Below are 459,436 nucleotides of genomic sequence, written 5' to 3' on the forward strand. Positions count from 1 at the left end.
CGCACGGCCATGTCGAGCCCGATCTGGGCGCCCGCGCTGTTGCCGAACACGTAGGCCGGGCCCCCGCCCACCTCAGCGACCAGCCGGGCGGCGTCGTCGCTGTGCACCTCCACCCGCTGGTCCTCGGGTTCACCGTCCAGCGTGCTGCGTGAATTCCCGCGGGGGTCGTAGGCCACGGTCGTGTAGCGGTCGGCCAGGTGCTCGGCCAGGGCGGTGTAGACGCCCGCGTCCTGCGGGCCGCCGGGGATCATCAGCAGCACGGGGCCCGAACCGCGGACCTCGTAGTGGATGCTGGCGCCCGGCACCTTCAGCGTGTGCGCTCCCGGTGAGCGGTGCGAGTGGTGCGACATGTCTGCGTCTCCCTGCCCTTTCCGTGCCCGGCGGTCAGCTGTCGCTGAGCACCATGCGGTTGCCCTCGCTGTCGCGGAACTCGGCGGCCGTGACCCCCGGCTGCCACATCGCCTCCCCCGGTTCGGTGACGATCTCCACGCCCCGGGCGCGCAGGGCCTCGACCGTGCCCTCGACGTCCTCCGTCACCAGGACCATGACCGGCTCGGCTGACGGGTTCTCGTCCGCGCGGCGCTGGAAGTGCAGGCGGGTCCGCGATCCGGGGAAACCGAGTTCGATCCACCGCCACCCGTCGTCGGACATGGGCGCGTCGGTCTCCACGGTGCAGCCGAGGCGGTCGGTGTAGAAGGCCTTGGCCCGCTCCTGGTCGAAGACGGGGAGTTCGGCGAACTTGACGTACATGTGGTTTTTCCGTTCCCTCTGACACGCTACCGCGTTCGGTCCGCCTTCAAACTGGACCGTCCAGTACCGCGTGCGATGTGAAACTAGACCGTACAGTACCCATAGGACAAAAGGGTCGAAACGAAACCTGGAACGACGAAGACGAGGTGTTGAACAGCGTGAACCCGCCAGCGGAGGAGGAGTTGAGCCGCTCGGCCCGCAAGCGCCGGGCCATCCTGGGCGCCGCGGAGGAGGTCTTCCTCCGGGGTGGTTACCTCGGGACCAACATGGACGAGATCGCCGCGCTGTCGGGGGTGTCGAAGCAGACGGTCTACAAGCACTTCGGCAGCAAGGAGGGGCTGTTCGTCGAGATCGTCACCAGCATGACCTCGGGCGCGGGGGACGTCGTGCGCGACGAGACGCCCGAGCCCGACCGGGTCGAGGACGTGGAGGCCTACCTGCGGGACTATGCCTGCCGCCAGCTTGCCGTGGTGCTCACGCCACGGCTGATGCGGTTGAGGCGGATGGTGATCGGTGAGGTCGCGCGGTTCCCGGAGCTGGCGCGGGTGCTGTACGAGTGCGGGCCGCAGCGGGCGATCGAGGGGCTCGCGGAGAGCTTCGCCCGGCTGGGGGAGAGGGGGCTGTTGGCGGTGGAGGAGCCGTCGCGGGCGGCGTCCCACTTCAACTGGCTGGTGATGTCGGAGCCGGTGAACCGGGCGATGCTGTTGGGGGACGAGGCCATTCCGACGGAGGCGGAACTGTGCCAGCATGCGGAGGAGGGTGTGCGGGTGTTCCTCGCGGCGTACGGGGTTGATGGTCGTTAGGGGAGTTGTGGGTCTTCTGGGATCTGTGTCTTCGGTGTCTGTTTTTCGAGAAGTTGGAGAAACAGGCGCTTGCCGCTGGTAAGTTCGCAGGTCGTTGACTGTGCTCCCCGCGCACGCGGGGATGGTCCCTGGTGGCCGAGATCAGCCGCCTGTACGCGCGCGTGCTCCCCGCGCACGCGGGGATGGTCCCGCCACCCGCATGGACGTCGCCGCCGCCCGACAGTGCTCCCCGCGCACGCGGGGATGGTCCCCGGCCGACCCCCTCCTCGACCGGTCGACCGTGGTGCTCCCCGCGCACGCGGGGATGGTCCCACGAACAGGCGGTCGCGGTCGGTGGCGTGGCCGTGCTCCCCGCGCACGCGGGGATGGTCCCGCGTCCCGCAAGTCGGTGAAGTTGTCCATCAGGTGCTCCCCGCGCACGCGGGGATGGTCCCCGACCAGGCCCAGCTCGCGGGAGAGCCCCGCTGTGCTCCCCGCGCACGCGGGGATGGTCCCCGCAGGCGTGGTCGACCCCGAACCGCCCAGCAGGTGCTCCCCGCGCACGCGGGGATGGTCCCCGTCAGGTCATCGACATCGTTCCCGACCTCGAGTGCTCCCCGCGCACGCGGGGATGGTCCCCCGGCCGCGCGCAACGCCATGATCGTGGGCCCGTGCTCCCCGCGCACGCGGGGATGGTTCTGGGGCGCAAGCTTTTATCGTGCGCTACCAGGAAGGCAAAGAACCACGCCAACCACGTCAGGTCGGCGTCTGTTCAGGGCATGGTGGAGAACATGAACGCTGACACCGGCCATACGTACGGACTGTCTGTGACCGAGGCTCGCGATCACTTCTCCGAACGCGTCAACCGCGCCGTCTACGGCGGCGAGGTCACCTTCGTTACTCGCGGACGTCGTCACCAGCGGGCTGCCGCGATCGTTCCGGCCGACATGGTCGATCACTACGAGGAGCTGTTGGACGAGCGTGACGCCCGTATCGCCGCCGAGCGCTTGGCCGACATCGAAGCGGGACGATCGACGGTCGTTCCCTTCGATGAAGCGATGCGCCAGCTCGGGCTGACCGAAGACGAGCTGGGCCGGTGAACGAGCCCTACGCTGTTTCCTTTGCTGACCCAGCGCTTAAGCAGCTCGGCAAGCTCGACGAACCGACCCGACTTCGAATCGCGTGCAAGGTCCGATAACTGGCAGTGGCCCCGCACCCGGCCAGGGATAATCCGCTCAAGAGAGAAACTGGTTCCTGGCGCATCCGGGTAGGCGACTACCGGATCGTGTACACGATTCACGACGGTCGGTTGGTGGTCCTTGTGCTGAGTGTTGCTCACCGCCGTGAGGCCTACCGGGACCTGTGACGTCTCTCCCCGTGCACGCGGGGATGGTCGCAGTGCACCCCGCCTTATGGGAGCGAAGCCCTCTCAGCCGCACCGCGGTTCGCCTTCTCCAGGGCCGCGTCGATCAGTACCTCGGCAGCCTCGCGCGCCCGGTCGGCCGCCTCCGCCTGGCCGGTGATCGCTGCGGTGGTCTGCGCGCCCTCCGCCAGCAGAGCGAGCTGCGCGGCCAGGGAGGAGTCCACGCCGATCCGTTCCACCATTTCGCCCAGGTAGCGCTGGAAGGACAGCTTGTGCTCGCGGGCGATATCGGCGACGTCGGAGTTGACCGCCCCCAGTTCGGCGAAGGCGTTGATGAACCCGCACCCCCGGAAGTCCTCCTCGCAGAACCAGTCGGACAGGAACGCGTAGACCGCCAGCAGCTTCTCCCGGGGTGTTCCGGCCGCGTTCACGTGCTCGTCCAACCCCTCGGCCCATATGCGCCTGCGCCTGCGCAGTACCGCCATGACGATGTCGTCCTTGGAGGGGAAGAGCTGGTAGAGGCGGCGCAGCGAGACCCCGGCGGCGTCCCGCAGCTGGTCCATGCCCACGGACGAGAAGCCCCGCGTGTAGTAGAGCCGGTCGGCCGCCGCGACGATCTGCTGTCGGTACTCCTCGTTGTCCATGCCGCCAGTGTACTTGCGCCGAGAACGATCGTTCTCTAAGGTGTGGAGCAAGTGAGAACGATAGTTCTCGCGCACGGCTTCGGGTGAGAACGGTCGTTCTCATCGAAGGAGGGAGTTCACCATGGGCCGCATCACCGTCGGAACCGAGAACAGCACCCCGATCGAACTGCACTACGAGGACCAGGGCAGTGGCCAGCCCGTCGTCCTCATCCACGGCTACCCGCTCGACGGCCACTCCTGGGAGAAGCAGACCGCCGCCCTGCTGGACGCCGGTTACCGGGTCATCACCTACGACCGCAGGGGTTTCGGCCAGTCCTCCCAGCCCTCCACCGGCTACGACTACGACACCTTCGCCGCCGACCTCAACACGGTCCTGGAGACCCTCGACCTCACCGACGTCGTCCTGGTCGGCTTCTCCATGGGCACCGGCGAGGTCGGTCGCTACCTGGGCACCTACGGCTCCGCCCGCGTCGCCAAGGCCGCCTTCCTCGCTTCCCTGGAGCCGTTCCTGCTCCAGACCGAGGACAACCCCGGCGGGGCGGCGCCCCGAGAGTTCTTCGAGGGCGTCGTCGCGGCGGTCAAGGCGGACCGGTACGCCTACTTCACCGAGTTCTACGAGAACTTCTACAACTTGGACGAGAACCTGGGCACCCGCATCAGCGAGGAGGCCGTCCGCAACAGCTGGAACGTCGCGGCGGGCTCGGGCGCGGTCGCCTCGGCGGCGGCCCCGTTGACCTGGTTCACCGACTTCCGCGCGGACATCCCCAAGATCGACGTCCCCGCGCTGATCCTGCACGGCACCGCGGACAACATCCTGCCGATCGACGCCACCGGCCGCGCGTTCTCGGCGCTGCTGCCCTCGGCGGACTACGTCGAGATCGAGGGTGCGCCGCACGGCCTGCTGTGGACCCACGCGGAGGAGGTCACCGAGGCCCTGCTGGCCTTCCTGGCCAAGTAGGTCTGGCGGCTGGCGGGGGCATGCCGTGCCCCACGACGAGCAGTGCTCAGATCCTGTGGATCGTACTCGGGAGCACGTACCTTCCCGAGGGGGTCGATCGATAGGTCACCTCGTCGAAAGCTCCGAGAAGCTCTCGGTGTGAGCAGCCTCGGCCGTTCCGTGGAAGCCGGGAGGTTCTTCAGACACTCGTGCGCCGTATGTGCAGGTGACCTTCGCGGGGGAAGGAGGGCGGTGCCGCGGGCAGGATGGCGTCGAAGTGGTAGCGGCTCTTCCGAGCGACCCGGCACGATGCCAGATTGTCCACCTGGTGCAGGAGTTCGAGACGCTCCAGCCCGTCGGCGCCGAAGGTGTCGAAGGCCCAGCTGGTGAGTGCCTCCAGAGCACGGGAGGCCACTCCCCGCCCGCGAGCGTGCGCCGCGGTCCAGTAGCCCACTTCGGCCGCAGGTTTGCCGGGGGCGACTTCCTTGAGGACCACATTGCCCGCCAACCGTTCGTGAGCCGAACCTGGTCGTACCTCAAGGACGGCGAAGCCGAAGCGGTTCCCAGCTGCCCAGCCCCGCTGCTGGGCCCGCACCCAGCGTGCCCCGTCGGCATCGTTGTCCACGACGGAGTTCACCCACTGGCGCAGCGCGGGATCTCGGCTCGCCTCGACCAACGCGGCAACGTCCCCCATGCGCCAGGGACGAAGAACGAGGGCGGGAGAGACCGGCGACGCGGCTACCTGGAGTTCGATCGGGGCACCCATCAACCGATCATATGGGGCGGCGTTTTCGCCCGATGCCGACCACGTCCGCCCCGTCATTGCTGTGCCCGGACGCGCAGAGCTTGGATGGACCAGTTGAACACCGGAGCCGGACTCTCCGGGGCAGGCCAGCCGTCGACTACTGCGAGTAGCTGAAGGTGGTGCTCTCAGCGGAGGTCGTTCACGCTCTCCAACCGAGCCGCCAGTCCGCGGCGAAGCTCCACGTCTTCCCAATTCCTCCCTCACGATCTCGGGGGCGCGTCAACCGGGGCGCTCCCGAGGCCGTTATCTGTGTCAGGACCGATAAACCGCGTTATGTTGCTGTGGGGCGAGGCTGCTGTGGGATGTCGAAGTGACACAGTTCGCCTCAGGGAACGTGGCTTGTAGGGTTTTAAGGGTTTTTGCGTCCTATGGGATGTTGGTGGCTAGTGTCTGTTTTTCAAGAAGTTAGGAATTCGACTGCTTGCCGCTGGTAAGTTCGCAGGTCGTTGACTGTGCTCCCCGCGCACGCGGGGATGGTCCCAGATAGGCGAGGAGTGCCGTTACCTGGTTGGAGTGCTCCCCGCGCACGCGGGGATGGTCCCCACTCCGCGTATCCGCTGTCTTGCCGCAGACTGTGCTCCCCGCGCACGCGGGGATGGTCCCGTCGGCGGCATGTGGACGTCCGGCTCGCGGCTGTGCTCCCCGCGCACGCGGGGATGGTCCCGACCTGACCAAGGACGGCGCGAACATGGTCAAGTGCTCCCCGCACACGCGGGGATGGTCCGTCAGGGGACTTTCGAGTGAAGTGGCTTACCGGGTGCTCCCCGCGCACGCGGGGATGGTCCCGGCGTCCTGTACCTGGGCGCCGAGTGGGCCGTGTGCTCCCCGCGCACGCGGGGATGGTCCCGACTGCAACCCCAACCACGTGGCCCAGCACGAGTGCTCCCCGCGTACCCGGGGATGGTCCCAGGCGCACGTCTCGCTCGGCGTCGGCGTGGGAGTGCTCCCCGCGTACGCGGGGATGGAGCTATCCGGCGCTCCTCGGCTTCACCGAGTCGAGAAGGGCGAACTCGGCCCAGGTCACCGTTCCCAGACCCGCGCAGAAGGGGAAGTCCAGCACGGGGCGAGAACCCCAGGCCACCGCCAGGTTCTCGACCAGCAGCAGACCTCGGCCACGCTCGGCTGCCTGCCATTCTTCGGCTGTGCGCTGGCGGGGAATGAGGGGTTCGGTGTCCTTGGCTCCGTCGTCGATGACCGACAGGCGCAGCACGGTTCCGCTCTCTGGCGTGGTGTGAACGGCCAGCGTCCGGATGACCCGGCCCTCGGCCTCACCGGAACGCGAGTGCTCGACGGCGTTCGCGAACATCTCGCTCGCGCACAGAACCACTGCCTCGACCAGGTCGTCACCGCTTTCGGCGAGCCGGAGGAGGTCGGCGCGCAGGTCCGAGCGCACGTGGCTGGCGGTGGCCAGGGTTCCGGGGTACAGGCGCGGCTCCCAGCGACGTTCCGGGTCGGCGGTGATGGGCGAGGTCTGCGGCACAATGACCATGCCGGTATCTCCTTTTTCTTGTGGTTTTCGAGTGCTGGTCATGCCCTGGAGGCGCGCTAACGCCTGCCAGGGCTTCAACGTGTCCGGCCGGGGACACATGGGGAACGAACCTTCCGGTCAGGTCCTGGCCACGGCGGTGGTTCCGTGGCTGTTGCCGACCCCTTCAACGCCGCCCACGGTGAGGGCACGACGCCGGGACTTCTCGGGAAAGCGTTCGACCGCCTGGTCCAGCAGCCGCAGCGAGTCAGCTGGCGACAGCGCCACGCCCTGGAGGGTGGCGAACAGGTCGGTGTAGCCCTTGATGTGGGTGGCGTCGGTGACCAGGTGGCCCGGTCCGCGCGGGTGCGGGGTGTAGGCCAGGCAGTGCCTCGGGGAGAAGGCCAGCGTCCAGAACGCTCCGCGCAGGCCGGGATGGGGTGCGGTGTCCTCCGGAACGACGTGCACGGTGATGCTGTCACTGCCGGCCAGGTCGCGCAGGCGGGACAACTGGGCGCGCATGACGTTGGGAGGGGCGACGGGCCGGGTGAGGGCGCCTTCGTCGACGATCAGGCAGTGGTACGGCGGTCCGGATGCCGTGCTGTAGAGCTTGCAGATCGCGGGACGGTCCCTGATGAGGGAGGCAGCTTCCATGGGGCGCTCGGCCCGGTTCAGCGCGCGGGCGTAGTCCTCGGTCAGGAAGCTGTCGGGCAGGACGAGGGGCGCGTACGCCCGGACCTGGAACGCCTGGGGGAGAAGGTCGGCCACCGTGGCACCGGCCCGGAGGCCGGTGGTGATGAACGTCTGTGCCCAGGCGTCCCACAACACGCCTTCCGCTTCCAGCGCGCTGTCGAGGTGGCGGGCGTCGTTGCGCTGAGGCTCGCTGGTGCCGGACTCGATGCCGCTGACCCGGCTGGGGGAGAGGAATGCGTCCTGGGCCAGCTCCTCGACCGACAGGCCCAGGCGTTCCCGGGCAGCCCGGACCCGCTCCCCGAACCGTTCCCATCCCGGGGCGAGTTCTCCTTCACTAGCTGCTTGCTCGGTCCTTTTGGCTGCCATGGCACTCCTTCTGGGTGCGGGTTGACCAACCCTCCGTGACCGTCTTCGGGCATAGCGGTGCCACTGCGTCCACAAGGAGAGTTGAACAAAGCTTGCATACTTGCTTACAAGGATTAGAGCGCAACACGGCGTTGAGCGCAAGCATCTTGTATACAAACATGCTTGCCGATAGTGTGTGGGGCATGAGTGACGAGACCACGGACGCCCGACCGTTGCAGGTCCGCATCGCGGATGATCTGCGCAACCAGATCCGACGAGGTGACCTGGACCCGGGCGACAAACTCCCTACGCTCCACACGATTGCCGCTGAGTACGGGGTGAGCATGATGGTGGCCCGTCGCTCTATCGATCTCTTGAGGCAGGAGGGGATCGTGACCAGCAAGAAGGGCAGTGGCACCTACGTGAGGGAGCAGAAGCAGGTGCGCCGATACGGAATCCAGCGTTACAGCAAGTCGGTCTGGGCTGGCGCCAAGCCCCAACCCCTACTGAGCGCGGAGGGGGCCGAACAGGGCAAGGTGGTGGATCAGGAGGCGCAGACCAGCCAGGTGCCCGCGCCGGCGTTCGTTGCCGAGCGCTTGCCGGACGTCAATGTGGGAGATCTGGTCTACGTGCGCAAGCGTGTCACCAGGCTCGACGGAACCATCAATCAGTCCGCCGACAGCTACTTCAGCCTTGGTACTGGCGAGCGCTCTCCTGCTTTGGTGGCAGGAGAAGGAGCGGGAGGGCACATCGCGCGTATCAACGCGGTCAGCCCTGTGCGCGAGGTTCAGGAAGAGATCAGCACCCGCATGCCCACCGGGCCGGAAGCGGGAAGACTCCAGATCCCGCCGGGCACGCCGATTTTCGAGGTTATCCGCACCTATCACACGGAGAGCGGCCCTTTGGATGTTGCCCAGTTCCTCATCCGGGGTGACATGGCGGTGTTCGACTACAAGTTCGCGGTGCCGGACTAAGGTCATCAACGGCCCGACGTCTTTGAGGCGTCGGGCCGTTGGCTGTTTGCGAGTTATTGTTTCCCGCGCACGCGGGGGCGGTCCCGGCGACGCCCCTGATGCCGAGTCGCTGACATAGAAGTTCAGGCGACCTCGATCGAGATGTACCAGTCTCAGCTCATCCCTAGCCTGGCGCAGACGGAGACCTGCGCTCGTGCGGTCATCGAGGCGACCATGCGTCCTGACAGCGACCTCGACAGGGGGTCAGGTCCGTTCACCCGTCAGGAAGTGCTGACGAAGGCCGCCTCTCCCGATGTGTGGATAATCGTTGCGGAATCACCGCCAGCACAAGGAGTAGAGGTATGCAGCCAGAAGACTCCGCCTCCGGTGAGGACGTCGTTTTTCGCAAGTCGAGCTATTCGCAGAGTGAGGCCGCGTGCGTAGAGGTGGCTGATCTGAGGGGCGCGACAGCCGTCAGGGACACCCAGCATCGTGAGCTTGCTTTCTTTGTTTTTCCTGGTGGAGAGTGGCAAGCCTTCCTGGGAAGCGTCGAGGTGAGCAGACAGTGACGTCCAACTTGACGAGGGGAGTCCTGTGGGACGCATGGGTCTTATGTCGGTATTTCAAGAAGTTGGAAAAACGACTGCTTGTCGCTGGTAAGTTCCCAGGTCACTGACTGTGCTCCCCGCGCACGCGGGGATGGTCCCACTCGGATCATCCATTCGGGCCCGTCGATCACCGTGCTCCCCGCGCACGCGGGGATGGTCCCGTCGGCCACTCCCTGGACGGGTGGATCCGCATGTGCTCCCCGCGCACGCGGGGATGGTCCCGTCGGCCACTCCCTGGACGGGTGGATCCGCATGTGCTCCCCGCGCACGCGGGGATGGTCCCGTCCGCTCCTGGTCCGAGTACTCCCCCGACGGGTGCTCCCCGCGCACGCGGGGATGGTCCCCCGGACAGCGGCGTGTCCGGGTTGTCCGGGGTGTGCTCCCCGCGCACGCGGGGATGGTCCCTGCGGCCGTCGGCGTCCTGCTGATCCTGGTCGGTGCTCCCCGCGCACGCGGGGATGGTCCCCCGCGCCGCCACGTCGCCCGCCAGGTGGCGGCGGTGCTCCCCGCGCACGCGGGGATGGTCCCAGGGCCACCTCGATGTCGAGACCGAGCTTCTCGTGCTCCCCGCGCACGCGGGGATGGTCCCTGGTTCGAGATCCACCGCGAACACTGGGATGCGTGCTCCCCGCGCACGCGGGGATGGTCCCTGGTACACGCTGCGCAAACAGATCCTCGAACGCGACGAACGTGCTCCCCGCGCACGCGGGGATGGTCCCGACCAGGGTCGGCCGGTACTCGGCGAGGAGGAGTGCTCCCCGCGCACGCGGGGATGGTCCCCACCAAGGGCGCGAGGCACTAGGTGGTCGGCGGTGCTCCCCGCGCACGCGGGGATGGTCCCACCGCCTACGAGGTCAGCCGCTGAGAGTCCGCGTGCTCCCCGCGCACGCGGGGATGGTCCCAAGCCCGAGCTGGTGGAGCGGTTGCGCGCGGCGTGCTCCCCGCGCACGCGGGGATGGTCCCACCGCGGTATGCCTGTGGCCGCGCCCGTCGGAGTGCTCCCCGCGCACGCGGGGATACGCCTGGCACACAGGCCACTCGGTTTACACGGACGCGTAAACCTCCTTGGCCAGATGAGGCCAGGGCGAATTTCGGCGTTTGGCTGCGGGGGGCATCCGCACACCTGTTCAATGTCGGCCATGAAGCACGAAGGGCGCCCTCAGCCCTGGAAAGACCGCCTCTCCGAGGCCGCCCGCGCCGTGTGGGCCAAGCACGACTTCGACTCCAACGGCTGGCTGCCCCTCTACCGCCACATGGCCGACAGCGCCGCCGTCGCCACCCGGCTCTGGGACGAGTGGCTCCCCGCGCAGGTCCGCGACCACATCAGCCGCATACTCCCCGACGGCGACCACGACGCCCGCGTCCTCGCCGTCTGGCTCGCCGCCACCCACGACATCGGCAAGGCCACCCCCGCCTTCGCCTGCCAGGTCGAAGACCTCGCGGCCGACATGCGCGCGCACGGCCTCGACATGCCCCTCCAGAAGCAGATGGCCGACCGACACCTCGCCCCCCACGGCCTGGCCGGACAGCTCCTCCTCCGCGACTGGCTCGTCGAGCACCACGGCTGGACGGAACGCGCCACCCACCAGCTCACCGTCGTCGCCGGAGGCCACCACGGCGTCCCGCCCACCGTCAACGCCATCACCGAACTGGACCGCCACCCCGGACTCCTGCGCACCCCCGGCCACGAGCAGGCCTGGACGGACGTCCAGCACGAACTCCTCGACACCGCCGCCCGCAACACCGGAGCGGCCGAACGCCTCTCCGCCTGGAAGTCCCTCAAACTCCCGCAGACCGCGCAGGTCCTGCTCACCGCCCTGGTCATCACCGCCGACTGGATCGCCAGCAACCCCGAACTCTTCCCCCTCTTCCCGGGAGCCGGAGAACGCGGCAGCGACCCCGAACGCACCGAGGCGGCCTGGCGCCTCCTCGACCTGCCCCGGCAGTGGGAACCCAAGGAGCCCCAGGGCACGGCGGCCGAGATCTTCGAGGCCCGCTTCGACCTCCCACCGGGAGCCGTCCTGCGCCCCGTCCAGGAGCAGGCCGTCGAGGCCGCCCGGGCGATGTCGGGCCCCGGCCTCGTGGTCATGGAGGCCCCGATGGGCGAGGGCAAGACCGAGGCAGCCCTGGCCGCCGCCGAGATCCTGGGTGCCCGCACCGGCGCGGGCGGCTGCTTCGTCGCCCTGCCCACCATGGCCACCAGCAACGCCATGTTCCAGCGCTACCTGCACTGGCTCGAACGCCTCCCCGGGATGCCCGAGCAGGCCGTGTCGGTCTTCCTCGCCCACTCCAAGGCCCACCTCAACCGGGACTTCACCGAACTCATGGGCGGCGGCCGCCACCTGGCCACGGACACCGACCGCGACGGCCGCGACGGCCCAGACGGCCGCGGCGCCGATCCCGCCAAGGGCAACAGCCCGGCGGAACTGGTCGCCCACCGCTGGCTCCGGGGCCGCAAGAAGGGCATGCTCTCCTCCTTCGCCGTCGGCACGGTCGACCAGCTCCTCTTCACCGGCCTCAAGAGCAAGCACCTGGCCCTGCGCCACCTCGCCCTGGCGGGCAAGGCCGTCGTCATCGACGAGGCCCACGCCTACGACACCTACATGAACGTCTACCTCGACCGCGCCCTGGCCTGGCTCGGCGAGTACGGCGTCCCGGTCGTCATCCTCTCCGCGACCCTGCCCGCCCACCGCAGGCGCGAGCTGGTCGACGCCTACACCGGCGTGTCCAAGCCGTCGGGCGGTGCCGCTGCGGAGGCCGCTGCGGCGGTGGAGAGCGCACGCGAGTACCCGCTGATCACCACCGCCGAACGCGGATCGGCACCGCGCATCCACACGCCCGCCGCCTCCGGCCGGTCCACCGACGTCGCCCTCCAACCGCTGGACGACGACCTCGAAGTCCTCGCCGACCGCCTCGACGCCGAACTGGCCGAGGGCGGCTGCGCCCTGGTCGTGCGCAACACCGTCGCCCGCGTCCACGAGACCGCCTCGCACCTGCGCGACCGCTTCGGCTCCGACACCATCACCGTCGCGCACTCGCGCTTCCTCGACCTGGACCGGGCCGACCGGGACGCCCAGCTCCTCCAGGCGTACGGGCCGCCCGCCAAGGTCACCGAACTCGGCGGCGAGCGCCCCACCCGCCATATCGTGGTCGCCAGCCAGGTCGTGGAACAGTCCCTGGACGTGGACTTCGACCTGCTGGTCACCGACCTCGCCCCGGTCGACCTCGTCCTCCAGCGCATGGGCCGCCTGCACCGACACCCGCGCGGCGAGGGCCAGAGCCAGCGCCCGCCCCGGCTACGGGCGGCCCGCTGCCTGGTCACCGGCGTGGACTGGGCACAGACCCCGCCCCAGCCCGTACGGGGCTCGCGCACGGTCTACGGCGCCTACCCCCTGCTCCGCTCCCTGACGGTGCTGCGCTCCCGGCTGGAGGCCGGTCCCAGCCCCGACGAGGTCGGCCCCGGCCCCGACGAGGCCGGTGGCGCCGCCAACACGGTCGCCCTTCCCGACGACATCAGCCCCCTGGTCCAGGACGCCTACGGCAACGCCGAGAAGGCACCGCCGACCTGGGACGAACGCCTCACCGAGGCCAGGGAGGCACACGAGCGCGAGCACGCCCGCAAGGGCGAGAAGGCCCAGACCTTCCTGCTCAGACCCGCGGGCCGCGACGGCAGGGCCATCGTCGGCTGGGTCGACGCCGGGGTCGGCGAGGCCGACGAGACCCGGCCCGGAAAGGCCCAGGTCCGCGACACCGGGGAGAGCCTGGAGGTCCTGGTCGCCCGCAGGTGCGCCGACGGAACGGTCACCACCGTTCCCTGGCTGTCCGAGGAGCGCGGCGGCCTGCCCCTGCCCACCCACGACGCGCCCCCGCCCCGCTCCGCCCGTGCCCTGGCCGCCTCCGGACTGCGCCTGCCCTACCAGCTGACCGCCTCCGGAGCCGTCATGGACCAGGCCATCAGAGAACTGGAGTCACAGATCGTCATGGCCTGGCAGACCAAGGACGCCCACTGGATCGCTGGGGAACTCATCCTGTTCCTGGACGAGGACAACCGCGCCGAACTCGCCGGACACACGCTCCACTACACCGAATCCGACGGCCTGGAGGTCCACCGTGCCGACTGACGCCACCACGTCACCGCCACCGCTTCGGCCCGCTTCCTTCGACCTGACCTCGCGCCCCTGGATCCCGGTCCAGCGCCTGGACGGGGAGGAGGTCGAACTCTCCCTGACCGGAGTCTTCGAGCAGGCGCCGGACATCCGCCGCCTGGTCGGCGACGTGCCCACCCAGGACTTCGCCCTCCTGCGCCTACTCCTGGCGGTCCTGCACGACGCGATCGACGGCCCGCGCGAGATCGAGGACTGGGAGGAGCTGTGGCGGGGCGGGATCCCGGCCGACCGGGTCCGCGACTACCTGCGCGAGCACCGGGAGCGCTTCGACCTGCTGCACCCCGAAACACCGTTCTTCCAGGTCGCGGACCTGCGCACCGGCAAGGGGGAGTACTCCTCACCCGACCCGATCGTGGCGGACGTGCCCAACAACGCGCGCTTCTTCACCATGCGCGCGCACGGTGCCGAGCGCCTCGCCTTCGCCGAGGCCGCCCGCTGGCTGCTGCACGCCCACGCCTACGACACCTCGGGCATCAAGTCGGGCGCCGTCGGGGACCCCCGCCTCAAGGGCGGCAAGGTCTACCCGCAGGGCGTGGGCTGGTCCGGGAACCTGGGCGGGGTGTACGTGGAGGGCGACGACCTCCAGCGGACGCTGCTGCTCAACCTGATCGCCTTCGACACCGACGGTCTGCGCGCCGACTCCGACCGGGACGCCCCGGCCTGGCGCCGGGCACAGGTCACCGCCCAGCCCCTGAAGGGCGCGGAGGCCGAGACCCGCCCCCACGGGCTGCGCGACCTCTACACCTGGCAGAGCCGCCGGGTCCGGTTGCACCACGACGGTGAGGGCGTCCACGGGGTCCTGCTCGCCTACGGGGACCCGCTCACCCCGCGCAACAAACACGACCGCGAGCCGATGACCGCGTGGCGGCGCAGCCCCGCGCAGGAGAAGAAGCTGCGCGAGACCACCGTCTACCTGCCGCGCGACCACGACCCCGCCCGCGCGGCCTGGCGCGGGCTCGGAGCACTGGTCACCGGCAGGGTCCGAGGGGCCGAGCAGCGCCAGGAGGCCGCGAAGGTGGTGCGTCCGCGCGTTCTGGACTGGATCTCCCTCCTCACCTTCGAGGGGATCCTTCCCAAGGACTTCCTGGTCCGCGCGCGCCTGGTCGGTGCCGTCTACGGCACCCAGCAGTCCGTCGTCGACGAGCTCGTGGACGACGCCGTGGCCATGCCCGTCGTCCTGTTCCACGACCGCGACAGCGCCCTCACCCAGACCGCGATCGACGCGGTCAACGACGCGGAGGAGGCCGTCATGGTCCTCGGCGACCTGGCCACCGCCCTCGCCGACGCGGCGGGCGCCGACGGCGAGGGGCCGAGGGCCACCGCACGCGACCGCGGGTTCGCGGAGCTGGACGAGCCCTTCCGCAAGTGGCTGCGCGGCCTCGACACCACCGAACCCCCTCTGGAACAGCGCCGTGAGTGGCAGGTGGAGGCACACCGGATCGTGTCCCGGCTCGGTGACGAACTCATGGACACGGCCGGGGAGGCCGCCTGGACGGGCCGGGTCGTGGCCACCAAGAAGGGGTCGGTCTGGCTCACCGCCTCCCGGGCCGACCTGCGCTTCCGCTCCGCCCTGCGCAGGGCGCTCCCGCTGACCAACACCGACCACTCCCCGCAGGAGGAGCAGTGACCACCACGAGCACCGCCGGGTTCGTGCCCGAACTCAGGGACGTCGGGAAGCTGGTCGACGAACGCGTCCGCCAGCTCCAGGGCGGCTACCTCAAGGACCTCCCCGAAGCCGTCGCCACCCTGGCCAAGCTGCGCCGGGGCGCGGGCAAGCCCGTCGAGGCCGTGCCGGAGCTGGTGGGGCTGACCCTGGACCACCGCTTCTACGAGCGCTTCTCCGTCTCCGACCCCCGCACCGAGGACGCCGAGGCCGCCGCCCATGAGGCGCTGACCCTCTACGCCCTGCACCAGCAGTCCAAACGCGAGAAGGGCATGCACCGGCGCGGACGCGACCTCGGCGGGGCCGTCCGCCGACTCATGCCGCCCGGGGACATCGACGAGCCGCTGCGCAGGAGGTTCGTGCAGGCGGGAAGCGCCGCCCACCACACCACCCGCCTCGACCGGCTCCGGGGGATCGTCCAGCTCCTGCGCGCCGAGGACATCCCGCTCGACTACGGCCTCCTGGCCGACCAGCTCCACGACGCCCGCACCCGGCCCGGGGCCGAACGCGTGCGCCGGGCCTGGGGGCGCGGCTTCCAGGCCCACCGGCCCCAGGACGCCACCGGGACGGACGGCGCCGCCGACGTCGGTTCGGACGGCTCGCAGACCGAAACCGGCACCGAGGACTGACCGCGCCGCACCATCGCGTCGCCGCGTCGCCGTCTTCGAGGCTCCTTCCCGGCACCTCCCACCCGTAGTTTCTCCGCCTCCCGACCCGCCCGTCCCCGTGCCTGTCATGGACGGGGCACCGATCCAGACGAGGAACACCATGAGCCGCACCATCCTCGACGTGCACGTGTTGCAGACCGTGCCGCCCAGCAACATCAACCGCGACGACACCGGCGCCCCCAAGACGGCCGTCTACGGCGGCGTCCGCCGCTCCCGGGTCTCCAGCCAGGCCTGGAAGCGCGCCACCCGCCTGGCCTTCGACGCCCTGCTCGACCCGCAGGAGCTGGGCACCCGTACCAAGCGCGTCGCCGAGCTGGTCGCCTACCGCATCCGTGAGATCGACCCCTCGATCGAGGAGGCCGAGGCGCTGGCCCTGGCCGCCGAGACCGTCCAGGTCGCCACCGGCTCCAAGATCGAGGTGCCCAAGCGCAAGGCCGACGCCGCCAAGAAGAACGGCACCAGGGAACCCGCCCCCGAGTCCGCCTACCTGATGTTCCTCAGCGCCCGCCAGCGTGACGGGCTCGCCGAACTCGCGGTGGAGGGCCGCGAGGACATCAAGGCCTTCCTCAAGGAGAAGGACAACAAGGCCCGCGCCAAGGCGGTGGCCGACACCCGCCACTCGGTGGACATCGCCCTGTTCGGCCGCATGGTCGCCGACGGAGCCGACGTCAACGTGGACGCCGCCGCCCAGGTCGCGCACGCCCTCAGCGTGCACGCCGTGGAGAACGAGTCCGACTACTACACGGCCGTGGACGACCGGAACCCCGAGGAGGAGACCGGCGCGGGCATGATCGGCACCGTCGAGTTCAACTCCGCCACCCTGTACCGCTACGCCGCCGTGGACGTGGACCTGCTCCGCAGGAACCTGGGGGAGGGGCTGCGCGAGGACGAGCCGGTCACCGAACCGCTGCGCCGCGCCGTGGAGGCGTTCGTGCGCGGGTTCGTGGAGTCGATGCCCACCGGCAAGGTCAACACCTTCGGCAACCACACCCTGCCCGACGCGGTCGTGGTGAAGCTGCGCGGCGCGCGCCCGATCAGCTTCGTGGGGGCCTTCGAGGAGCCGGTGGAGGCGGGCACGGGGCACGTCGCCCAGGCCAGCGCGCGCCTGGCCGAGTACGTGCCGCAGGTGGAGCGGGCGTTCGGCGCGGCCGACGACGTCGACACCTGGGTGGTGAGGGTGGGGGAGCGCACCGCCAAGCTCTCCGGCCTGGGCGAGGAGGTCACCCTCCCCGAACTGGTCGAGCGGGTCGGCGCGGCCGTCGCCCAGCGCCAGGCGCCGCGGGCATGAGTGCGGTGAGCGTTCTGCCCCTGGTGCTGGCGGGCCACCTCCAGGCCTGGGGCTCCGCCTCCCGGTTCGCCCGCCGGGGCACGGAGAACGCCCCCACCAAGAGCGGCGTGCTCGGGCTGCTGGCCGCCGCCCTCGGCCGGGAGCGCACCGCCGACCTGTCCGACCTGGCCGCGCTGCGCTTCGGCGTGCGGGTGGACCAGCCCGGAATCCGCGTGCGCGACTACCAGACCGCCAAACACCTGGACACGGACACCTCCATGCCGGTGTCGGAGCGCTTCTACCTGTCCGACGCCGTGTTCGTCGCGGCGGTGGAGGGCGAACGGGACATGATCGCCGAGCTGTACCGGGCGGTCCGCGAACCCGTCTACCTGCCCTACCTCGGCAGGCGCTCGTGCCCGCCCTCCCGCCCGCTCGACCTGGGCGAGCCCCAGGAGGGGCGCGTCGAGGACGTCCTGGCGGGGCGGCCCTGGCAGGCCGCCGACTGGTACCAGCGGCGCACCGGGCGCCGCCAGGGCGCGGTGATCGCGCTGACCACGCTGGTGGACGCGGAGCCCGGCGACGGCCGGGCGGACTCGCTGCGCGACCTGCCGCTGAGCTTCGATCCGGCGCACCGGCGCTACGCCCTGCGCGCGGTGCGCTCCGGTTCGGTGGACGTGCCGAACCCGTTCGCCCGGCACCGGCCGGTTCCCGACCACGATCCCATGGCCGCCCTGGGAGGAAACTGATGTACCTCACCCGATTCCGGTTCAACACCCACCGCCCCGGAGCGAGGAAGCTGCTGTCCTCGCCGCAGGCCCTGCACGCGGCCGTGATGGGCTCCTACGCGAACCTGCTGCCCAGCGATACCGGCGGCCCACGGGTGCTGTGGCGGGTGGACCGCAACGCCCGCGCGGAGGTGTTCCTGTACGTGGTGGGCCCGGACCGGCCCGACCTGACCCACGTGGTGGAACAGGCCGGGTGGCCGACCGACCCCGCGAACACGTGGCAGACGCACGAGTACACGGGGTTCCTGAAGAGGCTGGAGGCCGGGCAGACGTGGGCGTTCCGGCTCACCGCGAACCCCGTGCACAGCATCCGCCGAAAAGACGGCGAGCCCACCAAGCCCACCGCGCACGTCACCCCGCGCCACCAGGCGGGGTGGCTGCTCCAGCGCCAGGAGCGGTGCGGCTTCGAGGTCGTGCGCAAGCCCGTCGAACAGCAGCTCATCCCGGGCGAGGACGAGCACGAGCTGGTCGTGCACGACCGCGACGCGCGCGGCTTCGACAAGGCGGACCCGCGCCCGGACCGGCGGGGCAAGCGGATGCGGGTGCCCGTGGTCACTGCGACCTTCGACGGCAGGCTGACCGTCACCGACCCCGACGCGCTGCGCCGCACGTTGTGCGCCGGACTCGGCCGGGCCAAGGCCTACGGCTGCGGGCTGATGACCCTGGCACCGGTGGGGTGAGGGATGAAGACCGTGGGGAAGCGCAGGACCTCTGGCCCGCGCGAGCTGACCAGGGTGGGCGACCGGTTGTCGTTCCTGTACCTGGAGCGGTGCGTCGTGCACCGCGACTCCAACGCCATCACCGCCGAGGACGGGGACGGGACGCGCTACCTGCCGTCCGCGACCATCGGCACGCTGCTGCTGGGGCCGGGGACGAACGTGACCCACTCGGCGATGAGCCTGCTCGGTGAGTGCGGGGCGACGGTGGTGTGGGTGGGGGAGCACGGGGTGCGCTACTACGCGGCCGGGCGTGCGCTCACCCGTTCCTCCCGGCTGGTGGAGGCGCAGGCGACGGCGTGGGCGAACCGGCGGAGCAGGCTCGACGTGGCGCGGGCGATGTACCGGATGCGGTTCCCGGACCTGGACGTGGAGGCGCTGAGCCGCCAGGCGCTGCTGGGCAAGGAGGGCGACCGGGTCAAGGCGTGCTACCGGGAGCAGGCGGCGCGGACCGGTGTGACCTGGCGCGGTCGGCGGTACGTGCCGGGGGACCACGACGTCTCGGATCCGCCGAACAAGGCGATCACCGCGGCGGCGCAGTGCTTCTACGGGGTCGCGCACGCGGTGACGGCCGCGCTCGGGTGCAGCCCCGGGCTGGGGTTCGTGCACTCGGGGCACGAGCGCGGGTTCGTGATGGACGTGGCCGATCTGTACAAGGTGGAGATCGGGATTCCGGTGGCCTTCGACGCCGCGGCGCAGGGTGAGGAGGACGTGGACGGTGTGACGCGCAGGCTGCTGCGGGACCGGATCAACGAGGAGGGGCTGCTGGAGAGGTGCGTGCGCGATATCAAGGAGCTGCTGCTCGGCGGCGGGGCGGACGGGTCTGGCGGGGCCGAGGGCGAAGGCACGAACGACGACGTGGCGGACACGGTCGGGCTGGTGGGCGACCGGGGTGAGCTGCTGGAGTCGGGCTACAGCTACGCCGACGAGGTGGTCTGGTGACGGTTGTCGTGCTCACGAACTGTCCGGCCGGGCTGCGCGGTTTCCTGCCCCGGTGGCTCATGGAGATCTCGGCGGGGGTGTTCATCGGCAACCCGTCGCGCCGGATCCGGGAGGCGCTGTGGGCGGAGGTGAAGGAGTACGCGGGGAACGGGAGGGCGTTGCTGGCGTACAGCGACGACTCCGAGCAGGGGTTCACCTTCCAAACCTTCGAGCACCACTGGGAGCCGGTGGACCACGAAGGGCTGACCCTGATGCACCGTCCGAAGAAGGCGGTGGAGGAGAACAGGAGGCCGCCGAAGAGCGGGTGGAGCAAGGCGTCGAAGAGGCGGCGCTTTGGTGGGAGGTGAGTTCTTTGGGGGTTTTGGGGTCGGTGGGGTGTGTGTCCGTCTCTGAAGAAGTTGGAAAAACGGCTGCTTGCCACTGGTAAGTTCGCAGGTCGTTGACTGTGCTCCCCGCGCACGCGGGGATGGTCCCGCGGAGAACGTCACCGGCAGCGGTCTGACCTGGTGCTCCCCGCGCACGCGGGGATGGTCCCGACGATACGAGGCAGGTCACCCATCGGTGGGCGTGCTCCCCGCGCACGCGGGGATGGTCCCCTCCCTGGTCGATGCCGAGCGCGTTCGCGCGGGTGCTCCCCGCGCACGCGGGGATGGTCCCGAAGCCCCCGGTGGTGGGTTACCTCTGTCGAGGTGCTCCCCGCGCACGCGGGGATGGTCCGGGGTCTCCCACAGCGGCCACACCATCGCCGTGGTGCTCCCCGCGCACGCGGGGATGGTCCCGCACCCAGGAAGACCCGGTGACCCAGAACAGCGTGCTCCCCGCGCACGCGGGGATGGTCCCGCTCAGCGCGGCGAAGAGCGCGTCAACGAGGTGTGCTCCCCGCGCACGCGGGGATGGTCCCCCCCTCTCGGGCCTGGCCGTAGTCAGAGATCGTGCTCCCCGCGCACGCGGGGATGGTCCCCACCGCCAGGAGCACGTCGCCGTCGAGGAGGAGTGCTCCCCGCGCACGCGGGGATGGTCCCGCGCCTCGTGTGAGGAGTGCGGCGCGGAGATGGTGCTCCCCGCGCACGCGGGGATGGTCCCAGCGCGTCCGCCGGGTCCGCCCTCGATTTGGGGTGCTCCCCGCGCACGCGGGGATGGTCCCGTCGACATCCTGGAGACCAAGCGCGTCGACTGGTGCTCCCCGCGCACGCGGGGATGGTCCCCGGCCACCACGGTGGAGGGTGAAGCTGTTCCCGTGCTCCCCGCGCACGCGGGGATGGTCCCATGGCCGGGCACTGGCCCAATGCGCTCACCGGGTGCTCCCCGCGCACGCGGGGATGGTCCCGGAGAGCACGCATGAGCAGCATCACGGACCTGGTGCTCCCCGCCCGCGCGGGGATGGTCCCACGTTCGTGCTCGCCGTCGCGGTGGCGTTGCGGTGCTCCCCGCGCACGCGGGGATGGTCCCAGCGGGGCCAGCGCTTCAGCGGGGCCGACGTGGTGCTCCCCGCCCGCGCGGGGATGGCCCCGGGAACGATACGGCGGGGTCGCCCGGCACCTGGTGCTCCCTGCGCACGTGGGAATGGTCCCTTCGGAATCTAATATTTGGAAGTGGAACTCAGGTGCTCCCCGCGCACGCGGGGATGGTCCCGCCACCGCGCGGAGGCCGCAGCATGATCGACAGGGCTCCCCGCGCACGTGGGGATGGTCCAAGACCAGACGGGGAGAAAACGTCATGAGCGCGATGCCCACGGAACCTGGAAGCGGCCCCGGAGTCGGTCACGACCTCAGCGGATACGTGCTCGTTCCTGCAAGATGGGTCGAACACTACGAACGACTTCTCGAAGAGCACGAGGACGCCGAGGCCGCCCAGATCTTGGCAGACGTCAGAGCAGGTCGGGAACAGGTCTTCACTCATGACGAGGTGTGGGGAAACGACGATTGAGCCGCAGGTACGAGCTTCAGTACACCCACACGGCACGCAAGGGCATCAAGAACCTCGATGGCTCTGTCCGTAAACGGGTTCGTCAGGCGATTGAGGCACTCGTAGACGATCCTCGACCGAGTGGATGCGTTCAGATCAAGGGCAACCCCGGGATGTGGCGTATCCGTGTCGGTGATTACCGCATTCGCTACGGGGTCGATGATGGTGTCCTTGTCGTCCTGGTACTCAAGGTCGCTCCCCGGGGCGGGTTTTACGACGACCTGTAGCTTGCGTTAGCGACGTGGAGGGGTGCTCCCCGCGCACGCGGGGATGGTCCCCGAGCCGAAACCGATAGTCTTCTGATTCGAATGTGCTCCCCGCGCACGCGGGGATGGTCCGGGGTGACCCCCAGGCCCACCACAGGCAGCGTCAGGCGCTCTCCTCGCTCAGGGTGCCGCCGAAGCTCCTGCGCCGTTCCGCGTAGGTGTTGACGGCGCGCACCAGGTGGGGTCGGTCGAAGTCGGGCCAGAGGGCGTCCTCGAAGACGAGTTCGGCGTAGGCGGTGTGCCAGGGCAGGAAGTTGCTGGTGCGCTGCTCGCCAGCGGTTCTGATCAGGAGGTCCACGTCGGGCAGGGTGGGATCGTAGAGGTACCCGGCGAGGTCGGACTCCGTCATGCGCGTCGGGTCCAGCCGCCCCGAGAGTGCCTCGGCCGCCGCGTGTTTGACCGCGTCCACCATCTCCTGGCGGCCTCCGTAGTCCAGGCAGAACGTGAACGTCACCCCGCTGTTGTCCGACGTCAGCTCCTCGGCCCACTCCAGCCGTTCGCGGAGCGCCGCCTCGACCCTGGTGCGGCGGCCGTACCAGCGCATCCGGACGCCCCGGGCGTGCAGGCGCCCGGTGATCCCCGTGACGCGCCGGGCGAACACCTTGAACAAGGAGGACACCTCTTCGGGAGAGCGCGACCAGTTCTCGGTGGAGAAGGCGAAGGTGGTCACGTACCTGATGCCCAGGTCCCCGGCGGCGTCCACCAGGCGGTACATCGCCTCCTCCCCGGCCATGTGCCCTTCCACCGCGGCCAGTCCGAGCGCCCCGGCCCACCGCCGGTTACCGTCCATGATCACGGCCACGTGCTCGGGGACCGAGGTGGGAGGGCCCCCGGGCTCGGCAGGCGGGGCGGGCGACTGCCGTTGCCGCGTCCCGGAGGCGACCGGCAGGACCTCGACGGGTGTCCCCCGGGTTTGTGACAACCGGGCGGGAACGGCTGTTCGCGGTGGAGCGTCCGACCGGACCGCCGGGAGGTACTCGCACTCGTCCAGGCCCGTTCGCAGCCCGGCCAGCATGGAGGCGAGGAAGGGGCGGCTGGAAGGGTGCGCGGCATCGACCACCTCCTGCCCCCGCTCCAGAAGGCCGCGCGCCCGTCGCACCTGCAGGGCGATCAGTTCCCGACATGCGTCCGTGCCGAGCGCGCCGATCAGGCCATTCGCGTCCAGGCCGAACCGCTCCAGGTCCTGGCGGGGCAGGTAGCAGCGGCCCTGTTCGAGGTCCTCGGGCAGATCGTTGAGGATGTCGATGTACTGGAAGACCTCGCCCAGCAGCGACATGAGTTCCGGGGTGTCCTCCCGGACCGGTTCCAACACGGTGCCGAACAGCTCCGCGACGGTGCCGCTCATACCGCGCAGGTAGCGGCGCAGGTCGGCGAAGTCGGGAAAGTCGGGCGGTCGGCGGCTGTCCTGTTCGAGTGTGGTGAGGAGCTCCTCCAGCACCGGCACGGGCATGTCCCACGCCCGCACCGTGTGGACCACGGCGCGCTGGACCGGCGGCAGGCGAACGGGTGCGCCGGGTCCGTCGGCCAGCGCGGCCAGGATCTCGGCGCGGAACCGGGCCAGGGCCGGCCCGCGCTCGGAGACCTCCCCTTCGTCGGCCAGCCGATCAGCCCATATCCCGAAGGCGGCCAGTGCGTGCGCGTAGGGGCGCTTGTGGGCGGGCAGCAGATCGACGACCCGGGGAGAGACGTAGTCCGCACCCGTGTGGATCCTGCGGCAGACCTCGAAGGCGCGCGCCAGGCCGGTGTCGGCGCCCCGCTCCGCGATCAGCGAAGGACCCGTCCTCGTGTACCCGCTCATCGCCGTTCCTCCTCGGCGGCCCAGGGAGGGCGCCCTCGCTTCCGCGAACCGTTTGCAGCGAGGGGATCCGCCTGAGCCCGCACTCCGACGAACACCAAGGGGATTTGAATGATCACGACGAGTAGCATAGTGGTTTTCGTGGCGACGAGGGCCTGCTCGCCTCGATCACCGACGCCACCGGCGTGGTGCGGAAGGCCGCCCGCGACGGCGACCAGGTCTTCGTTCTGACGGTGCCCGGCGGCACCGGGGAGGGAACGCGACCTCCTGCGACCACGGTGAGCCCGGCGGCAGGCGGGAAAGGGTGCTCTCCGCGTGCGGGGACGGCCCACCATCCGATGGGCCACTCTGCCTGGTGGCCGCCTGGTTCCGCCCGGGGCCAAGGGAAAAGCCCCCGCGCGACGAGGTGTCGCGCGGGGGCTCCCGCGTCTCGCCGGACCGTCGTGGATCCCCCGAACCGCCGGTCCGGCGCGGGCCGTGCGCGCTCACCCCCGAGAGCCGCAGGCCCGACACCCGCGCCGCGTCACCCGGGCCGTACGGCCGTGGAGGCCGTCCCCGTGGCCCGCGGAGCGCGCAGGTGCACACCCACCTGTCTACCCGTCCGACGGCGGGTAAACATCGTCCATCCCGGCCTCGGCAGGGAGCTCGGTATGGCCAGACCTCCTCAGGTGGGGACGGCGCCGCTGAGGAACACCGCGTCGTCTCCTCCGGGTTCGACCGCGACTCGACGCACGCGGGCCAGTGCTCCGAGTACGCCCGCGAACGGATCGGCGTCATCCTGGAACGCGCGACCGAGCGCGGCGAGCCGGTCCCCGACGCCGAAGCGGTGGTCGACCACGTGGTCGCGCCCATGATGTACCGGATTCTGGTGCTCCCCGCGCACGCGGGGATGGTCCCGCCGCCGGGCCTCCTCGAAGGGGGCGCTGGTCGTGCTCCCCGCGCACGCGGGGATGGGCCCTGGGAACACGGCTGACGCCTTCCCCAAGCCTCAGGGGCAGGACTCGTCATCCACGGACGCGCTTCCGGCTGCGGCGTCGTAGCACTGGCTGACCGGCGGTATCCCGGAGACACCCGGCACGAAATCGGGGTCTCCGAAGGTGAGCGGGCCCCGCTCGGGAGCACCCGGGAAGGTGAGGACGATCCTGTCGCCGACCGAGGCCGGTCCGGGGACTTCCTCCGGCTCGATCGGGCCCTCAGGAGTGGGGACCGTGAACAGCTCAGACACGGAGACGCCGTGGTCCTCGACCAGGTTTCCGACGAGCACGGTGAAACGCACCCCCTCGGGGACCTCCTCCACGGAGCTCACGGAGAGATGGAAGAGCGTCTCGTACGAGTCAGGGGTGGCCTGGAAGGTCGGCATGCCGTTCGGCGAGGTGATCACCTCCGCCAGCCATTCGGCGTTGGTGCCGAAGGGCGTCGGCTCCGGCATCACCCATTCCGTGTCGAGTCCCTCCGTGCCTTCCTCTCCCGAACCCCTTTCCTCCTGCGGCCCTCCCGCCCCTGAACCCTCTTCCGCGCCCTCCACGCCTGTACTCTCCCCGGTTCCCCCGGTCTCACCACCGTCTGGCGAGAGCGTTCGGGCCGCCAGGAACCCACCGCCCACCGCGCCCAGCAGCAGGACGGCGGCGCCAGTCACCACCAGGGCCTTGGGCACCCGGCGAGGCGGAGCGGGCGGCCGCACGGCACGCACACCCCGCCACTCCCGGTCCAGGAGGGCCCCCACCGCGTTCGACAGCCCTGACCCGTTCAGCGGAACGTCCTGCTCCTGCCGCCCCGGCCGTGGCCCCTGTCCCCGGCCCAGAGCGACCAAGGCGTGGGCGGCTTGGGCCGCCGTGGGGCGCTGGCACGGGTCAGGATCCAACGCGGCGGTCACCAGTGGCAGCAGCGGGCCGGGCACTCCGGCCAGGTCCGGCGACTGGTCGAGCACCCGGGAGGGGAGAGAGTCCGTGGAACCCGAACCGAAGGGCGCGCGGCCGGTGGCGGCGTAGGCCACCAGAGCGCCCCAGGCGAACATGTCGGCGGGCGGCGCGGCCGACGCCCCGCGCAGTACCTCCGGGGCGATCCATCCGGGGGTGCCCACCAGGCCGCCGGTGCGGGTCAGCGCGGTTTCGTCGAGGGCGCGGGCGATACCGAAGTCCAGCATCTTGGGGCCCTCGGGGGCGAGCATGACGTTGCCGGGTTTGAGGTCGCGGTGCACGATCCCGGCCGTGTGCACGGCGTTCAGGGCCTCGGCGACCCCGGCGGCCAGCCCGAGGAGAAGGTCGGGCGGGAGTGGTCCGTGCTGTCTGACGTGCGCGGACAACGACAACCCGGGCACGAGCTCGGTGACCAGCCACGGCCCGTGCTCGTCCTGGCCGGAGCCCAGGAACTCCGGAACCGATCGGCTGCGGACCCGGCTGAGGAGGCGGATCTCGCGGGTGAACCGGGCATGGAAGTCCGGATCCTCGGTGAGTTCCTCCCGGATGACCTTGACCGCCGCGTAGCCGCTTCGCGCGCGTCCGCCGGGGCGCAGCCCCGCGTACACGGTGCCCATGCCGCCGGTGCCGACCCTGCCGACGATGCGGAACCCGCCCAGGGTCTCGGGGTCGTCCGGACGCAGCGGAGTGAACCCGGGATGCGTTCCCGGCCTCGGCCCGGGGCGGGAGTCCGGTCCCGAACCCGGTCCCGTTCCCGGCTCCGTTCCCGGTACCCGTCCTGTTTCCGGGTGCGGGCCCGAACCCGGCGCCGGACCCGGGCCTGCGGGTCTGTCGTCGCGTGGGTGTGATCCGCCGGGTCCGGGTCCGTGGCCGCGGTGCTCACTCACTCGGGCGCTCCTCCGGGCAGGGCACGAACTCCTCGTCGGTCATGTCGACCGGCGGGTACGGGTGCCAGTTCATGTAACACGCGTAGGCGCCGCGCACGGTGTCCTCGTTCCCGCCGAGCGCCGTGGGGGCGGGCAGGTAGGCGAGCAGCCCGCTCTCGGGCGCCTCCGGGAAACGCACTTCGAACTCCGCGCCGGGAGTCTCCCGGCTGACGGTGGCCAGCACCTCGTCGGGAACCGCGACGTGGGCGGGCCGCCCGTCGGCGGTGGGGTCCCTGGGGAGCGGATCCAGCCCCTCGCCGACCTCAAGGAGGGTGATGTCGCCCGATCGCAGCGTGAACTCACCGTTGTCCGCCACGTACTCGACCTCGCCGAACACCATGATCCCGGTCTGGGCGGCGGTGTCGGAGTAGACGGTCTCCACCCGGACGGTCGCCACCGCGTACTCGGCGCGTTCGACACCTTCGGGCAGAGCAGGGTCGGCCCCGTCGAACCCGGGGGTGATCCCGAGCCCTCCGGAGTCGTCCGCGTGCACGGTGAACAGCCCGTTCCCGGAGATCTCCACCGCGATCTCGCCGCCGGCGCCAGCGTTCGAGACCTCACCCGAACCCTCTCCGGGGCCGCCCCCGTTCTCGCCGCTCCCGCCGCCGGACCCTTCCGTTCCCCCGGCGACATCGGTTCCGTCAGCACCCGAGCCGGTGCCGCCCGGGCCGAACCGGACGCCCAGGAACCAGCCGCCTCCGGTCACCAGCAGCACGGCGGCGGCCGCCGCCGCGACCAGCGTCCAGCGGCGCTTCCCCCGCTCCCGCGCGGCCGACCGGTCCGAGGGCTGACCGGTTTCCGGAGGCGGGGCGAGGGAGCGGCGCGGGGCGGTCATGGTGGGCGGCGGCGGTGCCTCCCAGCCGTCCCGGAGCACCCGGGTGACCAGGGCGGTCGCCTCTTGCGCCGGACTCGTGCCGCCGATGCCCGTGAGCTGCGCCCCGAGTAGCTCGGACAGCGCCTGGTCCACGGTCGGCCGCCGTGCGGGGTCGCCCCCGGTGGCGGCGGTGACCAGCGGCAACAGGTCATCGGGGACCCCGGCCAGGTCCGGTTGGCCCTCCAGTACCCGCACCGCCACGGTCTCGGCGGAACCGGTCCCGAACGGGTTTCTCCCGGTGGCGGCGAAGGCGACCAGGGCGCCCCAGGCGAACACGTCGGCCGACGGGCTCGGCTGGCCACCGCGCAGCAGCTCCGGGGCCACCCAGCCGGGGGTGCCGAACAGCCCTCCGGTGCGGGTGATGGCGGTCTCCGCGAGGGCGCGGGCGATGCCGAAGTCGAGGACCTTGGGGCCGTCCGCCGCGAGTACCACGTTGCCGGGCTTGAGGTCGCGGTGCACGATCCCGGCCGTGTGGATCGCCCGCAGCGCCTCGCTCACCCCGGTGGCGAAGGCCCGCAGACTGGTGTCGGTCAGCGGGCCGTGTTCGCGCACGTGCTGGCGCAGGGTGGGCCCGGCGACGTACTCGGTGGCCAACCAGGGTTGGGCGGCGTCGGTGTCGCTGTCCAGGAAACGCGGCACGCAGGGGCTGGACACGCGCCGGACGAGGTCGGCCTCGCGGCGGAACCGGGCACGGAAGTCGGGGTCGGCGGCGAGGTCACCGTGGACGAGCTTGATCGCCACCAGGCCGCCGGAGGCGCCCCGACCGGCGTAGACGGTGCCCATACCGCCCGCGCCGAGGCGGCCCACGGTCCGGTATCCGCCGACGGAACCGGGGTCGCGGGGCCGTAGGGGTGGGAAGGTCTGGGCGGACCGGGAGGGGCGGGAGGGCGGTTCAGGAGAGGTCATGTGCGTTCCGAGTGGCGCAGGGGGATTCAGGATCGCAGGTGGGGGACACATGCGGTCGGTTCTGACCATAACCGGTCACGTCGACGGCGGGCCGGGCCGCCTCACCGATCGCCAGCGGCGCCCTCGGCCTGGGAGCCGGGCCGGACGCACAGCACCCCTGAAGGCATGGGCGCTCCTCGGGGTGCTGTGCGTGTGCGGCTGTCGCGGGAACGGCCCGGAGGGTCAGCGCTGTGTGCCGCCGGATGCGCCACCGCCGGGCGGGGCCACATGGAGCCCTGCGGCGTCTCCGTGGGGGGGCCTGTTCGGGGTTCCCGCGGAGGTTCGGGCCGAGCTCCAGGCTAGGAGATCGGACCCGGCTGCGGGCCGGGGCCGGCGGGCTGCGGAGCGCCGAAGGTCTGCATCCGCTCCCGGACCAGCCGGGTGCGGTGCGAGGCGCGCCGGACTCCGGTGACGATGAGGACGACCACCCCGGCGATGAAGCTCAACGGGCCGAGGACGACCAGGAACAGGGCACCGGTAACGAGCTTGGCCTCGGAGGACGCGGTCTGTTCGAGCGTGCCGATCCCGTAGGTGCCCGAGTGGATGTCGTCGCAGCGAAGGACGTACTCACCGGGTTCGGGTGTGGACAGCTCGGCGGTGAGCCGCCAGCTGTCGTAGGCCGTGCCGCTGTAGGAGTGCGGCGCCGTGTCCAGGTTGTCGTTTCCGGACCCGGGGCCCGAGGGTGTGTCGAGTTCGCAGGCGAAACGGTTGGCGTCGCCCTCGACGTACAGCCCCCAGTGGCCCTCCTGCCCCTCCTCGACCTGGAAGGCGGCGCTGCTGCCGCCCTCGAACTCGGCGATGAACTCGGGCTCCGCGGTCGCGGAGAGGAGAAGACCGAGGAAGACGAGGAAGGAGGTCATCGCGCCGATCGGGATGGTGAGCCCGCCGATCCAGTACCAGCGTGCACGGGGGCGCAGTTCCTTCCCGTCGATGACGGGCACGGGCGGGAGCGGAGCCTGCGGGTACTGGAACTGGGCCTGAGGATACGGAGCCTGCGGGTACGGGCCCGGGGGGTACACGGGGGCCTGTGCGTCGGAGGCCTGGGGGTGTGGATACGGGGCGCCGGGGACGGGCTGAGGAGCCTGGTTCGCCTGCGCGGGGGGTTCGTTCCGGGTGGGCTCGTGTGGCGGGGGAGAGGGAAGTGGCATGGCTGACATTTTGTCAGTCGTGCGTAGCTGCCGGTGACGGGATTCCAGCTCCAGCGCTGGGACGTTCAGGCGGGTCCTGGATTGGTGGAGGTGTTCCTGACCCACACCAGAATCCGACCACGAACCCAGTGATCAACCCTCACTGGGTTGCCGCCTTGCCAGCGGTGGATGGGGGGTTCAAGTCCCCTCGCTGACTCTCGTATGGTCTGACCTGGGTGAACCCGTGAAGCACGGGCAGCCGCACGCGGCTGGAGAGCTTGACGAGGTATCGCCTGTGGCTGCCGGACGCATCCGCCGAGGCCCGCGCAACCTGGCCGCAGGATCCCTGAGAACCCACGTCGGCTCCCTCGTGCTCCACCTGTCCTCTGAGGGAAAGAGCGACACCACTGTCACGGTGTACGCCGACGCTGACGAGAGCGCTGAGATGTTGCGTTTTGAGCCCGTGCGCGACGGGGGAGCTCGCGGGGCGGGCCTACCTCCGATCCTGGTCGGTACGGCTTCGCGCGGGCAGCGGCATGACGATCAGGTCATGGAGTGCTGCGCCTGAGGACGGGCGTGGGGGTGCTGACAGTGATGGCTGGTGCTGCTGTCAGCGCTTCCGGCAGCCCTCTTTGGAGCTCTTGAGGAGTGAGATGTCAGTGCGGAGCCCGTGTGTTCGTTGTGTGAGGATGGACTTGGACTGAGCAGGAGCCGAGTGGTCGGCGCGCCTCCAACGTAGATTGCGGCGAGATAACGGGCTGCGTTTTCGCAGGTCGTTAAGCGTGAGCCCCGCGCACGCGGGGATGGACCGTCGAACACCCCCGGCTGGGGCGGTTGGTAGGAGTGAGCCCCGCGCACGCGGGGATGGACCGCCGCTACCACCAGCAACAACACAACGAAGGAAGTGAGCCCCGCGTACGCGGGGATGGACCGCCGTTCGAGCACGCTGCCGGACACCAGGAGCAGTGAGCCCCGCGCACGCGGGGATGGACCGGGGGCCGTTGATGTCCAGCGGGGTCGGCTGGAGTGAGCCCCGCGCACGCGGGGATGGACCGCAGCAGGCCCCCGAACGGGAGCACCGGCCCTCGTGAGCCCCGCGCACGCGGGGATGGACCGGCCGCGACCGCAGCCCCCGCCTCCGACCAGGCGTGAGCCCCGCGCACGCGGGGATGGACCGCGTGTGGAGACCGCGATCGTCATCGGCGTCAAGTGAGCCCCGCGCACGCGGGGATGGACCGTCCGACCCGTGCGAGTCCAAGATCCACGTCTCGTGAGCCCCGCGCACGCGGGGATGGACCGGCCGTCGAACAACTCTTCTCCCTGAGCGGGAGGTGAGCCCCGCGCACGCGGGGATGGACCGGCGGGGCGGGCGGCCCCGTGCAGGCCCTCCTGGTGAGCCCCGCGCACGCGGGGATGGACCGCGCCCTCCGATCGCGTTGGGCTTGACTCCGTCGTGAGCCCCGCGCACGCGGGGATGGACCGATCTCCCGGGCCTCGGTCCTCGCGCCCCGGATGTGAGCCCCGCGCACGCGGGGATGGACCGGAGACTGGCCCGCCAAAAATCACGCTGAGTGAGTGAGCCCCGCGCACGCGGGGATGGACCGTGCCACGGCCGGTCACCGGGCACCTGCCAACGGTGAGCCCCGCGCACGCGGGGATGGACCGAACGACAACACCGAGACCCCGCAGCAGCCCCAGTGAGCCCCGCGCACGCGGGGATGGACCGTGCGCCGCGACAAACCCCGCCAGATCGTCGACGTGAGCCCCGCGCACGCGGGGATGGACCGTCGAACTTCGCCGGGTCCACAACGAAGTGGTGGTGAGCCCCGCGCACGCGGGGATGAACCGATCGACCCCATCTACGCCGACCTCCGCGCTGGGTGAGCCCCGCGCACGCGGAGGTGCATTGTTTCGAGAACGGCCATGTAGCTACGCGGCGCCAGCCACGGGCGAGAACAGGGTGCCCTTGTCAGCGCATCGCCCATTCGCCGCTCTCGGAAATTCGGTCATGGTTAGGCCAAGGCGGACGCTGACAGCACCTGCCGCTCCCGCTGATAGCACTCTCGCCAACGCTGTCATCCCTGGCTGGAGCCTGTTTCCGGTGCTGTCAGCGGATAGCCGCTGAGAAGAGTCCGCCCGCCCCACCCCCGCATCCGCGCGCCTCGTGTCAGCTCCCCGCCAGCACCCCGCCCGCATTCCGCTCGCCGACCGTGAGCCCTCCGTGCGCCCGCCGTCAGCCGGGCTCCCTTTCGTGGACCGCGTCATCACCGACACGGCCCGCGAAGGGAACAGATCCATGACGACCGAACCGCTCAACCGCGCCGAGAGGGAGTTCCAGCTCCTCGACCTCGATGTCTCCGACCTCGCGGCGCAGCTCGTTCCCGCCGCCGACACCCCTCCCACCACCCTGGTCGAGCTGCGCGCCGCGCTCCTGGACCGCACCACCGACCACCGCTCGCGCGACGACGTCTGGCGGAGCCTGGTCGTGCGCGCCCGGAACCGCGAGGAGTGGATGGTCGCTGCGATCGGCTTCGCCATGCCCGCGCTGCGCACCTGCGCCCGCAGCCTGTGCCGGGGCCTGGACCCGCGCACCGTCGAGGAGGTGGAGGAGGAGCTCCTCGCGGGCTTCGTCCACGCCGTCCGGGAGGCCGACACCGCCTGGCACCGCCTGCACTGGGCGCTGCGCTGCCGCGCCCAGCGTGCGGGCCTTCGGGCCCGGACCGCCGCGCTGCGTCAGCCGCTCCTCATGGCCGAACCGCCCGTCACCGCCATCGTCCCTACGGGAACGCCGGACACGGTCCTCTGCCGGGCCGCCCGCCACGACGTGATCACCCCGGACGAGGCCGAGATCATCGGCCGCACCCGCCTGGAGGGCGTCTCCCTGGCCACGGTCGCCCGGGAGCGGGGCGTGCCGTACTGGCGCCTGGCCAAGCGCCGGGCCCGCGCCGAGGAGCGCCTGGCCGAGGCGATCCGCGCCCGCCAGCTCACCGACCGGGATGACCTGCTGCTCGTGGCCTGAGCCGCGGCCTGACCCGTGGCCCGACTCGTGATCCTGGCCCGTCGTGGTCTGAGCGTTGCGGCGGCTCCGCCCGCGTCACGGGCGGGCCGCCACGCGTCCCATCGACTCGTTTCCTCCCCCGCGCACGCGCCGCGGGGGAGCGGTCTCGGAAGGTGCGGGATGAGCATGTCGTGGTGTGTTCTGGCCGGGGCGGGACCGCTCCTGCTGTCCGCCTCGCCGACGGAACTGGTCCTGCCCGGGCTGCACGCCGCCCAGGGCGAGGACCCCTACCTGTACGCGGTGCACGCGGTGGAGGTGGTCAGGAGGATCACCCGGCTGGTGCAGCTGCTCGCCGTCTCCCTGGCCACGCTCTTCATCGCGGTCTCCGGGGTGCGCTGGATGGTGGCGGGCGGCGAGCCCGGGGAGATCGACAAGGCCAAGCGCGGCATCTACGGCGCCTGCATCGGCTACCTCGTCGCCCTGGTGGGCGAGGTGCTGCTGCTGGCCCTGGACTACGTCGTGAAGTACGAGCAGGACATCTGATGCCCCCGGCCGAACCGGAGGAGGGCGGGCAGGACCCCGCCGAGGTCTTCGACTGCGGGGTCCTGGAGGTCTCCTGCCACATCACCTCGTGGTTCCACGGCCTGGTCTCGGAGGTGGTCAACCCGCTCTTCGGGTGGATGGCGGCCAAGGCGTTCCACACCCCCGAACCCACGCCCGGGGTGACCGGTGTGTGGGAGGGCGTGTCGGCGGCGGTCAACACGGTCTACGCGCTGCTGATCCTGGCGGCCGGGCTGGTCATCATGGCCCACCACAGCCTCCAGGCCCAATACGGGGCGCGGGAGGTCCTGCCCCGCCTGGTGGTGGGGTTCGTCGCCTCGAACCTGTCGCTGGTCGTGGTGCGGCTGATGTCGGACTGGTCGACGGAGCTCGCCTGGGCCTTCGCCGCCGACGGGGTCAGCGCGGAGAGGGCGGCGCGGGCACTGACCGAGCGGGTGGGGCCCTTCCTGCTGGAGGCGACGGCGTTCGTCGTGCTGCTCCTGCTGGTGCTTGTGGTGCTGCTGGTGGTGTGGTCCCTGGTCGAGATCGTCCGGATCGTCATCGTGATCCTGCTGACGGTGGGCGCGCCGCTGATGCTGATGTTCCACGCGCTGCCGCAGACCAACCGGATCGCCGAACTGTGGTGGCGGGCGATGACGGCCGTGTGCGTGATCCCGATCGCCCAGGCGCTGGCCTTCGTGGCGCTGATGCGGGTGTTCTTCGAGGGGGACACCCAGGTGCTGTTCGGGGCCGCGCAGATCCTGAGCGGGGACGCCAACCTCTTCGACCTGTTCCTGCTCCTGGTCCTGGTCTACGTCCAGATCCGCATCCCGTTCTGGACCTACAAGGCCGTGCTGTCGGGGCACCGGGGCAGGTCGCCGGTGGTGTCCGCGGTCAAGTCCCTGACCTGGGCGGCCGTGCTCACCACCGCGGCGTTCGCGACCGGTGGTACCGCGGCGGCGGGCACGGCGGCGACCGGGGCGGTGCGGGGGCGCCTGGGTTCGCTGCTGCGGACGGCCCACAACGCCGGGAACGTCCGCCGGGTCGGGGCCGTCCACCAGTCCGCCGCGATGCCGCGCCGCGTGCGGAACTGGAGGTTCGGCACCCCGAACGCCTCGACGCCGCCCACCCGGCACGGCCCCGCCGTCTCGCCGTCCGCGCCTTCGGGCGCGGGGGAGCAGGGCGGCCTGGTACGCACACCGCCCGCAGGGCCCGGGCCCCGGACCTCGGGGCCGCGACCGCCGATCCACCGCCCGGACGGAAGGCCAGCGCTGCGAACGGGAGCGAAGGCGCCGTGGACCGAGGGGGCCGACCAGGGCCGGTCGCGGAACCGCACGCCACCACGGACCGGACCGCTCGGCCCGAACCCACCGCACCATCCGCGCCGCGCACCCGCGCCCGGTCCCGGGACGAACCCGCCGTGGACCGACCACACCCGTCCCGTCGGCCGAACCCCGCCGCGGACCGCGCCGCACGCGGACACACCGCGCCACCACCCGCGTCCGGCACCGCCCCGGGCAGGCGGCAGCGCCCCGTACGAGCGCGCACGCGCACGTCCCGAACCACGGAGCTGGCCGCCGCGCGGCCGCGGAGCCGGAGCCCACCGCGGCGGGCCGCGCTGGCGATGGCGCTGGAACCCGTGGCGCACCTGACCACCACAGCAGAAGGGGAAACCGACCGTGGACCACGAGGACTCCGTCTGGCACGCCCGCATCCCGGCCGACATCGACCGGCCCGAACCCGTTCTGTGGAACCTCACCGCCCGCCAACTGCTCCTGCTCACGCCCGCCGCGCTCACCACCTGGGCGCTGTTCTCACCGCTGGCGGGTTCCCTGCCGCTGTGGGCCTCGGTCGCCGTCAGCGCGGCGGTGCTCGCCCTGTCCTGGGTGCTCGCGCTCGGCCGACGCGACGGGATCGGCCTGGACCGCCTCGCCGCGCTGTCCGTGCTCTGGCTGCTGCACGCCAAGCACCGCGCGCCCGCGACGCCGCGGGTCCGCCTGCCCCGGTGGGCGCCCAGGACCGCCCGGGGACCGCGCCTGGCACCGCTGAACCTGCCCGCCGCGGCGGTGCACGACGACGGCGCCGTCGACCTGGGACAGAGGTGCGCGGTGGTCCTGACCTGCTCCACTGTGCCCTTCCACCTGGCCTCCGGACAGGAGCAGGACCAGATCCTGGCCGACTTCGCCGCCTTCCTGGACTCCCTGACCGAGCCCGCCCAGTTCGTCGTCCAGCGCCGCCGGACGGACCTGGACGCGCACATACGCGGCACCCGCGACCGGGCCCGCTCGCTCCCGCATCCCAGGCTCAGGCGCGCGGCCCTGGCGCACGGGGCCTTCCTCGACGACCTCCAGCGCCGCCACCAGCTCGTCCACCACCGGGTGTTGCTGGTCCTGACCGCCGACGGCCCCGCCCTTGAGGCGGGAGAGGCACTGCTGTGGCGGGCGGAGGACGCCGTGTCCCAGCTCGCCGCCCTCGGTGTGCGCGCCCGCCTGTGCGACGGCGCCGCCGCCGAGCGCGTGCTGCGTGCCTCCCTGAACCCGGACTCGGGAACCCGTTCGCTGACCACCACGCAGGAGGAGCGATGACCGCGCACGGCCGACGGACCCCGGGCGGACCCGCCGTCCGCCTGTACCCGCGCCGCCTGGACCTGGACGGGCGCCTGGCCCAGACCATGATCGTCACCGGGTACCCGCACGACGTCCACGCCGGATGGGCCGACCCGCTGCTCACCTACCCCGGGCACGTCGACATCGCCGTCCACGTCGTCCCGGTCCCCGGACAGGTCGCCGCACACCGCCTGCGCCGACGCCGGGCCCGCCTGGAGTCGGCCTGGCGGACCGACGCCTCCCGTGGCGGCCTGGAGGACCCCCAGCGCGCGGCCGCGGCGCAGGACGCCGCCCTGTTGGCCGAACGCGTGGCCGGTGGGGAGGCCCGGCTGTTCCGGCTCGCGGTGTACCTGACGGTGCACGCCGCCACCCCGGAGGAGCTGGACGCCGAGGTGGGCCGCCTGTCCGCGCTGGCCGGTTCGATCCTGGTCGACCTGGCCCCGGCCACCTACCGGCCCCTGGCCGGGTGGATCGCCACCCTGCCGCTGGGCACCGACCCGGTGGGCGCGGCGCGGACCATGGACACCGACGCCGTCGCCGCGCTCATGCCGCTCTCCTCGCCCGACCTGGCCGCTGATCTGGGGGAGACCGCGGTCGTCTACGGGGAGAACGTCCACTCCGGCGGGCTGGTCGCCTGGGACCGGTTCAACGGCGACCTGGACAACGGCAACGCGGTCATCCTGGCCCGCAGCGGCAGCGGCAAGTCCTACCTGGCCAAGCTCGAACTCCTGCGCGCCCTGTACGCGGGGGTGCGGGCCAGCGTCATCGACCCCACCGACGAGTACGCCGCCATGGCCGACGCGGTGGGCGGCCAGCATGTGCGGCTGGGGCGGCCGGACGGGCGCCTCAACCCCTTCGACCTACCCGGAACCGGGGAACAGGCCTTCACCACCAGGGTCCTGTTCCTGCACACCCTGGTCTCGGTCATGGTCGGAGCCCTGGACGCGGCCGAGAGCGCCGCCCTGGACCGGGCAGTGCTGGCCACCTACGCCGAGCGCGGCATCACGCGCGACCCCGCCACCTGGAACCGCACGCCGCCGATCCTGGCCGACCTCGTCACCGTCCTGCGCGGCACCGGAGACGGGACCGACCACGGGAACGACCGCGCCCGGACCGCGCACCTGCTGGCCGACAAGCTGGCGCCCTTCACCGACGGCTCCCACCGGGGGCTGTTCGACGGCCCCAGCACCGCCGCGCTCACCGGCCACCTCACGGTCGTCTCGCTGCGCCACCTGCCCGACGAACTGCGCACCACCGGCCTCCTGCTGGTCCTGGACGCCCTGTGGTCCCAGGTCCCAGATCCGTGACAGCGCCCACCGCAGACCGAGGCTGATCACCATCGACGAGGGCTGGTCGCTGCTGCGCGACCCCGTCGGCGCCAGGTACCTGTTCAACCTCGCCAAGAACGCCCGCCGCCACTGGGCCGGGCTCACCCTCGTCACCCAGGACGTGGCCGACCTGCTCGCCACCGACCTCGGACGCGCGGTGGCCGCCAACGCCGCCACCCAGATCCTGCTCCACCAGGCCCCGCAGAACCTCGACGCCGTGTGCGAGTCCTTCCACCTCTCGCACGGCGAACGGCAGATCGTCGCCACCGCCGAACGCGGCAGCGCGCTGCTCACCTCCGGGCACCACCGGGCGGTGTTCCGCGCCCTGGCCTCACCCGAGGAACACCGGCTGATCACCACCGACCCCGCCGAACTCGCCCGCATGGAGAGGGAGGGCCGCGGATGATCACCGTCGACCCCGCGTTCTTGGCCGCCGCCGCAGCGGCGGCCGCGTCCGCCCTGTGCGCGTGGACGGCCTGGGTGCTGGCCTGGCGTCTGGCCCGCACCGCTTATCTATCGCGCGGCGCGAAGGTCCTGGAGGTGCACGCGCCGCCCGAGGCCACCGTCGACCACGCCCGCGCGTTCTGGTCCCACACCCTGGGCCTGCTGCGCCCGCGCTGGACCCACCGGCTCCTGCCGCCGCATCTGGCCTGGGAGTACGTCGCCTCCGCGGCGGGGGTGCGCGTCCAGCTCTGGATTCCGGGCACCGTCAACGCCCGCGCGCTGGAGCGGGCCGTGGCCGCCGCCTGGCCCGGTGCCACCACCAGCCTGCGGCCCGCCACCGCCTCCGTTCCGCGCGGCGAACACGTCTTCGGCCACTGGATCGCCATGGCGCGCGGCGATCACTACCCGCTGCGCGCCAAGTTCGCCGACGACCCGTTGCGCGGCCTCTTCGGGGAGCTCGCCGACCTCGCGCCCGGCCAGCACGCGGTCCTGCGGGTGTGCGCCCGCCCCGCCACCGCCACCAGGGCCGCCCGCGCCCGCTCCGCCGCCGCCCGCCTACGCGGCCCGCACACCTCGCCCCTGGCCGGGGCGGCCGTGCGCGCACCCGCCTACCCGGGAGTCACCGACGACGTCCGCGCCATCCTCAACAAGTCCGCCGCGCCCCGCCTGGCCTGCCAGATCAGCTGCCTGGCCACCACCGAGCACGCCGGAGAGCAGGCCCGCGGACGCCTGCGCGCCCGCACCCGCGCCATCGCCGCGACCCTGGCGGCCTACACCTCCGGACTCAACGCGCTCAGCCGCAGGTGGATGCCCTTCCCCGACCTGTGGACGGGCCGCCGCCACCTCGCCCGCGGCTACCTGCTCACCACCGACGAACTCGCCGCCATCGCCCACCTGCCCACCGACGCCGCCGTCCCCGGACTCACCCGCGCCAGCGCCCGCCGCGTCGCGCCCGGCCCCGACCTGCCCCGCGCGGGCCGCGTCCGCGTTCTGGGCGAGGCCGACGCCGGACCGCGCCGACCCGTCGCCCACGGGATCGAGGAGGCCCGCCAGCACACCCACGTCATGGGCAAGACCGGATCGGGAAAGTCCACCCTGCTCGCTCGCATGATCTGCCAGGACGCCGAGGCAGGACGCAGCGCCCTGGTCATCGAACCACGCGGCGACCTGGTCCTGGACGTCCTGGACCGCCTGCCCAAGCGCGCCGTCGGGCGCACGGTCGTGTTCGACCCGGCCGACCCCGCGCCGCCGCCCCGGCTCAACATCCTCCAGCTCGGCACCCCCGAGCACGCCGCCGACACCGTCACCGGCATCTTCCACCGGGTCTACGCCGACTCCTGGGGCCCGCGCACCGAGGACATCCTGCGCGCCAGCACGCTCACCCTCGCCCGCGCCCAGGACCCCGGCCTGACCCTCGGACACATCCCGCGCCTGCTGGGCGACGATTCCTGGCGCGCCCGGCTGCTGCTCTCCGCCAGGGCCACGGGAGCGCTCGGCGACTTCTGGCGCTGGTACGAACGCCAGAGCCCGCAGATGCGCGCCGCCGCCACCGACCCGGTCCTGAACAAGCTGCGCACGATCCTGCTGCGCCCCTGGGCCGCCGCCGTCCTGGCCTCGGGCGCCTCCACCCTGGACCTGCCCGCTCTGCTCGACCACGGCGGTCTGGTCCTCATGCGTCTGCCCAAGGGCCGCCTGGGCGAGGACACCGCCTCCCTCGTCGGCACCATCGTCCTGGCCGCCGCCTGGAATGCCGTCACCGCCCGCGCCGACGTCCCCGAGCACAGGCGCCCGGACACCACCGTCTACCTGGACGAGGCCGCGAACTTCCTGCGCCTGCCGGGCTCGCTGGCCGACATGCTCGCCGAGGCCCGCGGTTACCGCGCCGGGCTGGTCATCGCCCACCAGGAACTGGGACAGCTGCCCGCCCAGACCCGCGCCGCCGTGGCGGCGAACTGCCGCACGAAGGTGTTCTTCAACGCCGCCCCGGACGACGCCGCCAAGCTCGAACGCCACACGCTCCCGCACCTGAACGCCTACGACCTGTCCCACCTGGGCCCCTACCAGGCCGCGGTGCGCACCCTCCATGGCGCCGCCGAACTGCCCGCCGCCACCATGCGCACGCTGGCGCTGCCCGACCCGGTCCGGGGCCGCGCCCGCCAGGTCCGCCGGGCCGCCCGCCGCTTCAGCCCCACTCCGACCCGCACCAAGGGGACCGATCCGCGACAGCGAGGGGAAACACGCTGATGGGCACCACCGACCTGACCGACCGCGACGTCCACATCCTCCAGGCCCTGCACGCCCACCGCGTCCTGACCACCCCGCACGTCGGCGCGCTGTTCTTCCGCGGCACCAGCCCCCGCGCCGTGCAGCGCCGCCTGCTCAAGCTGGCCGCGGACGGGTTCACCGACCGCTTCCTGCCGCCGCACACCCACGCCCGCGCCCCCTACCACTGGACCCTCGGCAGGGAGGGCGCCCGCGTGCTCGCCGACCGCTGGAACACCACCGTGGACGGCATCGGCTACCGGCCCGAGACCCACCGCAACCTCATGCTCTCCCGCCAGCTCGGCCACGTGACCGGCCTCGCCCAGACCTACGTGTGCTTCGCGGCCGGCGCGCGCCTCACCCAGGGGGCGACCCTCCAGCGCTGGTGGTCCGAGGCCAGGTGCCGCGAGACCTGGGGACACCACGTGCGCCCCGACGGCTACCTGCGCTGGCACCAGGACGGCACCACCCTGGACGCCTTCGTGGAGTTCGACACCGGCAGCGAACCGCTCCTCCGCGTCGCGGCGAAGATCAGCCGCTACCGCGACCTGGCCGAGGAGACCGGCCTGCGCTCCCCGGTCCTGTTCGTGGCCACCTCCTCCGGGCGCCTCACCTCGCTGTGTCGCGTCCTCGGCGCGGGCGGGGAGGAAGCGCCGGTCCACGTCACCACCCTGGAACAGCTCGACCGCTTCGGCCCCACCCGCCCCGTCTGGCGCCGAGCGGGCGACGCGACCTGCGCGGTCCGACCGCTCGTCGCACTCGCCTGAACCGGTGGCGATGACGCGATGCTCAAAGCGGCTCTCGGAGCGGCCGTCGGCCTGCTCCTGCTGGTACCCCTGATCGGGGCCGTGGCCATCGGCGGAGAAGAACGCGAGCGTGAGGCCGACTCCCGGACGCTCCGGGTGCCGGGGGTCTCCGCCGTCCTCCTGGACGCCTACCGCAGGGCCGCCGAGCGCCTCGCCCACCTCCACCCGGGCTGCACGGGCATGAGCTGGCCGATCCTGGCGGGGATCGGCCACGAGGAGTCCCACCACGCGGCCGGGCACGACATCGCCGAGAACGGCGACACCGACCCGCCCGTCATCGGCCCCCGCCTGGACGGAACCGGGGCGGGCGACAACTGGACCCCGCACCCCGACACCGACGGCGGCCGATGGGACGGCGACAGCGAGTTCGACGCGGCCGTCGGTGTCACCCAGCTCCTGCCCTCCTGGTGGGCGGAGTTCGGTGTCGACGGCAACGGCGACGGGCGGGCGGACCCGCACAACGTCTACGACGCCGCCCTGGCCACCGCCGTGGAGCTGTGCACCAGTCATGCCCAGGACACGGTCGACTTCACCGACCCGGAGCAGCTCCGCGCGGCGCTGTTCCGCTACAACGCCTGGGACGACTACGTCGAGAGCGTTCTGGAGCACATCGCCGAGTACGAGGAGATCGCCGCGGCTGCTGCCGCCTCCGACAGCGGGCACACGGTTCCGGGGGAGGGGAGCGAGCGGGGGAGGGCGGCCGCGGAGTGGGCGCTCGGGCAGGTCGGCAAGCCGTATGTGTGGGGAGGTGTGGGGCCCGACGGCTTCGACTGCTCGGGGCTGACCATGATGGCCTGGAGAGCCGCGGGGGTGTCGATCCCGCGGGTGACCACCGACCAGGTCAACATCGGTACCCGGGTTCCGCTGGACGCTCTCGCGCCGGGGGACCTGCTCTTCTACGACACCGGGAGCGGGCCCGCGCCCTCGCACGTGACCATGTACGTCGGCGACGGCCAGATGGTCAACGCTCCTCGTACTGGCACGACCATCCGTGTGGAACCGGTGGACGGGCCGTACTACTCGGTTCGCTTCATGTCCGCCGTTCGTCCCGGCTAAGCCTTTGAACGGGCGAAACGCTGACTCATCCCAACGCGCATGCTCGGGCACATCAGAGTAGAGCGTCATCGTGCAACGGATTAGAAGTCCGGTTCCCGGGTGCCGTCACGTGTCACTTCGTGCCGTTGCGTCCCGCACCATCCGAATCCGGATGCTGTCCTGTGCCACATGGTGACGTGTGGTGTCGCCCCGGTCCAAAACCGCGGAGCACCAACCGAGCACAAACAGCCGGTTGGCGGCATCCGATGGCATCTCGCGAGGTTCTCGCCGCATGGTTGTTGAGTTGCGCCTGCGACGGGGTAACGTGCGGTTCCCGCCCCCTGAGGTATCGCTTCCGTGATTCCTACCGTTTCAGGAGGGCGGATGCGTCTGCAAGTGCTCACGAGCAGTGGCACATCGACAAGGGAGTCGCGCGGTTCGCCGGCCCCCTCTACACCGACATGTCATGGACATCGTTGCGTCTGCCGACTGATTGATCTGCCCACCGACTGCGGATTCCTTGCTATGACCAGTGGACACAGGTCAGATCTAGGCAACATGTTCATGATGATCGAGGCAATAAGTTTCAGATGTTATAAATTTTCTGGTATTTATCCAGGATGGAAAGTGCTTGGCCCTCCATGCGAAACTTAGCTCGAGACATGGTTATTCTGTTGATTTCTTCTGGCGAGTATCCGAGCCAGCGCATTGCGTTTAGGGATATGCTGATGATATCCACTAGCTCGCGCGCCATGGCTTCGCGATCGTCGTTCTTGAGGTGGTTCTCGATCTCGTCAAATTGAATATCGGTTGCCCGGCGGAAGTGTGATAGGGGTTTGCTTTTTATTTCCTCGTCTGCTTCGTTCCAGGCATTCCAGATATTTTGGAACGGGCCAAGTTCATCATTCATTGTCTCAGGTCTCGGATCTTGTGGATAGTTATCGTGTGTTGTCTGGGGCCTGTGCAGTGATTTCCGGGATGGGCCACTCTGTAGCTCCGGGCTGTTCGTTCGTGTACACGCCTAGTGCGATGAAGGCAACCCCAGCTGCTGCGAATGCGATGCGTCGTCCTGTCGACAGGCTCGGAAGCTCAGAGTCCTTGAGCTTGATGCCCCCTCTGAGCAGGCTGAAGATGATGCAGATCGCGCCGATCACCTGAAGCGTCATGGCAGGTCTGGTCCTTCCAGCTCGCACAGAAGCCCGTGGCCTCTACGTTCATGTGTAGATAATTACACACTCCACTACTGAAGTCTAGTCTCTTGGAGATGCAATGCTCCGCAGCTCGTCTAGCTTGTGAAGGATGATGCGGTGGCGCCCTGTTGTGATAAGTCCTTGCTCTCGAAGTTTGCGCAGCTCCATGGCTACGGCATCCCTCGACGCCCCGATCCTTCCGGCGAGATCTTGCTGGGACAGCGCCACCTTGATTGTCATGCCTGCTTCATCCTGCTCGCCTACCTCCGTTGCGAGCTCCAAGAGCAAGGTGGCCAATCTGCTCCTGACATCGAGCCGAGCTGAGAGCGCCCATTTGTCCGATTCCCGACGCCGGCGAACGACGGCCCGGTACATCTCTGGCCAGAGACCCTCCGTGTTGACAAAATGCAGAAGGTCGTCGGCCCCTACGTCGAGTCCGGTGACCTCGCTGATCGTAGTTACGGTTGCGGATCTGGGCTCGCCCATTAGAACGCCTTCATCTCCCATGATCTCATCTGGGCCGCGTACGGCGAGGATGACCTGGGATCCGTCGCTAGCCGTGTGGGTCACCTTGACATGGCCCCTCTGAATAAGGAGGACGGAATGTGATGGCTGTCCTGCTCGGAATATTGTTTCTTGAGACGGGAATTGAACTGGTGTCCCCAGACTTTCTAGTGCCGCGCGTTGCTCGCTGCTCAGGACATCTCTGAGACCGTGTGGTGTGTTTGGATCCATGTTCATGAGTGTAATGCTACACATGAGTATGTAGCGGATTCGTACACCCGAGTTCGACGAGTGCGTCCGATTGATCTGGAAGGCAGCTCGGTAGGGCATGCGCGGAGGACTGAGCCTCACCAGAGCCTACGGAGGTTGGGTCCGTAGCGTTAGGTGTCAGGTTCGCTTCCCGGTCCTCGTCTTTCTGAGTCTTGTAGCTGGGGTGAGACCGGGCGTGGAGATGGTGGTGATGTCCGGGTCTGCTTCGGTGTTCAAGTGGTTCGGATGCCGGGTGAGCGGTACCTCGAAGCGGGGCAGGGGCGGATGTCTGCGGTTACGGTCGCGTAGGCATGGGAGCTGGTGCCCTCGATGGGATCGATCGGGGACTGCTACGACAACGCGGTCATCGAGTCGTTCTGGTCGCGCATGCAGGTCGAACTGTTGGATCGACGCAGGTGGCGGACCCGGCTGGAGTTGGCCAACGCGATCTTCGAGTACCTGGAGACCTTTCACAACCGGCAGCGCCGACACTCAGCGATCGGCTGGCTGACACCCATAGAGTTCGAGAACAAGAAACCGAGCACCGTGGCCTGAGAATCCAGAAACACGGCTCCACCAAACTCAGGACATGCCAGAGCCTCCATCACACCTGGCACGAAACAAAGGGCTGGGGGAGGGCACGTAGGGGGGGCGATCTTGGCCCAGACGTCGGCCTGCTCGAACCAGTCCAACCGGGCACCGCGCAGGAAGGCGCTACCCAGGAGGAGGGCGAGTTCACGGCGGCCGATTTCCGTGCCGGGCGTCGCGCTGCGGCGCCCTAGGTAGGCGAGGATGTGGCGACTGTCCTCGCAGAACACGGCGTGGGCCAACGCCATCCTCGACGCTCCGCCGAAAACCCCGGTCTCGGGCTCACAGACACCGTGCACCCACCGGGCCACGGCTCCCTCGCGATGGAGGCGCTGTAGTTCGGTGTCCAGAAACTGCCGGGCCGGGTCGGCCTCCGGTGTAGCGCAGCCGCCAGTGGGGCCTCTTACGGACGAACCACCACGCCGGGACGAGTCCCTCCTCGCGCGCTCCTTCGAACGCCGGGCGGGCGTGCGCGGCACGTAGAGCCGTTCGCACGGCTAACTCGCCTTTGCCTCGGACGAGTGGAACGCCTTCGTCAGCACCCTTCACCTGACCAGCGAGTGAACGCCTACGAGATGGTCTCGCCGTTCTCCAGGTAGACCGTTGTGCCCTCCTGGCGTGCGCGTGCGCCATGGGCGATCCTGCGCGCGAGCCGGGGGATCGTTGTCGCCTCGATCGTGGCCACGTCGTGGAACTCGTATCCGATCAACTCGGTTGGATCGAGGGTGATCTGGTCCAGCCACCCCTGGCCCAGTACTCCCCCGTCGAAGACGAACAGTTGCTTGTCTCCCTCGGAGGGGTTGGGCGCCCAATCCACGACCAGGAGGCGCCCGATGGGTGGAGCGATCCCCAGTTCCTCCTTCACCTCGCGCACTGCGGCCTGGGTCGGTGTCTCCCCGTGCTCGATGTAGCCGCCGGGGATGTCCAGGTAGTCCTTGTAGGAGGGAACCACCATCATCACCTGACCGAGGTGGTTGAAGAACAGGGCACCTGCGGCGACCCGGGGGCGGGAGAAGGATTCTGTGGGATCAGAGGCCATGTCCTGACACTAACGGCCTTCGCGTCAGAACATCCCCATCCGGTGCGCCAGATCTGCCAGCCTCCGATCCCGCCTCCCTGCCTTGGTCCGCATCATGCGCCCCATGATCTGATGACTCATCACGTGCCGGTGGACATGAGAGGCTGCCAACCTCTCCGCCTCCAGCATGCGCTCAACGGCTGACGGGATCTCGTTGACGTTCGCGAACGCTCCGGCCACGTCGAAGAGGTGACGTACCCGCCTCTCCCGTGGCAGGGCCGCGGTATCGACACCAACTCCCAGTTCGAGGACAGCACGCGGATCTCCGAGGCTGGCGGCAACGGTCACTCTGTGCAGGACCACGTTGGTCGGCCCGAACGCTGTCCACAGATGGTTGGCGTCTCGCCCGAGCCGGGAAGCGACGCGTTCGGCTTCCTTTAGGTACTCCATCGCGCTGGCACGATCCCCGTTGCGCGCCGCGGCCACGGCTCCCGGCAACAACAGGGTGCCGTAGACGGACAACAACCGCGCGTTGGTGGGACGACTGCCCTGCTCCCGCCGCAGATACGCAGCGGCTTCCCCTGTCAGCGCGACAGCCGTCTCATGTTGCCCGCGTGAGTGGAGGGAATGCACCCCCGAACGCATCAGGGAACCCTGCAGGGTCAGATCGCCGTAGTCGAAGGCCGCCTTCATCCCTCGCTCCGTCGCGATCCAAGCCAGATCTGATTCTCCGACCTTGGTGAGGATCATCGCGCACGCCTGACAAGCCAGGGCGAGCAGAGCTCCGGCCCGCCGCCTCTGCTCACCCTCGTAGACACGCACCGCGGTCTGCGCCCGAGCGAGGAGGTCGGGGAGCCCGCGAAACACCCGGCTGTAGTCGGATGCCTGGTAGGCGCCCATGACCGTTTCCGCCTCGTCTCGAAGAAAGCGCAGGTCCGGTTGCTCACCGTTGTTGTCGGCGAACGGGAAAACCGGGCTGATCTGTCGGTAGTCCATCAAGACTGACCGGATCTGTGCGACATGCACGTCCGTTTCCTCATGGTGCCCATGGTGCGCGTGGTCTCCGATCAGAGCGATGACGGGAACGCCGAGGGCCTCGGCCAGTGAGCTGATCACCGAGAGTCGATCCAAGGGCGCCCGGTCGTTCTCGACCTTGCCCAGCCAGTCGGCCGTTCTCCCGACCAAACCAGCCAGCACCTCTTGAGAAAGGCCGCGTCGGAGCCGGTGCCAGGCGACCCGCTGGCCTGGGCTGAGCTGAGGGGAACTCGGCGGCATCAGAGCCCTTTCCAAACACCCCGGAATTTCTTTCCGGGTCACGCGGAGAATGTGGCCTTAACTTCCTAACACCCCGCCTGGACGCAGGGAAGGCCCGGCTATCCCTCTCATCTGACATTCCCTCGAAGCTCGTTAACGGGCCTGACCAAAGAGGAAACAGTCAATGCGCATAAACTGCCACGAAGCCCTCACTCTCAGCACGGACTCCGGGTTCAACGTGGTCGAACGCAAGGGCATCGGTCACCCCGACTCGCTCGCCGACCTCATCGCGGAGGAGTTCTCCCGCCGCTACTCACTCCACGGACTCGACCGCTTCGGAGCGGTCCCGAACCACTGGGTGGACAAGGTCGCCCTGGTCGGCGCCGAGGCTGAGGTCGTCTTCGGCCGCTACACGGTTCACAAGCCCATCAGCGCGTACCTGTTCGGCAAGGTGACGCGCTCGGTGGGCGACCGGTCCATCCCGATCGAAGGACTATTCCGGGCGGCGGTCGAGGACGTCCTGGCCGAGGCGACCGGTAGTAAGGACATCGTCCGTTCCGTGCGCAGCTTCGTGGAGAACACCGCGGGTATCGGAGCGGACCACCCCGCCTCGTTCTACCGTCCCTCCGCTGGCGAGGAGTGCCGTGTACCGGGTGGCGGCGCGCTGGCCAACGACACGGCCTTCTGTAGCGCCTACGCTCCTGCCGATCCCTTGGACGTCCTGGCGATCGACGTGGAGAACCACGTCAACGGTTCCTCCTTCAAGGACGGGCTCAACGGCCTCGGTTCCGACGTCAAGGTCATGCTGGTCCGATCGGAGAGCGTGTTGGAGGCGACGGTCTGCCTTCCGGTGCACCCCGAGGCGGTCAGCTCACACCGTCACTACAAGGCCCTGGTATCCGAGGCGTACGACCGCCTCGCCGCCTTCGTCAACGAGCACCCGATCGTCCGGCGGAAACCGTGGTTGACCCGGTTGAGCGTCAACACCAAGGACCACGGCCGTAACGCCTACCTGGCACCCTTCGGGACCTCTTTGGGCAAGGGCGACTGCGGGCTCGTCGGCCGGGGCAACAAGGCCAACGGCGTCATCTCTGCCAGCGGCGGCGCGGGGGTGGAGGCCCTGGCCGGGAAGAACCCCGTGCACCACACCGGCAAGCTGTACACGCTCGCCGCCGCGCGCCTGGCTGACCGCATCCACGCCAAGTTCGGTGTGCCCAACGAGATCGTGCTCGTCTCGCGCAACGGCGATCGCTTGGAGGACCCGTCGTTCGTGGGCGTTCGACTGGCACGGCGCGGCAGCCGACTCGACCGCGATGCCGTGGAGGAGTTGACCGCCGCGACGCTGGCCGAGCTTCCGCTGCTCTCCGAGCGCCTGCTCGCGCTGCCCCCGATCGACCGCTTCCGCGACCCGTCGCTGGTCCTGGAGGTGTGAGCCGATGACGGACATCGACCTGGCCGGACGCAGCGTTGTCCTGGTCACCCTGGACTCGTGCCGCTACGACGTCGCGGCGAGCGCGCGCACCCCGAACCTGGCGAAACTCGGTCCGCTGCTGAAGGCCGAGAGCCCGGGAACCTACACGCTCCCCGCCCATGCCGCGTTGTTCAACGGCTTCCTGCCCCGACCGGTCTCAGGGCCCCTCACACTCGGCGGAAACAGCGTGGACGCAATCTGGCGTTCGGCTGCTGCACGACCTTCGAAGCGCCACGCCGCCGCCCCCTTCGACGGCCCCACCTTGATGGCGCACTACAACAGGAAGGGCTACCGGGTGGTGGGCGCGGGCGGTGTGACCTTCTTCGACGCCTCGGATCCGGCCAACGGTCTACCGAGGTTGTTCCCGGAGTTTCACTACTTCGGCCGACCTTCCCGCGTCCCGGCCACACCAGAAGCTCGTGTCGCCGATCGCGGCGAAGACCTCCCGTTGGCCCACACCCGGATGCTCGCGGATCTGTGTCTGGAGGCCGAACGGTTCTTCCTGTTCGTCAACTGCTCCAGCACGCATATCCCTTACACGACCCCGTTCAGCCCTCTCACCGAGCGGAACAAGGAACTCCTCCAACGCCTCTACCAACTGCACGACTCCCAGCAGAACGCCTCCGACGATGACCTGCTGACCGCTGAAGACGTCGAAGTGCTCCTGGGTATGCAGAGGCGCGCCCTGGAATGGGCCGATACCCGTTTGGGCGACCTGTTCTCACGGCTGGAGGCACGGTGCCCCTTGGCGGTGGTCTGCGCCGACCACGGCGAGGAGTTCGGAGAAGGCGGCAGGTTCGGCCATGCACACTCGCATCCGACGGTCGCCACGGTGCCCCTGTGGTGCGGCGTGTCGGGCGGGGGATGAGCCATGGCCAGCCTCCAACCCTGGTTCATGCACCCCGCGCTCATCACGGCTTCCTCCGAGGGAGTCCGGACACGGCTGGGCATCTCCCCCAACCACGCGTCCTTTCGCGTCGGTGTCCTGCGCACTCACCTGCTCACCGCGCTTCTGGCTCACAGCGCCGCGCAACGTCTCGGTGTCAGCGCGCACGTGTCCGTTCGGTGGGATGACAGCGACAGCCTGCGCAGCCGTGACGAACACCGGCCCCGGTTGTTCCGAGAGCTCACGCGGGTGGCTCAGATACCGGTCAAGGACGAGGCCTTCCGTCAGAGCCGACGAGGCGACCGGTACCGGCAGGCCCTACGGCGGCTGGACGCCCGAGGACTTCTGGTGATGAGGCGAGGGCTCGTTTGCCTTGATGTGGCCGCCATGGACCGGCTCATAGCCGCACAGGGCACCTGTTCCAAAGCTCTGACCGCCTCCGTGGCGGTGAACGCCACCACAGCCCTCACTCCGGCGCAGGCGACGGTTCCGCTCATGCGCGGTGACGGGCGGGCCCTGTGGCATCTGGCCACGGTCGTGGATGACATCGAACAGCGCACGACCCTGATCGTCCGGGGCACCGACAAACGCGACGCCACACCCGTCCAGGTCCGCCTGTACTGGGCCCTGAACGAGGGAAGGCGCCCTCCGGCGCACCTGTTCCTGCCCAAACTGCTGGAGCCGGGGTCTGTAGTACCTCGTATCTCAGACCTGCTCGAACAGGGCGTCAGGCCCTCGACGCTGCGGTGCTTCCTCGCTGAGCCGTACCTGAGCCAACTGCAACCAGCTGCTCTGCCGGTCAGCTTCTCCGACCTGGTGGACCAGGTCCGTACGGTTCTTCCTCGGCACGGGGACAGCCTTCTGGACGAACGACGTCTACGGTCTCTGGACCGGAAGGTGTCCGTCACCCTCGCTCCAGAGGTGGCCAAACAGGAACTGGGTGACCGCTGTCCGGGGGCGCCCCCGCGCGTCACCACATGGATTAGCCGGTGTTACCCGCGTCCGCTATCTCAACAGGCCCGGCTGTGCCGGGCACTCACCGACATCGAGATCAACCATGAACCACCTCCCGACCAAGCGGAGGAGGCGTGGTGGTGGCTGGACTCCTGGTTACGCGACATGGCCAAGGGCCCGCCCCCGTATCCGGTGCGCTGGGTGCTCACCGGACAGCGGGACGGGCCCCGGGCGTCAAAACTGCTGGAGGTCTTCCCTCCACATCTGGTGCCCCTGCGGCTGGCCTCGGCCTGTCAGGCGTTGAGCCGTTCCAGCGCCGCACGCAGGCGCTCCAGCGTGCGCTCGCGACCCAGCAGTTCCAGCGACTCGAACAGCGGGAGTCCGACCGTGCGGCCGGTGACCGCGACCCGCACCGGGGCCTGAGCCTTGCCGAGCTTGAGCCCTTGGGCGGCCCCGGCCTGCTCAAGGGCTCCCTTCAAGGACTCGGCGTCCCAGGTCAAGGACTCGTCGGAGAAGGCGGCGATCGAGGCGGTGAGCATCTCCGCGCCGATCCCGGGCTTCATGGCCTTGGCCCAACTCTTGTCATCGAAGACAGGCATGTCCAGGAACAGGAAGTCCACGTTCGGCACGATCTCGCTGAGCACCGCCACCCGGCTCTGCGCCAACGGGGCGATCGTGGCGAAGACACCCGGGTCGAAGTCCTCACGCCGCCACGGCACGTCCTCACCCTCCAGGTAGGGGGCGCAGCGCTTGACGAACTCGTCCACCTCCAGGGCGCGGATGTAGTCGCCGTTGAAGGCGCGCAGCTTCTTCTCGTCGAAGAAGGCGGGTGAGGAGTTCACATCCGTCAGCGCGAAGAGCGGGATCATCTCCTCGATGGGCATGATCTCGCGGTCATCCCCCGGAGCCCACCCCAGCAGCATCAGGTAGTTGACCATGGCCTCGGGAAGGAAGCCCTCAGCCTGGTAGGACTCCATGGCGACCTTGTCGCGGCGCTTGGACAGCTTCTGGCGCTTCTCGTTCACCAGCACCGGGGCGTGCGCCCACACCGGCGGCGTGTGCCCGAGCGCCTCCCACAGCAACTGCTGCTTGGGAGTGTTGGACAGGTGCTCCTCGCCCCGGATGACGTGGGTGATGCCCATCTCGACGTCATCGACCACGTTGGCCAGCACGAACAGGGCGGTGCCGTCGGCGCGGGCGATGACGAAGTCCTCCAGGGCCTCGTGCGGGAACTCCACCCGCCCCCGGATCTGGTCCTCCACAACCGTGGGCCCACCCTCGGGAATCCGGAAGCGCAGCGCTCGGCCCGGCCCGGCCTCCAGACCGCGGTTCCGGCAGAACCCGTCATAGCCCAGATTGGGGTTGTCGCGCCGGGCTTGGACCTGTTCGCGGGTGCAGTCGCAGTAGTAGGCCAGCCCTTCCTTGCGCAGGCGCTGGGCGGCCTCGGTGTGCTGGTCGGCGGCCTCGGTCTGGGAGTAGGGGCCCTCGTACTGGGTGGCGTCCACGCCCAGCCAGGCCATCGCGGCCAGGATGCCCTCGGTCCACTCGGGGCGGGAGCGGGCAGCGTCGGTGTCCTCGATCCGCAGCACCATGGTGCCGCCGGATTGTCGTGCGACCACCCAGTTCAGCAGCAGGGACCGGGCGTTGCCCACGTGGAACATACCGGTCGGGGAGGGAGCGAACCTGGTGCGAATCGAGGTGTCAGTCACGGCCCAGAGCCTAGCGTGAAGCCTTGGCGCCACAGGGCTGAAGCACGTATTCGCCCCGTTGGCCAAGGCAGGGTTCTCTACGCGGAGACGAGGGCGCCGCGTGGGTGCTCGCCCCTCAGTTCGCCGACCAGGGCGCCCGCGTGGAAGGCGTCCCATTCGGCCTTGGTGTAGGTCAGGGTGGGGGAGTTGGGGATGGCGGTGTCGGTGAGGGTGAAGCCGCAGTCGGGGAGGAACGCGGCGCGCAGGCGTCTGAAGGTGCTTCCGCCTGTCGCGACCTGGTCGAGGAAGTACTCCCAGTCGGCGTGGGGGCGGTGAGCGTGGGTCCGGCGGGGTTCTTGGTGTCACCGACCTCGATCACACCGTCTCGCGGCGAGCGAACCTGGACACAAGTCGCCCCCATGCTGCTGTAGCTCGACTTCGTCCATCTCATGGGCTGCTCCCTTGCGCCTTCTCGGGTGCCTCGGTGGTTCCGAGGCACCCGAGACAGCTATGAACTAAGCGCCTTGAGGGTGTTGAGGAGCCCGAACCACTCGGGTGTGGTGAAGGCGAGGTGGCCGAGCTCGCGGTTCTGGGTGTCGCGCACAGCTGTTGCACCGGGAAGGTCCGCGACCTCGACGCACTGGGGGCCGTCAGGGTTGCTGTGGCTGGACTTGCGCCACCGTGCGGTGTTCATGTCCATGCGGGGCCTCGTCTCCGGTTCGCGCTTCATGCGCTCAAGTGTTCCAGAAGGGCGGTGGAGTCCGGAACGGAGAGCGCGCTGCCCTGGGTACGGCTGAACACCAGCCTATGGCGGTTGATCTCGGTCTCGGATTCCAGGTAGAAACCGTCACCGCGTGATTCGAGGAAGACCACGCTGTCCGCGTTGTTGCCATCGCTGAAGCTCAGGATGGTGAAGGGAAGGCCGCCCGCGGCATGTGCCCCGGATGAGAAAGGGAGCACCTGGATCTCCACGTTGGGGCGCTGGCCGACGTCCAGCAGGTGGCGGGTCTGTTCACGCATCACCTCGGGCCCGCCGATCTGACGCCGCAGGGCCGCTTCGTCGATGACGACGAAGATCAATGGAGGCTCCTGACGTTCCAGGATGTTGCGCTGTCGTTCGAGCCTGCTCTTCAGCCTCTGCTCGGCCTGGTCACTGGTGTTTCCGACGGCGGAGGCCAACAGGGCGGAGATGTAGGCGGGGGTCTGTAGTAGGCCGGGCACCAGGCCGATGTTGAACTCCTGGATCATCGTGGCCTCTGCTTCCAGACCGACGAAGGCACCGGGGAGGACGTCCTCGTACTGGAGCCACCAGGGTTTGTGGGTGCGCGAATCCCGTGCGATCTGGATGAGCTCCTCCGCGACATCGCTCGGCGCCCTGTAGAGCTGGCACAACGCCATGATGTCTCCCGCCTTCAGGCGCTGGAAGCTGCCAGCTTCCAGACGTTGGATCTTGGCGCGGCTCCAGCCCAGGTTCTTCCAGACCTCGTCCTGTGTCAGCTTCGCCGCGTTGCGCAGGCGTCGGAGTTGGATGGCCAGGTAACGCCGTCGGACAGGCATGCCGGTTGCCACGGGTTTCTCCTCTGCTGTGACTGCTGACACCTGGCTGACAGTCTTCCAGGTCTGAAGTGAACTATTGCGACTTTGATGCAGATAGTAGACGCTGCCCTTGCCAAGTGAGGCGGCCTCATTTAGCTTGTGTTGCATTGAGCCTACACATCGCTGGATGGCGGCGTAGGAGCCTCCACCCATGGGGCCGCCGCGTGCTCTCGCCAGCGTCTCTCTTTGCTCATCCCATGCACTTCTGACGCTTGGAGGAAGCACGATGGATAGTTTTGGCGTACCGCGGCCGAGGCAGGCGGTGGAGGGAGAATCGGGCGGGGGTGGGTTGCCGCGTCGAGGGAGGGGCGGCACCGGGGTGCGCACGGCGTTCTTCGGGGCGGAGGTGAACCAGGCGCCGCAGATCCGTAGTTGGTGTCAGCGAGGCGTCCGGGTGCAGGCGCACCTGGCCTTCCCCTTGGTGTTGGTGGTCAGTGAGTTGGTCACCAACGCCTGGCTGCACACCGCCTCCGGCGCTCCTGGCGGCCGGGTGAAGGTACAGATGCAGCACTTGTCCGGCCGACTCGTCCGTATCGCGATCACCGATGACGGACCACGCCCGGGGCAGACCGTCTGCCTTCCGCGCCTGTCACCGGAGGTCGACGCTCTGGCGGCGTGCGGACGGGGTCTTCGCCTCGTCGACCGTCTGTCCGTGGAGTGGGGCTGGAACGGCGAGTTCGGTATGCCCCTGACGGTGTGGGCGCACATCGACCCCTACGCGCCCGTCCCTGACTCCGACAACGCCGTCGCGGCCTGAGTAGCCCGGAATGGCGTGGGACCGAAGCCAGGACGCCGCCCAGTACGAGGCCGCCCGCCTGCTGGAACAACTCCACGAACGCTGGTGGGTGCTGTGGGGACCGGCTTCGCGCCGCTTCTTCGCCTTCCGCCTCGGCCCGCATCGTGTTCCGCCGCTGAGCGCGGCCACACCGCAGCGGCTGGACGCGGCCATCCGCGCCACCGAGCGTGAACTTCGATCCCTTCGACCGTGAGCGGGAAGCGCAGCCCCACCCGGGGCCAATGACACCCGCGCACACAACAGAAAACAAGGTGCCCCGACCGGTGCTCCAACACCGGACCGGGGCGCGATCAACCACCTGAGTGAGCAGGAGGAAGACCGTGGAACACCCTATCGGCAGGCACCGCAGGCCTCGCCAGAGTCTGGCCGGGCGTGTGTGGTCGCTGACCGCCGCCGTGCTGGCCATCGCCTTGGCCTACGTGTTCGTCCCCCAACACCACCGACGCCCCGGGCCGGAGCGGACCGCGATCACGCCGTCACCCCGCCGCCGAGAACTGCCGCCCGCGCTCGTACCCGCTGAGCGACGCCCTGTCCAGGAGCTGACGGGCCTCCCCGGTGACCAGGAGCGGAGCATGAGGACGGCTCCGACCTTCCCGCATGGGCAGAGCGAACGCCACACACAGGCACCCCGCCCTCGTTCCGGAAACGAGGCTGCTCCCTCCACGCTCGATTCCGCTGGCACGCTGGTCCGCCCCTACATGCCGCCGCTGCCACGGGTCCCGGTCGGTGACCTGCTGGCCGAACCCGTGAAGGAGCAGGCCCACGACTTCGCGGACCTGGCCGCCGTCATCCGCGTCTACCTCGACAGGGTCGGGTGAGCGCCATGACGATGACGCTCACTTCTGTCCCGGCTCCGGAACCGGTGCTGTCCCCGCCCCGGCGGGCGGCGACCTGGTGGGAACACCGCGCCTACCCCTCGGACCTGGCCCAGGCCCGTCAGGTACGCGCCGACCTGCGCGCCGATCTGGCGGGGTTCGATCCCGACCTGGTGGACGCCGTGCTGTTGTGCGCGGCTGAGTTGGCTGCCAACGCCGTCAAATACGCCCAGGGCCGTGAGTTCCTGCGGGCCCTCGCCCTCCTGGACGAACGCACGCTGTGGCTGGCCGTGGTGGACGAAGGAGGCGGCACCGGCCTTCCCCGCATCCCGCACGACCGGTCGGACGACGAGTGGTCGTTGGCCGAGGGGCAGCGCGGCCTGATGCTTGTCGACTTCCTCGCCCAGGCATGGGGCCACTACTCGGCGGGCCCAGGCAGCACGCGCCTGGGCCTCGGCGTCTGGGCGACCTTCTCGGTGCTACCCAACGAACGCCCCTTCGGGCTTCCGAGGTTCGTCATGAACAGCTGACCAGGCTCGGATCCTGGATCGCCGTGGGCGGCGCCCGTCACGGGAGCCGCCCACCGTCGTGCGTGAAAGCCGTTTTGCTGGTGATGACGACTGTAAGAAGAGTGTTTCCGCAGGTAGGAGGGTTGGACATCGGGGAGGCGTGAGCTTACCGACAGTTTTTCTCCGAAGGGTCGTCCGAAACCACTTGTGCGCAGGCCAGACGAGGGGCTACCTTCATCTCTGTCACGGAGAGTGACAAGAAAATCACTCCAGGGAGCCCTCTGTGGTGCGTGGATTCCTGCTGTCCCTGTCAGGTGCGTTGCTCCTGACGGGGTGTACCGCTCAAGCGGACGAGGCAGTCGAACCAGTCGTTCAATCCTCAGCCATTCCGTCTGAAACGGAAGTTCCGGAGAAGACGCCGGAAGAAGAGGCCGTCGACACCTACCTGCGGTTCTGGGACGCGATCGTTCTCGCCTCCGCGGAAATGGACCCGGACCATCCGGACCTGGAGAAGTACGCCGTCGACCAGGCGCTCGAACTGGCACAGCGAGGTGTTCAGGGGGTCGCTGACGCTGGTGAAGGCATGGAAGGCGAGCCGGTTCCGGCTCCTGAAGTGGTCTCCGCGGAGCCTGACAGTGAACCGAGGTCGATCGTGATCAGGGACTGCCAGGGAGCCGGTGACTGGAAGGTCGTCGGGGAACCCGAACCGAGATTTGACGACGTGCGTGTGGACGCGAGGGTGAACCGGGACGTCTTCGCCTGGCGGGTCGTCGAGATGCAGCTGTGGGGGGATGATTCGTGCTGATCGCGAAGTCCGCTTTCGGCGTCATCGCTCTCAGCATGGCAGCCATGTCTCCAACGGTTCTGTCGCAGGGCGATCCGGATTTCCGGGGCACTGCGATCTGCGGAGAGGGTGGTTGTTCCGCCTTCGCCGAATCCGGTCAGCACAGCGGCGGTTCGTCGGGCGGAGCGCCTCGACCCGACGACGGGGGAACAGTCACGCTCTCCGCCGAGGACCCGTGCGTGGAGATGGACCAGGAAGAACCGGGCTGGACCTGCGTCGCCTCGACCAGGTCCGGCCCGGGCGGAGGGGAAACCGTCAGCCCACGCGAGGCCGCCGAGCAGGCACGGGCCTCCATGAGCCTGCCCTCGCCGGCCCTGGCCTCCTCGCCCGCCGAGGATTCGGTCGTTCACTTCCCGGTATGGCTGTGGGTGGACGGCGCCGACTGGGAACCGGTCAGCGCGACCGCCTCCGTCTCCGCGGGCTCGGTCACCGTGACCGCCGTGCCGCAGCAGCTCCGCTGGGACATGGGCGACGGAACGGTGCTCTACTGCGACGGACCAGGGACCGTGTTCGACCCCGCGCGCCACGACGCCCGGACGCCCTCGCCCGACTGCGGCCACGCCTACACCCGCACGTCCCGCAACCAGCCCGACAGCCGCTTTCCGGTGACCGCCACGGTGTCCTGGACGGTGGAGTGGACCACGAGTACTGGCGGCGGAGGCACCCTCGACCCGTTGACGACCAGCGCCTCCGACAGCGTCCGCGTGCGCGAGGTCCACGCGCTGGTCACCGACGGCTGAACACCAGGGACCTCGATGCACCAGGGACGGGAGCACAGGGCGTGACGACGTTGACCAAACCCCACTCAGGCGACCGGAAGACCGGGAAATCCCGGCTGTCCGCCGTCCGCCGCCGCAACTGGAAACGGCCCTTCGCCGGGATCGCCGCCATGGTCCTGGGCGGCGTCGTCGCCGCCTGGGCCGCCACCCGCGAAGAGGAGCCCGCGACGGTCCTGGTCGCCGTCAACGACGTGGAGGCCGGTGACGGCCTCGACATCGCCGACCTGCGGGTCGTGTCCGCGCTCGGAGTGGAGGAGTTGGACCTGGTCACGGTTCCCGAGGCGCTGCGCGGCCGGGCGGCGGCACCGATTCCGGCCGGAACCGTGCTCACCGGCCCGATGATCGCCGACACCTCCTCCTGGCCCGCGCCGGGACAGGCGGTGGTCGCGGTGGAGACCACGCCGGGGATGCTCCCGGAGTCCGCGGGCAAGGGCGCGCTGCTTCTGGTGGTCGCCGAGGAGGGCGATACCTTCCCCGCCCGCCTGCACTCGCTGGGGGACGAGGAAGCGCCCGCGGACGCGCGGGTCGTGGAGCTGCTGGTGGTGGACGAGGACGCGGCCGGGGTGGCCCGGGCCGTGGACGAGCCGGGCACGCGCCTGGTGCTCATGGCCGAGCCGTAGGACGACAGAGCAAGGACGCAAGGGGGAGAGCATGATCATCGCGGTGTGTTCGTTCTCGGGAGCTCCGGGGGTCACGACCCTGGCGACCGCCTTGGCGGCGGTGTGGCCCACGGGCCCGCTCACCGTTCCGGTACTGGTGGAGGCCGACGCCAGCGGCGGCGACCTGGCCGTGTGGCACCGGCTCGTCGGCCGCCCCGGGCTGGTCTCGCTCGCGGCGTCGGTCCGGACCGCCTCCGACCCGAACCCGGATGGGGAGCAGGGGGCGCGGCGCGCCCTGTTGGCGCACGCCGCCGAACTCCCCGGAGGGCTGCGGGCCCTGGCCGCGCCGACCACGGCGCACGAGGCCTCCGCCGTGGTGACCGCGCTCGCCCACCGCGCCCGAATCCTGCGGGGCGGGCTGACCGTCCTGGATCTGGGCCGGGTGGCCCCGGGCAGCGCCGGCGCGCACCTGCTCACCCTGTCCGACGCCGTGGTGCTGACCGTCGCGGGAGACGACGCCGCGCAGATCCACCGCGTCTCGCGCTGCCGCGACGTCCTGGAGTCCCTGGCCGGCAAGGGCGCCGCGGTCGGCTTGGCGGTGCACGGCTCCCGCTTCTCCACCGGCGAGATCACCGCCCAGACCGGCTGCCGGGTGTGGGCCCAACTGCCGCACGACCCGACCGGCGCGGCGTTCCTGCGTGGAGAGGACTCCCGCCCGCGGGGTCTGCGCGAACGCGTGGCCGCCTGGTCGCACACCCGCCACAACCCCGACGGCGTCGAGTGGATGCCGCTGCTGGCCGCCGCCCGCGGCTTGGCCGAACAGGTCGACGACGTGGTGGACGCCGCCGCGACCCTGCGCCGCTTCGAGGAGGCGTTCGCCGCGTGAGCGCCTCCGACACCTCCCGCGTGGCCACCCCGAGCGGCCACCGCGTCGCACCGCACCTGGCCGAGACCGCCGCCCGGCTGGCCGACCGCGTCACCGACACCCTGGTCCGCCAGGAAGCCGACGCCCCGGCGCGCGACGGCCACCGCACCCGGCGCGAACGCGCGGACGCGATGCTCGCGGCCCTGCTGGAGGAGTACGCCTGCCGCGCCCTCACCGGAGCCGCCCGCGCCCTGACCGGCCCCGAGGAGGAGTGGGTCCGCGCCCACGCCCTGGCCCAGGTCTGCGGGCTCGGCCCCCTCGAACTCCTGCTCGGCGAACCCGGCGTGCGCGACATCCACATCAACGGCACCCGTGTCTGGGTCGACCTCGGCGACGGCCGCCGCGAGGAACGCGCGCCCATCACCTCCACCGACGAGGAACTCGTCGCCCTCGTCCGGCGCCTGGCGGGACAGGCCCCCGGCGGAGAACGGCGCTTCGACGCCTCCGCGCCCTTGCTGAGCATGGAACTCACCGGCGGCGCACGCCTGTCCGCCGTCATGGGCGTCTCCCGGCGCCCGGCCGTCACCATCCGCCGCCACCCCGAACGCGAACTCACCCTGTCCGACCTCACCGCCTCGGGCATGCTCACCCGCCCCGTGCGCTCCCTGCTCACCGCGGCCGTGCGCGCCCGGCTCAACCTCGTCATCGGCGGGGCCACCGGTTCGGGCAAGACCACGCTGCTGCGCGCCCTGGCCCGCCACATCCCGCACGCCGAACGCGTCATCACCGTCGAGGACGCCTTCGAGCTCAGGCTGGACGCCGACGAGGACCTCAACTGCCTCGCCCTCCAGGGCAGGCCGCCCAACACCGAGGGCGCCGGGGAGATCACCCTGGCCGACCTGGTCCGCCACGCGCTGCGCATGTCCCCGGACCGGGTCATCGTCGGCGAGACCCGCGGACAGGAGACCGTCGCCCTCCTGCATGCCATGACCATGGGCACCGACGGTTCGATGGCCACCGTGCACGCCTCCTCCTCGGCGCAGATCCTCACCAAGCTCGCCACCTACGCCAACCAGGCCAGCGAACGCCTGACCCTGGAGGAGAGCGGCGTCCTCATCTCCTCCGCCGTCCACCTGGCCGTGCACATCGACACCGACGAGCACGGCGGCGGACGCGTCAGCAGCATCCGCGAGATCGTCGGCGTCGACGGGCCCCGGGTGGTCACCAACGAGGTCTACGCCCGCGAACACGGCGGGTTCACCACCCCGCTGAGCCCGCAGTACACCCGCAAGCTCGTCCGCGTCGGCTTCGACCCGGCCAGCATGTTCGAGGACGCGCGGTGACCACCGTCCTGGCCGCAAGCCTGGGCGGCGCCGCGGTCGGCCTGGGCCTGGTGCTGCTCTGGCCCGCGCTCACCGCCGTCCCCGGGCTTCTGCGCTCGCGGGTCAGCGTGCGCCGCGACACCGTGCGCCGCGACACCGTCCTCAGGGCGGTCGCCGCCGTCGGCGCGGGCATGCTCGCCTGGGGCGTCACCGGCTGGCCCGTCGCCGCCGCCCTGACCGTTGCTGCCGCCTGGTGGCTGCCCGCCGTCCTGGGACCCGACCGGGCCACCGCCGCCGAGATCGCCCGCATCGAGGCCGTCGCGGGCTGGACCGAACAGCTGCGCGACCTCATCACCGCCTCCTCCGGGCTCCGCCAGGCCATCTGGACCTCCTGTGCCATCGCATCCGAGGCCGTGCGCGGCGACGTGCAGGGCCTGGCCGCGGACCTGACCGCGGGTAACGACCTGGAGGACGCCCTCACCGCCTTCGCGCACCGCGTCGACAACGAGACCGCGGACCTGGTGGCCGCCGCGCTGTCCATGGCCGCCCACCGGCATGCTGCCGACCTGGGCACCCTCCTGGGCAGCCTGGCCGAGGCAGCGCGCGACCGCGCGTCCATGCTCGTGCGCACCTCCACCTCCCGGGCACGCACCCGCACCTCCGTCCGCATCATCACCGCCGCCTCCCTCGCCATGGTCATCGGCATGGCCGCCCTCAACGCCCCCTACTTCGCCCCGCTCGGCTCGACCACCGGCCAACTCGTGCTCGCACTGGTCGGAACCGTGTGGGCGGCAGCGCTGTGGTGGCTGACCCGCCTGTCCGCCCCGCCGCGCACCGAACGCGTGCTGTCGGCCCACGAACAGGAGGAACGCGTATGAGCGTGTTCGCGGCGGCCCTGGGCGGGGCCGCGGTGGGAGCCGGACTGTGGTGGACGGCGCGGGTGCTGAGCCGCCCCGACCTGGCCGACCTCCTCCCGCCACCGGACCTGGAACAGGAAGGGGTTCAAAGGCGGGAAGGGGAACGCGCATGGGGGTGGGCGGGGCAGAGGAAGGGAACAGGGGCCACCGGGGTCGTGGGCGCCGCCGCGAACGTGGCGCGGGCCGGAGGGGGAGTGCTGGCCCGGTTCGGCTGGCCCGGACCCCGAACCAGGCGTGACCTGGCCGTGTGCGGCATCGACACCGACCGCCACCGCGCCGGGATGACCGTGTCCGCGTTCGCCGGAGCCACCCTGTTCCTGTCCCTGCTGGCCACCGCCGTGCCGCCCGCGTCACCGATGCCGCTCACCGCCGCACTGGGACTCGGAGCTTCCTGCCTCGTGCTGTGCCTGGTCGCGCCCGCGCTCGTGCTCCGCCGCAGGGCGGCCCGGAGCCGTGCTCGGCTGGGCGCGGTCACCTCGGTCATCGCCGACCTCGTCGGAGTCGCCCTGGCCGGGGGATCGGGGGTCACCGGAGCGCTCACCGCCGCCACCCGGCGCGGGAACGGACCGGCCTTCGACCTGATCCGGCGCTGCCTGCACGAGGCCAACCTGCGCACCCGCCCGCCCTGGGACGCCCTGTCCGACCTCGCCGAACGGACCGGCGTACGCGAACTGGACGAACTCGCCTCCTCCATCCGCATCGCCGGAACCGACGGCGCCCGGGTGCGTGCCTCGGTCCGCGCCAAGGCCGCCGCCCTGCGCACCCACCGCCTCGCCGCCCTGGAAGCGCAGGCCCACGAGGCCACCGAGCGGATGGCTCTGCCGGTCATGCTGCTGGTGCTCGGCTTCCTGCTGCTCATGGGCTACCCCGCCGTCACGCACGTGACCAGTGGGTTCTGACCAAAGACCCGACATCCAAGATGTGCCAGCCGTCCGCTGTCAGCGGGCGCCAGTCACCAGCCACCGACCGTCGGTCACTCACCACCGACCACCACCGGCTCACAGGCACCGGCCACCGAGAAAAGGGGCAACCACATGCGCCAGGCCCTGCGCCGCGCCCTCACCGCACTCGTCCTCGGCATGCGCTGTCACGGCACCGCCGCGGATCGGGGATCGACCACCACCGAGTACGTGCTCATGCTCGTCGTGGCCATCGGTATCGCCACGGCGGTCGGCGGCATCCTCACCCCGAGGATCATCGAGAGCGCCCAGTCCGTCGACCTGGGCGTCACACCGTGAGGAGCGGGCCGAGGCGGGACGGCAAGGACAGCAGGGACAGTCGGGAAGACCGGGATCTCCGGGAACGCAGGAGCGCCCGGGACAGCCGGGACGACAGAGGCGGCGCGGACACCCTGTTCGTCATCCCGCTGATGTTCCTGATGCTGCTGGGCATCCTGCAGTACGGGCTCTGGGCGCACGCCCACCACCGGGCCCAGGCCGTGGCCACCGAGGCACTCGCGACAGCACGGGCCTTCGGCAGCAGCGCCGGAGAGGGGCGAGCGCGAGGGCAGGCCCTGGCCGAGGGCCTGGGCGGCACCGTCCTGCGGGACGTCCGCGTTCGGGTGGAGCGGGGCGACGCCACCACCCGCACCAGGGTCGACGGCACCGCGATCAGCCTGGTCCCCGGATGGAACCCGCCCGTCAGCACGACCCTGTCCGGACCCACGGAGCACGTCGACGGAGCGGCCCGGTGACAGCGCCTCGTGAGCGGGTCCGGGACCGGAACCCGAGGCGGGAGCAGAACCGGCCCCGGGACCCGGGGCGGGAGCAGGACCGGGAGTGGAGCCTGAAACGGAAACGGGACCGGGAACAGGCCCGGGAACGGGGCCTGAAGCGGGACCGGGACCGGGGGAGTGCATCAGTCGAACTGGTCCTCATCGTCCCCGTCGTACTGACCTTTCTCCTTCTGCTCGCCCTGACCGGCCGCAACTACACAGCGGCGCTGGCAGCCGACGCCCTCGCCCACGCCGCCGCGCGCTCCGCCTCCCTGCACACCGACCGAAACGAGGCCCGAAACGCCGCTGAGCAGGCCGTCGCCGAGAGCGTGGGCGGCTGGGGGCGCGCCTGCCAGGAACCCGCCGTGCGGTTGCGGCCGACCACCGAAGGGAACCTGCGCGCGATGCGGGCCGAGGTCGTCTGCACCGTGCACCGCGACGACCTGCGCGTGCTGGAGGTCAGCGAGCGGCGCACCGTCACCGGGTCGGCCGTCTCCGTCCTGGACATCCACCGAGAGCAGGAGCCCTGATGGGTGGAGGCAGTCCGAGCGTGTTCGTCGTCGCCATCGCCGCGTCCCTCCTGGCCTGCCTCGGCCTGGTCCATGACGGCGCCCAGATGCTCCGCGTCAAGACCTGGACCACCACCCTCGCCCACGAGGCCGCCCGGGCCGGTGCCCAGCACCTGGACGCTGACCTGCTGCGCACCGGCACCCTCGCCCTCGACCGGAACGAGGCGCGCAGCGCGGCCAGGGACCACGCCCGGCTCGCGGGTTCGGGTGCGAACGCACAGACGGGCACGAACACGGCCGCGGACGTGGTCGTCAGCGCTGACGAGGTCACGGTCGCCGTCACGACCACCTACCGCCCGGCCGTGCTCGCGGTGCTCGGAGAGGTCGAGATCGCCTCCCGCGCCACCGCGACCGCGCACACCCCGACCCCGTGAGACGCCGAGGGACAACGCTGGAAGAGGGGACGACATGCACCACCCGGTTCGCAAGGTTCTGGCCTGCGCGATCACACTTGCCCTGCTGATCGCACCGCCCGTTCTGATCCAGCGGTGGCAGTGGCCCGCGGAGCTGGACGGGATGTCCTGGGACCACCTGTGGCTGACGCTGATCAGCGCGACGCCGCCCACCGTGGTCCTCCAGGCACTGACACTCGTGCTGCTCTGGGCGCTGTGGGGCGCCTTCACCGGGCTGGTGGTCCTGGACGCGGCGGCTCTCCTGCGCGGGCAGATGCCCAGGATCGGACTGTTGCGCCTGGCGGTGACCGGCGTCGCGGGAACCTCCGTGGCCGTGTCCGCGCCAGCCGTCGCCTCGGTGGCACCGGCTGACACTGAGCTGACAACGGGCGCACAGGACGCCCGCGGCCAGGAGCCGGCACACGTGTTGGAGCGCATCCGGATGCTGACGGGCTTCGGGACCGACTCCGCCGAGCTCACGCCCACCATGGCGGAGGAGCTGCTGCCCACCGTCGAACTTCTCCAGCTTTTCGGAGACCCGGGGGAGGCGGTCACCGTCACCGGGCACACCGACACGAACGGCCCCGACGAGTACAACCGCGCGCTGTCCGAACGCCGGGCCGAGTCCGTCGCCGCCTTCCTGACCGAACAGCTGGGGGAGGGGTGGACCATCACGACCGAAGGCGCGGGTTCCGAGCAGCCGCGCAACCACCCCGATCTGGGGCAGGCCGCTGACCGGCGCGCGGAGATCGCGTACACGCTGACCACACAGCCCCGTGCGGCTGCTGACAGCTCCGCGGAGCAGAGCGAACGAGAGCCGAGTCCGCCCCCGGAACAGGAACAGGAGAGGGGCCGCGAGAACAAGGTTCGCGAGAGCAGGGGCTCCGAGAGCGAAGCGGTGAACGACCTGGCTGACAGTGCGCCCACGTCCGGTGAAGGGGAGGACGAAGGGTTCTCCGGTACGAGCATGCTCGTCGGAGCCGCTGCGGGTGCGCTCGCCGGAGCGGTCGGTGGACGGCTCACCGCACCTCGTCGCGGTGGGGTTCGTCGGGGCGCGGTTGGTCCGCTGGCGGGTGGGGAGTCGGCTGTATCCGAGCCCGAGGAGGTTTCCGGCGTCGAGGTTCTCCGGAGCGCCGGAACGGAACTGGTCTCGGCAGGGGGATATCTGAGGGTCGCCGACGACCTGGCTGTCAGCGCACGCGACGGGCTCAGCGTGACCGGAACCCATGGAGTGGGAGTGTGCGCCTCCGTCATCGGCCGTGCATTGGCGGACGAGCACACCACGGTCATCACCACCCAGGACGTTCTGGCGCGGGCAGGCGCGCCGGAAAGAGTGGACGTTCCCGGCCTGGTCGTGTGCCCCGACACAGCGTCGGCGATCACCGAGACCGAGCTGGCCTACATCAGCGCCGTGCGCCTGGAGGACGAGGAGGAAGCCGCTGACGCTCCCTCATGGACGCTGCTCGTGGTGGAGTCCCCCGGGGAAGGACGAGCCAGCGACCGGCTGGACATGGTGACCAGGGGATCGACCGACAGCGGCACCGTTGTCCTAGTCCTTGGGGAGGGGTGGTCCTCGCCCACGGTCCGCTGCGACGCCTTCGACAGGGTGGAGGTCACCGACGCGGATGGGGCCGTGACCACCGTGTACGACGGCCTTCGCCTGTTGCACATGGACGCGGCTGCTTTCTCGGTGTGTCTCGACACCGACGACGAGAAGCTGTCGGTAGCTGAGGAGCCTAAGGAAGCTGAGGAGGACGCTTCCTGCTCCCCGGTCGTGGAGGGACCCGAGCTTTCTGAGGAGGGGCGAGGGTTGGCGGAGCCGCGGCTGCGGCTGTGCCTGTTCGGACCTCAACCCAGGATCGTGCTGGACGATGCCGATGTCGGGGCACGCATGCGTGGTTCCGCACGCCGTATGCTCGCCCTCCTGGCGCTCCACCCGGACGGGATGGGTACCGAGGCGCTCACCGACGCGCTGTTCCCTGACTCGACCGAGAGCAAGGCCCGGGCTCTGCGCAACACCGCTTCCAGCGACGCGCGCCGCGTGGTCCGCGAGGCGTTGGGGGACGGTGAGGCCGAGATCCTGGAGGTCACCTCGGGCCGGTACCGGATCCGTCGCGAAGCCGTTGATGTGGACGTGTGGTGCTTCGACGCCGCGCTCAGGGCCGCGAGCGCGACCCGGGACGCGGACCAGCGTCTGGCGCACCTGCGGATCGCGGCGGCGGAGTACACGCACGAGCTGCTGTCCGAGTTGGAGCTGCCGTGGATCGAGGAGAAGCGCCAGGCCTACCGTCGAGCCGCTGCCGACTGCTTCGTCAGCCTCGCCAAGGCCAGTGAGGGGCCGGAGCAGGCGCTGGTCTGGTTGGAGCGGGCGAGGGAGTCCGACGACCTGAACGAGGCCGTCTACCAGGAGATCATGCGGACCCAGTCGGCCTTGGGGCGGTTGGACGCGGTTGAGCGTGCCTACCAGGAGCTCAGCGAGCGGCTCAAGGCCATGCGCGCTCGTCCCAGCGCTGCCACGAGCAGGCTCTTCCAGGAGCTACTCGGCCGCTGAAGTTTCCTTGCTGAAGGGGCTGACCGAACTGGGAGCCGGCTGTGTGAGTATGGGCGTGAGACGGGCGTCGGAGAGGCCTTGGGCAAGCTCTTCGCATAGATTGCGAGGAGATAACGGCCTGTGTTTCCGCAGTTCGTTAAGCGTGAGCCCCGCGCACGCGGGGATGGACCGGCCGAACCGGACATTTAGCATGACATCCCCGGTGAGCCCCGCGCACGCGGGGATGGACCGCGGTGCACCATGATCACGACGTCCGAGGACTGGTGAGTCCCGCGCACGCGGGGATGGACCCTGGATCAGCGCTGGACACGCTCCCAGGGACCGTGAGCCCCGCGCACGCGGGGATGGACCGGACACACCATGCCTCGCCGCCGACCCATCGTCGTGAGCCCCGCGCACGCGGGGATGGACCGCGGTCGTTGGGGATGGTCTTCGGGTCGCCGGGGTGAGCCCCGAGCGCGCGGGGATGGACCGGAGCTGGTCCTGATCCAGTCCGGGCGCGAGGAGTGAGCCCCGCGCACGCGGAGGTGAACCTTGCGGCGACCGAGTACCGTCCCCGGTGATCGCAGAGCTTTGTGCAGGTGGTTTAGGGCAAGCGCGCGGAAGCGACCGAGACCTTCCGGTCGGTCAGCCCTGGGCGGTTCACCCGTTGGTCCGTGCCGTCCGGGTTTCCCGAGGCCCTGTGTTTCAACGAACCAGACGGACTGGGTGCCGCGTTTGCCGCACTGCACGGTGTTGAGCTGCGCGGAGCGGCCTGACGAACACTTGTCCTCGCTCGATTTGTCTTGACACATTCCGCCCTGACAAGGATGTGTTCGAAATCCTGCAGGCAGGACGTCTGTCAACGTCGACTGTTCGATGAGCCGCTCTCCTCGCCGCCTTGTGCTGGGAGCTGTGGAGACTTCGGGCGTCCGCGACACGAGTTCGCTGAGACATGGTCGTGAACCCGTCCTGGCCTGGGCCTTGTAGCGTATCCGTCAGGGTTGAACCCGTGATTCCCACATCGGAAAGCGGTCCGGACAGCACTTCGGAAGGCGCCTGGCCGGTGCTGAGCGATGGAAGGTTTGTCCACTCCTTTAGTGGATGTGCCTGACGGCGCTCCACGGACAACCGAAATGCCTATCTTCCCTGTTCGTCGCCACATTTGGATCATCGGCGGACTAAACATGCCTTGAGTGGCCGTATATGGACAAAGTGGTCCTAAGTTTCCCTTGTGCTACTGAAGGAGCATTTCGTGAACTCACGTGCCACCTGTTGTGTCGTGCGTCACTCCGGTTGTTGTTTCCCTGGGGCTGCTAACTTCCCGTTCGGTCCCAGGACAACCACCACCCGTGCCCCCATGACACGGAACCCCCCTCGGTGATCCCCCAACCTGGGTTAGAGAGCTCTGCCATGCCCCGCCATGCGCGAGTACTCGGCGCTGCCCTCACGGCGTCGTTGCTCCTCATGCCTGCTCTGTCCACCCCCGCCTACGCGGAGGAGGAGCCCGACCCCGGCCCCTCCGCCTCGACCGCCGACCTGACCACCGACCGGGAAGCCCTGGTCCTGGCGCAGGAGACCGGCGAACCCGTCGAGATCACCGCCGCCACCACCGAGACCACCCGGCACCTGGCCAATCCCGACGGCAGCTTCACCATGGAGCAGAGCGCCTTCCCGGTGCGGGTGCGGGCCCAGGACGGTTGGACCCCCGTGGACACCGACCTGGCCGTGGACTCCGACGGCCGTCTCCGCCCCAAGGCGGTCAGCGCCGACATCGCCTTCTCCGGCGGCGGTGACCAGGCCCTGGCCAGCATCGGGATCGGCTCGAACTCCGTCGACCTGGGCTGGCACGAGGACCTGCCCGCCCCCACCGTCGACGGTCCCCAGGCCACCTACGCCGACGTCCTACCGGACGTGGACCTGGTGCTGACCGCGGGTGTGGACGGGTTCGGGCAGGTGCTGGTGGTACACACCCCCGAGGCGGCCCAGCACGAGGACCTCGCCGAGCTGGAGATGGCACTGGCCACCACCGGTGTGACCATGCGCCTGGCCGAGAACGGCACCCTGGAAGCCATCGGCGACCTGGGACAGGAGAGCGTCTTCACCGCGGTCGCTCCGGCGATGTGGGACTCCGCGGGCGCGCAGGAGACCGGTGAGGACCCCACACTGATGGCCCCCATGGGAGCGCGCACCGAACTCCTGGGCGTGGACCTGACCACCGACAGCATCCGCCTGGTTCCCGACGCCGCCATGCTCGTCGACGAGGGAACCGAGTACCCGGTCTACATCGACCCCTCGCTCGCGGTGAGCCGGGTGGGGCGCGCCTACGTCGACGCCAACTACCCGAGCCAGTCGTACTGGAACTACTCCACCTCCCACGACCCGGGCGTGGGCTACGAACCGAGCGACGGCAGCACCAAGCGCGCGTTCTGGCGCTTCAACGTCGACTCGCGCACCCGCAACGCCGACATCACCCGGGTCACGTTCCGCCCCAGGGTCACCCACGCCTACGGGTGCACCAACGCGCAGATCCAGTTGTGGCGCACCGACGCCATCTCCTCCTCCACCACCTGGAACAGGCAGAACACCTCGGCCTTCTGGAACACCAGGCTCGACACCCGCACTATCAACGCCGGCCGCTCCAACTGCCCCGGGGGTACCTCCCCGACGGTGGAGTTCGACGCCACCGACGGGTACGTGTACAGCCGCGACGCGGGCCACGCCACCACCACCCTGGGCCTGCGCGGCAACGAGAGCAAGTCCTCCAGCAACTGGGACTGGCGCCGCTTCGACGCCAATCCGACCCTGCAGGTGGACTACAACAACCCGCCCGAGATCCCCACCAAGGTCTCGGACTCCCACGGCGGCAGCTGCGCCACCGACCCGGACAACCCGCGCCTGATCAACGAGACCCGGCCCACCTTCACCGCTTACGTGCGCGACCGTGACTCCACCTCGGCCAACCGCCAGAAGGTCAAGACCCGCTTCGCCTGGTGGGTGGACGGCACGCGAACAGGGGAGGTGGACACCTCCTCCACCAACGTGGCCGTGTGGTCCTCGGGCTCCTACCAGTCGGTGCGCTCCGGCGCACTACCCGAGGACGTGCTCATCGGCTACCGGGCCAACGCCCACGACGGAACCTCCTGGTCCGGCTGGACCGGCTACTGCTACCTGATGGTCAGCACCGCACGCCCCGACCAGGGCCCCGCGGTCACCTCCACCGACTACCCGGCCGGGGACGAGTTCCACGGTTCCCCCGGCCTGCCCGGGCAGTTCACCCTCTCCAACAACGGCGTCGAGAACGCCGAGAGCTACTTCTACGCCCTCAACGACGACTCCTGCGTCACCGAGGCCAAACCCGAGCAACCGGGCGGCGAGGTGACGGTGACCCTCACCCCGCGCCTGGAGGGCCCCAACTGGGTCTACGCGCGCACGGTGGACGCCTTCGGCAACTCCTCCGACTGCGTGCTGGCCTACTCCTTCCTCGTCGCCGCTCCCAGCGACCCGGTCGCCCACTACACCTTCGACGAAGGACAGGGAAACCGGGCCGCCGACACGACCAACCCCGACCAGGGCGCCACTCTCTCCGGCGGGGTGGACTGGGTCCGCGGACGCGTCGGCTCGGTGGACAACCCCGACACCAACCCCACGCCCCGCCTGGAGGGCACCGCCGTCCACACCAGCGGATACACCGACGGAGACCCCGGCCCCTACGACGAGATCACCGCCGACGCCTCCGCAGTGGACACCTCCGGCACCTTCTCGGTCTCGGCGTGGGTCAAGCTCGACCGCGCCTACGCCCACCACACCGCCGTCGCCCAGGAGGGCGAGCAGCAGAGCGCCTTCCACCTGGGCTACCAGGGCAACACCGGCCAGTGGGTGTTCAAGATGTCGTCCGAGGACGAGTACTGGGACGGCTCCCGGAACTGGGACATGGTCACTTCCTCCGACTCCGCCGAGATCGGGGTGTGGACCCACCTGCTCGGTACCCACGACGAGCAGACCGGTGAGATGACCCTGTACGTCGACGGTGTGAAGCAGGGCACGGACACGCTCGTCGGCGGGTGGAACGCCGCCGGGCCGCTGACCATGGGACGCGCCCTCTTCCAGGGTGTCGGCAACTACTACTGGCCCGGCGCGATCGACGACGTGAGGGTCTGGGACCGGCTGGTGCTGAACGAGACGGTCTCCGACACCGAGACCTCCTCCGAGACATGGCGCCTGGCCAACCAACCGGTCGCTGCCCAGGGCCGGTGGATGCTCGACGAGTACGAGGGCACCGCGGTGGCCGACTCCACCGACCATGGACTCGACGCCGTCCTCAACGCCGACCCAGCCACAGCGTGGAACCTGGCGGAGAACTCCTTCACCGCATCACCGGGAGTACGGCTCAACGGCGTCGACGAGTACGCCGAAGCACCCGGACCGGTGTTGCGCACCGACCGGAGCCTCAGCGTCTCGGCATGGGTGCGGCTGGACGAGACCGGTGCGGCGGTCAACACCTCCGCGGTGAGCCAGGCAGGTGAGTTCCAGAGCGGATTCCACCTCGGTTACCAGGGCTCGAACAGCTCCTGGGTGTTCAAGATGGCTCCCCACGACGACGAACCCACCTCAGGCTCGACCGGATGGACCTACGCCTACTCCACCACCGCCGCCCGGCTGGGGGAGTGGACCCACCTGGCCGGTGTCCACGACCACACCACCGGTGAACTGGTGCTCTACGTCAACGGTTTCGAGGAGTCCCGCGTGGCGGTCGACCACGCCTGGCACGCCGACGGCCCCTTCCGGATCGGTAGCGCCCAACACAGCGGTTCGAACACCTACCACTGGACCGGCGATATCGACGACGTCCACACCTACCAGGGCGTACTCGACCAACGCGGTATCCACCACGTCCGGGACGGCGTCTTCCCCAGCGCTTGAGGCCGGTCCCTTAGCCACACCTCCCGCTCTCCACCCCCACACCCCGTGATCGTCCCCCGCTCACCCGAGCGGGGGACAGGAGGACTGCTGTGACCCCGCGCAGTGACACCCCCACCCGTCCCGGCCCGATCCGCCGCGGCATCACCTACTCGGTCGGCCTCGTCCTCGTGGCCGGCCTGCTCAACGCCCTTCCCGCATCCGCCACGGCCTACAATCCGCGCCCGGAGGTGGAGGACCTGCCCTCCGTCGAGGGGCAGGACCTGGTTGCGGAACCCCTCGCTGGAAGCGACGCCGTCGCCGAGGCCGCTGTGACCGCGCCTCAGGAGGTCGACTGGCCCGAGGCCTCGGCCGCCGATGTGGATCTGGGCGGGGAACAGGCGCGGACGTTCGGAGCACAGGAGCAGTCTCCGGTCACGGTCACGGCCGTGGCGGAGGAGGACCTCGCCGACTGGGAGGTTCCCGGACACTGGCAGGAGTGGGCACCGCGGGTTCCCGAGGACGACGCGTCAGAGGAGGAGCCCCCCGCACCGGAGGAGACGCCTTCGGCGCAGGAAACGCCGAGCGAGGAACCCCCGGCACGGGAACCCGATCCGGACACCGCTGGGGAAGCCGAGGAAGAGGCGCCGGAAACCGCTCAACCCTCCCCGGACAGCAGCCCGTCCCCCGAACGCAACGAAACGCGCCGAGAGCCCGTCGTCTCCGACGAGCCCGAGGTGGACGCCTTCTCCGCCCCCGAACCCGTCGAGTCGGTCCAGGTGGAGGTCCTGGACCAGGCTGACACCGAAGCGGCCGGTGTGCACGGCCTGCTCGTCAACATCACCCGCACCGACGACTCGCCCACTCTCGCGCCGGTCCGGCTGGAGGTGGACTACTCCGAGTTCGCCGCGGCGTTCGGCGGCGACTACGCCTCCCGACTGCACGTCGTCGAGCTCGACCCCTGCGTCCTGGACGACTCCTGCTCCGCGGAGGACACGGTCTCCTTCGACGCGCCCCAGCTCCTCGACAACAGCGTGTCGGACCAGAGCCTGTCCGCCGTCGTGGGGGCGGCGCCCGCCCAGGGATCGCTGTTCGCGGTCACCGCCGCACCTTCGGGCGGCAACGGCGACTACCGGGCCACGAAGCTCTCGCCCTCCGCCACATGGAACGTCAACACCCAGGCGGGCGACTTCTCCTGGTCCTACGACCTGTCCGTCCCGCCCGCGCCCAGCGCGCTGGTCCCCGCCATGGGGCTGAGCTACTCCTCCGGCGGGGTGGACGGGCGCGTGGCCACCTCCAACAACCAGACCTCCTGGATCGGCGACGGGTTCGCCTACGCCCCGGGATCGATCGAGCGCCGCTATGCCGCCTGCGCCGACTCCGGGCACAAGACCGGTGACCTGTGCTGGAACACCGACAACGTCACCCTGTCCATGAGCGGGCACTCCGGTGCGCTCATCAAGCACTCCGATGGCACCTACCGGCTCTCCAACGACGACGGGACCAAGGTCGAAAGGCTCACCGGCGCCACCAACGGGGCGCACGAGGGCGAGTACTGGAAGGTCACCACCCCCGACGGCACCCAGTACTTCTTCGGCCGCAACCGCCTGCCCGGCTGGTCCAGCGGCGACCCCGAGACCGACTCCGCGCAGACCATGCCCGTCTACGCGGCCGAGTCCGGACAGCCCTGCTACGACTCCACCTTCGCCGAATCCTGGTGCCAGCAGGCCTACAAGTGGAACCTCGACTACGTCGTGGACGTGCACGGCAACGTCATGACGTTCTACTACGACGCCGAGACCAACCACTACGGCCGCAACCTCACCAACACCGCCACCCCCTACGTACGCGCGGCCAACATCGAGCGCATCGAGTACGGGCTGCGCAGCGACGACGTGTACGCCACCGCCCCGGCGCGCGTGGCCTTCTCCACCTCCGAACGCTGCCTGGTCACCGACTCCTTCGACTGCGCCGCCGACGAGCGCACCGCCGACAACGCCGAGCACTGGCCCGACGTCCCCCTGGACCAGGACTGCAAGTCCGGCTCCTCCTGCGCGGGCAAGCACTCACCCACCTTCTGGTCCACCAGGAAACTCGACGCCGTCACCACCCAGATCCACAACGGCGACGAGTACACCAAGGTCGACTCCTGGACCCTGGAGCACTCCTTCCCCGAGGCGGGCGACGGCACCGGCCCGACCCTGTGGCTGGACTCCATCGAGCACACCGGCCACGTGGGCGGTACCGAGACCCTGCCCAAGGTCACCTTCGGCGGCACCCAGATGCCCAACCGGGTGGACTCACCCACCGACGACATCGCGCCGATGCTGCGCTGGCGCATCACCGAGATCCGCACCGAGACCGGCGGACAGCTCGACATCAACTACTCCGCACCCGAGTGCGAACACGGACAGACTCCCCAACCGCACAGCAACACCAAGCGCTGCTATCCGGTCAAGTGGACCCCCGAAGGCGGTGTGGAGATCACCGACTGGTTCCACAAGTACGTCGTCACCGAGGTCAACGAGGTTGACGATGTCACCGACCAACCCACACTGACCACCAGCTACGACTACGTGGGAACCCCGGCCTGGCGCTACACCGAGGCCGACGGCATGGTCAAGGACAAGTACCGCACCTGGGCGGACTGGCGCGGCTACGACCGGGTCATCGTGCGCACCGGCCACGCCACCGAGGAACGGACCGAGACCGAGTACCTGTACTTCCAGGGCATGGACGGCGACAAACAGCCGAGCGGCACCAGGGACGTCTCCGTCACCGACTCACACGGCGTCGAGCACACCGACCACAAGGAACTCAACGGCACCCTCCTGGAGACCATCGTCCGCGACGGCGAGGGCGGCCAGGAGATCTCCCGGGAGATCACCACCCCCTGGCTGCGCGAGACCGCCGAGGTCACCCACGACTGGGGCAGCCAGACCGCGCACATGATCCGCACCGAACGGGTGGACAGCTTCGCCCGCCTGGCCGACGGCACCTGGCGCCACGCGCGGGTGGACCACACCCTCAACGACGACGGCGTCATCACCCGCACACGCGACCACGGTGACGTGGATATCGCTGGTGACGAGACATGCGTCCACACCACTTACGTCAGCAACACCGACGCCTGGATCCTCAACCTCGTCTCACGCACCGAAAAGCTGGACGTGGACTGCGGCCAGACCCCGCAGCGCCCCGCGGACGTCGTCACCGACGAACTCGTCCTCTACGACGGCGGAGGCCACGGTGACGCACCGACCCGCGGCCTGCCCACCCGCACGGAGAAGCTCGACTCCTACTCCGGCGGCCAACCCGACTACCAGATGGTCCAGGAAGCCGAGTTCGACTCCTTCGGCAACACCGTCTCCGAGACCAACGCCAACGGCGGGGTGACCACCACCGACTACACCCAGACCGCCGTGGGGCTACCGGAGTCGGTCACCGAGACCAACCCGGTGGGGCACACCACCACCACGGTCGTGGACCCGGCGCGCGGGATGCCCGTGGCCGAGACCGACGCCAACGGCCGCACCATGCACCTGGCCTACGACCCACTCGGCCGCCTCACGAGTGTGTGGCTGCCCGACCGCGACCCCGACGCCGACATCCCCACCGCGAAGTTCGAGTACCACATCCGCCAGGACGAGCCCACCTCCGTCGTCACGCACACCCTGCGCACCTCGACCGAGTACACCACCGGCTACGAGATCTTCGACGCCTTCCTGCGCCTGCGCCAGACCCAGACCCCGAGCCCGGACAAGGACGGGGGCCGCCTGATCACCGACACCTTCCACGACACCCGCGGCCAGGTGGTCAAGGAACGCGAGGCCTACTACAACCTCGAGGAGCCCAGCGACACCCTGTTCGTCGTCGCCGACGACGGCGACATCCCCCGCCAGACCGAAACCCTCCACGACGGAGCCGGACGCGTCACCGACATCCTGCACGTGGGCTTCGGTGAGGAGCGCTGGCGCACCAGCACCGAACACCACGCCGACCGCACTCTGGTCACACCGCCCGACGGAGGCGTGGCCACCACCTCCATCACCGACGCCCAGGGGCGTCTGACCGAGGTACGCACCCACCACAGCCCCACCCCCGAGGGCGACTACGACGCCATCGCCTACACCTACGCCAAGAACGACGAACTGGCCACGGTCACCGACCCCGAGGGCAACACCTGGACCTACACCTACGATCTGCGCGGTCGCCTGGTCCAGACCGAGGACCCCATCGCGGGCACCACCACGATGACCTACAACCAACTCGACCAGCTGGTGACCACCACCGACGCCCGCGGCCAGACACTCGCCCACTCCTACGACGCCATCGGCCGCCAAATCGGCCTGCACGACGACGCACCGGACGGGCCACTGCGGGCGAAGTGGGTCTACGACACCCTGGCCGAGGGACACCTGACCTCCTCCACGCGGTACGTGGACGGCAGCGCCTACACCTCCCGGGTGGTGAACTACGACCAGTTCTACCGCCCCCTGTCCACCGAGGTCCTCGTCCCCTCCAGCGAACCGGGGCTCGCGGGACGGTACCGGTTCACCACCGCCTACAACCCCGACGGCACCGTGCAGTCCCAGACCCTGCCAGCCGCCGGAGGACTGGGCCTGGAGTCGGTCACCCACTCCTACAACGACCTCGGCATGCCCACCCACATGTCCGGGTTCACCGACTACGTCGCCGCGACCGTCTACAGCAACACCGGTGAGCTGCGCCAGCGCACCATGGACATCGGTACCTCCGATACCCACGCCACCTATCTGACCCGCAAGGTCGACCAGGCGACCGGTCGTATGTCGGAGACCACGCTGGTTCCCGAGCTCGGCGTCACCGGCTCTCTGGTGCACCAGTACTACACCTACGACGACGCGGGCAACGTCCTCAACCTGCGCGACGAGCCCACAGCCGAGCACCTGCAAGCGGATGTGCAGTGCTTCACCTACGACCACATGCGCCGCATGACCGACGTGTGGACCCCCGACGCCACCGGCGAGCAGGCATGTGCGGCCGAACCCTCGGCCGACGCCCTGGGCGGAGCAGCGCCTTACTGGCACGCCTACACCTACGACACCCTGGGGAACCGCGCCACCGAGGTCCAGCACGGTCCTGCCGGTGACATCACCCGCACCTACACCCACGGCGACGCGACCGGCCTGCGCCCCCAGGCCCTGACCCAGGTCGAGCAGACCGGCCCGGGCGGCGACCGGCTGGAGGAGTACGCCTACGACGAGGCCGGGAACATGACCGGCCGCACCACCGCCTCCCGAGACCAGGACCTGGAGTGGGACGCCGAGGGCAACCTGGCCCGCGTCACCGAGGAGGACGGCTCCCACACCTCCTACGTCTACGACGCCGACGGCCAGCGCCTGATCCGCCACGCCCCGGACGCCTCCACCCTCTACCTGCCGGGGATGGAACTGCGCCTGGACCGGCAGAGCCTGCTCAAGGAGGCCACCCGCTTCTACTCCTTCGCGGGCGAGACCGTCGCGGTGCGCAACAACGACGGCACCCTGTCGTGGATCCACTCCGACCACCACGGCACCGGACAGGTCGCGATCAACGCCCGCACCGGCGAGTCAACCCACCGGCACACGACGGTGTTCGGCACCGACCGCGGCAGCGTGGGCGCATGGCCCTCCGACCGCGGGTTCGTGGACGGCACGATCGACGCCTCCACCGGCCTGACCCAGTTGGGGGCACGCGCCTACGACTCGGGTCTGGGGCGGTTCGTCTCGGTGGACCCGCTGATGGACGTGACCGACCACCAGCAGATGCACGGCTACACCTACGCCAACAACAACCCGGTGACCTTCACCGACCCCGACGGGCTGATGCTGAATTGCATCGACTCCTGCGGTCCTGGTGGCTACCTGGTGGTCAGCAAACCCGGCGGCGGCACTCGTCTGTACGACTACGACCGTAAGCGGTACATCAACAAGAAGTCTGGCGGCGGGGTCACCTACACGTCAGGCAGGACCTGGAACCCGCAGGGCAAGTCCAACTCTCGTGGTGGTTCCGGTGGTGGAACGACCTACCAGGGTCAGCAGGGGCCGTCGCAGGCCTATCTGGACGCCCAGCGGGAGAAGGAGGAAGCCAAGCAGAAGCTGATCGCCGCGGCGGCGGGACTGGCGAAGCTGGTCGCGGACGAGTTGGGGATCACCGCTGGCCTGGAGTGCTTCACCACGGGCGATCTGGGGGCGTGCGGCGAGACGGCGCTGAACATCGCCACGATGTTCGTGGGTGGCCTGGCAGGCAAAATCGCCATCAAGTACGGGCTGAGATGGGGCAAGGCCGCGGAGTTGGGGCGCAGGATAGCCGAGCTTGGCGGTGAACTGATCGACGGGGTCAACGGCCTGATCAGGGCCAACCGTAAGGTCGACAGCCTTTCCTGCCCTATCGGTAACAGTTTCTTGCCCGGCACACGGGTGGTGATGGCCGACGGGACGACCAAACCGATTGAGGAGGTCGATGTCGGTGAGAAGGTGCTGGCCACCGATCCGGAGACCGGTGAGCGGACCGCGCGGACGGTGCTGGCCACGATCATCGGGTCGGGCAGCAAGCACCTGGTGGAGATCACGGTGGATCCGACCACCGAGCGCGAGGCAGCCGGTGAGGGCACCGGTGCCGAAGATGAGGGTAATCAGGTCGAGCAGTCGGGTATCCCCGGGCCGGTAACGGCGGGGGACGTGGTCATCGCGACCGACGAGCACCCGTTCTGGGTGCCCGGCCTGGAGCAGTGGGTGGACGCGGTCGACCTGGCTCCGGGGATGTGGTTGCAGACCTCTTCGGGCACCTGGGTGCAGGTCTCCTCGGTCCAGGCCTGGACGCAGGCCGCGACGGTCCATAACCTGACCGTCCAGGGCGTCCACACGTTCCACGTTGCTGCCGGGGACCTGGACGTCCTCAACCACAACTGCAATGGTGATGCATATATCACCCCAGAAAGGTCTGCTCACATTGAAGGGGCGCACGGGCCTGGTGCTCGCGACAGGGATTCGCATGCAGGTGAGTTCAGCGAAGATTTTTTGTGGGACGGCGAGGATTTTGCGATGGATTCTCGACTTGTGAATGGAGCAAACGGGACACCTGAGCTTCCGAACCCAAATGGTCGCGGGCATATGCATAGAGTGTATTACAATGAGCCAAGCCCTGTAGGTTGGGACGGGACGACTGAAACCAACATGGTCCAAATTGTTGTGAACCCTGGTGAGGGGATTGTGACTGCGACGCCAAAGAAGCCTTGGTGAGATAAAGGAACTTTTCAATCTTCTGGGTATTGGTTTCGCAACGCGCACTCGGTGGCCAGATGCGGCTGTGTAGGCTCCGGTCACGTGTCGTACATCGCTGCGAGGTGGTGAGAGCCTCCCGTAGTGCCGTATCAATGCCCTCCGTTGGGGCATGGGAAGGGTTGCCGAGTTCGGTGAGCTATCGGATTGTATTGACAGTTCAGAAAAATATATCTGTGTCCGAATTCTGGAAAAAATGAGAGTATCTTTTACTGAAGTAGGATGGCGCGGCGCCAGTGGCCTTCGTACGCAAGCGTACGGCGTAGCTCCCAATGGCGAAATCGTCCGCTTGCTGGTTGGCGGTGGTGCATACTTTATCTACTTCATGGGAGAACTTATAAGGCTTGAAGGAAATCTTGGCGACATTAATTTCATTTCTCGTTCCCAGAATAAGTTCTTTTTGTTAAGAGGCGGTTCTGTGTCCACCTCGGGAGGAGAAGTTGCCCCGGTCCTCATTGTTGATGATTCGGGGTGTGTGGATAGTCAGATAAAAATAAGTGGCCCGTGTTCAAAAATTCTTGTTGACTCGCTTTCGAGGGTCTGGGCTGGGTATGCCGATGGTGGGTCTTTGCCAATTCCAGAGAAGGGAAGTTTTTTATCTGAATCTGAATTTGCAAGCGGTGGGTATGATTTTCCGGGAGTTGTTTGCTGGAACGAGTCCGGGGCGGTGTCCTGGAGGATGAAGGATAGCGATGTCTATTCTGACAGGTTTCTCCATTGCCACGTTATTAGTATCTGCGAAGGTCGGGTTATTGCTGTGATTGATCAGGGAAACTCGCTAGTTTCGATTGATGAAAATGGTGGAATGCATATCATTGAGACTCCAGTTCTCGCCCCGCTGGGCGTTGCAGTAAAGGAAGGGAATATTGCATTCCTCGGTAAATATGAATTGTCCGAAACGAGGGGCTATCGGGATCGCGAGGTTTTCATTTATGAAATTAATGGAGGTTCTGTTGACTTCAAGGAAATTCGATCCCTGGATGCGTATGGATTCGATATTTCTGGGACCCCGAAGGATGTCATTTCTTTTGAAAGTAAAATTTTTATGAATTTTGGCGACAAGGATAATTTGTATGTAATGCGCCTTGATTAGAAGCTGGAATGCTGGGTGAAGTTGGAACGAGGAACCCCAATAAGCTCCGGTGGTGTCATGCCGTCGTAGCAACACCACAGGTCACAGAGGTTGCTCATGCCAGAACGACGGATGCTCACCATCGCTGAACGCGAGGAGACCACGCTCACCCACGCGCGGGGAAGGTGTACCCGCTATCGCCCGCCTGATCGGCCGGGACCAATCAGTCATCACTGAGGTTGAATTTGCGGGGTTACGGTTCCAGGGACAGTCCGGTTCCGGCCAAACACCCCTGGAGCAGCCCGGGCCGGTACTGCATGGGTCTGAGCCGGGCACGGATCAGGGCAGCGAGCTGGTCGACGCCGCCGGGGACCAGGTTGGACGGGCCACTGCGCATCGCCGACTACACCCCCTCGACCGGGTTCAGATCGGGAGCGTAACCGGGCAGCTGTTCCACGCTCAGCCAGTGTTTCGTGCCGGATGTGATGGAGGCTCTGGTGTGTCCTGCGTTTTTCGGAGTCGGATTTCTGGATCCTGGGACCACGTGACCCTTGAAGGAGGGCATCGTGGGACGTCGTGGATACCCGGCCGAGTTCCGCCGCAAGGTCTTGGACCTGGTCGAAGCGGGGCGCAGCGTCGCGGATGTGGCGCGCGACCTGGACATCAGTACCGAGACGATCTACGCCTGGCGGCGCCAGGACCGTATCGACCGAGGTCTGGCCCCGGGCCTGACCAGCACCGAGAAGACCGAACTGGCCGTAGCCAACAAGCGCATCGCCGAGTTGGAGGCCGAACTGGCCGTCCACCGCCGGGCCAGCGAGCTGTTGGGGAAGGTGGTGCCCCCAAAAGACGGTTCGAGGCGATCGCGGTGATGGCCGCTGAGGGCCATACGGTCCAGGTCGCCGTCCGGGTGTTGGGGGTCTCGGAGCCGGGGTTCTACGCCTGGCGCGACCGCGGCCCTTCGGCCCGCTCCATCCGGCATGTGCTGCTCACCGACACCATTCGCCAGATCCATGCCGGGTCCAACGGCGTCTACGGGGTGCGGCGGGTGCACGCCGAACTGACCCTCGGATGTGGGATGCGTCTATGGCACGCCGTGGCGATGCTGATGTCTCGGGTCGGCCTCAAAGGAGTCGCGGGCCGTTCCAAGTGGCGGCGTGCGCGTCCGGACCTGGTTTCGGCCGACCTGGTGGACCGCCAGTTCACCCGCCAGGACCTGGACCAACTCTGGGTCACCGACATCACCGAGCATCCCACCCGGGAGGGCAAGGTCTACTGCGCGGTCGTGCTGGACGTGTGCTCGCGGCGTGTGGTCGGGTGGGCGATCGATTCCTCGCCTACGGCGGCGTTGACCACGAACGCGCTGGGGATGGCCATCGACAGCCGCGAACCACGCCCGGGGACGGTGATCCACTCCGATCACGGCGTGCAGTTCGGGTCGTGGGCCTTCACGCGTCGGGCCAAGGAGTCCGGGCTGGTGCCCTCGATGGGATCGATCGGGGACTGCTACGACCATACCGTCATCGAGTCGTTCTGGTCGCGGATGCAGGTCGAGCTGCTGGATCGGCGCAGGTGGAGGACCCGTGTGGAGTTGGCCAACGCGATCTTCGAGTACCTGGAGATCTTCCACAACCGGCAACGGCGGCATTCGGCGATCGGCTGGCTGACACCCGTAGAGTTCGAGAAGAGACGACCGAGCACCGTGGCCTGAGAATCCGAAAACACGGTTCCACCGAAGCCGGTACATGCCATCGATGTCGGCGAGGAGGTGCTGGCCACCGATCCGGAGCCTGGTGAGCGGACCGCGCGGAGGGCGCTGGCCACGATCATCGGGTCGGGCAGCAAGCACCTGGTGGAGATCACGGTGGACCCGGCCACCGAGCGCGAGGCGGTCGGTGAGGGCACCGGTTCCGAGACTGAAGGCGAGCAGGCCGAGCAGTCGGGTGTTCCTGGTCCGGTAACGGCGGGGGATGCGGTCATCGCGACCGACGGGCACCCGTTCTGGGTGCCCGACCTGGGGCAGTGGGTCGACGCGGTCGACCTGGCTCCGGGGATGTGGTTGCAAACCTCGGCGGGCACGTGGGTGCAGGTCTCCGCGGTTCAGGCCTGGACGCAGGCCGCGACGGTCCATAACCTGACCGTCCAGGGCGTCCACACATTCCACGTCACTGCTGGGGTCTTGGATGTCCTCAACCACAACTGCAACACCACCGTGGGTCGATGGATGTCGGAAGGCGAGTATCAAGCGATGAGCGATACGGGAAAGGTGCAAGCAGGAAGTGGTCGCACTTCAACGTACGTAGCGCATTCTGATAACTCTGATGCTTATCGGAAGCAGGCTGCGCCAGGGTCGATCTATGCGGAGTTCGATGTTCCGTGTTCCTGCCTGAAGCCTGCTGGTGAACCTGGGTGGGCTCAGATACCCGGACCACAGCATCCGATTTACGCGAAACTCAATGCCAAGCGTGGCCTTCCGCCGCTGGAAATGCCTTCATCTGAGAACCTTAGGATTGCAGGAAGAAAGTGAGTGAAGTCCTGCCTGGCCTGCTCAGGGAAATGATTCATGAGTCGGGCTCTCGACTCAGGGGGGCAGGGTTTGCGCTTGAGGTGTTCGATTCCGCAGAGCATACGGAGAAGAAGTCCTTTGGGATCTATGTAGAGAAAGGGGGGAGGGGATTTTTTCTTACAGTCTGGAATTCAGGTGAGGTTCAGATGTCGACTATCAACTATGAGATCGATCCTTTTCCCCATGAGAAGTACTTGTTCGACGTGCATGCCGACCAGTTGGGGGCAGAGTTCAAAAAGCTAGTTGATTGGGTCTCTGGGAGCTGTAGCCAAAGCTGAATCAGTTTGGTCTCGATCACAGACGGTCATGTGGTGTCATGCGCGAAGCCCCGCCGGTATCGGCGGGGCTTCTGCGTGGTTGTGACGGCAGTAGTTGACGGCAACGTCAGCGGACGCGGGCTGTGCAGGGTGTTTCGGGCCGGGTGTGATGGAGACTGGTGTGTGCCGGGATCGCCTCCCGTCACTCAAGAGGGTCGGGTTCCGCATCGGGTCGGGCAGCAAGCACCTGGTGGAGATCACGGTTGACCCAATTACCGAACACGAAGCAGTCGACGAGGGCACCGGTTCTGAAGTTGAAGAAGAGCGGGCGGAACAGGTAGGGATTCCCGGTCCGGTCACTGCCGGAGACATGGTCATCGCGACTGACGAGCACCCGTTCTGGGTGCCCGGCCTGGAGCAGTGGGTTGACGCGATCGACCTGGCTCCGGGGATGTGGTTGCAGACCTTCTCGGGCACCTGGGTCCAGGTTTCCGCAGTCCAGACCTGGATGCAGGCCGCGACGGTCCATAACCTGACTGTCCAGGGCGTCCACACGTTCCACGTGACCGCCGGGTCTCTGGACATCCTGAACCATAACATAAACAGCCCGAGCTGCAGTATTAACGGGCAGACGGTCTATGATATTCCCAGTGGATCTGCAGGAGGAGCTGGTGCAGGTAAGAAGATCCCACCTTCCATGTTGAGGGATTGCAATATCGGTGTTAATGCTGATGCGAACAAGCCGACTCCCTTGTGCTCCTGCTGTCGGGCGAATGATGCGGAGGCTGTGGATCACGTTCATCCAAGGATCAACAAGGGAGATTTGACTGATGCGAACACCACGCCAGCATGTGCCCATTGTAATAGTTCTAAACGTAATCATGGGGCTCCGTTGAACCCCCCTTCAAGTTTCACTGGGAGCTGGCCTCCGGCCTGGTGGCCTCCGCATATCAAGAGATGAATATTTAGGAGAGATGTGGAAAAATATGAGGCGCCACTTGTTCATGTAAGGCCGGGATTCCCTTTGGAGAACGAGAAAACTATTCTCGTGGATCTGGGTCGGTTTGGTCTTCCTGGTCAGGTGGAAGAAGTTTGGTGTGAAGATATCGGTGATGGCTCGGCTAGGGTGGCCTCTATTCCCTTTGGCATCAACGGAGTAGCTCTCTTCGATGTTCTCTCTTTGGAGTCTTCGGTTGACGGTCATGCGGCTCCTGTGGGTGGACGTTCAGGGAGGGGGGTGATGCGCATTCTCATCGATCCTTCCATGGAAAAAGGGATCGCTGATTCAATTGCCGAGAAAATCAGCAATTCATTGATAGGTGAGTCTCTTGCTCATGAGTGGAATGGGGATAGATTCGTTGCTGTCGATATTCCTTCTGTCTCCTTGTCTCAAAATATCCTGAAGATGGTCGATTCTACTGGCGGCGTTTATTGGGAGTGGGGGGCTGAGTGTGGAATTTAGTAGCGTTTCGAATGCCACGGGCTGGGAGTGTGAAAGATCGAGAGGATCGGTGTCCTGCGCTGTCGCGGCGGGGTACGGGAACTGCTACTTCCCGCTGGAGCTGGAGCTGGAGCACGTTCCGGGAGGGAGGCGCCGGGTGCGTCGGGGTGGTTCCGCCTCCCGGAAAGCCGCCTGTGAAGGACTGCGCTTAGGACCATGCCCTCATCCTCGTCGGTCAGCGATGCGGCATAGGACGAGACGACTCGGGACAGTCGTTCCTGGGGCGTGCGCGCCGGCCCAGGCTCAGCCGCATCTCCTCCCTCTCCAAAAGGGCCGTGGACAGGTACAGGGTCGACCGCTCCCCGAACGGGCCCTATAGCCCCAGGTGGCGGATGAGGTTGTCGCTCCAGGTAGCGGTGTGGCGGATGCAGGAGTCGATGGCGGTGGAACGCTCGGCCCAGCGGCTTCGGCAGGCGATCCAGCCGTGGGGCACGCGGGCGGCGGCGGTAACCGGGCCGACGTGCAGGGAGTGCGCGGTGCCCCCGTCCAGATCAACGGCCTCGGCGAGGGTTTTGACGATGAGGTTGATCCCAGCCCCGGACATGCGCTCACTGTCGAGCCTGGCTGCGGTGGGGTGCCAGCGAGGTGGCCGTGGCGGTCCACCGAGCGCAGCAGTGGCCTGGTGGTGACGCCGTTCTCTGCCCCGGTTTGGAGGTTGAGCCTGTTCGTCAGGGTGTTCGTTTAAGCGTGCGAACAGGGTGGATGGTGCTGACAGGACAGGTCAGAGTGGGTTCAGGGTGTTCGTTCTGACGCCCCGACTTATAGCGTCTTGCTGCTCATTCACCGGGGTGGGGGAGGGCTGGGGGCGAGAGGTTCTCACCGCTCGGGTGTCCAACCCGGTGGGTGGGGGTGGCTTCTTTGGAGGGTGAAGGGGACTTCATCCGAGGAAGGGGCGTACCCATGTGGGCGTGGGACGAGGACAACGGCTGGTGCCGGGGCGGGGAGCGCTGGTGCTCGACGAAGACGGACAAGGGCCAGGGCCGGTGCCGTCGGGCGAAGGAGCCCGTGGTGCCGGTGGCGGGCCAGCGGGAGCGTCAGGCGCTGTTGGCCGACCTGCGGGCGATGGTGGCCTACCTGGAAATCCATCCGCAGCTGCCGGTGGGGGAGATGACCCGGGTGGAGATCACCTACTTCCCCGAGGGGTGCGACGGCCACCAGCAGGACCAGGTCGTGCGCCTGGCCGAGGCGCTCGGGACGCGGCCGCGGTGGGAGGGGGAGCACTTCTCGTGCGGCAAGTGGTTCGGGCGGGCCGGATACCGCGTGGTGTCCATCCCCGAACGCGCGATGCAAGGTGGGCTGGCCGAGGTGGTCCCGTTGGGAGGTTCCAGGCAGGGCATGAGCTGGCCCGGTCTCAGGTCGGCCCTGGCGCGTTCCGGGGTCGTTCGTCGTGTCTGGGGAATTATCCACGGGATGCGTGGAACTGGTGGCGGAGTCGTACGCCGAGGCAGTACGACGGTTCACCACCAACCACCTGCTGACCGCCATCCGACCCCCTCCGGACTCCGCACGCGCGGAGGCGAAGCCGACCGGCCGGTGTCACGGGGTACTGGACATGACGCGTTCGAGCTGGGCGGGTGGTGGTTCTTCCGCAGTGCGTAGGTGACCGCGGGCGTCCGGGCCGGAAGCGAAGGGGTCGTTCGTTGTGTCCGGGGAATCGTCCACAGGATGTGTGGAACTGGTGGCGGAGTCGTACACCGACGCCGTGCCGGTTCCCCGCTCCTCGACGGAAGAGAAGGCCGAACGGTCGAGTGAGGCCATGGAGAGAGCCGGGACAAGAGGCCCCCGTCCTGGACGGGCGTGTGGGGTGCTGTCAGTGGTGGCCCAGTACGTTGACCACCCGGCCGTTGGGGTCGCGGACGAAGAACCGTCGCACGCCCCACTCCTCGTCCTGTAGAGGGTGGACGATCTCCGCGCTGCTGTCCCGCACGGCCGAGTAGGCCGCGTCCACGTCGTCCACCTCGACACTCATGTCGGGGACGACCGGGCCGGTCTTGTCATCGGTCACGAAGCTGACCTGCGCGGCCGGAGCGGAAGGGGAGGCGAGGGTCATGATCCAACCGTGGTTCATGACCTCCTCGAAGCCCAGCAGGCCGTAGAACTCCCGGCTCTCCCGCACGGCCTCCGACCGGATGTTGGGCACCACGCGGCGAACGGCCATCGACGACTCCAGGTGGGAACGAACCTGCCTTCGGAACGCTCCCACAGGTACTACGGCGCAACCACCTCCGCAAGCGCTTTTCCGCGACGGCCGGGGCGGGGGCGTTCGTCCCCCTCCGGACTCCGCGCATGCGGAGGCGAAGCCGACCGGCCGGTGTCACGGGGTGGTGGTTCTTCCGCGGTGAGCACGGTCCGCCCCTCGTCCCCGCGCGGACCGAACAGCCGCCGCAACAGGGTGCTCTTCCCGGCCCCGGCGACCCCGAGGACCGTGTCGATGCGGTGCCCGCCCCCGATGGGGCGCATGACGGCCGCGAGCTGCGCGCGGGAGGGCTGGAAGTCCTTGACCTTCTGCCGCGCCTTCAAGGCGCGGGCGGCCTCGGCCCGGCCAGCTCCGGAAAGCGGGACGGAGCCGAAGACCGTGCAGGTCCCGGGCGCGGTCCTGGAGCACGTTGCAGCCGAGTGGGACTCGCTGGTCGCGCGGGTCACGGGCGCCGCCAAGTCGACCGTGTCGCGCATCACATCCACCGCATGTCACGGACGGGCGGGCAGCTTCCATCTGGTGGTCGTCGGCAGCAAGTGGAGGAAGGCGAAACGATGAGCGCACGATACGAGGCAGGCATGGCGGCCGCACACCGTGTCCTGATCCTGGGGGCGGGTTACGCGGGCATGTCCGCGGCGATTCAGCTCGCGGCCCGGTTCAAGCGGCACGAGGACGTGCAGGTGACCCTGGTGAACGCACAGGAGCGGTTCACCGAGCGGCTGCGGCTGCACATGACGGCGACCGGGCAGCAGCTCGCCGAGCTGAGCATCCCGGAGCTGCTGGAGGGGACGGGTGCGCGGTTCGTGCGCGGCTGGGTGACGGCGGTGAACACGGACACGAGGAGCGTGCGGATCGACGACGACCGCGTCCTGCACTACGACACGCTCGTGTACGGGTTGGGCGGCGTGGCCGACACGACGGCGGTGCCGGGTGTCGAGGAGCACGCGTACACCCTGAACAGCGCGCAGGACGCCGAGGCGCTGGCCGACCGGCTGGTGCGGCTCGGCAGCGGCACGGTGGTGGTCGCCGGCAGCGGGCTCACCGGGGTCGAGTCGGCCGCGGAGATCGCCGAGCAGCACCCGGAGCTGAACGTCGTGCTGCTGGGCCGACGCGAACCCGGTGCGGCCATGAACCCCAAGGCCAAGGCGTATCTGCGCTCCGCGCTTCAGCGCCTGGGCGTCCGGGTGCGCAGCGGGGTCGATGTGGCGAAGGTGCTGCCCGGTGCGGTCGAGCTGGCGGGCGGGGAGAGCATCGCCGCCGATGCGGTCTTGTGGACGAGCGGTACGCGGGTGTCGCCGCTGGCGGCCTCCGCCGGGCTGACCGTCGACGAGCACGACCGCATCGTCACTGACGCCGCGCTGCGGTCGGTGTCGCATCCGGAGGTGTACGCCACCGGCGACGCGGCCGCGATCCTCCAGGGCTACGGCGTGATGCACGGCACCTGCCAGGGCGGCATGCCGACCGGTGTCCACGCCGCGGTGTCGATCGTCCGCACGCTGGAGGGCAAGCAGCCCAAGCCGTTCCGCTTCGGCTACTACCACACGCCGGTGAGCCTGGGCCGGCGCGACGCGGTCGTGCAGTTCACCCGCCCCGACGACAGCCCTCGACGGGTGTGTCTGACCGGCCGCACGGCGGTCCGCTATAAGGAGATGGTGACTGCTTCGCCCTGGCCCACGTGGGGCCGTATGAAGAAGATGCCCGCCTCGGGCGCGTTCTGGCCCCGCGGCGGCCGTTTCACCCGGATCCGGGAGGCGCGGTGACCCACCCGTCCCCGGACCTCGACCAGCAGGTGTTCCACCGGCATCGCAACCTGCTGTTCTCGGTGGCCTACCGCGTCCTCGGCACCGCGGCCGATGCCGAGGACGCGGTCCAGGACACCTGGATCAAATGGACGGCCGCCGACCGCTCGCAGGTGGCCGACCCCAAGGCGTACCTGACGCGAATCGTGTCGAATCTGGCGCTGGAACAGCTGCGCTCCACGCGGCGCAAGCGTGAGACCTATGTGGGACCGTGGCTTCCGGAGCCCATCCTCACCAGCGGGGACGCCGCCGAGGCCGTCACGGACGCCGAGTCGGTGTCGATGGCGATGCTGGTGGTGCTGGAGACGCTGAGCCCGCTCGAGCGCGCGGTGTTCGTGTTGAAGGAGGTCTTCGGCTTCAGCCATGCCGAGATCGCGGAGGCGGTGGAGCGGTCCGAAGCCGCGGTGCGGCAGGCCGCGCACCGCGCCCGTGAGCACGTGCGGGCCCGTCGGCCGCGCTTCACCGCGGACCGTTCAAGGCGGCGCGAGGTCACCGAGCGGTTCTTCGCCGCCGCGACCGGCGGTGACATCAGCGCCCTGATGGAGTTGCTGTCCCCGGACGTCACCCTGTGGACCGACGGTGGCGGCAAGGTCCGCCAGGCCATGCGTCCGGTCGTGGGCGCGTCCACGGTGGCCTCCTGGTTCGCGGCTATCGGCACCGTCGCCTACCAGGGCGTCGAGCCTGCCGACATGAGGGCCGAACTCGTCGAGGTCAACGGCGGGCCGGGCGTGGTGTTCAGCGGCTCGGGCCGCGTGGTCGCCACGGTCACCTTCGATTTCGACGCCGACGGCCGCATCACCGCCATCCACAACGTGGCCAATCCGGACAAGCTCCAGGCCGTCGCCGACGGCGTCACTCACGATGTCGGGACGCGGTGAACCCTGTTCGGGGCGGGGCTTGAGGGACGAGGGCTCCGCCCCTGGTCACGGACTGGAGGGCCGACGTCGTGCGGTAGGCCGGATCGCATGAGAGGCGAGGTTCTCCCACGCGATGCGACCGGTCGGGGTGGATCACTCGTCGGTGGGCGGGTGGGTGACGGCCGCGTCCACGTCGGCTGTAGAGGGCAGGGAGTGGCGACGGGTGGTGTCGATGCGCCGGTGTCCCACGCCAGCGCTCTTCGAAGCCCGTGAGGTATGCGGTATCCACGGCGCTTGCCGCGCGTTGGTCGTGTGAGGACGGACTTCCGGCGGCCCGGAGGCGAGCCCCGACGCCGGTTCGCCGATCCGGGGTTTTCCGTCACCTTGTCCTCACGATCCGTGTTACTGGTCTTGACAGGTCTAGACCACCCTTGCTTTGGTGACGGCACCCCCAGCGGCGCGCGGTCGGACGTCGCGCCGCACCCTAGGAGCGTGAACACGTGATCCGTCGTCTCCTGAGCAAGCTGGCCGCGCTCGGCGCGCTCGCGGCTGTGCTCGTCGTCCTCCCCGTGACCGTCGCGCAGGCCGCAGCCACCTGCGCGCCGGCCTGGAACTCCTCCGCCGTCTACACCGGCGGCGGGCAGGTCTCCTACGACGGCCGCAACTACACCGCCAGGTGGTGGACGCAGAACGAGCGTCCCGGCACCTCCGAGGTCTGGACCGACCAGGGCCCCTGCGGCACCGACGGCGGCGGCGAGGAGCCCGGCCCCAGCGGGTTCGTCGTCACCGAGGCCCAGTTCAACCAGATGTTCCCGAACCGGAACCCCTTCTACACCTACAGCGGCCTCACCGCCGCCCTCAGCTCCTACCCGGCCTTCGCCAACACCGGAAGCACCGAGGTGAGGAAGCGCGAGGCGGCCGCCTTCCTGGCCAACGTCAGCCACGAGACCGGCGGGCTGGTGCACATCAGGGAGACCAACGAGGCCAACTACCCGCACTACTGCGACTGGAACCAGCCCTTCGGCTGCCCCGCCGGTCAGGCCGCCTACTACGGGCGAGGCCCGATTCAGCTCAGCTGGAACTACAACTACAAGGCCGCTGGCGACGCCCTCGGCATCGACCTGCTGAACAACCCCTACCTGGTCGAGCAGAACGCCTCGGTCGCCTGGCGGACCGGCCTCTGGTACTGGAACACCCAGAGCGGACCCGGCACGATCACGCCCCACAACGCCATCGTCAACGGCCACGGCTTCGGTGAGACGATCCGTGCGATCAACGGCTCGATCGAGTGCAACGGGGGCAACCCGGCGCAGGTCCAGAGCCGCATCAACAAGTTCACGCAGTTCACCCAGATCCTCGGCACCACCACAGGGTCGAACCTGAGCTGCTGATCCCCGGACGCCGCCGAGCGCCCGTGGGACGCATCCGGGAGGGGGCGCGCCCGGCCACCGCGGCCGGGAGCGCCTCCGCCCGGTGCTCGAAGAGCGCGGGGCTCACGTACCGCGATTCCTGACGCGGCGGCCTCTTCCGTCCCACTCGAATCGTGACCGGGCCTGCCCGGCGGGCCACGCGCACACTAGGCTCCAGCGATGGACCGAGTCACCGATGTACCCCACACCCCCGCCCCGGCCGCGGATCCGGCCCGGACGAACGACTACGACGGCTTCGCCGAGGCCTACGCGGCCGACAACGAGAACAACATCCAGAACGCCTACTACGAACGGCCCGCGATGCTGGCCCTGGCCGGGGACGTGACCGGCCGCCGCATCCTGGACGCGGGCTGCGGCGCGGGCCCCCTGTCCGCCGCCCTGCGCGACCGCGGCGCCGATGTCACCGGTGTCGACGCCAGCGCCGGAATGCTGGCGCTGGCCAGGCGAAGGCTCGGGGACGACGCGGACCTGCGCGTGGCCGACCTGAGCGATCCCCTCCCGTTCGAGGACGGCGCGTTCGACGATGTGGTCGCGTCGCTGGTGCTGCACTACCTGGAGGACTGGGGCCCGACGCTGGCCGAGTTCCGGCGCGTGCTCAGACCCGGCGGTCGGCTGATCGCGTCGGTGCAGCACCCGTTCACGGACTACGCGATCCAGGACCCCCGGCCCGACTACTTCGCGACCACCAGCTACACCAGCGAGTTCACGTTCGGCGGGCGGACCGTTCCGCTGAGGTTCTGGCGCAGGCCGCTGCACGCGATGACCGACGCCTTCACCGCCGCCGGGTTCCGCCTGTGCGCCATCAGTGAGCCGAAGCCCGATCCGGCCGCCCGGGAGCTGTTCCCCGACGAGTTCCACGCCCTGTCGACCAGGATCGGCTTCCTCTTCTTCGTCCTGGAGGCGCCGCCGTCGCCCGCCGGTGCGTGACGGCCGCCATCACCGCGCGGCCCCGGCGCGGGTCAGCCCGCGCGCAGCGCCTCGATGACCGGGCGTTCGACCGGCGTGGGCCGCTCCGCGTCCAGGTCGAGTTCCCCCACGGGCAGCAGCGGCGGCTGGGCCATGAAGCGCGGTGAGGCGCCCCGGTGCGGCTGGGCGGCGTGCACGAGGAACGGATGGCACAGGAAGACGTCCCCGGCCGCGCCCGTGGCCAGTGCCTCGGGGCGGCCCTCGCTGGCCGGGACGGCGGCGCCGCACAGGTCCATGAACTCGCGGCCCCCGTCACCGGCGTCGGCCAGCAGCGGCGGCACGTCGCGGTGCGAGCCCACCCGGATGCGGGTGGGGGCGTCGTCGGGGCCGACGTCGGAGAACAGGAAGAGCATCAGCAGGGCCCGCCCGCGCGAGCGGAGGTTGACGCGGGCCTCCCCCCGGGCACCGGCGAACGAGGCGTCGAGGTGCCACCCGGCGTCGCCGGGGTCCTCGTCGCTCGGGAAGCGCACGGGGAAGGTGCCGAGCCCTCCCAAGCGCTGCCAGCGGCCCTCGCCCACCAACCGGTCGAACGCCTCGTGCAGCGCGGGGGCGGTGGCGGCCTCCCGGAACGGCGGGTCGTGGTAGCCGCCGAGGCGGACGACCGGCCGGGTCCAGGTGGCGGGGTCGTCGGGCTCGCAGCCGAGGTCGGCCCACAGCCGCTCCCGGCCCCGGTCGGCGAGTTCGCGCGGAAACGCCCCGCGCAGGGCGACGAACCCGTCCTCGACGAAGGCCCTGATGTCGTGATCGGTCAGCATGAACCGGTTCCCCTCTCGTTCACCGGCCACGTTAGGGAGCACTCCGGGGGAGCGACCCGACAGTTGCGGTTCGTCTTCGGTCGGGAACGCCGGACCACGGCCGCTCGCGACGCACGGAGTCCGTCCTTCCCCTCGGCCGACCTGCCTGCCGTTCGGGGTGGCGGCGGCCCCGTGGCATGCGCGGGGAACGGGTGCGGCGACCTCCTCGCGCCGTAGCCCGCTGGTCCTGCGGTACTGCCCGCGCGGCGGGCCGACCTCCTCCGGTCGCAGGGTCTGGCGCCGGTCGCGCAGGACCTCCGCCAGCCCGGTGCGCTCTGTCACGACGGTCCTCTCCTCGGGTGCCGCCTGGTTCGCAGGGCCTGTCCACCGCCCCGGACGGCGGCAGCCACGGTCCGCCGTTCCCCCGTGCGCGGCGCAGAGGCGGTCCGGCGAGCCTGTGATCGGCAGGTCCTGGATAGGTCCGCGCCGTCCGCCCAGGATCGGTACCAGGGCCCGAGCGGGACCCGGGAAGGCGAGCGGACGCGTGCTCGCCCACCGCCCCGACGTGCCCTCGCCCACCGCCCCGGAGCGGTCGCGGGCGAACGCCACCGGCGCCTTCGCCGGTGGCGCGGCCGTCCGCTCCGGGAGCACCCGCACCGGGACCACCCGCGCGGACCGGGGCCGCCGGACCGACCCGGCGACGGGGACCCGGCGGCGAACCCCCAGCAACGACACGAGGGAGAACGACCATGCCACGTCGAACCATCGACATCACCGTGCCCGACCTGACCGGCAAGCGCGCCGTCGTCACCGGCGCCAGCGACGGGATGGGCCTGGCCATGGCCAGGCGGCTGGCCGCCGCGGGTGCCGAGGTGATCATGCCCGTCCGCAACACGCGCAAGGGCGAGGACGCGATCGCCGGGATCCGGCGGACGGTGCCCCGCGCGGACGTCTCGCTGCGCAGCCTCGACCTGTCCTCCCTCGCCTCGGTCGCCGCCCTCGGCGACGCCCTGCGCGGGGAGGGCCTGCCGATCCACATCCTCATCAACAACGCGGGCGTGATGAGGCCTCCGAACCAGCAGACCACCACCGACGGTCACGAGCTCCAGTTCGGCACCAACCACCTCGGCCACTTCGCCCTGGTGGGCCACATACTCCCGCTGCTGCGCGCCGGCCGGGCACGGGTGACCTCGCAGATCAGCGTCTCCGCGCGCCGCGGCTCCATCAACTGGGAGGACCTGAACTGGGAGCGTTCCTACGACGGCATGCGCGCCTACAGCCAATCCAAGATCGCGTTCGGGCTGTTCGGCCTCGAACTGGACCGCCGCAGCACGGCGCACGGGTGGGGCATCACCAGCAATCTCTCCCACCCCGGGGTGGCCCCGACCAGCCTCCTGGCCGCCCGCCCCGAGATCGGCCGCGGTGAGGACACCCCCCACATCCGCCGGATCCGGGCCCTGTCGGCCCGCGGAATCCTGCTGGGCACCCTTGAGACGTCGAAGCTGCCCGCGCTCATGGCCGCGACCGATCCGGCCGCCAAGCCGGGCGCGCTCTACAGCCCCAGCGGCCTCGGGAGGCTGGGCGGCCCGCCGTCCGAGCAGCGGCTGTACCCGCCGCTGCGCAGCGCGCGGGAGGCCGCGCGCGTCTGGCAGGTCTCCGAGGAACTGACCAGGGTCTCCTTCCCCGCCGCCGTCTGACCGCCCTGTCCGACCGCCGTCTGACCGCCGCCCGCACGACCTCCCCACGACCCACGGAGACCGCATGAGTACAGTCGCCCCCCGCACGCCCAGACCCAGGAGCCCCTGGTGGGTGCTCGTCGGCAGCGGCACCGCCAACGCCGTCGGCCCCCAGATGTACCTGGCCACCATCGGCCTGTTCGTACTGCCGATCGTCGAGGACACCGGCTTCAGCCGCACGACCGTCACCGGGGCCTTCTCGGTCGCGGCGGTCGGGATGGCGATCGGTCTGGTCGTCGTCGCCCAGCTCGTGGACCGCTTCGCCGCGCGGTACATCCTCGTGCCGGGGTTCGTGCTGTTCGCGGCCTCCATGGCGCTGATCGGTCTGGTGCCGCCGGTCGAGTGGGTCTACCTCGTCCCGTGCTTCTTCGTGGGCTTCTTCGGGGCCGGGACGGCCGTGCCCGCCACCAGGGCGGTGGTGAGCTGGTTCGACAACAACCGCGCCCTCGCCGTCGGAGTGGTGACGGGCATCATCGGGCTGGGCTCGGCCCTGGCCCCGCTGCTGGCCGGAGCGCTCATCGAAGGCGTCGGATGGCGGACGGCCTACGGCCTCATGGCGCTGATCTCGGTCCTGGTGTCGGTCACGATGGTCACCCTGTTCGTGCGCGCCCGTGCCGAACGGCACGTGCGCGGACGGCTCGTCCAGGAGGCCCGAGTGGAGGGCCGTGAGGTCAGCCTCGAACTCCCCGGCCTGACGGTCGGCGAGGCGGTCCGCACCCGGCAGTTCTGGGGCATCGCGCTCGGACTGGGCCTGGTCGGGGTCGTCGTCTACGGCCTCCAGGTCCACCTCGTGCCGATGATGACCGACCGGGGGCTGAGCGCCGACCAGGCCGCCACCCTGCTGGTCGTCTTCGGCCTCGCCTCGCTGGTGGGCCGGGTGGCCGGCGGCCTCATCCTCGACCGCGTGCACGCGGGCGTCATCGGTCCGATCGTGATGATCGCCCCCATCATCGGCATGTTCTTCCTGGAGCCGCCGTTCGGTGTCGCGGTCGTCGCGGTCGCCTTCATCGGCGTCGCCTTCGGCATCGAGGGCGACCTGCTCGCCCTGCTCATCACCCGCTACCTGGGCACGCGCTACTTCGGCCGCATCCTGGGCCTGGTCCAGGCCGCGTTCCTCCTGGGCAGCGCGCTGGGGCCGTTGCTCCTCGGGCTGGGGTACGACCTGCTGGGCTCCTACGACCCCGTCATCCCCGTCCTGATGGGTGTCCTCGTCGTCGGCGCGGTCCTCATCGCGACCCTGGGCCGCTACGTCTACCCGGCCGTCAACGGCTTCGACCGCCTCGCCGCCCGCGACGAACTCGCCGCCGCCGAGGTGCTGAGCGACATCGCCGGGAGCGGCGACGCCCACGGCTCCCCGGACAGGCCGCGGGCCGAGGCACACGGCTGAGCGGCACGAGAGCGGTACACCACCGGGCAGTCGCGGGCCCGGGGACCACGGACCCGTTCCATCCGCCCGGGCCAGAACCCGTGGGCGCACCCCCTGGCCCGGACGGACGGCCAACACCCGACCGCCAACACCAGACCGCCAAGGAGAGACCTTGACCGCCAAGGAGAGCCCATGACCGAGCAGAGCCCGTGGCCGACGCGGAGGGCGGGGCGGTCGACCGTCCTGGCCCAGTTCGGCCACACCCGAGCCGACCTGACGCAGTGGGCGCTGACCACCGGCGACGTGCTCGCCGACGCGGTCGTCGCCGAGATGCACCAGATGGGGATGCGACAGGCCAGGCCCGTGGTGAACAAGGGCATCCGGGAGGGACTGGCCTCGCTCACCGACCCGCCTCCGGCGCTGGAGGCGCTGCTGCGGCAGACCGAGAGCGTGCCCGACTACGTGGACGACTCCCTGCTCGACCAGGGCTCCATGCCGTTCTACACCTCGCCGCCGCCGGTGCACATCATCGCGCTCAACGCGGGCTCCCTGATCCGGGTCTACGAGTCACCGTCGATCTCCAAGGTGCTGACGACGACGGGTCGGCTGGTCGAATCCGCGCAGCGGCGCATCCAGGAGACCGGGGCGTGGCTCACCCAGGTCATGCTGCCCGGCGGCCTCCGCGTCGGGCAGCCGGGCTACGTGGCGACCCTGGAGGTGCGGATGCTGCACGCGCACATGCGAAGGCTCGCGCTGGACCGCGGCTACGACAGCTCGGCGGACGGCTGCCCGATCAACCAGGTCGACCTGGGGCGGACCTGGATGGACTTCACCCTGACCGCCTACACGGCCGAGGGGCTCCTGGGGTTCGGGCTGAGCAGCCGCGAGCAGGCCGAGCTGTACCGCTACTGGTGGTACGTCGCCCACCTGCTGGGGATCGACGCGCGCCTGGTCGAGGGGATCACGGGCAACGGGGCCGCCGCACGCCTGGACGCCGTGTTCCAGACCGTGACCGGACCTGCCACGGAGGAATCGGCCGTGCTGGCGGACGCGACGCTGGCCTCGGCGACCTCCGCGCTGCACGCGATGCTCAAGGTCCCCGGCGAGCTGGCCCGACCGGCGCTGAACGCGATCGCCCGGCGGATCCACGGCGACGGCGTGTGCCAGGACCTGCGGATCCCTCCGGCCCCTATCGCCGACGCGTGGCTGGGCCCGGTGCTGTCCGGGCTCGCGCTGGCGCGCGAACGCCGCCGTCAGGACCCGAGGCGGTGGCAGGCCGCGATCGACCAGAACCTGGCGGCCGCCCGCGATCTGGTGGCCCGGCCCGGCCAGCCGACCGCCTACCAGCGCGGCGCCACCGGCTCCGAGGACTGAGGGAGCGGCCGCGAACACGGGCGTGGCGGGTTGGAGGCTTTCCAGCGGAGCAAGGGGCTGGTGCTCGGCACCGCTACCGTTGGCTGCGGCGGATACCGCTGACGGAAGTGGTGCGGACGGGTGGCCGCTGCTGGGAGACGATCGAGAGGGCGCACTTCTCGGCCGGTATTCTGCGTCCATGGTGTTTGCAGGGCAGGGTGCTTCGTCCGCTTTGTCTGTTTCTCAAGGAGTTGGAAAAACGGCTGCTTGCCGCTGGTAAGTTCGCAGGTCGTTGACTGGTGCTCCCCGCGCACGCGGGGATGGTCCCAGGGCCATCCGCATGTCGGACTTGTCAGCCTTGTGCTCCCCGCGCACGTGGGGATGGTCCCCCGGTGGTGGGGAGGGCGTTCGGCGACGGGCCGTGCTCCCCGCGCACGCGGGGATGGTCCCAGCGTGTCCGCCCACTCCGACACCACCGTGCCGTGCTCCCCGCGCACGCGGGGATGGTTCCGACGCTTCAACCCGGACCCAGGACCTGTTGGGGTGCTCCCCGCGCACGCACCGACATACCACGGACTACTGCTGGCGGGGGTTCTGGTCCCAGGGGCCACTCTGTGGTGGCTGCTGCTCGTAAGACTGCTGCGGGTACTGCTGCTGCGGGTATTGCTGGGGTGGGTAGTAGCCCTGGTTCATCTGGTGGTGCGGATGGTGGGTGTACTGCTGGGCGGGCCCCTGACCGGCGGCCTGGGCGTGGAACGCGAAGAACCACCGGGATACGGGCCGGTGCAGCAGGACCACTCCGGCGATGGCCAGGGGGAACAGGAACAGCGCCCAGATGACGCTGTTTCCGCCGAGCAGCAGCATCGACTGCATCACGATCTGGATGATGAGGACGACCTTGGCCATGGTCCGGGCCCAGGAACGGCCGCGGGTGACGGGGTACGCTGCCACCGCCATGAGCACGCCGATGACGGTGTGGGGCAGAGAGGCGCCGAAGGCGTATCCGGGCTCGACGCCGAACATGGGTGCGGTGGTCATGTTGAGGACGAGCACGGCCAACGAGATGGCGGCGGAGGTCCAGAGCACCGCGGCCAGGCCACGCACCGGCCCAGGGAGGGGAACCCGCTCCGGGTGGGTGGTCGGGCCGTGCTGTGGGGGCTGGGGTTGCATGGGGGCCTTTGCTGTCGGGGGAGTGTCGGGCCGGAGAACGGCAGGGCAGGGGTCCGCCACGGTCGGCTCGTGCCGTGCACCGTATGGCGGGTCTCCACGGTGGCAGAGCCGTCGAAGTGGAATCAGAACGTAGTTTAGTGTCCGTTCCGATACGCCTCGTGGCGGTTCTCCTGGCCACATGTGGCCGTGTGAGCCTTCGCCGCGCCCTGGGCGGCCCCGCCCGGAGTCCGGGGCCCGAACGGGGCGCGGACACCGGGGCGGGCCGCTACCCGGCCCGAAGTCCGCGGACACGGCACGTCCCGAAGGCACCGACCACGGCGGTGCCGGGCCCCGGCGGTCCGGCGGGCGCGAGCCCGCCACCGGCCCCCGGACCGACCCGGGTGTCACCGCGTGCGGAGGGTCACCTCGCAGCCGCCGCCGGAGGGGACGGAGGCGTGTCCAGATCCGCTTCCTCCCCCTGGTCCGGACCGAGACCGGGCTCGGCGGCCCCGGGGCCGGGGGCAGGACCCGGAGCGCCGGAACGGTAGCGGTCGTCCTCGCGGAGCCAGCGCACCAGGGAGGCGGCGACCAGGCTCAGGATGAAGATCAGCGGGAAGGCGGTCACGACCGACAGGGTCTGCAACGCGTCGGTGCCTCCGGCCGACATCACCGAGACCGACACCGCAGCCAGGACGACGGCCCAGAGCACGCGGTTGGACCTTGAGGGCTCGACCTCGTTGGGCAGGTCACGGGAGGTGGCCGCGCCCATGATGTAGGACGCGGAGTCCAGCGTCGTGGCCAGGAAGACCAGCAACAGCAGCAGGAACAGCGGGGTGATGATCCAGCTGAGCGGGAACGCCTCCAGCGTGGCGAAGATGGCCGACACCGCGCCCTCGGACTCCAGGGTGTCGACGATGGGCGCCTGCCCGCTCAACTCGAAGGCCATGCTGGAGTTGCCGAGCAGCGCGAACGAGAGCCAGCAGCCCAGGCTGCCGAAGCCGCACATGCCCACGATGATCTGCCGGACGGTGCGCCCCTTGGAGATCTTGGCGCAGAACATGCCGACGAACGGCCCGTAGGAGATCCACCAGCCCCAGTAGAAGACCGTCCAGACCTCCTCGAAGCCCGACCCGCCGACCGGGTCGGTGTAGGTGCTCATCCGGACGATGTTCTGGGCGAGCATGCCCACGCTGTTGGTGAAGGTGTCGATGACGAAGACCGCCGGGCCCAGCACCAGGACCAGGACGCCCAGGGCGGCGGCCAGGTAGAGGTTGAGGTTGGCCAGGCGCTTGAGTCCGCGGTGCAGGCCCAGGGCGACACTGCCCCCGAACAGCACGGTCCACAGGCCGATCACGACGGTGTTGAGGGTGGCGCCCGGCTCGAAGCCCAGCATGCGGGAGAAGCCCTCGGCGACGGTGGGCACGGCCAGGGCCAGCGAGGTCCCCGCCGCCCCGATCATCCCGAGGATGAAGAAGACGTCGATCAGGCGCCCCGGCCAGCGGTCGACGCGGTCGCCGAGCACTCCGCGGCAGGCCTCGCTCAGGCGCAGGCGGCGGATCCTGCGCACGTGGTAGGCGTAGGCCAGGGCCAGGGTCGGGACGCAGAAGACCGCCCAGGCGGTGGGGCCCCAGTGGAAGAGGGGGTAGGTGGCCGACCACTCGGCGGCCTCGGCGCTGTGCGGTTCGAGTTGGAACGGGGGATCCACGTGGTAGTGCGCCCACTCGATGATCCCCCAGTACATGAGGCCGCCGCCGATCGCGGCGGTGAAGATCATCGCGAGCCAGGTGGGGGTGGAGAACTCGGGGCGGTCGTCGGGGCCGCCCATCCTGATGCGGCCGTACCTGCTGAAGAGCAGCCAGACGAGCAGCACCGCGAGTGCGGCGACGAACCACATGTACACCCAGCCCAGGTCGGACTGGAGCCAGGACAGGACCTGGCCGAGCAGGCGTTCACCCGTCCGCGGCGCGACCACGAACGGTGCGCTGAAGCCGATCACCATGATCAGCGCGGGCCAGAAGACTGTTTTGTCGATGTTCCAGCGGATAGCTCGGGTCACCTCCGGGGTCGAGGGCGTGGACTATCCAGTTACTACTGTGTTGCGCTTGACTAATCAACCAGTCAGAATCGCTCCACCACTGTTCGACGCCCACTGCCGTGCGCTGCCGTTATGGCGAAAAGCGTTTAACAGCAAGGGTTTCTTGGGTAGTGAAGCGTCCGGAACGATGCCTCTGTAACGAAGTGACAACCACGGCCGCGTTGCGAAAATCGCCATGGTGCTGTTACGTTCCCACCGTGAGCGACAACGTGGCCGACGACGTGCGCGGCAGGGCCCGCGAGGCGATCCGCCGATCCGGCCTCTCCCAGCGCCAGTTCGCGACCAGACTCGGCATCGACCCCAGCAAACTCTCCAAGTCCCTGACCGGCACCCGGCGCTTCACCGCCCTGGAACTGGCCGGTATCGCCGACGAGACCGGGGTGACGGTCAACTGGCTGCTCAACGGCAAGGACGACGCGGAGACGGTCTCGGCGGTACCGCGCGACTCGTCGGCGGTACGGCCGACCTCCGCGAGCCTGGCGGACCACCCCGCGGCCGCCCGGGAGCACAGCCGCAGGCTCCAGATCATCGAGGCCGCGTGGACCCTCATCGCCGAACGCGGCTTCCACTCGGTCCGCGTCGCCCAGGTCGCCCAGGCCTGCGGGACGTCCAGCGCCACCGTCCACTACTACTTCCCGACCCTCAACGACCTCCTGGTGGAGGCGCTGCGCCACTCGGTCAAGCAGGCCTTCGACCGCCAGGTCGCGGGGCTGCACACCATCGAGGACCCCTACGAACGCCTCCTGCGGCTCATCGAACTCCAGCTCCCCGACTCCGAGCGCCTGCGGCTGGAGTGGTCGATCTGGCTCCAGGTGTGGACGGCCGCGGCGCTGGACCCCCAGATGCGCGGACTGCACACCGACTCCTACCTGCGCTGGCACGAGACCATCGCCCGCACCCTGCGGGAGGGCCGGGAGAGCGGGGTCTTCGCCGACTTCGACGTCGAGGAGATGACCAGACGCCTCACCGCCCTCATCGACGGTATGGGCATCCAGGTCATGACCGGGATGCCCGGACGGTCGGTCGCCCACATGCGTGACACCCTGCGCTCGGTCATCGACAGCGACGTCCTGGGCCGTCGCAGGGCCCCGGGGGACAGCGATGCCCCCGGCGACAGCGGTATCCCAGGCGACAGCGACCCCCCGGGGGACAGCGATATCCCAGGCGGCAGCGACCTCCCGGGCCGCAGCGACGCCCCGGGGGACTGAGCCAGCCCGCATTCGACCCGGCCCCCTTCGGAGCCCCCACCTCGGTTCCGCGCGCCCGAAAACGCCCCCTCCGGCCCCCGAGGGCCGCCCGTTCACAGAACCCGCAACCCCGCACACGCACGGAGACGGAGCACCGCCTTGAGCGACACCATGAACCCCAAACCCATCCTGACCTGCGCCCTCACCGGCGCCGGGGACACCGTCGGCCGCAGCGAGCACGTGCCGGTGACGCCCGAGCAGATCGCCGCCGCCGCGGTCGAGGCCGCCGAAGCCGGCGCCAGCGTGGTGCACATCCACGTCCGCGACCCCGAGACGGGCGCCCCCTCCCGCGACAACGCCCTCTACCGGGAGGTCGTCGACCGCATCCGCCAGACCGGCGTGGACATCGTCATCAACCTCACGGCGGGCATGGGCGGCGACCTGGTCATCGGCCAGGAGGACCCGCTCGAGTTCGAGGAGGGCACCGACCTCGTCAACGGCCTGGACCGCCTGCCGCACGTGGAGGAACTGCTGCCCGACATCTGCACACTGGACTGCGGCAGCCTGAACTTCGGCGACGGGAGCCAGGTGTACATCTCCACCCCGGACATGCTGCGCGCGGGTGCCAAGCGCATCCAGGAACTCGGGGTCCGCCCGGAGCTGGAGATCTTCGACACCGGCCAGCTGTGGTTCGCCAAGACCATGCACGCCGAGGGCCTCATCGACGACCCGTCGCTGTTCCAGCTGTGCACCGGCATCCCCTACGGGGCGCCGTCGGACCCGGGCGTCCTCCAGTCGATGGTGAACCTGCTCCCCGAGGGCGCGCAGTGGGCGAGCTTCTCCATCGGCCGCAAGCAGATGCCGTGGGTGGCGCAGTCGGTGCTGCTCGGCGGGCACGCCCGGGTGGGGCTGGAGGACAACCTCTACCTCAGCCGCGGGGTGAAGGCCACCAACGGCCAGCTCACCGAGAAGGCCGTCAACATCATCGAGCAGCTCGGCGCCCGGGTGGCCACACCGGACGAGGCCCGCGCCATGCTCGGGCTCCGACGCGCCGCCTGACCGCCGCCCCGCACGAACCGCCGACCACACGAGGAGCACGATGACGGAGAACGCGAGAACCACCCCCGAGGCCGTGCGCACGGTCGCCTGCGTCGGAGCGGGTGTCATCGGGGGCGGCTGGGTGGCCCACTTCCTGGGCCGCGGCTACCGGGTGGTCGCCTGGGACCCCGCCCCGGACGCCGAGAGCAAGTTGCGCGGGCTGGTCTCCTCGGCCTGGCCCGCCCTGGAGGAACTGGGCCTGGCCGAGGGCGCCTCCACGGCGAACCTGCGGGTCGTGGACACACTGGCCGAGGCCGTGGCCGACGCGGACTTCGTCCAGGAGAGCGCTCCGGAGCGCCTGGACCTGAAGATCGACCTGCTGGCCGAGATCGACGCCGCCACCCCCGAGGGCGTGGTCATCGCCTCGTCCACCTCCGGCTACAGCATGAGTGAGATGCAGGTGGGGGCCCGCACGCCGGGGCGGCTCGTCGTCGGGCACCCGTTCAACCCGCCCTACCTGGTGCCCCTGGTCGAGGTGGTCGGCGGCGAGCGCAGCGAGCGGTGGGCCGTCGACTGGGCCTCGGACTTCTACCGCGCCGCGGGCAAGTCGGTGATCACCATGGAGCGGGAGCTGCCGGGGTTCATCGGCAACCGGATCCAGGAGGCCGCCTGGCGCGAGGCCCTGCACATGGTCGCCGAGGGGGAGGCCACCGTCGAGCAGATCGACCTGGCGATGACCAGCGGCCCCGGGCTGCGCTGGGCCTTCTTCGGCCCCTGCCTGACCTTCCACCTGGCCGGGGGAGAGGGCGGCATGGCGCACATGCTCGACCACTTCGGCCCGTCCCTGAAGTCCCCGTGGACCCGCCTGGAGGCGCCCGAACTCACCGCCGAACTGCGCGACCGCATGGTCGCGGGCACGGACGAGGTCGTGGCCGGGCGCTCCACCGCCGAGCTGATCGCCCAGCGCGACCGCCGCCTGATCGCGGTGGCCCGCGCGCTGGAGGAGGTCGAACGCGCCGAGGCCGCCGAGGCCGCCGGGCGTGCGGGGGGAGACGCGTGAACGCGACGCTCACCCAGCGGCTGCGGCCGGAGTGGATCGACTACAACGGTCACCTCAGCGAGGCCTACTACGTGCTGCTCTTCGGGTTCGCGACGGACGCGCTGATGGACCGGGTCGGTCTGGACGCCGCCTACCGCGAGCGGTCCGGCTGCTCGCTGTACACGGTGGAGGCGCACGTGCGGTACCTGCGCGAGGTCGCCGCGGACGACGAGGTCGAGGTCCGCACCCGGGTGGTCGGCCCGGGCCCGGACCGACCCGGCGTCAAGAAGGCGCGGATCTGCCACGAGATGCGGGTCGGCGAGGTCCTGGTGGCGACCGAGGAGCTGATGGCGCTCCACGTCGACCAGGCGCTGGGTCGGGCGGTCCCCTTCCCCGAGGAGGCCGCCGCGCGCCTTGCGGCCCTCGCCGAGCCCGCACCCGACTACGCGGGCCGCGCCGTCGGGGGGTAGTCCGCGGGCGCCCCCGACGAGGCCGGGCGGATGCGGCGCCGGGGCCACGGAGTCCCGCGGAGCCTCCGCAGCCGGTCCGCGGGCGTCCAGGCCGGGGCCGTGCCGTGCCCTGCGCCCGGGAGGACGTCGCGCGCTGCGGTCCAGTCGACTCCCGGGACGGCGGGGACAGGCTCGGCGGTGCCCACGCGCGAGCACCCGGTCGTCGTGGGCGGCCGGGTGCTCCGCTGGCGGTCTCCCCGTCCCGCTGGCGCTTCGGGATCAGCCCACGAGCATGCGGGGGACGAGGTAGACGAGCTCGAAGGCCTCGTAGGCCGCGCCGACGACGAACAGCGCCAGCGCGGGCAGGCCCAACCAGCCGGCCTGCCGGAGTCCGTGGAGGTAGCCGCGGCGGCGGTCGGGGGCGCCGACCGCCGCGGGGCACAGCCAGGACCTCCCGATGAGGTAGGCGCCGAGCATGAGCAGGGCGTAGGCCTGGAACTCGATGACGAGCGCCAGAGAGTGCGGGATCATCAGCGTGGCCGTGGCCTCGTCGACGGGGGCCAGGATCACGCCGGTCTCGTACGCCTTGTGGGCGAAGAGGGGGATCCCGGCGAAGGGCACGACCATCGAGGGCAGCATGATCCTCAGCAGGGCGACGGTCAGCACGTTGACCCCGAAAATGGTCAGGCCGAACAGCCAGGGGTTCGCGAACAGCTCACCCACCAGGTCGGCCGTCCCGTCCTCCTGCTGGGAGCCGACCTGGGCGGCGTTCAGTTCGGGGAAGGCCAGGGCCGCCCCCACGCCGACGAGGAACACGCCGTAGGCGATCGCGTTCATCACGAGGTAGGCGCCGAGGTTCGCGCGGATGATCCGGAAGGGCTTGCGAAGGCTTCGCACGTGTCTGGCTCCGTGTTCGATGGGGCTGGTTCGATGGGGTTCGGGGAGCCGCCGGGGCTCCCGGTGCTCGGTACCGGGCGAACGCGCGCCCGCGGCGCCGGCGTTCAGTTGCTGCCGTCCAGCAGCGCGTTCCAGCGCAGCCGGGTCGCCCGCTCCACGCTGGAGGTCGAGGCGCACAGCCCGAGCGCGACGTTGAGCCACAGCGGCAGGTCGACGGGCGAGGTGAAGGTGCCGAAGCGCTCGGCCACCGGCGGTACCTGCGAGACCGCTTCGACGATCTGCGGGACGACGAGAAGGATCGGCACGACCAGCAGGACCAGCGACACCGTCCTGACCAGGCGGCCCAACACCGGGTGCTCGCGGTCCAGGCGGGCGCGGCGGCCCTCCGCCGAGCGTTCGTCCGGAACGAGCTGGCGCTCGTCGCCCCCGGCGGCCACGTAGTGGCAGCGTTTGAGCCCGAAGGCCGTCGACTCCACCTCGATCACCCCTCCCGGCACCGGGAAGACCGCCGGGAGCGTGGACTCCAGGTGGTGCCTGCCGTCCAGGTAGAGGTGGGCCCTGCCCTTGCCGTCCTCGGTCATGACCCGCTGCCAGTAGGGCACGTCGACGGAGTAGACCGCGCGGTGCCCGTCGCCGTCGGTCAGAGGCAGGTGGAACAGTGCGCGGGAGAGCGGCTGCCACCAGCGGAAGCTTTTGAGCGGACGGCCGTTTCCGTCCTTGATCCGCTTGGCCGCCTCGCGCCGTCCGCGTTCCTTGATCACTTCGGGCTCCCTGTCCGCTCGTGAGTACCGATGGCCGACCCGGCGCGGTATCGCGACCGCCGCACACCCGTCGCCGCTGGGGGCGTACCTGGCGTGCTCGGTAGCGGACCGGTCACGATCGGCGCTCGTCCCTATTTCAGAGGCTGCCCTCGGGGCAGGGTCAAGCCGGGGAGCCGTCCGGTTTCGGGGACGGCGTACGGACGGTGGCCGAACGAGGGAACGAGTGAACGCCGCTTGACCCTGCCCCCGGGGCAGGGTGTGGACTGTGTGTCCGTGCGGGGCGCGGCGCCGCCCGCGGTCGCGGCGGAGGAGGAGGCATCGCGTGGCCTGGAGCACTCAGCAGCTCGCCGAGCTCGCCAACACGACGGTCAAGGCCGTCCGGTACTACCACGAGGTCGGCCTGCTGGACGTGCCGGAGCGGGCGGCGAACGGATACAAGCAGTACCAGGTCCCGCACCTGGTCCGTCTGCTCCAGATCAAGCGGTTGAGCGATCTGGGCGTCCCGCTGTCGGAGGTGGCGTCGATGGGGCGGGCGGACGAGGACCCGGACGAGGCGATCCGCGTGCTGGACAAGGAGCTGGAGGCGACGGTCGAGCGGCTCAACCGCGTGCGGGCGGAGCTGGCCGTCATCCTGCGCCACCGCGCACCGGCCTACGTTCCCCCCGCGTTCGCGCCGGTCTCCCACGAGCTCTCCGACCGGCAGCGGTCGTTGCTGATGGTCTACTCGACCGTTCTCAGCGAGAGGTCCGTGGAGGAGTTCCGCGCGCTGATCAGCGATCCCGACGAGACGGACGAGGAGTTCGAGGCCCTACCCGAGGACGCGGACGGGGCCGTGATCGACCGCCTCGCCGCGCGCATGCTGCCGGTCGTGCGCAGGCGGCGCGAGGAGAACCCGTGGTCGGCCGACCCCGCCGGCGACGCGCCGGGCGGTGCGGAGCGCGCCGAACGCACGATGGCCGAGGCCATGGCGCAGCTGTACAACCCCGCGCAGCTGCGGGTGCTCAAGCGTCTGAGCGCCCTCATTCGGGACGAGGTTCCGGACGGGGGCGGCGACGCGCCCTGACACGGGGCCGAGGGGCTCCGGAGCCGCAGGGGTCAGCGCTCGTGCCCGTGCCCCTGGCGGGTCCGGGCCTGAGCGGACCCGTTCGCGGCGGGACGCCGCACCCTCACCAGCTGCGCGAGCAGGGCCAGCACGGGCAGTTCCACCAGCGGTCCCACGACCAGCGCCACCGCGATCAGGGGCCGGTCGGGGAAGGCCGCGACCGCGACGGCCAGCGCGATGGGCGAGTTGCGGGCCGTGGTGGTCATGACCAGGGTGACCCCCTGGTCCGCCGGAAGGCGCAGCATCCGGGACAGGCCGGTGGCGACCAGCGGCAGTGCCACGAAGAAGACCGCCAACGGCGGCAGCAGGGCGAGCAGGTCGGCGCCGTGCTCCAGGACGGTGCGGGCCTGCCAGGCGAACATCGCCAGCACGGCCGCGTACAGCAGCGGCAGGACCAGGCGCGAGGCCGGTCCGGTGACGTACTGCTCACGCCAGGCGGCTCCCCCGAACCGGCGCGAGGCCCACCGCAGCACCGTGGCCAGGGCCAGCGGGACGACGAGGACGAGCAGCACCGACTCGGCCAGGGTCGCGGCGTCGACCATCGCGGCCCGGCCGCCCAGCAGCAGCACGTACACCGGCAGCAGCACGAGCTGGAGGACGAGGTTGACCGGCAGCAGGGCGGCGGCGATGCCGGTGTGCCCGCGCGCCACGGCGGTGAAGACCAGGTACCAGTCCGTGCACGGGGTCACCAGCAGCAACAGCAGACCGATGCGCAGGTCCGGTTCGCCCCCGAGCAGCCCCGCTCCCAGGGCCCAGGCCAGGAGCGGGGTGAACACGAAGTTGAGCGCCAGGCTGACGGCGACCAGGGTCCTGGCGCGCCTGACCTCGCCCACGTGGGCGGCGTCCATCTGCACGAACACGGCGGTGAGCATCGCCAGCAGGGCGGGCAGCACCACGTGCCCGGCCGCGGGACCGACGGGCAGCAGCAGGCCGGTCCCGAGGCCGATCAGGGCGGCCAGGGCCACGAACAGGCTCTGGAGGCGTTCGGCCAGCGACATCGGTTCAGTGCTCCTCGGCGGTTTCGAAGACCCGTGTCAACACCATGTGCCCACGGTAGGCCTTCGAGACGGCTCCGAGGCCGGGTCCGGTACGCGTACGCCCGGCACCTCGGGGAGGAGCCCTGAATCCGACGGTGGGCGTCAGGCCTCGTCGAGGTCGACGGTGGGCAGGGGCTTGACCGCCGGGCCGTTGAGCACGCTGCCGTCGGTGTCGTACCGGGATCCGTGGCAGGGGCAGTCCCAGCTGGTCTCCGCCGCGTTCCAGGCCAGGCGGCAGCCCAGGTGGGTGCAGTTCAGGCTGACGGCGTGGAGCCCGCCCCGCTCGTCGCGGTACGCGCCGACGGAGTCGCCGTCGACCTCGATGACGCCGCCCTGTCCCCGGTCCAGGTGGCGGGCGTGGTGGGGATACAGGCGGCCCAGGTGTCCGCCGACCATGTCCGCGCCGACCTTGAGGTTGTCCTTGATCAGCCGTCCCACGGCCTTGGCGTCACCGACGCGGGTCGCGTCGAACATCGCCTGCCAGGGGTTGTCGCGGCCCTGGAGGATGTCGTTCAGGATGACGGCTGCGGCGGTGCCGTTGCTCAGGCCCCACTTGTTGAACCCCGTCGCCACCAGGATCCGGTCGTTCATCGACGAACGGCCGATGTAGGGCACCTGGTCGGCCGTGGTGTAGTCTTGGCCCGACCAGCGGTACTCCACCGCGTCCACGTCGAAGGTGGACCTGGTCCACTGTTCCAGGTCGTCCCACAACGCCTGGGTGTCCTGCCCGGTGCCGGTCTCGTGACCGCCGCCCACCACGATCAGTCCATTGGGGCCGCGGTCCAGCCACGGCCGCGTGGACCTGCTGGGCGAGTCGATGGAGATCGCCATCTCCTGCGGTGCCGGTCCGTGGAGCCGGGCCGCCAGCCCGAAGGACCGGAAGGGGCGCGTCCTGGCGAAGTACCCCCCGATCATGTTGATCGGCAATAGCGTCGCCACCACCACGGAGCCCGCGCGGACCGTCGCGTCGTCGGTGCGCACCCGCACGGTGCCGTCCCGCTCCTCATCCACCTCCAGCACGCGGGTGTGCTCGAACACCTGCCCTCCGGCCGCCGACAGGGCCTCGGCCAGCCCGGCGACGTAGCGGCCCGAGTGGAAGTGCAGCTGGTGGTCGAACCGTACCGCCGCCTCGATCCCGAAGGGCAGGTCGGTCGTCTCCACCAGCGACGCGGGAAGGCGCAGGCGCTGGGCCGCGGCCGCCTCCTCCTCCAGGGTCCGGCGCTGCTTGGGTTCGCGGGTGTAGGCCACGGCGGGCGCGCGGGTGAGGTCGCAGTCGATGCCGTACTCACCGGCGAGTTCGGCGACCAGTTCCACCCCGGCCTGGTTGGCGTCGGCGTACACGCGGGCCAGGTCCTGGCCGTACCGGTCGACCAACCCGGCGTAGACCAGCCCGTGCTGGGAGGTGACCTTGCCGGTGGTGTGCCCCGTCGTGCCCTGGCCCAGGCGCCCCGCCTCCAGAACCGCGACGCTGCCCGCACCGGCCCGCCGCGCCAGCAGCGCGGTGGTCAGCCCGACGATGCCGCCTCCCACCACCGCGACGTCGACTTCCACGTCCTGGTTCAGACGGGGAAACTCCGATCGGTTCTCCACGACCGTCCACACGCTCCTGTGCTGCATCCTCTGCCCCTCCCGGTCAGGTCCAGACGCCGTCGGCCCCCGTGCGACGGACAGCGCCTACACCAGCTACCCAGCGTTCCCGGTCGCTACCGCCGGAGTCCCGGGTCGGGGCATGGCCTGATGCGACTTCCAGCGCCGGGGGAGGGGTGGTTCGGCTTTGGTGGTTCCCGAGGTGGAGGGGAATGGTGGTCTGTATGTTTGGTTCTCTGGAGCGACAGCGTTTTGGTGGTTGGTGAGTTTTTTTGGTTCCTTTGGGGCCTGTGGTGCGTGTGTCTGTTTCTGAAGAAGTTGGAAAAACGGCTGCTTGCCGTTGGTAAGTTCGCAGGTCGTTGACTGTGCTCCCCGCGCACGCGGGGATGGTCCCGCGTTGCCATTGCGCTCCGAATAAGCGCGGGTGTGCTCCCCGCGCACGCGGGGATGGTCCCCGCGACCCGAGGGCGAGCAGGGCCAGCAGGCCGTGCTCCCCGCGCACGCGGGGATGGTCCCTCGGCCGAGGCCGGATGGAAGCACCCGGTGTTGTGCTCCCCGCGCACGCGGGGATGGTCCCGGCGTGCTCCGGCGACTGGGACTGTGGCTTAAGTGCTCCCCGCGCACGCGGGGATGGTCCCACGGCGAACCCGCCGCACCCTGGCGCCTGGCCGTGCTCCCCGCGCACGCGGGGATGGTCCCACGTCGCCTTGGCGGATGTCCTCCACGCGGCGGTGCTCCCCGCGCACGCGGGGATGGTCCCTCGGTGCCCTTGGCCTCGCGGGCAAGGACACCGTGCTCCCCGCGCACGCGGGGATGGTCCCAAGGGCGTCGTGATCAGCGCCAACGTCATCGAGTGCTCCCCGCGCACGCGGGGATGGTCCCGGCATGACCGGGCACGTCACCATCGAGGGCGGGTGCTCCCCGCGCACGCGGGGATGGTCCCGGAACACCTGGACAAGCTCTCAGACCTGCGGGGTGCTCCCCGCGCACGCGGGGATGGTCCCTCGGGGCCGGGTGAGCTGCCGGTGGTGGTGCTGTGCTCCCCGCGCACGCGGGGATGGTCCCCACGCGGTGCGCCAGGCCGGGGAGGGCGTGGTGTGCTCCCCGCGCACGCGGGGATGGTCCCTCCCACATGTCGTGCATCGTCGAACTCTCCTTGTGCTCCCCGCGCACGCGGGGATGGTCCCGCGCGATGCAGCGCGGCGAGCGCGCCATGGAGGTGCTCCCCGCGCACGCGGGGATGGTCCTGGTGTGACGAATGTCAGGAAAACCGCCCCAGAGTGCTCCCCGCGCACGCGGGGATGGTCCCGATCCCACCCGCGTCGAGGGCCGCCACGCCGCGTGCTCCCCGCGCATGCGGGGATGGCATTCGTCGTCTCCGGAAAACCGCTCGACGGCTTCGCGGCGTCCTGACACAGTGGCGCACCATGACGGGTTCCGAATTTGTGACCGCCGCGGACGTGCGGCTCATGCAGGGGCTGGCGCAGCGCGTCACCGCGATCCGCCCGGACCTGGTGAACAGCGACGCGTCGTTCGGCGAGCTGGCCTGGAACTGGGGCCGGGGGCACGCCAGCGACGGCGCGACCTGGCCGCGTCGGCTGTGGTTCTCCGGCGGGGAACTGGTCGCGTGGGGCTGGGTCCGCCTTCCGCGCCGGGTGAGGCTGAGCGACGGTTCGGTCAGGGACGCCACCGGCGCCTACCTGATGCACCAGGTCCACCCCGACCACGCCGGACTGGTCGACGAGGTGATCGCCTGGTACGACGCCACGGCGGCGGGCCTCGAACGCACGGTGCTGCCCAGCGCCGCCGACGGGTTCGCCCTGGAGCGGTGGGCCGCGCGCGGCTACGGGACCGACCCCGACTCGCTCGGCGACGACGGGACCTGGACCCAGCTCAACGAGCGCGACCTGACCGACGTGGAACAGCCGGTGCTGCCGACCGGATTCCGGTTCCGCACCGCCGACGAGGCCGGACCGGAGGCCGCGGTCCGGGCCCACCTGGACGCCTGGGCCCCCTCGGCGTACACGGCCGAGGCCTACCAGGGCGTCCGGCGCACGGCGGGGTACCGCGGCGACCTGCACGTCCTGGTGGAGGCTCCGGACGGGACGATGGCCTCCTCGACCATCATGTGGCTCGACGAGGCCAACGGGACCGTCGAGTTCGAGCCGGTCGGTACGCACCCGGACTACCGGCGTCTGGGGCTGGGCAGGGCGATGCTCCTGCACGGGATGCGCCTGGCGGGGGAGGCCGGGGCCACGCACGCGACGGTCGCCTGCCTGGGCGCGCCGGGACACCCCGAGGCGCGCGGGCTGTACTACGGCGTCGGGTTCCGGATGCTCGTGCGGGACGCGCCGCTCGTCAAGACGGCGACCGCGGAGTGAGATTCGTGTGACTCCTGATGCGTGAGGTGCGCGTGTGGTCTCCGGTGACCTCGGGTAGGGGCGGGCCAGTCACCCGACAGGGAGGAGAACCGGACATGAGCGTTCCAGAGGAGTCCAGGCCCAAGACCACGGACACCGACCAGGTCGTCGACGCCGACCACGGCGACGACGCCCGCGAGCCGGACACCCGAGGAGAACTGGAGGCCGAGCTCCAGGACAGGATGGAGGAGCAGGACCTCAGCCGCGAGGACTTCGGCTCGGAGTGAACCGGCCACGGTCCCGGAGCCGCACCGGCCGACGGCGGCTCCGGGACCGGCCTGTCCGCGCGGCAGACGGATAGGCTCCCCGTATGGGCGACCCCTCCGCGCACGCCGCTCCCGACCCCCGGGACCCCCTCACCCGTCTCCGCCTCCGCGCCAACCGGAGCGAACGCGGCAGGAAGGTCTTCTTCGGTCTCTACCAGGGCCTCTCCTTCGGCTGCGCCATGGGCTTCGCCCGTTTCCTGCTGAGCGGGTCCGACCCGTGGACCTCGCTGTTGCACGGCGTCATCGCCGGAGTGGTCTTCAGTTCGTTCATGGCCCTGTTCGCCACTCCGCCGCGTCCGCGGGTGTCCCGCGACCCGGCGGCGCAGGCCGCCATCGCCCCCGAGACACTGCGCGCCGCCACGGACCGGCTGATCCTCGGCCGACCCGGCACCGACCCCGAAGCCAACCGTGTGGCCGCCCTCCAGGCCGAACAGGTGCTCAACGCCCCCTCCGTGAGGATCCCGGTGGCGGTGGCGGCCCTCGTCGCGGCCGTCTGCTCCCTGGGTGCACTCGCACTGCCCTCCGATGAGGCGATGGACTTTCCGCGCGCCCTGCTGGGGGCGGTCGCCCTCGCCTGTGTCCTGACGCCGTGCTTCCTGCTCCCGGTGCGGCTCCTCCACCGGCGGCGCAGCAGGGAGTTCCTGGCACTCCACACCCCGTCCGACCGCGACCGCTCCGACTCCGGCCGCGACTGAATCGGGGCCCCGTCCGGGACCGCGCGTCGGCCCCGCCCCACCCCGCCCACAGGCGGATACGCTGTCCCGGTCCGCGCGAGGCGCGCGCGGACCCGCGAACAGCGAAAGCGAGACGATGAGCCCTTCGATCGCCACCAACACCCGTGTCGACCTCGACGGCCTGCTGGAGTTCGTGCGCCCCCGCCACCACGCGCTCCTCATCACCCGCCGCGCGGACGGCGAGCCCCAGGCCTCCCCGGTGACCTGCGGCGTCGACACCCGGGGTCGGATCGTGGTCTCCACCTACCCCGAGCGCGCCAAGACCCGCAACGCCCGGCGCGACCCCCGGGTCAGCGTCGTGGTCCTGTCCGACGACTTCGACGGCGCCTGGGTCCAGGTCGACGGTGAGGCCGAGATCATCGACGGGGAGGACGCGGTCGAGCCCCTGGTCGAGTACTTCCGCGTGATCTCCGGCGAGCACCCCGACTGGGACGAGTACCGCGAGGCCATGCGCCGCCAGGGCAAGTCCCTCGTCCGCGTCACCCCGAAGCGGTGGGGCCCGGTCGCCACCGGCGGCTTCCCCGCCGACCGGGTCTGAGCCCGGCCGCCGGTCGCGGCCTCAGCCCGGGGCGGGCCGGGTCCGAAGCCACACGCCCGGCCGCCGCGGCGCGCGGGTCACCGCCCCGCCGGCGGCGGTCGCCAGTCGTCGTCCGGAGGCGCGGCCCCCCGGTCGGGCGGGTCCCCGCCCTCGGGCGGCGGCTTCCAGTCCTCACCGGATGAGGCCCCCGCGGTCCCCTCGCCGGGCCGGGCGGTCCCGAGCCCCGGCATGCTGCCCCTGTCCCAGCCGGTCGGGTACCGCCTGCCGTCGGGCCGCTCCTTCCAGTAGTCCGGCGAGCGCACGGCCTCCTGCTTGCGGATCGTGTCCCGGCGGATGATCCACAGCACGAGGAAGATCACCCCGATCGGGATGACGAGGGCCATCAGGATCCCGAACAGCGCGCCGGGTGTCGCCCACTCCATCGCCTTCCTCCTCCAGGTGGGGGCGCGGCCCTCACAGGGCCGCGAGAAGCTCACGGCACGCGCACTCGCAGCGGCGGCACGCCTCGGCGCACACCCAGCAGTGCTCGTGCCGGGCGGCGTGGCGGTCGCACTCCTCGCCGCACAGGCGGCAGGCCTCCGCGCACGCCTTGACCAGTGTCCGGACGAGGGTGTCGTCCTCCCCGGTCCGACGCGAGAGCACCCGCTGGGTGGACTCGCACACGTCGGCGCAGTCCAGGTCCAGGCGCACGCACGCGACCAGTTCGGCCACCGCCCGTTCGCCCAGGCAGGAGTCCGCGCACAGCACGCACGCCTGCGCGCACGCGCCGCAGGCCTCGATGCAGGCCCGCACCCTCTCCTCGATCCCGTCGCCCCGGCGGTCGGAGCGGGTGTCCAGCATCTGTTCGACGACGCTCATGACTCCTCCTCGAACGTTTCCGGTCCGGACCCGGGGCGGGTCCGGACCGGGGCCTTCACAGCGTGAACCGCAGCGCGAAGTGGTTCAGCGAGGCGGGGAGCCCCGAGGCGGGCAGCGGCCCGCCCGCGTCCACGCGCTTCAGGTCCCGGCCCCGGAGCAGGGCGCGCAGGAACAGCGACACCGTCAGCGGAACCAGGTCGCGCGCCGCGCACCCGGCGGGGCCGTAGCTGAAGGGCACGATCCCCGGCTCCGCCTCGGCGCGCCCGTCGAGCCAGACCTGCGGCTCGAACGCGTCCGCGTACGGAAGCCGGGAGGAGTCCCGGTGGAAGTAGGAGCTCGCGATGAGGAAGGCCGTTCCCGCCTCGAACACCTCCTCCCGCCAGGCCGTCTCCCGCGTGCTCTCCCGGATCACCATGAGCGTGGTCGGCCACAGCCGCACCGACTCGCGCACCGTCGCCCGCAGCAGCGGCAGGTCGAGCCCCTCGCGGCCGTCCGCCTCCTCGCGGGCCTCGTGGGCGCCGGGGCTGAGCGAGGTCAGCAGCGCCAGGGAGCGGAACGCGGCGACGGCGGCCGCGTCGAACGCGAACAGCCAGTGCGCCACCTGGTCCTCCGGGTGTACGTCCGTTCCCCGGCCCTGCCCGCCGCGACCGCTCCCGCCGGAGGCCGTCGCGCCACGATCCCTCCCGCTTCCGCCGCCACCGCTGCGGGGGCATCCGGCGGGCGACTCCGCGGCGGCCGCTCCCGCGACCAGGCGGGCGGCGAGGCTGCCCGGTTCGGCGCGTTCGATGTTGGCGCGCACCCGGCTAAGGAACTCCTCCCTCGCCGCGTGGTCCGCCGGGGCCGCGTAGGCCCAGTTCGCGCGCGAGCGCAGGGCGTGCAGGAGTTCGGTCGTGCGGCGGTCCTCCGCGGCGAACGAGCCGAAGACCACGCGCCGGGCCATGGCGTGGAAGGAGTCGGCGAACCTGCGCCAGTCCAGGACCTCCCCGCCGCGCAGGGCCAGCCTGAGCGCCAGCGCCTCGTCGTCCGCCTGCCCGGCGACGACGTCCCCGTCGGGGTGGATCGTCTGGCCCGGCACCAGGGCGGCGACGTTGGCCGCGCGGCGCCCTGGCCGCGCGTCGTGGTCGGAGATCAGCGCCCCGTGGGGCTGGAAGTGGGAGAGCGCGCCGCGTTTCTCCATGCCGCCGGGGGAGAAGGGTTCGGGCGTCTCCCGCAGGAGCCGGCCCACGTCCTCCGGGGACAGGACCAGGGCGAGCCGCCGCCCCGCCAGGCGCAGCGGCAGCGGGTCGTCGCCGTGGCGCTCGCGCAGGCCGCGCAGGAGGGAGACCGCCTTGCGGTCGGCGTCCAGACCGGCGACCAGGCTCGTCATCAGCGGGCGGCGCACGATCACGCCCTTCGCCAGGTTGGGCAGCAGAACCGAGGACAGCACGCGCGCCGCCTCCGCGGCGGTGGGGCGGCGCGCCCCCCGCCGGAGTTCCGTCTCCGGCCGGGAGCCCGCCTCCTGTTGCGGATGCGCTCCCTGTCGCCGGTGTGCCTCCTGGTGTTCTGTGGGCATCGAGACCGTCCCCCTCGATCGGTTCGCTCCGGTGGATCGCTGTTGTCGGCCCTGGGTCCTTACGGTGCCGGTCCTGGCTCCGCGCCTGTCCCCGCGGCTCTCATGGCTCCCGCGGAACCCACGGCCCTCATGGGTGCCGTTGAGCTGGTTCCCGTGTTCCCAGGCCGGGTGAGGTGCGGGCCTGCCGGACCCGGTTTTCTCCGCCTTGGCCGTTCACGTGCCGGTTCCAGGCTTCTACTCCGTTCCCTGCCCCGGTCCGGGCGTGTCCGAACAGGGACGCATGGGACTTCTGTGACTTGCGGGGTCACCACCGTGCGCCGCCCGGCTTTCGCGCACCCGGTCTTCGCACACCCGACCGCTTCGGATCCGGGGCCCCGCGGACGCCCGCCGGGGGTTTCGTGTCCTCCCGGCCCGGCGGGCCGGGGCCCGCGAGGCGTCCGAGCCCTGCGAACCCGTGGTCCGGCGCCCCGCCTCCACGGGACCGGAGCGTCCCCGCGCACACGGGGGCGCCCCGGTCCGGTGAGGACCGGGGCGCCCGCCGTTCCCCGACCGCGCACGGCCGCGGGTCACCGGCCGCGGATCACAGGTGGTCGCGGGGCAGCGTCTCGGTCCACTGCCGGGAGAAGACCCGCTCGTCGTTCTCGAAGGCGTCCAGGGTCGCGTACACCCGGAACTCGGTCTCGGTGCACTCCAGCGACGTGTGGGTCTCGGTCCGGGTCCGCCACCCGTCCCGCGCGAAGCGCATCGTCCACGTCGACTCACCGCGCGCGGACGTGAAGTCGCCCGCCACGGACTCGTAGTACTCGTAGGCGCGCCGACCGACGTCCAGGTCGATGTCGTCGAAGTGCAGGATGCCGCCGTCCTTGACGATCTCCAGGGCCGACCGGGTGTCCACCAGGTCCCTGTAGACGGTCCAGCTGTGCTCCGGCTTCTCCCGGCGCGTGGTGGAGATCTCCGGCGCCGCCTCCGGCTCCCCGAAGGGCTGCGGGTGCGGCTCGTCCGCCTCGGAGTGAGGACGCACCGGCAGCAGCAGCCTGCTGTTCTCCGGGTGCACGGTCAACAGGGCGGGCTTGGGCGGCGGCCAGGCCAGCGGCCAGTAGGAGGTGGACAGCGACAGCCGGATGCGGTGCCCCACCGGGAACGCCTGCGCGACACCGTTCATGGTGACCTTCACCCGGTAGATCTCACCGGGTTCGAGCTTCTCGGGGTGCTCGTGGCCGTCGCGGTGGGTGAGGTTGAGCAGCCCGTAGGTCACCCGCGTGGCGCTGCCGTCCGGCGCGACGTCCACCAGCCGGGCGGCGACCATGGCCACCGGTTCGGTGACGGACACGTCCAGCTCCACCTCGGCGGCGCCCAGGATCTCCACGTCCTCCGACAGCACGTCGCTGTCGAAGACCAGGGAACCGCCGTCCTCCTCGCGCTGGTCGTAGGGCAGGTCCGGCGGGGCGTTGTAGGAGGCCCACTTGCCCGCGAACTGGCCCACGGTCAGCGGCGACCGCACGGTCAGCGACTCCGAGTGCACCTCCTCACCGGGGCGGCCGATCCGGTACCTGGCCAGCGGGTAGCCGCGGTACTCCACGCTCGGCGAGGGCCACTCGTCCTCGCGCACCCACCGGCCGGGGCGCTCGGTGTAGGCGGTGGAGGGGAGCACGCTGTCCTGCATCCACGCCCACAGGGACGGGCCCTCGTCGACACCGTTCTCCCTGCCCTTGAGCCAGCGGTCCAGCCAGCGCACGACCTCCTGGAGGTAGCCGATCGCCGGGCCGGGGCTGCCCATGTGCGGGTAGCGGTGCGACCACGGGCCGATCAACCCCCGGCTGGGCACCTCCAGGTTCTCCAGCAGCCGGAAGACGGCGTTGGAGTAGCCGTCCGCCCACCCGCTGGAGGCCAGCACCGGGCAGCGCACCTTCGAGTAGTCCTCGCTCACCGACGCGTGCCGCCAGTAGTCGTCGCGCCGCTGGTGGCGCAGCCACTCCAGGACCCACGGTTCGGTGGCCTCCAGCCGCTCGTGCCACATCCGCCGCCAGTCGTCGCCGACGGTCACCGGGTCCGGCGGGCAGGTGCCCGCGGAGAACATCGTCCCCGCCTCGGCGAGGTTGTCCGACAGCAGACAGCCGCCCATGTAGTGGAAGTCGTCGCCGTACCGGTCGTCGGTGAAGGAGCTGATGACGATCGCGCCCAGGCTCGGGGGCTGGCGGGCCGCCACCTGGAGCGCGGCGAACCCTCCCCAGGACAGCCCCATCATGCTGGTCTTGCCGTTGCACCAGGGCTGCTCGGCCAGCCAGGCCAGCACCTCCTCGGCGTCCAGCTGCTCGCGCTCCAGGTACTCGTCGGTGAGCACGCCCTCGGAGTCACCGGTGCCCCGCATGTCCACGCGGACGCAGGCGTATCCGTGCCCGGCGATGTAGGGGTGGTGCATGGAGTCGCGCACCGACGTCAGGTCGCGTCTGCGGTAGGGGAGGTACTCCAGGACCGCGGGGACGGGGGACACGTCGGAGGAGGTCGCCCGCCACACCCTGGCGGCCAGGTGCACACCGTCCGACATCGGTATCCACAGGTGCTCGTCCTCCTGGACGGCGTTGGGCAGGTTGTTGACCACGTGCATGGACCGGGGCCCCTCCTAGTGTTCGGCCAGCTTGTCCTTCGTTCCGTGCTCGTCCTCGAACTCGAAGACGAGCTCGTCGACGCAGCGCTCGTACTTGGCGCGCATCTCGGTCTCGTCCTCGGCGCCGATGGTGATCTTGGCGAGCTCGTAGCTGTAGCTGTCCTGGGCGGTCATGTCCGAGAGCCGCTGCCCCTGCTGGGGCACGATCTCGATCGTCACGCCGGGCAGGGACTCCTCCAGCGCGGACACCTCCTCGGGGGTGGGCACGCGGGCGGCGACGCCGTCCTCGAAGCGGCGGTGGTACCACTCCGCTGCCACCCGGTACTCGCCCCGGGCGTCCTCGTCCAGGGCGGGGTCCTGTCCGAAGCCCAACCGCAGCATGCGCTCGTGGTTGGCGACCCCGTCCACCAGTTCGAAGAGCTCGGCGTGGGACTGGGAGTGGCGGGTGTTCACCTCCAGCAGGCCCAGCTTCTCCTCCACGGGGTCGTAGAAGAACTCGACGCTGAACGTGGAGTTGTCCATCCCCACACGCTCGATGACCTTGGTGGCGACCTCCGCCATCCACCGGGTCACGTTCTCGGGCAGGCCGGAGGGGTACTGGTGGCGCAGGAACACCGAGCTGCCCGGGTAGTCGACCGAGTCCAGGGCGCCGTAGACCACGACCTCGCCCTTGTACACGTAGCCCTCGACGGCCGCCTGCACGCCCTGCATCGCGGCCTCGGCGAGGGCCGTGCGCCCGCCCACGGAGGAGACCTCGGGGGGCAGGTCCACCATCTCCAGGATCTGCTCGAAGGGGCGGCCGATGCGGTCGACACCGTCGCGGAGCAGGGACACCGCCTGCTGGAAGGCCTCGTCGTCGCCGACCTTGTAGGCCAGCTCGGAGGAGGCCGACTTCACCGGCTTGAGCCACATGGGGTAGGACGGGCTCTCGGGGGGCGCCGGGTTCTCCTCGGACAGCTCGACCAGGCCGAAGGCCGGGTACTCGTCGATGACCTTCTGCTGCTCCAGTCTGCTCCAGTACTTGTGCTCGCACTTGACGAAGGACTCAAGGGAGGACGAGGGGAGGCCGCGGCGGGAGCAGAGGATGGGCACGAACAGGGTCACCGGGAAGTCCCAGTAGCCCACGATCGCGTCGACGCTCCCGTCGAAGTCGTCCAGGATCCTCTCCGCCTTGGCCAGGAGTTCCTGGATGTCGATCTCGCCGACCTGGAGCTCTTCCAGGTTCAGCAGCTGGTGGAACTCGCAGTGCTGACCTGTGGGGGTCCTGCGCAGGATCTCCAGGTTGCGCTCGTCCAGGCCGACCACGAACACGTTCTTCACGGCTACCTGCACCGCCTTCCTCTTCTTCTGGGGCTCCTCGGAGCGGGGATGCATACGCATGCGCCTAACCCGTGCCGGGTGCTCCAAACGCGGGCGTGTCGCGCCTCACGCCGCGGAAGCGCTGGTCGTCGCGCCGCGAGGGCGCGCGGCGCGCACGCGTGGGCCCCGCCGGGGACGGTCGCGGGTCCACGGCGGGGCCGGTGGGGTGGCAGAGGACGTTGGTGCGGAAGGGGTCAGCGGGGCGGCAGGGACATCAGCGCGCGGACCGGCGCTCCGGGGTCCTCCCGCCAGCGCGCGGGGGCGTACCCCCGCGCGCCCTCGTGGAGTGCGAGGTCCCGATCCACCCGCTCAGCGCGCGCGGGGGGCGTACCGGTCGATCTCGGCCAGCTCCTCGGCGTCGAACTCCAGGTTGGCCACCGCCGCCACGTTGTCCTCCAGCTGGGCGACGCTGCTCGCGCCGATCACCGCCGAGGTCACCCGCCCGCCGCGCAGCACCCAGGCCAGCGCCATCTGCGCCAGCGACTGCCCGCGCCGCCGGGCGATCCCATCGAGCCCGCGCACCCGCTCCAGCACCTCCTCGGTGATGCCCTCGGCGTTCAGGAACGGGCTGCTCCCGGCCGCCCGCGAACCCTCCGGCACACCGTGGAGGTAGCGGTCGGTCAGCAGCCCCTGCGCCAGCGGGGAGTAGGCGATGGAGCCCGCGCCGACCTCGTCGAGCACGTCGAGCAGCCCGTCCTCCACCCACCGGTTGAACATCGAGTAGGAGGGCTGGTGGATGAGCATCGGCGTGCCCAGGTCGCGCAGGATCGCCGCGGCCTCGCGCGTCTGCTCGGGGGAGTAGTTGGACACGCCCGCGTACAGGGCCTTGCCCTGGCGCACGGCCGTGTCCAGCGCGCCCATGGACTCCTCCAGCGGGGTGTCGGGGTCGGGCCGGTGGTGGTAGAACACGTCCACGTACTCCAGGCCCATGCGCTCCAGGCTCTGGTCCAGGCTGGACAGCAGGTACTTGCGAGAGCCCCACTCGCCGTAGGGGCCGGGCCACATCAGGTACCCGGCCTTGGTCGAGACCACGATCTCGTCGCGGTGGCGGCGCAGGTCCCGGGCCATGACCCGCCCGAAGTTCTCCTCCGCGGAGCCGGGCGGGGGACCGTAGTTGTTGGCCAGGTCGAAGTGGGTCACGCCCAGGTCGAACGCGCGCAGCAGGACGGCGCTCTGGTCCTCGATACCGCGCTCGTGGCCGAAGTTGTGCCACAGCCCCAGGGACAGGGCGGGCAACCGCAGGCCGCTGCGGCCGCACCGCCGGTAGGGCATCGTCTCGTACCGCTCGGGGGCGGGGACGTAGGTCATGGCATCTCTCCCTCGTGTGGCTGTGCACCGGAGCCGTCGCGCGCGGGCGGGCCGACCGGCGTGCGGAGAGTACAGCGCGCGGGGGAGGCGCACCAACAGCGCCCCCGCGTCGGCGGTTCGGGACATCCGGAACCGTGCTGGCCACGGCCGCCCCCGTCGCTCCCGCACGCGTGCGAAGGAGACGGTCGTCCCCGCCCTCCCGCACGCGAAGGAGGCCCGCCTCCGCCGGCCCCGAGCCCTTCCCCGCCACCGCCCGACCGTGGCCACCTGCGGTTTCACGCGGGGGCTCACGGGTAGCCCGTACGCCTGTCACCCCGGTTCCGTACAGACAGAAGAGGGAGTGAACGTCGATGCACCACGAGACCCAGCCCCCGATCGAGGGCTACGAGGGCCTTCCGCTGGGGACGCTCCAGCACCGTGTCCGCTCGCTCGACACCGACCAGATGCGCCAGCTCATCCGCTACGAGTCCGACCACGCCAACCGGATCAACGTCCTGGAGATCCTGGAGCACCGCCTGACGGAGCTGGAACAGGGCGCCGAACCCTCCGGGGGCTCGCAGGACTTCCAGCCCGAGCGCCCGGGTCCGCCCACCGGCGGCTCACCGGTGAGCGAGGACACCGCGGCTCCCGCGTTCAGCCCGCCGCCGCAGGGCGTCCCCAACCAGCCCGCCAAGCCCAAGGGCGACTACCAGCCCGGCGGCCAGTGAGGCGGTCCCCGGCCCCGCCGGGCCACGGGACGCGGGGCACCGCTCCCGTGGCCCCGGCGGTGGCCGCGGTCCCCGCCGCCGCTGACGGGAACCCGGCCCGGGGACGCGGACCGGAGCGCGGCCACCGGCCGTTTTCGCTCCGCCGCCTCGGGTAGCCGTACACCCACATCCCCCTGGAACGCTCTTCTCCGACGCACAGGGAGTGACATGGCGCTGGCATCCACCGCGGGCCCGGCCCGCGGCCACGGCGGACGGGGCGGCCGGTGATCCGCGGCAGGGCGCCCCTGGTCCTGGCCGGTGCGGGCTGGGCGGCGTCCCGACTCCGGGACAGGCGTGACCGGTGGGACGCACCCGAACCGCGGCGGCGCCGCCGACGCGGTGGGACGGTCCCCTGGATGGTGGCCGGTGCGGCCCTGGGCCTGGGAGCCGCGGCGCTGGCCGGTCCGCGGCGGCCCGCCCTGCTCGACGGCAGGGTCGCGCTCATCACCGGCGGCTCCCGCGGGCTCGGACTCCAGCTGGCCCGCGAGTTCGGCCAGCGCGGCGCGTCCGTCGTGATCTGCGCCCGCGACCAGGACGAACTCGACCGTGCGGTGGCCGACCTGGAGCAGCGGGGCGTGCGGGCGCGCGGCGTCCGGTGCGACGTCCGCGACCCCGAGTGCGCCGAGGAGCTGGTCGAGGAGGCCACCGCGGCCTTCGGCCACTTGGACTTCGTCGTCAACAACGCGGGCATCATCCAGGTGGGGCCGCAGGAGACGCTCTCGGAGAGCCACTTCCGCGACGCCATGGAGACCATGTTCTGGGCGCCGCTGCGCATCTCCCGGGCCGCCATCGGCCCGCTGGAGCGCACCCGCGGCTCCCTGGTCACCATCACCTCCATCGGCGGCCACCTGAGCGTGCCGCACCTGCTGCCCTACTCCTGCGCCAAGTTCGCCGAGGTCGGCCTCTCCGAGGGGCTGGGGGCCGAGGTCGCGCGCCGGGGCGTGCGCACCACCACGGTGGTCCCGGGGCTGATGCGCACCGGCTCCCACAAGGCCGCCGTCTTCTCCGGAGACCCCGAACACGAGTACACCTGGTTCTCCCTGGGCGCCGGGCTGCCCCTGGTCTCGGTGAGCGGGGAGCGCGCGGCGCGCCGGATCGTGGAGGCGGCCGCGCGGGGGCGCAGCTATCTGGTGCTCACGCCACTGGCCCGGGCGGCCATCGTCGCGCGGGGGCTGTGCCCCTCCTTCGTCCAGGGCGCCATGCGCCTCATGGACCGGGCGCTGCCGGACCCGGGCGGGTCCGTGGAGCGCAGGCCCGGACGCGAGGCGGACGGCACCGTGGTCAACCGGGTGCTGAAGCTGCCGACGGCGCTCAACGAGCGCGCGAGCAGGCGCCTCAACCAGAGGGACGACGAGGGCGGCGGCGCCTCCGGGGACCGGGGGCCGGACGCCGACGGACCGGAAGGGTCCGGGCCGGGACCGGGCGGACCCGGCCGCTGACCGGAGGCCGCCGCGGCCAACGGCGACCGGCGACCGCGAATCGGGAGAGCACGACGTGACGCGTTTCGGATACTTTCTCGCCAGCGAGGAGCACGGGCCCCGGGAACTGGTCCGCCAGGCGCGGGCCGCCGAGGAGGCCGGGTTCGACTCCCTGTGGATCTCCGACCACTACCACCCCTGGCTGGACGCGCAGGGGCAGAGCCCCTTCGTGTGGTCGGTCATTGGAGCCATCGGGCAGGTGACGTCCCTGCCGGTCACCACGGCGGTGACCTGCCCGACCACGCGTGTGCACCCGGCGGTGGTCGCGCAGGCCGCGGCGACCGCCGCCGCGATGGTCCGGGGCGGGTTCACCCTGGGCGTGGGCACCGGCGAGGCGCTCAACGAGCACATCCTCGGCCAGCCCTGGCCGCCCGCGGCCCGGCGCCTGGAGATGCTGGAGGAGGCCATGGAGGTGATGCGCAAGCTGTGGACCGGCAAGCTCGTCACCCACCGGGGCCGCCACTACGAGGTGGACACCGCGCGCCTGTACACGCTGCCGGAGGAGCCGCCGAGGATCTACATGTCGGCGTTCGGCCCCAAGGCCACGGGCCTGGCGGCCAGGGAGGCCGACGGCCTGATCCAGGTGGCGCCCAGCGACGAGACGGTCGAGAACTTCCGCGCCTGGGGCGGCGACGGCAAACCCGTCCAGGGCGGGCTCAAGGTCTGCTGGGCGCCGAGCGAGGCCGAGGCCCGGCGGGTGGCGCACGAGCGCTGGCCCAACGAGGCCCTGGCGGGTGAGGCGCCCCAGCTGCTGCCGCTGCCGCGCCACTTCGAACAGCTCACCCAGGGGCTGGTCACGGAGGACATGGTGGCGGAGGAGATCGCCTGCGGACCCGACCCGGAGGTGCACGTGGCGGCGATCCGCCCGTACCTGGAGGCCGGTGTGGACGAGGTCTACGTCTGCCAGGTGGGCGAGGACCAGGACGGCTTCTTCGCGTTCTACGCGGAGGAGGTTCTGCCCCGGCTGCGGGCCGGGGCCTGACGAGCGGTGCGGCGAGCGGGCTCTGCTGCCCGCGGGCCGCGCCCGTGAGGAGGACAGATGCACACCCGTACCCGTGACGGCACCCTGCGCCAACCGGATCCGATGCCTCCGGACCCGTTCCCTCCGACCCCGATGCCGCCTCCCTCCCCGCCCGAGCCCGTGCCCGAGCCGGAACCGCCCGGCCCGGGACCGCTCCCCGAACCGCCGGGACCGGAGCCCCAGCCCGAACCCGCCTGAGACACCCGCCGGACCTTCGCGCGGGTGGGACCGTGGGGCGCGCACCGATGGTGACCCGCGCGCCCCACGGGTCCGCCGTGCGCGGGGAGGCGGTGTCCGGCCCGCGTGTCGCCGGGCGGTGCCGCTGAACGGGGGGAGCGCCGACCGCACGCCCGGCGCGGGCGTGCACGAAGGCGTGCGTCGCTCCACCCGCTCCACCAGCGGGTTCCTCCCCGGCGCGCACGCGTGCACCGAGACCGTCGGGGTCTGTGCGCGGTGCGGGGTGCCGGGTTTCCGGCGTGTACGCGGACTAGCGGAGAGGGCGCGAGATGCCCGGTGCGGGCGTGCACGAAAGTGAATCCGTTGCGTCAGGGGGATTGTCCCGCGCGTGACGATCGGCCTAGGTTGCACAGGAAAGACTCCTTCCGGTTCGGACCGCCCGCCCGGGCGGCACCGGGCCGCCACCTGCTGGAGGAACCACAGTGGCGCAACCCCCCGCCCCCGCCCGACGGCGTCCCGCCCCCGTTCGCACCGCCCTCGCGAGCGCGCTCCTGCTCGCTCCCCTCGCGCTCGTCGCCGCGCAGGGCCCGGCCGCGGCCGCCCCCGCCCCCGCCTCCGCGGTGGCCGAGGCACCGGCCCGGGCCGCCGCCAGCCCCGTCGAGACCCACGGCCGGCTGCGGGTCTGCGGCCTCAAGCTCTGCGACGAGAACGGCGAGACCGTCCAGCTCACCGGGATGAGCTCCCACGGCCTCCAGTGGTACGGCGACTGCCTCACCGACGGCTCCCTGGACGCGCTCGCCCACGACTGGAACGCCGACGTCATGCGCGTGTCCATGTACATCCAGGAGGGCGGCTACGAGACCGACCCGCGCGGCTTCACCGACCGGGTCCACGAGCTGATCGAGGAGGGCACCGCGCGCGGCATGTACGTCATCGTCGACTGGCACATGCTCACGCCCGGCGATCCGAACCACAACACGGACATGGCGCGCACCTTCTTCTCCGAGATCGCCTCCGTCCACGCCGACAAGGACAACGTCCTGTACGAGATCGCCAACGAGCCCCACGGGGTCTCCTGGGACGCGGTCCGCGGCTACGCGGAGGAGATCATCCCGGTCGTGCGCGCAGGGGACCCCGAGGCCGTCGTGCTCGTCGGCACCCGCGGCTGGTCCTCCCTCGGCCTGTCCGAGGGCTCCGACCACACCGAGATCACCGCCGACCCGGTGGACGCCGACAACATCATGTACGTCTTCCACTTCTACGCCGCCACGCACGGCGACTTCCACCGGGAGGGCCTGCGGGCCGCGGCGCGGGACCTGCCGCTGTTCGTCACCGAGTTCGGCACCCAGGAGGCCACCGGCGACGGACCCAACGACTTCGCCTCGGCCCAGGCCTACCTCGACCTCCTGGCCGAGGAGCAGATCAGCTGGGTGAACTGGAACTTCTCCGACGACTTCCGCTCCGGCGCGGTGTTCGAGACGGGCACCTGCGCCGCCGACGGGCCCTGGACCGGAACCGAGTCGCTCAAGCCCGCGGGGGAGTGGATCCGCGACCGCATCCGCGAGAGCGGGGTCGCCCCGACCGACCCCACCGACCCCACCGACCCGGACGCGTGCGAGACCCCGGCCTGGTCCTCGGGACAGGTGTACACCGGCGGCGACCAGGTCAGCCACGGCGGACGCCTGTACCGGGCCCAGTGGTGGACGCGGGGGGAGGAGCCCGGGACCACGGGTGAGTGGGGCGTCTGGAGGGACCTCGGCGCCTGCTGACCGGCCCGGGGCCGGCGGTCGGGCCCGAGCCCTGGAGCGGATGCCCTCCCGGCCCGGCCCGTCCACGGAGGACACGGGGGCCGCCCGCGCTCGGCGCGGGCGGCCCCCGCCGTTCCTGGACGAAGCCCCCACCGGAGCCCGGTCGCGGGCGGGCCCGCTCCCCGGGGTCGCCGTCCGGCTTCGCGGAGCCCGCTCCGCCCCGCCCCGCCGGGCGCGGCGGTCCCGTCCCTCAGTACGACTGCACCGTGGAGATGCGCAGCTCACCCTGCTCGTCCACGTCCACCAGGACGTGGTCGCCCGCCACGAGCTGCTGGTCCAGCACCATGCGCGAGAGCCTGTTGCCGACGTTGCGCTGGATGGTGCGCGCCAGCGGCCGGGCGCCGTAGGCGGGCTGGTAGCCGCGCTCGGACAGCCACCCCACCGCCTCGTCGGTGAACCTCACGGTGATGTCCTGCGCCTTGAGCCGCTCCTCGGTGCGCTCCAGCAGCAGCCGGGTGATCCGGCCCAGCTGCTCCTCGCCGAGCTGCTTGAAGACGATGACCTCGTCGATGCGGTTGATGAACTCGGGGCGGAACTCCTCGCGCAGCCGCCGCATCACCCGCTGCTCGGTGTCGGGGTCCATCTGGCCGTCGGCGGTGAAGCCCATCGGCGCGCCGCCGGTGATCGCCTCCGACCCCAGGTTGCTGGTCATGATGACCACCGTGTTGCGAAAGTCCACGGTCCGCCCCTGCCCGTCGGTCAGGCGGCCGTCGTCCAGCAGCTGGAGCAGCAGGTTGAACACGTCCGGGTGGGCCTTCTCCACCTCGTCCAGCAGCAGCACCGAGTACGGGTGGCGGCGCACCGCCTCGGTGAGCTGGCCCGCCTCCTCGTAGCCCACGAACCCCGGGGGCGCCCCGGTCAGGCGGCTGGCGGTGTGCCGTTCCTGGAACTCGCTCATGTCGATGCGGACCATGGAGTCCTCGGACCCGAACAGGGCCTCGGCCAGCGCCCGCGCCAGCTCCGTCTTGCCCACGCCGGTCGGGCCCAGGAACAGGAAGCTGCCCACCGGCCGGTCGGGGTCGCCCAGACCGGCCCGCGAGCGGCGGATCGCCTCCGAGACGGCCGTGACCGCCTCGTCCTGGCCGATCACCCGCTCGTGCAGCACCTCCTCCAGGTTGACCAGCCGGTCCCGCTCCTCCTGGGTCAGCTGGGAGACGGGGATGCCGGTGCTGCGGGAGACCACCTCGGCGATGTCGGCGCTGGTCACCTCGGGGACCGACGAACCGGTTCCGCGCGCCTGGTGGATCGAGCTCCTGGCGGCGGCGATCTCGTCGCGCAGCGCCGAGGCGCGCTCGTAGTCCTCCTGCTGGACCGCCTTCTCCTTCGCCTCCTCCAGGCCCTTGAGCCTGCCCTCCAGCTCGCGCAGCCCCGAGCTGGAGGACTTCAGGCGCAGGCGCACCCGCGCGCCCGCCTGGTCGATGAGGTCGATGGCCTTGTCGGGGAGGAAGCGGTCGGTGACGTAGCGGTCCGACAGCTCGGCCGCAGCCACCAGGCTCTCGTCGGCGAACCGCACCTGGTGGTGGGCCTCGTAGCGGTCGCGCAGCCCGCGCAGGATCTCGACGGTGTCCTCCACCGACGGCTCGGGCACCTGGATCGGCTGGAAGCGGCGCTCCAGGGCGGCGTCCTTCTCGATGTTCTTGCGGTACTCGTCCACGGTGGTCGCGCCGATGATGTGCAGCTCGCCGCGGGCCAGCGCGGGCTTGAGCATGTTCCCGGCGTTCATGGACCCCTCGGCGGCACCCGCGCCGACGATGGTGTGGATCTCGTCGATGAAGACGAGCAGCTGGTCGGACTGGGCGCGGATCTCGTCCACGATGGCGTTCAGGCGCTCCTCGAAGTCGCCCCGGTAGCGCGTGCCCGCCACCACCCCGGCCAGGTCGAGCTGGACCAGGCGGCGTCCGAGCAGGGTCTCGGGGACGTCCTCGTCGAAGATGCGCTGGGCGAGGCCCTCCACGATCGCGGTCTTGCCCACGCCCGGGTCGCCGATGAGCACCGGGTTGTTCTTACGCCGCCGGGCGAGCACCTCGATGCACTGCTCGACCTCGTCGTCGCGGCCGACCACCGGGTCCAGGCGGCCCTCGCGGGCCAGCCCGGTCATGTCGGTGCCGTACTCGTCCAGGGTCGGGGTGGCGGAGGGCTCGCCCTCGCCCCGGTCGGCGGCGGGCGGAGTCCCGGCGGCCTTCTGGAGCGACTGCGGAGTGACCCCCGAGGCGCGCAGGAGCTGGCCGACGGCGCTGTCGGTGTTGACCGCGAGCGCGAAGAGCAGGTGCTCGGGGGTGATGCTGGAACTGCCCGTGGCGCGGGCGATCTGGAGGGCGTCGAGGAGGGCGCGCTTGGCGACGGGGGTGAGCCGGGCGGACCCGCGCACCGACCTCGGGGCCTGCGCCACCGCCTGGTCGATCACGTCGATGACCGGCTGGGCGTCGGAGCCGCTGCTCTGCACCATCTCCCGCGTGGGCGGGTAGCGCAGCAGGGACCACAGCAGGTGGACCGCGTCGACGTCGGCGCTGCCGGCCTCCAGGGCGCGGCGCACCGCGGCGTCGGCCACCTGCTGGGCCTCGGGGCTCATCAGCTTGGACAGGTCCACGCGGCGGACCGGCCCCCGTGCCCCCAGGAAGCGCGCCAGGAACTCGTCGAAGGAACCCGGGTCGCTGCCGCGGTCGTCGGGAAGGTCGTGTGTCATGTCGTCTTCGTCCCCCGTGCGTGCGGTAGTGGCTTGATCACTCTAAGTGAGTGTCCGGAGTTTGTTCGGTAGCGGCCGTCGGCGTGGGGACCGAACGCGCGTGGGGGCGGCCGGTCCGTCCTCCCGCCGCGCCGGACGTCCCCGCCGAGGGCCGTGCCGGGCCGGGTCGTCCTCCGCCCCGGCCCGCTACCCGACCCGTCGCGGGGATAACACCCGGCGCCCCCGGTGCCCCCGCACCGCCGTGTCCACAGGGGTTGCGGTGTGCCCCGCGACACCCGAAAAATAATTAATTACTATTTATTCTTGACGTTACCTGAGTCACTCTGGCATGCTCTCCACCAGTTGAGGAAGGCGTCCGCGCAGGTGAGCGCGTACGCCCTACGCCAAGGAGGACCCCATGGGCAGACGACCGCCGCGCCCCCCGGGCCGAGCGCTCGCCGCTCTCACCGCCGCCCTGTGCGTGCTGCTGCTCGCCGGATGCGGCGCCAGGCTCGGCGAGGACGGCCGCATCGGCGTCGTCTACATGGACGCGCAGGGCTTCTACGCGGGAGTCCGCGAGGGCATGCAGAACTACGCCGACGACTCCGGACGCGAGCTCCAGCTCCTGGAGCTCAACGCCCGCGGCGACGCCTCGGAGGAGAGCACCTTCGTGGACGTCGTCTCCTCGGCCGACGTCGACGCCCTCGTGCTCTCCCCCGTCTCGGCCACCGCCTCGGTGCCCGCCGTGCGCCTGGCGCACGAGAGCGGGATCCCGGTGATCTGCTACAACACCTGCATCGAGGACGAGGCCGCCAAGGAGTACGTGACCTCCTACATCCTGGGCGACCCCCACGAGTTCGGGCGCCTGCTGGGCGAGGCCGCCGCGGACCACTTCGAGGACGAGGGAGTGGAGGACCCCCAGATCGGCGTCCTCAACTGCGAGTTCGTCGAGGTCTGCGTGCAGCGCCGCGAGGGCTTCGAGGAGGCGCTCTTCGCCCGCCTGCCCGACGCCCGGATCGTCGCCAACCAGGAGGGCGCCACCATCGACGAGGCCGTCAACGTGGGCGAGCGCCTGCTCACCGCCCACCCCGACCTCGACGCCTTCTACGGGGAGGCGGGCGGCGCCACCATGGGCGCGGTCCGCGCCGTCACCAACCGCGGCCTGGCCGGGGAGGTCGTGGTCTTCGGCAGCGACATGTCCACGGACGCGGCCCGCGCGCTGTCCGACCACCGCATCCTCAAGGCCAACGTCGACATCTCCGGGATCGCGGTCGGACTGCTGGCCGGGGAGACGGTCGAGCGCATCATCGCGGGCGAGGCCCCCGAGGAGTTCGTCACCGAGGCGCCCATCGACCTCTACACCACGCCCGAGGACGGCGAGGAGTGGCTGGAGGAGCACCCGGACGGCGTCCCCTAACCCGGCCTCCGAAGCACGTCCTCCCCCTTCGTCCCACCTGTGGAGCACCCATGAGCGACACCTCCGCCGCGCCCCCGGCCGCCACCGACGTCGTGGCCCGCGTCCGCGGCGCGACCAAGAGCTACCCCGGCGTCCGGGCGCTGGACCGCGCCGACTTCGAGATCCGCGCCGGAGAGGTCCGCGCGCTGCTCGGACGCAACGGCGCCGGGAAGTCCACCCTGATCCGCCTGCTGTCCGGCGTGGAGACGCCCGACGAGGGCGAGATCGAGATCGGCGGCCAGCCGCTCGGCCAGGGCGGCATCCGCCGGGCGGCCCAGCTCGGCGTGGGCACCGTCTACCAGGAGCTCAGCCTGGTCCCGGAGCTGTCGGCGGCCGAGAACCTCTACCTCGGCACGTGGCCCAAGGCCGCCGGGCGCATCGACTACGGCCGCATCAGGACCGGGGCCGAGGAGGTCTTCGCCGAACTCGGCGTCGACATCGCCCCCGACACCCGGGTCGGCGAACTGCCCCTGGCCCAGCAGCAGCTCGTGGAGATCGCGCGGGCCTTCCGCGCCCGGCCGCGCCTGCTCATCCTCGACGAGCCCACCAGCGCGCTCGCCGCCGGTGAGGCCGAGACCGTCCTCAAGGCCGTCGAGCGCGTCGCCTCCCGCGGCGTCGGCGTCATCTACGTCAGCCACCGCCTGGACGAGATCCGCCGGGTCGCCGACACGGTCACCGTCATGCGCGACGGCGCCGTCGTGGAGACCACGCCGGTCCGCGGCGCCACCACCCGGCACATCGTCTCCCTCATGCTCGGAGGCGAGACCAAGGAGGAGGACAGGCCGGTGCGCCGAGCCGCCGCCTCCGCGACACCGCTCCTGTCGGTCCGCGACCTGGCGGTACCGCCCAAGGTCGACGGCGTCTCCTTCGACCTGCACCCCGGCGAGGTCCTGGGCCTGGGCGGCCTCATGGGCTCGGGGCGGACCGAGATCCTGCGCGCGCTGGCGGGCTTCACCCCCTCCCGGGGGACCGTGGAGGTGGACGGCTCGCCGGTGGCCCGCCCCACCCCCCGCGCGATGAAGCGCCTGGGCGTGGGCATCACCCCCGAGGACCGCAAGGGAGAGGGCGTCGTCCCCCTCCTGGGCGTCTCCGAGAACATGGTCATGACCTGGTTCGGCGGCGCCTCCAAGGCGGGGACCGTGCTCCCCTCCCGCGTCTCGGGGATCGGCCGGGGCCTCATCGACCGGCTCTCGATCAAGGCCGCCGCGACCGACACCCCCATCGTCAACCTCAGCGGCGGCAACCAGCAGAAGGCCGTCATCGGCCGCTGGCTGCACGCCGGGAGCCGCATCCTGCTGCTGGACGAGCCCACCCGGGGCGTGGACGTCGAGGCCAAGGCCCAGATCTACGCCATCGTGCGCGAGCTGGCCGAGCAGGGGGCCGCGGTCCTCTTCGTCTCCAGCGAACTGGAGGAACTCCCGCTCGTGTGCGACCGCGTGCTCGCCCTGCGCGGAGGACGGCTGCAAGGCGAGTTCACCGGCGACGACATCACCCTGGACAACATCATGGCCGCCGCGATGGCGGCGTGAACGGCGAGGTAGAGCAATGACCACCACCACCAAGGTCACCGGCGAGGCGGTCTCCGCCCGCGGCGACCTCATCGGCCGCTACGGCCACCGCCTCAACGAGATCGGCCTCCTGGCCGCCATCCTGATCCTCTACGTCGTCCTCGGGCTCTCCGCCTCCGGGTTCCTGAGCCTGGACAACCAGCTCGGCCTGCTGCGCAACGCCGCCACGATCGGCATCGCGGCCTGGGGCGTCACCCTGGTGATCATCGCCGGGGAGATCGACATCAGCATCGGCCCGGCCGTCGCCTTCGCCTCGGTCATCGTGGCCAAGGGCGCCACCGAGTGGAACCTGGGCGTGATCGGCGCCATCATGCTCACCCTGGCCATGGGCGTGCTGTGGGGCGCCCTCGCCGGGTGGCTCCGGGCCCGGTTCAACGTGCCCTCCTTCATCACCACGCTGGGGCTGTGGAGCGTCCTGGGCGGTATGGCGCTGTACATGACCGACGCGCTCCCCGTGCCGCTGCCCGAGAGCGGCCTGCTCGACGTGCTCGGCGGCGCCGTCCTGGGCATCCCGACCGCCGCGCTGGTCATGCTCGTGCTCTTCGCGGTCTTCGCCTACGTCGCCAAGTACACCGCCTACGGCCGCTCCGTCTACGCCACCGGCGGCAACGCCGCCGCCGCGCAGCTGGCCGGGCTCAACGTGGCCCGGGTGCGCGTCCTGCTGTTCGCCACCACCGGCCTGCTCTCGGCCATCACCGGCGTGCTGCTCGCCGCCCGCCTGGGCTCGGGCAACGGCGGCGCCGCCGCGGGGCTGGAGTTCGACGTGATCGCCGCCGTGGTCATCGGCGGTACCGCCCTGGCCGGTGGACGTGGCTCGCTCGGCGGTACCTTCCTCGGGGTCGTCTTCATCACGGTCATCGCCAACGGCCTGGTGCTGCTCGGCGTCAACTCCTTCTTCCAGGACGTGGTGCGCGGCCTCATCATCGTGGGCGCCGTCCTGATCAACGTCGTCATCAGCAGGCGCAGCGCGGCCAACCGCCTCGCCTAGCCGCTCCGAACGGGGGAAACACAGTCATGAACACCACGGCCGCCGCCACCGCGCTCCCCGAGACCATGCGCGGGGTGCGCCTGCCCGGGGACTCGACCGCGGTCCTGGACACCCTGCCCGTGCCCGAGCCGGGCCCCGGACAGGTGCTGATCCGGGTCGGAGCATCGGGCATCTGCGGCAGCGACATCGGCTTCATCTACCACGAGCACAAGACGCACCGGGGCGTCGAGGGCCCCGCCTACCAGGGCGTCGTCGCGGGCCACGAGCCCTCGGGCACGGTCGTGCAGGCCGGGCCGGGGTGCCGCAGGTTCGGCCCCGGCGACCGGGTCATCGTCTACCACATCGCCGGGTGCGGGCTGTGCGACAACTGCCGCCGCGGCTTCATGATCAGCTGCACCGACCCCTCCCGGGCGGCCTACGGCTGGCAGCGCGACGGGGGCCACGCCGAGTACCTGCTGGCGGAGGAGTCCACCTGCGTCCCCCTGCCCGACGAGCTGTCCTTCGTGGACGGCGCGCTCATCGCCTGCGGGTTCGGCACCGCCTACGAGGGGCTGCGGCGCATCGGGGTCAACGGCGACGGCGACCTGCTCGTCGTGGGCCTGGGCCCGGTGGGGCTGGCGGCCGGGATGATCGGCCGGGGCATGGGCGCGGCCCGCGTGATCGGGGTGGAGCCCGACCAGCGCCGCCGCGAGTGGGCCGCCGACCTGGACGTCTTCGACGCCCTGGCCTCGCCCGAGGAGGCGGCCGAGGAGATCGCCCGCGTCACCTCCGGCCGGGGCGCGGCCACGGCCATCGACTGCTCCGGGTCGCGCCCGGGCCGCTCCCTGGCCCTGGAGAACGCCGCCGAGTGGGGCCGCGTCTCCCTGGTCGGCGAGGGCGGCACCTTGGAGACCGAGGTGTCGGACACCCTCCTGCACAAGCAGCTCACCCTGTACGCCTCCTGGGTGACCTCGCTGCCCGCCATGGCGGAGCTGTCGGTGAACCTGGTCCGCTGGGGCCTGTCCCCGGAGCGGGTGGTCTCCGACCGCTTCGACCTCGCCGACGCCGACGCCGCCTACCGCCTGGCCGCGGGCGAGAGCCGGGGCAAGGTGTGCCTGGTCAACGGAGCCGAGCGGTGAGCCGCCCCGTCGAGGTGCGGCGCGACGCCTCCGGAGCGCACGAACTCGTGGTCCTGGACAACGGCGTGCTGCGGCTGACCGCCGCCCCCGCGCTGGGCGGGCGGCTCCTGTCGGTGCGCCACCGGGGCCGCGAGCACCTGTACCGCAACCCCCGCCTGCTGGGCGAGGACCTCCAGCCGGCGGAGGGCGTGGTGCTCGGGCCGGTGGACGGGCCCATGAGCGCCTGGAACAACGTCGGCGGCGACAAGACCTGGCCCGCGCCCCAGGGGTGGGACGGCCCCGACGAGTGGGCGGGGCCGCCCGACTCCGTCCTGGACTCGGGCCCCTACACCGCCGAGACCGCCACCGCCCCCGACGGCTCCGCCGTGCTCACCCTCACCAGCGGGGACGACCCCCGCTCGGGGCTGCGGCTCGTCCGCCGCCTGACCCTGGCGCCCGACAGCGCCGCCTACCGGCTCGACCTGGAGGCGGTCAACGTCTCCGGCACCGCGCGCCGGTGGGCGCTGTGGAACGTCACCCAGCTCGACGGCGGCCCCGGCGGCCCCGGCGGGCCCGGCGTGCGTAAGGAGCAGGGCGGACGGGACGGCGCACGCGGGGTCTACGTGGGCGTGAGCGGCCCCGGCCCGCACACCGTGCCGCTCGTCGCGGGCAACGGCCGCCCCCGGGTGGTGGAGCACACGCCCTCCGTGGTGCGTGTCCCCCTCCAGGACGTGGTCGGCAAGGTCGGCTTCCCCACGGCCTCCGGATGGCTGGCCGACGTGGGTGCCCAGGGCACCCTCACCCAGCGCTTCTCCGTACGGGAGGGGGCCGAGTACCCGGACGGCGGCTCCAGGGCCGAGGTGTGGCTCGAATGCCCCGTGGACCGGCCCCTGGAGCACCTGGGCGGGCTGTGCCCGGTGGACCGCGTCACCGAGGTCGAGGCGCTGGGACCGCTCACCGAGCTCGCACCGGGGCGGTCCACGGCCCTCAGCGTCGAGTTCGGCTTCGGCACGGGCACGGGGCCGGTGGCCGAGGTGACCCCCGACGGCTTCTGGAGCGAGGAGCCCCGCTGGGGCGCCCGCGAGCCGGGAGGGCGGCGCCTGAGCGGGGTCTTCACGTCCTCGCGCGCGGGCGCGCTGGTCCACCGGGCGTCCGGCCGCACGGTCGCGCACACCCGGCCCGGCGAGCCGGCGCGCTTCGACGCCCCGGTCCCCGAACCCGACACCGACACCGCGCCCGCCGTCGTGTTCGCGCCCGACCGGGCCTGAGCACCGCGGCGCCGCAGAGCAACGACCGCTCCCGGCCCGGCCGGGGACGCAGCAGAGGACGGAACGACATGACACACACCAGGCACCGCGGAGTCACCGCCGTGGTCACCGGCGCGGCCCGCGGCATCGGTGAGGCCACCGCCCGCCGCCTGGCCGCCGAGGGCGCCTCGGTGGTGCTGACCGACCTGTCCCCGAGCCTGGAGGAGGCCGCCGAACGCATCCGCGCCGAGGGCGGACGCGCCCTGGCGGTGCGGGCCGACGTGAGCGACGAGGCCTCCTGGGACGGGGTCGTGGCGGCGGCCCGGGACGCCTTCGGTCCGGTGGGCGTCCTGGTCTCCAACGCCTACACCTTCGAGCAGGCGCCCGCCCACGAGACCACGCTCGTGTCCTGGGAGCGCCAGCTCGCCGTCAACCTCACGGGCGCGTTCCTGGGGGTGCGCGCCTGCCTGGACGACCTCTCCGCCAGCGGCGGCAGCGTCGTCATCACCTCCTCGGTCCACGCCTGGTTCGGACTCCCCGGCCGTCCGGCCTACGCCACCACCAAGGGCGGGCTCACCGCCCTGACCCGCCAGCTCGCCGTCGAGTACGGGCCGCGGGTGCGCGTCAACTGCGTGCTGCCCGGCCCCATCCTCACCGCCGCCTGGGAGGGCGTGGGCGAGGAGGACCGCCGCGACAGCGTCGCGCAGACCGCCGCGGGCCGCTTCGGCGACCCCGACGAGGTGGCCTCCGTCATCTCCTTCCTCGCCTCCGCGGAGGCCTCCTACGTCACCGGGACGAGCCTGCCGGTCGACGGAGGGTGGAGTATCTACAAGGCGTCGTCGTGACGGGACGCCCGGAACGGAGGAAGTGATGGCGGCCTACTCGGGGCGCGGTGTGCACGGCCAGACGGTGCGGTTGCTGGGGGAGCGCGTGCTCTCCGGACGGATCGGCGAGGGGGAGACGATCGACCTGGCCGCGCTCAGCGGCGAGCTCGACCTGAGCCTGACCGCGATCCGCGAGGCGATCAAGGTCCTGGCGGCCAAGGGCCTGGTCGGCTCCCGGCAGAAGAAGGGGACGTTCGTGCGCCCCCGCGGCGACTGGAACCTGCTCGACCCGGACGTGGTCCGGTGGCGGATCGCCGCGGGAGCGGGGGACGTCTTCTTCGGCGAGCTGGCCGAACTGCGCGACGCCCTCGAACCCGCCGCGGCGCGCCTGGCCGCGCTGCGCCGCACCGACGCCGACGTCGCCGAACTGCGCGCGGCGCTCACCGACATCGCCGACACCGGCCGCGGCCCGGCGGAGGAGGCCGCGCGGGCCGACCTGCGCTGGCACCGCGCGCTGCTGGCGGCCACGCACAACGAGCTGTTCACCCGCACCGACGTCTTCTTCGCCGCGGGGCTCTCCGAACGCGACCGCCTGGTCCACGGCGGCGCCCACGACGACCCGGTGCCCACCCACGGCGCGGTCACCGAGGCCGTCGCCGCGGGCGACCCGCGCGCCGCCGAGTCCGCCATGCGCTCCCTGCTGGAGCAGGCCAGGGAAGACCTCCTCCGCGTCACCGAGGACGACGCGGCCGTAGACGATCTGGAGAGATCTCAGTGAGAATCACCCGTATCGAGACCTTCCTGGTCCCGCCCCGGTGGCTGATGTGCCGGGTGGAGACCGACGACGGCGTCGTGGGCTGGGGCGAGCCCGTGGTGGAGGGGCGCGCGGAGACCGTGCGCGCCGCGGTCGAGGAGCTGTCCGAACTCCTCCTGGGCCAGGACCCCGCGCCCATCGAGTACCACTGGCAGCGCCTCACCAAGGCCGCGTTCTACCGGGGCGGGCCCGTCCTGTCCAGCGCCGTCGCCGGGCTCGACCAGGCGCTGTGGGACATCGCGGGCAAGCGCCTGGGCGTCCCCGTCCACCGGCTCCTCGGCGGCCCCGTCCGCGACCGGGTGCGCGTGTACGGCTGGGTCGGCGGCGACGACCCGGCCGAGCTGGCGGAGGCGGTCGCGGCCCGCGTGGAGTCCGGGCTCACCGCCGTGAAGATGAACGCGTCCGGGGTGATGGGGCGCTCGGCCACCGTGCGCGAGATCGACGGCGTCGTGGAGCGCCTGGCCGGGGTGCGCGACGTGCTCGGCCCGGACCGGGACGTGGCGGTGGACTTCCACGGCCGCTTCAACGCGGCCACCGCCCGCCGGGTCCTGCCCCTGCTGGAGCCCCTGCGCCCCATGTTCGTGGAGGAGCCGGTCCTGCCCGAGTACGGGCACCTGCTCGGCGACGTCGTGCGGTCCAGCCCGGTGCCCATCGCCACCGGCGAGCGCCTGTTCGGCCGGACCGAGTTCCTGCCCGCGCTCCAGGCGGGGGTCGCGGTCGTCCAGCCCGACCTCTCCCACGCGGGCGGGGTCTCCGAGGTGCGCCGGATCGCCTCCCTGGCCGAGACCTACGACGCCCTGCTGGCCCCGCACTGCCCGCTCGGCCCCGTGGCCCTGGCCGCGAGCCTGCAGGTCGCCTTCGCCACGCCCAACTTCCTCATCCAGGAACAGAGCATGGGCATCCACTACAACCGCGACGCCGAACTGCTCGACTACGTCCTGGACACCGAGTTCTTCGCCTTCCCCGACGGGCACATCCACCGCTCCGAGGCCCCGGGGCTGGGCGTGAGCGTGGACGAGGACGCCGTGCGCGCGGCGGACCGGATCGGCCACCGCTGGAGGCCGCCGGTGTGGAGCCACCAGGACGGGTCCTTCGCGGAGTGGTGAGGAAGAGGGGAGTGACGCGCATGCTGTGCGAACCGTGGAGCACCGACCGCTTCGAACTGGGGGAGGGGCTGCGCCGGCACGGCCGGGACCTGCTCATGGTGGACATCCTCACCGGCCGCCTCCTGAGGCTCGACCCCCGCACGCCGGGACCGGCCGAGGTGGTCGCCGCCCTGGACGTCCCCCTGGGCGCGGTCGCCCCCGTCCGGGGTGAACCGGGGAGGTTCGTCGCGGCGGCGGGCACGGGCGTGGCGCTGCTGGCCGGGGGCGGAGCGCCGGAGTGGCTGGCCAGGCCCGAGGACGGCGCGGCCACGCCGATGCGGATGAACGACGGCTGCTGCGACCCGGACGGGAGGTTCTGGGCCGGGTCGATGGCCTACGACGGCACCCCCGGGGCCGGTTCGCTCTACCGCGCCGACCCCGACGGCCGGGTCACCCGGGTCCTGGAGGGCTACACCGTCCCCAACGGCCCCGCCTTCACCGCCGACGGCGCCCGCATGTACCTCGCCGACAGCGCCGAGGGCCGCATCGACGCCTACGAGATCTCCCCCGACGGCATCCCCGGGGAGCGGACCGTCTTCGCCCGGGTCGGGGACGGCAGCCCCGACGGGATGCAGGTCGACGCCGAGGGGCACCTGTGGGTCGCGGTCTGGGGCGCGGGGAGGGTGCACCGCTACGACCCCGACGGAACCCTGGAGCGCGTGGTGGACCTGCCCGCCGCCCAGCCCACCAGCGTGTGCGTCGTCGACGCCCCCGACCCCCGGCTGTTCGTCACCTCGGCCTCGACCGGCCTCGACCGCCCCGGGCCCGGCGACGGCGCCCTCTTCTCGGTTCCCGTGGACGTGTCCGCCCCCGCGGCCCAGCCCTTCGGAGGAAACCCGTGACGCCCCAGGTCACCTGTGTCGGCGAGACCATGCTGCTGCTCACCGCGGCCGAACCGGTCCCCCTGGACGGCGCCCCGCTCCTGTCCATGGGCACCGCGGGCGCGGAGTCCAACGTCGCGTGCGCCCTGGCCGCCCTCGGGCACCGGGCCGCCTGGCTCAGCGGAGTGGGGGACGACCCCTTCGGGCGGGTGGTCACCCGGAGCCTGCGTGAACGCGGCGTGGACGTGTCCGGCGTGCGGACCGACCCCGACCGGCCCACCGGCCTGCTGGTCAAGGACCCCTCGCCCTCGGGCAGCGCGGTCCACTACTACCGCGCGGGGTCGGCCGCCTCGGCCCTGGGCCCCGAACTGGCCGAGCACCCCCTCGTCCGGACGGCGGGGGCGGTGCACCTGTCGGGCGTCACCCCGGCGCTCTCGCCCGGCTGCGACGCCCTGGCCGAGCGCCTGCTGGCCGACCCCGCCCTGACGGTGAGCTTCGACGTCAACCACCGGCCCCGCCTGTGGAGGGAGGGGCAGGCGGCCCCCCGCCTGCTGGAGCTGGCCCGGCTCGCCGACGTCGTCCTCGTCGGCAGGGACGAGGCCGAGGAGCTGTGGGGCACCCCCACCGCCCGCGACGTCCGCGCGCTCCTGCCCGGCGTGGACCGCCTCGTGGTCAAGGACGCCGAGCACGGCGCCACCGAGTTCCACGGCGAGGACGAGGAGTACGTGCCCGCTCCGGAGGTGGAGGTGGTCGATCCGGTGGGAGCCGGGGACGCCTTCGCCGCCGGGTACCTGGCGGGAGGGCTGCGCGGCCTCGACGCGCGGGGCCGCCTGCGCCTGGGGCACCTGTGCGCCGGGCGCGTCCTGCGCGTGGTGGGCGACCTGGCCGACCCGCCCCCGGCGGGGCTAGTGGACGAACTGCTCGCGGTCCCCGACGACCGGTGGACCGACCAGGCTTCGGCGGCCGTGGCCGCGGTGAGAGGAGAAGGACATGAGTGACCAGGGACTGGACGGACTGTTCGGGGGGCACCGCGTACTGGCGATCCTGCGGGGCATGCCCGTGGACACCACGGTCGAACTGGCCGAGCGCGCGTGGGACCTGGGCGTCACCGCGGTCGAGGTGCCCGCCCGCGACGCCCTGGGACTGGAGGCGCTGCGCGCGACCGTCAGGGCCGGGGCCGAACGCGGCCACCCCGTGGGCGCGGGCACGGTGATCACCCCCGAGCAGGTGCGCGACGTGGCCGGCGCCGGTGCCGCCTTCACCGTCGCGCCGGGCTTCGACCCGGAGGTCATGGCCGCCTCGGAGGCGGCGGGGATGCCCCACCTGCCCGGTGTGGCCACCCCCAGCGACATCCAGGGCGTGCTCAGGGCGGGCGGCCGCTGGGTGAAGGCCTTCCCCGCCACGTCGCTCGGCACGGCCTGGTTCCGCGCCGTGCGCGGGCCCTTCCCCGAGCTGCGGATCGTGGCCACCGGCGGCATGGACGCCCGCAACGCGCGCGAGTACCTCGACGCGGGGGCGCGGATGGTGGCGGTCGGCTCGGCCCTGGCCGACCCCGAGCAGATCCCCCTGCTGGCCGAACTCGTCTGAACGCGCCCGGCGCCCCGGGGCCCAGGGAGGCCTGGGACCGGGGCGCCTCCGGGGCCCGGGAAACCCTGGGCCTTTAGGACCTCTGGGGACTCCGGGGCCCCGGGCGTACGGCCCTCGGCACCCGCGCAGGGACCCCGGGGCCCGGGCGCCCAGCCCCCGGGGCTCACGCGGGGCCTCCGCGGCCCGGGGAGTCTGAAACCCCGGCCCGGCGCCCGGGGCTTGCGCAGCCCGGGGCCTCAGGCGTCCTCGGGCGGCTCCGGGTCGCTGGCCCTGGTCAACAGGGCCGCCGACTCCTCGTCCAACCGCAGGTGGTTGGCGGGCAGGAGGTCGGCCAGCTGGCCGGTGTCGCGGGCGCTGGCCAGCACCGACGCCACGGACGGCCGGTCCGCCAGCCACGCCAGCGCCACGGCCGCCTGGGAGGCCCCGTACCGCTCGGCGACCGTGTCCAGGGCCTCCAGCACCCGCCGACCGCGCGGTTCGTCCAGGTAGGCGCGGGCCTTCCCGGCGCGCGGGCTGTCCACGTCGCCCGAACCCGGCCGGTACTTGCCGGTGAGGAAGCCGCGGGCCAGGCCGAAGTAGGGCAGCAGCGCCAGACCGCGTTCGCGCGCCAGCGGCACCAGGTCGGCCTCGATCCCGCGTTCCACCAGGTTGTACAGGGGCTGCACGCACACCGGGGCGTGCAGCCCCCGCTCCTCGCACACCTCCAGCCACGCCCGGATGCGGCCGGGCTTGTGGTTGGACAGCCCCACGTGGCGCACCACGCCCTCGTCCACCAGCTCGGAGAAGGCCTCGGCGCTCTCGGCCAGCGGGGTCTCGGCGTCGTCGAAGTGCGCGTAGTACAGGTCGATGGTCTCCACGCCCAGCCGTTCGAGCGAGGCCTTCGCGGCGGCCTTGACGTTGGACGCGGACAGGCCGCGAAAGTCGGGGTGCTCGCTGACCTTCGTGGCGATCACCATGTCGGCGGGGCGTCCGCGCGAGGCGAGCCAGCGGCCGATGACCGTCTCGGACTCGCCGCCCCGGTGGCCCCCGACCCACGCGGAGTAGGAGTCGGCGGTGTCGAGGAAGTTCCCGCCCGCCGCGGTGTAGGCGTCCAGGATCTGGAAGGAGGCGTGCTCGTCCGCGGTCCAGCCGAAGACGTTCCCGCCCAGGCACAGGGGGGACACGCGCAGGGATGACCCTCCCAGTTGGCGAAGCCGTACGTGGTTCATGTTCGCCCCGCTTTCGTCGAATGGTGGATGCGCCGACAGGCTAGGCCAGCACGTGCCGGGAAACCGGTGTTTCCTCCCTTCTCGGGGTGTCACACCGGGCGGCCGTGGCCGGAAGCGGTCACCTTCCGGCCACGCGGCCGGGTCGTCCGCGGGCCGCTGGGTAGGCTTCCCGTGCCCCAGCAGCGACGCGGCCGTGAGGTGACCCTTGAGCGACGACAGGCGTGACGACGAACGGTCCGCGGGCACCCGCAGCACCGCGGGGGGCGTCTCCGGCCACGGGGCGCTGCTCCAGGGCAGGGACTTCTCGTTCACCGTCCTCCAGGGCGGGGCCCGGGAAGGGAGCGGGGCCGAAACCCCGCCGCGCTACGCGGTGCCCGCCCCGCCGCTGTTCGTCAACCGCGTCCGCCAGCTGGCCCGGGCCCGCGCCTTCATCGCCGACGGCGGCGCCCATGCCCGGGTGCTGGTCGTCCAGGCGTCGCACCGGGGCGGCGGGGCCAGCGCGTTCGGGCTCAAGACCCTGCACGACTCCTACGCCGAGGACCCCCACCGCTTTCCCGGCGGCTACTTCTTCGCCGACGTCGAGCGCGACGGGGTCATGGAGTCCGTCAGCGAGATCCTGCGCCGGGCCGAGGTCCCCGAGGAGGACATCCCGGCCGCCCAGGACCGGCGGCGCCAGCGGCTGCGCGGCGAGTTCGACCGGCGCGGCGCGGTCGCCGTCATGGTCGACGGCCCCGTTTCGGTGAACGAGGTCCTGCCCTTCGTCGCCACCAGCCCGGGGAGCCTGACCCTGGTCGCCACCGCGCACGACCTCGACCTCGGCGAAGCCCTGCCCCACGTCCACGACGAACTGGTCGAACTCGACGCGCTGGACGAGGAGCACTCCGCCGAGCTGCTGTGCGCCAAGGCGCGCCTGGCCCCCGGCCGCGAGGACGAGCGGGCGGCGGTGGCCGCGCTGGTCCGGCTCGCCGGAGGACGCCCCGAACTGCTGCTGCGCTACGGGCGCAGGCTCTCCCGGGCCCTCCGCCGGATGGGCGTACCGGAGGCGCTGGAGGCCGTGTACCGGGAGGCGGTCGGGGAGGCGGGCCCCTCCGGGATCCCGCCCGGTGGGAGGAGCGCCCACGAAGGGCCGTCCACCGGCGCGACCCCCGGCAGGGGGCCGCAGACCGTCCCCGGTCGGGGGCCGTGCGGCCCCGGGGAGGAGCGTGACCGGCCCCGGCCGGTCGGCCGGGAGTACGCGCGGGAGTACGCGTCCCCTCCCGGGCGGCGGTCCGACGAGAGGACCGCTGACCCGAGGCCCCCCGGTGATGGAACCTCCGGTGGCACAACCTCCGACCGGGGGCCCTCGGCTGAGGTGCCTCCCGGGGCTCTGGCCGTCGCGCTGGCCTGCCACCCCGACACCGACTTCGGGGAGGCGCTGGCCCTGCGGCTGGCCCGCCTCGGACCTCCGGCGGAGTGGGGGCGGGGGTCCGAGGCGGCGGGCGGGAGTGGCGCCGACGCCGACGCGGTGCGGGAGGCGCTGGCCGCACTGGTCGAGGAGGAGGTTCTGACCGTGTCCGGGGAGGGCTCCGGGCGCCGCCACCGGTTCCTGTCCGCGCGCGCCCGGCAGACCTGCGCCGCGCGGGCGCTCGACCGGGACCGGATCCTCCGGGAGGTGCTCACCCACTACTTCGAGCGGGCCGCGGCGGCCCACAGGCTGCTGCTGCCCGGCCGCTGGCTCCAGGCCGACCTCGACGGCCGCTCGGCCTTCCCGGCGGGCGCCGCCACCGCGTACGCCTTCGCTGACCGGGAGGCCGCCCGCGCCTTCCTGGACACCGACCGCGCTGCCCTGCGCGCCACCGTCATCGAGGCGGCCGTGCGCGGCGAGTACGAGCGCGCCGCCGAACTGTGCGAGCACCTGTGGGCCCTGTGGTTCACCTCCGGCCGCTTCGCCGACGTGGTCGACACCCACACCGAACTCCTCAACCAGACCCTGGGCACCCACCGCCTGTCCCCGGCCCGGCTCTCGCGGCTGTGTGTGCAGCGCTCCATCGCCTACCGGCGCGACGACAGCCTCGCGCGGGCCCGCGAGGACGCCGAACGGGCCCTGGACCTGGCCCGCGCCGTCGCGCCGCCGCAGCCGCTGGTGCTGCTCACCGCGCTGGAGGCGGTCGGCGACGCCGCGCTGCGCGGCGGCGGGACCGAGGAGGCGGCCGACCGCTTCTCGGAGGCGCTGGAGGTCGCCGGGGTCGCGGGCGACCCGCGCGCGGTCCGCAACGCGCTGCGCAAGCTCGGCGGGGTGCGGCTGGAACAGGGCAGGGACGCGGAGGCCGAGGAGCTGCTGGTCCGGGCGCTGGACCTGGCCGCCGGGGACCCGGCGGACGACCTCCAGAACCGGGCGCGGCTCGGCGCGACCCTGGGCGACCTGCTGCTGCGGCGCGGCCGCCGGGACGAGGCCCTCGACCGGTGGGCGCGGGCCGCCGAACTGCACGGTCGCCTCGGTGACCACCGCAGGGTCGGCGACATGCACCTCAGGCGGGCCGAGGCCCTGGAACCGGTGGACGCCTCCGCCGCGCACGCCGCGCTGGAGGAGGCCCTGGCCGGGTACGAGGCGGCCGAGGACCGGCGGCAGGCCCAGCGGGTGCGCGCCCGCCTGGAGGCGGGGCAGGGGAGGTGAGGGCCGTCCCGAACCGGGCACCGCAGCCGGTGTGCCTCAGGGGGACTCCCGCGCCACCTGGACCCGGACGGCGCGGTCGCCCACCAGCACGGTGAACACGAGGCCTTCGGCGGGACCGGTCCCGGCGGCCCGGACACGGGGGTCGCGCCGCAGCCGCCAGAACGCCGAGGCGAACACCGCCGGGTCCAGGTCCCGGGCCTCCTCCTCGGGGGAGAGCCCTGCCGGGCCACGGCGGCACCGGCGGCGGGGCACCGGTGGGGAACCCCCGTGCGTCACACCGTCAACGGTTCCGGTCAGTGCGCCGGAGCGACGGCGGCGGGCCCGCGCCTACCGCGGCCCGCTCCCGCCGCCCCGGGGTTCGCCGTCCGCTCCTGTTGCCCGTCGCCCGTTCGCCGGGCCGATGCGCGCGACCCCGGCGATCCCCCTCCGGAAGCGGACGCGGCGCCTAGAGGCCGTGGGCGGAGCGGCGCGCCTCGGCGTAGCGCTCGCGCACGTGCGGCGCGTCCACGGGCTCGGCGGTGGCCTCCGGCTCGCCCGGGTCCCAGGTCGGCGCCTCGGCGGTCCCCGCCAGCGTCCAGGCCGCCTGCCGGGCGGCGCCCACGGCCACGTACTCGGCGGGCCTCGGCACGACCACCCGCGCGCCCAGGACGGTCGGCGCGACCGCGCGCACGGCGGCCGACCGGGCCGCCCCGCCCACGAGCAGCACCCGGCTGACCGGGATCCCGGTGTCGGTCATCGCGGACAGCCCGTCGGCCAGCCCGCACAGCATGCCCTCCACCGCGGCGCGGGCGATGTTCTCCGGGCGCATGTTGGACCGGCGCAGCCCGTGCAGCGACCCCGCGGCGTCGGGCAGTACCGGCGTGCGCTCGCCGTCCAGGTAGGGCAGCAGCACGACGCCCTCGGCGCCCGGCCCGGCGGCCAGCGCCAGCTCGTCCAGGCCCGCCAGGTCCACGCCCAGCATCGCGGCGGTGGCGCCGAGCACCCGGGCCGCGTTGAGGGTGCACACCAGCGGCAGGTACCGGCCCGTCGCGTCGGCGTACCCGCAGATGATGCCGCCGGGGTCCTGCGTGGGGCCCTCGCTCACGGCGAACACGGTGCCGCTGGTGCCCAGGGAGACCACCGCGTCCCCCGGACGCAGTCCCAGGCCCAGGGCGCTGCCCATGTTGTCCCCGGTACCCGGGGCCACCAGCGCGCCCGAGGGCGTGCGCCCCACGGCCTCGGCCGGTTCGGCCACGCGCGGCACCCGGATCTCGCGTCCGAAGGCCCGCGCCAGCAGGTCGGGGCGGTAGGCGTTGTCGGTCGCCGACCAGTAACCGGTGCCGGAGGCGTCGCCGCGGTCCGTGGTGGGCTCCGACCCGGCTCCGGTCAGCCGCCAGGTGAGCCAGTCGTGGGGGAGCATCACCGCGGTCGTGCGGTCGGCGTGCTCCGGCTCGTGCCGGGCCAGCCAGCGCAGCTTGCTCACGGTCAGGCTGGCGTTGGGCACGTTGTCCACGGCCTTGGCCCACTCGGCGGGGCCGCCCAGCTCCTCGATCAGGTCCAGGGCCGTCCCCGCCGAACGGGTGTCGTTCCACAGCAGCGCCGGGCGGACCACCGCGCCGACCTCGTCCACGGCGACCATGCCGTGCTGCTGTCCGGCGACGGAGACGGCGGCCACGTCGTCGAGCAGGCCGGAGGAGGCCTGTTCCAGGGCCGACCACCAGGCGTCGGGGTGGACCTCGGTCCCGTCGGGATGCGGGGCGCGGGCCTCGCGCACCACCGCGCCGCTGTCGGCGTCGCAGACCACGACCTTGCAGGACTGGGTCGAGCTGTCGATTCCGGCGACCAGGGGCATGGTTCTCGCTCCGTGAGGGCAGGGTGGGGTGGCAACCCCCACAACCTAGAGGATGGGGGCGGGTGCTGGAAAGCGTTGTCACTGTCCGTTGTCCCGTTGTGACCGTTTTCCGTCTCGGTGCTCCACGGCACGCGGCCCTTAGGCGACTAAACCGATAGGGAATGTGGTTAACTGCGGTCATGGCAGTCAGCGCACCACCACCGCACCCGCGGGCGGCCGTCTTCGACGAGCGGTGTCAGCGGCCCGTGTGACCGACGAGGACCGCTCACGACCTTCCGAAGGACCACGCCATGACCGACACCGCAGCAGCGCCCGCCGCGGCGCCCACCCCGCTCACCCTGGACCGCCTGTCCGAGCTGACCGCCGAGGTCGCCCGGGAGGTCCGCGAGGGGCTCCACGAGGTCCGCTTCGACGCACGGAACCGCTGGTCGGTCCGGCTGCGCGCCGACGACCACACCGACGTCTGGCTGATCTCCTGGACCCCCGACCAGTCCACCCGCCTGCACGACCACGCCGGTTCGCTCGGCGCGCTCACGGTCGTCGCCGGGGACCTGGTCGAGCGGTACTGGGACGCCGGGCTGCGCGAGCGCGCCCTGCCCGACGGCGGGGGAGGCCGCTTCCCGCTCGGCCACGTGCACGACGTCGTCAACGCCTCCGACTCGCCCGCCGTGAGCGTGCACGCCTACTCGCCGCCGCTGACCGCCATGCACTACTACGAGGTCGGCGGCGACGGGGCGCTGCGCCGCACCCGGAGCGTCCTGACCACCGACCCCGAACCGGACGCCCCCGTCCTGGAGGACGTGCCCGCCAGGGAGGGCCGCCGGTGAGCGCCGTCGAACGGCTCCTGGAGAGCGGCCGCGCCCGCCAGGGAGGGCCGCCGGTGAGCGCCGTCGAACGGCTCCTGGAGAGCGGCCGCGCCCGCCTGGACCGGCTCTCGCCCGCCGAGGCGCTGGCGGCCCAGCGGGCGGGCGCCCTGCTGGTCGACACCCGCCCCGCCGTCAACCGCGAGACCGAGGGGGAGATCCCCGGCGCGCTGGTGATCGACCGCAACGTGCTGGAGTGGCGGCTCGACCCCACCAGCCCGGACCGGATCCCCGAGGCCGACTCCGCCGACCGGCTCGTCGTGCTGTTCTGCAACGAGGGCTACGCCTCCAGCCTGGCCGCCGTCCAGCTCCAGGAGCTGGGCCTGACCCGGGCCACCGACATGGTCGGCGGCTACCGCTCCTGGCGGGCCCGGGGGCTGCCCGTCACCGGGCCCGCGCTCGGCGGCTGACACCCCGGACCCCTCCGCGCGGCCCCGCTCCCGGGGCCGCGCCCGGGCGTCTCAGGCCCCGGCGGAGGACACCGGTGCCAAAGGCCCCTCGTAGACGTAGCCGACCCTGCGCACGGTGGTGATGAGGCCCCCGGCGGGGCCGAGCTTGCGGCGCAGCCGGTGGACGTGTACGTCGATCGTGCGCGAGCTCCGTCCCTTCCGCGCGCCCCACACCCGCTCCAACAGCTCCTCGCGGGGGACGGCGCGTCCGGGTGAGGCGGTCAGGCAGTCCAGCAGCTCGTACTCCTGGTAGGTCAGCTCGACCTCCCGGCCGCCGGACCAGACCCGGCGGGCGCCGCGGTCCACGAGCAGCCCGGCGCGAACACGGGGCGGCGGCCGGTCGGGTGTGCGCGGCTCGTCCACGACGACGCCGTAGACCAGCATGTACCTGTCGCCGCCGGGCAGCGGCAGCACGCCGAGGAGCGAGTGCTCGGAGCCGGGTCCACCGGCCGGGGGCGGCGGGTTCCGGGGCGGTGCGGGGGCGGGTGGTGCGCCGAGAGGGCTGTGTGCGCTGGGCATGCTCCCCATGATGCGCGCACGACCCTATAATTTCTACCTGTTTAGTAGGTAATCTGATCCGTGTGGCCGATACCACGTGCCTGGAGCCCCAGAAGTGATAATTCCTACCAATTCGGTGGATTAAGCTCTGATCAGCTCCTCGGTACCCCACAGGGTCCGCGGAGCCGCACCCTCGCCGGCACCCGTACCGGCCGCCGCGGGGCCCGCCCCCGCGATCCTCCATCCACGATCACGAAGGAGCGCACCATGCGCACGACTCCAGCCGTACTCGGAGCAGCCGCCCTCACCCTGGCGCTCGCCGCCTGCGGCGCGCCCAGCGAGCAGGCCGCCGGGTCCGGCGGCGAGGGGGACGTGCTGCGGGTGGGCGTCAGCCCGGTGCCGCACGGCGACATCCTCGCCTTCATCGAGGAGAACCTCGCCGAGGAGGCCGGGCTGAACCTGGAGATCGAGGAGATCTCCGACTACAACGTCCCCAACACCGCCCTGGTCGAGGGAGAGCTGGACGCCAACTACTTCCAGCACCGCGCCTTCCTCAACGAGTGGACGGCCAACGGGCCCGACGCCGAGCTCACCTACCTGACCGACGTCCACATCGAGCGGCTCGGCCTGTACTCCGAGAGCGTCGAGAGCATCGACGACCTGCCCGACGGCGCCGAGATCGCGGTCCCCAACGACCCGGCCAACCTCGCCCGCGCCCTGGGCATCCTGGAGGCCGAGGGCCTGGTGACCGTCGACCCCGAGGCCGGGGAGTCCGCCACCGAGAAGGACATCGTCGACAACCCGCGCGACATCACGGTGACCCCGCTGGAGGCCGCGCAGCTGCCCCGCTCGATCTCCGACGTGGACGCCGCGGTGGTCAACGGCAACTACGCCATCGAGACCGACCTGCCCGAGCAGTCCAACGTCCTGGCCTGGGAGCCCGAGGGCGACGACTACGTCGAGTCCTACGCCAACGGCCTGGTGACCCTGGCCGAGAACGCCGAGGACGAGCGCGTCCAGCTGCTCGCGGAGCTGCTGCACGACGAGCGGGTCCTGGAGTTCATCCAGGAGTCCTGGCAGGGCGTGGTCCTGGCCGTGGACGCCGAGGGCGACATCGTCGAGACCGCTGCCGACGCCGACGCCAACGCCGACGCCGACGAGAGCCCCGAGGCCAGCGCCGACGACGCCACCGAGAGCCCCGAGGCCGACCAGGAGTAGCCGGGGGTCCACAGGTACGGGTCGGCGCCCGACAGGGGACCGCCGCCCGCACAACCCCGTCCGTTCGCGAGGGCGGTGGAGCGATCTGCTCCACCGCCCTCCGCCGTGTCCGGGGGCCGGGTGGGCCGCGCGGCGGGAACGAGCCCGGAGTCCTCCTGGCGCGCGACGCGCCCGTCAGGCGGAGCCCGCACCCGGACGCGCCCGCACCGCGGACCGGATCAGCGTTCCCGCGTGCCGGACTCCGAGGGCTCCGTGCGCTCCCGCACCGGGTTCCACCCGTCGTCCCCGGCCAGGTAGGCCTCGGCGGTGTGCCGGGCGGCCTCGGCCGGGTCCATCTGTGGTCGGTCCGCGGTGACCAGCGCGCCGGGACCGGAGTTGCGGTACTCCAGCATCCGGAACCGCCGCCAGTCGTGGCCGGAGGCCATCGCGACCCAGCCCTCCCCGCGGAAGTGGCGGTCCATCCAGGAGTCGCGCACCAGCACCCGCGGCTCGGCGTCCGGGTGCGAGCTGGGCACCCACGGGCGGCCCAGGTAGACGGTCCCGGCGGGGGCGTCACCGGTGAAGCGGCCTCGGGTGATCAGGAAGCCGAACTCGCGGCCGGGCCGGGTGCTCGGCGCGGTCACGTAGCCGTTGTCGGTGCCGCTGCCCCGGTCCAGGGAGTGGAACGCGCACCCGTCGAACACGGCCGTGGCCCGGCCGAAGACGAAGTCCACGTCGCCCTCCACGTAGCAGCCGCGGTAGTACTGCCGCGCGGGGGTGTCCGCGTCCGGAGAGTCCGCGTACAGCGTGTCCTGGTGGCCCAGGAAGCGCACGTTGTCGAAGACCAGCCGGTCCCCGGTGGCGCGCAGCGCGACCGCCTGGGTCCCGGTGACGCCGGGGTGCTCCTCGCGCAGCCAGGAGTTCGCGAAGGTCAGGTCGCGGGCGTGCGTGCCGTCCCCGCAGATGAGGACGCTGGCGCTGCCGGCCGTGCCGTGGACGCCCCCGCCGGGCCCGGGGGTGCCCGCCGCACGGTCGTAGGTGAGGACCACGTCTCGGGGGTCGCCGGTCGCGCCGAGCAGGGTGATCCCGGGTTTGTCCGCGGGAACCACCACCGGCTCGCGGTAGACGCCCGCCCCGACGCGGATGGTGACGCGTTCGGCGCCGCCCGCGGGCACGGCGTCGACCGCGGCCTGGACCCCGGTGTGGTCGCCGGAACCGTCGGCGGCCACGGTGATCACCCGGCCCTCCGCTCCGGGGGTGGACCGGGCGCCCGCGCCCGGGGGCGCTGCGCCGGGGGCGGCGGGGGAGCTGCGGCGGACCATGGGCAGGGCCCCTCTCCTGGGGTGAGCGCTTTCGCCAAGGACGGTGCCGGTACTGCAACCGATTGCAGAACTGTCCCCGACGCGGCCGCGCCCCGTCAACCCCCGAGCGCGTCGAGGGGCCCGGCGCGACCGCCGGGCCCCTCGTCACGTGCGTTCGGGTCTAGGTGCGCACCAGCGGGGTGTCCACCAGGTGCTCGGCCACGAACCAGGCCTGGAGCTCGTTGGTGCGGATCACGTCCGACACCAGCAGGTCGTTGGTGCCGTCGTCCCCCAGCTCCTGCGTGCGCGCGGCGGCGTCGTGGCAGTCCTCCAGGATGGTCTCGTGCGCCTCCAGCAGGCGGGAGAGCATCGCGGGCACCTCCTCGGCGCCGTCGGGCGGGCGCGGGATGCTGGTGATCTCCGCGACGTGCCGGGGGTCGCCGACCGCCACCCCGCCGAGGGTCTGCACGCGCTCGGCCAGGTCGTCGATCAGCGAGGTCTGCTCGCCGGCGTGCTTGTCCATCAGCAGGTGCAGCTGGTAGAAGGTGTGCCCGCGCATGAGCCAGTGGTGCTTCTTGTACAGGTCGTGCAGGATGCGCGTGTCGCACAGCACCTGGTTCAGCCGCTGGCACGAGTACATCCGGGTGTCGTAGGACAGCCCGACCGGGAACTGGCGGACCGTCCCGAACTCCTGGATCTCCTCGCCGCTCTGGTGCAGCCACGGCTGGCTGCTCCTGGGCTTGGGCGCTCCGGTCTTGCGCTCTGCGGTCGTCACTCTGGTCCCCCTCCAGTCGGTGTGACTCGTGTCGCGGGGAGCGCGCACGGTGGCCGCGCTCCGCCTGCCAGTCTCGGCTACCCACCGCTTCCGGGGGTCTAACCCCGCGCCAACCGAGGGTAAGTTTCGTGTGCTTTCGCTGGTCGGAGCGGTTCCTCGGGCCCGGGCCCGCGCGCGCCGGGCCGCGGCGCACCGGGACCGTCGCAGGCGGGCGCTAGTGTCCTGCCGGAGCATCCCCGTGAGAGAGGAGTCCCATGAGCTGGGACGTACTGCTGACGTCGGCGCCCGCGGACGCGGAGTCCGTCGACGACCTCCCCGAGGACCTCGGGGCCGAGTCCATCGCTCCGCTGCCGCGGCTCCTGGCGACGCTGCGCGAGGCCTTCCCCGAGGCGGACCTGTCCGATCCGGCCTGGGGCCACCTCCGGGACGAGGAGCAGGGGTGGAGCATGGAGCTCAACATCGGCACGGAGGATCCGGTGAGGACCGTGATGCTCCACGTCCGCGGGGGTGACGCCGTGCCCTCCATCCTCCGTATGGCCCGGGTGCTCGGCTGCCGCGCCCTCGACTGCTCCAGCGGCGACTTCCTGAGCCAGGAGGGCGGCGACGGATGGGAGTCCTTCCGGGAGTACCGCGACCAGGTACTCCAGGCGGCACCGGAGCGGACCGGTCCGTCCGCGGAGTCCTGAACCCGTCCCCGGCCCGTACGCACGAGCGGGTCGGGGCCTGTCCGCGCCGGAACAACCGGTCAGGGCGCGATCGCGCAGGCGGTCTCCAGCACGAACCGCTGCCAGGGCCGGTGCGGGTCGTGCCCGGTCAGCTCCCGCACCCGGCGCAGCCGGTAGCGCAGCGTCTGGGCGTGCACGTGCAGCGCCCGCGCGGCCGTGGTCGCCGCGCCCTCGCGCAGGTAGGCCCGCAACGTCTCCAGCAGGTGGGCGTTGCCCTCGGCCAGCAGCGGCCCCAGCACGGCGCGGCGGACCGCGGCCGGGGTGACCGGGCCGCCGTTGAGCAGCGCCAGCACGCACGCGTCGGAGGTCCCGAGCAGCCCCCGGGAGTCGAAGGCGTGCGCGGGCGCGGTCTCCAGGGCGCCGTCGGCCAGCCGGTAGGCGGCCGACATGTCCGTCAGCGCGCGCGGCTCCAGCACGCACCCGCGCCAGGGGCGTGCGCCGAGCACGGCGGCCACCCGGTCGGCGTCGTCGGGGCGGACCAGCAGCACCACCCGTCCCGAGCGCGTGGTCACCAGCGGGTCGGCGCCCGCCGGTTCCACCAGGCCCAGCAGCTCCATCCCGGCGGCGAGCGCGGCCGACCGCGGAGCCCCGTCGCCGGGACCGCCGTCGGCCTCGGCCACCACCAGCACCGCCGGATCGGGCGGGGCGATGCCCAGGGTCCGCGCCCGGTCGCGGATGGCCCCGCGCGAGGCCTGCCGTCCGATCAGCAGGTCGTCCAGGAAGGCCCGGCGGGCCCGCTCCAGGTCCGCGTCCAGGCGGCGCGCGGCCTCGGCGTGGCCCGCGGACAGGCTCTCGGAGATCTGGTCGATCGAGGTCAGCCACAGTTCGCCCAGGGCGAACACGTCGGCGGCGTCGAGCCGGTCGGAAGCGAGTTCGGCGACCAGGCGCACGGCCGCCGCCGAGCCCACCCGGTGCGCGCGCACCACCGCGCCGATCGAACGCCCGTCGGCCGCCCGGGACCGGCCGATGCCGCGCAGCCGCTCCACGTCCTCCGGCGGCAGCCGCGTCGCCCCGGCCGCCCACAGCTCCAGCGAGCGGCCCATCAGCCACCCGGTGATCGCCCGGACCTCGGTGAGCTGGGACCCGTGCAGCGCGCGGTAGGCCGGGACCTCGGCGTGCACCTCGGCGACGATGCGCTCGACCAGCCCGGCCCGCTCCCGCGCCAGCTCGGCGCCGACCCGGGCACGCTGTTCGTGTCCCATCGCCCCACCTCCAGAACGGCGAGGGAAGCCTATCGGCACCCCCTCGGGCGCAGAGGGGGAGGAGCGTGCGGGCAGGACCGACCCCACACCGGGGTAAGGGGGAGAGAAGAGAGAACACGGTGACCCGGGGGAGTGCCGCCGGGGCGGAGGACGCGACCGGGGGAACCTCGCGCCGCTCCCGCCGGCGGCTCCCTCCGCCCGCGCGGAGACCCCGGTGTCCGGGATGTCCCCACACGTCGGCTGTCACCGGGCGTGAACGGTAAAAAGCCCGCACAGCTACGGCGCATCTGGGACCGCGACCCGCCCGGACGTGGCAGTATGCGACTGCGGTAGGGGGAAGACCGCATGTTGGAAGAGCAAGGCAGACCGTTCGGCGCCGACGGGGGATGAGACAGATGCAGCAGACGACCGTTCCAGAACTCACTCTGGGTAATGGCCTGCGCATTCCGCAGCTGGGCTTCGGCGTGTGGCAGGTGTCCCAGGAGGAGGTCGTGGCGGCCGTCTCCACCGCGTTGGAGGCGGGCTACCGCAGCATCGACACCGCGGCCGCCTACGGCAACGAGGAGGGGGTGGGCGAGGCGCTGCGCCGCTCGGGCCTGGATCGCGGCGAGCTGTTCGTGACGACCAAGCTGGCCAATCCCGACCAGGGCTACGACGCCACCCTGCGCGCCTTCGAGGCCAGCCTGGGGCGCCTGAACCTGGACACCGTCGACCTGTACCTCGTGCACTGGCCCATGCCCCGCCGGAACCTGTACGTGCCGACCTGGAAGGCGCTGGAGCGCCTCTACGCCGAGGGCCGCGTCCGCGCCATCGGCGTGTCCAACTTCCAGCGCCCGCACCTGGAGCGGGTCATGGAGGAGGGCGGCATCACGCCCATGGTCAACCAGATCGAGCTGCACCCGCTGCTCACCCAGGCGGACATGCGCTCCTTCGACGCCAAGCACGGCATCGTCACCGAGGCGTGGAGCCCCCTGGGACAGGGCAAGCTGCTCGGCCACCCGACCGTCGTCGAGGTCGCCGAGGCGCACGGGCGCACGCCCGCGCAGGTGCTGCTGCGCTGGCACATCCAGCTCGGCAACGTGGTGATCCCCAAGTCGGTGACCCCCGAGCGCATCCGCTCCAACTTCCAGGTCTTCGACTTCGAGCTCTCCCGCGCGGAGATGGACCGCATCAGCGGGCTCAACACCGACAGCAGGTTCGGCCCCGACCCCGACGACTTCGACGGCGCCTGAACCTCCCCGCCGCCCGTCGGGGCCCTGGAGAGGCCTCCTAGTCGCGCAGCTCCCGGTGCTTGCGGGCCCCGGCCAGGACGGCCTCGGTGCCGTTGCGGCGCATGCGGCCGACGTAGACGGCGCCGCCGACGAAGATGGCGGCGAAGACCCCCAGCACGGCGACGAGGGCGAGGGCGGACAGCAGCACAGTGATCGACATGCGCTCATCGTAGCCCCACGTGCGGCGGGTCCCCAAAGGGCCCGTCCGTGACGGGCGGCGGGCGCGACACGGGCAGGAGGGGCCGCCGATGGGCCGGACACCGCACGAGATCGTCAACCCGCTCACCCTCGCCGAGCCGACGGGCTCCTCCCACGCGCTCGTGGTCAGCCCCGGCCGGGTGGTCCACGTCGGGGGGCAGCGCGCGCACCGCCCCGACGGCAGGATCGTCGGGGAGGGCCTGGCGGAGCAGTTCGACCGCGCGCTCGCCAACGCGGTCGAGGCGCTGCGCGCGGCGGGAGCCGAGCCCGCCCACGTGGTGGACATGCGCGTCTTCACCACGTCCATGGCGGCCTACCGGGCCCACGGCCAGAGCGTCGGCGCGGTCTACCGGCGCCACATGGGCCGCTTCCACCCGCCGACGACGGTCCTGGGGGTGGTGGACCTCCTGGACCCCGACGCCGTGGTGGAGGTGGCGTGCACGGCCGTGGTCCCCGACGCGGCCGAGAGCGGACCCCTGCGCGCGGAACAGGTGTGGAGACCGGTCGAGGAGGCCGGACGGCCCGAGGTCACCGTCTCCTCGGACGGGGTCGGTCCGCTTCCGGCCCGGGAGCGTCCGTAGCCTCCCCGGTTCCGCGTTCCGGCGCCCGGGCGGGGACAGCGGCAGCGGCCTCCGCCCGCCGCTGCGGTGCCCGGCCAGGGGCGTCGGCGGCCGTCGCGTCCGTCCGGGCGGCGCGGCTCACAGTTCCCCCGGTGCTCACCAGCACCACGGCCACCGCGCACACCGCCATCCCCGCCAGGGCGACCGGCCCCACCGGGTCGCCGAACATCAGCCACGACCACACCAGCGTGGTGGGCGGGGTCAGGTACAGCAGGGCCGACACCCGGGCCACGCCCGAGCGGGCCAGGACGGCCCAGTACAGGCCGTAGCCGCCCAGGGTGGACAGCACCACCACCCACACCACCGCCGCCCAGAACCCGGGGTCGGCGGGCGGCGCCAGCGTTCCGGTGGCCGCGGCCAGCCCCGTGAACAGCACCGCGCTCACCGCGCACTGCACCGCCAGGGCCTGCACCACCGAGCCCCCGGGCCGCGCACGGCGCTCCAGCAGGGTCGCGGCCACCAGGGACAGCATCGCCCCGAACGGCAGCAGGTAGCCCCACCACGGCGCCGCGCCCGGCCGGAACAGGTCCGCGCCCACCACCAGGCCGACCCCGCCCAGCCCCAGCGCGAGGCCCGCCAGCTGGCGCGGCCGCACCCGCTCGCCCAGCAGCGGGACGGCCAGGGCGGTCGCCACCAGGGGCTGGAGGGCGGCCACCAGCGCACTCGTCCCGGCGGCCACACCCGCCTGCGCGGCGGCGAACACCCCGTACAGGTACCCGGACTGGGCCAGCAGGCCCAGCACGGCGTGCGCCGCCAGGTCCCGCCGGGACATCCGCGGACCCCGCCACAGCCACCACCCCGCCAGCAGTGCGGCCACGACCAGGAAACGCCAGGCCAGCAGCGTGGTCGCGGGCGCGTACCGGGTGCCCAGATCCGCTCCGACGAAGCCGGAGCTCCACATCACCACCAGTCCGGCGGCGAGCAGGAGGGGCGGTACGGAGCGGCGGGGACGTGTCTCGGTGTGTTCCATGCGGGCAGGTAAACACACCGGTCGGTATACTCACAATGTAGTCCGAACGAGGCGTCCCCGACGGCGGGGCGCGAGGGAGGGAGTGGACACCGTGCCCGGTACCGCGACGACACCGCTGACCCCGGCCGCGCGCCGCGTCCTGGACGTGGCGACCGAGCTGTTCTACACCCGCGGGATCAACACCGTGGGCATGGAGCTGGTCGCCGAGCGGGCGGGGGTCACCAAGAAGACCATCTACGACCGCTTCGGCTCCAAGCAGCAGCTCGTCGTCCACTACCTGCGCGCCCGCGACGCCCGCTGGCGCGCGTACCTGGACGGCTACCTGGAGCGGGCCCGGACCCCGAGGGAGCTGGTGGCCGCCACCTTCGACGCCCTGGACGACTGGATGGGCGAGGAGAACCCGCGCGGCTGCGCCATGGTCAACGCCTACGCCGAGCTCTCCGACCCCGAGCACCCCGGCCGGGCCGTCGCCGAGGAGCAGAAGCGGTGGCTGCGCGGCCTCTACACCGGCCTCGCCGAGCGGTCGGGCGCCGGGGACCCCGGGGCGCTCGGCGACGCGCTGGCCATGTTGCACGAGGGCGCCGTGGTGGCCCGCAACGTCACCGGGGTCATCGACGCCGCGCGCACCGCCCGCGCCGCGGCGGACGCCCTGATGACCGTGCACGGCGCGGACTGAGGGCGTCGGGGAACCCGTTCACGGACCGGCGGGAAGGCCGCCGGTGTGACGGCCGGGGCTCAGGTGTAGCCGAGCCGGGACAGCTCCGTGCCCGCCACCTGACGCACGTCGCCGTACTGGTCGCGGGTCAGGCGCTCGCGCCACGACCCCACGCCCCAGGACTCGGCGGTCAGCAGCTCCGAGGCCGACACCCGCGCCCCGGTGAACTCCCGCAGCCGCTCGGCCGCCTCCACCTCGCCGCCGTGCACGTCCTCGTAGCGCAGGGTCATCAGCTGCTCGGCGCCGATGGAGCGGCGCAGCAGGGCCGACATGCGGATCGCCCCGCGCCAGCGCATCGCGCACTTGGCGGCGGTGGAGCCCGCCGTGAACGCGGACAGGTCCGACTCCTCCTCCAGGCCGAAGAAGTGGTTGGGGAACTCGTGGTCGAGCTTCATGAAGCTCGGTTTGAGCCAGGCCAGCGAGCGCTCGTCCTCCATCATGTCCGCGATGACGTCGCGGCCGTCCCGGATGACCTGGACGAACAGGGCGTCGGGGAAGGCCGCGTGCAGGGCGGTGGCGCAGAACAGCAGGTCGGGGCTGGCGTCGCCGTAGCGGCGCACCTCCCCGCTGTGCTCGCACGGCTCGGCGGCGGCGTTGGCGGGTACGCGCGCCCACGGCCCCGGACAGCGCGGGCAGGTCAGGGGCGTGAGCTGCCAGGCCTCGGCGTAGGCCTCGCGCAGCAGGCTCGCCGTTCCGGCGACCTTCTCCAGCGCGAGGGAGGGGCGTCTGGCCACGGCGTAGACGGCGTTGAGCACGCCCGACGAGCCCGCGCCCAGGTACAGGCCGGGCACGCGCGACAGGGCACGGGCGACCTCGGCGACTCCCGAGTGGGGAGCGCCCAGGACGAACACCGGGCGCTCGACCTTGGTCCCGTTGACCACGAGGATGTAGGACGGCTGCTTCATGACGGTGTCGATTTTCGCACCCTTTGCCCACCTCGTGTGCATCGGCAGGGGATGTGGCCTCCGTGCCCTTCCTGTGCCCCCGAGGTTACGCCCCGGGCCGGACCCGCGCCGCGCACCGCCCCGGGCCGCGGCGGTGCGCCGGAGCCTCGCGGGGCGCGCCGTGCGCGGCGGCGGGCGCGGTGGGGCGAACGGTGCCCCGTCCGCGTAAGAATGGGGGGTATGGCCTCGACGACCACCGAATCAGCGCCCTTCTCCGACCCGGCGGAGTTCGAACGGGCCGCCGAACTCCTGGAGTCCGCCGAACGCGTCACGGTCCTCACCGGGGCGGGCGTGTCCACCGACTCCGGCATCCCCGACTTCCGCGGACCGCACGGGGTGTGGACCACCGACCCGGACGCGCAGGCCTTCTCCGACATCGACATCTACATGGGCGACGCGGACGTGCGCCGCCGGGTGTGGGCCCAGCGCCGCACCCACCCGGTGTGGCGGGCCAGCCCCAACGCCGCACACCGCGCCCTGGCCGACCTGGAGGCCACCGGACGGCTCCGGGCCCTGATCACCCAGAACATCGACGGCCTGCACCAGCGGGGCGGGACGTCCGAGGACGCGGTCATCGAGGTGCACGGCACCATGCTGCGGGTGGTGTGCATGGCGTGCGGCCTGCGCACGCCGAGCGAGACGGTGCTGGCGCGCCTGGACGAGGAGTCCGACCCCCGCTGCCCGGAGTGCGGCGGCATCCAGAAGTCCGACACCATCTCCTTCGGGCAGCGGCTCGACGCGGACGTCGTGGACGCGGCCAGCCGGGCGGCCCGCGAGTGCGACGTGTTCCTGGCCGTGGGCACGTCGCTGACGGTCCACCCGGTGGCGGGGCTGTGCGACGTGGCCATGATGGCGCGGGCCAGCCTGGTGGTCGTCAACGCCGAACCCACGCCCTACGACGACTTCGCCGGCGCCGTGGTCCGCGACCCCATCGGCACGGCGCTCCCCGCCCTGGTGGAACGGGTGCGCGCGGCCGGGTAGGGACGCGGTGAGGGCCGCTTCGGCCGCGCCGGGTTCCGGCGGACCTTCGGGCGGAGCACCGGCGCGGTCGCCGGGGCGGCGCGCTCAGCCGCCGCTGGTGTACTGGCCCGTCGGGGAAGGTGTGCGGCGGAACTCGGGGACGGTGTCGGCGGCCTGCGTCCGGGGTTCGGGGTGGGCGTTCCCCCGCGCCAGGTCCCGGACGCGCGCGAGGACCTCCCGGTCGGCGAAGCCCTCCAAGCTGCGAAGCGTCGGTGCGATCACCGGAAGGCTGAGGTGGGGTCCGGCCACCACCTCGGTCACCCCGGCGAGGTAGTACCGCACCAGGCTCCGCAGGTTCTCGGCGAGCACATCCCCGGGTGCGGACATACCGAGGTCTTCCGCGGCCTGCCTGAGCACCAGGTGTTCCAGACGCCCCAGGGTTCGGCTGGGGACGAGCAACCGCTTGTAGGCCTCCAGCCGCTCCCCGGGGTTCTCGGTGGCGGGGAGCAGACGCAGCCGCAGTACCTCGTGCAGCTCGAACCAGGTCGTTTCCGTCTGCGTCCCGGACTCCGTGTCCGCGTCCAGCGCGGTCGTGGTCTGCGAGTACCAGGTCGCCAGGTCATCCGAGACGTGACGCAGGTAGGGCAGCAGCCCGAGCAGGAAGCGCGCGGACGTGCCGTTGACCCGCATCGCCGTCGATCGCAGCAGGCGGGACGTGGTCGTGTTGTGCGGCACGGTGATCTCGTAGGGATCGAGCACGGACGGACGGGCGTCCGTGTTCATGCGCAGCTCGAAGCCCATGCTCTCCCCGACGTTGACCGGTGAGGAGTCGTCCAGGTCCACGACGGTGACGCCCCCGTCCGGTTCCCACCCGTCCAGGTGGCGCACGCGCAGGGACGCCACGATGCTGAACCACTCCGTTCCCGGCAGGGTCCGCCACAGCGCGGCCGTGTGCTGCCAGTCCTGGAGGGTGTTGGGGGAGTCGGGGAACAGCTCGCGGATGTCGACAGGGGCCTCGCGCACAAGGCACAGCAGGATCATGAGGTTGCTGGTGTAGTTGGCCTCGCGGCGGGTCAGCGGCAGCCGCGTGGGCTCGTAGGCGGTGTAGGAGCGGTTGGAGGCGGGGAAGGGCGCCTCCTGGAACAGCTCCACGAGCAGCCGCGCGTAGTCCTCGCGGGCCTCGGGCTCCTCGGCGAACCGGCGCTCCAGGAGTTCGGCGAGGAAGTCCACGACCTTCTCCCGGCCCGCGTAGCTGGCGAAGGAGGACAGGGCGTACAGCTCGCCGTCGTCGGGGCGGGTGCTGCGGCCCCGGCGCCGTGGGGAACGCGCGCGTGAGGCGTCCAGCTCGTCCAGGGCGACGACCACCGCCCTGGCCACCAGGTACTCGCCGAAGGTGGCGTGCAGGAACTCGAACACGCTCGCGCTGCCCTCGCCGCGCCTGGCCCGGGACTCGTGGACGAAGAAGAACCTGCCCAGCACCTGGTGGGCGGGGTCGATCTGTCCGTGCAGGTCGGCGTCGGCCGCGCGCACCGCCGCGTCGGGCATGAGGACCGCGAGGTCGCGGTCCAGCTCGTCGGCGCTCACACTCTGCTTGCGCCGGGTGAACATCGCCAGCGCGGCGATCTCCAGACGGCGCAGCTCCTCCTCGACCGCTTCGTCGAAGTTGTTCCTGCCGAGGCCTGAGTGGTGCTTGTCCACCTCGCGCCTGGCGAACATCGTCAGCAGCCGTTCGTACAGCTCCCCGTGGGACAGGGCGTGCGAGGCGCGCCGCAGACCGTTGTCCCCGGCGTCGTAGATGAGCAGCATGAGCAGCAGCAGGGGCTGCTCGGCCAGTTCCCGGTAGGGCAGGAGGGAGTCGGCGGTCAGCGGGTCCAGGCCCCGGGAGGCCAGGACCCGCGCGTTCGCCCCGTTCCACACCCGGACCATCTGTGCGATCTGGGCCTCGGTGAAGGGTTCCAGCCGGACCACGGTGGTGCCCGCCGGGAAGCGCGTCCGGTCCGCCACGACCGTGCGGCTGGTGACGATGACCGCCACGGGCTGCCCCAGGGCCTCCTGCTTGTGCTGGAACTCCTCCACCCGCTCCAGGTAGTCGGAGCGGTCCACACCGGTCGCCTGGAGGAGTTCGTCGAAGCCGTCCAGGATGACGACGGGCAGCGCGCCGTCCGCCGACTCGGCGAGTTCGCGCCAGGACACGCGGGTGTGGAGCGTCTCGGCGAGTCCTTCCTCGATCTGCGCGTGGATGGGCGCGTTCGGCTGGACCGAGCGCAGCTCCACCCGGATCGGGAGGAAGTCGGCGGCGGGCAGGTGGGCCGCGAGCATCTCGGTGAACTTGGACTTGCCCGCGCCCGGGTGGCCCAGGACGACAGTGGGGGTCTCGACGGAGCTCGAATGCACCAGGTGCAGGGCGAAGAAGCGCCGGAGGTCGTCCACGAGCACGGCCTCCTGCCACGCCTGTTCCGTGGAGGGGGAGCCCTGGGCGTCGGCCCTCAGCACACGGCCGCACGGGGGGACGTAGGCGTCCTCCAGGGCGGGCAGGACCAGCCCCGAGGAGGCTTCTTCCGAGCGCAGCACGGGCTGGCGCAGCACCGCCCGGTAGGAGGCGGCGAGTTCCCGCCTGCGCTGGTCCACCGGTCGGCCGGAGCCCGCCAGCTCCAGCAGTTCGCTCAGCTCCCCGAACCCCTGGGCGAGGACCTGGCGGGTGCGGTCGTGCTCGTAGAGGTGCACCCACATGCCGAACTCGGGGACCTCGGCGGCGAGCTGGCGGAGGTACTCGGTGAGCCGCCGGGCGGCGTCCTCGGGGACCTCGTCGGTCAGCCGTGCCATGAGGGGGTGGTCGTGGTCCACACCGTGTTCGACAGCCTCGGGATGGCGCACCAGGATGTCGCTGAAGCTGCCCGTGAGGAGGTGGAAGACCTGCCAGATCTCGTAGGGGCCCGCGTTCTCGGTGTGCACGTCGGCGGGGGCGGGGAGCTCCCCCAGGTCCTGGAGCGCCGAGTCGAAGTGCGTGAACGGTTCGGCCTCGGAGAGCTTGAGCGCGTCCAGGGAGAAGGGCGCCTCGGCCCTGTCGAGGCACTCCTCCACCGCCTCGAAGAACGAGATGAGGACCAGGACCTTGTGGGCCGCCTCGATCTTCTCCGTCCGCGACGTGCGGCTCTCACCGCTGAGCTTGCCCCGGATCCCCTCGATGGCCTGGCGGCCCTTGCTCACCAGGAACCCGCGCAGGCCGAAGAGGTCGGGCACCCCCACCAGCCCCAGCCCGCCGTCCGTGAGCCTCTCGGCGAGGTTCATCACCTCCGAGTCGTTGTGGCCGAGGATCTTGAGCGCGTCCGCGTAGGTGAGCCGCTTCGCCATCGGGGGTGCCTCTTCCGGCTTCGAGGGAGGGTGGGGGAACACGGTCGGACCCGGCACCGGGGGTGGTGCCGAGTCCGCAGGCCAGCATGGGTTTCGGGGGTCGGGGAGAAGTGAGCGTGCTCCCGTGGTGGGATCCGCTAGGGCAGCTCCCAGTTCACCAGGTCGGAGTTCTGTTCCTTGAGCATCTCGTTGGCGCGGCTGAACGGCTTCGAGCCGAAGAACCCGTTCCGTGCCGACAGCGGGCTCGGGTGCGCGGACTCCACGCACGGCACGCCCGGCATCAGCGGGCGCAGGTTGCGGGCGTCGCGCCCCCACAGGATCGCCACCAGCGGCTTGTCGCGCTCGGCGAGCGCCCGGATGGCCTGCTCGGTGACGGCCTCCCAGCCCTTGCCCCGGTGCGAACCGGCCTTGCCCGGCTCCACCGACAGCACCCTGTTGAGCAGCAGCACGCCCTGCCGGGTCCACGGGGTCAGGTCGCCGTTGGAGGGCATGGGCACGCCCAGGTCGTCGACCATCTCCTTGTAGATGTTGCGCAGGCTCGCGGGCAGGCGCACGTCCGGGGCGACCGAGAAGCTCAGACCCACCGCGTTGCCCGGGGTCGGGTAGGGGTCCTGGCCCACGATGAGCACGCGCACGTCCTCGAAGGGCTGCTTGAAGGCGCGCAGGACGTTCTCACCGGCGGGGAGGTAGGTGCGGCCCTCCGCGACCTCCTGGCGCAGGAAGTCGCCCATCGCGGCGATCTGCGGCGCGACCGGCTCCAGGGCCTCGGCCCAACCGCTGTCCATGATTTCTTTCAGGTCCTTCGGCATGGCCAGAACACTAGCGGCAGCGAGCGACATCCACGTCCGCTTCGGGCCTGCCCCCTTCCCGGGAGCGCGCTTCCTCACCCGAGGACGCGGAGCCGCGAGCCCGTCTCGTCCACGTACTCGTGCACGGAGCGTTCGGGGACCCGGTAGGAGCGGCCCACCCGGATCGCCGGGAGGACTCCGGAATGGACCATGCGGTACACCGTCATCTTCGACACGCGCATGATCGAGGCGACCTCCGCGACGGTCAGGAAGCGCACCTCCTCATGATGTGCCTTCGGTCCGCGCCGAAGAGACGGGGCGGGCACCCGGTCATCGAGCCCCAGGATCTGGGCGGCGAACGCGTTCACCCACGCTCGTGTGTCCGGGTCCGTCGCTCCGGACTCCCGCAGAACCTCCAGGAGGGCCGTGGTGTCCAGAGGGCGCCCCAGAGTGAGGACCTCCACCCCGACCGGCCGACCGTCAGCGGAGTAGTCCACGACGAACGGACCGTGATCGAGGGTTCTCTCCACGCGAGCGTCGGTGAGAGTCAGATAACCCGCGTCCGCTTCCTGGTCGATCGTCACTCTCCGAGGCGCTGCCATGGGAATCACGATACTTCCACCACCGTTTTGATCACAGGGTCTGGCGTTCCCCAGGTTGTGTCCTTCACCGCCACGTAGATCTTCCTGCCGTCACCGGTGTGCCCGTACAGCTTGTAGGAGTTGTTCTCGGCGTCGCGTTCCTCCGCCAAGGGGCGTTGCAGAACGGCCAGGACGTCTTCTTCGGCGATGCGCCTTTGCCGCATCCTCTCGAGAAGATGAGTGGTCATACGCGGAGGCATCTACTCCGTCGCCTTCAACACGACGTGGACCGCCCGCACGGCCCGGACTCCGCCGGCACGCGCCCTCACGGTCCATTCACCGGTCTCGTCGATCACCACGTGAAGAGGGCTGGCCCAGACACCCGCATGGCTGGAAGGGGGTGTGTCGGCCTTTCCGCTCATGGCCAGTGCGACCTCCCCGGAGGGGCGAACGACCTCCAGGAGTACCTGCTGGAGCCGTTCTGCTCCGCTGGTCTCCAAGAGTGCGAGGGCCACACCGAGTTCCACTTCGCAGGGCACTTGGTCCACAGCCAGCACACGCAGCGCTGGATCACGTATCGAAAGGACGTCTCCGTCCACTCCGATCTCCCGCCCGAGAAGGAAGACGTAGTCGGGCGGGGCGTTGGTCTGTCCCATGGGGCCTGAGACCAGGCCGAGGTGAGGGGACGGCGCAGAAGAACGGCACAATCGCACCGGAGTCTCGGAGCGTTGCGCACCGGAATCATGGCCGTCTCCCCGCACCCGCCTTCCGGATGGGTTCTGCCACTGGCGCACGTGGGCGTGAATGTGTTCGGTGACCGGGCTTCGCGCCCGGCGCGGACGGATGTCGTGGACGAGCGACGTACTGCGGGCGGCGCCACCGACAGCGAGGACCATGGACCGGCGGCGGGGCCGTCCGGCGCGCGGGCCTCACGCGTCGGGGACGAGCACGACCTTCCCGACGACCGTGCGGGACTCGGCGAGGGCCAGCGCGCGGGAGGCCTCCGAGAGCGGGACGCGGGCGGCCACCTGCGGTGCCAGGACCCCGTCGGCGAGCAGCCGCAGCACCTCGGTCAGGTCCTCGCGCAGCCGGGCGCGGAAGGCGTCGGCGCGGCGGCCGCGTCCGGCCCAGAAGTTGTAGAAGTGGGCGCTCCGGCCGTTGGGCAGGGCGTCCCACACCAGGAGTCGGCCGAAGAGCGCGAGCACGGGTAGCCGGGAACCGCCCTCGACGTCCTTCGTCGACGCCGTGCCGTAGGAGACGAGTGTGCCGCCGCGCCGCAGCAGGCGCCACGAGCGGACCAGACCGCTGCCGCCGACGTGGTCGAACACCGCGTCCACGCCCTCGGGCGCCAGGTCGCGGATCCTGTCGTACACGTGCGGGTCCCGGTAGTCGACGGGGGTCGCGCCGAGCGCGCGCACGGCCTCGTGGTGGCGCGGCGCGGCCGTGCCGATCACGGTGATCCCGGCGTGCAGGGCGAGCTGGACCAGGACCGTGCCCACGCCGCCGTTGGCGCCCAGCACGACGACGGTGCCGCCCCGTCGCACGCGGGCCGTGCGGTGCAGCATCTGCCAGGCGGTGATGCCGTTGACGAGCAGCGTCTCGACCCGCGCCGGGTCCGCCCCCTCCGGCACCGCCACGAGGTCGCGTGCGTCCAGGAGCAGGTGGCTGGCCCAGGCGCCGGTCTTGGTGACGGCGGCGAAGCGGCGCCCGACGAGGGAGGCGTCCACGCCCGGACCGGCGGCCTCGACGGTGCCGACGACGTCGTAGCCCGGCACGAACGGGAACGGGGGCTGGTCGAAGTACTTGCCCAGGCGCATCTGCTGCTCGGCGAACGAGACCCCGGTCGCCTCCATGCGCAGCAGGACGTGTCCGGCTCCGGGAGCGGGCAGCTCCCGGAGCCGGACCTGGAGGCCGGAGGGTTCGACCCGGCGGGGAAGCAGGACCTGGGTGGCGGTGGTGGTGGCGTTCATGGGGACTCCTGTCGGAACCGTCTTGCTAACGCTCGTAAACTTACAGGCGTAAACTCAAGGATGCAAGACGGACCACATCGACTTCCAGCCGTAAGGTGACACCATGAAGGACACGAAGGAAGCCTCCGCGCCGCGCACCCGTAACCGCCGGGGCCAGGGCGGCCGCCTGCGCGAGGAGATCGTCGACGCCGCGGTGGAGATGCTCGACGAGACGGGGGACGAGCGCGCCATCACCCTGCGGTCCCTCGCGCGCCGCGTCGGGATCGCGGCGCCGTCGATCTACCCGCACTTCGCGGACCAGCCCGCCATCATGCTGGCCGTGGTCCGCCGGGCCTTCGACGAGCTGGAGGAGGCGCTGAACGCGGCGGTGGCGCGGGCGGGCGGCGACCCCCGCGCACGCCTGTACGCCGCGTGCCACGCCTACCTCGGCTTCGCCCGCTCACGCCCCGAGCGGTACCGCACCATGTTCGGCGGCCTGTGGATGCCCACGCTCGGGGACTCGTCGGTGACCGAGCGGGACCTCGTCAGCCTCGGGGACGCGAGCCTGCGCGTGCTCGGCGAGGCGCTCGCCGCCTGCGTCGAGGCCGGGATCTCCACCAGCACCGACCCCGAGGCCGACGCGGTCGGGCTGTGGCTGGGCCTGCACGGGCTCGCCCACCAGCGCGCCGTGACCCGGGTGTTCCCCGGCCCGGAGGACATCGGCGAGCGGATGATCCCGGCGCTGGCCCGCCTCCGCCGGGACTGAGCCCCCGCGCCGCTTCGGAGCCCGGACCCCGCGGCGCCGCCCACACCTGCGGTGCGCCCTACGGCCGCCCCGCACGGCGGCGTCGGGCGGCCACGGCCGTGTCCCGGACACGGCGACGCCCCCGCGCTCCGGTCCCGGGGACCCGGGGCCGGTGGGCGCGGGGGCGCGCGTCCGCTCTGGTGCGCGCTCGCTCCGGTGGGGGCGGAGAGCGGGCGGGGGAGGTGGCCGGGGGAGACGGATCGGTGCGGGGGCGGCTGGACGGGGGCGGCCGGGCGGCGCGGTCTACTCCGCGCGCCATCCCCCCTGGCGGGTGGACAGGTTGAGCGCGGTGGTCACCAGCGGCACGTGGCTGAACGCCTGGGGGAAGTTGCCGACCTGGCGGTTCTCGCGCGGGTCCCACTCCTCGGCCAGCAGGCCCACGTCGTTGCGCAGGGACAGCAGCCGCTCGAACAGCTCGCGGGCCTCGTCCTGGCGGCCGATCGACAGCAGCGCGTTGGCCATCCAGAAGCTGCACGCCAGGAACGCGCCCTCGTTGCCGGGCAGCTGGTCGGCGGAGTCGTCCAGGTCGGTGCGGTAGCGCAGCACGAACCCGTCCACCATCAGGTCCTTGCGCACCGCCTCGATGGTGCCGACCACGCGCGGGTCGTCGTAGGGCAGGAAGCCCACCTCGGGGATCAGCAGCAGCGCCGCGTCCAGCTCCTTGCTGCCGTAGTACTGGGTGAACGTGTTGCGCTGGGGGTCGTAGCCGTACTCGCACACCTCGGCGTGGATGGTGTCGCGCAGGGCCTTCCAGCGTTCGATGGGCCCCTCCTTGCCGAACTCCTCGATGCTGCGCACCGCGCGGTCGGCCGCCACCCAGGCCATCACCTTGGAGTGCACGAAGTGCTGGCGGGGCCCCCGCACCTCCCACAGGCCCTCGTCCGGCTCGTCCCAGCACCACTCCAGGTAGTTGACCAGCGAGCGCTGGAGGCCCCACAGGTAGTCGCCGCCGCGGATGTTGTGGCGGCGGGCCAGGTGCAGCACGTCCATGACCTCGCCGTAGACGTCGAGCTGGTACTGGCCCACGGCGGCGTTGCCGATCCGGACCGGGCGGGAGGCCTCGTAGCCCGGCAGCCACTCGGCCTCCCACTCGGTGAGTCTGCGCTCGCCCCGGATGCCGTACATGATCTGCATGAGCTGGGGTTCGCCCGCGATCGCCCGCACCAGCCACTCGCGCCAGGCCAGCGCCTCGTCCTTGTAGCCGGAGCGGATCATCGCCTCCAGCGTGATGGTGGCGTCGCGCAGCCAGCAGTAGCGGTAGTCCCAGTTGCGCACCCCGCCGATCTCCTCGGGCAGGGAGGTGGTGGGGGCGGCGACGATCCCGCCGGTGGGGCGGTAGGTCAGGGCCTTGAGCACGATGAGGGAGCGGATCACCGCCTCGCGGTAGGGGCCCTCGTAGGTGCACTGGTTGACCCACTTCTCCCAGAAGCGCTCGGTGCGCGAGAGCGCCTTCTCCGCGTCCAGGTGGTCGGACTCCTCCACCTGGGAGGGGTGCCAGGTCATCACGAAGGGCACCCGCTGGCCCGCGGTGACGGTGAAGGTGGCGTCGTGGGTGAAGTTGTGGCCCTGGAGGGAGATGGGGGTGCTGAGCCAGATGGCGTCGGGCCCGGCGATGGCCACCAGTTCGGTCCCGGTCCGGTGCACCCACGGCACGACGTGGCCGTAGTCGAAGCGGATGCGCATGGTCGTCTCCATGCGCACGGAGCCGCTCAGCCCCTCGACGATGCGCACGATGTGCGGGGCGCCGCCGCGCGGCGGCATGAAGTCGATGACCCGGACCGACCCGGAGGGGGTGTCCCACTCCGACTCCAGGATGAGCGTGTCGCCCCGGTAGCGGCGGCGGGTGGCGCGGGCCTCGCCCTCGGCGGGGCGCAGGGTCCAGCAGCCGTTCTGCTCGTCGCCCAGCAGCGCGGCGAAACAGGCCGAGGAGTCGAAGTCGGGAAGGCACGCCCAGTCGATGGACCCGTCGCGCCCGACCAGCGCGGCGGTCTGCATGTCGCCGATCATTGCGTAGTCTTCGATCCAGCCGGGCACGCGGCTCACCCCCATCACGTCGTCATGGTCTCTGCGGTCGGCGCCTCGTGGGGTGCGCGGTGCCCTGCGACGGCCGCCCGCGCGCGCACCCGTGTGCGCGTCCCGCCGGGGTCCCGCCTCCTGCCCGCCATGGGGGGCGGCACCGCCGCCAGGCGCCGTTCGGGCCACGTTCCGCCTCCGCACCAGCCGCCGCTCGCCTTCCACCCGGTAGTGTGCCCAGGTGGAGGCAGCCGAAAAGGCCGGTGCCCAGGAACCGTCCCGAACACGGTCCTTTCCGTTCACCGCGGTCCCCATCTTCCCCCCTCCTCCGGAGGGGCGCCACCCGCAGTTGCACGTGCACCGGCAGGTGCAGCGAAGTATGTGGCGGAATGGGGGAGTTTGTTGGACCAGAAGTTATGACGCGGTGATCAAGATCCGGTGACGGGAAGGCCAAGGCCCGCCGGAATGGGCGTACTCGGCGCGTCCGCAACCCCGCCGGGCCGCCGGAGCCGAGCACCCGCGGCGGGCACGGGGCGCCCCGTGCGCCGGAACGGTCCGTCGCGGCCGTGGGCGCGCGGCGGTACCGCGCGGTACCGCCGCCCCTCCGCACGGGTTCGTTCCGGGACGGCTCACTCCGGGTGCACGGGCCCCGGCGCACTCCCGCGCTCGGTTCCCCGGGACCGGCGGGGACCGGACCGCCCGGCGGCCGGATCGGGCACGCGCATCAGGGGCAGGAAGACCTGGGCCAGCGGCCCGATCGCCGCCGCGAACACCAGCGTGCCCACCCCCACGGTTCCGCCCAGGAGGAAGCCGGTGACCACGACGGTCACCTCGATCACGGTCCTGGCCAGGCGCACCGACCACCCCCGGGCCGCCAGACCGGTCATCAGCCCGTCCCGGGGGCCCGGCCCCAGCTGGGCGCCGATGTAGCAGCCGGTCGCGACCGCGCACACCACCACCCCGAGCCCCAGAAGCAGCACCCGCACCACCAGCGAATCCGTCTCGGGCAGCAGCCACAGGAACAGGTCCACCGTCATGCCCACGACGACCACGTTGCTCAGCGTGCCCAGACCCGGCTTCTGGCGCAGCGGAATCCACAGCAGCATCAGCATCGCGCCCACCAGCACGCTCCACGTGCCGATGGACAGCCCCGTCTGGCGGGACAACCCCTGGTGCAGCACGTCCCAGGGCATCGCGCCCAGCTCCGCGTGCACCAGCAGCGCGCCGCTCAGCCCGTAGAGGACCAGGCCCGCGTACAGCTGCGCCAGGCGGCGCAGCCGGGGCCGGGGCAGGGCGGGGGCGACCAGCACCCGGCCCAGCAGAGCGGCGGCCGCGTCACGGGCGGGGCGGGGCTGTGCGGTCACGGAAACACCTGTCTTTCCTGGGATCATCGGATGAGAACCCGCGCGGGAACACGGGCACGCGGTTCCGGCGGGGCGCGGCCGGTGGCGGCGGTCCGGGGCGCGCGCGGCGACCGGCCGGGCCGTTCGCCGTCCCCGTTGGCTCCCCCGCCGGGCCCGGGTCCAGTAAGGGGGCCACCTGGGTATCGTGGCGGATGTGGCGCCTGGAATGAAGAGCCAATCCAGGTAACTGGCCCTTTCAACGCGGCGGCAGGGGACGGCATGGCGAGACAGGGCGCTCACCGCGCGGCGGAGCGTTCCGGGGGCGGCACCCGGCGGATCAACGGGCGTCTGCTGGCGCGCCTCATCGGCGAGGCGCCCGTGGAGCGCCCCTTCTACCTGGCCATCGCCCGCGCCGTCAGCGGACTGGTCCTGGACGGCCGCGTGCCCACCAACACCCGCCTCCCGGCCGAACGCGACCTCGCCGCCGCCCTCGGGGTCAGCCGCAACACCGTCACCGCCGCCTACGCCTGGCTGCGCGACAACCGCTTCCTGGAGAGCAGGCAGGGCGCGGGCAGCTGGACCGTCCTGCCCGACTCCGCGACCAGCGAGCCCTCGCCCTTCGTCCCCACCGCCGAGCACATCGACCTGGGGGTGGCCGCGCCCCCGGCGGTGGAGGGGCTGCGCGCCGCCGCGTTCCGGGCCGCCGAACAGCTCGCCGCGCACGTGGGAGGGCTCGGCTACTACCCCTACGGACTGCCCGAGCTGCGGCACGCCATCGCCCGGCGCTACGTCGAGCGCGGGCTGCCCACCACCCCGGAGCAGATCTTCGTCACCAACGGCGCCCAGCAGGGCGTCGCGCTGGCCGTGGACATGCTCGTGCAGTCCGGCGACGAGGTCCTGGTGGAGTCGCCCACCTACCCGCACGCGCTGGACGCCATCCGGCGGGCCGGGGCGCGGGTGCGCACGGTCGGGGTGACCCCGCAGGGCTGGGACATGGAGTACCTCGTCGACGCGTTCCGCCAGTGGAAACCCGGCCTGGCCTACCTGATCCCCGACTTCCACAACCCCACCGGCGCCCTGATGGACGACGAGGAGCGCCGGGTCCTGGTGCGCGAGGCGCGCCGGGCGGGGACCCACCTGGTCGTCGACGAGACGGTCGCGGAACTGGCCATCGACTCCGGCGACCTGCCCGCGCCGGTGGCCGCCCACGACACCGACGGCCGGGTGCTGACGGTGGGGTCGGTGGCCAAACTGCTGTGGGGCGGCCTGCGGGTGGGATGGGTGCGCACCACACCGCCGATGGTGGCCCGGCTCATGGCCACCCGTCAGCGCTTCGACCTGGCCGGGGCGGTGCTGGACCAGCTCACCGCCACCCACCTGCTCTCCGACGTGCTGCGCATCCGGGCCGAGCGCAGCCGCCAGCTGCGCCGCAACCGCGACGCGCTGCTGCACGCGCTGCGCGAGCGCCTCCCCGACTGGCGGCCCAGCGTGCCCGGGGGCGGGCTGGTGCTGTGGGCGACCCTGCCCCACCCCGTGGCCAGCGCCCTGGCCACGGCCGCGATCCGGCACGGGGTGCACCCGGCCGCCGGGCCGGTGTTCGGCGCCGACGGAACCCTGGAGCGCTACCTGCGCCTGGCCTACACCCAGCCGCCGGACGTGCTCGTGGACGCCGTGGAGCGCCTGGCCGCCGCCTACACCGAGACCCTGGTCCACCCGGCGCAGCCCCGGGGACAGCTGTACGTGTGAGGGCACGCCGAAGGGAGGGGAAGGCACGAGGTCCCCTTGCCAACAGCTCACCACGCCCGGCCGCCCCGGCACCACCCCGGATCCGCGCCTGTGGACACGTCGGTGCCGGGCCGGCGGCCGCTTCGGCACGCCCCTCAGGCGCCGCCCGCGGGCACGGCGAAGCGCTGGGCGAAGCGGACCACCTCGCCCAGCACCTCGTCGCGGTTGGTCTCGTTGAACACCTCGTGCCGGGCGCCGGGGAAGACCCGCGCGGTGAAGTCCTCGCCCATGATCGCCATCACGCCCACCCGCGTGCCCTCCAGCGGTACCAGCCGGTCGTCGGAGCCGTGCACCCACAGCAGCGGCAGCGGTCCCACGCTCCCGGCGGCCAGACCCCGCTCGATCTCGGTGAGCATGGCGTTCACCGTGGCGCGTTTGAAGGGTCCGTGCCAGACCAGCTCGTCGGCCACGTACGCCTCGCCCACGGCCGGGTCCCGCGAGAGCGTGGACGGGTCGATGGGGGTGTCGGGGATCTCCTCGGCGGCGGCGAGCCGCTCCAGGGCCTCCCACCGGCCCAGCACCGGCCCGGACAGCACCAGCGCGCTCAGCCGCTCGGGGTGGGTCTGGGCGTAGCGGGAGGCGATGAGCCCGCCCATGGAGTGGCCGATGAGCACGAGCGGCAGCGTCCGGTAGGCGGTGCGCGCCTGGGTGACCAGCCGGTGCACGTCCTCGACCACGCCCGCGTAGTCGTCGATCAGCACCCGCTCACCGGAGGAGCCCCCGTGCCCGCGGTGGTCGGCGCCGTAGACCACCGCGCCCGCTCTGACCAGGTCCTCGGCCACCGCGTGGTATCTGCCCAGGTGTTCGCCGTAGCCGTGCACCAGCACCGCGAGCCAGGTCGGCTCGCCCTCGGTCGGGGCCCACGCCCGCGCCGCCAGCTTCCCAGAACCGTCCGGTCCGCCCGCCAGGGCCCACTCGCGTGTGGTGATCACCGTGTCCCGCCTCCTCGCCCGAGCCTTCGTCTGCGACGATCGAAGCCGTGTACGACCGTCGGATGGTCACCCTACGGCGCGGCGGGGCCGGTGTGCGGCAGGGTGGGGCGGGACCGCGCGGCCCGTGGCTTCAGGGGGTGTGGGATCACCCGATACGCCGACCGGTGTCTCGTGTTGGCCCACGAAAAACGGCATATGGCACGATCAGGACTGCCCGCCGCTTAAAGGGATCTTCTACGCTTATCTATGGGTACCCCTCGGACCGGGTACACCTCCGTACACGGACCGCCCGACAACCCGGACTGGAGAGGGTGACGCCCGTGCTGGCCGACTCCTACGGACGAGTGGCGACCGACCTGCGGGTCTCGCTCACCGATCGCTGCAACCTCAGGTGCACCTACTGCATGCCACCGGAGGGGTTGGAGTGGTTGCCCAAGCCGGAACTGCTCACCGACGACGAACTCCTGCGCCTCATCCGCATCGGTGTCACCCGCCTCGGCATCACCGAGGTGCGCTTCACCGGCGGAGAACCCCTGCTCCGCCGAGGCCTGCCCGGCCTCGTCGCGGGGACCACCGCGCTGGAGCCCCGACCCCACACCGCCCTGACCACCAACGGCATCGGGCTGGCCCGCATGGCCCCCGCCCTCGCCGAGGCCGGGCTCGACCGCGTCAACGTCTCCCTCGACACCCTGCGCCCCGACGTGTTCGAGACCCTCGCCCGCCGCCGCAGGCTCAACGACGTCCTCGACGGCCTGGCGAGCGCCGCCCGGGCCGGGCTCACCCCCGTCAAGGTCAACGCGGTGCTCATGCGCGGAGTCAACGACGACGACGCCCCCGACCTGCTGCGCTTTTGCATCGAGCACGGCTACGAGCTGCGGTTCATCGAGCAGATGCCGCTGGACGCCCAGCACGGCTGGCGGCGCGACACCATGATCACCGCCGAGGAGATCCTCGCCACCCTCGAAACCGAGTTCACGCTCGACGCGGCCGACGCCGACACGCGCGGCAGCGCCCCCGCCGAACTCTTCCACGTGCGCGGAGCCCGCTTCCCCAACGGGGAACAGGCCACCGTCGGCGTCATCGGATCGGTCACCCGGCCCTTCTGCGGCGCCTGCGACCGCGTCCGCCTCACCGCCGACGGACAGGTGCGCAACTGCCTGTTCGCCCGCGAGGAGTCCGACCTGCGCTCCCTGCTGCGGGGCGGCGCCACCGACGAGGAGATCGCCCGGAGCTGGACCGCCGCGGTGTCCGCCAAGCTGCCCGGACACGGCATCAACGACCCCAGCTTCCTCCAGCCGTCCCGGCCGATGTCGGCCATCGGCGGCTGAACCCCGCCCGCGGCACGCCACCGGTGCGCCCGGACCCCGCGCCCGCCCCGCCCCAAAACCCGTTGCCTCCTCCGGTCGGCTCTGGCTTGATGTCCCAGGGGCGCGACCGCGTACGCGCCCCGTACGAACGACCGCACAGGCCGTGCCGGGAAGGGGAGGTGGCCTGAACATGCCCTACACCGAGGTTTCCGGGGAACGCGTTCCCATCCGCATGTGGGCCGCGCCCGACGAGGTCGAGGCCGCGGCCATGGAGCAGCTGCGCAACGTCACCCGCGTGCCGTGGGTGCACGGACTGGCCGTCATGCCCGACGTGCACTACGGCAAGGGCGCCACCGTCGGATCGGTCATCGCCATGCGCGACGCGGTCAGCCCCGCCGCCGTCGGCGTGGACATCGGCTGCGGCATGACCGCCGTGCGCACCGACCTGACCGCCGAGCGCCTGCCCGACGACCTCCGGCGGCTGCGCTCCGCCCTGGAGGCCGTGATCCCGGTCGGCTACCACGCCCACGACGAACCGGTCGACCCCGCCGCCGTCCCCGCCCTGCGCGAGGCCGACTGGTCCGGCTTCTGGGCGGGGTTCGACGCCCTGGCCGACGCCGTGCACCCCCGCCGCGAGCGCGCCCTGCGCCAGATGGGCACCCTCGGCGGCGGCAACCACTTCCTGGAGGTGTGCCTGGACGACGGCGGCGCCGTGTGGCTGGTGCTGCACTCCGGGTCGCGCAACATCGGCAAGGAGCTGGCCTCCCACCACATCGAGCGCGCCCAGACGCTGCCGCACAACCAGGACCTGCCCGACCGCGACCTGGCGGTGTTCGTCACCGGCACGCCCGAGATGGACGCCTACCGCCGGGACCTGTTCTGGGCCCAGGAGTACGCGCGGCGCAACCGCGACGTCATGATGGGCCTGGCCTGCCGCACCCTGGCCGAGCAGGTCCCGGGCACCCGCTTCGAGCAGTGGATCTCCTGCCATCACAACTACGTGGCCGAGGAGACCTACGACGGGGTGGACGTGCTCGTCACCCGCAAGGGAGCCATCCGCGCCGGTAAGGGCGACCTCGGGATCATCCCGGGATCCATGGCGACGGGCACCTATATCGTGCGCGGACTGGGCAACCCGGCCTCGTTCAACTCCGCCTCGCACGGGGCGGGGCGGCGGATGAGCCGGAACAAGGCCCGTAGGACCTTCACCGAGGCCGACCTGGCCGAGCAGACCAGGGGAGTGGAGTGCCGCAAGGACCGGGGCGTCGTGGACGAGATCCCCGCCGCCTACAAGGACCTGGAGTCGGTGATCGAGGCCCAGACCGACCTGGTCGAGGTGGTCGCCCACCTGCGCCAGGTGGTGTGCGTCAAGGGCTGAGGCGGTGCGCGGGCCCGGCCTTCGGGGCGTCCGCCTCCGGAGCGCTCCGTCCGCACGGACGGCGCCCCGGGAGCGGCGTACCCTTCCCTGCATGGGACACCGACACCCGAGCAAACTCAAGAACTCCGAGGTGAGCCACGCCCGCGCCCGCTGGCTGCTGAGGGCGGAACTGGACGGCTGCGACGAGTGCCGCCGGGAGGGGGACCGCGAGGCCCTGGCCGACCTGGCCACCGGCGGCGTGTTCGACTCGCTCCTCACCGGGTTCGTGCTGTCCCGCACCCAGCACTGGTACTCCCCGAGCAGGCCGGTCACGTACCCGGCCACGGTGTACCGCATCGCCCCCGTCGAGGAGCGCGACTTCTGGCGCCAGCCCACCCAGCACTGCATGCGGGTGTGCACGGTGCGGGGCTCGGAGGGCGCCAGCGTGGACACCGTGCCCGCGCTCAAGGAGCTGCGGCTGATGTCGATGGACCACCGCCGGACCGTCCTGGACGACGTGATGGACGGGCTCGCCGAGACGGAGGGGTGAGCGCGCCGCCGACGCCGTGGGCCATGCTGGGAGCATGAACGAGACCTTGGACGCCGTCGTCCTCGCCGGGGGCGCGGCCCGCCGCATGGGCGGCGCCGACAAGCCCGGGCTGTCCGTGGCCGGACGCACCCTGCTGGAACGGGTCACCGACGCCGTCCGCGCCCACAACGCCGTCCGCGCCCACAACGCCGGGACGCGGGACGGGGGACGGGTGATCGTGGTCGGTCCGCCCCGCGAGAGCCCGCGCGCGCTCTACGTCCGCGAGGACCCGCCCGGCTCCGGCCCCGTGCCCGCGCTGCGCGCCGGACTGCCGCACGTGCGCACCCCCCGGTTCGCGCTGCTGGCCGCCGACCTGCCCCACCTGGAGCCCGGTCACCTGGCCGCCCTGCTCGCCGCCGCCGACCAGGACGCCGACGGCGCGGGCGCGGTGTTCGCGGACTCGGCCGGACGCGAGCAGTGGCTCACCGGCGTATGGCGCACCGGGGCCGTGCGCGCCGCCCTCGCCGACTACCGGGGGCGCTCCCTGTACGGGCTGCTCGGCCCCCTCGCCCCCCGCGCGGTGGCCCTGGCCGACGACCTGGCCGTGGCCGACTGCGACACCCCCGACGACCTCGACCGCGCCCGCCGGATCCTGGAGCCGCCGACCGGCTGAGCGCCGCCCCGGCTACTCCACCCGCTATCCCGCCGGTCCCAGCGGCACCCGTGACATCCGCGGCCTGCTCAGGTACGCCCCCGCGCAGGTCCTGCCGGTCCTGCGGGCCGTGCCCCTGCCCGTGCGCACCGCCCACCTGGACCGGACCGCCCGGCGCGGGGACGGCCGCGGGGCGCTGCTCCCGCTGCCCTACCTCGACCTGCTTCCCCGAGACCGCGCGGGGGCCCGAGGCCCGCCGCGGAGTCCCACGCCGACCCCGGCGCCCGGAGTGCGCGATGACGGTTCCCGCCGGCCGATCAGCCCTCGAACTCGTCCATGGGGACGGTCTCGCGCAGGAACCCCCGCATGTCCAGGAAGGAGGACAGGTACTCGCGGTGCTCGTCGCAGGCCGTCCACACCTTGCGCCGGTCGGGGGTGTGCAGCTTGGGGTTGTTCCACACCAGCGCCCACGTCGCCTCGGCGCGGCACCCGCGCCGCGAGCACTGCGCCTGCGCCGGTTTACCCAATGCTGACCCCCAAGCCGGGAAACTGCCTCCATGGTCAAGCCACGGGCACGTTCGGGTCTTCGCCTCCGGCCGCCCGCGCGGGCGGCCCGGGGCCGGACACAAGGCGACGCCGGGTGGTTACGGGGGCAAACCACCCGGCGTCGCAGGCGGTGCTCCAACGGGGGCTCGGAACACCGCTCCCGCGCTCCGACGGGGGACCGAAGCGCTAGGACCCAATGTACACCGATGCCCCCCGGTGTACGTCAAGAGTCAGTTACGACGTTGTCTCGGGAGAGTCCCGCCAATACAGGGTCTCAAGTCCCATATCGTCAACTACCTGGCATTTCGCTCATATCACCTGATATGCGGGATGCGAACGCGGGTCAAGCCAGCCCCAACAGCGTTCCCCGGGAGTCCCCGCCAAGGGCAAAGCGCCCGGCCCCGCCGCGTCGGCGCGAGGCGGGTGCGCCGGGAGGGCTCCGTGTGGTCCCGGGGGATTAGGGGGAGGCAGGAAGCGGGGGGTCGCGCTCCGCGCGGCCGAGAACCGACCACGCAGGGGGTCCCACATGTCCCACAACACCTACCGCGTCACGGAGATCGTCGGAACCTCGCCGCAGGGGATCGACCAGGCCATCCGCAACGGCATCGACCGCGCCTCGGCCACGCTGCGCGGCCTCGACTGGTTCGAGGTCACCGAGATACGCGGCCACATCGAGGAGGGCGACGTCGCCCACTTCCAGGTCGGCCTCAAGGTGGGCTTCCGCCTGGAGGAATGAGGACGGGCGGCCGCGGTCACGGCCCGTGTCCGCCGTGACCGCGGTTGTCTCACCCGCCCTCGGGGGCCTCCTGCCCGCGCTGCACGTCCACGTGCACGTGGTCCAGGTGGCGCAGGATCTCGTTGTCGGGGTCGGCCTCGTAGTCGCGCCACCCCAGCGACGGGAAGCTCGTGCTCCAGATCCGGTCGTCGAAGATGATCACGTCGATCTCGTAGTCCGGGGCGTGCGCGATCAGCCAGTGCGCCATCACCCAGCCCGCGCGGCGGTTGTCCTCGTTGACCGGCCGGTAGAAGACGTCGATCGCGCGGCCGTCGTAGTGCGCCGAGTCGTCGCCGTGGCCGGTGTCGAAGCCGCCCGGCTCGTAGCCGCCCAGGCTCAGGCCGGAGAAGTGCGCCTCCATGCCCTCCAGCAGGTGCTGGGCGCGCGGCTTCAGGCCCGAGGGCTCCAGCCCCTCCTGCACCTCCAGGTCCGGGTTCTTGGTGGAACGGCAGGTCAGCGAGGGTCCGGCGTCCTCCTCCGGGCCCTCCTCCAGCAGCGTCAACACCGTCTCGGGGACATCGCTGGTGTCGGGCGCCCCGATCGGGGCGCTGTCGCCCTGCGCGGCGACGGCGGCCGCGGTGGTCGCCCGCCGGGCCTGGTCCCGGTCCAGGCGGACGTGCACCTCGCCCGTCCACACCGAGCACTCCGGCCCCCAGGGCGTCGAGGCGGGGAACAGGTCGGTGTTGCGCGCCACCCAGCGCGCGCTCACGACGGCGACGACGGCCAGCACCAACAGAACGGCCACGGCCATGAGCGCGCCGGTCCACCGGCGCTCGGGCCGCGAGCTGCTGTGTGTCATGCCCCGCTCCTCCGTGTTCGTGCCGGGCGGTGCCCTCACCGCCGGCGCGTTTTCAGAGAGACAACTCCCGGGAGGACCCCCGGGTTTCCGGCGCCGCGGACATTTTTCCCCCGTCGGGGCGGCTCTACCGTCCCCGGAGGCCGTCGTCGCTGGTCACCGGATCGACCACAGGACGAACAGCCCGCCCAGGACCAGGGTCAGCGCCCAGATCCGGTCCATGGTCACACCGCGCCAGCGCAGCGCGTGCACCCCCAGGAAGTCGTGCGCGAGCAGCGCCGCGACCCCCGCCGCGCCCAGCATCGCCAGCGTGTGCACGCCGGTCGCGGCCAGGCCGACCAGGGTCGCGTCCCAGAGGCTCCAGGCCCCCTCGGCCACCGCCCCGCCCGCAGCCTCCGCGCCAGCGCTTCCGGTCGCCTCCGCCACCGGGCCCTCTCCTCCGCCGTCTCCGGCCACCCGAGCCGGGTCCCGCGCCGTGTCCTCCGCCGCCGCGGCCCCCTCCGCCGGGGCGCCGTGCCCGCCGTGTCCACCGGAGTGCGTGTGCGCGAGCCGACCCGCCAGCACCGGCATCAGCATCAGCCCGGCGCCGTGCGCCGAGGACATCAGGAACGACCACGCCGACAGCTGCCACAGCGGCAGCCGCACCTCGCGCCAGTGGAAGTGCCGACGCGACAGCAGCATCACCAGCCCCACCAGAACGATCAGTGTGCCGCCCGCCACCGGAAAGAGCACCGACGCGGTGACCGAGCCGGTGGCGGTGATGGCCACGGCCGCCACCGCCACGCTCGCGGCGTGCCCGGCGGCGATGGCGGGCAGCGACCGCAGCACCTCCGCGCGACCGCCCTCCTGGAGGCCGCGGCTCACGGCCAGCAGCCAGCCCATGCCCGGGTGCAGGCCGTGGAAAGCGCCCAACGCGACGAGGGTCCAGATCTGCGCGGGGGTCACCGCGTCAGGGTCACACGGCGGTGAGCGGCCCGCAACGGTCCGCGTTCCTCTGACCGACACCGGCCACGCGGGGTTGCGCGCGGCCCCCTCGGGGGAGCGGGGGCCGCGCACCGGGTTCAGCGCCCGGTCAGGGGCACAGGGCCTCCAGGTTGCTGGGCTCCTCGCCCACCTGGCGGCCCGGCTCGGCGGGCTCCTCCTCGTCGAGGCCCGTGTACTGCTGCCACTCGGTCAGCCCGCCGTCCTCCGTGGGCCCGGCCGACTCGGAGGGTTCGGCGGACTCCTCCTCGGAGGGGGCGCCGGAGGGCCCGGCGGCCACGTCGTCGCCCTCGGGCCCGCCACCGGTGACGGCCTCGGCGACCAGTGCCTTGACCTGCTCCCAGTCGGGGTTGGCCGTGTTGACCTGGGGCGGCGACAGCTGGAACGTGCTCATGCTCCCGATGTCGGTGACCCTGTCGGCGAGTTCGACGAACGCGGGCACCTTGGCCTGGGGGATGTCCGTGCTCAGGGTGCGCTCGGTGGCGCCCGCCAGCCTGCGGTAGCTCGTCAGGACGGTCATCGGGTCGACCTGCTCGGCCACGTACTTGATCAGGCAGCCCTGGCGGCCCATCCGGCCGTAGTCGTCGCTGTTGGTCCGCGAGCGGCCGTACCAGAGCGCGTCGTGGCCGTCGAGGCGGCGCAGGCCCGGCTCCAGCACCCCGCCGTGCACGCCGTAGGGGATCGGCTCCTCGATGAGCACCTCCACGCCGCCGATCGCGTCGATCAGGTCGCGGAAGCCCATCATGTCGACCATCGCGTAGTAGCCGATCTCCAGGTCGAGGTTGTACCCGATGACCTTCTTGAGGGTGTCGGCGGAGGGGTTGGCCGCGTCCGGGTTGAGCGCCAGCTCCTCGGGCTCCTCGGCCACCGTCTGGTACACGTCGTTGAGCAGCAGGTCGAAGCCGTAGGGCTCGGGGTAGCGCTCGGCCAGGGCGCTGTCCTCGGGGAAGTGCACGTTCTCCAGGTTGCGCGGCAGCCCCACCAGCACGGTGTCGCCGGTCGCGGTGTCCATGCTGGCCACCATCATGCTGTCGGTGCGCACTCCGTAGCGGTTGTCCGCCGAGTCCGCGCCGATCAGCAGCACGTTGACCCGCTCCTGGCCGTTCCAGGGGTCGGCCTCGTCGTGCGGGGGCAGGAGGGGGTCCTCCTCGGCGTGGAAGACGCTGTTCAGCGTCTGGTAGGCCGTGTAGCCGCCGTGCAGCGCCAGCGCCGAGGGCGCCGCGACGGTCAGGCACAGCAGCAGCACCACGGCCGCGCCGAGCACCCGCGAGTTCCGGGGCGCCCCGGCGGGCCGGATGATCACCCACGAGTGCACGATGACCGTCAGCCACAGCACCGCCACGACGAACACCACACCCATGGCTCCCAGCAGCCACCGGTCCTGGAGCGCCATGGTGGCCAGCCGCGCCATGGTGTTCGCCTCGTCGGCGCCCAGCCGCCACGCCCACACGACCAGCCCCAGGATCCCGGCCAGGTAGACCCCCAGGATCACCGCGCCCGCGACCCTGCGGCGCATCCGCAGGTGGGCCAGCCCGGGAAGGGGAACCGACGCCGCGGTCCACAGCAGCGCCCGGCCCGTACCCGGGCGCGCGGGCGCCTCGTCCCGCTGATCGTCCTCCGCTGTCACCGGTGGTTCCTCTCCAGCCGCGGGGCGGACCGCCCCGTTGTCTTCGCCGTTCCCGCAGCGGTCGCCGTGCGGTGCCACGCCGCGGGCACGGACTCGTGTCCGAAACCTTTGTTATGTACACGCCGGAGAAGGGTCGTCCGATTCCCCTGCGGGCCTACCCGTGCTTTTCGGACGTACCGTGCGGGCCGTCCTCCTCCGGGCGTGGAGAGCCCGCGGGGTGCGTGTGCGGGCCCGACAGTTCTCAGTGTGGCGCTTTGCGCGGGTTTGTGTGCACCGCTACTCAGTCATGAGGGATGTTCTATACAAGTCTGTTATGTGTCTCGCACGCGGCGGATGGGGCGTTGGCCGACCCCTCCGGCGCCGCCAAAGGGGGAGATCAACCGATTTCTTTGCCGATCAGTAGTGCGCGCTCGCCGCAGCTGCGATGATCTGGCCGCAGGAGGGGGCGTCGTCCGGGGGAAGGGCGGCGTCATGGGAACGAAAGGCAAGCCATCGTGCTCGATGCGGTTGACACCGCGCTCATGCGCGCGCTGCAAGGGGACGGCCGAGCGACGTTCCAGGCACTGGCCGACGGGGTCGGCCTGTCGAGGACCGCGGTGCGCGCCAGAGTGCGCCAGCTCGTGCAGTCCGGGGCGATCAGGATCGTCGGGGTGCTGCACGCCGGGGTCGTGGGAATGGAGGTCCTCAGTCACGTGTCGTTCCGCGTCAGCGGCCCCGTGGGGCCGATGCTGGACGCGCTGGGGGAGAGGGAGGCGGTGACCTTCGCCGCGCACGCGGCCGGGCGGTTCCCGGCCGTGGCGCAGGTGCGGGTCGCCGACGACGCCGCCCTGACCAAGGAGCTCTCGGAGCTGCGCGCGCTGCCGGGGGTGGACGGCGCGGAGGTCTTCCGCGCCAACTCGGTGTTCAAGGACGCCCACAGCAGCGTGCGGGAGCTGCGCGACATCGAACTGGACGCCCTGGACTGGCGCCTGGTGCGGCAGCTGCTCAGGGACGGCAGGTCCTCCTACGCGGACCTCGCCCGCCAGGTGGGGCTGTCGCAGGCCGCGGCCCGCTCGCGGGTGGTGCGGCTGCTCGACTCGGGTGTGGTGCACGTGACCGCGCTGGTGGAGCCCACGGCGGTGGGGGCCAACGAGCGGCTGGGCTTCGGCCTGCGCTGCCGGGGCGACGCCGAACTGCTGGGGGCCGCGCTGGCGAACATGCCGAGGATCTCCTTCCTGGCCAGCGGTTTCGGGCGCTACGACGTCATCGGCACCCTCACTGCGCCCGACCGCTGCCAGCTGGTGGAGGCCCTGGAGGGGGTGCGCGCCACCCCGGGGGTCGGCTATGTGGAGTCCTGGGACCACCTGTCGGTGCGCAAGGAGCGCAAGGGGGGCGACCGTCCCCTGGAGTGGGTCGCGCCCTAGGGGCCGACGATCCGCGGCGCGACGGACGGAGAGGGGCGCGCCGCGGGCCGGTGACCCCGGCGGCGGGCACGCTGGGTAGGCGCGGGCGGCCCCTTCCGTCCGTATCTGTAACCAGCGGTAGCATTTTTACGTGTTTCCGGCGCGCATGGCTTGCGTCACGCTTAAGTTACCGGTGAGTATGGGAAGGGGTCGGTCCGTACCGGCCGCACCGGGCGCGGGTGTAGTGGGAGGCTGACGTGGCACTGGCGGAAACGTTGACGGCTGTGGGCACGGTGGCGCTCGCGCGGTGCGGCGGCCGACCGTTCGGGACGCACCTGTTCTCCGTCTGGCCGGGGGCCGCCTTCGCGGCGACCGCCTTCCCGGTCCGCTGCACCCCGGGGGACAACCTCGCCATCCACGTCGCGGTGGCCCAGGCCCCGCCCGGCTCCGCCCTCGTGGTGGACGTCGCGGGGGAGGCCGAGTACGGCTACGTGGACGAGATCCTGGCCGTGGCCGCCAGCACCCGCGGGGTCGCGGGCATCGTCCTGGACGGCTGCGTCCGCGACATCGCGGCCATCGCCCGGTGCGCGCTGCCGGTCTTCGGGGCCGGGGTCGCGGTCCGCGAGGCCGCGCACGAGGCGGGCGGCTCGGTGGGCCGCCAGATCAGCATGACGCCGGGCGGCCCCGCGCCCCTGCCGGTGCGCCGGGGCGACTGGATCGTCGCCGACGACGACGGCGTGGTGTGCCTGCCCCGGGGGCAGGTCGGCTCCATCATCGCCGCGACCGTGGACAGCGTCTCGCGCGAACGCGAGATCATCGACGCCGTCTACGCGGGGGAGAGCACCCTGGACCTGCTCGGACTGGACCCCTCGCGGGTCGCGGGCTGGGAGGACCGCTCCGAGCAGCGCTCGCGGCGCCCTGGGCGCCCGCGGGCCCTGGGCGCCCTGCGCGACACCGCCGCGCGCGGCGCCGAGGGGCACCCTGCGGCCCGTTCGCGGCTCTCGCCGCGTTCCGCCGTGGGCGACCCCCGGGAGTGAGCCGCGAGACCCCTCAGCGGCGGCCGGGGGCCGGGCCGGGAGGCGTTCCCCGGTCCCGGGGCGCCACGGCCGCGCGGCGCGCCCGCCGGGGCCGCACGGGCCCCGCGCGGCGGACGGAGCCCGGTGCGGGCGCACCGGCCCGGAAGCGCGTGGGAACGCTCCCAGGCCTTGGGGGCGCCGCCCGGTCGGACAGGGTCCGACGCGGGCCGCTCAGTCCTCGGTGAACGAGAGCAGCTCGTCGATGTAGCAGGTGGCCTCCCGCGCGGCTCCGGCCGCGTCGGCGTCGCGGATCGCCTCGGTCAGCTTGGAGTGGTCCACGCCGTCGGTGGCCGAGGAGGGCCGGTCGGTCGCCTCGGCGCCCTGCTCGTAGGCCGTGTGCGCGATGCTCGCGTACACCACCTGCGCGATGTCGTCGTACAGGTCGATGAGCAGCGTGTTGTGGGTGGCGTTGACCACCGCGCGGTGGAACGTGAAGTCCGCCTCCACGAACGCGCCCATGTCGCGCTCGCGCCAGGCGGACTCCCGCAGGGCCATGGCGCGGTCGATGTCGGCCATGTCCTCGTCGCTGTGGCGCAGCGCGGCCAGCCGGGCCGCCTCCACCTCCAGCGCGCGGCGCACCTCCAGGTTCTCCCGCAGGCGGGAGCGCTCCAGACGGCGCCGCAGGGCGCCGCCGAGTTCGCTGGAGGCCCGCACGAAGGTGCCCGCCCCCTGGCGGATCTCCAGCAGCCCGGCGTGGGCCAGGGCGCGCACCGCCTCGCGGACGGTGTTGCGGCCCACCTCCAGCTGGTCGGAGAGCTCCGACTCGGTGGGGATGCGGTCGCCCACACCCCACTCGCCCGAGTCGATCTGTGCTCGTAACTGACTGATGACCTGGTCGACGAGACCGGTCCGGCGTGTCGAGGCGAGGGGCACGCGTATACCTCCTAGGGGCGGGTCGCCGGATGACTGGGCCAGCGCACAGGTACGGAACGGTTAAGGCCGGAGCTTAGACCAGTTGCGGTCGGGAATTGGCTTTGAACGGTAATGCGTTATCCTCATGAAGTACATCGGGTCATCCTATGAATTTCTGCGAGTCGCCTCCATGAGCGCCGGACCAGCCCCCCGCACCCCCGTGACGAGCGGCCCCGCCGCAGGCCGGACCGCCCCGAGCCGTCCCCCGCGCGCGGCACTGCTGCTGCTCGCCGCCGGGATCGCCCTGGCGGCCCTGAACCTGCGCACCGCCATCACCAGCGTCGGCCCCGTGCTCGACGAGGTCACCGCCGGGCTGGGCATGACCGCCGTCGGCGCGGGGATCCTCACCACCCTGCCCGTGCTGTGCTTCGCGCTCTTCGGCGGCCTGACCCCCGTCCTGGGCCGTCGCCTGGGCGAGCACCACCTGCTGGTCTACGCGCTCATCGCCCTCACCGTCGGCCTCGCCGCCCGGGCCGCGGCCCCCGAGCCGTGGATGTTCCTGGCCCTGAGCGTGGTGGCCCTGTCCGGCGGCGCGGTCGGCAACGTCATCCTGCCCGCCCTGGTCAAGGAGCACTTCCCCGACCGCGTGGGCCTCATGACCACCGTGTACACCACCGGCCTGGCGCTGGGCACCACCATCGCCGCCGCGGCCACCGTGCCCCTGGAACAGTCCACCGGCGAGTGGCGCGCGGCCCTGGGCGCCTACGCCCTCTTCGGCGTCGCGGCCGCCGTCCCCTGGCTGCTGGTGCTGCGCCACGAGCCCGCGCGCGGCGACGCCTCCCAGGCCCTGGGCTTCGGCCAGGTGCTGCGCACCGGCCTGGGCTGGCAGTCCGTCCTCTACTTCGGCACCCAGTCCTCGGTCGCCTACATCATGTTCGGCTGGTACGCGCAGATGCTGCGCGACCAGGGCATGGACGCCCAGACCGCGGGCCTGGCGCTGTCCTACCTCACCGTCCTGGGCATCCCCATGTCCCTGGTGCTGCCCACGCTGCTGACCCGCACCAGCGACCAGCGCCCCTTCGTGGTGGTCTTCTCCGCCGCCTACCTCGCGGGCCTGGTCGGGCTGTGGTTCGCCCCGCTGTCGGGGGTGTGGGCCTGGACCACGCTCGTGGGGATCGGCATGGGCAGCTTCGTCTTCGCCCTGACCGCCTTCGCGCTGCGCACCCGCACCGGGGCGGGGACGGCGGCGCTCTCGGCCGTCAGCCAGAGCCTGGGCTACCTCATGGGCGGGGCGGGGCCCTTCCTGTTCGGGCTCCTGCGCGAGGTCAGCGGCGGCTGGCACGCGCCCCTGCTCCTGCTGGCGGTGCTGGTCGCGGTCAACCTGGCCATGGGCCTGTTCCTGGGCCGTCCCCGCTACCTGGAGGACGCCATCGCCGCCCGCGGTCTCACGAGGGCAGCCAGTCCAGACGGCCGATGAGGTAGACCGAGCCGACGAAGGCCACGACGTCGATGACCGTGTGCGCCACCACCAGGGGCATCACACGCCCGTAGCGCAGGTAGAACCAGCCGAAGACCAGCCCCATCACCAGGTTGCCGAAGAACATCCCGACGCCCTGGTAGAGGTGGTAGAAGGAGCGCAGCACCGAGCTGGCCAGCACCGCCTTCCACGGCGTCCACCCCAGCTGCCCCAGCCGGTGCAGCAGGTAGCCGACCACGATCACCTCCTCCAGGATCCCGTTCTTGGCCGCCTGGAGCACCAGGACGGGCACGTCCCACCAGTTCCCGGCCAGGGTGCTGGGCCTGATCGTGACCGTCAGCCCCAGCTGCCAGGAGACCACGTACAGCACGAGGCCGCTCAGGCCGATCAGCGCGGCCAGCAGGGCGCCGGTGCCCAGGTCGAAGCCGGGACGGCGCACGTCGAAGCCGATCGTGGCCGAGGAGTCGCCCGAGCGGCGCAGGAGGTAGGCCACCAGCAGCACCGGGACCAGGGCGTTGGCCAGCGCGAACAGCTGCCACGACAGGTCCAGCCAGGGGCGCTCCTGGTCCGCTCGGGGGCGCACCAGGCTGGCGGTCTGCTCGGCCAGGGACTGGGGCTCGGTGAGCACGCCGAGGAAGGAGATGGTCGCCGAGACCGCCGCGGCGCCCAGGGACAGGGCGAGCACGCACAGGATCTCCCAGCGCAGCAGGCCGCGCTCGACGGGGGCGGAGGGGGCGGGCGGCGCCCCCGCGGGCAGCCCGGCACCCGGGGTGTGGGTCTTGTCGGTCACGCGTTGCAATGTACGCGCTGTCCGCGGGGGCCGGTGGCCTGGGGGAGCGGGGCGGGCCGAGGACGCGCCGGGGCGCGGTCAGGAGGCCCGCCCCGGCGCGTGCGGCCGTTCCGCGGGGGCGGTCAGCCGTTGTCGTTGTTCTCCATGTCGCCCTCGCCGCCGTTGTCCTCGTTCCCGCCGTCGTCGTCCTCTCCGCCGTCCCGGTTGTTCTCCTGGCCGCCGTCGTCCTCGTCGCCCTGGTCGTCGCCCGGGGTGTCCACGGTCGGGGCGTCGGCCCCCTCGGGGTCCTCGCAGGCCGCGACGCCGAACACGGCCACGGCGGCGATCGCCGAGCCCGCCAGCGCCCGGCGCAGGGCGGTCAGGGTCCGGCTGCTGATGTCCTCGAAGCTCATCGCTGACTCCCTCGGGTCGCGGCTCGTGCCGGGGGTCCGCCCGGGCCGGGGCGGCGGGCGCGAGCCGGGTGTTATCCGTCCGTGACCCACACTAGGGCGTGTTCCGTGTCCGTGGCCAGGAAAGCGCGGAGAGTGACGGGCCGCGATGCGGCGGGGTCACGCCGTCCGGCGAACGGGGGGAGGGGCGCGAACGCGCGGGGGAGAGGGGGTTCCGTCCGGCTCCGGGCGCGGACCCCGACCGAGGGGCCCGAACGCGTGGAGGAGGGGGAGACCGGCCCTCGCCGCCGCCCGGACGTGCTCGGGCGGCGGCGCGGGTCAGCGGGGCGCGGGCTCAGTCGTCGCCGTCGCCGTCGTCATCGTTGTCGCCGTCATCGTTGTCGCCGCCGTCGTCCCCGTCATCACCGCCGTCGTCTCCGTCGTCGCCCTGTTCGACGTCCACGGTGGGCATGAGGTCGTCGCAGGCCGCGGTGCCCAGGACCACGACGGTGGCCAGGGCGCCCACGGCGAGCACCCGGCGCAGTGCGGCCAGGGCGGTGAGGAGCGGTTCGAACATCTTCAAGCCAGACCTCCGGATCTGCGGGCGGGCCGCGGGGGCGCGGCCCCGTGCAGCGGCCAGCCTAGGACCCGGCCGCGCGGGCGGCCGGGGCGCCCCCGTCCCGGCGGGGGCCGGACCCGCGCCCGGGGGAGACCGGCAGCGGGCACGGCGGACGCCGCGCACGGGACGAGCCGCCGGCCATGCGCGTATGACACGGAGTGCGCATGGCCGACGGCTAGGGGGCGGAGGCCGCCCGCCCCGCCCCAGCCACGAAAGCGGGGAGGGACGGCCTCCTGGGAACGAAGACCAGTGTCAGTGAGCCGCTGAGAACTGGTCTTCCTCGGTGGAGCCGGTGAGAGCCGTGGTGCTGGCCTCGGGGGAGATGGTCGTGCTGATGGAGTCGAAGTAGCCGGTGCCGACCTCGCGCTGGTGGCGGGTGGCGGTGTAGCCCTGCGACTCGGCCGCGAACTCGGCCTCCTGGAGCTCGACGTACGAGGTCATCCCGTTCTGGGCGTAGCCCTTGGCCAGGTTGAACATCGAGTAGTTGAGCGAGTGGAAGCCCGCCAGGGTGATGAACTGGAACTTGTAGCCCATGTGGCCCAGCTCGCGCTGGAACTTGGCGATGGTCGCGTCGTCCAGGTGGCGCTTCCAGTTGAAGGACGGCGAGCAGTTGTAGGCCAGCATCTGGTCCGGGTACTCGGCCTTGATCCGCTCGGCGAAGTCGCGGGCCACCTCCAGGTCGGGGGTGGCGGTCTCCATCCACAGCAGGTCCGAGTGCGGGGCGTAGGCCAGGCCGCGCGCCACGCAGGCCTCGACGCCGTTGCGGAAGCGGTAGAAGCCCTCGGCGGTGCGCTCGCCCGTGATGAAGGGCTGGTCGCGCTCGTCGACGTCGCTGGTGATCAGGGTCGCGGCCTGGGCGTCGGTCCGCGCGATGACCAGGGACGGGACACCGGCGACGTCCGCGGCCAGGCGGGCGGCGTTGAGAGTCTTGACGTGCTGCCCGGTGGGGATGAGGACCTTGCCGCCCAGGTGGCCGCACTTCTTCTCGGAGGCCAGCTGGTCCTCCCAGTGCACGCCCGCCGCGCCGGAGGCGATCATGCCCCGCATCAGCTCGTAGGCGTTGAGGACGCCGCCGAACCCGGCCTCGGCGTCGGCCACGATCGGGGCGAGCCACTCGGGCGCGCTGTCGTCGCCCTCGGCCCAGGTGATCTGGTCGGCGCGCATCAGCGCGTTGTTGATGCGGCGGACCACGGCCGGGACCGAGTTGGCCGGGTACAGGCTCTGGTCGGGGTAGGTGTTGCCCGAGAGGTTGGCGTCGGCCGCGACCTGCCAGCCGGAGAGGTAGATGGCCTTCAGTCCGGCGCGGACCTGCTGGACCGCCTGGTTGCCGGTGAGGGCGCCGAGGGTGTTGACGTAGTCCTCGGTGTGGAGCAGGTCCCACAGGCGCTCCGCGCCGCGGCGGGCCAGGGTGTGCTCCTCGGTGACCGAACCGCGGAGCTTGACCACGTCGTCGGCGGAGTAGGTGCGCTCGATACCGGCCCACCGGGGGTTGGTCTCCCAGTCGCGCTGGAGTGCGGCGCTGGCTTCCTGTCGTCGAGCGCTGGTGCCCATGTTCGATCCCGCCTTACGTGTAGTCCCCAAGTGTTCACACCGGTCGAGAAGGCCGGGTCAGAGCCAGGGGGTGAGCCCTGAGCGGTAAGTTCCCCGCCGGTAACTAGATTCTTGGGCAACTTCCGAGGCTTTTCCATTGGAAATCTTGCGAAGATCGACGTTTCTTTCCGTACTATGAAGCCATGGCGTACTTTGGTGCTGAAGAAATACCGTCTTTGACAGGTGACCTGGATCTCGTCACCTTTGGTCAGCGGCTCCGCCACCTACGGCGTGCACGCGGCCTCACCCTCTCCGACCTGGGCGAACGCGTCGGCCGGGCCCCCTCCCAGCTCTCCCTGCTGGAGAACGGCAAGCGCGAGCCCAAGCTCTCCCTCCTCACCTCCCTGGCCTCGGCGCTGGGCGTCTCGGTGGAGGAGCTGCTGTCCAAGCAGCCCCCGAGCCGCCGCGCGCAACTGGAGATCGCGGTCGAGGAGGCCCAGCGCGACACGCTCTACCAGGACCTGAACCTGCCGCACCTGAGGATCGGCAAGCGGGTCCCCAACGACGTGCTCGAACACATCGTGGGCCTGTACGGGGAGCTCCGGCGGCGCAGCGCCAAGCCGACGGCCACCCCCGAGGAGGCCCGCCGGGCCAACGCCGACCTGCGCCGCCAGATGCGCGAGCGCGGCAACTACTTCGAGCACATCGAGAAGGCGGCGGCCCAGACCCTCGACGCCGTCAACTACACCGCGGGGGCCCTGTCACAGGGGCAGATCCTCGCCATCGCCACCCACCACGGGTTCTCCCTCAAGTACGTGCAGGACCTGCCCCGCTCGGTGCGCTCCCTCACCGACCACGTCAACCGGCGCATCTACCTCAAGCGCGAGACCACGCTGGGCATGCACAGCCCGCGCACGATCCTGCTCCAGACCCTGGGCCACGTCGTGCTGGGCCACGGCAGGCCGCGCGACTTCGGCGACTTCCTGCGCCAGCGGGTGGAGGCCAACTACTTCGCCGCCGCGGTCCTCATCCCCGAGTCCACCGCGGTGCGCTACCTGCAGGAGGCCAAGCAGGCCCGCGACCTGTCGGTGGAGGACCTGCGCGACGTGTACTCGGTCTCCTACGAGATGGCCGCGCACCGGTTCACCAACCTGGCCCACCGCCACCTGGACCTGGTCTGCCACTTCATCCGCAACGACGAGACCGGCATCATCTACAAGGCCTACGAGAACGACGGCCTCGTCTTCCCCACCGACGACACCGGGGCCATCGAGGGCCAGCGCATGTGCCGCCAGTGGTCGGGGCGCCAGGTCTTCGCCTCGCCGGACCGCTACTCGATCTACTACCAGTACACGGACAAGCCCAACGGCACCCACTGGTGCGTGGCGCACGTGGACCCCAGCCGCGAGCGCAACTTCGCCATCACCCTGGGCGTGCCCTACAAGGAGTCGCGCTGGTTCCGCGGGCGCGAGACCACCAACCGCACCAAGTCCAACTGCCCCAACGGCGAGTGCTGCGTGCACCCGCCCGCGGACCTGGCCGCGCGCTGGGAGGGCAACGTGTGGCCGTCGGCCCGCGCGCACTCCCACGTGCTCTCGGCGCTGCCCTCGGGGACCTTCCCGGGCGTGGACGAGCACGACGTCTACACCTTCCTGGAGAAGCACAGCGTCGACTGAGCGACGGGCCCGGCGGGGGACGCGGGAAAGGGGGGTCGGCGCGCGCCGACCCCCCTTTCCGCACGGGCACGGCGTTGTGGCAGGCGAAGCCAACTGTTACCGTTGGTAACACATACCGACCCCTCCCTCCCCCGGAGGGCCCCGACAAAGGATGTGAGCGCATGAGTGAGGCCGCCGCGCCCGGCTTCAGCCTGGAACTGAGCGAGGACGTCCGCGAGGTCCGGGACTGGACCCACGGGTTCGCCGCCGACGTCATCCGCCCCGCCGCCGCCGAGTGGGACGAACGGGAGGAGACCCCCTGGCCGATCATCCAGGAGGCCGCCAAGATCGGCCTGTACTCCCTCGACTTCTTCGCCAACCAGTGGCTGGAGCCCAGCGGCGTCGGCATCCCCGTGGCCTTCGAGGAGCTGTACTGGGGAGACCCGGGCATCGCCCTGGCCATCACCGGCACCGGCCTGGCCGCGGTGTCCGTCGCCGCCAACGGCACCCAGGAGCAGCTCTTCGAGTGGACGCCGCAGATGTTCGGCACCCCCGACGACATCCGGCTCGCCGCGTTCTGCTCCTCCGAGCCCGACGCGGGCAGCGACGTCTCGGCCATCCGGACCCGCGCCGTCTACGACCAGGCCAAGGACGAGTGGGTGCTCAACGGCACCAAGACCTGGGCGACCAACGGCGGTATCGCCGACATCCACGTCGTGGTCGCCTCGGTGGAGCCCGGGCTCGGCTCGCGCGGGCAGGCCACGTTCATCGTGCCGCCCAACACGCCCGGGCTCAGCCAGGGGCAGAAGTTCGCCAAGCACGGCATCCGCGCCTCGCACACCGCCGAGGTGGTCCTGGACGACGTGCGCGTGCCCGGCTCGTGCCTGCTGGGCGGCAAGGACAAGCTCGACGAGCGCCTGGCCCGCGCCCGCGAGGGCAGGGGGTCCAAGGGCCAGGCCGCCATGAAGACCTTCGAGGCCTCCCGCCCGACGGTCGGCGCGATGGCGGTGGGCTGCGCCCGCGCCGCCTACGAGTACGCCCGCGACTACTCCACCCAGCGCGAGCAGTTCGGCCGCCCGATCGGCGAGAACCAGGGCGTGGCCTTCACCCTGGCCGAGATGGCCACCCGCATCGACGCGGCCCGCCTGCTGGTGTGGCGCGCGGCGTGGATGGCGCGCAACGACAAGGACTTCGACAGCGCACAGGGCTCGATGAGCAAGCTCTACGCCAGCGAGACCGCCACGTTCGTCACCCAGAACGCGGTGCGCATCCTCGGCGGCAACGGGTACACGAGGGAGTACCCCGTCGAGCGCTGGCACCGCGACGCCACCATCTTCACCATCTTCGAAGGGGCCAGCGAGATCCAGAAGCTCATCATCGGCCGCGCCGTCACGGGCCTGCCGGTGCGCTGACCTCCCCCGGGGAGCGCCCTCCGGGGACGGCCCGGCGCGCCTACCGGGGCCGACCGGGAGGGGCGCCGGGGACGGAACGGGCCGCCCTGGCCGGTCCGGACATCCGACCTCTAACCTGGCTCGCATGAACGCCACCGCGGGCAACGGCGCCCCCACCCTCACCATCCCCACCGGATACAACGGCCCCGACGGTTCGGGCAACGGCGGCTACACCGCCGGACTGCTCGCCGCGCGGCTCACCTCCGTCGGCGGACCGGCCGTGCGGGTCACCCTGCGCACCCCGCCGCCCCTGGGCCGCCCGCTGAGGGTGGAGAGCGGCCCCGAGGGCGCCCTGCACCTGACCGACCCCGGCGCCGGGGAGGACGCCCGCCTGGTGGCCGAGGCGGTGACCGCCGACCTCCCCCGCGCCTCCGCCGTCCCCGGCGGCCCCGTCACCGTGCCCGAGGCCCGCCAGGCCGAGGAGCGCTACGCGGGCCTGACCGACCATCCCTTCCCCCGCTGCTACAGCTGCGGCCCCGAACGCGCCGAGGGCGAGGGCCTGCGGCTGTTCGCCGGTTCCGTGCGCCCGGGCACCGGCCCCGACGGGGTCGGCAACACCGTCGCCTGCGCCTGGACCCCGCACCCGTCCCTGGACGAGGGCTCCGGCGCGGTCGGCCCCGCCCAGGTGTGGGCCGCACTGGACTGCCCCGGCGGCTGGTCCAGCGCCATCTCCGGCCGCCCCGCCCTCCTGGGCCGCATCACCGTCCGCGTGGACGAGCTGCCCAGGATCGGTGAGGCCCACGTGGTGATGGGGTACCTGGAGGCGGTCGACGGCCGCAAGATCACCACCGCCAGCGCCCTCCACGACGGCACGGGCCGCCTCCTGGCCCTGGCGAGGGCCACCTGGATCGCGCTCCGGGCCTGATCCGGGGCTCCGTGAGCCGCTACGGTGAACCCTTGTGGCACTCGAACGCGCGCGGCCGACCGCGCTGACCGACAGCAGTGACGCCTCCGGCGCGCCCGCGCCGGGGGCCTCGGCCCCGCGCGGAGGGCGGGGCGCGCGCGGACGCGACCCCGAGCGGCGCCGCGCCATCCTGGACGCGGCCGACCGGGTGATCCAGCGCGACGGCCCGGACGCGTCGATGGTGGTCATCGCGGCCGAGGCCGGGATCAGCAAACCGATCCTGTACCGGCACTTCGGTGACAAGGGCGGCCTGTACCGGGCGCTCGCCCGGCGCCACGTGGACCCGCTCATCGAGCGCATCCGCGAGGAGCTGCACCAGCACACCGAGTTGGAGGTCCGGGCCCGCGCCACGGTCGGCGCCTACCTGTCGATGATCTCCCAGAACCTCAACCTCTACCGGTTCCTGATGGACCGGGCCACCTCCGAGGACTCCCGGACCCGCGGCGACCTGGGCATGATGGTCCGCCGCCTGGGCGAGGAGCTCGCCGACCAGCTCGTCGCCGAACGGCGCGTCGGCGACCGCCCGCGCTCCCAGGTCGTCGCGCACGCCGTCGTGGGCATGGTGCAGGCGGCGGGGGAGTGGTGGCTGGAGCACCCCGAGGTCGGTGAGGAGGAGATCATCGACGACCTCACCGCCGCGGTGGTCGGCGCCATCCGCGCCAGCGAGACCTAGACGGCTTTTTCGTTCCCTCCCTTGACCTGGAGTGCGCTCCAGGTCCCATGCTTTCTGTTCATGAGGGACTACTACACGCCGGGCCAGGTCGCGCAGCGCTTCGACCTGACCCTGGACACCCTGCGCTACTACGAGAAGGCGGGACTGCTCCGCCGGGTCGAGCGCTCTCCCAGCGGGCACCGCCGCTACCGGGCCGACGACGTCGAGCTGCTCGACATGATCCGGTGCCTGCGCGAGACCGACATGCCCATCGTCCGGCTGCGCGAGTTCGCCGAGCTCATCCGCGAGGGCGAGCACACCGTTCCCGACCGCCTGGACCTGCTTCAAGGCCATCAGGAGCGGCTGGACGAGCGCATGGAGGAGATGCGCCGGTGCCAGACGGTGATCCAGCACAAGATCGACTACTACCGCGGTCTGCTCGCCGCCCGGGCCCCCGAACCCCTCAAGGAGACCTCCTGATGCGCTACACCACCATCGGCGACCGCCGCGTCAGCGCCCTGTGCCTGGGCGCGATGAAGTTCGGCAGCGAGACCGACGACGCCACCTCCGCCGCGCTGCTCGACCGCTTCGTGGCGGCCGGGGGCACCTTCGTGGACACCGCCGACTGCTACCAGTACTGGGTGGAGGGCTTCGAGGGGCACGAGAGCGAGACCTTCCTGGGCCGCTGGCGGCGCGAGCGCGGCGTCACCGACGAGGTGGTCGTCGCCACCAAGCTCGGCGCGCAGCCCACCGTGCCCGGCACCGGCGCGGAGACCAAGGAGGGACTGTCGGCGCGGGCCGTGGCGACGGCCGCCGAGCGCAGCCGCGAGCGCCTGGGCATGGACCGCCTGGACGTGCTCTACGCCCACAACGAGGACCCCGAAACCCCGCTCCCGGAGACCCTGGAGGCCTTCGCCGCCCTGGTCGGCGAGGGGGCCGTCTCCCATCTGGGACTGAGCAACCACCGCACCTGGAAGCTGGAGAGGGCCCGCGCCGTCACCGAGGCCCGGGGTTGGCCGCGCCCCCGCGTGCTCCAGTACCGGTACAGCTACCTCCAGCCCCGCCTCGACCTGCCGCTGCGGTCCGCGGGCCACATGCACGCCACGCCCGAACTCCTGGACTTCGTCCGCGCCGAGGCCGCCGAGGGCCGCGAGTACACGCTGGTCGCCTACACCTCCCTGCTGTGGGGCGCCTACACCCGCCCGGAGAAGGCCGCCGAGCTGGACCGGGCCTACGACCACCCGGGGACCCCCGCCCGCCTGGCCGTCCTGGACGAGGTCGCCCGCGAGACCGGCGCCACCCGCAACCAGGTCGTGCTCGCCTGGCTCATGGGCGGTGACCCGAAGGTGGTGCCGCTGGTGGGGGTGAGCTCCCTGGAACAGCTGGACGAGGCGATCGAGGCCACCGACCTGGTGCTCAGCGACGAGCAGTGGAGGCGCATGGCCGAGGCGGGGTAGCCGGTGGCCGTCGGAGAGGGCCGGGCCGCCGCCGCGCCGCGGCGTTGTCCACAGGGTGAGGACTCGACCTGGCGGGAGAGAGGGCGGCCGGTCACACTGGAATCGGGGGCACACGCGGCGCCCGCAGGCGAGGCGTAGCGCCCCCGGATCAAGGTTGGGCCGTCTCCACCGGGCGGCGCCAGCCACTCCCTCACCCTGTGGACGACCCGGCCCCGCCTGCGGCCCGCCGTCTGTCGCCTGCCTCCTGCCTCCTGCCCGGGAGGACGGGCATGGCCGGGGCCGGTCACCAGTCCCGGACAAACCACGTGTAACACCTCATAAGTATTCATGCGCGGTTTTCACCATCCTTTGACCGGATACCTTCCCTAGTGGCGGCGGAGCGGCCGCGCCGCCTCGGTCCGCGAACCCGTGGGAGGGGCGACTTGCCCGACAGCACGTACCACCAGATCCACTTCGCCTGGGCCGAACCCACCCTCCTCGGCCGGTTCGGACCCGGACCGGCCGCCTCCTCCCTCCCCGAGGCCGAGCAGCCCGTCCTGCGCTCCTGGCGCGACCGCCTCGTCCCCGCGCTCACCGCCGACTACCGCTCCGCGCTGCCCGAGACCGACCCGGGGGAGTACCCCGAGACCCTCTGGGCGCGCGCCTACCCCGACGGGCAGGCCGCGCTGGTCTACCGCTGGCCCGGCGACGTCCGGTCCGCGCACGCCTGGGCGATCGTGGGGCCCGCGCACGGCCTGACCCTGCCGCGGCTGCTCTCCCTGCACGAGAACCCCCACACCCGCCCGGCCCCGCGCCGCCCGCCGGAGCCGGGCTGGGCGACCATGGACACCCTGCCCACACCCGAGCCCTGGGAGCGCACCGCCGCACCCGGGGCCGTGCGCACCCGGGACCGGCGCGCCGCCGAGACCACCGTCGGGGACGAACCCCTCCTGGTGGGCGCGGTGGCCGCCGCCCTGTACCGGCCCGACGCACCGATCCACATCGTCCTGGCTCCCGAACGGGCCGACCTGTGGCAGGCGGTGCAGCTGCGCTTCCTGTGGGGCATGCACCGGATACTGCACGACGTGCTCACCCCGCCCCGCGCCATCCCCGCGGCCGGGTGGAGCTGGTCGTTCTCCACCTACGACCCGGTGCTGGGCACCCCGGACGGCCAGCACCTGGCCTTCGGCCCGCCGGTCGCCGACGCGCCCGGGCCCTTCCTGCGTCCCCCGGACCCCGACTACCGCGCGGTCGCCGAGGGGCTCGTCTCCGTCCTGCGGGAGGAGGGCGGCGACGCGCTCGCCCGCCACCTGGCCGAACGCGGCGTCGCCGAGGCCCCGACCTTCGCCGACCGGCGCGCGCTGCTGCGCGACTGGCTCGACCCGCGGCCCCGGCGGTTCGACGACGTCCCCGTCCCCGAACGGCTGCCGGACGGGGAGGCCGTGTACGGCGGGGCGCCCCTGCCCGACCTGCCCGAGGCCGAGGCCCCGGGGGAGGAGGAGACCGGTCCGTGGCCGCTCCCCGTATCCCCTGTCCCGGTGGGCCGCCCTGACCTGGAGGCGGACGCGGTCCCGGGTGTACCCGGCGGTCAGCGCTCCCTGAAGGGGATCACCGAGGAGGGCGTGGAGCCCTCGGCCGCCGGGGCGGGCACCGGACGGCGCGGTGACGACCGCGCGGACCCCGCCGCGCACGGGGCCGAGGGAACGCGCGGAGGCGACGAGGCACACCGGGAGCGCGGGACGCATGAGGGCGGTGAGGCGCACAGGGACAAGGAGGTCCACGGACAGAGCGAGAAGCGCGGGGACGGTGAGGCGGCCGGGGACAACGAGGCGCTCTGGCCCGAACCCGCGTCCGAACGCCCGCCCGAGGAACCGGGGGCCGACGGCACCGGTGACGCCCCGCCGCGCCCGCACCCGCGCATCGCACCCGCCCGGGGGCAGGCGTCCGCGGCCCCGGAGGGCGCCTTCGCGCGGTCCGGCGTCTTCGGGGCGCCCGAACCCCACCGCAGGCCGCGTCTGGTCCCGGACACCGGCGGTGAACCGGCCTCCGACCGGGCCTTCGAGCCCCGTGAGCCCGCCTCCGGGGCCGAGGCGGCGGAGCGGAGCGGGTTGCGGTCCGTCGGCGCGCCGGTGCCGGACGGACCGGAGGCGCAGCCTGCCCGGGAGGGCGGACCGCGGACCCTCCGGAGCGGCCGGGAGACCCTCCGGTTCCTCGGCCGGGGCAGACGCGCCGTTGCGGAACCGGACGAGCCCGGCGTCCAGGGTGGAACGCCAGGGGACGAGGCCGCGCCCGCCCACGGAGCGCCGGAAGGCGGGGCCGGATCCGCGCCCGGATCCCCGAGCGGGACGCCGGGAGGCCACGCCGCGCGCGCGTCCGAGTTCGCGGGCGCGACACCGCGCGACGGGGACGCGGAGGAGTCCGCGGTCCAGGGCCGAACACCAGGGGACGAGGCCGCGACGGCACCCCTGTTCGCGGACGGAGCGCCCTCGGACGCGTCCGGACCCCGGACCGGAGCCCCGGGCGAGGAGACCACGGACCCCGACCCGGCCCCGGCCCAGGACACCTTCGGAACGGGCGGGACGGTAAGCCTGGCCCGCGAGTCCGCACCGCCCCCCGAAGCCCTCCACCAGCCCCCCGCCCCCGCGGACGAGTGGACCATCGCCGCCTCCCCCAGAACGCGGGGGCCGTCGCCGGGCCGCGGGACCGCGAACCCCGACCCGGCCCCGGGGCCCGGCCTCACGGACGGCCCCGAGGACCGCGCCCCCGCCGACGCGCCGCCCCTGCCCGTGGTCCCCGACCAGGAGACCGACTCCCCGCAGCCGGCGCCGCTGGACTACGCGGCCGAGACCGAACCCGACCTGGAACACTTCCCCGACGACGAGGTCCCCGAGGACAACTGGCCCACCCAGTACGCCGACCTCCCCCTGGCCCGGCTGGAGCGCTGGCACTCCCGGCGCGGCCCCGAGGGCGCCCGCATCGACATCGTCGACGCCCGCGCCGCCGTCCGGGCCGAACGCGCCGAACTCCAGCGCGTCCGCGAGGAGCGCGATCACTACCACGCGGAGGTCCAGGACCTGCGCCGCGAGGTCGCCCGCCTGGACCGGCCCTGGCTGGACCGGGCGGACGAGGAGGAGGACGTCCCCGAGGCGCCCCGCCCCCGCCGCTGGCCCTCCCGCGCCCTGGTCCTGATCCTCCTGGCGGCCTTCCTGGCCACCGGCCTGGAGGCGGGCGCCCGGTTCGGCCTGGGCACCGCGGACCTGTTCGGGCTGCTGGGCGCCGCGATCACCGGCGCCGCCTGGTGGTCCCTCTGACCGGCGAAACCGGAACCCGGCCCACCGGCCGGGCCCCCGCCTGCCCGCCACCGTGCGCGGGTCCGTCGTGGTGTACCCGCCACCACGCGCGATTCCGTTCCGGCGTACCCGCCGCCGGGCGCGGGCCGCCCGGCCTCACCCCCGGGCGGCCCCGGCCAGGCGTCCCAGCACCCGGGGCAGATCCCCGGTGTGGGCCACCGCCAGCCGCCGCGTGGCCCGGGTGACCGCCACGTACAGGTCGTTGCCGCCGCGCGGCTGCGCCAGCACCGCCCCCGGTTCCACGACCACCACCGCGTCGAACTCCAGCCCCTTGGACTCGGTCGCGGTCAGCACCACCACCGCCTCCTCCAGGGGATCGCGCACCCGCCCCGGGGCCGCCGCCCCCGGCCGCGCGGCCCCCGGCAGCGCCGCCGCCACCGCGTCCGCGTGCCGGTCCGCGGTGACCACCGCGACCCGGCCCTCACCGATCGCGGCCGCCTCCTCGGCCACCAGCGCGGGCAGCTCCGCCAGCGACGCCAGCCGCACCGCGCGCGGCGGGTCGCCCTCCTCGCGCACCGACTCCGGCACCTCCTCGCCCGGAGCGGCCACCCGCAGCACGTCGGCGGCCACCGCCATGATCGGCTCCGGCGTCCGGTAGTTCACCCGCAGCCGCTCCACGTGCACCTTGCCGGGCGCGTAGGGTTCCAGGGCCTCCAGCCACGAACGCGTCCCCGCCGCGCTGCCGGTCTGCGCCACGTCCCCCACCACGGTAAGCGACCGGGTCGGCACGCGCCGCATCACCGTGCGCCAGGCCATCGGCGACAGCTCCTGGGCCTCGTCCACGATCACGTGTCCGTACGTCCACTCCCGGTCCGCGCCCGCCCGGTCCGCGGTGGTGCGCGCGGCCCCGGCGTCCCGGTGGCGCGCCGCCAGCGCCGCCGCGTCCATCATCCTGTCCTCGAACAGGCCGGTGAACTCCAGCACCCCCTGCGCGTAACGCTCCTCCTCGGCCCGCTCGGCGTCCTCGCGGCGCTCCAGCGCCCGCGCGGCGCCCTCGCCCTCCCCGAGCAGTTCCGCGGCCTCGTCCAGCAGCGGCACGTCCTCCACGGTCCACGGCTCCCCGGCGGAGCGCGCCAGGAGCGCGCACGCGTCCCCGCCGAACCCGGCCCGCGCGCCCACCCGCTCCAGCGCGGCCGGGTCGGCGAACAGCTCCCGCAGCAGCCGCTGCGGGGTCAGGTGCGGCCACAGGGCCTCCAGCGCCTCCCGCACCGGGTCCTCCGACCACAGCCGTGCGCCCGCGAACTCCAGGTCCTCCTCGTCCGCGGGCCGCCCGAGCAGGCGCGACTCGGCCCGGGCCAGCTCCGTGAGCAGGGACCTGACCACGTACTTGCGCGCGGTGTTGTGCGGCAGGCGCAGCCCCCGCGCGGTCCGCAGCACCCGCTCGCACAGCGCCCCCGGCACGGTGAGCGCGCCCGCGTCGGTCTCCACGACCAGGTCCGCGCCGCCGAACGCCTCCAGCGGCGTGCGCTGGCGGTCGGCCACGGCCGCGTGCACCAGGTCGGCCATGGCCAGGCAGCCCTTCACCGCCGCGGCGGCGTGTGCGTCGCGGCGGGAGGCCGCCACCCCCGGGAACAGCTCCCCGACCGTGCGCATCACCGCGTCGGTCTCCCCCAGGGAGGGCAGCACGTCGCCCACGTAGCGCAGGAACGCCGGGTTGGGCCCCACCACCAGCACCCCGCGCCGCTCCAGCACGGCGCGGTGGGTGTAGAGCAGGTAGGCGGCGCGGTGCAGCGCCGCCACGGTCTTGCCGGTGCCGGGCCCGCCCTGGACCACCAGCACCCCGGCCAGCCGGGCGCGGATGACGCGGTCCTGCTCGGCCTGGATGGTGGCCACGATGTCGCCCATCCGCCCGGTCCGGCCCCGGCGCAGCGACGCCAGGAGCGCGGCCTCCCCGACCAGCTGGCGGCGGTCGGCGTCGGTCAGCCCGTCGGGGTCGAACACCTCGTCGTCGAGCCCGAGCACCCTGCGGCGGCGCACCCGCAGGTGGCGGCGGCGGGTGACCCCGTGCGGGTCCCCGGGGGTGGCGGCGTAGAAGGGGCGTGCGGCCGGCGCCCGCCAGTCCACCAGGATGGTCTCGTAGTCGGCGTCGCGCAGCCCGATCCGGCCCACGTACCGGGTCTCGGGTCCGTCGCCCCCGGAGGAGAGGTCGACGCGGCCGAAGCACAGGCCCTCCTCGACCGCCCCCAGCTGGGCGCGGCGGCGCGCCTGCTCGTAGGAGCGGGTCTCACGCTCCACGAGGGCCGCGTACCCCCCGCGTTCCTGGAGGTGGGCGGAGGCGAGCTGTTCGGAGGTGTGGGCGCGCAGGGCGTCCAGGCGCTCGTACATCGCGCTGATCCTGGCCTGTTCCACGGTCAGGGCCGACGAGGCGCCCTCGTCGGCGCCGATTTGACAGAACTCCATCGGCTTGCTATGCTCCGTATGTTGGGACTTTTGTGAGTGATATACAAAAGCGACAGCGGGTTACGCACCCTAGCACAGCGCCGCGCGTCCGCGCGAGAGCGCTTGCGCGCTCTCCCCTCGACACGTCGCCGCACGCCCCCGCTCCGTACCCCGGGCGAGTTTCCCGCACGCCGCGGCCGGAAAACCTCCGCGTCGGTCTCCCCAGCGCACACCGCACCCGCTACACTCGTGCCCATGCGACAGACGAACACCCAGGCTCAGTGGTGGCGCCGCCCCTAGGCGGTGCTCCGAGTTCGCATACCCATGCAGCGACCGCCCCGGACCGGCGGTCGTTTCGTGTTCCACGGCCCCGGACGGTGCGGCCCATCCGACCGCGCAGCCAAAAGGACCGGCCGTGAACCCCAGCGACGCACAGACCAGCACGTACCTCACCGAGGGCGGCGTCACCGTCCACCGCAGCGCCACCCCCTGCGATCCCGAGATCCTCACCGAGCTCGTCCGCTCGGTCGAACTGCGCCGCGGCGGAGTGCTCTCCTCCGGCATGGAGTACCCGGGCCGGTACGACCGCTGGCACCTGGGCTACGTCGACCCGTGCCTGGAGATCACCACGCGCGGGCGCCGCGTCACCGCCACCGCCCTCAACGCCCGAGGCCGCGTCCTGCTGCCCGTCCTGGCCGTGGCCCTGTACTCCGTCGGCCTCCCCGACCCCGACAGCACCCTGGCCGACCTCCAACACGGCAGTGTCGCCGTCACCGTCCCCGAACCCGACCCGGGGGAGTTCTTCAGCGAGGAGGAGCGCAGCCGCCGCCCCAGCGTCTTCACCGCGCTGCGCGCCGTCATGGCCGCCCTGCGCAGCCCCGAGGACGCCAACCTGGGCCTGTACGGAGCCTTCGGCTACGACCTGGCCTTCCAGTTCGAGCCCATCGAGCAGCACATCGACCGCGACCCGGCTGACCGCGACCTGGTCCTGCACCTGCCCGACGCCGTCATCGTCCGCGACCGCAAGCGCGAGACCTGCGTGCGCTACACCTACGACTTCACCGTCCCCGCCGACGGCGACCGCGCCGAGGCCACCACGCGGGGCCTGCCGCGCGAGACCGGGCCCACCCCGCCCGTGGTCGCCGCCGAGGTGCCCGAGGGCCCCGAACCCGGCTCCTACGCCCGCGTCGTGGCCGAGGCCAAGGAGAAGTTCCGGCGCGGCGACCTGTTCGAGGTCGTCCCGGGGCACCGCACCTACGCCCGCTGCTCCTCGCCCGCCCGCTTCTACGAGCTGCTGCGCGAGCGCAACCCCGCCCCCTACGAGTTCTTCTTCAACCTCGGCGAGGGCGAGTACCTGGTCGGCGCCTCACCGGAGATGTTCGTCCGCGTCACCGGCGAGCCCGGCACCGGACAGCGCGTGGAGACCTGCCCCATCTCGGGCACCATCCGCCGCGGCGAGGACGCCCTGGGCGACGCCGAGAACATCCAGGAACTCCTCTCCTCGGTCAAGGAGAAGTCCGAGCTCACCATGTGCACGGACGTGGACCGCAACGACAAGTCGCGCGTGTGCGAGCCGGGCAGCGTCCGCGTGATCGGCCGCCGCCAGATCGAGATGTACTCGCGCCTGATCCACACCGTCGACCACATCGAGGGCACCCTGCGCCGCGACTTCGACGCCCTGGACGCCTTCCTCACCCACATGTGGGCGGTCACCGTCACCGGCGCGCCCAAGACCTGGGCGATGCGGTTCATCGAGCAGCACGAGACCAGCCCCCGGCGCTGGTACGGCGGCGCCGTCGGCGTGCTCAACTTCGACGGCTCCATGAACACCGGCCTGACCCTGCGCACCGCGCACATCCGCGACGGCGTGGCCGCCGTGCGCGCGGGCGCCACCCTGCTCTACGACTCCGACCCCGAGGCCGAGGAGCGCGAGACCTTCCTCAAGGCGCGCGCCCTGCTGGAGACCCTCGCCCTGGGCGAGCGGGAGGACTCCCCGGCGCAGGAGGAAGGCGGGACCGGGGCCGGGTCCGCCGAACTCCCGGGGGAGGGCATGCGGGTGCTCCTGGTCGACCACGAGGACTCCTTCGTCAACACCCTCGCCGACTACGTGCGCCGTCACGGGGCCGAGGTGACCACGGTCCGCTACGGGTTCGACCACTCCCTGCTCGACCGGCTCGCCCCCGACCTGGTCGTGCTCTCGCCCGGCCCCGGTCTGCCCGAGGACTTCGGGATGTCGGCCCTGCTGGACGCGCTCGCCGCCCGCAGCCTGCCGGTGTTCGGGGTGTGCCTGGGACTCCAGGGGATGGTGGAGCACGCCGGGGGAGAACTGCGCACCCTGGACGAGCCGGTGCACGGCAAGCCCGGCCGCGTGCGGGTCCACGGCGGGCGGCTCCTCACCGGCCTGGGGGAGGCGGACGCCTTCCCGGCCGCCCGCTACCACTCCACCTACACCCTCCCCGAGCTGGTCAAGCACTTCGAGGTCACCGCCGTACTGGAGGGCGGGGCGGGCGAGGAACCCGTCGTCATGGCCGTGGAGGACCCCGCCGCGCGGTGGTACGCGGTCCAGTTCCACCCCGAGTCGATCCTCACCGCGACGGTCGGCGAGGGCATCGTGGCGCGGGCCCTGCGCCTGGCCCGCGCCTGAGGCCCGAGGCGGCGCCCCGGGGGAGTGTCCCCGGGGCCGCGGACCCCCGCGCGCAGGGCGTGCGCGGAGGGTCACGCGGGCGTTTCCAGGAGTGCGGCGATATCCGGTGCGAGGGCGCTCACCTGCACCAAGACGCCTTTCCCAAATCACATCCAACCGAAAAGTTTGATCAACCCGTTACGGGACAGTGGTTGTGTATGGGTATTCTACTGACAATCCTCGGAATCATTCTCATCGTCGCCGGTGTTCTCGGGGTGCTGCGCGGGCAGCTCCTGTGGGGCATCATCGCCATCGTCGTCGGGCTCTTCGTGGCCCCCGGCTACTTCTACGGCTTCTAGCGAGTTGCCCCTCCTCTCCACGACAGGACCGCACGACCAGGAAGCACGCACAGCACCGATCGCGGGCCGGGTGCCTGACCGGGAGAACCCGGCGGGCACCCGGCCCGCGCCCTGCCCCCGGCCGACCCCCGCCGACCCCGTGTACCCTCGGGGAGGGCTGGTCAGCCCCCGCCCCCGTCACGCCCTCCGCACCCCGCGCCGCCTGTCGGCCGCGGTGCTCAGGCGTGCGCACGGGGAGCCGGGAACACGAACGGGAGGCATGCTGTGAAGAGGGTCGAGCCGCAGGTCCGTCTGGTGGCGCGTCCGCAGGTGGACTACGACGCCGTCGCCGACTACCTCAAGGAGGTCGGCGGGGAGGCGTGGCTGGAGCGGTTCGACCGCGGTGAGCTCGACGCCCACCTCAACGACCCCCAGAACCTCGCCGAGTTCGCCGGGCGGCTGTGCTACCGCTCCTGGGAGCCGGGTCTGAACCCCAACGTGACCCGGGTGCGCACCGACCAGGACGCCTACCTCGGCAACATCCTGGCCAGCATGCACGGCTCCGTCCTGGAGCACATCAGCTTCAGCTTCGTCCTGCACAACGTCTCGCGGGTGCTCACCCACGAGCTGATCCGGCACCGTCCGGGCGTGGCCGTCTCCCAGGAGTCCCTGCGCTTCGTGCGCCTGTCCGACCTGCCGTTCTGGTTCCCCGACTGGGCCGAGGACGACCCCGAGCTGATGGAGCGCGCCACCGCGATGCTCCGCCAGATGGAGGAGTTCCAGCTCTGGATGGCCGACCACTTCGGTCTGGACGACGAGGGCGTCAAGTTCGCGGAGAAGAAGCACAAGACCTCCTTCATGCGCCGCTTCGCGCCCGAGGGCGTGGCCACCGGCCTGGTGTGGACCGCCAACGTGCGCACCCTGCGCCACACCCTGGAGGCGCGCACCGCCCCCGGCGCTGAGGAGGAGATCCGCCTGCTGTTCGACCTCATCGGTCGGACCCTCCAGGAGGAGGCCCCGGCGCTCTTCGGCGACTACGAGGTCCAGGACGGCGCCTGGGTGCCCAGGTACCGCAAGGTCTGAGCGCCACCGGACACGGCGGCCCGCCCCTCGGGGCGGGCTTTTTTGTGCGCGCAGGAAACCGGGACTTCCTCCCTCCCGGCGGGTGCGCGGCCCGCCGCGCCCGGTGCGGGGCGGGGGAGCGTCCGGGCCGCCGGCTCTGCGCGCGAGTCGCCGTCACAGGAGACTCCCCAGGCCCTTGCGCCCTCTACACGCCCCGGAAAACCCGCCCGTTTCGGGCCCCGTCCTCACGGAGAGCGCGCCTTTCCGGCGATAACGCCACCTAAGGTGCGGGCGGCGTATACCTTAACGAATGCATGGAAAGCATTCTTTTCTGTATTTTTCTTTCCCCGGTGCTTTCCCTCCGATTCGACTCTGGGTAGCGGCTGCCCGAAATCCTCTGCTGAGTCACACCGGCTTTGGTCTTTGTGGTGCCGAAGGGACAGGATGTCCGGGTCGGCTTCGCCGTATCGGTGATATGTGCGGGCCGATCCTTCGGAAAAGGTGCGGAACGAAAATGGAGGCAATCGGAATGAGGGCTCTCGTGTCCGCCGCGGCGGCACTCGCGTTCGCGGTGGGCGGATCCGTGGCGGGCGCCGCTCCGGCCCACGCCGCGACCGGTGAGGTCGTGGTCTTCACGACCGAGTTCGAGGAGCTGCGCCGCTACCCCGAACCCCCGTCGGGCACCTGCCAGCGGCTCCCCGAGACCGCGCACGTGCTGGTCAACCTCACCGACGCGGACGTGCGCATGCACGCCGGCACGACCTGCTTCGGGCCGTCGGTCCTGGTCTCGCCGAACCACGGCTGGCACGCTCCGCCCAGCGGGCTGTTCAGCTTCTCGGTGGCCTGACACCGACCCGTCCCGCGGCCTCCGCCCGGCGGTCGCGGGACCGGTCGGCGCTCTGGCGGCGGTGCGCCCGCAGGGGAGAAAACACCACGAAAATACGCATTTCCTTCTTGCTCTACGGGTGGAAACATGTCCGTTTCCGAGTTTTCGGACCCAGGAGCCCGTTCTCCGTTTTGACGCTTTCGGCGCGATGTCCGAGTGTGGTGGGGGAAGCGTGTGGCCGCTGTGTTCCGGGATCGGGCAGCGCACCGCCGTGAAAGCAGAAGGGAAAGGTGCCCGTACGTTATGCTGCACACCCTCATCGTCGGTCTGGGCAGATCGGGAGAAGGGCTGCACCTGCCGTCGCTGGCCAAGGCGCGGGCACAGGCCCCCGCCCTGTTCGCCGCGGGGCCGGTGGTGGGCTTCGACCCGTTCCGGGGCCCCGTCGAGGGGGTCCTCACCGCCGACTCCCTGGAGGAGGCGGCCCGCTGCGCGCCGCCCTCGCGCACCGTGGCCCACCTGTGCACGCCGCCGCACCTGCGCTCCGGTCCGCTGGAGCACCTGGCCCGCCTCGGCTACCGCATGGTCGTCGTGGAGAAGCCGCTGGCCCTGGACCTGGTGGACCTGGCCGCCGTCGCCCGGCTGCGGCGGCGCTGGGGCCTGGACCTGACCGTCACCACCCAGTGGCTGGACAGCGCGCTCACGCGGCGGCTGCGCGCCGCGGTGCGGGGCCGCGTCTTCGGCGACCTGCGCGCCGTCACGGTCGTGCAGAACAAGCCCCGCTTCACCCGCACCGCGCAGGCACCGGGCCACCCCACCGCCTTCGACGTGGAGGTCCCGCACGCGCTGGCCGTGGTGATCAGCCTGGCCGGGGGAGCGGACGTCACCGCGGCCTCCCTGGAGGACATGGTCACCGAGCAGTCCCGGCTGCCCGGGCTGGGCCGCGCCCGCCTCGACCTGGCGCACCACGGCGGGGTGCGCAGCCGGATCGACTCGGACCTGACCTCCCCCGTCCGCGAACGCCGCATCACGCTGGAGTTCGACCGCGCCGTGCTCACCGGCCACTACCCGTGCAGCTCGGCCGACCACACCGCCCAGCTGTCGGTGGACGCCACCGGGCACCGGGCCTCCCACTCGGCCTTCGCCGACGACGCCCTCCCCGCCTTCCTCCGCGCCGCCTACGCCCGCTACTCCCGCTCCTTCCGCGGCCCCGGCACGCTCCCGGTCCAGGTCGAGGCGGTCCGGCTGCTCACCGAGGCCAAGGGGCTGTGCGCGGCCCACGGCCGCAGGCGGGAGGTGGGCAGTGCCGTCGGCGCCTGAACACACCGCTCCGCCGCTCGCCGGGATCGGCGACGAGGCGGCGCCCGACCTCGACGGACAGCTCGCCGCCCTCGCCGAACTCGGCTGGAACCGCCTGGAACTGCGCACCGTGGACGGGACCGCGCTGGCCGCCCTGGACGAGCGGGCCTTCGCCCGCGCCGCCGGACGGATCCGCGAGGCCGGGGCCGACGTGGTCGCCGTCGCCTCCCGCATCGCCGACTGGTCCAGGCCCGCCACCGGGGACTTCGCCCCCGACCTGGCCGAACTGGACGTCCTGGCCCGGCGCTGCGCGGTGCTGGGCACCCGGCTGGTCCGGGTCATGTCCTACCCCCGCGACGGGCTCCCCGAGGCCGAGTGGGGGCGGCGCGTCCTCGCCCGCCTGCGCGAACTGGCCCGCCGCGCCGAGGACGCGGGCCTGGTGCTCGTGCACGAGAACTGCGCGGGCTGGGCCGGGGACCGCGCCGACCGCGCCCTGGAACTGCTGGCCGAGGTGGACAGCCCGGCCCTGCGGCTGCTGTTCGACACCGGCAACGGCGTCGCCCACGGCTACCGCGCCCCGGAGATGCTGCGCGACCTCCTCGACCACGTGGCGCACGTGCACGTCAAGGACGCCGTCACCGCTCCCGACGGCGGGGTCGACTACGTCCCGCCCGGCCGGGGGGAGGCCGGAACCGCCGAGTGCCTGCGGCTGCTGGCCGCGCACGGCTACGCCGGAACGCTGTCCATCGAGCCCCACCTGCACCTGCGCCCGCACCTGCGGGTCTCGGGCGCCGACCCCGGCCGCGGCGACCGGCCCGCCTTCGTCGCCTACGGGCGCGCCCTGGAGGACCTCGTGGCCCGCACCTGGCACACCGGGGGCGGCCCCGCCGCAGACGCGGACCACCGCGCCGGGGACGACCCCCGCCGTGGCGGTGACGCGGACCGCCGCGGCGCGACCGGGGCCGCCCGTACCGCCGACGGCCTCCGCCGCACCGAGGGGGCCCGGTGACCGCCGCGCTCACCCCCGCCGACCACGACCTGCTGCTGCGGCTGCTCGAACTGCCCACCGCGGGCCCGCTGGAGACCGGCCCCGACGGGCCCCCGCCGCTCCTGCGCGAGGCCCAGCTCCTCTACGCCCGCGCCGCCGCCGGAGCCGGGTTCGACGTCGTGCACCACGCCCCGGCCCAGCCCTCCGACATGGACCGACCGGACGTCCCGGCCCCGGTCCGCGAGGCCCTGGACCGCCCCGGCTTCCTCGACTGCCAGCCCAGCCTCGTGCTGCGGCTGGGCCCCGACCTGCCCGCCGAGCGCACCGTGATGTTCAACGTGCACCTGGACACGGTCGCCGGGCGGCAGCCGGTCGGCTTCGACGGCGAACGCTTCCACGGGCGCGGCGCCATCGACGCCAAGGGCCCGGCGGTGGCGCTGCTGGCCGGGGCGCGCGCCGCCCGCGAGCGCGACCCGGCCATCGGCCGCGACGTCGCGGTGCTCGTCCAGGCCGTGGCGGGGGAGGAGGGCGGCGCCATGGGCACCCTCGGCACCCGGCCGCTGGTCGAACGCGGCCACACCGGCCGCCTCAACATCTTCTGCGAACCCACCCGGATGCGGTTCCTGACGCGCAGCACCGCGGCGATGACCGCCCGGATCTCGGTCCGCGGGGACGACGCGATCGACGACCGCCCGCACACCGGGCACAACGCCTCCGTCCTGCTGGGCCACCTGGCCCGGCACCTGGGCCGCGCCCTGGACGCGCACGCCCGCTCCGGCGCGGTGTGCCTGGCCGGACTGCACACCGGCACCCTGCACAACAGGGTCTACGGCAGCGGGTCGCTGCTGCTCAACCTCGCCTACGGCGACGCCGCCGCCGGGCGCGCCCTGGAACGCGCCCTGACCGACGCGCTCGACGCGGGACTGGACGCCTTCACCAAGGAGTTCGCCGACACCGCGCTGTTCGCCCGCACCGCCGCCGACGCCCGCGCCCTCACCCGCCTGGAGTGGACCAAACGCGGCCTGCCCGCGCTGGACGACCGCGACCCCTGGGGGCCCGCCCTGCTGCGCCGCGCCGGAATCGCCCCGTGGCCCGCGGACGAGCCGGCCTTCACCTGCGACGCGATCTGGATGTCCGGGGTCGCCGGAGCCCGCACCGCCGTGCTGGGCCCGGGCGACCTGGCCGCCAACAACGCGCACGCCGACGGCGAGTTCGCGCGCGCCGACGAACTCGACGGGTTCGCCGACGCGGTGGCCCGCGTCCTGGCCGCCTTCGCCGACCAGACCCCGCGTCGGGCCCCGGAGCCCGACGCCCCGCACGAGACCCGAGAGCCCCACACCACCGACGAGGAAGGCGACGAGGACATGCGCGCACACCACACCCCCGCCCGGGAGGCCCGGTGACCACCGCGGCCCCCACCCAGGCCCCACCGGAACGCGAGGCCGTGCGGGTACGCCACGACGACCTGGTCGCGTTCGCCGCCGGGGTGTTCGCCGACCGCGGCCTGCCCCCTGACCGGGCGGCCGAGGCGGCGCGCGCGCTGTGCCACGGCGACCTCGCCGGGCCGCGCTCGCACGGCCTGGCCAACCTGACCCGCCTCTACCTGCCGCTCCTCGACGAGGGCAGGGCCGACCCCGCCGCCGAGCCGCGCGTCCTCGCCGACCTCGGCGCCGCCGTGCTCTGGGACTCCCGGCGGGCCCTGGGCCTGTGGGCGGCGAGCGAGGCCATGGACCTGGCCGCCGAGCGCGCCGCGCGGCACGGCATCGGGCTGGTGTCCGTGCGCGGCGCCACCCACCTGGGCTGCGCCGGGTACCACGCGCTGCGCGCGGCCGAACGCGGCATGGTGGGCCTGGTGGCCAGCAACTGCGGACGCCAGCGCATCGCCCGCCCGCCCGGCGGAGCGGTCGCGATGCTGGGCACCAACCCGCTCAGCGTCGCCGCACCGGCCGGGGAGCACCCCCCGTTCCTGCTCGACATGAGCACCACGGCCGCGCCCACCGGCCGGATACGCCAGGCCGCCCGCGAGGGCCTCACCCTGCCCGAGGGCCTGCTGTGCGACGACACCGGCGCGCCCGTCACCGACCCCGCCGCCTTCGACGCCGGGCGCGCGCACCTGATGTGGCTGGGCGGCGACGCGGGACGCTACAAGGGCTTCGGCCTCGGACTCATGGTCGAGGTGCTCTCCGCACTGGTCCCGGGGGCCGGGAGGGGCCCCCACCCCGACGCCCTGGACGGGGACGGCGGCCCGAGCGGACGCGACGACGACATCGGCTTCTTCGTGGCCGCGATGGCGCCCGACGCCCTGCGGCAGGGCGCCGCCGACGACGCGCGGGAGCTGTTCGGCGCGCTGCTGGCCTGTCCGCCCACCGACCCGGAGGCGCCGGTGCGCTATCCGGGCTGGCACGAGTACCACCGGGCGCGGGAACTGCGCCTGGCGGGCGTGCCGCTGGAGGCGGAGCTGTACGCCGAGCTGGCGGAGCTGGCCCACCGGACCGGCCTGCCCTTCGAGGCGATGCGGGAGGAGACGCGATGAGCGCCCCGCTGCGCACCGGGCTGGTCGGCCTCGGGGTGATCTCCCGCTTCTACCTGGAGGCCCTGCGCACCGCGCCCGGCCTGGACCTGGTGGCGGTGTGCGACCGCGACCCCGGCGTGCTCGCCGCCCACCCGGTCGGGGCGCGGGGCTACACCGACCACGTCCGGATGCTCGACGAGACCGGACTGGACGCGCTGGTGGTCACCGCGCCCAACGACGCCCACGCCCCCGTCTGCGCCGACGCGCTGCGGCGCGGGGTGGCCGTGTGCGTGGAGAAGCCGCTCGCGCTGGACACCGTCCAGGGGGAGGCGCTGGCCGGGCTCGCCCGCGACCGGGCCACGGTGCTGTTCACCGCCTTCCACCGCCGGTACAACTCCGCGCTCGCGCGGCTGCGCCGGGACCTGGCCGGACGGCGGGTGGAGGAGCTGACCGTGCGCTACCTGGAGCGGATCGAGGAGCACGCCGGTACCGACACCTGGTACCTGGACCCGGCCCGCTGCGGCGGCGGGTGCGTGGCCGACAACGGACCCAACGCCTTCGACCTGGTGGAGTGGCTGCTCGGCCCGGCCGAGGCCGAGTCGGCGCACGTCACGCGCGACGCCTCGGGCACCGACCGCCGGGCCGAGGTCGTGCTGCGCGCCGCGGGGGCGCGTGCACGCGTCCTGCTCGACTGGTCCCACCCCGGCGAACGCAAGGACGTGGAGGCGCGCACCGCCGACGGGGCGGTGCTCACGGCGGACATGCTGGAGGGCCATCCGGGGTTCAAGGACTCCCTGTGGCACGAGTACGTGGGCGTGCTCGCCGAGTTCGAGCGGCGGGTGCGCGGCGGCGTGGTCGAGGACCCGGGCGGGCCGTCCGCGCTGCGGCTGGTCGGGGACGCCTACCGCCTGGCGCGGGCCGCGGAGCCGACGAAGGAGGAAGCGCGATGAACCCCCGTGAGGACGGCCCCAAACGGGACGTCACCGCGACCCTGGTCAAGGTCCTGGTGCACCGCAGGAGCGAGCGGGGCATGCGGCTCGAACCCCACGCCAGCCGGTGCGTGCGCGCGGGGGAGGTGCACGAGCTGGTCGCCACCGACCACACCGAGACCGCCGCGGGGGCCCGCATCGACCGCGTGGGCTTCCTCGGGTTCGCCGAGATCACCGGCGCCGGGGTGGTGGACCGGGGAGACGAGGTGTGGATCGGCCCGCGCCGGGTGGGGACGGTGCTCGGCTTCGACGCCTGCCACATGCCCAACCACTACAACGTGCTCATCCACGCCGACCCGCTGCCGACCGGGCGTGACCTGGGGCTGGCCTCGGGTGAGGGTCTGGTGTTCCGCCAGGGGGCGCCGGTCGGCGACGGCCCGGCCGCCGAAACGGTTTCCGAAGAATCTGGCATTTGCTGAAAATGTCCGATATAAAAAATCAATTGCATCCATGGATTCTTCTGAACCCCTTTTGTGGGACACGCTCACAGGCTAATGTTCTGGGTGTGGGGAGGGTCCGGTCGGGCTCGGCCGGAGGGTCCTTTCCTGTGCTCGGAGAGAGCATCGTACGTCTGTTTTTCCATGGGAATCGAGAGGGAAAATAAATGACGACCGCAACCAAGGCCAACAGCCGCCTCGAAGAGCGCTTCCGCCTCTGGGACGCCAACGGCAACGGGGCCGTCGAGCGCTCGGACTTCGAGTCCGAGGCGAACGACATCGTCTCGCGCCTTGGGGCCGAGGGCACCGCCCAGGGCAACGAGCTCAAGAGCGCCTACCTGGCCATGTTCGACCACCTGGCCTCCGCCGCCGGCACCCAGAGCATGAGCCAGGAGCAGTTCATGCAGGCCGCCGAGCAGGAGATCATCAGCAAGGGCGACGCCGGCTTCGCCTCGGTCGTCCAGCCGACCATCCAGGCCATCGTCAACGTGCTCGACGTCGACGGTGACGGCGAGATCAGCCCGACCGAGATGCAGAAGTGGTTCGCCGCCATCGGGCTCCAGGGCGCCGACGCCGACCGGGCCTTCGCCGACCTCGACGCCGACGGCAGCGGCAAGCTGTCCACCTCCGAGCTGGTCGACGCGGTCCGCGACTACCACCTCGGCCGCAACGACATCCCCCTCCTCGGGAGCTGAACCCCCTCGTCCCGGCCGCGGCCGACCGCCGCGGCCGGGACCACCCCCCGCTTTCCCCCTCCGTGGTGTGAGAACGCGGGAAAGCGAAGCTCCCCGGCCCTCCCGTTTCGTCTCCCCCCTGGGGTGCGGGAAGGCCGGTATTCGGTGTGGAAAGCGGCCGGAGTCCTTTTTTCGGGTGCCCTTTTCGAATACAGGTATGACGTCGTTCTTCTGTTGTTCCACGGAGAAGTGAGGGAAAGCCCGTGACGACCGCCACCAAGACCATCAGCCGCCTTGAGGAGCGTTTCCGGCTCTGGGACGCCAACGGCAACGGGGTGATCGAGCGCTCGGACCTCGCGGCCGAGGCCGACGGCATCATCTCGCGGCTCGGCGCCGAGGGCGCCCCCCAGGGCGACGCGCTCAAGGCCGCCTACCTGGCCATGTTCGACCGCCTGGCCCGGAGCGCGGGCACCGACCGGATGAGCCGCGACCAGTTCGTCGAGGTCGCCACACGGGACATGATCAGCGGCGAGGACGGCTTCGCCGAGGTCGCCCGGCCCACGCTCCAGGCCACCATGGACGTGCTCGACACCGACGGTGACGGCGAGATCAGCCGGAGCGAGATGCGCAGGTGGCTCGACGCCGTCGGCGTCAGCGCGCAGGACTCCGACCGGGTCTTCGACGACCTCGACGCCGACGGCAGCGGCACGCTCTCCGCCTCCGAGGTGGTCGACGCGGTCCGCGACTACCACCTCGGCCGCAACGACATCCCCCTCCTCGGCGGCTGAACCCCCTCGTCCCGGCCGCGGCCGACCGCCGCGACCGGTGACAGCCCCCGCCCGCAGCGTAGAAACGTGGAGAAGTGAAGAGAACGCTCGCACCCCCCGAGGCGGCGCCCCCCGGCAGAACACGCCTCCCCGTCCCCTTCTTCGACCAGTCCCGGAGCTTCGCGGAACTGTGGCCGCACATCCGTGACAACTGCCTCCGGGTCATGGACCGGGGCAAGTTCTCGCACGGGGCCATGGTCGCCGAGTTCGAGGACGCCCTGGCCCGCTGGACCGGCGCCCGGCACGTGGTCGGCGTCAACTCCGGAACCGACGCCCTCGTCATCCTGCTGCGCGCCGCGGGGCTGCGCCCCGGCGACGAGGTGATCGTCCCCGCCTACTCCTTCGTCGCCACCGCCAGCTCCGTCGTCCTCGCCGGAGGAGTACCGGTCTTCGCCGACATCGAGGAGCACGGGTACGGCATCGACCCGGCCTCGGTGGACGCGGTGGCCACCTCCCGCACCCGGATGGTCATGCCGGTCCACCTGTTCGACCGCCTGGCCGACATGGACGGCGTGCGCGAGGTCGCCCGGCGCCGCGGCCTGACCGTGCTGGAGGACAGCGCCGAGGCCATCGGCATGCGGCTGCGCGGCGTGCACGCCGGGCTGCTCGGCACCGGCGGCGTGCTGTCCTTCTTCCCCTCCAAGACCCTCGGCGCCATCGGCGACGCGGGCGCGCTGCTCACCGACGACGACGCCGTCGCCGAGACCGCGCGGGCGCTGCGCCACCACGGCCGCTCCGGGCGCACCCTGGACGACTTCCCCGGCATCGCCAACCCGACGGTCGTCGCGGGCTGCAACAGCAAGATGGACGACATCCAGGCCGCCGTGCTGCTGGCCAAGCTCTCCCGCCTCGACGCCGACATCGCCCGCCGGGCCGAGCTGTCCGCGCGCTACGACGCCCGCCTGCGCGACCTGCCCGGGATACGCGCCGTGCCCGGCGCCGTTCCGCCCCACCCCGGCGGCGACCGGGTCGTCTACGTCCACCTCGTCGAGGCCGACGACCGCGACACCCTGGTCGCCCACCTGGCCGAGGCCGGGATCGGCACCGAGACCTACTACCCGATCCCCCTGCACCTGCAGCCCTGCTTCACCCGCCTGGGGCACGCGCCCGGCGACTTCCCGCGCGCCGAGGCGGCCTGCGAGGGGGCGGTGGCCCTGCCGCTCTACCCCGACCTGACCGACGCCCAGGCGGACCGGGTCTGCGAGGAGATCGAGGACTTCTGCGTTCGGAGGCACGGATGACCACGGCGACCGGGCACCGCATCCCCTTCTTCGCCCCCGACCTGTTCGACGCCGACCGCGACGCCCTGCTGGAGGCCGTCCACGCGACCGGCACCGGCGGCGCGCAGAAGTTCATCCTCGGCGAGCGCACCGCCCGCCTCGAACGCCAGCTGCGCGACCGCCTCGCCGCCGCCGACGTCGTCGCCTGCTCCAGCGGCACCTCCGCGCTCACCCTGGTCCTGGCCGCCATGGAGATCGGCCCCGGAGACGAGGTGGTGGTGCCGGCCTTCGGCTGCGCGCCGCTGGCCAGCACCGTCGTCGAACGCGGCGCGCGCCCGGTCTTCGCCGACATCGACCCGGTCTCCCTGACCCTGGACCCGGACGCCGCCGAGACCGCCCTCACCGCGCGCACCCGCGCGCTCATGCCCGCGCACGTGTTCTCGATGATGGCCGCCATGCCCCGGTTCCGGGACCTGGCCGACCAGTACGGGCTGCGCCTGGTCGAGGACTCCGCGCTGGCCCAGGGCGGAACCCTCGGCGGCCGCCCCGCCGGGCTGTGGGGCGACGCCGGGGTCTACTCCTTCGTCCAGGTCAAGACCTTCGGCATGCCCGGCGAGGGCGGCGTGGTGGTCACCGCGGACGCCGAACTCGCCGTGCGCGTGCGGATGCTGCGCAACCACGGCCAGGACGGCACGCACCGCTTCCTGCACCACCGGATCGGCCTCAACAGCCGCTTCGACGAGGTGATGGCCGAGTTCCAGCTGCACCGGCTGGGTGGGCTGGAGGACCGGCTCGCCCGCCGGGCCGAGATCTCCACCTACTACTCCACCCGGTTCGCGCGACTGGCCGGAGCCGGGATCACGGCGCCGCCCACGGGCGGCGACGGGCGCTGCCACTACGTCTACACGCTCCTGGCCGAGCAGCGCGACGACCTGCGCGTCCACCTGTCCGCGCACGGGATCGACACCCACGTGTACTACCCGCGCGCCCTGCCCGCCCAACCCGCGTTCGCCCCGTACGCCCGGGCCGGGGCCCGCTGGCCCAACGCGGAGTCGGCGGCCCGGCGCAACATCTCCCTGCCGCTGTACCCGCACCTGGACGACGCCCAGGTGGAGCACATCGCCGACACCGTGTGCGCGTTCGCCGACCGTTCCGGGAGAACCAGATGACCGACCACACCGCCGCGCCCCCCGTCCCACCGGCGCCCGCGGCCGCGCCGCCCCGGGGCACCCCGGCCGCCTACGCGCGGCTGGCCAAGCTCGACATCTACGACTACTACATCGGCCTGCCCCTGGTACTGGCCATGCTCGCGCCCGCGCTGCGCTGGGAGCCGGGCACGCTGGGGCTGCTCCTGCTCATCCTGCTCGCCGAGGTGGCCGTGGTGGCCGCCATGGTCGCCTTCGACGACGTCACCGGCTACCGCGACGGCAGCGACGCGGCCAACTACGGCTCGGACGCGGCCCGCCGCCGACTGGCCCGCAAACCCCTCGTCGCCGGGACGCTCACCGAACCGCAGGCCCTGCGCTTCGCCTGGGCGGCGACCGCGGCGAGCGCCCTGCTCTGGGGCCTGGTCGTCCTGGTCGCCCCGCACCGGCCCGCCTGGGCGGTGGCCCTGGCCGCCCTGTGCGTGGTCGCCTCGGTCCAGTACTCCTGGGGCCTCAAGATCAGCTACCGGGGCTTCCAGGAGATCTTCCTCATCGGCCTGGGCGTGGGCTGGGTCCTGGTGCCCTACGGGCTGCTCACCGGGGAGCTGAACGGCTTCGTCGTGGTGCAGGCCCTGCTGTTCGGCTTCGGCCCGATGCTCTTCGGCCTGTACTCCAACACCAACGACGCCGCGGGCGACCGCGCCGCCGGGCGGATCACCGTGGCCGCTCTGGTGCCCAGGCGCCTCAACACCGCCTTCATCATCGCGGCGACCGCGGCCGAGAGCCTGCTCATCAGCGGCTCCACCCTGGCCGGGATCTCCCCGTGGTGGTTCCCGCTCGTCCTGGCCCCGGTCTTCCTGATGCGGGTGGCCCAGCTGTTCATCGGCTTCGTCCGGGGCGACATCCTGCGCGCCCGCCGCCTGGCCATCCACACCCACCGGGTCACCGTGGTCCTGCTCATCGGCGCCCACCTGCTGGTCCCCGTGCTCCTGGGAGGCGCCGTATGAGCGAAGGGCTCGACGTCGCCGTGGTCGGAGCGGGCCCCGCCGGACTGGCCACCGCGCACGCGCTGGCCCGCGCGGGCCGCTCGGTCCGCGTCCTGGAGGCCGACGAGGCCGTGGGCGGACGCATGCGCACCCTGCGCGAGCACGGCTGCCTCATCGACACCGGCGCGGAGATGCTGCCCCCGGCCAAGGCCTACCCGGCCACCTGGCGGCTGATCCGCGAGGTCGGCCTGGCCGCCGACCGCGGCGCGGTGCCCCGCGTCCGCGGCGCCCTGGCGTCCTGGCGCGAGGGCCGGGCCCGACCGCACGTGGGCCGCCCCCTGGGCCTGCTCACCGGCGCCGGGCTGTCCCCCCGCGCGCGGGCCGACCTGCTGCGCCTCCAGATCCGGCTGGCCCGCCTCGACCTGGACCCCGAACACCCCGAACGCTCCCCGCTGGGCGCGCGCACCCTCGCCGAACTGCTCCGCCCCTACCATCCGGAGCTGCGCTACCGGCTGCTCGGCGCCCTTGCCGCCGGGTTCTTCGGCTGGGACCCCGAGCACACGGCCGCCGCCCCCTTCGCCGCGCACCTGGTCTCCGCGGGCAGCAGCGCCCGCTGGCGCACCTACCGCGACGGCATGGACACCCTCGCACGGGTCCTGGCCGACCGGCTCGACGTGGTCACCGGCCACCCCGTGACCGGTGTGTCCGCGGGCCCCGACGGGGTCAGGCTGGAGTCCCCGGCGGGCGCGGTCACCGCCCGCGCGGCCGTGCTGGCGGTGCCCGCCCCGGTCGCGGCCGGGATCCATCCCGGCGCGTCCGGCGTCGAGCGCGCCTACCTGGAGGCCTGCGAGTACGCGCCCATGCTCCGCGTCTCCCTGGTCCTGGACCGCTCGATGGAACCGGCCGGGGCGCGCGGCGGCTTCGCCACCCTGGTGCCCGCCCTGGAGGACCCGCTGCTCAACGTGGTCACCGCCGACCACAACAAGCACCCGGGCCGGGTGCCGCCCGGGCGGGGCCTGGTCTCCCTGGTCGCCTCCCCGAGCGGCGCCGCCGAACTCCTCGACGCCTCCGACGCGGTGGTGGCGGAGCGGCTCACCGCCCGCGCCGAACTCCTGCTGCCCGGCCTGTCGCGGCATGTCGAGGCCGTCCGCGTGCACCGCTTCCGCCACGGCCTGCCCGCCGCGGGGCCGCGCGCCCTGCGCGAGCGCTCCGCCTTCGCCGTCCGCCCGCCCGCGGCCGTGGACTACGCCGGGGACTGGATCTCGCTGCGCCCGTGCAGCGAGGGAGCGGTCTCCTCCGCGGCCACGGCCGCCGCGCGGGTCCTGGCCTTCCTCGCCTCGACGGCCCCGACCCCCGTTCCCACCCCCAGTGAGGACCGACGACGATGACGCTGTTCACCAAGCCCCTGCACCTGGGCACCCTCTTCGACGACCTGGCCGCGCGCGGCTCCACGACCGCCGTGCACCTGAGCAGGCCGCTGGACATCGCCCCCGGCCTGGGCACCGAGCTGGACGTGCCCCGGGTGGCCGGACTGGTGCGCGAGGCGGCCGGGTGGCTCGCCGCGGCCGGTGTGCGGCCCGGCGACCGCGTCGCGATCGCCAAGCGCAACCACTGGGACTACGTACTGCTCAACTGCGCCGCCGCCCGGCTGGGCGCGGTGCCCGCCTCGCTGTCGGCGCACCTGGAACCGGACGCGCTGGAGGTCCTGCTCAAGCGGCTGGACCCGGCGCTGCTGGTCACCGACGCCGCCCTGCTCGCGGCGTCCCGGGAGGCGGGGGCCGACCCCGCCGTGCACGCGGCCCGCACCCTGGTCGTCGACGGCCCGGCGGGGGGCACGGGTCCGGGCGGGAACGGAATCCCGGTCGGGGACGGGGTCCCCGTCGGGGGAGGGGGCCCGGCCGGGAGCGTCCTGCACCTGGACGACGTGCGCGGCACCGACGCCCCGCCGCCGCGCAGGCCGCACCTGGACGCGCCCCTGGCGATCATGCACACCTCCGGTACCACGGGCGTGCCCAAGCTGGTCCCGCACTCCACCCGCACGATCATGCGCCGCCTGGCCGGGTTCGAGGCGCACCGCTGGCCCGTGCTGAGCAGCCGCCGCGACGACACGGTGACCGGCGCGTACTCCTTCGCGCACGGGCGCGCGCTCGCCTGGACCGCCAGCGTGCTGTGGCTGTCCCCGGCCGCGCTGTCCGTCGTCACCGGCGCCTCCTGGGCCGAGGCAGGGCCGCTGCTGGAGCGGCACCGGCCCACCACCCTGGAGGCCGCGCCCGCGGTCTTCGCGCGCTGGCAGAGGCAGGCGGAGCGGCAGGACGCCCCGTTCGACCGGGTGCGTCTCTACGTCAGCACCTTCGACGCCGTGCACCCGCCGACCGTGCGCGCCTTCCTGGGCGCCACCGGCCACCGGCGCCCGGTGTGGATGCAGGGCTGGGGCCAGAGCGAGACCGGGCCGCTGACCTTCCGGTTCCTCACCCGGCGGGCACTGGCCGCGGCGAACGAGCGCCATCCGACCACCCGCCACCTGGGCCGCCCCATTCCCACCCGCACCAAGCTGCGCACGGTCGATCCGCGCACCATGCGCCCCGTCCCGGCCGGTACGCCAGGTCTGGTCTTCTGCCGCACCGAGGCCCTGTGCTTGGGCTACGTCGGCGAGGAGGGCCGGTGGCGGTCCAAGCTGGTGGGCGCGTGGTGGAACACCGGCGACATCGGCGTCCTCAGCCGCACCGGCGCGCTGCGGTTGGTGGACCGCGAGGTGGACGCCCTGCGCGAGGGCGGCTGCCTGGAGGTGGAGGACGTCGTGGACGACCGCCTGCCCGAGGTGCTGGAGTGCGTCGTCCTGAGCGTTCCGGACGGGCCCCCGGTGCCGGTGGTGGCCACCGAGAGCGGGGGGCTGGACACCGTGGCCTGGCGCGGCGCCGTCGCCGACCTGCCCGAACTCGCCGACCCGGTGGTGCTGACCTGGGACGAGCTGCCGCGCACCGGCACCGGTAAGGTCCGCCGCTCCGTGCTGCGCGACCAGCTGGGCCTGCGCCCCGACACCTGCGGAACGGGGAAGTGGACGTGACCGCCGCACCGGTGGGCGCGGCCGTGCTCCCGCTGGCCGGGGCCGCCGCGCGGGCGGTGGGCGACTCGGTCGCGCTGCGGATCGCTGCGGCGCGCCTGGAGGCGCTCGGCTGCGCGGTCTCCCGGGTCGAGGGGCCCCTGCCCCCGCAGGCACCGGCCGGGTGGATCGGCCTGGTGGCCGTCCCCGGCGGGTGGGGTCCGGGCGGGAGCGGTTCGGGCGCGGGCCTGCACGGGGACGGCTCCGCTGGAGAGGGAACCCGGGCGCTGCCGGTACCGGTCGGCTGCGCCATCGGCTGGTCCGGACCGGTCGCGGCGCCCCTGGCGGGGGAGCGCGACGTCCAGGCCGCCTGCGGGTTGGCGCACCTGCACGGCCGGGCCCGCGGGGCGCCCCGGTTCCTGGGCGTGGACTACGCGTCGGTGTGCGCGGGGGTGCTGGCCGCGCAGGCGGTGGCGGCCTGCGCGCTGGCCCTGGCGCGCGGCGGTCCGGCGCTGTCGGCGTCGGTCTCCGCGGCCCAGGCCGCCCTGCTCGCGGCGGGGCCCTACGTCGCCGCGGCCACCGCCCCGGGCCAGAGAGCTTCGGCGGGCCCGTCCCTTTGCAGCGCGACAGGAGTGACGCCCGGTGCCGGAGTGGCGGCGACCGGTGGGGCGGGAGCGTCGCCCGGTGCCGGAGCGCCGTTGACCGGTGAGGCCGACACCGGTCGGAACGCTTCCGGGGCCGACACCGGCTCGTCCGCGCCCGGCGCGGACACCGGTGACGGTCGTGGTGCGTCTGTGTCTGGTGGGACATGGGCGATGCCCGGTGCCGGAACCGCCCCGCCGTTCCGCTCCGCCGACGGAGCGCGCTTCGAGATCGAGACCCTGGACGCCGAGGTCTGGCTGCGGTTCTGGACCGGCCTGGGCGCCGCCCCGTCCGCGATCGCCGCCGGGTGGCCGCCCTTCCAGCGGCGCTTCGCCACCGCGGTGTGCCCGCTGCCGCCCGAACTCCCCGCCGCGATCGCGGCCGTGGACCTCGCCCGGGTCCGCTCGGCCGCCCGCGACACGGGCATGAGCCTGGCCCTCCTCCGCGACGCCCGGGAGGCCGAGGAGCCCGACCCGGCCTCGGAGTGGCGGCTGCGCGTGCGGGACACCACCGGTGCCCCGGCCGCCCCGCTGGCACCGCTCGGCCCCGACGCCGCCGCGCCCCTGGCCGGGCTGCGGGTGGTGGAGGCCACCAACCGCGTGCAGGGCCCGCTCGCCGGGCTGCTGCTCGCCATGCTCGGCGCCGAGGTCGTGCGGATCGAGCCACCGGGCGGCGACCCCATGCGCGGGGTGGCGCCGATGGCGGGCGACCGCTCCGCCCGGTTCCTGGCCCTGAACCGGGACAAGGGCGCGGTCGAGGCCGACCTCAAGACCGAAGCCGGGTGCCGGGCCGCCCGCGGCCTGGCCGCCACGGCCGACGTCCTGCTCTACAACTGGCCGCCCGGCCGCGCCGAGGGGTTCGGCCTGGGCCCCGACGACCTCGCCGCCCTCGCCCCCGGCCTGGTCCACGTGCACGCCGACGGGTGGGGCGGCCGGGCCCCCGAACCCGGCGCGCTGGCCACCGACTACCTGGTCCAGGCGCACGGCGGGGTGGCCGACCTCCTGGCCGGACCCGGGCGGGAGCCCGCGCCGTCCCTGCTCACCCTCACCGACGTGCTCGGCGGAATCCTCGCCGCCGAGGGGGCGGTGGCCGCGCTGCTGCTGCGCGCCCGCACCGGCACCGGGGTCCGCGCCCGGACGGCCCTGTCGGACGCGGCCCGGCTGCTGCGCCGCGCCGGACGCGGCACCGCGACCGAAGAGGGGGAGCGGAGCGGCCCCGTTTCCGGGGAACGGAGTGCCCCCGCCCCCGTGGAGGACCTGGCGGCGATGGCCGCCGCACCGGCGTTCGCGGCGGCCTTCGACACGGTCGGCGGCGCGTCCTGCGTCCGGGCCCCGTGGCGTTTCGCACCCGCAGCCGACGCCCCGAGCGCCGAGACGCGGCCGCGTGGCGCTGCCGCACGCCGGGGCGCGCCCGTCCGGAACGATCCCGCTCCCCGCGTCACCGCCGGCGCCCTCAGCGGAATCAGCGGTGGCACCAGTAGCGGGATCACCGGCCAAGAGGTCCCACACGCCACACCGTCAACGTCTCCGGGCGGCGCCGTGGCCACTCACACGCCTGCGGAGAACCGATGACCTGGACCTCGTCCCACGGCCTGGAACTGCGCGACCTGGTCCCGGCCGCCCTGCGCGCGCGGTGGACCGCGCGCGGCTGGTGCCCGGGCCGGGACCTGTACTCCCTCTTCCACGAGCACGCGCTCGCCCACCCCGGACGCGACGCCGTCATCGACGACCGCGGCATGCTCGACTACGCCGGGCTGGACGCCGCCGTGCGCCGCGCTGCCGCCGCGCTGGCCGCCGGGGGGACGGGGGAGCGCGACGTCGTCGGCGTCCTGCTGCCCAACGGGCGCGAGGCCGTCGTGGCAGAACTCGCCGTCGCCGCCGTGGGCGCGGTCGCGCTGCCCGTCCCCGACGGCCGCTCCCCGGCCGACGTGCGCAGTCTGCTGGCCCGCTCCCGGGCCGCGGACATCGTCACCACCCCGGAGCGGGCCGAACGGATCCGCCGCGCGGACCCGCCGCCGACCCTGCGCCGGGTGTGGACGTTCGGCCCGGCCCGCCCCGGGACGCGCAGCCTGGACCGGACCGACGCCGGGACGGCCCGGGACTGGCGTCCCGCCCGGCCCGACCCCGAGTCCCCGGCCCGCGTCCTGGTCTCCTCCGGCTCGGAGGGCGAACCCGGCATGGTCGCCTACAGCCACAACGCCATGGCGGGCGGCCGGGCCAACTACGTGGCGGCGCTGCACAGCGGCCCCGGCCCCATGCGCAACCTGGTCCTGGTGTCGCTGGCCTCCTCCTTCGGCTCCTGCGGGGTGCCGGTGACCCTGGCCGGGCTCGGCGCGACCCTGGTGGTCCTGCCCCGCTTCGACCCGGCCGCCGCGCTGCGCGCGATCGAGCGGCACCGCCCCACCCACCTGATCGGCGTGCCCACCATGCTGCGGCGGATCGCCGCGCTGCCCGAGCGGGCCGACACCTCGTCCCTGCGCGCGGTGGTGGCCAGCGGCGCCCCGCTGCACCGGGAGGTCCGCGACGCCTGCGCCGCCCGCTTCGGGAGACCCGTGATCAACGTCTACGGTTCCACCGACGGGGTCAACTGCCACACCGCCCGCCGCCCCGAGGCGTGGGAGCCGGGCCTGGCCGGGCATCCCGCCCCCGACGTGGCCGAGGTGAGCATCCGCGACCCGCGGGGACGCCCGGTTCCGCGGGGGGAGACCGGCGAGATCTGGGCCCTGGGCCCGATGACGCCGCTGTGCCACGTCGCCGCGCCCCGGTTGGACGCCGAGCGGCGTGCCCCGGGCGGGTGGGTGCGCACCGGCGACCTGGGCCGCCTGGACCCCGACGGCGCGCTGCGGGTGGTGGACCGCCTGCGCCGGACGGTGATCCGGGGCGGTGTCAACATCTTCCCGGCCGAGGTGGAGCGCGAACTCGGCGCCCACCCCGCCCTCGCCGAGGCCCACTGCGTCCCCGTCCCCGATCCCGACCTGGGCGAGCGCATGTGCGCCTGCGTGTCACCCGCCGAGGGGGCCGCCGCGCCCTCCCCGAGCGAGCTCATCGCCTTCCTGCGCGACGAACGCGGCCTGGACGTCCGCGCGCTGCCCGAACACGTGGTCGTGCTGCCCGAACTGCCGCTCGGCCCGACCGGGAAGGTGTGCACGGCCACCCTCACCCGCGTCGCCGCCGAGACCGTCGGCGCGCACCGCCCGCTGATCCGGGCCGCGGCGGGCGGCGGTCCGGTCCCGTCGGACCCCGGAGCCCGACCGGCCGGACCGTCCCGCCCGGCCCCGATGGCCCAACCGCCCCCGACACCCCGACCGATCCCACCGACGCCGAAGGAGACACCGGTGACCGACGCCGCCGAGGACCAGAGCTACGTCTTCGACAACCACAGCGAGCACGCCTTCGACCAGCACCGCTTCCTGGCCGCCGCCTACGACCCCATGACCACCGAACGCCTGGAGCAGACCGGTGTCGGGCCGGGGTGGCACTGCCTGGAGGTGGGCGCCGGGGGCGGCAGCGTCGCGCTCTGGCTGGCCGACCGGGTCGCCCCGGGCGGGAGCGTGCTGGCCACCGACATCAAGCCCGAGCGCATCCCCGCCGCCGAGGGCCTGGAGGTCGTCCGCCACGACGTGGTCCGCGACCCGCTGCCCGAGGCCGCCTTCGACCTCATCCACTCCCGGCTGGTGCTGCTGCACATCCCGGAGCGCATCGCGGTCCTGGGCCGCCTGGTGCGCGCGCTCAAGCCCGGCGGCGTACTCCAGCTCGACGAGTTCGACATCACCTACGGTCCGGCGCTGCTCATGCCCGACGCCGAGTCCCAGAAGCTCTACGAGGAGTTCCAGGAGGCCAAGACCAGGCTGATGATCCGCGCCGGAGCCGATCCGGCCTGGGGGCGCAACGCCGCCGAGGCGATGCGCGGCGCGGGCCTGGTGGACATCGACCCCCAGCCCCGGCTGGAACTGTGGAACGCCGACTCCCCCGGCGTGCACCTGATCGCGCACCACACCCGCCACCTGCGCGACGCCTTCGTGGACGAGGGGATGACCGACGAGCGGCTCGCCGAGGTGCGGGCGCTCCTGGCGGACCCGTCCTTCCGGGCCAGTTCCTGCGCGATCTACTCGGTCCAGGGCCGCCGTCCCCTCTGAGGCCCACTGGTCGGCCGGTCACGACCGGGACGAGCCGTCGCGCCCGGTGCCCGGTCCGCGCTCCCAGCAAGACCGGGACCGGGACCGGGATCGGGGCCGGAGGCGGGCCCCCGACGGGCCTCCGCCACCGGCGCGCCTCAAGCGTCGGAGGCCGGGCACGGTGGGGCCCCGCGCGGGGCACCCCCGGTCTGTCGGCGGTGTCGGCTAGGTTGCCCGCGTACACACGGCAGTGTTCGAGGAGGGCGACCATGGCACCGAGATCACCGCGCACCGACCGGGGGAGCAGGACCGTCCGCGCCTCCGCGGCGGCGGTCTACGCGGCGATGACCGAACCGGACGCCCTCGCGGCCTGGCTGCCGCCGGAGGGCATGACCGGCCGGATCGACCGCTTCGAGCCGTGGCCCGGGGGCGGGTACCGCATGGTGCTGACCTACCTCGATCCGCAGGAGGGGCGGGGCAAGACCTCGGAGACGGAGGACGTCACCGAGGTCGCCTTCGCCGAGCTGGTGCCCGGGGAGCGGATCGTGCAGCGGATCGACTTCGAGTCCCCGGACCCCGACTTCGCCGGGACGATGACGATGACCTGGACCCTCACCGCGGGCCCGGAGGGCACCCTGGTCACCGTCGAGGCCGCCGACGTCCCCCGGGGCATCGACCACGCCGTCCACGAGGAGGCCCTGGCCTCGTCCCTGGCCAACCTCGCGGCCCACGTGGAGCGCTGACCCGGCGGCCCGGTCCCGGACGGAAGTCCTCCGCCCGGGACCTGGCCGCCCTGCCAGGAGACGATGGCGCCGGATTCCCCAGATGCCGCGGAACCCGGCGCCGAAGGTGGTCAGCCCTGTCTTTGGCGGTGGAGTTCGACGGCGGCGAGAACGACCTCGGGGGAGATGCGGACCGCGGTTTCCCCGGGGAGGGGGTTCTCCACCTTCGCCCAGTCCTCCGGTGCCAGAGCGGGGCCCTGGACGACGAACTCTCCGGTGTCGCTGAGGTAGACCGAGGGGCAGCCCTTGCCTCCGGACGCGGGGTTCTTGGCGAGCAGTTCCAGTTCCATGGATCTCCGTTCAGGCTTTGCGAGGGGCCTTCAAGGGACGCCGAAACTAGCACGCAGGCCTTGCGCCACAGGGGTTCTGGCCGTTTCCGGTCCGTGCGGTCCCAGCCCCTTCTGTGTGCCTGCTCCACTTTCTTCCCTGGGGCCTCGTCCGACACGAGCGCGTACAGCTCTGCGGGGTTCATGGTTGTTCTCCGCTCCTTCGCAGCGGTGTGGCGGGCGGGGCGCCGCGACCGGCCACCGGTCGCGGCGCCCCTGAGGATCAGGGGTTCGGGCGGAACTCACGGAAGGGTGAGGGGACCAGTGCTGCCGTGACGGCGGCGACCGAGCGGATCAGCTCCTCGGGGATCGGCGCAGAGCAGTCGCATGCGGCCGGTGCGCGCGGCCCAGCACTGGCGGGTGCGCCGACCGCACCAGACCGCCCAGCCGTGGTGGCGCAGCGCCGCGAGCCTGCTTTCAGCTCCCGGGTTCCGGGGTGCGCCCGGGAGCTGGGGGGTTGAACCGCGTCCGGGTTCCGGGCGGGCGACGGAGCTGGGCCACCTGTCCTTCCCGTCCGCCGAGTGGCATCCCCTCGTCTCCTCGCTGAAGGCAGCAGGCGTCACCTTCTAACGCCTCCGCCCCTACTGAATCCCCGCAACATCCAGCCCCGGAAGCACCACTGCTCCCGGGGCTTCGTGATGCACGGCTTCTCCCAGACCTCGTTTCAGCACAGGTCTCCTGGTGCGCGCAGAGGACCGCGCAGGTTCTCCGCCCTCCGCCCTCCGGAACCCGGTCCCTTCCCGACCGTAGTCGCACGGCTACCGTAAAAACGTTTTTCGTGTTAGCTTCCGGTGCAATGGGAGCGCTCCCCACCCCCCACTCCTTCCGGACACCGCCGTCCGGAGTTCGCACAGAGGAGCAGCAGTGCCCATCAACCCCCCGCTTCCCCCCGGCGCGCCCCGGAGCGCGCCGCCCTCATCCCCGACCTCCCGCAGAACCCCCTCCCGAGGCCCCCTCGCGCGCCTGCGGCGGTTCCTGTACTCCGCCCTGGCCGTCGTGCTCTGCACGAGCGGCCTCTCCGCCGCCGCCGTCACCCCCGCCCAGGCTGCCGACATCGACACCGGCGCCTACTACGTCCTGCGCAACCAGCACAGCGGCCTGGTCGCCGACGTCGAGAGCGCCGGAACCCAGGACGGCGCCCGGATCGTCCAGTGGGAACGCACCGACCGCCCCTGGCAGCAGTTCCGCTTCGTCTCCTCCGGCGACGGCTACTACCGCCTGGTCAACCGCAACAGCGGCAAGGCGATCGACGTCTGGGAGCACTCCACCGCCAACGGCGCCGAGATCCGCCAGTTCACCGACCTCGGCAACGCCAACCAGCAGTGGCGCCCCGTGGACACCGGCGGCGGCGTCCAGCTGATCAACCGCCTCAGCGGCAAGGCACTCGAAGTCTGGGAGTGGAGCACCACCCCGGGCGACCGCCTGTCGCAGTACGACTCCCTCGGCGGCGCCAACCAGGTCTGGGACCTGGTCCGCGTGGGCGACACCGGCGGTGGGGGAGACGGCGACTGCGGCAGCGGTTCCCACCACGCCGAGGCGGTGCAGAACGGCTCCACCTGGACCGCCCGCAACGGCGGCAGCACCGTCTACACCGGCGGCGACATGCTCGCCGCCATGCGCGCTGCCGTCGGCAGCCTCGACTCCGGCCGCACCTCACAGCAGAGCGTGGTGGTGCGCGGATCCGGTTCCATGCCGGGCAACACCTCGCTCGACCTGCCCAGCCACACCTCGCTGGAGGTCTGCGGCACGATCAACGTCACCGGATCGGCGACCGGCGACAACGCCGCCGTGCGCGTCAGGCACGCCGAGAACGTCTCCGTGCCGCACCTCACGGTCACCGGATCCCCGTACTTCGGCGTCTACGTCCGCACCTCCCAGAACGTGCACTTCGGCCAGATCGACCTGCGCCTGTCCGGCGGGCTGGGCATGCGCATCGACAGCCGTGACAACGACGCGGTCCGCGAGGCCCGCGACATTCGCATCGACGACGTGTACGTGTCCGGTGCCGGCAACCACGGCGTGGAGACCTACGGCGTGGACGGGCTGACCATCGGCACCGTCACGGCGCGCGACACCGCCTACTCGGGTCTGCTGCTCAACGACACCGTCAACGCCACGGTGGGCCTGGTCGACGCCGAGGGGGCCGGAACCGGAACCGGCTACGCGGCCTTCCGCATGGCCAACCGCAACGGGCGCGTCGGCAGTTCCTACCCCACCAACATCCGGGTCGGGGAGGTCCGCGCCCGCGGCGGCGGCCGGGGAATCTTCTGCGTCTCCGAGAGCGGCGGCGCGGTCATCGACCGCGTGGACATCGCCCAGACCGGCAACAACGCGGTACTGGTCGAGAACTGCCACAACGTCACCATCTCCGGGGGCACGATCGCGGGCCCGGGCAGCGTCCGGATCGCGGCCCGCTCGGAGTTCGCCAACACCTCGAACATCACGTTCCAGAACCTGACACTGGCCAACACCTCGCTCGTGGAGAACCCGTGCTCGGTCAACCTGACCGTCCGCAACGTCACCTTCCAGAACAGCAGCGACCAGACCTGCTGACCGCGGTCTGAGCCGCTGACCACGGCCTGACCACGCGTGACGCCGGGGCCCGACCCCCTGGGGCCCCGGCGTCGCCCACCCCCGGAGCGGTCCGACCCGTCCGGCACTCAGCCGCGCGCGGCGGCCAGGCGCTCCACCAGCCAGGCGGGGATGTGCTCCCGCGAACGCGGGTAGTACGCCTGGTCCAGGGCGTAGTCGAAGTCCAGCGGGGCCATGTCGAAGGCGGGCTCGGAGTCGTGGTCGGCCTCCACCCGGCTTCGGTCCCGGCCCACGGTGTACCGGAGGCCGAACCAGGCGCCCCGGTCCGGTCGGTACATGCCCGCCCGCAGGTTCCGCACCAGGTCGGGGAGCCGGTAGTGCCCGCGCCCCTCGCGCACGGTCCCGTCCTCCAGGACCACCCTCACCCGCAGCCGTTCGTAGCCCACCAGGAACCGGGCGTCCAGCACGGCCTCCCGCCAGCCCTCCGGCCGCGGCAGGAACCCCGCGATCCTCCCGAGCAGCTCACGCTGCCCCTCCTCGTCCAGGACGGCGACCGGGCGGCTCGGCCGTTCGGACGGCGCCGGGGCGGGCGGACGCACGAGGGCCTCGTCCTCCAGCAGCTCCGCCCACGCGGGCCGCCACTCCGGCGCCCGCAGGGCGCCCTCCCCGTTCAGCCGGTACGCCGTCTCCGGAAGGTAGCCGACGAGGGTTCCGTGGGCCTCCCGCGGCCAGCGGTCGTAGCGGCGCCGGGCGTCGTACCCCTCCTCCGACACGGCCAGCCGCAGGTACAGCCACCGGCCGCGCCCCTGGACGTCCTCGGCCGCGCGCAGGGCGTCGAGGCGGTCCATCAGGTCCGTGTCGTAGTCCTTGAACTCCTCGCCGGACGCGTCGAGGATCCTCCGCTCCCCCGCGAAGGTGTACTCCACGACGGCCTCGCCGCCCTCGGCCAGGCCCAGCGCGCGCACCCGTTCCAGGACACGCGAAAGCTCGCCGGTCCCGGGGACCGGGGGCCGGACCCGTTCCGGCTCCCGGCGGAGCGCGTCCCACAGCAGCAGCGACCGCGTCCTCTCACTGATGACCGGGCGCGCGGGGCGTTCGGGTCTGGCCCCGCCGAGGGGGAGGAAGGGGCGGTGCCCGGCTCCGGAAGCAGCGCCTCCCCGTGCTCGTCCTCGGGAGCGAACCCCTCGAAGAGCAGCCCGACGACCGCGTCCACGGCCGCCTCCACCGACGCGTACCGGTCCAGGCGCAGCCCGTCGCCCTCCCAGTCGTCGGGGTAGGGGCCGCGCGCCTACGCCCGCCCGTCCCACCAGTAGGCGAACCCGACGTTCGTGCGCGCCTCGTGGGCCGCGATCCACTCCCAGGGCAGCCAGTCGGGCGCCTCCGCGAACAGGTCGACGGGGCGCTTGCCGTCGTTCGTGCTGTCGCTGGTGTCGCGGTCGTAGCCGACGATCAGGGCCCGGCCGTCACCGCCGCACCAGACCAGGTACCAGTCGCTGCCGCCGCCGTCGTGGTAGCGCAGCACCCCGTCCTCCAGGGAGAGGATCCCGAGGTCGTCCTCCATCCCCGCCAACAGCGCGGCCAGCGCCCCGGCGCGGGCCCACAGCACCTCTGGGCGGGGCAGGTCCTCGGGTCGTCCGGGGCTGTGACTCATGGAGCGGCCTCTCCTGTCGGGGACCCTGGTGCCGGGGGTGGGGTTCCCGTTCGAGCGGACGCTCCCGACAGATCCTCCTCCCGGGCCGCGGAACGCGGCGGCCGGTCCGCCGGTACGGCGTCTCCGCCCACGAACTCCCACCAGGACGAGGGGTCGGCCCGGCGGGGCACCCGACGGCTGCGCTCCGCTCGAAGCGGTGGCCCGCCCTTCCCGCGACTCCCGGCATCGGGGCCGTCCGCTGACGGCGCCCGGCCCCTGGGTCCGGCATCGCCCGCCCCGGAGGGGCCCGGCCCCGCCCGTACCCGCCGTGCGCGGTCCCGGGCCACCGGCTCAGACGCAGACCGACTCCAGCGAGCCTGCCAGGGCGGCCGAGGCCAACCGGTCGAGTCCGCGCGCGGCCGCGGTCGCCTCCGTGCTCCGCGCCAGCCGCGCCGCGCAGCCGGGGGCGGTGCGCTCCTCCTCGGCGGCGGCCAGCGCCTCCACCAGCGCGGGGGTGATCCGGTCCAGTTCGGCGCGCACCCCGGCCAGGTCCGGCGCGTGCTCGGGCCGCCGGTCGGCCTGCGCGTACCACTGGGCGTGCAGGCCGCGCTGGACCACCTTGTTGGCCTCCACCTGGTCGCGCGTGACCGCCACGGCGGACGCCGGGTCCGTGCCGAGTCCGGTCGCCCGCCGCTCGGCGGCGGCCAGGACCCGCGCCTCGCGCTCGGGGGCCTCGACGGGGTCGCCGGTGTGCCACTTGGCCGCGGCCACCAGCGGAGCGGTGTCGAGCCGGTCGGCGGACAGGAGCACGACCGCCTCCAGGCCGTCCGGCGGGGCGGACGCGGCGGCGGTGGGGGAGGCCAGGAGCAGGACCGCGACGGCGGCGGCGAGGGTGGCTGCGGTGCGCATGGGCGAGGACCTCGGGGCGACGGCGGGAACGGCGGGACCCCCGTATCCTAGCCCTGTGTGTCCAAGCGTGTGCGAAGGGTGGCGTAGTGGTGCGCGTTCCCTTTCCCGACGCGCTGCGGCCGTTTATCCTTCGGGCAGCGGTAACCGCCGCGATCACGGGCCGCGGCGGCCCCCGCGTCGCCGGACCGCCGTCGCCGCCGTGATTCCTGGAACCCCGGCGACCTCCGACCCCCCATGAGCGCCCAACCCCGGCGAACGCCCGACCTCCGCGACCGTCGCCCCCGTGACCGCCCGCCGCCCGGCGGACCGACCTGAGGACCGAACCCGTGCAGATCCTCGAACCCGTCACCCCCGACACCGTCCTCCAGCGCTTCCGCGCCACCCACCCGTTGGAGGACGAGGTCTCCCGTGCCACCAACACGTACGCCGAGAGCGCGCTGACCCTGGCCACCCGCCAGCTCGGCGGGACGTGGCACCGGGTCGCCCTGGACCGCGAGGACGTCCTGTCCGTGCTCCTGCCCTGGCACACGGGCGAGTACGGGGAGCGCGAACTCGTCCCCCCGGCCGGGGCTACCGTCGCCGAGACCCTGAGCACGCTCACCGACTGGCGCCGGGAGTACCCCGCCAGCAACCCGGTGTGCTGGGGCAAGCTGGACTGGCACACCGGCGCGGCCCGCGCGCCGCTGTTCCTGAGTTCGCGCGCCCTCGACCACCCCTTCTACGAGCGGTTCGAACGCACGGACGCGGTGACCCACCTGGACGGCCTGCACCGCATGCTCGCCTGGGCGCTGGCGGACCGGCTCCCCTCGCGGCCCCTCCTGGAGGCCTACCTGGCCGGTCCCCTGCCCGACCTCCGCGACCCGGACGCCCCCTCCGCGTCCCGCCCCTCCGCGACGGCCCCAGCCGAGGCCACCGCCGACACCAAGGACGCTTGACCCCGAGGGGCCGAACCCCCCGACTCCGTCAACGCGCGGCCGCCCGGGGCAAAGGGAGCGCCAACACTCGCCCCGGACTCGTTAGCGGCTTGGGTGAGCCGTTAGTCCGCGCTGCTCACGGCGGGTAGGGGGTGGGCGGACAGCGTTGGGGCACCCGCCCCTCGACCACGCGAACCACTAGGGGGACATCGTGGCACGCGATCGCACACCCGCAGACCTGATCGGGCACCACGTCCTCGATCGGGAGGGCCACAACGTCGGCAAGATCAACCAGGTCTACCTCGACGACAACACCGACCAGCCGAGCTGGGTGTCCGTGCACACCGGCCTGTTCGGCAGGCACGAGACCCTCGTCCCGCTCCAGGGCTCCCAGCCCGTGGAGGAGGACATCCGGGTCCCCTACGACAAGTCCGTCGTCAAGGACGCCCCGCACGTCGACGCCGACCGGCACATCTCTCCCGAGGAGGAGCAGACGGTCCGCCAGTACTACGCGCAGCACGGCGGCCCCCCTATGCGGGGTGAGGAGACCGCGATGGGCCGCGGCCCCGGGCCGCAGACCACCGGCCGGGAGGACGTGGCCGGGGGCGCCGCCGGAGGAGCGGCGGGGGGCATGGCCGGTGACGCCGGCATGCGCGACCGCGACCCGGCGATGGCGGACGAGCGCGACGACATCTCGATGACGCGTTCGGAGGAGCGCGTGGACATCGGCGTGGAGCGGCGTGAGGCCGGGCACGCCCGCATGCACAAGTACGTCGAGACCGAGCAGTTCGACGAGACGGTCCCGCTGCACCACGACGAGCTCCAGGTCGAGCGCCGCCCGGTGGACGACCCCTCCGCGGTGCGCGAGCCCCGGGAGATGGGCGAGGACGAGCAGACCTTCACGCTCTACGAGGAGCGCCCGGTCGTCTCCAAGGAGCAGGTCCCCGTCGAGGAGGTCCACGTCCGCAAGCGCGACGTGACCCGCGACGAGCACGTCCAGGGCCAGCGCCGCCGCGAGCGGGTCGAGCTGGAGGACGACGAGGGGGAGCCGCCCGCCAACGCCTGACCCGGCCGCACGGCCGGGCCCGGCCAGGGCCGGAGTCGTCCCCGGACACACGGTCCGGGGACGACGCGTGCGCACCGCTGTCGCGCGCCCACACGGAGGGGGAGGTACATGACTGAGCCGGGGGACGTCAGCGAGGAGACCATCGGGGACGGGGGCGAGGAGAGGGAACGGGACACGGCGTCCCCGCCGCGCGGGCGCGAGGCCGGACCCGGGCGCGGGCACACCATCGTGGTGGGCGCGGGCGTCGCCGGGCTGGCCGCCGCCGACCGGCTCGCCGAGGAGGGTGAGCGCGTCACCGTCGTGGAGGCCCGCGACCGCCTGGGCGGTCGCGTCCACTCCCTGCGCGAGTGGGACGGCACGTCGGCCACCCTGGACGTGGGCGCCTCCTGGATACGCGGCGAGGAGAACAACCCCTTCGCGCGCCTGGTCCGCGAGATCGGCGTCCGCACGACCGTGTTCAACCGCTCCACCGAGACCGCCTACGACCCCAAGGGCCGCAGGCTGCTCTTCGACCGCCACCGCCGCAACATGGAGGACGTCAACCTCCTGCACGAGCACATGTACTGGGACAACGTCGGGGCCACGCCGCAGGAGTCGATGGAGGAGGGCATCAAGCAGGCCCTCTACGACGCCAACCTGGTGCGGGGCAGGGCCCGCGACGCCAACGAGATCGTGCACCGCCTCGTGGAGGGCGACCACGGCGCCGACGCCGACGAGGTCGCCTTCACCGCGGTGGCGGCCCTGCACGAGTTCAGCGGTGACGACGTGGTCTTCCCGGACGGCATGGCCCAGGTCACCGACTACCTGGCCCGGGGGCTGGACGTGCGCCTGGAGCACGTGGTGCGGTCGGTCTTCCACGACGGGGACGGCGCGGGCGTCCGTGTGGACGCGCCCGGCGGGGAGGAGACCCTGACCGCCGACCGGGTCCTGGTGACGCTGCCCCTGGGCGTGCTCAAGGCCGGAGGGGTCGACTTCGACCCGGCGCTGCCCGAGGACAAGGCCGGAGCCGTCCGGCGCCTGGGCAGCGGCCGCCTGGAGAAGCTGTTCCTGCGCTTCGAGGAGGTCTTCTGGGGCGACGCCGAGGTCCTGGTGCACCTGGGGACCGAGGAGGGGACGTGGTTCCACTGGTACGCGGGACAGCGGGTCATGGGGGCGCCGATCCTGGTCTGCCGCAACGGCGGCAACGCGGCCCGGTTCCTGGAGGAGAAGGACGAGGCCGACGTGGTCGGGCACGCGCTGGACTCGCTGCGCGGCCTGTTCCGCAAGGTGCCCGAACCCGTCGGCCACCACCTCACCCACTGGATGGACGACCCGTTCGCCCGGGGCAGCTTCTCCTTCACCGCAGTGGGATCGGGGGACGAGGACAGGGCGGCGCTGGGTGAGCCGGTCGGCGAGCGGCTGTTCTTCGGGGGAGAGGCGACCGAGACCGAGCACACGGCCACCGTGCACGGTGCCCTGCTCTCGGGCCGCAGGGAGGCCGAGCGCATCCTGGAGCTGTGAGCCCGCCACGGCGCTTCCGCGTGCGGACCGGGGGCCTGAGCAGAGTCGGCGGTGTCCGGGGCGGCCGGGCGCCCGGAGCCGCGGCCTCCCGCCGGAGCCCCGCGTGCTCCGCGCCGCCGCGGAAGCCGGGGCCGGAGCCCCGCGCGCCTGGCCGCCGCGGAGGCGCCGGTCAGAGCCCCGGGCGGCTCTCCACGGCCCGGATCCCCGCGCGGCAGGCGCGTTCCACCTCGCGGTGGTTGCGCAGCCGCTCCAGCAGGCGGAAGGGCCGCGGGTCCGCTTCGGGGCCGCCGTCGGAGCCGATGACTTCCAGGACCTGCCCTGTCAGCGTTCCGGTGCGCGTCCAGCGCTCCCAGCGCTCGAAGTCGGGGCTGGCCTGGTGCCCCATCACCAGGGCCCGGTCGCCCCGGCCGGACAGGTCGCCGCCGTCGCGCGACCACAGTTCCACGCTCCGCCCCGGACCGGCCGACCAGTCCCGTGCGGTGACCACGTCCACGCGCACGTCCGCGCCGGGCCCCGCGCCCATGCCGGCGTCAGCGCCCGTGTCCGCGCGCGGTCCGCCATCCGTGGCGGGCGCACCCGAGTCCGCTCCGCTGCGCGTGCCCGAGCCGGTGTCCGCGTCGAGGTTCGTCCCCGCGCCCGCGCCCCGCCCGCGCACCAGCAGGGCGTCCTGAGCGCGATCACGCCTGCGCACCGCCTCCACCCGATCGGTCCCGACCAGGGTCACCAGGGCGCGCGCCATCCACCACCAGTTCTCCTTGCGTGCCATCAGGCTCCCCGCGCGCAACCGGGTCGGCGGGTGCTTGGCCGCCTCCTGCTCCACCAGGTCGCGGCCGAACAGGCGGCCCTGCGGGTCCAGCCGCACCTCCACCGGACCCACCCCCACCAGGCCGGTGTCCGTCCCCGGTGCGGGCCCGGTCAGGCTGAACGCGGCGCGCGCGCCGAGCGAGTCCACCAGGTCCAGGTGGGCCATCGGAAGGGCCGCGCACGGAGTCCCCCCGTCCGAAAGCGGCACCACCGGGACGCTCATCGGCAGTCCCAGCGGAGTCACCCAGGAGAGCTCACCGACGGCCGAACGCCGCCAGACCGTGGCGAAATCTTCCACATACTTCCTTTTCTGTGATGTGTGACTCATGTTAATTTCTCGGGACTGTACCCGAACCTCCTGGATAGAGCACCCGCAGGCCCCGCCCGCCCGGTCCGCACACCGGAAAGAAGGAACTCCCCGATGCCCGCTGTAGCAGTACTGCTCGGCACCCTGGCGATCTTCGCGCTGGCGTACCGTTTCTACTCGGCCTACCTGGCCAAACGGGTCTACGCCCTCGACCCCTCCTTCACCACGCCCGCGCACACGCTCCAGGACGGTGTGGACTACGTCCCCACCAACAAGCACATCGTCCTCGCGCACCACTTCATCTCCGTGGCGGGCGCCGCGCCCATCGTCGGCCCGGCGATCGGTGTGTTCTGGGGCTGGGGACCCGCCCTGCTCTGGGTCATCCTGGGCACCATCTTCGGGTCGGGCGCCCACGACTTCGGTTCGATCGTGGTCTCGCTGCGCAGCAAGGGCCGCAGCATCGGCACCCTGGCGGGCGACGTCATCGGTTCCCGGGCGCGCATCCTGTTCCTGCTGATCATCTTCTTCCTGGTGACCCTGGTGAACGCGGTGTTCGCCATCGTCATCGCCGGGCTGTTCGTGAGCACGCCCGAGGCGGTGCTGCCCACCCTGGTCACCATCCCGCTGGCCATCGCCGTGGGCCAGGTGGTCTACCGCCGACGCACCGCCGCGCTGCTCCCCTCGATCATCGCGCTGCTCCTGGTCTACGCCTGCATCCCGCTGGGGCAGATCCTGCCGATCAGCCTCGCGCCGGTCGCCGAGGCCACGGGGATCGCGGAGAACCTGCTGTGGATCGTGATCGTGTTCGCCTACGCGTTCGTGGCCTCCCGCCTGCCGGTGTGGCTGCTGCTCCAGCCGCGCGACTACATCAACCAGCAGCAGATGGTCGTGGCGCTGCTGGTCATCATGGGCGGTGTGATCGTGGGCATGGACACGATCGCGGCACCGCTCTTCCGCGACACCCCGGCCGGCTCCCCGCCCATCTTCCCGCTGCTGTTCATCACCATCGCCTGCGGCGCGGTCTCGGGCTTCCACAGCCTGGTCGCCTCCGGGACCACCTCCAAGCAGATCGACAAGGAGACCGACGCGCGCTACGTCGGCTACCTCAGCTCCCTGGGCGAGGGCACGCTGGCGCTGTGCTCGATCCTGGCCTGCACCGCGGGCGTCATGGTCTACTCCGCCAACAGCGGCGCCGAGTGGGGCACCCTCTACGTCGACTGGGAGGCCGCCTCCGCCGATCCGCAGGGCATGTTCGTCCAGGGCGTGGCGGGCTTCGCCTCCAACATCGGCGTCCCCGAGGCCACCGCCCTGGTCTTCGGCGCCCTGGTGATCGTCAGCTTCGCCGTGACCACCCTGGACACCGCGGTCCGGCTCAAGCGCTACATCATCCAGGAGATCGCCACGATCGCCGCCGAGCGCTTCTCCACCGGCACCGCGCCGCACCGGGCGATGTCCTTCCTGGCCCGCAACATCACCGTCGCCACGCTCATCGCGGTGCTCATCCCCCTCGCCCTGACCCTGGTCCCGGGCGACTTCGCCGTGGGCACCCTGTGGCTGCTGTTCGGCACCACCAACCAGCTCACCGCGGGCCTGGCCCTGTCGGTCATCGCCGTGTGGGTCACCAAGCGCCACCGCAACCCGGTCATGATCCTCATCCCGCTGGTGTTCCTGGTCGTCATGACCGTCTGGGCGCTGGTCATCCAGCTCCGCGACTTCGCGGTCTCGGGCGACGCGATGCAGACCTTCCTGCTCGCGCCGCTGGACGGCGTCATCCTGCTGCTGGCCCTGTGGATGATGGCCGAGGCCGCCATCGCCTTGAACAAGGCGCGCAAGAGCCCGCCGGTCGCCGATGCCGCGACCGAGGAGACCACCGCCGGGAGGGACGAGGGTGAGGGCAGGTAACCGCCGCGCCCGGGGCGGCACCCCGTGAGCGCACCGGGCGCCGGCGCCGGGCCCCCGCCGGGGGCCTGGCGCCGCGCCGTCGCCGCCTGGCGCCGCTTCGAGGACTTCCACCAGCAGGTCTTCGAGGCGCGCTGGGGGCACGCGCGCCGACGTGAGGCCCGAACCCAGCAGGACACCCTGCGGGCCCTGCTCATGCTGGAGAGCCTGGGAGTGGACAACCCCGTCGCCTACGAGACCCTCGACCTCATCCCGTACATGGTCGCCGACCTGCACGAGTGGCACCAGAGGATGGGCCGCAGGGACTTCGGAGCCCCCGGAGGCTGCTGTTGACCGAGTCCGCGACCGGCCCCGCCGCGCCGATCACCTTCGTCGGCGGCAAGGGCGGGGTCGGCAAGACCACCCTGGCCGCCGCGCACGCGCTGGCCCTGGCCGACGCCGGGCAGCGGGTGCTGGTGGTCTCCACCGACCCCGCCCACTCGCTCGGCGACGCCCTGGAGGCACCGCTCGGGGACGAGCCCGTCCCGGTCGCCCCCGGCCTGTGGGCCGCCGAGCCCGATGCCGACGCCGCCGTGCGCCGCCGGATCGCCCAGGTGCTCCGGGACGCCGAGCGGGCCGTTCCGCCCGAGGTGATGCCCGCCGTGCGCCGCCACCTGGAGCAGGCCGGGGCCAGTCCCGGCATGGCCGAGTCCGCCCTGGCCGACCTGCTCGTGGACCGCATGGAGGAGGTAGGGCGGCGCTGGGACGCCCTGGTCGTGGACAGCGCCCCCACCGGGCACCTGCTGCGCCTGCTCAACCTGCCGACGCTCCTGACCCCCTGGGTGGTGGGCCTGACCCGCCAGCGCGAGCGGGCCCGCCGCGCCGAGGCCTTCGCCGACGTCGTCGGCGGCTCGCACGAGGAGGCCGACCCCCTCACCGAGCGCCTGCACGCGCGCCGCCACCGCCTGGAGCGCGCCGCCGGACGCCTGCGCCAGGACGCCCGGGTGCGCCTGGTGACCCTGCCCCGCCGCATGGTGCTGGCCGAGACCGCCCGCGCCGTCGAACAGCTCACCGCGGCCGGGTTCCGGCTCGCCCCCGTGGTCGTCAACCAGATCCCGCGCGGGGACGCCGCGGGACCCGACACCGCCGAGGCCCTGGCCGCCACTCGCGAGCGCTTCGCCCTCCTGGGAACGGTGGAGGTCCCGCTCCAGGACGCCGAGCCCACCGGTCCCGAACGCCTGCGCCGCCTGGCCGCCCTGCTCGCCGCCCGCTGAGGGGGAGCCCGCGGCCGGGGAGAGGCGGCCGGTTCCGCTCCGGCCGGGAACCCCGCCGGGGCGCCCCGCGTTGGACGGTGGTGAGAGGCCGCGGCCGGGAAGGCCGCGGAGCGTACACGGTACGATCGGGGTGCGGCCGTCCTCCGACCAGGGCGGGTGGACCCACGATGGCGGGAAACGACCCTCCCGCCCGTTATCGTTGGCGCCATGGGGCGATCCGCGCAAGAAGGCAGACACACGGCGGGGGGCGATGTGGTCAGCCCGGCGGTCAGTGACCGCGTCTGGACGGTTCCCAACCTACTGAGCATGCTCCGGCTGTTGGGCGTGCCCCTGTTCCTGTGGCTCGTGCTGGTGCCCCAGGCCGACTGGTGGGCCCTGCTCGTGCTGGCCCTGGCGGGCCTGAGCGACTGGCTCGACGGCAAGATCGCCCGCGCCTGGAACCAGACCTCGCGCCTGGGGACCGTGCTCGACCCCCTCGCGGACCGGCTCTACATCTTCGCCGCCCTGCTCGGCCTGGTCATCCGCGGCATCGTGCCCTGGTGGCTCATGGGCATCCTCGTGCTGCGCGACGTGCTCATCCTGGGCGCCCTGCCGCTCCTGCGCCACTTCGGCTACGGGCCCCTGCCGGTCAACTTCGCGGGCAAGGCCGCCACGCTGTGCCTGCTGTACTCGTTCCCGCTGCTGTTCCTCGCTGGTTACGCCACGATCGCCGCGGATGTGGCGAGAATTATAGGTTGGGCCTTCGCACTCTGGGGAACTGCTCTGTACTGGTGGGCCGGACTGCTCTACGCCGTACAGGGACTGCGCCTGATGGCCCAGACCCGCCGCGACGAAAGCGCTGATCGCACCGGCGGCCCCAGGGCCGTCGGCGACAGCGACCCCGTACGCGGTCACGCCCAGGACCGACCCGGTCCAGCCGCACCGGCGACCGCTGACGGCGGCCCCGGCGCGGCCGCCGAGGGCGCGGACCGACCGATCCGCCCGGACCAGGGACGGACCGGCCCCTGATCCGCACGCGGACCGGCTCACCACGAGTCCTGTCGGATCGAGAGGGAGTGTCGTCTCCGCATGAGAACATGTCCCGCCGCCCGCAACGGCGTGCGCTCCGAACACCATCCCCCCGCGGCGCGCACCGGCGGCCCAGCGGTACGGAGGTACCGGCGATGAGCCAGGCCGCAGACACCACCCCGGAGGCCACCGCGCCTCCGATGAAGGCCGTCGTGATGGCGGGCGGCGAGGGAACCCGCCTGCGCCCCATGACGGCCAACCAGCCCAAACCGCTGCTGCCGGTGGTCAACAAACCCATCATGGAGCACGTGCTGCGCCTGCTGCGCAAGCACGGCTTCACCGAGACCGTGGTCACCGTGCAGTTCCTGGCCACCCTCATCCGCAACTACTTCGGCGACGGCGAGGAGCTGGGCATGAAGCTCAGCTACGTCGCCGAGGAGGTGCCGCTCGGCACGGCGGGCAGCGTCAAGAACGCCGAGGAGCACCTGCGCGGCGAGCCCTTCATCGTCATCTCCGGCGACGCCCTGACCGACATCGACCTGACCGACATGGTCCGCTTCCACCGCGAGAGCGGCGCCAAGGTCACGATCGGCCTCAAGCGGGTGGAGAACCCGCTGGAGTTCGGCATCATCATCGTCGACGAGCAGGGGCGCGTCCAGCGCTTCCTGGAGAAGCCCACCTGGGGCCAGGTCTTCTCCGACACCGTCAACACCGGCATCTACATCATGGAGCCGGAGGTCCTCGAACGCGTCGCCGAGGGCGAGGTCGTCGACTGGTCCGGTGACGTCTTCCCCCAGCTGCTGGAGGAGGGCGAGCCCCTCTACGGCTACATCGCCGACGGCTACTGGGAGGACGTGGGCACCCACGAGAGCTACCTCAGCGCCCAGGCCGACGTGCTCTCGGGCAAGGTGGACGTGGACATCGACGGCTTCGAGGTCTCCCCGGGGGTGTGGGTCGGCGAGGGCGCCGAGGTCCACCCCGAGGCCGTCCTCAAGGGCCCGCTCTACATCGGCGACTACGCCAAGGTCGAGGCGGGCGCCGAGCTGCGCGAGTTCACCGTGGTCGGCAGCAACACCGTCGTGCGCTCGGAGGCCTTCGCCCACCGCACGGTCCTGCACGACAACGTGTTCATCGGCCGCGGCGCCAACCTGCGCGGCGCCGTCATCGGCAAGAACACCGACGTCATGGCGGCCGCCCGGATCGAGGAGGGCGCGGTCGTGGGCGAGGACTGCGTCGTCGAGTCCGAGGCCTACCTGCACAACGACGTCAAGGTCTACCCGTTCAAGACCATCGAGGCCGGTGCGGTGGTCAGCACCAACGTCATCTGGGAGTCGCGCGGGCAGCGCTCGCTGTTCGGCCCCCGGGGCGTGTCCGGCCTGATCAACGTCGAGATCACCCCGGAACTGGCGGTGCGCCTGGCCAACGCCTACGCCACCACCCTGAAGAAGGGCGCGATCGTCACCACCTCGCGTGACGTCTCGCGCGCCGCCCGCACGCTCAAGCGCGCGATCATCAGCGCGCTCACCGCGGCCGCCATCGAGGTGCGCGACCTGGAGGTGGTGCCGCTGCCCGTGGCCCGCTTCCACACCTCCCAGAGCGGCGTCAGCGGCGGCATCACGGTGCGCACCACCCCGGGGGACCCCGAGTCGGTCGACATCCTGTTCCTGGACGGCGACGGCGCCGACCTGTCGCCCGGCGCCCAGCGCAAGCTCGACCGGGTCTTCTCCCGCGCCGAGTACCGCCGGGCCTTCCCCGGCGAGATCGGCGAGCTGACCTTCCCGTCGCGCAACGTGGAGAGCTACTCCCACGAGCTGCTGCGCAAGGTGGACACCTCCGGCGTCGCCGAGGCCGAGCTCAAGGTCGTGGTGGACTGCGCCGGGGGCAGCGGCTCGCTCATCCTGCCCTCCCTGCTGGGCCGGATCGGCGTGGACGTGCTCACCGTCAACAACCGGCTGGACGAGTCCTCGCCCACCGACACCGTCGCCAAGCAGAACCGCGACCTGGGGCGGCTGGGCGAGCTGGTCTCGGGTTCGGGAGCCGACTTCGGCGTGCGCTTCGACCCCGTGGCCGAACGGCTGTCCATCGTGGACGAGAACGGCGCCCTGGTGCACAGCGACCGGGCCCTGCTGGTCGTCCTGGAGCTGGTCTGCGCCGAGTACGGGACCGGGACGGTGGTCCTGCCCGTCACCACCACCCGCGTCGCCGAGACCGTGGCCGCCTCGCACGGGGTCAAGGTCCACTGGACGGCCACGGCCACCGACGAGCTGACCAAGGCGGTCCAGGCCCAGGACGACGTCATCTTCGCGGGCGACGGCCGCGGTGGGTTCATCGTGCCGCGGTTCAGCCCCACCACCGACGCCATCGCCGCCTTCGTGCGGCTGCTGGCGCTGGTGGCCAGGACCCGCCGCTCGCTGAGCCAGATCGACCGCACGATCCCCCAGGCGCACCTGCTGCGCCGTTCGGTGCCCACCCCGTGGGCGGTCAAGGGGAGCGTGATGCGCGCCGTCGTGGAGGCGGCTGGCGGCCGCGAACTCGACACCACCGACGGCGTCCGGGTGATCGAGCCGGACGGGAGCTGGGCCCTGGTCCTCCCCGACACCGCGGAGGCCGTCACCCATCTTTGGGCCGAAGGTCCCAACTCCGACACCGCGCACCGTCTGCTGGACGAGTGGGCGGCCGTCGTGGAACGGGCCGAGGGCTGAGGCGGGCCGCGCGGGCGCGGACGGGTCGTCCGTCCGCGCCCGCGCGGCGCGTACCCGCGTCGTCGCGCCCCGTACGCGGGCGCGGTCCCTACCGTGCGTGACCCCGCGGGTTAAAATGGGCATACAGGCAGGTCGTGGCGGTCCGGTGAAGCCGGTGCGAATCCAGGGGGATCCGTGGAGAACCAAACCCGCCGACACGGCATCAGCACCAGGACAGGCGTGTTGCCCCGATCCGGCCCGCCGCCGTCGCCGGACACCCTCCGCGACGGCGGGCACACCGCTCGGCGATCCGTTCCCGACGGGTCGTCCACAGTGGGCGGGGGAGGAGCAAAACCCTTCCTGGACAGGGATATGGTTTAAAGTCGAGTGTTCCCCGAAGCGCCGCGTCGCCTATCGGACCGGGTATCCCGGCAACGGCGGACACCCTCGCCGGTGGTGACAAGGAGTGCGACACGGGGGATGAGACCTAGCGACCGACCGCGTGAGGCGCACCGCTGCCGCGACAGCGGGCCGTCTCACCGCGTACCGGACGGCGTGCGGGCCGCGTGCCCGCCCGGCGCCCGGTACGTGCCACCGATCAGCCCAATCAAGCACCGCCCCGTGCGGTAGGAGGCCGAGCCGACCTATGTCGAGCGTTTACTGCACGCAGTGCGGTCACGCCGTTGCGGATGATGCCCGTTTCTGCTCCCACTGCGGAACTCCGATCCGCAGAGCCGAACAGCAGGGCCCCCGACCCGGCACTGGCAGGGACTCCGGCGGAGACGTCACGTCCACCATCTCCCTCTCGGGCATACAGGCCCTGGAAGAGGAGGAGTCCGGCGAGGAGCTGGGCGGCGACGACCCCGCCAACCCCGACGCTCTGCCGCCGGGCACGGCTCTGCTGGTGGTCAGGCGCGGCCCCAACGCCGGGAGCCGTTTCCTGCTGGACAGTGACGTGACCACCGCCGGCCGCCACCCCAACAGCGACATCTTCCTGGACGACGTCACCGTCTCCCGGCGCCACGTGGAGTTCTTCCGCCGCGGCGACGGGTTCGGAGTCCGCGACGTGGGCAGCCTCAACGGCACCTACGTCAACCGCGAGCCGGTCGACGAGGCCCAGCTCGGCGGAGGCGACGAGATCCAGATCGGCAAGTTCCGGATGGTCCTGCTGACCAAACCGCGCCGCTGACCGGCGCGGGGACGACCGCGGGAGCGGCGGGTGGGCCGATGAGGTTTGCGGCCCCCCGCCGCCGGAGAACTTTGTAACGAAGGGTGCCGATTTCGCCCTCGGGTCCTGATCCACAGCGGGAGCAGGGACGAGCGCCCATCCGGCATCACGACTCGTGGGACGGAGACGCTGTGAAGCACATGGAGGTCGTCGGCGTCCGTGTTGAGATGCCCTCGAACCAGCCGATTGTCCTGCTCAAGGAATCCGAAGGCGACCGCTACCTGCCTATCTGGATCGGCGGCGTGGAGGCCACCGCGATCGCGCTGGCCCAACAGGGCGTCGCACCGGCCAGACCGCTCACCCACGACCTGTTCCGGGACGTCCTCGACGCCCTGGACACCGGGCTCAAGACGGTGAACATCACCGGCCTCAGCGACGGCATCTTCTACGCCCAGCTGGTCTTCAGCAACGGCGTGGAGGTGAGCGCGCGCCCCTCCGACTCGATCGCCCTGGCGTTACGGACGGGCACGCCCATCTACGCGCACGAGGACGTGATCGACGAGGCCGGGATGCCCATCCCGGACGAGCAGGAGGACCAGGTCGAGGCGTTCCGGGAGTTCCTGGACAACATCTCGCCCGAGGACTTCGGCAGGCGCACGGAGTAGTCCGGTGACGCACGTGCACTCCCCCGGGGCCCGCGCCCAGGCGCGGGTCCCGTGCCGCCGCGGTGGCGCGCGCCGGGGAGGACACGCCCCGACCTGCGGCTTCGCCCGCGGAGCCGGTGATAGATTGGGTAACGGAAGTGGTCGTAATGATCAGGGCCGAAACCCCCGGGTGCGCGTCGGGCGCCCATGGGGAGGCCCCGGCACACCGGCGCCGCGCGCACTTGGCGACGCGCCGCGCGGTGTCGTTGACGCTGCCGGTCGGCCGTCCTACCTTCAGTGCAGTGGAACCCACGGCGCACCCGTTCCCTGAGTGGACATCCCCTGTCGAGACCGCCGTGGGACGAGAAGCCGGAGGTCGGCGTGGCGGTAGCGAGCGGCAAGCGGGATCCCCATGACAGGCGGTCCGCGCTGCGGCTAGCGGGGCAGCAGGGCCTACTGTGCGAAGAAGACTTGGTGGCGCTGCCTATGGACGTCGGGTATCGGGGCCCCGCGGCGTGTACGGCCGCCGGGATCAGCTACCGCCAGCTCGACTACTGGGCCAGGACCGGCCTGGTGGAGCCGAGCGTGCTCACCGGAGCCCACAACGCCCCCCTGTACAGCCTCCCCGACATCCTGTTGCTCAAGGTCGCCAAACGGCTCCTGGACACCGGGATATCCCTCCAGCAGATCCGCACCGCGGTCGACCACCTGCGCGGCCGCCCCGCCCCCGACCTGGCCCGCATCACCCTCATGAGCGACGGCGTCAGCGTCTACGAGTGCACCTCCCCGGAGGAGGTCGTGGACCTCATGCAGCGCGGGCAGGGCATGTTCGGCCTGGCGCTGGGCAACGTCTGGCGCGAGGTGGAGGAGGCCCTGGGCGTGGTGCCCGCGGAGGAGAGGGCCGACCTGCCCGCCGCCGCGCCCCAGCCCGTGGACGAGCTGGCCAGGCGCCGCCGGGAGCGCCGCACCGGCTGAGGACGGCGGGCCCCCGAGACCGGCCCGCGCGGCCCCGGTGCCTCCGCCGTCGCCTCTCGCCTCGGCGGACGGTTTCGCGGGCGAGCACCAGCTGATGGAGTCCGAGGTCCTGCGGCCCCGGCCCGGTCTTCGCGGGGGAGGCGCGGCCGCCCGGCCCCGAGCGGTTCCCCCGCTGCCCCGACGACGCGCAGCGCCTTGACGTGATCCGACAGGCCTCGTCCGCGGCCCCGAGGCAGCCGTGTGCCGACAGGGGCCGCGGGCGCTTCGGAACCGCGGCTACTTGGACGAACCTCCAGGCTCTGGATGTGATGTGGGCGAAACGCCTGCCCGGAAGAGCTGCCCGGGGCGGCGATCGAGTACGGTCGTAGTCACAACAGGGATGAAAACCGACATTCACCCTGCTTGTACACACGTACAGATCGTCAGCTGGCTGTCGACACCGCGCGAGAGAGACCCCGCAACGGGGCGCCGACGGGGCAATACTCCCCAGTAACCTCTCAGGCACCATGGACCGCGTGGAGGAGGCCGCTCTGAAGCCTGGGCGCCGTCGTGCCCGGTGACAGAGGGGGAGACCGTGAGGAACACCGCCGACCCGACTCGGCCCTGTCACCAGGAGGTCTCCGTGCCAGACCAGCCCGTGCACACCCCCGGCGCGCCCGCCCGGGTGTTCGCCGACCGCCACATCGGCCCCACGCCCGCCGAGGTCCAGGAGATGCTCAAGGCGGTCGGCTACGGCTCCACCGCCGAACTCATGGCCGACGCCGTGCCCGAGTCCATCCTCACCGGCCCCGGGAGCAGCGCGCCGCTGGACCTGCCCCCGGCGCTGAGCGAGGCCGAGGCCCTGGCCGAGCTGCGCGACCTGGCCTCCCGCAACCAGGTGCGCACCTCGCTGATCGGCCAGGGCTACTACGGCACCCTCACCCCGCCGGTCATCCTGCGCAACATCATGGAGAACCCCGCCTGGTACACGGCCTACACGCCCTACCAGCCCGAGATCTCCCAGGGCCGCCTGGAGGCCCTGCTCAACTTCCAGACCATGGTCTCGGACCTGACCGGCCTGCCCGTCTCGGGCTCCTCCCTGCTCGACGAGGCCACCGCCGCCGCCGAGGCCATGACCCTGGCCCGCCGCGCCTCCAAGAGCAAGGCCGACGTCTTCGTCGTCGACGCCGACGTCTTCCCCCAGACCCTGCACGTGCTGCGCACCCGCGCCGAACCCCTCGGCATCGAGGTCGTGGTCGCCGACCTGTCCCAGGGCCTCCCCGAGGGCGACGCCTTCGGCGTCCTGGTGCAGTACCCGGCCTCCAGCGGCGCCGTGCGCGACCCGGGCCGGGTCATCGCCCAGGCCCACGAACGCGGCGCCCTCGCGGTGGTGGCCGCCGACATCCTGGCCCTGACGCTGCTGCGCAGCCCCGGCGACCTGGGCGCCGACATCGCCGTCGGCTCCACCCAGCGCTTCGGCGTCCCGCTCGGCTTCGGCGGCCCGCACGCCGGTTACATGTCCGTGGGCGAGAAGCTGCGCCGCCAGCTGCCCGGCCGCCTGGTCGGCGTCTCGGTGGACAACGCGGGCAAGCCCGCCTACCGGCTGGCGCTCCAGACCCGCGAGCAGCACATCCGCCGCGAGAAGGCCACCAGCAACATCTGCACCGCGCAGGTCCTGCTCGCCGTCATGGCCGGGATGTACGCCGTCTACCACGGCCCCGACGGCCTGCGAGCGATCGCCCGCCAGGTGCACACCCGCACCGCCGCCCTGGCCGACGCCCTCGCCGAGCGCGGCTTCGAGGTCCTGCACGAGGCCTACTTCGACACCCTGCGCGTGCGCGTGCCCAGCGCCGCCCGGGTCGTGGAGTCCGCCCTGGAGGCCGGGTACAACCTGCTGGCCGCGGACGAGTACACGGTCGGCGTGAGCGTGGACGAGACCACCACCGAGGCCGACCTGGAGAGGGTCCTGGCCGCCTTCGGCGAGGCCGAGCGCGGTTCCTCGCGCGTGCGCCTGAGCGTGGACGAGGACGCCGACCGCCTGCCCGCCGAGCTGGCCCGCCAGGTGGACTACCTCACCCACCCCGTGTTCGGCACCCACCGCAGCGAGACCTCGCTGCTGCGCTACATGCGCCGCCTCTCCGACCGCGACCTGGCCCTGGACCGCACGATGATCCCGCTGGGCTCGTGCACCATGAAGCTCAACGCCACGGCGGAGATGGAGCCCGTCACCTGGCCCGAGTTCGCCGGACTGCACCCGCTGGCGCCGCTGGACCAGGCCGCCGGGAGCGTGACCCTGATCCGCCAGCTGGAGGCCTGGCTGGCCGAGGTCACCGGCTACGACGCGGTGTCCCTCCAGCCCAACGCCGGGTCCCAGGGCGAGTTCGCCGGGCTGCTGGCCATCCGCGGCTACCACCGCTCGCGCGGCGAGGCCCACCGCGACGTGTGCCTGATCCCCAGCTCCGCGCACGGCACCAACGCCGCCAGCGCCGTGATGGCCGGTATGCGCGTGGCCGTGGTGGCCTGCGACGACAACGGCAACGTCGACCTGGAGGACCTGCGCGCCAAGACCGGCAAGCACGCCGACGACCTGGCCGCCATCATGATCACCTACCCGTCCACGCACGGCGTGTACGAGGACACCGTCACCGAGGTGTGCCGCCTGGTCCACGAGGCGGGCGGCCAGGTGTACGTGGACGGCGCCAACCTCAACGCGCTGCTGGGCTGGGCCAAGCCGGGCGAGTTCGGGGCCGACGTCAGCCACCTCAACCTGCACAAGACCTTCTGCATCCCGCACGGCGGCGGCGGTCCGGGCGTGGGCCCGGTCGCGGTCCGCTCGCACCTGGCCGGTTTCCTGCCCAACCACCCGGGCCAGCCCGAGGCGGGCCCGCACACGGGGGTCGGCCCGGTCTCGGCGGCCCCGTTCGGCTCGGCGGGCATCCTGCCCATCTCCTGGGCCTACGTGCGCATGATGGGCGAGGAGGGGCTGCGCTCGGCCACCGAGGTCGCGGTGCTGTCGGCGAACTACCTGGCCAAGCGGCTGGAGCCCTACTTCCCGGTGCTCTACACCGGTGCGGGCGGCCTGGTGGCGCACGAGTGCGTCCTGGACATCCGCCCGCTCCAGAAGGCCAGCGGCATCAGCAACGAGGACCTCGCCAAGCGGCTCATGGACTACGGCTTCCACGCGCCGACGATGTCGTTCCCGGTCAACGGCACCCTGATGGTGGAGCCGACCGAGAGCGAGAACCTCGCCGAGCTGGACCGCTTCGTGGAGGCGATGGTCGCGATCCGCGGCGAGATCGACAAGGTGGCCTCGGGGGAGTGGGACGCGCAGGACAACCCGCTGCGCAACGCCCCGCACACCGCTGAGGCGGTGACCGCCGACGAGTGGCCGCACGGCTACACGCGCGCCGAGGCGGCCTACCCGCTGGCGTCGCTGCGCACGGACAAGTACTGGCCGCCGGTCGGCCGGATCGACCAGGCCTACGGTGACCGCAACCTGGTCTGCTCCTGCCCGCCGCCGGAGGCCTTCGAGCTGTAGGGCGGCCCGGGCCGAGGGAAGGGGCGCCGGTCCTCGGACCGGCGCCCCTCCTTGTTGCCCCTTGAGAGATCTACGTCGTAAAAGTCCGTTGTGTTCTCCACTCCATCAGGGGAGGGGCGAAGAGCGGGCCGTGCCCACGGGTCGCGGCGCGGGCCCCCGGTCCCCGGCCGCCGCAGGCGTTAGAGTTGCCGCGACACGGATCGCGTTCCCACCACGCGGACCGCCACCCCGCCACCCCCATGGAAAGCGGAGACATGACCACGACGTCCGGACCTTCCGCGCGCTCTGGCCCCGCCGACCCGCCCCCGGCCACCGATCCCCGGGACACGGACGAGGCGCAGGCGCCGACCGGGCAGGGCGCCGCCGAACTGTGCGACCAGGCCCAAGACCTCGCCGGGAGCGGCCACCTCAAACGCGCGGCCAAGCTCTACCAGCAGGCGGTGGCCGCCAACCCCCACCCGCGGGTGCAGGCCCGCGCCCTGCTCGGCCTGGCCGTGGTCGAGGACCAGCGGGGAGACCTGGCCGCCGCCCGTGAGGCCGCCCGCCGCGCCCTGGCCACCGGCGACCCGCGCTACGCCCCGCGCGCCGCCTACCACCTGGCGCTCTCCCTCGAACAGGACGGCGACCACGCCGAGGCCGACCGCGTCTGGCGCCGCCTGCTCGACCTGGGCGGGGCCGACTACACGGCCGTGGCGCACTACGGGCTGGCCCGCTCCGCCGAGGGTCGCGGCGACACCGGCGGGGCCGAGGAGCACTGGGAGGCGGCGCTGGCCCTGCCGTCCGATCCCGGTTCGCTCGGCCGCCTGCACGCGGCCACCGTCGTGGACGCCTCCCGCGACCTGGCCGAACGCCTGTTGGGGCGAGGGCTGCCGGGCGCCGCCGCGGCCGCGGTCGAACGCGGCCTGTCGGTCGCGGACGATCCCGGTCTGCGCCTGCTGCGCGCCGCCGCCCACCTGGAGCACGCCATCGCCGACGTCGGCGCCATCGTGGACCCGGACGCGCCCGCCGAGGACGCTGAGGAGCCGGGGGCCGCGCCGGGCACCTTCGCCGCCGCCGTGGAGCTCCTGGCGGGTCTGCTGGCCCTGCGCGGGGACCCCGGCACGGCCGAGCGGGTCTGGCGGCTGGGTCTGGGGGACCGGGACCCGGACACCGCGGGGGAGGTGCGCCGACGGCTGCGCAGGGGCTTCGCCGCGCCCGAGGAGGACGGGGTCGGGGAGGCGTGGTGGGACCCCTACCTGGAGGAGGCCGCGGCGACCGCGAGCGCGCCCGCGCTGGCGGGGGAGCTGTTCGCCGTGGTCACCCAGATGCACGCGCTGCTGGCGCTGCCGGTGGCCGAGGGGGAGGCGCGCCCGGCTGCGCTGCGGGCCGCGATGGAGCAGGCGCTGCGCACGCCGAGCGGACTGGTGTGGGGGCCCGGCGTGCACGCCGACTTCCGGCGTCGGCTGAGCGAGGCGATGGGCGGCCAGGACGTGCTGCCGGAGGGGTGGCCCGACGCGGTCCGGGAGTGAGGCCGGGGACGGGCCCCGGCGCTCGTGCGGTCGCCGGGGGCCGTCGGGGGCACGTCACCGCCCGGGGGTGCTTGCCGGGCGGGGTACGTCGGCCTCGCGGCCGCGGTGTGCGGGTGTGGCCGGGCGTCAGGCGGCGACGCGGGGCCGGTGCGGGGCGACGACCGCCCCGTCGGGAAGCAGCTCACCGGTGTCGTCGAAGAGGACGACACCGTTGCAGAGCAGGCTCCAGCCCTGCTCGGGGTGGCTGGAGACGACCCGGGCCGCCTCGCGGTCGGTGTCCTCGAAGGACGGGCAGGCAGGTTCGTGGCTGCACATGGGACAGGCCTTTCGGTCCAGAGGTGCTCGTCGTTGAGCTGACGCCAAGAGTAGTGGTTCACATCACATGCTTGTCGCGGTTTAACACGCATGTGTTCGCCCCGCCGCTGTCGTCCGCTCTCGGTGAGTGAGACACCCCCAGGTCAGCAATAGTTCTGCCCTGTCCTGCTCCGGACACGGGGAGCTCAGTACCCGCCGCGTGTCCGGCGCGCCGCCGGGCGGCTGCGCATCCCCGCACCGGCCAGTCCGCCGTGCTGGAAGGCCCTGACCAGCTCGCCGCCGAGGTTGACCCCCGCGCCCAGCGCCAGGCCGACCGTGACCGCCTCCGCGAGGCTGAGCAGCCCGGTGGAGGGGTCGCCCTGCGTGATCTCGATCAGGCCCCGGTACAGGATGCTGCCGGGCAGCAGCGGGGCGATCGACGGGACCAGGTAGGGCAGCACCGGTCTGCGCGTGCGCCGCGCCAGCCAGTGGCCCACCACGCCCACCGCGACCGCGCCCGCGACCGTGCCCACCACCGCGGGCACGTGCAGCAGGTCGCGCATGCCCGCGTAGATCACCCAGATCATCACGCCGAGCACGCCGATCATCGGCAGCATCCGGGGCGGTACGGCGAGCGAGATCGCGAAGGCCACCGCGATCCCCGCCGCGCCGATCAGCACGGGGATCTCCATCGAGGTGCCCGCGGAGGGGAGGTCCTCCAGGTTGATGTTCACGCCCAGGCGCTGGGCGGTGTAGGCGACCGCGCCCACGCCGGACACGATCGCGCCCAGGATGAAGAAGGTCTCCAGCAGGCGCGCCGCCGCCGACACGTAGGTGCCGCTGATGCCGTCCTGGAGGCTGGAGACCAGCGGGCGTCCGGGCAGCAGGGCCATGATGTTGCCGGTGATGATCGCCCCGGCCTGGAGGCCGAGGTCCAGTGTGGTGCTGGCCCACAGCAGCGCCACGCCGATCGTGGCGGCCACCACCGCGGCGCCCGCCATCTGGTAGAACTCCGCGACGCCCCGCTTGGCCAGGAACACCGACGTGCGGTCGCCCATGACGGTGGCCAGGAAGGCCGCGGTCGCCACGATCAGGCCGCCGCCCACCATGAGGCTCGCGCTGGAGGCGATGAGGCCGAACCCGACCGCGATGAGCCAGTTGGGGTAGGGCATGCGGGCGCGCCTGATCTGGGTCAGGCGGGCGGCGGCGTCCTCCAGCTCCAGCAGGCCGAGCGCGCACTGCTGCACCAGGGTGTGCAGTTCGTTGACCCGGAAGTAGTCCAGGGTGCGGCGGCGCACCACCCGTTCGCCGGTGATCGGGGGGTGTTCGCCCCCGGGGTGGGTGGACAGGGTGATGGTGGTGAAGGTGACCGAGACCTCCGATCGGGGCAGGTCGAAGGCGACCGAGAGGCTGAGCATCGCCTCGCTGACGGCCTCCGTGCCCTCTCCGCTGGCGAGCATCAGCTCGCCCACCCGCAGCACCAGGTCGATGGCGCGGGCGTCGGGGAGGTTGACGTCCTCGGTCTCGTCGAAGCCGTCCGGGGTCAGCTCCCGCTCGTGCGCCTCCCGCCAGTCCCGCATCCTGCTGAGCAGGCGGTCCTCGCTCGGGGGCACGGGCCGCTCCCGCTTGCTTGGCATTCCTGTCTCCGTCTCCTCCCCGCCTGTACCCGTGGTGACCGGCGTGCTGTGGACAACCCATGAGGGGACGCGGTCCCGGAGGGTGGGGTTCGCCCGGAACGGGGCTCGTGGCCGGTGAGTTCGATCACCGGATCATCCTGTCAAGGCCGGGGGCCCGTCCACAGCGACGCGCCGGGGTCTCCGGCGCCGCGCCCGGGGCCCGTGTTCGGGGGGCCTCGGGCCGGTCCGGAGCCTTTGCGGGGCGGGGGTTCGCGCGCCGGGGCCGTGTGTCCGCGCGGATCGGTGAACCTGGTGGCCCGGTGCGTGTGTCGCGGGCGGGGTCCGCAGGACCTGGTGGCCAGGTCCTCCCGGGACGCGGGTCGCGGGTGTCAGCCGGAGTCGGGTCCGGAGCCGTCGTCGCGCTCACCGGGGCGGACCAGTCCGTGCTCGTAGGCGTAGACGACCGCCTGGACCCGGTCGCGCAGTTCCAGCTTGGTGAGGATGTTGCCGACGTGGGACTTGACGGTGGTCTCGCCCAGGACCAGGTGGGCGGCGATCTCGGCGTTGGACCACCCGCGCGCGAGCAGGCGCAGGACCTCGTGCTCGCGGGCGGTCAGGGTGTCCTCGGCGGCTTCGGTGCCGGGGGAGGCGGAGGGCAGGAGCGGGGCGAAGCGGTCGAGCAGGCGGTTGAGCACCGCGGGGGAGACGGCCGCCGCCCCGTCCGCGACCACCTCCACGGCCGAGACGAGTTCGGCGGGCGGCGCGTCCTTGAGCAGGAACCCCGAGGCGCCCGCGCGCAGCACCTCGACGGCGTACTCGTCCAGGTCGAAGGTGGTCAGCGCCAGGACCCGTACCCGGTGGCCCAGGGGCCGCGCCCACGACACGATCTGCCGGGTGGCCTCGACCCCGTCCATGCCGGGCATGCGCACGTCCATGAGGACGACGTCGGGCAGCAGGCCGCGGGTCGCCCGGACCGCCTCGCGGCCGTCGGAGGCCTCGCCCACGACGGACAGGTGCGGGGCGGACTCCAGGATCATGCGGAAGCCGGCGCGGACGAGGGGCTGGTCGTCGACCAGCAGTACTGAGACGGGCACAGGGGGAATTGTGCCGCATCCCGGGCGGTGCGCGGGTCCGAGCCCGGGGTCACCCGCGTCAGCGGACCGTCGGAGCGGGCAGGGGCGGCGGGGTGCCGCCGAACTCCGGGCACAGCGCCTGGTGCTCGCACCAGCCGCAGAGCTTGCTCCTGCGGGGCTCCCACACCCCGGCGCGTCCGGCCGCCTCGATTCGCGCCCAGATGCCGGCGATCTCGGACTCCGCGGCCCGGAGTTCGTCCTCGGTGGGGTCGTACCAGCGCACCGCGCCGTCGCCGCCCAGGTAGACGAGTTGGAGGCGGGTGGGGACGACGCCGAGGTCGCGCCAGATCATGACCGCGTAGAAGAAGATCTGGAAGCGGGCCTTGTCCTCGAACCGGGGCGCGGGGGACTTGCCGGTCTTGTAGTCCACGATGCGGATCTGGCCGGAGGGGGTGGCGTCGATGCGGTCCACGTAGCCGCGCAGCCGCAGGCCGGTGGGCAGGGACACCTCCAGGCGCATCTCGCGGTCGCGGGGCTCCAAGGCGGTGGGGTTCTCCAGGTCGAAGTAGCGGCGGACCAGGTCGCGGGCGGACTCCAGCCAGGTGTCGCGCTCGGCGTCGTCGGCGAACAGCTCGTCCAGCTCGGGCTTGTTCTCGCGCAGGTTCTTCCACTGGGGCTCGACGAGGCCGACGGCGTTGCGCGGGTTGCGCGACTCGGCGGGCAGCTCGTACAGGCGCTCCAGGCAGGCGTGGACGAGGGTGCCGCGCAGGGCCGCCGCGCTGGGCGCCTCGGGGAGGCGGTCGATGGTGCGGAAGCGGAACAGCAGCGGGCACTGGAGGAAGTCGGAGGCCCGGGAGGGGGAGAGGGCGGACGGGAGGAGCGCGGTGGTCATGGATCGAGCCTATGAGAAGGTCGCGACAGGCCGGGAGGGGAGAGGGCGGCCTGGGGACGAGCGGCCCGTGGGGGACGGGTGCGGGCGGCGGTCCCGAATCCGGGCAGCACGGTGCGGACCGGCCCCGTGGGCCCCCTGTATCCAGGAGACACCGGCGGCCCGGCGTAGCGCCACGGCCGGACCGGGCCTGTGGACAACCGGGCGGGCAGTGCGGCGCGGAGCCGGGTCGTGGGCGCCGCGGGGTCGGGGCGGGCGGGCCGTAGGCTGGGGGTGTGACGACCGGTAGTGACCCATCCGCGCCCAGACCCCGCGAGCGTTCCGCCAGACCGGGGTTACTGATCGGCCGCCCCTTCGGCATCCCGGTGTACGTGACCTCCTCGTGGCTGATCGTCGCGGCGCTGATCACCCTGGTCTACGGCGGCGTCGTCCAGGGCCGCCTGGCGCTGGGGCCGGCCGCCTACCTGCTGGCCTTCGTGTTCGCCGTGCTGCTCTACGCCTCGGTGCTGGTGCACGAGCTGGCGCACGCGGTGGTCGCGCGCATGTACGGCCTGCCGGTCCGGCGCATCGTGCTGTACGTGCTGGGCGGGGTCTCCGAGATCGAGCGCGAGGCGCCCACGCCGGGGCGTGAGTTCTGGATCGCGTTCGCCGGTCCGCTGTTCTCCCTGCTGCTGGCGGCGGGCGGGTTCGGTCTGTACCTGTTCACCGAGCCGCGCACCGTGGTGGGCGAGCTGCTGTTCCAGTTGTGGATCGCCAACCTGCTGGTGGGCGCGTTCAACCTGTTGCCGGGGCTTCCGCTGGACGGCGGGCGGCTGCTGCGCGCCGGGGTGTGGAAGGTGACGGGCAGGCCCTTCGCGGGGAGTGTGGCCGCGGCCTGGGGCGGTCGGGTGCTGGCGCTGCTGGTGGTGGCGCTGCCGTTCCTGATCACGTGGTGGGCGGGCGGACGGCTCAGCCCGTGGAGCGTGGTGTGGGGCTTCGTCCTGGGCGGTTTCATGTGGATGGGCGCTTCCGACGCGTTGCGCTCCGCCCGGGTGCGGGAGCGCATTCCGCGCCTGCGGGCCCGGGACCTGGCCCGGGCCTCGGTGACGGTGCCGGCCGACACGCCGCTGGCCGAGGCCGAGCGCCGGGCCCGGGAGGCGGAGGCGGTGGAGGTCGTGGTGACCGACGCCCAGGGCGCCCCCACGGCGGTGGTGCACCCGGCGGCGGCCGGGGCGATCGAGCCGCAGCGCCGGGCGTGGGTGCCGGTGTCGAGCGTGTCCCGTGCGGTGACCGAGCATTCTCTGGTGCCGGTGGGTCTGGAGGGTGAGGAGTTGCTGCGGGAGCTGACGGGTCATCCGCTGCCGGAGTACGTGGTGGTGGACGAGTCCGGTGGGGTGCGCGGGGTGCTCAGGGCCGCGGACGTCAACGCGGTGGTCTCGGGCGGGCGCTGAACCGGCCGGGGCCGAACGGTGTCGGTGGGAGCGCCTTCCCCTTCGAGGCGGGGGCGCGCGGCGCGGGTGGCGGACGCTGGGCCGTGGGCGGGTGCCGGTCTTCTCCTTCGCGGCGCGGCTGGGACTCGCGCGGCGCGGTTGGCCGCTGCCGAACCGGGGTCAGCGGCGGGCGCCCTCGGGCCACAGCACCGAGACCGGACGAAAGAGCGAGCGCGCGTAGGCCACCACGTCGGCGGTGCCGCCGGGGCCGCGCGCGGGCCGGCCGTCCCAGACGGCCACGAGCTGGTCGCAGCGCCGCACGAGCAGCCTTCCGGCCTCCAGGTGCGCCTGGGGCGTGGACTCGGTGTGGGGCAGGGTGTGCACGAGGACGGCCTGTCGCAGGAGGCGGTCGTAGACGGGGCGGTGCTCCTCGGGCAGCGCCTGGCGGTAGCCGGAGGCGGGGATGACCGCCTCCAGCGGGGCTCCGGCGGCCACGACGGCCTCGGCGAAGGCGGCGTCGGCACCGTCGGCCAGGCGGGACAGGCCCACCATCTCGCAGCCGTAGGGCTCCAGGTGGGCGGTGAGCAGCGCGGTGACGGTGCGTCGCACGCCGGGGGCCAGGTCGCGGTGACCGGTGACTCCGATGTGGATCACGGGACCTCCCTGATGATCGCTTCGCGGCTTTCCTACCCCTGGGCGGCGGCGCCCCTCACCAGGGACAGGAGCCGGTCGTCCAGGGAGGCCGCGCAGCGCGCCCGGGTTCCCGAGTAGCGTCGGCGAAAGGCCCGGACCCGGCCGATGATCCGCTCGGACTCGTAGCGCACGCCCGTGTTCAGCGCCTCGTGGACCAGGTGGAAGGCCTCGTCCACGTCCCCCGCGTCGGCGTGCGCCGAGGCCAGTTCCACCTGGAGGACCGCGGACTGCTTGGGGTTGCCCCCCTCGGGTGCGAACGCCTCGGCGAAGGCCCGCCGGGCGTCGTGCGGCTGGCGCAGCCGCACGCCCACCCGGGCGCGGTAACCGGCGACCTTGGTCTCGTCGAAGGCGAACACCCACGGCCAGGGCGGGTCGGTGTTGGCGGAGCGGGCCACCTCCCGCTCCGCCCGGCCCAGGGCGCGCGCGGCCGCCGCGCCGTCCCCGTTCCCGGCGTGCGCGAGCGCCCCCACGCAGGCCAGCCAGGCGCGCGCGGTGGGGTGGGCGGCGGGGCCCAGGACGTGTTCGGCCTCCTGGACCAGTCCCAGGCCCAGGTGGTGGTCCTCGGCGGTGTCGGTCTCGAAGGCCGCCAGGGAGCCCAGCATGTACACGTCGAGCAGGCGCATGTCCGCCTGGCGCGCGCGCGTCACGGCGGTGCGGTAGTGCGCCCTGGCCGATCCCATGTCCCCCCGGTCCGCGTGCAGCCAGGCGGCGAAGCCGGAGGCCTCGCTGGCCGCGGCGCTCAACTCGCCGTGGAAGGGCGTCCCGTGCGCTTGCCCACGCATGTGCTCGGCCAGATGCACGTGCGCCACAGCGCTGGGCAGCAGGTGGCGGGAGGGGGAGGTGGCGTCCATGCGGCGCTGGCCCCCGGTGATGGCGCGCAGCGAGGGCGCGGTGGCCTCGTTGACGGTGTCGGGACACGGGTCCGACGCCACCGGGGCCGGAGCCGCACCGGTGGCGACGGTGGCGGCGGTGAGCAGGGCTCCCGCGGCCACCGCGCGTCCGAAGTCGCGGCGCCTCGTGGTGTCCACCCCCTTCTCTGCGGGACGGGCCTGGGGCGCGGTGCCGCCGAAACGCAGCATGTGCAGCGGGATGCCCAGGCGTCGGGCGAGGTCGTGTACCTGGCTGATGGTCAGCGACTGCTGGCCGTTGACCACGCGCGAGACCCAGCTCTGGGAGTAGTCGATCGCGCGGGCGAGGTCACCCTGGGACCAGCCGTGCGCCGCGCGCACGCCCTCGATGACCGTCGCCATGTCACAGGTGGCCAGGGCACCCGCCATGCGGGGGCGTGTCCACAGGTCCGGTGGAAGAACGCCGTCTGGTTGGGACATGAGCTTAGGTTAGGGACTCCGGGCGCCGCTGGTGGCTATGTGTAAGAAAGAAGTACGTATGCGTGATCCGCATAGGACCGGCGGTTTTCCCTCCGGATACGGCAGAGTGCAAGGGTCGTTGGTCCCAGAAGGCGTCTGGGAAGGGGAGGGGAGTCCCGTTGACCGTTGAGACCCCGCCGGCGGGGAGTCCGAGTCCGAAGTGTGACCCGGGTACGGCCGGGCCGGTGGACCGCGTGGAGCTGACGGACCTCGCCCTGCGCGGGCTGGCCGCCGAGCTGCGCTCACGCGGGGTGGAGGCCCGTGAGGACGGGTTGTGCGGGGCGGTGGACGCCGGTCCCAGCGCCCGGCCCCACCGCGCCCTGCTGCGGCCCCACCGCGGGGACCTGTGGTGGTGGATGCGCTGGCCGCTCCAGGACGGACTGCCCACGGCGTTGGCGGGCGTGCCCATCTCACCGGTCGCGCACACCTCAGCCGCCGCGCGGCGGATCGTGGTCGCCCTGTCCCTGTCCGTCGGCGAGGGCTGAGCGGGCGCGGTCCGCCGCGCGGAACGCCCCCGGAGTGATCCCGTAGGAGCGGCCGAACCACCGCCTCAGGTGGCTCTGGTCGGTGAACCCCGACCGCGCGGAGGCCTCCGACAGCGGCACCCCAGCCGCGCACCGGCGTCCACGCCCCCGGCGCCGGGGGCGCCGTGGCCGTGTACGGGCCCAGGGGGGACGTGGACAAGGTGGTCAGGGGGCTGCGCCCGCACCCCTAGGGCCGGTGGCCCGGGCAGCCTCAGCCGGTCTCGGACTCGGCGGCGGCCAGGGCGGCGCCGACGATCCCGGCCGTGTTGAGCAGCGAGGCGGCCACGACGGGCGTGCGGATGTCCAGCAGCGGCAGGAACTTGTCCGCCTTGCGGCTGACCCCGCCGCCGACCACGATCAGGTCCGGCCACAGCAGGTCCTCCACGACCCGGTAGTAGCGCTGCAGCCGCTCGGTCGCCCACTCGCGGTAGGACAGCTCCTCGCGTTCCTTGGCGCCCGAGGAGGCCCGCGTCTCGGCGTCGTGGCCGTCGATCTCCAGGTGTCCGAACTCGGTGTTGGGCACCAGGCGCCCGTCCACCACCAGGGCGGTGCCGATCCCCGTGCCCAGGGTGGTCATCAGCACCACCCCCGGCACGTCCTTGGCCGCGCCGTAGCGGGTCTCGGCCACGGCGGCGGCGTCGGCGTCGTTGAGCACGCGCACCGGGCGGCCGGTGGCCTCGGCGAACAGCGACCGCGCGTCGGTGTCGATCCAGCTCTTGTCCAGGTTGGCCGCGGTGCGCACCACGCCCCCCTGCACCACGCCCGGGAAGGTCACTCCCAGGGGCATTCCCGCCGCCTCGGGGAAGTGCTCGGCGATCCCGTGCACGATCTCGGCCACCGCCTCGGGGTCGGAGCGGTCGGGGGTGAGGACCTTCATCCGCTCCTTGAGGAACTCGCCGGTGGTCAGGTCGACCGGCGCGCCCTTGATCCCGCTGCCGCCGATGTCGATTCCCAGCCCCGTGGTCAGCTGTGACATGGGTTGTCTTCTCCCGTGGTCCTCGTGTGGTGGTCGGGCGCGGTCAGGGGCCCGTCAGGCTGAATACTGCCCTGGGAGCGGGGATTTCGCACGCGAGGGCGCCCCGGGCCCGTTCGCCGCGGTACCGGGGGGCCGATACCCTGGGCGATCGCCCTGCCAACCAATAGCGACGTGGGAAGACGAGAGCGACGTTGACCGGTATCCATGGCCGCCGCGGCCCCTTCACCGACGGCGACACCGTGCAGTTGACCGACCCCAAGGGTCGCATGCACACCATCACCCTGCGAGAGGGCGCCGCCTTCCACTCCCACAAGGGCAAGGTCGACCACGACGACCTCATCGGACAGCCCGAGGGCAGTGTGGTGCGCTCCAACACCGGCACGGCCTACGTGGCGCTGCGCCCCCTGCTGATCGACTACACCCTGTCGATGAAGCGGGGCGCGACCATCGTCTACCCCAAGGACGCCGCCCAGGTGCTCGTGGAGGCCGACATCTTCCCCGGCGCGCGCGTGGTGGAGGCCGGGGCGGGCTCGGGGGCCATGTCCAACTGGCTGCTGCGCGCGGTCGGTGAGAGCGGCATGGTGCACTCCTACGAGCGCCGCGCCGACTTCGCCGAGATCGCCCGCAAGAACGTGGAGAGGTTCCACGGCGGTCCGCACCCGGCCTGGAAGCTCACCGTCGGCGATCTGGTGGAGGAGCTGGACGAGACCGACGTCGACCGCGTCTTCCTGGACATGCTCGCGCCCTGGGAGTGCCTGGACGCGGTCGCCGACGCCCTCATCCCGGGCGGGCTGGTGTGCTGCTACGTCGCCACCACCACCCAGCTCTCGCGCGTGGTGGAGCAGCTGCGCGAGGACCCGCGCTTCTACGAGCCGCGCTCGTGGGAGACCATGCTGCGCACCTGGCACGTGGAGGGTCTGGCGGTGCGCCCCGACCACCGCATGATCGGGCACACCGGCTTCCTGGTGGTCGCGCGCCGCCTGGCCGACGGGGCCGAGGCCCCCGAGCGCCGCCGCCGTCCGGCCAAGGGCGCCTACGGCAAGGACTTCACCGCCGCGCGCGAGCAGGACCGGCGCGCGGACGGAGCGGGGGAGGCGGCCCCGGCCGAGGAGGTCCGGGCGCTGGCCACCGACACGGCGGTCCCCGAGGCGCCCCGGGGCGTCGAGGAGTCCGGCGGGGCGGCCGACGCCTCCGGCCCGCAGGCCCCGGGGGACACCGTCGACCCTCGGGCCCCGGAGGGCGGCGCCCGCGGCTGAATTCCCGGCTCCTCACCCGAGCCCACCGGCTGAGCCCGCCCGCGCAGGCCGCACGCCGCTCCTCAGCGTGCGTCCTCGGCGCGGTCCCCACGGGGACCCGCCCGGGCGGGCTCCGGCGTGTGCGGGCGGGTCCGCTGACATGCGCGGGGAGGGATCGCCCGGAAGGGGCGGACTCCTTGCCCGTGGCCGGACCCAGAGGTTACGTTCTCATTACGTCGGGTCATCCGGTAGCACTCTGACCTGTGATGACGCAAGACCTGGAAATGAGGCCTACGACACTCTGCGGCCTTGGGAGGTTAGGAATAGGGCGAGGGTAGGTAGGCTCCGATGTAGTTCCTCATAGGGAGGTGGCGGACGTGGCTGAGCGCGACGACGAGCGTCAGAGCGACCGGGACCGTGAAGTCGAAGAACTCACGGCCCAGGTCTCCTACATGGAAAAGGAACTCAGCGTTGTTCGGCGCAAGCTCGCCGATTCGCCCCGGCATGTACGCCTGCTGGAGGAGCGGCTGAGGGAGGCACAGGCCAACCTCGCCGCCGCCAACGGCCAGAACGAACGGCTCGTCTCCACTTTGAAGGAGGCGCGCGAGCAGATCGTGGCGCTCAAGGAGGAGGTCGACCGGCTGGCCCAGCCGCCGTCGGGCTTCGGCGTCTACCTCGGTTCGCGCGAGGACGAGACCGTCGAGATCTTCACCAACGGCCGCAAGATGCGGGTCAACGTCAGTCCCTCCGTGGACCTGGACAACCTGCGCCCCGGCCAGGAGGTCATGCTCAACGAGGCCTTCAACGTCGTCGAGGTGGAGTCCTTCGAGACCGTCGGCGAGGTCGTCATGCTCAAGGAGATCCTTGAGGACGGCGAGCGCGCCCTGGTGATCTCCCACCACGACGAGGAGCGGATCGTCCGCCTGGCCGAGCCGCTGCGCGACGAGGCGATCCGCCCCGGCGACTCGCTGCTGCTGGAGCCGCGCTCGGGCTACGTCTACGAGCGCATCCCCAAGTCCGAGGTCGAGGAGCTCATCCTCGAAGAGGTCCCCGACATCGCCTACACCGACATCGGCGGCCTCTCCGGGCAGATCGAGATGATCCGCGACGCGGTCGAGCTGCCCTACCTGTACAAGGAGCTCTTCTACGAGCACAAGCTGCGCCCGCCCAAGGGCGTGCTGCTCTACGGCCCTCCCGGGTGCGGCAAGACGCTCATCGCCAAGGCGGTCGCCAACTCGCTGGCCAAGCAGGTCGCCGAGCGCACCGGCCGCGACGTCGGCAAGAGCTTCTTCCTCAACATCAAGGGCCCCGAGCTGCTCAACAAGTACGTGGGCGAGACCGAGCGGCACATCCGCCTGGTCTTCCAGCGCGCACGGGAGAAGGCCTCCGAGGGCACTCCGGTCATCGTCTTCTTCGACGAGATGGACTCGATCTTCCGCACCCGCGGCTCGGGCGTGTCCTCCGACGTGGAGAATACGATCGTGCCCCAGCTCCTGAGCGAGATCGACGGTGTGGAGGGCCTGGAGAACGTCATCGTCATCGGCGCCTCCAACCGCGAGGACATGATCGACCCGGCGATCCTGCGGCCCGGCCGCCTGGACGTCAAGATCAAGATCGAGCGGCCCGACGCCGAGGCGGCCCGCGACATCTTCGGCAAGTACATCACCACGGACCTGCCGCTGCACGACGAGGACCTCGTCGAGCACGGCGGTTCGGCCAGGGCCACGGTGGACGCCATGATCCAGCGGGTCGTGGAGCGCATGTACACCGAGGGCGAGGAGAACCGCTTCCTGGAGGTCACCTACGCCAACGGTGACAAGGAGGTCCTGTACTTCAAGGACTTCAACTCCGGCGCGATGATCGAGAACATCGTCTCCCGGGCCAAGAAGATGGCCATCAAGGACTTCATCGACCAGCAGTCCAAGGGCATCCGGGTCTCGCACCTGATGCAGGCCTGCGTCGACGAGTTCAGCGAGAACGAGGACCTGCCCAACACCACCAACCCCGATGACTGGGCGCGCATCTCCGGCAAGAAGGGCGAGCGCATCGTCTACATCCGGACCCTGGTCACGGGCAAGAAGGGCGCGGACTCCGGTCGGAGCATCGACACGGTGCCCAACACCGGCCAGTACCTGTAGAAACGCACTCTGAGAGCGCCTTGAGGGGCCGACCGGAACTTCCGGTCGGCCCCTTCTCGTGCCGCTTGTTTCCGGTCTCCGTGTTAGCAGGGTGTTGACACTTTTCCGGAGGCGGAGCGGGCCGAGGAGTGGCCTTGCCGGCGCCCGTTCGCATCCGGCTGACAGCCGAGGGCGGTCCCTGGGCGGGGTTGTGAGAGGCTCTGGTGCCACGGCCCGAACGGGTGCCGTGCCAGAGCACTACAGCATCGGAGACGACAGCAGTTATGGAAAGCTACGGGGTTCAACTCGGCCTCGTCCTTGTCCTCGTTCTCGTCAACGCCCTGTTCGCGGGGAGCGAGATCGCCCTGATCACCCTCCGGGAAGGGCAGATCAAACAGTTGGCGGCACGGGGTCCCGGCGGCCGGGCGGTGGCTCGCCTGGCACGGGATCCCAACCGTTTCCTGGCCACCATCCAGATCGGCATCACCCTCGCCGGCTTCCTGGCCTCGGCCACCGCGGCCGTGTCCCTGGCACAGCCCCTCATCGAGCCCCTGGGCTTCCTGGGTTCGGCCGCCAGCCCGGTGGCGATCGTCCTGGTCACCGTGCTCCTGTCCTTCGTCACGCTGGTCTTCGGAGAGCTGGCGCCCAAGCGCATCGCCATGCAGCGGGCCGAGACGTGGGCGGTGCTGGTCTCCCGTCCCTTGGACCTGCTCGCCATGCTCTCCCGCCCCGTGGTGTGGCTGTTGAGCGTCTCCACCAACCTCGTGGTGCGCCTGACGGGCGGTGACCCCTCCGCGGCCAGGGAGGAGGTCAGCGAGGAGGAGCTGCGCGACATGCTCGCCACCCAGCGGGGCATGACCCGGGAGCAGCGCACGATCATCTCCGGAGCCTTCGAGATCGACGACCGGCGCCTGCGCCAGGTCGTCGTTCCCCGTGGTGAGGTGTTCACCATCCCCGCCCGCACGCCCGCGGCCCAGGCGGCGCAGATGCTCGCCGAACACGGGCACTCCCGGGCGCCGGTGGTGAGCGACGACGACCTGGACGACGTGCTCGGTGTCGTGCACTGGTCCGACCTGGTGCGCGGTGGGGCCGACGCCGGAGAACTGGCCCGCGAACCGCTGCTCCTGCCCGATTCCCTGGTGGTGTCGTTGGCACTGCGCCGCATGATCGCCGAACACCAGCAGTTGGGCGTGGTCATCAACGAGGTCGGCGGTGTCGACGGCATCGTGAGCCTGGAGGACCTGCTGGAGGAGATCGTCGGGGAGATCTACGACGAGACCGATTCCGACATTCGCACCGTGACCCGCAACGCCGACGGGTCCTTCACCCTGCCCGGGACCTATCCCGTGCACGACCTGCCCGACATCGACATCCACCTGGACGACCTGCCCGAAGGGGACTACGTCACCGTCGCCGGCCTGGTCATCGCGGTGCTGGGCCACATCCCCCAGGAGCCGGGGGAAGAGGTGGCACTGGACTCCTGGAAGGCCAGGATCGACCAGGCCAACGGGCGCACCGTCACCCAGGTGACCATGTTCCCCGCGGCGTGACACCACGCGGCCCCCTCCGGGGCGGGCGGGCCCTGGGGCCCATCCGCTTCCGGAGGGCGCCACGTGGCCCGCCCCGTGCCGGACGGGGCCGCGTCACCCGCCCCCGGCCGCCTGGGCCTCCCGCAGGCTCGCGTAGAGGGGTACGGCCTTTCCCAACCCCACCAGGTCGAAGACACGGCGCACACTCCGGTGGGGCACGACCACGCTCATCGTCGAACCGCTCGCGGAGGCGCAGCGCAGCGCCCGCGCCAGTGCGCTGAGACCGGAGGAGTCGCAGAAGGTGGTCGAGGACATGTCCACGATCACGTGCCCGGGCTCGCACGTCACGGCTCTTTCCAGAGCCCGGGCGAGATGGTCGCGCACGCTCAGGTCGATCTCGCGCGGAGTGGTCAGCACGCGCACGGGCTGGGACACGATGGTGACGGTCATGAGTGGCTTTCCCCGGGTGTGTTCGCGGCTGGGGGAGGAAGGGCCCTGCCGCGCGGGCGAACAGGTGCGGGCACGAGAGCCTCCACCCTGTCGTGCCCTGCTACCCGTTCCCAGAGGAAGAAAACCCGTGGCCGCCCCCCTTTCACGCGGCCGGGCCCGTTCGTTTTTCCCGGGGAGAGGACGGACCCGGGTGAAGCGCCACTCTCTTCCTCATGGGAGCGAAAGGGACTGGGAGCGGCATTCGCGGGTGCAACACCCGTTTGATGGCTGCCTGGTGCAAATGTGACATGGACTGTCGTGATCGGCGCGGTGGAGCGATGACGGAAGCCGTGTTCCATGCGTAACCACTGAGTCCCGTGGGGCTGATGTTATTAATAGGATCGCGCTGGACGGCAGGAGTCGTTGTTCAGCTTCGGGGCAGGCGGTATTCGTCGCTTGTTGGAGTTGGTTGTGTAAAGGAGCAGCCTGGTCGGGAAGTGCGCAGTCCCGGTGCGTTTGGAGTACTCGGCGTGGCGCAATTCACGTAAGACCACGGGGCTGGCCCCGGCAGCCTCCACCGGATAACGGGGAACTCCTGTGAACTGCACTGATCACAACGAACACGCGGGGATACCGGTGGCGCGCTCACTCGCCCAGAGAAACGTGATGCGCGACAAGGGCCCTTGGGCCTTGATCCCGTCTTCCGGGGCTGATGTGATCGCATCACCCTAGTGAATGGATCCCCCGTGTTCAGATACTCCCGTTTCCTTTCCGTCCTCGTCGTTTCCTCACTGGCTCTTCCCCTGTTGCATTCTCCAGCGCTGGCCGAACCATCGGTGATAGGCGTGCAGGAACTCGATATCTCGGAGGCCGAGAACTCCTTGACTTTCTCGTGGGCGCCGGTGGCGGGCGCGGCGGAGTACGTCGCTTTCGAGGAGATCCCCAAGCCCGAGCAGAACAGGGATCCGCTGGCTCCCCTCTACAGGGGGGAGAGTCCTGGTTTCGTCTACGACGGCCTCGGCCCCCGAGAGGTGTCCCGGATCAGGATCCTCGCCATCGACGAGAGTGAGCGGGTTCTCGCCCGAACCCTGGTCAGGACCAGTACCGGCGGGGCCGCCGAATCGGCGCAGGAGCTCAGCTGGATCGCGAGCGCGGAGGGTCTGGAAGTCTTTCTCGGGAGCCGGGGCGACGGGGTTCCGCTGCTCGAACACCCGGAGAACAGAACGTTCGGTGCGCAGAACCTGGAGGAGTCGTTCGTCGACCCCGACTTCGCCGGTGAGCCCGAGACCTACCGACTGGTGTCCGAGGAGCGGGCCGAACCGGTTCCGCTGCGGGACCCGGACTCGCCCCTGCCCGAGAAGTTGGCACGGAACCATGTGGTGGAGGTGCCCGGTTTCCTGCCCCCCGAAAGCGGCGACCTGGCCGGAGAGGTTGATTCCCTCCAAGAAGTACTGATCATGCGAACGATGTCGCGTCAGTTCGAGTGGGAATCTTTCATCGAGGACGACTACGTCCCCGCGCCACCCTTCTGTGGCACAACGCAGGAGGAATCCGGTGACCTGTACTTCGGAGGGGACGGCCGGGATTTCTCCAGATGGACAAACGGAAGCACGAACCGCTTCCGGATGTCGGTCAGGGCGGATTTCAGTCTGCCGAACTTCGCTGGGAGCCCTCCTGAGTTCCTCGGCTGGGAAGACCCGAGCGCGCTTCCCGTCCTGAGCATGGGAGAATCCTCCCTCTATGTTCAGCGGGAGGACGGTTCGATGGAAGAACTGGATGCTGAGACCGCGCCTCTGGACGAGCTGGGTGTCAGTTCGGTTTTCATCAACAGGACCACGGCTGAATTTTCCATGTCGGCTGCCGCCTCGAATCCACTGTGTGAGATCTTCGGAAGGGAGGCCCCGTCTGTCGACATCGCGCTGTACGTCATTCTTCACGCTGACGGGTCGTACAGTTACGTAGGGGCCAGGGACGCCGCCCCCAGCCACAGTGCTATAATTGCGACGCACACGATCCAAGAGTTTCCTCCCCCTTCCTTCGGGCAGTTCCTGAACAGCATGCGGTACCCCCACATCACGTGCGTACACAAGCACTCCAGCTGGGGATTGGGCTATTTGGCGCTTCCGCCGATTCCGATGAACTTCACCGACGGCAACCACAGCGACCCGTCCGCCAGCGGGGATTGTTCGACGGTGAACCCCTAAATTCTGCGAGGCGTGCATGACCGCCACTGAGAAGATGTTCAGACTAGCTGCCGGTGGCGGTCTGCACGCCTGCCTTCTGCTCAACCTTCCATTCGGCGCCAACCCCGGCGCTCCTCCGGCGGAATTTTTCTCCGATCACCTCATCGCTTACGTTGTTCTCGTTTCCCTGTCCACGGCCGTCGGAGTTCTCGCCTCCTTCCTGTCGGGGAGAGGGGAACACCCGGATGCCGGGGCCGGTCTGCGTGCCCCCATCTTTGCTTCTGCTTCCTGCGTGGCGCTCGTCTACGCAGCTCTGCCGATATCCCTGTTCTTCAGCTGGGGGGTGACGTCGGGAAACGTCATCCTCTCTCTCGCCGCCTTCGCCGTCGGATTCATTCTGCACTACTCTTTCCTGAGGATCGCTTTCATAAAGGCCTTCGGGAAGGTTTTCGCCTCTTTCTCCCTCGTGCTTCCGGTGCTCTTCATCGCTCTCTATTCCATGGTGTAGACGGGCGTCGCGGGGAGCTCCCGGAACCCGTCGCCGGCGGCGGCTGGCACGGGTGGCCGCGCGCCCTTCCGGTCCGGACGAACGCCTGCGGCCCCGCGCGTCGGCGCGCTCACACACCCGGGGCGCCGTCGCCCGGCTCCGGAGCCGGGCCACAGCGCCCCCGGCAGCGGGCGGTCCCGTGCGCCGAAGCGGTGCCCGCGTCAGCCGGGAGGAGACCTCCGTATGCCGTGACCTGCGAGGAAACGGCACGCCGCGGTACCGCGCAACGCCCCGGAACACGGCACTTGGGCCACAATTGGCGCGGAAGCGTTCAAGACCACGCCTCGGTGGATAACCTCTCACCATGAGTGTGCGGCGGATTATGGGTATCGAGACCGAGTACGGGATCTCCGTACCAGGCAACCCCGGGGCCAACGCGATGGTCACCTCCACCCAGGTGGTCAACGCCTATCTGGCCGCCTCGGCGGCCCGGGCGCGGCGTGCCCGCTGGGACTTCGAGGAGGAGAACCCGCTGCGCGACGCGCGCGGCTTCGACCTGGCACGTGAGGTCGCCGATCCCACGCAGCTCACCGACGAGGACCTGGGCCTGGCCAACGTCATCCTCACCAACGGCGCCCGCCTGTACGTGGACCACGCCCACCCCGAGTACTCGGCGCCCGAGGTCACCAACCCGCGCGACGCGGTGCTGTGGGACAAGGCGGGGGAGCGGGTGATGGCCGACGCCGCCGCGCGGGCGGGCGCCACCCCGGGCATCGAGCCGATCCAGCTGTACAAGAACAACACCGACAACAAGGGCGCCTCCTACGGCTGCCACGAGAACTACCTGATGCACCGGTCGACGCCGTTCGGCGACATCGTCCGGCACCTGATCCCGTTCTTCGTCTCCCGCCAGGTGGTGTGCGGGGCGGGCAAGGTCGGCATCGGCTCCGACGGGCAGGGCAGCGGCTTCCAGATCTCCCAGCGCGCCGACTTCTTCGAGGTCGAGGTGGGGTTGGAGACCACCCTCAAGCGCCCCATCATCAACACCAGGGACGAACCGCACGCCGACCCCGACCAGTACCGGCGGCTGCACGTCATCATCGGCGACGCCAACATGAGCGAGATCTCCACCTACCTCAAGCTGGGGACGACGGCGCTGGTGCTGTCGATGATCGAGGACGGGTTCCTGAGCGCGGACCTGTCCCTGGAGACCCCGGTGGCCGACCTGCGGGAGGTCTCGCACGACCCCGGCCTCACCCACCGGGTGCGGCTGCGCGACGGGCGGCGGATGACCGCGCTGGAACTCCAGTGCGAGTACCTGGACCAGGCCCGCAAGTACGTGGAGGACCGCTTCGGCACCGACGTGGACCCCGACACCGCCGACGTCCTGGACCGCTGGGAGTCGGTGCTCAACCGGCTGGGAGCCGACCCGATGAGCCTGGCCGACGAGCTGGACTGGGTGGCCAAGCTCAAGGTGCTGGAGGGCTACCGCTCCCGTGACTCCCTGGAGTGGTCGCACCCGCGCCTGCAACTGGTGGACCTGCAGTACTCCGACGTGCGGGCGGACAAGGGCATCTACAACCGGCTGGTGGCGCGCGGGCGGATGAAGCGCCTGCTGGAGGAGGCCCAGGTGGACCGGGCGGTCACCGAGCCGCCGGAGGACACCCGTGCCTACTTCCGCGGGCGCTGCCTGGCCAAGTACGCCGACGAGGTGGCCGCCGCCTCCTGGGACTCGGTGATCTTCGACCTGCCGGGCTACGACTCGCTCCAGCGGGTGCCGACCCTGGAGCCGCGCCGGGGCACCAAGGAACACGTGGGGAAGCTGCTGGACGCCTCCCCGACCGCGGCCGACCTGGTGGCGGTGCTCACCGGAGGCCGCTGACCGGCGGGCGTCCGCCGCCCCGGGGGACACGGACGCCCGCCCGCCGCCCGTGTCCGGGCCGTCGCCGGGGCGCCTCAGGTGTGCCAGGTGCCGTCGTGGCAGCGGACGGGCTCCAGGCTCAGGGCGGTCCACAGCTCCAGGCGGGTGCGGGGCTCGTCCAGGCGGCGGCCCATGACCCGCTCGGCGGCGCGCAGCCGCGAGCGCAGGGTGTTGCGGTGCACGCCCAGGTCCCGGGCGGTCGCCTCCACCTGGGCGCTGTTGTCCAGGTAGTGGCGCAGGGTGTGCGCCAGTTCCGTGCCGTTGCGGACGTCGTGGGCGCGCAGCCTGCCCAGGACCGCCTGGTCGAAGGCGCGCGCCCCCTCGGCCGGGACCGCCGAGCGCAGCAGCGCCCAGGCGTCGGTCTCGTCCACGTGCCGGTACCCCTCCGTCGCGGCCTGGCGCGCCCGGTCCACGGCCGAGGACAGGTCGTCGGGCCCCCGGGCGGTGCAGGCCCCGGCCGCGACCGGGCCGCCGCCCGGGGCGGACAGCGCCTCGAACAGGCGCCTGCCCAGGCGGGGTGCGCTCCCGCTGTCGGGCAGGACGGCCACCAGCACGTCCTCCAGGGCGCACAGGCCGCCGTTGCGCGCGGCACCGGTGTCGCCGAGCACGTCGGTCAGCGCGTCCACCGCGTGGTCCAGCAGCCGGTCGGGCGAGGGGTCCCGCAGGCACACCACCTCCCAGGGCGGGGCGGGCAGGGGCAGGGGCGCCCGGGGCCGCCCCGTCACCGCGGCGAGCAGGACCGGGGCGCGTTCGCGGTACAGCGTCCGCCGGGCGTCGCGCGAGTGCAGCAGGTCCACCGCCAGCAGTGAGGCCGCGTGGTTGGCCAGCATGCGCACGTGCGGCGTCACCGGGGACGGGCAGCGCAGCGCCAGCCAGCCCAGGGTCCGGCCGGTGGGCCCCAGCGTCTGGAGGAGGACGCTCGCCTCCCCGTCGGCCAGCACCGTCATCCCGCGCGGGCGCCCCGCCAGGGCCGATCGCACCAGCGCGTGCCAGGGGGGTTCGGTGTCGGGCACGGCCGCGCTCGTCATCCCGTTGCGGTCCAGCAGCAGCGACGCCCCCGAGGTGGCCGAGGACAGCTCGCCCATCACCCCGGCCGGACCCGAGCGCAGCGACGCGCGCGCCATCGCGTCCTGCGCGGTGAGCACCCGGTGCTGTTCGCGCGTGCGCTCCGCCGCGTAGTGGTCGGCCACCGCCTCCACCACCGCGACGAAGGGGGTCTCGCCCTCCACACGCAGGATCGGCAGGCCCAGGGCGTCGCCCTCCTCCAGAACCTCGGGCGGAACCTCGCTCCGCCACACGTCCACGGCCAACCCCAGACCGGCGCACCCGGCCCCGTGCAGTCGGCGCACGTAGGCGCGGCGCGCCCGCTCGTCGGCGCCCAGCCCCAGCCCGACCGTGAGCACCAGCTCCCCGCCGCGCAGCCAGCGCACCGGGTCGTGCAGCTCGATCACGTGCGCCCAGCGGATCGCCCTGTCCAGGCCGGAGCGGCCCGCCGCCGCCCGCACCTCCAGGTCCGGGTCGGCCGTGATGTCGCGGACCGTGATCGCCAACGTCCCCACCTCCTGCCTCGCGGGTTGTGCACTGTGCACATGTGTAACAGCTGGCACGGTGCACACCGTCCCGGCGCGGATGGCCGGGGAGTGTCTACGGTCACAACAACACCCGAACCATCGGTCGTGACCCGCGGTGGCGCCCGTCCGCGACGTGTCGGCGGTGCCGCGCCGGTCCGCGGCGCCCGCCGACCGGCCGACCCGGCGCGGGGCCGCACCGAACGCGCAACGGAGTACACATGTCAGAGCGGACCGCCCCCACGTCCTCGCACCCCGCGCGTGCGGCCGTGGCGGCCTTCGTCGGCACCACCATCGAGTGGTTCGACTTCTACGTCTACGCCACGGCCGCCAGCCTGGTGTTCGGCACCCTGTTCTTCCCGCCCGGCACCGACCCGGTGATCGGCCTGATGGCCTCCTTCGCCACCTTCTCGGTGGGCTTCTTCGCCCGACCGCTGGGCGGCCTGGTCTTCGGCCACTTCGGCGACCGCCTGGGCCGCAAGTCCGCGCTGGTCATCACCCTGCTGATGATGGGCACGGCCACGTTCTGCGTGGGCCTGCTGCCCACCTACGAGCAGGCGGGGTTCATCGCCCCGGCGCTGCTGGTCCTGCTGCGCTTCGTCCAGGGCATCGCCGTGGGCGGGGAGTGGGGCGGCGCCGTCCTGATGGCGGTCGAGCACGCCCCCGAGAACCGCAAGACCTTCTACGGCTCCTTCGCCCAGCTCGGCAACCCGGCCGGTGCGCTGCTGGCCACGGGCTCGTTCGGGCTCATCGCCGCCTGGGACGCCGACCTGCTCCACACCTGGGGCTGGCGCCTGCCCTTCCTCGCCTCGGTCCTGCTGGTCCTGGTGGGCCTGTTCATCCGCCTGAAGGTGGAGGAGTCGCCGGTCTTCGAGGCCATGCGCGAGGACACCGACCAGCCGCGGGAGCTGCCGCTGCGCGAGGCCGTGCGCGGCTCCTGGCGCCCGCTGCTGCTGGGCATCGGCATCCTGCCGGTGGCCGTCGGCGGCTACTACGTCGTCACCACCTTCCTCCAGGCCTACGGCGTCACCGAGGTCGGTATCAGCGAGCAGGTCATCCTCAGCGGCCTGAGCCTGGCCGCGTTCGTCGAACTCGTCGCGACCCTGGGCGTGTCCTGGCTGGGCGACCGCTTCGGCACCGTCCGCGTCGTCACCATCGGACTGGTCGGCGTCATCGTGCTGGCGCTTCCCCAGTTCCTGGTGCTGGAGACCGGCAGCACCGTGCTGATCTTCGTGGTGCTGTGCGTGATGCGCCTGGCCATGGCCGCGGTCTACGGGCCCATCGCCCGCGTGCTCGCCCAGATGTTCCCGCCGCGCACCCGCTACACCAGCATCTCCATCGCCTACCAGGTCGCGGGGGCGATCTTCGGCGGCCTGTCGCCGATCGTGTGCACCGCCCTGCTCGCCGCCACCGGCAGCATCCTGCCGGTGGCCGGCCTGCTCATGGTCATGGCCGTGGTGAGCATCCTGTGCCTGGCCAGGGCGCCGCGCCACCGCGACAGCGACCTCGCCGCCGCCTGAGGCCCCCGCTTCGTGCCCGCAGGGGGCCGGGGGACGCGACCTCACGCCCCTGTGACCTCGGGCCCCGCGGCCCGCACCGCCGGGCCCGCGAGCGGCGGCCCGACCGCCGCGCGTCCCCCCGCACCGCCGCCGGGCCGACCGGCCCGGCGCCAGCCCACCGAGGAGGAATCCCACCCGTGTCCGGTCTGCTCATCCACAACGCCAACGTCCTGACCATGGACGACGCCAACCCCCGGGCCCGCGCCGTGGCCGTGCGCGAGGGCCGGGTCCGCCTGGCCGGGGACACCGAGGCCGCCCGCGCCGCCGCGGGCCCGGGCGCGGTGGAGGTGGACGCGGGCGGACGGACCGTCCTGCCCGGGTTCATCGACCCGCACAACCACCTGCTCTCCACCGCCGAGTCGCTGGCCGCCGTCGACGCCGGGTACCCCCGGGTGGGCAGCGCCGCCGACCTGGTCGCCGTCATCGGGGCCGAGGCCGAGCGCACCCCGCCCGGCCAGTGGATCCGCGCCTTCCAAATGGACGACGCCAAGTTCCCGGGAGGGCGGCCCACCCGCCGCGACCTGGACGGGGCCACCGGGGAGCACCCGGTCATCGTCTACCACGTCTCGGGCCACCAGGCCGTGGTCAACTCCGCCGCTCTGGCCTGGAGCGGTATCGGCGAGGACGTCCCCGACCCGGCGGGCGGCTCCTTCGTGCGCGACGAGGGCGGGCGCCTGACGGGCATGGTCCTGGACTCGGCCATGGAGCTGCTGCTGCCCCTGGCCGTGGACATCGGCTGCCACGGGCCCAACTTCCACACCGACCTGCCCGCCGAACAGCTCCTGGGCTGGTTGGCCGCCGCGGCCGACCCCTACCTGTCGGCCGGGGTCACCACCGTGTGCGACCCGCAGGTCTCGGCACGCGAGCTGCGCGTGTACCGGGCCGCCCGCGCGGCCGGGACCCTGCCGCTGCGCACGTTCGGCATGCCGCTGTCCCACCAGCTGGACGCGCTCACCTCCGCCGGGCTGGCCAGCCCCTTCGGCGACGACTGGCTGCGGCTGACCGGCATGAAGTTCTACTCCGACGGCACCCTGCTGGGCGGCACCGCCAAGTTCAGCGTCCCCTACGGCGAGCACGGCGAGTTCGCGGGCAGCCTCTACCACCACCCCGACCAGCTCGTGGACCTGGTCACGCGGGCCGCCGCGGAGGGCTGGCAGGTCGCCGTCCACACCCAGGGCGACGCGGCCATGGACCACACCCTGGCCGCCATCGCCTCGGCCGCGCGGGTGTCGGGGCCCGACCCGCGTCCGCGCGTGGAGCACTGCGGCTACCCCACCCCGGAGCAGGCCAAGCGCTTCACCGACTACGGCGTCATCCCCGTCAACCAGCCCAACTTCCTGTACGACAGCGGGGGCGACTTCCTGCGCCGCCTGGGGGAGCGGGCCCACCGGCTCCAGCCCATGCGCGAGGAACTGGACCTGGGGCTGCGCCCGGTGCTCTCCAGCGACTCCTTCGTCTCCAGCCTGCGTCCGATGGACACCGTGGCCAACGCGGTGTGCCGCACCACCCGCGAGGGCCGGGAGATCGGCGTCGAGCAGGCCGTCACCCTGCACGAGGCCCTGCGCGCCCACACCCTGGACGCCGCGCACGCGCTCGGCGTGGAGGACCGCCTGGGCGCGCTGCGCGCCGGGCACCTGGCCGACCTGGTGGTGCTGGACCGCGACGTGGAGTCCCTGCCCGCCGAGCGGCTGCGCGAGGTCGACGCGTGGATGACGGTGCTCGACGGCCGCGTCGTCCACCGCGCCCCCTGAGGCCCGGCCTGGGCCGTGTCCGGTCGCGCCTCCCCGGCTCGCGCCCGCCGTCCGCGCGAGCCCCAGGTTTCCGGCCGCCCGGGGCCGCCGCACATGGGCGTCCCCCGCCCGCGCCTGCGCGCGGACGGGGGACGTGTCGGAGAAGGGGTCAGCTGGTGCGGATCCTGACGCCCCAGGAGTTGATCATCGGCGTGACCTCCTGGTAGTAGGTCGTGCCGCCGACGGAGCAGTTGCCGGAGCCGCCGGAGGTGACGCCCTGGGCCTGCGAGCCGGAGATGAACGAGCCGCCGGAGTCACCGGGCTCGGCGCACACGTTGGTGCGGGTGAGCGAGTAGACGGTGCCCTGCGGGTAGCGCACGGTCTGGTTGCGGGCCTGGATGGTGCCGCAGTGCCAGCCGGTGGTGGAGCCGGAGCGGCACACGGCCGAGCCGGCCGGGGCCTGGCTGGTGCCGGTCACCGACTGGTAGCCGCCGGAGTTGTAGCGCGAGACCAGGTTGGTCAGGGTGAAGTTGGAGGTGCCGCGGACGAAGGCGGCGTCGTTGCCGGGGAAGACCGAGTTCTGGAAGGTGCCGGTGCCGTTGCCGATGGTCACGCCGGTGCCGACCGTGCCGCAGTGGCCGGCGGTGACGAAACCGGGCTGACCGGAGCTGTTGGTCGCCGCGAAGCCGACGGAGCAGCGGCCGCCCATGTAGTAGGCCAGGCCGCCGATGATGTCGGCGTAGACCTGCGGGGCCTCCTCGGCCTCCTCCACCCGGACCGAGGAGGAGTCCACACCGGCGTCGGCGAGCAGGGCGGCGACGTCGGCGTCGGAGCCCTCCAGCACCTCGACCACGACGGTGTCGCTCTCCACGTCCGGGTACCAGCCGAGGACGCTCTCGGGAACCTCGGCGCCGTTGAGGTCCTCCACGACCTCGGTCAGGCCCTCGGTGCCGTGGGAGACCACGGTGGCCTGGGCGCCGGTGGCCTCCACGGCCTCGACGGCGGAGGCGTCGGTGACCAGCACGGTGAGTTCGAGGGTCTCGGTGTCGAACAGGGAGCCGCCGTAGGCCTGGCCCGCGGCCTCGGTGGCCTCGGCGTCGGTCTCGATGGCGGCTTCCTGCGCCGAGAGCAGCTCCTCGGCCTCGGCCGAGGTGAGGTCGAGGTCGCGCTTGAGCGCCTCCGTCATGCTGGCGGCGCTGTCGTCGGCGACGGGGGTCTGGGGGACGGGGGCCGGCGCCGCGAGGGCTCCGGGGGCCATGGCCAGTGCCATGCCGAAGGCCAGGGCTCCTGTGCCCACGGCGGAGATGATGCTGGAGGGTCTCATGGGGGTCCCTACTCTCCAAGGGGGATAGACGGGGGATTCGGGGCTCCGCGTTCCTGTAGGAGCGAAAAGCCCCTTTCGGGGGTCGAAGTTGATCCGATTCCCGAAATTCACCGAGACGTCCGGTAAACGATCACCAACATAAGTGCACACTTTGACGCTGCAAAGACCCGTGGGGTGTGTATTCATTCAGAAGGACGAGGGATTGTCCGATGACCCTTCGTTTCGCGATGGCTACGCGTAGTCGCTCTGCGTGCGACCTTGCGATCCTCGCGTTCGTCCGGTGACGGAGTGGAGTGGGGCGGCCGTGTCAAGGAGTGCTCCGTGGCCGGATGCGGACGCCGGTACCGGGTGCCATCCGTAACACCACGGCTACAGGGGTGTAACTCCAAAGGTCAGGGGCGGCCGTCGGAGGCCTTCCGGGCAGGTGCGGCCCCGGGGGAGGGCGGACGCGCCCGTGGCCGGACCCGGACACGCGAGGGGCTTGCGGGACGCCTGAGGCTCCCGTGTGTGCTCCCGGAGCGGCGTCCGCGCCGCGCCGCTTCGACGGCGTGGGGGTCCTCGCGCGTGCTCCCGGAGAAGAGCGGGCCCGCGCTCGTGCGGCACGGCCCAAGGGCTCGCGCGAATCCGGGAAAGGGCGGTCGTGGACGCGCGCGCACGAATACGAGGCGTGCCCACGCGAAGCTCCCGAGAGAAGCGCCCCCACGAGAAAGGGCGCCCCCGCCCACTGCCGTGGACGGGGGCGCCGTGGGCGCTACCGGAGCGCTAGCCGGTCACCAGGGACAGCCCCCAGCTGCTGAGCAGGGGGGTGACCTCCTGGTAGTAGGTCGTGCCGCCGGAGGTGCAGTTGCCCGAGCCGCCGGAGGTGACGCCCTGGGCCTGCGAGCCGGAGATGAACGAGCCGCCGGAGTCACCGGGCTCCGCGCACACGTCCGTCCGGGTCAGGTCCTGGACCGTGCCCTGCGGGTAGCTCACCGTCTGGCCGCGGGCCTCGATGGTCCCGCAGTGCCAGCCGGTGGTGGAGCCGGAGCGGCACACCGCCGAGCCGGCCGGGGCCTGGCTGGAACCCGACACGGCCTGAGGGCTGCCGGAGTCGTACCGGCTGACCAGGTTGGTCACGTTCCAGTTGGAGGTGGCCGCGACGAAGGCGCCGTCGCTGCCCGGGAAGACGGACTCCTGGAAGGTTCCGGAGCCGCTGCCGTCGGAGCTCTCGGCGCCGGTGCCGACGGTGCCGCAGTGGCCCGCCGTCACGAATCCGCCCGCGCCGGAGCCGTCGGTCACGGCGAACCCGACCGAGCAGCGTCCGCCGCCCATGTAGTACGCCTCGCCGCCGACGATGTCGGCGTACAGGCGCGGCGTCTCATCGGTCTCCTCCACCTGGACGGCGGAGGGGTCCACGCCCGCGGCCTCGATGAGGCCGTCGGCGCTGGCTCCCTCGACGACCTGGACCACGACGGTGTCGTTCTCCATGTCCGGGTACCAGCCGACGACCCCTTCCCGGCCGCCGGTCTCGTCGAGCGCCTCGACGACCTCGGTCAGGCCCTCGGTGCCGTGGGAGACCACGGTGGCCTGGGCGCCGGTGGCCTCCACGGCCTCGACGGCGGAGGCGTCGGTGACCAGCACGGTGAGTTCGAGGGTCTCGGTGTCGAACAGGGAGCCGCCGTAGGCCTGGCCCGCGGCCTCGGTGGCCTCGGCGTCGGTCTCGATGGCGGCTTCCTGCGCCGAGAGCAGCTCCTCGGCCCCGAGCGGGGTGAGGCCGAGGTCTCTCTGCAGCGCTTCCATCATCGTCTGGGCCTCGCTCGCTGGCTCGGCCGGTACGGTCGCCGCACTGGCGCCCGGCGTCACGGAGAACGCCAGACCGAACGCGAGTGCGCCGGTGCCGATAGCGGAGATAGCGGGGGAGGGTCGCATAGATCCCTACTCTCCTTGGGGAACTGACGGGGGTTCGGGGCCCGACGCCCGCCGGCGAGGACGTCGGACTCCGGTGGGGCCGTGCAGGGGGCCCGGCCCCACGATGTGCCTACCGAGGACCATGTCGCCAAGACACTCGGTAAGCGAATCCACACCATAAGTGCGCAACCTGGATAGCGGAAGGGTGGATGCGAGGGTCTGTCTTTCTAGGGATGATTGGGTCATCGGATGATCGAATGAAATGCACTATGTGACGCATGGTGATGGTGTGTCTGACCTTGTAGTTTTCTGTCGCATCGCTTCCGCAACACGGAAAAGCGGTGTTGGCAAGGGGTGTTTCGTGGCCGGATGCGGCCATCGGAACCGGGTGCCATTCGTGACCGCGCGGACACGTAGGAGTAACCCCGAAGGTCAGGGCGGTGACCCGCGGGTAACTCCCGTGCGCGGAGCGAACAGCCGCACCTGTGGCGGCCCGTCCCGGACGGCGCGGCGCGGGAACTCAGGGGACGGGCGGAGGGACGGGAGCGGGTCCTTCCGCGCCCTCCGCGCGGCCCCAACCGCTCCGCTCCGGGCCGGAGGGGGCGCGGGCCCGGGGCCCGCCGCTCCCGCGCGGCGTCGGCCGTGACACGCCCGGGACGCGGCGCACACGCGTACGAGCACGTGCGCGCGCACATGGGACGATCCGAGGTAACTAGCGAGTATCGGGCCCCGGGAAGGGGGTTGAGGCGCCCGGTGTTGGGCCAAGATAAGGGCAAGAGCCCCGAACGGGGAGCCCGAACGGGAGGTAACAGGCTATGGCGACGAAGGACACGGGCGGCCAGAAGCACGCCTCGCGCCGCGACGAGGAGGTCGAGGAGACCGAGGCCTCGGCGGACGTTCAGGAGCGCAAGGACCAACTGGACGAGGACGTCGACGACATCCTCGACGAGATCGACGACGTGCTGGAGAGCAACGCCGAGGACTTCGTCCGACAGTTCGTGCAGAAGGGCGGCCAGTAGCCGCTCCGCGGCGGTTCGCTGACAGCGCACTCCAGCGCCGCCAGCCCCGCCGCGCACAGGACTAGGGTCAGTTCCAACGGTCGGCGCACAGCCACCGCAGACAACAAGGACAAGAGGCGCCCCACCCGCCCCCATGACGGGGTGGGGCGCGCGTGGAGGGAGTCGCGTGTTCGAAGGGTTCGAGGGCGGACGGTTGCCCGCCGCTTTCATGAGTGCGGGAACCTCGTCCTTCACCGAGTTTCTCAGTTCGGTCCGCCCCGAGATGCTGCCCGGACACAAGCTGCCCCCGGGCGGCGGGACCGAGCACCTCACCCCCGACGCCACGACCATCGTCGCACTGACCTTCCCCGGCGGCGTGCTCCTGGCGGGCGACCGCAGGGCCACGCAGGGCAACATCATCGCCAACCGCGACATGGAGAAGGTCTTCCGCACCGACGAGTACTCCGCCGTGGCCATCGCGGGTTCGGCCGGGTTCGGCATCGAGCTGGCCCGCCTCTACCAGGTCGAGCTGGAGCACTACGAGAAGATGGAGGGCCGCTCGCTCTCCCTCGAAGGCAAGGCCAACAAGCTCGCGCAGATGGTGCGCGGCAACCTCGGCCTGGCCATGCAGGGCTTCGTCGTCGTCCCGCTGCTGGTCGGCTACGACGAGAACACCGGCCAGGGCCGCGTGTTCAGCTACGACGCCACCGGCGGCCGCTACGAGGAGCAGCGCTACCACTCCATCGGCTCCGGATCGGTCTTCGCCAGGGGCGCGATCAAGAAGCTCTACCGCGAGGACCTCGACCAGACCGGCGCCGCCAAGGTCGCCCTGGAGGCCCTCTACGACGCCGCCGACGACGACTCCGCCACCGGCGGCCCCGACCTGCACCGCAAGATCTTCCCCCTCGTCGACGTCGTCACCGAGGACGGCCACCGCCGCCTGCCCGCCGAGGACGTGGCCCGCCTGGCGACCGAGGTGGTCCAGGGGCGCGCGGCCGACCCCGACGGTCCCACGGCCACGCTGGGCTGAACCGGCCCCGTCCCACACCAGACATCTCCCGACTAGGTAAGGAAACGATCCGCGGTGTCGATGCCGTTCTACGTCGCCCCCGAACAGCAGATGAAGGACAAGGCGGACTACGCGCGCAAGGGCATCGCGCGCGGCCGCAGCGCCGTCGTCCTGCAGTACGAGGGCGGGATCCTCCTGGTGGCGGACAACATGTCCCGCACCCTGCACAAGATCAGCGAGCTCTACGACCGGATCGGCTTCGCCGCCGTCGGCCGCTACCCCGAGTTCGAGAACCTGCGCCTGATGGGCGTGCGCTTCGCCGACGTGCGCGGGTACCAGTACGACCGCCGCGACGTCAGCGGGCGCCAGCTCGCCAACATCTACGCCCAGACCCTGGGCACCGTGTTCAGCGAGAGCCTCAAGCCCTGGGAGGTGGAGATCGTCGTCGCCGAGGTCGGCGACACCGCCGCCGACGACGAGATCTACCGCATCACCTTCGACGGCTCCATCGTGGACGAACAGGGCTTCGTGGCCGTGGGAGGCTCCTCCGAGCACGTGTCCGGCGTGCTCAAGGACCGCTTCGCCGCCGACGCCCCCCTCAGCGCCGCCCTCAACGCGGCCACCCACGCCCTGGCCAGGGAGAACGGCGAGGAGCGCGAACTGGAGGCCACCAACCTGGAGGTCGCGGTCCTGGAGCGGTCCAGGGAGCACCGCAAGTTCCGCCGCATCCACGGCCAGCGCCTGACCGACCTCATCGCGGAGGGCAGGGCGGCCGGAGGCGGCACCGCAAGCACCGGAACCACCGGAAGCACCACCACGGGCGGGACCGACGAGTGACCTGGAAACGATGATTCACGGTGCGGCGCTCCCGAGGCGCCGCACCGGCCGGGCGGGTGTGGACGGCGCGGCCCCGTCGTCCACACCCCGGTGACGGGAAGTTGGTGAGGCCGCGTGGAACGACGGATCTTCGGGCTGGAGAACGAGTACGGGGTCACGTGCACCTTCCGTGGACAGCGCCGCCTGTCCCCGGACGAGGTCGCCCGCTACCTCTTCCGCAGGGTGGTCTCCTGGGGGCGCAGCAGCAACGTGTTCCTGCGCAACGGCGCCCGCCTGTACCTGGACGTGGGCAGCCACCCCGAGTACGCCACCCCCGAGTGCGACAGTCTCGTGGACCTGGTGGCCCACGACAAGGCCGGTGAGCGCATCCTGGAGGGGCTGCAGGTCGACGCCGAGCAGCGCCTGCACGAGGAGGGCATCGCCGGGGACATCTACCTGTTCAAGAACAACACCGACTCGGCGGGCAACTCCTACGGCTGCCACGAGAACTACCTCGTGGGACGGCACGGCGAGTTCGGACGCCTGGCCGACGTGCTCATCCCCTTCCTGGTCACCCGCCAGATCATCTGCGGCGCCGGGAAGGTGCTCCAGACCCCCCGCGGCGCCCTGTTCTGCGTCAGCCAGCGCGCCGAGCACATCTGGGAGGGCGTCTCCTCGGCCACCACCCGCTCGCGCCCCATCATCAACACCCGCGACGAGCCGCACGCGGACGCCGAGCGCTTCCGGCGCCTGCACGTCATCGTCGGCGACTCCAACATGAGCGAGACCACCACCCTGCTCAAGCTGGGCTCCACCGACCTGGTGCTGCGCATGATCGAGGCCGGTGTGGTCATGCGCGACTACACGCTGGAGAACCCGATCCGGGCCATCCGCGAGGTCAGCCACGACATGACCGGCCGCCGCAAGGTGCGCCTGGCCAACGGGCGCGAGGCCAGCGCGCTGGAGATCCAGCGCGAGTACCTGGACAAGGTGCAGAGCTACGTCGACCGGCACGGCACCGACGCCACCGGCAAGCGCGTCCTGGAGCTGTGGCAGCGCACCCTGGAGGCGGTCGAGACCCAGAACCTGGAGAGCGTCTCCCGCGAGATCGACTGGGTGGCCAAGTACCTGCTGCTGGAGCGCTACCGCGACAAGCACGACCTGTCCCTGTCCTCGCCGCGGGTGGCCCAGCTCGACCTGACCTACCACGACATCCACCGCGACCGCGGGCTGTTCTACCTGCTCCAGGGCCGCGGCCAGATGGAACGGGTGGTCGGCGACCTCAAGATCTTCGAGGCCAAGTCGGTGCCGCCGCAGACCACGCGGGCCCGGCTGCGCGGCGAGTTCATCCGGCGCGCCCAGGAGCAGCGCCGCGACTTCACGGTGGACTGGGTGCACCTCAAGCTCAACGACCAGGCCCAGCGCACGGTGCTGTGCAAGGACCCCTTCAAGTCGGTGGACGAGCGGGTGGAGAAGCTCATCGCCGGTATGTAGGACTTCCGGTCCCCTGCTCCCGGAGCCCCGTCCGGCGGTCGAAGGCCGTCCGTGTCGGGGCTCCGGCGTTCGTGGTGTTCCAGGGGATGGTTACGGCCCTTCTTTTCGGTAGTGTGACTCTGTCCCAAGCCGGAAATCAGAGGTTGTGACCCATGCACCGACGTGCTGCCGCCCTCGCGGTGCCGCTGACCGCGATCGCCCTGGCGGTCTCAAGCTGCGGAAACATCCCCGAAGAGTGGCGTACTCCCGCCTTCATGCGTATGGGGGAGGACCAGCTCGACCCGCGGCTTCCCGAAGTCACCGGCGAGGTCGGTGAGGAACCGGAGGTCGCCTTCCCCGACGAGGAGCCCCCGACCGAGCAGCTCTCGGGCGTCGTCGACGAGGGCCCGGGCGAGAACGAGCTGGTGCGCGCCGACGACCTCCTGATCGCCAACGTCGTCCAGTTCCAGTGGACCGGCCCCGGCGAGGGCGCTCCCGTCGAGGGGCAGTCCAGCTACGAGACCGGCGCCCCGGACCTGATCCGCATGGAGCAGATGCCCGCGGAGATCAGCGACGTGCTGGTCAGCCAGCCGGTCGGCAGCCGGGCCGTGTACGTCTTCCCGCCCCTGACCGAGCAGGAGCGCCAGCAGGCCGAGATGTCGGGGCAGCCCGTCCAGGAGGGCGCGAGCGTCCTGGTCATCGACCTGATGGACCGCTTCAACAAGGGTTCGGTCGTGGGGGGCGAGCAGGTCGCCGACGGCGGCGACGGCCTGCCCACGGTGACCCAGGAGGGCCACAGCGAGCCCACCATCGAGGTCCCCGACACCGATCCCCCCGAGAACCTGGAGGTCGTCCCGCTCATCGAGGGCGACGGCGCCGAGGTCGAGGAGGGCCAGCAGGTCATCGTCCAGTACAGCGGTGTGCGCTGGGAGGCCGACGACAACGGCGAGCACCCGGTGTTCGACTCCACCTGGAGCCGCGGCGGCGACCCCTTCGACACCACGATCGGCGCGGGCGCGGTCATCGAGGGCTGGGACGAGGGCATCGTCGGCCAGCCGGTCGGCAGCCGCCTGATGCTGGTCGTGCCCGGCGACATGGCCTACGGCGAGACCGAGGAGGAGTCCGGGGGAGCCCCCGCCGGGACGCTGGTCTTCGTCATCGACGTCCTGGGCGCCTACGACAACCCGCCGCCCCCCGAGCCCGCCGAGGGCGAGGGCGCCGGCGGCGAGGAGGCCGCACCGGAGGAGTCCCCCGCGCCCGAGGAGGGCGGGGAGTAGCCCTCCCGGCGCGGTCCCGTGCACGCCCGGGGCCGGGGAGCGGTCCCCGGCGCAGCCGGGCGCGTACACCCGGACGGCCGGCACCGGACGCCCCCGCGGGGAGGGAACCCGCGGGGGCGTCCGCGTGTCCGGCCCGGCCCCACCCGGGCGGACACGCCCAGGTACCGCGTTCCACTGCCCTTCCCCGACCGGTGCGTAGAGTCGAATCCATCGGTGGACGGGCGAGGGGGAAGCTCATGTCAGACCGTCGGCGCTACTGCTACGCCTCCGGGCTGGGCCTCGGTGTTCCGGCGCTGGAGGAGCTGTGCGCCCGAGGCTTCCCGCCCGGTCTGGTGGTGTCCCACCCCGCCGAGTTGGCCCACTGCTCCGGTTACCACGACTACGGGGCCCTCGCCGGCCGGCTCGGTCTGCCGCACCTGCGCGCCGCCCTCGACTCGGACGAGGTGCGCGAGGCGCTCACCGCCCACGGCATCGACCTGATGGTCGTCGCGGGCTGGTCGGGATCCGTCCCGCAGGAGGTCCTGTCCTCCCTGCCGTTGGGCGGGGTCGGAGTGCACCCGGCGCCGCTGCCCGTCGGCCGGGGCCGGGCGCCCATCCCGTGGACGATCCTGCGCGACATGCGCTCCAGCGCGGTGACCCTCTTCCACATCGAAGGGGAGGAGCACAGCGGCGACATCGTCGACCAGGCCTGGTTCGACGTGGCCCCGGACGCCACCGCCGCCGGTCTGTACGAACGCGTGGGACTCCTCCAGGCGGAACTGCTCGTGCGCCACGTGGAGGGCCTGCTGGAGGGCACCGCGCCCCGGCGGCCGCAGAGCGGCCACGCGTCGGTGTGGCCGCGCCGACGCCCCAGCGACGGCCACCTCGACCTCACCGCCTCCGGAAGCGACGTGGACCGGATGGTGCGCGCGCTAGCCGAACCCTACCCGGGGGCGTTCGCGATGTTCGGCAGCGCCCGGATCACCCTGTGCTCGGGACGCCTGGTGGGCGGGGTCGCCGGCGGGGCGCCCGGGCAGGTGGTCGCGACCGGCCGGGGGCGGGAGTGGGGGATCACCTGCGGGGACGGGGCCGTGTTCGTGCCCGAGGTGCTGCGGGTGGACGAGGGGGTGCGCGCCCGGCCGACCTCGTTGGCGATGTTCCGGCCCGGGACCTTCTTCGAGGCCCCCTCCCAGCACATGCTGGAGGGCACCCGGCGGGCGCCCCTGCCCGGACAGGCGCCGAGCGGACCGAACAGGGTCGTGCCCGCGGCCCGGACCGCGCCGGAGACACGGGCCGCGGAGCCCGGGGGCCCGGGGGAGGGGAACGCGCGGTCGCGGGCTTCGGCCACGGAGGAGGGGAATTCCGGGGCGGACGTGTCGGGGGCACCGGACGCGTCGGGGACTTCGGGTGCGTCGGGTGCGGCCGGGGTGGCCGGGGCGGAGGTTTCGGAGGCCCGGGAACCGGAGCAGCGGGTCTTTGAGGGGCGCGGCCCGGAGGCGCAGACGCCGCAGGCACGGGTTCCCGACACGCGGGGGCCGGAGCCCCAGGCCCCGGAGGCGCAGGCGGGGGACGGGACGGACCTCGCGCCCGGGATCATGGCGGGCGACCCCGGCCCGGCCGACCAGCGCTGAGGAGCGGGGAGGCCGGGAACCCGCGGTTCTGGGCGGAGTGCGCGCCGGAACCCGTAACCCAGGGCGGGAGGCGCTGAGCCTGGAACCCGTGGTGTGAGGCGGGGCGCGTCGGGACCCGGCGCCTGAGGTGGGAGACGCGAAAACCGGAGTCCGGGACGGAAGGCGTGAAGCCCGGAGCCTGCGGCTCGGGGCGGGAGGCGCAGAGGCCGGGGGTGCGGAACCCGGCGCTTTGGAGGGGCGCGGCGAGGGCCCGGAGCCCGGCGCTTCGGGCCGGACCGGGCCGGATCTGCCGAAGGCCGGGCAGCACGAGGCGGGCGGGGCGCGGGCGCCCCCTTCAACCAGGGTAGAAGCCCGGCCCCAGCTCGGACCAGACCGCTCCGGAGCCTGTGGACAACCCGCCCGCGCCTACAGCAGCGCGGCCGCGTGGCGGCCCGCCGCCGCGGCGCTCAGGAAGGCCGCGCGGTCCTCCTCCAGGCCCCGGCCCATCGTCGACACCTTCACCGGAAGCGTCCGCACCGCCTCCTCCAGTCCGTCCACACCCACCTCCACCAGGGTGTGCCGCTCGCCCAGAACCCCGGCCTGGACGCGCACGCGCTCGCCGAACACCCCCGGAAGCAGCGGCACCACCACCTCCGCCCGCGCCAGCGCCACCCGCCCGTAGGCGGTCAGGCTGTGGTGCGACACCCCCCGGTGCCGCTCGCGAGCGTCGGCCTCGCTCACCCGCAGCGACGCCACCGGACGCCCGCCCAGCACCGCCGCCGCGTTCACCGCCTCACCACACGAGACTCCCGAGAACCCCCACGGCGTCCCGGTGCCCAGGTTGCCCGGCCCTTGGCACACCACCGCCACGTCCGCGCCCAGCACGTGCCGGGCCGCCAACAGCCCCGAGTGCACGGTCACCGCCTCCAGGTCGCCGCCGAAGGACTGCCCCGTGGTCACGCACCCCGCCAGCAGCCCCTCCTCGCGCAGCGCGCCCACCAGCCGTGAGAACGCCGCGGGCAGCGCGCCCCCGTCCAGCATCACGTGGACGATCCGCGCCCCCGGCCGGTGCGCGCGCACCCCCGCCACCACGGCGGGCAGCGCCGAGTGCAGGTCGGCCACCACCACCGGCATGCCGTCCACTCCCTCGGCCGAGCGCAGCACCTCGTGGTGGGGCGAGCCCTGCTCGTCGGCGCCCAGCACGGTGGCCTGCAACGGCGTGTAACGGGCCTTGACCAGGTGGCCGGGCCCGCGGGGATCGGGGGGCAGCCGGTCGGGCACGGCCACCACCAGTGCGTACCCGCCCGTCCCCAGCCCCAGGTCCAGTGCACCGGTGTTGAGCAGCACGGTGTCGCCCGCCTCGGGCGCGCCCACCAGGTCGGTGTAGGCCAGCGCGCGGCACGTCACCTCCCCGCCTGCTCCCGCGGCCTCGCGGCCTCTGCGGCCCTCTTCGGCCACGGGCTCCAGCGCCACCGCGCACAGCACGACCCCCGGCCAGGAGGGGAGGATCTGACGGACTTCACCACGGCGCCACCGGATCATGCAAGGCACGGTACCGTCGTTGCTGAACCGGTGCCCGGGCGACGCGCCAGCGTCAGCCGCCGCCGGTCCATCCACCACGGGCGAGAAGGGTGCGGACGATGTCGCGCAGGAAGACGGAACGACAGCTGAACCTGGTCATCTGTCTGTTGTCCACGCGCCGCCACCTGACCGCTCAGGAGATCAGGAAGACGGTGCACGGCTACGCCGAGGCCGAGACCGAGTCCGCCTTCAAGCGCATGTTCGAGCGCGACAAGCGCGAACTGCGCGACAGCGGCATCCCCATCCAGGTGGGCACCGGCGACGCCATCAGCGGCGAGGAGGGCTACCGCATCTCCCGCTCCGACTACGAGCTGCCCGAGATCGAACTCCTGCCCGACGAGGCCCTTGTCCTGGGCCTGGCCGCCCGCGCCTGGCGGCACGCCTCCCTCGGCGAGGCCGCCGCCAACGCCCTGTTCAAGCTGCGCTCCGCCGGGGTCCCCGTCGACAGCGAGGCGGCCCCCGGACTCACGCCCGCCATGCGCACCGACGAGCCCTCCTTCGGCCCCGTCTGGCAGGCCGTGCGCGACCGGCGCCCCGTCTCCTTCGCCTACCGCAAGCCCGGCCAGACCGAGGCCGAGACCCGCGAGATCGAACCCTGGGGCATCGTCAACCTGCGCGGACACTGGTACGTGGTCGGCCACGACCGCCTGCGCGACGCCCGCCGCGTCTTCCGCCTGGGCCGCATCCGCGGCGAGGTGACCATCCTGCGCGGCGGCCCCGACGTCGTCGTCCCCGAGGGCGTGGACCTGCGCTCGGTGGTCGCGGGCCACAGCGCCGAGTCCGAGCGCACCGCCGTCCTGCGGGTGCGCACCGACTCCGCGCACGCCCTGCGCCGCAGCGCCCTGCGCGTGGTCCCCGGCGAGCGCGACAGCTCCGGCGTCGGCTGGGACACGCTCACCCTGCCCTACACCGACACCCCCGACCTGGTGCGGCGCGTGGCCTACTTCGGCTCCAACGCGGTCGTCGTCGAACCCGTGGGCGCCCGCGAGGCCATGGCCGCGCACCTGACGGCCACCGCCGAGACCGCCCCCGCCGCCGAGGCCGGGGACGGTCCCGGCGCGGTGGAGGAGACCGAGGCCCCCGCCCGCGGTCCCCGCTCCGCCGACCAGCTGCGCCGCCTGCTGATGCTCGTCCCCTACGCCCTGGGCCGCGACGTGCGCGTGCCCGAGGTGGCCCGCCACTTCGGGCTCAGTGAGAAGCAGGTGGTCGCCGACCTCAGCCTGCTGTGGATGTGCGGCCTGCCCGGCTACACCCCCGGCGACCTCATCGACGTCGACCTCGACGCGGCCAGGGAGACCGGCGAGATCATCATCGCCAACGCCGACACCCTCGCCCAGCCGCTGCGCCTGACCGCCGACGAGGCGGCCAGCCTGGTCGTGGGCCTGTCCCTGCTGGAGGCGCTGCCCGAGACCGAGGGCCTGGAGACCGGCGCCCTCAAGCGGGTGGGCGAGAAGCTGCGCGCCGCCGCGGGGGCCGCCGTGGGCTCGCTGGCCGACTCGGTCCAGGTGCGCGTGGAGGGCGACGCGCAGGTCGCCCAGACCCAGCGCCGCTGCGCCGACGCGCTGGAGGCGGGCCAGCGCCTGCACCTGCGCTACCTGTCGGGCTACCTGGACCAGGTCACCGAACGCGACGTGGACCCCATGGGGCTGGTGGTCCAGGACGGCTACCCCTTCCTGGAGGGCTACTGCCACCTGCGCCGGGACGTGCGCCTGTTCCGCCTGGACCGGGTCCTGGAACTGACGGTGCTGCCCTTCGCCGCCGAGGTGCCCGAGGGGGTGGGCCGCCGCGACCTGTCCGGGGGCGTCCTCCAGCGCTCGGAGCGCGACGCCCTGGTCGTCCTGGACCTGGAGCCCGCGGCCCGCTGGGTGACCGAGGACTACGTGTGCGAGTCGGTGACCGAACTGCCCGGGGGAGGGGTCCGTGCCACCCTGCGCACCCCCGCCCCGGCCTGGGTGGTGCGGCTGGCGCTGCGTCTGGGGCGGCAGGGGCGCGTGGTGTCTCCTGTGGCGCTCGCAGAGGAGGCCCGGGCCGAGGCCCGCCGTGCGCTGGAGCACTACCGGACGCCCCAAACCTCCGTGAAATTGGTCGAGACCACTTCGTCGCCCGAGTGAGGCCCAGACGTTCACCCAGGGTCAAGGGACAGGTCGGTCCGGAAAGGATAAGGTTGCAGCGTGATCGTCCTCGCTGTCCTGATCGGTGTGGTTGCGGCCGGACTCGTCGCCATCGGTGCCCTGGTGCTGCGCGCACGCCGCGCGGCGGGGGTGCTGTCCCTGGCGGTGGCACGGGCGTCGGACGAGTACCGGACGAGCAGCGCTGACCTGCGTGAGCGCGTCGGCCGCGGCGTCGCGGGGCCGTGATGGCCCCGCGTCCGAATGCGCGTACCATCGAAGGCGCTTGGTCGCGCCCCACAGAGAGGTAGAACCATGGGACCGTTCAACGGACCTACCATCGCCATCCTCATCGTCCTGGCGATCCTGCTCTTCGGAGCCAAGAAGCTCCCGGACCTGGCCCGCTCCCTGGGGCGCAGCGCGCGCATCCTCAAGGCCGAGAGCAAGGGCCTGGTCGACGACGACAACAACGAGTCCGAGGACAACGCGGACACCCGCGCCCAGACCCACCAGCAGCAGGCCCCTCAGCAGAACGCGCCGGGCCAGCCCCAGCAGGGCTACCAGCAGCCGCAGCAGCCCCAGCAGCAGGGCTACCCGCAGCTGCCCCCCGGCCAGCGCATCGTCGACGAGTCCGGTGAGACCACGCACCGCACCTACGGCAACTAGCCTCCCGGAGGCCGTGGAGCGACGCGCGCGCGGGCTCCGCCCCGCCCCGGAGTCCAGGGCCCCGACGCCGAGCGGCACGGGGCCGGAGCAGACGACGAGAGAGTGACCGCACGATGAGGGCACGAAGCCGGGCCACCAACCCCGAGGCCCGGATGCCGCTCATGGACCACCTGCGCGAGCTGCGCAACCGCCTGGTGAAGGCGATGATCGCCCTCGCCCTGGGCGCGGTGGTCGGCGTCCTGACCGACGACTGGGTGTGGGACTTCCTGGTGGAGCCCTACTGCTCCCTGCCGGTGTCCCAGGTGAACGGTCCCGACGACTGCTCGCTCATCGTCACCGGGCCCTTCGACGCCTTCTTCGTCTCGATGAAGATCTGGCTCTTCGTCGGCGCCCTCGTCTCCGCGCCGTTCTGGCTGTACCAGCTGTGGGCCTTCGTCGCCCCGGCCCTGCACGGGCGCGAGAAGCGCTACGCCTACATCTTCGCGCCCCTGGCCGCGGTCCTGTTCGCGGTGGGCGCGACCCTGGCGTACTTCATCACCTCGTACGCGCTGACGATGCTCTTCGGGTTCCTGCCCGAGGACGCCGACCCCTTCCTCACCATCAGTGAGTACCTCAACTACATGCTCATCATGATGGGCATGTTCGGCCTGGGCTTCGTGCTGCCGCTGCTGGTGGCGCTGCTCAACATCATCGGGATCCTGCCGCACGCGGCCATCGCCAAGTGGCGCCGCGTCATCATCTTCGCGGTGTTCGTGATCGCGGCCGTCATCACCCCGGCCGAGCCGATCTCCATGCTCGCCCTGGCCGTTCCGCTCATCGTCCTCTTCGAGGTGGCCGAGCTGTTCGCCTTCCTCAACGACCGGCGCAGGAAGCGCGACGACCCCTACGCCGACCTGGACGACGACCAGATCTCCGAGCTCGACGAGACGCCCTCCGAGCTGGACGAGACCCCCTCGCCGCTGGACGGCCCCGACGTGGGCGAGGAGAGCGGAAGGCGCTCCTGATCCCCTCCGGCACGCGCTAGGGTCGGGCGGTGGGACAGGCCGCGGCGCTGTCCCGTCGGCCCGGGCACCCCGGCCGACGCCGGTTGCTGGGAAGAGGAAGTGCGATGAGCGAGCGGACCGAGACCGAGCGGCAGCTCCCGCCCGAGGCCATGGGCAACGAGAAGTGGCACGACACCACCGACGCGGTCTGGATGCGGTCCTCCCTGTCCAAGGAGGAGTCCGAGGCCGTGGTCGAGGTCGCCACCTTCGACGACGGCTTCCGCGCGGTGCGCGACGGCAAGTCCCCCGAGAAGGGCACCCTGTTCTTCACCCCCGCCGAGTGGGAGGCCTTCGTCCTGGGCGCCCGTGACGGCGAGTTCGACATCCCCGAGGAGTACCTCACCGAGGAGGAGCGCCGCATCCAGCGCGGCGAGGTCGACACCGAGGTGGCCTGGGTCCCCTCGCCGCTGAACACGCCCAAGGCGATGGAGGAGTACCACCGCCGCCAGCGCGAGGAGGCCGAGCAGGGCGACGCGGGGGCCTCCGAGTAGGACCGGCCAGCCAGCGCGCCGGGCTCCGCCAGCACGGCGGCGCCCGGCGCGCGCGGAACGGGGCGGGCGCCTGGCCTGAGCGGGACCCGGAGCCGGGGCCGGGCCCGGAGCGGTTCCCCGCCCGGCGGCCTGCGCCCCGGAGGTTCGCCCCTCCTCCGGTTCCTCTCCGGCTGCTACTCCTCCTCTTCCGCCTCCTCGGGCTCCTCCCCGCCCTCGAACGCGTCGCCGATCTCGTCCACGACCTCGGCCGCGACGTAGCCCGCCGCGAGGCCGCCCGCGACACCGAGCGCGACCCCGCCGACGGCGCCGAGCACGCCGCCGCCCTCCTGCTCCCCGTACTCCCCCTCGTGCCCGGAGAACCCGCGGCGCCGGTACAGCGCCTGCCCGATCCACTCGTCCACCGCCCGCGTCCAGTCGGTGTGGTCGGCGTCGGAGTGTTCGGCCCGGAACCAGCTGGGGGCGCCGCCCTCCGCGAACCCCTCGGCGTGGCGGTCGAAGGCGAAGCCCACCGCGACGCCCGCCGGGTCGGCGGCGAAGAGGACCTCCACCTCACCCGCCTCGTGCGCGTGGTGCTCGGCGGGGTGGAACACCAGGGTCTGGAGGAACGCGGCCTCCTCGTGGGGGCCGAGCGGCGGCCCGCCCTCCACCCGAACCCCGGCGAACACGGCCCCCAGCCGCAGCATCGCCTCCAGCACGCGCTCCTGGACCGGCAGCGGGTGGACGTGGACGCGGTCGAGGTCGCCCTTGTCTGCGTCCCCGTCGACGATCACCTCGGTGCGCAGCCCCGCCAGGACGCCGGGCAGCGGCGAGCCCCCGGCCTCGGTGAGGGGTGCCTGCCACGGAACCGGATGGCTGAAGGGGATCGACAGGTGCTCCCCGGCGTCCAGGCTCACGCCCGCCGCCACGGGGACGCGGGTCCACTCCGCGCCGCCGGTGGCCTCCCCCTCCTCGTCCTCGGTCCGGGCGACCAGCACGAGGACGATCTCGGCGATGTCGGTGCGGCTTCCGCCGCCCGTGAGCTCGACACTGCCCTCCAACAGGTCCCCGGGGCGGGTGTGGGGGTGCGGCAGGACGGTGTCGACGGTGGGTCCGTCGTCACCGAAGACGGCGAGCAGGCGTTTGAAGACCATGGTTTCCTTCCGGGAGGCGTCGTGTGCGCCGCGGCGCGCGGATGGCCGGTGCGCTGGTGTCGCCCGCCCAACGCGGACGCGGTGCGCGCCGGTTCCGCGTCGGGCGGGACCGGATTCCGGGGGAGGGCTTTGGGGGCGTCCGCAAACGCGCCCGTGCACAGTGTGGCCGGGAGTGTGCGAACGGTGCCCGGTAACGGCTCTGGTGGAACGGGTGGGCCCCGCAGGTCCACGGTGGGTCGCACCGTGGCCGGGCTGTGGCAGGCCCGTGGCGGGGCTGAGCGGCTGTGGCCCGGTGGATGTCGTTTGGGGCGGGCCGCAACACGGCTGCCCCGCCGCAGTGCCGCCTCGCTGCCGTATCCCTTGGCCGGAAGCGGCCAGGGGGTGCGCGGGTGCCGACGGAGGCGCTGACGACGGTGCCGCTCCTTCTCCTTCTCCTTCCCCGTCTTCCTTGGCTGTGCTGGAGCGATCGCGGGAATGAGACAGGCGGTCAACGCTTGCTGTGCGCGCGTGGTTGGCCGTTCCTGCGGTGGCACCAGCTGCCGCGAAGTGGCCTGGGAGGGCGACCAACGGTCGGGGTTCGGGGGCGGCTGGGCTCTGCTGCGTTGGCACCAAAGGCGGCGGGTGTCCGGGGGCTCCGCTCAACGCTCCACCTGCTGGTGGTGGCGGGAGGTGGCGTCACCAGCTGCCGCGAAGTGGCGTGGGAGGGCGACCAACGGTCGGGGTTCGGGGGCGGCTGGGCTCTGCTGCGGTGGCACCAAAGGCAGCGGGACTGTCGGGCTCCGGGCAGCGGTCCGGGCCCCTGGGGCGGGGGTGGGCGACGGTGGCAGCGACGACGGTGGGCGCGGGGCCCGGGCCGCCTGCTGGGTGCGGGCATGCCGGGGTTCGGCGCGGCCCGGGGGTCATGTGCGCGGTGGTGGATCCGGGTCCCTGCCGGGCGGGTGGTCCCGGTCCCGTCCTGGGTGGTGGTGTGTGCGGAGTTCGCGTTGGTACTTGGCCCGGTTGTGCGGCCCGCACAACGGTTGCAGATTGGCCACCACCGTGCGCCCGCCCCGGGAGAAGGAGGTGACGTGGTCGGCTTGGCAGAGGGCGACCGGTACTTCGCATCCGCCCGGGTGGGCGCAGGTGCTGTGCCCGTGGAACGCAGCGGTGCGCTGGCGGGCTGAGGCCAGGCGGCGGCTGTGGCCCACGTCCAGGACCTGTCCGGTGGGCGGTGCGGTGAGCATCCGCACCACCTCGGAATCCCCAGCAAGTTCGTGGACCAGCCCGACCGGAATCACCCGACCGTGCTCGTCCAACGCCGGAACCTCCTGACCTTCGGCGTCCAGGTAGGTCTGCACAGGCACCACGATGCGGATCTGCGCCAACGGGGCCGGAGTGTTGGTACATCCAGTGTGGGTGGTGGCAAAACGCAGCGCCGCGATGAGCGCGTCATGCTCACGCTGGGACCGAGACCGGGTGTCACCCTCCCCGGGCGGGGTGGTGAAGGTGTCGATGGCCGCGCGCACGATCAACGCATCCCCGCTGCCTCCCCAGGCCTGCAACTGGTAGCTGCCCTGGAACGTGTCATGGAGCGTTAGTCCACGGGCGGCGTGAGCAGCCTCGTGGTCACGGTCCAGGCGGTGCGGATCCAAACGGTAAGCGACCTGGCGGGCCACCGACTGGAGCTGGTTGACCGACAACGCGGGCCGCTCCGTCTTCGCCGCCACCAGCGCCGCTTCGAACCCCTGCCGGTACTCCACCTGATCGGGAAAATGCTGCTCATCGCGGGTCTGGACGGCCTTGTCAGTGGCCTTGGCGATCGCCACCGCCTCACCCAAGGCCAAAGCGCCCTCCTCCACCGCTTCCACCGTGGCAGGCAGAGTCTCCTCGTGCACGTGTTGGGCCAGACGGGCCAAATCCTTGGCCTGAGCGGTAGGGATCTTGCACCGATGGGTGATCCACTTGTCCAGCGTGGAATAGCCGCTGTAGCGGGCTACCTCGCCGCGTGCGTACAGGCGCGCCATCCGCGCGAGCGCCTGGTAGCGGAGCAGGTCCAGCTGCGCCCACAGCGCCGCGACCTCCTCAGCCGCACTCTCGTCCGCCCCGGGCGGCACCTCGGCGTTCAACGCCTGGTGGATGATCTCGCGCGCACCGGCCAGCGCGGCCACGGCCGGGGAACATTCCCCGGGGGCCGCCTTGGGCGCTGCGATCATCATCTCCATACTTCTTATTATAGGCCAGCACCCGCCCTTTCTCCACTATTCACAACCCCGAATTCGACGCCTTTCTTTCCGGGGGCAGCTCTTGATTGAATGGCCACAATTAAGGTGGACTCAAAAGGTGTCCGAAAACGAGCGTCCAGAACGGGAACTCGCCGTTGGTGTCACCGCCAGCCGCCCCAACCCCAGGGGCCGGGGTCGGTGCCCGAGGCTGGAGGGTCCGCTTGCCGTTGGTGCCGACGTCGCAGAGCCCGACCACCCCTACACCCCCGGGCGTTGGTCGCCCTCCGGTGGTCGCTCCCGCCTTTGGTGCGGCTGTTCGTCGGCCACCTGCACCCCCCACCCAGCACCAGCCGCTTGCCGAAGACCATTCCACTTCGCGGCAGCTGGCGCGCTTTCGTTGCCGCCAGCAACCCCCGATAGGAATGGCGTAGGGGAGAGACCTGTGGGCGGCCCCTCCCTGCCCCTCAATTATTTATCCTTATTAATCTGCGGGGCGTAGGTCGTTGGGCGCGGGCCCTGGCCCTGGCCCTGGCCCTGGCTCTGGCCCTGCTCCTGGCCCTGGCCCTCGCCCGCTGCGGCGCGGGCGTCGACGCCGAACCGCTCGTCAGGCTGGGGGAGCTGACCGTGGACCTGTCGGCCAGGACCGTGACCCGCGAGAGCGGCTCGGGGATGGAGGGCGTGCGGCTGACCCCCGCCGAGTGACGCTTCCTGGAGATCCTCATACGCCGCGCCGGGAAGCTCGTCACGCGCCAGGGCCTGCTGGCGGACGTGTGGGGGTCCGAGCACGTCACCGACACCGGTTACCTGCGCCTGTACGTCTCCCAGCTGCGCAAGAAGCTCGAACCCGACCCCAGGGCGCCGCGGTTCCTCATCACCGAGCCCGGCACGGGGTACCGTTTCCAGCCCCCCGGATGACCAGCGCCGCACGCGTGGTTCATCGTTGGGTTGAGCGGCCGTGGACCCGGGGGACCGGGTGCCCGAGCCGAGGAGGCCGTGCCACGGGGCACGCCGCGGAAGAAGGAAGTGAGAACGATGGGTTTCGGGGCACGTGAGATCCTGATCCTCCTGGTCATCGCGCTGCTGCTGTTCGGAGCCAAGAAGCTCCCGGACCTGGCGCGCTCCCTGGGCCGCAGCGCCCGCATCCTCAAGGCCGAGACCAAGGGCATGCACGACGACGCCGACGGCGCGCGGCCCGCCGAGCCGGAGCGGGCCGCCGCGCAGCCCCAGCCCCAGCAGCCGACCGCGCAGCCGGCGCTGGAGGGCAGGATCATGACCGCCGAGGAGTACGGCACCGCGCGGCCCCGCACCGCCGGGAACTGAGGCCGCCTCGCGGGCCCGGGGACGGGCCCTTCCTTGGGGAGGTGCGCGGGTGCGCGATCCGGCACGACCGAAATCCGGGGCCTTTGGCGGGAGCGGCGGGGCGCCGCACGGGGTCCTCAGAAACCTGGTGGCCGACTGGTGCGGCGGCGGGACCGGTGTGGGTAGTGTGACCGAACGGGCACCCCGGCCGGGCCCGCGGTCCGGGCCGGGAAGCCCGCAGCCACACCGCCGCGCGCCGTTCCCGCCCCCGTGGCCGACGGGAGACGAGCGCACCGGGCACGGCGCGCTCCGGCGCACCCCGCGCCCCCGTTCCCGCTAGGACTCCCATGCCCCCACACATCGCCCTCCTGGTCAACCCCAACTCCGGGCGGCGCCGCGCGGCCGTCGTCGCGGTACGCCTCAAGGAGGCGCTGCGCGAGGCGGGAGCCAGAGTGCACGTCTACACCGGCCGCTCGGCCGCCGACAGCCGCCGCATGGCCCGCCTGGCCGCCTCCGACCGGCCCGACGCGCTCGTGGCCGTGGGCGGGGACGGGCTCGTCCACCAGGCCCTTCAAGCGGTGGTGGGCACCGGGGTCCCCCTGGCCGTGGTCCCCACCGGGACCGGCAACGACATCGCCCGGGCCTTCGGCCGCCCGAGAGGGTCGGCCAGGGACGTGGCCGAGGCGGTCCTGCGGGGGCGCACCCGCCCCGCCGACGCCGTGCGCCTGACCCTGGCCGACGGTACGCAGCGCTACTACCTCAGCGTCCTGGCCTGCGGCTTCGACGCCCGGGTCAACGAGCGCGTCAACGGGTTCCGCCACCGGATCGGCCGCGCGGGGTACGTGGCCGGGATCCTGGCCGAGCTGCGCTCCTTCCACCCCATCGACTACGACATCGAGGTGGACGGGCGCCGCATCGCCGAACCCGGGATGCTCGTCGCGGTCGGCAACACCAGCGCCTACGGCGGCGGCATGCGGGTGTGCCCCGACGCCGTCCCCGACGACGGCCTCCTCGACGTGGTCTTCGTCCGCCGGGCCCCGATCGGCCGCTTCCTGAGCGTGTTCCCCCGCGTCTTCAACGGCAGCCACACCGGCCTCGACGAGGTGGTGGTCGAACGCGGGCGCACCGTCACCGTCCGCGGCGCGGCGGGCGTCGCCTACGCCGACGGTGAACGCGTCGGCGAACCGCCCCTGGTCTGCGAGGTGGCCCCCAAAGCGGTCGAGATGTTGGAGCTGACCTCATAGGCTGGAGGCCATATGAGTAGTCACGCTGAGCGGTACGCCGCCTTCCGTCGGCGCCAGGGGTCCTCCAGCGCCGCCATCGAGGCCTTCCAGGGCCTCTACGGGTTCGAGTTCGACCCCTTCCAGATCCGGGCCTGCAAGGCGCTGGAGAACGGCCACGGGGTGCTGGTGGCCGCGCCGACCGGCTCCGGCAAGACCGTGGTCGGCGAGTTCGCCGTACACCTGGCCCTGGGCGAGGGCACCAAGTGCTTCTACACCACGCCCATCAAGGCGCTGTCCAACCAGAAGTACAACGACCTCGTCAAGCGCTACGGCGCCGACCAGGTCGGCCTGCTGACCGGTGACAACAGCGTCAACGGCGAGGCGCCCGTGGTGGTCATGACCACCGAGGTGCTGCGCAACATGCTCTACGAGGGCTCGGCCACCCTCGGCGGACTGGCCTACGTGGTGATGGACGAGGTGCACTACCTCGCCGACCGCTTCCGCGGCGCGGTCTGGGAGGAGGTGATCATCCACCTGCCCGAGTCGGTGCGCATGGTCGCCCTCTCGGCCACCGTCAGCAACGCCGAGGAGTTCGGCGAGTGGCTCCAGCAGGTGCGCGGCGACACCACCGTCATCGTGGACGAGAAGCGGCCCGTGCCGCTGTGGCAGCACGTGATGGTCGGCAACCGCGTCCACGACCTGTTCGTGGACATGGAGGAGGACGCCGGCCCCGGGTCCGAGGAGGGGGAGGAGCGGGAGGGCTCCACCGGTCGCGCCAAGAAGCGCAGGCGCGAGCGCCGCCGCCAGGGCTGGCAGCCCCGCGAGATCGAGGTCGGCGGGCAGAAGCTGCGGATCAACCCCCGGCTGACCCGGTTCGCCGAGGAGGACTCGCGCGTCACCCAGCTCGCCAACCGGCGCCGCCACCCGCAGTCGCGGGCCCGCGGCAACGTGCGGCCGCGCTCGCGGTTCGCGCCGCCCTCGCGGCCCACCATCATCGAGGAGCTGGACGACGACGGCCTGCTGCCCGCGATCACCTTCATCTTCAGCCGGGCGGGGTGCGACGACGCCGTCCGCCAGTGCCTGGCGGCCGGGCTGGTGCTCACCACCTCGGAGGAGGCCGACGAGATCCGCGAGTACGCCGAGACGCGGTGCGCCGACATCCCGCCCGCCGACCTGGCCGTGCTCGGCTTCGAGCAGTGGCTGCGCGCCCTGGAGGCGGGCATCTCCTCCCACCACGCCGGGATGCTGCCCACCTTCAAGGAGATCGTCGAGCACCTGTTCTCGCGCGGCCTCATCCGCGCGGTGTTCGCCACCGAGACCCTGGCCCTGGGCATCAACATGCCCGCGCGCACGGTGGTCATCGAAAAGCTCGACAAGTGGAACGGCGAGACCCACGCCCAGCTCACCCCCGGCGAGTACACGCAGCTCACCGGACGCGCCGGGCGGCGCGGCATCGACGTGGAGGGCCACGCGGTGGTCGTGTGGCAGGCCGGGACCGACCCCGAGTCGGTGGCCAGCCTCGCGGGCACCCGCACCTACCCCCTCAACTCCAGCTTCCAGCCCTCCTACAACATGGCGGTGAACCTGGTCGGCCAGGTCGGCCGCCAGCGCAGCCGCAACATGCTGGAGGCGTCCTTCGCCCAGTTCCAGGCCGACCGCGCCGTCGTGGGCCTGGTCAAACAGCTGCGCAAGAGCGAGGAGGCCCTGGAGGGCTACGCCCAGGCGGCCGAGTGCCACCTGGGTGACTTCATGGAGTACGCCGCGCTGCGCCGAGCCCTGAGCGACCGCGAGTCCATGCTCTCCAAGAACCGTTCGGCCCGGCGCCGCGACGAGGCCCTGGAGAGCCTGGAGAAGCTGCGCACCGGCGACATCATCCGCATCCCCTCGGGCCGCTACTCCGGACACGCGGTCGTGCTGGACCCGGGGCTGCGCCACGACCTGCCCGCGCCCCTGGTGCTCACCGTGGACAAGCAGGTCAAGCGGGTCAACGCCAGCGACTTCACCGTTCCGGTGCACCCCTCCGGGCGCATCCGCGTGCCCAAGTCGTTCTCGGCCAAGTCGCCGCGCTCGCGCCAGGACCTGGCCTCCACGCTGCGCAACAAGCTCAAGGAGCGCGGCACCGACCCGGTCTACGAGCGGGGCTCGCGTGACGCGGGGGAGGACTCCGAGGTGCTGCGCCTGCGCGGGGAGATGCGCCAGCACCCCTGCCACGGGTGCGCCGACCGCGAGGACCACGCCCGCTGGGCTGAGCGCTACTTCCGCCTGCGCCGGGAGACCGACGGCCTGCGCCGCCGGGTGGAGGGGCGCTCGCACGTCATCTCCCGCACCTTCGACCGCGTGTGCGGGGTGCTGGACGACCTGGGGTACCTGGAGGACGACAGCGTCTCCGACGACGGGTCGCGGCTGGCCAAGGTCTACTCCGAACTGGACCTGCTCGTGGCCGAGTGCCTGCGCCGCGGCCTGTGGAAGGGGCTGACCCCGGTCGAGCTGGCCGCCTGCGCCGCCTCGCTGGTCTACGAGGCGCGCCGGGGCGACGACGCCTACCCGCGCCTGCCCGGCGGGCGGGTGGACGAGACGCTCGCGGAGATGGTGCGCCTGTGGGGTGAGCTGTCCGAGGTCGAGTCCCGGCACCGGGTGTCGTTCCTGCGCCAGCCCGACCTGGGCTTCGTGTGGACGGCGCACCGGTGGGCGGGCGGCGACCGGCTGGACGCCATCCTGCGCCAGGCCGACATGCCCGCCGGTGACTTCGTGCGCACCGCCAAGATGCTGGTGGACATGCTCGGCCAGATCGCCGGGGCCAGCGGCGACGCCGAGGTGCGCACCACCGCGCGCAAGGCCGGTGACCTGGTGCGGCGCGGGGTGGTGGCCTACTCCTCGTTCACCTGACCCACCGGCCGCAACCGTCGCCGGTGCGACGCGGGGGTTCCGGCCCGCGGCGGCCTCGTCCCTGGCGGCGCGGCGGGCCGTCGGCGGTGTTTCCGGGAGCGGGGTCGCCCCGGCGGACCCGTCCGGTCGCCGCGCCGGGCACGTGCGGGTCCGCGCCTCCCGGACCGGAGCACGGGCCCGGGAGGGCCGTCAACGCGGGTCCGGCGGGGGGATCTCCCCGGACCCGCGCACGACGAGCGCGGTGGGCACCCGCTCCTCGCGGGGCGGGCCGTCGTCGCCCGCGATGCGTGCGAAGAGCCGCCGCACCGCCAGGGCGCCGATGCCCATCACGTCCTGGGCGATCACGGTCACCCGGGGCGTGAGCAGGTCGGCCATGGGGAAGTCGTCGAAGCCCACCACCGCGACGCGCTCGTGCAGGCCGCGTTCCTGGAGGGCCTGGATGGCGCCGATGGTCACCAGGTTCTGGGCGGTGAACAGGGCCGTGGGCGGGTGCGCGGAGTCCAGCAGCGCACCGGCCGCCCGCGCCGCCGAGGCGGAGCCGCCCAGGCCGCACACCACGCGCCCGGGGCGCTCGGGCAGGCCCCGCTCGGCCAGGGCGGTCCGGTAGCCGGCCAGGCGCTCGCCCGCCGTGCTGATCCCGTGCTCGTGGCCCAGGAAGGCGATCTCTGTGTGCCCGTGGTCGGCCAGGTGCAGCACCGCCTCGCGGGCCCCCTCGGCGTTGGCGGCCATGACCGCGTCGGCGTCCAGGCCGCGCGGCGGGCGGTCGGCGAACACCACCGGGGTGCCGGTGCGGATCTCGCGGTGCAGGTAGGCGTGGTCGGGCGCGGCCGGGACCAGCAGGATGCCGTCCACCCGGTGCAGGGTGGCCGCCCGCACCAGCTCCAGTTCGCGCCGGGGGTCCTCGTCCAGGCTCCCGGACAGGACCAGGGTGCCGTGCTCGCGGGCCACGTTCTCCACCGCCCGGTTCAGCGTGGCGGAGAAGGGGTTGGCCACGTTCTCCAGCAGCAGGGCGATCTGGCGGGTGGCGCCGTCGGTGCGGCGCAGGCTGGAGGCGGCCAGGTTCGGCCGGAAGTCCAGCTGCGCGACGGCCCGCATGACGCGGTCGCGCAGTTCCTCGGAGACGGTGGAGACGTCGTTGACCACGCGCGAGACCGTCTTGACGCTCACCCCGGACAGGGCCGCGACGTCGCGCATGGTGGCCCGGCGCACCGGGTCCGCCGTGGGCCGACCGCCGTTGTGGTCCACCGCTACCAACCCCCTCGTCCCGACACCGTCCGCGGCGTTCCCGGCGCGGGGGCGGGGCGCCGCGCGCGGCAAACGCCCGGGGGCTCAGGGAGGTCCGGGCACGCGCGGTCCCATTGTGCCCCAGCGACCCCGGCCGGTGAGCGGGAACGCCGCAGACGCCTTCCCCCACTGGAGGGGGATCGGGGGCGCGCGGACCGAGGAAGGCGCCCGGGTGGCGCACGCCACACGCGGAACACCCCGGTCGCGGGCGGTGTTGGACGCGATGGCGGACCCCGGTGGCCGGAGCGGCACCCGGAGGGGGTCATCATGGAGAGACACGGGACCCCTGGGCCTGTAGTTCGCAAGACACCTGAAACGAGGCTTGAGCAGTGCTGCGCACCCTCATCAACGGCAAGATCCACCGCGCCACGGTCACGCAGGCCGACCTGCACTACGTCGGGTCGGTCACGATCGACGCCGACCTGATGGACGCCGCCGATATCGTCGACGGCGAGCAGGTCCACATCGTCGACATCGACAACGGCGCCCGGCTGGTCACCTACGCGATCACCGGCGAACGCGGTACCGGCGTCATCGGCATCAACGGCGCCGCCGCCCGGCTGGTCAGCCCGGGCGACCTGGTCATCATCATCTCCTACGCCCAGCTCACCGAGGCCGAGCGGGCCGAGCACGTCCAGCACATCGTGCACGTGGACCGCGACAACAGGATCATCTCCCTGGGCGAGGACCCGGCCGAGCCGGTGCCGGGCAGCGCGCTGGTCTCCGGGCGCTGACCCGGGCCGCTGAATCCGGTTCTCCCCGACCCGGAGCGCCGGACCCGGCCCCGCCCGCCGGACTCCCCACGGTGGCCGCGCCGACGCCCCCCGCGTCGGCGCGGCCACCGTCGCCGTACGGGGGCGGTGCCCGCGCAGGCCGGACGCTTCCCCGGGGCGGGCGTGCGGCGCCCGCCCGGCTCCCGGATCCGCTTTCGTGCGGCCGAAACCTCCGAAGCGGGAGACCGAATCCCGTGTTCGGCAAGGGTCGCAGGTCACTGGTGCCGTGGCCGGTTCCGGCCTGATCACCCTTGCCCGTGCCGGGTATGTCCTCCATCGGCATGGACAGGACTGGGGAGCAGGAACAGCGCCGGATCGCCGAACACATCGAGTGGCAGAAGCAGGGTGCGTGGGTGGTCCTGTGGGGTCCCTACACCCGCTGTTTCTGGGCGTTCGCGTGCTGGCCGGTGATCCCCGCGGGCGGCGTCGTCATCAGCGCTCGCGACCCGCACACCCTGTACTCGGAGATGCGCTACGTCGAGCGCGAGCACGACTACCTGCGGTGGCGCTACGGGCGTCACTGAGCGGCGCCCGTCAGGGGCGTTATTTACGACATGGCGGACATAACACGCTTCTGACTAGGATTCCTCCGTTGGTAGGACCGAACAGAGGACGCACGCGTGTCGACACCCACCGCTCAGCCAGGGGACGCCCTCACCGAGCCCGAACGGGCCCGGCTCCAGCGGCGCACCGTCCTGGTCCTCATGCTCGCCCAGGTGGTCGGGGGCGTGGGCATGGGCGCGATGATCGCGGTGGGCGCGCTCATCGCCCTCGAACTCACCGGCTCCGACACCTGGTCCGGCATGGCCACCACCATGATCACCCTGGGCGCCGCCGTGTTCGCCCTGCCCCTGGCCTCGCTGGCCGCCCGGCGCGGCCGCCGACCCGGCCTCGCGCTGGGCTGGACGCTCGGCGCGCTCGGCGGCACCGTCGTCATCGCCGCCACGGTACTGGAGGCGTTCGCGCTCTTCCTCGTTGGCATGGTCCTGGTCGGCGCCGGGACCGCCACCAACCTCCAGGCGCGCCACGCCGCCGCCGACCTGGCCTCCGAGCGCAGCCGCGGCCGGGACCTGTCGATCGTGGTCTGGGCGACCACCGTCGGTTCGGTGGCGGGCCCCAACCTCACCGGCCCCGGTGCGCGCGTGGCCGACCTGTTCGGCCTGCCCGCCCTGCTGGGCCCGGTGCTGTTCACCACCACCGGGTTCGTCCTGGGCGGACTGCTGATCTTCGCCCTGCTGCGCCCGGACCCGCTGCGCGCGGCCACCGCGGACCGCCCCTCCGGCGGCGCGGCCCCCTCCGGAGCCCGGCTGTCCGTGGCCGGGGCGCTGCGGGTGGTCGCGGCCAGCCCGGGGGCGCTGCTCGCGGTGGTCGGCATCGTGGCCAGCCACACGGTGATGGTCGCGGTCATGACCATGACACCCGTGCACATGTCCCACCACGGCGCGGCGCTGACCGTGATCGGCCTGACCATCTCCCTGCACATCGCCGGCATGTACGCCCTGTCGCCGGTGGTGGGGTGGCTCACCGACCGGTTCGGACGGGTGCCCGTGCTGCTGGCCGGTCAGGGGATCCTGGTCGCCGCCGCGGTGGTGGCGGGCACGGCCGGGCACGACGAGGCCAGGGTGACGGTCGGGCTGGTGCTGCTGGGGCTGGGGTGGTCGTTCGGGCTGGTGTCCGGGACGGCGCTGCTGGCGGAGTCCCTGGCGGCGGACGTGCGCCCCCGCGTGCAGGGCGTGAGCGACCTGGTGATGAACCTGGGCGGCGCGGCGGCGGGGGCCCTGTCGGGTGTGGTACTGGCCCAGGCGGGCTTCGGCGGCCTCAACCTGTTCGCGGCCGTGTTCACCGTGCCGGTGTTCGTGCTCGCCGTACGCGCCCGGCTGGCCCGGGCGGACCGGCCGGAGCGGGCCGGGGAAGCGCGCTGACCGCTGGTCGGCCTGTCGCCGCCGAGCGCGGTGACCGGACTCCGCGGCCCCTGTCGTGCGCCCTTTGCCCGGGCCTTACCGAAAACGCCCCGTGACCTCCACACACGGGCCCGCCCCCGCGGTTACCGTGCAGGCGTGAGGCGCCCGACGGCGGTGGGCCGGCGGGCGGACCGCGCTGACATGAGGGGTGTTCTCAGTGTCCGATCGGGAGTCCGAGGGTGTGCCGCCGGAGCAGTCGGGACAGCGCCCGGACCCGGTGAACCACCGTCCGCCGGAGGAGTGGCGTCCCGGCGACGCCGGTGACCCGATCGAGGGCGGGCCGCAGCCGCCGGGGGAGCCGCCGCACCGCTTCCCCCACCGGGAGACGCCGCCCGGGGAGGGCCAGCCCGCGAGAAGCGGAGAAGGCGGGTCCCCGCGCGGCCCCCAGGACGCGCAGCCTCCTGCCGGAGCCGACGGAGGTCCCCGGGACCCGCTCGCGCCGCACGGAGAGGGTCGGCCCCCGCGCGGCCGCCACGAGAGCCCTCCCTCCACGGGGGCCCACGCCTACGGGGAACCCCCGGCCGGGCGCGCCCCCGCAGACGTCCCCCCGGGCGGGCACCCGACGGGCGCGCCGCCCGAACCGGTGACCGGCGAGCTCTCCGAGGGACCCAACGGTCCCGGCCAGGCCGGATACGAACACGCGGGCTACGCCCCCGGATACGGGGAGTCGGACGGGCCCGCGCCCGGCGCGGGCGGCCAGCCCCCCGGCGGGCCTCCGGGCGGCTTCAGCTCCGGCCAGGGGCCGGGCTACGCCGCGGCGGGCGGCTACCCCTCGGGCCAGGGGCCGGGGTACGCGCCGGGACAGACCGGTGGTTACGGGCAGGCCTACGGTTACGGGCCGGAGCCCGGCGCGGGCCAGGGGTACCCGCCCCAGGGCGGCTACGGGCCCCCGGAGACCAGCCCCACCCCGTGGGGAAAGATCCTCGGCATCGGCTGCGGCGTCCTGCTGCTGCTGATGTTCGTCATCGCCGGGTGCACGACCGTCGTCCTGTTCGCGGCGGCCCACAGGCAGACCCCGGCGCAGGAGACCGAGCCCCGGCAGGAGGGCGGCGAGGCGGCCGGGCCCCGGGTCGAGCTCACCGCCTCACCCGCCGACTTCGACCCCGGACCGCTCTACACCGAGGGCGACTACACCAGCGTGGACGTGTCGGTCACGAACACCGGCCAGGAGGACATCGAGGTCAATCCGCTCTACTTCCGGGTCGTGGACGCCCGGGGCGGCCAGCACAGCACATCCGAGGCCGTCGGCATGGACGCCGACGAGATCGGTGCGCGCACGCTCGCCCCCGGGCAGAGCGTCTCGGGGGTCATCACGGTGGAGGGCGACGTGGACCCCGAGACGGTGGTCTTCTCCCCGTTCTTCGGCGAACCGGTGGAGGTGCCGGTCAGCTGACCGGCTGCGCCGCACGAAGGCGCGGAGGAGGGCTCAGGGGGCCAGCGCCGGGTCGCGCAGCCACTCCGACAGGTCCTGCTGGCGCTCGCCGTCGCACTTGAGCGGGCACGTGGTGCAGTACCCGTGCTCCGGGTCGCCCTTGTAGTCGAAGCAGCAGGTGCCCCGCACCGCCCAGGTCCCACGGGGGTGGTCGGGGGCGAACGGGAACAGGCGCGGACGCCTGCGGGTCACCGCGCCCGCCGCGACCACCGCGTCGCCCAGGCGGGTGGCCAGCTCCCAGGCCTGTTCGGGGTCGCGGCCCAGGTAGCGGGCCGGGTTGAGCATGTAGAAGTGCAGGGTGTCGAGCACCCAGCCCCACAGCGTGCGCTTGCCCGAGCGCGTGTGCCCGTGCAGGGCGTCGATGATCGGCTCGAACGTGGCGAACAGGGCCTCGGCGGCCATCCGCAGCTGGGCGTCCTCGTCCTCGGCGACCACGGTGTCGGGGTGGCCGACGGCGGGGTCGTCCGGCAGGACCGCCGTCCGCGTGCCGACCGAGGCGGGCGTGCCGAAGCGCGCCAGCCCGGAGTCCCAGGGCAGGTAGAGGGTGTCCGGGCTCAGCAGCGGGGCGCGCCCGGTCAGGTACAGCGAGGCCGAGACCAGGAAGATGGGCTCGCGCAGGGTCACCCGCAGGAAGTTCGTGGCGGCGGGGAGGCGGTGGCCGGGGCCGTGCTCGCTGCGGAGGCGGTCGTACAGGACCGGCAGCCAGCCGTCCTCGGCCATGGCGCCCGCCTGGTGCCAGCGTACGCGGCCGCGGGGAACGGCGGAGAGCTCCTCGAAGGAGAGCAGGTCGGGCAGGGGCGCGAACTTCAGCGGCGCGCAGGCGTCGCGGAACGCGTCGAGCGGGTCTGGTGTCACCGCTGAACCTGCCCTTCGTCGCACGATGTCGTCATGTCCGGGGGTCGTGTGAGTGCAGTGACCTTCGGTGGATGAGTACATCTGCGCCTCTTAAGTGAGGCTACCCTAACGAACGTGTGTGCCGCAATGATCATCGGATTATCCCCTAACCGAAACGCGGGCAGAAGATGCAGGTCCGGACGGTTTTCTCCGGATGCGGGCCGGGGGTGGCGTAGGTCACCGACGCCGTTTCCGCTGGGTCTGTGGTGTGACGTGGGTGTCTGAAGGGGCGGCAGAGACAGACTCACGCGTCCCTCCAACCCCACGCGGGGACCGCGGGGACGGTGCCGAACGCGGCCGCCCGGGACCGAGCACACCGCCCGGGCGCGGCCGAACCGGGCACGGGCCCGGACCGGTCGCGGATCTGGGTCGGTCGTACACGCCGCGGGCCCGGGGAGGGGCCGGGGTCCCGCCGGAGGCGCCGACCGAGGCGGGCACACGGAAGGAGCCCTTCCCGCGGTCGGAGCGTGGGAAGGGCCCCTGTGGAGGGTGCGGACCATGGGGCGCGGACGCCGCCCGCGCGGGCGGCGGTACTGGAGCCACCACTCCACCGGCAGCGGCGGCACGATCCAGGACAGGAAGGCGTTGGCCGGAGCGCCCGGGCCGTCGGGCCGGGGCCGTCGCGGCCGGACCAGGACGTTCGGGTCAGCGGCTGAGCCGCCGGAAGCGGCGCACGGCCAGGGGGGTGACCAGGAGCATGACGGCCACCGGCAGGGCCACGGCCACGAGCAGCGCGTTCTCCGCGGGCCAGGCGTCCGAGGGCAGGGAGGGGTTGCCGAACAGGTCGCGGGTGGCGGTGACCACCGCCGACAGCGGGTTCCACTCGGCGACCGGGGCCAGCCAGGAGGGCATGGCCTCGGACGGGACGAAGCTCGTCGAGAGCATGCTGAGCGGGAACGTCAGCGGGTAGACGACCATGCTCACGGAGTCGGCCGTGGGCAGCACCAGACCCAGCAGCACCCCGAGCCACACCAGGGCCAGCCGGAAGAGCAGCAGCACGCCGACGGCGGCCAGGGCTCCGGAGACCCCCTCCTCGGCACGCCAGCCCATCGCGAACCCGACCAGGAGCAGCAGGGCCACCTCCAGGCAGGCGCGCGCCATGTCCGCCAGGGCGCGGGCGCCGAGCAGGGCCGCGGGGGACATGGGCATGGACCGGAAGCGGCTCATCACGTCGCGGGCGGTGTCGCGGGCGATCCCGGAGGCGGTGCCGCCGATGCCGTAGAGCATGACCATCGCCAGCATCGCCGGGACCAGGAACTCACGGTAGTTCTCCGTGCCCGGGGGCGCCATCACGTCGCCGAACACGTAGCCGAACAGGAGCACCACCACCACCGGCATGGTGATCGCGATGGCCGGTTCGAAGGGGTCGCGGACCATGTGCCGGAAGTTGCGGCGGGTCAGCACCAGGGTGTCGGCGCCCGCCTTGCGCAGGCGCTGGGCACGGGTGAGCCGGCGGGGCGGCAGGCTCCCGCGGGTCAGCGGGCGCGGAGCGGCCGAGGGAGCGCTGGCGGCGGTCATCGGGACACCTCCTCGGGGGCGCGGTGGGCGCCTTCGTCGCCGGTGGTGGCCGTTCCGGTCAGGCCGAGGAAGACCTCGTCCAGGCTCGGGCGGCGGACGCCGACGTCCTCCACCCGCAGGCCGGAGCCGTCCAGGGCGCGCACGGCCCGGGTCAGCGCCTCCATGCGGTCCTCGGCCGGAACGCTGACGCGCTGCTCGTCGCGGTGCACGCTGGCCCGGGCGGACACGGCCGCGCCCAGGAGCCGCGCGGCGGCGTCCAGGTCGGCGGGGTCGCGCACCACCACGTCCAGGCGGTCGCCGCCCACCTGCGACTTGAGGGAGTCGGGGGTGCCCTCGGCGATGACGCGGCCGTGGTCGATGACGGCGACGGCGTCGGCGAGCTGGTCGGCCTCCTCCAGGTACTGGGTGGTGAGCAGCACGGTCGTTCCGGAGGCGGTCAGGGCGCGCACCGACTCCCAGACCTGGAGGCGGCTGCGGGGGTCCAGCCCGGTGGTGGGCTCGTCCAGGAACAGGACGCTGGGCTCCTGGATGAGGCTGACGGCCAGGTCCAGGCGGCGGCGCATCCCGCCGGAGTAGCCGTCGGCGCGGCGGTCGGCGGCCCCGACGAGGTCGAAGCGCTCCAGCAGGGCACGGGCGCGCTCGCCGGCGCTCCGGGGGGTGAGGCCGTACAGGCGGCCGAACATGAGGAGGTTCTCGCGCCCGGTGAGGAGTTCGTCGACCGAGGCGTACTGACCGGTCAGGCCGATCTCGGCGCGAACGCGGTCGGCCTGGGTGAGCACGTCGTACCCGGCGACGCGGGCGTACCCGGAGTCGGGGCGCAGCAGGGTGGTCAGGACGCGCACGGCGGTGGTCTTACCGGCGCCGTTGGGGCCGAGCAGGCCGAAGACGGTTCCGGCCCGGACCGTCAGGTCGAGGCCATCCAGGGCGCGGGTGGCGCCGTAGCTCTTATGCAACCCCTCGGCGCTGATGGCCGGGGTCGTGTGGGACATGACAGTGTGCTCCATAAACTGTTTGTGTCGTACATGTATTAGTGTAAGCAATACACAGATCTAGGATGGTGTCAACGACGCAGTCGACGACGGGTGGGGTATGACGGCCGAGCAGCGGGGGACGAACCGGATGGAGCGGGAGGTCGAGCTCCTGTGGGGGCTGCGCCAGCCCGAACCGCGGAGGGGGCCCAAGCCCAGGCTCAGCCGGGAGTCGGTGGTCGCGGCGGCGGTCGCCCTCGCCGACGCCGAGGGCCTGGAGGCCGTGTCCATGCAGCGGGTGGCCAAGGAGCTGGGCTACACCACGATGTCGCTGTACCGGTACGTGGACAGCAAGGAGGACATGCTCGTCCTCATGAGCGACGCGGCCATGGACGGCGATCCGCCCCCGCCGTACGAGGACGGGGACTGGCGGAGCGGCGTGGAGGAGTGGGTCCGCAGGTTGATCGCGATGTACCGCCGCCACCCGTGGGCGGTCTACCTCTCCCTGAACGGGCCGCCCAGCGGACCCAACGGGTTGCGCTGGATGGAGTCGGGGCTGCGCGAGATCTCCCGGTCGGGCCTGGACCTCGGCTGGTCGCTCCAGATGCTGACGATGCTGTCCGCCGTCCTGCGCGAGACGATCCGCATCGAGCTGGACATCAGCCGCGCGGCCCGGGCGGCGGGCGGCACGATGGCCGACACCGGGCGCGACTACAGCAGGGGGCTGCGCCGGGTCGTCACCGCGGAGGGGTTCCCCACCATCGACCGGCTGCTCCGGGCGGGGGTCCTGGAGGAGCCCCCGGACGCCCCGCGGGAGGACGCGGGCGGGCCCGCCGAGGACCTGGACTTCTCCATCCGCCGGATCCTGGACGGCATCGAGGTGTACGTGGAGCGCCATCGCGCGCGGGGGAAGCCGGAAGGCCCCGCGGGCGCGGGGAAATGAGCGTCGGCGTCCACCCCGTCCCGGCTGTCCCGAACCGAACCGCCCCGGGAGTCGAAGGGCCCCGGGCACGGGGGAGCGGCGGCCCAGGCCGCCGGGGCGAGGGGGCGGCGAACGCGCGCGGGTGCTAGCTTCCTGTGCCGTGACGGAACACCAGGAACAGACCAGGGCGGGCTACGACGGGGTCGTGGAGCTGTACGCGTCGATGTTCGCCGACCGGCTGGAGACGCAGCCGTTCTCGCGCAACATGATCGGCACCTTCGCCGAGCTGGTGCGCGCGACGGGGAACCCGCGGGCGGCCGACGTCGGCTGCGGGCCCGGGCACCTGACGGCCATGCTGTGCGACCTGGGGCTGGACGCCCGCGGGTTCGACCTCTCCCCGGGCATGGTCGAGCACGCCCGGCGGGCCCGTCCGGCGCTGCGGTTCGACGAGGCGCGGATGGAGGCCCTGCCGGTCGGGGACGGTGCGCTCGGCGGCGTGCTGGCCCACTACTCGATGATCCACACCCCGCCCGGGGAGCTGCCCGCGCTGCTCGCCGAGCAGGTGCGCGTCCTGGCGCCGGGGGGCCTGCTCCTGGCCTCGTTCTTCGCGACCGACGGACCGGAGCCGGTCCGCTTCGACCACAGGGTGGCGCCCGCCTACAGCTGGCCGGTGGACCGGTTCGTCGAGCTGCTGACCGGGGCCGGGCTGGTGGTGTTCGCCCGGCTGCTCCACGACCCGGCCTCCGAGCGGGGCTTCCTGGACGCCCACGTGCTGGCGCGCCTCCCCTGAGCGGTGCCCCGGCCGCTGGGGGCGGACGGGTGCGGACCGCCCTTGGCGGAGGCCGCCCGGGGCGCCGGGCTCCGGCCGGCCGGGAGCGGGCAGCGCTGGATCCACCGCCGTCGGCGAACGCGGTGCGGGACGCGGGCAGCGCGAAGCGGGCGGGGTGGGGACCCCCCTACTACCACGGTAGGCGCGCGCGGGCCGGACCCGCCAGGCCCTTCGCGCGCCTGTGGACGGCTACCGCACCACCACCAGGTGGTGCCGCGACAGCGCGGACACGACCTCCGCCGTCCGCTCGACCTCCGCGCCCGCGCGCTCGGCCAGTTCGGCCACGGTCAGCTCCCGGTGCTCGGCGAGCGCCTCCAGGACCGGTCCGACCACGGCCGGGAACCGGTACCGGCGCCCGCCCACCGTCACGGACACCCTCTCGCCGTCGTGCGACAGCGGCGGCGGCAGGATCGGCACGAACTCCACCCGCGCGTGCGCGGGCGGTGCACCCTCCTCCACCGGCCACGGCAGCGAGAACGAGGTCCGGCGCGGGAAGCGCGCGTCCCGCTCGGCCAGGAAGCCGTCCAGGTCCAGCTCCTCGGCCAGCTCCGCCATCCGGGCCACCAGCGCGCCCTGGTGCTTGCGCCGCACGTCCGGGTCGGCGAAGCGCGGCAGGTCCCTGCGGAACACCTCCTCCTCGAACAGCCGCCGCACCAGCGCGTCCGCCCACTCCACCCCGGTCGCCCGGGTGAAGCCGAAGGTCAGGTGCATGCTCACCCCGCCGGTCCCGGTCACCGTGTGCCACCAGCCGCGCGGCACGTGGATGACCTGGCCCGGCCGCAGCACGCCCTCCCACACCAGGTGCAGCTCGCCGTCGGCGTCGCGCGGCGGAGTGTGGGCGTGGTCCACGTCGTTCTTCATCGGGTACGGGCGCGACCCCGGGCCGTGCACCTGCCAGTGCTTGGTCCCCTCCACCTGGACGATCACCGTGTCGTGGTCGTCCCAGTGGGTGTCGAAGCCGCGCGAGCCGCCCCAGATCAGGTACAGGTTGGCCTGCGCCCGCTCGCGCACCAGCCGCATGAGGTCGTCGGCCGCCGCGCCCACCGGCGGGTGCATCCGGTCCACGCTGTCCAGGACCAGGCTCGCCCCCTCCCGCAGCTCCCGGTACAGCGCCTCGGGCCGCACCACCCGCCGCGCGCTCCGCGAGGAGGTCGCCGCCTCGGTGTAGCGGTCGGCCGGGACCGGGGACCCGTCCCGGTGCAGGCGCAGTCTGGGCGGCTCGGGGGAGCACGTGGCCAGCAGGTCGTTGAGGTCGTCGAAGGTCAGCAGCGAACGCACCGCGTCCGCGCCCAGGTCGGCGAAGACGAACTCCTCGGACAGGCGCTCGGTGAGGGCCTCCCTTCCCACGACGTCGCTCAGGGTCCGGGTGAACAGGTGGCCGGGATCGGTCATGAGGGGCGTCCTCTCCGTGCACGGGGGCTGGGCCCCGCCCGACCCGGGGGGACCGGGCCGGGCGGGACGCGATCAGATGAAGTCGGAACTGGAGTCGGTGCCGTCGCTGTCGCCACCCGCAGTGATGTCGCGGGAGGTCACCTCGGCCAGGTCCTCGGTCTCGACCTCGATCGGGTCCATACGCACCACACCTCGCTTTCTGTGTGCCGTTTCTCTTGCCAGGGCCGCCTTCCGCGCTCAGCGCGGCGACAGCCCCGTCCGGTGGGCCGCGAACGCGTGCGCGTCGGCGGCCAGTCCCACCGCCCGGCTGACCGCGCGCGGGCCGTGGCCCACGTCGCGCTCGTACCGGAGCAGGACGGGCGGGCGCCCCTCCTCCCGCGCGGCCGCCGCCAGCAGCGCCGCGCACATCTTGCGCGGGTGGGCGGCGTCGGTGCGGGTGTCACCGTGGAATCCGGTGAGCAGGACGCTGGGGAAGCGCCGTCCCGGTCCGTCCCCGGCGCCCTCCAGCGCCCGGTGGTAGGGGGAGTAGGACATCAGGGCGGCGAAGTCGTCGGGGTCGGCGGCGGTGCCGAACTCGCGGGTCCACATCCGGCCCAGGCCCATCCGCTCGAACCGGGCCATGTCCGCCAGCGGCGCGGAGGCGATCACCGCCCCGCACAGGTCCGGGCGCGCGGTCGCGGCGGCCAGGACGAGCAGCCCGCCCGCCGAGCCGCCCGACAGGCACAGCTGTTCGCGGGTGCACATCCCCGACCCGACCAGGGCCGCCGCCGCGGCCACCAGGTCCTCCACGGCACGCGGTTTGTCGCGGCCCGAACCGGCCAGGTGCCAGTCGCGGCCCGCGTCCCCGCCGCCGCGCACGTGGGCGACGGCGTACCGGCCGCCCGAGAGCAGCCAGGCCAGCACGGTCGCGCTGAACCCGAACTGGCGCGGGCGCCCGAAGCCGCCGTAGGCGTGCAGGAGGGTCGGCTCGGGGATCAGCCCCGTGCCGGGCGCGGTGTGGTCGCGGCCCGCGGCGGTGAACACGGTCACCGGGACCCGCGTGCCGTCCGCGGAGCGGCACCAGACCACCGAGCGCTCCACGGCAGGGGAGGGCGGGGCCTCGGCGGCGCCGGGTGGCCAGGGGCGCGGGGTCCGCTCCCCGGGTGCCAGGCACAGGACCCGCTGCTGGGTGGCCACGTCCGCGTACGCCAGGTACACCGACCCGTCGGGCGCCGCCTCCGGGGTGGAGACCATCCCCTCCCCGGGCAGGTCCACCGTGTACAGGAGTCCGCCGGTGCGGGTGTCGTGGACGGCCGCGGAGCTGATCCCCAGGCGGGTGCGCGCGACGAACAGGGCGGTGCCGCCCCCGGGCCCGGCGGGGCAGGGCGCGAAGGCGTCCAGGGTCGCCCCGTCCTCCTCGGGCACCACCTCGCGCCAGTGCCCCACCCCCGGCTCCTCGGGGGAGACCGCGCAGATCCGCCGCCAGGGCGCGCCCAGGGTGGTGCGCAGGTACAGGAGGCCGTCCGGGCCCAGCCGGGCCTCGGTCTCGGCCTCCTCGCCCACCTGGACGGGCCGCAGCGGGGGCCGCTCGGGGAGGTCGGCCTGGCCGGTCGGGCCATCCGGGTCGGCGGGGCCGGCCGGAGCAGCGGGGCCGGCCAGGTCGGCCAGCCACAGGTCGGTGCGGTGCCCGGTGCCGTGGCTCTCGGACACCAGCAGCCACCGGTTCCCCAGGACGCGCACCCCGGGCACGGTTCCGGGCGCCGTGCAGGCGTGGACCAGCGTCTCGGTGCCGTCGAGCACCCGGCGCAGCCACACGCCGCGCACGCCCCTGGCGCCGTCGCGGCGCACGTAGTAGAAGGCGGGGACGCCCCGGGGCGCCCAGGCCACGTGGGAGTAGCGCACCCCGGGCACGGCGGGGCCCACCGGCTCCCCGCTGCCCGCGTCGATCACGCGCAGGGCGCCGCGCTCCACGCCCCCCGACGAGGTCTGCACGGCGACCATCCCCCCGTCGGGGGAGGGTTCCCAGGCGTCCAGGGTGGTGTGTCCGGCGGGGTCCTCGGCCACGGGGTCGTAGACGGTGCGCGGCGGGCCGTCCCCGCTCAGGACCACGAGGCGGGGGTGCTCGCCTCCGGCCGGGCGCACGGTGGCGAACACCGCGCCGGGCCGGTGCACCGGCGGGCTCCACAGGTCGGTGTCCACCAGGGAGCGGATGAGCCCGGCCAGGCGGTCGCGCAGGGGCCAGGTGAGCGCCTCGGCCGCGTACTCGCGGCCCCGCTCCTCCAGCCAGCGCAGTGTCCGGGGGGAGTCGGCGGACTCCAGCCACCGGTAGGGGTCGGGCACGGGTCGGCCGTGCAGGACGTCGACGGCGGGCTCGGGCGCGGACTCGGTGACGAGAGCGGCTCCGGGGGCTCGGTTGGACACCACACAATCGTTGGGGTGCGCTCATCCGGGGGTCAAGAAACAGATGCCTTGCCCGAAGGTGCGCGAGTGTGTCCTCCGAGCAAGGTTTGCCCAGGTGCGGACTGGATACGGTCCGCGTCCCTGCCGGGCCTGTCTCCGCGGGTGCGCGACGGTGGTCGATACCGCCTGCCCCACCTGCCCTGCCCGCCTCACCTGCCCCGCGGGTCGCCCGGGTGCGTCCCACCGCGCCCCCGGGGGCCCGCGCACGGGTGCGCCCCGCCGGGCCCCTCCCGGAGGAGGGGGAGAGGGCCCGGCGGGGCGCTGGGGGGAGGTGCTCAGACGTTGTCGGGGTGGCCGATGGCCAGGCCGCTCTGCGGGTCGAAGAAGTGCAGCTGGCTCACGTCCACCGACAGGCTGACCGGCTGGCCCGGGCGCACGCTGCTGCGGGGGCTGACCCGGGCGGTGAACAGCGAGGTGTTGCCGCCCAGCGGCAGGCCGTCGCCCTCGCCCTCCTCGCCCGCGGCGTCCTTGGCCAGGGCGGCGGCGTCCTCGTGGCGCACCGGCGGGGCGTCCACGGTGAAGATCACGTTGATCTCCGTGCCCAGCTCCTCGGTCACGCTCGCCTTGACCTGGATCTGGGGGTCGCCGTTGCCGTCCAGGCCGGCGTCGTTGAAGTCCGAGGGGCGGATGCCCAGGATGAGGCTGCGGCCCAGGTAGTCGCGCAGGCCCTGGCGCGCCTCCAGGACGCTCGCCGGGACCGGCAGCTTGTGCTCGGCGAAGGTGAGCACCGCGCCGTCGCCCTCGGCGACCAGCTCGGCGTCGACGAAGTTCATCGCGGGGGAGCCGATGAACCCGGCCACGAACAGGTTGACGGGGGCGTCGAACAGGCGCTTGGGGGTGTCCACCTGCTGGAGGCGCCCGTCGCGCATCACCGCGACCCGGTCGCCCAGGGTCATGGCCTCGATCTGGTCGTGGGTGACGTAGATGGTGGTGACGCCCAGGCGCTCGTGGAGCTGGTTGAGGGAGGCGCGCATCTGCACGCGCAGCTTGGCGTCCAGGTTGGACAGCGGCTCGTCCATGAGGAACGCGCGGGGCTCGCGCACGATCGCGCGGCCCATGGCCACACGCTGGCGCTGACCGCCGGAGAGGGCGCCCGGCTTGCGCTTGAGGTAGGTCTCCAGGCCCAGCATCTCGGCCGCCTCCTTGACGCGGCGCGCGATCTCGGGCTTGGCCACCTTGCGCAGCTTGAGGCCGAAGGCCAGGTTCTGCTCGACGGTCATGTGGGGGTAGAGCGCGTAGTTCTGGAAGACCATCGCGATGTCGCGGTCCTTGGGCGGGCGGTCGTTGACGATCTCGTCGCCGATGACCAGCGTGCCGCCCGTGATCTCCTCCAGGCCCGCGATCATGCGCAGCGCGGTGGACTTGCCGCAGCCGGAGGGGCCGACGAGCACCATGAACTCGCCGTCCTCGATCTTCAGGTTCAGGTTGTCGACGGCCTTGACGTCGCCGCCGTAGATCTTGTCAACGCCATCGAGGACGATCTCCGCCATGGTTGTCAGCTCCCGGGCCGGGGTCGAGATGTGGGGTGACGCGGATCATCGGGGTGTCCGCGCCGCTGACCTGGAACTTTCGCAATTGATCGAACCAGGCCGTTGTGTTGATCACATCAGACATGATTCTGATCGAAAAGTCCATACTTGAGTCGATGTCGATCCGATTGCGGTCAGACACAAACCCCGTCCGCCCAGCTGGCGTGGCGGCCCCAGGTGCGTTAGCCTGTCCGACGGTTCCTTCCTTTCTCCCCTCCACGCCCTCGGGGCGGCGGCCACGACACGGCAGCCGGGTTGAGGCATCGGGTCGGGGAGTCTGGGTAACCTAACGACCAGTCCAGCACTGGACGGACCGGTTGTGCGGCCCCCACTCGTCCGATCGGACGCTGCATCACGCGCCAGGTGCAGCTGGGATCGGGTGAGGGGTGGAGTACCGCGACCGGGCGGGGGGTTGGACCCGGAAAAGGCCCGAACATCCAGTAGACAACGGTCTTCCGAGCTCGCCGCCGACGGGACGGAGCCGGTCCGAAGGGTGGCTCGGGCCTTTTCCGCGTCCCCCCATATGCTGACCGCGAGCACCTCTCACCAGCAAGCGGAAAGCGAGCACCCCACGTGGTTGCCGAGCACACCGAGCAGGGCAGCGCCCACGGCTCCGACAGACCCTCGCCGGAACCGGTGGGGCGGGAGCGGACGGCGAACCCGGCACGCTCCTTCGCCTCCGCCTTCGCGCCGGGGCACCGCTGGGGACGCCACGACCTGCTGTGGCGGGTGCTCGCCGCCGTCGGGTCCGGTCTGGCCCAGCTCCTCGCGCTGCCGCCCTACGGCCTGTGGTGGCTGGGCCCGCTCAGCGCCGCGCTGCTCGCCCTCGCCGTCGCGGGGGCCCGTACGCGCCGCGCGGCCTGGCTCGGCGCCCTGTCCGGGGCCACGCTCATGGTGCCGCTGGTGCACTGGCAGGACATCTTCGGCGTCGACGTGTGGCTGCTCATCGCCGGAGCCGAGACCGTCTACTTCCTCCCCATGGCGATGGGCCTGGCGTTGGCCATGCGCCTGCCCGGCTGGCCGCTGTGGACCGCGGCCCTGTGGGTGGCCCAGGAGGCCGTGCGCGCCCGCTGGCCGCTGGGCGGCTTCCCCTGGGGCAAGCTCGCCTTCGCCCAGCCCGACACGCCCTTCGTCGGCTACGCCGCCCTCGGCTCCTCCGCCCTGGTGACCTTCGCGGTCGCCCTCACCGGCGGCCTGCTGCTGTGGAGCGCGCTGCGCCTGGCGGGCGCCCGCCGGACCGGACACGGTGATCAGGACGACCGAAACGATCGCAACGCCGCGCACGAGGCGGGCACGGGCCGGGGAGGCCGCCCCGTCCGCACGGGCGGCCCGCTGCGGACCGGCTGGGTCCCGGCCGTCCTCGGACTGGCCGCCGGAGCGGCCGTCGTCGCCGGCGGCGCCCTGGCCCCCGCGATCGGCCGCCCCGACGTCTCGCACACCGTCACCGTCGGCATGGTCCAGGGCAACGTCCCCAACGTCGGACAGATGTCCGTCGCGGGCGAGCGCATGCAGGTCCTCAACAACCACGCCGACGGGGTCCACGAACTCGCCGACGCCGTCCGCGCGGGGGAGCACCCCCAGCCGGACATGGTGCTGCTGCCGGAGAACGCCAGCGACATCGACCCCTTCCGCGACCCCCGGGCGCGCGAGACCATCGACGCCGCCGCGGCCGACGCGGGCGTCCCCCTGCTGTGGGGCATGAGCCGCTTCAACGACGACGGCACCCGCTACGTCAGCAGCGTGGTCTGGGACCCCTGGAGCGGGCCGGGCGAGATCTACGACAAGCGCTACCTCGTCCCGTTCGGCGAGTACGTCCCCTTCCGCGACTTCTTCACGCGGTTCGTGGCCCGCCTCCAGCAGGTCAGCTCCGACGCCGTCCCCGGCAGCGAGCCCGGCGCCCTGGACGTGGGCGGCACCACCCTGGCCGTGGGCATCTGCTTCGACGTGGCCTTCGACCTGCCGGTGCGCGAGTCCGTCGCCGCGGGCGGGCAGGTCATCGTGATCCCCACCAACAACGCCAACTACAACTTCACCGGCCAGACCAACCAGCAGCTGGCCATCACCCAGCTGCGCGCCGTCGAGCACGGCCGCCCGGCGGTGGTCGTCTCCACCAGCGGCGTCAGCGCCGTAGTCAACCCCGACGGGAGCCTGGCCTACAGCTCGCCCGAGGCGGTGCCCGACATCCACGTGGCGGAGCTGGAGGCGATGGAGGGCACCACTATCGCCACCCGCCTCGGCGCGGTGCCTGAGGCGCTCCTGAGCGCCCTGGGGCTGGGAGCGGTGGTCGTGGCGGTGGTCCTGGGCCGCCGTCGCCGCGCCTGAGGGGGACACGCCCGCGCCGCGCCCGGCGGCAGGGGGCGACGGAAGGGCCCTGCGCGGGCGCGTGCGCGCGCCGAGGCGGCGCGCCCGGGGGTGTGCGCGCGGACGCCCGGCCGGGAAGCACGTGTCCGGGGGAACCCTGGCGCCCGCGCGTGCGTTCTCTCCTGTAGGGGAGCTCCCGCCGACGACCCGGAGGATGGTTACGCATGCCGCTGCTGACAGTGCTGGCGCTGATGGCGCTGCCCTTCCTGGAAGTGTGGCTGATGATCGCCGTCGGCGGCTGGATCGGCGTCCCGTGGACGCTGGCCGCGCTGGTCTCGCTGATGGTCCTGGGCGTGGCCGTGCTGCGCCGGGCCGGGACCAGGGCCTTCCGGGACGCGGACCAGGCCATGCGCTCGGGCGAGCAGCCGCGCGGGGGCCTGCTCGACCCGCTCATGCTCATGGCGGGCGGCATCCTGCTCGTGATCCCCGGGTTCATCACCGCCGTGCTCGGCCTGCTGATGGTCCTGCCCTTCACCCGGCCCGTCCTGCGCTGGGCCTTCGCCTCGTGGGCGCGGCGCCGCGTGCGCGGGATGCAGGAGCGGATGAACGAGGAGTTCGTCGTCCGCGGGTCCACCGCCCCCGGCCCGGGGGCGGGTCCGGCCGCGGGGCCGTTCGGTCCCGGCCAGAACCCGTTCGGCCCCCGCACCGACGGGGACGCCGCCCCGCAGAACCGCGGCCGGGTCATCCAGGGGCGGTTCGAGCCCAGCGACGACGACAGGGACTGACGGCGCTCACCGCGCTGACGTCCTCACGGCGTTGACCGCGCTCACCACGCCGAGCGCGCTGACGGCGCTTCCGGCGCCCACCGCGCGCACCGCGCTGACGTCCTCACCACGCCGACGGCGTCGACCGCACCGCTCACACCGGCTGCGGGGCGACACCGGCGGCGGGCCCGGGTCTGGCGTCAGCCGCGCCCGTGGAAGCGAGCCTGGAGCGACCGCACCCGCGTGACCAGGGAGTCCACCGGCCCCTCCACCGCGATCGCGGGCACGATCTCGCCGATGGGCAGCGCCCGCACCGGCGCCGGGGGCACACCCCACTCCTCCAGCCACGAGACGAGCTGCGCCGTGGAGGTCACGTACACGATCCGGCCCAGCCCCGCCCAGCCGTGGGCGGCCGAGCACATGGGGCAGTGCTCCCCGGAGGTGTAGACGGTCGCCGCCGCCCGTTCGCCGGGGCTCATGCGGGTGGTCGACCACCGGGCGATGGCGAACTCCGGATGCTGGGTCGGATCGCCGCCGGCGACGCGGTTGCGGTCCTCGAAGAGCACCGTCCCGTCCGGGGAGGCCAGCACCGAGCCGAAGGGCTCGTCACCCGCCTCCAGGGACTCCTCGGCCAGATCGACCGCGCGCCGCAGGTGGCGCATGTCGGTTTCGCTCAGCATGTCCTGCCTCTCTCCCTCTCACCCTCACCAGGTCCCGCCGTGGTCCCCGCGCGGCCGGACGCCGTGCGACCGCGCCAGCCGAGACCAACGGGCCTCGCGGGGTTGTGCTTCCGGGACCGGGCCTGCCGGGACCGTGCTTCCCAGGATGGGGCCTGCCCCGGCCGCGCCCCGCGACCGGGTCCCGGAGCGAAGGCCGGTGCCGCCCGGCCCTGCGCACGCGCTCTCACCGGGGCGGGGGCCGGGTGCCCGCCCCGGCCCTCCGCCTCCCGGTGAACCGCTGTCACACCGGCTCCGGGGTGCGCTCCTCGGCCTCGCGCTCGTCCTCCCCCTCCGCCGCACGCGCTTCGGAGCGGGCCGTCATCCGGTCGTCCACCACCCGGATCACCGTGATCACCACGATCGCCACACCCGCCACGGCCAGACCGGTCAGCACCTTGGTCGGGTCGCTCACGTCCAGGTCGAAGAACCACTGCCCCAGCGGTGTCACCATCGCCAGCGTCAACAGGCCCACCATGGAGCCCACCATCAGCACCTTCCACCACACGTACGGCTTGGCCACCAGCAGCAGCACCCACAGCGTCGTCGCGCACAGCGTGATGACCACCGCCGTCCGGTCGGCCGGGTCGGGCACCGTCCGGCCGCCCAGCACCAGCAGGTAGGTCGTCACCGCGGCGAAGCCCGCCACCATGCCCGAGGGGATCGCCAGCCGCAGCGTCCGCATCACGAACCCCGGGCGGGCGATGTCGGTGTTGGGCGCCAGCGCCAGGAAGAACGACGGGATACCGAACGTCACCGCGTTGATGAGCGTCGCGTGGCGCGGGAAGAAGGGGTAGGCCACCGCCAGCAGGCCCACGATGATCGCCAGCGTCATCGTGTACACGGTCTTGGTCAGGAACAGGTTGGCCACCCGCTCGATGTTGCCGATGACCCGGCGGCCCTCGGCCACCACGCGCGGCAGCACCGCGAACCGGTTGTCCAGCAGCACCAGCTGGGCCACCGACCGCGACGCCGGGCTCCCCGAGCCCATCGCCACGCCGATGTCGGCCTCCTTCAGCGCCAGCACGTCGTTGACGCCGTCACCGGTCATCGCCACCGTGTGCCCGCGGTCGCGCAGGCCCCTGACCATGTCGCGCTTGCGCTCGGGCGTCACCCGGCCGAAGGCCGAGCGCCGCTCCACCTCGCGGGCCAGCTCGTCGCCGTCCTCCGACAGCGCCCGCGCGTCCACCGGCTGGTCCGCGCCCGGCAGCCCCAGCTCACGGCCCACCGCGCCCACCGACGCCGCGTGGTCGCCCGAGACGATCTTGACGTCCACGCCCTGGTCCTCGAAGTAGTCCAGGGTCGGGCCGGCGTCCTCGCGCAGCCTCTGGTCCAGCACCACCAGGGCCACCGGCAGCACGGTCCCGGGGGCCTCGTCGGAGTCCACCCGCGCCGACGCGCGGGCCAGCAGCAGCACCCGGTGGCCCTGCGCGCCCAGCCGGGCCGCCTCGGCCGCCGCCGGGTCCTGCGGGGAGGCCAGCACGTCGGCCGCGCCCAGCACCCAGTGCTCCTCGCCGCCGGAGGTCAGGAAGCTGGCCCCGCTCCACTTGCGGGCGGACGAGAACGGCGCCAGCGCCGTGACCGTCCAGTCGGGAGCCGTCTGGCCCGCGGCCTCGCACCCGCGCGCGATCGCCGCCATGCTCGCGTTGTGGTCGGGGTCGCTGGCCGCCAGCGCCGCCAGCACGAGCGAGGGGGAGTCCTCCCCGCCGTGCCCGCCCAGGTCGCGGATCCCGGCCAACTTCATGCCCGCCTCGGTCAGCGTGCCCGTCTTGTCGGTGCACACCACGTCCACGCGGGCCAGGCCCTCGATCGCGGGCAGCTCCTGCACCAGGCACTTGTGCCTCCCCAGCCGGATCACCCCGACCGCGAACGCGATGCTGGTGAGCAGGACCAGGCCCTCGGGGATCATCGACACCAGGGCCGCGACCATGCTGCGCAGGGCGTCCGCCAGCGGGCCGGAGATCTGGCCGCCCGACGTCGACTCCTCCAGGCCCACGTGCCCGCCCAGGACCAGCTGGCTGTAGATCAGCAGGGCGCCGATCGGGAACAGCGCGTAGGTGATCCAGGTCAGGATGCGGTTGATGCCCGACCGCAGCTCCGAGTGCACCAGCGAGAAGCGGCTCGCCTCCTCGGCCAGCCGCGCCGCGTAGGCGTGCCGTCCCACCTTGGTGGCCCGGAACCGACCGGTGCCCGCCACCACGAAGCTGCCCGACATCACCGTGTCCCCGGGCCGCTTGACCACCGGGTCGGCCTCGCCGGTCAGCAGCGACTCGTCGACCTCCAGCCCCCCGGCCCAGGTGACGGTGCCGTCGACCACGATCTGGTCGCCCACGCCCACTTCCAGGACCTCGTCCAGGACGATCTCCTGCGTGGCCACGTGCACGGTGGCGCCGTCGCGCACCACCCGGGGCCGGGCGGCGTTGACGATGGCGAGCTTGTCCAGGGTGCGCTTGGCCCGCAGCTCCTGGACGATGCCGATCAGCGTGTTGAAGAGGATGACCATCGCGAACAGCCCGTCCTGCACCGGGCCGATCACGGCGATGATCGAGAACAGCACCGCGACCATGGCGTTGATCCGGGTGAACACGTTGCCGCGGATGATCTGGCCGACCGTGCGGCTCGCGCGCACCGGCACGTCGTTGGTCCGCCCCGCCGAGACCCGCTCTGCGACCTGCTGGCTGCTCAGCCCCGTCTCGGGCGGAGGGCCCGCCGGGCCCCTGGGGCCCGCGGGGACGGGCTCGGCGGAGGCCCCGGCGGGGGCTCCGGCCGTCTCGGGGGCGCCGCCGCCCGCCTGTGGTCCGGGGACGGCGGAAGCCGCGTCCCGCGGCCTGTCCGCGGTGCTGTCCGCACCGCCGTCGGTCCGGTCGGATTGCTCGGGCACGCACTACTCCTGTGTGGTCCGGGAGACGAGACGGGCGGGAGGCGCCTTGGACGCGGCATCCGCCCCGCACACGCGAAGGGGGAGGGAGACTACAGACTAGAAGACTCCCGGACCGGGAAGCAGGCACACCGTCCCCCGGGCCCGGGGTGGTGTCCGCACCACCCCGGGCCCGCGCGGAGTACTGCCGGGGGCACCCTCCGGGTACGGTTGCGTCTACCTCCTGTCCACATCCCCGTTCCGCCCGCACCACACCGGGGACCCACAGCAAAGGTCACAAGGTCGTCATGTGCACTGTCATCGTCGGCTTCGACCCCGGCGCGGACACGCCGCTGGTCATCGCCGCGCTCAGGGACGAGATGTCCTCCCGGCCCTGGGACGGGCCCGCCCGGCACTGGCCCGACCGGCCCGACCTCGTCGGCGGCCGGGACCGCCTCGCGGGCGGCACCTGGCTGGCCGTGGACCCCACGGGCCCGCGCACGGCGGCCCTGCTCAACGGCTGGCCCTGGGACGGGCGCATGCCCTGGGAGGGCACCTACCCGGCCAGCCGGGGCGAACTGCCGCTGCGCGCCCTCGCGCAGGCGGGCAGGAACCCGGGCCGCGACCCGCTGCACGGCGACGACCCCACCCTCTACGCGCCCTTCCACCTGCTGGACGCCGACGCCCGCCGGGCCGGGCTGCACAGCTGGGACGGCCGGTGCCTGGACACCCGTCCGCTGCCGGTCGGCGTGAGCATGGTGGTCAACACCGGACTGAACCCGGACGATCCGCGCGCCGCCCGCCACACGCCCGAGTTCGCGCGCACCCGGCCCGACCCGGCCGACCTGTCCCGCGCGAAGGGGGTGGAGGAGATCTGGGGGGAGTGGCCGCGCCTGGTCAACGAGGCCGCCAACTCCGCGCCCCGCTCGGCGGGCCCCGACGAGGCCGGAGACCCGACGGGCCTGGTCGCCCGCGCCGACCTCGGCGGGGGCAGGACGTGGGAGACCGGGTCGGTGACCCTGCTGGCCATGGACCGCGAGACCGTGCGCTACGCCTTCACCGACGCCCCGGCCGATCCCGGGGCGTGGCGGATGGTCGACACCTCGGCCCCCCGGTTCTGAGACACGGGGGACCGAAGGCGCCGCCGACCGCCCGAGGAGTGGCGGGCGGCGGGGCGCCGCCCGCCGGAGGGGGTCGGCGGGCGGCACGGGGGAGGGATCAGCCGTTCAGGCTCCAGCGCTGGACGGCACTGCCGTCGCAGTCGGCGATCACCATCCGGGTGCCGTCGCTCTGCGTCCGGCCCTGGGGTTGCAGGCAGCGGCCCGACTGCGGGTTGCGCAGGGCCTGCGTCCCGCTGTCGTGAGTCCACCGCTGCGCGCCGGTCCCGTTGCAGGTCCACAGCTGTACGGGGGTGCCCGCGGCGGTGGCGCCGCCCGCCACGTCCAGGCACTTGTTGAACGCCCGGAACGTGCCGTCGGAGCCCTCGGTCCACTGCTGGGCCTGGTTGCCGTTGCAGTGCGCCAGCTGGATCGGGGTGCCGTCGCCCGTCTGGGCCCCGGCCACGTCGAGGCAGATGCCGTTGGAGGCGGTGATCGTCCCGGTGCCGCCGCCGGGGCCGCCGCCGTCGGAGTAGATCCGGACGTAGTCCACGAGCATCTGCTGGGGGAACTGGGTGGTGCCGTCGGGGTAGCCGGGCCAGTTACCGCCCACGGCGATGTTGAGGATCATGAAGAAGGGCTGGTCGTAGACCCAGGGGTTTCCGCGCGTGTCGGCCGGGGTGTAGGTCTGGTAGGCGTTGCCGTCCACGGACCAGGTGATGGAGCCGGGGCTCCAGTCGACGGCGAAGGTGTGGAAGTCGTCGGCGAAGGACCAGCCCTGCGGGTGCATGTAGGAGCCGGTCAGGGGGTTGCCCCCGGAGTAGCCGGGCCCGTGGAGGGTGCCGTGGACCAGGTGGGGTTCGCGGCCGATGTTCTCCATGATGTCGATCTCGCCGGAGTCGGGCCAGGGGGTGTCGGGGAAGTCGGCGCCGAGCATCCAGAAGGCGGGCCAGATGCCTTGTCCGCGGGGGATCTTGATGCGGGCCTCGATGCGGCCGTAAGCGTGTTCGACCTTGTTCTGGGTGGTCATGCGGGCGGAGGTGTAGCCGCCGTTGGCCTCCCTGCGTGCGGTGATGACGAGGTTGCCGTTGCCGTCGAGGGCGGAGTTGGCGCGGCTGTCGGTGTAGTTCTGGAGTTCGTTGTTGCCCCAGCCGTGGGCGCCGGTCTCGTGGTTCCAGTTGGCGGGGTTGGGGGCGCTTCCTGCGGCGCCGTTGAACTCGTCGGACCACACCAGGGCCGCCGCCTGGGCGGCTTCGGCGGACGCCGGGGCCGCCGTGTCCTCGGGGACGGGGGCGGCCGAGGCGGCCCCGACCGGGATCACGAGCGCGGCTGCGGTGAGGAAGGACAGGGCCGCGGAGGCGAGGGACCTGCGGGGCCGGTGCGCGATGCGCATGGGCTACTCCGGGGGGAAGCCCCGCCGCGGCGGGGCGGTGACGGGCGGAGTCGGTCCGGCGTACGGCGGGCGTGCGCGGGACCAGGTGGGCGACTACTCGCAGTCGCCGTGTTACGCAACGAATCTAATCGGTAAGTTACTGTACGTTTAGTTTTCCTTCGGCACAAGGGGTGTGCCCGGGGCAGGAGCGTCGGGACCACGGACATGCGTGGCGCGAACCGCTCGGTCGGGCGTGGAGCCGCCCGCGCTCGGGCGGGCGGCGGCTGGGGGAGGCCGGTCGGCGGGGGTGGCCGGACAGGCGCGGTCGGACGTGGTCGGACGTGGTCGGCCCCTGGTTTCGAAGACGGACATGGGTGGCTTTGATGTGCCAACTCTGTGCATTCCGGACGGAACAAGGGGTAGGGGACAGGAACACCGTGGGCGCTCCCTCCCCGACTCCCCGTTGACCTGGGGTGGAGCGAAAGGATTCCGAAACCGCGCTGGAGGCGGACTACGGGACCGTGTTCACGGTGAACCCGGGGCGCGGAGGCAGCGTCACACCGTGACCCGGGCTACTCCATGACCGCCGACCCACCCCCGAAGGACCATCCATGAGCGCTATGCCCGTCCGTGACCAGGCCGCCCCCTCCCGCCACGCCCTGAGCCCGCGCGGGGGGCGCCGCGACGTGTCCCGCGCCCGGTGGCGGCTCCGGGCGGCCCACGCCGACATAGTCGAGTTCGGCCCCGCCGGGGACCCCGAGCTGGCGCGCGCGGCCGAGGAGCTGGACCTGCTCGAACTCGCGGACGCGGCCCGGCCCTAACCCCGCGCGGTCGGCCGGGACCGGCCCCGTCCGCTCCGGCCCCACCTGCTCCGGTCCGGCCCGCCTCGGCCCTGACCAGGGCGGGCGTGCGTCACCGGTGCGCATAACCACCGTCACACCTCCGGGTCGCGACGGCGTGTCAACCCCGAGAGTGACCACGGCGTCTCAGAGAGAGACGGCGTGTGCCGTCAGGCTCGCGTGAGGGCACGCGTTCACGGCAGGGGGCACGATGGAGGGCCGTAACGGCAACCTGGTGGAGAGCGGAGCGTACTGGCTCCTCTACGTCGTCTCGGTCAGCGGCGCTCTGCTGCACTGGCGTCTGGGCAACGAGGGGATGGCCGCTCTGTGCGCCGCCGTGGCGGTGTTCGGCGCCCTGCTCATCAGCAGGAGGCACCACAACCTCGCCGCGTGAGCCCCGGACCCAGGCCGTGCGCACCCTCCGCCGCCCGGGTGGCGCCCGGCTCGTTCCCGCCCCTTGCGGCGCGGTCATCGCGCGCGGTTCCCGCCCTCCCGCGCGCGTCCGGCCGTAGTGCGGCTCGCGGCCATCGGCTTCGACACCGCCTCCACCCTCCCGCGCGTCCGGTCGTAGTACGGGGGACCACCGCCCACACGGCACGAGGGACCACGCCCGCCGGTTCGGTGACCCCCCGTGTCCCGTCGCCGGTCAGCTGTCTCGCCCCCGCCTGCGCGGCAGGGGTGGGACGTATCCCGCGCGGGTCTCGATCACCTGGGCCACCAGGAGGTCGAGCCTGTCCCGCTGGACGTACTTCCAGGCCCCGTGCTGACCCTGCCATCCCCAGGTCCAGCCGTCCTTGAGCCCGATGGAGACGTTGCCCAGGTAGGCGGGGCCGATGAGGGCGCGGTCGACGTCCGCGCCCCGCGTCCAGGGGAAGCGCCTCCATTCCAGGGTGAAGGCGAGTCCCCGCCGGGAGAGGAAGGCGTCGCGGGCCTCGGTGAAGGGGGCCCGCCGTGTGTTCGCGTCCGTTCGACGCTGCTCGACACCGTTCATGCCTCCAGCGTCCGACCGAAACCCCGTGTTCCACAGAAAGTGCTTTGTATCCTCCTCGGGGCTGGTTGTGAGTGGGACAACTTGCATAGCTTATGGGACATGGTGGATCACAGTTTCGGGTCATACCTCTCGGGCGAACGCAAACGCGCAGGTTATACGCTGCGCAAGCTCGCGACTCACGCGAGGGTTTCTTCGTCAACCCTTTCTCGCTGGGAAAATGACCATTATGTCCCAGCACGTGATGACGTTGCGAAGCTCGACAAGGCGCTGGAGATGCGCGGCGCGCTGCTCCGCAAGTGGGAGGGTTTCACCGCTCCGTCCGCGTTGCTCCCGTGGATGCAGGACGCGGGCATGCTCGAAGAAGCCGCCTCCTTGATCGAGTACGTCTCTCCCGTGCTGGTTCCCGGGTTGCTGCAATCACCCGGATACGCGGAGATCGTCTTCCGCGAGGGCCAACCGTTGTCGTCCGCGACGGATATCCGACGGTTGGTCGCGTTGCGGTGTTCTCGTCACGAACTGCTTCGAGTGCGCAACGATCCTGAAGTGGCGGCTGTGTTTCCTGTGTCCGCGCTGGAATGCGTTACGGACGCGGTCCGTACCGAACAGGCACAACACCTGCTGTCCCTGAGCGACGGGGGCCGGGTGTCCGTCCACTTGGTGCCCGAGGGTTCGGCGTTGATCGGGATCACCTCCCCCATGCTCATGGTGCGCCTCGGAGGGGGTGGAAAGGCCGCGAGCGCGGACCATCTGACCGGTAATGTCGTCTACGGCGAAACTGACGACTTCGAGCGGCTGTCGGAACTGGTCAAACGCGCGTTCGCGTTGGCGCTCCCCGCCCAGCAGTCGCGAAAGGTACTGGAGGAACTACTTTGAGTGACTGGCGCAAGTCCAGCTACAGCAACACGGGTGGTCAGTGTGTCGAGGTTCGGGAGACCCCCCAGGGCGTGGACGTTCGCGACACCGTCAACCGTGCAGCCGGGCACCTGGCGTTCCCCGCGTCGGAGTGGGCCGCCCTGCTGCGCGCCGAGACGCGCTAGAACCCGCACCGGGCGAAGGCTCTGACCTGGCCCGGGACCAGCGCGGAACCCCCAACCCGACGACGGGCGGGGGTTCCGTCCCCGTCCCGGCTTATTCCCACCTCTTCTGGGGCGATCATCACGCGCGGTGCCCACCCTCCCGCGCACGCCTCCCGCCCACCCGTCCGGATAGGCTGCGCGGTATGCGTTCATGGTCTGCGCCTGACATCGTCCCCCTGCCGGGTACCGGCGGTCCCCTTCGTGTCCACGACACCGCCACCGGCCGGATAAGGACGACGACGCCGGGCCCCCGGGCCGGGATGTACGCCTGCGGCATCACCCCCTACGACGCCGCCCACCTGGGCCACGCCTTCACCTACCTCACCTTCGACCTGGTCAACCGGGTCTGGCGCGACGCGGGCCACGACGTCAACTACGTGCAGAACACCACCGACATCGACGACCCGCTGCTGGAGCGCGCGGAGGCCACCGGCGTCGACTGGCGCGACCTCGCCCACCGCGAGATCGACGTCTTCCGCGAGGACATGGCCGCCCTGCGGATCATCCCCCCGACCTCCTACGTCGGCGTGGTGGAGTCCGTGGACCTCATCAGCGACCTCGCCGCCCGCATCCGCGACACCGGCGCCGCCTACGAGCTGGACGGGGACCTGTACTTCTCCGTCGCCGAGGCGCCCGAGTTCGGCGAGATCAGCAACCTCGACCGCGGACAGATGCTGGAGCTGTTCGGCGAACGGGGCGGCGACCCCCAGCGCACCGGCAAGAAGGACCCGCTCGACTGGCTGCTCTGGCGCGCCGAGCGCCCCGGCGAGCCCGCCTGGGACAGCCCCCTGGGCCGCGGGCGCCCCGGCTGGCACATCGAGTGCAGCGCCATCGCCCTGGACCGGCTCGGCCCGGCCTTCGACCTCAACGGCGGCGGCAGCGACCTGATCTTCCCCCACCACGAGATGGGCGCGGCCGAGACCCGATGTGCCACGGGCGGTCCCAACGCCCACAACCACCTGCACGTGGGCATGGTCGGCCTCGACGGCGAGAAGATGTCCAAGTCCCTGGGCAACCTGGTCTTCGTCTCCAAGCTGCGCCAGCAGGGCGTGGACCCGGCCGTCATCCGCCTGGCCATGCTCGCCCACCACTACCGCGCCCCGTGGGAGTGGACCGACGCCGAACTCCCCGCCGCCACCGCCCGCGCCGAGCGCTGGCGCTCCGCCCTGGCCCTGGGCGCGGCGCCCGACGCCGCCCCGGTGCTCGCCGCCGTGCGCGCGGCCCTGACCGAGGACCTGGACTCCCCGGCGGCCCTGGCCGCGGTGGACGCCTGGGCCGACACCGCCCTCACCGAGGGCGGCGCCGACACCGGCGCGCCCGCCCTGGTGCGCGCGACCGTGGACACCCTGCTGGGCGTGCGCCTGTAACCACGGGCCGCCCGGCGCCGCCGGATGCGACCGGCGGCACCGAAGGCCTTCGGTGCCGCCGGTCCGCCGCCCTAGGGAGCGGAGAGTTCGGAGCGGCGCTCATCGGCGGCCCCTGCGGGGGACAACCGGACGACCGGGATGTCGTTCCCGAGGTCCGCGCCCCTGCGCTCGAACCACTCCTCGCTGTCGTCCACCTCGTAGCCCAGCGCGCGCAGCAGCGCCACGGCGGCGGCGGGGTGCCGCTCGGCGTAGCTCACCAGCGCCTCACCGGACTCCCGGGGCGACAGGACGGTGGCGGTGCCCCGGTGGCGCCGGTTGCCCAGCTGGAACAGCACCCGCGGCTCGTGCTCGACGTTGCGGAACCACTGCGACCGCCTTCCGTACCCGGAGGCCACCAGCACGGTCCCCGCGGCGTCGTCGCCGCCGATGACCTCCAGCACCGCCTGGCGGGCCTCTCCCGTGGCCCGCCCCCTGTGGGTGAGCAGTACGAACCGGCGGCCCATCAGCCCGCCCAACCCGGCCCGGTAGATCCAGATGGGGGCGCGGAACAGGGCCCGGCGCAGGGGTGTGGTGGGCGGCTGGGCGAACGACATGGTGTGGCCTTCCTTGGGGGGCGGCCCCGGAGTCGGGGGCCCGAGTATAGCCAGACCCTCCCCAGCGCTCCCCGGCGGCACACCCGCGGACCGTCGGTGGGCGCTGCCACAATCCGGGACATGCAGACAGGAACGGACGTACTCCACACCACCGACTGGACCCGCACCTTCCACGCCTACGGCTCCGGCGCCGACACCCCCGGGCACCTCGCCAGCCTGCTCACCGGCGACGCGGGTGAGCGCGGGCGCGCGCTGGACCACCTCCACGGCGCGCTCCTGCACCAGGGCACGGTCTACCCGGCCACCGTCCCCGCCGCCCTGTTCGTCGCCGGGATCCTCGACCGCCCCGAACTCGACGACCCGGCCCGGGGCCCGCTCCCCGAGGCGTCGGACGCGGCCCCGGGTTCCCCGCGCCGCGTCCTGCTGGACTTCCTGGCCGCCGCGGCCGAGGGCGCGCTGCACCAGACGCCCTCCGACCCCGTGCCCGAACCCCCCGCCGGGGCCGAGCTGGACCGGGTGTACGCCGCACTGGCCTCCGACGACGAGGACGAGGCGGTCGGGGTGTGGGAGTCCCCCGCCGTGGACGCGCTCATGCGGAGGGCGGGCCCGGACACGCGCGCCGCCGCGCCCGTGCTGTACGCGGCGGTCGAACCCCACCTGACCGCCTCCGACGCGCACACGCGCATGTGCGCGGTGGAGGCCGCCGCGGCCCTGGCCAGGCTCGGCGGGCTGGAGCCGGACCTGTCCGGCGCCGCCGACATGGCCGAGACCCGCGACGAGGGCGCGGTGATCGTCCTGGCCCTGGGCGCCTGCGGCGCCGACACCACCGAGTTCCTCGCGCACGCCGACCCCGCCATCCGCGCCTGCGCCGCGCTGGCGCCCGGCCAGCGCGCCAACCCCGCGGCCACCGCGGAGCTGGCCGCCGCGCTCGCGGACCCGGAGGCGGCCGACGCCTGGTTCACCAGGCGTCCCGCCCACTTCACCGGCCACGTGCGTTTCGCCCTGGTCCGGGAACTCGCCGAGCGCTCCACCGCCGAGGACGCCGCGCGCCTGCTCCCGGTGCTGCGCGCGCTGGCCCCGCTGACCTCACCCCTCACCGCGGCGGCCGACGCCGGTCCGCTGCTGGACCTGGCCTTCCGGGCCGCCGACACGGGCCGCGGCGCGGGCACCGGCGCGCACGACGGCACGACCGCTGGCGCGGGCACCGCAACGGGTTCCGACGGGTCGGCGGCCCCGTTCGCCACGGGGCCCGCCGCGCCGCGCGACCCCGCGGAGCTGACCGCCGTCCAGCGCGACTACCTCCGGGTCCTGGCCGACCACGACGGCTTCTGGGACGGCCGGTTCGCCAACTTCCTGGTCGTGCTCGCCCGGCTGGGGCTGCCCCGCGAGCGCCGCGGACTCCGCGCGCTGCTCGCGGCCTGAGCCGGGCGGGCGCGGAGCCCCACGGCGAGCGGACCGGGAGGCGCCGCGACCGTTTCGTCCCCACACGTCTCGTTGGACACGCGCACGGTGACCACCTGTGGCCACGGGCTCGCGAAAACGCCGGTATCCGGGGCCCGGCCGTGGTGGGATAGCCCCCATGACGACCCCCACGCGGCACAGCGCGGCCGCCGAACTCATCGCGGACTTCGTCTCCACCGGTGCCGGGCTCGCCGACCGGGCCGACCTCGCGCGGTTCCTGCGCGAGCACCGCCTGGCCACCGAGGGAGCCATCCCCATCACCCTCGCCGACCTCGACGAGGCCATCGCCCTGCGCGACGGCATCCGGGCGGTCCTGGAGCGGCGGGCCGAACCCGACCACGAGGCCATCGCCCGGGGCCAGAAGGTCCTGGACGGCCTCCGCGTCACCGTGCGCCTCCAGGCCTCACGCGAGGCCCCCGTGCCGCTGACCCCGGCGGTCGTGGACGAGGTCCGCCGCGGGCTGGCCCGCATCGCCGGGGCCTGGGCCGTGGTGCTGTCCACGGGGGAGTGGCGCCACATGCGGCTCTGAGGGGACCGCGTCGCACGCGGGGACCCGGTCCCGGGCCGCAGGGGTCCGTGCGGGCTGAGCCGCGGCGCGGGAGACCCCGTTCCGCACCGTTTTCCACCGGCCGCGGCGGCCCCGGCGGGGCCGCCGCCGGGGCCTCAGCCCTCGTCGTGGCGGCGCAGGTAGCGCTCGAAGTCCCGGGCGATCGCGTCACCGGAGGCCTCCGGCAGGTCGGCGGTGTCCTTGGCCTCCTCCAGGCCGCGCACGTACGCCGCGATGTCCTCGTCCTCGGCGGTGAGCTCGTTGACGTTGGACTCCCACGCCACCGCGTCCTCGGGCAGGTCGCCCAGCGGCACCCGCGCGCCCAGGAAGTCCTCCACCCACGCCAGCAGCGCCAGGGAGGCCTTCGGGCACGGCGGCTGGGCGACGTAGTGGGGGATGGCCGCCCACAGCGACGCGGTCTCGATCCCCACCGCGCTGAACGCCTCGTGCACCACGCCCACGATCCCGGTCGGGCCCGAGTAGGTGGTCGCCTCCAGCCCCAGCGCCGAGCCCAGCTCCACGGGCGAGGCCATCCCGGTCACCGGGATCGGCCGCGTGTGCGGGGCGTCCGCCAGCAGCGAACCCAGCATCACCATCCGCGTGACGCCCAGCTCCCGCGCCACGGCCAGCAGGTCGGCGGCGTAGGAGCGCCACCGCATGTTCGGCTCGGGGCCCGTCACCAGCACCACGTCGCGCTCCGACCCCGGCGGCGTCGCCACGCGGACCCGGGTCGTGGGCCACTCGACCTCACCCACCACGCCGTCCACGATCGACATGCGCGGCCGGGTCACCTGGAAGTCGTAGTAGTCGTCCGGTGCCAGCGCGCACAGCTCGTAGGCGTCCCACTCCCTCGACAGGTGCTCCACGGCCAGGCTGGCCGCCTCACCAGCGTCGTTCCATCCCTCGAACGCCGCCACCATCACGGGATCGACAAGCTCCCGGACGAGCTTGGTCATGTGGCTCCTCCCTGCACGCGAACGGAGTCCACCCTACGTGGTGCCGACCCGCCCGGGGAACCGTTCGGGGCGCTCGACCGAGGGGCTCCGGCCGCCACACCGCGGGACTCCCGTCTCATCTAGTGGAACAGCCGATGGGATAACCTCACAGACAGCGACTGACAAGGACACCGCCGTCCCCGGACGACCGACCCGCCCCGCACCGCGGGTCCGCCCAGTGCCACGCGTCACGGGGACACCAACTGGGCCGCCGCGGTGCTCCGACGTAGAGTTGCCAGATATGAGAGCCAGCCCCACCTTCCGCGAAACGCTGTCCCGCCGTGTGGTCGTGGCGGACGGAGCGATGGGCACCATGCTCCAGGCGCACGATCTCGACCTCGACCAGTTCGAGGGGCACGAGGGATGCAACGACATCCTCAACCTCACCCGTCCCGACATCGTCCGCGACACCCATGCCGCCTTTCTTGCCGTGGGTTCGGACGCCATCGAGACGAACACCTTCTCGGCCAACCTCGGCGGGCTCGCCGAGTACGGCATCGAGGACCGCACCTACGAGATCGCCCACGCCGGAGCGCAGGTGGCCCGCGAGGCCGCCGACGCCTACTCCACCCCCGACCAGCCCCGCTACGTCCTCGGGTCCGTGGGCCCGGGAAACCGGCTGCCCACCCTGGGCCACGCGCCCTACGCCCAGCTGCGCGACTACTACGAGCAGTGCGCGCGCGGCCTGATCGACGGCGGATCCGACGCCATCCTCATCGAGACCTGCCAGGACCTGCTCCAGGTCAAGGCCGCCGTGGTGGCCGCCCAGCGCGCCCGCCGCGCCGCGGGCAGGGACGTGCCGATCATCGCCCAGGTCAGCATCGAGACCAACGGCACCATGCTGCTGGGCTCCGAGATCGGCGCCGCGCTGACCTCCCTGGAGCCGCTGGGCGTCGACGTCATCGGCCTCAACTGCTCCACCGGCCCCGCCGAGATGAGCGAGCACCTGCGCTACCTGTCGCACCACTCGCCCATCCCCGTCTCCTGCATGCCCAACGCGGGCCTGCCCCAGCTCGGCCCCGACGGCGCCTTCTACGACCTCTCGCCCGCGGAGCTGGCCGACGCCCACGACTCCTTCACCTCCGAGTTCGGCCTGAGCCTGGCCGGCGGCTGCTGCGGCACCACCCCCGAGCACCTGCGCCACGTGGTGGAGCGCGTCCAGGGGCGCGGCATCAAGAACCGCAAGCCCCTGGTGGAGGCCGCTTCCTCCTCCCTGTACCAGAGCGTGCCCTTCCGCCAGGACGCCAGCTACCTGGCCGTGGGCGAGCGCACCAACGCCAACGGCTCCAAGAAGTTCCGCGAGGCCATGCTGGAGGGCCGCTGGGACGACTGCGTGGAGATCGCGCGGGACCAGATCCGCGACGGCGCCCACCTGCTCGACCTCAACATCGACTACGTGGGCCGCGACGGGGTCAGCGACATGCGCGAGCTGGCCTCGCGCCTGGCCACCTCCTCCACCCTGCCGATCATGCTCGACTCCACCGAGCCGCCCGTCCTGGAGGCGGGCCTGGAGGCCCTCGGCGGCAGGAGCGTGGTCAACTCCGTCAACTACGAGGACGGCGACGGCCCCGACTCCCGCTTCACCCGCATCATGGGGCTGGTCAAGGAGCACGGCGCCGCCGTCGTGGGCCTGTGCATCGACGAGGAGGGACAGGCCCGCACCGCCGAGTGGAAGGTACGCGTCGCCACCCGCCTCATCGAGCAGATCACCGGTGAGTGGGGGCTCAACACCGGCGACATCATGATCGACTGCCTCACCTTCCCCATCACCACCGGGCAGGAGGAGACCCGCCGGGACGGCCTGGAGACGATCAACGCCATCCGCGAGCTCAAGCGGCTCTACCCGGACGTGCAGACCACCCTGGGCCTGTCCAACCTGTCCTTCGGCCTCAACCCGGCCGCCCGCATCGTGCTGAACTCGGTGTTCCTGCACGAGGCGGTCCAGGCGGGGCTGGACTCGGCGATCGTGCACGCCTCCAAGATCGTGCCGATCAACCAGATCCCCGAGGAGCAGCGCGAGGTCGCCCTCGACATGGTCTACGACCGGCGCGAGGGCGACTACGACCCCCTCTCGCGGTTCATGGAGATGTTCGAGGGCGTGGACGCCAAGTCCATGAAGGCCTCCCGCGCCGAGGAGCTGGCCGCCCTGCCGCTGTGGGAGCGCCTGGAGCGGCGCATCATCGACGGCGAGATGGCCGGGATCGAGGCCGACCTCGACGAGGCGCTGGAGTCCAAGCCCGCCCTGGCCATCGTCAACGACACCCTGCTCTCGGGCATGAAGACCGTCGGCGAGCTGTTCGGCTCCGGCCAGATGCAGCTGCCCTTCGTCCTCAAGTCCGCCGAGGTCATGAAGGGCGCCGTCGCCTACCTCGAACCCCACATGGAGAAGAGCGACGACGACGGCAAGGGCCGCATCGTCCTGGCCACCGTCAAGGGCGACGTCCACGACATCGGCAAGAACCTCGTGGACATCATCCTGTCCAACAACGGCTACGACGTGGTCAACATCGGCATCAAGCAGCCGGTGTCGGCGATCCTGGAGGCCGCCGAGGAGCAGCGCGCCGACGTGATCGGCATGTCCGGCCTGCTGGTCAAGTCCACGGTGATCATGAAGGAGAACCTGGAGGAGATGAACTCCAGGGGCCTGTCCGAGCGCTTCCCGGTCCTGCTGGGCGGCGCCGCGCTCACCCGCTCCTACGTGGAGCAGGACCTGGCCGAGGTCTTCGACGGCCACGTGCGCTACGCCAAGGACGCCTTCGAGGGCCTGCGCCTGATGGACGCGTTCATGGCGGTCAAGCGCGGTGACGAGGGCGCCGAGCTGCCCGCCCTGCGCCAGCGCCGGGTCAAGACGGGTGCCAAGCTCAAGGTGACCGAGCCCGAGGAGGTGCCCGCCCGCAGCGACGTGTCGACCACCAATCCGGTGCCCAAGCCGCCCTTCCTGGGCGACCGGATCAGCAAGGGCATCCCGCTGGCCGACTACGCCGCCTTCCTCGACGAGCGCGCCACCTTCATGGGCCAGTGGGGGCTCAAGGCCGCCCGGGGCGGCGAGGGCCCCAGCTACGAGGAGCTGGTGGAGACCGAGGGCCGCCCCCGGATGCGGATGTGGCTGGACCGCATCCAGACCGACGGCCTGCTGGAGGCGGCCGTGGTGCACGGCCACTTCCCCTGCTACAGCGAGGGCGACGACCTGGTGGTGCTGGACGAGGAGGGCGCCGAGCGCACCCGCTTCACCTTCCCGCGCCAGCGCCGGGACCGCCACCTGTGCCTGTCCGACTTCTTCCGGCCCAAGGAGTCGGGGGAGCTGGACGTGGTGTCCTTCCAGGTGGTGACCGTGGGCCCGGCGATCAGCCGCGCCACCGCCGAGCTGTTCGCCAAGAACGCCTACCGCGACTACCTGGAACTGCACGGGCTGTCGGTGCAGCTGACCGAGGCCCTGGCCGAGTACTGGCACACCCGGGTGCGCGCGGAGCTGGGCTTCGCGGGCGAGGACCCGGCCGAGCTGGACGCGTTCTTCAAGCTCGGCTACCGGGGGGCCCGCTTCTCCCTGGGCTACGGGGCCTGCCCCGACCTGGAGGACCGCGCCAAGATCATGCGCCTGCTGGAGCCGGAGCGGGTGGGCGTGACCCTGTCGGAGGAGTTCCAGCTGGTGCCCGAGCAGGCGACCGACGCGATCGTGGTCCACCACCCGGAGGCGACCTACTTCAACGTCTGACCGGCTCGTCCGAGGCGGACCGCCCGGCGCGGCCCCGCCCCCCGACCGAGGGGGCGGGGCCGCGCGCGTGTGCGGGCGCGGTCCGCCGCGCCGCCCCCGGGGCCGCGCGGGCGGAAGTGTGGGGCAGCTCTCCACCCGCCGGCGTCCGAGTGTTCGTAGTGTGGAAAGGACGCCGACAGGTCCTCTTCACGGCGCGGGCGCCCCGCGTCCCGCACGATGATGACGCACAGCCCGGGTGTCCCGTGGGCCAGCGGGCAACCCATGACACACGAGGGGAGAGCGTGGCGCCGCCCGGTCCGGAAGGCGCCACCGAACCTATGAGCGAACAGAGCACGCTGAGTCCCGAAGCCTCCGGTACCGGGACGCCCCAGGCCAGACGCCTCCAGGCCGTACTCCTGGACATGGACGGCACCCTCATCGAGAGCGAGCACCTGTGGGGTGAGGCCGAAGCCGACCTGGTCGCCGAACTGGGCGGTGTGTGGACCGAGGAGGACCACCAGCGCAACGTCGGCAACGCCGCCGAGCCCGTGGGCCGCTACATCATCGACCTGACCGGCGCCCACCACCTCACCCCGCGTGAGGTCGCCGACCGCCTGTACACGAGGTTCCGCGCCAGGCTCGCCGAGGGCGCCGACCTGCGCCCGGGGGCCAAGGAGCTGGTCACCCTGCTGTCGGAGTCCGGGGTCCCCGTGGCCCTGGTGACCTCCACCGAGAGGACGCTGGTGCAGGCGGCGATCGGCGGGATCGGCCTGGACAACTTCGACGACTCCGTGGCCGGGGACGAGGTCGAGGCGAACAAGCCCCACCCCGACCCGTACCTGAGGGCCGCCCGGCGGCTCGGCGTGGACCCCGCGCGCTGCGTGGCCTTCGAGGACTCGGTGGTCGGCGTGACCTCGGCGGCCGACGCCGGGTGCGTCACGGTCGCGGTGCCCAACCACGTGCACATCCCGCCGCGCGAGGGCGTGGTGTTCCGCGACAGCCTGGTGGGCGTGGACCTGGACTGGCTGGAGTCCCTGGTCGCCGACCGCTGAGACGGGACCGCCCGGCCCCCCGCCCCGCCGCTCTCCCCGCCCCCACCAGCTCCGACGCCCCCTTCCGTGCCCCGGCCGCCCGTCCGGGGCACGGGAGTAGCGTGGGCGTACGGGCCCCGGCTGCGGGGCCTGACCCAGGGCGTGTCCGGCGGACACGTACCCTGCTGCGCGACGGACGGCATCGACCGAACACGCCCTAGGGGATCGACCGGATGTGCGCTCCGGCGCCGGATGGGAGACTGGGCCCATGCCTGAGAACTTGACGTGGATGACCGGTCTGGTCCTGGGAGGCGGACTCACCCTCGCGGGACTGGTGATCTCCTTCTTCGTGTGGCGCGCCAAGGGCGCCGCCTCGGGTCTGCGCGGCGTGGCGTGGTCGCTGCTGCCGCTGGCCGCCGGTCTGATCGGGCTGATGAACGCCGTCTGGCAGTTCGCCATGAGCATCTTCGGCATCCTGGTCGGCCTGCTGTTCAACCCGGCGGTGTGGGCCGGTGTGGCCCTGGCGGGCCTGGCGGTGGTGCTCTACGTCGTCTCGGGCGTCATGCGCGCCCGTGACGTGGGCACCCGCCCCGGCAGGGCCAAGGAGCCCAAGGCCACCGGCGGGGCGGGCGGCGCGGCCGGGCCCGGCGCCGCCGAGCCCGGTGCGGCCCCCGCGGCCCCGGGCGCCAAGGGGAAGGTGGGTCCGGCTCCCAAGGCCGGGGCCGCCGACGACCTCTCCGACCTGGGCGACATCGAGGAGCTGCTGCGCAAGCGCGGCATCGAGTGAACATCGCGGGCCCGGCCCGCACACCCCTACGACGACGGTTCCGCACCCGCGGGGCCGTCGTCCTCTCGTGCGCCGCGGCCGTCACCGTACGTGTCCTTGGCGGTGTCCTGGCGCGCCCGTGAACGTCGCCCTACGCACCCGCGTGGACACGCTGAGACGTATAGCACTTGCCATAGCGTCCCTCTCGGGGGGTCGAACCGGTACATATTCGGACGTATCGTGGGCGCGACGGTTGAGGGCGTCGCCGCAGCTCGCGGCCGGTCATCGGATGAATGCGAACTCTGTAGCCTTTTGTTGTTATATAGGCTTTTTAACGTTGTTTGTCACGATTTAGATACATGATCGGATATTGGACGCTATGCGTTCAGATCGCGAGTAGGTTAGTCGCTGTGTAACAGCCCGGGCGCAGCGGTCCCGGTGTGTCCAACTCCTCTGGTGATGTGGCGCACTGCCGCGGACCGAGTCTGCGGAGGAGAGGTCATCCGCCCTCCCCGCCGACACGCAAGCCCACGCCAGCCAGCGTCGAGAACCGGCCGGCCCCACCGCGCGCGAACCGCAGGTCACCCCTCCATGCGGCCGTACGCGTGGGTTCTGCCCGTTCCCCTCGGCCAGAAGCGTATGAGTGGAGAGTGGTGGCCTGATGAGCGCGCCCTCGCATGCCCCCGATTCGGCGGAGCAGGCGGAGCAGAACGACGCCGTGAACGTCGCTGCGCAGGCCCACGGGGTCCGCGGAGACTCCGACAACCGGTCCCTGCGCCAGATCGCCTGGCAGCGGCTGCGCAAGGACAAGGTCGCGATGATCTCCGGCGTGGTCGTGGTCCTGCTCATCCTCGCCGCGATTTTCGCGCCCCTCCTGGCCAAGTGGTTCGGGCACCCGCCCACCCAGTTCCACCAGGACCTGATCGACCCGGTCCGCCGTGTGCCCTACCTGGACCCGGAGCAGCCGGAACTGGGCACCGATCCCTGGGGCGGCATCAGCTCCGAGCACCTGCTGGGCCTGGAGCCCACCACCGGGCGCGACCTGTTCAGCCGCATCCTCTACGGTGCGCAGATCTCCCTGCTGGTCGCCTTTCTGGCCACCCTCGTGTGCGTGGCCATCGGCACCGTCATGGGTATTCTCGCGGGCTACCTCGGAGGCTGGGTGGACACCGTCATCAGCCGGGCCATGGACATCTTCCTGGCCTTCCCGCTGGTGCTGTTCGCCATCGCGCTCGTGGGCGTCATCCCTGAGGGCGTCCTCGGCCTCACCGGCAACGGGTTGCGCATCGGCGTCATCGTCTTCATCATCGGCTTCTTCAACTGGCCCTACATCGCCCGCATCGTCCGTGGACAGACGCTCTCCCTTCGTGAGCGCGAGTTCGTGGAGGCCGCCAGGAGCCTGGGCGCCAGCAACCGGCACATCCTCTTCAAGGAGATCCTGCCGAACCTGATCACGCCGATCATCGTCTACTCGACCCTGCTCATCCCCACGAACATCCTGTTCGAGGCGGCCCTGAGCTTCCTGGGCGTCGGTATCAACCCGCCCACCCCCAGTTGGGGCAAGATGCTCGACGAAGCGGTGCCCTTCTACCAGACGGCCCCCTACTTCATCATCTTCCCGGGCCTGGCCATCTTCGTCACCGTCCTCGCCTTCAACCTCTTCGGCGACGGGCTGCGCGACGCCTTCGACCCCAAGACCTCCGACTGACCCTCGCCGCCGGAAGCCGCCCCGCCCGGCTTCCACGGCAAGGCGTCCGACGACAGGTTGATCCCACCACCATCAGGTTCGCATGAGAGGCAGTTCCTTGAGGAAACGCACACTCGGCTTCGTCGCGCTGGGCGCGGCGGCGTCCATCTTTCTTTCGGCGTGCGGCGGAGGCGACTCCGCTGGCGGAGGCTCCGCGTCCGGTGCCGAGTTCGACCAGGGGTCGACCGAGGTCGTCAACGCCTCCGACGCGACCGGTGGCACCCTGAAGTACGCCATCGCCGGCGACTTCGACTCCACCGACCCGGCCAACACCTACTACGCGTTCAACTGGAACTTCTCCCGGTACTACGCCCGTACGCTGCTGGCCTTCAACCCGGAGCCGGGAGAGAACGCCACCGACCTGATCCCCGACATGGCCGCCGGTATGCCGGAGCCCAACGAGGACTTCACCGAGTGGACCGTCAAGATCCAGGAGGGCCTCAAGTACGAGGACGGCACTGAGATCACGGCCCAGGACATCAAGTACGGCATCGCGCGCTCCAACTTCAACGGCGGCGTGTTCACCGAGGGCCCGCAGTACTTCAAGGCGCACCTCGACCAGGGCGACCACAACGTCTACGAGGGCTCCGACCCGCTCGCGGGCTTCGACTCCATCGAGACCCCGGACGACTACACCCTGGTCTTCCACCTCAAGGACTCCTTCTCCGAGTTCCCGAACGTGCTCACCCAGCCCCAGACCGCCCCGGTGCCCGTCGAGGCCGACCGCGGCGAGCTCTACCAGGAGCACGTCCTCTCCTCGGGTCCGTACAAGTTCGACGGCAACTACGAGCCGGGTGTCAAGCTCCACCTGGAGCGCAACGAGCACTGGGACCCCGAGACCGACCCGGTCCGCGAGGCGCTTCCGGACCGCATCGAGGTCGAGATCGGCGTCAACCAGGACGAGATCGACGAGCGCCTGGTCAACGGCGAGATCGACGTCGACCTCGCGGGAACCGGTGTCGCTCCGGCGATGCACGCCCGCCTTATCGACGATGAGTCCGTGCAGGGCAACCTCGACAACCCGTACTCGGGCGCCCTGCGCTACGTGAACATCCACACCCCGATCATCGAGGACGTGGCCTGCCGCCAGGCGATCATGTACGCGGCCGACCGTGACAGCATGTGGCGCGCCTGGGGCGGGGCCACCGGCGGCGACCTGGCCACCAACCTGCTTCCGCCGGCGATCCCCGGCTCGGACCCCGAGTCCGACCTGTACCCGTCCGAGGACGACAAGGGCGACCTGGAGGCCGCGCAGGCCAAGCTGGAGGAGTGCGGCGAGGAGGACGGCTTCAGCACCAACATCGCCGTTCGCGTCGAGCGCGAGAAGGACGTCCAGACCGCCGAGGCCCTGCAGCAGTCGCTGGCCCGGGTCGGCATCGAGGCCGAGATCAAGAGCTTCCCGTCCGCGGACTTCTTCGGTCAGTACGCCGGTTCGCAGGACTACGTCCGTGAGAACAACATCGGCCTGAGTGTCTCCGGCTGGGGCCCGGACTGGCCGACGGGCTACGGCTTCGCCTCCAAGATCACCCACGGCGACGCGATCATGGAGACGGGCAACTTCAACACCGCCGAGCTCGACGACCCGGAGATCAACGCCCTGTGGGACGAGGCGCTGGCCACCGAGGACCCCGAGGAGCGCGCTGCCATCTACACCCAGATCGACACCCTGGTCATGGAGCAGGCAGTCATCCTGCCGGTCGTCTTCGACAAGACGCTGGTCTACCGCTCCGACGAACTCACCAACGTCTACTACCACCCCGCGTACATGATGCACGACTTCATGGCGCTCGGCGTGGACCGCGGATAGCCCCGTACCTACCGGCCTGAACTAGCACGAGAAGGCAGGTGAAAGCGGCGGGGGCCCACGGCGCTCCGTGGAGCCCCCGCCGCTGACCGCGATGCTGAACTACATTCTCCGCCGCCTGGGAGCGGGACTACTGCTGCTCGCCGTCGTCACGGCGGTGACCTTCTGGATCTTCTACGTCCTGCCCCGTTGGGCGGGCGTGACCCCGCGCGGTATGGCCGCGCTGTATGTGGGCAAGGCCCCCACCCCCGAGGCGCTCGACGCCACGGTGGAGCGCCTGGGCCTGGACCAGCCCGTGGCGGTGCAGTTCCTCGAGTTCGTGCGCAGCCTGCTGCTCGGTCAGGAGTTCACCTTCGGCCGGGAGACGGTGGAGTGCGCGGCTCCCTGCCTGGGCTACTCCTTCACCACCAACAGCCCCGTGCTGCCCCAGCTGCTGGACCGGCTGCCGGTCACCCTGTCCCTGGGGCTGGGTGCGGCGGTCATCTGGGTCATCGGCGGTGTGGCCGTCGGTGTCCTCTCCGCGGTCAAGAAGGGCAGCATCTTCGACCGCCTGGCCATGGGGGCCGCCCTCGTCGGCGTCTCCCTGCCCATCTACTTCACCGGTCTGCTCGCCCTGGCCTTCCTCGTGCACGAGTGGAAGCTGTTCCCGGTCTCGCGCTACGTCCCCCTCACCGAGGACCCGGTCGCCTGGTTCCAGGTGATGTTCCTGCCCTGGGTCACCCTGGCGTTCCTGCACGCGGCGCAGTACGCGCGCCAGACACGTGCGGGCATGCTGGAGGTCCTGGGTGAGGACTACATCCGCACCGCCCGCGCCAAGGGGCTGAGCGAGCGCCGCGTGATCCTCAAGCACGCGCTGCGCCCCACGCTGACCCCGATCGTCACCATCCTCGGTCTGGACGTCGGCATGGTCCTCGGCGGAGCCATCCTCACCGAGAAGGTGTTCTCCCTCAATGGTGTGGGCGCCTACGCGATCGACTCCATCGTGTCCAGGGACCTGCCCGTCATTCTCGGTGTGACCCTGATGGGCGCTGTCTTCATCGTTGTCTGCAACCTCGTCGTCGACCTGCTCTACCCGATCGTCGACCCCCGGGTGCGGATCGCGAAGTAGCGCGCGGCAGCGTTGAACAGACCAGCTCTAACGAAGGAAAGTGACATGGCCTCGACCGACCCCGTCGTCCGCGTGGACGACCTGCGGGTGACGTTCCCGACCATGGACGGTGACGTCCACGCGGTGAAAGGGCTGTCCTTCGAGGTACCCGCGGGCGGTGCCCTGGGCATCGTGGGCGAGTCGGGCTCGGGCAAGAGCGTGACCTCGCTGGCCCTCATGGGCCTGCACCGGGGCAGCAAGGCGAAGATCACCGGCTCCATCGAGGTCGCGGGCCAGGACGTGGTCAGCGCCTCGGACAAGAAGCTGCGGCGGATGCGCGGCAACGACATCGCCATGGTCTTCCAGGACCCCATGCAGTCGCTGCACCCGCAGTACACGATCGGCAACCAGCTGATCGAGGCCTACCGCATCCACCGGCCCAAGGCCACCAAGGCCGAGGCGCGCGCCCGCGCGGTGGAGTCGCTGGAGCGGGTGGGCATCCCCGAGCCCGGCAAGCGGATCAACTCCTACCCGCACGAGTTCTCCGGCGGTATGCGCCAGCGCGTGGTCATCGCCATGGGGCTGATGTGCGAGCCGAAGGTGCTGCTCGCCGACGAGCCGACGACGGCGCTGGACGTGACGGTGCAGGCCCAGGTCCTGGACCTGCTGGACGAGCTGCGCCGCGACCTGGGCATGGGCCTGATCCTGGTCTCGCACGACCTGGCGGTGGTGGCGGGTTCGGTGGACGAGGTCGTGGTCATGCGCCACGGCGTCGCGGTCGAGCGCGGCGACGTGCGCAAGGTCCTCTCCGAGCCCGAGCACCCCTACACCCAGGGGCTCCTGGCCGCCGTGCCGCGCGTGGAGGTCTCCCGCGCCCAGCGGCGGGCCCAGGACCGGGCCGACCGGATCGAGCGCGACAAGCGCGAGGGCAGGGTCACCGAGCCGGGCCAGTTCGCGGCCTTCACCCCCTCCGCCGGCGGCGCGGGATCCTCCGAGGAGACCCCGCTCCTGCGGGTGGAGGACGTGGCGCAGCGGTTCAAGGTGCGCGGCGGAACCTGGGGCAAGGCCACGGATTTCTGGGCGGTCAAGGGGGTCTCCTTCGACCTGCACCGCGGTGAGACGCTGGGGATCGTGGGGGAGTCGGGGTCGGGCAAGTCCACGCTGTCGCGGATGGTGATGCGTCTGCTGGAGCCCACGCGGGGGCGGGTGGAGTTCGAGGGCCGCGACATCACCCACATGCCCGAGCGGGCGCTGCGTCCGTTGCGCCGGGACGTGCAGATGGTGTTCCAGAACCCCTACTCCTCGCTGAACCCGCGGGTGACGGTGGGCGACGCGATCGGGACCGCTCTGCGGGTGCAGGGGGAGAGGGACGGCAAGAAGATCCGCGCCCAGGTGCAGGAGCTGTTGGAGCGGGTGGGGTTGGAGCCGGGGCACTACAACCGGTTCCCGCACGCGTTCTCGGGTGGTCAGCGTCAGCGGATCGCGATCGCGCGGGCGCTGATCCTCAAGCCGAAGCTGATCATCTGTGACGAGCCGGTGTCGGCGTTGGACGTGTCCACGCAGGACCAGGTGCTGCGGTTGTTGTCGGAGTTGCAGGACGACTTCGGGTTGACCTACATCTTCGTGGCCCATGATCTGGCGGTGGTGCGTCAGGTGAGTGACCGGGTCGCGGTGATGCGTGCGGGTGAGGTGGTGGAGATGGGTAACAGCGACGCGGTGTACGAGAACCCCGCCAGCGACTACACCCGCCAGCTGCTGACGGCCGCTCCGGTCCTGGACCCCGACGAGGCACGCCGTCTGCGCGCCGGGCGCGTGGAGAAGCGCGCCGAGGGCAAGGCCGTCGCCTGACGGTCCCCACGGGCTCGACGGTCCTGACGGTCCTGACGGACCGGTAGCCGACCGGCAGACCGACCCAGCGCCGGTGCCGCCGCGGAACCCCGCGGCGGCACCGGCGTTTCGCGTGTCCGGGACGAGGGCGCCGATGACAGCGCCGGGCCGGGTGCTGGACCCGTCGAACCGCGCGCCGAGCAGGGCGCTGGACTCGCTGGACCCGCTGCGCCGGGCACGGCCGTGCCCGGCGAGGAGGACCGCCGGTACGGGAGTCCGGTCCGCGGCGGCACCGGCGGCTGGGCCCCGTCCCCGCCGGGCGGGCGGGGGTCGTCCGCAGGGGAGAGATGACCCGGCCGAATCGGGAATGAAAACGGTTATCATTGACTTGTAACGCGTGGGAACCCTGAGGAGGCATCCATGGCACGCAACGAGATCCGGCCGATCATCAAGCTCAAGTCCACCGCGGGTACGGGCTTCACCTACGTCACCCGCAAGAACCGGCGCAACACGCCCGACCGGCTCACCCTGAAGAAGTACGACCCGCGCGTGCGCCGCCACGTCGAGTTCCGCGAGGAGCGCTGAGCCGGGCCGCGCCCCGGCCGCCCGTTCCCGGAAAGGCCGGGTCCCGGCTGGCCGCCGCCCCGACCGGCGGCGGTGCCGCCGACCCTGACGGGCGCCGCCCCGTCGCACGCCGCAGGGCAGGCGGACCGCCGCGCCCAACGACCACCCCAAGGGGGCACACATGAAGCAGGGAATCCACCCCGACTACCACCCGGTCGTCTTCCGCGACCGCGCGGCCGACTTCTCCTTCCTCACCAGGTCCACCGCCACCAGCGACAAGACCATCGAGTGGAGCGACGGCCGCACCTACCCGCTGATCGACGTCGAGATCTCCAGCGCCAGCCACCCCTTCTACACGGGCAACGCCCGCGTGGTGGACACGGCGGGCCGCGTGGAGCGCTTCCAGCGCCGCTACCAGCGCAAGGGCTGACCGACACGAACGCGAGGCGGGGCTCGCCGCCCCGCCCCCGACCATCCGAGAAGAAGGCAGAGGTCCCATGGCCGTACCCAAGCGCAGGATGTCGCGGTCCAACACCCGCACGCGCCGTTCCCAGTGGAAGGCCGCCACCCCCGACCTGGTGCGCGTCCACATCCGCGGTCGCGAGTACCTCGTGCCGCGCAACCTCGTCCGCGCCTACGAGCGGGGACTGCTCGCGCCGCCCGAGTAGCCGGGCCCGGCACGGCCCGCCGGCCCCCCGGTCCGGCCGCGACACCGGACCCGGGCACCGCGGACGCCGCCGCGCGTCCGCCCGCACCGCCGCGCGCCGGGACCCCTCCCGCCCGGCGCGCGGCGGTGTGAGCACCGCGGGCGAGCAGCGGGGCGGCCGAGCGCCGTAGGGTGGTGGGCATGCCAGCCCGAACGCCCCCTGCCGCGCCCGGCGGCGACGCCCCGGGGCTGCGCGCCGACGCGCTGCACAACCGCCACCGCATCGTCGAGGCGGCTCGCGCGGCCTTCGCCGAACGCGGGATCGACGTGCCGATGTCGGCCATCGCCCGCCGCGCCGGAGTGGGGGTCGCCACCCTCTACCGCCGCTTCCCCACCCGCGAGTCCCTGGTCACCGAGGTGTTCGCCGACCAGCTGACGGCCTGCGCCTCCCTGGTGGACGACGGCCTCGCCGACCCGGACCCCTGGCGGGGCTTCTGCTCGGTGGTCGAGCGGGTGTGCGCGATGCAGGTCGCCGACCGGGGCTTCACCGGCGCGTTCCTCACGACCTTCCCCGGCGCGGTCCCCTTCGAGGAGAGGCGCGAGCGCGCCGAACGCGGCCTCACCGAACTCGTCAGCCGGGCCAAGGCGGCCGGGCGGCTGCGCCCCGACTTCGCGGTCGCGGACCTCACGCTGCTGTTCCTGGCCAACTGCGGGGCCGCCTCCGGCCCGCCCGAGGAGGCAGCCGCCTCCTCGCGCCGCCTGGTGGCCTACCTCCTCCAGTCCTTCGAGAACACGGAACGGCGCCGCCCCCTGCCCGCCGCCCCCGAGATCGGGCTGGGCCAGATCCCCGACCTCTCCACGGGCTGAGCGCGGGCGGTCCCGCGAAACGCACCGACCCTGGCCCTTGGCCCCCTCGGAGTCGGGCAGTCTTAAGGGTGTGACGACGCGAACCGACGAGATCCCCCCGCCGGACCCACGGACACCGAGAGCCCCGCGCAGGCCCGTCGACCTCCTCACGGGAGCGGTCGGCCTGATCGTGGTGGCGGCGATCATGATCGCCGTCCGCGTGGTCACCGACGGCGTGGAGGGGACCGACCCCGACCGGCTCCGCGCGCTGCTGCCCTCCGGCCTGCTCCTGCTCGTCGCCGCGGGCGCCAACCTCCTGCTGATCGTCCTGGTCAGCTACGTCGTCCTGCGCACGCTGTTCACCGGGCGGCGGCGCTCCCTGGTCCGGCCGGTCGCCGCCGGAATCGCCGCCTACACGCTCGCCTCGCTGATCAACGCCACCCTCTTCGCGCTGATCGGCCCGGAGCGGTTCCCCGACGCGCTCGCCCCCGACGACGTGTTCACCAGCGCCACCCTCGGCTACGTGGCCGCCGTCCTGGCCTTCATCCGCACCATGCCCACCGGACTGCCGCGGGTCCGCTCGATCCTGTGGGCGGGCAACACCACCGTCGCGGTCTGCGCCCTGCTGGCCGGGGTCACCAGCCTCCTCGCCCTCGTCCTGACCGTCCTGGTCGGCCTCACCTGCGCCGCCCTGGTCCGGTACGCGCTGGGGGAGAGGCCGCCGCCGCAGACCGACGACGGCCTGGACGCCGAGCTGCGCCGGTTCGGGCTGGCCGCCACCGGCGTCTCCCGCGCGGACGACGACGAGGAGGGCAACCCCCGCCACCTGGCCGGACTCGACGACGGCCGCAGGGTGGAGCTGGTCGTGCTCAGCTCCGAGAACACCGCCGGGTTCTGGCGGCGCCTGCGCGACCTGCTGTTCCTGCGCGGTCCCGTGGCCCCCCGGATGCTCTACGGCGTCCGCCGCCGCGCCGAGCACGCCGCGCTGATGAGCTTCTCCGCCCGGCAGGCGGGGGCCGCCGTCCCCCGCGTCCTGGCCGTCGGCGAACTCGGGCCCGGCACCGTCCTGCTGGTCCGCGAGCTGCCCGCCTTCCGCGCGCTGGACGCGCTCGACGACGAGGAGCTCACCGACGAGCTGGTCGACCTGTGCTGGCGCGAACTCGGGCTGCTGCACCGCCACCGGCTCGTCCACGGCAACGTCAACGGCGCCACCGTCGGTGTCCTGGACCAGCCCTGCGACCCCGCCAGCGCCTCCGTCCCCGAGGGCGCATCAGAACCGGCGGACGCCGCGACCTTGGCAGGCACCTCCGAAACCGCGCTCCCGCCGGTCCCGGCGGCCTCTCGTGAAGCGGCGGTCCTGCTCACCGGCCTGGACCGCGGCGGCGTGGCCGCCCCCCAACTCCAGGTCTCCCTGGACCAGGCCGCCATGCTCACCCTGCTGGCCATGCGGGTGGGGTCCGGACGCGCCGTGGACTCGGCGGTGCGCGCGCTCGGCGTGACCGCCACGGCCGCGGTCCTGCCCTTCCTGCAACCCGCGGGACTGCCCTACGCGCTGCGCAGGGGGCTGCGCGGGGACCGCGGACTCCTGGCCAGGCTGCGCGAGCGCGTGGTGCGCATCGCACCGGAGGCGCCCTCCGAGCCCGCCCGCCTGGAGCGCATGCGTCCGCGCACCGTGGTCAGCGTCATCGTCGCCACCGTCGTCGGCCTGGTGCTGCTGTACCAGCTCACCGGCGTGGACTTCACCGCCATCGGCCGGGCCGACCCGGTGTGGACGCTGGCCGCGCTCGCCGCGTCGGTGGTGTGCACGCTCTCCGCCGCGATGATCCTCATCGGCTTCGTGCCCGTGCCGTTGCCGTGGTGGCGCACCGTCATGGTCCAGTACGCGGGGTCGTTCGTGCGCATCGCCGCCCCCGCCGGGCTGGGGTCGCTCGCGATCAACACCCGGTTCGTCACCAGGGAGGGGGTCTCGACCTCCCTGGCCCTGTCCGCGGTGGGTCTCACCCAGCTGGTCGGGTTCCTGGTGCACGTGCCGCTGCTGCTGGTGTGCGCCTACCTCACCGGCACCTCGTACTGGACCGGGTTCACGCCCTCCCCGACCGTCGTCGTGATCAGCGTCGCCGGAACGGCCGTGGTGGGGGTGGTCCTGCTGCTGCCCCGGCTGCGGCAGGCCCTCGGCGCCCGGATCCGGCCCTACCTGCGCGGGGTGCTGCCGCGGCTGCTGGACATGCTCCAGAGCCCGTCCAGCCTGCTGCTGGGCTTCGGCGGAACGCTGCTGATCACCGCGGCGTTCGTGCTGTGCCTGCAGTTCTCGGTCCTGGCCTTCGCCGACCCGGGCGCCCAGGTGAGCCTGGTGGCGGTCGCGGTGGTGTTCCTGGCGGGCAACGCGGTCGGCTCGGCCGCGCCCACGCCCGGCGGCCTGGGCGCGGTCGAGGCCGCCCTGATCGGCGGCCTGACCACCGTGGCGGGCGTCCCCGCCGCCGTCGCGCTGCCCGCGGTGCTGCTGTTCCGGCTGCTGACCTTCTGGCTGCCGGTCCTGCCGGGCTGGGGGGCCTTCTCCTACCTCCAGCGCCGGGAGGCCATCTGAGCGGGGCCCGCGCGTCAGGAGACGCCGGAGCGGGCGGGCACGAGCCTGCCGACCCCCCAGGCGACCAGACCGGTGACGGCGCCGACGGCCGCCCCGGTGAGGAGGCTGCTCACCACCGCGAAGCCGCGGATGACGACCGTGTGCGCGAGGGGCGGCAGGTCGCCGAGGTTACCGCCGAGCCTGGGGGGATCGCCCTCCCAGGCGGTGTCCCACAGCAGCTGGTGCCCCAGGGCGAGGAGGACGCCGTAGAGCAGCCCGACCGCCAACAGCGTCAGGAACGGGTTCGGGGCCCGGGCCAGGACGGCCACAGCCACCCACACGAGCGGGGGGACGAACACGAAGAGGGCGTTGGCGAGCGTTCCCTCCTGGATGAGGCCGAGGTCGTGCAGGATCACGCGGGGCGCCGCGAGCAGGGCCAGCAGGGCGATGACGGTCCAGGACAGGCCGAGGGCGGAGCGTTTCTGTGCGGTCATGGCCACGACCCTAGGGAGGCCGTCGCGCCGCCACATCCGCGTTCGGTATCGACCGTGTACGCCCGTGGTCGGACCCGGGGCCGCGCCCCGTCGTTATCCGGTTGAGCCCGCGCTGCGGACCGGCGTCACTCGCCCAGCGTGATCGCCTCGGCCTCGGCCCGGGCGGACTCGGGGCCGTTGTCCACCCTGCGCAGCGTCCTGCGGCCCAGGAGCACGATCCCCGCGGCCAGTGCCACCGACACCGCCGCCGCGTACATCGGCGCGCCGGGGGACAGGGCCGCGGCGAGCGCGGAGGCGGCCGGGGGAGCGGCGGCGCCGCCGAGGAAGCGCACCGCCGAGTAGGACGAGGACGCCACCGAACGCGGCAGGTCGCTGGCCTCCATCACGCACTCGGTCAGCACCGTGTTGAGCACGCCCAGCAGCAGGCCGCCCAGCACGATGGCGGTGATCAGCCCCGCCGTGGAGGAGATGAGCGCGCCCGCGGCGACCAGGTCCGCGGCCAGCAGGAGCAGGGTCGCCCACAGCACCCGCGTGCGCGGCCACCGGCGGGTGAGCACCGGGGCCACGAAGACCGAGGTCACGGCGACCGCCAGGCCCCAGCCGAAGAAGGTGAACCCCAGGCCCATCTCGTCCAGCCCCAGCGGGAAGGGCGTGTAGGCCAGCAGGGCGAAGAACCCGACGTTGTAGAACAGCGCGGCCAGGGCCAGCACCAGGATGCCCGGGACGCGCAGCGCCGCGAACGGGGCCGACAGCGGCACCGGCGCGGTCCGCTCCGTGGCGTCGCTCCTGAGCAGGACGGCGATCGCGATGAACCCGACCGCCATCAGCGCGGCGGTACCGAAGAAGGGGCCGCGCCAGCTGACGCTGCCGAGCAGTCCGCCCAGGAGCGGGCCCGTGGCGATGCCCAGGCCCAGCGCCGCCTCGTAGAGCACGATCGCGGAGGAGGCCCCACCGCTGGCGGCGCCGACGATGGTGGCCAGGGCGGTGGAGATGAAGAACGCGTTGCCCAGTCCCCACCCGGCCCGGAAGCCGATGACGGACTCGACGCTGCCGCTGGCCCCGGCCGCGGCGGCGAAGACCACGATCAGCGCCAGGCCGACCAGAAGGGTGCGCTTGGCACCCAGGCGGCTGGACACCCAGCTGGTGACGAGCATGGCCAGGCCGGTGACCAGCAGGTAGCTGGTGAACAGCAGCGAGGTCTGGGTCTGCGTGGCCTCCAGACTGCGGGAGATCGCGGGCAGGATCGGGTCCACCAGGCCGATGCCCATGAAGGCGATCACGCAGGCGAACGCCACGGCCCACACGGCCCGCGGCTGCCGGAGGATGGAACCCTCCGGCGCGTGTCCCTGGTCCGCGCCTCCGGGCGGTGCTGTACGCGGGGTGTCGGTCTTCGCCACCATGTTCTCGCTGCTCCCTGTCGTCGCTGATGGTGGGGAGGACGGCGGCCGGTCCGGTCGGGGCCCTCATTCACATAGGTAACCTATGTTAAACCCCGCGCATTCCCGACCGGCACGCGACGGGCGCGGGGGAGGAGAGGCGTCGGTCACCGGAACCGCCGGAGGGCACGCGGGTGGCGGGTGTGAGGGCGGTGCGCACCGAGGGTGTGACCGGGCTCCGGGAACGGAACCGCTCGCTCAGGCCCCGCCGCGGCGCAGCCGCTCGTCCAGCAGCCGCACCGACTCCGACAGCAGCTCCCGCTCACGCGCGGACAGGTCGGAGAACAGCGGTTCCAGCGCGTCGCCGATCCGGTGCCGCCAGTCCTCCAGCGCCGCCGCGCCCGCCAGGGTCAGCTCGTGCAGCTGGGCCCGCCGGTCGTCGGGGTCGGGACTGCGCGCCACGTACCCGGAGGAGAGCAGCGACTCCACGATCACCGTCATGGTCGGCTGCCTGACCCGGCAGTGCTCGGCCAGGACGCCCAGCCGCAGCGGCCCCTTCTCCTGGAGCACGCTCAGCGCGCGCCACGTCGCCGGGGACGTGCGCTCGCCGGTCTCATGCGCGGCGTAGCGCCCGATCCGCTGGCTGATGTTGAGGAGGCGGACCAGGAGGGGGGCGACCTCGGGGCCCCGGCCGTCCCCGGCGTCCGCGTTTTCGGCGTGCTCGTCGTCGTGGTGCACGCCGCAAGGCTAGGGCATCTTCGGCCGGCGTGCTCCGCCGTGGGACGGGCGCCGTTCCCCCGCGGCGTACCGCGCCGCGGGGGAACACCGGTCACGGGCGCCCGCGTGCCCGCACCGCGAAGTCGTGCAGGGGCGGCCTCGGGGCCGCCGTGGTCGACCGTCCCGGTCCCGGGGCCGGAGGCGGCCAGGCCCCGTCCACACGCCCGGACGCGCCGTCCCCCCTCCTCGGGGTCACAGGCCGTGGCGGCCCTCGCCCGCCACCAGCTCGCTCACACGCGCCTCAGACTCGGCCGAGAAGGCGTCACGGCGGGCGGCGACCGCCCGGCGGGTGTCCTCGTCGACCAGGTCGGCGTTGATCTGGGCCCCGGCAGCGGCGCCCGAGGCCGCCGACGCGCCGACCTGGGCGGTCAGGTCGGTGACGTTGCCCGCGGCCCACACGCCGGGCACGTCGGTGCGGCCGCTCTCGTCGGTGGGGACGTACTCGCCGACCCCCATCGGGTGCTCCCGCGCCCGCAGGCCGAGGGCCTCCAGGAAGGAGGCGCGCGCCACCATCCGCGTTCCGACGGCCACCACCTCCCGGTCGACCACCGCGCCGTCCGCCAGCCGCAGCCCCGTGATCCGGCCGTCGGCGGTCTCCAGCGAGGCCACCGGACCCTCCACCACGCGGACGCCGCGGGCGGCCAGCTTCTCGGCGTCCTCCTCGCCCGGTGGGGGCGTGGTGTGGGTGAAGAGCGTGACGTCCTCGCTCCACTGGCGGAACAGCAGCGCCTGGTGCACCGCCATCGGCCCGCTGGCAAGCACGCCGATGGCCCGGTCGCGCACCTCCCAGCCGTGGCAGTACGGGCAGTGCACCACGCCCGCGCCCCACTGCTCCCGCACGCCCGCCACGTCCGGCAGTTCGTCCACCAGGCCGGTGGTCACCAGGACCCGGCGCGCGCGTACGCCGCGGCCGTCGGCCAGCTCCACCCGGAACCCGTCGCCGCCGCGGGTCACAGCCGCGACCTCCCCGGTCACCACGTGGCCGCCGTAACCGCGCACCTCCGCCCGGCCCCGCTCCAGCAGTTCGGCCGGGGACATGCCCTCCCTGGCCAGCAGCCCGTGCACTCCCGACGCGGGCGCGTTGCGCGGGGCGCCCGAGTCGAGCACCACCACCGAGCGCCGCGCCCGGGCCAGCATGAGGGCGCCGTTCAGTCCGGCGGCGCCACCGCCGACCACCACCGCGTCGTAGCCGTTCTCCAACTGATCGTTCACCGCGATCACCTCCATGCCCCCACCATGCGACCCCCTCGCCGGTTCACGCAATCTTCGTTGCCGTTATGGCAAAATGGCGGCATGGAACACGACCTCGACCAGGCGCTCGACGCGGTCGGACCCCGGCTGCGCGCGCTGCGCAAGCAGAAGGAGACCACGCTGACCGACCTGTCGGCGGCGACCGGCATCTCGGTGAGCACGCTGTCCCGGCTGGAGTCGGGTTCTCGCCGCCCCACCCTCGAACTGCTGTTTCCGCTGGCCAGGGCGTACGGGGTCACCCTCGACGAACTCGTGGACGCGCCGCCCACCGGCGACCCGCGCATCCACCTGCGTCCGGTCAACCGCCACGGCATGACCATGCTGCCCCTGACCCGCCGCCCCGGCGGCATCCAGGCGTACAAGCTGGTGATCCCGGGCCGCGACCGGCCGAGTCAGCCCGACCCGCAGACCCACGAGGGCTACGAGTGGCTCTACGTCCTCAACGGTCGGCTGCGGGTCGTGCTGGGGGAGCACGACCTGGTACTCGCTCCGGGGGAGGCGGCCGAGTTCGACACCCGCGTGCCGCACTGGTTCGGCTCCGCCGACACCGAGGCGGTCGAGTTCCTCAGCCTGTTCGGCAGACAGGGCGAGCGCGCGCACCTGCGCGCCCGCCCCAAGACGGAGGGCGCGTCCGGCGACGCCGACGCGTGACCGGAAGGGCGCGCCGGCCCGCGCCCGCCAGGGGCGGTCCTGCTCCCCCAGGCACGGTGGACCGCTGACAGAGCCCTCGGGGACAGGGCCACCGCCGCGGAGTTCCCGTGCGTCACACCGTCCACGCTTGCGGTCAGGGACCGGTGAGCGGGAGCCGCCGAGGAGTCCGCGCCCGTGCCCGGGCGGAATCCGGCCCCAGAAAGCGGGAACTCAGGAGCCGGGGACCGCTTCCTCAGCGGCGGGGCGGCCGGAGGCGCACACGCTCCGGCACGCGGCGAGGACCTCCTCGACGCCGATCGCGTCCAGCCCCGGGTCCAGTTCGGCGGCGTGCGGATCCCCCAGGCGGCCCGCCCACAGGCACACGTGGACGTCCCGGTCCACCCGCGGGCCCCACAGCCGCGGGGAGACCGGCCCGAACAGGCGCACCGACGGCGTGCCGTAGGCCGTGGCCAGGTGGCCGATCCCGGTGTCCCCGCACACCACCAGCCGCGCCTCGCCGACCAGCCGCGCCAGCAGGTCCAGGGAGGTGCGCCCGGCCAGCACCGCCCGACCGCCGAGCCCGGCGGCCTCGGCCACCCGCTCGGCCAGCGCGGTCTCGTTCGGCGAGCCGGTCACCAGCACCCGCAGCCCCGAGGCCGCCAGGTCCCCCGCCACCCGCGCGAAACGCTCCGGGGGCCAGCGCCGCGACCCGGAGGCGGCCCCCGGGTGGACGATCGCGGTGTCCCCCTCGACCACCGCGCCCCGCCCCCGCGACGGGTCCGGCCACCGCAGGTCGTCCGGGTCGGCCGCGACACCGTGCCAGAGCAGCAGGCGGCACCAGATCTCGGCGTCGTGGACCCCCTCGGGCCACTCCGGGCCCGGCCACCGCGGAACGGACGGGTGGCCGTGCGTCCACAGCCGCCCCGGCGTCAGCGCCGCCAGGGCCGCGGTGCTCCGCGGTCCCCGGCCGTGCAGGTTGACCGCCAGGTCCGGAGGGCGCGTGTCGGGCGCGCGCAGCGGCTCGGTCGGCAGGACCTCCCAGTCCAGCCCGGCCAGCGCGACCAGGCGCCGGTACCAGGAGGGGCCCGCCAGGGTGCGGCGCCAGGACGGCAGCGCCCGCTCCAGCGCGCGCAGCGCGGGAACGGCCGTGGCGAAGTCGCCCAACCCCAGCGCCCGCAGCGCCAGCAGGGACGGCCGCCCGCCCGTGCGGGGGACCCGGCCCCCGTCCGAGCCGCCGTGGCCGGGGCCCGGGTTCTCTCCCGCCGGTTCCACCGGATACCTCAGCGGTTGGGGTCGGCGGCGCTGACGTCGGCCAGCGCCGAGTCCTCGTCCACGGCCCGCGCCAGGTCGCCCATGGACACCACGCCCACGACGCGGTCGCCGTCCACGACGGGAAGGCGGCGCACCGCGCTGGTGCGCATGACGTGCACCGCGTCGGCGATCCCGCTCTGCGGCGGCACGGTGGCCACCTCCGAGCTGCACACGTCGCCGACGCTGCGCTGGCCGGGGTCACCGCCCTCGGCCACGCAGCGCACCACGATGTCGCGGTCGGTCAGGATGCCCATGATCTGCTTGTCCCGGGTCACGACGACGTCGCCCACGTCGGCGTCGCGCATGATCTCCGCGGCCTCACGCAGGGACGTGTCCGGCGAGACCGTGCGGACCGGGCTGCTCATCACCTGGTCGATGGTGCGCACCACCATGGTCCTGCTCCTTTCGTGCCGGTCGTGCCTCTTCCGTTCTCACCGGTCCCATAGCCCGCAGCCGTGGGGGCAAACATGACGGCTCCCCCGCCGCCGCGGGGCGGACCGCGGGTGCGCGGGCGGCGGGCCCGGAGCGGTTTCCACACACGCGTCCGTGCTGGTGAGCGGGTTCCGGTCCGCCCTCGGCCGATGTTTAGGCGTCGCTGCTGCTGGTAGTCGAGTGGGTGCGCTCGGCGTCTGAGTCGCAGACCGGGCCTGAGGAGGGAGCGGTTACATGCGTGTCCTCGGTGTCAACGCCGTCTTCCACGACCCGGCGGCGGCGATCGTCGTCGACGGCCGCACGGTCGCGGCGGCGGAGGAGGAACGGTTCTCGCGGCGCAAGCACGGCAAGGCCGCGGTCCCCTTCTCCACGTGGGAGCTGCCGGAGCAGGCGATGCGCTGGTGCCTGGAGCGCGCGGGGCTGCGCCCCGCCGACCTGGACGCGGTCACCTACTCCTACGACCCCGCGCTGGCCGACCCCGACGGACCCGGACAGGACCGCGGCTGGGAACGCCTGCGCCTGTTCTACGTCGAGCGCGCGCCGCACTTCCTGGCCACCGCGCTGCCGGGCCTGGACCCGGCCAAGGTCACCTACGTCCCCCACCACGTCGCGCACGCGGCCTCCGCCGGACTCGCCGCCCCGCCCGAGGCCGGAGGCGGCGAGTGCGCGGTGTTCGTGGCCGACGGCCGCGGCGAGAGCGCCTCGCACATGGCGGGCGTCTACACCGGCGGGAAGCTGGACGTGCTGGTCCGCCAGCCGCTGCCCGAGTCCCTGGGGCTGGTCTACGAGGAGCTCACCGAGCACGTGGGCTTCCACCGCTCCAGCGACGAGTACAAGGTGATGGCCCTGGCCTCCTACGGCGAGCCCACCATGCTCGACGAGGTGCGCAAGCGCGTGCGCTACGAGGGCGACGGCCTGGTCCGCGCCTCGGGCCTGGACTGGAACTCCCTCACCGACCCGTGCGAGCCGGGACGGGAGCCCTCCAAGGAGCACGCGAACCTGGCCGCCAGCGTGCAGGCCGCCATGGAGGAGACCCTCCTGGCCGTCGTCGGCTGGCTGTACGAGCGGACCGGCCGCCCGCACCTGACGATGGCGGGCGGGGTCGCGCTCAACTGCGTCGCCAACAGCCGCATCGTCCGCGAGGGGCCCTTCGAGAGCGTCTGGGTGCAGCCCGCCTCCGGCGACGCGGGCACCGCGCTGGGCGGCGCCCTGCACGCGGCCTCGCTCGTGGAGGACGTGGCGCCCATGCCCGGGGCCGCCCTGGGCCGCTCCTGGGACGAGGACGAGCTGCGCGCGGTCCTGCGCGAGGCCGACGTCGCCTTCGAGCGCCCCGACGACCTGGCCGACACCGTGGCCGAGGCCCTGGAGCGGGACGCGCTGGTGGCCTGGTTCCAGGGCGCCGCGGAGTACGGGCCCCGCGCGCTGGGGCACCGGTCCCTGCTCGCCAACCCGTCCAACCCCGACAACCTCGAACGGCTCAACCGGGTCAAGGGGCGCGAGCAGTTCCGCCCCGTCGCGCCGATGGTGGCCGAGCACAGGGCGTCGGAGATCTTCTCGGGCGGGCCCCTGCCCAGCCCCTACATGCTCTTCGTCCACGAGGTGCACCCCGACTGGCGCGACCGCCTGCCCGCCGTGGTGCACGTGGACGGCACCGCCCGCGTCCAGACCGTGGCCGAGCGGGACGACCCGCTCACCGCGCGCCTGCTGGACCGCTTCGAACGGCGCAGCGGCCTGCCGGTCCTGGTCAACACCAGCCTCAACACGGCCGGGCGGCCCATGGTCGACTCCCCGCGCGACGCCCTGGAGTGCTTCGGGTCCGCGCCCGTGGACCTGCTGGCCATCGGCCCGTTCGTCGTGCGCCGCCGCGCGGGCGAGGGGGCGCACCGGTGAGCGCTCCCCGCTACTCCGTGGTCGTGCCCACCGTGGGGCGCGACACCCTGCCCCGTGTGCTGGGACCGCTTCTGGACGCGCCGTCCGGGGAGGCTCCCGAGGAGGTCGTCGTCGTGGACGACCGGCCGCCCGACGACACCGCGCCGCTGCCCGGGACCGACCACGCCCGGGTCCGCGTCCTGCGCACCGGCGGAGGCGGTCCCGCCGCCGCCCGCCAGGCCGGGTGGCACGCCTGCGCCGCCGAGTGGATCGCCTTCCTGGACGACGACGTGGCCCCGCCCGCGGACTGGCCGCGGCGCCTTCGCGCCGACCTGGCCGACCTGCCCGCCGAGGTGGGCGCCAGCCAGGGCCGCATCACCGTGCCCCGCCCGCCCGGGCACCGGCCCGCGGACGCCGAACGGGCCACCCTGGCCCTGGAGGGCGCCCGCTGGATCACCGCCGACATGGCCTACCGCAGGAGCGCCCTGGAGGCGGTCGGCGGCTTCGACGCCCGCTTCCCGCGCGCCTACCGCGAGGACACCGACCTGGCCCTGCGGGTCGTGGACGCCGGGTTCGTCCTCGTGCCCGGCGAACGCGAGTGCGTGCACCCGCTGCGCGGCGGCGGGCGCTGGGCGAGCCTGGCCGCCCAGCGCGGCAACGCCGACAACGCCCTGATGGACCGCCTACACGGGCGCGGTTGGCGCAACCGGGTCGGGGAGGGCCCCGGCGGGCTGCGCGGGCACGTCCTCACCACGGCCGCCCTGCTGGGCGCCGCAGGGGCGGCCCTGACCGGGCACCGCGCCGAGGCCGCCGCGTGCGCCGCGCTGTGGACCGCGCGCACCGCCGCGTTCGCCCGGCGCCGGATCCGCGGCGGACCCGCCACCCGCGACGAGGTCACCGACATGCTGGTGACCAGCGCGCTCATCCCGCCCCTGGCCTGCTGGCAGCGGCTGCGCGGCGAGATCCGCCACGCCGGGGCGCGGCCCGCCCCGGCAGTGGCGGCCGTGCTGTTCGACAGGGACGGCACCCTGGTCGAGGACGTCCCCTACAACGGTGACCCCGACAAGGTGCGCCCCACGCCCTCGGCCGAACGGGCGCTCGCCCTGGCCCGCGGCGCCGGACTCGCCGTCGGGGTGGTCAGCAACCAGTCGGGCATCGCCCGCGGACTGATCACCCGCGACCAGGTGGACGCGGTCAACCGGCGCGTGGAGGAACTGCTGGGCCCCTTCGACGTGTGGCGCGTGTGCCCGCACGGTGAGGAGGACGGCTGCGGATGCCGCAAGCCCGCGCCCGGCATGGTCCGCTCCGCCGCGGCCGAACTGGGCCTGCCGCCCTCCCGCTGCGCGCTGGTCGGCGACATCGGCGCCGACGTGGACGCCGCGCGGGCCGCGGGCGCGCGCGGGGTGCTCGTGCCCACCGCCGCCACCCTGGACGCCGAGTGCCGTTCCGCGCCCGAGACCGCGCCCGACCTGGAGGCCGCCGTCCTGCGCCTGCTCGGAAGGGGCGCTTCGTGAGCGGGGGAACCGTGATCGTGGCGCGCCTGGACAGCATGGGGGACGTCCTGCTGTCCGGACCGGCCGTGCGCGCCGTCGCCCACGGAGCCGACCGGGTCGTCTACCTCGCCGGACCCCGGGGCGCCGAGACCGCCGCGACGCTGCCGGGCGTGGACCGCGTCCTGACCTGGTGCGCGCCCTGGATCGCCGCCGACCCGCCGCCGGTGGACGCCGCCGACGTCACCGGCCTCGTGGAACGCCTGACCGGCCTCGGCGCGGACGCCGCCGTGATCCTGACCTCCTTCCACCAGTCGCCGCTGCCGCTGGCCCTGCTCCTGCGCATGGCCGGGGTGCCCCGCGTCTCGGCCGTCAGCGAGGACTACCCGGGCAGCCTGCTCGACGTGCGCCACCACGTGGCCCACGCGATCCCCGAGGCCGAGCGCATGCTGTCCCTGGCCCGCGCGGCCGGGTACCCGCCGCCCCCCGGCGACGACGGACGCCTGGCCGTGCGCCGCCCGCTGCCCGACACCCGGGAGCTGACCGGTCCCGACGGGTACGCGGTGGTCCACGTCGGCGCGGACGCCCCCTCCCGGGAGCTGCCGCCCGCCCTGGCCGCCAAGACCGTCGCCGCGCTGGCCGAACGCGGCCACCGGGTCCTGGTCACCGGCACCGCCGGGGAGGCCGAGGCGGCCCGCGAGGTCGCCGCGCACGGCGCGGCGGACCTTGCAGGGCGCACCACCGTCACCGAACTGGCCGACGTGCTCGACCGCGCCGCCGTCCTCGTCTCGGGCAACACCGGCCCCGCCCACCTGGCCGCCGCCGTCGGCACGCCCGTGGTCTCGCTCTTCTCCCCGGTCGTGCCCGCCTCCGCGTGGGCGCCCCACGGCACCGCGGTCCGCGTCCTGGGCGACCAGCTCGCGCCCTGCGCCGACACCCGGGCCCGGGTCTGCCCCGTACCCGGCCATCCCTGTCTGAACTCCGTCTCCTCCGACGACGTCCTGACCGCCGTCGACGAACTCCTGGGGGCACGATGACCGTCCACCACCCGACGCCCACGATCCCGGCGCACGCGCCCCGGGGCATGGCGCAGGGCCGGGCCCGGACGCCCGCGCGCGTGCTGCGGATCCTGCTCTGGCACGTGCACGGCTCGTGGACGACCGCGTTCGTCCACGGCGGGCACACCTGCCTGCTGCCGGTGACCCCGGACCGGGGGCCCGACGGGCGGGGCCGCGCCCGCACCTGGGACTGGCCCGCCAACGCCGAGGAGCTGCCCCCCGAGGCGGTGCGCGACAGCGAACCCGACCTGGTGGTCCTCCAGCGACCGCACGAGATCGCCCTGGCCGAGGAGCTCCTGGGCCGCGTACCGGGCCGGGACGTACCCGCCGTCTACGTCGAGCACAACACCCCGCGCCAGGACGTGCCGGTCACCCGGCACCCCGTCGCCGACCGCGACGACATCCCCGTCGTCCACGTCACCCACTTCAACGACCTGTTCTGGGACTGCGGGCGCGCGCCCACCCGCGTGGTCGAACACGGCGTGCCCGACCCCGGGTACCGCTACACCGGCGAGGTCCCCCGCACGGGCGTGGTGCTCAACGAGCCCCTGCGCCGCTGGCGCTTCACCGGCACCGACCTGCTGCCCGCGCTCGCCGAACGCGTGCCCCTGGACCTGTTCGGCATGGGCGTGGCCGGGGTACCCGACCACCTCGGGCTGGCGTCCTCGCGGCTGCGCGCCCACGAGGACCTGCCCCAGGGCGCCATGCACGACGAACTGGCCCGCCGCCGCGCCTACGCCCACCCGCTGCGGTGGACCTCGCTCGGCCTGTCCCTCATCGAGGCGATGATGCTGGGCCTGCCCGTGGCCGCCCTGGGCACGACCGAGGCCTACGAGGCCGTACCGCCCGAGGCGGGCACCGTCTCGACCGACCCCCGAGTACTCGCGGAGGCGCTGCGCGCGTTCCATGAGGATCGCGACCTCGCCCTCCGCACCGGCAAGGCCGCCCGTGCGGCGGCACTGCGCCGCTACGGGCTCACCAGGTTCCTCGACGACTGGGACCGGGTGCTACAGGAGGTGACGTCATGAGGATCGCCATGGTCTCCGAACACGCCAGCCCGCTGGCGGCGATCACCGGAGAGGACGCGGGCGGCCAGAACGTCCACGTGGCCGAGCTGGCCGCGGCGCTCGCCGCGCGCGGACACGAGGTCGTGGTCCACACGCGCCGCACCGACGCCGAGCGGCCCGACAGCGTCTCCCTGGGCCCGGGCGTGCGCGTGGAGCACGTGCGCGCCGGACCGGCGGCCCCGATCAGCAAGGACGAGCTGCCCCAGTACATGCCCGAGTTCGCGCAGCGGCTGCGGGCCGCCTGGCGCGTCCAACGGCCCGAGGTCGTCCACGCCCACTTCTGGATGAGCGGTTTCGCCTCCCTGCGGGCGGCCGGCGCCCTGGGCCTGCCCGTGCTGCAGACCTTCCACGCCCTGGGCACCGTCAAGCGCCGCCACCAGGGCACGGACGACACCAGCCCCGCCGAGCGCGTCCCGACCGAACGCGCCGTGGCCGGTCAGTGCGCCATGGTCGTGGCCACCTCCACCGAGGAGCGGCGCGAACTCGCCGAGTGGGGGATCCCGCCCGCGCGCGTGGCCGTGGTGCCCTGCGGCGTGGACACCTCGCGCTTCACCGCCGAGGGCCCCGCCGCCGAGCGCGGCGACCGCCCGCGCCTGCTCAGCCTGGGCCGCCTGGTCAGGCGCAAGGGCGTGGACACGGTGATCCGCGCGCTGGCCGAGGTGCCCGAGGCCGAACTGGTCATCGCCGGGGGAACCGACCGCGAACGCCTGTGGACCCAGCCCGAGGCGGTGCGGCTGCGCATGGCCGCCGAGCGCGCGGGCGTGGACGACCGGGTCCGCTTCCTGGGCTGCGTGGACCGCGCCGAGGTCCCCGCCCTGCTCAGGTCGGCCGACGTGGCCGTCAACGTGCCCTGGTACGAGCCGTTCGGGATCTCCACCGTCGAGGCGATGGCCTGCGGTGTCCCCGTGGTCGCCTCCCGCGTGGGCGGCCACGTCGACACCGTCGTGCACGGGGAGACCGGGCTCCTCGTCCCGGCCAGGTCGCCCGAGCGGCTGGGCCGCGCCGTGCGCTGGCTGCTCTCGGACGAGGCGACCAGGATCTCCTTCGCCGACGCCGCGGCCGAGCGGGCGCGCGACCACTACTCGTGGGCGGAGGTGGCCCGGCGCACCGAGGAGTGCTACCTGCACGTGACCACGACCGCGACCGGCGCGGCCGTCCCCGCGCCCCGCGCGGGGCTCAGCACGCCGGTCGCCACCACCACCGGGGGAGGCGAGGAGTGATGCACACCCACCTGAGACAGCTCAGCTCCGCGCTGGACGGCACGGACGCGGCCCTGGTCGAGGAGTGGGGACGCCGCGCCGCGCGCGCCCTGAGCGGGGGGCAGCGCCTGTTCGCCTGCGGCAACGGCGGCAGCGCGGCCGAGGCCCAGCACCTGACGGCCGAACTGACCGGACGCTTCGAGGACGAGCGCGAGCCCCTGTCGGCCATCGCGCTGCACGCGGAGACCTCCAGCGTCACCGCCATCGCCAACGACTACGGCTACCACCAGGTCTACGCGCGCCAGCTGCGCGCCCACGCCCGCCCGGGCGACCTGCTGGTGTGCATGTCCACCAGCGGCAACAGCGAGAACGTCGTCGCCGCGGCCAAGGCCGCGCGGGAACTCGGCGTCACCTGCTGGTCCCTGACCGGCCCCGGACCCAGCGCCCTGGAGTCGCTCAGCGAGGAGACGGTCTCCGTCCCCGCGCCCAGCACCTCCACCGTGCAGGAGGTCCACCTGGCGCTGGTCCACGTGTTCTGCGCCGCGGTGGACGCCGAGGTCGCCGCCCGCGCGCACGGGGTCTTCGTCCCCGAGGGGAGGGCGGCCACATGAGTGGGGGAACCGTGGTGGTGGTCGGCGACGCCCTGCTCGACGTGGACCTGCGCGGCGCGTCCCGGCGGGACTGCCCCGACGCGCCAGCGCCCGTGGTGGAGGAGCCCGAGTCCTGGTACCGGCCCGGAGGCGCGGCCCTGGCCGCCCGCCGCGCCCGGCAGGACGGCCACGACGTGGTCCTGGTGACCGCCGTGGGCCGCGACGCGGCCGCCGCCGACCTGGCCGCGCTCGTGGGGGAGGGCGTGCGGCTGGTGGGGCTGCCCCTGATGGAGCACACGCCCACCAAGACCCGGGTCCAGGCCAACGGCCGCACCGTGGCCCGTCTGGACCGGGGGTGCGGGGGCGTGGAACTCGACGCCCGCGCCGAGGACGTCGCCGAGGCCCTGGCCGGGGCGGCGGCCGTGCTCGTGGCCGACTACGGGCACGGGCTCACCCGTCAGCGCGCCGTACGCCGGGCCCTGGCGGCCTGCGCGCGGCGCGGCGTCCCGCTCGTGTGGGACCCGCACCCGCGCGGCGCCGACCCCGTGCCCGGAACCCGCCTGGCCACGCCCAACGCCGCCGAGGCCGGGGTCGCCGGGGGCGCCGACGAGCGGGCCCTGCGCCGGGCCGGTGAGCTGGCCGGGGCGTGGGGCGTGCACTCGGTGGCCGTCACCCTCGGCGCGCGCGGCGCCGCCTGGTCGGACGCCGGGGACGGGTGCGCCCTCCTGCCGGGCACACCCGTAGACGCCCCGACCGACACCTGCGGCGCCGGGGACGCCTTCGCCGCCGCGTGCGCCACGGCGCTCGCCGACGGCGACGACGTGCGCGACGCCGTCCGACGCGGGGTCGCCTCCGCCTCGGCCTTCGTCGCCGGGGGCGGGGCCTCGGCCTACGCCGCCCCGCGCCCCGCCGCCGGGCGGGCGCGCGCCGCCGCGGTGCCCGGCCCCCGCGCGGGGGAGGGCGGCCGGGCGGAGCGGGTCGTGGCGACCGGCGGCTGCTTCGACGTCCTGCACGCGGGCCACGTCGACCTGCTGCGCCGCGCCCGCGCCCTGGGCGACCGCCTCGTGGTCCTGCTCAACAGCGACGCCTCCGTGCGCGCGCTCAAGGGCGGGGGCCGTCCGGTGGTCGCCGAACAGGACCGCGCCCGCGTGCTGGGCGCGCTCGACTGCGTGGACGAGGTGGTCGTCTTCGGCGAGGACACGCCTGTGCGAGCCCTGGAGGAGCTGCGGCCCGACGTGTGGGTCAAGGGCGGCGACTACGAGGTGGAGGACCTGCCCGAGACGCCCGTCGTGCGGCGGGGCGGGGGAGAGGTGGTCACCGTGCCCCTCGTGCCCGGCCACTCCACGACCGGGCTGATCACCCGCATCCGCGGCCGGGGCCGCGACGGGGTGCCCGCCCGCTGAGGACCCCTGGACCGGACGCCCCCGACCCGGCGCCCGGGAGCCGGAGACGAACCACGAACAGCGACGAACGACGACGGAGAACGGGGGAGACAGATGCGTCCACTCGGAAACACGCTGATCACCGGAGGCTCCTCGGGCCTGGGGGCGGCCACCGCGCGGGCCGTGGCCGACGGGGGCGGCCGCCCGATCATCCTGGACCGGCAGCACCCCGGCAACGACCTGTCCTTCCACCAGGTGGACCTGGCCGACCGCGAGGCGGTCGAGCGAGCCGTACAGCAGGTCAGCGTCCAGCACGGCCGCATCGACGCCCTGGTCAACGCGGGCGGGACCGACGCCTGCGGCACGCTCACCGACGTGTCCGCCGAGGACTGGGAACGGGTCATCCAGGTCAACCTCGTCGGCACCGCCGCCGTGACCCGCGCCGCCCTGCCGCACCTGCGCGCCTCCCGGGGCACGGTGGTCAACTGCGCCTCCACGCTCGGCCTGCGCGCGCTCAGCGACGCCACGGCCTACTGCGCCTCCAAGTTCGGGGTCGTGGGCTTCACCCGGGCGCTGACCGCCGAACTCGCCGGACAGGTCGGGGTGACGCTCCTGGTCCCCGGGGGCATGAGCACCTCCTTCTTCGACGACCGCCCCGACCAGTACAAGCCGGGCCCCGACGCCAAGCTCAACGCGCCCGAGGACGTGGCCCGCGCGGTGGTGTTCGCGCTGAGCCAGCCGCCCGGCTGCGAGGTGCGCGAGATGGTGATCTGCCCCTCGCAGGAGACGTCCTGGCCCTGACGGGCCGGGAAACAGCACCCAGGTAAGCGGTGAGACCATCCGAGGAGGTGGGCGACGATGCGCGAGCACGCGTCGAGAGGTAGGGCCCTGGTCACCGGTGGCGCCGGGTTTCTCGGCTCCCATCTGTGCGAACGGCTGCTGGAGAGGGGCACACGCGTGGTGTGCCTGGACAACTTCGCCACCGGCCGGGCGCAGAACGTGGCGCACCTGGCCGGGCACCCCTGGTTCGAGCTGGTGGAGGCCGACCTCACCGAACCGTTCACGCTGGAGGAACCCGTGGACACGGTGTTCCACCTGGCCTCGGCCGCGTCGCCGCCGGACTACCTGCGCCTGCCGGTGGAGACGCTGGAGGTGGGCAGCCTGGGCACCCGCAACGCGCTGGAGTGCGCCGAGCGCCACGGCGCCCGCCTGGTCCTGGCCTCCACCAGCGAGGTGTACGGCGACCCGCTGGAGTACCCGCAGCGCGAGACCTACTGGGGCAACGTCAACCCGGTCGGCCCGCGCAGCGTCTACGACGAGGCCAAGCGCTACGCCGAGTCGCTGACCATGGCCCACCACCGCGCCCGCGGGGCCGACGTGGGCATCGCCCGCATCTTCAACTGCTACGGGCCGCGCATGCGCGCCGACGACGGCCGCATGGTGCCCACCTTCGTCAACCAGGCGCTGGAGGGCAGGCCGCTGACGGTGGCGGGCGACGGCCACCAGACGCGGTCGCTGTGCTACGTGGACGACACCGTGCGGGGCCTGATCGCCCTGGCCGACAGCGGGACGACGGGGCCGGTCAACATCGGCAGCGACGAGGAGCTGTCCGTGCTGAACCTGGCCCGCGTCGTCCTCGGCGTGACCGGGACCCGGTCGGAGATCACCTTCGTCGAACGCCCCGAGGACGACCCGCACTTCCGGCGCCCCGACATCCGCCTGGCCGAGGAGGCGCTGGGCTGGAGGCCGCGCGTCCGCCTGGACGAGGGGCTGCGCCGCACCGTCGCCTACTTCGTGGACCAGCGCGACCGCTACGAGGACCTGCCCGAGGGGACCGCGCCCGCCAACTGAGGGCCGGACCGGAAACGGTGCCGGTGTGACGCCAGAGGTCCCGGTCCGCGGTGACCTCGTACTCGTGGCGGGTCCGGAGCGCCGGACCCCGCCATGAGTACGGGACCGCGGCGAAGGCGCGGGCCGGGGCACGAGAGGGGAGAGAGGGCCAGCGTGGGGAATCCGGAGCGCTCACGGGTCACCGTGGTGGTGGCCACCCGCGACCGGCGCGAGGAGCTGCTGCGCACACTGGGGCACCTGGAACTGCTGGAGCCCCGCCCGCCCGTGGTGGTCGTGGACAACGCCTCCACCGACGGCACCGCCGAGGCCGTGCGCGAGGGGTTCCCCGACGTCGAACTCGTGCGCCAGGACCGCAACACCGGCTGCGTGGCCCGCAACACCGGGGTGGCGCGCGCCCGGACGCCCTACGTCGCCTTCTGCGACGACGACTCCTGGTGGGCGCCGGGGGCGCTGGAGGCGGCGGCCGACGCCCTGGACGCCCACCCGCGCCTGGGGCTGGTTGCCGCGTCGGTGTTCGTCGGCGAGGAGGGGCGGCCCGACCCGCTCAACGGGGCGCTGGCCCGCAGTCCGCTCCCGGACGGCGACGGCCTGCCCGGCCCGCGGATCCTCGGCTTCCTGGCCTGCGCCGCCGTGGTGCGGCGCGCGGCCTTCACGGAGGCGGGCGGCTTCAGCCACCTGCTGTTCTTCGCCGGGGAGGAGGCCCTCCTGGCCCAGGACCTGGCGGCCTCGGGCTGGGAGCTGTGCCACCTGGAGCACGTGCGCGTGCACCACCACCCGTCCCCGGCGCGCCCGCCCGGCCTGTGGCGGCGCACGCTGGAGGAGCGCAACGCCCTGCTGACGGTCTGGCTGCGCCGCCGCCCCGGCCTGGCCCTGGCGCGCACGGTCCGGCTGGCCGGGCGCTCGCTGCGCGACCCCGTCTCGCGCGGCGCCCTGACCGGGGCGCTGCGGGTCCTGCCCGCCGTGCTGGCCCGGCGCCGCCCGGTGCCCGCGCACGTGGAACGGGACCTGGCCCTGCTGGAGGAGGCATGAACCGGAGCGCGCGCGTGGGCGTCGTGGTCATCACCCGCGACCGCCGGGAGGAACTGCTGCGCACCCTGGACCGGCTGGCGGACCTGCCGGGGCCGCCGCCGACCGTCGTCGTGGACAACGCCTCGTGCGATGGCACGGCCGCGGCTGTCGCCGAACGCCACCCGTGGGTGCGGCTCGTCCGGGCGGGGGCCAACCTGGGCTCAGTGGGCCGCAACGTCGGGGTGGAGGCCCTGGACACGCCCTACGTCGCCTTCTGCGACGACGACACCTGGTGGGAGCCGGGCTCCCTGGAGCGGGCCGCCGACCTGTTGGACGCCCACCCCGGGCTGGGTTCGGTGACGGCGCGGCTGATCGTGGAGCCCGGGGGCGGCGAGGACCCCCTCACCCCGGAGCTGCGCCACTCGCCGGTGCCCGGGCCGGACTGGCTGCCCGGCCCCGCCCTGCTCGGGGTGCTCGCCGGGGTCACCGTGTTCCGGGTCCGCGCCTTCTGGCAGACGGGGGGCTTCTCCCGGCGCCTGTGGATGGGCGGGGAGGAGGAGCTGCTGGCGCTCGATCTGGCCGCCGCCGGGTGGTGGATGTGCTGGGACGAGGACACGGTCGCCCACCACGCCGCCTCTCCGGTGCGCGACCCCACCCGGCGGCGGCGCCTGGGCATCCGCAACACCCTGTGGACCGCGTGGCTGCGGCGCCCGGTGGACGGGGCGTGGCGGCACACGTGGTCGGTGCTGCGGTCGGTGCCGCGCGACCTGTCGAGCGCGATGGCCGTCGCGGAGGCGCTCGGGGGGCTGCCCTGGGTGCTGAGGGAGCGCGCGCCGGTCCCGCCGGGGGTGGAGCGCGGGCTGCGCACCCTGGAGGCGCCCCGCAGGGAGTCCCGGGCGCGGCGCTACGTGGGCTGAGGCGTCCGGGGCGCGGGTCGCCCGGGACGTGGGCCGATCGGAACGCGGGTCGCCCGGGCTGTCACGGCCGTGAGCCGCTCGGGACGTGAGTCGTCCGTGGCGTGGGCCGCCCGGGAGGTGGGCTGTCCGGGTCCCTGGCACGGAGCCGCCCCGGGACGCCCGGGACGGCTCCGGGTTCCGGGTGAGTACCCGCCCGCGATCCCGGGTGCGCGGCCCTTCCGAGGGCGGCGCCGTCCTCTCCGTGCGTGGTGGGGAGCTGATCCCTGTTCCGGGGGACAAAAGCTGGAATTCCAGGTAAGCGACAGATGGCCATTCGGTGAATACTCAGTGTAGTGGCGCGGGTATGTACACGAACGCGTCACCTGTCCGTTCGATCCCTGGGTCTGCCCCTCCCAGGGCGAGGAGTCCCCCCGTGCAAGCGCAACGGAACCCTGTCCCCGTTCCCCCGCTTCCCCCGAACACCCGGCCGACACCGCGCGGGCGGCGCGCATGACCCACCGACCCCTCCGCGCGTCGGGCCGGGCCCCCTCCGGCACGGACGCGCGCAGGGCGTTGGCCGCCCTGTGCGTCACCGTCACCGCCAGCCAGGGAGTGCTGTTCTACGCCTTCCCCGTGCTGGCGCCCGCCATCGCCGAGGACACCGGCTGGTCCCTGTCCGCGGTCATCGCCCTGTTCTCCGGGTCCCAGGTCGTGGCCGGACTGGGCGGACCCCTGGTGGCCCGCTGGCTGCGCGTGCGCGGCCCCCGCCCCGTGATGACCGCGGCGGCCCTGCTCGGCGCGGTCGCCGTCGCCGGGCTGGCGCTGGCCCCGAACCTGTGGTTCTTCGGCGCGGCCTGGCACGCGGCCGGAGTCGCCGTGGCCGGGCTCTCCTACCCGCCCGCCTTCGCCGCCCTGACCCGCTGGTACGGGCCGGGCAGGGTCCGGGCGCTCACCGCGCTCACCCTGGTCGGCGGGCTGGCCAGCACCGTCTTCGCCCCGTTGACCGCCGCCCTGGAGGCGCAGGTCGGCTGGCGCGGCGCCTACCTCGTCCTCGCCCTGGTCCTGGCCCTGGTGGTGCTGCCGCTGCACGCCCTGGCCCTGACCCCGCCCTGGACTCCCGGCGGTACCGCCGACCGGGCCGGGGACCGCCGGGCGGTGCGCGGGGTGGTCCGCAGCGGCGCGTTCTGGGCGCTGACCACGGCGCTCGCCCTGGGCACCCTCACCGTGTACGCGGTCGTGATCGGCATCGTCCCGCTCATGGAGGGGCGCGGGTTCGGTACCGCCGAGGCCGCCTGGACGCTCAGCGCCGTGGGCGTGGGCCAGGTGCTGGGCCGCCTCGTCTACGCACCGTTGGCGCGGTGCAGCGGGGCGGTGCAGCGGATCGCCGCGGTGCTCCTGGCCTGCGCTGGGGCTACCGGCCTGATCGCCCTGGTCAGCGGGCCGCTGTGGCTGGTCATGACCGCGGCGGCGCTGGTGGGCGCCGCGCGGGGCGTGCTCACCCTGCTCCAGGCCACGGCCGTGGCGGACCGCTGGGGGGAGGAGCACTACACCACGCTCAACGGCATCATGCACACCCCGCTCATGCTCACGATGGCCCTGGCTCCGGGAGCGTGCGCGCTGCTGGCCGGGCCCCTGGGCGGCTACCCGGCGGTGTTCCTGCTGCTGGCGGCCCTGTCGGTGCTCGGCGCCCTGGTCGCGCTGGCCAGCGGTCCGGTCCGCCGTTAGCGCCGTGACCGGCGGGGTCCTCCGGGGCGCGCCCGCCGGAGACGATCCCGCTCCCCGTGGCGCCCTCGACGGCCCGCGCTGCCGCCGGGAGCGGGATCACCGGCGAGGAAACCCCACACCTCACACCGGACACGTTTGCGGCCCGCCGCGACGGGGAGTCCCGCCCACCCGTCCTCGGCGGGTGTCAGGCCCCGGACGCCGACGCGACCCGCAGCAGCCGCAGCTGCCCGAGTTCGGCCACGTTCTTCATCAGCTCGCCGTTGACCCAGGCGGCCGTGTGCTCGACCGCCAGCCCCGAGTCCGGCGGCCAGGGGAACGCGGCGGGGGCGTCCAGGTCCGGTCCGGTGAGCCCCTCCAGCACCTCCAGCCACTGCGTCCGCAGTGCGCGCAGCCAGTCGGCCGCCTCCTCCGGGCCCGGCCAGCGGACCTCCTCGCGCTCGCGCGGAACGCGTCCCCGCAGGTGGTCCAGGGCAGTGGACCACCACCAGCCGATGTGCCAGGTGACCCAGGCCGCGGTGGGGACGGGCACGGGGTCGGGTTCGGTGTCCGCCCAGTCGGGCACCCAGCGGCCCTCGCCGTCCCGGCGCACCGTCCAGCACAGGGGGCCGGGCTCCCAGAGCAGGTCGCCGGGCTCCAGGCGCTCCAGGTGGTACTCGAACAGGGACCAGGTGAAGTCGAACTGCCAGCGCAGCAGTGCGCGACGAGGGTCGGACATGGGACCAGCCTGGCACAGGGACCCGCCCGCGCCGAAGCGGTTTTCCCGCGCGGGGACGCGAGGGCTGGACCCCACGGCCCGCTGGCCCCCGCGGCCGGGTTCTCCCGCGCCCGCATCCACACGGGCGCGGGAGAACCCGGGTGAGAACGCGTTGCGGTTGACGTAGCGTCAACGCCTAACGTCGTTCCCCGGGCCGGAGGGACCGGCCCGACGAGGGAGAGACCGCGATGTCCTGGTCGATGGGCGAGGTGTGCCGTATGAGCGGCGTCACCTCCCGCGCCCTGCGGCACTACCACCGGATCGGCCTGTTGGAACCCGAGCGGATCGGCCCCGGCGGGATCCGCCACTATGGGCACGGCCAACTGCTGCGCCTCCAGCACATCCTGGTGATGCGCGAGCTGGGCATGGGGCTGTCTGACATCGCCCGTGTGCTGGACGAGCGCGGAGGCCGGGCCGGGGCGCTGCGCGACCACCTGCGCGCCCTGCTGGCCGAGCGGGACCGCGTCGACACCCTCGTCGCCACCGTGCGCCGCACCGTCGACGCACTGGAGGAGGCAGACGCCATGAAGGCCGTGCACCATCCCGAGGACCTGTTCGCCGGATTCGACGCGTCCGTCTACAGCGAGCGCGCCCGCGTCGAGTGGCCGCACACGTGGGAGCGGGCGCGGCGGACCGCGGAGGGAATGACCGAGGACGACCGGGAGCGGTACCGCGACGAGGCCGCGGACCAGCTGCGGCGCATGGCCGCCCACCTGGTCGCGGGCATCCCGCCCGACGACCCGGCGGTCCAGGCCGAGGTGCACGTCCACTATCTGGCGGTGAGCCGGATGTGGGCGTGGACGCCCGACGCGGGCGCGTTCGAGAACCTGGGTCGCGGCTACGCCGAGGAGGGACCCTGGCGCGAGGTCTACGAGCGCTGCGCCCCGGGGCTGGCCGACTACCAGCACGAGGCCATGGCGTTCTACGCACGCCAGCGGCTCGACCGGAAGGAGGACGCGTGATCCCCGAGGACTGGCCAGCCCACCACCGCGACGAGGACGGTGAGGTGCTCGGCTACCTCGAACCCGTGGGGGAGGGGCGCTACCGTCCGGTCACCCCCTTCGGCCGTCCGCTCGACGGCCCCGGCGACGAGGACTCCGCCCGCGCCGCCCTGGACGCCCGGGGGCTGTCCTACCTGGCCGATCCCTGGCTGCTCAGCCTCCCCGGGCGCGAGGAGCCGATCAGGGTGCGGATCGTGGAGATCAGCCCCGAGCGCATGCGGGTGGCCAACATCGACCACGGCTATGAGGAGGCCGACCTGGGTCGCGTCTTCGTCCTGGACGTACCCGAGACCGAACGCCTCCGCCCGGCCGGGGGATGAGCGCGGGGCCCGCGCCGAAGCGGTTTTCCCGCGCGGGACGTGGGGGCGCGAGCGGCGCCGCCGCTCCCCGGGCGGGGCGGGAACCGGGAGGCCGGGGCACACGCGCCCCGGCCTCCCTCCGCCGCCCCTCAGAGGACGTCGGGCGAGACGTCCAGTACCGTGCGGTCGCGGGAGGCCACCAGGTCGAACTGCGGTCCGGTGCGCGGCAGCTCGTGCCGGAAGAAGTACGCCGCCGCCGCGCGCTTGCCCTCGTAGAAGCCGCCCTCGCGCCCGTGCGCGGCCACCAGCTGCTCCAGCCACATCCAGGCGACCACCACGTGCCCCACCGCCTCCAGGTAGGGGGTGGCGTTGGCCAGCGCCACCGCCGGATCGCCCTCGGCCCAGGCCGCGGCGGCCGTCCGCGCGGTCCGGTCCAGGGCCTCCGACAGCAGCCGCGCGTACTCGGCCTCGCGCCCGCCCAGCTCCCGGGCCCGGTCCGCCGTGGCGCGCGCGGTCTCCACCAGCAGCGACAGCCGGGAGCCGCCGTCGAGCACGGCCTTGCGGCCCAGCAGGTCCAGGGCCTGGACGCCGTGGGTCCCCTCGTGGATCGGGTTGAGCCGGTTGTCCCGGTAGTGCTGCTCCACGTCGTACTCGCGCGTGTACCCGTACCCGCCGTGCACCTGGATGGCCAGGCTGTTGGCCTCCACGCACCACTGGGAGGGCCAGCTCTTGGCGATCGGCGTGAGCACGTCCAGCAGCAGGTGGGCCCGCTCGCGCGCCTCGTCGTCCCCGGCGCTGGCGGTCTCGTCCACCAGCCGGGCGCAGTACAGCACCAGGGCGAGCGCGCCCTCGACGTAGCTCTTCTGGGCGAGCAGCATCCGGCGCACGTCGGTGTGCTCGACGATGGGGACCTGCGGCCGCCCGGGGTCCTTGTCGCCCAGCGGGCGGCCCTGGAGGCGCTCGCGGGCGTAGGCCAGCGACTTGAGGTAGCCGGTGTAGCCGACGGCGGCGGCGCCCGCGCCCACCCCGATCCGGGCCCCGTTCATCATGTGGAACATGTACTTCAGCCCCTGGTGGGGCTCGCCGACCAGGTAGCCCACCGCGCCCGGCCGCCCGCCGGGGGTGTGGCGGCCCTCGCCGAAGTTGAGCAGCGCGTTGACAGTGCCCCGGTAGCCCATCTTGTGGTTGAGCCCGGCGGGCACGACGTCGTTGCGCTCGCCGACCGACCCGTCGGCCTCCAGCAGGTACTTGGGCACGACGAACAGGGAGATGCCCCGGACCCCGGGCGGGCCGCCGGGGATCTTGGCCAGCACCAGGTGCACGATGTTCTCGGTCAGCTCGTGGTCGCCCGCCGAGATCCACATCTTGTTGCCGAACAGCCGGTAGCCGCCCTCCCCGTCCTCCTCGGCGCGGGTGGTGATGTCGGCCAGCGAGCTGCCCGCCTGCGGCTCGGACAGGCACATGGTCCCGGTGAAGCGCCCCTCCACCATGGGGCGCACCCAGGTGTCGACCTGCTCGGGGCTGCCGTGCGCCAGGAGCAGGCGCGCGTTGCCCGAGGTGAGGAAGGGATAGGCCGAGGTGCCCAGGTTGGCGGCCTGGAAGTAGGCGCCGCACGCGCTGGAGACCACGTGCGGGATCTGGGCGCCGCCCACGGAGGCGGGCATCCCGGCGGCGCTCAGACCGGTCGCTGCGTAGACCTCCAGGGCCCTGCCCACCTCGGGGATGACGTGGACGCGCTCGCCGTCGAAGCGGGGCTCGTTGGCGTCGCCCGTCTTGTTGTGCGGCGCGAAGTGGTCGGTGGCCACGCGTTCGGCCAGCTCCAGCGCGGCGTCGAGGGTCTCGCGCGAGTGGTCGGCGTAGTGGGGGCGTCTGGTGAGCGCCTCGGTGTCGAGCCACTCGTAGAGCAGGAAGTGCAGGTCGCGCGTGGACAGCAGGGTGGACGCCACGGGTCGCCTCCTCGGGATCGTGGACCGACTGGTCGGTATGCTACCCCGTCCGCGGGACTCCGGGGTGACCGGGGCCACGGCGCCGCCCGGGCCCTAAGCTTGCTGCCACCGACCCGAGAAGGAGCGCTGACCCGCATGTCCGCTGTGTCCGACCCCTCCCGCACCGTCCTGCTGCTCAACGGCCCCAACCTCAACCTGCTGGGCACCCGTGACCCCGGGCAGTACGGCACCACCACCCTGGCGGAGGTCGAACGGCGGGTGGTCTCCCTCGGCGAGGAGCTGGGCGTGCGGGTGGTGTGCGCGCAGAGCAACAGCGAGGGCGTGATGGTGGACCGGATCCACGCCGCGCGCGACTGGGCCGGGGTGGTGCTCAACCCCGGCGCCTACGCGCACTACGGCATCGCGCTGCGCGACGCGATCGACGCGGTCGAGGCGCCCGTGGTGGAGGTGCACATCTCCAACATCTACGCGCGCGAGGAGTTCCGGCACACCTCGGTGACCGCGCCGGTGGCCGCGGGCTACGTCGCCGGGTGCGGGGTCTTCGGCTACGAACTGGCCCTGCGCGCGGTGCTGCGGCGTGACGCCGAGCGCCGGGAGGCGGACGGCGCCCAGGCGGGGTGAGCCGAGCGGTCGCACCATGTCCGGGCCCTCGGGGGCGGCCTCCGCGGGCCGATCGGTCCAGGGGTCCGCGGGGCTGTGCGCGGTCCCGGCCCCGACCCGCGAGGGCGCGGATCGAGGCCGGTCGGGGCCGAGACCCCCCCGGGGGGGGGCCGCACGCGGTCGTACCGGTCCCGCTGGGGGCAGTACCAACCGGTCGGTTTGTACCGGGCGCGCGTCGGTCGGCACGTGCGTTCAGCGGTAGGTCATCAGCGCGGGACCGCCCTGCTCCAGGTGGGCGTGGTCGTTGAAGGACAGCAGCCGGGTGCCGCCCCGGCCGTGCAGCAGCTTGCTCACCGAACCGTTGACCACCACGCGGTTCAGGGCCAGGAACCCGGCGGGCGCCGTGCCCAGCAGGGTCGAGCACACCGTCGCGATCACCCCGGCGGAGGTGAAGACCAGCGCGGTCTCCCCCCTGCCCAGTCCGGCGACCAGGTCGTCCAGTGCCTGCCGGACCCCGCTCCGGAAGCCCTCCCAGGTGCCCGGACCGCTGCCTCCGGCCTCGATCCACGAGGTCAGGGAGGCGTCGAGCCGTTCCTGGAGCGAGCCGGTCGCGCCCGGGTGGGCGCCCAGCAGGCCGAGGTGGTCGTACTCGTTCCACCGTTCGTCGCCGACCGGCTCCAGGTCCAGGCCCGCCTCGGCCAGGGCCGCGGCCGCCGTCTGGCGCTGGCGGCGCAGCGCGCCGGTCACCACGCGGCCGACCCGGGGGCCGCGCCGCCGGAGCTCGGCGCCCAGCAGGCGCGCCTGCTCGTAGCCGGTCGGGCTCAACTCGTCGTAGTCCTCCGCCTCGGGGGAGGCCTTCCCGTGGCGGATCAGATAGATCGCTGGCATCGCACCAGGGTACGAGCGGCCCCGTGGAGGCTCCCACGCCGGGGGACGTGATCGGAGGGACGGGTGAAGGCGCTGACGGGGTCGGGGGCAGGGCCCGGGCGCCCGCCGTGCGCGAACGCCCGCGCACACGGCGTTTTCGCTTGCGTCGCGCTTTTTGCGAGCAGGACAATGCGGGCGCTGACCACGTTTCCCGTGAGAGGGCGCACCATGACGGACACACCCCCCATCGACACCACCGTGGCGCACTCCGCCCGGGTGTGGAACTACTGGCTGGGAGGCGAGGACAACTACCCGGCCGACCGCGAGGTCGGCGACTACGTGCTCCAGGCCTACCCGGAGATGGTCACCGCGGCCCGCGCCGACCGGGAGTTCCTCATCCGCGCGGTCACCCACCTGGCCCGAGAGGAGGGCGTCCGCCAGTTCCTGGACGTGGGCACCGGGCTGCCCACGCACAACAACACCCACGAGGTCGCCCGGGCCGCCGCCCCCGACGCCCGCGTGGTCTACGTGGACAACGACCCGCTGGTGCTCACGCACGCCCGCGCGCTGCTGGTCGGAGAGGGGGTGGGGAAGGTCCACTACGTCGACGCCAACCTGCACGAGCCCGAGCGGGTCCTCACGGCGGCCGCCGCCCACCTGGACTTCGGCCGGCCCGTCGCGCTCACCGTCCTGGGCACCATGGGGCACACCCCCGACAACGCCCGGGCCTACGCCACCGTGCGCGCCTACGTGGACGCGCTGCCCCCGGGCAGCTTCCTGGCCCTGTGCGACGGGACCGACACCAGCGAACCGATGATCGAGGCGTCCCGGCGCTGGAACGAGACCGCGCCCCTGCCCTACCACCTGCGCAGCCCCGAGGAGATCGCGGGCTTCTTCGACGGGCTCGACCTGCTGGAGCCCGGCGTGGTCTCGGCGCCCTTCTGGCGGCCCGACGCCGCGGAGGCGGGCGGGATCGTCGCGGTCGACCAGTACTGCGGCGTCGCCCGCAAGGGCTGACGGCCCGCCGGGCCCCGGGGAGCGCGCTCCGGAACCGCGGACGACCCGCCGGGCCCCGCCGGGCCCCGGCAGGCTGACCAGAGGGGTTGCCGGTGTGACGCGTGGGGCCCGGGGAAGGAGCGGGCCGGGACACCGTTCCGGTCACGGGGTCATACGGCCCCGGAGTCGGGCTCGAAGCGCACCACCACCGACTTCGACGTCGGCGTGTTGCTCACCTCGGCCGTGGAGTCCAGCGGCACCAGCACGTTCGTCTCCGGGAAGTAGGAGGCCGCGCACCCTCGCGCGGTCGGGTAGTGCACCACCCGGAAGTGCGCCGCGCGCCGCTCCCTGCCGTCGTGCCACTCGCTCACGAGGTCGGTGTAGGCGCCGTCGGCCAACCCCAGCTCCCGCGCGTCCTCGGGGTTGACCAGCACGACCCGGCGGCCGTCCTTGATGCCCCGGTACCGGTCGTCGAGGCCGTAGACCGTGGTGTTGTACTGGTCGTGCGAGCGCAGCGTCTGCAACAGCAGCCGCCCCTCGGGCACCTCCGGCGCGTACGTGCCGTTCACCGTGAAGTTGGCCAGCCCGGTCGCGGTGGGGAAGCGCCGGTCGTCGCGCGGGGCGTGCGGCAGGGTGAACCCGCCGGGCCTGCGCGCGCGGGCGTTGAAGTCCTCGAACCCCGGCACCACCGCGGCCACGTGCTCGCGCACCCGGTCGTAGTCGGTCAGCTCCGACCACGCCACCGGGAAGTCGCCGAGCACCCGTTCGGCCAGGTCGCAGACGATGTCCACCTCCGAGCGCATGCCCGGCGACAGCGGGTCCAGCACGCCGTGGGAGGCGTGCACCTTGCCCATGGAGTCCTCCACCGTCACCCACCGCGGCTCGCCGTCGCGCAGGTCGCGATCGGTGCGCCCCAGGGCGGGCAGGATCAGCGCCCGCGTCCCCGTCACCACGTGCGAGCGGTTCAGCTTGGTGGACACGTGCACCGTCAGCCCCACCCGGCGCATGGCGTCCTCGGTCACCAGCGTGTCCGGGGTGGCCGCGACGAAGTTGCCGCCCATCGCGAAGAACACCCGCACCTCACCGCGCGCCATGGCGCGGATGGCGTTGACGGTGTCGTACCCGTGCTCACGCGGCGGCTCGAAGCCGAACTCGGCGCGCAGGGCGTCCAGGAACTCCTCGGCCGGGCGCTCGAAGATCCCCATCGTGCGGTCGCCCTGCACGTTGGAGTGGCCGCGCACCGGGCACACGCCCGCGCCCGGGCGGCCCACGTTGCCGCGCAGCAGCAGGAAGTTGACCACCTCGCGGATGGTGGGCACCGAGTGCCGGTGCTGGGTCAGCCCCATCGCCCAGCACACCACGATCCGCTCGGAGGAGGTGACCATCGCGAAGATCCGCTCGATCAGCTCCCGTTCCAGGCCGGTGTCGCGCTCGGTGCGCGCCCAGAACTCCTCGTCCGGCTCGGCCAGCAGCGCCTTGGCGAACTGCTCGAACCCGTGGGTGTGGGAGGAGACGAACTCCCGGTCCAGGACCGGCTCACCGCGCTCGTCGGCCTCCAGCAGCAGGCGGTTGAGGGCGGAGAACAGGGCGAGGTCGCCGCCCAGCCGCACCTGCGCGAACAGGTCGGTCAGCTCGGTGCCGCGCCCCAGCAGGCCGCCCGCGCGCTGGGGGTTGCGGAACTCGCGCATCCCCGCCTCGGGCAGCGGGTTGACGGTGACGATCCGCGTCCCGGACTTCTTGGCCCGCTCCAGGGCGGTGAGCATGCGGGGGTGGTTGGTGCCGGGGTTCTGCCCCGCCACGATGATGAGGTCGGCCTCGCGCAGGTCCTCCAGGGACACGCTGCCCTTGCCCACGCCCAGGGTCTCGGTCAGGGCCGAACCGGACGACTCGTGGCACATGTTGGAGCAGTCGGGCATGTTGTTCGTCCCGAGCGCGCGGGCGAACAGCTGGTAGCAGAACGCCGCCTCGTTGCTGGTGCGCCCGGAGGTGTAGAACACTGCCTGGTCCGGGGAGTCCAGCGCCCGCAGGTCCTCGGCGACCAGGTCCAGCGCGCGCTCCCAGCTGACCGGCTCGTAGTTGGTGGCGCCCTCGGCCAGGTACAGCGGCTCGGAGAGGCGGCCCTGCTGGCCCAGCCAGTACCCGGACCGCCCGGCCAGCTCCGAGACCGGGTGTTCGGCGAAGAACTCACCGGTCAGAGCCGTGGCCGTGGCCTCCTCCGCGACGGCCTTGGCTCCGTTCTCGCAGAACTCGGCCCGGTGCCTCTTGCCCCCCTCGGGCCAGGCGCAGCCGGGGCAGTCGAAGCCGCGCTTCTGGTTGATCGCGAGCATGGCGGGCAGTCCGCGCCGCACACCGGTGTGCTCGTTGAGGTGCCGGAGGCTGTTGAGCACGGCGGGGAGTCCGGCCGCGCTGCTCTTGGGCGGGCTGATCCGCGGGGAGTCCTGGGCGGGGTCTGCGTTGTCCGAGTGCTGGTGTCTCACACTGCGCATTCTGGCACTGACCATCCGATGGTGGGACGTCCGGGTGAGCGTCACCGGCCCGGGCGGGGCGCGGAGCGCACGGAGGCCCTCCCGCGCGGAAGGTCGCGCACCGGACCGCCGGGCCCCTCGGCGGGGGAGCGCCGGGCCGTTCCCCTCCCTCTCCTCCTCGAACCTCCCCCTTGGCTGCGTGCGGGCGCGTCCACGACCGTGCCGCGCGAACCCCGGACGGCCCGGACACGCTGGTCACCAGGACGAATGTGGGTACCCACACCACATGAGTGTCTTCGAAACCGACCTTCGGACGGTCCCGGCACGACCGGTCCGAACGCCCGCGCCGCGGCACGGCGACCGGAGGGCGGCGCGATGAGCGACGACGGCTGGCCGCTGGAGACCGGCCTGCTGCGCTCGGTGTTCGACAGCGTGGGCGCGGGGATGTTCGTCATCGACACCACCGGCCGCATCACCGCCGCCAACCCCTACGCGCAGCGCATCCTCGACCGGCCCAGGGAGCGGATGCTGGGCCTGGACCTGCATGAGCTGCTGCACCGCGACGCGGAAGGGGAGAGGACCTCCAGGGAGGACTGCCGCGTCCTGGCCGTGCTCGACAGCGGCCACCCGGCCGAGGGAAGCAGCGAGTCCTTCCTGCGCGGGGACGGCACGCTCGTGCCCATCATCTGGGCGACCACCCCGCTCCAGCACGAGGGACGCCCGGAGGGCGCGGTCATCGTCTTCCACGACTTCCGGGCGCACCGCGACGCCGCCGAGCAGACCGCGGCGCACCTGGCGGCCCTGGAGGAGCTCACCGGCCGGTTGAGCCTGGTCGCGGAGATCTCCGTGGTCCTGGTCTCCACCCTGGACGTGCCCGAGATGCTGGACAGGCTGGTCCGGCTGCTGGTGCCGGAACTGGGGGACTGGGCGGTGGTCGACATGGTCACCGACGGGCGCGCCAAGGAGGTGGAGCGCGTCGCCGTGCACGCCCTCGGCGACCAGGACACGGCCGAGGCGCTCAAGGGCCCGCTGCCGCCGCTGTCCTCCGACTCCCACGCGGCGCTGATGCGCGCCCTGCACAGCACCCAGCCCGTCCTGTTCGACGCCGGCGACCTCGCCCGTGAACCGGACGAACCGCTCGCCCGGGCGCACCGGCGGCTGTTCGACCGCCTGGGCGGGCACTCCGCGGTGGTGGTGCCGCTGCACACCCACAGGCAGGTCTTCGGGGCGCTGACCGTGGCCCGCACCGGGGAGCGGCCCGCCCACACCGACGCCGAGATCCTCGTGCTGGGGGACGTCGCCCGGCGCGCCGGTCTGGTGATGGAGAGCGCCCAGCTCTTCGCGCAGCAGCGCCACGTCGCCGAGACCATGCAGCGCCAGCTCCTGACCCCCCTGCCGCAGGTCGACCACCTGCGGTTCGCCGCCCGCTACCAGCCCGCGCAGCAGGCCGCCGAGATCGGCGGGGACTGGTACGACGCCTTCCTGCTCGCCGACGGCGTCATGACCATGGTCATCGGCGACGTGGTCGGCCACGACCTCCAGGCCGCCGCCCACATGGCCGAGGTCCGCAACATGCTGCGCGCCCTGGCCTGGGACCGCCAGGAACCGCCCAGCCTGATCATGCGGCGGCTGGACGAGGCCATGACCAACACCAGCGACGCCCCCATGGCCACCGCCGTCTTCGCCCGTATCGAGGGCCCCGAGGGCGGGCCCTGGTGTCTGCACTGGGTCAACGCCGGACACCCCCCGCCGCTGCTCGTCACCGCCGACGGCCACACCCGCTACCTGGAGGACGGCCACGGACCCCTGCTGGGCATGAGCGCCGCCTTGCACCTGGGACTGGACTGGCCCGACGCCCGCGAGGAGATCCCCGCGGAGTCCACCCTGCTGCTGTACACCGACGGCCTCGTCGAGAGCCGCGACCACCCCATCGACGTGGGCCTGGCCAACCTGCGCCGCCACGCCGCGGCCCTGGCCCGCCGCGACGTCGAGGACTTCTGCGACGAACTCCTCGCCCGCATCGCTCCCCGAGGTGACGACGTCGCCATGCTCGCACTGCGCATCCCGGCGGCGGGCGAGGGCGCGGGCGAGGACACCGCGCCGCCCCAGCACGCGCACAGCCCCGCCGCGCCCGACCGCGGGGCGCCCGGCGCGGCCGTCGAGGACGGCCCGGTCAGGGACACCTCCGAGCGGGAGTGAGCGGGAGCGGACCCGGGCGGGGTGTGCGCCCGGGGCGCCCGCGACGCCCGTTTCCGCCGACACGGGCCGGGTAGTGGCCGAGGGCAGCCCAGGGGGCCGCGCGCTCCCCAGGCGACGACCGCCACCGTCGTGAGACCAGGGGGAACCAATGAAGGCAGTGGTGTGGAACGGGACCAGGAACGTCGACACCGTGACCGTTCCCGATCCGCGGATCGAGGAGCCCGGTGACGCCCTCGTCCGGATCACCAGTTCGGGCCTGTGCGGATCCGACCTGCACCTGTACGAGGTGCTCGGGCCGTTCATGACCCCGGGGGACATCCTCGGACACGAACCCATGGGCGTGGTCGAGGAGGTCGGTTCGGGCGTCACCTCCCTCACCCCGGGCCAGCGGGTCGTCATCCCCTTCCAGATCTCCTGCGGGCACTGCCTCATGTGCGACACCGGCCTCCAGAGCCAGTGCGAGAACACCCAGGTCGAGGAGCAGGGCATGGGCGCCGCGCTCTTCGGCTACAGCAAGCTCTACGGCGCGGTGCCCGGCGCGCAGGCCGAGTACCTGCGGGTTCCGCGCGCCGAGACCACCGCGGTCCCGGTGCCCGACCAGGGCCCCGACGACCGCTACCTGTTCCTGTCCGACGTGCTGCCGACCGCCTGGCAGGCCGTCCGCTACGCCGACGTCCCCGAGGGCGGATCGGTGGCCGTCCTGGGGCTGGGGCCGATCGGCGACATGTGCTGCCGGGTCGCCCGCCACCTGGGCGCGGGCCGGGTGTTCGGCGTGGACCCGGTGCCGGAGCGGCGCGCCCGCGCCGCCGCCCGGGGCGTGGAGGTGTTCGACTCCTCCAAGGGCACCGACGACGTGGTACAGGAGATCCGCGACCGCACGGACGGGCGTGGCCCGGACGCGGTCATCGACGCGGTCGGCATGGAGGCGGCCGGGCACGGCTCGGCCAGGTTCGCCCAGCGCGTGGCCAACCTCATGCCCCGGGGCGTGGCGGCCAAGATGATGGAGACGGCCGGGGTGGACCGGCTGACCGCCCTGCACACCGCCATCGACCTGGTGCGGCGCGGCGGGACCGTCTCCCTGATCGGCGTGTACGGCGGCATGGCCGACCCGATGCCGATGCTCACGCTCTTCGACAAGCAGATCCAGCTGCGGATGGGGCAGGCCAACGTGCGCCGGTGGGTACCGGAGATCCTGCCGCTGCTGGAGGGGGCCGACCCGCTGGGGGTGGACGACTTCGCCACCCACCACGTGGGCCTGGACGCGGCCCCGCTGGCCTACGAGAAGTTCCAGAAGAAGCAGGACGGCGTGTTCAAGGTCGTCTTCCGGCCCTGATCCGCCGGAGGCGGGCGCCCCGGGCCGGGGGGATCCGGCCCGGGGCGCCGTTCTGTTCGTCCGGACTAGTTCTCGTAGATCCGGACGTAGTCCACGACCATCTGCTGGGGGAACTGGGTGGTGCCGTCGGGGTAGCCGGGCCAGTCACCGCCCACGGCGATGTTGAGGATCATGAAGAAGGGCTGGTCGTAGACCCACGGGTTGCCGCCCACGTCGGCGCTGGTGAGGGTGTGGTACGCGTTGCCGTCCACGGACCAGGTGATGGAGCCGGGGCTCCAGTCGACGGCGAAGGTGTGGAAGTCGTCGGCGAAGGACCAGCCCTGCGGGTGCGTGTAGGAGGAGCCGATACCGTTCGCGCCCGAGTAGCCGGGCCCGTGCACGGTGCCGTGCACCATGTGGGGCTCGTACCCGACGTTCTCCATGATGTCGATCTCGCCGGAGTCGGGCCAGGGGGTGTCGGGGAAGCCGGCGCCGAGCATCCAGAAGGCGGGCCAGATGCCTTGTCCGCGGGGGATCTTGATGCGGGCCTCGATGCGGCCGTAGGCGTGTTCGACCTTGTTCTGGGTGGTCATGCGGGCGGAGGTGTAGGAACCGTCCGACTCCTGGCGTGCGGTGATGACGAGGTTGCCGTTGCCGTCGAGGGCGGAGTTGGCGCGGCTGTTGGTGTAGTTCTGGAGTTCGTTGTTGCCCCAGCCGTGGTCGCCGGTCTCGTGGTTCCAGTTGGCGGGGTCGGGGGCGCTTCCTGCGGCGCCGTCGAACTCGTCGGACCAGACGACGTCCCCGGGCGCGGCGCTGAGTTCGGCGTTGGCCTCGTCCACGGTGCCTCCCGTCCACTGCGGTGCGGTGAGGACCGCCGCGGCCAGCGCGGCGGAGGCGGTCACCGCCGTGGCGACGGTGGCGGTGCGGCGGGTACTGCGGCGGGCGCTCTTGGTCATGGCGTACTCCGGTGAGCGGGGGGACGGGCGGGCCCGGCACCGCGGCGCGTGCGAAATAGCGGGTCCCGCACGTGCCGCGAGGGGCGCGCCCGCGTGGGCGGTCGCCCACTGAACAGGCGTTAAGTGACTGTACGTACGCGACCGCTCGCGGACAAGGGGGTCGCGCGAAAAAGTTGGGATCGCTCCCATGAGGTTGGGGTGAAACATGTGATCTGTGTGCTTTTGGGGTGTTGTCGGCATCACGGGGCCCGGGGCGGGCCGCGACGACGACGGGCCCCGGGGAGCGCACGCTCCACGGGGCCCGGCAGGCGGGGCGTCAGCCGTTCAGGGTCTCCTGGAGCAGCGGGACCAGCTCGTCCAGCGCGTGGGAGATGCCCGGGTGCGAACCGCTGGAGAAGGCGTTGGCCAGCTCCGGATCGTCCAGGATGACCAGTCGGCCGTCCTCGGCGGACGGGATGCCCTGGAGCACCGGGTCCTCGCGCAGGTGGTCCGCCGTGTCGCCGATGGGGAACATGACCGTCAGATCGGCGTCCAGGACCTCCAGCCGCTCCGGGCTCAGGTCCACGTAGAAGGCGCCGTCGGCCATCTCCTCGACCTCGGGCTCGTACTGGAAGCCCAGCTCCTGGAGCAGGTCCACCCGGGAGTCGCCGGGCACGTAGGCGCCGTACTGGCCGTCGAAGTAGGCCCCCACGGTCAGGGTCATGTCGGCGAACTCGGGGTTCTCCTCGCGGATCCGAGCGAAGCGGCCCTCCAGCTCCTCGATGAGCTCCTCGGCGCGCTCCTGCTCGCCGACCACCTGGGCGACCTGTCGGGTCTGCTGCTGCCAGGTGGTGCCGTAGGTGACCTCCACGCCGGGCGGCGGGCCGACCACGGGGGCCACCGGGGAGAGCGTGTCGTAGCGCTCCTGGCTGTTGTCGGAGCGGGTGTCGAGGATGACGTCGGGCTCCAGGGAGGCGATCGCCTCCAGGTTCGGCTCCATGGTGCCGAGCTGGACCGGCTCCTCGTCGAACATGTCGGCCGCCCACGGGCCCACGCCCGTGCCTCCGTAGGCCTGCCAGTCGGCCACGCCGACCGGCTGTACGCCCAGCGCCAGCGCGGTCTCGGCGTCGGACCAGCCCATGGCGACGACGTTGGTCGGCTTGTCCGCGATCTCCACGTCGCCGAAGACGGTCTCGACGGTGACCGGGTACCCCTCGGCGACCTCGCCGTCCGAGCCGCCCTCCGCGGAGCCGGAGGTCTGGCCGCCGCAGGCGGCGAGCAGCAGGAGGGACAGCGCGCCGGCGGCGATCGCGCCGCCGCGGGTCAGCGGACCGGGGTTCATGGGGCCTCATTCGGTCGAGTGGATGAGCTTAGCCTTGCCTAAGCAAGGGTTATGGTGCTGGAGTCGGCCGTTTTGCGCAAGCCCGTGGCGGAGGGCGCGGAAAGCGCCGTATGCCGGTGAAGCCCGTTGTGCGCGGTCGTCGGCGGGGTCGCGCGGCGCTCCTCGCGGGCCGGAGCCGTGTCGAGGGTCACACCGTCACGAGTAGGCCGCCACGCCGTGGCGCCAGTAGCCGATGAAGGCGATGTCGTCCTTGGGGACGCCGTGGTGGCGGACGAGGGTGCGGCGTAGTTCGGTGGGCAGGGCGTTCTCTCCCGCGACGAAGCAGTAGGGGCGGCCCTGGGGCAGGTCGGCGGTGCGTACGGTCTCCAGGGCGAGTTGTCCGGGGACGGCGTGGGGGTCGGTGCGGGCGAGCCAGTGCACGTCCACTCCGGGTGGTGCGGTGACGGGTCGGATGTCGTCTGTGCTGGGGACTTCGAGGTAGGCCTGTCCGCGGAGGTGGGCGGGGGCCTGTTCGAGGATGGAGAGCAGGGCGGGTACGGCGCTCTCGTCGCCGACCAGCAGGTGCCAGTCGGCCCCCTCCGGCGGCAGGTAGTAGATCCCCTCGGCGTACAGGCCCAGTTCGTCGCCGGGCCGCGCGGCCAGCGCCCACGCCGACGCCGGGCCCTCGTCCCCGTGCGCGACGAACTCGATGTCCAGCTCCAGCGCCTCGGCGTCGAAGCGGCGGACGGTGTAGTTGCGCACGTGCGGGCGCACGTCGTCGGGCATGGCGCGGAACGCGGCCACCCAGCCGTTGCCGTCGTCGCCGCTGTCGGCGACGGGCAGGTGCAGCCTCTCCTGGCCCGGCCGGGCGAAGAGGATCCGCGTGCACTGGTCCAGGCCCAGGAACTCGAACCCGGTCAGCTCCTCGCCGGTGAGCGTCACGGTGAGGAAGTGCTCGCTGGTCCGCTCGGTGCGCGCCACCCGGGTGCGGATCATGGTGCGGTGGCTCGGATACCTGATGCGCAAGGCGCGGCCCCTTCGTTCGGGTCGGAGAGCGGTGGGTGTCGGGTTCGTCCGGTCTCGGGGTGCTGTGACCGTATACCGACTCGGGAAAGGTTAGCCTAACCAAGGTTGGTGTGGCACGGTGGTCCGGGGGCGCTCCTTCCCGGTTCCGTGAGCGCTCCGCCAGCCCACTAGCCTTGCCCAGGGCACGACACAGCGGGGGGAACAGGACATCGGATGAGTAGACGTCTGTACGGGGCCGCGCGCCCCGCGCCGAGCGGACGCGCCGTATGAGCGCCGCCCCCGCGACCGCCCCCGCCGCCGAGCGCGAACGGCGCTCCCCCAGCGTCCCCGGGAGCGAGGTCCCCGACAGCGTGCGCGCCCTGCGCCGCCGCACCCTGCGCCGCAACCGCGGCCGCGTCCTCGTCGGCGTGGTCCTGCTCTCCCTGCACCAGGTCGCCGAGGCCCTCGTTCCGGTGGCCATCGGCCTGACCATCGACTGGGCCGTCTTCTCCGGCGACGTCGGCGCCCTCGCGGTCTGCGTCGCGGGCATGGTCGTGCTCTTCACCGTCCTGGCCCAGGCCTACCGCAACGGCGCCCGCTTCACCCTGCGCGCCGTCGAGAACGAGGCGCACCTGCTGCGGGTGGAGGCCGCCCGCCGCGCCCTGGACCCGCGCGGCGAGCGCAGCGGCCTGCGCGCGGGCGAGGTCCTGTCGGTGGCCACCTCCGACGCCGAGCAGGCCGCCCTGTACGTGCGGGCCTGGTCGGCGTCGATCGCCGTGGCGGTCGCCATCGTCGTCACCACCGTCGCGCTCCTGGCCGTGGACGTCCCCCTCGGGATCGGCGTCCTGGTCGGCGTCCCCCTGCTCATGCTGCTCCTGCGCCTGCCCGCCGCCCGCATCACCCGGCGCAGCGAGGCCAAGCAGGCCACCGCCGCCGGGGCCACCGCCCTGGCCACCGACCTGGTCAGCGGCCTGCGCGTGCTCATGGGCATCGGGGCGCGGCACAACGCGGCCGCCCGCTACCGCCGGGCCAGCACCCTGGCCCTGGACGCCTCGGTCGGCGCCGCCGCCAGCAACGGCGTCTACCGCGGCCTGGTCACCGCCGCCAGCGCCGTCTTCCTGGCCTGCGTGGCGGGCGTGGCCGGGTGGATGGCCCTCCAGGGGCGCCTCAGCGTCGGCGAACTCGTCACCGTCATCGGCCTCGCCCAGTTCCTGGCCGAACCCGTGCAGAGCCTGGGCATGGTCGGCCAGCTGTTCGCCACCGCCCGCGCCTCCGCCCGGCGGCTGGTGCGCCTGCTCAACGCCCCCGACGCGGTCACCCCGGGCGAGCGCGCCTGCGCGGAGGAGCCCGTGGTCGCGCTGTCCGGGGTCAGCTACCGCACGCTGCGCGGGGTGGACCTCGAACTCGCCCCCGGCGAACTCGTCGGCGTGCTCACCACCGACCCCCGCGACGCCGAGGCGCTGCTGGAACTGCTCTCGGGCCGGGCCGAACCCGCGGCCCTGGACGGCACGCTCACCGTGGGCGGCGTCCCCGTCCCCGAACTCGCCCTGGACGCCCTGCGCGAGGCGGTCCTGGTGGAGGAGCACGGGGCCACCCTGTTCGAGGGCACCCTGCGCTCCAACCTGGACACCGGCGCGGACGGCGACGAGGAGCGGTTGCTGGACGCCCTGCGCGCCGCCTCGGCCGCGGACCTGGTCGAGGGCCACCCCGAGGGCCTGGACCGGCCGGTCGCCGACCGCGCGGCCAACCTCTCCGGCGGCCAGCGCCAGCGCGTGGCCCTGGCCCGCGCCCTGGTCGCCGACCCGCCCGTCCTGGTGCTGCACGACCCCACCACCGCCGTGGACGCGGTCACCGAGGAGGCCATCGCCCGGGGCACGGCCGCCGCCCGCGCGGGTGCGGCCAGGTCCACCCTGGTCGTGGCGAACAGCCCGGCGCTGCTGGCCCGTGCCGACCGCGTCGTGGTCCTGGCCGAGGGGCGGGTGCGGTGCACGGGCACGCACGCGCGGCTGGTCGAGGAGGACGCGGACTACCGCGAGGCGGTGCTGCGGTGACCGCCCCGCCGGGCGCGGCGCCGGCGCGGCACGCCGCACGGCCGTTCGCCGCACACCGGAGCGCCCCGCCGCTGACCGCCGACCCCGGGCGCCGCGCCCCCCTGCCCCGCCCCCACGACCCCGAGGACGACCGATGAGCACGCCGGTGGAGGACTCCGCGAGCGAACACGGGGAACTGCTCCCCACCGCCTCGGCCCGCCGCACGTGGGCCGTGCTGGGCGAGGGGGTGCGCGGCACCGGCTGGGGCGCCCCGCTGGCCCTGGCCACCGTGCTCGCGGGCAGCGCCGCCGGACTGGTCGCCCCCTGGGTGCTGGGCCGGATGGTCGACGACATCTCCGCGCAGCGGGGGCTGGACACCGTCCTGTCCTCGGTCCTGCTCATCGCCGGGGCGGGGCTGCTCGGCGGCCTGCTCACGGGCGTGGGCAGCTGGCTGGTCAGCCGGGTCGGCGAGACCGTCCTGGCCCGCCTGCGCGAAAGCGTCATGGACCGCGTGCTGCGCATGCCCGCCGCCCGCCTGGAGCGGGTGCGCATCGGGGACCTGCTCTCCCGGGTCGGAGACGACGTCGCCGTGGTCACCGCCAGCATCGCCCGCAGCGGCCCCGACGCGGTCGTGGCCCTGGCCACCGTCCTGCTGACCGCGGTGGGCATCACCGCCCTGGACTGGCGCCTGGGCCTGGCCGCGATGCTCTGCGTGCCGGTCTACGTGACGGCCGTGCGCTGGTACCTGCCCCGCTCGGGCCCCTACTACGCCCGCGAGCGCGTGGCCATGGGCGAGCGCTCGCACGCGATGATGGGCGCCCTGCGCGGACGCTCCGCCGTGCGCGCCTACCGCCTGGAGGACGAGCACGAGTCCCGGGTGCGCGACCGCTCGGCCGCCGCCATGGACATCACGGTGTCGGTGTTCCGGCTGTTCACCCGCTTCGGGTCGCGGCTCAACGCCGCCGAGTGCGTCGGACTCACCTCGGTGCTGGTGGCCGGGTTCTGGCTGGTGCGCGCCGACCTGGCCAGCGTCGGCATGGTCACCGCCGCCGCCCTGTACTTCCACCGCCTGTTCGGCCCGCTGATCTTCCTGGTCATGAACTTCAACGAGGTGCAGTCGGCCGGGGCGAGCCTGGCCCGCCTGGCCGGTGTGGTCGACCTCCCGGTGGAGGCCGACCCGGGCGCGGAGGAGGGCCCGGCCGGTTCCTCGGTCCGCGTCGCGGGGGTCACCCACTCCTACGGCACCGGCGGCCCGGCCGCGCTGGAGGAGGTGTCGCTGGAGGTCGCCCCGGGTGAGCGCGTGGCCCTGGTCGGGGCCAGCGGCGCGGGCAAGACCACGCTGGCCGCCCTGGTCAGCGGTCTGCGCACGCCCACGGCCGGAACCGTGTACCTGGGCGGGATCCCCCTGGAGGAGCTGGGGGAGCGGCGGGTGCGCGAGCACGTCTTCCTCGTCAGCCAGGAGACCCACGTGTTCGCCGGAACCCTGCTGGAGGACCTGCGCCTGGCCCGCGCCGGGGCCGACGCGGCCGAGGCGGAGGCCGCCCTGGAGGCCGTCGGCGCCCTGGAGTGGGTGCGCGCCCTGCCCGAGGGACTGGACACGGTGGTCGGCGAGGGCGGGCACGCCCTGACCGCCGAGCAGGCCCAGCACCTGGCGCTGGCCCGGCTGGTGCTGGCCGACCCGGACGTGGCCGTCCTGGACGAGGCCACCGCCGAGGCGGGCAGTTCCGGCGCCCGGCGGCTGGAGCGCGCCGCCGCCGCGGCCACCGCCGGGCGCACCACGCTGGTGGTGGCGCACCGGCTGACCCAGGCGCAGACCGCCGACCGCGTGGTGGTCATGGACCGGGGCCGCGTCGTCGAGCAGGGGACGCACGCCGAGCTGGTCGCCGCCGGGGGGCGCTACGCCGACCTGTGGCGCAGCTGGCGGGGCGTGCCGGAGGACGGGGAGCCGCTCTCCCGCTGACCGCGCCTCGGGCCGGCGCGCCAGCGCGCCCGGCCGGGCGCGGTCAGCGCCGCACGCGGCCGGGTCAGCGCCGTTCGGAGCGCGGGTGCCGGGGCGGGGAGTCCGCGAAGGGGCGCCGTCCGTACCCGCGCCGTCCCGGTCGCGGGACGGGCCGGGTCAGAGCTGGAGTTCGCTCTCCACGCGCCGGAGGGTGTGGCGGGCCATGGCCAGGTTGGCGCGCTGGCGGTCCAGCGCCAGGTAGAGGAAGACGCTGCCGTGCGACTTCTCCAGCAGGCGGATGAGGTGGTACTGGCTGCTCAGCGTGATGAGGATGTCCTCGATGCGGTCGTCGAGGCCGATCGCGCCCAGGGCGCGCGTCTTGGCGCGCACGACCTCGGTGTTGGCCGCCGCGGCCATCTCCAGGTCGAAGTGGCCGCCGCCCATGGTGCCCAGGGACATGCCGCTCTCGTAGTCGACGACCGCGACGCCGATGGCGCCCTCGATCCCCATGGCTTCCTTCATCGCCGCGTCGGCGTTCATGGCGTCTCCTCACGCTCGGTGTCCACCGCAGGAGCGGCGATACATGACGAAAATTAGCGAAACGCCCGGAGGGTGCGTAAGTGGACAGTTTGTGGCGGGAGTCCATCGTTACCACAGTGTGTTCTCTTTGCTCCTCTTTGACTGTTAAATGTCTTTTGGAGGCAACCAGACACCGGGGGGCACGTGTCGAGCACAGCTGTATCCACGGAGCGTTACCTGAGCTGTGACGGGGTCGTGGCCGCGATGCTCGTGGACCGCGCGACGGGTCAGGCGCACGCGCGGTCGGGTGCGGTGTCGGCGCTGCCCGACCCCGAGCACGTCGCGGACTCCCACCACCTGACCCTCGACCTGGCCATGGCCTCCCGCGAACCGGCGGTCCAGGAGAGCGTGGTCACCACCGACGGGCACCACGTGCTGACCCGCGCCGTGCCCTCCCCGGGCGCGGACGAGGCCCTGCTCGTCCTGGTCTTCGACCGCGCGCGGACCAACCTCGCGCTGGCCCGCCTCCGGGCCGACGAGCACACCGCGGCGCTGCTGTCATGAGCGCCGCCGCGCCCCCGCGGGCCCTGGCCGAGCCCCTGCTCCGCGCCCGCGAGGAGGAGTTCACCGGAGCCCTGCGCCTGACCGGCCCGCCCGAGGCCCTGGTCCACCTGACCGCTGGACGCGTCACCGCCGTCACCACCCCGGCCGCGCCCACACCCGAGACCCTCCTGGTCAGGTCCGGCGCGGTCCCCGCCGGGACCTGGGCCGCCGCCTACGAGGCGGCCGCCCACACCGACAGCCTGGCCCGGGAGCTGCTGGACCGCGGCGCGGTCTCGGCCGCGGTACTGGAACTGGCGTGCGCCACGGCGCTGGCGGACGGCGTCCTGGCGCTGTGCCTGTCCCCCGAACCCCGGGTGGAGGCCGTGCTCTCCGGCGCCGCGCCGCCGCTGCTGGGCCTGGAGCACGGCCTGGACCCCGAGGAGGTGCTGGCCGAGGCCGGGCGCCGCCTGGCCTTCCTCGCCGACCGGTGGGGCGCGCCCGCGGACCTGGCCCGCCGCCGCCCCGTGCCCGCCGGGCCGGTGCACGACTCCCTCCCCTCCGCCTACCGGCTCCTGCTCACCCAGGCCGACGGCCGCCGCACCCCCCGGGACCTGGCCTTCGTCCTGGGGCGGGGGCTGACCGGGGTCATGGCCGACGTCGCGCGCCTCACCGAACGCGGGCTGCTGGAGGCCGCCGCCCCCGGCGGGGCGGACGGCCTCACCCGCCGCACGCCCGAGGCCGCCGCCCCGGACGAGGGCCCGTCCGCGCTGGCCAAGCGGCGTCCGGGGGCCAACACCGTGCGCCCCGCGCCCGCCTCATCCCCGGTCCCGGTCCCCGGGAGCGTGCGCGAACGCCTGCGCTCGCTGGGCGCTGACCACGGGACGGCCGAGGCGGCCGATGAAGAGGCGGCCCGATGAGCACGACCGGACGCCCCAGTCCGGCCCGCGGCGGCGAACCGCCCGCCGGGGGACACGAGGCGGGCGGCCTGACCGCCCTGCCCAAGCGCACCCCCTCCCCGGTACCCCGGGGACCGCGCCCCCGGCCGGGCCTGTTCGGCCCCAAGGAGCCCGAACCGGGGCCCATCGCCGCCCTGCGCCGCGCGCAGCGCGCCGCGGTGCCCCTGGAGAGGGTGCGCCGCGCGCTGGAGGACCTGGACGCCCACACCGGCCGCGCGCCGCGGCCGACCGACGAGCACGGGAGCGAGTAAATGGTTCAGGGTCAGATCGCCGAGGAGCTGGCGCGGCTGCGCGAGCACGTCGTCGGCGTGACCGACAGCGCCGTGGCCGCCTCCGACGGCATGCTGGTGGCCTCCGACATCCAGGGCGGACGTCCCCACGCGCTGGCCGCGCTCGCCGCCGCCTCCCTGGGACTGGGCAAGCGCACCGGCGACGAGACGGGGCTGGGGCCGCTGCGCGAGGTCGTCACCCGCTGCCAGGGCGGCTACGCGGTCGTTTACGCGGTCGGGATGGAGGCCCTGCTCGTCGTGCTGGGCGACGAGGGCATGGACACCGCCGCCCTGCGCCGCGAGTCCCGGCTGACGGTGGAGCGCGTGGGCTCGCTGCTGGAGGTCACCGCCGCGGGCTGAGGCCCCGGCGGCGGGGCCCTTCCCGGGCCCGGGGCCGCCGCCCGACGGACAGCGGACCGGCCACCGTTCCGGCACGTGCCCGGGGCCGCCCGCAACCGGTGAGGATCCGACAGGACCGTGCCGGGTGGCCGTTTACGGTCAAACCCGGCGACCGACAGTGATCCCTGGGCTACTCTCGCCGGGTGTGTCCCCCGAGCAGAGGAGGTCCGGCGTTCGACATGGGCGAGAACGACCAGGAGGGCTCCCGGGGCTCGGATCCCGGGACCCCTGAGCAGCCCCCGCGCCCGCAGGGGCGACGACCCGCGCCCCCGCCCTCGCGGCGGCCCAGACGACGGCCCCGGGCCCCGGCCCCGCGCTGGACCCGCGCCCGCGGACGGTCCCGGCCGCGCCCGGAGGAGCCGTCCGTGCTCGGCATCCTGGAACAGCGGTACTTTCCCGAGGGGCGCGGCGCGCGGCGGCGGACGCGCCTGGGAGCGTGGGCGGTATGCCTCGCGCTCCTCCTCCTGGTCTCCCTGGGCGGGTACGCCGCGGGCTACGCCTACGACCTGTGGTCCACCGAGTCGCTGCTCCGCGAGCAGCGGGCGGCCGAGGCCGAGGCGGACCAGGAGAGGGCGCCGTTCACCAGCTCCGTCACCTACGACACCGCACTCCCCGAGGGTTACAAGATCGTCCTCGACCGGCCCCTGACGGAGGAGGAAGGGGAGCAGCTCCAGAGCACCGAGTCCGCCGAGGTCTGGGAGTTCCTGAGACCCCTGGGCGGGCGGCTGGTCCGCAACCTCGACCGCATGAGCGCCGAGCCCGCGGGGGGATGGTCCTGGCGGGGGGAGGGCGGATCGCCCGCCGCCACCGTGTTCACCATGAACCTGCTGTCCGCGCGCAGCTCCCAGCTGAGCATCGTGGACATGACCCCCGTCAACATCTCCTGCGCCGAACCCACGGCCGTCACCGTCGTGGACTCCCCGCCCTCGGGCGAGGCGTCCTATCCGGGCGTGACCGTCGACCTCCACCACGACGATCCGCAGCTGTACATCGCCGACGAGGGCCCCGACCGCGAACAGCCGTACTTCAGCCGCAGGCGGATCGACCTCGGCGGCGGACTCGACCCGGGCGGGCTGCGGGTGGAGGCGGTGGTGCACGACCGCTCGTGCGAGTGGGAGCTGAACGCGCGCTACGTCGACGCCCGCGAGAACGAGGACGAGGTCGTCCTCCGCGACGGCGACCGCCCCTTCTTCGCCGAGGCCCTGCCCCGGCGGCCCGAGCAGTACTGGGTGGCGGGCTTCACGGTCTCCGACACCGAGGAGCGCGCCTTCGTCTCGTGCGACGAGGTGCCGGAGGCGCCCAGCTGCCAGCTCGCCTCGGGAAGCGGGGGGTAGCCGTCCCGGCCGGTCATCTCCCCGTCCCGGTACTGGACGGGCGCGGGACCGGCCGGGGCCGCTGCCGGGCGCGGCCGGTCAGGCGCCGACGTAGGCCGCGAGGTGCTCGCCGGTGAGGGTGGAGCGGGCGGCGACGAGGTCGGCGGGCGTGCCCTCGAACACGACCCGGCCGCCCTCGTGGCCCGCCCCGGGGCCGAGGTCGATGATCCAGTCGGCGTGCGCCATGACCGCCTGGTGGTGCTCGACGACCACGACCGACTTCCCCGAGTCGACGAGCCGGTCGAGCAGGCCGAGCAGCTGCTCGACGTCGGCCAGGTGCAGGCCGCTGGTCGGCTCGTCCAGGACGTAGACGCCGCCCTCCCCGGCCATGTGGACGGCCAGCTTGAGCCGCTGCCGCTCGCCGCCGGACAGGGTGGTCAGCGGCTGGCCGACCCTGAGGTACCCCAGGCCGACGTCCTCCAACCGCCGCAGGATCCGCGCGGCCGCGGGCACCTTCGCCCCCTCGCCGTCGAAGAACGCGTACGCCTCGGCCACCGACATCGCGAGCACCTCGCTGATGTCGCGGCCGCCGTCCGGGCCGCCCAGCCGGTACTCCAGCACCTGCGGCTGGAACCTCCTGCCCTCGCACTCCTCGCACGGCGAGGCCACCGTGTCCATCATGGCCAGGTCGGTGTAGAGCACCCCGGCTCCGTTGCAGGCCGGGCAGGCGCCCTCGGAGTTGGGGCTGAACAGCGCCGGTTTGACGCCGTTGGCCTTGGCGAAGGCCTTGCGGACCGGGTCGAGCAGCCCGGTGTAGGTGGCCGGGTTGCTGCGCCGCGAGCCGCGGATCGCGCCCTGGTCCACCGACACCACGCCCGCGCCCGCGGGCATCGACCCGTGGACCAGCGAACTCTTGCCGCTGCCCGCCACGCCGGTCACCACGCACAGCACGCCCAGCGGCACGTCCACGTCCACGCCGCGCAGGTTGTTGGCGTCGGCGCCGCGGATCTCCAGGGCGCCCCTGGGCGTGCGCACCCCCGGCTTGAGCCGGGCCCGGTCGTCGAGGTGGCGGCCGGTGAGGGTGCCGCTGGCGCGCAGCCCCTCGACGCCGCCCTCGAAGACGATCCGCCCGCCGTCGTCGCCGGCGCCGGGGCCGAGGTCGACCACGTGGTCGGCGATCGCGATGGTCTCCGGCTTGTGCTCCACGACGAGCACCGTGTTGCCCTTGTCGCGCAGCCGCAGCAGCAGGCGGTTCATCCGCTCGATGTCGTGCGGGTGCAGTCCCACGGTGGGCTCGTCGAAGACGTAGGTGACGTCGGTGAGCGAGGAGCCCAGGTGGCGGATCATCTTGGTGCGCTGCGCCTCGCCGCCCGAGAGCGTGCCCGAGGAGCGGTCGAGCGAGAGGTAGCCCAGCCCGATCTCCACGAACGAGTCGAGCGTGTGCCCCAGTTTCTCCAGCAGCGGCCCCACGGAGGGTTCCTCGAGCCCGCGGACCCACGCGGCCAGGTCGCTGATCTGCATCGCGCACGCGTCGGCGATGCTGATCCCGCGGATCCTGGAGGACCGGGCCTCCTCGCTCAGGCGGGTGCCGTCGCACTCGGGGCAGGCGGTGAAGGTGACCGCCCGGTCCACGAACTCCCGGATGTGCGGCTGCATCGCCTCGCGGTCCTTGGCCAGGAACGACTTCTTGATCTTGGGGATCAGCCCCTCGTAGGTGAGGTTGACGCCCTCGATCTTCACCTTGACCGGTTCCTTGTGGAGGAAGTCGGCGAGTTCCGCCTCGGTGTAGTCGCGGATCGGTTTGCGGGGGTCCACGAAGCCCGACTCGGCGTAGACCCGCACCGTCCAGAAGTTGTCCGACTTCCAGCCGGGGATGGTGAACGCGCCCTCGGCGATCGACTTGGAGTCGTCGTAGAGCTGGGTGAGGTCGATGTCGGAGACCGTGCCCCGGCCCTCGCAGTGCGTGCACATGCCGCCGGTGCGGCTGAAGGTCTGCTTCACGGCCTTGCCGGTGCCCACCCTGATGGCGCCGCTGGCCTGGACCGAGGCGACGTTGAACGCGAACGCGTTGGGCGAGCCGATGCGCGGTTCCCCGAGGCGGCTGAAGAGGATGCGCAGCAGCGAGTTGGCGTCGGTGGCGGTGCCCACCGTGGAGCGGACGTTGGCGCCCATCCGCTCCTGGTCGATGATGATCGCGGTGGTCAGGCCGTCGAGGACGTCGACGTCGGGCCGGGCCATCGTCGGCATGAGGCCCTGCACGAAGGCGCTGTAGGTCTCGTTGATCATCCGCTGCGACTCCGCGGCGATCGTGTTGAACACCAGGGAGCTCTTGCCCGAGCCGGAGACGCCGGTGAACACGGTCAGGCGGCGTTTGGGTATCTCGACGCTGACGTCCCGGAGGTTGTTCTCGCGCGCGCCGTACACGCGGATCAGGTCGTGGCTGTCGGCGGCGTGCGGCTCGGGCGTCCCCGCGTCCGCCCTGGTGGCCGTGCTCATCGTGATCTCCCTCGGTCGGGCGAGGCCTCTGCGTCGGCGTCGTCTGGGTCGGGCCCACCGGTGCCGGGCGACGGCCGTCGCGTGCCGGTCCGTGTGACTGGTGGGGTCCCTGGTGTCAACGCTAGACGGGGGAGCGGGGGCGGTGCTTCTCGATTCCTGACCGGACGACCCGGAGCGCCTAGTCCATGGCGGCGCGGCCGTGGCGCCAGTAGCCGATGAAGGCGATGTCGTCCTTGGGGACGCCGTGGTGGCGGACGAGGGTGCGGCGTAGTTCGGTGGGCAGGGCGTTCTCTCCCGCGACGAAGCAGTAGGGGCGGCCCTGGGGCAGGTCGGCGGTGCGTACGGTCTCCAGGGCGAGTTGTCCGGGGACGGCGTGGGGGTCGGTGCGGGCGAGCCAGTGCACCTCTACTCCGGGTGGTGCGGTGACGGGTCGGATGTCGTCTGTGCTGGGGACTTCGAGGTAGGCCTGTCCGCGGAGGTGGGCGGGGGCCTGTTCGAGGATGGAGAGCAGGGCGGGTACGGCGCTCTCGTCGCCGACCAGCAGGTGCCAGTCGGCCTCCTGCGAGGGAACGTAGTACACGCCGTCCGCGAGCATGCCCGCCTCGTCGCCGGGAGCGGCGGCGCGGGCCCAGGCGGAGGCGGGACCGGCGTCGCCGTGGTCCACGAACTCGATGTCCATCTCCAGCGCCTCGGGGTCGAAGCGGCGCACCGAGTAGCTGCGCACGTGCGGCTGGCGGCTCGGCGGCATGGCGCGGAGCTGCTCGAACCACCGCTTGCCGGCGTCGGCGGGCATGTGCAGCCGGTCCTGGCCCGCGCGGGGAAGGAACAGGCGCACGAACTGGTCCTGGCCGAGGAAGGCGAAGTCGGCCAGCTCGGCGCCGCCCAGGGTCACCGTGACGAAGTGCTTGCTCAGGCGCTCGGTCCGCACCACGCGGGTGCGGATCATGGCGCGGTGGCCGGGTTGTTCGACGCGCACGGGACCTCTTCTTCCTGGTTCGGGGGCACGGGGGCGGACCGTCTCCAGGTGAGGTTAGCCGAACCTTGCTTCGCCCGCCTTGTTCCGGTTCCGAACCCCGGCCCCTCTCCAGCGGCGGAGCCCCGCGCGGAGCCCGGACATCCGGCCGGTCGGCCCCGGGACCCGGCTCGCGCCCACCGCCACGGGCCGCCCGCCCGGTGGCCACGGGGCCAGGCGGCGCGCCTTTCGCGCCTCTTGCCCTGGATGTGAATCTACGTGGTAAAGATGCGACTTGTCCGTTTTTCCATGGAGCAGGGGAGTCCCCTCACGAAGCCGGACACCCGAACGGGGCACGACTGTCGGCGCCGTGCCGGAGAATCGGCGTATGACACAGCCAGCACACCGACACCACGCCATCGACTACCTGGAGCTCACGGTCACCGACCTGGACCGGGCGCGGCGCTTCTACACCGAGGCGTTCGGGTGGCGCTTCAACGACTACGGCCCCGGCTACGCGGGCATCCAGAACCCCGAGGGCCCGGACGCCCCCGAGGTGGGCGGCCTCGCGCTGGGCGAGGAGACGCGCGCGGGCGGCCCCTTCGTCCTGCTGTACTCGGCCGACCTGGACCGTTCCGTCGAGGCCGTGCGGGGCGCGGGCGGCCGTGTGGTGCGGGGCCCCTACGCCTTCCCCGGCGGGCGCCGCTTCCACTTCACCGACCCCAGTGGCAACGAACTGGGCGTCTGGGCCGAGGCATGACGGGCGGGCAGGGGCACGAGGGGGGCGACCCCGCCGTGGAGCACCTGACCGCGACCCTGCGCCGCCGCCGGGAGGAGCTGGCGGGAGCCGCCGGGGTGCGGATCGGCGACGCCCTGGTCGTGCACGCGCTCGCCACGCACATGTGGGCGGGGGTGCCGGTCCCGGCCGTGGCCTGCCACGCCTCCGTCGACCCGCTGCGGCTGCGCGCCTCCGCAGGGCCGGTGACCTGCCGCAGGTGTCTGTCCCAGAGCGGTCAGGAGCGGCAGCGGCAGGTGCCCGGGCAGACCGAGCTGGAGGTGTGACCGGCCGCGGCTCGGGGCCCGTCGGCACGCGGGGCGGCGGCGTGCCCCTCCGCCGCCCGTGCCCGGCTCCGTCCCCGCGTGCTCCCCGCCGCCCGGCTCAGGCGGTGTGGCGGGCGACGGCCTCGTTGAGGACCGCGCAGGCGCGGCGCAGGTCGGCGGGGTGCGCAGACCCGTAGCCCAGGACCAGTCCGTGCACGGTCGGGGCGCCGTGGCTGGCCCGCGAGGTGTCGTCCACCAGCACGCCCCGTTCGGCGGCCTCGGCCACCACGGGGGCGACGGCGTCGGCGGGCAGCGGGAGCAGGACGTGCAGGCCCGCGGTGTCCCCGACGGGGCGCGTGGTGAGGAGGTCGATCAGCAGCCCGCGGCGGCGGGCGTACTCCAGGCGCATGCGGCGCAGGTGCCGGTCGAGGTCGCCGCGTTCGAGCAGCAGGGCGGTGGCGGCCTGGACCGGAACGCTGGTGCGGTCCGACAGGTCGTGGCGGACGGCGGCCAGGCGTTCCAGCAGCGGGGGTTCGGCGACGATCCAGCCGATGCCCAGGTCGGGGGAGAGGGTCTTGGACAGGGTGCCGAGCAGGATGACGCGGTCGGGGTCCAGGCCGTAGAGGGCGGGCAGGGGCGCCACGTCGTAGCGGAACTCGGCGTCGTAGTCGTCCTCCACGATCATCGCCGCGTTCCGGCGGGCCCAGGCCAGGAGGCGTTCGCGGCGCGGGACGGGCAGCCGTCCGCCGAGCGGGTACTGGTGGGCGGGTGTGGTGTAGACCAGGGACAGGCCGCCGGGCAGGTGCTCGGTGAGGATGCCGTCGTGGTCGACCGGGCAGGGGAGCACGCGGGCTCCGCGGGAGGCCAGGATGGTGCGGGCCTTCTGGTAGCCGGGCTCCTCCACGCCCGCGCGGGTGCCCGCGCCGAGCAGGGCGGCCCCGACCAGGTCCAGGCCGTTGCCGGTGCCTCGGGTGACCATGACGTTCTCGGGGCCGATGCGTACTCCGCGGGTGCGGCGCAGGTGGTCGGCCAGGAGTGCGCGCAGCCGGGGCAGGCCGCGGGGGTCGGGGTCCTCGTCCAGGGGTTGTTCGGCCGCGTGCCGCCAGGCCCTGCGCCAGGCGGCGCGGTCGTGGTCGCGGACCCAGGGGGCGCCGGGGCGCAGGTCGATCATGCCCCGGCGGCGGGCCTGTTCCCGGGAGGTGCGCGGGGCGGTCGTGCGCGCGGCGGGGCTCGCGGCGGCGGACGGGGCGCCGTGTCCGCCGCCGTCGTCGTTGCCGCTGGTGGTGTGCTCACGGGCGCCGCGTCCGTCGGCGGAGGCGGCGGGGTGACGGGCGGGGGAGGGCGGTGAGCTGTCCTGGGCGACGAACGTGCCCGAGCCGTGGCGTCCCTCCAGCCAGCCCTCGGCGTAGAGCTGCTGGTAGGCCTCGGTGACCACGGTCCTGCTCACGCCCAGCTGCACGGCCAGGGCGCGGCTGGAGGGCAGGCGTTCCCCGGGGGCGAGGGTCCCGCCGGACATGGCCCCGCGCAGTGCGTCGGACAGCTGCACCGTGAGGGGCCGGGCGGCGGAACGGTCGAGGTGGAAGGCCGGTTCGGCCAGGCGGCGGGGCACAGTGGTCCTTCGTTTTCGGGCAGAAGTGGCCATGGTCGTAAGGTCCACTTGCTTTCTAGGCTACGACCATGCTCTCCACGACAGAACGCACCCGGCTGCGCCGCGGCAAGGACAAGGCCCGCACCGACCGGGCCGACCTGTACGACCTCCTGGACGAGGGGGTGGTGTGCCACCTGGGGGTGGTGGTCGACGGCGCGCCCATGGTGGTGCCCACCGCCTACGGGCGGGTCGGCGACACCCTGTACCTGCACGGTTCGACCGGGGCGCGGTCGCTGCGCGCGGGCGGTGAGGTGTGCGTGACCGTGACCCTGCTGGACGGCCTGGTGCTGGCCAGGTCGCTGTTCAACCACTCGGTCAACCACCGCTCCGCGATGGTCTACGGCGTGCCCCGGGTGGTCGAGGACGAGCGGGAGCGGCTGGAGGGGCTGCGCGCGCTGGTCGAGCAGCTGGCGCCGGGGCGGTGGGAGGAGGCCCGCCAGCCGACCGCGAAGGAGCTGGCGGCCACGCGCGTGCTGGCGCTGTCGCTGGAGGAGGCGTCGGTGAAGGTGCGCACGGGTCCGCCGACGGATGACGAGGAGGACCTGGCCCTGCCGGTGTGGGCGGGGGTGCTGCCGGTGCGGCGGGTGTTCGGGGCGCCGGAGCCGGATCCGGGGCTGGCGCCGGGGCTGGAGGTTCCGGCCTCTGCGGCGGGGCGGTCGCTGGTCCCGTCGTCGCTGTCCTGAGGTCGGCGGTCCCGGGGACGACCGCTCGTGCGGCGGGCGGGGCCGTCGCGGTCCCGTCCACCGTGCGGCTTCTGCCCGCTGCCCGGGGGCTGTCCGCCGTCCGGGGGCCGGGTACCGTCTACTGCCCGGGGTCCCGCCCGCCGTCCGGGGCCTGTCCGCCGCCCGCGGTGTCGGTCGAGTCGGGGAAACGGTACGCGGGAAAACCGTGGCGCTCGTCTCGTCGGACATTCTTTGGTCTATTGGATAGGCCAATGGTCCTTTATTGCGGTGCGTTCGCCGACCGGACGCCGTCCTGGTCACCGCCGCCGCGGGAAGCGGCCCTCCGGTGTGGCGAACCTCGCGTGAAACGGGGGCCGCGCGGTGTGTCCGGGTGTTTTTTGTGGGGTTCCCACAACGCATCGGCTTCGCTATGCGTGGTTCGGCCCATTGGTGTACCCGGCGGTAATCGACCAGGGTAGAAAGGGTAGGTGCAGGCGACGCTCCGAGACCCGGACGTCGCCTTCTGCGCGTGGTACTTGGGAGGCTCAACCGGTGTTCAGTCGTGTCGCCATCGTCAACCGTGGAGAGGCCGCGATGCGGCTCATCCACGCTGTCCGGGACCTCTCAGCGGAAACCGGCACGCGGATCGAGACGGTGGCCCTCCACACCGACGCCGACCGCGACGCCACCTTCGTCCGCGAGGCCGACGTCGCCTACTCGCTGGGCCCCGCCTCGGCCCGTCCCTACCTCGACCACGCCGTCCTGGAGCGCGCGCTGGTCCGGACCGGCGCCGACGCGGCGTGGGTGGGCTGGGGCTTCGTCGCCGAGGACCCGGCCTTCGCCGAGCTGTGCGAGAGGATCGGCGTCACCTTCGTCGGGCCCAGCGCCGAGGCCATGCGCAAGCTCGGCGACAAGATCGGCGCCAAGCTGATCGCGGAGGAGGTCGGCGTCCCGGTCGCGCCGTGGAGCCGCGGCGAGGTCGCCACCCTGGAGGAGGCGCTGCGCGCCGGTGAGGAGATCGGCTATCCGCTGATGCTCAAGGCGACCGCGGGCGGCGGCGGTCGCGGTATCCGCATGGTCGCCTCGGGCGAGGACCTGGCCGAGGCCTACGAGCGCACCAGCCAGGAGGCGCTGCGCGCCTTCGGCTCCGGCGTGGTCTTCCTGGAGCGCCTGGTCACCGGCGCCCGCCACGTCGAGGTCCAGGTCATCGCCGACGGGCAGGGCACGGCGTGGGCGCTGGGCGTGCGCGACTGCTCGGTGCAGCGGCGCAACCAGAAGATCATCGAGGAGTCGGCCTCCCCGGTCCTGGACGCGGAGCAGACCGCGCACCTGAAGGCGTCGGCCGAGCGGCTGGCGCTGGCCGTGGACTACCGCGGCGCGGGCACCGTCGAGTTCCTGTACCACCCGGGTGAGAAGCTGTTCGCGTTCCTGGAGGTCAACACCCGCCTCCAGGTCGAGCACCCGATCACCGAGATCACCACCGGCACCGACCTGGTCCGGCTCCAGCTGCACGTGGCCAGCGGCGGCAGGCTGGAGGGCCCCCAGCCGGTCGAGTCCGGCCACGCCGTCGAGGCCCGGCTCAACGCCGAGGACCCCGACCGCGACTTCGCCCCCGCCCCGGGCCGCATCGCGCGCCTGGTCCTGCCCGCCGGTCCGGGCGTGCGCGTGGACACCGGTGTGCGCGAGGGCAACACCATCCCGGCCGACTTCGACTCGATGATCGCCAAGGTCATCGCCTACGGCCGCGACCGCGAGCAGGCGCTGGCCAGGCTGCGCCGCGCGATGGCCGAGACCACGGTGATCATCGAGGGCGGCGCGACCAACAAGAGCTTCGTGCTCGACCTGCTGGACCAGCCCGAGGTGATCGACGCCAGCGCCGACACGGGCTGGATCGACCGCGTGCGCGCCCAGGGGCGCCTGGTCAGCCACCGCCACTCCGCGGTGGCCCTGGCCGCGGCCGCGATCGAGGCCTACCAGGACGAGGAGGAGGTCAGCCGCCAGCGGCTGCTGTCCACCGCTCACGGCGGCCGCCCGCAGGTGCAGCACGAGAGCGGCCGTCCGCTGGACCTGAAGCTGCGCGGCGTGGGCTACCGGGTGAGCGTGGCCCGGGTCGGGCACCGGCGGTTCCGCGTCGGCGTCTCCGGCGGCGGCGACACGTACCCGGCGGACGTGGAGGTCGAGCGCTTCGACGCGCACAGCGGCCAGATCGTGGTCAACGGCCACCGCTTCCGGCTGGTGTCGGCCACGCACGGGCCGGTGCACCTGGTCGAGGTGGACGGCGTCACGCACCGGATCAGCCGCGACGAGGGCGGTGTGCTCCGCTCCCCGGCGCCCGCCCTGGTGGTGGCGACGCCGTTGGCGGTGGGCGACGAGGTCGAGTCCGGCGCGCCCGTCCTGGTGCTGGAGAGCATGAAGATGGAGACGGTGCTGCGTGCGCCGTTCCGTGCCCGGGTGCGCGAGTGCCCGGTGTCGGTGGGCAGCCAGGTCGAGACCGGTGCGCCGCTGATGCGGTTGGAGCCGCTGTCCGACGGGGAGGCCGAGGAGGCGGAGTCGGGCTCGGAGGCCGTGGCGATCGAGCTGCCCGAGGAGGCCGGGGAGGTGTCCGCGGCCGAGCGCGTGGAGCGCGGCCTGCAGGACCTGCGCGGTCTGCTGCTGGGCTTCGACGCCGACCCGCACGACCGAGGACGGGTGCTGGCCGACTACCTGGCCGCGCGTGCCGAGCTGGGCGGTCGTCCGGTCGAGGGCGAGCTGGACCTGTTCACCGTGTTCGCCGACCTGTGCGAGCTGAGCCGCAACAAGCCGGGCGGGGAGCCCGACACCGAGCCGCACAGCTCGGTGCACAGCCCGCGCGAGTTCTTCCACAGCTACCTGCAGAGCCTGGACGTGGAGCGCGCCGGGGTGAGCGAGGGGTTCCAGGCCAAGCTCACCCGGGTCCTGGCCCACTACGGGGTCTCCGATCTGGACCGCACTCCGGAGCTGGAGGCAGCGGTCTTCCGGATCTTCCTGGCCCAGCAGAACACGGGCGCCGCGCTGGAGATCGTGTCGGAGCTGCTGCGCCGCTGGCTGGCGGGCGGGCCGCCCGCGGAGGCGCTCAGCGAGCGCGCCGGGCTGGCCCTGGAGCACCTGGTGGAGGCCACGCAGGTGCGCTTCCCCGCGGTGTCGGACCTGGCCCGCGGCGTGGTCTTCCGCTGGTTCGCCCAGCCGCTGCTGCGCCGCAACCGGGCACGGGTCTACGCCGCGGTGCGCGACGACCTGCGCCACCTGGACCACAACCCGGACGCGCCGGACCGGGCGGAGCGGATCCAGGCCATGGTGGCCAGCGCCGAGCCGCTGGTGCGGCTGGTCGGCCAGCGCATGGGGCGCGCCGGGCGTGACCACGCCCCGCTGCTGGAGGTGCTGACCCGCCGCTACTACGGCAACCGCGGGCTGTCCCGGGTCGCCGCGCGCGAGGTCGGGGGGTGCCGGTTCGTCACCGCCGAGCACAACGGCGCGGGCGGTCTGACGCGCGTGGTCACGACCGCCGTCGACATCGCCGCCCTGCCCGACGCCCTCGGCGCGGTCGGTGAGCTGGCCGCCGACGTGGCCGAGCGCGGCCTGGTGGCCGACCTCTACCTCACCTGGGAGGGCCAGCCCGACGCCGACGCGATGGCGGTGCGGCTCGGGGGGCTCCTGGCCGAGCACCCGCTGCCCGCGGGCGTGCGCCGGGTCACCGCCACCGTCGCCGGTACCAGCGGCGCGGTGATGCACCACCACTTCACCTTCCGGCCCGAGGGGGACGGCTTCGCCGAGGACCGGCTGATCCGCGGCCTGCACCCGCAGATCGCCCGGCGCCTGCAGCTCCAGCGCCTGCGCGAGTTCGACCTCACCCGGCTGCCCTCGGCCGACGAGGAGATCTACCTGTTCCGGGCGGTGGCCAAGAGCAACCCGGCCGACGAGCGCCTCTTCGCGATGGGCCAGGTCCGCGACCTGACGCCGCTGCGCGAGGCGGACGGGCGCCTGATCGCGCTGCCCGCGCTGGAGGACACGGTCACCGGGTGCCTGGACGCGATCCGCAACATCCAGGCGCAGCGCCCGCAGAACCGGCGCTTCGACACCAACCGCATCATGATGTACGTGTGGCCGGCGACCGAGCTGACCCCCGAGGAGCTGGACACGCTGGTCCAGCGGCTGCTGCCGACCACGGCCGGGGCGGGGCTGGAGGAGGTCCAGTTCCTGGCCCGCCAGCGCACCTCCTCCGGTGAGCTGACCGAGGTCGCGGTGCGCATCAGCCTGGACCAGGGCCAGGACGCGCGGGTCCACGTCGAGGAGCCCTCGACCGAGCCGGTGCTGCCGCTGGACGACTACCGCCAGAAGGTGCTGCGCGCGGCCCGTCGCGGGACCGTCTACCCCTACGAGCTGACCGGCCTGCTGTCGGGTCCGGGCGGCGGTTTCACCGAGTACGACCTGGACGGCAACGGTGTGCTGGTCCCGGTGGACCGGCCGCGCGGGCACAACTCCGCGGCGATCGTGGCCGGTGTGGTCACCACGCCGACCGTGCGCCACCCCGAGGGGGTCACGCGCGTGGTGCTGCTGGGCGACCCGACCAAGGCGCTGGGCGCGCTCTCGGAGCCCGAGTGCTCGCGGGTGATCGCCGCGCTGGACCTGGCCGAGTCGATGCGGGTGCCGCTGGAGTGGTTCGCGCTGTCGGCGGGCGCGCGGATCTCGATGTCCTCGGGCACCGAGAACATGGACTGGGTCGCGGCCGCGCTCAAGCGGATCGTGGAGTTCACCCAGGACGGCGGCGAGATCAACATCGTGGTCGCGGGCATCAACGTCGGCGCCCAGCCGTACTGGAACGCCGAGGCGACGATGCTCATGCACACCAAGGGCATCCTGGTGATGACTCCGGACTCGGCGATGGTGCTCACCGGCAAGCAGTCGCTGGACTTCTCCGGCGGTGTGTCGGCCGAGGACAACTTCGGTATCGGCGGCTACGACCGGGTGATGGGCCCCAACGGGCAGGCGCAGTACTGGGCGCCGAACCTGGCCTCGGCCCGTGAGATCCTCATGGCGCACTACGACCACACCTACGTCGTGCCGGGGGAGGAGGCGCCGCGCCGGGCCAGGACCCTGGACCCGGTCGACCGCGACGTCTCGGCGTTCCCGCACGCGGTGGCGGGCAGCGACTTCGCCACCGTCGGCGAGATCTTCTCCGCCGAGCACAACCCGGACCGCAAGAAGCCCTTCGACATCCGCACGGTGATGCGGGCGCTCTCGGACCAGGACCACGCGGTGCTGGAGCGCTGGGCGGGCATGGCCGACGCCGACACGGCGGCGGTGCAGGACGTGCACATCGGCGGTTGGCCGGTGTGCCTGGTGGGGATCGAGTCGCGGTCGGTGCCGCGGCACGGCTTCCCGCCCACCGACGGCCCCGACACCTACACGGCGGGCACGCTGTTCCCGCGTTCGTCCAAGAAGGTGGCGCGGGCGATCAACGCGGCGTCGGGCAACCGGCCGCTGGTGGTGCTGGCCAACCTGTCGGGGTTCGACGGCTCGCCGGAGTCGCTGCGCAAGCTCCAGCTGGAGTACGGGGCCGAGATCGGCCGGGCGATCGTCAACTTCGACGGCCCGATCGTGTTCTGCGTGATCTCGCGCTACCACGGCGGCGCGTTCGTGGTGTTCTCCAAGGCGCTCAACCCGAACATGACGGTGCTCGCGCTGGAGGGCTCGTTCGCCTCGGTGCTGGGCGGGGCCCCGGCGGCGGCCGTGGTGTTCGCCGGTGAGGTCAACACGCGTACCGCGAGCGACCCGCGGGTGACCGGGCTCCAGGAGCAGGTGTCGGCGGCCAGCGGCGCCGAGCGGGCCGCGCTCAACGCGCGGCTGGCCGAGACGCAGGCCTCGGTGCGGGCGGAGAAGCTCGGCGAGGTCGCCGCGGAGTTCGACCGGGTGCACAGCATCCAGCGCGCGGTCGAGGTGGGCTCGGTGGACGCGATCATCAGCGCGGCCGAGATGCGGCCGCGCATCATCGAGGCGATCGAGCACGGCATGAAGCGCTAGGTCTGCTTGTCCGTCACGTTGGTGACAGTCGGCTGATGGGCGGGGCGGGGGCGCGGCGGGAGGCCGCGGTCCCGCCCCGTTCGTGTGCGCCGAGGGGGTGGGCGGCGGGTCCGCCTCCGGTGTGGGGGCGGACCGGGCCGACGGGCGCAAGCGCCGGTCGGCCGGACCGCCCCGGCGGTGCGGTCAGCGGATCCTCTCGCCGTACACGTGGTCCACGGGCATGGTCATGAGCACCCTGCGGTCGGAGACCATGACCGACCGGTACTCCTCCCAGTCGGGGTGCTCCCCGGCGGCGAGGCGGTAGTAGTCCACCAGCGACTCGACCTCGGGGCCGTGGGGGTCGGTGCCCGGCCCGGTCAGGGTGGCCACGCCCTCGGCGGTGGCCCACGCCCAGCCGTCGGCGCTGGTGACCTGGAGTGTGGCGCGCGGGTCGCGGCGCAGGTTCGCCGTCTTGGCCCGGCCCTCGGTCATGGAGACGTGCAGCAGGTCGGTCTTGGCGTCGTAGAAGGGCTGGACGGGGGAGAGCTGGGGGCGGCCGTCGCTCTTGATGGTGGCCAGGACGCCGAGCTTGCTCTGGGCGAGCAGTGCGCGCGGGTCGAACGTCGTCGCGGTCATGTTCCGGGACCCCTCTCTGCCGGGTGTCGGCGGTGCGCGGTGGTGCGGGGCCGTGTGCGGCCGGTCACGATCGTACTCCCGGTGCGCGCGTCGGTCCCGGCTCCGCCGCGTGGTCCGCGCCGCCGTGTCCGCCGGTCCGGGCCTCCAGCCGGACCGGCCGCTCCACCGGCTCCCCCGGAGCCGCGCTGAACGGGGTGGACGCCGCAGCGGTGGCGCGGGCGCGGCCCCTGTGCGCCTTCCGGCCGCGAGGGGCCGAGGGGGCCTTGATAGTCTGCCGGGGCCAGTCGTACCACGTACGTGGTCAGGGAATCCGGTGCGAATCCGGAACTGACGCGCAGCGGTGAGGGGGACGGGCGGGGTACTCACGCCACTGGGGCGGAGGCCGCGGCGACCACGGAGTCGAGGCGGCACCGACCTGGGAAGGCACCCCGTCCGGGCGAACCCGAGTCCGAAGACCTGCTGGCCCCTCCGCGTCGAGTGCGCGGAGGCGTCCCGTGCCAGGCTCCGCGTTCGAGCCCCGACATCCAAGGCATGCCCATGCTGCGTCGCGCCCCGCGCCCCCTTCCCCTCCTGCTCGCCTGCGCCCTGCTGCTCACCGCCTGCGCCCCCTCTCCGGAAGGGGGGAGCGGCGGCACGGAGGCCGCCGACGCCGGCGGCGCCCGCACGGTCGACAACTGCGGACACCGGGTGAGCGTCGACGCCCCGCCCGAGCGCGTCGTCTCCCTCAACCAGGGCAGCACCGAGATCCTGCTCTCCCTGGGGCTGGCGGACCGCATCGTCGGCACCGCCACCTGGACCGATCCGATCATGGAGGGGTTGGAGGAGGCCAACGGGGACATCCCCCGCCTGGCCGACAACGCCCCCTCCTTCGAGGTGGTCCTGGACGCCGAACCGGACTTCGTGACCGCCTCCTTCGTCTCCACGCTCGGCACGGGCGGTGTCGCCACCCGCGAGCAGTTCGAGGAACTGGGCGTGCCCACCTACGTCTCCCCGACCGACTGCGCCGCCGGCAAGGACAACGACAGCGGGGGGGACGGCTCGCGCAGCGAACCCCTCACCCTCGACGCCGTGTACGGCGAGATCCGCGACCTGGCCCTGCTGTTCGGGGTCCAGGAGCGCGGGGAGGAGCTGATCGCGGAGCTGGAGGGGCGGGTGGCGGCGGCCACTGAGGACCTGGACGCCTCCGGCGTCTCCCTCATGTACTGGTTCGCCAACTCCCAGTCGCCCTACCTCGCGGGCTGCTGCGGCGCCCCCGGCGCCATCACCCGCGCGGTCGGCGCGGACAACGCCTTCGACGACACCCACGACGAGTGGCCCCAGATCAACTGGGAGACCGTCGCCGACCGCGACCCCGACGTCATCGTCCTCGGCGACCTGACCCGCGACTCCCAGACCGCGGAGTCCGCCGACGCCAAGATCGCGTTCCTGGAGTCCCACCCCGCCACGGGCAACCTCACCGCCGTGCGCGAGGAGCGCTACGTCCTGCTCAGCGGCCAGGCCATGAACCCCTCGATCCGCACGGTCGAGGGGATCGAGCGGGTCGCCGAGGGTCTGCGCGGCCTCGGGCTCGTCCGGTGAGCGGTGCGCGTCTGGCGCTGCTCTCCTGCGGTGGACTGGTGCTCCTGGCGGTGTCGGTCTCGGTCGCGGTGACCATCGGCCCCGCCGACATCACCACGGCCGAGGTCTGGAGGTCGGTCGCCGCGCGGCTGGGGTGGGGCGAGAGCCGCCTGTCACCGCTGCGCGAGGGCATCGTGTGGGACCTGCGCATGCCCCGCACCCTGCTCGCCGCGGTGTGCGGGGCGGGGCTGGCGCTGTGCGGGGCGGTCATGCAGTCCCTGCTGCGCAACCCCCTGGCGGACCCCTTCGTGCTCGGGGTGTCCTCGGGGGCCTCCACCGGGGCGGTCGCCGTGCTGGTGCTGGGCTGGGGCGGCGCGGTGGTGTCGCTGTCGGCGGGCGCCTTCGTCGGCGCGCTGCTCTCCTTCGGGCTGGTGGTGCTGCTCGCGCACACCCTGGGCGCGAGCATGGACCGCGTGGTGCTGTCCGGGGTGGCGGCCATGCAGCTGTTCTCGGCGCTGACCTCGTTCATCGTGCTGACCTCGGCCGACGCCGAGACCACGCGCGGGGTGCTGTTCTGGCTGCTGGGCTCCCTCAGCGGCGCCGGGTGGGACGACGTGGTGCTGTGCGCGGCGGTGCTGGCCGGTGTGCTCGCCGTGTGCCTGGCGCACACCACCACCCTGGACGCGTTCGCCTTCGGTGAGGAGGCCGCGGCGAACCTGGGCGTGCGGGTGGCCCGCGCCCGCATGGTGCTGCTGTGCGCCACCGCGCTGCTCACCGCCGCCCTGGTCAGTTCGGCCGGGGCGATCGGCTTCGTGGGGCTGGTCCTGCCGCACGCGGCCCGCGCGCTGACCGGCGCGGCCCACGCCAGGCTCCTGCCGGTCACCGCGCTGGCGGGCGCCGTCTTCCTGGTGTGGGTGGACACGGTCGCCCGCACCGCGCTGGACCCGCAGGAGATCCCGGTGGGGGTGGTGACCTCCCTCATCGGGGTGCCCGCCTTCGTCGCCGTGCTCTACCGCTCCAGGAGGCACACGTGACCCGATCCGACCAGGCGGTGGCGCGCGGCCGCGACGGCGCGTCCTCCGCGGCGGTGCCCGGGAGAGGCGCCGTGCCGCAGGCGCTCGGCGGGAGCGGCCCGTCCGTGCGCCAGGCGCCCCCGACCGACGACCGGCGGCCCGCGGGAGGGGACCGGACGCGGCGCGGCGCGCCCGCCGGGACCGGTCTGCGCGCCGAACGGGTGAGCCGCCTGATCGGCGGAGGGCTCGTCCTGGACGGCGTCACCCTGGCTCCGCGCCCCGGCGAGACCGTCGGCCTGCTCGGCCCCAACGGTTCGGGCAAGTCCACGCTGCTGCGGCTGCTCTCCGGTGTCCTGGCGCCCTCCGCGGGCGTGGTCGCCCTCGACGGGACGCCGCTCGACCGGACCGCGCGCCGGGCGGTGGCGCGGCGCGTGGCCGCCGTCGAACAGAACGCGCACACCCAGACCGAGCTGACCGTCCGCGACGTGGTGGCCCTGGGGCGCGTCCCCCACCGCCGCGCCTGGACGCCCATGTCCGCGGCCGACGCGGACGCCGTCGCGGCGGCCCTGGAGCGCACCGGCCTGACCGGTACCGCCGACCGGTCCTGGCACACGCTCTCCGGCGGTGAGCGCCAGCGCGCCCAGATCGCCCGCGCCCTGGCCCAGGAGCCGAGCGAGCTGCTGCTGGACGAGCCGACCAACCACCTCGACATCCAGTACCAGCTCGACCTCATGGAACTGGTCGCGGGCCTGCCGGTCACCACCGTCATCGCCCTGCACGACCTCAACCTGGCCGCGATGTACTGCGACCGGCTGCTGGTGCTGCGCGGCGGGCGCGTCGTCGCCGAGGGCACGCCCTCGCAGGTCCTGACCCCCGCCCTCATCGAGGAGGTCTACGGGGTCCGGGCCGAGGTCACACCCGGACCCGGACACCCGGTGATCCGCTTCCTGCGCCGCGGCTCCGAGCCGCCGCGCCACAGTGACGCCCCCGCCGCCAAGGCGCGGACGACCCCCGGACCCGAGCGGTCCGACCGACGATGGGGAGCCAACCCCGAAGGAGGAATCCGGCCATGACGGTACGGATCGCACTGCTGTCCACCTCCGACACCGATCTGCTCTCCGCGCGGGCCAGCGGCCGCGCGTACGCGTGGGCCAACCCCTCCCGCGCCTCCGACACCGAACTCACCGGCGTCGTCGAGGGCGCCGACCTGGTGGTGGTGCGGCTGCTCGGCTCCCCGCACGACCTGTGGCCGGGCCTGGCCGCCGTCCGGGAACGGGGGACGCCGCTGGTCGTCCTGGGCGGTGAGCAGCAGCCCAGCGCCGAACTGATGGAGCACTCCACCGTCCCGATCGGCCTGGCGGCCGACGCCCACCGCTACCTGGCCGAGGGCGGCCCGGCCAACCTCGCGCGCCTGCACGCCTTCCTGTCCGACACCGTGCTGCTGACCGGCGAGGGGTTCGAGGCGCCCGCGCCCGTCCCGCTGTGGGGCTACGCCGAGCGCGACCGGCCGCAGGAGCCCGGCCTTCCGAAGGTGGGCATCCTCTACTACCGGGCGCACGAGGCGGGCGGCAACACCGCCTTCGCGCACGCCCTGGCCGACGCCGTGGACGCCACCGGGCAGGCCGTGGGCGTGCCCGTGTTCGCCGGGTCGCTGCGCTCGGCGCCCGACGAGCTGTACGGGGCGCTCGGCGGCTTCGACGCCCTGGTGGTCACCGTCCTGGCGGCGGGCGGCAGCGTGCCCGCGTCCGCGAGCGCGGGCGGGGACGACGAGGCGTGGGACGTGGAGCGGATGGCGGCCCTGGACGTTCCCGTCCTCCAGGGGCTGTGCCTGACGAGTCCGCGCGCCGACTGGGAGGCCTCCGACGACGGCGTCACCCCGCTGGACTCGGCGAGCCAGATCGCCATCCCCGAGTTCGACGGCCGCATCATCACCGTCCCCTTCTCCTTCAAGGAGATCGACCGCGACGGCCTGCCCCGCTACGTCGCCGACCCCGAGCGCTGCGCCCGCCTGGCCGGGATCGCGGTCGCCCACGCCCGGCTGCGGCACGTGCCCACCGCCGACAAGCGCGTGGCGGTGGTCCTGTCCGCCTACCCCACCAAGCACTCCCGCATCGGCAACGCCGTCGGGCTGGACACGCCCCGCTCGCTGGTGCGCCTGCTGCGCCGGATGCGCGCTGAGGGCTACGACCTGGGAGAGCCCGGCGCCCTGCCCGGCCTGGACCTGCCCGACGAGACCGAGGCCGGGGACGCGCTGATCCACGCGCTGATCGCGGCGGGCGGCCAGGACGAGGACTGGCTGACCTCCGTGCAGCTGACCGACGCCCAGGTGCGCATCACCCCCGAGGAGTACGCCGCCTGGACCGAGGGCCTGCCCGCCCCGCTGCGGGAGGCGATGACCGAGGCCTGGGGCGCCGCGCCCGGCAACCTCTACGTCAACGACGCGGGCGAGCTGGTCCTGGCCGCGATGCGCGCGGGCAACGTCGTCGTCCTGGTCCAGCCCCCGCGCGGCTTCGGCGAGAACCCGATCGCCATCTACCACGACCCCGACCTGCCCCCCAGCCACCACTACCTGGCCGCCTACCGGTGGCTGGAGCACGGCTTCGGCGCCCACGCCGTCGTCCACCTGGGCAAGCACGGCTCGCTGGAGTGGCTGCCCGGCAAGAACGCCGCGCTCTCGGCCGCCTGCGCCACCGACGCGGTGCTCGGCGACCTGCCGCTCGTCTACCCGTTCCTGGTCAACGACCCGGGCGAGGGCGCCCAGGCCAAGCGCCGCGCCCACGCCACGGTCGTGGACCACCTCATCCCGCCGATGGCCCGCGCCGAGTCCTACGGGGACATCGCCCGCCTGGAGCAGCTGCTCGACGAGCACGCCAACATCGCGGCCATGGACCCGGCCAAGCTGCCCGCCGTCCGCGGCGAGATCTGGTCCCTGATGCGCGCGGCCGAGATGCACCGCGACCTCGGTCTGGAGGAGCGGCCCGACGACGAGGAGTTCGACGACTTCCTGCTCCACGTGGACGGCTGGCTGTGCGAGATCAAGGACGCGCAGATCCGCGACGGCCTGCACGTGCTCGGCGAGGCGCCCGAGGACGAGGCCAGGGTGAACCTGGTCCTGGCCGTCCTGCGCGCCGCGCAGGTGTGGGGAGGCGTGGGGGCCGCCGTGCCCGGTCTGCGTTCGGCGCTGGGCCTGAAGGAGGACGCGCCCGCCGTCGAGGTCGACCGGGTGGAGGCCCTGGCCCGCGGCCTCGTCGAGCGGATGGAGGCCGCGGGCTGGGACCCGGCCGCCGCGTCCGGCCTGCACGACGACCCCGGGGTGCGCGCCGTCCTGGAGTTCGCCGCCGCGCAGGTGGCGCCCCGCCTGGCCCGCACCACCGACGAACTCGACCACGTCGTCCACGCCCTGGCGGGCGGCTTCGTCCCGGCGGGCCCCTCCGGCTCCCCGCTGCGCGGCCTGGTCAACGTGCTGCCGACCGGCCGCAACTTCTACACCGTCGACCCCCGCGCCGTCCCCTCCCGGCTGGCCTGGCAGACCGGGCAGGCGATGGCCGAGTCCCTGCTGCGCCGCCACCTGGAGGACACCGGGACCTACCCCGAGTCGGTGGGCCTGTCGGTGTGGGGCACGTCGGCGATGCGCACCTCCGGCGACGACGTGGCCGAGGTACTGGCGCTGCTGGGCGTGCGCCCGGAGTGGGACGAGGCCTCGCGCCGGGTCTCGCGGCTGGACGTGGTGCCGCTGGAGGAGCTGGGCCGCCCGCGCGTGGACGTCACGGTGCGCATCTCCGGCTTCTTCCGCGACGCCTTCCCGCACGTGGTCGCCATGCTGGACGACGCCGTGAACCTGGTGGCCGACCTGGACGAGCCCGAGGAGAGCAACTTCGTGCGCGCCCACACCCGCGCCGACCTGGCCGAGCACGGCGACCGGCGCCGCGCCACCACCCGGATCTTCGGCTCCGCGCCGGGCTCCTACGGCGCGGGCATCCTCCAGGTGGTGGAGTCGGGCACCTGGCGCGACGACCGCGACCTGGCGGAGGTCTACACGGCCTGGGGCGGCTTCGCCTACGGGCGGGGCCTGGACGGCGTGGCGGCGGCCGACGACATGCGCGCCAACTACCGCCGGATCAGGGTCGCGGCCAAGAACGTGGACAGCGCCGAGCACGACATCGCCGACTCCGACGACTACTTCCAGTACCACGGCGGCATGATCGCCACCGTCCGCGCCCTCACCGGCGCCGACCCCAAGGCCTACGTCGGCGACTCCACCTCGCCCGACGCGGTGCGCACCCGCACCCTGGCCGAGGAGACCGCCCGCGTGTTCCGGGCCCGGGTGGTCAACCCGCGCTGGATCTCGGCCATGCGCCGCCACGGCTACAAGGGCGCCTTCGAGCTGGCCGCCACGGTCGACTACCTCTTCGGCTTCGACGCCACGGCCGGTGTGGTCCACGACTGGATGTACGACAAGCTCGCCGCCGAGTACGTGCTCGACGCCGACACCCAGGAGTTCCTGCGCCGCTCCAACCCGTGGGCGCTGCACGGTATCGTCGAGCGGCTGCACGAGGCCGCCCGGCGCGGTCTGTGGGCCGAGCCGGACCCGGCGACGCTGGAGGCCCTCCAGGAGGTCTACCTGGAGGTCGAGGGAGACCTGGAGGACCGGTCCGAGTGAGGGTGCGCATCCTGGGCATCGGCATGGGGCCGCGGCACGTCACCCCGGAGGTCGCCGACGCGCTGCGCGGCTGCGACTACGCGGTGGCCGCCCGCAAGCGCGGGGACGACGGGCTGCTGGCCCTGCGCCGGGCCGTGTGCGAGGCGCACGGCGTGCCGCTGGTCGCGGTGCCCGACCCCGAACGCGACCGCGACGACCCGGCGGACTACGCGGCCGCGGTGGCCGCCTGGCACGAGGCGCGGGTGGCCGCCTACGAGCGGGTGCTGGGCGAACGCGGCGGCACCGCGGCGTTCCTGGTCTGGGGCGACCCGGGGCTGTACGACTCCACGCTGCGGATCGTGGAACGGATCGCCGAGCGGGGGGCCGTCGCGGTGGAGTACGACGTGCTCCCCGGCGTCAGCGCTCCCCAGCTCCTGGCCGCGCGGCACCGGATCGTGCTGCACGAGGTGGGCCGTCCGGTGCACGTGACCCCCGCGCGCCGCCTGGGCGAGGCGGTGGCGGCGGGGCAGGACAACATCGTCGTCATGCTCGGGGGCGAGGCCGTGCTCGGGGGCGAGCTGGCGTTCGGGGAGCTGAGGGACTGGACGGTCTGGTGGGGCGCCAACCTGGGCACCGACACCGAGGAACTGGTCGCCGGACGGGTCGGCGCGGCGCAGCTCGACATCGCCGCGCGCCGCAGGCGGGCCAGGGCGCGGGCGGGCTGGGTGATGGACGTCGCGCTGCTGAGGAGGCCGAGGTGAACGGAACCGGGCCGGGGGCTCCGGAGGAGGGCGGCGGACCGTCCCCGCGCGGAGCGGCCCCGTCGGACGAGGGCGGGCGACGAAGGGGGGAGGACCGCGCGCGGAGCGCGTCCGTTGAGGGCGGCGGGCCCAAGGCCCTGGTGCGCGGCGAGGACCGCGGCCTCGGCGGAGGAGGGCTCCTGGTCGCCGGGACCACCTCCGACGCGGGCAAGAGCGTGGTCACCACCGCCCTGTGCCGGGCCTTCGCGCGCCGCGGCGCGCGGGTCGCCCCCTACAAGGCGCAGAACATGTCCAACAACTCCATGGTCTGCCACGGCCCCGACGGCCGCCCGGCGGAGATCGGCCGCGCCCAGTGGGTGCAGGCCCTGGCGGCCCGCGCCGTGCCCGAGCCCGCCATGAACCCCGTGCTCCTCAAACCGGGCACCGACCGGCGCAGCCACGCCGTCCTGCTCGGCCACCCCGCCGGGGACGTCTCCTCGGCCGACTGGGAGGCGGGCCGCCGCCACCTGGCCGAGGCCGCGCACGCCGCCTACGACGACCTCGCCTCCCGCCACGACGTCGTCGTCGCCGAGGGCGCGGGCAGCCCCGCCGAGATCAACCTGCGGGCGGGCGACTACGTCAACATGGGCCTGGCCCGGCACGCGGGCCTGCCCGTGGTGGTGGTCGGCGACATCGACCGGGGCGGCGTCTTCGCCGCGATGTACGGCACGGTGGGCCTGCTGGAGCCCGCCGACCAGGAACTGGTCGCGGGCTTCGTGGTCAACAAGTTCCGGGGGGACCCCGAACTGCTGCGGCCCGGCCTGGAGGACCTCCAGCGGCTCACCGGCCGCCGGGTCTACGGCACCCTGCCGTGGGACCCGGGGCTGTGGCTGGACTCCGAGGACGCCCTGGACCTGGAGGGCCGCCGGACGCGCGGGGGAGCGGGGCTGAGGGTGGCCGTGGTGCGCCTGCCCCGGATCAGCAACTTCACGGACGTGGACGCCCTCGGGCTGGAACCGGGCCTGGACGTCGTCTTCGCCTCCGGCCCGCGCGATGTGGCCGACGCCGACCTGGTCGTCCTGCCCGGCACCCGCTCCACCCTGGCCGACCTGGCCTGGCTGCGCTCGCGCGGGCTCGACCGGGCGATCGTCGAGCACGCCCGGCGCGGTCGGCCGCTGCTGGGGATCTGCGGCGGGTTCCAGATGCTCGGCCGCACCGTCACCGACGCCGACGGGGTCGAGGCCGAACCCGGAGCGCGCGCGGACGGCCTCGGGCTGCTCGACGCCCGGACCGACTTCACCGCGGACAAGACCCTGCGCCTGCCCTCGGGGGAGGCGCTCGGGGCGCCCGCGCACGGCTACGAGATCCACCACGGCCGGGTCACGGTCGGCGGCGGGGCGGAGGGGTTCCTGGGCGGCGCCCGCGCGGGCAACGTCTTCGGCACCATGTGGCACGGCAGCCTGGAGGGGGACGCCTTCCGCGCGGCCTTCCTGGCCGAGGCGCTGGGCTGCGCGCCCTCGGGGGTGCGCTTCGCCGCCTCCCGGGAGCGGCGCCTGGACCTGCTCGCCGACCTGGCGGAGGAGCACCTGGACGTGGACGCCCTGCTCGCCCTGGCCCGCGAGGGCGCCCCGGCGGGTCTGCCCGCGCTGGCCCCGGGGGCCCCGCCCGCCGCACGTTCCCGGCGCGGGCCCGGGGTGGAGGTGTCCCGGTGAGGCTGCTGCTTTTGGGGGGAACGTCCGAGGCCCGTGAGCTGGCCGCCCTCCTGGTCGACGCGGGCGTGGACGTGACCACGTCGCTGGCCGGGCGGGTGGCCCGGCCCCGCCTTCCGGTGGGCGGGGTCCGGATCGGCGGCTTCGGGGGAGTGCCGGGCCTGCGCGCGGCGCTGGCCTCCTACGACGCGGTCGTGGACGCCACCCACCCCTTCGCCCTGGGCATGACCGCCAACGCGGCGGCCGCCTGCACGGACCTGCCCCTGCTGCGGCTGGAGCGGCCGGGCTGGGACCCCGATCCGGCCTGGCGGTACGCCGCCACCCACGAGGAGGCGGCGGAGCGGGCCGCGGAGCTCGGGGAGCGGCCCTTCCTCACGGTGGGCCGCCAGGAACTCGCCCGCTTCGTGCCGAGGCTGGAGCGTCGGGCGGTCCTGGCCCGGGTGGTGGACGTCCCCGGACTCGCGCTGCCCGGCACGTGGTCCCTGCTGACCAGCCGGGGGCCGTACACCCTCGACGGCGAACTGGACCTGATGGGCGGGCACCGCGCGGACGTGCTGGTCACCAAGGACTCCGGCGGCGCCTACACCTGGCCCAAGATGGAGGCGGCCGGGCTGCTGGGCGTTCCGGTCGTGGTGGTGCGGCGCCCGCCGGGCCCGGTCGGCGTGCCCACCGTCCACGACGTGGCCGCCGCGTTCGCCTGGGTGACCGCCCTGGGGTGAGAGGGGACGCCTCCCGCCGCGGCCGGGGCCGACACCGCCGGTGCGCGCGGGCCCTTCCGGAAGAGGGGGCGCCCGTCCGGCTCCGGGGCGCTTCCCCGCGGTTCGGGCGTGGGAGCCGACGGGCGGTACGGGCGGCGAGGGGCGCCCGTCCGTCAACCACCGGGCGTGTTCGCTCCACCGGGGCTGGACGATGACGAAGGTATCGCAGCTTCTCGCCCATGGATTCGTCCGAGCGGGTGCCGTTGAATCGCTTCCATGAGCAACGACACCACTCTCGTCCTCGGCGCCACCGGCAAGACCGGCCGACGGGTCGCCGCCCGACTGCGGCTGCGCGGCACGCGGGTGCGCACCGCCTCCCGATCCAGCCGGACCCGCTTCGACTGGTCCGACCCCGACGGCTGGGACGCGGCCCTGCGCGGCGCCACCGCCGTCTACGTCGTGCCCCCGGCCGTGCCCGGGCCCGTACACGAGTTCGTGGCCAGGGCCGAGGAGGCCGGCGTGCGGCGGCTGGTCCTGCTCTCCGGGCACGGCTCCGACACCTGGGGCGACTCCGCGTTCGGCCTGGACATGCGGTCGGCCGAGGAGGCCGTGCGCGGCTCGGCCCTGGAGTGGACCGTTCTGCGGCCGTCGAACTTCGACCAGAACTTCGACGAGGACCTCTTCCACGCCCCGCTGGTCGCCGGGGAGCTGGCGCTCCCGGCCGGTGCGGTGCCCGAGCCGTTCATCGACCTGGAGGACGTCGCCGACGTCGCGGCCGCGGTGCTGACCGAAACCGGTCGGCACGCCGGCCGGATCTACGAACTGACCGGACCGCGTGCGCTCACCTTCGGTGAGGCCACCGAACTGATCTCCCGGGCGTCCGGACTGCCCATCGCCTACAAGCAGGTCTCCCCCGACGAGTACGTCGCGTCGCTGGTCGAGGAGGGCTGGGGCGAGGGTGACGCCCGCCACGTCGCCGAGATGTTCGTGCTGATGGAGCGCGGGGGCCTCGCCGAGACGACGGACGGGGTGGCCACCGTGCTGGGGCGCGCTCCCCGTACCTTCGAGGACTACGTGGTCCGGGCCGCGGCGGCGGGGGCCTGGCGGAGGTGACCGTCCGGCGGCCCCGGGCCGGGGCCCGCGCGGACCCCGGCCCCGGGCCCTCCCACCGGTTCGGGGACGGTCGTCCCGGCTGGTCAGGGCGCGCGTTCCGGTTCCGTCGAGGAGGGCTGGGCCCCGGGGACGCGCAGCGCGGGCATCAGGACGCCGTCCACCAGCGACACGAGGAAGTCCCGGTCGAAGGGCCTGCGCTGGACGAGCGCGCGGTAGGCGGCCATCGACGCGACCACCTGCGAGAGGGTGTCGACGTCGGCCGCGGCCGAGGCCTCCCCGCGCTCGACGGCGCGCCGCATGAGGAAGCGGTGGGCCTCGGCCCAGGGCTGGACGATCGCGGCGCTGACGGCGTCGGCGGACGCCTCGTCCTGGACGAGCATCGAGGCCAGCCCCGCCATGATCCGGAGCCTGCGCTCGCCCTCCCGCGCCGACTGGGGCCGGAACAGGCCGAGCAGGTCCTCCCGGAGGTCACCGGTGTCGGGCAGGCTCCCGGTGTCGACCTGCTCGCGCTTCATGCGCGCCACCGCGTCGACCACCAGTTCCGTCTTGGAGGGCCAGCGGCGGTAGAGCGTGGCCTTCCCGGCTCCGGCCCGGGCCGCGACGGCGTCCATCGTCAGCCGGGCGAACCCGGCTTCGGCCAGGACCTCCAGCGCCGCGTCGAGGATGGCGCCGTCCCGGGAGCTGTCCCGCCTGCGGCCGGGGCGCACGGGACCGCCGCCGGGCGCGGCGGGGGCACGGGTGTCGCTGTCTCGGGTCATGGCGGCCTCCTCCTCGTCTCACCGCTGGTCAGAACGATACACACCGGTTCCGGAACAGGTGAGTTCCGGAACTGGCGCGTATCGAAATGTCCGGACGGTGTGGCACGATGAGCCGATGCACCACGTGAGTGACGATGAACGGCGCGCCCGCATCGGCGTTCGGCACGCCCTGGCGGCGGGTTTCCACGCGGACTCCCCGGAGGCGGCCACGCGGGCGGTGGCCGCGCTGCACGCCACCGAACCGGCCACCGTCTACCTGTCGTGCCGGGCGCGCGTGCCCTCGCTGACCGTGGCCGACCTCGACAGGGCGCTCTACGAGGACCGGCGGCTGGTGAAGCAGCTGGCGATGCGGCGCACGCTCTTCGTGTTCCCGCGCGAACTGCTGCCCGCCGTGTGGCCGAGCGCCTCCGCGCGCGTCGCCGCCGCGGAGCGCGCCCGCATGCGCAAGGACCTGGTCAGGGAGGGGATCACCGACGACGGCGACGCCTGGCTCGACCGGGCCGGGGCCGAGGTCCTGGCGCTGCTCGCCGACGAACCCGGGGGCCTGGTGGCCGCCGACGTGCGCCGGGCGGTGCCCAGGATCGACGTGAGGGTGGCGGGGTCGGCGGGCGAGGTGTGGTCGGCGCCGCGGGTGCTCACCCTCCTCGGCGCCTCCGCCGACATCGTGCGCGGTGCCAACACCGGCCGCTTCGCGGTCTCGCAGCCGCGCTGGACCCTGACCGGGCACTGGCTCGACGGAGTTCCCGCCCGGTGGAGCGCCGCCGAGGGCTACCGGGAGCTCGTCCGCCTCTGGCTGCACAGTTTCGGACCGGGGACCGAGGAGGACATCGTCTGGTGGCTGGGGTCCACCAAGACGGCGGTGCGCACGGCGCTGGCCGAACTCGGCGCCGTCATGGTCTCCCTCGACGGCGGTTCCACCGGTTGGCTCCTGCCCGACGACCTCGGCCAGGCGGCCGACCCGGGCCCGTGGGTCGCCCTGCTGCCGGTGCTGGACCCGACCGTCATGGGCTGGCGCGGCCGGGACTTCTACCTGGGCCCCCACCGCCAGCAGCTCTTCGACAACCGCGGCAACGCGGGCACGACCGCCTGGGCGGACGGCCGCGTGGTCGGGACGTGGGTGCAGGACGGCTCCGGCGCGGTCCGGGTGCACCTGCTCGAACCGGTGTCGACGGCGACGCGGCGGGCCCTGGGGGAGGAGGCGGCGCGCCTGACCGAGTGGCTCGACGGCGTCCGCATCGGTACCGGCTACGTGTCGCCCGCGATGAGGGCCGCCCGGGCCGCGTGGGAGTGAGGGCGGCCCGGCGCACCGGCGGCGGGCTGGACCTCCCGACCGCCGGGGGAGCGGTCGTCGCGCCCGCCCAGCGCCGGTCACCGACCGCGCACGCCGGAACCGGGCGGCGGCGGGTCGTCGATGCGCGGTCGCCCACGGCGTGGCCCCGAGGGGGCGGTCGTGGCCGGTCCGGCGCAGGCCGTCGGAGGGGCGACGCGTCGGGGGAGCCGCAACGGGTGCTAGGCGCGTACGGCGTCCGCGAAGCGGGCGGCGAGCCGGGGGTGCCCGGCCCAGTGGACGTGCAGGTAGGAGGCGTGCAGCGTCGGTGAGGCGAAGCCCTCCGGCGCTCCCTCGATCTCCCACGCCGGGAGGTCGCCGCGGGCGCCGGGGGTCAGGGCGGTGCGGTGGAACTCGTGTCCGGTGACCCGTTCCCCGGCCCGGGTCAGCAGGGTGTCCCCCGGTGAGACCGCCTCGGGGTAGCGCAGGGTGAGCCGCCCCGTCATCCGGGCGCGCGCGGGGACGGCCCCGGCCATGGGTTCGCCGTCCAGCGACTCGGCCAGGTAGAGCAGACCCGCGCACTCGGCGACGGTCGGCACCCCGTCCCGCACCGCCTCGCGCAGCTGGGTCAGCAGGCCGCGGTTGGCGGCGAGCTCACCGGCGTAGACCTCGGGGAAGCCGCCGCCGAGGTAGACGCCCCGGGTGCCCGGGGGCAGCGCGGTGTCGCCCAGCGGATCGAACGCGACGACCTCGCACCCGGCGGCGGTGAGCAGTTCCTCGGTCTCGGCGTAGCGGAAGGTGAAGGCCCGGCCGCCCGCCACCGCGACCACCGGCCGCCGCGACGCTGGGGGCTCATGGGGACCGTGGTCGGTCTGGGCTGTGTGGCGCTCGCAAGGATCACCGGGGACACGAGCTGTGCGGGGCCCATGGTCCGTGTGGGCTGCGACCACCGCTTGCTGGGGCGGAGGGGGTTCGTGGGGTCCGAGGCCGGTGTGGGCTGTGTGTTGCCCACCGGGATCGCCAGGGGCACGAACCGTGTGGGGCTCATGGGCTGTGTGGGCTGCGTGGGGAGTGCGGGACGCCTCCCGCGCCCGCACCCGGACCCCGAGCGGGGTGGCGGGGGCTGACACCTCCCGTGCCGGGCCCTCGGGCGGGGACCCCGGAACGGGTGTTCCCAGTGCCCGTGCCGGATCCCAGGGGCGGGCGTCCAGCGCGGGCGCGGAGCGGGCCACCGCGAGCAGCGCGTCCAGGTCCACCTGGCGCGCGACGTGCTCCCCGAGCCGTTCGACCACGCGCGCCGACTCCGCCCGCTCCGACGCCGGGACCAGCCCCAGGTGCCGGGACGGGCTGGCGAGCCGCTCGTCGCGGTGGACCACGCCGAGGACCGGCAGGTGCGTGGCCCGGGTGATCTCGGCGACGTTGCGCGCCGAACCCGCCTGGTTGAGGATCACCCCGACCACCTCGACCGCCGGGTCGTAGGCGGCCATCCCCGCCACCAGTGCGCCCACCGAACGCGACATCCGCGACACGTCCACCACCAGCACCACCGGTGTCCGGGTCAGGGCCGCGACGTGCGCGGACGAGGCGAACCCGTCGGTGCCCAGCCGCCCGTCGTGCAAGCCCATCACACCCTCGATGACGGCGACGTCCGCGCCGCGCGCCCCGTGCAGCAGCAGCGGCGCCACCCGCTCCTCGCCGACCAGGTGCGGGTCGAGGTTGCGGCCCGGACGCCCGGTGGCCAGGGCGTGGTAGCCGGGGTCGATGTAGTCCGGCCCCACCTTGTGACCGCTCACCGCGTACCCGGCGTCGCGCAGCGCCGCCATCAGCCCGGTCGCGACCGTGGTCTTGCCCTGCCCGGTCATGGGCGCGGCGATCATCAGCCGGGGCAGCGCCGTCGGCCGTGCACGCGGCGTCGGCCGGAGCAGTCCCGTCGGCCGGGCTGACGGCGCCGGTCCGGCGGGCTCCGGGGACCCCGTCGTCCGGCCTCCGCGCTTCCCGGCGGGTGCCGGGGCCCCCGCTTCTCCGGCTCCCGCGTACCCCTCGGCGGCCCCCGCGGGCCCTGCCGTCCGGCTTCGCGAACCTTCCGAGGCGCCCCGGGAGGTCACCACTCGATGCCCCGCTGCCCCTTGCGCCCGGCGTCCATGGGGTGCTTGACCTTCGTCATCTCGGTGACCAGGTCGGCGGCCTCCAGCAGCCGCGGGTCGGCGCGGCGGCCGGTGATCACCACGTGCTGGCGGCCGGGGCGGTCCCGCAGGGCGGCCAGGACGTCCTCGACGTCGACCCAGCCCCAGTTGAGCGGGTAGGTGAACTCGTCCAGGATGAGCAGGTCGTGCGTCTGGTCGGCGAGCCTTCGTCTGATCTCCGCCCAGCCCTCGGCGGCGTCCGCCGCGTGGTCCTCGGCGTCGCCCTTGCGGCGGCTCCACGACCAGCCCGAACCCATCTTGTGCCACTCGACCGGACCGCCCTCGCCGGTCTGCTCGTGCAGCTCGCCCAGGCGTTCCAGCACGGTCTGCTCGCCGATGCGCCACTTCGCGGACTTGACGAACTGGAACACCCCGATCCGCCAGCCCTGGTTCCAGCCGCGCAGCGCGAGGCCGAACGCGGCGGTCGACTTGCCCTTGCCGTCACCGGTGTGCACGGCGAACACGGGCTGGTTGCGGCGCTGGCGCGTGGTGAGCCCGTCGTCGGGGACGACGAGCGGCTGTCCCTTGGGCATCAGGCGGCCCTCTCTCGTACGGCGGTGCCCAGCGCGTGGGCGCTGACCTCGCTGACGGGCATGTGGTCGGCGCCCAGGCGGGCGGCCAGGGAGGCGGCCAGGCCCAGGCGCAGCGGCCCGGACTCCCCGTCCACCACGACGGTGGTCACGCCCAGCCCGGCGACGTGGTCGGCGGCGGTCATGGCGCGGCCCACCGCACCCTTGCCGCCGGTGGCCCGTCCGTCGGTGACCACGACCAGGAGCGGGCGCAGCCTCGGGTCCCGCAGCCGCTCGCGGCGCAGGACGCGGGCCGCCTCCTCCAGTCCCTCGGCCAGCGGGGTGCGCCCCCCGGCGGGCAGGTCGTCGAGGCGGGCCGCGGCCACGTCCACCGAACGGGTCGGCGGCAGCGTGAGTTCGGCCTCGCGTCCCCGGAAGGTGACCAGGCCGACCTTGTCGCGGCGCCGGTAGGCGTCCAGGAGCAGGGACAGGATCGCGGTCTTGACCTCGGTCATGCGCCTGCGCGCCGCCATGGAGCCGGAGGCGTCCACGCAGAACAGCACCAGGTTGGTCTCCTGGCCCTCGCGGACCGCGACGCGCAGGTCGCGGGGGTGCAGCCGCAGTCGGCCGCCGTTCTGGGGCCGCAGAGCGGCGGCCCGCACGGTCTCCACCAGGTGGACCGCGCTGCCCGCGCCCCGGCCGGGCTCGGCGGCGCCGATCCGGCGGCCCCGCGTGCCGACGGCCCGGCTGCGCCTGCCGTCGGCGCCCTCTCCGGAGCCCCGCACGGTGAGCAGCCGGGTCCGGTAGGGGGCGGCGGCCCTGGCGGTGGCCGGGGAGGCGCCGGAGGGGCGGGGTTCGGGGGAGTCGCCCTCGGCGTCCTCGGGCGCGTGCTCGGCGGAGGCGGGGGAGTGCTCCGGGTCGGGCTGTTCGCCGCCGGAGGTCTCGGCTTCCCCGGTGTCCCCGACGTTGTCCGGGGGACTGGCGTTGTCGGAGGGGTCCTGTGGGTCCTGTGCGTCCGACGGGGTTTCGGAACCGTCGTCGTCGGTCCCCCGCGGGCCCGGCGGCTCCGGGGGGTCGGGCGGCGGTTCCTCGTCGCCCAGGATCCGGTCCAGGAGTTCCTCGTCGAGTCCCGGCGCGTCGAAGGGGTTGCGCCGTCGTCGGTGCGGCAGGGCGAGCGTGGCGGCGCGGCGGATGTCGGCCCGGGTGACCGAGGTCCGGCCCGACCAGGCCGCGTGCGCCATCGCCGTGCGCGCGGTCACGATGTCGGCGCGCAGGCCGTCCACGTCGTAGGCCGCGCACACCTCGGCGATCTTCAGCAGAGCCGCCTCGGACAGGTGCACCCGGCCCAGCGCCTCCCGGGCCGCCGCGATGCGTTCGGCCAGGGCCTTCTCGGCCTCGTGGTAGCGCCCGGCGAAGGCGGCGGGGTCGGCGTCGTGGGACATGCGCCTGCGCACCACCTCGGCGCGGACCGCGGGCTCGGACGGCGCGGCGACCTCGACGGTGAGTCCGAACCGGTCCAAGAGCTGCGGGCGCAGCTCGCCCTCCTCGGGGTTCATGGTGCCGATGAGCAGGAACCGGGCCGCGTGCTCCACGGAGAACCCGTCGCGCTCCACGGTGACCCGGCCGGTCGCGGCGGCGTCCAGGAGCAGGTCGACCAGGTGGTCGTGCAGGAGGTTGACCTCGTCGACGTAGAGGATGCCGCGGTGGGCCCGGGCCAGCAGGCCGGGTTCGTAGGCGACCCTGCCGTGGGTGAGGGCCTGTTCCAGGTGCAGGGAGCCCAGGACGCGGTCCTCGGTGGCGCCGACGGGCAGTTCGACCAGGCGCACCGGGCGGCTCTCCACGGTGGTGCCGGACCCGAAGGGCCCGTCGGGGGAGTGCTGCGCCGGGTCGGCGGGGTCCACGGAGAACCGGTCGCCCTGGTAGACGTCGACGGGCGGCAGGAGGGAGGCCAGGGCCCGGACCGCGGTGGACTTGGCGGTGCCCTTCTCGCCGCGTACCAGGACGCCGCCGATCTCCGGGGAGACGCTGGTGAGGACGAGGGACAGGCCCAGGTCGTCGAGTTCCTCGGCGTCGCAGCCGACGATCGCGGAAAAGGGGTAGTGCGGTGACCGCAATGGCATGTAGAGGCTCCCGCTCATGTCGCCATCGGTAAGGGACGGGCGCGAGGCCGGTCTTCGGACTTGCCGGGTCCTTCCTGGACGGAAGGCTCGGTTCACCGCAGCGGGCCTGTGCCGGAGTCTCACCGGGCTTCCCAGATTCTCCCCGTCGGCCGTCCCCACCGTTTCCGATGGCTGGGCCGTTGGGGCACCTCATGCCTGCCGCCACGATAGCGTCCGGGGAATGAAGGACGACAGCCGCCCTCCCGTCACCCACCACCGCCCGGATGCCGCTGCGCGGGGGAGTGGTGCACCCTCAACGGACGCCTGCGGCGCGGAGCCCCCTCCCGTCACCCACCACCGCCCGGATGCCGCTGCGCGGGGGAGTGGTGCACCCTCAACGGACGCCTGCGGCGCGGAGCCTCCTCCCGTCACCCGCCACCGCCCGGATGCCGCTGCGCGGGAGGACGGGACCTCCCCGCCCACCGGGCACCGGATCACCGTCGTCGGCATCGGCGCGGAGGGCTGGTCCGGCCTGCCCGAGCGGCTGCGCGCGCTCGTCCTGGCCGCCGACACGGTCCTGGGCGGGCGCAGGCACCTGGCGATGCTCCCCGACCGGCCCCGGCAGCGCCGCCAGGCCTGGCCCTCACCCCTGCGCGAGGGGCTGCCGCCACTGCTGGCCTCCCTCGACGACGCTTCCGCTGACGGCGCCGCCAGCGACAGCGCCTCCCCCGTCGGCCCCTCCACCGTGGCGCTGGCCTCCGGCGACCCCCTGGTGTCCGGTATCGCCACCACCCTGATCGACCTGCTGGGCGCGGACGCCGTGCGGGTGGAACCCGCGGTCTCCTCGGTCGCCCTGGCCCGCGCCCGCATGGGCTGGCCCGCCGAACGCTGCGCGGTGGTGGGCCTGGTCGGCCGCGACCCCCGCCTGCTGCTGCGCCAGCTCGCCCCCGGCCACCGCGTCCTGGTGCTCTCCTCCGACGGTGCCACCCCCGCCGCGGTCGCCGCCCTGCTGGTCGGCGCGGGCTACGGCGCCAGCCGGATGACCGTGCTGGGCGACCTGGGCGCGGACTCCGAGTCGCGCCTGGAGACCACCGCCGACCACTGGCTCGCCTCACCTCCCGGCACGGTGCCCCCGCTGCACGTGCTGGCCCTGGAACTCCTCGGCCCGCCCGGCCACGGCCTGGTCGCGGGGCTGCCCGACGACGCCTTCGAACACGACGGGCAGCTCACCAAGCGCGACCTGCGCGCCTCGGCGCTGGCCCGCCTGGCTCCCTCGCCGGGCCAGCACCTGTGGGACGTGGGCGCTGGCGCGGGGTCGGTCGGCATCGAGTGGATGCGCGCCCACCCCTCCTGCACCGCCACGGCGGTGGAGGCCCACCCCGAACGGGCCGCGCGGATCGGCCGCAACGCGGGCCGCCTCGGTGTTCCCGGCCTGGAGGTGGTCACTGGCCGCGCGCCGGACGCGCTGGCCGGGCTGCCCGCGCCCGACGCGGTGTTCGTCGGCGGCGGCGCGACCCGGCCGGGCGTGCTCGACGCCTGCCTGGGGGCGCTGCGGCCGGGAGGGCGGATCGTGGTGCACGGGGTGACGCTGGAGACCGAGCAGCTGCTCGCCGATGCCCACCGGCGCCACGGGGGCGAGCTGACCCGGATCGCCGTCGAGACCACCGCGCCCATCGGCGGGTTCACCGGCTGGACGCCCGCCCGCACGGTCACCCAGTGGTTCCTGGCGGTGCTGCCCTGACCCTCCGCCGCGCCGCTTCGCGCCCAGGGGTCGGGAGCACGGGAGCCTCCGACCCCCGCGGGCACGCCCCTCCCTCCACGCGAACCCGCCCGCGGGACCTCCGGAACCCCTTCGGGGCCCTCCCTATCCGCTGACCCGGGGCCGGGCCGGGTCGTAGAGGTAGGACTCACCGCCCGTCTCCGGATCGAGCGCCCGCCCCACCAGGATCACCGCCGCCTGACGGAACCCGGCCTCCTCCACCGCGTCGGCCACGGTGGAGACCGTGCCGCGCAGCACCGCCTCGCCCGGCTGGCTGGCCCGGTACACCACGACCACCGGGCAGTCGCCGCCGTACTCGGGTTCGATCTCGGCCATCAGCTCGCGCACCCGCCGGATCGCCAGGTGCAGCACCAGCGTGGCCCGGGTCGCGGCGAACGCGGCCAGCGACTCGGTGTCGGGCATGGCGGTCGAGCGGGCCCGCGTCCGGGTCAGCACCACCGACTGGGCCACCAGCGGCACGGTCAGCTCCCGTCCCGCCAGCGCCGAGGCGGCCGCGTAGGCGGGCACCCCGGGCGTGACGTCCCACGGAACGCCGTGCGCGTCGAGCCTGCGGGTCTGCTCGGCCAGCGCCGAGTACAGCGACGGGTCGCCGGAGGTGAGCCGCACGACGTCGCGCCCCGCCGCGTGCGCGCGGACCAGGTGGTCGGTGATGCGGTCCAGGTCCAGGCCCTGGGTGTCCACCAGCTCCGCGCCGGGCGCGCAGTGCGTCAGGACCTGCGGGTCCAGGTAGGTGCCTGGGTAGAGCACTACGTCGGCCCCGGCGAGCATGCGCGTGGCGCGCACGGTCAGCAGGTCGGCGGCGCCGGGCCCCGCGCCCACGAAGTGCACGGTCACGGCTTCACCCACCTGGGGGTCCACACGCGGCCCGCCCCGGTGACCCGGGTTCCCGAGGCGCCGACGATGAGCAAACAGCGCATGTCCACGGCGGCGGGGTCGAGTTCGCCCAGGGTGGTCACCGTCAGGGACTCGCCCTCGCGGCCCACGTCGCGGCCGACGACGACCACGGTGTCGGGTTTGCGGTGCTCCAGCAGGATCCGGCGGGCGGTGGCGATCTGCTCGGTCCGGGACCGGGAGGCGGGGTTGTAGACGGCCAGCGCCAGGTCGGCCTCGGAGACGGCGCGCAGCCGCCGCTCGACCACCTCCCACGGTTTGAGGCGGTCCGACAGGCTCATCACCGCGAAGTCGCCGCCCACGGGTGCGCCCGCGCGGGCCGCGACCGCCTGGACTGCGCTGACCCCCGGCAGCACCCGGACGGGCACGTCCCGGTAGGCGGGGTCCTCGGCCGCCTCGAACACGGCGGTGGCCATGCCGAAGACCCCGGCGTCCCCGCCGGAGACCACGGCCACGCGTTCGCCGCGCCCGGCCAGGTCGAGGGCGAACCGGGCGCGCTGGAGTTCGACGGTGTTGCCGGAGGCGTGCCGGGTGAGCCCGGGGCGCTGCGGTACCCGGTTGACGTAGGGGCCGTAGCCCACCACGTGGTCCACCTCGGCCAGCGCCGCGCTCGCCTCGGGGGTGAGCCAGTCCCCGGGACCGGGACCCAGACCCACGACCAGCAGTTCGGCCGCCGCTCCGGTGGTCGCGGACGCCGTGCCCGCCGCCGGTCCGGCGGAACCGGGCCCCGCTTGGGTCGTCTGCGCCGTCTGTGTCGCCTGCGTCCGCGCGGCCTCGCCGACCCGCCGGGAGCGCGGCCCGTTGCGGCTGTCCCCGGTCACCAGCACCAGGGAGAAGTAGGGCACCGTCGCCGGGTCCACCTCGGCCACCGGCAGCCGCCGCTCCCCGCCCATCGAGGCCCGCTCCACGTACACCGCGTGCTCCAGCCGCCCGGCCGCGGCCAGGGCGCGGCGCACGGCCGGGAAGGTCCGGCCCAGCTTCATGACCACGGCCGCGTCGGTGTCGGCCAGGCGGCGGGCCAGTTCCGGTTCGGGCAGGGTGCCGGGCAGCACGGTGAGCACGTCGGTCTGCCGGGCCAGCGGGGCGGCAGCGGCGGCCGTGGCGGCGGCGAACGCCGGGACGCCCGGCACGATCTCGGTGGGGTAGCGCTCCGACAGCCGGTCGTGCATGTACATGTACGACCCGTAGAACAGCGGGTCGCCCTCCGAGAGCAGGACGACGTCGCGCCCGGCGTCCAGGTGGGCGGCCAGCCGGGCGGCGGACTCCTCGTAGAAGTCGGCCAGCGCCCCCGCGTAGCCGCCCGGGTGGTCGGTCGCCCCGGTGGTCACCGGATAGGTCAACCGCTCCTCGACCACCCCGTCCGGGATCAGCGCGCCGGCGATGCGGCGGGCGTTGGACTCCTTGCCCGCACCCGCGTGGTAGGCGACGACGTCGGCCGCGGCGATGAGCCTGGCCGCCTTGAGGGTGATCAGCTCGGGGTCGCCCGGGCCGACGCCGACGCCGTGGAAACGGCCGGTCACTCTTCCTCCTTGGCGAGTGCGTTGAGGGCCGAGGAGGTCATCGCCGAACCCCCGCGGCGGCCGCGCGCGGTCACGTAGGGCACGTCGAGGCCGTGCCGGTCGCGCAGTTCGGTCAGCGCCTGCTTGGACTCGGCGGCGCCGACGAAGCCGACCGGGCAGCCGACGATCGCGGCGGGCCGCGGTGCGCCGTCGATCAGCATCTCCAGAAGGTGGAACAGGGCGGTGGGCGCGTTGCCGACGGCGACCACGGCGCCGTCGAGCAGCGGCTCCCACAGCGACACCGCGGCGGCCGTGCGGGTGGTGCCCCACTCTCTGGCCAGGCCGGGCACCCGTTCGTCGCCCAAGAGGCAGAGCACCTCGTTGTCGCTGGGCAGGCGGCTCGCGGTCACACCGGAGGCCACCATGCGCGCGTCGCACAGGATCGGCGCACCGGCCCGGAGGGCGGCGCGCGCCGCGGGCACCAGATCGGGGTGGACGACGAGGTCGTCGGCGAGGTCGACCTGGCCGGTGCCGTGGATCATCCGCACGGCGAGCCGTTCGGCGTTGGCGGGCAGGTGGTCGAGGCGGGCCTCGCGCCGGATGGTGGCGAAGGAGTCGGCGTAGATGGCGGGCCCGTCGTCGGCGTACTCGTAGTGCCGGTTCGGTCTTCTCGGGGAGGTCACCGCGCCTCCCCGGGAACGAGGACGGCGCGCCACGGCGTCACGACGAGTTCGCCGGACCCGGCCTCGACGGCTTCGGCGGCGAGCGCGTCGGCGGCGGCCCGGTCCAGGCCGTCCTCGGGCACGGGGACGTGCCGTCCGATCCCGGGCAGCGGGCCGTAGGGCAGCGGCGGCGCGGGTTCGGGCAGCCCCGGGTCGGGCGGTACCGGGTCGGTCAGGGGCGAGGGGAGCTCGGCCACGTGCCAGGGGGCGCCGGGGCCGTCCCCGCGCAGATCCAGGAACCGGTCGGCGAGGCGCACGAGCGCGGCCGCGGCCTCCTCCAGCGGGGTCAGCGGACCCCAGTGCTCCCCGGCCCTGAGCTGGGCGGTGTGCGCGTCGAGGGCGACGAGCCCCAGGTCGCAGGAGCGCTCCAGCAGGTCGCCGCTTCCGTCGTCCAGGACGAAGAGGAAGCGGCCGGGAAGGGCGGCGCGGCGCGGTTCGGCGCACAGCAGCCCGTCCAGCCCGGCGGCCACGGGCCGCAGGTCCGCCCTTCCGCCCCCGAGCCCCGTGCGGGGGGAGACCATGATGTTGCGGACCAGTTCGTGGGAGGGCGAGGGCAGCAGTCCGGTTCCCTCCAGGGCCCGGAGCACTTCGGGGGAGAGCCGCCCCCCGCTTCCGGGCAGGGCGCGCAGCTGCACGTTGGCCCGCCCGGTGACGTGGATCCGGCCGTCGCCGTACTCCTGGGCCACGGCGGCCAGGGCGCGCAGCGAACGGGCGGGGAGCCTGCCGCCGACGAGCCGGAGCCGGACCAGCAGCCCGTCGTCGGCGGGCCAGGGCCGCAGGGCGCCCGGGCAGCGGTCGCGCCGGGCGCGGACGGTGGGGGATGGGGAGCCCATCGGGGACATGCGCGTCCTTCTGGTCAGGGACCCGTTCGCGGGGTCCTCGGTTGACCTGGCGGCCCGTCACCGCCAGCGCCAGCAGGTCTTCGGACTCGGGATCGACCGGTGCGGAGCGCCTTCCCGGAGCGTGCGCTCCAGTGGCTGTCCCGGGGAACCGCGTCCCCGGGGCGTGCCCGCCCGTCACCCTCACCGCTGCGCGTCAGCCCCGGATTCGCACCGGGTTCCCTGCCCCACGAGGTGGAGTTCGACTGGCTCGACGAGGGTACCGTTCCCCTCCCGGGCCAGGTCCGGGGGCCTTCCCCCGAAGGGGCGCGGACCGGTACCGCGCCGGGGCGCCGTGGTGGGACCCGGAGCCCGGGAGGCGCGGCCCGCTCCCGGACGCGGCGGTTCGCGCTGGGGTGAAGGCGGTACCCGGCTCCGCGTCGGCCCGGAGCCCGCGGGGCCGACCGGCGCCCCGTGCGGCTGCCCGCGCCCGGGGCGGCCCGGAGAAGGGGCGGGGTTCGGTGTCCGGGCGCGGAGGTGGGGCGGCGACGCGGGTTCGCGGGCCCGATCCCGGCCCGTGTTCGGGCGGAACAGCGGTGGTGGCGGCGGGCGTGGAGCGTTTCGAGGGTTTTGCGGGGATTTTAGGGTTTCTTGTTTCGGGCAGGGGACGGGGAGAGGGGCGGTTCGCAGAGCAGTACGCCGCTCCTCGCGGGAACCACCGAAGGAGGAAGAGCATGAGCGCCAGTGAGAAGGGCCGCAGCCAGGCCGAGATGGTCAAGGGCAAGGCCAAGGAGACCACCGGCAAGGCCACCGGCAACGACCGCATGAAGAACGAGGGTCGCGCCGAGATGGCCAAGGGGCGCCTGCGCCAGGGCAAGGAGGACATGAAGAAGGGCCGGTAGGTGCCGCCTTCGCGGACGGTCGTGGACGGCCCCCGCCAGCGGGAGCCTTCCGACCGACCGACCGGCCGGACGGGGAGGGCCGCGAGCCCCCGCCCCGCCGTGGCCGCCGACCTGATCGCCTTCGCGTCCGAGGGGAGCGGAGCACGTGCCCCGCACGTGCTCCGCTCCCCTTTTCGCGTGGCCGCCCCGGGCGGGGCTCAGGTCGTGGAGCGCTCTTGCTCCGGTTCGAGGCGGCGGACGCCGAAGCCCCGGGTCAGCGGCGCGAGGAAGGCGATCAGGGCGGAGAACAGGAAACCGCTCCAGTTGAACACCGCCCACGGCAGGAACTCGAAGTTGGCCACGCCCAGGGTCGTGGCGAAGAAGACGCCCGACACCGTCCAGGGCATCAGCACCTCGGTGATCGTGACCGAGTCCTCCATGCTGCGCGACAAGTTGACCGGGTGCAGGTTCCTGGCCCGGTAGGCGTCGCCGTAGACGTCCTTGACCAGGAAGAAGGTCACCAGGGCGTTGGAGGTGCCGTTGATGATGGTGAAGCCGGAGAGCAGGGTGGTGAGGATGAGGCTGCCCGTGGACCGCAGCCGGGCGATGAGCCCCTCCAGCAGGACCCGCAGCACGCCCGACTTCTCCAGCGCCGAGGCGAAGAAGAAGGCGCAGAAGACGAAGAACGCCGAGTTGTACATCGAGTACAGCCCGCCCCGGTTCACCAGCTCGGCCAGGACGTCGGAGACCCCGTCCCCCTGCGGCAGCATGTCGGTGGTGAAGCCGGAGACGACCGCGGCGAACAGGTCGCCCACGCTCGCCCCCTGGACCAGCAGCGCGATCAGCAGGGCCGTCATGGACGACGCGAACAGCACGACCAGCGGAGGCTTGCGCATGACCGACCCGGCGAGCACGACCACCGCCGGGATCAGCAGCAGCGGGTTGAGGGTGAACAGCCCGTTCAGCTCGGTGGCGACCTCGTCGATGCCGCCCAGGTTGGCGGACGAGGTGGTGATGGTGGTGCCCGCGAGCAGGAAGACGACGACGGCCAGTACCGACGAGGGCACGGCCGTGTAGAGCATGTGCCGGATGTGCTCGTAGAGGTTGGCGCCCGCCGCGAGCGAGCTCATGTTGGTGGTGTCCGACAGCGGCGAGAGCTTGTCCCCGAAGTAGGCGCCGGACACGACGGCGCCCGCCGTGATCGCCAGCGACACGTCCATCGTCTGGGCCACCCCGATCAGGGCGACGCCGATCGTTCCCCCGGCGCCCCACGACGTGCCGGTGAAGGTGGCGACCAGAGCGGTGGACAGGAAGGCCAGCACGTACAGGTAGGAGGGGTTGATGAGCTCCAGGCCGTAGTAGACCATGAGGGGGATCGTCCCGGCGATCATCCACGAGCCGATGAGCATGCCGATGCTGAGCAGGATCAGGACCGCGGGCAGGGCGCTCCTGAGCTTGTCGCCCATGTTCGTCAGCACGTCGTCCCAGCGCACGCCGTGCCAGAGCGCGAAGAGGGCGAACACCACCCCCGCGAAGATGAGCATGAGCTCGGCGGGGTACTTCAGGACGCCGATGCCGCCGACCAGAACGGCGACGGTGATGACCACGGGGACGCACGCCGCCGCCACGCCGGGTCGGCGGACGTGTTCGTCCGGGGGGTTAGCCATCTACTTTCCTCTCGGTGATGACCGCTTTCCGGTCTTCTACAGTGCGGTGAAGGCCCTTTCGAGATCCTCGATCTGGCTGTCGGCCCCCTCCAGTCCCACGGAGAGGCGGATCATTCCGGGGGAGAATCCCCTCTCCCGCATCGCCTCCTCGTTTCCGGGCCGGACGGGAGCGGTGACCAGGCTTTCGTAGCCGCCCCAGCTCGCGCCGATCCGGAACAGCGAAAGACGGTTGACGAAGGCCGCGACCTTTGCGAAGGAACCGTCCTTCAGGTCGAAACTGAGCAGCCCGGAGAAACCGCTGAACTGGTTCTTGACCAGGGGGTCGTCGGGCCGGTGGTCGTGGTGGGGGTGGTGGATCGCCGCCACCTCGGGCCGGGTCGCCAGGTAGTCGATGACCCGCACGGCGCTGCGCTCGTGCTCGGCCATCCTGATCGGCAGCGTCCGCAGCCCGCGCAGCACCATCGACGCCTCGACGGCCGACATGACCGAGCCCAGGAGCTGGAACCCCGTGTAGAAGAGGTCGCGCACGAAGGAGGCCGGGCCGATCACCGCCCCGCCCAGGACGTCGCTGTGACCGCCGATGTACTTGGTGCACGAGTGGATGACGATGTCCACCCCGGCCAGGATCGGCTTCTGGAAGAGCGGTGTGGACCAGGTGTTGTCCATCACGGTCCAGACGCCCCTGGCCCGTGCGGTCCGGGTGATCGCGGCCAGGTCCAGGACCTTCATCCGCATGGTCCCGGGGCTCTCGACGTAGACCAGCGCCGTGTTCTTGCGCAGGTGGGGCTCGATGTCGGACGTGCCGTCGGGGAGCACGGTGTGGTCGATGCCGAAACCGCGCAGGTGCTCGGCCATCTCCAGGGCCGGGCCGTAGGTGCTGTTGACGAAGAGGATGTGGTCTCCGCCGCGCAGCAGGCTCATCAGGACGGCGCTGATGGCGCCCATCCCGGAACCGAAGCACTTGCAGGCCTCGCCGCGCTCCAGAAGGGCCAGCCTCTCCTCCAGGAAGGCCACCGTGGGATTGGCGCCGCGGCTGTAGACGTACCTCTCGTGTTCCTGTTCCTGCTCCTGGATGAACGCCTCGAACGAGGGTTTGGTGAAGATGCTGGTCTGGAACACCGGAGGGGCGACCGCGCCGTGGACGTTCTCCGCCCCCTCCCACGCGCTCATGCAGATTTCCCTGTCGGACCTGTCCACCGTTGCCCTCCGGTCGGCTCGTGGGCGCGCTCGCGCGGGTGCGGTGGGGGGTGGTTTCCGACCCGCCGCCGCGCCCGCCGTCGCCGCCCGTGCGCGGGCGGTGCCCGCGCTCGTGTCGGTGCGGCCGGCGGTCGCCCGTGGTAGGCGACACCGCTCGCACGCGTGCTCACGGCAGGGCTCTCGCGGTCGAGACGACGCGGGGCCCGTGCCGGTGCGGTCATCTTGTAGTACAAGCTGCTAAGTAGTCAATGGGGGGACGGTGCTGGTCCGTCCGCCGGTTCGGGCCTCTGTACGCTGGGGAGTCGGCACATCCCTCCAGTGAAGGACGAGGCGTACACGATGGGATCAGCGTCGCCGGGAACCCAGGGCGAAGGGCTCGCGGGCCGGTCCCAGCCGCGGCACGCCCGGCCGAACTCGCTGACCTCGCAGGTCGTCGCCTTCGTGGAGGAGCTGTGCGTGGGCCCCGACGCGCGGCCGGGCAGCCAGCTGCCCTCGGAGAAGGAACTGGCCGAACGCTTCGGTGTGAGCCGGGTCGTGCTGCGCGAGGCCCTGAGGACCCTGGAGGCCAAGGGCCTGATCCACCGCCGCCAGGGCAAGCCCGCGGTCATCGCCTCGCCCAACGCCCTGCCGGTGGAGAACTTCGTGGCCCTGTCGGTGCTGCGCGACCGCCGGGCGCTGATGGAGTTCACCGAGATCCGCAAGGCGCTGGAGGTGCACGGCGCCCGGCTGGCCGCGCAGCGCGTCGCCGGGCCGGAGGAGGAGCAGACCCGCGAGGACATCGCCCGGGCCCGCCAGGCCATCGCCGACATGCGCGCCGCGCCCCTGGACGTGCCCAACCGCGTGCGCACCGACTTCGCCTTCCACCAGGCCCTGATCTCGGCCTCGGGCAACCGGAGCCTCACCCAGATCCTGGACGCGCTGGAACGGTCCCTGGCCGACAGCCGCGAGCAGAGCCACCGCCGGTTCCTGGCCACGGCCGAGGACCCGGCGGTGTCCGCGACCGAGCACGAGGAGGTGCTGGAGGCGGTGCTGAGCGGCGACCCCGCCCGCGCGGTGGCGGCGATGGAGGAGCACCTCCAGGTCACCCTGCGCGAGATCGAGACCCGCCCCAAGGCGGAGGGGGCGCGGGAGGACCCGGCCTGACCGGTCGCCGGTCGCCGCTGTCCCGGTATCGCGTGCCCTGCCGCCCGTGAGTAGCGTGGGGGCGTTCGTCGTCTTCCGCACACCGAGGAGGAGAGGCAGCGCATGACGAAGAGGGCCGGGGTGGACTGGGTCAGCGTCGAGGAGGGCCTTCCGCACGACGGCGCCGCCGTGGTGGGGGCCGTGACCGGCCGCTACCCGGACGGGGAGGAGTTCTGGCTGGTCCTGCCGATGCACTTTCGTCGCACCGACTTCGACGAGACCACGGGCGAGGAGATCCGGGACGTCTTCGTCGACCCGGACTGGGTGGTGCGCAAGCCCTACGGCGGCGACACCGAGGAGCAGGTCACGCACTGGGCGGCGTACCCGCACCTGCCCGGGATGACCGTGCACCAGGTCATCGGCGACGAGGTGCACGACGCCCTGGCCGCGGCCCGGCGGGGCTGACCGGGGAGCGGTCGGAACCCGCGCCGACCCGCTGCCCCGACACCGGGCGCGCGCCTCACCGGAGTCCGGCCGCCCGTCCTCGCGGCGGGCGCGACTCCCGTGCCAGCGGGTCAGGGGACCAGGGGGCGTCCAGCCGTCGGCCCGGGGCCCCGGGCCGACGGTTCCCGCAGCCCGCCCTGAGGGCGGGGTGTCGGCGGGGGCGGTGCCGCTAACCGGCGGCTCCCGCGACGGGCAGGACCAGGCGCAGCGTCAGCCCGCCGCCCGGGGTGGTCTCGGGCAGCAGCGAGCCCCCCATGGCCTCCATGAGCCCGCGCGAGAGCGCCAGGCCCAGCCCGAGCCCCGTCGCCGCGTCGGTGTCCCCGAGCCGCTGGAAGGGCACGAACATGCGCTCGCGCTCGTGCTCGGGCACCCCGGGGCCGTGGTCGGCCACCAGCAGTTCCACCTGGTCGCCCGTCCAGGAGGCGGTGACCGAGGGCGGCCGGTCGTGCGGGCTGAAGCGCAGCGCGTTGCCCACCACGTTGGCCAGCACCCGCTCCAACAGGCCGGGGTCGGCCGCGACCTCCGGCAGCTCCCCGGGCACCCGCACCCGCACGTCGCGCCCCTGTTCGCCCAGGTCGTCCAGGACCGCGAACACCGACTCGCGCAGCGACAGACCCGTGACCGTCACGCCCAGCACACCCGCTTGGAGGCGGCTCATGTCCAGCAGGTCGGTCACCAGCCGGGTCAGGCGGTCCAGGGACTCGTCCGCGGTGGCCAGCAGTTCGGCCTGGACCTCCTCGCTGAAGCGCACCTCCCGGCTGCGCAGACTGGTCACCGACGCCTTGGCCGAGGCCAGGGGGGCCCGGAGGTCGTGGCTGACCGCGGCCAGCAGCGCGGTGCGCATCCGGTCGGCCTCCGCCAGCGTTCCGGCCGAGGCCGCCTCCTGGGCCAGCCGCTCCTGGCGCAGCGCGACGGCGGCCTGCGCGGCGAAGGCCTCGATGATGCGCCGCTCGCCCGCGCGCGGCCGGTGCCCGTGCAGCACCAGGGTCAGCCCCTCGTCCACCGGGACGTCCACGTCGGCCCCGCCCGGGGCCGAGCCGGGGAGCTCCCCGACGGAGGCGACCGCCTCCCACGCCCCGGGGTCGTTGCGGTGGTCGGGCCGGGAGGAGGCCTGCGGCCTGCGCTCCAGCAGCGCGACCGACTCCAGGGAGAAGGTCTCGCGCAGCCTCTCCAGCAGCGCCTCCAGGGGACGCGAGCCCCGCAGCACGCTTCCGGCCACCGTGGCCAGGGTCTGGGCCTCGGCGCTGGCCCGCGCCGCCTCGCGGGTACGCCGCGCGGCCTGGTCCACGACCACGCTCACCGCCACGGCCACGAACACGAACACCACGAGGGTGAGCAGGTTGCCCGGCCGGTTGACCACCAGCGTCTCGTAGGGCTCGGTGAAGAAGAGGTTGAGCACCACGAACCCGCTGAACGCCGCCGCCAGCGCGGGCCACAGCCCGCCGACCAGCGCCGTCGCCGTCACGGTGGCGAACACCAGCAGGATTCCGCCGCTGAGGTACTCCTCGCTGTGGGGGACGCCGGTGCCGAACACCAGCAGCGCCAGCGCGGTGAGCGCCAGCGCGTACCCCGCCAGCCTGCGGCGGCGCGAGACCGCTCCCGAGCGCGCCCGTCCGGAGCCGCGCTCGGCCTCCTCCAGGGTGACCAGGTGGACGTCGATGGACTCCGACAGCGCCGTGGTGGCCGCGCCCACCCCCGGCCTCAGCAGGCGGGCGAGCCTGCCCCGACCGCTCGCGCCCAGGACCAGCTGGGTGGCGTCCACCCCCTGGGCGAACGCGGTCAGCGCGGCGGGCACGTCCTCGCCCACGACCTGGTGGTAGGTGCCGCCCAGGTCCTCCACCAGCACCCGCTGCCGGGCGAGCATGGCGGGGTCGGCGCCCACCGGGCCGTCGCCGAGCGCCACGTGCACGGCCAGCAGCTCGACCCCCCTGCCGCGCCCCGCGATCCGGGCGGCCCGGCGGATGAGCGCCTCCCCGCCGGGGCCCCCGCTCAGGCCCACGACCACGCGCTCGCGGGTCTGCCACGCCGAGGCCGCGCGGTGCTCGCCGCGGTGGCGTCTGAGCTCGTCGTCCACGCGCCCGGCCAGCCACAGCAGCGCCAGCTCGCGCAGGGCGGTCAGGGTGTCGGCCCGGAACCGGTGGCACAGCGCGGCGTCGATCCGGTCGGGGCCGTAGACGTTGCCGTGCGCGAGCCGCCGCCGCAGGGCCTCGGGCGTCATGTCCACCAGTTCGATCTGGTCGGCCCCGCGCACCCACGCGTCGGGCACGGTCTCGCCCTGGCGGGTGCCGGTGACGCGCTCCACGACGTCGTTGAGCGATTCCAGGTGCTGGACGTCGAGTGTGGACAGCACCGTGATCCCCGCCTCCAGCAGGGCCTCGATGTCCTGCCAGCGGCGGGCGTTGCGCGCGCCGGGGGCGTTGGCGTGCGCGAGGTCGTCCACGAGGACGACCTGCGGGCGGCGGGCCAGCACGGCGTCCAGGTCCATCTCCTCCAGGCGGGTCCCCCGGTGGGTCAGGACGGCGCGCGGGACCGTCTCCAGGTCGTCCACCATCGCCTCCGTCATCGCCCGGCCGTGGCTCTCCACGAACCCGATGACCACGTCGGCGCCGCGGTCGCGGCGCCGGTGCGCCTCGTCCAGCATCCGGTAGGTCTTGCCGACACCGGGCGCCGCGCCCAGGTAGACGCGCAAGTGGCCGCGTGTCATCGTGTGCCCCCTTCCGGCCTCCCCATCCTGACTGGTCACGGAGGTGCTTTCGGACATTTCACTGCTAACAGGGCGCTAAATCCGGCCCCCGGGCTGCCCGGGGAGCGTTAGCGTGCTCCTCGTACCGGCCGCCACCGCGCGGAGCCGCCACCGCGCGGAGCCGCCGCGGCGCCGGTGCCGTCGCGACCTGCGGACACGGCGCCCGTGCCGCGGCGGCCCGCGGACGCGGCGCGCCTAGCATCGTGAGCGCGGAGCATCGTGAGTGCGGAGCCCCGTCCGGGGCGTCCGAACGGGGGAGATACGGACCAGTATGGACAAGGACACCGGCACCGGCGCGGACAGAGCGCCCTCGGTCCTCGTCGTCGACGACGACCCCCTCATCCGCAGGACGCTGGAGGTGAACCTGCGGGCCCGCGGCTACACCGCCTACCTCGCCGACACCGGTGAGCACGCGCTGCGGCTGGTGGCCCGCCACCGCCCCGACCTGCTCCTGCTCGATCTGGGCCTGTCCGGTATGGACGGCCTGGAGGTCCTGCGGGGGCTGCGCGGGTGGACGGACGTGCCGGTGGTCGTGCTCTCGGGGCGCGACACCGAGCCCATGAAGGTCCAGGCGCTGGACCTGGGCGCCGACGACTACGTCATCAAGCCCTTCGGGATGGACGAGCTGTTCGCCCGGGTGCGCGCGGCCATGCGCCGCTCCGCGGTGCCCGAGTACGAGGCGGCGGTGGACACCGCCGACTTCACGGTGGACCTGGCCGCCAAGCAGGTCCTGCGCGGCGGGGAACCGGTGCGGCTGACCCCGCGCCAGTGGCACATCGTGGAGGTCCTGGCGCGCAACCCCGACCGCCTGGTCACCCACAAGCACCTGCTCAACGAGGTGTGGGGGCCTTCGTACGGGCGCGAGACCAACTACCTGCGGGTGTTCATGACCAAGATCCGCCAGCGCCTGGAGCCGGACCCGCCCCGGCCGCGCTACTTCCTGACCGAACCCGGGCTGGGCTACCGGTTCCGGCCGGACGGTGGAGCCGCCGGGTGCGCGTCCGCGTCGGAGGGCCCGGAGAGCGGTCCGGAGGGTCGGGGGAGCGGCCGGTGAGAACGGGAACCGGGCAGAACCCAGCGGGCCCACGGGTACCACGGGTCCCTAGGATCCCGGTCCGCGCCGGTGCCCGCGTCGACCGGAGGCTGCGCGACCTGTCCGGGTGGTTCAAACCGCCGCAGCTCACCGCCGCGGCCTTCGCCGCCCTGATCCTGGTCGGCGCGGGCCTGCTGTCCCTGCCCGCCGCCACCGGGGCCGGGGAGCGGGCGCCCTTCGCCACGGCCCTGTTCACCGCCACCTCGGCGGCCAGCGTGACCGGCCTGGCGGTGGTGGACACCGCCTCCTACTGGTCGGGGCTGGGCGAGGCGGTGATCCTGGCCCTGATCCAGGTCGGCGGGTTCGGCATCATGGCGCTGGCCACCGTCCTGACCCTGGTGGTCGGGCGGCAGCTCGGGCTGCGGATGGCGGTGCGCACCGGCTCGGAGGCCAAGGTGGTCACCCTGGGCGAGGTGCGCCAGCTGGTCACCGGGGTCCTGGTGGTGACGGTGGTGTTCGAGACGGCCCTGGCGGCGGTGCTGTCGCTGCGCTGGTGGCTGGGGCACGGGCTGTCCCTGCCCGAGGCCGTCTACACGGGCGTCTTCCACGCCGTCTCGGCCTTCAACAACGCCGGGTTCGCGCTCTACGCCGACAGCCTCACGGGGTTCGCCGAGGACCCGTGGATCACGGTCCCGGTGGCCCTGGGGGTCCTGGCCGGAGGGCTCGGGTTCCCGGTGTGGGTGGAGCTGTGGCGCTTCACGCGGCACCGCGCCGAGCACCGCCACTGGACGCTGCACGTCAAGGTCACCCTGGTGATGACGGGGCTGCTGCTCGTGGTGGGGTTCGTGGCCTTCCTGGCCCTGGAGTGGTCCAACCCGGCGACCATGGGCGGGCTCGACCTGCGCGGGAAGCTGCTCACCGCGTTCTTCCAGTCGGTGATGCCGCGCACGGCGGGCTTCAACAGCCTCGACTTCGGACAGATGAACACCCAGACGCTGCTGGTCACCGACATCCTGATGTTCGTCGGGGGAGGCAGCGCGGGCACGGCCGGGGGCATCAAGGTGACGACCTTCGCCGTGCTGGCCTTCGTGATCTACGCCAACGTGCGGGGTGAGCCCACGGTCCACGTGTCGGGCCGCCGTCTGGCCGAGGGCACCACCTCGCAGGCGACCACGGTGGTGCTGCTGGCGCTGGGCCTGGTGCTGGCGGGGACGCTGACGCTGATGACGATCACCCCGTTCACCCTGGACCAGATCCTGTTCGAGACGACGTCGGCCTTCGCCACGGTCGGGCTGTCCACCGGCATCACGGCCGACCTGCCGCTGCTGGGGCAGGCGGTGCTGATGTTCTTGATGTTCGTGGGCCGGATCGGGCCGATCACGCTGGCCTCGGCCCTGGCGCTGCGGCGCCGCCCCCGCCTGTACGAGCTGCCCGAGGAGCGGCCGATCGTCGGTTGAGCGGTTCGGGGCCGGCGGACTCCGCGCCCCTCACCCCTGCCGGGCGAGGGCGGCGGTGATCTCGGCGACGGTGCCCTTGGCAGTGCGCCCGGCGCCGATGAGGGTGGCCGACGCGGCACCGGTCCAGTCCCCGTATCCCAGCAGGAACAGCCGGGGTTCGGCCACGGAACGGGTCCCCTCCAGCGCGATCCGGCCCCGGCCGTCCGCCAGTCCCAACGGGGCCAGGTGGTCCAGCACCGGCCGGAACCCCGTGCACCACAGGACGGCGTCGCAGTCCAGGGAGGTGCCGTCGTTCCAGGCCACGCCGGTGCGGGTGAGGCGGTCGAACATCGGCTCGGCCTCGAGCGCGCCGCGCTCGCGCGCCTCGCGGACCGTCGGCACCACCACGATGTCCCCGAGGTCGCCGACGCCCTCGGGGGCCTCCTCGCCCCGCTGCGCCGCCCGCTGCGCGCGGGTGGCGACGCCGAACAGGGCGCGCCCGTCCAGGTCGTCGGGCAGGAACCGGGGCGGGCGCGTGGTGGCCCAGGTGGTCTCGGCCGCCCCGGACAGTTCGGCGAGGATCTGGGCGGCGGAGTTGCCGCCGCCCACGACGACGACCCGCTGTCCGGCGAACTTTTCCGGGCCCCGGTAGTCGACCGTGTGCAGCTGCCTGCCCGCGAACAGCTCCCGGCCCGCGACGTCGGGGACGTGGGGCGCCCGCCAGGTGCCGGTGGCGCTGATGACGCGGCGGGCGCGCCAGCTCACCAGCGGAGGTCGCCGGGCGGGGGAGTGCGGGGTGGCCGGTGGCCGCCCGCCGCCCGGTTCCCCTTCCCGCCGCCCGCCGCCGTCCACGGGCCGCTCCGCTACGGAGCGGGGCGTCCTGGACGGGCGACCGCGCTCCTCCCGGGCGAGCACGCGCAGGGCCCCGCCCTCCCGTTCGACCGCCTCCACGCGGACAGGGCGGTGCACGGGCAGCTCGTAGCGGCGCTCGTACTCGGCCAGGTACCGGGCCACGTGCCGCGCGCTGGGGTACTCCCGCCCCTCCTCGGCGGGCATCCACCAGCCCGGCAGCATGCTGTGCTCGGCTGGGGAGAACAGGCGCAGCGAGTTCCAGTACTCGGTCCAGGAGCCGCCCGGCCCCTCACCCGCGTCCAGGACGGCGAAGTCGAGCCCGGCCCGCCGCAGGAAGTACCCCGCGGCGAGCCCGGCCTGACCGCCGCCGACCACCACCACGTCGTGCACGTGCTCCGCGCCGTCCATTCCCCGTCCCTCCGTCAGCGGTGCCGCGGCGGCCGCGGCACCCGGGTTCAGCAGACGCTGTCGCCCGGCTTGGGCACGCCCAAGCCGAACAGGCTACGGGCCCGCAGCCCCGTCCAGGTCCCGGCCAGGGCGAAGACCGCCCACAGCCACCCGTGCAGGCTGCCCGAACCGATCCCGGCCAGGTAGGCGCCGATGTTGCAGCCGCCCGCCAGACGGGCGCCGATGCCCATGAGGACGCCGCCCAGGAGCCCGGCGGCGACGAGCTTCCAGCTCAGGCCGGTGTGCAGCTTCCACGCCCCGGCGGCGGCCGCGGCCACGGCGGCGCCGAGGATGATGCCGATGTTGGTCAGGCTGGTCTTGTCCTGGAGCACCGGACCGGCGAGCTGCGCGGCCTGCTGGGGCTGGTTCCAGAACGCCCAGGTCTCGGGGTGCGCGCCCAGCAGCTGGAGCGCCTTGGCGCCCCACAGGTTGAAGGCGGAGGTGACGCCCCAGGCGCCGCCGGAGACCAGCAGCACCGCCGCGCCGAGCACCGACAGCACCAGGGCCCCGGCGATCATGGGCCAGCTGCCCCGGACCACGCGCAGCAGGCCCCGCGCCGAGGGCGGCGTGCCCACGGGCGGCGGTACGCGGCGGTTCTGCACCGCGCGGGTGCCCACGACCACGGCCACGAGCACGGCGATGGTGATCGCCCAGGAGCCGCCCCATCCCACGTGGTCGGAGAGCAGGAACGGCGGCAGCGCGGGCAGGTCGTTGACCAGCGGCCACGCGGCGCTGTAGATGACCGATCCCGCGATGAAGCCGACGAGGGTGATGACGATGGCCGACTGGCCGGAGCCGACCGCGAAGAGCGTGCCCGAGGCGCAGGCGCCGCCCAGCTGCATGCCGATGCCGAACAGGAACGCGCCCAGGAACAGGGCGATGCCGATGGGCCCGGCCGAGGCCTGCGGGTCGTTGCCGAACAGTCCGGTTCCGGTGCCGATGACCAGCGCGAACAGGGTCGCGGTGGTGCCCAGCAGCACGGCGTGCGCGCGCAGGCCGGTGCCGTTGCCCACGGCGAGGAACTGCCGCCAGGCGGAGGTGAAGCCGAACCGGGAGTGGAACAGGGTGAAGCCCAGGCCCGTGCCCAGGAGCAGCAGGACGGCGGGCAGCGCGCCGTGGGTGTTCCACACGTGGGCGGCCAGGCCCACGGACACGGCCAGGGCGATGCCGAGCGGCCACCAGCGGACCGGTTCGGCCTCGGCCGCGCGGGGCTGCGGCACGGACAGGGCCGGCCGCCAGCTCAGGGACAGGGCGGGCGAGACGGGCGCGGCGGCGGCGTCCGGTGCGGTGTCCGCGGGGGCGGGTTCGGTGGCGCCGGGAGGCGCGGAGGGGTGAGTGGTCACGGGGCAGCTGTCCAAACGGTGACGGAGCGGGTGTCGGCCGTGGCCGAACGGTGACGGGACACCGGTACCGCGGGGACGCCGGGCGCGGGGGAGACCGCGCGCGGGGGAAGGGGGACGGGGCCCGGTCAGCGCACGCCGTCGCGGCACCGGCGGCGACAGAGTCCGTCGTCGGTGCTCGTCAGCGACATGGAGATGAGCACCATGCGCAGGAAGCGGGCTTTATCGGACACGGGGCTCAGTGTAGGACAAAGTTTGGTAGGGGTGACGAGAGCGTGACGAAGCGCACGGGCCCCGCTGGCCCGGGGTGCGGGGTGTGCCGTCCCGGAGGCGGTGACGCGTACCGGCGCGCGGCCGGGGCGCGCCGCGGGACGTGCGCGGCATGCGCGCGATCGGCTGGGAGGCGTTGTCCCTGGTGGGGCGGTGTCGGGGCTCGTGGCGCCCGCTCGCCACGGCGGGTGGCCGGGCGGATCCATGTTTACCCGAAGCAGGACGGGTAGACAGGAGGGTGTGCACCTGCGCACCCCGCGGACCACGGGGGCGGCCGTCAAGGCCACGAGGTCCGGGGGGAGCGGCGCGGGTGCGGGGTCGGGCGCCCACGGGGGTGAGCGCGACCGGCCCGCGCCGGACCTCCGCTATCGGGGGATTCGAGAGGGTCCGGCGAGACGCGGGAGCCCCCGCGCGACCAGGTCGCGCGGGGGCTTTTCCCTTTCCGGCTCGGCTGACAGCTACGTGTAGTCACCAAGAGTTGCAATATAACTACTCTTGGTAAACACTGGATGCGTTCCGCCGCCGCGGCCCGTCCGCGGGCCTCCGTCCGAGAAGGAAGATCCCTCCCCATGCCCATGACACTGACGCGTGCCGCCCTCGCCGCGGCCGCCGCCCTGGCCCTGGCCGGGCTGGCCAGCGCCCCCGCCCTGGCCGACGAGGCCAACGCCGAGCCCACCACGGAGCCCTCCTGCGGCAGCCCCCTGGTGCTGCTCTCGCCCGGCGCGCAGGTCGAGGGCAGCAGCTGCTCGGTGGTGAGCACGGTCGAGCAGGAGCTCCAGAGCGTCGGTCCGGGCGGCCTGCTGCCCAGCATGCCCAGCATGGCCGGTATGTCCGGCATGCCCGGCACCGGCTGGGGCTGATCGCGGGCTCAGTCCTCCTCCGCGTGCCGGGGCACCACGACCACGGGCACCGGCGAACTGTGCATCACGCCCTGGCTGACCGACCCCAGCAGCGCGCCGCGCACACCGCCCCGGCCGCGCGAGCCCACGACCACCAGGTCGGCCTCGGCGGCGGCCTCCACCAGCGCGTCCACCGGATTGCGCTGGGTGCGCACGGCGGAGATATCCACGTCGGCGGTGGCGTCGTCCATCACCTCGGCCAGCACGCCTGAGACGAGTTCCTCGGACTGGCGTTCCAGCAGGTCGTCCGGCGGGGTCCACCCCGACTCGGTGAGGGAGGCGGTGGCGAAGGGCAGCGGAACCTCCCAGCTGTGCACCACCACGACCGAGGAGCCCTCCTGGAGCGCGGCCCGGTGCAGGGCGAAGTCCAGCGCGCGCCGGGAGTCCACCGAGCCGTCCACGCCCACCGCGATCCGCAGCGGTCCCGAGGGTCGCGGCGTGCGGCCCTCGGTGCCGGGGACGACGACCACCGGGCAGCGCGCCTTGGCGGCCAGCCGCATTCCGGCCGCCCCCGCCAGCACCGAGCGCACCGGACCCATGCCGCGCGAGCCCACGACCACCAGGTCCCCGCGGCCGGTGCGGTGCAGCAGCGCCAGCGGCGGTTCCTCCAGTCCCAGCGCGGTCTCCACGCGCAGCCCCGGCCGCAGTGAGCGCACGTGCTCGGCGGCCTCCTCCAGGATGCGGCGGCCCTGGGCGGTCATCTCCTCGGTGGGAGGGAAGCGGGTGGGACCGGCGTAGACCGACATCACCAGCGGCATGGACAGGGCGTGCACGATGTACAGGGGTAGCTGCCTGAGTTCGGCCTCCGCCGCGGCCCACTCCAGGGCTCCGCGCGCCGACGCCGATCCGTCGACGCCCACCGCGACCTTGGGGGAGGGGATCGGGTCATCGGCCATGGTTTCCTGCCTTCTCGTCGCGGGACGTGTTCTGCGGGAGGTGGATTCCCCCCATCGCAGAGCGTGCCCTACGGCGGGGGTCCGCACCCGTCGCGGCGGCGGTGTGGCGCGAAAAACGTCCGCATTTCCGCGTGGTTCCCCCGCCCGGGCCGTTCGCTCGGGCGAACTGGTGTGACCGGCGATCCGGCCCCAACGGCACGGCCGGGTGCGGCAAGCACGGAGCGGTCGGCTCGAAGAACTACCGACCCTCGACCTCGCAGGCCGGGGGGTGGCAGTCCACGCAGTCCTCCCGGCACGCGCCGTAGTTCGTCATCGACATCGACTTGCACCGCGTGCACAGCAACCGCTTCCCGCCCGGCGGGTCGTGCCGCCACCGGTGGTGGCCCCGGCGGCAGATCCCGGACGGTTGGATACGGGTGCGGTCTGTGGAGGTCTCCATGGATGCTCACCGTAGCCGTGACGGGACAGCCGGGGAAGGCCGGTCGGCCACAACCCCCTCCCCCGCCCGAGCCCCGCGCACGCGGAGGTGAACCGGAGTCCCAACAGCACCATCGACTACCTGCGCCTCGCTATGACCAGACGTTTCCAGTGAGGGGTGAACGTAGCGGGACATCGGGTCTGACGGCGACGGTAGCAGCGGCGGCGGTCGTGTCCTGGGTGATGAGTTGGGCCGCGCCTACCGATGTGCCCGGCGCAGCAGTTCGAGGACACCGGAAGAGCCAGGGGAGGCGGAGGGAGTGAGCGCCGCCGTGCGCTGTGTGAGGACGTGCGTCGGAGCTGGGCGGTCGGCTCCGTAAGTCCTTCGGGGGGTTGGCCGCGGAGGCGGTGCCGTGGGCCAGTTCCGCCTCGACGCAGGCGAAGGCTCCGCGGTGGCGGACGTGCAGCTGGTCGGTCTGCGGCCAGGTGGTGCGGGCGCGCTCGCCGAGGCGCGCCTCCACGGACAGGCGGGTGTGTTCCGAGGGCGTGGGCATGGCGCCCGCCCTGCCCGGCGAGCCGGGCCCGGGGACGCGGCAGGCTACGGCCTGTCCTTGATCCGCTTCCCTCGATCGGCCTGTCTGCCTTGCCTGTTGCCGCTGCCCGTCCGATCACCCTGCGTGCCGCCGAGCGCGAGCGGCCGAAACTGACGGCCTACGGCCGCAAGACGGGGTACCGGCTGCGGACGCGCGCGCCGATCGTCCCGCAGGCCGCACGCGGACGCTCCAACGCGCGCATCGCCCGGGTGACCGGCCTGCATCTGCACACGGTCCGGTGCTGGCGCGGCCGGTTCGCCGACCAGGGCCATCAGTGTTTCGGGCTCGGTGCTGTTTCGGGGGTGAGCGCGGTTGCCAGGGCGGCGAGGCGGTCACGTTCCTCGGGTGTGAGACGGCTGAACCGGTCGGCGACCGATTCGGCGAAGCGCTCCCGTAGGCGCGCAATCAGCTGTTCGCCCTCCTGGGTGGCCGTTACGCGACTCACCCTGCGGTCCTCGCTGTCGCGCTCCCTCGCCAGCAGCCCCCGCCTCTCCAGCCGGTCGATCATGCCGGTGACATTGGTCCTGTCGCAGCCGAGAGTGGTGGCCAGTTCACTGAAGGACGGCCGATCAGAAGTCAGGACGCACAGCAGCTGGGCCTGCTGAGTGGTCAGGCCGAACTCGCGCCCGATGAGCGCGTAGAGGGCGGCGGCCTCGCGGTGCAGCGTAGTTACGGCGGCAGCGAGGGCATGCGAGGTCATGGGAGACAGTCTAGATGATTGACTTCATCGACAATTTAGGAGAGCATCTCATCTATCGACATCATCACCTTTCGAAGGACTCAGGCATACGCATGAACAACAAGGTCGCAGTCGTGACGGGAGCGTCCCGGGGGATCGGGCGCGCTGTCGCCGAACGGTTGGGGGCGGATGGAGCGCGGGTGATCATCAACTACCACTCGGACGCGGTCGCGGCGAAAGACGCCGTGGCCGCCGTCGAGCGTGCGGGCGGACGGGCCGCCGCAGTGCGGGCCGATGTGCGCGACGCGACGCAACTGAGCTCTCTGTTCGAGGCGGCCGTCACGGAGTACGGCGGGCTGGATGTCCTCGTCAGCAATACGGGGATGGCGCGTCCCTCGTCCCTGGCGGATGCCACGGACGAGGACTTGGAGCTGCACTTGGCCATCAACACCTGGCCCGTCTTCAGAGCCCTGAAGGAGGCCGCACTCCACATGCGCGACGGCGGGCGGGTCGTCGTGATCTCCAGCGGTGCGACCGTCGTGGCTCATCCCGGCGCGGGCCTCTACGCCGCGAGTAAAGCGGCGGCTGAGCAACTGGCCCGGACGGCGGCACACGAACTCGGACCGCGCGGAATCACGGTGAACAGCGTGCTGCCCGGCGCTACCCGCACCGATGCCCTGCAAGCTCAGATGCCGGCTGACGTGGCCGCGTCCATCCGCAGCCAGACGCCCCTCGGTCGCCTGGGCGCGCCGGCCGACATCGCGTCGGTGGTCGCGTTCCTGGCCTCGGACGAAGGCGCATGGATCAACGGACAGACCATCCACGCGAGCGGTGGCCTCTTCTGAGGTGCCCCGGCAGCTGTTGCCCTTCCATGCCTGATGGCGGCGTCTTCGCTGGTCAGGAACGGAGTCGCTGAACCGTGGAAGTCGTGGCCCGTGCGGCTTGACGGCGCAGCAGCACGTTCCCGCGCTCCGACCCACCGACCCGCCCGCTGGAGTACTCCCCGCCATCAAGGAGAGACATGTCCGCCCCCTGGCCGGAAGCCCGACCGAAGCGACCACGCCGTGAGCCCCGCACGCGGGGATGGACCGGCCCTGCCCAACCGGCCCACGATCCCCGGGCATGAATGCCCGTGGCGGTATAGGAGATGGTGTTGGAGGGTAGCCCGTTGGCGCGTCAAGCCAGTCCGGACTCCAGGGCTGTTTCTCCGGGCCGGTTACAACGGCACCTCGGCCACGGTCAGGTCCAGGTCGCGGACCATGACCTCGCTGAGCTGGCGCAGCTGCATCTCGGTCACTTTGGCCCCGCGCAACGACGCCAGTCCCGACAGTCCTGACAGGTCGCTACCTCTCAGGTCCGCACCGGCCAATGAGGTGTCCCGCAGGTCCACACCGAAGGCGCAGTCGTCGAAGACCGCCTTCCGCAGGTCGCATCCCTCGAAGGCGGCCTCCTTGAACGAGCAGCCCACGAACGCCACGTCACTCACAGCCCTGACCTGGGCCCAAGTGACGTAGTCGAACTGGCAGCCCTCGAAGACCACGTCCCGTAGGGACACCCGCACCAGCGATACACCCATCAGCCTCGATGCGCGGAACCGGCACCGGTCGAAGGTGACGTCCACCAGGCGGTGCGAGGACAGGTCCACGGACCGGAAGTCGGTGTTGGCGACCCTCTCCTCCTCCAGAGGGTTCGGATGCGGCCAGGAGGCCATCGGCGCTTCGTCATCGCTGGGCAGGAGCACGTTCGCGCTCCGGATCCGGGCTGTCTCCATGCAACCTTCCCCGTTCTCGTTGTCCCAGGTGTCGCGGTTGTCGGATCGCCCTGCCTGGGTGCTCGGCCGGGGTTGCCTGGTCAGGTCGGCGACCTCGTAGGACCGTTTCAAGTACGGCGATGACACTGCTCATCGTTCGCACTCCCACCTCCCGACCTAGAACGCGGGCGAGTTCGGCAGTGATGACGAAATCGCGGTAGCGGGTGTCGATGGGAGGTGGTGGGGATGAGCGCAGCCGTGCGCTGTGTGAGGATGTACGCCGAGGCTGAGAGTGCTCGGCATGTCCCGAGTGAAGGTTGCGGCGAGATAACGGCCCGCGTTGTCGCAGGTCGTTAAGCGTGAGCCCCGCGCACGCGGGGATGGACCGTACCAGCACATCGGCCGGGGTTGTGAGCCCCGCGCGCGCATTCTCACGCACCTGGACGCGCACCCGGGAGCGTCCGCCGAGGACATCGGCGAGGCGGTGAGGCTCTCCGCGTCCCGGGTTCGCCGTCAGCTCAAGGTGATCGGCGAGGAACAGCGCGGCTGAACGCGCTGCCCCCGCATGCGGGCGGGGCCTTCCGCGTTACCTCGCGGGCTTGGAATCCCGAGCCTCATGCATCCACGCCAGCGAAGCCCGCTCCAGCGCGAGCTTGCCGAGCCGCTGCGCCGACGCCGTTCGCAGTGCTGCCAGGGACGTGTCGATCCACGCCTGGGTGTCCGTGCCCTGTTCCCGGTACTCCACGGCCTGGAGGAGGCACTCCAGCTTGTCAGCGTCCTTGGCGCACACCGCCTCGGCCGTCTCGCGGGCCTCGTACTCGGCCTCCGCGCCGCCGATCAGCCGCGCCAGCCCTTCCGGCATACCCGTCGTCTGGTCGGCGGTCACCTCGGCGTTGGACGCGGCCTTGAGGTAGCGCTTCCCGATGTAGGGGATGTCGGTCAGCCGGGTCTCCTGCGTGTCGTGGAACAGCGCCAGGAACGCCGCCCGCTGCGCATCCGCGCCTTCCAGTTCCGCGATGACCGCGGCCACGACGGCGGTCCGGTGCGAGTGGTCCGCGATCGACTCCGGCGCGGGCACCCCTGCGACCACCCACCCGGTGCGCTTGTAGCGCTTCAGCAGCCCCACCTCGTACAGGTAGTCCAGTGCCCGCACGTCCTGCTCGTCACCCATCGGGGCCCTCTCTAGCGTCGGTGGATCATCCGTAGAGCGTAGAGGACCTCCTCCAACTCTCGCCGTGACCGCGGAGAGAGCGCGGTCGAGTCGAGGATCTGCGACACGGCCCCGAACAGTTCTCCGGCAGCCCGGGTGTCCAACAAGGAGGGCTTGCGGATGATGAGCGCCCACAGGGTGTGGCACACGACGTCGACATAGGGGTTGATCGGGGTGAGGCGCCTGGTGAGGTGCTTGAGCAGTCGGTCGCCGTGCCAAGCATCCAGGTCGAGTTCGACCATGAACGTGTCCGCGAGCTGCGGGTCGCTGATTTCGCCGAGCCAGTACGCCCAGTAGTTCAGGTTCGCGATCTCGCAGGCGTCCGTGCTGATGTGCACGTCGATGAACTCCGGCAGGGCGTCGGTGTCCCCGGTGCGCGCGAGCGAGTGCGCGCCTGAGCGCACGACCACCCACGACGGCGTCCACCCCACCCGGTTGCCGAGACGCCGTTGTTCGGCGCGCTGCATGACCGCGAGCCACTCCACCGTCTCCGAGGAGTCATCGAACCCCGCTACGTAGTGCGCCTGGCGGCGTAGCAGGGCGCCCTCGACGGATTCGTGCGCGGCCTGCTCCGCAGCGGCCTGGAGGTGGTCCACCATGTGGCGGCGCTCGTCCGCGGCCAGACCAGGGCCCGTGCCTGATGGTCCCCGGCGGCGCAGGGGTGCCGCCTCGCGCAGCTCGTTCGGGGTCGTTCCGGTGAACGGCCACGCCACCAGCTCCGTGAACGGTCTCGTGATCACCCAGGTTGCCAGCGGGTGGTTGTCCAGGTCGATGGGTCCGTCGCTGCTGAGCACGTACCCGATGAACCGGTCCGCTTCCAGGCTGGTGTCCAGTTGCGTCAGCAGCCGGGAGGTGGCGCCGAGCCGATACAGCAGGTGGCGTAGCCGCAGGTACGAACCGGCGGGGACCGCCATGAGCGGGCGCCGCCCGGACTCCCACCCCTGGAGCGTGGACACGTCCACCCGGGCCTGCTCGGCGAGCTGTTCCTGGGTGAGGCCGACCGCCTGCCGGATCGTCTTGAGGACGTACCCGGAGACGCGTCCTTCACGGTCGGTATGGGCCTGCGGGGCCGAACCCTGACCGGCGGTCAAGGTTGAGGGTCGGCGCCGCCGTGCCATAGGGAGTTCTCCGGGGGTGACTCGTACCGACGGTCAGTTCTGTGCTGGTGACGTGGTCCGTAGCGTCGTGTCCACGATAGACGGAGGGGAGTCACCGTGGGGCGGACGTCACGACAACAAGGCCGGAACCGGCCCCGGGTGGCCGAACGTAAGACCGAGCGCACCCCCGAGCAGCTGGAGGAGAGCCTCCGGCGCCACAACCCGGTTCCGTCCCCTCGAACCCCTCGAAACGGAGTAGACACATGACCGCGCCCCTCACCCGCGCCCCGCGCCCGACCGTTCCAGCGCCCCACCCGGCCACGCCGTCGCCCAGCTCGCCCACCGCTGACACATGCGGCATGTGCAACGGGCAGAAGGGCCACTGGGAGACGGCCGACGGGGCCTCGCCGGGCAAGGCGATCCGCCGGTGGGTCCCCTGCGCCGGATGCAACGGGCGAGGCACCGTCTGATGGGGCACACCACAGGCATGGACTACGCTCCCCTCGCCGCGTCGCTCGCCGGTCGGCTGCGTGACCGCGGCATCCCCGAGCACATCGCCCGCCTGTTCGTCCGGGTACCGCGCCACCGGTTCCTGCCCGACGTCTACTGGACCACCGACCGCACCCGCGTCGACCGCACCGAAGATCCCGGCACCTGGTTGCGTACCGCCTACACCGACCAGCCGCTCACGACCCAACGCGACGACGGTGCCGAAGGCGGCATGGGCATCCCCTCCTCCTCATCCTCCGCGCCGTCCGTCATGGCGCGCATGCTCACCGCGGCGAGCATCGAGCCGGGTCAGCGGGCACTGGAGGTGGGCACCGGCACGGGGTGGAACGCGGCCCTGCTGTCCGAGCTGCTGGGGTCGCGCAACGTCGCCTCGGTCGAGATCGACGAGCGCCTGGCCGACGCCGCGCGCCGTGCCCTGTACGCCGCCGGGTACTCCCCGGACGTCGTCACCGGTGATGGTGAGCGGGTGCAGACCCGATACCCGGCTTATCACCGGATCATCGCCACGTGCACGGTGTCCGCCGTGCCGTGGCGGTGGTTGGAACAGGTGCGTGGCCGGGGCCGCATCGTCACCCCGTGGTCGCCAACCCCTGGTGCGCCGGGCGGGGTGCTCGCCGTTCTGGACATGAAGGGGGGCGGGGTCGCGGAAGGCCGCTTCGAGGGGTCTCTCAGCTTCATGTGGGCGCGAGGGCAGCGGTGGCCCGGTCAGCCCGCACCGCCCTCGGCCGCGCGCGCCGAGCACAACGACCGGGTCAACGGAGATCCGCGTGAGCCGTGGATGGACGGAGAGCAGGCGCTACTCCTGGCCCTGCTCCAGCCGGAGTGGTCCCACGGCATGGGGATGGAGGACGGTGCTGACGAACCCTATGTCTGGCTGGCGTCCACTCGGTGCGAGTCGTGGGCGCGGGTGCACGCGGACGGACGCGTCGAGCAGGGTGGGGGGCGGCGCCTGGTGGATGAGGCGCGGATGGCGTGGCAGTGGTGGGAGGCACAGGGGCGACCGCCCGTGTCGTCCTTCGGGCTGACCGTGGACCGTGACACCGGACGCCAGACGGTCTGGCTGCACGGGCCCCAGCACGCGGTGTGGTCCACCCATCGGCAGACCCTCTAGACCCCTGCGCACGCGGGGATGGACCGCTACGGGCGACGCTGGTGGTGACGATGTGGCGGTGAGCCCGTGAATAGAAGAGGGACTGCCCGTCGCGGGCAGCCTCTGAAGTTCACGACCAGGTGCGGGTCTCGTTCAGTGCTTCCTTCTCCCGCAGCGCCTGGCTCAGATCGATGCCTTCGCGGTTGGCGATGGCTGCGAGGTAGATCAGCACGTCGGCGAGTTCCTCGCCGAGGCCGCCCACCGTGCTGGTGGGGTCCACGCTGAGCGAGGCACGCTTGCGTACGGCCTTGCACACCTCCCCGGTTTCCTCCGCCAGCTTCAGGGTCTGCTCGACCAGGGTGCTATCGGAGAATCCGCGCTCCACCTCCATTTTCGCCACGTAGCCCTGGATCTGGGCCAGGGTGAGCGGCCGGTCGGGCAGCGGCTCCATAGCGAGATCCCTTCTCGGGGTGCGAGAGCACGGACGCTACCAGCGAGACGAGTGGGGGAGGAGGAGAACAGCTCAGCTCGCGGCCAAGGTGTGATCCAGCCCGGCGCGCAGGAGGCTGCTCATCCGCCGTGCGGCCGCTAGCCGGATGCGGCAACCCCCGCCCGCACCGAGGGCAGGCGGTCTAACGTGGCGGCTATGCGTTCACTTACCCCCCGCCAGTGGACCGGCATCGCCCTCGCGGCCGTGGGGATGAGCGCAGCCGTGCGCTGTGTGAGGATGTACGTCGAGGCTAAGAACGCTCAGCATGTCCCGGGTCGAGGTTGCGGCGAGATAACGGCCCGCGTTGTCGCAGGTCGTTAAGCCTGAGCCCCGCGCACGCGGGGATGGACCAGCACTTCGCCTGATCCGCCCCCGCTGCGCCTCCCTGAGCCCCGCGCACGCGGGGATGGACCGGCCACGACCAGCACGACCAGCGTGGTCGCGGGCTGAGCCCCGCGCACGCGGGGATGGACCGCCGCTCAAAACGGGGCCTCCTCGTCAGACGTGCTGAGCCCTGCGCACGCGGGGATGGACCGGTCATTTGCCGTGGTCACGCCACGTGCTATGGGTGAGCCCCGCGCACGCGGGGATGGACCGGACGGCCGCGAGTCCAAACGCAAGGTCGATGCCTGAGCCCCGCGCACGCGGGGATGGACCGAGGCGGTCGACGGTGGGGTCGGCGTTGTACTCGTGAGCCCCGCGCAGGCGGGGATGGGCCCGTCTTGCGAAACTCCCGCCTGGTGGGGCGCGGTCTCGGTACGCTCGCCGGGACGGTGGTGCCGAGACGCGAGGGGCCTGGGGTGCGGGAGATCGAGACGAAGTACCGGGTGGCCGATCTCGAAGCGCTGCTGGCCGCGCTCGAACAGGCCGGGGTGCGCATGAGCGACCCCGTCTACCAGGACGACCAGGCCTACGCCCCCGCTGGCTGGCGTCCGGAGCTGGGCAAGGTCGGCCACACCTTCGCCCGTCTGCGCACCCAGGGCAGCGTGCACGTGCTCACCACCAAGACCCCGCTGACCAACGCCATGGAGTGCGTCGAGTACGAGACCATCGTCGCCGACCGCGAGCAGATGCACGGCGCCCTGCTGGCGCTGGGCTACGAACCCACGGCGCGCATCGTCAAGCACCGCCGCACCGGCACCGCGGGACCCATCGGGGTGTGCGTGGACCTGGTCGAGGGCCTGGGCGCCTTCGCCGAGCTGGAACTGGTGGTCGATGACGACCGCGACGGCCTGGACGCCCAGGCCGAACTCGACGCGTGGGCGCGAGGGCTCGACGCGGCCCTGGAGCGCACCACCGACACCTACGACACCCTCGTGCGTGCCGCGACGGCCTGACGGTGACGACGGGGCGTCAGCGACTCGAAGGCCACACCCGGGGCAGCGACACCCGCACCGGTGACACCCATCAGCCTCTCACGGGCCGTCTGCCAGGAGTTCACGGAGCAGGCCCTCGACCCACTCCGGAGTGGGGGGCGATGCGGAGAACAGAATCCGGTACATCATGGGCGCGACCACGTGGTCGACCACCGCTTCGGCGTCGGGGACCGGCTCGCCGCGCTCGGTCGCGCGTTCCAGGATGACGCCGATCCGTTCGCGGGTGTACTCGGCGCACTGGCCCGCGTGCGTCGAGTCGTCGCCGCCGGAGAGGACGTCGCGGACGTATCCGCGGCCGGGAGAGGAGGACATCTCCTCCAGGAACTGGAGCGCCCATGCCCTGAGGTCGGACTCCAGGGCGCCGGTGTCCTCGGGCGGGGCCTCGGGGCGCAGGCGTTCGACCGCGACATCGGAGAGCAGGGCCTGGAGGTCTCCCCACCGTCGGTAGACGGTCGAAGGGGTCACTCCGGCGCGCTGGGCGACAAGGGGCACGCTCAGCTCGGCACGTCCGTGCTCGGCGAGCAGCTCTCGGACGGCTGTGTGTACCGACTGCTGGACGCGTGCGCTGCGACCGCCGGTGCGGATCCCCTGGCTCGGACTCATGCCTCCATCTTAACGCACAATATTTGCTTTAGCGGTGACGTGTGGCTACCGTCGTTAAAGCAAACTCTTTGCGTTAGTCCTCCAGGAGAGTCATGCCAGTCACCACCATGCGTCCACCGCCGACCTCCCGCGCCGTGCGGCGTTCCCGCCGCTCGATGGTCCTGCAAGCAGCAGTTCTGATCACCTTCCTGGCCGCTTCCAGCGCGCCCACTCCGCTGTACGCCCTCTACCAGGACACCTGGGGACTGCCCTCCAGCACGCTGACCTTCGTCTTCGGGGTCTACGCCCTGGCGCTGCTCGCGGCACTGCTTCTGGTCGGCCGCCTCTCCGACCATGTGGGCCGACGCCCGGTCGTCCTGGGAGCCATCGCCCTCGAAACGGCCTCCATGGCCGTGTTCCTCGTCGCGGACGGTCCCGGTGCACTGATCGCCGCACGCGTCGTCCAGGGCCTGGCGACCGGGATCGCCACGGGCGCGCTCGGCGCGGGCCTGCTCGACACCTCTCCTGCGCGCGGGCCCCTGGTCAACAGCGTCGCCCCGATCGCGGGCATGGCTGCGGGAGCCCTGGGCTCGGGAGCCCTGGTGCAGTACGCCCCCGAACCGATGCGCCTGGTCTACGTCGTGCTCATCGTGCTCCTGCTGTCGCAAGCGGTCGGGATCCGGGCCCTGGCCGAAACGGCCCCCCGCAGGCCCGGGGCCCTGGCCTCGCTGCGTCCGGCGATCGGCGTCCCCGAACAGGCCCGGAGCGCCATGCTCGTGGCCGCTCCCATCGACATCGCGGTCTGGGCCCTGGGCGGTTTCTACCTCTCCCTGGGGCCCTCACTCACCCGTGCCGTGACCGGATCGACCGCGCCCCTGACCGCGGGGGCCGCCGTCTTCACGCTCACCGTCAGCGGGGCCGCCGCGGTCCTGGTCCTGCGTTCCGCTCCGGCCACCAGAGTCATGCTCATCGGCGCGACGGCCCTGGCGGCGGGGACCGCCATCACTCTGGCAGGTGCACACCTGGGCCTGAGCGCCGCCTTCTTCGCCGGGACGGCGGTGGCCGGAATCGGTTTCGGAGCGGGGTTCCAGGGCGCGGTGCGCACCGTGGTCCCGCTGGCCGCCCCTCACGAGCGGGCGGGACTCATGTCGTCCTTCTACCTCTTGAGCTACCTGGCGATGTGCCTGCCCGCCATCACCGCGGGCATCGCCGTCGACGCCCTTTCCCTGATCACCGTGACCGGCTACTACGGGGCGGCGCTGATCGCGCTCGCGGCCCTGGCGGCCGTCGGCACGTTCATCGTCCACCGTGCCACGCCGAGGAGTTGACCACACGTGCCCGAGCCCTACACACCCGACGACGTAGTCCTGCTCGCCAGCAGGACCCGCCCGCCCCTGACGCCCGACCGCGCGGCACCGATCGCCGCGGCGCTCAACGGCGTACTCTCCGTGACCTCCGCACTGCGCCACGTCGATCTCGGAGAGACTCCCCCCGCCTTCGTCCACGACAAGGAGTAGGACGGCATGCACCCCTACGAACTCACACTCGCCGACGCCTCCCGCGCGATCGCGGCGAAGGAACTCTCACCGGTCGAACTCACCGAGTCCGTCCTCGCCCGTGCCGCGCACGTGGACGAGGAGGTCTCGGCGTTCGTCACTCCCACGCCCGAGGCCGCCATGCGCGCCGCGGAGCGCGCCCGGGCCGAGATCGCCGCGGGCGCGCGCCGCGGCCCGCTCCACGGCGTTCCCGTCGCGGTCAAGGACATCTTCGACACCGCCGGGACCCGCACCGCCGCCGGATCACGTGTCCACGCCAACCGGGTCCCCGACGCCGACAGCGCGGTGGTGGCCGCGCTCAAGAAGGCGGGTGCCGTACTGGTGGGCAAGACGCACACCCACGAGTTCGCCTACGGCACCATCACCCCCGCCACGCGCAACCCCTGGGCCACCGATCGCGTCGCGGGCGGCTCCAGCGGCGGGTCGGCGGCGGCGGTGGCCTCCGGCGGTGCCATCGCCGCTATCGGCAGCGACACCGGCGGCTCCATCCGCATCCCAGCCGCTCTGTGCGGTGTGGTCGGGCTCAAGCCCACCCACGGTCTGGTGTCCCGGCACGGCGCGATACCGCTGTCGTGGACCCTGGACCACGTCGGGCCGATCACCCGCACGGTCGAGGACGCGGCGCTCGTCCTCGACGCCGTCGCCGGACACGACCCCAGGGACCCGGCGACGCTGCGGGTGCCGGTCGAGGACCGTACCCGGGACATCGGCACCGACCTGACCGGACTGCGAATAGGGGTGCCCGGGAACTACTTCTTCGACAGGGTCGAACCCGGAGTGGAGAAGGCGGTGCGCTCGGCCGTCGAGGCACTGGCCGGGCTGGGCGCCGAACTCGTCGGCGTCGAGGTCCCGCTGGCCGAATCCGTGCACGCGGCCCAGTGGGGGATCATGGTTCCCGAGGCTGCCGCCTACCACCAGGACACCCTGTGGAGGTCCCCGGAGTCCTATGGGCTCGACGTGCGCGTCCTGCTGGAAGCGGGGGAACTCGTCCCCGCCACCGAGTACCTGCGAGCGCAGCGGGTGCGCACCCTGATGAGGTCTGCCTGGGCACAGCTGCTGGAGAAGGTGGACGTGGTAGCCGCGCCCACCGTTCCGGTCGCTGCGGTACCGGTCGGCCAGGAACACCTGTACTGGCCGGACACGAGTGTCGAAACGGTCTCCGACGCCCATGTCAGGCTGTGCGCACCGGCCAACCTCACCGGCCTGCCCGCCCTGACGGTACCGACCAGCCCCGATTCCGGGGGGTTGCCGTTCGGCCTCCAGCTCATCGGACGACCGCTCGGGGAGGCGACCCTCGTGCGCGTCGGCTCCGCCTACGAGAGCGTGCGCGGCGATGCCGGCGCCTTGGCCCCGCTCTGACCTTCCCAGCCACATCACCAGACCCCTGGCCATGCGGGTCATCCGCACTGCGATGCGGACACGGAACCCCTGCACGGCGCGCATGGCGTCACCGATGACGCCGGTGAGCGCGACATGGAGTGGGTGACGCCCGTCCGTGCGTCGCCGACCGCGTCAGCCGGAACGAACAGGGCGGCGCCGTCTCCGCGGGCTGTGACGGAGTCCGGCAGGGCCTCGTGGTGAAACTCCTGTCAGCCCAGGCCCTACTTCTGGACCACGGTCGGTCCGCCTTCAGGACCGGATGCGCGGGTCCGGGGCGCGGCGGCCCTACAGGGAGGGAGCGGGATCGTCCGGCTGGTTGAGGAGTGCCGCGATGTGTTCTTTGGGGTAGCGGCGTGCTCCGCCGGGGGTGCGGAAGGGTTTGAGGACGTTGTCCCATTCGCCTCGGTGGAGGCTGCGGGGGCGGATGTTGAACAGGGCGGCGACTTCGCTGGGTGTGAGGACGTCGGGGCGGCCGTCGAGGAGGTAGCTGTAGTCGGGCATGAGGGGCTTTCCGTGTCCGGTGTTGTGTGAGTGGTCGATCGGGTGGCCCCGCCTCCCCGGGGAAGGAGGAGGCGGGGCTTCGGGCTGGTGCGCAGGGCACCGGCCCGTCCGCACCGGCCCGGGGGACAGGTCGGGTGGTGCGGAGCCTGGAAGGGCTGGTCCGCCGGGGGAGCGGGTTACCAGGGGAAGACGGCGCGGACCGTGATCGCGCCGCAGGAGTGCTGTTTCCAGTCCCAGTAGGAGCACAGGGCCTCGACCAGGCGTAGCCCGTTGCCGCTGGGGCGCAGGGGTTCGGGGTCGGGCACGGCCGGGAAGCTGGGTTCGTCTCCGGGGCGGGGGCCGTTGTCGGTGACCCGGAGTTCGAGGTGGCGTGAGGTGCGCTCGATCTCGACGCGGATGCTGCCTCCGGGGAGTCCGGACGCCGAGTGACGCAGCGCGTTCGTGACCATTTCCGATACGGCGATGCTGACGGGTTCGGCCAGGCTCGGCCGGGAGCGGGTGGCCTGGGCGGCCCAGCGGCGGGCGATCTTGACGTGGCCGAGTTCGGGGCCGAGCAGAATGCCTGATTTGGTGCTGGTTCCACACAGTCGGCGTGGAAGCGTCGGGACCTGGACGATAGGCTTGTTCATGTCTCACCTCGGGGGTTTCGGGGTGGGGCACCTTGCCTCGGAGATCGCTCTCACCTTCGGTCTCCGGGGCTTTTTCATGCCCTTGTAGATATTTGGCCCGATATGGGCTGCGAAGCTTTCTGTATTTGCTTCGTCACGAACCTTGCCAACTGGTCTGTCTTTGGCGCTATGCTTATTACCTAAGACGGTAAAACTTCTATGGCCAGCGATATTTTTGGTTGGCCTGGTGGTGTGATGGTGCAAGAAGAAGATGCCGACAAGGCTGCACAGCTTCGTTTCGGCAAGTTGCTCCGCAAACTCCGAGGTCAGGCGGGTCTTACTCAGCAGGAACTCGCTTCCCTGGCTGTGGTGTCACAGAGCACCGTCAGCGATTTGGAACGCGGGAAAAAGGGGACACGGAGAGATCCAGTAGTACGTCTCGACAAAGCCCTTACCGCCCGGGGCATGCTCGTGGACGCGTGGGACGCGGTGTTCTCCGGAGCCGGGGTGACCGCGTACTTCCGAGAGGTGGCCGAGGCGGAGCAGATGGCTCCCAAGATCCGCGAATACTCCCACGGCCTGGTTCCTGGGCTGTTCCAGGTCGAGGGGTACGTGCGGGCCATCAACGAAATCGCCAACCCCGAAGCCACCACGGAGACCATCGACCAGATCGTGAAGACCAGGAAGTACCGACAACAGATCCTGGACCGGCCCCACCCGCCGACGATCACGGTGCTCCTGGACGAGGTGGTGCTGCTGCGACGGTTCCGGAAGCCGGAGGTGATGAAGGAACAGATCGATCACCTCATTGACCTGTCCTATCGCCCGCGCATGAAGCTTCAGATCGTGCCGATCGCGACCGAGGGACATCCGGGTCTGGGCGGGTCCTTTACGCTGATAGACGTGCCCGACGCGGGCACATTCGCCTATGTCGAAAGCCAGAGGACAGGGGTGTCACTGAAGCAGCCGGACGTTGTGGCAAGCTACGACCGGACATTCGCGGAGCTCAGGAGCGCCGCCCTGCCGGTGCCCTCGTCACGGTCCCGCATGGAAGAGATTCGAGGCAGCATCACATGATGACCGAGGACTGGAACAAGTCCAGCTACAGCAACGCCGAGGGCGGCAACTGCGTGGAAGCCCGTCGTGACCAGGCGGCCGTCCTGGTCCGCGACACCCAGAACCGGCCGCTCGGCCACCTGGCCGCTCCGGCTGCCGAGTGGACGGCCCTGTTGGGTGCGGTACGCGGTCGGTAGCGTCAGCACGTGAACGGATTTCTCATGGAAGAGATTCGAGGCATGATCGCATGATGACTGAGGCTTGGAGCAAGTCCAGCTACAGCAACGGCACCGGTGGCAATTGCGTGGAGGCCCGTCGCGATCAGGCCGCCGTCCTGTTCCGTGACACCCAGAACCGTGATCTGGGGCACCTCGCGACCCCCACCGTCGAGTGGACCGCCCTGGTCAGCGCCGTTCGCGCCCAGTAGTCCACAGACACGACCGGCCCCGCCCAGACGCACCGGGCGGGGCCGCTCACTGTCCCGCCGCGTAGTCCCGGGGCGATGACCCCAGCACGCGCAGGAACATCGTGGAGAACGCCGACGGGCTCTCGTACCCCAACCCCGTCGCCACCCTGGTCACCGGCTCACCTCTGGCCAACAGCGGCAGCGCGTGCAGCACGCAGGCCCGCTGCCGCCACTGCGCGAAGCTCATCCCCGTCTCCGCCCGGAAGAGCCGGTGCACCGTCCGCTCGCTGACGTGCAACCGCCCCGCCCACCGCGCGGGCGGATCGTGCACGTCCGGCGCTCCCAGGAACTCCTCGCACATCTCCCGCAACCCCTCGTGCCCCGGCATCGGCAGGTCCAGCGGCAGCGGCACGAGCCGACGCAGTTCGTGCAGCACCAGCGCGAACACCGCCGCGTCCCGGCCGTGCGGGGAGTAGCGCGGCTCCAGGTCCACCGCCGTCAACAGCAGTTCCCGGAGCAGCGGCGACACCTCCACCACCTGGCAGCGCCCCGGGAACCACGCGACCGCGCTCGGCTCCAGGTACAGGCTGCGCGTGCTCACCCCCGTCATGACCACCCGGTGATCGGTCCCGGCCGGGATCAGCACGGCCCGGTGCGGCGGCACGGTCCACTCCCCGTCCGCGGTCTGGACCCGCATCACCCCCGTCGCCCCGTAGAGGAACTGCGCCCGCCGGTGCTGGTGGGCGGGCAGCACGTGCTCGGGCGGGTAGTCGGTGCCGATCGCCAGCACGG

At 72.8% G+C, this 459,436-nt stretch carries 391 protein-coding genes, 6 pseudogenes, 7 CRISPR repeat arrays and 4 riboswitches (2 of these 408 cut by a window edge); of the genes and pseudogenes, 257 read left to right on the top strand and 140 right to left on the bottom strand.

All coding sequences use genetic code 11. The features are described from left to right. Together EV372_RS20650 and EV372_RS20655 are read right to left on the bottom strand one after the other, a co-directional pair. Positions 1–350, bottom strand: partial view of an alpha/beta fold hydrolase gene (locus EV372_RS20650; RefSeq protein ID WP_130397343.1) — the 5' end (the start) only. It extends 544 nt beyond the left edge of the window; the window shows 350 of its 894 coding nt (coding positions 1–350); it begins with the start codon at positions 348–350; its stop codon lies off the left edge, out of view. Between the two features lie 34 nt (positions 351–384). Beyond that, on the bottom strand, positions 385–750 hold the full coding sequence (locus EV372_RS20655) for a VOC family protein (RefSeq protein WP_130397344.1): 366 nt from the start codon (positions 748–750) through the stop codon (positions 385–387). Positions 751–908: 158 nt separating this feature from the next. On the opposite strand from EV372_RS20655, the gene EV372_RS20660 reads away from it, so the two are divergent. From EV372_RS20660 to EV372_RS20670, 3 genes are all read left to right on the top strand, one after another. Next, the gene (locus EV372_RS20660; RefSeq protein ID WP_486484009.1) at positions 909–1,553 is read left to right on the top strand and encodes a TetR/AcrR family transcriptional regulator; all 645 of its coding nucleotides are present in this window, start codon (positions 909–911) and stop codon (positions 1,551–1,553) included. 100 nt (positions 1,554–1,653) lie between these two features. Then, a CRISPR array of direct repeats spans positions 1,654–2,232; the repeat unit is 29 nt; unit sequence GTGCTCCCCGCGCACGCGGGGATGGTCCC. 91 nt (positions 2,233–2,323) lie between these two features. Beyond that, positions 2,324–2,632, top strand: coding sequence for a type II toxin-antitoxin system prevent-host-death family antitoxin (locus EV372_RS20665; RefSeq protein ID WP_486484010.1), 309 nt, complete (start codon positions 2,324–2,326; stop codon positions 2,630–2,632). A gap of 104 nt (positions 2,633–2,736) precedes the next feature. Then, positions 2,737–2,898 (top strand): type II toxin-antitoxin system RelE family toxin, encoded by a 162-nt coding sequence (locus EV372_RS20670; protein ID WP_486484011.1) that lies wholly within the window; start codon positions 2,737–2,739, stop codon positions 2,896–2,898. Positions 2,899–2,942: 44 nt separating this feature from the next. On the opposite strand, the gene EV372_RS20675 is transcribed toward EV372_RS20670, so the two are convergent. Beyond that, on the bottom strand, positions 2,943–3,539 hold the full coding sequence (locus tag EV372_RS20675) for a TetR/AcrR family transcriptional regulator (protein WP_130397347.1): 597 nt from the start codon (positions 3,537–3,539) through the stop codon (positions 2,943–2,945). 121 nt (positions 3,540–3,660) lie between these two features. Here EV372_RS20675 and EV372_RS20680 point away from each other — a divergent pair, with 121 nt between their 5' ends. Continuing rightward, positions 3,661–4,497 carry an alpha/beta hydrolase gene (locus tag EV372_RS20680; RefSeq protein WP_130397348.1) on the top strand — a complete coding sequence of 279 codons (837 nt, stop codon included), beginning with the start codon at positions 3,661–3,663 and terminating at the stop codon, positions 4,495–4,497. 178 nt (positions 4,498–4,675) lie between these two features. Here the strand turns inward: EV372_RS20680 and EV372_RS20685 are convergent, their stop codons facing one another. The 3 genes and pseudogenes from EV372_RS20685 to EV372_RS20700 all read right to left on the bottom strand — a co-directional run bounded on the left by EV372_RS20685 (position 4,676) and on the right by EV372_RS20700 (position 7,805). Further along, positions 4,676–5,242 carry a GNAT family N-acetyltransferase gene (locus EV372_RS20685; RefSeq protein ID WP_130397349.1) on the bottom strand — a complete coding sequence of 189 codons (567 nt, stop codon included), beginning with the start codon at positions 5,240–5,242 and terminating at the stop codon, positions 4,676–4,678. A 491-nt stretch (positions 5,243–5,733) separates the two neighbouring features. Then, positions 5,734–6,250: direct repeats of the CRISPR family, unit length 29 nt; unit sequence GTGCTCCCCGCGCACGCGGGGATGGTCCC. 124 nt (positions 6,251–6,374) lie between these two features. Continuing rightward, positions 6,375–6,869: pseudogene (locus EV372_RS20695) on the bottom strand (ATP-binding protein); the annotation flags it as partial. An 18-nt stretch (positions 6,870–6,887) separates the two neighbouring features. Continuing rightward, on the bottom strand, positions 6,888–7,805 hold the full coding sequence (locus tag EV372_RS20700; protein WP_130397350.1) for a Scr1 family TA system antitoxin-like transcriptional regulator: 918 nt from the start codon (positions 7,803–7,805) through the stop codon (positions 6,888–6,890). Positions 7,806–7,987: 182 nt separating this feature from the next. On the opposite strand from EV372_RS20700, the gene EV372_RS20705 reads away from it, so the two are divergent. The 13 genes from EV372_RS20705 to EV372_RS20765 all read left to right on the top strand — a co-directional run bounded on the left by EV372_RS20705 (position 7,988) and on the right by EV372_RS20765 (position 21,744). Then, positions 7,988–8,758, top strand: a complete 771-nt coding sequence (locus EV372_RS20705; protein ID WP_165436012.1) for a GntR family transcriptional regulator — start codon at positions 7,988–7,990, stop codon at positions 8,756–8,758. Between the two features lie 141 nt (positions 8,759–8,899). Then, on the top strand, positions 8,900–9,181 hold the full coding sequence (locus EV372_RS29490) for a Scr1 family TA system antitoxin-like transcriptional regulator (RefSeq protein WP_486484012.1): 282 nt from the start codon (positions 8,900–8,902) through the stop codon (positions 9,179–9,181). Further along, the gene (locus tag EV372_RS20715) at positions 9,100–9,306 is read left to right on the top strand and encodes a DUF397 domain-containing protein (protein ID WP_130397352.1); all 207 of its coding nucleotides are present in this window, start codon (positions 9,100–9,102) and stop codon (positions 9,304–9,306) included. Before EV372_RS29490 ends, EV372_RS20715 begins: the two co-directional genes overlap by 82 nt. Positions 9,307–9,415: 109 nt before the next feature. Next, a CRISPR array of direct repeats spans positions 9,416–10,369; the repeat unit is 29 nt; unit sequence GTGCTCCCCGCGCACGCGGGGATGGTCCC. Between the two features lie 106 nt (positions 10,370–10,475). Further along, positions 10,476–13,466 (top strand): CRISPR-associated helicase Cas3', encoded by a 2,991-nt coding sequence (gene cas3, locus EV372_RS20720; RefSeq protein ID WP_130397353.1) that lies wholly within the window; start codon positions 10,476–10,478, stop codon positions 13,464–13,466. Further along, positions 13,456–15,138: a type I-E CRISPR-associated protein Cse1/CasA gene (casA, locus tag EV372_RS20725; RefSeq protein WP_130397354.1), complete on the top strand. Its 1,683-nt coding sequence runs from the start codon at positions 13,456–13,458 to the stop codon at positions 15,136–15,138. Before cas3 ends, casA begins: the two co-directional genes overlap by 11 nt. Then, the gene (gene casB / locus EV372_RS20730; RefSeq protein WP_130397355.1) at positions 15,135–15,803 is read left to right on the top strand and encodes a type I-E CRISPR-associated protein Cse2/CasB; all 669 of its coding nucleotides are present in this window, start codon (positions 15,135–15,137) and stop codon (positions 15,801–15,803) included. The genes casA and casB overlap by 4 nt, the downstream gene beginning before the upstream one ends. Before the next feature lie 139 nt (positions 15,804–15,942). Next, positions 15,943–17,130, top strand: coding sequence for a type I-E CRISPR-associated protein Cas7/Cse4/CasC (gene cas7e / locus EV372_RS20735; protein WP_130397356.1), 1,188 nt, complete (start codon positions 15,943–15,945; stop codon positions 17,128–17,130). Further along, positions 17,127–17,855, top strand: a complete 729-nt coding sequence (cas5e, locus tag EV372_RS20740) for a type I-E CRISPR-associated protein Cas5/CasD (RefSeq protein WP_130397357.1) — start codon at positions 17,127–17,129, stop codon at positions 17,853–17,855. Before cas7e ends, cas5e begins: the two co-directional genes overlap by 4 nt. Continuing rightward, positions 17,855–18,574, top strand: a complete 720-nt coding sequence (gene cas6e, locus EV372_RS20745; RefSeq protein WP_130397358.1) for a type I-E CRISPR-associated protein Cas6/Cse3/CasE — start codon at positions 17,855–17,857, stop codon at positions 18,572–18,574. Before cas5e ends, cas6e begins: the two co-directional genes overlap by 1 nt. A 3-nt stretch (positions 18,575–18,577) precedes the next feature. After that, positions 18,578–19,552: a type I-E CRISPR-associated endonuclease Cas1e gene (gene cas1e / locus EV372_RS20750; RefSeq protein ID WP_130397359.1), complete on the top strand. Its 975-nt coding sequence runs from the start codon at positions 18,578–18,580 to the stop codon at positions 19,550–19,552. After that, entirely contained in the window at positions 19,549–19,899 is a 351-nt protein-coding gene (gene cas2e / locus EV372_RS20755; protein ID WP_130397360.1) for a type I-E CRISPR-associated endoribonuclease Cas2e, read from the top strand. Before cas1e ends, cas2e begins: the two co-directional genes overlap by 4 nt. Positions 19,900–19,997: 98 nt before the next feature. Beyond that, a CRISPR array of direct repeats spans positions 19,998–21,246; the repeat unit is 29 nt; unit sequence GTGCTCCCCGCGCACGCGGGGATGGTCCC. Between the two features lie 22 nt (positions 21,247–21,268). Further along, positions 21,269–21,478, top strand: coding sequence for a hypothetical protein (locus EV372_RS20760; protein WP_130397361.1), 210 nt, complete (start codon positions 21,269–21,271; stop codon positions 21,476–21,478). Further along, positions 21,460–21,744, top strand: a complete 285-nt coding sequence (locus tag EV372_RS20765) for a type II toxin-antitoxin system RelE family toxin (RefSeq protein ID WP_486484013.1) — start codon at positions 21,460–21,462, stop codon at positions 21,742–21,744. Before EV372_RS20760 ends, EV372_RS20765 begins: the two co-directional genes overlap by 19 nt. A 142-nt stretch (positions 21,745–21,886) precedes the next feature. Here EV372_RS20765 and uppS read toward each other — a convergent pair whose 3' ends face one another. Then, positions 21,887–23,581 (bottom strand): polyprenyl diphosphate synthase, encoded by a 1,695-nt coding sequence (gene uppS / locus EV372_RS20770; protein WP_130397363.1) that lies wholly within the window; start codon positions 23,579–23,581, stop codon positions 21,887–21,889. Between the two features lie 574 nt (positions 23,582–24,155). Here uppS and EV372_RS20775 point away from each other — a divergent pair. Continuing rightward, positions 24,156–24,551, top strand: a complete 396-nt coding sequence (locus EV372_RS20775) for a TetR-like C-terminal domain-containing protein (protein WP_130397364.1) — start codon at positions 24,156–24,158, stop codon at positions 24,549–24,551. Between the two features lie 15 nt (positions 24,552–24,566). On the opposite strand, the gene EV372_RS20780 is transcribed toward EV372_RS20775, so the two are convergent. The 3 genes from EV372_RS20780 to EV372_RS20790 all read right to left on the bottom strand — a co-directional run bounded on the left by EV372_RS20780 (position 24,567) and on the right by EV372_RS20790 (position 29,180). After that, on the bottom strand, positions 24,567–26,177 hold the full coding sequence (locus tag EV372_RS20780) for a serine/threonine-protein kinase (protein ID WP_130399025.1): 1,611 nt from the start codon (positions 26,175–26,177) through the stop codon (positions 24,567–24,569). A gap of 196 nt (positions 26,178–26,373) precedes the next feature. Further along, the gene (locus tag EV372_RS20785; RefSeq protein ID WP_130397365.1) at positions 26,374–28,200 is read right to left on the bottom strand and encodes a serine/threonine-protein kinase; all 1,827 of its coding nucleotides are present in this window, start codon (positions 28,198–28,200) and stop codon (positions 26,374–26,376) included. A gap of 338 nt (positions 28,201–28,538) precedes the next feature. Then, entirely contained in the window at positions 28,539–29,180 is a 642-nt protein-coding gene (locus tag EV372_RS20790) for a hypothetical protein (RefSeq protein WP_486484014.1), read from the bottom strand. 968 nt (positions 29,181–30,148) lie between these two features. Then, a CRISPR array of direct repeats spans positions 30,149–31,275; the repeat unit is 29 nt; unit sequence GTGAGCCCCGCGCACGCGGGGATGGACCG. 387 nt (positions 31,276–31,662) lie between these two features. Here EV372_RS20790 and EV372_RS20795 point away from each other — a divergent pair. From EV372_RS20795 to EV372_RS20830, 9 genes are all read left to right on the top strand, one after another. Continuing rightward, a complete protein-coding gene (locus tag EV372_RS20795) occupies positions 31,663–32,385 on the top strand; it encodes a hypothetical protein (RefSeq protein WP_130397367.1) in 723 nt (240 codons plus the stop codon). 165 nt (positions 32,386–32,550) lie between these two features. Continuing rightward, positions 32,551–32,907: a pilin gene (locus EV372_RS20800; protein ID WP_486484015.1), complete on the top strand. Its 357-nt coding sequence runs from the start codon at positions 32,551–32,553 to the stop codon at positions 32,905–32,907. Next, positions 32,907–34,556 carry a TrbL/VirB6 family protein gene (locus EV372_RS20805; protein ID WP_130397369.1) on the top strand — a complete coding sequence of 550 codons (1,650 nt, stop codon included), beginning with the start codon at positions 32,907–32,909 and terminating at the stop codon, positions 34,554–34,556. Before EV372_RS20800 ends, EV372_RS20805 begins: the two co-directional genes overlap by 1 nt. Before the next feature lie 27 nt (positions 34,557–34,583). Next, on the top strand, positions 34,584–35,489 hold the full coding sequence (locus EV372_RS20810) for a PrgI family mobile element protein (RefSeq protein WP_130397370.1): 906 nt from the start codon (positions 34,584–34,586) through the stop codon (positions 35,487–35,489). After that, entirely contained in the window at positions 35,486–36,817 is a 1,332-nt protein-coding gene (locus EV372_RS20815) for a VirB4 family type IV secretion system protein (protein WP_486484016.1), read from the top strand. The genes EV372_RS20810 and EV372_RS20815 overlap by 4 nt, the downstream gene beginning before the upstream one ends. Positions 36,818–36,896: 79 nt before the next feature. Next, positions 36,897–37,244, top strand: a complete 348-nt coding sequence (locus EV372_RS29495) for a hypothetical protein (protein ID WP_486484133.1) — start codon at positions 36,897–36,899, stop codon at positions 37,242–37,244. After that, on the top strand, positions 37,241–39,526 hold the full coding sequence (locus tag EV372_RS20820) for a DUF8128 domain-containing protein (RefSeq protein WP_130397371.1): 2,286 nt from the start codon (positions 37,241–37,243) through the stop codon (positions 39,524–39,526). The genes EV372_RS29495 and EV372_RS20820 overlap by 4 nt, the downstream gene beginning before the upstream one ends. Then, positions 39,526–40,311, top strand: coding sequence for a replication-relaxation family protein (locus tag EV372_RS20825; protein ID WP_130397372.1), 786 nt, complete (start codon positions 39,526–39,528; stop codon positions 40,309–40,311). The genes EV372_RS20820 and EV372_RS20825 overlap by 1 nt, the downstream gene beginning before the upstream one ends. An 18-nt stretch (positions 40,312–40,329) precedes the next feature. Beyond that, a complete protein-coding gene (locus EV372_RS20830; protein ID WP_130397373.1) occupies positions 40,330–41,406 on the top strand; it encodes a bifunctional lytic transglycosylase/C40 family peptidase in 1,077 nt (358 codons plus the stop codon). A 565-nt stretch (positions 41,407–41,971) separates the two neighbouring features. On the opposite strand, the gene EV372_RS20835 is transcribed toward EV372_RS20830, so the two are convergent. Continuing rightward, on the bottom strand, positions 41,972–42,295 hold the full coding sequence (locus tag EV372_RS20835; RefSeq protein ID WP_130397374.1) for a hypothetical protein: 324 nt from the start codon (positions 42,293–42,295) through the stop codon (positions 41,972–41,974). A 340-nt stretch (positions 42,296–42,635) separates the two neighbouring features. Further along, on the bottom strand, positions 42,636–43,316 hold the full coding sequence (locus EV372_RS20840; RefSeq protein ID WP_165436013.1) for a Crp/Fnr family transcriptional regulator: 681 nt from the start codon (positions 43,314–43,316) through the stop codon (positions 42,636–42,638). Positions 43,317–43,646: 330 nt separating this feature from the next. On the opposite strand from EV372_RS20840, the pseudogene EV372_RS20845 reads away from it, so the two are divergent. Further along, positions 43,647–43,883: pseudogene (locus EV372_RS20845) on the top strand (integrase core domain-containing protein); the annotation flags it as partial. Here the strand turns inward: EV372_RS20845 and EV372_RS20850 are convergent. The 3 genes from EV372_RS20850 to EV372_RS20860 all read right to left on the bottom strand — a co-directional run bounded on the left by EV372_RS20850 (position 43,799) and on the right by EV372_RS20860 (position 46,251). Next, entirely contained in the window at positions 43,799–44,395 is a 597-nt protein-coding gene (locus tag EV372_RS20850) for a thiopeptide-type bacteriocin biosynthesis protein (protein ID WP_372497305.1), read from the bottom strand. The pseudogene EV372_RS20845 and the gene EV372_RS20850 sit on opposite strands and share 85 nt — an antisense overlap. A gap of 89 nt (positions 44,396–44,484) precedes the next feature. Next, on the bottom strand, positions 44,485–44,955 hold the full coding sequence (locus EV372_RS20855) for an NUDIX domain-containing protein (RefSeq protein WP_130397377.1): 471 nt from the start codon (positions 44,953–44,955) through the stop codon (positions 44,485–44,487). A 24-nt stretch (positions 44,956–44,979) separates the two neighbouring features. Then, positions 44,980–46,251, bottom strand: a complete 1,272-nt coding sequence (locus EV372_RS20860; RefSeq protein WP_197044287.1) for a helix-turn-helix domain-containing protein — start codon at positions 46,249–46,251, stop codon at positions 44,980–44,982. A 121-nt stretch (positions 46,252–46,372) separates the two neighbouring features. On the opposite strand from EV372_RS20860, the gene EV372_RS20865 reads away from it, so the two are divergent. Together EV372_RS20865 and EV372_RS20870 are read left to right on the top strand one after the other, a co-directional pair. Next, a complete protein-coding gene (locus EV372_RS20865; protein WP_130397378.1) occupies positions 46,373–47,620 on the top strand; it encodes a methionine adenosyltransferase in 1,248 nt (415 codons plus the stop codon). 4 nt (positions 47,621–47,624) lie between these two features. Further along, positions 47,625–48,527 (top strand): sulfatase-like hydrolase/transferase, encoded by a 903-nt coding sequence (locus EV372_RS20870; protein ID WP_130397379.1) that lies wholly within the window; start codon positions 47,625–47,627, stop codon positions 48,525–48,527. 1,265 nt (positions 48,528–49,792) lie between these two features. On the opposite strand, the gene gltX is transcribed toward EV372_RS20870, so the two are convergent. From gltX to EV372_RS20890, 4 genes are all read right to left on the bottom strand, one after another. Next, on the bottom strand, positions 49,793–51,208 hold the full coding sequence (gene gltX / locus EV372_RS20875) for a glutamate--tRNA ligase (protein ID WP_130397380.1): 1,416 nt from the start codon (positions 51,206–51,208) through the stop codon (positions 49,793–49,795). A 172-nt stretch (positions 51,209–51,380) separates the two neighbouring features. Beyond that, positions 51,381–51,638, bottom strand: a complete 258-nt coding sequence (locus EV372_RS20880) for a DUF397 domain-containing protein (protein ID WP_372497306.1) — start codon at positions 51,636–51,638, stop codon at positions 51,381–51,383. Between the two features lie 57 nt (positions 51,639–51,695). Further along, entirely contained in the window at positions 51,696–51,917 is a 222-nt protein-coding gene (locus EV372_RS20885) for a DUF397 domain-containing protein (protein ID WP_130397381.1), read from the bottom strand. After that, complete coding sequence (locus EV372_RS20890) at positions 51,914–52,756, bottom strand: helix-turn-helix domain-containing protein (protein ID WP_130397382.1); 843 nt, start codon at positions 52,754–52,756, stop codon at positions 51,914–51,916. The genes EV372_RS20885 and EV372_RS20890 overlap by 4 nt, the downstream gene beginning before the upstream one ends. Before the next feature lie 253 nt (positions 52,757–53,009). On the opposite strand from EV372_RS20890, the gene EV372_RS20895 reads away from it, so the two are divergent. From EV372_RS20895 to EV372_RS20985, 19 genes are all read left to right on the top strand, one after another. Beyond that, positions 53,010–53,540 carry an ATP-binding protein gene (locus EV372_RS20895; protein ID WP_486484017.1) on the top strand — a complete coding sequence of 177 codons (531 nt, stop codon included), beginning with the start codon at positions 53,010–53,012 and terminating at the stop codon, positions 53,538–53,540. A gap of 10 nt (positions 53,541–53,550) precedes the next feature. After that, positions 53,551–53,772: a hypothetical protein gene (locus EV372_RS20900; RefSeq protein WP_130397384.1), complete on the top strand. Its 222-nt coding sequence runs from the start codon at positions 53,551–53,553 to the stop codon at positions 53,770–53,772. Between the two features lie 127 nt (positions 53,773–53,899). Further along, positions 53,900–54,397: a hypothetical protein gene (locus EV372_RS20905; RefSeq protein ID WP_130397385.1), complete on the top strand. Its 498-nt coding sequence runs from the start codon at positions 53,900–53,902 to the stop codon at positions 54,395–54,397. A 5-nt stretch (positions 54,398–54,402) separates the two neighbouring features. After that, a complete protein-coding gene (locus EV372_RS20910; RefSeq protein WP_130397386.1) occupies positions 54,403–54,924 on the top strand; it encodes an ATP-binding protein in 522 nt (173 codons plus the stop codon). 265 nt (positions 54,925–55,189) lie between these two features. Next, positions 55,190–55,708, top strand: coding sequence for a hypothetical protein (locus EV372_RS20915; protein WP_130397387.1), 519 nt, complete (start codon positions 55,190–55,192; stop codon positions 55,706–55,708). 224 nt (positions 55,709–55,932) lie between these two features. After that, positions 55,933–56,487, top strand: coding sequence for a hypothetical protein (locus EV372_RS20920; RefSeq protein ID WP_130399027.1), 555 nt, complete (start codon positions 55,933–55,935; stop codon positions 56,485–56,487). Between the two features lie 41 nt (positions 56,488–56,528). After that, positions 56,529–57,146, top strand: a complete 618-nt coding sequence (locus EV372_RS20925) for an SAF domain-containing protein (protein ID WP_130397388.1) — start codon at positions 56,529–56,531, stop codon at positions 57,144–57,146. Between the two features lie 31 nt (positions 57,147–57,177). Further along, a complete protein-coding gene (locus EV372_RS20930) occupies positions 57,178–58,011 on the top strand; it encodes a hypothetical protein (protein ID WP_130397389.1) in 834 nt (277 codons plus the stop codon). Continuing rightward, complete coding sequence (locus tag EV372_RS20935) at positions 58,008–59,333, top strand: ATPase, T2SS/T4P/T4SS family (protein ID WP_130397390.1); 1,326 nt, start codon at positions 58,008–58,010, stop codon at positions 59,331–59,333. Before EV372_RS20930 ends, EV372_RS20935 begins: the two co-directional genes overlap by 4 nt. After that, entirely contained in the window at positions 59,330–60,190 is an 861-nt protein-coding gene (locus EV372_RS20940; protein ID WP_130397391.1) for a hypothetical protein, read from the top strand. Before EV372_RS20935 ends, EV372_RS20940 begins: the two co-directional genes overlap by 4 nt. Further along, positions 60,187–61,128, top strand: coding sequence for a type II secretion system F family protein (locus tag EV372_RS20945; RefSeq protein ID WP_130397392.1), 942 nt, complete (start codon positions 60,187–60,189; stop codon positions 61,126–61,128). The genes EV372_RS20940 and EV372_RS20945 overlap by 4 nt, the downstream gene beginning before the upstream one ends. A gap of 135 nt (positions 61,129–61,263) precedes the next feature. Further along, a complete protein-coding gene (locus tag EV372_RS20950; protein ID WP_130397393.1) occupies positions 61,264–61,467 on the top strand; it encodes a hypothetical protein in 204 nt (67 codons plus the stop codon). Next, positions 61,464–61,922, top strand: a complete 459-nt coding sequence (locus tag EV372_RS20955; protein WP_486484018.1) for a TadE family protein — start codon at positions 61,464–61,466, stop codon at positions 61,920–61,922. Before EV372_RS20950 ends, EV372_RS20955 begins: the two co-directional genes overlap by 4 nt. Continuing rightward, positions 61,919–62,473 carry a putative RNA-binding protein gene (locus EV372_RS29500; RefSeq protein ID WP_486484019.1) on the top strand — a complete coding sequence of 185 codons (555 nt, stop codon included), beginning with the start codon at positions 61,919–61,921 and terminating at the stop codon, positions 62,471–62,473. Before EV372_RS20955 ends, EV372_RS29500 begins: the two co-directional genes overlap by 4 nt. Next, entirely contained in the window at positions 62,473–62,886 is a 414-nt protein-coding gene (locus EV372_RS20965) for a hypothetical protein (protein ID WP_130397395.1), read from the top strand. The genes EV372_RS29500 and EV372_RS20965 overlap by 1 nt, the downstream gene beginning before the upstream one ends. A gap of 34 nt (positions 62,887–62,920) precedes the next feature. Then, positions 62,921–65,455, top strand: coding sequence for an OmpA family protein (locus EV372_RS20970; protein ID WP_130397396.1), 2,535 nt, complete (start codon positions 62,921–62,923; stop codon positions 65,453–65,455). 1,446 nt (positions 65,456–66,901) lie between these two features. After that, entirely contained in the window at positions 66,902–70,357 is a 3,456-nt protein-coding gene (locus tag EV372_RS20975) for a LamG-like jellyroll fold domain-containing protein (protein ID WP_486484020.1), read from the top strand. 89 nt (positions 70,358–70,446) lie between these two features. Then, a complete protein-coding gene (locus tag EV372_RS20980; RefSeq protein WP_486484021.1) occupies positions 70,447–77,595 on the top strand; it encodes an RHS repeat-associated core domain-containing protein in 7,149 nt (2,382 codons plus the stop codon). Positions 77,596–77,746: 151 nt separating this feature from the next. Further along, entirely contained in the window at positions 77,747–78,727 is a 981-nt protein-coding gene (locus EV372_RS20985; RefSeq protein WP_130397398.1) for a hypothetical protein, read from the top strand. Between the two features lie 232 nt (positions 78,728–78,959). Here EV372_RS20985 and EV372_RS29135 read toward each other — a convergent pair whose 3' ends face one another. Continuing rightward, a complete protein-coding gene (locus EV372_RS29135) occupies positions 78,960–79,103 on the bottom strand; it encodes a hypothetical protein (RefSeq protein WP_156095248.1) in 144 nt (47 codons plus the stop codon). Positions 79,104–79,272: 169 nt separating this feature from the next. Here EV372_RS29135 and EV372_RS20990 point away from each other — a divergent pair. The 5 genes and pseudogenes from EV372_RS20990 to EV372_RS21010 all read left to right on the top strand — a co-directional run bounded on the left by EV372_RS20990 (position 79,273) and on the right by EV372_RS21010 (position 82,991). Beyond that, positions 79,273–80,417: pseudogene (locus EV372_RS20990) on the top strand (IS3 family transposase). A gap of 57 nt (positions 80,418–80,474) precedes the next feature. Next, the gene (locus EV372_RS20995) at positions 80,475–81,233 is read left to right on the top strand and encodes a TreTu family toxin (protein ID WP_197044288.1); all 759 of its coding nucleotides are present in this window, start codon (positions 80,475–80,477) and stop codon (positions 81,231–81,233) included. Then, positions 81,230–81,550, top strand: coding sequence for a hypothetical protein (locus EV372_RS21000; RefSeq protein ID WP_130397400.1), 321 nt, complete (start codon positions 81,230–81,232; stop codon positions 81,548–81,550). Before EV372_RS20995 ends, EV372_RS21000 begins: the two co-directional genes overlap by 4 nt. 229 nt (positions 81,551–81,779) lie before the next feature. Continuing rightward, positions 81,780–82,490: a polymorphic toxin-type HINT domain-containing protein gene (locus EV372_RS21005; RefSeq protein ID WP_165436014.1), complete on the top strand. Its 711-nt coding sequence runs from the start codon at positions 81,780–81,782 to the stop codon at positions 82,488–82,490. Between the two features lie 15 nt (positions 82,491–82,505). Further along, positions 82,506–82,991: a DUF4265 domain-containing protein gene (locus EV372_RS21010; RefSeq protein WP_165436015.1), complete on the top strand. Its 486-nt coding sequence runs from the start codon at positions 82,506–82,508 to the stop codon at positions 82,989–82,991. Positions 82,992–83,343: 352 nt separating this feature from the next. Here EV372_RS21010 and EV372_RS21015 read toward each other — a convergent pair whose 3' ends face one another. Beyond that, entirely contained in the window at positions 83,344–83,574 is a 231-nt protein-coding gene (locus tag EV372_RS21015; RefSeq protein ID WP_130397403.1) for a hypothetical protein, read from the bottom strand. A 356-nt stretch (positions 83,575–83,930) separates the two neighbouring features. On the opposite strand from EV372_RS21015, the gene EV372_RS29505 reads away from it, so the two are divergent. After that, positions 83,931–84,629: a hypothetical protein gene (locus EV372_RS29505; RefSeq protein WP_253797402.1), complete on the top strand. Its 699-nt coding sequence runs from the start codon at positions 83,931–83,933 to the stop codon at positions 84,627–84,629. A gap of 211 nt (positions 84,630–84,840) precedes the next feature. On the opposite strand, the gene EV372_RS21030 is transcribed toward EV372_RS29505, so the two are convergent. Further along, positions 84,841–85,188: a VOC family protein gene (locus EV372_RS21030; RefSeq protein ID WP_130397404.1), complete on the bottom strand. Its 348-nt coding sequence runs from the start codon at positions 85,186–85,188 to the stop codon at positions 84,841–84,843. 300 nt (positions 85,189–85,488) lie between these two features. On the opposite strand from EV372_RS21030, the gene EV372_RS29140 reads away from it, so the two are divergent. From EV372_RS29140 to EV372_RS21055, 5 genes are all read left to right on the top strand, one after another. Then, on the top strand, positions 85,489–85,785 hold the full coding sequence (locus EV372_RS29140; RefSeq protein WP_165435946.1) for a hypothetical protein: 297 nt from the start codon (positions 85,489–85,491) through the stop codon (positions 85,783–85,785). Further along, positions 85,782–86,987 (top strand): NAD(P)/FAD-dependent oxidoreductase, encoded by a 1,206-nt coding sequence (locus EV372_RS21040; protein ID WP_130397406.1) that lies wholly within the window; start codon positions 85,782–85,784, stop codon positions 86,985–86,987. Before EV372_RS29140 ends, EV372_RS21040 begins: the two co-directional genes overlap by 4 nt. Then, the gene (locus EV372_RS21045; protein ID WP_130397407.1) at positions 86,984–87,904 is read left to right on the top strand and encodes an RNA polymerase sigma-70 factor; all 921 of its coding nucleotides are present in this window, start codon (positions 86,984–86,986) and stop codon (positions 87,902–87,904) included. Before EV372_RS21040 ends, EV372_RS21045 begins: the two co-directional genes overlap by 4 nt. Before the next feature lie 479 nt (positions 87,905–88,383). Then, entirely contained in the window at positions 88,384–89,274 is an 891-nt protein-coding gene (locus tag EV372_RS21050; protein WP_019611558.1) for a glycoside hydrolase family 19 protein, read from the top strand. A 198-nt stretch (positions 89,275–89,472) separates the two neighbouring features. Beyond that, positions 89,473–90,240 carry a class I SAM-dependent methyltransferase gene (locus EV372_RS21055; RefSeq protein WP_130397408.1) on the top strand — a complete coding sequence of 256 codons (768 nt, stop codon included), beginning with the start codon at positions 89,473–89,475 and terminating at the stop codon, positions 90,238–90,240. Positions 90,241–90,272: 32 nt separating this feature from the next. Here the strand turns inward: EV372_RS21055 and EV372_RS21060 are convergent, their stop codons facing one another. Continuing rightward, positions 90,273–91,034, bottom strand: a complete 762-nt coding sequence (locus tag EV372_RS21060) for a phytanoyl-CoA dioxygenase family protein (RefSeq protein WP_130397409.1) — start codon at positions 91,032–91,034, stop codon at positions 90,273–90,275. Between the two features lie 728 nt (positions 91,035–91,762). Between EV372_RS21060 and EV372_RS21065 the strand changes: the two genes are divergently transcribed. From EV372_RS21065 to EV372_RS21075, 3 genes are all read left to right on the top strand, one after another. Then, on the top strand, positions 91,763–92,710 hold the full coding sequence (locus EV372_RS21065; RefSeq protein WP_130397410.1) for an SDR family oxidoreductase: 948 nt from the start codon (positions 91,763–91,765) through the stop codon (positions 92,708–92,710). A gap of 64 nt (positions 92,711–92,774) precedes the next feature. Beyond that, entirely contained in the window at positions 92,775–94,136 is a 1,362-nt protein-coding gene (locus tag EV372_RS21070) for an MFS transporter (RefSeq protein WP_486484022.1), read from the top strand. Between the two features lie 171 nt (positions 94,137–94,307). Further along, a complete protein-coding gene (locus tag EV372_RS21075; protein WP_130397411.1) occupies positions 94,308–95,489 on the top strand; it encodes an oxygenase MpaB family protein in 1,182 nt (393 codons plus the stop codon). 555 nt (positions 95,490–96,044) lie between these two features. Here the strand turns inward: EV372_RS21075 and EV372_RS21085 are convergent. After that, positions 96,045–96,554, bottom strand: a complete 510-nt coding sequence (locus EV372_RS21085) for a hypothetical protein (protein ID WP_486484023.1) — start codon at positions 96,552–96,554, stop codon at positions 96,045–96,047. Between the two features lie 484 nt (positions 96,555–97,038). Next, positions 97,039–98,673 (bottom strand): BCCT family transporter, encoded by a 1,635-nt coding sequence (locus tag EV372_RS21090; RefSeq protein ID WP_130397414.1) that lies wholly within the window; start codon positions 98,671–98,673, stop codon positions 97,039–97,041. Between the two features lie 236 nt (positions 98,674–98,909). Between EV372_RS21090 and EV372_RS21095 the strand changes: the two genes are divergently transcribed. The 4 genes from EV372_RS21095 (at position 98,910) to EV372_RS21110 (ending at position 102,446) form a co-directional block, all read left to right on the top strand. After that, the gene (locus EV372_RS21095) at positions 98,910–99,920 is read left to right on the top strand and encodes a TetR family transcriptional regulator C-terminal domain-containing protein (RefSeq protein ID WP_130397415.1); all 1,011 of its coding nucleotides are present in this window, start codon (positions 98,910–98,912) and stop codon (positions 99,918–99,920) included. 138 nt (positions 99,921–100,058) lie between these two features. Beyond that, entirely contained in the window at positions 100,059–100,958 is a 900-nt protein-coding gene (locus EV372_RS21100; protein WP_130397416.1) for a beta-keto acid cleavage family enzyme, read from the top strand. Positions 100,959–100,998: 40 nt separating this feature from the next. Beyond that, entirely contained in the window at positions 100,999–101,997 is a 999-nt protein-coding gene (locus tag EV372_RS21105; RefSeq protein ID WP_130397417.1) for a 3-hydroxyacyl-CoA dehydrogenase NAD-binding domain-containing protein, read from the top strand. Further along, positions 101,994–102,446 (top strand): thioesterase family protein, encoded by a 453-nt coding sequence (locus EV372_RS21110; protein WP_130397418.1) that lies wholly within the window; start codon positions 101,994–101,996, stop codon positions 102,444–102,446. The genes EV372_RS21105 and EV372_RS21110 overlap by 4 nt, the downstream gene beginning before the upstream one ends. 258 nt (positions 102,447–102,704) lie before the next feature. Here the strand turns inward: EV372_RS21110 and EV372_RS21115 are convergent, their stop codons facing one another. After that, positions 102,705–103,322 carry a stage II sporulation protein M gene (locus EV372_RS21115; protein WP_130397419.1) on the bottom strand — a complete coding sequence of 206 codons (618 nt, stop codon included), beginning with the start codon at positions 103,320–103,322 and terminating at the stop codon, positions 102,705–102,707. Between the two features lie 104 nt (positions 103,323–103,426). After that, complete coding sequence (locus EV372_RS21120) at positions 103,427–104,083, bottom strand: hypothetical protein (protein ID WP_130397420.1); 657 nt, start codon at positions 104,081–104,083, stop codon at positions 103,427–103,429. A gap of 322 nt (positions 104,084–104,405) precedes the next feature. Between EV372_RS21120 and EV372_RS21125 the strand changes: the two genes are divergently transcribed. Next, positions 104,406–105,146 carry a MerR family transcriptional regulator gene (locus EV372_RS21125; protein ID WP_130397421.1) on the top strand — a complete coding sequence of 247 codons (741 nt, stop codon included), beginning with the start codon at positions 104,406–104,408 and terminating at the stop codon, positions 105,144–105,146. Between the two features lie 32 nt (positions 105,147–105,178). Here EV372_RS21125 and EV372_RS21130 read toward each other — a convergent pair whose 3' ends face one another. Together EV372_RS21130 and EV372_RS21135 are read right to left on the bottom strand one after the other, a co-directional pair. After that, a complete protein-coding gene (locus EV372_RS21130; protein WP_130397422.1) occupies positions 105,179–106,183 on the bottom strand; it encodes an arsenic resistance protein in 1,005 nt (334 codons plus the stop codon). Between the two features lie 141 nt (positions 106,184–106,324). After that, entirely contained in the window at positions 106,325–107,839 is a 1,515-nt protein-coding gene (locus EV372_RS21135) for an FAD-dependent oxidoreductase (RefSeq protein ID WP_130397423.1), read from the bottom strand. A gap of 335 nt (positions 107,840–108,174) precedes the next feature. Next, positions 108,175–109,179: direct repeats of the CRISPR family, unit length 29 nt; unit sequence GTGCTCCCCGCGCACGCGGGGATGGTCCC. A 57-nt stretch (positions 109,180–109,236) separates the two neighbouring features. Between EV372_RS21135 and EV372_RS21140 the strand changes: the two genes are divergently transcribed. From EV372_RS21140 to EV372_RS21150, 4 genes are all read left to right on the top strand, one after another. Then, positions 109,237–110,190, top strand: coding sequence for a GNAT family N-acetyltransferase (locus EV372_RS21140; protein ID WP_130397424.1), 954 nt, complete (start codon positions 109,237–109,239; stop codon positions 110,188–110,190). A 95-nt stretch (positions 110,191–110,285) separates the two neighbouring features. After that, on the top strand, positions 110,286–110,456 hold the full coding sequence (locus EV372_RS29145; RefSeq protein WP_165436016.1) for a hypothetical protein: 171 nt from the start codon (positions 110,286–110,288) through the stop codon (positions 110,454–110,456). A gap of 83 nt (positions 110,457–110,539) precedes the next feature. Continuing rightward, positions 110,540–111,190, top strand: a complete 651-nt coding sequence (locus EV372_RS21145; protein ID WP_130397425.1) for a hypothetical protein — start codon at positions 110,540–110,542, stop codon at positions 111,188–111,190. A 115-nt stretch (positions 111,191–111,305) separates the two neighbouring features. Then, entirely contained in the window at positions 111,306–111,767 is a 462-nt protein-coding gene (locus EV372_RS21150) for a PPOX class F420-dependent oxidoreductase (protein WP_130397426.1), read from the top strand. A 77-nt stretch (positions 111,768–111,844) separates the two neighbouring features. Here the strand turns inward: EV372_RS21150 and EV372_RS21155 are convergent, their stop codons facing one another. The 6 genes from EV372_RS21155 to mgrA form a co-directional block, all read right to left on the bottom strand. Next, the gene (locus EV372_RS21155; protein ID WP_130397427.1) at positions 111,845–112,189 is read right to left on the bottom strand and encodes a hypothetical protein; all 345 of its coding nucleotides are present in this window, start codon (positions 112,187–112,189) and stop codon (positions 111,845–111,847) included. A 31-nt stretch (positions 112,190–112,220) separates the two neighbouring features. Then, the gene (locus EV372_RS21160; RefSeq protein ID WP_013152398.1) at positions 112,221–112,625 is read right to left on the bottom strand and encodes a four-helix bundle copper-binding protein; all 405 of its coding nucleotides are present in this window, start codon (positions 112,623–112,625) and stop codon (positions 112,221–112,223) included. Between the two features lie 55 nt (positions 112,626–112,680). Continuing rightward, positions 112,681–114,051 (bottom strand): cytochrome P450, encoded by a 1,371-nt coding sequence (locus tag EV372_RS21165; protein ID WP_253797413.1) that lies wholly within the window; start codon positions 114,049–114,051, stop codon positions 112,681–112,683. A gap of 706 nt (positions 114,052–114,757) precedes the next feature. Next, the gene (locus tag EV372_RS21170) at positions 114,758–116,782 is read right to left on the bottom strand and encodes a CocE/NonD family hydrolase (RefSeq protein WP_130397429.1); all 2,025 of its coding nucleotides are present in this window, start codon (positions 116,780–116,782) and stop codon (positions 114,758–114,760) included. Positions 116,783–116,797: 15 nt separating this feature from the next. Beyond that, positions 116,798–118,162: an ATP-grasp domain-containing protein gene (locus EV372_RS21175; RefSeq protein ID WP_253797414.1), complete on the bottom strand. Its 1,365-nt coding sequence runs from the start codon at positions 118,160–118,162 to the stop codon at positions 116,798–116,800. A 288-nt stretch (positions 118,163–118,450) separates the two neighbouring features. Continuing rightward, positions 118,451–119,449, bottom strand: a complete 999-nt coding sequence (gene mgrA / locus EV372_RS21180; protein ID WP_130397430.1) for an L-glyceraldehyde 3-phosphate reductase — start codon at positions 119,447–119,449, stop codon at positions 118,451–118,453. Between the two features lie 350 nt (positions 119,450–119,799). Between mgrA and EV372_RS21185 the strand changes: the two genes are divergently transcribed. The 4 genes from EV372_RS21185 to EV372_RS21205 all read left to right on the top strand — a co-directional run bounded on the left by EV372_RS21185 (position 119,800) and on the right by EV372_RS21205 (position 124,640). Next, positions 119,800–120,156, top strand: a complete 357-nt coding sequence (locus tag EV372_RS21185; protein ID WP_130397431.1) for a DUF8129 domain-containing protein — start codon at positions 119,800–119,802, stop codon at positions 120,154–120,156. Positions 120,157–120,419: 263 nt separating this feature from the next. Continuing rightward, complete coding sequence (locus EV372_RS21190) at positions 120,420–121,634, top strand: SDR family NAD(P)-dependent oxidoreductase (protein ID WP_130397432.1); 1,215 nt, start codon at positions 120,420–120,422, stop codon at positions 121,632–121,634. A gap of 55 nt (positions 121,635–121,689) precedes the next feature. Beyond that, positions 121,690–122,655: a TIGR03557 family F420-dependent LLM class oxidoreductase gene (locus tag EV372_RS21195; RefSeq protein ID WP_130397433.1), complete on the top strand. Its 966-nt coding sequence runs from the start codon at positions 121,690–121,692 to the stop codon at positions 122,653–122,655. 698 nt (positions 122,656–123,353) lie between these two features. After that, positions 123,354–124,640, top strand: a complete 1,287-nt coding sequence (locus tag EV372_RS21205; RefSeq protein ID WP_130397435.1) for a cellulase family glycosylhydrolase — start codon at positions 123,354–123,356, stop codon at positions 124,638–124,640. 229 nt (positions 124,641–124,869) lie between these two features. Here the strand turns inward: EV372_RS21205 and EV372_RS21210 are convergent, their stop codons facing one another. Then, positions 124,870–127,362: an ATP-dependent Clp protease ATP-binding subunit gene (locus tag EV372_RS21210; protein WP_130397436.1), complete on the bottom strand. Its 2,493-nt coding sequence runs from the start codon at positions 127,360–127,362 to the stop codon at positions 124,870–124,872. A 397-nt stretch (positions 127,363–127,759) separates the two neighbouring features. Here EV372_RS21210 and EV372_RS21215 point away from each other — a divergent pair, with 397 nt between their 5' ends. From EV372_RS21215 to EV372_RS21265, 11 genes are all read left to right on the top strand, one after another. Further along, entirely contained in the window at positions 127,760–128,758 is a 999-nt protein-coding gene (locus EV372_RS21215; protein WP_130397437.1) for a substrate-binding domain-containing protein, read from the top strand. A gap of 50 nt (positions 128,759–128,808) precedes the next feature. Then, positions 128,809–130,326 (top strand): sugar ABC transporter ATP-binding protein, encoded by a 1,518-nt coding sequence (locus EV372_RS21220; RefSeq protein ID WP_130397438.1) that lies wholly within the window; start codon positions 128,809–128,811, stop codon positions 130,324–130,326. A 16-nt stretch (positions 130,327–130,342) separates the two neighbouring features. Next, on the top strand, positions 130,343–131,353 hold the full coding sequence (locus tag EV372_RS21225; RefSeq protein ID WP_130397439.1) for an ABC transporter permease: 1,011 nt from the start codon (positions 130,343–130,345) through the stop codon (positions 131,351–131,353). 26 nt (positions 131,354–131,379) lie between these two features. Continuing rightward, entirely contained in the window at positions 131,380–132,471 is a 1,092-nt protein-coding gene (locus tag EV372_RS21230; RefSeq protein ID WP_130397440.1) for a zinc-dependent alcohol dehydrogenase family protein, read from the top strand. After that, on the top strand, positions 132,468–133,718 hold the full coding sequence (locus EV372_RS21235) for a hypothetical protein (protein ID WP_130397441.1): 1,251 nt from the start codon (positions 132,468–132,470) through the stop codon (positions 133,716–133,718). The genes EV372_RS21230 and EV372_RS21235 overlap by 4 nt, the downstream gene beginning before the upstream one ends. A gap of 68 nt (positions 133,719–133,786) precedes the next feature. Continuing rightward, a complete protein-coding gene (locus EV372_RS21240; RefSeq protein ID WP_130397442.1) occupies positions 133,787–134,542 on the top strand; it encodes an SDR family NAD(P)-dependent oxidoreductase in 756 nt (251 codons plus the stop codon). A gap of 25 nt (positions 134,543–134,567) precedes the next feature. Further along, the gene (locus tag EV372_RS21245; protein ID WP_019609046.1) at positions 134,568–135,299 is read left to right on the top strand and encodes a FadR/GntR family transcriptional regulator; all 732 of its coding nucleotides are present in this window, start codon (positions 134,568–134,570) and stop codon (positions 135,297–135,299) included. Further along, a complete protein-coding gene (gene dgoD, locus EV372_RS21250; RefSeq protein WP_130397443.1) occupies positions 135,296–136,441 on the top strand; it encodes a galactonate dehydratase in 1,146 nt (381 codons plus the stop codon). Before EV372_RS21245 ends, dgoD begins: the two co-directional genes overlap by 4 nt. A gap of 20 nt (positions 136,442–136,461) precedes the next feature. Continuing rightward, positions 136,462–137,322 (top strand): SMP-30/gluconolactonase/LRE family protein, encoded by an 861-nt coding sequence (locus tag EV372_RS21255; protein WP_130399031.1) that lies wholly within the window; start codon positions 136,462–136,464, stop codon positions 137,320–137,322. Beyond that, positions 137,319–138,299 carry a sugar kinase gene (locus EV372_RS21260; protein ID WP_130397444.1) on the top strand — a complete coding sequence of 327 codons (981 nt, stop codon included), beginning with the start codon at positions 137,319–137,321 and terminating at the stop codon, positions 138,297–138,299. Before EV372_RS21255 ends, EV372_RS21260 begins: the two co-directional genes overlap by 4 nt. Beyond that, complete coding sequence (locus tag EV372_RS21265) at positions 138,292–138,888, top strand: bifunctional 4-hydroxy-2-oxoglutarate aldolase/2-dehydro-3-deoxy-phosphogluconate aldolase (protein WP_130397445.1); 597 nt, start codon at positions 138,292–138,294, stop codon at positions 138,886–138,888. Before EV372_RS21260 ends, EV372_RS21265 begins: the two co-directional genes overlap by 8 nt. Before the next feature lie 236 nt (positions 138,889–139,124). On the opposite strand, the gene EV372_RS21270 is transcribed toward EV372_RS21265, so the two are convergent. After that, entirely contained in the window at positions 139,125–140,096 is a 972-nt protein-coding gene (locus EV372_RS21270) for an aldo/keto reductase (protein WP_130397446.1), read from the bottom strand. Positions 140,097–140,301: 205 nt separating this feature from the next. On the opposite strand from EV372_RS21270, the gene EV372_RS21275 reads away from it, so the two are divergent. Then, on the top strand, positions 140,302–142,749 hold the full coding sequence (locus tag EV372_RS21275) for a hypothetical protein (protein ID WP_130397447.1): 2,448 nt from the start codon (positions 140,302–140,304) through the stop codon (positions 142,747–142,749). 36 nt (positions 142,750–142,785) lie between these two features. Here EV372_RS21275 and EV372_RS21280 read toward each other — a convergent pair whose 3' ends face one another. Both EV372_RS21280 and xylB read right to left on the bottom strand, forming a co-directional pair. Beyond that, positions 142,786–143,025, bottom strand: a complete 240-nt coding sequence (locus EV372_RS21280) for a hypothetical protein (RefSeq protein WP_197044289.1) — start codon at positions 143,023–143,025, stop codon at positions 142,786–142,788. A gap of 169 nt (positions 143,026–143,194) precedes the next feature. Further along, positions 143,195–144,580, bottom strand: coding sequence for a xylulokinase (gene xylB, locus EV372_RS21285; protein WP_130397448.1), 1,386 nt, complete (start codon positions 144,578–144,580; stop codon positions 143,195–143,197). A 290-nt stretch (positions 144,581–144,870) separates the two neighbouring features. Between xylB and EV372_RS21290 the strand changes: the two genes are divergently transcribed. Together EV372_RS21290 and EV372_RS21295 are read left to right on the top strand one after the other, a co-directional pair. Further along, positions 144,871–145,407 carry a cysteine dioxygenase gene (locus EV372_RS21290; RefSeq protein WP_130397449.1) on the top strand — a complete coding sequence of 179 codons (537 nt, stop codon included), beginning with the start codon at positions 144,871–144,873 and terminating at the stop codon, positions 145,405–145,407. A 53-nt stretch (positions 145,408–145,460) separates the two neighbouring features. Beyond that, on the top strand, positions 145,461–145,853 hold the full coding sequence (locus EV372_RS21295) for a rhodanese-like domain-containing protein (protein ID WP_130399032.1): 393 nt from the start codon (positions 145,461–145,463) through the stop codon (positions 145,851–145,853). A gap of 51 nt (positions 145,854–145,904) precedes the next feature. Here the strand turns inward: EV372_RS21295 and EV372_RS21300 are convergent, their stop codons facing one another. After that, positions 145,905–146,411 (bottom strand): winged helix-turn-helix domain-containing protein, encoded by a 507-nt coding sequence (locus EV372_RS21300; RefSeq protein WP_253792763.1) that lies wholly within the window; start codon positions 146,409–146,411, stop codon positions 145,905–145,907. Between the two features lie 246 nt (positions 146,412–146,657). Between EV372_RS21300 and EV372_RS21305 the strand changes: the two genes are divergently transcribed. After that, on the top strand, positions 146,658–147,608 hold the full coding sequence (locus EV372_RS21305) for a MetQ/NlpA family ABC transporter substrate-binding protein (protein WP_130397451.1): 951 nt from the start codon (positions 146,658–146,660) through the stop codon (positions 147,606–147,608). A gap of 218 nt (positions 147,609–147,826) precedes the next feature. On the opposite strand, the gene EV372_RS21310 is transcribed toward EV372_RS21305, so the two are convergent. Then, positions 147,827–148,909, bottom strand: a complete 1,083-nt coding sequence (locus EV372_RS21310) for a pectinesterase family protein (protein ID WP_130397452.1) — start codon at positions 148,907–148,909, stop codon at positions 147,827–147,829. A gap of 160 nt (positions 148,910–149,069) precedes the next feature. After that, positions 149,070–149,663 carry a Dps family protein gene (locus tag EV372_RS21315; RefSeq protein WP_130397453.1) on the bottom strand — a complete coding sequence of 198 codons (594 nt, stop codon included), beginning with the start codon at positions 149,661–149,663 and terminating at the stop codon, positions 149,070–149,072. 254 nt (positions 149,664–149,917) lie between these two features. Between EV372_RS21315 and EV372_RS21320 the strand changes: the two genes are divergently transcribed. After that, a complete protein-coding gene (locus EV372_RS21320; protein WP_130397454.1) occupies positions 149,918–150,349 on the top strand; it encodes a hypothetical protein in 432 nt (143 codons plus the stop codon). Positions 150,350–150,408: 59 nt separating this feature from the next. On the opposite strand, the gene EV372_RS21325 is transcribed toward EV372_RS21320, so the two are convergent. Further along, entirely contained in the window at positions 150,409–151,590 is a 1,182-nt protein-coding gene (locus EV372_RS21325) for a PucR family transcriptional regulator (protein ID WP_130397455.1), read from the bottom strand. Between the two features lie 395 nt (positions 151,591–151,985). Here EV372_RS21325 and EV372_RS21330 point away from each other — a divergent pair, with 395 nt between their 5' ends. Next, positions 151,986–152,822 (top strand): aldo/keto reductase, encoded by an 837-nt coding sequence (locus tag EV372_RS21330; RefSeq protein ID WP_130397456.1) that lies wholly within the window; start codon positions 151,986–151,988, stop codon positions 152,820–152,822. A gap of 37 nt (positions 152,823–152,859) precedes the next feature. On the opposite strand, the gene EV372_RS29150 is transcribed toward EV372_RS21330, so the two are convergent. Beyond that, positions 152,860–153,021 carry a hypothetical protein gene (locus tag EV372_RS29150; RefSeq protein ID WP_165436017.1) on the bottom strand — a complete coding sequence of 54 codons (162 nt, stop codon included), beginning with the start codon at positions 153,019–153,021 and terminating at the stop codon, positions 152,860–152,862. A gap of 88 nt (positions 153,022–153,109) precedes the next feature. On the opposite strand from EV372_RS29150, the gene EV372_RS21335 reads away from it, so the two are divergent. Next, positions 153,110–153,640, top strand: a complete 531-nt coding sequence (locus EV372_RS21335) for a RidA family protein (RefSeq protein WP_130397457.1) — start codon at positions 153,110–153,112, stop codon at positions 153,638–153,640. Here EV372_RS21335 and EV372_RS21340 read toward each other — a convergent pair. Next, positions 153,588–154,649 (bottom strand): DMT family transporter, encoded by a 1,062-nt coding sequence (locus EV372_RS21340; RefSeq protein WP_130397458.1) that lies wholly within the window; start codon positions 154,647–154,649, stop codon positions 153,588–153,590. The two genes, EV372_RS21335 and EV372_RS21340, sit on opposite strands and share 53 nt — an antisense overlap. A gap of 82 nt (positions 154,650–154,731) precedes the next feature. On the opposite strand from EV372_RS21340, the gene EV372_RS21345 reads away from it, so the two are divergent. Beyond that, positions 154,732–155,325 (top strand): TetR/AcrR family transcriptional regulator, encoded by a 594-nt coding sequence (locus EV372_RS21345; protein ID WP_130397459.1) that lies wholly within the window; start codon positions 154,732–154,734, stop codon positions 155,323–155,325. 59 nt (positions 155,326–155,384) lie between these two features. Here the strand turns inward: EV372_RS21345 and EV372_RS21350 are convergent, their stop codons facing one another. Continuing rightward, a complete protein-coding gene (locus EV372_RS21350; RefSeq protein WP_130397460.1) occupies positions 155,385–156,269 on the bottom strand; it encodes a sulfotransferase family protein in 885 nt (294 codons plus the stop codon). 219 nt (positions 156,270–156,488) lie between these two features. On the opposite strand from EV372_RS21350, the gene EV372_RS21355 reads away from it, so the two are divergent. Continuing rightward, positions 156,489–157,289, top strand: coding sequence for an SIR2 family NAD-dependent protein deacylase (locus EV372_RS21355; protein ID WP_130397461.1), 801 nt, complete (start codon positions 156,489–156,491; stop codon positions 157,287–157,289). A gap of 84 nt (positions 157,290–157,373) precedes the next feature. Here EV372_RS21355 and EV372_RS21360 read toward each other — a convergent pair whose 3' ends face one another. From EV372_RS21360 to EV372_RS21385, 7 genes and pseudogenes are all read right to left on the bottom strand, one after another. Further along, on the bottom strand, positions 157,374–160,619 hold the full coding sequence (locus tag EV372_RS21360) for an NACHT N-terminal helical domain 7-containing protein (RefSeq protein ID WP_130397462.1): 3,246 nt from the start codon (positions 160,617–160,619) through the stop codon (positions 157,374–157,376). Positions 160,620–160,756: 137 nt separating this feature from the next. Further along, positions 160,757–161,428, bottom strand: coding sequence for a uracil-DNA glycosylase (locus tag EV372_RS21365; RefSeq protein ID WP_071621807.1), 672 nt, complete (start codon positions 161,426–161,428; stop codon positions 160,757–160,759). A gap of 74 nt (positions 161,429–161,502) precedes the next feature. Next, entirely contained in the window at positions 161,503–161,733 is a 231-nt protein-coding gene (locus EV372_RS29510) for a helix-turn-helix domain-containing protein (RefSeq protein ID WP_308210359.1), read from the bottom strand. Between the two features lie 138 nt (positions 161,734–161,871). Next, a pseudogene (locus EV372_RS29515) lies at positions 161,872–162,009 on the bottom strand (DUF2283 domain-containing protein); the annotation flags it as partial. 5 nt (positions 162,010–162,014) lie between these two features. Further along, positions 162,015–162,236 carry a DUF4258 domain-containing protein gene (locus EV372_RS21375; RefSeq protein ID WP_130397463.1) on the bottom strand — a complete coding sequence of 74 codons (222 nt, stop codon included), beginning with the start codon at positions 162,234–162,236 and terminating at the stop codon, positions 162,015–162,017. Between the two features lie 12 nt (positions 162,237–162,248). Further along, positions 162,249–162,644 carry a hypothetical protein gene (locus tag EV372_RS21380; protein ID WP_253792777.1) on the bottom strand — a complete coding sequence of 132 codons (396 nt, stop codon included), beginning with the start codon at positions 162,642–162,644 and terminating at the stop codon, positions 162,249–162,251. A 273-nt stretch (positions 162,645–162,917) separates the two neighbouring features. Further along, positions 162,918–163,958: a medium chain dehydrogenase/reductase family protein gene (locus EV372_RS21385; protein WP_130397464.1), complete on the bottom strand. Its 1,041-nt coding sequence runs from the start codon at positions 163,956–163,958 to the stop codon at positions 162,918–162,920. 103 nt (positions 163,959–164,061) lie between these two features. Here EV372_RS21385 and EV372_RS21390 point away from each other — a divergent pair, with 103 nt between their 5' ends. Continuing rightward, positions 164,062–164,703 carry a TetR/AcrR family transcriptional regulator gene (locus tag EV372_RS21390; RefSeq protein ID WP_130397465.1) on the top strand — a complete coding sequence of 214 codons (642 nt, stop codon included), beginning with the start codon at positions 164,062–164,064 and terminating at the stop codon, positions 164,701–164,703. Between the two features lie 282 nt (positions 164,704–164,985). Here EV372_RS21390 and EV372_RS21395 read toward each other — a convergent pair whose 3' ends face one another. Next, positions 164,986–166,791, bottom strand: coding sequence for a glycoside hydrolase family 15 protein (locus EV372_RS21395; protein ID WP_253797416.1), 1,806 nt, complete (start codon positions 166,789–166,791; stop codon positions 164,986–164,988). A gap of 593 nt (positions 166,792–167,384) precedes the next feature. Next, entirely contained in the window at positions 167,385–168,119 is a 735-nt protein-coding gene (gene yczE, locus EV372_RS21400) for a membrane protein YczE (RefSeq protein ID WP_130397466.1), read from the bottom strand. 258 nt (positions 168,120–168,377) lie between these two features. On the opposite strand from yczE, the gene yczR reads away from it, so the two are divergent. After that, positions 168,378–169,844 (top strand): MocR-like transcription factor YczR, encoded by a 1,467-nt coding sequence (yczR, locus tag EV372_RS21405; protein ID WP_130397467.1) that lies wholly within the window; start codon positions 168,378–168,380, stop codon positions 169,842–169,844. Positions 169,845–169,978: 134 nt separating this feature from the next. Here the strand turns inward: yczR and EV372_RS21410 are convergent, their stop codons facing one another. Continuing rightward, entirely contained in the window at positions 169,979–170,815 is an 837-nt protein-coding gene (locus tag EV372_RS21410; RefSeq protein ID WP_130397468.1) for an alpha/beta hydrolase, read from the bottom strand. A 320-nt stretch (positions 170,816–171,135) separates the two neighbouring features. Between EV372_RS21410 and moaA the strand changes: the two genes are divergently transcribed. The 4 genes from moaA to mobA all read left to right on the top strand — a co-directional run bounded on the left by moaA (position 171,136) and on the right by mobA (position 174,681). Then, positions 171,136–172,143 (top strand): GTP 3',8-cyclase MoaA, encoded by a 1,008-nt coding sequence (gene moaA / locus EV372_RS21415; RefSeq protein ID WP_130397469.1) that lies wholly within the window; start codon positions 171,136–171,138, stop codon positions 172,141–172,143. Positions 172,144–172,312: 169 nt separating this feature from the next. Beyond that, a complete protein-coding gene (locus tag EV372_RS21420) occupies positions 172,313–173,500 on the top strand; it encodes an RtcB family protein (RefSeq protein WP_130397470.1) in 1,188 nt (395 codons plus the stop codon). A 91-nt stretch (positions 173,501–173,591) separates the two neighbouring features. Further along, on the top strand, positions 173,592–174,029 hold the full coding sequence (locus EV372_RS21425; RefSeq protein ID WP_130397471.1) for a hypothetical protein: 438 nt from the start codon (positions 173,592–173,594) through the stop codon (positions 174,027–174,029). A gap of 34 nt (positions 174,030–174,063) precedes the next feature. Next, positions 174,064–174,681: an NTP transferase domain-containing protein gene (gene mobA, locus EV372_RS21430; protein WP_130397472.1), complete on the top strand. Its 618-nt coding sequence runs from the start codon at positions 174,064–174,066 to the stop codon at positions 174,679–174,681. A gap of 296 nt (positions 174,682–174,977) precedes the next feature. Here mobA and EV372_RS21440 read toward each other — a convergent pair whose 3' ends face one another. After that, on the bottom strand, positions 174,978–175,187 hold the full coding sequence (locus EV372_RS21440; protein WP_130397473.1) for a hypothetical protein: 210 nt from the start codon (positions 175,185–175,187) through the stop codon (positions 174,978–174,980). A gap of 545 nt (positions 175,188–175,732) precedes the next feature. Between EV372_RS21440 and EV372_RS21445 the strand changes: the two genes are divergently transcribed. After that, positions 175,733–175,942 carry a dodecin gene (locus tag EV372_RS21445; RefSeq protein WP_013152455.1) on the top strand — a complete coding sequence of 70 codons (210 nt, stop codon included), beginning with the start codon at positions 175,733–175,735 and terminating at the stop codon, positions 175,940–175,942. Positions 175,943–175,991: 49 nt separating this feature from the next. On the opposite strand, the gene EV372_RS21450 is transcribed toward EV372_RS21445, so the two are convergent. From EV372_RS21450 to EV372_RS21460, 3 genes are all read right to left on the bottom strand, one after another. Further along, the gene (locus tag EV372_RS21450; RefSeq protein WP_130397474.1) at positions 175,992–176,780 is read right to left on the bottom strand and encodes a VldE C-terminal domain-containing protein; all 789 of its coding nucleotides are present in this window, start codon (positions 176,778–176,780) and stop codon (positions 175,992–175,994) included. Positions 176,781–176,933: 153 nt separating this feature from the next. Next, positions 176,934–177,722 carry a cell wall anchor protein gene (locus EV372_RS21455; protein WP_130397475.1) on the bottom strand — a complete coding sequence of 263 codons (789 nt, stop codon included), beginning with the start codon at positions 177,720–177,722 and terminating at the stop codon, positions 176,934–176,936. A gap of 127 nt (positions 177,723–177,849) precedes the next feature. Then, positions 177,850–179,385 carry an LCP family glycopolymer transferase gene (locus EV372_RS21460; protein ID WP_130397476.1) on the bottom strand — a complete coding sequence of 512 codons (1,536 nt, stop codon included), beginning with the start codon at positions 179,383–179,385 and terminating at the stop codon, positions 177,850–177,852. Between the two features lie 494 nt (positions 179,386–179,879). Here EV372_RS21460 and EV372_RS21465 point away from each other — a divergent pair, with 494 nt between their 5' ends. Together EV372_RS21465 and EV372_RS21470 are read left to right on the top strand one after the other, a co-directional pair. Beyond that, complete coding sequence (locus tag EV372_RS21465; RefSeq protein WP_130397477.1) at positions 179,880–180,788, top strand: Lrp/AsnC family transcriptional regulator; 909 nt, start codon at positions 179,880–179,882, stop codon at positions 180,786–180,788. A 263-nt stretch (positions 180,789–181,051) separates the two neighbouring features. Continuing rightward, a complete protein-coding gene (locus EV372_RS21470; protein WP_130399036.1) occupies positions 181,052–181,804 on the top strand; it encodes an RraA family protein in 753 nt (250 codons plus the stop codon). Positions 181,805–182,014: 210 nt separating this feature from the next. Here EV372_RS21470 and EV372_RS21475 read toward each other — a convergent pair whose 3' ends face one another. After that, positions 182,015–182,716, bottom strand: a complete 702-nt coding sequence (locus EV372_RS21475; RefSeq protein WP_130397478.1) for a FadR/GntR family transcriptional regulator — start codon at positions 182,714–182,716, stop codon at positions 182,015–182,017. 169 nt (positions 182,717–182,885) lie between these two features. Here EV372_RS21475 and EV372_RS21480 point away from each other — a divergent pair, with 169 nt between their 5' ends. Further along, positions 182,886–184,172 (top strand): CynX/NimT family MFS transporter, encoded by a 1,287-nt coding sequence (locus tag EV372_RS21480; protein ID WP_197044290.1) that lies wholly within the window; start codon positions 182,886–182,888, stop codon positions 184,170–184,172. Here the strand turns inward: EV372_RS21480 and EV372_RS21485 are convergent. The 4 genes from EV372_RS21485 to aceA all read right to left on the bottom strand — a co-directional run bounded on the left by EV372_RS21485 (position 184,141) and on the right by aceA (position 187,500). Beyond that, the gene (locus tag EV372_RS21485) at positions 184,141–184,962 is read right to left on the bottom strand and encodes a type II CAAX endopeptidase family protein (protein WP_130397479.1); all 822 of its coding nucleotides are present in this window, start codon (positions 184,960–184,962) and stop codon (positions 184,141–184,143) included. The genes EV372_RS21480 and EV372_RS21485 overlap by 32 nt on opposite strands. Before the next feature lie 122 nt (positions 184,963–185,084). Continuing rightward, positions 185,085–185,354 (bottom strand): hypothetical protein, encoded by a 270-nt coding sequence (locus EV372_RS21490; protein WP_130397480.1) that lies wholly within the window; start codon positions 185,352–185,354, stop codon positions 185,085–185,087. 331 nt (positions 185,355–185,685) lie between these two features. Continuing rightward, positions 185,686–185,907, bottom strand: a complete 222-nt coding sequence (locus tag EV372_RS21495) for a DNA primase (RefSeq protein ID WP_372497311.1) — start codon at positions 185,905–185,907, stop codon at positions 185,686–185,688. Positions 185,908–186,201: 294 nt separating this feature from the next. Beyond that, a complete protein-coding gene (gene aceA / locus EV372_RS21500; RefSeq protein ID WP_019609094.1) occupies positions 186,202–187,500 on the bottom strand; it encodes an isocitrate lyase in 1,299 nt (432 codons plus the stop codon). A gap of 215 nt (positions 187,501–187,715) precedes the next feature. On the opposite strand from aceA, the gene EV372_RS21505 reads away from it, so the two are divergent. The 7 genes from EV372_RS21505 to EV372_RS21535 all read left to right on the top strand — a co-directional run bounded on the left by EV372_RS21505 (position 187,716) and on the right by EV372_RS21535 (position 196,888). Further along, positions 187,716–189,155, top strand: coding sequence for a helix-turn-helix domain-containing protein (locus EV372_RS21505; RefSeq protein WP_041552512.1), 1,440 nt, complete (start codon positions 187,716–187,718; stop codon positions 189,153–189,155). Between the two features lie 161 nt (positions 189,156–189,316). Further along, positions 189,317–190,546, top strand: a complete 1,230-nt coding sequence (locus tag EV372_RS21510; protein ID WP_130397482.1) for an acyl-CoA dehydrogenase family protein — start codon at positions 189,317–189,319, stop codon at positions 190,544–190,546. 124 nt (positions 190,547–190,670) lie between these two features. Further along, a complete protein-coding gene (locus EV372_RS21515) occupies positions 190,671–191,450 on the top strand; it encodes a hypothetical protein (protein ID WP_130397483.1) in 780 nt (259 codons plus the stop codon). Positions 191,451–191,484: 34 nt separating this feature from the next. Then, positions 191,485–192,162, top strand: coding sequence for a TetR/AcrR family transcriptional regulator (locus EV372_RS21520; RefSeq protein WP_130397484.1), 678 nt, complete (start codon positions 191,485–191,487; stop codon positions 192,160–192,162). A gap of 60 nt (positions 192,163–192,222) precedes the next feature. Further along, positions 192,223–192,621: a MerR family transcriptional regulator gene (locus EV372_RS21525; protein ID WP_130397485.1), complete on the top strand. Its 399-nt coding sequence runs from the start codon at positions 192,223–192,225 to the stop codon at positions 192,619–192,621. Beyond that, complete coding sequence (locus EV372_RS21530) at positions 192,621–193,598, top strand: aldo/keto reductase (protein WP_130397486.1); 978 nt, start codon at positions 192,621–192,623, stop codon at positions 193,596–193,598. Before EV372_RS21525 ends, EV372_RS21530 begins: the two co-directional genes overlap by 1 nt. A gap of 422 nt (positions 193,599–194,020) precedes the next feature. Next, entirely contained in the window at positions 194,021–196,888 is a 2,868-nt protein-coding gene (locus tag EV372_RS21535) for a hypothetical protein (protein ID WP_130397487.1), read from the top strand. A 135-nt stretch (positions 196,889–197,023) separates the two neighbouring features. On the opposite strand, the gene EV372_RS21540 is transcribed toward EV372_RS21535, so the two are convergent. Next, a complete protein-coding gene (locus EV372_RS21540) occupies positions 197,024–199,327 on the bottom strand; it encodes an ATP-binding domain-containing protein (RefSeq protein WP_130397488.1) in 2,304 nt (767 codons plus the stop codon). A 394-nt stretch (positions 199,328–199,721) separates the two neighbouring features. On the opposite strand from EV372_RS21540, the gene EV372_RS21545 reads away from it, so the two are divergent. From EV372_RS21545 to EV372_RS21635, 20 genes are all read left to right on the top strand, one after another. Continuing rightward, a complete protein-coding gene (locus EV372_RS21545) occupies positions 199,722–201,950 on the top strand; it encodes an anthranilate synthase component I (protein WP_130397489.1) in 2,229 nt (742 codons plus the stop codon). A gap of 197 nt (positions 201,951–202,147) precedes the next feature. Beyond that, positions 202,148–202,288, top strand: a complete 141-nt coding sequence (locus tag EV372_RS29155) for a GPGG-motif small membrane protein (protein ID WP_013152479.1) — start codon at positions 202,148–202,150, stop codon at positions 202,286–202,288. Between the two features lie 264 nt (positions 202,289–202,552). Further along, positions 202,553–203,350, top strand: a complete 798-nt coding sequence (thyX, locus tag EV372_RS21550) for an FAD-dependent thymidylate synthase (protein WP_130397490.1) — start codon at positions 202,553–202,555, stop codon at positions 203,348–203,350. A 508-nt stretch (positions 203,351–203,858) separates the two neighbouring features. Beyond that, positions 203,859–204,176 (top strand): hypothetical protein, encoded by a 318-nt coding sequence (locus EV372_RS21555; protein WP_165436018.1) that lies wholly within the window; start codon positions 203,859–203,861, stop codon positions 204,174–204,176. A gap of 282 nt (positions 204,177–204,458) precedes the next feature. Continuing rightward, entirely contained in the window at positions 204,459–205,472 is a 1,014-nt protein-coding gene (locus tag EV372_RS21560) for a Gfo/Idh/MocA family oxidoreductase (RefSeq protein WP_130397491.1), read from the top strand. Continuing rightward, positions 205,456–206,460, top strand: coding sequence for a sugar phosphate isomerase/epimerase family protein (locus EV372_RS21565; RefSeq protein WP_130397492.1), 1,005 nt, complete (start codon positions 205,456–205,458; stop codon positions 206,458–206,460). The genes EV372_RS21560 and EV372_RS21565 overlap by 17 nt, the downstream gene beginning before the upstream one ends. Then, the gene (locus EV372_RS21570) at positions 206,457–207,842 is read left to right on the top strand and encodes a M20/M25/M40 family metallo-hydrolase (protein ID WP_130397493.1); all 1,386 of its coding nucleotides are present in this window, start codon (positions 206,457–206,459) and stop codon (positions 207,840–207,842) included. Before EV372_RS21565 ends, EV372_RS21570 begins: the two co-directional genes overlap by 4 nt. Then, positions 207,839–208,972: an Ldh family oxidoreductase gene (locus EV372_RS21575; RefSeq protein ID WP_130397494.1), complete on the top strand. Its 1,134-nt coding sequence runs from the start codon at positions 207,839–207,841 to the stop codon at positions 208,970–208,972. The genes EV372_RS21570 and EV372_RS21575 overlap by 4 nt, the downstream gene beginning before the upstream one ends. Beyond that, positions 208,969–209,901, top strand: coding sequence for a Gfo/Idh/MocA family protein (locus tag EV372_RS21580; protein WP_130397495.1), 933 nt, complete (start codon positions 208,969–208,971; stop codon positions 209,899–209,901). The genes EV372_RS21575 and EV372_RS21580 overlap by 4 nt, the downstream gene beginning before the upstream one ends. Next, a complete protein-coding gene (locus tag EV372_RS21585) occupies positions 209,898–210,359 on the top strand; it encodes a DUF6917 domain-containing protein (RefSeq protein ID WP_130397496.1) in 462 nt (153 codons plus the stop codon). The genes EV372_RS21580 and EV372_RS21585 overlap by 4 nt, the downstream gene beginning before the upstream one ends. Positions 210,360–210,544: 185 nt before the next feature. Continuing rightward, a complete protein-coding gene (locus EV372_RS21590; RefSeq protein ID WP_130397497.1) occupies positions 210,545–211,072 on the top strand; it encodes an EF-hand domain-containing protein in 528 nt (175 codons plus the stop codon). Between the two features lie 242 nt (positions 211,073–211,314). Further along, positions 211,315–211,839 (top strand): EF-hand domain-containing protein, encoded by a 525-nt coding sequence (locus EV372_RS21595; protein WP_130397498.1) that lies wholly within the window; start codon positions 211,315–211,317, stop codon positions 211,837–211,839. Between the two features lie 74 nt (positions 211,840–211,913). Continuing rightward, on the top strand, positions 211,914–213,119 hold the full coding sequence (locus tag EV372_RS21600) for a DegT/DnrJ/EryC1/StrS aminotransferase family protein (protein ID WP_130397499.1): 1,206 nt from the start codon (positions 211,914–211,916) through the stop codon (positions 213,117–213,119). Next, a complete protein-coding gene (locus EV372_RS21605) occupies positions 213,116–214,267 on the top strand; it encodes a DegT/DnrJ/EryC1/StrS aminotransferase family protein (protein ID WP_130397500.1) in 1,152 nt (383 codons plus the stop codon). Before EV372_RS21600 ends, EV372_RS21605 begins: the two co-directional genes overlap by 4 nt. Then, entirely contained in the window at positions 214,264–215,250 is a 987-nt protein-coding gene (locus EV372_RS21610; protein WP_130397501.1) for a UbiA family prenyltransferase, read from the top strand. Before EV372_RS21605 ends, EV372_RS21610 begins: the two co-directional genes overlap by 4 nt. Next, positions 215,247–216,617: an FAD-dependent oxidoreductase gene (locus EV372_RS21615; RefSeq protein WP_130397502.1), complete on the top strand. Its 1,371-nt coding sequence runs from the start codon at positions 215,247–215,249 to the stop codon at positions 216,615–216,617. The genes EV372_RS21610 and EV372_RS21615 overlap by 4 nt, the downstream gene beginning before the upstream one ends. Next, positions 216,614–218,293: a class I adenylate-forming enzyme family protein gene (locus EV372_RS21620; RefSeq protein ID WP_130397503.1), complete on the top strand. Its 1,680-nt coding sequence runs from the start codon at positions 216,614–216,616 to the stop codon at positions 218,291–218,293. The genes EV372_RS21615 and EV372_RS21620 overlap by 4 nt, the downstream gene beginning before the upstream one ends. Further along, positions 218,290–220,482, top strand: coding sequence for a CoA transferase (locus EV372_RS21625; RefSeq protein WP_130397504.1), 2,193 nt, complete (start codon positions 218,290–218,292; stop codon positions 220,480–220,482). The genes EV372_RS21620 and EV372_RS21625 overlap by 4 nt, the downstream gene beginning before the upstream one ends. Continuing rightward, positions 220,479–223,046, top strand: a complete 2,568-nt coding sequence (locus EV372_RS21630; RefSeq protein WP_130397505.1) for an AMP-binding protein — start codon at positions 220,479–220,481, stop codon at positions 223,044–223,046. The genes EV372_RS21625 and EV372_RS21630 overlap by 4 nt, the downstream gene beginning before the upstream one ends. A gap of 248 nt (positions 223,047–223,294) precedes the next feature. Then, positions 223,295–223,768 (top strand): SRPBCC domain-containing protein, encoded by a 474-nt coding sequence (locus EV372_RS21635; RefSeq protein WP_130397506.1) that lies wholly within the window; start codon positions 223,295–223,297, stop codon positions 223,766–223,768. 110 nt (positions 223,769–223,878) lie between these two features. Here the strand turns inward: EV372_RS21635 and EV372_RS21640 are convergent, their stop codons facing one another. Further along, positions 223,879–224,097, bottom strand: a complete 219-nt coding sequence (locus EV372_RS21640) for a hypothetical protein (RefSeq protein ID WP_130397507.1) — start codon at positions 224,095–224,097, stop codon at positions 223,879–223,881. A gap of 900 nt (positions 224,098–224,997) precedes the next feature. Here EV372_RS21640 and EV372_RS21645 point away from each other — a divergent pair. Continuing rightward, positions 224,998–226,686, top strand: a complete 1,689-nt coding sequence (locus tag EV372_RS21645) for an RICIN domain-containing protein (protein WP_130397508.1) — start codon at positions 224,998–225,000, stop codon at positions 226,684–226,686. Between the two features lie 107 nt (positions 226,687–226,793). Here the strand turns inward: EV372_RS21645 and EV372_RS21650 are convergent, their stop codons facing one another. The 3 genes from EV372_RS21650 to EV372_RS21660 all read right to left on the bottom strand — a co-directional run bounded on the left by EV372_RS21650 (position 226,794) and on the right by EV372_RS21660 (position 229,204). Beyond that, on the bottom strand, positions 226,794–227,630 hold the full coding sequence (locus EV372_RS21650; protein ID WP_130397509.1) for a hypothetical protein: 837 nt from the start codon (positions 227,628–227,630) through the stop codon (positions 226,794–226,796). A gap of 323 nt (positions 227,631–227,953) precedes the next feature. After that, a complete protein-coding gene (locus EV372_RS21655) occupies positions 227,954–228,316 on the bottom strand; it encodes a hypothetical protein (RefSeq protein WP_130397510.1) in 363 nt (120 codons plus the stop codon). 330 nt (positions 228,317–228,646) lie between these two features. After that, positions 228,647–229,204 carry a chorismate mutase gene (locus tag EV372_RS21660; protein WP_130397511.1) on the bottom strand — a complete coding sequence of 186 codons (558 nt, stop codon included), beginning with the start codon at positions 229,202–229,204 and terminating at the stop codon, positions 228,647–228,649. A 326-nt stretch (positions 229,205–229,530) separates the two neighbouring features. On the opposite strand from EV372_RS21660, the gene EV372_RS21665 reads away from it, so the two are divergent. From EV372_RS21665 to EV372_RS21675, 3 genes are all read left to right on the top strand, one after another. Continuing rightward, entirely contained in the window at positions 229,531–230,139 is a 609-nt protein-coding gene (locus tag EV372_RS21665; RefSeq protein ID WP_130397512.1) for a DUF6309 family protein, read from the top strand. Between the two features lie 190 nt (positions 230,140–230,329). Further along, positions 230,330–231,184: a PRC and DUF2382 domain-containing protein gene (locus EV372_RS21670; RefSeq protein WP_130397513.1), complete on the top strand. Its 855-nt coding sequence runs from the start codon at positions 230,330–230,332 to the stop codon at positions 231,182–231,184. A 108-nt stretch (positions 231,185–231,292) separates the two neighbouring features. Beyond that, positions 231,293–232,684 carry an NAD(P)/FAD-dependent oxidoreductase gene (locus tag EV372_RS21675; RefSeq protein ID WP_130397514.1) on the top strand — a complete coding sequence of 464 codons (1,392 nt, stop codon included), beginning with the start codon at positions 231,293–231,295 and terminating at the stop codon, positions 232,682–232,684. A 169-nt stretch (positions 232,685–232,853) separates the two neighbouring features. Here EV372_RS21675 and EV372_RS29250 read toward each other — a convergent pair whose 3' ends face one another. After that, positions 232,854–233,786, bottom strand: a complete 933-nt coding sequence (locus tag EV372_RS29250; protein ID WP_197044291.1) for a hypothetical protein — start codon at positions 233,784–233,786, stop codon at positions 232,854–232,856. Positions 233,787–233,909: 123 nt separating this feature from the next. Here EV372_RS29250 and EV372_RS21685 point away from each other — a divergent pair, with 123 nt between their 5' ends. From EV372_RS21685 to EV372_RS21730, 10 genes are all read left to right on the top strand, one after another. Further along, positions 233,910–235,697: a carbon starvation CstA family protein gene (locus tag EV372_RS21685; RefSeq protein ID WP_130397515.1), complete on the top strand. Its 1,788-nt coding sequence runs from the start codon at positions 233,910–233,912 to the stop codon at positions 235,695–235,697. A 24-nt stretch (positions 235,698–235,721) separates the two neighbouring features. Then, entirely contained in the window at positions 235,722–236,027 is a 306-nt protein-coding gene (locus EV372_RS21690; protein ID WP_130397516.1) for a cory-CC-star protein, read from the top strand. After that, positions 236,024–236,947, top strand: a complete 924-nt coding sequence (locus EV372_RS21695; RefSeq protein WP_130397517.1) for an ArsA family ATPase — start codon at positions 236,024–236,026, stop codon at positions 236,945–236,947. Before EV372_RS21690 ends, EV372_RS21695 begins: the two co-directional genes overlap by 4 nt. Positions 236,948–237,199: 252 nt before the next feature. After that, positions 237,200–237,955: a cardiolipin synthase ClsA gene (clsA, locus tag EV372_RS21700; protein ID WP_130399039.1), complete on the top strand. Its 756-nt coding sequence runs from the start codon at positions 237,200–237,202 to the stop codon at positions 237,953–237,955. A 200-nt stretch (positions 237,956–238,155) separates the two neighbouring features. Further along, positions 238,156–240,657: a mannose-1-phosphate guanyltransferase gene (locus EV372_RS21705; RefSeq protein WP_130399040.1), complete on the top strand. Its 2,502-nt coding sequence runs from the start codon at positions 238,156–238,158 to the stop codon at positions 240,655–240,657. A gap of 625 nt (positions 240,658–241,282) precedes the next feature. Continuing rightward, positions 241,283–241,825, top strand: a complete 543-nt coding sequence (locus tag EV372_RS21710) for an FHA domain-containing protein (RefSeq protein WP_130397518.1) — start codon at positions 241,283–241,285, stop codon at positions 241,823–241,825. 170 nt (positions 241,826–241,995) lie between these two features. Then, positions 241,996–242,469 (top strand): bifunctional nuclease family protein, encoded by a 474-nt coding sequence (locus EV372_RS21715; protein ID WP_013152509.1) that lies wholly within the window; start codon positions 241,996–241,998, stop codon positions 242,467–242,469. A gap of 465 nt (positions 242,470–242,934) precedes the next feature. Beyond that, positions 242,935–243,423, top strand: coding sequence for a MerR family transcriptional regulator (locus EV372_RS21720; protein ID WP_019609133.1), 489 nt, complete (start codon positions 242,935–242,937; stop codon positions 243,421–243,423). A 434-nt stretch (positions 243,424–243,857) separates the two neighbouring features. Then, a riboswitch (glycine riboswitch) is annotated at positions 243,858–243,947 on the top strand. Between the two features lie 98 nt (positions 243,948–244,045). After that, positions 244,046–246,940 (top strand): aminomethyl-transferring glycine dehydrogenase, encoded by a 2,895-nt coding sequence (gene gcvP / locus EV372_RS21725; RefSeq protein ID WP_130397519.1) that lies wholly within the window; start codon positions 244,046–244,048, stop codon positions 246,938–246,940. A 254-nt stretch (positions 246,941–247,194) separates the two neighbouring features. Next, positions 247,195–248,448 carry a tetratricopeptide repeat protein gene (locus EV372_RS21730; RefSeq protein WP_130397520.1) on the top strand — a complete coding sequence of 418 codons (1,254 nt, stop codon included), beginning with the start codon at positions 247,195–247,197 and terminating at the stop codon, positions 248,446–248,448. 126 nt (positions 248,449–248,574) lie between these two features. On the opposite strand, the gene EV372_RS21735 is transcribed toward EV372_RS21730, so the two are convergent. The 4 genes from EV372_RS21735 to EV372_RS21750 form a co-directional block, all read right to left on the bottom strand. Beyond that, positions 248,575–248,763, bottom strand: a complete 189-nt coding sequence (locus EV372_RS21735; protein ID WP_013152513.1) for a DUF5999 family protein — start codon at positions 248,761–248,763, stop codon at positions 248,575–248,577. A 185-nt stretch (positions 248,764–248,948) separates the two neighbouring features. Next, entirely contained in the window at positions 248,949–250,379 is a 1,431-nt protein-coding gene (locus EV372_RS21740) for a threonine/serine exporter family protein (RefSeq protein WP_253792869.1), read from the bottom strand. A 368-nt stretch (positions 250,380–250,747) separates the two neighbouring features. Next, on the bottom strand, positions 250,748–251,452 hold the full coding sequence (locus tag EV372_RS21745; RefSeq protein WP_130397521.1) for a response regulator: 705 nt from the start codon (positions 251,450–251,452) through the stop codon (positions 250,748–250,750). A gap of 58 nt (positions 251,453–251,510) precedes the next feature. Continuing rightward, positions 251,511–252,323 carry a RecB family exonuclease gene (locus EV372_RS21750; protein ID WP_130397522.1) on the bottom strand — a complete coding sequence of 271 codons (813 nt, stop codon included), beginning with the start codon at positions 252,321–252,323 and terminating at the stop codon, positions 251,511–251,513. A gap of 362 nt (positions 252,324–252,685) precedes the next feature. On the opposite strand from EV372_RS21750, the gene EV372_RS21755 reads away from it, so the two are divergent. Next, positions 252,686–253,750 carry a site-2 protease family protein gene (locus EV372_RS21755; RefSeq protein ID WP_130399042.1) on the top strand — a complete coding sequence of 355 codons (1,065 nt, stop codon included), beginning with the start codon at positions 252,686–252,688 and terminating at the stop codon, positions 253,748–253,750. A 159-nt stretch (positions 253,751–253,909) separates the two neighbouring features. Here the strand turns inward: EV372_RS21755 and EV372_RS21760 are convergent, their stop codons facing one another. Further along, positions 253,910–254,383: a hypothetical protein gene (locus EV372_RS21760; RefSeq protein WP_130397523.1), complete on the bottom strand. Its 474-nt coding sequence runs from the start codon at positions 254,381–254,383 to the stop codon at positions 253,910–253,912. 32 nt (positions 254,384–254,415) lie between these two features. Continuing rightward, complete coding sequence (locus tag EV372_RS21765) at positions 254,416–255,699, bottom strand: helix-turn-helix domain-containing protein (RefSeq protein WP_130399043.1); 1,284 nt, start codon at positions 255,697–255,699, stop codon at positions 254,416–254,418. Between the two features lie 209 nt (positions 255,700–255,908). Between EV372_RS21765 and EV372_RS21770 the strand changes: the two genes are divergently transcribed. Next, positions 255,909–256,274 carry a hypothetical protein gene (locus EV372_RS21770; protein ID WP_130397524.1) on the top strand — a complete coding sequence of 122 codons (366 nt, stop codon included), beginning with the start codon at positions 255,909–255,911 and terminating at the stop codon, positions 256,272–256,274. Positions 256,275–256,524: 250 nt separating this feature from the next. Here the strand turns inward: EV372_RS21770 and ppgK are convergent, their stop codons facing one another. Next, positions 256,525–257,289: a polyphosphate--glucose phosphotransferase gene (ppgK, locus tag EV372_RS21780; RefSeq protein WP_130397525.1), complete on the bottom strand. Its 765-nt coding sequence runs from the start codon at positions 257,287–257,289 to the stop codon at positions 256,525–256,527. A 191-nt stretch (positions 257,290–257,480) separates the two neighbouring features. On the opposite strand from ppgK, the gene EV372_RS21785 reads away from it, so the two are divergent. The 3 genes from EV372_RS21785 to EV372_RS21795 all read left to right on the top strand — a co-directional run bounded on the left by EV372_RS21785 (position 257,481) and on the right by EV372_RS21795 (position 262,191). Next, positions 257,481–258,545: a tRNA (adenine-N1)-methyltransferase gene (locus EV372_RS21785; protein ID WP_130397526.1), complete on the top strand. Its 1,065-nt coding sequence runs from the start codon at positions 257,481–257,483 to the stop codon at positions 258,543–258,545. Positions 258,546–258,892: 347 nt separating this feature from the next. Next, complete coding sequence (gene arc / locus EV372_RS21790) at positions 258,893–260,662, top strand: proteasome ATPase (RefSeq protein WP_019609145.1); 1,770 nt, start codon at positions 258,893–258,895, stop codon at positions 260,660–260,662. 263 nt (positions 260,663–260,925) lie between these two features. Beyond that, complete coding sequence (locus EV372_RS21795; protein WP_130397527.1) at positions 260,926–262,191, top strand: hemolysin family protein; 1,266 nt, start codon at positions 260,926–260,928, stop codon at positions 262,189–262,191. 93 nt (positions 262,192–262,284) lie between these two features. Here EV372_RS21795 and EV372_RS21800 read toward each other — a convergent pair whose 3' ends face one another. Then, entirely contained in the window at positions 262,285–262,620 is a 336-nt protein-coding gene (locus tag EV372_RS21800; protein ID WP_130397528.1) for an STAS domain-containing protein, read from the bottom strand. Between the two features lie 725 nt (positions 262,621–263,345). Between EV372_RS21800 and EV372_RS21805 the strand changes: the two genes are divergently transcribed. The 3 genes from EV372_RS21805 to dop all read left to right on the top strand — a co-directional run bounded on the left by EV372_RS21805 (position 263,346) and on the right by dop (position 267,151). Beyond that, complete coding sequence (locus tag EV372_RS21805; RefSeq protein WP_130397529.1) at positions 263,346–264,803, top strand: DUF3238 domain-containing protein; 1,458 nt, start codon at positions 263,346–263,348, stop codon at positions 264,801–264,803. 16 nt (positions 264,804–264,819) lie between these two features. Further along, complete coding sequence (locus EV372_RS21810) at positions 264,820–265,290, top strand: hypothetical protein (RefSeq protein ID WP_130397530.1); 471 nt, start codon at positions 264,820–264,822, stop codon at positions 265,288–265,290. Positions 265,291–265,633: 343 nt separating this feature from the next. After that, on the top strand, positions 265,634–267,151 hold the full coding sequence (gene dop / locus EV372_RS21815; RefSeq protein WP_013152525.1) for a depupylase/deamidase Dop: 1,518 nt from the start codon (positions 265,634–265,636) through the stop codon (positions 267,149–267,151). A 74-nt stretch (positions 267,152–267,225) separates the two neighbouring features. On the opposite strand, the gene EV372_RS21820 is transcribed toward dop, so the two are convergent. After that, positions 267,226–268,740 carry a PucR family transcriptional regulator gene (locus EV372_RS21820; RefSeq protein WP_130397531.1) on the bottom strand — a complete coding sequence of 505 codons (1,515 nt, stop codon included), beginning with the start codon at positions 268,738–268,740 and terminating at the stop codon, positions 267,226–267,228. 239 nt (positions 268,741–268,979) lie between these two features. Here EV372_RS21820 and EV372_RS21825 point away from each other — a divergent pair, with 239 nt between their 5' ends. Next, on the top strand, positions 268,980–270,278 hold the full coding sequence (locus EV372_RS21825) for an MFS transporter (protein ID WP_130397532.1): 1,299 nt from the start codon (positions 268,980–268,982) through the stop codon (positions 270,276–270,278). Between the two features lie 176 nt (positions 270,279–270,454). Further along, on the top strand, positions 270,455–272,068 hold the full coding sequence (locus EV372_RS21830; protein ID WP_130397533.1) for an amidohydrolase: 1,614 nt from the start codon (positions 270,455–270,457) through the stop codon (positions 272,066–272,068). Between the two features lie 148 nt (positions 272,069–272,216). On the opposite strand, the gene EV372_RS21835 is transcribed toward EV372_RS21830, so the two are convergent. Continuing rightward, positions 272,217–273,371, bottom strand: coding sequence for a S1 family peptidase (locus EV372_RS21835; protein ID WP_130397534.1), 1,155 nt, complete (start codon positions 273,369–273,371; stop codon positions 272,217–272,219). Between the two features lie 762 nt (positions 273,372–274,133). Then, positions 274,134–275,279 carry a S1 family peptidase gene (locus EV372_RS21840; RefSeq protein WP_130397535.1) on the bottom strand — a complete coding sequence of 382 codons (1,146 nt, stop codon included), beginning with the start codon at positions 275,277–275,279 and terminating at the stop codon, positions 274,134–274,136. A gap of 794 nt (positions 275,280–276,073) precedes the next feature. Here EV372_RS21840 and EV372_RS21845 point away from each other — a divergent pair. From EV372_RS21845 to EV372_RS21870, 6 genes and pseudogenes are all read left to right on the top strand, one after another. Next, entirely contained in the window at positions 276,074–276,277 is a 204-nt protein-coding gene (locus tag EV372_RS21845) for a ubiquitin-like protein Pup (protein WP_013152531.1), read from the top strand. Between the two features lie 166 nt (positions 276,278–276,443). Further along, on the top strand, positions 276,444–277,286 hold the full coding sequence (gene prcB / locus EV372_RS21850; RefSeq protein WP_130397536.1) for a proteasome subunit beta: 843 nt from the start codon (positions 276,444–276,446) through the stop codon (positions 277,284–277,286). A gap of 54 nt (positions 277,287–277,340) precedes the next feature. Continuing rightward, positions 277,341–278,102 (top strand): proteasome subunit alpha, encoded by a 762-nt coding sequence (prcA, locus tag EV372_RS21855; RefSeq protein ID WP_130397537.1) that lies wholly within the window; start codon positions 277,341–277,343, stop codon positions 278,100–278,102. A 114-nt stretch (positions 278,103–278,216) separates the two neighbouring features. Then, entirely contained in the window at positions 278,217–279,575 is a 1,359-nt protein-coding gene (gene pafA, locus EV372_RS21860; protein WP_130397538.1) for a Pup--protein ligase, read from the top strand. Between the two features lie 152 nt (positions 279,576–279,727). Further along, a complete protein-coding gene (locus EV372_RS21865) occupies positions 279,728–280,831 on the top strand; it encodes an FKBP-type peptidyl-prolyl cis-trans isomerase (RefSeq protein ID WP_130397539.1) in 1,104 nt (367 codons plus the stop codon). Positions 280,832–281,067: 236 nt separating this feature from the next. After that, positions 281,068–282,057 (top strand): annotated as a pseudogene (locus EV372_RS21870) (methionyl-tRNA formyltransferase); the annotation flags it as partial. 789 nt (positions 282,058–282,846) lie between these two features. On the opposite strand, the gene EV372_RS21875 reads toward EV372_RS21870, so the two are convergent. Next, a complete protein-coding gene (locus tag EV372_RS21875; RefSeq protein WP_130397541.1) occupies positions 282,847–283,962 on the bottom strand; it encodes a DUF3866 family protein in 1,116 nt (371 codons plus the stop codon). A gap of 98 nt (positions 283,963–284,060) precedes the next feature. Between EV372_RS21875 and EV372_RS21880 the strand changes: the two genes are divergently transcribed. From EV372_RS21880 to EV372_RS21900, 5 genes are all read left to right on the top strand, one after another. After that, on the top strand, positions 284,061–286,112 hold the full coding sequence (locus EV372_RS21880; protein ID WP_130397542.1) for a WYL domain-containing protein: 2,052 nt from the start codon (positions 284,061–284,063) through the stop codon (positions 286,110–286,112). Between the two features lie 60 nt (positions 286,113–286,172). Next, positions 286,173–286,358, top strand: a complete 186-nt coding sequence (locus EV372_RS21885; RefSeq protein ID WP_130397543.1) for a hypothetical protein — start codon at positions 286,173–286,175, stop codon at positions 286,356–286,358. A gap of 66 nt (positions 286,359–286,424) precedes the next feature. Then, the gene (tatA, locus tag EV372_RS21890; protein ID WP_130397544.1) at positions 286,425–286,775 is read left to right on the top strand and encodes a Sec-independent protein translocase subunit TatA; all 351 of its coding nucleotides are present in this window, start codon (positions 286,425–286,427) and stop codon (positions 286,773–286,775) included. A gap of 152 nt (positions 286,776–286,927) precedes the next feature. Then, the gene (gene tatC, locus EV372_RS21895) at positions 286,928–287,779 is read left to right on the top strand and encodes a twin-arginine translocase subunit TatC (protein ID WP_130399044.1); all 852 of its coding nucleotides are present in this window, start codon (positions 286,928–286,930) and stop codon (positions 287,777–287,779) included. A 104-nt stretch (positions 287,780–287,883) separates the two neighbouring features. After that, positions 287,884–288,309: a DUF397 domain-containing protein gene (locus EV372_RS21900; RefSeq protein WP_130397545.1), complete on the top strand. Its 426-nt coding sequence runs from the start codon at positions 287,884–287,886 to the stop codon at positions 288,307–288,309. Between the two features lie 173 nt (positions 288,310–288,482). Here EV372_RS21900 and EV372_RS21905 read toward each other — a convergent pair whose 3' ends face one another. After that, positions 288,483–289,439, bottom strand: a complete 957-nt coding sequence (locus tag EV372_RS21905; protein ID WP_130397546.1) for a sporulation protein — start codon at positions 289,437–289,439, stop codon at positions 288,483–288,485. A gap of 899 nt (positions 289,440–290,338) precedes the next feature. Next, on the bottom strand, positions 290,339–291,631 hold the full coding sequence (locus EV372_RS21910; RefSeq protein WP_130399045.1) for an HNH endonuclease signature motif containing protein: 1,293 nt from the start codon (positions 291,629–291,631) through the stop codon (positions 290,339–290,341). A 729-nt stretch (positions 291,632–292,360) separates the two neighbouring features. Here EV372_RS21910 and EV372_RS29520 point away from each other — a divergent pair. From EV372_RS29520 to EV372_RS21930, 4 genes are all read left to right on the top strand, one after another. Continuing rightward, positions 292,361–292,555 (top strand): winged helix-turn-helix domain-containing protein, encoded by a 195-nt coding sequence (locus tag EV372_RS29520; RefSeq protein WP_486484134.1) that lies wholly within the window; start codon positions 292,361–292,363, stop codon positions 292,553–292,555. 117 nt (positions 292,556–292,672) lie between these two features. Then, complete coding sequence (gene tatA, locus EV372_RS21920) at positions 292,673–292,960, top strand: Sec-independent protein translocase subunit TatA (protein WP_130397547.1); 288 nt, start codon at positions 292,673–292,675, stop codon at positions 292,958–292,960. A 326-nt stretch (positions 292,961–293,286) separates the two neighbouring features. Continuing rightward, on the top strand, positions 293,287–294,183 hold the full coding sequence (locus EV372_RS21925) for a YegS/Rv2252/BmrU family lipid kinase (protein WP_130397548.1): 897 nt from the start codon (positions 293,287–293,289) through the stop codon (positions 294,181–294,183). A 12-nt stretch (positions 294,184–294,195) separates the two neighbouring features. Then, positions 294,196–297,048 (top strand): DEAD/DEAH box helicase, encoded by a 2,853-nt coding sequence (locus EV372_RS21930; RefSeq protein WP_130397549.1) that lies wholly within the window; start codon positions 294,196–294,198, stop codon positions 297,046–297,048. Positions 297,049–297,237: 189 nt separating this feature from the next. On the opposite strand, the gene EV372_RS21935 is transcribed toward EV372_RS21930, so the two are convergent. Further along, entirely contained in the window at positions 297,238–298,242 is a 1,005-nt protein-coding gene (locus EV372_RS21935; protein WP_486484135.1) for a LacI family DNA-binding transcriptional regulator, read from the bottom strand. A 419-nt stretch (positions 298,243–298,661) separates the two neighbouring features. Between EV372_RS21935 and panD the strand changes: the two genes are divergently transcribed. From panD to EV372_RS21960, 4 genes are all read left to right on the top strand, one after another. Further along, positions 298,662–299,066 (top strand): aspartate 1-decarboxylase, encoded by a 405-nt coding sequence (gene panD, locus EV372_RS21940; RefSeq protein WP_013152555.1) that lies wholly within the window; start codon positions 298,662–298,664, stop codon positions 299,064–299,066. A gap of 305 nt (positions 299,067–299,371) precedes the next feature. Then, complete coding sequence (locus EV372_RS21945) at positions 299,372–299,629, top strand: hypothetical protein (RefSeq protein WP_013152556.1); 258 nt, start codon at positions 299,372–299,374, stop codon at positions 299,627–299,629. Between the two features lie 96 nt (positions 299,630–299,725). Then, positions 299,726–301,027 carry an MFS transporter gene (locus tag EV372_RS21950; RefSeq protein WP_130397551.1) on the top strand — a complete coding sequence of 434 codons (1,302 nt, stop codon included), beginning with the start codon at positions 299,726–299,728 and terminating at the stop codon, positions 301,025–301,027. 622 nt (positions 301,028–301,649) lie between these two features. Further along, positions 301,650–302,459: a DUF4352 domain-containing protein gene (locus EV372_RS21960; protein WP_130397552.1), complete on the top strand. Its 810-nt coding sequence runs from the start codon at positions 301,650–301,652 to the stop codon at positions 302,457–302,459. A gap of 33 nt (positions 302,460–302,492) precedes the next feature. On the opposite strand, the gene EV372_RS21965 is transcribed toward EV372_RS21960, so the two are convergent. The 3 genes from EV372_RS21965 to EV372_RS21975 form a co-directional block, all read right to left on the bottom strand. Further along, complete coding sequence (locus tag EV372_RS21965) at positions 302,493–303,353, bottom strand: (2Fe-2S)-binding protein (protein WP_130397553.1); 861 nt, start codon at positions 303,351–303,353, stop codon at positions 302,493–302,495. Between the two features lie 684 nt (positions 303,354–304,037). Further along, positions 304,038–304,910 (bottom strand): ABC transporter permease, encoded by an 873-nt coding sequence (locus tag EV372_RS21970; RefSeq protein WP_130397554.1) that lies wholly within the window; start codon positions 304,908–304,910, stop codon positions 304,038–304,040. Continuing rightward, positions 304,907–305,899: an ATP-binding cassette domain-containing protein gene (locus EV372_RS21975; protein WP_130397555.1), complete on the bottom strand. Its 993-nt coding sequence runs from the start codon at positions 305,897–305,899 to the stop codon at positions 304,907–304,909. The genes EV372_RS21970 and EV372_RS21975 overlap by 4 nt, the downstream gene beginning before the upstream one ends. Before the next feature lie 100 nt (positions 305,900–305,999). On the opposite strand from EV372_RS21975, the gene EV372_RS21980 reads away from it, so the two are divergent. Continuing rightward, entirely contained in the window at positions 306,000–306,821 is an 822-nt protein-coding gene (locus tag EV372_RS21980; protein ID WP_130397556.1) for a TetR family transcriptional regulator, read from the top strand. A gap of 139 nt (positions 306,822–306,960) precedes the next feature. Further along, positions 306,961–307,590, top strand: coding sequence for a class I SAM-dependent methyltransferase (locus tag EV372_RS21985; protein WP_130397557.1), 630 nt, complete (start codon positions 306,961–306,963; stop codon positions 307,588–307,590). 228 nt (positions 307,591–307,818) lie between these two features. Here EV372_RS21985 and EV372_RS21990 read toward each other — a convergent pair whose 3' ends face one another. From EV372_RS21990 to EV372_RS22000, 3 genes are all read right to left on the bottom strand, one after another. After that, entirely contained in the window at positions 307,819–309,021 is a 1,203-nt protein-coding gene (locus EV372_RS21990; RefSeq protein WP_130397558.1) for a JmjC domain-containing protein, read from the bottom strand. Positions 309,022–309,258: 237 nt separating this feature from the next. Next, a complete protein-coding gene (locus EV372_RS21995) occupies positions 309,259–311,424 on the bottom strand; it encodes a prolyl oligopeptidase family serine peptidase (protein WP_130397559.1) in 2,166 nt (721 codons plus the stop codon). 311 nt (positions 311,425–311,735) lie between these two features. Further along, on the bottom strand, positions 311,736–312,950 hold the full coding sequence (locus EV372_RS22000) for an ABC transporter ATP-binding protein (RefSeq protein WP_130397560.1): 1,215 nt from the start codon (positions 312,948–312,950) through the stop codon (positions 311,736–311,738). Positions 312,951–313,562: 612 nt separating this feature from the next. Here EV372_RS22000 and lnt point away from each other — a divergent pair. Both lnt and EV372_RS22010 read left to right on the top strand, forming a co-directional pair. Then, positions 313,563–315,311, top strand: coding sequence for an apolipoprotein N-acyltransferase (lnt, locus tag EV372_RS22005; RefSeq protein ID WP_130397561.1), 1,749 nt, complete (start codon positions 313,563–313,565; stop codon positions 315,309–315,311). 203 nt (positions 315,312–315,514) lie between these two features. Continuing rightward, positions 315,515–316,075: an FxsA family protein gene (locus EV372_RS22010; protein ID WP_130397562.1), complete on the top strand. Its 561-nt coding sequence runs from the start codon at positions 315,515–315,517 to the stop codon at positions 316,073–316,075. Between the two features lie 179 nt (positions 316,076–316,254). On the opposite strand, the gene EV372_RS22015 is transcribed toward EV372_RS22010, so the two are convergent. Both EV372_RS22015 and EV372_RS22020 read right to left on the bottom strand, forming a co-directional pair. After that, positions 316,255–316,734: a nucleoside deaminase gene (locus tag EV372_RS22015; RefSeq protein ID WP_130397563.1), complete on the bottom strand. Its 480-nt coding sequence runs from the start codon at positions 316,732–316,734 to the stop codon at positions 316,255–316,257. Between the two features lie 280 nt (positions 316,735–317,014). Beyond that, positions 317,015–319,651, bottom strand: a complete 2,637-nt coding sequence (locus tag EV372_RS22020) for an HAD-IC family P-type ATPase (protein WP_130397564.1) — start codon at positions 319,649–319,651, stop codon at positions 317,015–317,017. Between the two features lie 284 nt (positions 319,652–319,935). On the opposite strand from EV372_RS22020, the gene EV372_RS22025 reads away from it, so the two are divergent. Beyond that, positions 319,936–320,748, top strand: coding sequence for an NRDE family protein (locus EV372_RS22025; RefSeq protein ID WP_130397565.1), 813 nt, complete (start codon positions 319,936–319,938; stop codon positions 320,746–320,748). Positions 320,749–320,845: 97 nt separating this feature from the next. Here the strand turns inward: EV372_RS22025 and EV372_RS22030 are convergent, their stop codons facing one another. Beyond that, entirely contained in the window at positions 320,846–322,117 is a 1,272-nt protein-coding gene (locus EV372_RS22030) for a family 16 glycosylhydrolase (protein WP_130397566.1), read from the bottom strand. A 590-nt stretch (positions 322,118–322,707) separates the two neighbouring features. On the opposite strand from EV372_RS22030, the gene EV372_RS22035 reads away from it, so the two are divergent. Together EV372_RS22035 and EV372_RS22040 are read left to right on the top strand one after the other, a co-directional pair. Next, positions 322,708–322,917 carry a hypothetical protein gene (locus EV372_RS22035; RefSeq protein ID WP_486484024.1) on the top strand — a complete coding sequence of 70 codons (210 nt, stop codon included), beginning with the start codon at positions 322,708–322,710 and terminating at the stop codon, positions 322,915–322,917. A gap of 229 nt (positions 322,918–323,146) precedes the next feature. Beyond that, a complete protein-coding gene (locus EV372_RS22040; protein WP_013152576.1) occupies positions 323,147–323,329 on the top strand; it encodes a hypothetical protein in 183 nt (60 codons plus the stop codon). A 252-nt stretch (positions 323,330–323,581) separates the two neighbouring features. On the opposite strand, the gene EV372_RS22045 is transcribed toward EV372_RS22040, so the two are convergent. Beyond that, positions 323,582–323,926: a hypothetical protein gene (locus EV372_RS22045; protein WP_130397567.1), complete on the bottom strand. Its 345-nt coding sequence runs from the start codon at positions 323,924–323,926 to the stop codon at positions 323,582–323,584. Positions 323,927–324,025: 99 nt separating this feature from the next. Here EV372_RS22045 and EV372_RS22050 point away from each other — a divergent pair, with 99 nt between their 5' ends. The 3 genes from EV372_RS22050 (at position 324,026) to mshC (ending at position 326,369) form a co-directional block, all read left to right on the top strand. Next, positions 324,026–324,799: a Scr1 family TA system antitoxin-like transcriptional regulator gene (locus tag EV372_RS22050; RefSeq protein ID WP_130397568.1), complete on the top strand. Its 774-nt coding sequence runs from the start codon at positions 324,026–324,028 to the stop codon at positions 324,797–324,799. After that, a complete protein-coding gene (locus EV372_RS22055; RefSeq protein ID WP_130397569.1) occupies positions 324,796–324,963 on the top strand; it encodes a DUF397 domain-containing protein in 168 nt (55 codons plus the stop codon). The genes EV372_RS22050 and EV372_RS22055 overlap by 4 nt, the downstream gene beginning before the upstream one ends. A 182-nt stretch (positions 324,964–325,145) precedes the next feature. Continuing rightward, a complete protein-coding gene (gene mshC / locus EV372_RS22060; RefSeq protein ID WP_130397570.1) occupies positions 325,146–326,369 on the top strand; it encodes a cysteine--1-D-myo-inosityl 2-amino-2-deoxy-alpha-D-glucopyranoside ligase in 1,224 nt (407 codons plus the stop codon). 71 nt (positions 326,370–326,440) lie between these two features. On the opposite strand, the gene EV372_RS22065 is transcribed toward mshC, so the two are convergent. Further along, positions 326,441–326,962, bottom strand: a complete 522-nt coding sequence (locus EV372_RS22065; protein ID WP_130397571.1) for a nitroreductase family deazaflavin-dependent oxidoreductase — start codon at positions 326,960–326,962, stop codon at positions 326,441–326,443. 120 nt (positions 326,963–327,082) lie between these two features. Between EV372_RS22065 and EV372_RS22070 the strand changes: the two genes are divergently transcribed. Both EV372_RS22070 and EV372_RS22075 read left to right on the top strand, forming a co-directional pair. Next, a complete protein-coding gene (locus tag EV372_RS22070) occupies positions 327,083–328,384 on the top strand; it encodes a hypothetical protein (RefSeq protein WP_130397572.1) in 1,302 nt (433 codons plus the stop codon). 157 nt (positions 328,385–328,541) lie between these two features. Further along, positions 328,542–328,952 carry an ABATE domain-containing protein gene (locus EV372_RS22075; protein WP_013152583.1) on the top strand — a complete coding sequence of 137 codons (411 nt, stop codon included), beginning with the start codon at positions 328,542–328,544 and terminating at the stop codon, positions 328,950–328,952. 134 nt (positions 328,953–329,086) lie between these two features. On the opposite strand, the gene EV372_RS22080 is transcribed toward EV372_RS22075, so the two are convergent. Next, positions 329,087–329,926: a PAC2 family protein gene (locus tag EV372_RS22080; protein ID WP_013152584.1), complete on the bottom strand. Its 840-nt coding sequence runs from the start codon at positions 329,924–329,926 to the stop codon at positions 329,087–329,089. 280 nt (positions 329,927–330,206) lie between these two features. On the opposite strand from EV372_RS22080, the gene metH reads away from it, so the two are divergent. The 12 genes from metH (at position 330,207) to EV372_RS22140 (ending at position 346,558) form a co-directional block, all read left to right on the top strand. Beyond that, positions 330,207–333,677: a methionine synthase gene (gene metH / locus EV372_RS22085; RefSeq protein ID WP_130397573.1), complete on the top strand. Its 3,471-nt coding sequence runs from the start codon at positions 330,207–330,209 to the stop codon at positions 333,675–333,677. Positions 333,678–333,994: 317 nt separating this feature from the next. Continuing rightward, the gene (locus EV372_RS22090; RefSeq protein ID WP_130397574.1) at positions 333,995–334,708 is read left to right on the top strand and encodes an HAD family hydrolase; all 714 of its coding nucleotides are present in this window, start codon (positions 333,995–333,997) and stop codon (positions 334,706–334,708) included. 247 nt (positions 334,709–334,955) lie between these two features. Then, positions 334,956–335,474: a cellulose synthase gene (locus tag EV372_RS22095; RefSeq protein WP_253792913.1), complete on the top strand. Its 519-nt coding sequence runs from the start codon at positions 334,956–334,958 to the stop codon at positions 335,472–335,474. 640 nt (positions 335,475–336,114) lie between these two features. Continuing rightward, the gene (locus EV372_RS22100; protein ID WP_130397575.1) at positions 336,115–337,161 is read left to right on the top strand and encodes an ABC transporter permease; all 1,047 of its coding nucleotides are present in this window, start codon (positions 336,115–336,117) and stop codon (positions 337,159–337,161) included. A 97-nt stretch (positions 337,162–337,258) separates the two neighbouring features. Next, positions 337,259–339,007, top strand: coding sequence for an ABC transporter substrate-binding protein (locus EV372_RS22105; RefSeq protein WP_130397576.1), 1,749 nt, complete (start codon positions 337,259–337,261; stop codon positions 339,005–339,007). 91 nt (positions 339,008–339,098) lie between these two features. Further along, positions 339,099–340,112 carry an ABC transporter permease gene (locus tag EV372_RS22110; RefSeq protein ID WP_130397577.1) on the top strand — a complete coding sequence of 338 codons (1,014 nt, stop codon included), beginning with the start codon at positions 339,099–339,101 and terminating at the stop codon, positions 340,110–340,112. Positions 340,113–340,157: 45 nt separating this feature from the next. Next, the gene (locus tag EV372_RS22115; protein ID WP_130397578.1) at positions 340,158–341,939 is read left to right on the top strand and encodes an ABC transporter ATP-binding protein; all 1,782 of its coding nucleotides are present in this window, start codon (positions 340,158–340,160) and stop codon (positions 341,937–341,939) included. Positions 341,940–342,338: 399 nt separating this feature from the next. Next, entirely contained in the window at positions 342,339–342,503 is a 165-nt protein-coding gene (rpmG, locus tag EV372_RS22120; protein ID WP_013152592.1) for a 50S ribosomal protein L33, read from the top strand. A gap of 160 nt (positions 342,504–342,663) precedes the next feature. Further along, entirely contained in the window at positions 342,664–342,912 is a 249-nt protein-coding gene (locus tag EV372_RS22125; protein ID WP_013152593.1) for a type B 50S ribosomal protein L31, read from the top strand. Positions 342,913–342,979: 67 nt separating this feature from the next. After that, positions 342,980–343,150, top strand: coding sequence for a 50S ribosomal protein L32 (rpmF, locus tag EV372_RS22130; RefSeq protein ID WP_013152594.1), 171 nt, complete (start codon positions 342,980–342,982; stop codon positions 343,148–343,150). A 179-nt stretch (positions 343,151–343,329) separates the two neighbouring features. Then, positions 343,330–343,995: a TetR/AcrR family transcriptional regulator gene (locus EV372_RS22135; RefSeq protein WP_130397579.1), complete on the top strand. Its 666-nt coding sequence runs from the start codon at positions 343,330–343,332 to the stop codon at positions 343,993–343,995. 184 nt (positions 343,996–344,179) lie between these two features. Beyond that, positions 344,180–346,558, top strand: coding sequence for a lysylphosphatidylglycerol synthase transmembrane domain-containing protein (locus EV372_RS22140; RefSeq protein WP_253797424.1), 2,379 nt, complete (start codon positions 344,180–344,182; stop codon positions 346,556–346,558). Positions 346,559–346,572: 14 nt separating this feature from the next. On the opposite strand, the gene EV372_RS22145 is transcribed toward EV372_RS22140, so the two are convergent. The 4 genes from EV372_RS22145 to EV372_RS22160 form a co-directional block, all read right to left on the bottom strand. Beyond that, positions 346,573–347,031 (bottom strand): hypothetical protein, encoded by a 459-nt coding sequence (locus EV372_RS22145; protein ID WP_130397580.1) that lies wholly within the window; start codon positions 347,029–347,031, stop codon positions 346,573–346,575. Between the two features lie 125 nt (positions 347,032–347,156). Beyond that, on the bottom strand, positions 347,157–348,431 hold the full coding sequence (locus EV372_RS22150) for an MFS transporter (protein ID WP_130397581.1): 1,275 nt from the start codon (positions 348,429–348,431) through the stop codon (positions 347,157–347,159). A 234-nt stretch (positions 348,432–348,665) separates the two neighbouring features. After that, on the bottom strand, positions 348,666–349,145 hold the full coding sequence (locus EV372_RS22155) for a MarR family winged helix-turn-helix transcriptional regulator (protein WP_130397582.1): 480 nt from the start codon (positions 349,143–349,145) through the stop codon (positions 348,666–348,668). Positions 349,146–349,376: 231 nt separating this feature from the next. Continuing rightward, a complete protein-coding gene (locus tag EV372_RS22160) occupies positions 349,377–350,411 on the bottom strand; it encodes an NAD(P)/FAD-dependent oxidoreductase (protein ID WP_130397583.1) in 1,035 nt (344 codons plus the stop codon). A 66-nt stretch (positions 350,412–350,477) separates the two neighbouring features. On the opposite strand from EV372_RS22160, the gene EV372_RS22165 reads away from it, so the two are divergent. Next, entirely contained in the window at positions 350,478–351,086 is a 609-nt protein-coding gene (locus EV372_RS22165) for a helix-turn-helix domain-containing protein (protein WP_130397584.1), read from the top strand. Between the two features lie 210 nt (positions 351,087–351,296). Here EV372_RS22165 and EV372_RS22170 read toward each other — a convergent pair whose 3' ends face one another. Together EV372_RS22170 and EV372_RS22175 are read right to left on the bottom strand one after the other, a co-directional pair. Next, positions 351,297–352,337, bottom strand: coding sequence for a glycosyltransferase family 9 protein (locus EV372_RS22170; protein ID WP_130397585.1), 1,041 nt, complete (start codon positions 352,335–352,337; stop codon positions 351,297–351,299). Positions 352,338–352,345: 8 nt separating this feature from the next. Next, positions 352,346–352,768, bottom strand: coding sequence for a CBS domain-containing protein (locus tag EV372_RS22175; RefSeq protein ID WP_130397586.1), 423 nt, complete (start codon positions 352,766–352,768; stop codon positions 352,346–352,348). Positions 352,769–353,042: 274 nt separating this feature from the next. Here EV372_RS22175 and EV372_RS22180 point away from each other — a divergent pair, with 274 nt between their 5' ends. The 12 genes from EV372_RS22180 to EV372_RS22235 all read left to right on the top strand — a co-directional run bounded on the left by EV372_RS22180 (position 353,043) and on the right by EV372_RS22235 (position 366,943). Beyond that, entirely contained in the window at positions 353,043–354,698 is a 1,656-nt protein-coding gene (locus EV372_RS22180) for a carbamoyltransferase C-terminal domain-containing protein (protein WP_130397587.1), read from the top strand. Further along, positions 354,695–356,191, top strand: coding sequence for an HAD-IIIA family hydrolase (locus tag EV372_RS22185; protein WP_130397588.1), 1,497 nt, complete (start codon positions 354,695–354,697; stop codon positions 356,189–356,191). Before EV372_RS22180 ends, EV372_RS22185 begins: the two co-directional genes overlap by 4 nt. Beyond that, entirely contained in the window at positions 356,188–357,204 is a 1,017-nt protein-coding gene (locus EV372_RS22190; protein ID WP_130397589.1) for a glycosyltransferase family 9 protein, read from the top strand. Before EV372_RS22185 ends, EV372_RS22190 begins: the two co-directional genes overlap by 4 nt. Beyond that, positions 357,201–358,253 (top strand): glycosyltransferase, encoded by a 1,053-nt coding sequence (locus EV372_RS22195; RefSeq protein WP_130397590.1) that lies wholly within the window; start codon positions 357,201–357,203, stop codon positions 358,251–358,253. The genes EV372_RS22190 and EV372_RS22195 overlap by 4 nt, the downstream gene beginning before the upstream one ends. Further along, positions 358,250–359,512, top strand: coding sequence for a glycosyltransferase (locus EV372_RS22200; RefSeq protein ID WP_130397591.1), 1,263 nt, complete (start codon positions 358,250–358,252; stop codon positions 359,510–359,512). The genes EV372_RS22195 and EV372_RS22200 overlap by 4 nt, the downstream gene beginning before the upstream one ends. Continuing rightward, positions 359,512–360,102: a D-sedoheptulose-7-phosphate isomerase gene (locus EV372_RS22205; protein ID WP_130397592.1), complete on the top strand. Its 591-nt coding sequence runs from the start codon at positions 359,512–359,514 to the stop codon at positions 360,100–360,102. Before EV372_RS22200 ends, EV372_RS22205 begins: the two co-directional genes overlap by 1 nt. Next, positions 360,099–361,484, top strand: coding sequence for a D-glycero-beta-D-manno-heptose 1-phosphate adenylyltransferase (gene rfaE2 / locus EV372_RS22210; RefSeq protein ID WP_130397593.1), 1,386 nt, complete (start codon positions 360,099–360,101; stop codon positions 361,482–361,484). Before EV372_RS22205 ends, rfaE2 begins: the two co-directional genes overlap by 4 nt. 93 nt (positions 361,485–361,577) lie before the next feature. Next, positions 361,578–362,264, top strand: coding sequence for an SDR family oxidoreductase (locus EV372_RS22215; RefSeq protein WP_130397594.1), 687 nt, complete (start codon positions 361,578–361,580; stop codon positions 362,262–362,264). A gap of 57 nt (positions 362,265–362,321) precedes the next feature. After that, positions 362,322–363,314 (top strand): UDP-glucuronic acid decarboxylase family protein, encoded by a 993-nt coding sequence (locus EV372_RS22220; RefSeq protein WP_130397595.1) that lies wholly within the window; start codon positions 362,322–362,324, stop codon positions 363,312–363,314. Between the two features lie 153 nt (positions 363,315–363,467). Beyond that, positions 363,468–364,343: a glycosyltransferase family 2 protein gene (locus EV372_RS22225; protein WP_130397596.1), complete on the top strand. Its 876-nt coding sequence runs from the start codon at positions 363,468–363,470 to the stop codon at positions 364,341–364,343. Then, positions 364,340–365,239 (top strand): glycosyltransferase family 2 protein, encoded by a 900-nt coding sequence (locus tag EV372_RS22230; protein ID WP_130397597.1) that lies wholly within the window; start codon positions 364,340–364,342, stop codon positions 365,237–365,239. Before EV372_RS22225 ends, EV372_RS22230 begins: the two co-directional genes overlap by 4 nt. 489 nt (positions 365,240–365,728) lie before the next feature. After that, positions 365,729–366,943, top strand: coding sequence for an MFS transporter (locus tag EV372_RS22235; RefSeq protein ID WP_130397598.1), 1,215 nt, complete (start codon positions 365,729–365,731; stop codon positions 366,941–366,943). Positions 366,944–367,127: 184 nt separating this feature from the next. On the opposite strand, the gene EV372_RS22240 is transcribed toward EV372_RS22235, so the two are convergent. Beyond that, the gene (locus EV372_RS22240) at positions 367,128–367,658 is read right to left on the bottom strand and encodes a DinB family protein (RefSeq protein ID WP_130397599.1); all 531 of its coding nucleotides are present in this window, start codon (positions 367,656–367,658) and stop codon (positions 367,128–367,130) included. 227 nt (positions 367,659–367,885) lie between these two features. Between EV372_RS22240 and EV372_RS22245 the strand changes: the two genes are divergently transcribed. Continuing rightward, positions 367,886–368,659 (top strand): MerR family transcriptional regulator, encoded by a 774-nt coding sequence (locus tag EV372_RS22245; RefSeq protein WP_130397600.1) that lies wholly within the window; start codon positions 367,886–367,888, stop codon positions 368,657–368,659. Further along, a complete protein-coding gene (locus tag EV372_RS22250) occupies positions 368,656–369,018 on the top strand; it encodes a hypothetical protein (protein ID WP_130397601.1) in 363 nt (120 codons plus the stop codon). The genes EV372_RS22245 and EV372_RS22250 overlap by 4 nt, the downstream gene beginning before the upstream one ends. A 128-nt stretch (positions 369,019–369,146) precedes the next feature. Here EV372_RS22250 and EV372_RS22255 read toward each other — a convergent pair whose 3' ends face one another. Beyond that, positions 369,147–370,943, bottom strand: coding sequence for an acyl-CoA dehydrogenase (locus tag EV372_RS22255; protein ID WP_130397602.1), 1,797 nt, complete (start codon positions 370,941–370,943; stop codon positions 369,147–369,149). 135 nt (positions 370,944–371,078) lie between these two features. On the opposite strand from EV372_RS22255, the gene aroQ reads away from it, so the two are divergent. Beyond that, positions 371,079–371,564 (top strand): type II 3-dehydroquinate dehydratase, encoded by a 486-nt coding sequence (aroQ, locus tag EV372_RS22260; protein ID WP_130397603.1) that lies wholly within the window; start codon positions 371,079–371,081, stop codon positions 371,562–371,564. A gap of 231 nt (positions 371,565–371,795) precedes the next feature. Here the strand turns inward: aroQ and EV372_RS22265 are convergent, their stop codons facing one another. Then, entirely contained in the window at positions 371,796–372,431 is a 636-nt protein-coding gene (locus tag EV372_RS22265) for a histidine phosphatase family protein (protein ID WP_130397604.1), read from the bottom strand. 207 nt (positions 372,432–372,638) lie between these two features. Between EV372_RS22265 and EV372_RS22270 the strand changes: the two genes are divergently transcribed. After that, entirely contained in the window at positions 372,639–373,427 is a 789-nt protein-coding gene (locus EV372_RS22270) for an SAM-dependent methyltransferase (protein ID WP_130397605.1), read from the top strand. A gap of 149 nt (positions 373,428–373,576) precedes the next feature. Here the strand turns inward: EV372_RS22270 and EV372_RS22275 are convergent, their stop codons facing one another. Then, complete coding sequence (locus tag EV372_RS22275; protein ID WP_130397606.1) at positions 373,577–375,892, bottom strand: FdhF/YdeP family oxidoreductase; 2,316 nt, start codon at positions 375,890–375,892, stop codon at positions 373,577–373,579. Positions 375,893–376,246: 354 nt separating this feature from the next. On the opposite strand from EV372_RS22275, the gene EV372_RS22280 reads away from it, so the two are divergent. Both EV372_RS22280 and EV372_RS22285 read left to right on the top strand, forming a co-directional pair. Continuing rightward, positions 376,247–378,070: a SpoIIE family protein phosphatase gene (locus EV372_RS22280; protein WP_130397607.1), complete on the top strand. Its 1,824-nt coding sequence runs from the start codon at positions 376,247–376,249 to the stop codon at positions 378,068–378,070. 148 nt (positions 378,071–378,218) lie between these two features. Then, the gene (locus tag EV372_RS22285) at positions 378,219–379,403 is read left to right on the top strand and encodes an alcohol dehydrogenase catalytic domain-containing protein (protein WP_165436019.1); all 1,185 of its coding nucleotides are present in this window, start codon (positions 378,219–378,221) and stop codon (positions 379,401–379,403) included. Positions 379,404–379,468: 65 nt separating this feature from the next. On the opposite strand, the gene EV372_RS22290 is transcribed toward EV372_RS22285, so the two are convergent. From EV372_RS22290 to EV372_RS22300, 3 genes are all read right to left on the bottom strand, one after another. Next, positions 379,469–380,338: a glycoside hydrolase family 16 protein gene (locus EV372_RS22290; RefSeq protein ID WP_130397608.1), complete on the bottom strand. Its 870-nt coding sequence runs from the start codon at positions 380,336–380,338 to the stop codon at positions 379,469–379,471. Positions 380,339–380,654: 316 nt separating this feature from the next. After that, positions 380,655–381,659, bottom strand: a complete 1,005-nt coding sequence (locus tag EV372_RS22295; protein WP_130397609.1) for an iron-siderophore ABC transporter substrate-binding protein — start codon at positions 381,657–381,659, stop codon at positions 380,655–380,657. Positions 381,660–381,854: 195 nt separating this feature from the next. Continuing rightward, complete coding sequence (locus tag EV372_RS22300; protein ID WP_130399051.1) at positions 381,855–382,634, bottom strand: siderophore-interacting protein; 780 nt, start codon at positions 382,632–382,634, stop codon at positions 381,855–381,857. A gap of 296 nt (positions 382,635–382,930) precedes the next feature. On the opposite strand from EV372_RS22300, the gene EV372_RS22305 reads away from it, so the two are divergent. Then, positions 382,931–384,694, top strand: a complete 1,764-nt coding sequence (locus EV372_RS22305) for an ABC transporter ATP-binding protein (protein ID WP_130397610.1) — start codon at positions 382,931–382,933, stop codon at positions 384,692–384,694. 133 nt (positions 384,695–384,827) lie between these two features. Further along, complete coding sequence (locus EV372_RS22310) at positions 384,828–386,633, top strand: ABC transporter ATP-binding protein (protein WP_130397611.1); 1,806 nt, start codon at positions 384,828–384,830, stop codon at positions 386,631–386,633. Positions 386,634–386,789: 156 nt separating this feature from the next. Here EV372_RS22310 and EV372_RS22315 read toward each other — a convergent pair whose 3' ends face one another. Further along, positions 386,790–387,152: a hypothetical protein gene (locus EV372_RS22315; RefSeq protein ID WP_130397612.1), complete on the bottom strand. Its 363-nt coding sequence runs from the start codon at positions 387,150–387,152 to the stop codon at positions 386,790–386,792. Positions 387,153–387,335: 183 nt separating this feature from the next. On the opposite strand from EV372_RS22315, the gene EV372_RS22320 reads away from it, so the two are divergent. From EV372_RS22320 to EV372_RS22340, 5 genes are all read left to right on the top strand, one after another. Further along, positions 387,336–387,695 (top strand): hypothetical protein, encoded by a 360-nt coding sequence (locus tag EV372_RS22320; protein WP_253792943.1) that lies wholly within the window; start codon positions 387,336–387,338, stop codon positions 387,693–387,695. Further along, positions 387,692–388,591: a hypothetical protein gene (locus EV372_RS22325; RefSeq protein WP_130397613.1), complete on the top strand. Its 900-nt coding sequence runs from the start codon at positions 387,692–387,694 to the stop codon at positions 388,589–388,591. The genes EV372_RS22320 and EV372_RS22325 overlap by 4 nt, the downstream gene beginning before the upstream one ends. Further along, complete coding sequence (locus tag EV372_RS22330; RefSeq protein WP_130397614.1) at positions 388,588–388,881, top strand: hypothetical protein; 294 nt, start codon at positions 388,588–388,590, stop codon at positions 388,879–388,881. The genes EV372_RS22325 and EV372_RS22330 overlap by 4 nt, the downstream gene beginning before the upstream one ends. Next, positions 388,882–389,259, top strand: a complete 378-nt coding sequence (locus tag EV372_RS22335) for a roadblock/LC7 domain-containing protein (protein ID WP_013152635.1) — start codon at positions 388,882–388,884, stop codon at positions 389,257–389,259. A gap of 404 nt (positions 389,260–389,663) precedes the next feature. Continuing rightward, positions 389,664–390,632, top strand: coding sequence for a hypothetical protein (locus EV372_RS22340; RefSeq protein ID WP_130397615.1), 969 nt, complete (start codon positions 389,664–389,666; stop codon positions 390,630–390,632). A gap of 78 nt (positions 390,633–390,710) precedes the next feature. Here the strand turns inward: EV372_RS22340 and EV372_RS22345 are convergent, their stop codons facing one another. Together EV372_RS22345 and EV372_RS22350 are read right to left on the bottom strand one after the other, a co-directional pair. After that, the gene (locus tag EV372_RS22345) at positions 390,711–393,107 is read right to left on the bottom strand and encodes an ATP-binding cassette domain-containing protein (protein WP_130397616.1); all 2,397 of its coding nucleotides are present in this window, start codon (positions 393,105–393,107) and stop codon (positions 390,711–390,713) included. A gap of 178 nt (positions 393,108–393,285) precedes the next feature. Further along, a complete protein-coding gene (locus EV372_RS22350) occupies positions 393,286–394,083 on the bottom strand; it encodes a siderophore-interacting protein (protein WP_130397617.1) in 798 nt (265 codons plus the stop codon). 364 nt (positions 394,084–394,447) lie between these two features. Here EV372_RS22350 and EV372_RS22355 point away from each other — a divergent pair, with 364 nt between their 5' ends. Both EV372_RS22355 and EV372_RS22360 read left to right on the top strand, forming a co-directional pair. Continuing rightward, entirely contained in the window at positions 394,448–394,819 is a 372-nt protein-coding gene (locus EV372_RS22355; RefSeq protein WP_130397618.1) for a VOC family protein, read from the top strand. Beyond that, positions 394,816–395,121 carry a hypothetical protein gene (locus EV372_RS22360; RefSeq protein ID WP_130397619.1) on the top strand — a complete coding sequence of 102 codons (306 nt, stop codon included), beginning with the start codon at positions 394,816–394,818 and terminating at the stop codon, positions 395,119–395,121. The genes EV372_RS22355 and EV372_RS22360 overlap by 4 nt, the downstream gene beginning before the upstream one ends. Before the next feature lie 97 nt (positions 395,122–395,218). On the opposite strand, the gene pdxR is transcribed toward EV372_RS22360, so the two are convergent. After that, the gene (pdxR, locus tag EV372_RS22365) at positions 395,219–396,709 is read right to left on the bottom strand and encodes a MocR-like pyridoxine biosynthesis transcription factor PdxR (RefSeq protein WP_130397620.1); all 1,491 of its coding nucleotides are present in this window, start codon (positions 396,707–396,709) and stop codon (positions 395,219–395,221) included. 68 nt (positions 396,710–396,777) lie between these two features. Between pdxR and EV372_RS22370 the strand changes: the two genes are divergently transcribed. Both EV372_RS22370 and EV372_RS22375 read left to right on the top strand, forming a co-directional pair. After that, the gene (locus tag EV372_RS22370; RefSeq protein WP_130397621.1) at positions 396,778–397,431 is read left to right on the top strand and encodes a pyridoxamine 5'-phosphate oxidase family protein; all 654 of its coding nucleotides are present in this window, start codon (positions 396,778–396,780) and stop codon (positions 397,429–397,431) included. A 531-nt stretch (positions 397,432–397,962) separates the two neighbouring features. Then, the gene (locus EV372_RS22375) at positions 397,963–403,446 is read left to right on the top strand and encodes an ATP-binding protein (protein WP_130397622.1); all 5,484 of its coding nucleotides are present in this window, start codon (positions 397,963–397,965) and stop codon (positions 403,444–403,446) included. A gap of 183 nt (positions 403,447–403,629) precedes the next feature. Here the strand turns inward: EV372_RS22375 and EV372_RS22380 are convergent, their stop codons facing one another. After that, entirely contained in the window at positions 403,630–404,061 is a 432-nt protein-coding gene (locus EV372_RS22380) for a PPOX class F420-dependent oxidoreductase (protein WP_130397623.1), read from the bottom strand. A 264-nt stretch (positions 404,062–404,325) separates the two neighbouring features. After that, positions 404,326–404,539: riboswitch (cobalamin riboswitch) on the top strand. 59 nt (positions 404,540–404,598) lie between these two features. Between EV372_RS22380 and EV372_RS22385 the strand changes: the two genes are divergently transcribed. From EV372_RS22385 to EV372_RS22420, 8 genes are all read left to right on the top strand, one after another. Then, a complete protein-coding gene (locus tag EV372_RS22385) occupies positions 404,599–405,639 on the top strand; it encodes an ABC transporter substrate-binding protein (protein ID WP_130399053.1) in 1,041 nt (346 codons plus the stop codon). Continuing rightward, positions 405,636–406,652, top strand: coding sequence for a FecCD family ABC transporter permease (locus EV372_RS22390; RefSeq protein WP_130397624.1), 1,017 nt, complete (start codon positions 405,636–405,638; stop codon positions 406,650–406,652). Before EV372_RS22385 ends, EV372_RS22390 begins: the two co-directional genes overlap by 4 nt. Continuing rightward, positions 406,649–407,704, top strand: a complete 1,056-nt coding sequence (locus EV372_RS22395; protein ID WP_130397625.1) for an ABC transporter ATP-binding protein — start codon at positions 406,649–406,651, stop codon at positions 407,702–407,704. Before EV372_RS22390 ends, EV372_RS22395 begins: the two co-directional genes overlap by 4 nt. Next, positions 407,701–411,291, top strand: a complete 3,591-nt coding sequence (gene cobN, locus EV372_RS22400; RefSeq protein WP_130397626.1) for a cobaltochelatase subunit CobN — start codon at positions 407,701–407,703, stop codon at positions 411,289–411,291. Before EV372_RS22395 ends, cobN begins: the two co-directional genes overlap by 4 nt. Then, positions 411,288–412,031 (top strand): precorrin-6A synthase (deacetylating), encoded by a 744-nt coding sequence (gene cobF, locus EV372_RS22405; protein WP_130397627.1) that lies wholly within the window; start codon positions 411,288–411,290, stop codon positions 412,029–412,031. Before cobN ends, cobF begins: the two co-directional genes overlap by 4 nt. 140 nt (positions 412,032–412,171) lie before the next feature. Continuing rightward, entirely contained in the window at positions 412,172–413,722 is a 1,551-nt protein-coding gene (locus tag EV372_RS22410; RefSeq protein ID WP_253797426.1) for a cobyric acid synthase, read from the top strand. Further along, on the top strand, positions 413,719–414,438 hold the full coding sequence (locus EV372_RS22415; RefSeq protein ID WP_130397628.1) for a cobalt-precorrin-6A reductase: 720 nt from the start codon (positions 413,719–413,721) through the stop codon (positions 414,436–414,438). The genes EV372_RS22410 and EV372_RS22415 overlap by 4 nt, the downstream gene beginning before the upstream one ends. 255 nt (positions 414,439–414,693) lie before the next feature. After that, positions 414,694–415,530: an NAD(P)H-binding protein gene (locus EV372_RS22420; protein WP_130397629.1), complete on the top strand. Its 837-nt coding sequence runs from the start codon at positions 414,694–414,696 to the stop codon at positions 415,528–415,530. An 83-nt stretch (positions 415,531–415,613) separates the two neighbouring features. Here the strand turns inward: EV372_RS22420 and EV372_RS22425 are convergent, their stop codons facing one another. Next, complete coding sequence (locus EV372_RS22425) at positions 415,614–416,288, bottom strand: TetR/AcrR family transcriptional regulator (protein WP_130397630.1); 675 nt, start codon at positions 416,286–416,288, stop codon at positions 415,614–415,616. 115 nt (positions 416,289–416,403) lie between these two features. Here EV372_RS22425 and EV372_RS22430 point away from each other — a divergent pair, with 115 nt between their 5' ends. Further along, a complete protein-coding gene (locus EV372_RS22430) occupies positions 416,404–417,579 on the top strand; it encodes a winged helix DNA-binding domain-containing protein (protein WP_130397631.1) in 1,176 nt (391 codons plus the stop codon). A 218-nt stretch (positions 417,580–417,797) separates the two neighbouring features. On the opposite strand, the gene EV372_RS22435 is transcribed toward EV372_RS22430, so the two are convergent. The 3 genes from EV372_RS22435 to EV372_RS22445 all read right to left on the bottom strand — a co-directional run bounded on the left by EV372_RS22435 (position 417,798) and on the right by EV372_RS22445 (position 422,361). Continuing rightward, complete coding sequence (locus EV372_RS22435) at positions 417,798–419,432, bottom strand: cobyrinic acid a,c-diamide synthase CobB (protein WP_130397632.1); 1,635 nt, start codon at positions 419,430–419,432, stop codon at positions 417,798–417,800. 224 nt (positions 419,433–419,656) lie between these two features. After that, positions 419,657–420,271 (bottom strand): cob(I)yrinic acid a,c-diamide adenosyltransferase, encoded by a 615-nt coding sequence (cobO, locus tag EV372_RS22440; RefSeq protein WP_013152656.1) that lies wholly within the window; start codon positions 420,269–420,271, stop codon positions 419,657–419,659. Beyond that, a complete protein-coding gene (locus EV372_RS22445) occupies positions 420,271–422,361 on the bottom strand; it encodes a VWA domain-containing protein (protein ID WP_130399055.1) in 2,091 nt (696 codons plus the stop codon). Before EV372_RS22445 ends, cobO begins: the two co-directional genes overlap by 1 nt. 34 nt (positions 422,362–422,395) lie before the next feature. After that, a riboswitch (cobalamin riboswitch) is annotated at positions 422,396–422,537 on the bottom strand. A 50-nt stretch (positions 422,538–422,587) separates the two neighbouring features. Here EV372_RS22445 and cbiE point away from each other — a divergent pair. After that, a complete protein-coding gene (cbiE, locus tag EV372_RS22450) occupies positions 422,588–424,087 on the top strand; it encodes a bifunctional cobalt-precorrin-7 (C(5))-methyltransferase CbiE/decarboxylating cobalt-precorrin-6B (C(15))-methyltransferase CbiT (protein ID WP_486484025.1) in 1,500 nt (499 codons plus the stop codon). A gap of 123 nt (positions 424,088–424,210) precedes the next feature. On the opposite strand, the gene cobM is transcribed toward cbiE, so the two are convergent. The 4 genes from cobM to EV372_RS22470 are packed head-to-tail and all read right to left on the bottom strand — an operon-like array spanning position 424,211 to position 428,080. Continuing rightward, positions 424,211–424,972 (bottom strand): precorrin-4 C(11)-methyltransferase, encoded by a 762-nt coding sequence (cobM, locus tag EV372_RS22455; protein ID WP_130397633.1) that lies wholly within the window; start codon positions 424,970–424,972, stop codon positions 424,211–424,213. Beyond that, positions 424,957–426,537 (bottom strand): precorrin-2 C(20)-methyltransferase, encoded by a 1,581-nt coding sequence (locus EV372_RS22460; protein WP_130397634.1) that lies wholly within the window; start codon positions 426,535–426,537, stop codon positions 424,957–424,959. The genes cobM and EV372_RS22460 overlap by 16 nt, the downstream gene beginning before the upstream one ends. Beyond that, complete coding sequence (locus EV372_RS22465) at positions 426,534–427,199, bottom strand: precorrin-8X methylmutase (protein ID WP_130397635.1); 666 nt, start codon at positions 427,197–427,199, stop codon at positions 426,534–426,536. The genes EV372_RS22460 and EV372_RS22465 overlap by 4 nt, the downstream gene beginning before the upstream one ends. Continuing rightward, positions 427,196–428,080 (bottom strand): nitrite reductase, encoded by an 885-nt coding sequence (locus tag EV372_RS22470; protein ID WP_130397636.1) that lies wholly within the window; start codon positions 428,078–428,080, stop codon positions 427,196–427,198. The genes EV372_RS22465 and EV372_RS22470 overlap by 4 nt, the downstream gene beginning before the upstream one ends. A gap of 54 nt (positions 428,081–428,134) precedes the next feature. Next, a riboswitch (cobalamin riboswitch) is annotated at positions 428,135–428,341 on the bottom strand. 449 nt (positions 428,342–428,790) lie between these two features. Between EV372_RS22470 and EV372_RS22475 the strand changes: the two genes are divergently transcribed. Continuing rightward, entirely contained in the window at positions 428,791–428,958 is a 168-nt protein-coding gene (locus EV372_RS22475; protein ID WP_130397637.1) for a CsbD family protein, read from the top strand. A 197-nt stretch (positions 428,959–429,155) separates the two neighbouring features. Here EV372_RS22475 and nhaC read toward each other — a convergent pair whose 3' ends face one another. Together nhaC and EV372_RS22485 are read right to left on the bottom strand one after the other, a co-directional pair. After that, positions 429,156–430,604 carry a Na+/H+ antiporter NhaC gene (gene nhaC / locus EV372_RS22480; protein WP_130397638.1) on the bottom strand — a complete coding sequence of 483 codons (1,449 nt, stop codon included), beginning with the start codon at positions 430,602–430,604 and terminating at the stop codon, positions 429,156–429,158. A gap of 36 nt (positions 430,605–430,640) precedes the next feature. Further along, positions 430,641–431,774 (bottom strand): aminotransferase class I/II-fold pyridoxal phosphate-dependent enzyme, encoded by a 1,134-nt coding sequence (locus EV372_RS22485; RefSeq protein WP_130397639.1) that lies wholly within the window; start codon positions 431,772–431,774, stop codon positions 430,641–430,643. 366 nt (positions 431,775–432,140) lie between these two features. Between EV372_RS22485 and EV372_RS22490 the strand changes: the two genes are divergently transcribed. Together EV372_RS22490 and EV372_RS22495 are read left to right on the top strand one after the other, a co-directional pair. Further along, positions 432,141–432,944 (top strand): FadR/GntR family transcriptional regulator, encoded by an 804-nt coding sequence (locus EV372_RS22490; protein ID WP_130397640.1) that lies wholly within the window; start codon positions 432,141–432,143, stop codon positions 432,942–432,944. Between the two features lie 102 nt (positions 432,945–433,046). Then, a complete protein-coding gene (locus tag EV372_RS22495) occupies positions 433,047–433,388 on the top strand; it encodes an AQJ64_40280 family protein (protein ID WP_130397641.1) in 342 nt (113 codons plus the stop codon). Positions 433,389–433,596: 208 nt separating this feature from the next. Here the strand turns inward: EV372_RS22495 and EV372_RS22500 are convergent, their stop codons facing one another. Beyond that, on the bottom strand, positions 433,597–436,131 hold the full coding sequence (locus EV372_RS22500; RefSeq protein ID WP_130397642.1) for a sensor histidine kinase: 2,535 nt from the start codon (positions 436,129–436,131) through the stop codon (positions 433,597–433,599). A 310-nt stretch (positions 436,132–436,441) separates the two neighbouring features. Between EV372_RS22500 and EV372_RS22505 the strand changes: the two genes are divergently transcribed. Both EV372_RS22505 and EV372_RS22510 read left to right on the top strand, forming a co-directional pair. Beyond that, positions 436,442–437,224 (top strand): response regulator, encoded by a 783-nt coding sequence (locus EV372_RS22505; protein WP_130397643.1) that lies wholly within the window; start codon positions 436,442–436,444, stop codon positions 437,222–437,224. Next, the gene (locus EV372_RS22510; protein WP_130397644.1) at positions 437,221–438,660 is read left to right on the top strand and encodes a TrkH family potassium uptake protein; all 1,440 of its coding nucleotides are present in this window, start codon (positions 437,221–437,223) and stop codon (positions 438,658–438,660) included. The genes EV372_RS22505 and EV372_RS22510 overlap by 4 nt, the downstream gene beginning before the upstream one ends. Before the next feature lie 30 nt (positions 438,661–438,690). On the opposite strand, the gene EV372_RS22515 is transcribed toward EV372_RS22510, so the two are convergent. Beyond that, complete coding sequence (locus EV372_RS22515; RefSeq protein ID WP_130397645.1) at positions 438,691–439,899, bottom strand: FAD-dependent oxidoreductase; 1,209 nt, start codon at positions 439,897–439,899, stop codon at positions 438,691–438,693. A 47-nt stretch (positions 439,900–439,946) separates the two neighbouring features. After that, positions 439,947–441,281 carry a YeeE/YedE family protein gene (locus tag EV372_RS22520; RefSeq protein ID WP_130397646.1) on the bottom strand — a complete coding sequence of 445 codons (1,335 nt, stop codon included), beginning with the start codon at positions 441,279–441,281 and terminating at the stop codon, positions 439,947–439,949. An 836-nt stretch (positions 441,282–442,117) separates the two neighbouring features. Here EV372_RS22520 and EV372_RS22525 point away from each other — a divergent pair. After that, the gene (locus tag EV372_RS22525) at positions 442,118–442,408 is read left to right on the top strand and encodes a hypothetical protein (RefSeq protein ID WP_253792957.1); all 291 of its coding nucleotides are present in this window, start codon (positions 442,118–442,120) and stop codon (positions 442,406–442,408) included. Positions 442,409–442,416: 8 nt separating this feature from the next. On the opposite strand, the gene EV372_RS22530 is transcribed toward EV372_RS22525, so the two are convergent. Continuing rightward, on the bottom strand, positions 442,417–443,343 hold the full coding sequence (locus tag EV372_RS22530; RefSeq protein WP_130397647.1) for a universal stress protein: 927 nt from the start codon (positions 443,341–443,343) through the stop codon (positions 442,417–442,419). Positions 443,344–443,581: 238 nt separating this feature from the next. Further along, entirely contained in the window at positions 443,582–443,782 is a 201-nt protein-coding gene (locus EV372_RS22535) for a hypothetical protein (protein ID WP_130397648.1), read from the bottom strand. A 243-nt stretch (positions 443,783–444,025) separates the two neighbouring features. On the opposite strand from EV372_RS22535, the pseudogene EV372_RS29255 reads away from it, so the two are divergent. Continuing rightward, positions 444,026–444,613: pseudogene (locus EV372_RS29255) on the top strand (helix-turn-helix domain-containing protein); the annotation flags it as partial. 11 nt (positions 444,614–444,624) lie between these two features. Here the strand turns inward: EV372_RS29255 and EV372_RS22545 are convergent. After that, positions 444,625–445,053 carry a MarR family transcriptional regulator gene (locus tag EV372_RS22545; RefSeq protein WP_130397649.1) on the bottom strand — a complete coding sequence of 143 codons (429 nt, stop codon included), beginning with the start codon at positions 445,051–445,053 and terminating at the stop codon, positions 444,625–444,627. Between the two features lie 14 nt (positions 445,054–445,067). Between EV372_RS22545 and EV372_RS22550 the strand changes: the two genes are divergently transcribed. Continuing rightward, positions 445,068–445,877: a Rossmann-fold NAD(P)-binding domain-containing protein gene (locus EV372_RS22550; protein WP_486484026.1), complete on the top strand. Its 810-nt coding sequence runs from the start codon at positions 445,068–445,070 to the stop codon at positions 445,875–445,877. A 371-nt stretch (positions 445,878–446,248) separates the two neighbouring features. On the opposite strand, the gene EV372_RS22555 is transcribed toward EV372_RS22550, so the two are convergent. Then, a complete protein-coding gene (locus tag EV372_RS22555; RefSeq protein ID WP_130397650.1) occupies positions 446,249–446,803 on the bottom strand; it encodes a pentapeptide repeat-containing protein in 555 nt (184 codons plus the stop codon). Between the two features lie 319 nt (positions 446,804–447,122). Between EV372_RS22555 and EV372_RS22560 the strand changes: the two genes are divergently transcribed. Continuing rightward, entirely contained in the window at positions 447,123–447,332 is a 210-nt protein-coding gene (locus tag EV372_RS22560) for a winged helix-turn-helix transcriptional regulator (RefSeq protein ID WP_130397651.1), read from the top strand. Positions 447,333–447,368: 36 nt separating this feature from the next. Here EV372_RS22560 and EV372_RS22565 read toward each other — a convergent pair whose 3' ends face one another. Next, complete coding sequence (locus tag EV372_RS22565; RefSeq protein ID WP_130397652.1) at positions 447,369–447,953, bottom strand: HD domain-containing protein; 585 nt, start codon at positions 447,951–447,953, stop codon at positions 447,369–447,371. Between the two features lie 11 nt (positions 447,954–447,964). After that, positions 447,965–449,083, bottom strand: a complete 1,119-nt coding sequence (locus EV372_RS22570) for a helix-turn-helix domain-containing protein (protein WP_486484027.1) — start codon at positions 449,081–449,083, stop codon at positions 447,965–447,967. A gap of 493 nt (positions 449,084–449,576) precedes the next feature. On the opposite strand from EV372_RS22570, the gene EV372_RS22575 reads away from it, so the two are divergent. Further along, complete coding sequence (locus EV372_RS22575; RefSeq protein WP_130397654.1) at positions 449,577–450,710, top strand: methyltransferase domain-containing protein; 1,134 nt, start codon at positions 449,577–449,579, stop codon at positions 450,708–450,710. 109 nt (positions 450,711–450,819) lie between these two features. Here the strand turns inward: EV372_RS22575 and EV372_RS22580 are convergent, their stop codons facing one another. After that, entirely contained in the window at positions 450,820–451,140 is a 321-nt protein-coding gene (locus tag EV372_RS22580; protein WP_130397655.1) for a MazG nucleotide pyrophosphohydrolase domain-containing protein, read from the bottom strand. A 363-nt stretch (positions 451,141–451,503) separates the two neighbouring features. Further along, a CRISPR array of direct repeats spans positions 451,504–451,898; the repeat unit is 28 nt; unit sequence TGAGCCCCGCGCACGCGGGGATGGACCG. A gap of 81 nt (positions 451,899–451,979) precedes the next feature. Between EV372_RS22580 and EV372_RS22585 the strand changes: the two genes are divergently transcribed. Then, entirely contained in the window at positions 451,980–452,516 is a 537-nt protein-coding gene (locus EV372_RS22585) for a CYTH domain-containing protein (protein WP_130397656.1), read from the top strand. Between the two features lie 78 nt (positions 452,517–452,594). Here the strand turns inward: EV372_RS22585 and EV372_RS22590 are convergent, their stop codons facing one another. Continuing rightward, on the bottom strand, positions 452,595–453,158 hold the full coding sequence (locus EV372_RS22590; protein ID WP_130397657.1) for a TetR/AcrR family transcriptional regulator: 564 nt from the start codon (positions 453,156–453,158) through the stop codon (positions 452,595–452,597). A gap of 92 nt (positions 453,159–453,250) precedes the next feature. Here EV372_RS22590 and EV372_RS22595 point away from each other — a divergent pair, with 92 nt between their 5' ends. The 3 genes from EV372_RS22595 to EV372_RS22605 are packed head-to-tail and all read left to right on the top strand — an operon-like array spanning position 453,251 to position 456,052. Beyond that, on the top strand, positions 453,251–454,465 hold the full coding sequence (locus EV372_RS22595; RefSeq protein WP_130397658.1) for an MFS transporter: 1,215 nt from the start codon (positions 453,251–453,253) through the stop codon (positions 454,463–454,465). A gap of 6 nt (positions 454,466–454,471) precedes the next feature. After that, on the top strand, positions 454,472–454,654 hold the full coding sequence (locus EV372_RS22600; protein ID WP_130397659.1) for a hypothetical protein: 183 nt from the start codon (positions 454,472–454,474) through the stop codon (positions 454,652–454,654). 6 nt (positions 454,655–454,660) lie between these two features. After that, positions 454,661–456,052 (top strand): amidase, encoded by a 1,392-nt coding sequence (locus EV372_RS22605; protein WP_130397660.1) that lies wholly within the window; start codon positions 454,661–454,663, stop codon positions 456,050–456,052. Positions 456,053–456,358: 306 nt separating this feature from the next. On the opposite strand, the gene EV372_RS22610 is transcribed toward EV372_RS22605, so the two are convergent. Further along, a complete protein-coding gene (locus EV372_RS22610; RefSeq protein WP_130397661.1) occupies positions 456,359–456,574 on the bottom strand; it encodes a helix-turn-helix domain-containing protein in 216 nt (71 codons plus the stop codon). 176 nt (positions 456,575–456,750) lie between these two features. Then, entirely contained in the window at positions 456,751–457,203 is a 453-nt protein-coding gene (locus EV372_RS22615; protein ID WP_130397662.1) for an ATP-binding protein, read from the bottom strand. A 198-nt stretch (positions 457,204–457,401) separates the two neighbouring features. On the opposite strand from EV372_RS22615, the gene EV372_RS22620 reads away from it, so the two are divergent. The 3 genes from EV372_RS22620 to EV372_RS22630 are packed head-to-tail and all read left to right on the top strand — an operon-like array spanning position 457,402 to position 458,665. Further along, positions 457,402–458,259: a helix-turn-helix domain-containing protein gene (locus EV372_RS22620; protein WP_253792988.1), complete on the top strand. Its 858-nt coding sequence runs from the start codon at positions 457,402–457,404 to the stop codon at positions 458,257–458,259. Then, positions 458,256–458,435, top strand: a complete 180-nt coding sequence (locus EV372_RS22625; protein WP_130397663.1) for a DUF397 domain-containing protein — start codon at positions 458,256–458,258, stop codon at positions 458,433–458,435. The genes EV372_RS22620 and EV372_RS22625 overlap by 4 nt, the downstream gene beginning before the upstream one ends. Before the next feature lie 50 nt (positions 458,436–458,485). Continuing rightward, complete coding sequence (locus tag EV372_RS22630) at positions 458,486–458,665, top strand: DUF397 domain-containing protein (RefSeq protein ID WP_130397664.1); 180 nt, start codon at positions 458,486–458,488, stop codon at positions 458,663–458,665. Between the two features lie 46 nt (positions 458,666–458,711). Here EV372_RS22630 and EV372_RS22635 read toward each other — a convergent pair whose 3' ends face one another. Next, a protein-coding gene (locus EV372_RS22635) for an AraC family transcriptional regulator (protein ID WP_130397665.1) crosses the window boundary here: on the bottom strand, positions 458,712–459,436 show its 3' portion. The gene runs 43 nt beyond the window's last position; only the last 725 of its 768 coding nucleotides appear in the window; its start codon lies beyond the right edge, outside the window — the gene reads right to left on this strand; the stop codon is at positions 458,712–458,714.

The sequence above is a fragment of the Nocardiopsis sp. CNZ308 genome (assembly GCF_004217075.1).

Excerpts from the sequence above, each read along its gene's own strand:
- EV372_RS21385 (WP_130397464.1), bottom strand. The coding sequence starts at position 163,958 with ATGAACGCCACCACCACCGCCACCCAGGTCCTGCTTCCCCGCCGGGTC.
- EV372_RS22630 (WP_130397664.1), top strand. The coding sequence starts at position 458,486 with ATGATGACTGAGGCTTGGAGCAAGTCCAGCTACAGCAACGGCACCGGT.
- EV372_RS22385 (WP_130399053.1), top strand. The coding sequence starts at position 404,599 with ATGCTGCGTCGCGCCCCGCGCCCCCTTCCCCTCCTGCTCGCCTGCGCC.
- EV372_RS21230 (WP_130397440.1), top strand. The coding sequence starts at position 131,380 with ATGAACACCACGGCCGCCGCCACCGCGCTCCCCGAGACCATGCGCGGG.
- EV372_RS22370 (WP_130397621.1), top strand. The coding sequence starts at position 396,778 with ATGCTCTCCACGACAGAACGCACCCGGCTGCGCCGCGGCAAGGACAAG.
- EV372_RS22545 (WP_130397649.1), bottom strand. The coding sequence starts at position 445,053 with ATGACCTCGCATGCCCTCGCTGCCGCCGTAACTACGCTGCACCGCGAG.
- tatC (WP_130399044.1), top strand. The coding sequence starts at position 286,928 with ATGCCGCTCATGGACCACCTGCGCGAGCTGCGCAACCGCCTGGTGAAG.
- ppgK (WP_130397525.1), bottom strand. The coding sequence starts at position 257,289 with ATGTCACAGCTGACCACGGGGCTGGGAATCGACATCGGCGGCAGCGGG.
- EV372_RS22100 (WP_130397575.1), top strand. The coding sequence starts at position 336,115 with ATGAGCGCGCCCTCGCATGCCCCCGATTCGGCGGAGCAGGCGGAGCAG.
- EV372_RS21590 (WP_130397497.1), top strand. The coding sequence starts at position 210,545 with ATGACGACCGCAACCAAGGCCAACAGCCGCCTCGAAGAGCGCTTCCGC.
- EV372_RS21155 (WP_130397427.1), bottom strand. The coding sequence starts at position 112,189 with ATGGAGTGGGCGACACCCGGCGCGCTGTTCGGGATCCTGATGGCCCTC.
- EV372_RS20825 (WP_130397372.1), top strand. The coding sequence starts at position 39,526 with ATGGGCACCACCGACCTGACCGACCGCGACGTCCACATCCTCCAGGCC.
- EV372_RS22285 (WP_165436019.1), top strand. The coding sequence starts at position 378,219 with ATGAAGGCAGTGGTGTGGAACGGGACCAGGAACGTCGACACCGTGACC.
- EV372_RS29145 (WP_165436016.1), top strand. The coding sequence starts at position 110,286 with ATGAGCGTTCCAGAGGAGTCCAGGCCCAAGACCACGGACACCGACCAG.
- EV372_RS22300 (WP_130399051.1), bottom strand. The coding sequence starts at position 382,634 with ATGATCCGCACCCGGGTGGCGCGCACCGAGCGGACCAGCGAGCACTTC.
- EV372_RS21225 (WP_130397439.1), top strand. The coding sequence starts at position 130,343 with ATGACCACCACCACCAAGGTCACCGGCGAGGCGGTCTCCGCCCGCGGC.
- EV372_RS21840 (WP_130397535.1), bottom strand. The coding sequence starts at position 275,279 with ATGCGACCCTCCCCCGCTATCTCCGCTATCGGCACCGGCGCACTCGCG.
- EV372_RS22065 (WP_130397571.1), bottom strand. The coding sequence starts at position 326,962 with ATGTCGTTCGCCCAGCCGCCCACCACACCCCTGCGCCGGGCCCTGTTC.
- EV372_RS21320 (WP_130397454.1), top strand. The coding sequence starts at position 149,918 with ATGAGCTGGGACGTACTGCTGACGTCGGCGCCCGCGGACGCGGAGTCC.
- cas3 (WP_130397353.1), top strand. The coding sequence starts at position 10,476 with ATGTCGGCCATGAAGCACGAAGGGCGCCCTCAGCCCTGGAAAGACCGC.
- EV372_RS21605 (WP_130397500.1), top strand. The coding sequence starts at position 213,116 with ATGACCACGGCGACCGGGCACCGCATCCCCTTCTTCGCCCCCGACCTG.
- EV372_RS22620 (WP_253792988.1), top strand. The coding sequence starts at position 457,402 with ATGGCCAGCGATATTTTTGGTTGGCCTGGTGGTGTGATGGTGCAAGAA.
- EV372_RS21795 (WP_130397527.1), top strand. The coding sequence starts at position 260,926 with ATGGAAAGCTACGGGGTTCAACTCGGCCTCGTCCTTGTCCTCGTTCTC.
- aceA (WP_019609094.1), bottom strand. The coding sequence starts at position 187,500 with ATGGGCACCAGCGCTCGACGACAGGAAGCCAGCGCCGCACTCCAGCGC.
- EV372_RS22345 (WP_130397616.1), bottom strand. The coding sequence starts at position 393,107 with ATGAGCACGGCCACCAGGGCGGACGCGGGGACGCCCGAGCCGCACGCC.
- EV372_RS21070 (WP_486484022.1), top strand. The coding sequence starts at position 92,775 with ATGAGTACAGTCGCCCCCCGCACGCCCAGACCCAGGAGCCCCTGGTGG.
- EV372_RS21360 (WP_130397462.1), bottom strand. The coding sequence starts at position 160,619 with ATGGCGAAGCGGCTCACCTACGCGGACGCGCTCAAGATCCTCGGCCAC.
- EV372_RS21875 (WP_130397541.1), bottom strand. The coding sequence starts at position 283,962 with ATGATCCGGTGGCGCCGTGGTGAAGTCCGTCAGATCCTCCCCTCCTGG.
- EV372_RS21365 (WP_071621807.1), bottom strand. The coding sequence starts at position 161,428 with ATGCCGAAGGACCTGAAAGAAATCATGGACAGCGGTTGGGCCGAGGCC.
- EV372_RS22325 (WP_130397613.1), top strand. The coding sequence starts at position 387,692 with ATGAGCGCCGCCGCGCCCCCGCGGGCCCTGGCCGAGCCCCTGCTCCGC.
- EV372_RS20830 (WP_130397373.1), top strand. The coding sequence starts at position 40,330 with ATGCTCAAAGCGGCTCTCGGAGCGGCCGTCGGCCTGCTCCTGCTGGTA.
- EV372_RS22135 (WP_130397579.1), top strand. The coding sequence starts at position 343,330 with ATGCCAGCCCGAACGCCCCCTGCCGCGCCCGGCGGCGACGCCCCGGGG.
- EV372_RS21640 (WP_130397507.1), bottom strand. The coding sequence starts at position 224,097 with ATGGAACTGGAACTGCTCGCCAAGAACCCCGCGTCCGGAGGCAAGGGC.
- EV372_RS29135 (WP_156095248.1), bottom strand. The coding sequence starts at position 79,103 with ATGCGCAGTGGCCCGTCCAACCTGGTCCCCGGCGGCGTCGACCAGCTC.
- EV372_RS22360 (WP_130397619.1), top strand. The coding sequence starts at position 394,816 with ATGACGGGCGGGCAGGGGCACGAGGGGGGCGACCCCGCCGTGGAGCAC.
- EV372_RS21720 (WP_019609133.1), top strand. The coding sequence starts at position 242,935 with ATGGACGTCGGGTATCGGGGCCCCGCGGCGTGTACGGCCGCCGGGATC.
- EV372_RS20900 (WP_130397384.1), top strand. The coding sequence starts at position 53,551 with ATGGCGTGGGACCGAAGCCAGGACGCCGCCCAGTACGAGGCCGCCCGC.
- EV372_RS21185 (WP_130397431.1), top strand. The coding sequence starts at position 119,800 with ATGCACCACGAGACCCAGCCCCCGATCGAGGGCTACGAGGGCCTTCCG.
- EV372_RS21945 (WP_013152556.1), top strand. The coding sequence starts at position 299,372 with ATGTCCTCCATCGGCATGGACAGGACTGGGGAGCAGGAACAGCGCCGG.
- EV372_RS21290 (WP_130397449.1), top strand. The coding sequence starts at position 144,871 with ATGACCGACACCGCAGCAGCGCCCGCCGCGGCGCCCACCCCGCTCACC.
- cas1e (WP_130397359.1), top strand. The coding sequence starts at position 18,578 with ATGAAGACCGTGGGGAAGCGCAGGACCTCTGGCCCGCGCGAGCTGACC.
- EV372_RS21730 (WP_130397520.1), top strand. The coding sequence starts at position 247,195 with ATGACCACGACGTCCGGACCTTCCGCGCGCTCTGGCCCCGCCGACCCG.
- EV372_RS21240 (WP_130397442.1), top strand. The coding sequence starts at position 133,787 with ATGACACACACCAGGCACCGCGGAGTCACCGCCGTGGTCACCGGCGCG.
- EV372_RS20760 (WP_130397361.1), top strand. The coding sequence starts at position 21,269 with ATGAGCGCGATGCCCACGGAACCTGGAAGCGGCCCCGGAGTCGGTCAC.
- EV372_RS20950 (WP_130397393.1), top strand. The coding sequence starts at position 61,264 with ATGCGCCAGGCCCTGCGCCGCGCCCTCACCGCACTCGTCCTCGGCATG.
- EV372_RS21420 (WP_130397470.1), top strand. The coding sequence starts at position 172,313 with ATGCCCTACACCGAGGTTTCCGGGGAACGCGTTCCCATCCGCATGTGG.
- EV372_RS22330 (WP_130397614.1), top strand. The coding sequence starts at position 388,588 with ATGAGCACGACCGGACGCCCCAGTCCGGCCCGCGGCGGCGAACCGCCC.
- EV372_RS20680 (WP_130397348.1), top strand. The coding sequence starts at position 3,661 with ATGGGCCGCATCACCGTCGGAACCGAGAACAGCACCCCGATCGAACTG.
- tatA (WP_130397544.1), top strand. The coding sequence starts at position 286,425 with ATGGGACCGTTCAACGGACCTACCATCGCCATCCTCATCGTCCTGGCG.
- EV372_RS21495 (WP_372497311.1), bottom strand. The coding sequence starts at position 185,907 with ATGTTCGAACCGCTCCTCACCGCCCTGGCCGCACTGCGCCGGGTGCTC.
- EV372_RS22070 (WP_130397572.1), top strand. The coding sequence starts at position 327,083 with ATGCAGACAGGAACGGACGTACTCCACACCACCGACTGGACCCGCACC.
- EV372_RS21630 (WP_130397505.1), top strand. The coding sequence starts at position 220,479 with ATGACCTGGACCTCGTCCCACGGCCTGGAACTGCGCGACCTGGTCCCG.
- EV372_RS22165 (WP_130397584.1), top strand. The coding sequence starts at position 350,478 with ATGGAACACGACCTCGACCAGGCGCTCGACGCGGTCGGACCCCGGCTG.
- EV372_RS21990 (WP_130397558.1), bottom strand. The coding sequence starts at position 309,021 with ATGACCGATCCCGGCCACCTGTTCACCCGGACCCTGAGCGACGTCGTG.
- EV372_RS22525 (WP_253792957.1), top strand. The coding sequence starts at position 442,118 with ATGCCCATGACACTGACGCGTGCCGCCCTCGCCGCGGCCGCCGCCCTG.
- EV372_RS29155 (WP_013152479.1), top strand. The coding sequence starts at position 202,148 with ATGGGTATTCTACTGACAATCCTCGGAATCATTCTCATCGTCGCCGGT.
- EV372_RS22485 (WP_130397639.1), bottom strand. The coding sequence starts at position 431,774 with ATGAGCGCGTGGGAGGGGGCGGAGAACGTCCACGGCGCGGTCGCCCCT.
- EV372_RS22475 (WP_130397637.1), top strand. The coding sequence starts at position 428,791 with ATGAGCGCCAGTGAGAAGGGCCGCAGCCAGGCCGAGATGGTCAAGGGC.
- EV372_RS20675 (WP_130397347.1), bottom strand. The coding sequence starts at position 3,539 with ATGGACAACGAGGAGTACCGACAGCAGATCGTCGCGGCGGCCGACCGG.
- EV372_RS22535 (WP_130397648.1), bottom strand. The coding sequence starts at position 443,782 with ATGGAGACCTCCACAGACCGCACCCGTATCCAACCGTCCGGGATCTGC.
- EV372_RS20700 (WP_130397350.1), bottom strand. The coding sequence starts at position 7,805 with ATGGCAGCCAAAAGGACCGAGCAAGCAGCTAGTGAAGGAGAACTCGCC.
- EV372_RS22575 (WP_130397654.1), top strand. The coding sequence starts at position 449,577 with ATGGACTACGCTCCCCTCGCCGCGTCGCTCGCCGGTCGGCTGCGTGAC.
- EV372_RS22615 (WP_130397662.1), bottom strand. The coding sequence starts at position 457,203 with ATGAACAAGCCTATCGTCCAGGTCCCGACGCTTCCACGCCGACTGTGT.
- EV372_RS22140 (WP_253797424.1), top strand. The coding sequence starts at position 344,180 with ATGATCGCCGTCCGCGTGGTCACCGACGGCGTGGAGGGGACCGACCCC.
- EV372_RS22425 (WP_130397630.1), bottom strand. The coding sequence starts at position 416,288 with ATGACCCGAGACAGCGACACCCGTGCCCCCGCCGCGCCCGGCGGCGGT.
- EV372_RS20820 (WP_130397371.1), top strand. The coding sequence starts at position 37,241 with ATGATCACCGTCGACCCCGCGTTCTTGGCCGCCGCCGCAGCGGCGGCC.
- cas7e (WP_130397356.1), top strand. The coding sequence starts at position 15,943 with ATGAGCCGCACCATCCTCGACGTGCACGTGTTGCAGACCGTGCCGCCC.
- EV372_RS29140 (WP_165435946.1), top strand. The coding sequence starts at position 85,489 with ATGACGGCCGCGAGCTGCGCGCGGGAGGGCTGGAAGTCCTTGACCTTC.
- mshC (WP_130397570.1), top strand. The coding sequence starts at position 325,146 with ATGCGTTCATGGTCTGCGCCTGACATCGTCCCCCTGCCGGGTACCGGC.
- EV372_RS20800 (WP_486484015.1), top strand. The coding sequence starts at position 32,551 with ATGTCGTGGTGTGTTCTGGCCGGGGCGGGACCGCTCCTGCTGTCCGCC.
- EV372_RS21065 (WP_130397410.1), top strand. The coding sequence starts at position 91,763 with ATGCCACGTCGAACCATCGACATCACCGTGCCCGACCTGACCGGCAAG.
- cbiE (WP_486484025.1), top strand. The coding sequence starts at position 422,588 with ATGAAGGACGACAGCCGCCCTCCCGTCACCCACCACCGCCCGGATGCC.
- EV372_RS20805 (WP_130397369.1), top strand. The coding sequence starts at position 32,907 with ATGCCCCCGGCCGAACCGGAGGAGGGCGGGCAGGACCCCGCCGAGGTC.
- EV372_RS21655 (WP_130397510.1), bottom strand. The coding sequence starts at position 228,316 with ATGAGTCACAGCCCCGGACGACCCGAGGACCTGCCCCGCCCAGAGGTG.
- EV372_RS21395 (WP_253797416.1), bottom strand. The coding sequence starts at position 166,791 with ATGGGGGTGAGCCGCGTGCCCGGCTGGATCGAAGACTACGCAATGATC.
- EV372_RS21845 (WP_013152531.1), top strand. The coding sequence starts at position 276,074 with ATGGCGACGAAGGACACGGGCGGCCAGAAGCACGCCTCGCGCCGCGAC.
- EV372_RS21140 (WP_130397424.1), top strand. The coding sequence starts at position 109,237 with ATGACGGGTTCCGAATTTGTGACCGCCGCGGACGTGCGGCTCATGCAG.
- EV372_RS21900 (WP_130397545.1), top strand. The coding sequence starts at position 287,884 with ATGAGCGAGCGGACCGAGACCGAGCGGCAGCTCCCGCCCGAGGCCATG.
- EV372_RS21055 (WP_130397408.1), top strand. The coding sequence starts at position 89,473 with ATGGACCGAGTCACCGATGTACCCCACACCCCCGCCCCGGCCGCGGAT.
- EV372_RS22595 (WP_130397658.1), top strand. The coding sequence starts at position 453,251 with ATGCCAGTCACCACCATGCGTCCACCGCCGACCTCCCGCGCCGTGCGG.
- EV372_RS21255 (WP_130399031.1), top strand. The coding sequence starts at position 136,462 with ATGCTGTGCGAACCGTGGAGCACCGACCGCTTCGAACTGGGGGAGGGG.
- EV372_RS22515 (WP_130397645.1), bottom strand. The coding sequence starts at position 439,899 with ATGGACGGCGCGGAGCACGTGCACGACGTGGTGGTGGTCGGCGGCGGT.
- EV372_RS22160 (WP_130397583.1), bottom strand. The coding sequence starts at position 350,411 with ATGGAGGTGATCGCGGTGAACGATCAGTTGGAGAACGGCTACGACGCG.
- EV372_RS22315 (WP_130397612.1), bottom strand. The coding sequence starts at position 387,152 with ATGAACGCCGACGCGGCGATGAAGGAAGCCATGGGGATCGAGGGCGCC.
- EV372_RS22555 (WP_130397650.1), bottom strand. The coding sequence starts at position 446,803 with ATGGAGACAGCCCGGATCCGGAGCGCGAACGTGCTCCTGCCCAGCGAT.
- EV372_RS22495 (WP_130397641.1), top strand. The coding sequence starts at position 433,047 with ATGACGAAGAGGGCCGGGGTGGACTGGGTCAGCGTCGAGGAGGGCCTT.
- EV372_RS22605 (WP_130397660.1), top strand. The coding sequence starts at position 454,661 with ATGCACCCCTACGAACTCACACTCGCCGACGCCTCCCGCGCGATCGCG.
- EV372_RS22030 (WP_130397566.1), bottom strand. The coding sequence starts at position 322,117 with ATGCGCATCGCGCACCGGCCCCGCAGGTCCCTCGCCTCCGCGGCCCTG.
- EV372_RS20945 (WP_130397392.1), top strand. The coding sequence starts at position 60,187 with ATGAGCGTGTTCGCGGCGGCCCTGGGCGGGGCCGCGGTGGGAGCCGGA.
- EV372_RS21930 (WP_130397549.1), top strand. The coding sequence starts at position 294,196 with ATGAGTAGTCACGCTGAGCGGTACGCCGCCTTCCGTCGGCGCCAGGGG.
- EV372_RS21015 (WP_130397403.1), bottom strand. The coding sequence starts at position 83,574 with ATGTCCGGGGCTGGGATCAACCTCATCGTCAAAACCCTCGCCGAGGCC.
- EV372_RS21060 (WP_130397409.1), bottom strand. The coding sequence starts at position 91,034 with ATGCTGACCGATCACGACATCAGGGCCTTCGTCGAGGACGGGTTCGTC.
- EV372_RS21675 (WP_130397514.1), top strand. The coding sequence starts at position 231,293 with ATGACTGAGCCGGGGGACGTCAGCGAGGAGACCATCGGGGACGGGGGC.
- EV372_RS21540 (WP_130397488.1), bottom strand. The coding sequence starts at position 199,327 with ATGGAGTTCTGTCAAATCGGCGCCGACGAGGGCGCCTCGTCGGCCCTG.
- EV372_RS21375 (WP_130397463.1), bottom strand. The coding sequence starts at position 162,236 with ATGACCACTCATCTTCTCGAGAGGATGCGGCAAAGGCGCATCGCCGAA.
- EV372_RS21560 (WP_130397491.1), top strand. The coding sequence starts at position 204,459 with ATGCTGCACACCCTCATCGTCGGTCTGGGCAGATCGGGAGAAGGGCTG.
- EV372_RS21425 (WP_130397471.1), top strand. The coding sequence starts at position 173,592 with ATGGGACACCGACACCCGAGCAAACTCAAGAACTCCGAGGTGAGCCAC.
- EV372_RS21740 (WP_253792869.1), bottom strand. The coding sequence starts at position 250,379 with ATGCCAAGCAAGCGGGAGCGGCCCGTGCCCCCGAGCGAGGACCGCCTG.
- EV372_RS21300 (WP_253792763.1), bottom strand. The coding sequence starts at position 146,411 with ATGCCCAGCGCACACAGCCCTCTCGGCGCACCACCCGCCCCCGCACCG.
- aroQ (WP_130397603.1), top strand. The coding sequence starts at position 371,079 with ATGTCCGCTGTGTCCGACCCCTCCCGCACCGTCCTGCTGCTCAACGGC.
- EV372_RS22215 (WP_130397594.1), top strand. The coding sequence starts at position 361,578 with ATGCGTCCACTCGGAAACACGCTGATCACCGGAGGCTCCTCGGGCCTG.
- EV372_RS20855 (WP_130397377.1), bottom strand. The coding sequence starts at position 44,955 with ATGGCCTCTGATCCCACAGAATCCTTCTCCCGCCCCCGGGTCGCCGCA.
- EV372_RS22045 (WP_130397567.1), bottom strand. The coding sequence starts at position 323,926 with ATGAACGGTGTCGAGCAGCGTCGAACGGACGCGAACACACGGCGGGCC.
- EV372_RS22200 (WP_130397591.1), top strand. The coding sequence starts at position 358,250 with ATGAGGATCGCCATGGTCTCCGAACACGCCAGCCCGCTGGCGGCGATC.
- EV372_RS20985 (WP_130397398.1), top strand. The coding sequence starts at position 77,747 with ATGGGAAGGGTTGCCGAGTTCGGTGAGCTATCGGATTGTATTGACAGT.
- EV372_RS22035 (WP_486484024.1), top strand. The coding sequence starts at position 322,708 with ATGAGCGCTATGCCCGTCCGTGACCAGGCCGCCCCCTCCCGCCACGCC.
- EV372_RS22175 (WP_130397586.1), bottom strand. The coding sequence starts at position 352,768 with ATGGTGGTGCGCACCATCGACCAGGTGATGAGCAGCCCGGTCCGCACG.
- mgrA (WP_130397430.1), bottom strand. The coding sequence starts at position 119,449 with ATGACCTACGTCCCCGCCCCCGAGCGGTACGAGACGATGCCCTACCGG.
- cobN (WP_130397626.1), top strand. The coding sequence starts at position 407,701 with ATGACGGTACGGATCGCACTGCTGTCCACCTCCGACACCGATCTGCTC.
- EV372_RS21530 (WP_130397486.1), top strand. The coding sequence starts at position 192,621 with ATGCGCTACACCACCATCGGCGACCGCCGCGTCAGCGCCCTGTGCCTG.
- EV372_RS21135 (WP_130397423.1), bottom strand. The coding sequence starts at position 107,839 with ATGCAGCACAGGAGCGTGTGGACGGTCGTGGAGAACCGATCGGAGTTT.
- EV372_RS22090 (WP_130397574.1), top strand. The coding sequence starts at position 333,995 with ATGAGCGAACAGAGCACGCTGAGTCCCGAAGCCTCCGGTACCGGGACG.
- EV372_RS21220 (WP_130397438.1), top strand. The coding sequence starts at position 128,809 with ATGAGCGACACCTCCGCCGCGCCCCCGGCCGCCACCGACGTCGTGGCC.
- EV372_RS21445 (WP_013152455.1), top strand. The coding sequence starts at position 175,733 with ATGTCCCACAACACCTACCGCGTCACGGAGATCGTCGGAACCTCGCCG.
- EV372_RS21825 (WP_130397532.1), top strand. The coding sequence starts at position 268,980 with ATGTCAGAGCGGACCGCCCCCACGTCCTCGCACCCCGCGCGTGCGGCC.
- EV372_RS22275 (WP_130397606.1), bottom strand. The coding sequence starts at position 375,892 with ATGCGCAGTGTGAGACACCAGCACTCGGACAACGCAGACCCCGCCCAG.
- EV372_RS22625 (WP_130397663.1), top strand. The coding sequence starts at position 458,256 with ATGATGACCGAGGACTGGAACAAGTCCAGCTACAGCAACGCCGAGGGC.
- EV372_RS20870 (WP_130397379.1), top strand. The coding sequence starts at position 47,625 with ATGACGGACATCGACCTGGCCGGACGCAGCGTTGTCCTGGTCACCCTG.
- EV372_RS22435 (WP_130397632.1), bottom strand. The coding sequence starts at position 419,432 with ATGATCGCCGCGCCCATGACCGGGCAGGGCAAGACCACGGTCGCGACC.
- EV372_RS21340 (WP_130397458.1), bottom strand. The coding sequence starts at position 154,649 with ATGGAACACACCGAGACACGTCCCCGCCGCTCCGTACCGCCCCTCCTG.
- EV372_RS21800 (WP_130397528.1), bottom strand. The coding sequence starts at position 262,620 with ATGACCGTCACCATCGTGTCCCAGCCCGTGCGCGTGCTGACCACTCCG.
- EV372_RS20920 (WP_130399027.1), top strand. The coding sequence starts at position 55,933 with ATGGACCAGGAAGAACCGGGCTGGACCTGCGTCGCCTCGACCAGGTCC.
- EV372_RS20965 (WP_130397395.1), top strand. The coding sequence starts at position 62,473 with ATGGGTGGAGGCAGTCCGAGCGTGTTCGTCGTCGCCATCGCCGCGTCC.
- EV372_RS22550 (WP_486484026.1), top strand. The coding sequence starts at position 445,068 with ATGATTGACTTCATCGACAATTTAGGAGAGCATCTCATCTATCGACAT.
- EV372_RS22310 (WP_130397611.1), top strand. The coding sequence starts at position 384,828 with ATGAGCACGCCGGTGGAGGACTCCGCGAGCGAACACGGGGAACTGCTC.
- EV372_RS29150 (WP_165436017.1), bottom strand. The coding sequence starts at position 153,021 with ATGTCGATCACTGTGCTGCTGTCCGCCCTCGCCCTCGTCGCCGTGCTG.
- EV372_RS22115 (WP_130397578.1), top strand. The coding sequence starts at position 340,158 with ATGGCCTCGACCGACCCCGTCGTCCGCGTGGACGACCTGCGGGTGACG.
- rpmF (WP_013152594.1), top strand. The coding sequence starts at position 342,980 with ATGGCCGTACCCAAGCGCAGGATGTCGCGGTCCAACACCCGCACGCGC.
- EV372_RS21265 (WP_130397445.1), top strand. The coding sequence starts at position 138,292 with ATGAGTGACCAGGGACTGGACGGACTGTTCGGGGGGCACCGCGTACTG.
- uppS (WP_130397363.1), bottom strand. The coding sequence starts at position 23,581 with ATGAGCGGGTACACGAGGACGGGTCCTTCGCTGATCGCGGAGCGGGGC.
- EV372_RS22335 (WP_013152635.1), top strand. The coding sequence starts at position 388,882 with ATGGTTCAGGGTCAGATCGCCGAGGAGCTGGCGCGGCTGCGCGAGCAC.
- EV372_RS21975 (WP_130397555.1), bottom strand. The coding sequence starts at position 305,899 with ATGTCCCACACGACCCCGGCCATCAGCGCCGAGGGGTTGCATAAGAGC.
- EV372_RS22205 (WP_130397592.1), top strand. The coding sequence starts at position 359,512 with ATGCACACCCACCTGAGACAGCTCAGCTCCGCGCTGGACGGCACGGAC.
- tatA (WP_130397547.1), top strand. The coding sequence starts at position 292,673 with ATGGGTTTCGGGGCACGTGAGATCCTGATCCTCCTGGTCATCGCGCTG.
- EV372_RS21710 (WP_130397518.1), top strand. The coding sequence starts at position 241,283 with ATGTCGAGCGTTTACTGCACGCAGTGCGGTCACGCCGTTGCGGATGAT.
- EV372_RS21660 (WP_130397511.1), bottom strand. The coding sequence starts at position 229,204 with ATGCGCACCGCAGCCACCCTCGCCGCCGCCGTCGCGGTCCTGCTCCTG.
- EV372_RS21210 (WP_130397436.1), bottom strand. The coding sequence starts at position 127,362 with ATGACACACGACCTTCCCGACGACCGCGGCAGCGACCCGGGTTCCTTC.
- EV372_RS20975 (WP_486484020.1), top strand. The coding sequence starts at position 66,902 with ATGCCTGCTCTGTCCACCCCCGCCTACGCGGAGGAGGAGCCCGACCCC.
- EV372_RS22610 (WP_130397661.1), bottom strand. The coding sequence starts at position 456,574 with ATGCCCGACTACAGCTACCTCCTCGACGGCCGCCCCGACGTCCTCACA.
- EV372_RS22295 (WP_130397609.1), bottom strand. The coding sequence starts at position 381,659 with ATGAACCCCGGTCCGCTGACCCGCGGCGGCGCGATCGCCGCCGGCGCG.
- EV372_RS22075 (WP_013152583.1), top strand. The coding sequence starts at position 328,542 with ATGACGACCCCCACGCGGCACAGCGCGGCCGCCGAACTCATCGCGGAC.
- EV372_RS22180 (WP_130397587.1), top strand. The coding sequence starts at position 353,043 with ATGCGTGTCCTCGGTGTCAACGCCGTCTTCCACGACCCGGCGGCGGCG.
- rpmG (WP_013152592.1), top strand. The coding sequence starts at position 342,339 with ATGGCACGCAACGAGATCCGGCCGATCATCAAGCTCAAGTCCACCGCG.
- EV372_RS21325 (WP_130397455.1), bottom strand. The coding sequence starts at position 151,590 with ATGGGACACGAACAGCGTGCCCGGGTCGGCGCCGAGCTGGCGCGGGAG.
- EV372_RS21705 (WP_130399040.1), top strand. The coding sequence starts at position 238,156 with ATGAAGGCCGTCGTGATGGCGGGCGGCGAGGGAACCCGCCTGCGCCCC.
- cobO (WP_013152656.1), bottom strand. The coding sequence starts at position 420,271 with ATGCCCAAGGGACAGCCGCTCGTCGTCCCCGACGACGGGCTCACCACG.
- EV372_RS21835 (WP_130397534.1), bottom strand. The coding sequence starts at position 273,371 with ATGAGACCCTCCAGCATCATCTCCGCCGTGGGCACAGGAGCCCTGGCC.
- EV372_RS21525 (WP_130397485.1), top strand. The coding sequence starts at position 192,223 with ATGAGGGACTACTACACGCCGGGCCAGGTCGCGCAGCGCTTCGACCTG.
- EV372_RS22500 (WP_130397642.1), bottom strand. The coding sequence starts at position 436,131 with ATGACACGCGGCCACTTGCGCGTCTACCTGGGCGCGGCGCCCGGTGTC.
- EV372_RS22150 (WP_130397581.1), bottom strand. The coding sequence starts at position 348,431 with ATGGTGGCGAAGACCGACACCCCGCGTACAGCACCGCCCGGAGGCGCG.
- EV372_RS21910 (WP_130399045.1), bottom strand. The coding sequence starts at position 291,631 with ATGATCGCAGCGCCCAAGGCGGCCCCCGGGGAATGTTCCCCGGCCGTG.
- EV372_RS21040 (WP_130397406.1), top strand. The coding sequence starts at position 85,782 with ATGAGCGCACGATACGAGGCAGGCATGGCGGCCGCACACCGTGTCCTG.
- EV372_RS21970 (WP_130397554.1), bottom strand. The coding sequence starts at position 304,910 with ATGACCGCCGCCAGCGCTCCCTCGGCCGCTCCGCGCCCGCTGACCCGC.
- yczR (WP_130397467.1), top strand. The coding sequence starts at position 168,378 with ATGGCGAGACAGGGCGCTCACCGCGCGGCGGAGCGTTCCGGGGGCGGC.
- EV372_RS29505 (WP_253797402.1), top strand. The coding sequence starts at position 83,931 with ATGTGGGCGTGGGACGAGGACAACGGCTGGTGCCGGGGCGGGGAGCGC.
- EV372_RS22195 (WP_130397590.1), top strand. The coding sequence starts at position 357,201 with ATGACCGTCCACCACCCGACGCCCACGATCCCGGCGCACGCGCCCCGG.
- EV372_RS22490 (WP_130397640.1), top strand. The coding sequence starts at position 432,141 with ATGGGATCAGCGTCGCCGGGAACCCAGGGCGAAGGGCTCGCGGGCCGG.
- EV372_RS21310 (WP_130397452.1), bottom strand. The coding sequence starts at position 148,909 with ATGGTCCGCCGCAGCTCCCCCGCCGCCCCCGGCGCAGCGCCCCCGGGC.
- EV372_RS21105 (WP_130397417.1), top strand. The coding sequence starts at position 100,999 with ATGACGGAGAACGCGAGAACCACCCCCGAGGCCGTGCGCACGGTCGCC.
- EV372_RS21610 (WP_130397501.1), top strand. The coding sequence starts at position 214,264 with ATGACCGACCACACCGCCGCGCCCCCCGTCCCACCGGCGCCCGCGGCC.
- EV372_RS21585 (WP_130397496.1), top strand. The coding sequence starts at position 209,898 with ATGAACCCCCGTGAGGACGGCCCCAAACGGGACGTCACCGCGACCCTG.
- EV372_RS21330 (WP_130397456.1), top strand. The coding sequence starts at position 151,986 with ATGCAGCAGACGACCGTTCCAGAACTCACTCTGGGTAATGGCCTGCGC.
- EV372_RS21925 (WP_130397548.1), top strand. The coding sequence starts at position 293,287 with ATGCCCCCACACATCGCCCTCCTGGTCAACCCCAACTCCGGGCGGCGC.
- EV372_RS20895 (WP_486484017.1), top strand. The coding sequence starts at position 53,010 with ATGGATAGTTTTGGCGTACCGCGGCCGAGGCAGGCGGTGGAGGGAGAA.
- EV372_RS22220 (WP_130397595.1), top strand. The coding sequence starts at position 362,322 with ATGCGCGAGCACGCGTCGAGAGGTAGGGCCCTGGTCACCGGTGGCGCC.
- EV372_RS21170 (WP_130397429.1), bottom strand. The coding sequence starts at position 116,782 with ATGCACGTGGTCAACAACCTGCCCAACGCCGTCCAGGAGGACGAGCAC.
- EV372_RS21450 (WP_130397474.1), bottom strand. The coding sequence starts at position 176,780 with ATGACACACAGCAGCTCGCGGCCCGAGCGCCGGTGGACCGGCGCGCTC.
- EV372_RS21765 (WP_130399043.1), bottom strand. The coding sequence starts at position 255,699 with ATGGCGGGTGCCCTGGCCACCTGTGACATGGCGACGGTCATCGAGGGC.
- EV372_RS21350 (WP_130397460.1), bottom strand. The coding sequence starts at position 156,269 with ATGAAGCAGCCGTCCTACATCCTCGTGGTCAACGGGACCAAGGTCGAG.
- EV372_RS21635 (WP_130397506.1), top strand. The coding sequence starts at position 223,295 with ATGGCACCGAGATCACCGCGCACCGACCGGGGGAGCAGGACCGTCCGC.
- EV372_RS22145 (WP_130397580.1), bottom strand. The coding sequence starts at position 347,031 with ATGACCGCACAGAAACGCTCCGCCCTCGGCCTGTCCTGGACCGTCATC.
- EV372_RS20665 (WP_486484010.1), top strand. The coding sequence starts at position 2,324 with ATGAACGCTGACACCGGCCATACGTACGGACTGTCTGTGACCGAGGCT.
- EV372_RS22025 (WP_130397565.1), top strand. The coding sequence starts at position 319,936 with ATGTGCACTGTCATCGTCGGCTTCGACCCCGGCGCGGACACGCCGCTG.
- EV372_RS20865 (WP_130397378.1), top strand. The coding sequence starts at position 46,373 with ATGCGCATAAACTGCCACGAAGCCCTCACTCTCAGCACGGACTCCGGG.
- EV372_RS22000 (WP_130397560.1), bottom strand. The coding sequence starts at position 312,950 with ATGGCGGAGATCGTCCTCGATGGCGTTGACAAGATCTACGGCGGCGAC.
- EV372_RS29490 (WP_486484012.1), top strand. The coding sequence starts at position 8,900 with ATGTACCAGTCTCAGCTCATCCCTAGCCTGGCGCAGACGGAGACCTGC.
- EV372_RS21580 (WP_130397495.1), top strand. The coding sequence starts at position 208,969 with ATGAGCGCCCCGCTGCGCACCGGGCTGGTCGGCCTCGGGGTGATCTCC.
- mobA (WP_130397472.1), top strand. The coding sequence starts at position 174,064 with ATGAACGAGACCTTGGACGCCGTCGTCCTCGCCGGGGGCGCGGCCCGC.
- EV372_RS20840 (WP_165436013.1), bottom strand. The coding sequence starts at position 43,316 with ATGAACATGGATCCAAACACACCACACGGTCTCAGAGATGTCCTGAGC.
- EV372_RS21480 (WP_197044290.1), top strand. The coding sequence starts at position 182,886 with ATGAGCGCCGGACCAGCCCCCCGCACCCCCGTGACGAGCGGCCCCGCC.
- EV372_RS21215 (WP_130397437.1), top strand. The coding sequence starts at position 127,760 with ATGGGCAGACGACCGCCGCGCCCCCCGGGCCGAGCGCTCGCCGCTCTC.
- EV372_RS20885 (WP_130397381.1), bottom strand. The coding sequence starts at position 51,917 with ATGAAGCGCGAACCGGAGACGAGGCCCCGCATGGACATGAACACCGCA.
- EV372_RS22040 (WP_013152576.1), top strand. The coding sequence starts at position 323,147 with ATGGAGGGCCGTAACGGCAACCTGGTGGAGAGCGGAGCGTACTGGCTC.
- EV372_RS22015 (WP_130397563.1), bottom strand. The coding sequence starts at position 316,734 with ATGCTGAGCGAAACCGACATGCGCCACCTGCGGCGCGCGGTCGATCTG.
- EV372_RS20655 (WP_130397344.1), bottom strand. The coding sequence starts at position 750 with ATGTACGTCAAGTTCGCCGAACTCCCCGTCTTCGACCAGGAGCGGGCC.
- EV372_RS22240 (WP_130397599.1), bottom strand. The coding sequence starts at position 367,658 with ATGTCCGACCCTCGTCGCGCACTGCTGCGCTGGCAGTTCGACTTCACC.
- EV372_RS22430 (WP_130397631.1), top strand. The coding sequence starts at position 416,404 with ATGCACCACGTGAGTGACGATGAACGGCGCGCCCGCATCGGCGTTCGG.
- EV372_RS21160 (WP_013152398.1), bottom strand. The coding sequence starts at position 112,625 with ATGAGCGTCGTCGAACAGATGCTGGACACCCGCTCCGACCGCCGGGGC.
- EV372_RS20880 (WP_372497306.1), bottom strand. The coding sequence starts at position 51,638 with ATGAGATGGACGAAGTCGAGCTACAGCAGCATGGGGGCGACTTGTGTC.
- EV372_RS20970 (WP_130397396.1), top strand. The coding sequence starts at position 62,921 with ATGCACCACCCGGTTCGCAAGGTTCTGGCCTGCGCGATCACACTTGCC.
- EV372_RS21390 (WP_130397465.1), top strand. The coding sequence starts at position 164,062 with ATGAAGGACACGAAGGAAGCCTCCGCGCCGCGCACCCGTAACCGCCGG.
- EV372_RS22380 (WP_130397623.1), bottom strand. The coding sequence starts at position 404,061 with ATGACCGCGACGACGTTCGACCCGCGCGCACTGCTCGCCCAGAGCAAG.
- EV372_RS22505 (WP_130397643.1), top strand. The coding sequence starts at position 436,442 with ATGGACAAGGACACCGGCACCGGCGCGGACAGAGCGCCCTCGGTCCTC.
- EV372_RS21145 (WP_130397425.1), top strand. The coding sequence starts at position 110,540 with ATGGGCGACCCCTCCGCGCACGCCGCTCCCGACCCCCGGGACCCCCTC.
- xylB (WP_130397448.1), bottom strand. The coding sequence starts at position 144,580 with ATGCCCCTGGTCGCCGGAATCGACAGCTCGACCCAGTCCTGCAAGGTC.
- EV372_RS22125 (WP_013152593.1), top strand. The coding sequence starts at position 342,664 with ATGAAGCAGGGAATCCACCCCGACTACCACCCGGTCGTCTTCCGCGAC.
- EV372_RS22010 (WP_130397562.1), top strand. The coding sequence starts at position 315,515 with ATGCCGCTGCTGACAGTGCTGGCGCTGATGGCGCTGCCCTTCCTGGAA.
- nhaC (WP_130397638.1), bottom strand. The coding sequence starts at position 430,604 with ATGGCTAACCCCCCGGACGAACACGTCCGCCGACCCGGCGTGGCGGCG.
- EV372_RS22420 (WP_130397629.1), top strand. The coding sequence starts at position 414,694 with ATGAGCAACGACACCACTCTCGTCCTCGGCGCCACCGGCAAGACCGGC.
- EV372_RS22235 (WP_130397598.1), top strand. The coding sequence starts at position 365,729 with ATGACCCACCGACCCCTCCGCGCGTCGGGCCGGGCCCCCTCCGGCACG.
- EV372_RS20930 (WP_130397389.1), top strand. The coding sequence starts at position 57,178 with ATGATCATCGCGGTGTGTTCGTTCTCGGGAGCTCCGGGGGTCACGACC.
- EV372_RS22080 (WP_013152584.1), bottom strand. The coding sequence starts at position 329,926 with ATGACCAAGCTCGTCCGGGAGCTTGTCGATCCCGTGATGGTGGCGGCG.
- rfaE2 (WP_130397593.1), top strand. The coding sequence starts at position 360,099 with ATGAGTGGGGGAACCGTGGTGGTGGTCGGCGACGCCCTGCTCGACGTG.
- metH (WP_130397573.1), top strand. The coding sequence starts at position 330,207 with ATGAGAGCCAGCCCCACCTTCCGCGAAACGCTGTCCCGCCGTGTGGTC.
- EV372_RS22265 (WP_130397604.1), bottom strand. The coding sequence starts at position 372,431 with ATGCCAGCGATCTATCTGATCCGCCACGGGAAGGCCTCCCCCGAGGCG.
- EV372_RS21810 (WP_130397530.1), top strand. The coding sequence starts at position 264,820 with ATGACCGCCACTGAGAAGATGTTCAGACTAGCTGCCGGTGGCGGTCTG.
- EV372_RS20705 (WP_165436012.1), top strand. The coding sequence starts at position 7,988 with ATGAGTGACGAGACCACGGACGCCCGACCGTTGCAGGTCCGCATCGCG.
- EV372_RS21175 (WP_253797414.1), bottom strand. The coding sequence starts at position 118,162 with ATGCGTATGCATCCCCGCTCCGAGGAGCCCCAGAAGAAGAGGAAGGCG.
- dop (WP_013152525.1), top strand. The coding sequence starts at position 265,634 with ATGAGTGTGCGGCGGATTATGGGTATCGAGACCGAGTACGGGATCTCC.
- EV372_RS21935 (WP_486484135.1), bottom strand. The coding sequence starts at position 298,242 with ATGCGCGACGTCGCGGCCCTGTCCGGGGTGAGCGTCAAGACGGTCTCG.
- cas6e (WP_130397358.1), top strand. The coding sequence starts at position 17,855 with ATGTACCTCACCCGATTCCGGTTCAACACCCACCGCCCCGGAGCGAGG.
- EV372_RS21880 (WP_130397542.1), top strand. The coding sequence starts at position 284,061 with ATGTCGCGCAGGAAGACGGAACGACAGCTGAACCTGGTCATCTGTCTG.
- EV372_RS22095 (WP_253792913.1), top strand. The coding sequence starts at position 334,956 with ATGCCTGAGAACTTGACGTGGATGACCGGTCTGGTCCTGGGAGGCGGA.
- EV372_RS21490 (WP_130397480.1), bottom strand. The coding sequence starts at position 185,354 with ATGAGCTTCGAGGACATCAGCAGCCGGACCCTGACCGCCCTGCGCCGG.
- EV372_RS21130 (WP_130397422.1), bottom strand. The coding sequence starts at position 106,183 with ATGTCGCTGGCCGAACGCCTCCAGAGCCTGTTCGTGGCCCTGGCCGCC.
- EV372_RS22305 (WP_130397610.1), top strand. The coding sequence starts at position 382,931 with ATGAGCGCCGCCCCCGCGACCGCCCCCGCCGCCGAGCGCGAACGGCGC.
- EV372_RS20815 (WP_486484016.1), top strand. The coding sequence starts at position 35,486 with ATGACCGCGCACGGCCGACGGACCCCGGGCGGACCCGCCGTCCGCCTG.
- EV372_RS21150 (WP_130397426.1), top strand. The coding sequence starts at position 111,306 with ATGAGCCCTTCGATCGCCACCAACACCCGTGTCGACCTCGACGGCCTG.
- EV372_RS22470 (WP_130397636.1), bottom strand. The coding sequence starts at position 428,080 with ATGTCCCCGATGGGCTCCCCATCCCCCACCGTCCGCGCCCGGCGCGAC.
- EV372_RS21305 (WP_130397451.1), top strand. The coding sequence starts at position 146,658 with ATGCGCACGACTCCAGCCGTACTCGGAGCAGCCGCCCTCACCCTGGCG.
- EV372_RS22580 (WP_130397655.1), bottom strand. The coding sequence starts at position 451,140 with ATGGAGCCGCTGCCCGACCGGCCGCTCACCCTGGCCCAGATCCAGGGC.
- EV372_RS21865 (WP_130397539.1), top strand. The coding sequence starts at position 279,728 with ATGCACCGACGTGCTGCCGCCCTCGCGGTGCCGCTGACCGCGATCGCC.
- EV372_RS21750 (WP_130397522.1), bottom strand. The coding sequence starts at position 252,323 with ATGACCACCGCGCTCCTCCCGTCCGCCCTCTCCCCCTCCCGGGCCTCC.
- EV372_RS21615 (WP_130397502.1), top strand. The coding sequence starts at position 215,247 with ATGAGCGAAGGGCTCGACGTCGCCGTGGTCGGAGCGGGCCCCGCCGGA.
- EV372_RS21980 (WP_130397556.1), top strand. The coding sequence starts at position 306,000 with ATGACGGCCGAGCAGCGGGGGACGAACCGGATGGAGCGGGAGGTCGAG.
- EV372_RS22290 (WP_130397608.1), bottom strand. The coding sequence starts at position 380,338 with ATGACCAAGAGCGCCCGCCGCAGTACCCGCCGCACCGCCACCGTCGCC.
- EV372_RS21380 (WP_253792777.1), bottom strand. The coding sequence starts at position 162,644 with ATGGGACAGACCAACGCCCCGCCCGACTACGTCTTCCTTCTCGGGCGG.
- EV372_RS21245 (WP_019609046.1), top strand. The coding sequence starts at position 134,568 with ATGGCGGCCTACTCGGGGCGCGGTGTGCACGGCCAGACGGTGCGGTTG.
- EV372_RS22245 (WP_130397600.1), top strand. The coding sequence starts at position 367,886 with ATGTCCTGGTCGATGGGCGAGGTGTGCCGTATGAGCGGCGTCACCTCC.
- cas5e (WP_130397357.1), top strand. The coding sequence starts at position 17,127 with ATGAGTGCGGTGAGCGTTCTGCCCCTGGTGCTGGCGGGCCACCTCCAG.
- EV372_RS22565 (WP_130397652.1), bottom strand. The coding sequence starts at position 447,953 with ATGGGTGACGAGCAGGACGTGCGGGCACTGGACTACCTGTACGAGGTG.
- EV372_RS22590 (WP_130397657.1), bottom strand. The coding sequence starts at position 453,158 with ATGAGTCCGAGCCAGGGGATCCGCACCGGCGGTCGCAGCGCACGCGTC.
- EV372_RS21735 (WP_013152513.1), bottom strand. The coding sequence starts at position 248,763 with ATGTGCAGCCACGAACCTGCCTGCCCGTCCTTCGAGGACACCGACCGC.
- EV372_RS21685 (WP_130397515.1), top strand. The coding sequence starts at position 233,910 with ATGCCCGCTGTAGCAGTACTGCTCGGCACCCTGGCGATCTTCGCGCTG.
- EV372_RS22355 (WP_130397618.1), top strand. The coding sequence starts at position 394,448 with ATGACACAGCCAGCACACCGACACCACGCCATCGACTACCTGGAGCTC.
- EV372_RS21355 (WP_130397461.1), top strand. The coding sequence starts at position 156,489 with ATGGCCTCGACGACCACCGAATCAGCGCCCTTCTCCGACCCGGCGGAG.
- EV372_RS20910 (WP_130397386.1), top strand. The coding sequence starts at position 54,403 with ATGACGATGACGCTCACTTCTGTCCCGGCTCCGGAACCGGTGCTGTCC.
- EV372_RS20685 (WP_130397349.1), bottom strand. The coding sequence starts at position 5,242 with ATGGGTGCCCCGATCGAACTCCAGGTAGCCGCGTCGCCGGTCTCTCCC.
- EV372_RS22050 (WP_130397568.1), top strand. The coding sequence starts at position 324,026 with ATGGTGGATCACAGTTTCGGGTCATACCTCTCGGGCGAACGCAAACGC.
- EV372_RS21515 (WP_130397483.1), top strand. The coding sequence starts at position 190,671 with ATGAACGCCACCGCGGGCAACGGCGCCCCCACCCTCACCATCCCCACC.
- EV372_RS22280 (WP_130397607.1), top strand. The coding sequence starts at position 376,247 with ATGAGCGACGACGGCTGGCCGCTGGAGACCGGCCTGCTGCGCTCGGTG.
- EV372_RS21555 (WP_165436018.1), top strand. The coding sequence starts at position 203,859 with ATGAGGGCTCTCGTGTCCGCCGCGGCGGCACTCGCGTTCGCGGTGGGC.
- EV372_RS21030 (WP_130397404.1), bottom strand. The coding sequence starts at position 85,188 with ATGGCCGTTCGCCGCGTGGTGCCCAACATCCGGTCGGAGGCCGTGCGG.
- EV372_RS22530 (WP_130397647.1), bottom strand. The coding sequence starts at position 443,343 with ATGGCCGATGACCCGATCCCCTCCCCCAAGGTCGCGGTGGGCGTCGAC.
- EV372_RS20835 (WP_130397374.1), bottom strand. The coding sequence starts at position 42,295 with ATGAATGATGAACTTGGCCCGTTCCAAAATATCTGGAATGCCTGGAAC.
- EV372_RS22270 (WP_130397605.1), top strand. The coding sequence starts at position 372,639 with ATGACGGACACACCCCCCATCGACACCACCGTGGCGCACTCCGCCCGG.
- EV372_RS21510 (WP_130397482.1), top strand. The coding sequence starts at position 189,317 with ATGAGTGAGGCCGCCGCGCCCGGCTTCAGCCTGGAACTGAGCGAGGAC.
- EV372_RS20795 (WP_130397367.1), top strand. The coding sequence starts at position 31,663 with ATGACGACCGAACCGCTCAACCGCGCCGAGAGGGAGTTCCAGCTCCTC.
- EV372_RS21620 (WP_130397503.1), top strand. The coding sequence starts at position 216,614 with ATGACGCTGTTCACCAAGCCCCTGCACCTGGGCACCCTCTTCGACGAC.
- EV372_RS22110 (WP_130397577.1), top strand. The coding sequence starts at position 339,099 with ATGCTGAACTACATTCTCCGCCGCCTGGGAGCGGGACTACTGCTGCTC.
- EV372_RS21270 (WP_130397446.1), bottom strand. The coding sequence starts at position 140,096 with ATGAACCACGTACGGCTTCGCCAACTGGGAGGGTCATCCCTGCGCGTG.
- EV372_RS22230 (WP_130397597.1), top strand. The coding sequence starts at position 364,340 with ATGAACCGGAGCGCGCGCGTGGGCGTCGTGGTCATCACCCGCGACCGC.
- EV372_RS20715 (WP_130397352.1), top strand. The coding sequence starts at position 9,100 with ATGCAGCCAGAAGACTCCGCCTCCGGTGAGGACGTCGTTTTTCGCAAG.
- EV372_RS21905 (WP_130397546.1), bottom strand. The coding sequence starts at position 289,439 with ATGGTCTTCAAACGCCTGCTCGCCGTCTTCGGTGACGACGGACCCACC.
- EV372_RS21335 (WP_130397457.1), top strand. The coding sequence starts at position 153,110 with ATGGGCCGGACACCGCACGAGATCGTCAACCCGCTCACCCTCGCCGAG.
- EV372_RS20785 (WP_130397365.1), bottom strand. The coding sequence starts at position 28,200 with ATGACCTCTCCTGAACCGCCCTCCCGCCCCTCCCGGTCCGCCCAGACC.
- EV372_RS21075 (WP_130397411.1), top strand. The coding sequence starts at position 94,308 with ATGACCGAGCAGAGCCCGTGGCCGACGCGGAGGGCGGGGCGGTCGACC.